The sequence below is a fragment of the Serratia sp. CY71090 genome, from assembly GCF_052166845.1.
Taxonomy (GTDB): domain Bacteria; phylum Pseudomonadota; class Gammaproteobacteria; order Enterobacterales; family Enterobacteriaceae; genus Serratia; species Serratia nematodiphila.
This window is the reverse complement of record NZ_JBJNOA010000001.1, coordinates 111,619-570,800: the sequence shown is the minus strand read 5'-3', so window position 1 is coordinate 570,800 and position 459,182 is coordinate 111,619. Positions and strand designations below refer to the sequence as shown.

Below are 459,182 nucleotides of genomic sequence, written 5' to 3'. Positions count from 1 at the left end.
TTTGGCCGCAGAATCTTAAGCCGGCCTCGCGTAGTCTGTCTTCAGGCGTTTCCCCCCCAGAGAAGCGCTCGCAAATGAAGAAGTAACAAGGAACTTTTGCCCGCAGACTTGCGGGCTTTTTTTGCGCGCTGCCAAATTGCAGGCATAAAAAAACCCGCCGCAGCGGGTTTTTTTTCAATCAGCGCCAGGCGCCAATTAGATAGCGGTAACGTTAGCCGCAGATGGACCTTTCGCACCATTCTCGATAGAGAACTGTACGTTCTGGCCTTCAGCCAGGGTCTTGAAGCCTTGATCCTGGATAGCAGAGAAGTGTACGAATACGTCTTTGCTGCCGTCTGCTGGGGTGATGAAACCAAAACCTTTAGCTTCGTTGAACCACTTCACTTGACCTTTGATCATGTTAGACATGTCTAATTTCCTTCAATAATAAATGTAAGCCGCCATGGGCGAGGTAGCCGGTCATCAGTTACTTATGGAGGCACTGGAAAGGAAATTCGTCAGAGAAGGGCTATCCGGGATAACGCTTTAAATTTGAACTACTTTACTCAAAATGTCGTGCATAAATAGGTCTGTACCACAGGCCGACATCATTAACTCATGAGCGAGCGGCAATAGCAACCTTTTTCGCCGCGATGGGACGCTAATCTCGGCTAAACGCACAGGATTTGACCCTGTCTGCCGATAGTGCCGCCGCCTGGCTCGCCCGTAACGCCCAAGGCAAATGATAGTAATTCTCGTTCTGCTGTTTTATAGTTGCCTGACGAAATCATTCAGGGAGATTCACCATGCCGAGATGGCTTACATTACCGGCTGTCAGTGCCGCCGCCCTGCTGGCCTTTGCCGCTTACAGCGCTCCGCAGAGTGCACTGGAGCTCAATTATCAAGCCCCCGACCCCAGCATGGTTCCCGCGCCCAAGCCGCCTGCCCCCTCAGGGCCGGCACCCAAAACGGGAAAACCGCCGATTGCCTGGACAGAGGCGAGAGATAAAAGCGGTTTTCGCGTCGATATTGAGTGCGATCATCCTGGCTGCAGCAAACCGCGCGCCAAACCTTATCCCGCGTATGAAGGCCCGGTGAAGAAAACCGATCGCCGCCGCCAGTCTGATCCCTATTCCACCAATAAGGATCCCGATTACAACATTCAGTTGGGGTATGAGTGGTAGTGGCGCTTTCGGAGTAATACCTATATCAGCCTCCTTTGCCGCTGCATAGAATATGCCTCAGTTCACCACTCCTCCTGGTGTTGAACACAACAAGCTGTGTTGCAAATCTTTATGCGCCTCCCTATAGGCGCTTTTTTTTTGCCTATCCCTCAAAGCGTCTTCCGATTACAGATTGCTCTCATTGCCCCACAAAGTGATGAATGTCACAAATACGCCTCCTTGCCATTCTTATTCGGAGGTAACGTTCATGGCCACAGGATCCCTTGCCCTCCTGGCCGTCTTGGCCGGCATTACGGGCTTCGCCCTCTACAAGCATTTAAAATCTCAGAAAAAAAGCACACTCGTCCGCCCGCACGATCGGTAACCGACAGCGCGCTTTCACCGCGAAGGCCCGGCACATCGCGCGCCGCGCCTTCGCGGGCTGTCATGCTTTCATCACAAAATTGTCACATTATGGCCATATGATGATTCGCGTTTATCCGCTCTGGCTTAACACCAAGGATTTCGCCCATGACCATAATTAAAGCTGCAAACCATCAGGAAGCAGAAAAACTCATCCGCGCCGGCACCGCCAAGAAAATCGAACTGGCTTACGATATCGGCAGCGACGACTTCTTCCAGCTTGCCAGCCTGTGGTGCGATAAAGGCGCCAAAATCTCCAAAGGAAAAGAACACTTCATCGTCTCGTTAAAAGGGTTCCGCATCCCGCCTAACGATTAATGCCCTGCCGCCCATCGCGGCGGCTTCGCCTCTTCCTCGCAAAACCGCTCTATTCAACCACGCGCGCCTCATTCGATTTCGCTAAGCTAACAGCAGACTTTATTGCGGACATTTCGCCTGATAACCACGTCCGCCACGATGAGGAGAGTAACCATGTCAACAAATGCAGCGCTGCCCGGCACGATGAAAGCGATTGAAATCAGCCAACCGGGCGCTCCCGACGTTCTGGTCGTTACCGAACGCCCGGTGCCCGCTCCGCAAGCGGGCGAACTGCTGGTGAAAATCGCCGCCGCCGGCGTTAACCGCCCCGACGTACTGCAGCGCCAGGGGAACTATGCGCCACCGCCCGGCGCCTCGGATATCCCCGGCCTGGAAATTGCCGGCGAAGTGGTGGCCATCGGTGAAGGCGTGACCCACTTCGCGCTCGGCGATCGGGTTTGCGCCCTTATCGCCGGTGGTGGCTATGCGGAATACTGCACCGTGCATGAAAGCAATGCGTTGCCGGTGCCGGCGGGGCTGAGCCTGACCGAGGCCGCCGCGCTGCCGGAAACCTTCTTTACCGTCTGGGTCAACGTGTTCCAGCGCGGTCATCTCAAAGCCGGCGAAACCGTGTTGATCCATGGCGGCACCTCCGGTATCGGCACGGTCGCCACCATGCTGGCGAAGGCCTTCTGCGCCCAGGTGATCACCACCGTCGGCTCCGAAGAGAAACGTCAGGCCAGCCTGGCGCTGGGCGCCGACGTGGCGATTAATTACCGCAGCGAAGACTTTGTCGCACGCACCAAAGACGCCACCAACGGTAAAGGCGCCGACGTCATCGTCGACCTGATCGCCGGCGATTATGTCGCCAAAAACTATCAGGCCGCAGCGATGGAAGGCCGCATCGTACAAATCGGCACGCAAAACGGCGTGGTGAAAGAGCTCAATCTGATGCCGCTGCTGTTGAAACGCCTGACCCATACCGGGTCGACGCTACGCTCGCGCAGCGTGGCGGACAAAGCGCAGATTGCCGCCGATCTGCGCGAAAAGGTTTGGCCGCTGCTGGAGCGCGGCGTGCTGAAACCGCAAATTTTTAAAACCTTCCCGCTTGAGCAAGCCGCCGCCGCGCATACGCTGATGGAGTCCAGCGAGCACATCGGCAAGATCATGCTGACGTTCTGAGCCCATTCCCCGCGGCCGGTGCTGCGGGGAAACCAATGCCACGTTCAGGGAATGATGCCGCGGCGGCGGAACTCATCGAACAGTGAGAAAAACATGGCTTCGGTTTCGACAAACTGGTGGAAACCGAAGCGCCGCGCCTTGCTGCCATCCGCGAACATGTCATAGTCCCAGGAAAAGACGAAATCGGCGAAACGCCAGCCGGCCACCGCGCGATAGTCCGGTTCGGCCAATTGGTGCCGCTGCGCCAGCTCCCGCCACAGCGACGCTTTGTCCGTCATCATGATCTCCAGCGACATCGGCAGCGGCGGCGCGCATTCCAGCCCAAAGTAAGCGGCGATTTTCGGCCACATCTCGCTCCAGCGAAACAGATCGCCGTTGTTGATATTAAACGCCTGATTGGCCGCCACAGGTTCGGTCGCCGCCCACAGCGTGGCGCGCGCCAACAGCCCGGCGTCGGTCATTTCCAGCAGGCTGTGGTAAGCGCCCGGTTTACCCGGGAAGCGCAACGGCAGCCCGAGCGCTTTGCTGATCGACGCGTAAACCGCGATGCTTAACGCCAGATTCATCGGGTTGCCGAGGGAGAAGCCCCCCACCACGCTTGGACGGATGGCGCTCCAACGCCAGCGTTTGCCGACCTGCCGCTGCGCCAGATACTGCTGCTGCGCCACGTTAAACTCCGGCGGCATATGCCCGGCATCGCTTTCGCGCGCCGGCGTTTTAAACGGCCCCAAATGCGCGCCATACACCTTATAACCCTGCATCAAACTGATGTGCTCCAACGCCGGCGCGATCGGCTCCAGCCCTTCGACAACGTGTTGCAACATCTGCAGGTTCGGCGCCACCAGCCCCGCCCAGTCCGGCGCATCCTGATAGGCGGCATAGAAAACGTGGCTAATCGCGCTCAGCGGCCGCAGCGCGTCGCGCGTCGCCGCCGCATCCAGCAGATCAACCTGAAGGTGGCGCACCCCCGGCGCCGATTGCCCCCCCCGGCGCGAGACGCCCACCACTTGCCAGCCCTGGCCGGTCAGCTCCTCAATCAATCGGCGCCCAATCACGCCATTGGCGCCGATCACCAATGCCTGTCGCTTTGTATTCATCTTGCCACTCCTCAGGTTGTCGATACCCTGAGTGTCATTGATTAGCAATACTTGCGGTAGAAGAGTGTTTACACTAACACTTATAAGAAAAATCTAGAGGCAAGATCGACATGGATAAGCTGAACGCAATAAAAACCTTTATGCGGGTGGCGGAGCTGGGCAGCCTGTCGGCCGCCGCTCGCGATCTGCGTTTGACGCAGCCGGCGGTCAGTCAGCAAATCGCCGGCCTGGAGCAGCAACTCAGGGCACAACTGCTGTTTCGCAGCACCCGGGCGGTCACCCTGACCGATGCCGGCAGCAGTTATTATCAGCGCCTCAAACCGATTCTGGCGGCGGTCGACGAAGCGGAAGAATCGCTGCACGGCCAGCACCACCAGTTACAGGGCAATCTGCGCATTCATGCCCCGACCGGGTTCGGGCAGTTGCACGTCACGCCGCTGGCCATCGCTTTCCAGCAACGTCATCCGAACCTCGCCATCGAGCTGCTGCTGGACGATCGTCGCGCCGACGTGATCGGCGAAGGCATCGACGTGGCACTGCGTTTCGGTGAACTGCATGCGCCCGGCATGGTGGCTAAACGTTTGGGCGAGCTGCAACGCCTGCTGGTGGCGTCACCGGCCTACCTGGCCAAGTATGGCGCTCCACGTTCGCCGGCGGAGCTGGCTAAACATGCGCACATTCGTTACAGCGGTTTGAACGACGGCGATACGCTCACTCTGTTCGGGCCGCACGGCCCCGAGATGGTTGCAGTGCGGCCCACGTTCCGCGCCAACAATACGCTATCGCTGCTGGCCGCCATTGAGGCTGGAGCCGGTATCGGCGGCGCCCAACGGCCGTTAATCGCCGAGCAGCTGGCGACGGGGGCACTGGTGCCCGTTTTGCCGGAATACCGCTACCCGCCCATGGCGCTGCACGCGGTCTACCCCGCTTTACGTTTTATTCCGGAGAAAGTGCGCGCCTGGGTGGCGCATCTGCAGCAGGCGTTGACGGCGATCGAGGGAATTAACGGAGTGAATGCTCCCGGCCAGACGCCGGGAGCCTAATCATTATTTGAACAGTTTACCGACCATATCGCCCAGCTCGTTGCTGTCTTGCTGAACTTCACCGTTTGGTGAGGCGGCATCCGCGACCGTTGGCAAGAACTGTGCAATGGTGCTGGACGCCTGTGCAGGATCGATGCCCAGCTTTTCAGCCAGTTGGTTGATGGCGTCGCTACCCAACGCCTGCTGCACATGGTCGCCGGTAATCGGCTGATTTTCGCCATTGCCGAGCCAGGAACCGACGATATCGCCGAACTGCCCCTGACGGAACTTGTCCAAAATGGCCTGCAGGCCGCCTTGTTGCTCGACCCACTGCATAATGGCGATGTAGTCGATACCTTTACCACCGTTGGCGCCGCCGCCCAGAATGTTACCCAATACGCTATCGAACAGACCCATGATATTCCCCTTTCAGCGGGTACGGCCCGCGCCGCACCGCCGGATTGATTTCACGAAAAAGGGCCGCCGCGGCGACCCTGTTGAGCAACGGCTGCTTAGCCTTTGATCTTCCTGTAGACAAAAAGCACCACCAGGGCACCGATGACCGCCACCACAAAGCTGCCCAGGTTAAAACCGTCAACGCGGCCCATACCGAAGAAGGTGCTGATATAGCCGCCGACGACGGCGCCCACGATCCCCAATATAACGGTCACAATAAAGCCGCCGCCGTCTTTGCCCGGCATAATCCACTTGGCCAGGATACCGGCGATTAAACCAAAAATGATCCAGGAAATGATGCCCATCTTTACTCTCCCTATTACCTTTTGCCTAACAGAAATCCTATTACCAGGCCCACGACGGCGCCGGCGCCTATCCCCACCCAAGGGTTATCCTTGAGGCAGGCACATGATTGCTCGAGCGCTGCTTTTACACCGCTGCTCACTTCGCAGGCGGTGGTTTTCACGTAGTCGCTTGGTTGCTCAACACCGTTTAGATCGTCATTTTCATATGACATGTCAAATCCTTACAGACCAACCCTCTGAGAATTTCGTCACATGTTTCGCGCCAGGCGCCATCCGCTCCGCGATCTTGCTCTGGGCAATCTGCCCGCTGCCGCTCAATGCGGAGGCTTCCGGCGGCAAACGCACAACTTCACACTATGACTATAGTAAAAAATCAGCGGTTTACCTATTTCCGTCCGTCTGAATTTCACCATACAAAAAACGATCTGATTTCATCCCGCTGTCATCTTGCAAGGCTAAACTTTAAACATATCCTCCGGGAGGAAACGCCGATGTTCAATGCACCTTTTGTCCTGATCCTCGCGCTACTGTACGCACTGGCCGCCGCTTGGGACGGTTCCGTAGCGTTACTGTTTCATTAAGGTTACATAGCCGTTGTCACTTTTGCGATGCGCTTAATTGTGTCTTTATTTTTCAATTTCGCCAGCCGATTGAAATAGCGGAAAATATCCCCTCCTCCCTCGGTAAAAATCCTATTTCGCTTCGTTTTTCGCCTGCGTTTAAATAAAGTGTAAAAAAAAGCATTAATGGAAAATCCTGTTTAGCACAAAATATTCTATCATCTTCCTCATGACAATTTGGGTTAAGGTCCCATTGGCAAAGAAAAGGAATAACAGGAAAAATGCTTTCTAACCAACGCTTTGAGCGCGAATTCTTGCGCCCTCGTTATTGGTTGTTGTGGATAGGACTGGGAATACTCTATCTCTTGGTATTACTGCCCTACCCGCTCATTTATCGGCTCGGACACGGCCTTGGCAGAATAGCCATGCGCCTAATGAAACGCCGGGTAAAAATAGCGCGCCGCAATTTAGAACTCTGCTTCCCCGCAATGCCCACCGCCGAGCGCGAGGCGCTGATCGTCAAAAATTTTGAGTCCGTCGGCATGGGCCTGTTCGAAGTCGGCATGGCCTGGTTCTGGCCCGACTGGCGCATCGCCCGCTGGTTCAAGGTGAGCGGCATGGAAAACATGCGGCTGGCGCGTCAGGACGGCAAAGGCGTTCTGCTGATCGGTCTGCATTTCCTGACGCTGGAACTGGGCGCGCGCATTTTCGGCATGCAAAACCCCGGCATCGGTGTGCATCGCCCGCACAACAACAAGCTGATGGAATGGGTACAGACCCGCGGCCGGCTGCGCTCGAATAAATTCATGATCGATCGTAAAGATATCAAAGGTATGATCCGCAACCTGAAACAGGGCGAAATCCTGTGGTACGCGCCGGATCACGATTATGGGCCGCAAAGTAGCGTATTCACACCGTTCTTCGCCGTGGAAAATGCCGCCACGACCACCGGCACCTTTATTCTGGCGCGCATGGGGCGGCCGTCGATCGTGCCTTTCGTGCCGCGCCGCCTGCCAAATGCTCAGGGCTATGAGCTGATCGTGCAGCCGCCGTTGACGGACTTCCCGCTGGATGATGAAACGCGCGCGGCGGCCAAGATGAACCGCGTGGTGGAAGAACAAGTGCTGCTGGCCCCCGACCAATACATGTGGCTGCACCGCCGCTTTAAAACCCGCCCACCCGGCGAACCGTCGCTGTATTGACCCCTTCGCGCCTTTGCCCGTCACACCGCCGGCGAAGGCGCGCTCACCTCGCACAAGCATTCTGCGCCAGGGGAACTACACTAGTAAGTCACCGACGGCAATTATTGCCGCCAGCAATCATTTCGTCCGCCCGAGAGCCGGTCGTTGCCTGTCGGGCCATAATCGAGGTCAATGTCATGCTGGTACAACCCTATCTGTTTTTCAGCGGTAACTGTGAGCAAGCGATTAACTTCTACGTACAGCAGTTGAATGCCAAAGTTGAAATGGTCATGCGCTTTAAAGACATGCCCGAAGAAGCCCGGCAAGGCGGACCGCAGGACGTCAATCCGGAAGCGATCATGCATGCGCGCCTGCTGATCGGCGACGGCGTGCTGATGGCCTCCGACGGCTGTCCGCAAGATGACAGCGGCGGTGCTTCTCACAAAGGTTTCTCGCTGTCGCTGAACCCCAGCGATGCGGAACAAGGACGCAAACTGTTCGACAATCTGGCGCAGGGCGGCCAGGTGACGATGCCTTACCAAGCCACCTTCTGGGCCAAAGGTTTTGGCATGCTGACCGACAAATTCGGCGTCAACTGGATGATCAACGTCGAATAACCCCGCATGGCGCCGCTAGCCATAGCGGTGCCAGTCATACGCCGCCTTGGCGAACAGCACGAACAGCAGCGCCAACAGCGCCAATCCCAACCGCCAATAGGGCGATCGGCGGCGGCGCCAGGCGAAGTACATCATCACCGCCAGCGTTCCCAGCGTAAGGGGGTAATACACCGCCAGCGTCAGTAAAGCGATAATGATGTAATCAGACATGGCTCTTTCACTCCGAGGTGTTCACACCGCCGCTGATGCGGGCAGCGATCGACCTTTCGCCTTATCGCCTCGTTAAAGGCTAGAGGTCTGACGCATTTATGCATAAAATATAAGATTGCTCTTAACTCAAACTGAATAGTAATCAAACAACAAGGGTGACATGACTCAGCAGCAACCCATACAGGATGCCGTGCCGGCGCGCAGCGTTAAAAGCTCCCCATTATTATTTCAGGCCGGCGTGTTTGTCATCATCGTTGCCGCCACGCTGATCCTCTTTAACAGCTGGCAAATCTGGAACGCACACCAGCGCGATCTGCGCAGCGCCGAGCATGAATCCGCCAACCTCGCCCGCTCGCTGGCGCAGCATGCCGACGATACTTTCATGCAGGTGGACGGCAATCTGCTCGATCTGACCGAACGTCTCCAGAACGACGGACTGGGGCCATCGCAATTGACCCGGCTGCAGCGGGTGATGCAAACGCAGGTCGGCAACCTGCCGCAGCTGCATGGGCTGTTTCTCTACGATGCGCGCGGCCGCTGGCTGGCGACCTCCTCGGGCAAGTTCATCAAGAACGCCAACAACGCCGATCGCGAGTACTTCATATACCATCAAAACCGCGACGACGGCGGCCTGTACATCGGCAAGGTGATCCGCAGCCGCACCACCGGCGATCTGATCATTCCCGTTTCGCGGCGTTTCAACAACCCGGACGGCAGCTTTGGCGGCGTGGTGCTGGCGACGCTGTACATCGATTATTTCCGCCAGTTTTACGATAGCTTCGCCCTCAACACCGACGCCTCACTGAATCTGCTGCTGGCGGACGGCACCATCCTTTACCGCCGCCCTTACTCGGCGGCGTCGATCGGTAAAAACATCGCCAAGGGTGTGCTGTTCAGCGAAATTTTGCCGCATTCGGAATTCGGTAACGCCACCATCACCTCGCTGTACGACAAAGTAGAGCGCATCTACGGCTATTCGCGGGTCAACCGCTTTCCGCTGGTGATCGCCGCCGGGCTGTCGAAACGCGACGCGTTGGCGGACTGGCGCACCGACGCCGGCCTGTTCGCCGTCGGCGGCCTCTCGCTGCTGATGATCCTGTTGGCAATGGGCATGGTGCTGCTGCGGCAAATCAAGCACAGCATGCAAACCGAAGCCGAGCTGATGCGCACCCGCGATCAGCTGACCAGCATCAACCAGATGCTCGAAGAGCTGGCGCTGCTGGACGGCCTGACCGGGCTGGCCAACCGCCGCCAGTTTGATATCGCGCTGAAGAACGAGCTGGCAAGGGCTTCGCGCAACTACCGCAGCGTGGCGCTGCTGATGCTGGATATCGACTATTTCAAACAGTACAACGACAGCTATGGCCACGTCGCCGGTGACCAATGCCTGCAGCAGATTGGCCAAACGCTCAAAGGGTTGGCGTGCCGCAGCAACGACGTTCTGGCGCGTTACGGCGGCGAAGAGATGGGGATTATCCTGCCGGATACCGACGTCCAGGGCGCACTGATTTTCGCCGAACGCGTCATCAACGCGGTGCGCGATCTGAAAATTCCGCATCAGGGTAATCCGCACGGCATCGTCACCATCAGCATCGGTATCTGCGCCAAAGTGCCACATATGTATAACGATACGCCGATCAGCTTTATCAATGAGGCGGACAGTGCGTTGTATCAGGCCAAGAAAAAAGGCAAAAACTGCATTTACGGCGCTTAATCATTAATCGGGCCACCAAATTTTGGCGGCCCGATTTATTACCAACCAAAATGAAATAATTCCTCTCCGCAACATTATTTTCCCGGGTTACCCTGCGCTCTGAATAAAATAACGCCAATAATAAGCGTAATATTTATTTCCATTAAAATTCAACAAGATAAAAAATCGCCATTCCGCAGACAATTCGTGCCATTTTTGATTATTCGTGCCTACGCGCAGCCCCGTTTAGCCCTCGTTTACTTTTCATTGGTATTGCCGGTGATATCCTTATCAGGACTATTCTCTATATCAGGAAGCCATCGCACGCTTCGGCGCACTGCGCCCTGCTGATACATCCATAATAGAACCCACAAATTTCACGTTGCAATTGAGCGGCCTGCTGACGCCGCTCCAGCCAGCCACTGCGCAAGCCAGTGCAGCCAATCACGCGGCAACCTGAAAGACGGGAATAAAGCGATATAGATTTGCGAGGAGATCTCATGCCTACTGGCGATATTATGCGTGAACAGGCCGTCCTGACGCTGCCGTTACGACAATGGGCGGCAGCGGAAGCATCCAGCGCGGTCAGCGAACTGGAACAGGGCAAGGTACTGTTTCTGCCCGAACTGGCCTTCACCCTGTCTGAACAGGAAATGCCGCTGCTGGATCCAACGCTGGTCGATCCGAAGCGCAAAAACATCAGCTATCAACCGCTGTCCGGCAAACTGAGCGGCGTCGCCGTCGCGGAACGCCGTCAACAGGTTCAGCAACTGCTGGAGCGCTATTATCAATCTTGCCGCCAGCTGATCGCCGGGCTGCTGCCCGAGTATCAGGAGGCGCTGCACCACCCGACCGGCAGCCTGCGTTTGCACCCGGTTTCCGCCTGGCGGGCGACCAGTTCCTGGCGCAAAGACGACAGCCGCCTGCACGTTGACGCTTTCCCGTCGCGCCCGAACTACGGCGAACGCATTCTGCGCATTTTCACCAACATCAACCCGCACGGCGAGCATCGCCAATGGCGCGTCGGCGAGCCGTTCCCTGAGCTGGCGGCACGCTTTATGCCGCGCCTCGCACGCTACTCCGCCCTCAGCAGTTGGCTGCAGCATCAGGTGCGCATCACCAAGACCCGCCGCAGCCATTATGACCACCTGATGCTGCAGTTGCATGACGCCATGAAGGCCGACGGCGATTATCAGCAACGGGGTCCGCAGCTGGCGCTGGAATTCCCACCGGGCAGCAGCTGGATTTGCTTCTCGGATCAAACGCCGCACGCCGCAATGGGCGGCCAGTTTATGCTGGAACAGACCTTCCTGTTGCCGGTGAACAAGATGCAGGATCCGCAGCGTTCGCCGCTGAAAGTGCTGGAACAGCTGCGCGGGCAGCCGCTGATCTGAATGGCTCGCCGCCGCCGGGATGCCGGCGGCGGCGAAACGCGCATTATGCCTCGAAGTCCCCTTGCTGGCGCGCCACCAGCGTCAGAATGCTGTACAGCGCCACCGGTTGCTGTTCCTGATTCAACACCTGAACATCCCACACCACCACGCCGTGCGGCCGATCTTCGGCGGTTTTTTGCGGCTTGCGGATTTTCTTTTTGCAAGTCAGCCGCACCTGAATGGTGTCGCCGATCTTCACTGGTTCGATAAAGCGCAGATTCTCCATGCCATAGTTGGCGATCACCGGCCCGACGGCGGCGTCGACAAACAGCCCGGCCGCAGCGGACACCACAAAGTAACCGTGCGCCACCCGCTCGCCGAACAGCGAATCGGCAGCGCCGATCTTGTCCATGTGCGCGTAAAAGTGGTCGCCGCTCAGGCAGGCGAAGTTGACGATATCCGCTTCAGTCACGGTACGGCGCGCGGTCAACAGGCTGTCGCCCAGCTGCAGCTGCTCGAAATATTTCCGGAACGGGTGCACCGGATGTTCGGCGACCGGTGCGCCGCGCACCCATTCGCTGCCGATGGCCGCCAGCATCGCCGGGCTGCCCTGGATCGCCGTGCGCTGCATATAGTGCTTCACCGCGCGCAGTCCACCCAGCTCTTCACCGCCGCCGGCGCGCCCCGGGCCGCCGTGCACCAGCATCGGCAGCGGCGAACCGTGGCCGGTGGATTCCGCCGCCGCCTGTTCATCCAAAATCAACATGCGGCCATGGGCGCACGCCGCCGCGCGAATGAAGCGCTTGGCCAATACCGGATCGGCGGTCACCAGCGATCCCGCCAGGCTGCCCTGCCCCAGCAACGCCAACGCGATCGCCTGCTCGGTATCCGCATACGGCATCAGCGTCGCCACCGGGCCGAAGGCCTCAGTGCCGTGCACCGCCTGATGGGTGAACGGATCGGCGCAATACAGCAGGGTCGGCGGATAAAACGCCCCGCCGCGCGCGCTGTCGCCCATCACTTCCAGCTTATCCAACGACGCGCCGCACAGCGGTTCGCAGCCGTTGCGCAGCAGGAACTCCACCTTGCTTTGCACATCATCACGCTGCTCGTGGCTGACCAGCGCCCCCATGCGCACCTGCTCCAACTGCGGGTCGCCCACCGTCACCCCCGCCAGACGCTGCAACAAGGCCTGACGCACCGCCGCCACCTGCGCCGCCGGCACGATGATGCGGCGGATCGCGGTGCACTTCTGCCCCGCCTTGGCGGTCATTTCACGGCACACTTCTTTGATAAACAGCGCAAATTCCGGCATCTCCGGCGTCACGTCTTCCGCCAGCACGCAGCAGTTGAGCGAATCCGCCTCCATGGTGAACGCGATCGATTTTTCCAACAGGCGCGGATGCGCCCGCAGCCGCTGCCCGGTCTGCGCCGAACCGGTGAACGTTACCGCATCCTGATAATCCAGGTGCGCAAACATGTCGCCGACGCCGCCGCATACCAACTGCAGCGCGCCTTCCGGCACCAGCCCGCTGTCGACGATCAGCCTGACCATCGCCTGCGTCAGCTGCGCGGTGGCGGTGGCCGGTTTGATGATGGCCGGCATGCCCGCCAGCCAGGTCGGCGCCAGTTTTTCCAGCATGCCCCAGCAAGGGAAGTTGAAGGCGTTGATATGCAGCGCCACGCCGGGGCGCGAGGTCAATACGTGGCGGGCGGCGAACTGCGCCTGCTTCGACAGCGGGATCAGCTCATCTTCCGGCCACAGCGTATCGTCCGGCAGATCGCGGCCGGCCATGCCGGCATAGGCGAACAGCGTGGCGATGCCGCCTTCGATATCGACCCAGCCGTCGCTGCGCGTCGCCCCGGTTTGATAGGAAATCTGATACAGCGCCTCTTTATGCGCCAGCAGGTGTTTCGCCACCGCTTTCAGCATCTGGGCGCGCTGCTGGAACGTCATGTGCGCCAGCGCCGGGCCGCCGTGGCTGCGGGCATAGCTCAAGCTGGCCGCTAACGGCAGGCCGTCGGAGCAAACCTGGTACAGCGCTTCGCCGGTTACGGCGTGACGGATCTCGCGCGCCTCTCCCTGCCCGTACACCCAGGCGCCAGAAAGATAACTGTGTAACTGCTGCATGTGCCCTCCTGAATTCATAAATTTTCACCATACAGCTTAATTACGTATCACATAAATGCCAGTCAACGCCAAACTCAATTTTAACAAAAAGAGAACAAGAAGCGCTTTCAAGCCGTTCCCTCTGGCATTAATACGGAGTCACCGCTTAAATTTATCAATTAAAATCATAAAATTAACAAAAACACTTGTGAGTGCGCTCGCAAAACCACATAAATCTCGTTTGATCTTTTTGTTATCAGTTTGTAGCCTTATGGTTGGTTAAAGTGATTCACATTTTTATATTTAATGTGAAAAATACGAATCACCAAGAGGCAAGCATGACAACTGACGCACAGTATCAGCAGCATTTCGACGACAAGATCGCGGCGGATATCGCCATTGAGGCTAAAGACTGGATGCCGGACGCCTATCGTCAGAACCTGATTCGGCAGATCGGCCAACACGCCCACTCGGAAGTCATCGGCATGCTGCCGGAAGCCAACTGGCTGACGCGTGCCCCCACGCTGCGCCGCAAGGCGGTGCTGCTGGCCAAAGTGCAGGATGAGGCCGGCCACGGTCTGTACCTCTACAGCGCCGCCGAGACCCTCGGCTGTTCGCGCCAGGACATCTACCAAAAGATGCTCGACGGCAAGATGAAATACTCCTCTATCTTCAATTACCCCACGCTCAACTGGGCGGATATCGGCGTGATCGGCTGGCTGGTCGACGGCGCCGCCATCGTCAACCAGGTGGCGCTGTGCCGCGCGTCCTACGGCCCCTATGCGCGGGCGATGGTGAAGATCTGCAAAGAGGAGAGCTTCCACCAGCGCCAGGGCTACGAGGCGGTAATGGCGATGGCCAACGGCAGCGACACGCAGCGCGCCATGCTGCAGGACGCCATCGATCGCTTCTGGTGGCCGGTGCTGATGATGTTCGGCCCGAGCGACGCCGACTCCCCCCACAGCGCCCAGAGCATGGCGTGGAAAATCAAACGCCACAGCAACGATGAGCTGCGGCAGAAGTTCGTCGACAACACCGTACCGCAGCTGGAAGCGCTGGGCATGACGGCACCGGATCCGGATCTGCACTGGGATGCCGCTGCCGGCCACTATCGCTTCGGCGAGATCGACTGGAGCGAGCTGCATGAGGTGATCAAAGGGCGTGGCCAATGCAACCACGAACGCCTGCAGGCCAAACGCCGCGCCTGGGAAGACGGCGCCTGGGTGCGTGACGGCGCCATGGCCCACGCCGCGAAAAACGCCGCTTCCGCCGCATAGCCAACATAAGGAACCGAGATCATGAGCCACGTTGAATGGCCGCTGTATGAAGTGTTTATCCGCAGCAAACAAGGGCTGGCGCATCGCCACGTTGGCAGCCTGCACGCCGCCGACGACCAAATGGCGCTGGAAAACGCCCGCGACGCCTACACGCGCCGTAATGAAGGCTGCTCGATTTGGGTGGTGCAATCCCGCCATCTGATCGCCTCGCAGCCGGAAGATCGCGGCGCGTTCTTCGATCCGTCCGAAGACAAGATCTACCGTCATCCGACGTTTTACACCATTCCCGACGGCATCAAGAACATGTAGAGGCGACCATGACGGTTAACGATCCGCGCATCAGCTATTTGCTTCGCCAGGGCGACACGCCTCTGATCCTCGCCCAGCGCCTGTGCGCCTGGTGCGGCCACGCGCCCGAGCTGGAGATCGATCTGGCGTTGGCCAACATCGGGCTCGATCTGCTCGGCCAGGCGCGCAACTTCCTGGGCTACGCCGCCGAACTGGCCGGGCCGCCCTGCAGCGAAGACAGCCTGGCCTTCGGCCGCGACGAACGCCAGTTTCATAACCTGCTGCTGGCGGAGCAGCCGAACGGCGGTTTCAACGACACGTTGGTGCGCCAGTTCCTGCTCGACGTCTACCACGTGCAGTTGCACCTGGCGTTGAGCCGCAGCGGCGATGCGCAGATCGCCGCCATCGCTGCCAAGTCGTTGAAGGAGGCCGATTACCACCTGCGCTTCAGCCGCGGCTGGATGATCCGCCTCGGCGACGGCAACGACATCAGCCATCGCAAGATCCAACAGTCGCTGGATAACCTGTGGCGCTTCACCGCCGAGCTGTTCCACGCCGACGCGCTGGAGCTTGAGCTGGCGGAACAGGGCATTGCCGTCGATCCGCGCGAGCTGCAGGCTCCCTGGCAAGCGCAGGTGGAAGAGACGCTGCGCCAGGCGACATTGACGCTGCCTGCCGAGCAGGCGTTCCGTCACGGCGGCAAACAAGGCCGACACAGTGAACACCTCGGCCCGCTGCTGGCGGAGATGCAGTTCCTGCAACGCGCCTATCCAAACGGCCAATGGTAGGAGGCCGCGATGAACGTCACTCGTTTGCAACCCGTTGAAATCCCGCAGATTTGGCACTGTCTGCAACAGATCAGCGATCCCGAGCTGCCGGTGCTGTCGATCACCGATTTGGGCATGGTGCGCGACGTGGCGCGCGACGGCAACGGCTGGCGCGTGACCTTCACCCCCACCTACTCCGGCTGCCCGGCCACCGAATTTCTGCTCAACGCCATCAAGCAGCGGCTGACGGCCGCCGGCTTCAGCCCGGTGCAGGTGGACATTCGCCTCAGCCCGGCCTGGACCACCGACTGGATGAACGCCGACGCCCGCGAACGGCTGCGGCAATACGGCGTAGCGCCGCCGCAGGGCCACACCTGCGATCGGCCGCATGCCCACGGCCCGGTAGCCTGCCCGCGCTGCGGCAGCACGCACAGCGAGAAGATCAGCGAGTTCGGCTCCACCGCCTGTAAAGCGCTGTACCGCTGCTGCGACTGCCGGGAACCGTTCGATTATTTCAAATGCATATAGGAGCGCTGACACCATGACGGTCTTTCATCGCCTGAACGTCGCCGCCATCGAGCGCGAAACGCCGGACGCCGTAGCCATCACCCTGCGGGTGCCCGAAGAGCTGCAAAACCAATACCGCTACACCCCCGGCCAGCATCTGACGCTCAAGGCGCTAGTCAACGGCGAAGAGCTGCGGCGTTGCTATTCCATCTGCAGTTCGCCGCAGGAAGGCCTGCTGCAGATCGGCGTAAAAGCGATTGATCAGGGCCGTTTCTCCGGCTTCGTCAACCGCATGCTGAAAGTCGGCGATGCGCTGGAAGTGATGGTGCCGCAGGGGCGCTTCGGCTATCAGCCGCAGGCGGAGCGCCGCGGCAACTATCTGGCGATCGCCGCCGGTTCCGGCATCACGCCGATGCTGTCGATCATCAAGGCGACGCTGCAGCTTGAGCCGGGCAGCAGCTTCACCCTGATCTACGGCAACCGCAACAGCCGTTCAATGATGTTCAAAGAGGCGCTGTCGGATCTGAAAAACCGCTATCCGCAGCGTTTTCAGCCGCTGTACCTGTTCAGCCAGGAGAGTCTCGACAGCCCGCTGCTCAGCGGCCGCATCGACCGCGAACGCCTGGCGGCGATCGGCGGCGCGCTGCTGGATTTCCGCGACTATGACCACGCCTTCATCTGCGGGCCGGAATCGATGATGGACGACGCGCAGACCGTGCTGGAACAGGCCGGCGTACCGGCCAATCACATCCACAGCGAACGTTTCAACACCAGCGGCCTGGTCGCCCGCCCGCGCCACAGCGGCGATCGCAATGCCACCCGGGTGGCGATCCTGCTCGACGGCCGCCGGTTGGATATCGAGGTCGGCGAACAGGACGACAGCATTCTCGATGCCGCGCTGCGCCAGGGCGCCGATCTGCCCTACGCCTGCAAAGGCGGCGTGTGCGCCACCTGCAAATGCCGTCTCAAGGCCGGCCAGGTGGAGATGGGCGTCAACTACAGCCTGGAGCCGGATCAGCTGGCGGCGGGCTACGTATTGAGCTGCCAGTCGTGGCCGAAAGGCGACGGCGTGGTGTTGGACTTCGACGTCTAGGAGCCGCGATGGATACCCCGTTTATTTTGCATCAGCAGCAACACCGCGTGGTCACGCTGACGCTGCATCGCCCGGAGGCGCGTAACGCCCTGAGCACGCCGTGCCTGGAACAGCTGGTTGCCCGGCTGGAGCAGGCCGACGCCGACAGCGGCGTGGGCGCCGTGGTGATCGCCGGCGCGGCGCGCTTCTTCGCCGCCGGCGCCGATCTGCGCGAACTGCAACAACAGGATCTGCCGGCCGCGCTGGCGGATCGCCGTCCACAGCTGTGGCAGCGTCTGGCGCACTTCAGCAAGCCGCTGCTGGCGGCGGTGAACGGTTATGCCCTGGGCGCCGGCTGCGAGCTGGCGCTGGCTTGCGACATCGTCATCGGCGGTGAAAGCGCCCGCTTCGGCCTGCCGGAGATCACCCTTGGTCTGATGCCGGGCGCCGGAGGCACTCAACGCCTGATCCGCTGCGTCGGCAAATCGCGCGCCAGCCAGATGGTGCTGACCGGCGAAGCCATCGACGCCCGCATCGCGCTGCAGGCCGGCCTTATCAGCGAAGTGTGTGTCGATGCCCTGACGCTGGAACGCACGCAGCAGATTGCCGATCGCATCAGCCGTCAGGCGCCGCTGGCGCTGCGCGCCGCCAAACAGGCGCTGAAACAGGCCGAGGAAATCGGCCTTAGCCAGGGGCTGGCGATGGAGCGTCAGCAGTTCGTCACCCTGGCCGCCACCGACGATCGCCGCGAAGGCATCGCCGCCTTTTTCGAAAAACGTACGCCAAACTATCAGGGGCGCTGATTTATGGATAACGCATTGATTCTCAGCCATCTCGACGCCGGCGTGTTGACGCTGACCCTCAACCGGCCGGATCGGCTCAACAGCTTTAACGACGAGATGCATCGCCAGCTGGGCGAAGCGCTGACGCAGGCCGAGCGCGACGACAGCGTGCGCTGCCTGCTGATCGCCGGCGCCGGGCGCGGTTTCTGCGCCGGGCAGGATCTCAACGATCGCAACGTCAGCGCCGATCAACAGGCGCCGGATCTCGGCCTGTCGGTCGAACGTTTCTACAACCCCCTGATCCGCCGCCTGACCGCCCTGCCGAAACCGGTGGTATGCGCGGTCAACGGCGTGGCGGCCGGCGCCGGCGCCGCTTTGGCTCTGGCGTGCGATATCGTCATCGCCGCCGACAACGCCAGCTTTATTCAGTCGTTCTGCCGTTTGGGGCTAGTCCCTGATTCCGGCGGCAGCTGGTTCCTGCCGCGGCTGGCCGGCCACGCCCGCGCCATGGGCATGGCCTTGCTGGGTGACAAAATCAGCGCCCAGCAGGCGCTGGAGTGGGGCATGATCTGGCAGGTGGTATCGGCGGAGGAGTTGGCCGACCGCACGCAAACGCTGGCGCGCCATCTGGCCACCCAGCCGACTTACGGTCTGGGTCTTATCAAGAAAGCCATCTACAGCTCGGCCACCAACAGCCTCGATCAGCAGCTCGATCTGGAGCGCGATCTGCAGCGATTGGGCGGCCGCAGCGACGACTACCGCGAAGGCGTCAGCGCGTTCTTTGCCAAACGCACGCCAAACTTCAGCGGGAAATAGCCATGAACGCGCCCCTTCTTAACGGCCAGGTGGCGGTGATCGGCGCCGGCACCATGGGCATCGGCATCGCCCAGGTGGCCGCCGCCGCCGGCCACCCGGTACGGCTGTTCGACATCGCGCCCGCTGCTGCCCAGCGCGCGATAGACGAACTCGCTCGCCGCCTGCGGCAGCGGGTCGACGGCGGCAAGGCCGACGCCAACGCCACCGAGGCGCTGCTGGCGCGCCTCGAACGCGCCGACTCGCTCGAGCAACTGGCCGACTGCACGCTGGTGATTGAAGCGGTGGCGGAAAATCTGGCGATTAAGCAGAGCCTGTTCCGCGATCTGGAAGCGGTCTGCTCGCCCACGGCGCTGTTCGCCAGCAATACCTCCTCGCTGTCGATCACCGCCATCGCCGGCGCCTTGCAACACCCGCAGCGCATGGCCGGGCTGCACTTCTTCAACCCGGCGCCGCTGATGAAGCTGGTGGAGATCGTCAGCGGTCTGGAGACCGGGGCCGAGACCCTCGCGGCGCTGCAGGCCCTGGCGCAGCGCTGGGGTAAGCAAAGCGTCGTGTGCCGTTCAACGCCGGGATTCATCGTCAACCGCGTGGCGCGGCCGTTCTACGCCGAAACCCTGCGCGCGCTGGAGGAACGGGTGGCCGACGCCGCCACCCTGGACGCGGTATTGCGCGACGCCGGCGGCTTCGCCATGGGCCCGCTGCAGTTGACCGATCTGATCGGCCAGGACGTCAATTACGCCGTGACCGACTCGGTGTATCAGGCCTTCTACCAGGATCCGCGCTTCACCCCCTCTCTGGTGCAGCAGGAGTTGGTGGCCGCCGGACATCTCGGCCGCAAATCCGGCCGCGGCTTCTACCGCTACGACGCGCAACGCCCCGCCGCAGAGATGATCGCCTTTGCGCCGCCGGCGCAGGCCGCGCCGCCGCAATGCGTCACGCTGCACGGCGACTGGTCTTCGCTGGCCGATTTAGCGGAACTGTTGATCGAAAATGCGGGGGCGATCAAACAACCTGGCCAGACCAGCCCGTACCTCACGATCGACGACGTTACACTGATGTTAACCAATGGTAAAACCGCCGGCCAACTGGCCGACGAACGTGGAACGCCTGTGGTGCTGTTCGATCTCTGTGCCGACTATGCGCATGCCTCCGCCATCGCCATCAGCTGCGCGGCGCAAAACGGCGCGCAACACAATGCCAACGCGATTCGCCTGCTGCAGTCCCTCGGCAAGCAGGTCATTCAACTGCCGGATTATCCCGGCCTGCTGACGATGCGCACCCTGGCCATGCTGGCCAACGAAGCGCTCGACGTGGTGAACAAAGGCGTCGCCGGCGCCGAAGATACCGATCTGGCGATGCTGCGCGGCGTCAACTATCCGCGCGGCCCGCTGGCCTGGGGCGCCGCACTCGGCTGGCGTCACATTCTGACGACGCTGGAAAACCTGCAACGCTATTACGGCGAAGCGCGCTATCGCCCGATGCCGCTGCTGCGCCGCTACGCTTCCCCCGCCTCTTTCCCAGGAGCCGAACGATGAACGCCAATACGCCGCGCGCGCTGGCTCAGCGCTGCGCCGAACAGATGTTCCAGCAAGATACCTGCGCTCAGGCGATGGGGATGCACATCGACGCCGTCGACGCCGGGTACGCGCAGGTCAGCATGACCGTCGGCCCGCAGATGCTCAACGGCCACCAAACCTGCCACGGCGGCCAACTGTTCAGCCTGGCGGACACCGCCTTCGCCTACGCCTGCAACAGCCAGGGGTTGGCGGCGGTGGCCTCCGGCTGCAGCATCGACTTCGTCCGCCCGGCGCTGGCCGGCGATCGCCTCACCGCCAGCGCGCAGATGCGCCATCAGGGCAAAGCCACCGGGCTGTATGACGTCGAAATCGTCAATCAACAGGGCAAAACCGTCGCCTGGTTTCGCGGCCGCGCGCACCGCCTTGGCCACAGCATTTTAGGAGATCAGGCATGAATCAGGCATTTATCTGCGACGGCGTGCGCACCCCGATCGGCCGCTACGGCGGCGCGCTGGCGCAGATGCGCGCTGACGACCTCGCCGCCCTGCCGCTGCGCGTGCTGCTGGAGCGCCATCCGCAGGTGGATTGGGCACAGCTGGACGACGTGATCCTCGGCTGCGCCAACCAGGCAGGGGAAGACAACCGCAATCTGGCGCGCATGGCGCTGCTGCTGGCCGGATTGCCGGTCGGCGTTTCCGGCACCACGGTGAACCGCCTGTGCGGTTCGGGCCTGGATGCGTTGGCGATGGCGGCGCGCAGCATCAAAGCCGGCGACGCCGGGCTGCTGCTGGCCGGCGGCGCGGAGTCGATGACCCGCGCGCCGCTGGTGATGGGCAAGGCCGACAGCGCCTTCAGCCGCCAGGCGCAGCTGTACGACACCACCCTCGGCTGGCGCTTCGTCAACCCGCGCATGCAGGCCGAGTTCGGCACCGATTCGATGCCGGAGACCGCCGAAAACGTCGCGGCGCAGTTCAATATCAGCCGCGCCGATCAGGACGCCTTTGCGCTGCGCAGCCAGCAGCGCGCCGCCCGGGCGCAGGCGCTGGGCCACCTGGCGCAGGAGATAGCCCCGGTCAGCCTCACCGGTAAAAAAGGCGCGGTCGCCCTGTTCAGCCAGGATGAACACCCGCGCGCCGACACCACCTTCGAGCAGCTGCAGGCGCTGAAAACCCCGTTCCGTCAGCCCGGCAGCGTCACCGCCGGCAACGCCTCGGGCCTGAACGACGGCGCGGCGGCGCTGATCGTCGCCTCCGAAGCGATGGCGGTGCGCCAGGGGCTGACGCCGCGCGCGCGCATCGTTGCCACCGCCACCTGCGGCGTGGAGCCGCGGCTGATGGGCATCGGCCCGCTGCCGGCCACCCGCAAGGTGCTGGAGATCGCCGGGCTGAGCCTGGCGCAGATGGACGTCATCGAACTGAACGAAGCGTTCGCCGCCCAGGCGTTGGCGGTGATGCGCCAGCTTGGCCTGCCGGACGATGCCCCGCAGGTTAACCCCAACGGCGGCGCGATCGCTCTGGGGCACCCACTGGGCATGAGCGGCGCGCGCCTGGCGCTGGCCGCCCTGTTTGAACTGGAACGGCGAGCCGGCCGCTACGCGCTTTGCACCATGTGCATCGGCGTGGGCCAAGGCATCGCCATGATCATTGAGCGTGTCTGACCCCTGAGGCTAACCATGACAATAAATCCACAGCCCCTCGAAACGATCGAATTCGCCTCGCGTGATGAGATTGAAGCGTTGCAGTTGGCGCGTTTGAAGTGGACGCTGCACCACGCCTACGACAATGTGCCGATGTACAAGCGCAAGTTCGATCAGGCGGGCGTACACCCCGACGATCTTAAGCAGCTGAGCGATCTGGCGCGCTTCCCCTACACCACCAAGCAGGATCTGCGCGACAACTACCCGTTCGACACCTTCGCGGTGCCAATGGAGCAGGTGGTGCGCATCCACGCCTCCTCGGGCACCACCGGCCGCCCGACGGTGGTCGGTTACACCCAGCGCGACATCGATAACTGGGCCGATATCGTCGCCCGCTGCCTGCGCGCCGGCGGCGCCACCGCCAAAGACAAGGTGCACGTCGCCTACGGCTACGGCCTGTTCACCGGCGGCCTGGGGGCGCACTACGGCGCGGAACGGCTCGGCGCCACGGTGATCCCGATGTCCGGCGGGCAGACGGAACGCCAGGCGCAGCTGATCCTCGACTTCAAACCCGACATCATCATGGTGACGCCGTCCTATTGCCTGACGCTGATCGACGAACTGGAGCGCAAGATGGGCGGCGACGCGCGCGGCTGCTCGCTGCGGCTCGGCGTGTTCGGCGCCGAACCCTGGACCGAAGCCCTGCGCCACGAAATCGAATCCCGCATGGGCATCAAGGCGCTGGATATTTATGGCCTGTCGGAAGTGATGGGGCCGGGCGTGGCGATGGAGTGTCTGGAAAGCGGCGGCGGCCCCACCATCTGGGAAGACCACTTCCTGCCGGAGATCATCTGCCCGGAGACCGGCGTCGCCCTGCCGGACGGCGAGCACGGCGAACTGGTGTTTACCACCCTGACCAAAGAGGCGCTGCCGGTGATCCGCTACCGCACTCGCGATCTCACCCGGCTGCTGCCGGGGGACGCGCGCCAGATGCGCCGCATGGGCAAGATCACCGGCCGCTCCGACGACATGCTGATCATCCGCGGCGTCAACGTCTTCCCGTCGCAGGTGGAAGAGCAGATCATGCAGTTCGAGCAGCTGTCGCCGCACTATCAGCTGCAGGTCAGCCGCAGCGGGCATCTGGACACGCTGGCGGTGCGCGTCGAGCTGAAAGAATCGGCGCTCAGCCTCAGCCACCAGCAGCGTTGCGACATCTGCCACCAGCTGCGCCACCACATCAAATCGATCGTGGGCGTCAGCACCGACGTCAGCATCGCCAACTGCGGCGATATCCCGCGCTCGGAAGGCAAGGCGCAGCGCGTGGTCGATCTGCGGCCGCGCTGAGGCGCACGGCGTCACGGATGACGCCGCCTCAAATTAGGCGTAATGTTATGGCTCATCGAAGGCTAACCCATGGAAAAATATGGAACATAAACTGGATGAGTTCATTCGCCACGCCGTCGACGCGCAGCCGATCAGCGGCACCTCGCTGATCATTTCGCTGTACGGCGACGCGCTCAGCCACCGCGGCGGCGAAGTGTGGCTCGGCAGCCTGAGCGCGCTGCTGGAGGCCTTCGGCTTCGGCGATCGCTTCGTGCGCACCTCGGTGTTCCGCCTGCAAAAAGAAGGTTGGCTGGCGGTGGAGAAAATCGGCCGCCGCAGCTTCTACCGCGTGACCGAGCAGGGAATGCGCCAGTTCCGCCACGCCGAATCGAAGATCTATCTGCGCGAGCAGCCCGCCTGGGACGGCAAGTGGGAGCTGCTGCTGCTGGAATGCGCCGAAAAAAACGCGCGTGCGCGGCTGAAAAAAGAGCTGGGCTGGCTCGGGTTCGGGCAGATCGCCAACAATCTGATGGCCGCCCCCACCCATGCGCAGACCGACGTGACGGCGCTGCTCGGCGAACTGAACGCCAGCGAACAGGTGATCTACTTTCGCGCCGATTACCCCTACAACCGCTCCGAGCAAACCCTGCAGAAACTGGTGGCCGACTGCTGGTCGCTCAGCGACGTGGCGGCCGGCTATCACGAGTTTATCGTCTCCTTCCGGCCACTGATGACGCTGCTGCGCGAAGTCGACCCGGCGGCGCTGACGCCGCTGCGCTGTTTCCAGATTAAGCTATTATTGATTCACTTCTTCCGTCGCGTGGTGTTGAAAGATCCGCTGCTGCCGGATGCGCTGCTGCCCGCGCAGTGGGAGGGCCAAATCGCCCGCAACCTGTGCATCAATCTCTACCAGCAGGTCGATCGCGCCGCGACGGACTACGTCAGCGCGCTGGCGGAGACCACCATCGGCGCCCTGCCCGCGCCGGCCGCCGGTTACTATCGGCGCTTCGGCGGCCTGCCGCGCGACCCTACATATTAAGGAACTCACGCTATGCCTGTGTATCAGATTGACGGCCTGACGCCGGTCGTTGACCCCAGCAGTTACGTGCACCCGACGGCGGTGCTGATCGGTGACGTGATCGTCGGCAAACACGTGTATATCGGCCCGAACGCCAGCCTGCGCGGCGATTTTGGCCGCCTGGTGATTTGCGACGGAGCCAACATTCAGGACAACTGCGTGATGCACGGCTTCCCGCAGCAGGACACGGTGGTGGAAGAAGACGGCCATATCGGCCACGGCGCCATCCTGCACGGCTGCCGCATTCGCCGCAACGCGATGGTGGGCATGAACGCGGTGGTGATGGACGGCGCGGAGATCGGCGAGAACACCATCGTCGGCGCGATGGCGTTCGTCAAAGCCGCGGCGGTGATCGAAGCCAACAAGCTGGTGGTGGGCAGCCCGGCGCGCGTGCTGCGCGATCTGACCGAACAGGAGCTGGCCTGGAAGATTGCCGGCACCCGCGAGTATCAGGATCTGGTGCAGCGCTGCAAATCCTCGCTGCACGAAGTGGCGCCGCTGACCGAAATCGAACCGGGCCGCCAACGCCTGAGCTTCGGCGATCACCTGATCCCGAAAAGCCAGCTTTAATCCCCAGGGCTGAGGCGCGCCTCAGCCCCTCCCCGCATTACTCCACTTCCGGCGCCTTGAGCGGCGACGGCGCAGCCGCGCGGCGGCTCTGGAAGTGATAAGCCACCACCAGCAGCAGGGTGAACGGAATACCGAACCACAACGTCATGCGGAAGAATTCGGTAAACGCGGTCGAGATCATCAGCGCCGTCATCAGCCCGGCGCCCAGCAAGGTGGTATAGGGGAACCCCCACATGCGGAACTTCAGGTGAGTCTGCCGATGCCGGCGGCGGAAAAACAGGTGGGTGACAAAAATCATCAGCCAGGTAAAGCAGGCGCCATACACCGAAATAGACATCATGGCGGCAAACGACGTTTCCGGCGCCACCAAGCTCAGCACGATAGACACCACGATGCCGATGCACGACATCGCCAGCGCATTGACCGGAATGCCGCGCCGGCTGACGCGCCCCAACGCCGCCGGCGCCTGCCCGGCGCGCGACAGCGAGAACATCATGCGGGTGGTGATGTACAGCTGGCTGTTCATCGCCGACAGCGCCGCCACCAGCACGATAAAGTTGAAGATGCCGGCGGCGGCGGGCAGATGGATCACGTTCATCGCCATCAGGAACGGGCTTTCGCCGGTGCCGGACTGGCGCCAGGGCACGATGGCCAGCATCAGGGCGATCGACAGCATGTAGAAGATGAACAGCCGCACGATGGTGCCCTTGAACGCCGCCTTCACCGCAATCACCGGATTTTTCGCCTCGCCGGCGGCCACCGCGATCATCTCAATGCTCAGGTAGCTGAAGATGGACACGATCACCGCAAACCACATGCCCTTGACGCCAAACGGCATAAAGCCGCCGGCGGTCAGGTTGCGCAGGCCATAGGCCGGGTTGCCCGAGAACGCCAGAATGCCGATGCCGATCAGAATAAACGCCACGATCGCCGTCACTTTGACGGTGGACAGCGCGTATTCCACCTGGCCGAACGACTTCACGCCGATCACGTTAACGACGATCACCGCCGCCGAGAACAGCAGCACCCACGGCCAGGTCGGCGTCGCCGGGAACCAGAACTGCATGTACATGCCGATGGCGGTGACTTCGGTGCCCACCGCCAGCACCACGCAAGACCAGTAAGAATAACGCACCAGAAAACCGAACAGCGGGCCGAGATAGAATTCGGCGTAGTCGCCGAACGAGCCGGGCGTCGGGTGTTCGGAGGTCATTTCCGCCAGGCTGCCCATCAGCAGCAGCGCAATGACGCCGCCGATCAGGTAGCTCAGCAATACCGACGGCCCCGCCATCTGAATGGCGTAGGCGCTGCCGAGAAACAGCCCGGTGCCGATGGCGCCGCCGATCGCCAGCATCGACATCTGCCCGGCGGTAAGATGCTTGTTCAACCCGCCCTGGCGGCGGGCGATATGCTCAAAATCATTCATCTGTGGCATGGCTGGGTTCCCGAGCGGAGTTAGGCGGTGCGAGTGACGTCGAGGATCGCGGCGGTCACATAGTCGATGTTGCCGGGGTTAAGCCCCGGCAGACACATGCGGCCGGGCGAGACCAGATAGATGGCGTAGCGCTGCCGCAGGGTCTGCAACTGCGCTTCGTTCAGGCCGGTATAGCTGAACATGCCGCGCTGCTCGCGAATGCGCCGGTGGTCCAGCGAAGAGCCGCCCTGCGCCAGCCCGGCGGCCAGCTGTTCACGCATTTGCTTGATGCGCGAGCGCATTTCCGCCAGCTCATTGCGCCAAAGCCGGCCGAGTTCGGCGTCGCCGAGCAGGGTTTCCACGATCTGGCTGCCGTGCGTCGGCGGGCAGGAGTAGCTGCGGCGGATCAGCGTTTTTAACGCCCCTTTGACGTTGGCGGCATTTTCCGCATCGGCGCAGCGCACCGACAGCGCGCCCAGACGCTGGCCGTACAGCGCGACGTTTTTGGAAAACGAGTTGCAGACCAAAAACGGCAGATCGGTTTTCAGCGCTTCGCGCAATGCAAAGCAGTCCTCCTCCAGCCCATCGCCGAAGCCCTGATAGGCGATGTCGAACAGCGGCAGCAGGTTACGCCGCTGCAGCACGGCGAGCGTGGCGCGCCACTGCTCCGCCGTCAGATCGGTGCCGGTCGGGTTATGGCAGCAAGGATGCAGCAGGACTACGCTGCCGGGCGACAGGCTGTCCAACGCGTCGAGCATGGCGGCGAAACGCAGGCCGCCCGCCGATTCATCAAAGTAGGGATAGGTATTCACCCGCAGCCCGGCGCCTTCGAAAATCGCCCAGTGATTGGCCCAGGTGGGATCGGACACCCAAATTTCACCGCGCGCCAGAAAGTGGCGCAAAAAATCCGCCGCCAGCTTCAACGCGCCGGAGCCGCCGACGGTCTGCACCGTGGCGATCTCGGCCGCCTGTTGTTCACCGAACAGCAGCGTCTGCACCTGGCGAGCGAACTGCGGCGAACCTTCGATCGGCGGATAACCGTGCGGGCGACGCAGCGCCAGCAACCGCTGCTCGGCGGCCTCAACCGCCTGCATCAGCGGAATATTCCCCTGCCGATCGTAATAGAGCCCAATGCCTAAATTCACTTTGTTCGGATTGGGATCCTGCAAATAGGCTTCCATCAGCGACATAATAGGATCGGCGGCGGAAGGTGCAATCTGTTTAAACATGACGCATCCTTAACTCGTTATTGAATTAATATGAAGACTGACTTAAGAAGAAATTAAATCAGGCGATGGCGCTGACGGTAATTTCTATTTTCATTCCCGGCACCACCAAATTTTCGACAATGACCGTGGAGCGATTGGGATAAGGATAATTAAAGTATTTCCGGTAAATATCATCGAGTAATTTAACGTCGTTGACGTCGGTGAGATACACGATCACCTGCATCACCTTATCGCTGTGGCTGCCCGCCGCTTCCAGCGTCTGCGCCAGATTATCGAAGGTCAGCGTAATCTGTCGCTCCGGCGCGCCGGTGTCGATGCTGCCGTCCGCCCGCACCGGGCCGTGAGCGGTAAACAGCATGCCGCCGCCCCGGGTGGCCCAGGAAAAAGGCTGGCCGATCTCCGGCAGCCCGGTCTCTACGATCTCGCGCATGTCAGTGGTTCCCGTGGTGGTTAAGTTGGTGAAGCAGCGCGCCGTCGGCGGCGAACAACGCATCCAGAATGGTAAAATGATTGGCGCCGGGCACCGCGACCAGATCGGCCGGCAGCCCGCGTTGGCGCAGCGCCGCATGATAGTGTTGCGACTGACCTCTCAGTTCCGGCAGCTCCAATGCGCCGTAATACAGCGTAAGCGGTTTGCCGCGCGTCGGCAGGCGGCGCGCCGGGCTAAGCGTTTCAATTTGCCGCGCGCTCAGCTGCAGCGCCCGATTGACATAGCTTTGTTGCAACGGCGCCAGCTCGAACAGGCCGCTGATGGGAAAGACGGCATCCACCAACGCATGCTGCTGCCAGAGCGCCGCCAGATGCCCGCCGGCGGAATGGCCGCACAGATAAACCGGATGGGCGTAGTGCGGCGGCAGGCGGCGCTGAATGGCATCCAGCGCCATCCCGATCTGTCGGCATATTTCGTCGAGATCCACCGCGGGCGCCAGCGCATATTCCACCAGCACCACGTCAAAACCCAACGCCAACGGCCCGGCGGCGATAAAGGCGAAATCCGCCTTATCGCAGAATTGCCAATAGCCGCCGTGAATAAAAATTAACGTCCCCTGATGCTGCTTGGCAGAATAGAGCCAATCCAATGTTTCTCGTTCGCCGTTGCCATAAGCAATATTATTTTCATGGCGCGTCTGTTTATAAACAGACGCGCTGCGAGTTTGAAATGAAGTCAAAATAGCCGCTTCATTATCCACCGTGGCGCCGTTATCATAACTCCCCGCAAGTGGTTTCATATATTAAACTTCGTTTATCATTTAAAATGTAAATTAACTATTAGCACCGGCAAAATTATTGTCAAGACGGGCGCATCAGCAATGCGCGCCCGGTAAAATAAAACCTGATGAATAATGAAAAAGTTTAACCCATGAAACTTTTTGCGCTTATTTCCCCCGCCCGTCCGGCTGAATTTGCGGCAAGGCGCTGAGCCGTTCAAATGCATAATCCCAAAAGGCGCGCACCTTCAGCGGCATGTGCTGCGCCTGCTGCGCCACCAGCTGTACCGGCATCGGCAACGGCTCATGATCCGTCAACAGCCGCACCAGCGTACCGGCGGCCAAATCGTCCGCCACCTGATACGAGAGCAACCGGGCGACGCCCTTGCCGGCGCGCACCGCCAGCAGTTGCGCTTCCACGTCATTGAGCAACAGTCGGGGAGCCAATCGCACCCGTTCCCCGTTTTCCTGCGGGCCGAAGCGCCATTCGCGCAGCGACGGCCGCTGGGTGCCGACGATGGTGGCATGCTCCGCCAGCTGCGCCGGCGATCGCGGTTCACCGCAGCGCGCCAGGTAATCCGGGCTGGCGACCGTCACCCGGCTGACCTGTCCCAGCCGCCGCGCCACGCGGGAAGAGTCCTGCAGATGACCGATGCGCACCGCGATATCCAACCCTTCGTCAATCAGATCGAGATTGCGATCGTTCAACACCATTTCGATCTGCATCTGCGGGTAGTCATCGAGAAACGCCATCACCACCGGCGCCACGTAGCGGCGGCCGAACTGCACCGGCGAAGTAACGCGCAGCAAGCCGCTCAGCTGCGCTTCGGCGGTATCCTGCACCACCGCCTGATAATCCTGCAGCAGCTGTTGCGCGCGCTCCAACAGCCGCGCGCCCGCTTCGGTGGGTGCCAGCCGCCGGGTGGTGCGCTCCACCAGCCGGGTGCCGAAACGCTGTTCCAGTGCGGCGATCGCCCGGGTGATCGCCGGCGCCGAACGCCGCAGTTTGCGCCCGGCCGCCGCCAGGCTGCCCTGCTGCACCACCGCCACGAAGATGGCCAACTCGTCTAACCGATCCATAGACTCTTCCGATAAGTGAAATTATCAATTTCCACATTGCCGGATTCCGCTCATTCACCGCAAGAGTATGCTGAAAAAAAAGCACTGAGGAGAAACGCCATGTCCACCATCACACTCTACGGCACCCCGCTTTCCGGCCACGTTCACCGCGTAGCGTTGTTGCTGCGCATGCTGGCGCTGCCCTATGCATGGGTCGAAGCCTCGGCGGAGGTGCGGCAGAGCGCAGCCTTTCGCCGGCTCAACCCGTTAGGCCAGATCCCGGTCTTGCAGGATGGCGATCTGACGCTGGCCGACAGCAACGCCATTCTGGTCTATCTGGTGAAACGCTATGCGCCGGACAGCCACTGGCTGCCGGAACAGCCGGCCGCGGCGGCGCGGGTGCAGGCCTGGCTTTCCAAAGCCGCCGGTGAAGTTCGCTACGGCCCGGCCTCTTGCCGATTGATCGCCCAGTTCGCGGTGCCGGAGGACTATCAGGCGGCGCGGGCGGTCAGCGATCGTTTCCTGCCGCAGATGGAACAGCATCTGAGCGAGCGGGACTACCTGGCCAGCGAACACCCGACCATCGCCGATCTGGCCTGCCACAGCTACGTGGCGGTCGCGGCCGAAGGCGGCATTTCGCTGGCGCCTTACCCTGCGATACGTCGCTGGGCGGCGCGCATCGCTGCACTGCCCGGCTTCTTTGCCATGCCGGCCCTGCCGGAACCGGCGGGGAACTGACGCCATGATCCCGCAACTGTTCCATCCCGATGAGCTGCGCGCGCAGACGCTGGCCGGGTTTGGCGGCGTAGGCGGTGGCATCTACCCTGCGATGCCGGATCAGCACCGCGCGTTTTTCGCCGCGCTGCCCTACCTGTTCGTCGCCACGCTGGATGAACAAGGCTGGCCGATCGCCACCCTGTTCACCGGCCCGCCCGGATTTTTACGCACGCCGGACGACACGCACCTGCGTATCAGCGCGCCGCGTCGCAGCGACGATCCCGCCCAGGCGCTGTTGCTGCCCGGCAAACCGGTCGGCGCGCTCGGGCTGGATTTCAGCAACCGGCGGCGCAACCGCGCCAACGGCACCGTCGGCCGCACCGACAAAAACCGGGTGGAGATCGTCGTTCAGCAAAGCTTCGGTAACTGCCCGCAGTATATTCAGCGCCGTGAACTCTACCCGGTGGACAGCCGGCCACAGCCGGTTGAGCATTTAGCCTCGCTCGATGCGGCGGCGCAGGCGCTGATCCGCACCGCGGATACCAGCTTCGTTGCCAGCTGCGCGCACCTGGCACTGGCGCAGGGCGGCGTCGATATTTCCCATCGCGGCGGCCGCCCCGGCTTTATCCACCTGGAAGGTGACACGCTGTGGATGCCGGACTTTCGCGGTAACCGCTATATGAACACGCTGGGCAATCTGCTGGCCGAACCGCGGGCGGCGCTGCTGTTCATCGATTTTGAACGCGGTGACGTGCTGCATCTGCAAGGGGAAACGCAGATCCTCTGGCAAGCGCAGGGGCATCCCGGCGTTGAAGGCGCAGAACGCTATTGGCGGTTTGACGTTCGCCGCGCCTGGCGTTTTACGGCGGCGTTGCCGTGGCGGGGGCGTAATCTGGAGTATTCGCCGGCGACGCTGGCGACCGGGGTGTGGCAGCGCTGAAATGAAAAGCCCCGCTGCAGCGGGGCTGGTTCGGAAATTACAGGCTGTGTTCGGCCGCCGATGCGGCCTGATAAAGCTGACGAAAATAATTCAACCGCGCAAAGAACAGGCGGCTTTGCTGCTCCGACATATTGCCGGCCACCTGCCCGGCGTCAATCTGCCGCCCTTGCCATTCCATCAGAGCGATGCTCGACGCCAAAAAATCCATTTCGCTGCCGTAGGCCGCGAGATGTCTGTCCACTGATTTCATCATTCGCACACTCCTTTTAATTACATCGAAAAGGGTCATATGCCTGCTCTTTCAGTATCGGCCCGGTGAAGGATATTTTTTGTACAGAAGGTGCGCATAAAGAAAACCACCATCTTGTTGCCGCGTGGGCAAACGGCGGCGGCAAAATTTGCTAGGGTAAAGGGTAGCCGTATGGGATAGACCACTCTGTTGAACTCAGCAAAGGAAGAGACTCATGAGCACCAGTATCTGCGCTACCCTCAAGGATCCTACGCTGTTCCGCGAGGCCAACTACATCGACGGGCAATGGTTGCCGGCCCAGGAAGGCCGTTCGATCGCCATTCATAATCCCGCCAACGGCGAACGGATCGGCCACGTACCGGCCTTCGGCGCCGAAGAAACCGCACGCGCCATCGCCGCCGCCAAAAAAGCGCTGCCCGCCTGGCGCGCGTTGACCGCCAAAGAGCGCGCCGGCAAGCTGCGCCGGCTGTTTGAATTGATGATGGAAAATCAGGAAGATCTGGCGCGCATCATGACGGCGGAACAGGGCAAACCGCTGGCCGAAAGCCGCGGTGAAATCGCCTATGCCGCCTCCTTTATCGAATGGTTCGCCGAGGAAGGCAAACGGGTGTATGGCGACACCATTCCACAGCCCCAGGCCGGTCGCCGAATCATCGTGCAAAAAGAGCCGATCGGCGTGTTCGCCGCCATCACCCCGTGGAACTTCCCGGCGGCGATGATCACCCGCAAAGCCGGCCCCGGCTGGGCCGCAGGCTGCACCGGGGTGATCCGCCCCGCCAGCCAGACCCCGTTCTCGGCGCTGGCGATCGCCGTGCTGGCGGAGCGCGCCGGGCTGCCCGCCGGGGTATGCAACGTGATAACAGGCCCCAGCAAAGGCATCGGCGGCGAACTCACCGCCAACCCGGACGTGCGCAAACTCTCCTTCACCGGCAGCACCGAAGTCGGTGCGCAGCTGCTGGCCCAGTGTGCGCCCACCATCAAGAAAACCAGCATGGAGCTGGGCGGCAACGCGCCGTTTATCGTGTTTGACGACGCCGATCTGGACGCCGCCGTGGCCGGCGCTGTCGCCTCGAAATACCGCAACGCCGGCCAGACCTGCGTCTGCACCAACCGTTTTCTGGTGCAGGACGGCGTATACGATGCTTTCGCCGCCAAACTGAAAGCCGCCGTCGCCAAGCTGAAAGTCGGCAACGGCCTGGATGACGGCGTCACCATCGGCCCGTTGATTAACCCGGACGCGGTGGAGAAAGTGCGCGAGCATATCGCCGACGCCGTCGAGCACGGCGCCTCGGTGCTGCTGGGCGGCAAGCCTGACGCGCTGGGCGGCAATTTCTTCACCCCGACTATCCTGACCGATGTGCCGCGCACGGCGAAAATCTTCCGCGAGGAGACGTTCGGCCCGGTGGCGCCCCTGATCCGCTTCAGCCAGGAGGCCGACGCCGTCGAACTGGCCAACGACACGCCGTTCGGCCTGGCCGCTTACTTCTACAGCCGCGACATCGGCCGAGTGATGCGCGTGGCCGAAGCGCTGGAGTACGGCATTGTCGGCATCAACGAAGGGTTGATTTCCACCGAGGTGGCGCCGTTCGGCGGCATGAAACACTCCGGTTTGGGCCGCGAAGGATCAAAATACGGCATCGAGGACTATCTCGAAATCAAATACCTGTGCCTTGGCGGCGTGGATGCCTGATGCGGTCGCTATCCATATCGGCTGCCGCTGACGCGCGCAGAGGAAAGCGACCGCGTTAGTCCTCGCCTTCCTCGGCCCCTTCCTGGCTTGCCGGCTCCGCCTGCCTGTACGGAGCCGGTGAGCCAATCAGGCGTCCTGATTGAGTACGTTGCCGATAGCCTCCTCACACTGCAAGATATTATGGTGGTGACAAGCCAGCGGGATGACCCGCAGCCGCTCACAAACCACGCCCAGCCCGTTATCTTCCAGCGCCAGCAGCGGCGCCGTTATCGCCTCCGGCAACTGCGGGTTACCCTCCGTCGCCTTAAACAGCGTCACTTTCGTGGTCTGCAATCGGCGGCTCAGTCTTCCCTCTGACAGCCGCCGCTCCGCCTGCCCGGCGGCCATGGCGCGTGTCGCCGCCTCCCCCTCGATGCCCAGCGCTGGCAACAGTTGCTCCAGCGGCAGCTCCGCCGTGGTCTGCCGATAGAAACTGTCCAGCAGATACAGCTGCACGTTACGGCAGCCGCGCGCCTCCAGGCGAGCGGCGATCTCCAGCGCGATGATGCCCCCCAGCGACCAACCGAGAATGCGCACCGGCCCGGCACCTTGCAGCAGGCCGGCGGCAATCATGTCGTTCAGATACCGTTCGGCCAGCTCGCCGAGCGAGTCGATGGTCGGTTGATGGTAAAGATTGTGGTTATCTACGCCATAGCAATTGAGTCTCCCCTGCAACGGCTGAGCGAAAGCATGAAACGCCTCCGCGCCCACCAGCGCCGGGTGAATCATCCACACCGCGGGCACGCCGTCTGTCCGGCGGTTAAGCGGCATCACCAAACGGCGCTCGCTTGCGGCCAGCAGATTTTTCAGGGTGCGGCTTTGCAACAGCTGCACCACCGGCACCGGCGCGGCCATCAGCGCCCCCATGCCAACGCACAGGGAGATCGCCTTGATCGAGGTGCCGCCCAGCAGGAAGAAATCGTCCGTCATGCCGACCTGCTCGCACTGCAGCGCCTCCTGCCACAATGCGCACAACTGCTGCTCCAGCGCATTCGCGGGAGCGACATAGGCCTGCGGCTCATTCGCCGTCGGCGCCGGCAACGCCTTGCGATCCAGCTTGCCGCTGGAGTTGTACGGCAACGCTTCCAGCCGCACCAACGCCGCAGGCAGCATGTATAGCGGCAATTGCCCGCTCATAAAGGCCAGCAGCGCCGGCTCCTCCAGCGGCGCCTCACTGACGTAATACAGCGCCAGACGCTGCCGATGCGCCTCTGACAGCACCACGGCGCAGCAGGATTTGATCGCGCCGAACGCCAGCGCACATTGCTCGACCTCCCCCAGCTCGACGCGGTAGCCATTGATTTTCACCTGAAAATCCATACGGCCGAGGAACTCCAGATTGCCGTCCGGCAAATAGCGCCCGGCATCGCCGGTGCGATAAAGCCGCTCCCCCAATTCCGGATGGTAGATGAATTTTTCCTCGGTCAGCGATGGATTGCGGTAATAGCCGCGCGCCACGCCGGCCCCACCGATGTACTGCTCCCCCGGTAAGCAGGGCGGCAACACGCGCAGATGGCGATCCAGCACATAGAAACGCTGATGGGCCATCGCCCGGCCATAAGGCACGCTGGGCGCCAGGATCGGCGTTTGCGGAATATCATACAAAATCGACCAAATGGAGCTTTCGGTCGCGCCCCCGGCGCTGACTACCCGGCACCCTGGCCGCCATTGGCGAATGCGCGCCGGCAGTGAACGCGAGATCACCTCGCCCACCAGCACCACGTTGCGCAAATGCGGCCACTGCGCCTGCGACGCGGCGGACTCCAGCTGCTCCACCAGCAGCGTCATCACCGAAGGCGCGGAATTCCAGAAGGTCACCCCCTGAGTCATCAACAACCGATGCCAGGCCTCCGGCTGATAGCGTTCGGTTTCGGTCGGCATCACGATGGCGCCACCCACCGACAGCAGGCCGAAAATATCGAACACCGAAATGTCGAAGCTCAGCGCGCTGAGCGCCAACCCGCGATCGTCCGCGCCGAGTTCCAGCTGGTGCAAGGTATCGATGATGCTGTTCACCGCGCCGCGATGTTCTATCGCCACCCCTTTCGGCGTGCCGGTAGAACCGGAGGTGAAGATCACATAGGCCAGCGCGGAAGGCGCCGGCAAGACCGGCTCACCCGGCGCCGCCGGCGGTAACGCGTTGACCGCACCTTGCGGATCGATGGTCAATAGTCTGGCGTTACCGTGGGCCGCCCACGCCCGGCTGCTGAGGATAATCCGGGTCTGCGACTGCGCGACGATATCCAGGCGGCGGCGCTCCGGCCAGGCGCCGTCCAGCGGCAAATAGGCCTTGCCGGCCATCAGGATCGCCAGCACCGCAATGATTTGCGCCCGCCCTTTGTCCACCATCACCGCGATGGTGTCGGCGCGCATATCCGCATGCTCGCGCAGCTGCAACGACAGCGCCAACGCACGCCGATACAGCTCACCATAGTTCAGCTCACCCCATTCATCGACGATCGCCACCCGCTGCGGATCGCGCTCGGCCTGACGGATAAAATCATGATGGATGGCGCGTTCGAAATCGTAGGCCGGCGGACAGGATTGACGGAAAGCGCGCTGCCGCGCCGTTTCACTCGCCGATACCAGCGCCAACTGACTGACTCGCTGCTCCCCGTGATTGACGATCTGCGTGAGGATCGTCAGATAATACTCACCCAACAGCGCCAGCGTGGCCGGTGCAAACAGGGCGGTGGCATAGTTGAAGATCGCCCTGCCGCCTTGCGGCGCCAACTGTATGCTCAGCGTCAAATCGAATTTGGCCGCCTGATAGTGTGTCAACAGATCCTGCGGCGCCAGCCAGGCCGGCGCTTCACCCGCCTCTTCCAGCGCGAACAGCGTCTGAAACAGCGGATGGCGCGACAGATCGCGCGGCACCTGCAGCAGCTCAATCAACTGATCCAACGGTAAATTCTGATGCCGCTGCGCCTGCAGCACGCCGTCAAAGACCCGATGCACATAATCGTTCAGCGACGCCGCATCGTCTATTTGCGAGCGCAACGGCAGCGTATTGACGAAGAATCCGATCGCCGAGCGGGTCTCCGCCACCGGCCGGTTAGCGACCGGCGTGCCGACCAGAATGTCTTGCTGGCCGCTGAAGTAACCGAGCAGCAGATTAAAGGCCGCGAGATACAGCGCAAACGGCGTGACGCCTTGCCGCCGGGCGAACTGCGTCGCCTGCATCGTCAGGGCCTCCGGCAGCGCGATGACGTGATTGGCGCCGCGATGATCGAAGCGCGCCGGCCGCATGAAATCGAGCGGCATCTCCAGCGCCTGCCACCCATCCAGCGCTTGTCGCCAATACGCCTTCGCCTCATCCGCCAGCGCGGAGTCCAGCCAGCGCCGCTGCCAGACGGCATAGTCGCCATATTGCAACGGCAACGCCGCCAGCTCAGCCTCCCGCCCTTGCCGCTGCGCCTGATACAGCGCATCCAACTCCTGCAGCAGCACCGGCTGCGACCAGCCGTCAAACGCCAGGTGGTGCACCAGGATCAGGCTGTAAGTCACCCGCCCGCCATCAGGCTGCGCCACCTGGTAAACGCTCGCCCTGATCGGCAACTCCCTCTCCAGGGCAAACGGCCGATCGATATCCTGCCGCAGTCTGTCCGGCCAGCGCGCCGCCTCCAGCGCCACGCGCTCCAGCGAAAGCGTTTGTTCACAGGCTCGGGCAACGGCGAGTTGGGACGGCTGCTGGGCAATCAGGCTGTGTAACACCTGATGCCGGGCGACGACCGCCTGCAGACTGCGCTCGTAAGCCGTCAGACAGACCTCCTCGCCGAGACGGAACAGCATCGGCACATGATAAAGATTGCCGCCGCCGTTCAGGTTCTCGATAAACCACAGCTGCAGCTGCGAAGCGGAGAGCGGATACTCGCGCCGCCGCAGCGGCGGGATCGACATCGGCGCTGCGCCCTGCCCCTGCCGCAGCAACGCACGGCACAATGAACGGATCGTCGGGAACCGGCCCAGCTCGCTCAACGTCACCTCGCTCCCCAACCGCTGACCGATCTGGTAACAGGCCTGGATCGCCAGAAGGGAATTGCCGCCCAGCGAGAAGAAATTGTCCTCCACGCCGATATCCTGCCGCTGCAACAGATCGCGCCACACCGCCAGGCAAGCGTTCTCCCGCTCGTTCTGCGCCGCGACGAACTCGCGCGCCGTCCTTTTCGGCGGCGGCAACGCCTGTCGGGCTATCTTGCCGTTTTCGGTCAGCGGCAGCTGTGCCAGCTGCATCAGCGCCTGCGGCACCATGTAAGGAGGCAGTTGGCTGCTCAAATGCTGCGCCAAATCCTGCGGGGCGATCGCCTCATCGGCAACGAAGTAAGCGGCCAGACAGGGCTGAGGGTCGGTGACGAGCACGCAACAACAGGCGGTCACCCCCGGATAGGCAAGCGCGGCATGCTCTATTTCACCAAGCTCGATGCGGTAGCCGTTCAGCTTGACCTGCTGATCGAGACGCCCCAGAAACTCCACATTGCCGTCCTCGAGCCACCGACCCGCGTCGCCGGTGCGATACACCCGCTCCTGCAGCTCCTCATGCCAGAAGAAACTCTCGGCGGTGCGTTGCGGATCGCCGTAATACCCGCGCGCCAACCCTTCACCGGCCAGATAGATCTCCCCGCGCACGCCCGGCGCCGCGGGCCGTCGTCCGGCATCCAGAATGTAGCAACGCTGGTGCGGCAACGGTTTACCGTAAGGGATGCTGACCGAGCGAATTTTCTCGCCTCGCGGCACCTCATACAGCATGGTGAAGATCGCCGCCTCCGTAGCGCCGCCGGCGCTGCAGAAGCGGACGTGCGGCGCCCAGGCCTGGCAGCGTTCCGGCAGCGAGGTGGCGATCCAGTCGCCCCCCACCATCACCGCCCGCAGCGCCGGCGCAGGCCCAGCCGCCAGCCCCGCACCGTTTACATAGTCCAGCAACAGCTCCATCAGGGCCGGTGCGCTCAACCATTGCGTCACTCGATGTGTCATCATCAGCTGATACCAGGCTTGCGGATTGACCCGATCTCGCTCGGCCGGCATCACAACCGCGCCGCCCGCACTCAACGGGCTGAAAATATCGAAGATCGCCAGATCAAAGCTCAACGCGCTGAGCGCCAGGCTGCGATCCCGCTCGTTGAACCCGAAATACCGCCGAACGCCTTCCAGCATGTTCACCGCGCTGCGATGTTCGATCGCCACGCCCTTGGGCGTGCCGGTTGAGCCCGAAGTGAAAATGATATAGGCCAGACTGTCAGGACCGGCCTCCACCGCCGGCAGACGCCTCTCCGGCAGCGGCAACTGCGCCGCCAGCCCGCCGGCATTCAGTTCGACCAGGTTGATCTCGTCGCAGGCCCAGGGCGCATCGCTGAGCAACGTATTGATGCCGGCCTGCGCCATCACCTTCAGCCGCCGCTGCGGCGGCCATGTCGCCTCCATCGGCAAAAACGCCTTGCCGCACATCAGCGCCGCCAACAGGGCGATCGGTTGCCGGCGCCCCTTGTCGGCGACAACGGCGATGGCGTCGCCGGTCATCTTGCCCTGCACACGCAGTTGAGTGGCCAGCGTTAACGCCGCCTCATGCAGTTCGCCGTACGTCATTTCCCCCTGCGCGTCGATCACCGCGACGGCCTGCGGATTGCGCAGCGCATGCCGCACGAAGTCCTGTTGCAGGCAGCGTTCAAACGCATAGCTAAAGGCCGGCGCCGCAGGCAGCGCCGGGCTCTGCGGCTGCAGACGTATATTTTCCAGCGGCCAGTCATTGTGGCGCGCCATCTGTTGCAATAGGGCGAGATAGTAGCCGGCCAGCCGATCCATCGACGCTTTGCTGAACAGCGCCGACGCGAAGTTGAAGCGCGCGCGCATCTGCTCCCCCTGCAGCGTCAGCGTGAGCGTCAGATCGAACTTGGCGGTGCGCTCATCAGCGCTCAAATCGACCACCGACAGCCAGTCCGGACGCGCCGGTGCGCCGCTCTCGCCCTCCAGCGCGAACATGACCTGGAACAGCGGATGCCGCGAAAAGTCGCGCGGCAGCGCCAGAGCGTCCACCAGCGCCTCCAGCGACAGCGTCTGGTGCTGCTGCGCCCGCAGCGTCGTGGCTGCAACCTCTCGCACAAATTCGGCGACGCCCTGACGCGGGTCGATCTGCCGGCGTAAAGGCAGCGTATTGACAAAGAATCCGATCAGATCCTCCAGCTCAGGGCGATTACGGTTCGCCAGCGGCGTGCCCACCATAACATCGTTCTGACCGCTGTAGCGGGACAGCAGCAGCATGAACCCCGCCAGCATCACGGCATGCAGCGTCACGCCCTCTCGGCGCGCCAACGCCTCCAGCGCCTTCACCAGCGCCGCCGGCAGCGGCACTTCGCTGTTGTCACCGCGTACGTCGAAGACCGCCGGCCGCAAAAAATCCACCGGCAGCGAGAGCGGCTGCCAGCCCGCCAACTCTCGCCGCCAAAAGGCCAATTCATCGGCCCGGCGCTGCGCATTTTCCGGCGCTTGTTGCCAGCAGGCATAGTCGAGGTATTGCAGCTCGGGCTCCGGCGGCGCAGGCGGCGCGCCCCGATAGCGCGCGTCCAGTTCCTGCAGCAACACCTCAAGCGACCAGCCGTCAAAGACGATGTGATGGAACACCAACAGGCAAACGGCCGTTTCCCCGCCCGCCGCATCGCGGTAACGATAGCGCGTGGCGCGCAGCGGCAGCTCGCGCGTCAAATCCATCGGCCGGCTGCAGGCCTGCGCCAGCGCCATGTCAAACTCAGCGCCGCTCACCGTCAGCAAAGGCACCGGCAGCACGGCGTCGCTAACCCACTGGCTGGCTTCGCCCCGCTCATTCTGGCGAATCAGGCTACGCAGGATCTGGTGGCGTTCGACGATCGCCTGCAGACAGTCCGCAAACCGTTGGTCATCGATGTCCGGCGCCAACCGCAGCAGCACCGGCGACAGATAGTGCGTGGCGCCCGCCGACAGTTGCTGAACAAACCACAATCGCGACTGCTGAAGCGACAGCGGCCCCTCCCGCAGCCCGCCGGCGAGGATGGGCGGCTCATCCGACGGCGCCTGCCGTTGAGCGGCGATATGCTCGCTCAGCGCGGCCACCGTCGGATGCTGATTCAACGTCAGCACCGAGATCTTCGCCCCCGGCAGTTTATTCACTTCGTGACACAGCCTGATGGCCATAATGGAGTTGCCGCCGAGGCGGAAGAAGTTGTCGTCCATGCCGACATGGCCGCCCAGCAGCCGATTGAACAATGCAGAAAGCTGAGTCTCCAGCGGCGTGCCCGGTTGGCGAAACGCCGTTTGCCGCTCGACCGGCAGCGGTTCCGGCAATGCCCGGTAATCGACCTTGCGGCTCACCGTCAGCGGCAGCGCCGACAGCGCCGACAGCGCCGACGGCAACATATAATGCGGCAGCTGCGCCGCCAGACGTTGCAAGATGTCGCCGGCCTGCGGCGTCGCGCCGGGCTTCGGCACATACCAAGCCGCCAGTTGGTCCGTCGTGCCGGGGCGCAGGGTCACCACCGCCTCGGCCACCTCGGGCAGCGCGCGCAGCTGCATTTCGATCTCGCCCAACTCGATGCGATAGCCGTTGATCTTGATCTGTTGGTCGTGTCGTCCGAGATAGTCCAGGCTGCCGTCGGCCAAGCGCCGCACCCGATCGCCGGTGCGATACAGGCGCCGGTAAGGCTCACGCAGTTCAAAAGGATTGGCGACGAATGCGGCTTCCGTCAGCGCCGGCAGGTTCAGGTATCCGCGCGCCAGGCCGACGCCGGCCAGACACAGCTCGCCCTCCGCCCCCAGCGGCAGCAGATTGTCATGCTCGTCAACCACATAGCAACGCATATTGGCGATGGCGTGGCCGATATTGCGCGCGCCGTTGCGGCGATAAATATTCAGACTGACGCTGACCGAAGCCTCGGTCGGGCCGTACAGATTGGCAACCTGCATGCCGCAGGCCAGGTAATGGTCGAGCGCCTCCTGCGCAGTCGCCTCGCCGCCGGTCGCGAGATAGCGCACCGAAGCCGGCAGGTCAGGCAAGGTGCCAAGCAGCGCCGGCGGCAGGAAACAGGCTTCGATGCCCCAGGCCGCCATTTGGCCGCACAACAGTGCCGGATCGCGCCGCGGAGCCTCGCCCGCGATGAACAGCCGGTGGCCGTTGTTCAGGGCTATGAACACTTCAAACACGTGCGCATCAAAGGCCAGCGACGCGAACTGCAGGCAGTTGAGCGCGCCCGATTCATTGCGCAGCAAACGCTGCGTATGGCCCCGCACCATGTTGGCCGCGCCCCGGTGTTCACACAGCGTGCCTTTCGGCCGCCCGCTGGTGCCGGAGGTGTAAATCACGTAGGCCAATTGCCGGGCTTCGACATTCGGCAGGCTCGCGGCATCCGCATCAACAAGCGATTCATCCGCCGCCAGGCAAACGCCGTCCGGCGCCAGTCGCTGCGCCGCCTCTTGCAATACGCTTTCCGTCAGGACGATGGGGCTGTTCACCTCTTGCAGAATATATTCCAGGCGCTGCGCCGGCGCCGCGGGATCCAGCGGCACATAGGCGCCGCCCGCCTTCATGATGGCCAGCATCGCCACCACCGCTTCCGCGCTGCGCTGCAGATACAGCGGGATCAGCGTCTCTGGCGGCATGGCGGCGCCGCGCAACCGGCGATATTCTTCCCGCAGCCGTAACGCCAGGCGATCGCTGCGCTGCGCTAGTTGGCGGTAACTCAGCGAACCGTTGGCATCGGTTACGGCGATGCGTTCCGGATGACGGCGCGCCTGGCGGGCCACGCCGTCGAGCAGTGTCGCCCCTGGGTCGGCCGTGTCCGGCTCGCTCTCCCAGGCGTCGCGGCAGCGTAAAACCTGCTGCGCCGTGAGTTGCGGCCACGCGGCTATCGGTGCGTCCGGTTCGGTTAGCGCACGCTGCAATAGCCCGAGATACTGCTCCGCCATCTCCGCCATTTGCGTGGCGTCGAACAGATCGGGCCGATAACGCAGGCGAAACTCAAAGGCCTGCTCGGTCGGCTGATACTCCAGCAGCAGTTCCGAACCGGCCAGATCGACGTTGTAACGGTGATTGACGCCGATGCGGCAACCGTCAAGCGCCAGCGGCGCATCTTTCAGGTAAGCCTGGGTGAAATTGACATTCAGCTCGCGCACCGGGCTGAGGTTCAGCATGTCATAAACCGGCAATTGGCTGTGCCGCAGCTTGCCCGTCGCCTTGAGCGCTTTGCTGTAGGCCAGCGTCGTGCGGTACAACTGGTTGAACGTGGCTTCCGGGGCGAGCGTTAAGGGAAACACTGCGGTGTTGACCTGGGCGCCGAAGAACAGCGGCTCGCCGCCGTCCGGCGCGACGGGATAACCGATATGCACCGTGTCCTGCGCGGATTGCCGGGCGATCAGCAACGCCCACAGCGTTTTGAATATCAGGAATGGGTTGGCATACCTGACGCCGGACTTCAGCGCCTGCCACTCGGCGAACGGCAACGTAAAGCGCACTTCGCCGGCGCCGGGTGCTTCGGGGACTTCGCCGGGGAGATAAGGCAACGCTACCCGCGGGGCGCATTCGGCCAACCGGTCGCCCCAGAATGACGCGGAAGCGAAGTCCTGCTTCAACGCCGCGATATCCGCCTCATAGCGCCGGTACAATCGACAAATGTCCGTTTCATCCGCCTGCGGCGGCGCCACGGCCGCCCCGCGATTGTAATAGGCGGAAACGGCGTTGTAGAACTCCTGGCCGGACAGGCCGTCGATCAGGATGTGATGAACGACAATGATCAAATTATAGCGCTGCGGCGCCAGCTCAATCAGGTAGAAGCGGCACAGCGGCCCCTCCCGGAGATCGAACGGCGTATTGATTAATTTGCCGACATCGCAATCGGCATCAAGCGTTTCCAACGCAATTTTCTTCTCCGTCTTTACCCAGCGTAATTGCGGTGAGCTGTCGTCGAGGACATGGTGAAACAGAATATAGTCCCGGCACACCCCGTCGACCGCCGCGCGCAGTCGATCGACGTCCAGCGCCCCCTCAATGGTCTGATCCAGCACCAGGTTGTACTCGCAGGAGCGTGGATTGAGGACGTATTCATTCCAAAACGTGTGGGTATAGGGTGAAGCGATGATCGCGCCCATGAATCAATTCCCTTTTAATATATTCCAACAATATATGAATAGATATTTATGCATGACATAAATACCGTGACGGTTATGCGACTGAGCTGTTAGGTGAAAACTTAAAAAACGTTAGAGCGAATATTATTTTATTTTTGTAAAAAATAAAGACACAAAAAAACAAATAAAATAAATCCAATAAAAACAATACAATAAAAAACAACTTATCATTTCAAAATGATTATTTATTTTTCATTCATAAATAAAATAACTATTGTAAACAAATTAAAAACAAAGATAGGAATATATCTAACATAAATAGATTTAATTTAAAGGCATCGCAGGAAAAACGATAAAAAAGAGAATCTTCTTAAATGAAAACACGCATCTTTCAGTTGCGCTATTCCAAAGCGTAGGGTGTCGGAATATCCTATACTCGTTGCAGGATGCAGTTTTCCTCCCATTGAATGCCAGTACAGGGAGTCACAAATGGCTATTTTCGCCCACTTACGGGCAATTTTTTCAGCATTATTGGCAGAATTATCTGATGAATAAAAAACGTCCCGTCTTGACCCCGGCAACCCTGTTATTGCTGCAGCCGGTCTGCATCGGTTCGGCCCTGGCGGCGGATCAGAAAGACAGCGATACGCTGGTGGTAATGGCGCAACCCATCGGATTGACCGAACTGGGATCGCCGGTGTCCGTCAGCGTGATCGACGGGCAAGGCCTGCGCAACGCCGCCCCGCAGATTAACCTGTCGGAAAACCTCGGCAGCGTGCCGGGCCTGCAGCTTCAAAACCGGCAAAACTATGCGCAGGATCTGCAGCTGTCGATACGCGGGTTCGGCAGCCGCTCGATGTTCGGCGTGCGCGGGGTGCGCATGTACGTCGACGGCATTCCCGCCACCATGCCCGACGGCCAGGGGCAAACCTCCAATATCGACATCAATTCCGTCGAACGCATCGAGGTGCTGCGCGGCCCCTATTCCGCTCTATATGGCAACGCCTCGGGCGGGGTAATCAACGTTGACACCCAGACCGGCACCCAGCCGCCGACGCTGGAGGCCGGCGGCTATTTCGGCAGCGACAACACCTGGCGCTACGGGGTGAAAGCGACCGGCGCCACCGGCGACGGCACCCAGGCCGGCGACGTCAACTATGCTATATCGGGAACCCGCTTCACTACTCAGGGCTATCGCGATCACAGCGCCGCGCGCAAAAACCTCGGCAACGGCAAGCTCGGCGTGCGGCTGGACGACGTCAGTACCCTGACGCTGATGTTCAACAGCGTCTCGATTGACGCCGGCGATCCGGGCGGCCTGACCGAAGCGGAATGGAAGGAAAACCCGCGCCAGGCGCCGCGCGCGGATCAATACAACACCCGCAAGTCGCTCGATCAGACCCAGGCCGGCCTGCGCTATCAGCGCCAGATGAGCGAGCGCGACGAACTGACGCTGACCGCCTACCACGGCGAGCGCCACACCACGCAGTACCAATCCATTCCACGCGGGCCGCAGCTCAACCCTACCCACGCCGGCGGGGTGATCGTGCTGGAAAGAAAATATCAGGGCATTGACACTCGCTGGAAGCATGAGGATACTCTCGCCTCGTTACCGGTAACACTGATCGGTGGTCTGGATTATGAAACCATGACCGAACGCCGGCAGGGGTTTGAAAACTTTATTCTGCGAGACGGCACAGTGGACTACGGCGAGAAAGGCGACCAGCGGCGCAACGAGAAAAACCGCATCTGGAACCTGGATCCTTACCTGCAAACCTCCTGGCAACTGACGCCGCACTGGACGCTGGACGCCGGCCTGCGCTACAGCACGGTCAGCTTCGACTCGACCGACTACTACATCACGCCGCGCAACGGCGACGACAGCGGCAGCAAACGCTACCACCAGTGGCTGCCGATGGGTTCGCTCAACTATAAAATCAATCCGGCGTGGAACGTTTATCTCTCCGCCGGCCGCGGCTTTGAAACCCCGACCATCAACGAACTCTCCTACCGCCCCGACGGCCAGGCCGGCCTGAACATCGGCCTGCAGCCGTCCACCAGCGACACCGTCGAACTGGGCAGCAAACTGCGCCTCGGCAACGGCCTGGTGAGCGCCGCCCTGTTCCAGACCGATACCGACAACGAGCTGGTGGTGGCGGAAAGCAGCGGTGGGCGCACCAGCTACGCCAACGCCGGCAAAACCCGGCGGCGCGGCCTGGAGCTGGCGCTGGATCAGGAGTTTGCGCTGGACTGGCGTCTGCATATGGCCTGGACGCTGCTGGACGCCACCTACCGCAGCGATATGTGCGGCAAAGCCGTTTGTACCCCCGCCGGCAATCGCCTGCCGGGCATCGCCCGCAACATGGGCTACGCCTCGCTGGCCTATGCCCCGCCGGAAGGCTGGCACGCCGGCGCGGAGCTGCGCTACATGAGCGACATTCAGGCCAATGACGCCAACAGCGCGCAGGCCCCCGCTTACACCGTGGCCGGCGTAAACGCCGGTTATCGCTTTACCTGGAACCGCTGGGCGCTGGACGTGTTCAGCCGGGTGGACAATGTTTTCGATCGCCGATACGTCGGTTCGGTGATCGTCAACGAAGGCAACGGCCGCTACTTCGAGCCGGCGCCGGGGCGCAACTGGGGTGGCGGCGCCACCTTGTCTTATCGCTTTGAATAAGGCAAAGCACCTTAAGGTTAAAAAACGGGATGGGTTTTACGTCACCCTAGCGGCTTCTCGCTGAAATAATAGGGAGAAACCGCGTGTTTTTTCCGATTTGGCTTAATCTCTAAATCGGGGACTTTCATTTTTGGTAAGGGTATTGCTATGCAAAATAAAGCGTCACTATCGCCGCTTATCGTCATAACGGCGCTGTTTGCCGCGCTGAGCGGGCTTTATCTGCTCGGCGGCGGCATCTGGCTGGCCAAGTTGGGCGGTTCGCTGTATTACATCATCGCCGGGCTGGTGCTGCTGGCGACCTCCTGGCTGCTGTTCCGCCGCCGCGCCACCGCGCTGCTGCTGTACGCGGTATTCCTGCTGGGCACCACCATTTGGGCCCTGTGGGAAGTGGGCCCGGACTTCTGGGCGCTGACGCCGCGCCTGGACGTCACCTTCTTCTTCGGCCTGTGGCTGGTGCTGCCGTTTATCTACCGCAAGCTGGTGGCCAACGGCAAATTCGCCTACGGCGCGCTGAGCGCGGCGCTGGCGATCACCGTCATCGCGTTGGCCTATGCCGTGTTCAACGATCCGCAAGAGATCAACGGCACGCTCGACGCCGCGCAGGTACAGCCGAAAGACGCCACCGGCGCCGACTGGCCGGCCTATGGCCGCACCCAGGAAGGCACCCGTTACTCGCCGCTGAGCCAGATCAACGACAAAAACGTTGGCCAGCTGCAAGAAGCCTGGCGTTTCCAGACCGGCGATCTGAAGACCGCCAACGATCCGGGTGAGATCACCAACGAAGTCACGCCGATCAAAATCCGCGATACCCTTTACATGTGTACGCCGCACCAGAAGCTGTTTGCGCTGGATGCCGCCACCGGTAAAGAAAAATGGAAGTTTGATCCGCAGCTGAAATACAACCCAACCTTCCAGCACATCACCTGTCGCGGCGTGTCTTATCACGAAACCGCCGCAGCCGCAGGCGCCGCCGGCGACGCCGCTCCGGCGATGTGCGCACGCCGCATCATTCTGCCGGTCAACGACGGCCGCCTGTTTGCGCTGGACGCCGAAACCGGCAAACCCTGCCCGGACTTCGCCAACAACGGTGAGCTGAACCTGCAGAGCAACATGCCGTATGCGACGCCGGGCCACTACGAGCCGACCTCACCGCCGGTGATCACCGATAAAGTGATCGTCGTCGCCGGCGCCGTGACCGACAACTACTCCAACCGTGAGCCTTCCGGCGTGATCCGCGGCTTCGATGTCAACAGCGGCAAGCTGCTGTGGGCCTTCGATCCGGGCGCGAAAGATCCGAACGCCATCCCGGCGGACGAGCACCACTTCGTGCCGAACTCGCCGAACTCCTGGGCGCCTGCCGCCTATGACGCCAAGCTGGATATCGTCTATCTGCCGATGGGCGTCGCCACGCCGGACATCTGGGGCGGCAACCGCACCCCGGAAATGGAGCGCTACGCCAGCGGCCTGCTGGCGCTGAACGCCTCCACCGGTAAACTGGCCTGGTTCTATCAGACGGTCCACCACGACCTGTGGGATATGGACGTGCCGGCGCAGCCAACCCTGGCGGACATTACCGATAAGAGCGGTAAAAAAGTGCCGGTCATCTACGTGCCGACCAAAACCGGCAACATCTTCGTGCTGAACCGCACCAACGGCGAACTGGTGGTGCCGGCGCCGGAGAAACCGGTACCGCAGGGCCCGGCCAAAGGCGATCGCCTGTCGCCGACCCAGCCGTTCTCCGAGTTGACCTTCCGTCCTGAGAAGAAACTGACCGGCGCCGACATGTGGGGCGCGACCATCTATGATCAGCTGGTCTGCCGCGTGATGTTCCACAGCCTGCGTTATGAAGGCACCTTCACCCCGCCTTCCGAGCAGGGCACGCTGGTGTTCCCGGGTAACCTGGGCATGTTCGAATGGGGCGGCCTGGCCGTCGATACCGATCGCGAAATCGCCATCGCCAACCCGATCGCGCTGCCGTTCGTCTCCAAACTGATCCCGCGCGGCCCGGGCAACCCGATTGAGCCGCCGGAAGGCGACAAAGGCGGCAGCGGCACCGAATCCGGCGTACAGCCGCAGTATGGCGTGCCGTTCGGCGTCACCCTGAACCCGTTCCTGTCGCCGTTCGGCCTGCCGTGCAAACAGCCGGCCTGGGGTTACATTTCCGCCGTGGATCTGAAAACCAACGACATCGTGTGGAAAAAACGCATCGGCACCGTGCGCGACAGCTCACCGCTGCCGCTGCCGTTCAAAATGGGCATGCCGATGCTGGGCGGCCCGGTGACCACCGCCGGTAACGTGTTCTTCATCGGCGCCACCGCTGACAACTACCTGCGCGCCTTCAGCGTGACCAACGGTGAAAAACTGTGGGAAGCGCGCTTGCCGGCCGGCGGCCAGGCGACGCCGATGACCTATGAGGTCAACGGCAAGCAGTACGTGCTGATCTACGCCGGCGGCCACGGTTCCTTCGGCACCAAGCTGGGCGACTACGTGGTCGCTTACGCTCTGCCCGATCAGAAGTAACCACCGCCGTTAGTACCCCGCAAAGCACGCCGCAAGGCGTGCTTTTTCTTTTCCCGCCCCGCCGGCTGTCCCCTCGCAATACCCTTAATTTTTTCACTCGCATTATTGATAATAGTTATCATTCGCAATATTATACCTCTGCGGCCCCGGCAGCGGCTGCGATCCTCTCCAGCTTAATGGGCAATACAACGATCGGCCGCCTTCGGGCGGCCCTATTCGGAGGCGCATGGTCGACCATACTCGGAAGCATCGAAAGAAGATCCTGCAAGCGGCGGTGAAGACGCGGCGTGCCGGTCTGCCGTTCACGGCGGACTCCCCAGCCACCCCGCCCTTTATTGGTTTGCCGCATCAGCCGAAGGCGGTGCTGGTGCATCTGGTCGGCCATGATGGCGCACAGGAGGAACATGAATGAATCTGCAGCCCTTTACCGCCATGTTGATGTTCGCCTATGTGCTGCTGATGGTGCCGCTGCTCTACGTCATCGACAGCCGCCTGAGCGCCAGCAAGCTGGTGCGCAAAGCCACGCAAAACCTCATCATCATCGCGTTGACGCTGCTGTTCTTCAGCGCGATGACGCTTTTATACTGAGGCCATCTCGCCGGTGCCCCGCGGCCGGCGTTACCCGGCCTCCCGGCGTTTGGCTCGCGGATATTTCCACAGCCAGCGCCCGCTGACCATGCGCCAGTAGAACAAGGCGCCGCGCACCGCCCAATCGAGGAACATCCCCAACCAGACACCCACCACGCCCATGCCCAGTTCGATACCCAGCGCGTAGCCCGCCACCACGCGGCAGCCCCACATGCCAAGCATCGTCACCCACATGGCGAAGCGGGCGTCGCGCGCGCCTTTCAGTCCGGCGGGCAACACCCAGGAAGCGGCCCAGATCGGCATAAAGGCGGCGTTGAGCCAAATCAGGGTTTTCACCACCGTTTTCACGTCATCCTGCGAGGTATAAAACGCAGCGAACACCCCGGCCAACGGCGCCGTGCCCCAGGCGATAGCGGTCAGCCCAAGGGTCGACAGCCAGAAAATATGGCGCAGCTGCCGTTCCGCCTGACCGATCTCGCCTTTGCCGAGCCGCCGGCCAACGATGATGGTCGAAGCCGAGCCCAGCGCGTTGCCCGGCAAATTGATCAACGAAGCGATGGAGAAGGCGATGAAGTTACCGGCGATCACGTTGGTGCCCATGCCGGCGACGAACATCTGCGTCAACAGTTTGCCGCCGTTAAACAGCACCGACTCGACGCTGGCGGGAATGCCGATCCCCAGCACTTCCCACAGGATGCTCATCTTCAGCAGCGTGAAATAGCTTTTCAGCGTGATGTGCAGCGCCGGATTAAAACCGATCGCCAGCACATAGAGGATGGCGATGGCGCCGATATAGCGGGAAATCGTCAGCCCCAGCCCGGCGCCGACGAAGCCCAGCCCGTGCCAGCCCAGCATGCCGTAAATCAGGATGCTGCTGATGATGATATTGAGGATATTCATGCCGCCATTGATAAGCAGCGGGATCTTGGTGTTGCCTGCGCCGCGCAGGGCGCCGCTGCCGATCAGCGCAATCGCCGCCGCCGGGTAGCTCCACACCGTGGTTTGCAGGTAAGAGAGCGCCAGCGCTTTCACTTCCGGCGAGGCCGCGCCGGCGATCACATCAATGATCGGTTCGCCCGCCAGGTGAATGCCCGCCGCCAACAGCAGCGCCACGCCGGTCATCAGCACCAGCGACTGACGCGCGGCCGCCCGCGCCCGCCGGCGATCGCGTTTGCCGAGGCTGAAGGCCACCACCACGGTGGTGCCGAGATCCACCGCGGCGAAAAAGGCGATGATCACCATGTTGAAGCTGTCCGCTAGCCCCACCCCGGCCATCGCCTCTTTGCCGAGCCAACTCACCAGAAAGGTGCTCAGCACCCCCATCAACAGAACGCAGGCGTTCTCCAGAAAAATCGGCACCGCCAGCGGCGTGATTTCGCGCCAGAACAGCACGCGGTAGCTTTTCCGTTTGGCGTACCAGGGCGTATTTTCCACGCGCTGACGCAGTGCGGCATACAGGTTCAAGGTGGGCTCGATGGATAAAAGTGAAACATCATTTCAAATGATGAGCGATAAATCGTTATCCTGCAAAGAATTTTTGGGCGCCCGTGGCGAGCGCCCGACAGGCACACCGTAGCGCTACTCCATGTAGTCTTCCTGATCGGCCTGCGCCGCCGCGATAAAGCGCGCGGTGCTGCGGCTGAGCGTGGCGCATTTGTCCGTCAGCAGTTGACTATCCTGTTGCAGAGTCAGGTAACGCGCCTGGGTGAGCGCCGGCAACTGCCGATACCCTGCCGCCTGCATGTCCCAGCCGCGGTGCTGCGCCGCGCGCATTGCGGTGCGCTGCAGCTTCACGTCGTCCGGTATCTCGCTGCGCCCGCAGTCCACGCGCAGGAAATGCCCGCCGGCCAACATCAAAGCGATGTGATCCAATTGCGCCTGCAGCGGCGGCGCCGGTTGATGCGCCGTCTGCTGACAACCCGCAAGCAGCAACAACGCCGCTACGCCGCAAAGAGACGCGCGAAACAGAGTAGACATGGACGCTCCCGGAAACCTGTGGGTGATGCAATGATCTTAGGTGAGCGGATGCCGGGCGGCAAGGCGGGCAGCACGCTTAGCGCCGGCCGCTGCTGACCTTGGTGGCGCGGGCGGGGTTGCCGGCGACGAATTCCAGCGTGGGGGAATAGTAAAACGGCAACCAGGCGTTATAGCCGCTCTCCCACTCCCATTTGACCGGGCAAGGCCACAGCATGTCTTCATGCAGGATGTAATAGATCCACCGCCCGGGCGGGCGGCGCGGTTTGCGCGTTTTCATAGCGGGTTCGACGGCCTGATGGAATGCGATAGGGTCAACTGCTGCATTTTACCGCGATTTGGGTCGCGGGGACAGCCTGCGTTGCCGGCTTCGCCTCCGGCGCCGGCAAGCGCCCTTTATTCACCGCCGCCTGCCGGCGCGCCGCTCCCGGCCCCCAGCACCACCACCCTGTCGGCCGAGTCGATGGTCGACTTTCTGTGGGCGACGATCACGCGCGTAATATTCAGCGAAGATATCGCCCGGTTGATCGCCGACTCATTCTCAACGTCCAGATGGCTGGTCGCTTCATCCATAAACAGCACGCTCGGGCGGCGATAGAGGGCGCGCGCGATAAACAAACGTTGCTTTTGCCCGCCGGAGATGCCGTTGCCCAACTCGCCGATCAGGGTTTCGTAGCCCATCGGCATCTGCATGATTTCATCGTGGATATTGCTGTGTATCGCGCAGGCCATGATCAGCTCTTTATTGGCATTGACCTCAAACCCGCTGATGTTTTCCGCAATGGACCCGGAGAACAGCCGGTCGTCCTGCAGCACGCAGGCGATCGCGTTACGGTAGTTATTCACCCCGACTTTATGGATATCCATCGCGTCGGCCAAAACCTGGCCGGAAGTGGGGCTGAGCAAACCGCACATCACCTTCAGCAAGGTGGTCTTGCCCGCGCCGGAGGCGCCCACGACGGCCACGCTTTCGCCGGCCGCAATGCGCATGTTCAGGTCTTTGAAGATCGGCCGCGACAGCGCGTCATATTGATACGTAAGATTTTTTACCTCAATGGCAATCCCCGTGCCCGAGGGGAAAACCTGTCGCGGCGCGGACTCCGTCTCCGCATCGGTAAAGACGATGTCGGATATCCTCTCATTGTGCAGCGACAGCATGCGCAAGCCGATCGCCAGATCGATCAGGCTCGAGGCCCGCTGAGAGAATTGGCCGCGATAGGCATTGAACGCCATGAACATGCCGAGCGTCATGGAATTGTCGATGACCATCATGGCGCCAAGCCACAGGATCGCCACCTGATCGAGCGTCGTGATAAAGGTATTGATCCCGCCGAACATCATATTGAATCGGGTGATTTTGATATTGGTATTGGCGGCGTCGACGTTCAGATTGAGCCAATAGCTGGAGCGCGTTTCCTTGATGCCCAGCGCCTTGACGGTCGAGATGCCGTACAGCGTCTCCATGAAATGCGAGTTGGCCTTGGCCGCCTTGACGATCTGCTCCTCCGAGAATTGACGGTAGGTTCTGTAAGTCATCATCCTGATGAGGATGTAGATCAGAGTGAAGCCCGCCACGACCCAGACCAGCCAGCCGCCGTAGACCATCATCATCGCGAACAGCCCGACCGTCATGATGCCGTCGATGATCCCGCTGACGATATTATTGGTAAAGGTGGTTCTGATCGCATCCAGCGAGGAAAAGCGCGATTGAATGTCCCCCAGGTGCCGTTTTTCGAAAAAATCCAGCGGCAGCTTCATCAGGTGTTCAAACAGCGTCGTCTTCCACTGAATATCGGTCAGCGTCCCGAGCACGATGGAGATCCAGGCCCTGGCGATGCTGACCACCGCGCGGAACAAGGTGAAGAAGATCAGCCCCAAACAGATGACCGTCAGCAGGCTGTAGTCATGCGCCTGAATGACATGGTCGGTCACCAGTTGGGTTCCCACCGGCAGCAGCAGGTTGACCGACTCGATGACTATCGATAACGCAAAGATCTTGAGCAGCGTCCCCGGCAGGCCCTCGATGTTTTTCATCAAATCCAGCAGGCGCAAACGGGTCTTGAGGGTCTCTTTTTGAAAGGCCCTGTCGGGCCACAGCTCCAACGCGATGCCGGTAAAATGATTCGACATCTCCTGCAGCCCGATCACTCGGCGCCCGAAGGCCGGATCGTGAATGACAAAACCGGCGCGCTGCACCTTAACCAACACCACGAAGTGATTCATATTCCAGTGCAGTATGCAGGGCGTTTTCAGCTGATTGATTTCGTCGATGTCCAGGGACAAGGCGCGCGTCTTCAGCTGGATTTGCGACGCGATTTGAGAGATCGTCCCCAGGGTCGCGCCCTGGGTGGAAATGCCGAATCGCTGCCGCAGGCTCAGCATGTCCACATTAAACCCGTAATAGGAGGCGATCATGGCGAGGCACGCCAGGCCGCATTCCGATGACTCCGACTGCAAGATGCTCGGCACCCGCTTGCGCAGTGAGAAGGTTAACTTCTCGTTGATCCGTTCAAAGAGATTATTGTCCTTCATCGACTCGCCCCACGACGCTGTTTTTTATGTCATACAAAGGCGCGATCGCCCACTGATAAAGCGGTTTCTTATCCAGGAAGACGATGACCCTGGCCTGCAGCCCGCTGCTGATTTCGAGATATTTGCCTTTATCGCTGAATTGCGTGTCGCTGATGGACGCCAGCACTTTGTAGTAGGCGTTCCTTTCCCTTTTATTTCCGCTGCTGTATTCCGACATTTCCTGCGGGGAGGCGGGGACCGACGAGATGGATTCTATTTTTCCCGGAAACTGACCGAATTTATCCGACGGGAAGGCTTCATAGCGAATGTTGATGCCATCGCCGATTTTCACGTAGGGCAAACTGTTATTCGGCAGCCATAAAACCAGATAATATTTGATGTTATCAATCGGTTTGATTTGCGCCAGACTGCTGCCGCTCTCGACCACCTGCCCGGCGGTCACGCTCAACGACTCGATTTTCCCCTTGAGCGGCGCTTTGATAATGACCTGGCCGCCGGCATTGGACTCCGCCAGCTGGCGTTGTAAATCACTGCGTTGCGATTCGCTTTGCGATATCTGATTGTCGTAATCGGCGGCGCGAATCAGCAAATCGCTGCGCAACTGCGACAGCTGAATATTTTGCTGGATCTTTTGGCTGTAGAGCGCCTGATACGAGCTTTGCTGTTGTTGAAAGAGCGAACGCTGATAATTTAACTGATCTTTGGTGATCAGGCCTTTCGTCAAATAGTGCTCGTAATTTTTCAGGCTATCCCGCATTTTATCCATCCCCTCTTTGGCGCTGAGGTTCAGTTTCTCGGTTTCTTTATAGGCGTTTTCATAGCTATTGATCTGTTTGCGCAAATTATCCAGCATGGCGGTTTTATTTTTATTCAGCTTGCTGATTATCGAATCCAGATTGCTAATCTGTTTGCTTATTTCGCTGGCCGCGATATGGCTGACATTGCCGGACGTGGTGCTTCTCGAGACATCAATCACATACAGCGGCTCGTCCTTTTCCACGACGTCACCGGCTTTATGAAATGCCTGGCTCACGTAGCCGTATTGGGAGGAAAACACATTAGTGGAATGCGGGATGCTGATCACCTCGCCTTCAACATCGACCCGGCGCGTGTACTCGCAAAAATAGAGTGCGCCCGCCAGGATCAGAATAAAAGTGAAACAGGTGGCGGCAATCACATGGCTCGACGCGCCGGAAATTAACAGCGCCCTGCCGGTCCATCTTTGACGTTGATAATTGACCGCCTCCTGGCGGAAAATATTCCTGCTCTTATTATCACTCATAGGAAGAACCTGCGCTTGCCTGACCGGGAGACAGCCGCAGCGAGAACGCTGCGGCTTTGGACCGCGTATGGATTTAGCTGATGGTGCCGTTAATCAGCCCATCGAGGCCTTTTTTGGAGTATTCCAGCGTGGTGTCCCAGCCAATAACGGCTGCGGCCACGCCGCTGGCTACGCCGCCCAGGATGCCGCCGGCGACCATGCCGACGCCCTGGCCAATCGAACCGACGCCCAGCAGGCCGCCGCCGTCGCCGCCGTGCTTACCGCCGATGACGGCGCCCGCCATGCTGCCCACGGAGGCGCCCAGAGCGATGGATGAAACGGCTTCCGCGGCATTGGAAACGGCGCTGCCAATCAGCCCCGACAGTCCATTGCTCATATCCCAGGAATAAGCGCCTGACACTTCGTTCATTTCGATAACTGACAGTTCTTTCATTGGTTAATCTCCATATTTAAACGGACAAACACGGCCATACATGCGTGTTGTCATTGCATTGGCATCGGCCTGCAGCGCCTGATGCCACCAATAATGTCGCGCGAACAGACGACATTATATTTTTAATGGGGTCTCTTTAATTCTGCGTAATGGTGAATGTCATCACCGCGTCAGCCTGTCCGGGGCTAATGGCTCCCGTTTGCTTATAGCGCGCCATCAAGGGGATCCTGATCTCTTTTTCAGCCGCGGTGTGGTAATTGATCGGTCTGGAAAACGTTAATGGATTACGGTTCTCATCCAACACTTCCACGGCGACGCCCTTCGCCGCATCAGCGCCGTCGGCGATATCAATCATTCCCACGCCTGGCGAATTTCCGGCCGCCTCGAACGTGACCTGAACCGGAATATTGTCCTCCTGACATTGCAGAACCACGGAAAAATTGCGTTCGGAAGACGCCGCCGTGCTGCCGACGCCATTAAACTCGCTGCGTTTAGGGCTGCCCAGATTCACCGTTTGATTTTTATAGTTCAAATCAACCAGGCAACTTTTCTGAATGACCTTCATGCCGGAAATACTGAGATCCAAAATTGAGGTCGAATCCAGATAATATCTGGCGATAATTTTCCCGCCCATATCGCCGCCGGTTTTGATCGGGCCGGTTTTAATAAACGTCAGCCGAACATCGTTTCGATTGATCCACGGCGTCAGCAAGTTGGGCGAAATCGCCGTGTTGACGGGCACGTTCTTATTGCTCTGCCATAAGTCTGAAATCGTCACCCCCACACCCTCGATGCCCGTTTCAAATACGCCGGGCAGCGCGCTCGGCGTCAGTGGCGACATGGAGCGATAGGCGACCGAGCCGGAACAAAGAAAAGAAAACGTCGTGCCGTTCATGCTGTTCTCGGTTCGAACAGCCAGCTGCTCGCCGACTTCGATGCGCGGATCCACGGCCAGCGTCAGCAACCCCATGCGGGCGGTTTTCGCGTTGGTGGTACAGGTGCCGGCATAAACCGCCGTCGTGAGCGTCGCCAGCCACACCAGGGCGCCGTAACCGAATATCCTGAGAAAAACGTTCATTTTCACTCTCACTTAAAAGTCATGATGGAGATAGAGCGAGATCTATTGGCAAACGCCATTTAGGGTTTGGAGACCCGCTGACGGCGGCTCCGCCGGCAACTGATAACGGATGCGGCATTGGTTCTCGCCATTCCTGCCCCACTGCGCGATGAGCAGGCCCTTTTCCGCCATGCCGCTCAGATAGACCACGCCGTCGCCGCCGACCAGAAACGGCTGAGTCGCCCCCTCGGCAAGACGCAGGCTGGCGCCCAGCGGCAGAGGAGCCCCCTGCGAGTCCGTCACCTTCATCAAAATCCGTCTGCCGACGTTGGCTTTGAAATTCGCCCGGCTCACCGCGCCGCGAGTCGGCGTGACCGACTGGTTCGTCAACTCGAGATCGACATCATCCGGCAAGCTGTCGACATCGAGGCGAATCGAATTGTTGCGATAAGGCGTGGCGTAAGGAACGATCGCGTAGCCGCGCCAGTCGGTTTTCACCCCGACCTGATTGCCGACCGCCACATCGCTCGCGCCGGCCGCCTGTACCAGGGCGACGGTTTCGCCGAACGGTTGACCGAAGGTCACGCCGTCTTCATGGGCGATCACCCCGCCCTTCACCCCGTAGTTGACGCGCTGTTGACTGCGATCGTAGGCGTAGCCCGCCGTGAGTTCGCCGTACGTCGCGCGCCAGTCGGCGTTGGCGTTGCCGCTGTTGCCCTGGCCCTGGCTGCCATACCCTTCCTGTACGCTCCAACTGAGGTTGCCGCCGGCCAGCGCCGTGCCGTTGAGGCCCGCCGTATGGCTGGTATTGCCTTTTTTGCTGGTGTTGAGGTTGTAGGTGGCGTAGGTGTTGCTCAGCCATTTCTCTAATGGCACGCTGATGTTGAAAGCGAAGATCTGATCGCGATCGTAAATGCGCCCGCGGTTCGAATCACCGTAAATAGCCTGTGAATTCCGGCTGTAGCTGTAGTTAAAACCGTAGCTGATGCCATTCCAGCTATTGTTGTAACCCGCGCTCAGCGACTGCATATTGCGCTCGGAGCCCCAATAGTCTTCGGAGACCGCGCTGAGTGAAAGCGACCCCGCCCCTTCCCATAAATTCTGGTTCAGCGTGATTTCGCCGCGATTTTTGCGGCGGTCTATCGGGGCGTAACGGTTGCCGCTGCGATAGGTGTCCAGCACTTCCTGCAGCCCATAGTAGCCGCTGGTCGAATAGCGGTAGCCGGCGATGGCGAAGTTCGTCCCCGTCTCGACGATATTTTTGCTGTAGCGCACGCGCCATGACTGACCATCGCTTTTCGGTTGATGCTCCTGCTTTGCCCACGCCTGGGTGACGTCGGCCGACAGGGCACCGAACTCGCCCAGGTTCTTGCCCAGGCCCAACGCCAGCGATTGATACGGCCCGGCGAATTGGCCGCCGCCATACAGGGTGAAACCGGCGGGCAAGCCATAAATCAGGCTGGCCTGCGAGAAGATCTTTTTATCCACGCTGTGATCGTAAGTGCGGTATTGCCCCGAGGTCAGCGCATATTTCAGCCGCCCTTCGCGTTGCAGCACCGGCAGGCTGGCGAAGGGAACGGTCAGGTGCTGTTCGCTGCCGTCCGCCTCCTTGATAGTCACCTCCAAATCGCCGCTGCCGCCGGTCGGGTACATGTCCGAAATTTCAAACGCGCCCGGCGCAACGTAACTCTGGTAGATGACATAGCCGTTTTGGCGAATGACCACTTGCGCATTGCTGCGCGCGATGCCGCGCACCACCGGCGCATAACCACGCAGGCTTTCCGGCAACATGTCGTCATCGGAAGCCAGCTGCGCGCCGCGAAACGACACGCTGTCAAACACATCGGACGGGCTGCTGCTTTCGCCGAGCGTCAGCAAGCTTTTCAGGCGGATGATATTGCGCTGGGCGTAGGTATAGACGGAGTCCCAACGATCCTCCGACGCTCGCCCGCCGCCGGCGCTGTTGTAGCTCCAGGTGGTGTAGTTCCGCACTCGCCAGGCGCCCAGGTTGAAGCCCGGCCGCAGGTTGAGGTAATAACTGCTTGCGCTCTGGGTGAATCGATCGCGCCCCTTGCTGTTGCTGCCGGTGAAGCCGTAGTTCAGCAGCATCGCCGGCAGGCCTTCATCCCATTGTTCCGGCGGAACGTATCCGCGCACCTTATTTTCCAACGCCGCCTGGGGGATACTCAGCATCAGGCGTTGGCGGTTAAATTGAAATTGCGCCGAGGCCTGTGGGATCGCGGCCAAATTCGCGCAGCGATCGGCGCCGGCCAAACCGGGAAACAGCTCAACTTTCACCCCAAGCCGTTTCAGATCTTCCCGCGTCAGACAAGGCTGCAGATCGGCCTTCTCGTCGCTGCCGGCTCGCAGAGCGAACGACACCTCGCGCGTTTCCAGCAGCATGTCGTTCACCCAAATATCGACCCGATACGTGCCGGGAACCTGCTGGCCATTTTCAAAAATCGACAGATCGACGTGCTGCTGGCCTGAGCGCCCGGTTTCCAGCAACGCCGGATTAAAATAATCACGAGAGAAGGCGGGATTAGCCATATTGCCGCATACCGCCGTTGTTACCGTGAATAAGGCTATGCGTTTCAGCCAAGCATCCCGCTTCGCTAATATACGCTTTTGAGTTATCATTCATTAGCTCCATTATTGAAATGTTTTATCCCTTTTTCTGCCTTCCCTTACAGATTAAATACCTGACTGATGTTCTTTACCTGTGCCGCCATAATCATTAATTAATTTCCAGCTTACCGACGTTGCGCCCGCCACGGGCAATGCAAACATTTCGCTGCTCATCGGCGCGATATACGCCACCTCTTTCATTTCCCGCCCCCCGATACGGACATAATGGAAGTTCATATAATAAGGCGTTGGGTTGGTGAGTTTTAATTCTGAACCGACACGCTGCCATTTCAGCTGCTGCGTCACCTCTTCGGGTACCTGGCGGAGCAGCGGCGCCGGCCGATAAATCAATTTAATGCGGGTCTTGACCGCTATTTGCAGCGTATTCGATTTACCCGCCTGGGTTGTTGAAGGAATGGATTTAATATTCATCCAATACAAGCTTTCTTTATCTTTCGGTAAGTCATCGCCCACTTTCACGATGCGCAGCATATTTTCCTGGTTGCCGTCCAGCCGAAATAAAGGCGGCGTAACGATAAACGCGATTTTATCCACCCCGCTTTGTTGATTCTCCAGCCAGGACTGAATCAAATACGGTTCTTTATCCGGATTCTCCACGCTGATTGACGCTTCTTTTTTTTCGCCGTTGAATATCACCCGCGTCCCGCCAATCACCACGCCGGCGTGAACCGTAGACGCAAACAATAAAATAATGAAAGCCGCTAAGGCGCCGTAGCGATTAAAACGCATAATATTATCTCCGAGGCAATACAGCCCGCTGTGAACCAGCGGGCAAGAAAATATTATCAGTTATAATTCAGCGTAAAGGTGGCGACGCTATTGGCTTTACCGGCGGTCACATCTGCCTGCGTGGAAATATAGCGGGCGGTAAAATCGAGGTTATTTTTCACGCCGCTGCCGGAAGCCAACGGATAAGCCGTCGACGCCGTGTAAAGCGGCAGAACACTGTTAGAAATATCAGACAGTTGGATACCGACGCCGGTAGCGACATCCGTTTCCTGAGTCAGCTGTAATACGTTGCTGTCGCCGTTATCGGCCGCGCCGTCAAACTTAACGGTGGCGCTTTTTACCGTATCCGGACAATCGGTGACTTCCAGCGTGAATTTTGTCGCGCTGGACGTTGATCCCTTGCCACCCGCAAATGCCGTTCGGGCCACATCACCCAAAACAACATTTAATGGATTACTCAAGTCATTCGTGACCTTGCACGCAGCATCGACAATATTCCCGGTAAAATTAACCTGACCATCTGCTGCCAGAGCAGGTAAAGCGCTTGAACACGCTGCCGCGACAAATGCCAACATAATCACTTTTTTTTCCATCATGGGTACTTCTCCTTTTGATTAGACAGACTTCAAAATATCCCCGCCACGGAGAACCCGGACAGGGAGAATAGGAGCCCCGCTCCTTTCACAGTTAATTATGCTTAGCTTTCCCCCTTTAGCAATACATAAAATCAATGTAAAGATGAGAAAAGATAATTACCCCAAATAGAATTAGCATCATTCTTAATTTTATTTTGAAAAAACCGCCAAATCGGCGTTTCTTGATTCATTCATCTGGCCGCAAGGGAAGTTATTATCGCGCTATTCGAAGGCGCTTTCGCCAGATCCTCCTCATTTTCCCCTCAGCCGGAAAATCGGGCGACATCGCCGTAAAATGAAAACCTGGCGAAAAAAAATCGACTGAAATAAATGACATTTATATTACGAAAGACATCACGACGCGGCGGCAGCGAGAGGGGCGGCAGAATAGCAAAAGCATGGCGATAACGGTTTATCAAACAGGAGGGAGAATAAGGCGTTCGCCGTTCGTGAAACCGGCGCGGTCATGTGACAACGAGAAAATGGCGTTACGCAGAAATATTCTGTCTGGCGCCGTTCACTATTTCGAAAATAAGGCGGCAATGCGCTCTGTCGCGCAGAATAACGCATTGCCGCCTTATTGTTTTTCGGCGCCGCTAATTAATCGTCATGGCGATAATCTTCACCCAACCCTCTGCCGGGTAGGGTTTCACACGCCAGGCCATCGCCCGCGGGAACGGCGGACGGATAGTTATCGTCCGGCGTGATAAAGACCGGCGTGGTCGCGATAAACCCATCGTTGAACACCGCCTCGATAAAGGTGGCCTCCCAGCCTTGCGCCGGGGCGGCCAGACGAAACTCGCCGCGATCGGCCTCCGCTGCGGCCAACGGCTCCGGGGTGAAGCGTACGCCGCACGAATAACGAAAATCTCGGGCCGTGCGGTTGTGCGCGCTCCAGCGCCGCACGGTGGCCGGCGGTTCGGAAAAACGCAGCGTGCGCACCGCAGCATCCGCGGCGCTGCCTTGCACCTCGATCGTCGGCAACGCGATATCGCGCTGGCGGCGCTTGATCATCGCCAATATGGCGCGTTCGGCGGCCGGCCGACTTGCCGCACGATCCCCGTCGGCAATCGCGCGCAGCGAAGCCTCTCCCGCTGAGGCGCTGAAATAGAATCGCGTGCTGTCCGGCGGATAACGTTCGTCGCCGCTGGCGATGATGACATATTTCGGTACCGCTGGCCGCGCTCCCGCCGTCGGCGGCGGATAAGCGGTGGGATCCGCTATTTGCATCAGTTTATCGAACGCCGGCGTCTCTATGCGCCGATCGATGCCGAGTTGGTAATAAGGATGAAACGCCAACGGCCAACGGCCGCCATACGTACGATAGATATGCTTCAAGACCTGCCGCGCCGCGACCCCATCCGGGAACATGGCGACGACGGCATCGATGCGCTCATCCGACAATGACGCCAGCCACGCCGCGGTTGCGCCGCTCGCCGCGCCCGCCACGATGAATTTATCTATCCCCCACCGGCTCAATTCGCGCTGCGCCAGCGTCATGGTTTGCGACAAGGCCGCCGTCATGGGGATCGCCAGCGGCATCATCAAGTATTCATCCGCATCGTCCAGGAACAATCGCCAGCCTCGGGCCTGGCTATCCTCCCCCGCACGACGCCGCCCCTCATTTTGATATTCCAGGTACGGATAAGGCAGCCGGTTGACGACAATCACGACGGTGTGACTTTCCGCCGCCAAGGCCGCCGGCATGGCGACGGAAAACGCCGCAGTTTGCTTGCCTGGCCCGCTCGCCCCTGCGGCGGCGCAAGCGCAGTCATCGCTCATCAGCACCAACGCTTTACGGGCAAGCGCCCCGTTGGGGATATAAATATCCACATCGTGCCACCATTGCGTCGGCCGGATGGCGTCTTGCGGCGACCAGGATTGCGACATCAACCGATAATGACGTATCGACACGTCATGGCCGTTATCCACGCCCTTTAACGAATATGACAGAGGCAATATCGCCAACTGATTGTTATAACAAGGAATAACGGTGTGCAAGGCGGAATGTTCGTCCGCAAAGCAGCGATCTTCCTCTGCCGCCATGGCCTGCCGGCCGCCGATTAAGGCCAGGCAAATCAGCGCGATGTATCCGATGCGTTTTAGCATTTTTTCCTCCCCCCTTTGTCCGTGGCAAATCCCTTTTACGCCGCCTGGCGGCAGGAAACCTTCCGCGCGCCTAGAGCACCTGATGAAAGCGTATCGGATAGCCAAAGCTGTCCTTTTCGAACGCCACGTCCCTGTCGTTCTCGCCCAGCAATAGGCTGTAAACGCCGTTTTCCTCATAACGGCTCATGGCGATATACAGCACGACCTCCCGATGGTCAGCGATCGTAAACTGTTTGCGCCTGGCGTTGATTTCCAACGTAAACGCCACCACAGGATTGTTGTTCAGAAATACCGAGGTCTGCTGCATGGAGACGATCCTGCCCTGCGCTTTCTCGGTCACCTGAAAGGGCGTGGCGTCATTGGGGACGCGTATATCCACCTTCTTTTGGATATAGATAAAGTTAAACACCGCCAACGCCACCGCCACGAACAGGTTGATGGCCATGATCAAGATGATTTTATTCGCCATGAACTCTCCCTTTGCCGTTCTTCCGGCTCCCGACATGTGCGAGGTAAAAGTGCCCTTGCGGGCACTTTTCATTAAGGGCCGGGCTTATGACGATTTACGGCCAAACAGCTGCGAGAAGGCGCTAATACCGGCATCGATGACGGCGCCAATGCCCTCACCGAGTTTGGCGCCGGCGCCCGCCGCATCCGCGTGGATCCCGAATAGACCGGTACCGGCATCTACGATGGCGCCAATGCCATTGCCCAGGATTTTGCCGGCATCGGAAGCGATGCCTGCGCCGGAAACCGCCATGACTTCTGCTTCAGTCAGTTCTTTCATACTGTCTCCTTTGTATTTATCGACATGTTTAGTAATGAAAAAATGAAACTCTCACTGTTTGTTCACCTCCTTGTTATCTGCCCACGAAAGACCCTGTTGCCAATGCGTTCACCCGCGCGGCGGTGACAATGTCAGAACAGGCCGAACTCACGGCAGAGATAATCGGCAACGCCATTGCGGCTGTTGGGCAACGCAATCGGGTTAAACGGCAGCGCGCGCTTCAATTCGCCCATCGCATTGCCCATCACCACCCCCGTTCCGGCCCAGCGCAGCATGTCCAAATCGTTCATCGCATCGCCGAAAGAGAGGCAATCGCGCATCGCTATCTGTTTGGCGCTCAGATAGTCGGCCACGCTTCTGGCCTTGGAAATATGCTTATCCATGATGTCTATCGTTTCCGCAGAGGACTTACAGATGGACAGCGTTTTTCCGAAAGCCTGACTGACCTCGTCGTAAAATCGCTCGATCAGCGCCGCTTCACCCTGCAGCAGCACTTTCAGGATCGGTTGCCGTTTCATCGCCTCCGGCTCGACATAGCGGCAAGCGACGCCCGAGGTTTTGATATAGTCGGCAAAATGCGGATTCTCTTCGGCCATCATCCATCCTTCCTGGGTGAACAACGTCACGTGGAGCGGACAGGCGAAGAGGTAATCCATCAACATCATTTGGCTGTCGCGAGGCAGGAAATAGCTTTTATCCGCCACCGGCCGCCCCTCGATATTGACCATCGCGCCATTGCAGGAGACGATCGCCGGCGAGAACCCCAAGCCATCCACAATCCCGCGCGCATCCGCATCGCAACGGCCTGTCGCGATGACGATTTCCAGCCCGCGGGCATGCAGGATATTGAGCGTTTCCACCGTCAGATCAGACAGATTCCCGGCAGGATCCAGCAAGGTTCCGTCAAGATCGCTCACGATCGCCCGGTATTTTATTTTGCCGTCGATAGCAAGCCACATATCACGCCTCCTCCGCCTGGATAATCCCGTCTTCGGCGCGGATTTCGCTGTCGGGCGGAAGGTGGGCGATCGCGAGCGCAATGGCCTGAAAACGGCGCCCTACCGCAACGATGGTCTCCTGAGCTATCTCGTGAGAATCATAAAACAGTGAAATGGCGAGCCGTTCCGCTTCGGGGAACAAACACAGCACCGTCTGGTGGTTGCTGCCGCTGACGATATCCGTCACCTGGAACGTAAACGGCAAGCGCGGATCCTTCTGCGGTTGCGGCATGTTTTCAAACACAAACAGGCTGCCGAACGGCGAAGTGGGCACCCATTGTTCGTCGTAGCGGTTCAGTTCGGAAAAGGCGTACTTCTGCCTCAGCGTCTGGGAAGCCGCGATATCGGCCAGCAACGCATAAATGGGCCGGCGGCGAATCGCCTGCAGGCGCAGCACCGGGCTGGCGACACACAGGCCAAACAGCGTCTGCACCTGCTCAATGTCCGCCGGGCGCTCGCTCATGGTCGTGCCGATCGCGATATCGTCACAGGCCAGCGCTTCGGCCAGCGCCAGCATCCAGGCCAGCTGCGTCAGTTGATTGACCGTGATCCCCTGGCGCCGGCAAAACGCGGTGAGGCTTGCCACCTGTTCCGCGCTGAATTCCGCGCCATATTGCCGCATGCGTCGCCCCTGCGGCGCGGCATCCGGCGCAGCGCTCAACGGCAAACGTTGGTTGACCGGCGCCCCGCGCAAATAGTTCGCCCAGAATGCCTGCGCCTCGGGATCGTCGCCGTGCGCGCGCACATAAGCGGCGAAAGGCTCAAATCGGTTAATTTCCAGCGCCGGCGCGCCCCCTTCCAGCAAGGTGAGGTAGTCGTTGAACCAGTGTTCGAACAGAACGCCGAGGGACCAACCGTCGAACAAGATATGGTTAAAGGTCTGCACCAGATAGTGCTCATCGGCGTTCAACTTGATCAGGCGCCAGCGGATCAACGGCGGCGCATCCAGCTCAAACGAGGTTTCTCGTTCCCGGGCCAACAGCGCTTCCATCCTTTCTTCCAGCAAGGACGGCGGCGCATCGGTCCAATCCTCGATCGCGATCGGCGCCTGCAGAGTCTCGCAGATGAAGACGTTTGGCCGCCCACGGCGGGTTTGATCGCCGAACCCGGCGCGCAGCATTTCAAATCGCTGCAGCGCCAGCGACCAGGCCTGGTTCAACACCTCCGGCTGCAGCGGGCCGGCCACCTCATAAACGGCCTGATCGATCTGATACTCGCGGTTAAGCCGGTTGAAATACATCAATTCCCGCTGCGTGACCGTAGCCTCGAAAACGGCGGCGATGCGATGACGTTGCTGCCAGCGGTCCAACTCGGCGAGGCTGACGTTGGCATGGGGGAAGTCCCCCGGGCTGGCGAGGCGAACGCCCTGGCTCGCCTCGTGGCAACAGTGTGCGACCAGCGCCGACAGGCTCTCCCGATAGTGCGAACCGATCCGGGCCAGCGTCGCCTGCGGCAATAAGCCCGACATCACGATGCTCAGTCGGTCGCCGTGCACGTAGAGCACCAGATCCAGCACATTGTCGCTCGCCGGCAGCGCGCCGTTTTCCAGATCCGCCGTTTGGTCGATCAAGGCCCACAAGGCGTCGTCAGTCTGTTCGTTAAAGACCCCGAGATAGTTGAATGAAATGGCCGGCAAGCGGTGGCGCCGCAGGCAGGCTATCGCTTCGTCGTCCGACGCTGAACCGTATTTCAGCGCCGAATAGCCGATGCCGTGATCCGGCATCTTTCTTAATGCGTCCTTGATGGCGCGCAGCGTGTGTTTTGGGCTCTGATGGGCGGTGATGCGCAAAGGCAGTAAGGCGGTGAACCAGCCGACGGTGTCGTCGAGCTGGATCTTATCGTCATTGATATCGCGGCCATGGTGTTCGAGCGTCAGGTAACTGTCCGCACGGCCATGCCAGGCCTGCAGCACCGGCGCCAGCGCCGCCAGCAACACATCGCGGATCGAGGTGCGGTAGGCCTGATGACAGCTGTCCATCAACAGCGTCGTCAACGCCGCGTCGCACTCGAAGCGGCAAAACGCCGGACTCTGCGCCCCCTCGCTGAGCGTGGCGTAATCGGGTTGCCCGGCGATCATCGCCAACCAGTAAGCGCATTGGTCATGCCGGCTCGCCGCGTAGTGCCTTAACGTCTCGCCCCACTGCCGGTAGCTGGTGCCTTTCGCCGACAGCGATTCCCCCTGATGCAACCGTCGCATGTCTCTGACGATGATGCGCCAGGACACCACGTCGATGATCAGATGATGGAATGCGCAGAACATCAGCGCGTAACCGGGCGCGCTGCTGTCGAAAATGTAGACGAAGCGGCACAGCGGCCCTTCTACCGGATCAAACCCCGATTGCCATTGATGCAGAAGTTCGGCGCGGCTTTGGCGACAAAGCGCCAGGTCATAGTATCCCCATGAAGGGCCGCCGTCGGCCACCGACAGATAGCGCTGCGCGACCAGCGCGCCGGCGTCGTCGGCGCTAAACCGCGCGCGCAGCATGTCATGGCGCGACGCCAGCCCGTTCACCAGATCGGCCACGCGCTCGGCGGACATCGGCGGCACCCGCACCAAAAAAGTCTGGTTGAAGAAGGCGCGATGTTGCGGCGGCTGCTCGTTGTACCAGCGCTGAATCGGCAGCAATTCGAATTCGCCCTGCAGCTCGCCCTGTTCATTGAGCGGCGCAATCGCCTCCCGTTGCTGCAAAATGCGCTTGGCCAGCGCCCGCGCATTCCGGGTTTCGAACACCGCACGCGAGTTGCTGTGATAGCCCGACTTGCTCAATTCGCTGGTGAACACGATGCTTTGGATCGAATCGCCGCCCAGACGAAAGAAGTCGTCATCCACCCCTACCCGTTCAACGCCGAGGATCTCCGCCCACAGGGCGCAAATCAACGCCTCCAGCGCGTTCTGCGGCGCGGCATATCGCTCGCTTTGCGCGAATTGCGGCGCGGGCAGCGCCGTGCGATCCAGCTTGCCGTTCACCGTCAGCGGTATCTCGTCGAGCGCGACATAGCTGGACGGCACCATGTAATCCGGCAGGATCCGCTCCAGCCGGGCGCGCAAATCGGCAGGATCCAGCGGCTCGCCCCGCGCCATCAGCACATAAGCGGCAAGGCGCTTGCTATCGCGATGGACGACATCCACCACGACGCATTTCTCGACGCCCTCCAGCGCATTGATCGTATTCTCTATTTCGCTGAGTTCAATTCTGAAACCGCGGATTTTTACCTGGCAATCGTTTCTGCCGAGATACTCCAGGTTGCCGTCGCGCAACTCTCGCACCCGATCGCCGCTTTTATACAAGCGTCGCCCGTTCAGCGTAATGAAACGCTCTTGCGTCTGCTGCGGCTGGTTGAGATAGCCGCGCGCCAGCGCGTCTCCGCCGATATACAGCTCGCCGGCCAGCCCTGGCGGCAACGGCTGCAGCCAGCGATCCAGCACATGAAGTTCGCGCCCCGGTATGGCTCGCCCAATCGGGATGCTGCTGCGGGTTTCGTCCGCCGCGATGGCGTACATCGTGGTGAACGTGGTGCATTCCGTCGGGCCATAGCCATTGATGACCTGCTGCGGGCGGTTGGCTTGCCGCACCAGGCGCTGCATCAGCGTGGCGGTCAGCGCCTCCCCGCCCACCAGCAGACAGCGCAGCCCGGCGAACAGGTCGGGGTGACTGAGGTAAAGATGATCGAACAGGCTGCGCGTCGCCCACAGAATCGATACCTGCTGCCGACGCAGCAAGGCTTCCAGCTGCGGCACATCGCCGGCGATATCCTCCGTGTCGCGCACGACGACCAATTTGGCGCCGTTGAGCAATGCGCCCCACACCTCGAACGTCGCCGCATCGAACGCCGGGCTCGAGAGGAAGAGCAACGCGTCATCGGGCGTGACAGCGATGCCGGACGCGGTCGCCAACCCGCACATCGCGTGTTGCTCGAGCATCACGCCTTTCGGGATCCCCGTCGATCCCGAGGTATAGATCACCGCGCCGAGCCGGTCGGCGCCGGTGACGGCCGGCAGATTCTGCCGCTCGTGCGGCAGGCGGTTCAGATCGCCCAGCGCGAGGACGGACACGGCGTGCGGCATCATCGCCGCCAGCGCCTCGGCGGCCGACTGCAGGCTTTCCCCGGCGATGAGCACCGGCGCGCGCGTTTCTTCGAGAATATGCCGAATGCGCGCCTGAGGATAATTGCAGGAGAGCGGCACATAGGCCGCACCGGTTTTCAGCACCGCCAGCAGCGCCACCACCATTTCCAGGCTTTTCTCGCTGTACAGCGCAATCAGCGTATCCGCCTGGGGGGCGCCCCCGGTCAGCGCTTGGTAGCGGAGCGCAATTTCGCGCGCCAGGCTATTCGCCATGCCGTTCAGCTCACGGTAGCTGACATGCAGCCCCTCAAACTCCAGCGCAATCTTATCCGGATAACGCAGCGCGATCGCCTCAAACCGGGCGCTGAGGGTTTCTCTCGGCAACGCGGGGGCCGCGTCGTCATCTGGCGGCATGTCGGCGGCGGGATAAAAGGCGAGGTGGCGTAAAGGCGCGTCAGGCGCGCGCATCGCCGCTTGCATCAAGCGCATGAAATGTTCCGCGCAGCCGCGCATATCTTCTTCGTCAAACATGTCCTGACGAAAACGCAGCCGGAACTGCAAGGCATCGCTGTCGGCCCGATCTTCATATTCCAGGGAAAGCGACGCGCTGGCCATATCGTGGTTGGCTTCAAACAGCGGCGAAGTGGCGCAATCGGCCAGCGCCAAGGCCGCATCGCGCAGGTTGGTCTGGGCAAAGGAAATCGGCATCGCGCGGATCCCCAGCGCCTGCACCACCTGTTGCGTGGGCAGTTGGTTAAACCGTTGGCGCGAGTGCGGCGCCGCGGCGGTAATAAACGCCAGCGCGCGTTGATAAACGGCGGCGAAGCCTTCGCCATCACGCAGCGAGAGGGGCATCACGCTGGTGTTTACATGCCCGCCAAGCGCAAATCTTTGCCCCTTTTTTATCGACACCGGATAGCTGATATAGACCGTTTCCTGATTGCCGCTGCGCGCCATCAAGATGCCCCACAGCACCAGCAACGCCAGAAAGTCATTCATTCGCCGTATTCCCGCGCCCTGCTTCAGCGCTTTCCATTGCGCTTTGGGCACCTGGAAACGCAGCTCGGCCGCCTCATCGTTTCGCACGGCGCCGCTTTTCTCAAAGGGCACGTCTATCGCGCCCAAATTTGCCGCTTCGGCCCGCCAGTGCGCCAGCGCTCCGTCGGCGGCCAGTTGTTCAACCTCGCGCTGCAGCTGCCGGTTGATGGCGGCAATCTCGGCCGCCTCGAGGCGTGTCGACAGCCGCTGTTGACCATAGTAATGGCTCACCAATGAGAAAAACTCGTCGGAAGACGCGCCGTCGATCACCAGATGATGGCCCACCAGCGCCAGGGTATAGCGCCCCGCCCCCTCGGCGAAAAGCGCCCAACGATAAAGCGGCCCGCGGTAAATGTCGAAGGGCTGGCGAATCACTTGGGTCAGCAGCGTGCGGTCCGTGTAATGCTGCAAAGGATGGATTGCGTCATTGCGACGCCAATACAGCTCGCCATTCTGTTCATGAATATGGCTGTTCAGCAGGACATGATCTTGCACCAGCGCATTCAGCGCAGCTTGTAATCTGATGGGATCCAGCGCGCCCTCAATACGCTGCAGCACCAATACGTTGTAATTACAGCCCTCTGGATGGCGGTCATATTCATCGATAAAAACTTTTGAATAGGGTGATACAGGAATCTCTTCCATGACAAACACTCCATTTAGAATACACGTGCCCTGCTTAACGGCGATCCATGCGGCATACCCAAACCTCTTTCGGCATCAGCTCGCTTATCTTTTCTGAGTAATAACCGATCAGCATGTTGATGCGTTTTTCTGCAATGACCTCCGCCGCCTGAGCGCAAATCGACTTGTAAAAACCAGTAGGGATCATCACTTTGCAACGGCTATGCAGGTGCCGACAAACGCCGATGGCCCAGGAAAAACACTCCCTGGAAGGATTGGAAATATCCAAAAGTTCGGCACACTCACTGGAACAGCCAATCACAGCGTAGAGATTGCCTTTATTGATATAATGAATTTTATGATACAGAGGATGTTTTTCAATATATTCAAATGCGCGATGATCTTTTTCTCGCCCCAGATTATTGATAAAACTGGCCTGCCGCGCTTGGCCGCCCTCGGTAAAACGAAAGGCCATAAACTTATCAGGCTTTAAGGTTAATTCGACGAAGGGATAGATTTGCGTATTGGTGGTTAAATACTTTCTGAAAATCTTTTCATAAACCCTGATCTTCCTGTCATCGGAAAAGCAGATATCCGCCGCCACATCCGAACGCTTAGCCTGCAGGAAAAAGTCTTTCAAGACGGTGGAAGATTTGACCTGACGGTGGATCCCAAGATCGCCAAGCATATTGACATTAAAAGACAATTTGTTGATTTTAAAAGGATAAAAACTGGATACAAACATCCCGAGATAACGTTCTTGATCCTTGTAAAATATGCCCGTTTTTTCCATCGGCGCCCCACAATGCGGATCGAGCAAATGCTTCCAGTGCAGGAAACGCTCCCCGCCCAAATCTCTGCCATAAAGCTCCTGCAATAATTTGAAATGATTATGAGAAACCGCTTCCCTCACAAAGACAGCCATGTTTTATCTCCCTATAAAACCGATTCCATGCTAGGCGGAAATCAATAAAAGATGACCGCACAGCGCCGTTGACAATACGGCGCCGGACCGTTCGCTTCCTTTCCCTGATTAACAAGAGTCGCTGTGCATTTTTAGCCAGCGCAAAAATTCAATATTATTATCGATGTTCAGTTTTCTCATGGCCGAACGTTTATGAATACTCACCGTTTTCGGGCTGATGCCGAGCAACATCGCCGTTTGGTTTTGTGAATAACCCAAATGGATCAAACGGCACACTTTCCCCTCGCTAAAGGTCAGCTGGGTACGACAACGCGGGCAATAGCTTGAAACCAAACTATTTTTCTTGCGATAGCAGAACATGACCTTGTCCACGATCGCCGCCACACTGTCTTTGCGCGTAATACTTCCGGCCTCCAAATTGCAATGAATTTTAGGGAATGTCTTTTTATGCTCCAATATTGAAAAATAGAGCGGAATAGAAGAAAAGTTGCCCTGCAAAAGCTGGGTATGGCAAAAATTTATGGACACCCGCTTGTCCGGCGCCCTGAATATGATGTTGGCACGTTCTTCTCCCGTGATCTTGGCCTTAATGCCATTCGTGAGAAAACCTTCTTGCAAGGCAAGACTCAACCCCAGCTTGAAGAATTGATTTTTATCCACAATAGCGATATTGACGCGCTCCATTAACAAACCTCCCTTTTGACTACGCTTGCTCACTCTCCTTACTGCAATATCATTGCTGTGATTATTTTTTGTTTTAACGTGCTTTTTAATAAAAAAGCGTTCTAGGCGAAGCAAAAAAGACCATGCCTCGCAAAAGTGCATTTTATATAGGGTTATATAAATCATCTGCCCTGGAGAGCATACAAAAGCAAGACGCGGTAAGCTGCCGCGCTTCGCAAGGGAAATTGTTATCGTAAGATATATTTATAAGGCATCATTGCCATCAGCATCACGGTGCTAAGATTTTTCTCTGATACGTTAATTTTACTCCAAGAGCGCAATATATCCAGATAAATATCGAAAAAACACATAATATAGAACATAACATTGCGCGACATTGATTGTTAAGAGAATCCGTTTATGCATTAGGAATTTACTTATGATAAAGGCAGGATAATGCTTTTTTCGCACGAGGCGGTGGGGTCATCGCAGACCCTATTAAACAGAGTATAACCATATTCATTTTATTGTAAAAAAATTGCATAAAAAAAAGCTACACTTTATGGCAGTAAGTGATTCCCGCCCTTTCATGTAGACGGCAACAAAAAAGAAGAAGGCGAACCCATCGGCCGCCCGCGCAAGAAATGCCTGGTAGGAGTAACGATTTTTCAGGAGTGATGCGCAGCGCAGAAAGATAACGCGGCATCGTTGACGAGCGGGATGAATTATATTTTTTTGATCCTCATCAGCTTTTTGGCCTCCAGACAGGAAACCAATCCGAGGTGATCTTTTTTTAGCTGCTTGTCGCTCCCAAGAGGAAGAATGACTTTGAACGTTTGCAACTTACCGTGATTATTATAGATATCAAAGACTATCACCGGCGGGCCATACCCCAGGATCATGCAGTCTAAAAACCGCAGAACGGCGCACCCCAAGCGGCTCCTGGCCTCCCGGATAATTTTATCCGCAAGCTCATCATACCGGAAAGGTCTTTCCGGCGTCGTCAATACCTTCATAAGGTCTCCCTTCTGGTATATATCATTCCGATTTAAAATAATAACCTCATAAAACCGCCGCCGTTCAAGACGAGTGAGATATAACAATCCAGGCTTCGGCAATATATAATCTAACGATGCAAAATCAATCTAACAAAAAACACAATAGTATAAAAAAACAGCGCGAGTTTTATTGAAAAAATGACCTGATTTGCAATAATGAAATGGCCTGAAGTAAAGGGCTAACTGAAAAAGGAGTTTCAATCATGAAAGAACTATCCGCAGTAGAAATTGAACAAGTTAACGGTGCTGGTTTTTTTGGTGACGTAGGCACACTGATTGGCAGTGCGGTAGGTACAGGTATTGATACCATTTCCGCGATTGCCGGTGTTAACCCGGATGCCAAAACCGTTGTCGGCACCATCGGTAAAGGTATTGGTCTGGCCGTCGATGCGCTGATTTCCAGCGGATTGCAGATCATCTCTAAACTGTAATAACAATTCATAATCATCCCTTCCTATTTTTTTAATTCGTTTCATTTTAAGCACCTTCGCGGGTGCTTTTTTTACATCAAAGAATCAAAGAATATAAAAGGTCAGAAAAACCATTATCCAAAAAAACAAGCTGGGTATCACTATGATGAAAAAACCCATGCGTTTATTGGCGTTTTTAAGCATCCAGTCATAGATCATCGCACCACTCCTTGTGAATACCGGGAGGCATTTCCACCTCCCGGTATTTTATCCATCGAGTTGTTGATTACAGTTTCGGCACTTTGGAAAAGAAGTCCGCCATTTCGTGCGGGAACCCTTTCGCAATCGCCGGACGAAGATCGTCCATGGAAACATTAAAATCTTTCGGCTGCTCGCTCGTTTGCATTTTCTGGTGTGCGTTCACATTTGATTGCAGACCATTAAAAATGCCCTTCATATTGCCGAACATATCATCGCAAGATTTTGTCACGTTACTCATGACCGACTTGGCCGCATCCGGCCCCGACATTTGAATATTGCTGACGCCTTGCATAAACGGTTGACTCAGCGACGATTGGGAGTTGGTGCCCAAATTGCCGCCGGCCTTCATGGTTTCTAAAATTTTGGCTGGATCTAACATGTTTATCACCTCTTTACGGTTGTGTTTACATCGCTTTCGGGCACGAGAATCCTCGCAACGCCCGTGACCAAAGTGGGAAATCTTTCATCGTCGAGCGCAATTCCAGTTTGAGCACGCCCACCACCGACGACATCGACATCGTCAGCTCTCGCCTGTCGCTGGCGAGCGGCACGGGATTGCTGGCGTCGAACATCCGGAACAAGGCCCAGGGTCCGTCAAAACTGGCGACCTGGATCTGGCCGGTGCCGGTGCGGAAGGTCAGTCGAACATAGCTGCCGCCTTTCGGGCCCGGCCAATCGATACGGGTAGGCTGGCTGAAACCATGGCTGTAGTTAATCACCTGCCCGTCGATATCCAGGGTCGCTTCCGTAATGGTCGGCGTCAGGGACAACGGCCTGATGAACATGGAGAAGGACAGCTTGTCGCCGGCAGTGAAGAAGGTATCGCGGATCAGCCGGGCATTTTCAAACGCGCCCAGCGTGCTGGCATTGACGATCCCCTCTGAACCCGGTTTGGCATTCCATTTCTGCGCGTTGACGTCCACATAAGGGGCCAGGTTCTCATCGAAGAACTGCTGCATCGCGCCGCTTTGGCCAAACATGCGCGAGAAGTCCTCAATGCCGACCTCCGCTCTGGCGTTGCGCGAGAACGGATAACGCCCGCTGATGCTGCTCTTGCACAAGCCGGAGGCCAGCGACGAAGCGCCTTTGCTCAGGTTCTTCTGGCTTTGCTGAATCGTCTGGCTGTCCCCGACCTGCAACAGATCCATCATCACGCTGCGCACCGGTTCCGGCTGGCGCGCCGCATCCAGCTGCAGGCGCTTCAGCGTGCCTCCGGCGGGCACCACCTGGCCGCCGCGCAGCGAGGTGGACAAGGTGGTCAACTGGCTGTACAGCGCTTCGAAACTGCGGCTCAGCGGATCGTTGCTGGCGTTGGTGGTCTGCAACAGCTGATAGCCCAGACGGCGCAGCAGCTCGAAGCGATCTTCCACCGCGCGCTCCGGCGTGAGACGAAAACGCGCGCGCTCGCCGGAAATCTCGCCCAGGATGTCGCGCCGCTGCTGCTCGATGCGGTTGCGCTGGCGGTCGAACCAGCTTGCCGCATCGCCCTGGTTGGTGCCGGTCATGCTGGTTTCGCGCGCGGCGAAGCGCACCAGATTGGCCAGCGGGGAAGAAGGGTCGGACAGTTGACGCGCCAGGATCGCCGCATCCTCAAGCCCGTTGACCGGCCGGGCGCGTACATCGCGCATGAACGCATCCCATTTGTCGGCATACTCGATGAGATAAAGCTTCCTCGCCTCGTCGGCCAGCTTCTGCGCCGAGGCCAGCGAGTTCACCGCGTTTTTCCCTTCCCCACTGTCGCGCAGCACCCAGGACTCTTCTTCGATCATGTCCTTGGCGGCGTCATCGAGCTGCGCCAGGAAAACGTCGCGATAGCTGGCGCGGGTATAGAACCCCGGCACGGCGGTATCGGTGACCGTCGCCTGGCTCTTGCGGCGCAGCATCAAGGAGACGTTCGGTCCGGCGGCGTCGGCCAACGAAATATCGTTGATCGCCGCCGGCAGCGGTTTCTCTTCGATGCGGCGCACCACTCGCACCTGCATCGGAATGTTCATCGCTTTCACCCGCGCCAGGCGCAGCAGATCGCCGTTCATCTTCATGACCGGCGCGTCCGGCAAAGAGAACATCTCCCGCAGATGGTAAGCGAAGATGCCTTTGTTCATGTCGGTGTAACCCTGCGGCATAAAGGTTTCCCAGCGCGCCATGAACCAGTCGACCAAGGCTTCGGCGGAGCGATGCGAAGGTTCGCCCATCATCAGGTACACTTTCAAAGTGCCGTAGACGTCCTTGTTGGACGCCGAGACGTCATTCTTGAGTTCGTCCGCGATATAGTTTTCCACCGCCGGCCAGAAGATCTGCAGCAAATGGCGTTGGTAGGTTTTTTGCGCCGCGCTGTTGATCAGCTTGTGCTCGAAATAGGGATTCGGCACCGGCGACACTTCGCCGCCCAATTGCGCGTTCATGTAGCCCAGCTGCTCATAGGCGGAAATGACATCGTCGCTGACGCGGTTAGTCACCGGTATTTCGCGCACGATGCGCTTCGTTTCGTCAAAGCGCGCCGCAATGTAAGAGATGTAATCGCTCTCCCACAGGTAACGCATCGCCAGCAGGTTAAACGAGACCGCCAACAGAATGAGCACCAGCACATAGCGGCCCAGAGAGCTCATGCGGCTGCCGAGCGGCCTGGCGTGCGAAGACTGCTGCATCACCCCGCGTTCTTGCCGGGCGTAATCCAGCTCCGGGTGATAAATGCGCCCGGTCGGGCGAGCTTCATAGATATCCGCCGCTTCCGCGTTGTAGATCGCCCCCTGCGGCGGCAAGGCGATGGTGCTGCCCAGCCACACCTGCTGCAGATGGCAGGCGTAGCCCACCGGCGTTTGCGGGAAGATCTGCTCTAACAGGGAATACAGCGGGTTGCCCAGCGACCCCAGCGACTCGGTGAAGAACAGCAGCTGCTGGCGGTTTTGGCCGTCCGGCGCATCGTGCAACAGTTCGAGCACGTGATGGCTGACGCGCGCCACCATCTCCCGGTAGAGGGTTTCATACTGCTCGAAGGGGGTTTCTCCCTGTTCGGCGCGGTTCAGGCTGAACCCCATGCCTTTTTGCAACAGATCGTCGCCCAGCATCGACAGGAAGGTCTCGCCGCCGACCAGTTGATCGAGGTGGCTGATGGTAAGATAGACCGGCAGCTCGCTGCGGAACCACGAGGCCATCTCCAGCAGGCGCACGCGCAGCGCGTCGGCGACCGACTTTCTCTCCGTCAGCGAGGCGTGCAGCAACCAACGCGCATCCAGACACAGCATGATGCCGTCGATGCCCGGATGGCGGCGATGGCGGCGGATCAGTTTGAACAGGGTGTCACGCGCCCTGGCGCCCTCTTCCCCCAGGCCGTTCAACTGCAGCCATTCGCCGGAGGTGTCGACATACACCGAATTCTCCGCCAGCCACCAGTTGCAATCCTGGGTCGGCCCGACGTCCACCGTCTGCTGCAGGCCATAGTGCTCGGCCAGCAAGAAGCGTTCGCCGCTTTCGCCGATCAGCGAGGTTTTGCCGCTGCCCGGCGGCCCGATGACCAGAAACCACGGTTTTTCGCTGACGTAACGGCGCGTCAGGCGGTATTTGAAGCGCTGCCAGGGGGTGCGCTGCTTCGCCGTGCCGACGTACTGCAAGGTGCGCAAGGCGTCGTAAAAGCGCGAGGTCACGCGATCTCGCTGGGCGGTCTTGCGTTTGGCCGGGGCCGGCGCTCGCGCGTGGCGGAACACCCAGGATAAGAACGTCGCCACGAACGGCCACAGCGCCCAGCACAGGATCAGCGCGATGATGATGCCCCTGACCCAGACCGACAGCAGCGGCCGATAGGTGCCGATGGCGATCAACGGCCCAATCCACCACACCACCGCACACAGCAGCAAGGCAATCACCAATATGAATGATCTACGTATCATATAATTTCCTTATTATCTCTACGCCGGCGGATGTCTTAGTTATCCTCGGGGACCTCGGCGGCTACCCCTGCCTGATTTAACGTTGCAGACGGTGAAGCCATCTCCCTCTCGCCGATTTTCCAAAGGATGTCCACCCGGCGGTTGCGGCGGCGCCCTTCTTCCGTCGCGTTGTCGTCCAGCGGCTCCTGATCGCCCTTGCCGACCGATGTCACGGTGCGGTTGTATTTACTGTTGGCCAAGGATTCGCGCAGCTTGTCGGCCACCGTCTGCGCGCGGGCCTCGGACAGTTTCAGGTTGGAGTTGTTGGAGGTGTTGCGATACGGTTTGTTGTCGGTATGCCCGATGACCTCCAGATCGCCCGGCCACGGCGCCAGCGCTTCCCCCAAACGCTCGATGTTGCGTTTCTTTTTAAACTCTTCCGACAGCTTCGACTGCCCGGTGGCGAACGCGCCGTCAGAGGTGAAGATCAACAGCCAGCCGCGCGGATCGGCGCGCACCTCCAGCCACCCTTCGCTGAGGATTTGCGGCAGCGGCTGCGGCAGCGTCTCCATGATGTTGATTTTGCGCGGCTGCGGCGGCGTCCAGGCCAAAATGGCGTTGCGCAGCGCGCGGGACTGATCGTGCAGATACCAGGCGGCCGAGGCATACGCCAGCAGCGCGATGGCCAGGCCGTAGCACAGCAGCTTCAGCGGCGTGATGCGGGTCGCCTTGCGTACCACTTTGCTCGGCTCGGCATCGGCCAGCGTCTGCGTCGGGTTCTGGCTGTACAGATAGCCGTCAAGACGGTTGCGCACGTCGGCCAACAGCACCGCGCCGCGTTCCATTACGTGATATTGCCCTTCGAAGCCCAGCGACAGGATCAGATCGTAAAACGCCAGGATCGCCTTGTTGCGCGGCGAGGCGGCCAGATAGGCCTGCAGGTGCTCGAAGCACTTTTCCCCGCCCCAGGCGTCGCGATAAAACTCCACCAGCAGGCTGAGATTCAGTTCGCCGGATTCGAGCGTGCTCATGCAACACTCATCCACGTAGGAGCACAGCAGATAGGCCAGCTTGTCCACATCGCTCGGCGCGATGTGATCCGCCAGCAGCGTCTGCTGGAATTGTTGGATCTCGCGCACGATCTGCGCGCGCACCGCGCCCGGATTCAGCTGTTTCTGATCGCGCACCCGCTCCACCTGCAGCAGAACCGGGATGGCGGCGGCGATCAGCGGGTTGTCCCAATGGCCCATCATCACGCCGGGCTTGCTCAGCGCGGCGCGGCCGAACAGCCCGCTCGAGGTCGGCGCGGCCTCGGCCGGGCGCTCGCCCGGCGCGGGCTCGCTGCTTTCCGGCGCAACGCTTTCAGCCTCATAAGGCTTGGGTTCGGGGGGCGTCGCCACCCCGGCGCTTCCCGGCCGCAGCTTGGCGGCCAGCGCCCGCGCGCCGAAGGACAGCGCGGCGATCTCCGCCGTCGTTTTGCCCACCGAGCCGGACGCGGGAAGGCGCGGCGTCGCGTTGTTGCGCGTTACCGCCATCGCCTCGCGTATTTTTCTCTCAAATTCGTTCATCCCACCCTCCCTTGCCTTAATCCCCAGACGTCAAAACGCAGGTCGGGGAAATCACCCACAATGCTGAGCGCCATCGCCGAGCCGGCCATCATTTCCTTATAAATCGGGTCGGCATGATCAACCTCGAAATAGATGCTGTTCGGGTAATACGGTATGTGCCGTGGCGGCGAAGCCATCGGGAGCAAGCGAGCGCCCGGTAATTGCAGATCGATCAGCTGAATGATTTTCTCGACCGGCCCCAGTTTGACCTGTGCGGGGAAATACGAGCGCAGATGCTCGATGGACAAACCGCAGCTGACGGCGAACACCAGTTTTTCCAGGCGCAGCTGCGAATCGTTCGGGCACAGATAAATGCTGTCGCCGCGATCGACAAACGGCAACGCCACCGCCGGCGCTTCGATCACCAGCGACAGCGCGCGGCGAATCGAGGCGAACAGCTGGAAGTAGCAGTTGTGCGGTTCATCGTGCAGATACACCAGATCGGCCCGATCCCAGAGGCGTTCGCCGCCGGGAATGATGCTGAGCCGCCCCAGCAGGCTCAGCAACGTGTCGAACAGGGTTTCAGGATGCACCTGCGGGCTGGCCAGCAGTTGGCTGATGCGCAAATTGAACTCGCTCAAGGTTTGCAGCAACAGCAACTCCAGCAGCTCGGAAAGCCCGCCGATCGTCATATGCACGTCCGGGCGGAAAACCGACTCCAGACGCTGGCTGATCAGCCCAAGCAATTCGGTGGTGAAAGCAGGCAGCCAGCCGATGGCGCGGAAATCCAGCATCGGCGGCAAGGCGCGCTCATCCAGCAGCACCCGACGATCGCTGGTGATCTCCCGCACGAAACCGACCGGCAGCACGCTTTCCGCGCTGCTGACCGCGTCCTCCAGGCTTAGCCGCGTCACCAGGCTGCCCAGTTGCATCGTGCACACGCGCGGCGTTCCCTCCAGGCTGACGCCGTGGTTGCGATCCGGCACCTCGGCGTCCATGGTGCGAAAACGGCTGCTTTTTCGCGCATCCTGGATAAGATCGATCTGGGCATTGCCGGCGATGTCCATCAGCACGGACAGGCACACCACTTTCCCCTGGCAGCCTTCTCCCAGCACCAGCGGCGGCGGCAGCGGAATATCCTCAGGCATGCTGAACGCCGTGCCGTCGGGGAAAACGCCCTTGGCTTTCTTCAGCGCAAACTTGCCCTGTTCCAATAGCCCGTTGTCGATCTCCAGCGTCAGGAACCCCCAGGTGAAGGTTTCGACGCTGCGCAAGCGCGCTTCAATCAAGTGCTCGAAAAAACGTTCCTGCTGCTGGAAATGCTGCGGTTCCATCAACATGCCTTCTACCCAGGCGACGCGTTGTTTAGGTAACATGTCATTCATCCATTTTGTCGTTAGTCACTATGCTGAGTGACGTCATCCCCACCATCACCTTCATTTGCGAATCAGCCTGCGCAGGGGACTTTTGCTCGGCGAGCGGCAACACGCCGCTGATTTGCTGAAACTCCGCCCCGACGACGACCCATCGCTCTTGCCCCGCCGGCACCTCGAAGCGATATCGCAACGTCTCCCTCGGTTGCAAAATGCTCTGGTGCCGGCTCAGCGCCCCTTCCGACGGCGCCGTCTCGCGGCAAGGAGCGCCGTCGCCAATCCCCTCGGGCATCCACCCCGAGCGATTGGTTTCTATCACGCACACCTTGACCGGCTGCGCCTCCCCGGCGGCATTGGGGTTTACGTTGTCGTTGGCGGTCACCTCGACGTCGATAAACCGCAACCGGCGCCCCGCATCCACAGCCTCATCGTGAGAAAACCAGCTGCATCCGCCGAGCATCCCCACCGCCAACAGTCCCCCTGTCGCCATCCCCCGGAGCGTTTTCACCATGCTGAACTCCTATGCATTAACGAAACATTTGGTCTGGCTCGGCGCGACCTGAGTGGCGACCATGTTGTTATTGTTCGTCGTGCTGGAATCGCCTAGCCGCGTGACCGGCATGCCGCCGGTGAAATACTTGCCCGACCCCTGCACCGGCTGCATCTGGGCCGAATGCGTCCCGGAGGCGGCGCCGATCACCCCGCCCGAATCGACGGTGGCCGCGCGAATACTGCCGAGATTCTGTTCATTGCCTCCGCATAGGAAATAGTTAGGCACGTTCGGTATGCCGGTGCTGTTGGGCGCGGTGTTCGGGCCCGGCGCCGGTATCATCGGGTCACAGCCGGCAAAGCTGATCCCGGCCATGTTGTTATTGGCTGCAGTCATGGTGGTTTACCCCATATGTATCTGGCCGCCATCGATCTTCAGCACCGCCGAAGACTTCAGGGAACCAATTTCACTGGTGATGACGAGGGATTGCCGCGCATCCTGAATGATGTGCTTCGCCAGCACCTCGTCGGTTTCCTCCACCCGCCGGCTCGCGTGCTTGCTGCGCACAAACAGGCGTTGAGAGATTTGGTGCAGCGTTTCGGCGACCCAACGGCTGCTGCGCGTCAGCAGCGTGAAGTGCGGGCTGCGCAGCGTCAGCCGCTTGCCGCCCTGCAGCTCGATCTCCGGCGCCACGATGCGCAAGTTGGCGCAGCGGCTGTCCAGCGTCATGACGGCGTTCGCCTGTTGCCGCGACAGGATCTCGGTGATGACCAACTTGTCGCCGTCGGCGATGACGCAAACGCGATCGCCCGCCAGCGGCTGAACCAGGCAACTGGTGGCGACCGCCAGACAATGGGCGCGCATGCCGTCGACATACAGACCGCCGTTGGCGTCGGCCGCCAGCGTCACCACCTTGCGCCCCCCTTGTTCGGCAAGCGGAGCGCTGCGCACCAACTGCAAAGGCGTCACCCTGGCGTTGGCATAGACCTTCTGATGCTCTCTTCTGGACTTATACATATCTGCTTACTCCTGTTGGCCGTTGATACGACGGTTGCCGCGGCCCCGGTTGTTGATGCGCATACCAGGCGTCGATCGCACTCAAGAACGGATCGGCGGTAAGCGGCACATTTTCGGCGCGATGACGCTGCGCGCCATGCAGGCGAGCACTCTGTTGCTGAGCGGCGGTCAGCGGCTGTTCGATCAGGTTCGCTTCCCGAAGTTCGGCCTGCTCAAGATTGGCTAACGCCAGATCGCACGCCCTGAATTCCGCTTGCGGCAAGATGGCGCGCCCCCAGTTGGCGCCGCCCATCGCGCATTCGCTGAACCGGGCCTTCTGCCCCTGCGCCAGGGTCAGCGTCGCGCGTTCGAAATCGCAGCGCAGCGCCTGCGCTTCGGCGAAGATCGCCGAGGTCAGATCGCTGTCGGCGAACGAACACCCCTCCAGCTCGCTGCGGTGAAAACTGGCGCCCTGCAGCTGTAGCTGCGCCAAAGTGCAGCCCGACAGGCGACAGGTGAACCAGATGCGCGCCTGCCCCGCGATCGTCTGCCAGCTGCACGTCTCCAGCCGGCAGCTCCCCATGATGTGGCGCTCGAGGGTCGACGCCTGCCACAGGCACTGCGTAAGTTGGCAGGCGTACCAGTTGGCGTCCTGTATCACGTCCTGATGAAACATCAGGTTGGTCAGGGTGCTGGACTGCACCGCCAGATGCCCCAGGTTGCTGCGTTCAATTTCCGCGCCGTTGACCTCGCACCGGATCAAACCGCAGTCATCCAGCAGACAATCGCCGACGTAACACCCCTGCAGCGCGGTGTCGTTGCACGCCAAATTGCACAGCAGCCCCTGTTGCAGCGTCAGGTTGTCAAACCGGCATTCGTTGAACGACAGGCTCATCAGGCTGCCGCCGACCACGTTGACCTGCTGCAGGGTGCAGCCCTCAAAGCGCACCGCCCGCAAATCACAACCTTCAAACGTGACGCGTTCGAAATGACAGTCGATGAAAAAGCAGTCGCTCAGCGTCAACCCTTTCAGCTCGCGATCGTGAAACCGGCGTTTCTTGAAGATCCGCGGCATGGGCGGCGTCTGCGCCACCGCCTGGGCGACCTCCAGTTCGATCGCCTCTCGGTCAGGCAGCGCCTGTTGAATCACGCGGCTTTCAGTTTTCATGCGCATAGTCCCCATGAATGATTCTGCGCGGCACCCAACACGCGCGCTCCAGCAGACAACCGCTGAACCGCGTGCCGGCGTCCTGCCAGGTCATCGCCAGATGCGCCGCCGCCAGATTGCACTGGTCAAATGCCGCATCGCGCAGATCGGCGTTATAAAACAGGCCTTGCTGAGCGCTGCTGTTTTGCCAACGTGAGTGCGTCAACAGGCTGTCTTTAAACCGCACGCCGGCCAGATCGCAGCCGGCGATCGCGCAGGCCGTCAGATCGGCCTCGTCAAAGTTGCATTCAGTGAAAACGCTGTACTGCAGTTGGCACCTATCCATACGCGCCGCTTTCAATCCCACTTTGGTGAAACAGCTATCGCTGAACACGGCGTGGGAAAAGTTCGCCTGCATGCCCGCCGTCAGGCTCTCGACGCGGCAGCGTTCGAAGCGTACGCCGCGCCAGTTGCCGCCAAGGAACGAGTTTTTGGTGAGCGTCATCTCCAGCGCAACCGCCTCTTCGGCGAGGCAGCGGTTAAACACGCACGCGTCCAGCTCACCTTGCAGAAACTGCGCGCGGATCAGCGTCGCGCCATTAAACATGCCGTTGCCGATCGCCGCGTGTTCAAAGCGGCTCGCGGTGAAATCGCCCCGCTCGAAAACGCAGTTATTCAGCTTCACGTGGTCGGCGCGCAGGCCTTGCCCCTGAGGCTCCGCCAGCGTCACCCGTTCGAAGACCGCCTCTTGCCACACGCTTTCCGCCAGCAACGGCTTTTGCAGCGTGCACGAGATCATGCGGATCTGGCGCAGCGCCGCCTGCGTCAGGTTGACCGCATCAAAAACGCAGTTTTCGAAGGTGCAGTTCTCAAAAGAAGCCTGCGAGAAATCGCAGCGCTCAAAGCGGCACTGCAGAAAATGCCTGCTCGACAGCGCCTCGCAGCGCAATCCGCTGAAGGTCTTCCCTTCCACGGTCGCGCTCTCGGGGAAAAACGCGTCATTGCCGTCTTCGGCGGGAAGATCCGGCAAATCGGGCAACGTCACGGAAGCGGGCTCCGCCGCCGTTTGTTGCTGGTGCAAGGCGATCGCCTCGCGGATGCGTCGATAGAACACGGCGGAATCGCCCAGAGAGGTGGGCGACGGATCGTAACGCAAGTCGCTGGGGTGATCCGACACCGCCTGGATGACGTTCAACCCCATCTCCGCCGGCATCAGATCCGGATCGAACAGAAACTCAAAGGGCGAGGCGTCATCGTCGCTGCGCTTGCGGAATACCTGTTGGAAATAGTCGAACGAGCGCGGCGCATCGCAGCGATCCAACGCCAGCATGACGGACTCGATGGACTCGTCCAGCAGATGCGTCAACGGCGCATTGCCGGTGAAGATAAGCAAAGCGATGTCGCTATCGGGCAGGAACCACAGCGTTTTGCGCTGCAGCTCGATTTCCTCGAGGCTGTCGCTATCGTGACGGCGGATGAACGCCCGTCCGCGCACCGCCGGCAGCTCGCCGCGAATCGCCTCGCTTTGCGCGCCGACGCCCTGCAGCTCGAAGGGCACCCGATCCGGCCACGCCGCTTCCGGCAACCACTGCGCCGGCGGCGCCATCTGGAAATAACGCCGATCGATATTGGCCGGCAGCCCGGGGAATGCCGTCTCGAGATAGGCTTTGCCGGCGATCTGGCCCGCCACCTTATCGATGTGCGCCTTGCGCAGCGCAAACTCGTGCGGCACCGGCGCCGGCGCCGCCAGCGGAGAGCGCTCCTGCGCGGTCCCCTCGGCGGACAGCGTCATCAGCAGCGGCCGCAGCCCGTCATTGCAGCCGCGGCCAAACGGGTTCTCCTTGTTGTCTTTACCGCCCCAGGCGGAGGTGTGATCCAGCGGCACGCTGAGGAAGGGTTCCACCTCCATCGCGCCGCGCCGTCCCTCGCCCTCGACCCGCCAACGGCGCTTCAGCCCGCCGATGTCGGCGCTGACATTCAGCGTTTTCACCGGCTGACCGATGCCGGCATGGCCGGCGATCAGGTATTCGGCGAACGGCTTCGGCTCGGCAACATCCAATATCGGCAGGCTGAGCGGCACGCGCTTCCACGCCTCCCAGATTTCGGCTTCGTTCACGAAGTGTTCAGGCCGGGACAGGTAGCACCCGGCCACGACGCTGATGCCGAGCCGGCTGTCTGTCCCGATCTGGTAACTTCCTTTAATCGCCACCAATTGCTGTGGCCGTATGATTCTCATTGCCGCGCCTCGTTAGTTTTTGCTTTGCATCCCGACTTTTTTCAAATCGACGCCGGTCTCGGACAGTGACGCGCCGGTATAGCTGATCGACACCCCTGTCGTGCTGGTGCTGCTGCCGGTATTGCTGACGCTGCTGCCGGTGTTGCTGACGCTGCTGCCGGTGCTGCTGACGCTGCTGCCGGTGGTGCCGACACTGCTGCCGGTGGTGCTGACACTGCTGCCGGTGGTGCTGATGCTGCAGCCGGTGGTGCTGGTCGACGATCCGGTGGTGCTGATGCTGCAGCCGGTGGTGCTGGTCGACGATCCGGTGGTGCTGACGCTGACGCCGGTAAAGCTGGTGCTGCTGCCGGTCTGGCTGGTGCTGACCGTGGTGTAGCTGTTGCTTTCGCCGGTCATGCTGTTGCTGATGCTGGTGAAGGAGTTGCTTTCGCCGGTCATCGAGTTCGACACGCCGGTGCAGCTGGTGCTCTGCCCGGTAAACGACGTGCTCAGCCCGGTGAACGAGGTGCTCACGCCGGTAAATGACGTGCTTACGCCGGTGAACGAGGTGCTGACGCCGGTAAATGACGTGCTCACGCCGGTGGCGGTGAGGCTGACGCCGGTCATCGACGCGCTGACGCCTTTAATCGAGGCGTCAAACCCGGTAATGCTGAAGACGTAATCCTTGTAAGAGACGTGGTTGGTGAACCAGTCCGTAAAGGTGCGGCGGATGATGTCGAACTTGTCCATTCCCACCTCGGTGGCCTGGTTGCGCTCCACCGTGGTTTGCAGATCGCGTTCGGCATGCAGCATGACGCGTTCGTTGTTGCGGTTGTCATCGAAGGTCAACTGGCTGGCATGCTGCGGCTTGCCGAAGCGCAGCGAACGCGACACCATGCCCGAGTAGTTGATGTATTCAGGCAACTGATAAGGCGGCGGGTTGTCGCCGTTATACACAATCCCGGTCACCATCGGACGATCGAGATCGCCGTCGACATAGGTCACCAGCACTTCCTGACCGACGCGCGGCATGGCGATCACGCCCCAGCCTTTCCCCGCCCAGGCCTGCACCACGCGGATCCAGCAAGAGCTGTCTTCCTCGGTGGTTTTGTAGCGATCCCAGTGGAAATGTACGCGGATGCGCGCAAATTTGTCGGTATGCACTTCGGAGTTGGGCGCGCCGACCACGGTGGCGCTCTGGATGCCCGGCATCTGCGGTTTTGGCGTTTCGCGCAGCGGGCGGAACGGCACGTCGTCGTTCAACGCATTGAAACGGCAGGTGACGTTGCGGCCGTCGCTGCTGCTGTCCGGGCCGTCTTGCACGAACACATAGTCGCAGCGAGTCAGCTTGAAACGGCGGTTGCGGTTGGCGTCCGGGTGCAAAATCAAGGAGAAATCCTTGCCGGCCATCAGCCCGACGGCGTTGCTCTCGCCAAACAGCAGATGGCCGTCGCTTTGCATTTCTTCAAGGCGCAGCCGCGCCAGGTTTTCACCGCGTTCGGTATCCACATAACCCGCCGCGTAGTCGTACCACTCCAACGGGGTGTTCTGCAGGCCGAGGCGGCTCTCTTCCACCTTGGTTTGCAGGTTCTTGCGCGGGTTCTGGAAGTCGAAGTCGCGCAGCACGATTTCATTCGGGCGCACTTTGCGGGAGCGCTGGATGCGCTGGATCCCTTCGCGGATGGCGCGGTTTTCTTCGCTGTCCGGCATGAACGGCAACACGGCGTAACCAAAATCCAGATCGTCGAAATTCTGCCGGTCGGTGATCACCAGCGTGTGTTTATCCTCGGCGTGATCGAAGTAATACCAGATGCCTTCGTCTTCCAGCAGGCGGCTGATAAACGCGAAATCCGTTTCGGAAAACTGCACGCAATATTCACGCGTCGGATAAGTGCCTTGAATATCCAGACGGTAGTCGGCAAAACCGTAGCGCGAGAAGATTTGCTCGATGATGTCGAGCACGTTCAAATCCTGGAAAATGCGGCTGTTGCGGTTCTGCATCAAAAACCACAGCCAGGTGCTCAGCTCCAGCTTATAAACGAACTTATCCTGATGCTGCCCCGAATCGGAGGCGCCGATCACGTAAGCGTAAAACGGCCGCGCGCCGAAATCCGGCCTTTCTATTTGAATGCTGATCCCTTGACCCAGCAGAGATTCATAATCAACGTCCGCCTGTTCACATTCGAATTCGAGCGTATATTGCGAGTTGCTCGACAACCCTTCTTTGGTGGTGAAGCTGAGTGGAAACGCATTTAATTCGGCTAACACCGGGTTATCAATTTCGATTAAAGGCATAACAACCTCTCTGATCCGATATCGAACCCCGCCCCGCGTTTACGGGCCGGCGGCAAATTAAAAATCAGTCGAAATAAACACTTAAACTATCGTTCTCGACCATGAGTTGGATATTCTGCAGTTCCTGTCCCGTCCGTTTGCGCTGCAGCACTTCATTGCTGATGGGCGGCAAAATCGCCTGCTGCAGCAGCGACTCGACCGCTCTGCCGCGCGAAGGATGGGCGCTGATGCGTTTGGCTATCCAGCCTGGAATGTCGCCTTCCAGCACCAGCGACACGCCCACTTCTTTGTGCAAACGCTGTTGTAAACGCGAAATCTGTTTGGTGGCGATATGGGTTATCGCTTCGGTAGAAAGCGGCACGTAGGGAATGACGTTCATGCGCGCCAACAGCGCCGCCGGGAAGAAGCGCGCCAGCACGTCGTGCAGCATCGGCCGCAGCGCTTCGGTTTTCAGATCCGGCGTTTCCGCCAGCGTGGCTTCTATTTCGCCGGCGCCGATATTGCTCGTCATTAAAATGAAACACTGGCGGAAGCTGATCATGCGGCCCTCACCGTCTTCCATCACGCCCTTGTCGAAGACTTGATAAAACGCCTCGTGGATATCGGGATGCGCCTTGTCGAATTCGTCGAGCAAGACGATGGAATAAGGTTTGCGGCGCACCGCCTCCGTCAACTTGCCGCCCTTGCCGTAGCCGACATAGCCCGGCGGCGCCCCTTTCAGGGTGGAAACGGTATGCGATTCCTGAAACTCGCTCATATTGAAGACGATCAGATTATGCGCGCCGCCGTACATCGCCTCCGCCAGCGCAAACGCGGTCTCCGTTTTGCCGACGCCGCTCGGGCCGGACAGCATGAAAACGCCCAATGGCCGATCGTGCGCCTGAATGCCGGCGCGGGAGATGCGCACCGCCTGCGCGATTTCATCGATCGCCGTCTGCTGGCCGAATATCTGGCGGCTCAGCAGTTGATTGAGATTGAGCGCATTGTCCAGATCGCTTTGCAGCATGCGGCCGGTGGGGATGCCGGTCCAATCCGACAACACCTCCGCCACGACGCGGTCATCCACCCACGGATACACCAACGGCAGGCCGCCGTCTTGCAAGGCTCCCAGCTCGGAGGCCAACTGCGGCAAGCGCTCCGGCGACTGCCGCTCCGCGTCGAGCAAGGTGGTGACCGCCTGTTGCTCCTGCGCCTGCCGCTGACGCAGCGCAGCCAGTTCGCCTTCCATGTCGCTGAGGGTCTGCTGCAATTCAGTGATGCGGCTGAGCGCCAGATCGTCGAATTTGCTCTCCTCCTGCAGGCCGTTCATTTCGGTGCGCTTCACCGCCAACCCGGCCTCGAGCGACTCGATTTTTTCAGGCAGCGCATGCTGGCTCAGCGCCACCCGCGCGCAGGCGGTGTCCAGCAAGCTGATGGCTTTGTCCGGCAGTTGCCGCGACGGCAGATGGCGCAGCGACAAATGCACCGCGGCCTGCAGCGCCGACTCGCGGATCTTGACGCTGTGGTGCTGCGCAAAATGCGGGGCGATGGCGCGCATCATGTTCACCGCATTCTCTTCGTCGGGTTCAGAAACCAACACGTACTGGAAACGGCGCGTCAGCGCGGCGTCCGGCTCGATGAACTGTTTGTATTCCGACCAGGTCGTCGCCGCCACCATGCGCAGCGCCCCCCTGGCCAACATCGGTTTCAACAGGTTGACGGCGTCGCCGGTGCCGGCCTGCCCGCCGGCGCCCACCAGCGTATGCGCCTCGTCGCAAAACAGGATCACCGGCACCGCCGAATGCGCGATGGCGTCGATCAGCGCTTTCAGGCGCGATTCGAATTCGCCCCTCATGCTCGCCCCGGCCTGCATGCGCCCCAGATCCAAAGACAGCAGCCGGGCGCCCTGCAGCAGCGGCGGCACCTGCCCCTGGGCTATCTTGCAGGCCAGCGCTTCCGCCACCGCCGTTTTGCCGACCCCGGCTTCGCCCACCAAAATCGGGTTGTTCTGCCGGCGACGCAGCAAGATGTCGATCACCTGGCGCAGCTCCGCTTCGCGGCCAATCACCGGGTCGATTTCACCGTCGCGCGCCTGGCGGGTCAGATCGGCGCACCATTTATCGAGAATATCGACCGTCTCGGACGCCTCCGGCGCATCGCCGTAGGCGCTGTAGACCTCTTCTTCCTCTTCCTCATGCTCGACGGACTCCGCCAGAATCGCCGGATAATCGTCGAACAGCTGCGGGATCGGCAGTTTTTTGAACTCGTCGCTCAGCCGGTACAGGCTGCGCTGCAACGTGGGATCCTGCAGAATGCCGACCAGGATATGAATGGTGCGCACCCCGCCGGACGGCGTTTCGGCGAGCTGGCTCATCAGCAGCCCTCTTTCCACCACCGTTTCCAGTTGCGTCGACAGATCCACCACCGCATTCGTGCGGTTCGGCAAGGTATGCAGAATGCGATCCAACGCATCGCTGATGCGCTGACTGTTGATGGCGTAGTGCGCCAGGATCAGCGGCAGGTCGCCGCGCTCCTTGTCCACCAGGACTTTCAGCCAGTGTTCCAGCTCCACGTATTCGTGCCTGAAGGTTCGGCACAGCTTGGTCGCTTCGACGAATGACTGATAAGCAAAGTGGCCCAATCGCGAAAAAAGACGTTCTCGTTGATACACCTTAAATTTCCTTATATTAAGTTGTTGATTGATAAACCAGCTGCCTAAACGTCCCTGTCTTAGGTTTCAGCCAGCTGTCTTTACTCAGCGACTTGCCGCCCAGCTGCGCCGCCATGCCCGGCTCCGTGGCGATCAGCAGGCTGACGTCCAGCATCAGCTGATGGCTCGTGAAGTCATGACAGATGCTCACCAGCGCCTGCAGCCGCCGGCTGCCGCGCTGATACTGCTGATACTGCGGGGCCCCCAGCGGGCCGATCTGAATATGCGCGCCGTACTGGGCATCGAAAAAGCGGCTGCCGATGCGCGTGCTGCCCAACTTGCCCAACTTTTGGCTGCCGCTTTGCTTGCCGTCGTCGATCCACTTGGCGTAGCGCGGCGTAATCGTGATGGGAACGGCGAAGTAGGCCGCCAACATCTTGTTGAGCTGCCGCAGCGAGCGGCGGCCGGGCAGATAAGTGCCGGGATACGCCTCGCGCAGGCGCTGGACATGCGGGTTCACCATCAGCGCCGTATCGACGCCCACCGTCTGGCGCAAATGGCGCAAGAACGGGTTTTTGTCATCGTCATGCTCATGGCCGATCATCGCCTTCAGCTGCGCCCAGGCCCGGTAGTGCAATACGGCGAAGCGCTGGCTGACGATGCCGACGAACTGCTGGAACGCCTGGTTGCGTCTGGCGATGACTTCGGTGCGCGCGTGCTCGGTCACATGGATCGGCAGCGGGCCGTAGGGGGCGAACATGCCGAAATGCCGCGCCTGAATCAGCACTTGCTTAGGGCGCTGCATGATAGAGGCGATTTCACGCGAAGCGAACGCCATATCCGCCGGCTGGGTAATGCAGAGCCTTTCGCGGCTGCGATCGTTGGAGACGCCGAGCCGCGGCGCATCCGGCTGCGCGCGTTCGATACGCCGCAGCAGCTCGAAAAAATCCTGTCGATTGGACAGCCCGCGGATTTCGGCCTGGCCCGCGCTTTCGCTTTGCGCCCCCGGCGTCGGCGCCTGTTCCAACGAGAGCGCCGTTTCACGCATCAACGACATATCAGCCATAGTAGAGCGCCCCCCAGTCGGCGTGGGTTTCCCCATCCAGCAACAGCTTCATGCTTAACGTTTGGTTCAGGTCGCCGTATTGGCTCAACGCGTGGTGCAATATTTTGCCGAACAGATAGGCGCCGTGGTCGGCATGATGGTTGGCGCTTAAGTTGACGGCAATCTCGGCCCCGCGGATCCAGGCCAGCGGCCCCGGCCCCTGATTGCGCTCGAAGTGGTGCTCCACCCAGGCGTTTTTGATGCTGGCGATGCGCTTGCGCTGGCTGGAGTCATCCTGATGGCAGAACAACGACAGCCAGTCGCGCAACAGCGCCGAACAATCCTGAACGTCGGGGCGCGCATGGCGCAGAGGATTGGAGGCCAGCATCTGAATCGCCTGCCACGCCTGGCTGATGTTCGGCACCGCGACCGGGTTGCTCGGGTAGCGGACGATCTCCACCTGGTGGATCGGCATCGCCGTTTCCAGCTGGAAATGCGGCTGCTGAAGGTGCGCCGGCACCAGATGCCGTTCGCAGACCAGCGCCTCGACGCTGAGCGACGTGATGTCGTCGATGTCGATGCCGCTTTTGCCCGGCGAGATGGCGATGAAGGTATCTTCGTTGGGCAGGTGCGGATTGTTGTACTTGGAGGGCGACGGCTCCCGGCGACGGTGCAGCGTATAACCGGCCGGCTCCCGCTCGCAGTCGTACTGCACGTCGGCCTGCAGCGAAGAGAAAATCACCGGGTTGCCGTCGGGCAGCATGCCTTTCACCTGTTTTACGCTGTGTATCTCATACAGCGAGGTGTTCAAACGATCGACCACCAGCTGGTGCTCCGTGCGCTCATCCGTCAGCAGCACCGGCGAGCAATGGCGGCGATACAGGTTGATGACCGGGGTCGCGAAAAGATGAAAATCCCTGGCGTTGACGCGACCGATCAGAGTGAGTGGGCGTTGCTCCAGCGCGAACAAGATCTCGAACTCGTGAACGCGTTCACATTGACGCAGAAAATCCTGCACGCCATGCAACTCCAGGCTGAAGAAGCGGCTTGGCGCGGCGAAGTATTCGCGCATCAGCCGGTTGCCGGGCAATTCCCCCACCACGGTGGGCAACAAGGCTTCTTCATCGCTGACGCCGCCCAGGTGCAAGCTGTCCGGCGGCAGGACTTTGACGATTGGCCGGTCGTCGCTTTTCGCCCATAGCACGATGCGCAAGGTGCGATTAAGCAACGCGGCCAGCAGTTGATTGGCCCGCACCGTATCTTCCGCCAGCGTCAGGTGCAGCGGCTCGAGATCCAGCTCCGAGACGGGAAGCACGCCGTGCGTCGTCAGGCATATCCTGACGTAGGCCGAGCAATCCTGCATGTGTCTGGCGGCGCCGTCAGGCAAATGGTGCGGCGGCAAAATCTCGCATTCCGCCAGTGAAATCTCAACCGGCTGCACTTTAATATGCCGCGCCGTGGTGAACGTGGCGGGTTTGTTGTTCAGCGAGATATCGTTGAGGGTCATGCGGCTCCCGCGCGGCAGGTCAACCTGGCTGTGCCACTGGGGAAAAGAGAGATCGGGCTTAATCGCGACGGTGGCGATCGCGGGAACCGGCGTATACCACAGCGGCGCCAGGCGTGAGAGCATTTGCAGGGCAAATTCCGGCTGCTCATTGTTCAGCTTTTCCTGGATGCGGGTGCAAAGGAACGCGGAGCCCTCCAACAGACGCTCAACGAAAGGATCCAGCACGCCGTCGATATGCATGCCTAAATGCTGGGCGACCTGGGGATGAGAAGAGGCGAACTGACGACCGGCCTCGCGAAAATAACGCAGCTCATCATTATATAATTGGAGAAAGCGCTCACTGAACATAGTCACCCCTATTAATCAAATACGTGTACGGCGCCACAGGAATAATCAAGAGCGATGCGCAAATTAACCAGCATTTCGTCACCCGGTAATGAGCAGGTGCCATAAATATCGAATAAAATCGCCAGCACATACGATTGGCGTTCATTCACTACAGGCACCACACGAATCGTTTTCGGATCCAGACGCGGCTCAAATGAAGTAATGATTCTTTGTATATGTCTCGCCAGCGTTAACGGATCGGTATTAATCGGTATGCGTTGGCTCAGCGACGGCAGGCCATAATTCAATACCGAGCTTTCGCTGTGCGCATAATCATGAAGTTTCAAATCAGCGCTGCGCGATGCGTCATTCAGTAAAAATTCGATATCACGCACCAAAACACGCCGCCAATTATCGGCGCTGGCGCTTTGATGTCTCACGCTGAGCTTATCGAATAGCATGGGCAATGACGCTTTCATTTAACACCTCGCGATAAGGCTTATGTCTGCCCGCAATCGCTGCGGGCAGACAGCCTGCAATTAGTGTTGTGACATCAATGATCAGATACGGGCATTAAGCTTGAGGTCATACCCCGTCTTAATGACCGCACCCATGGAGCCATCATTGTTTTGCTCTTTGTACTCAACTTCGATACGTGCGAAATTCAGCTTGATAACGTCGGTTGGCAGCACGGTATCGATTTCAGTACCGATGGTGGAATTCAGCGGCATATTACCCACGGTCTTGAATGAGGAAACCAGGCAGTTGCTGAAGGTCACGGCAATGAAGTCTTGCTGACCCTGGCCTGATTTACGGCAAACAAGTTTTGCCTGAGGAATATGCTCGCCGGTGGCGCACATCAGGAACAGTTTCGGCGAAGCCTTATTGCTCACCATGCGAAACTCAAAGTCTTTCATCTCGACTTTGCCTGAACCACCGCCGCTTCCGAACCCCCAACGGCCGGCGTTTTCTTCCGCCCATTGCCAGGCTTGCAGCTGAATCCAGCCAGGGTAGGTTTGGTCGGGTGATTCACCATCAACACCCTCAATTTTCAAAAAATAGTCTACTAAAGCTTTCGTGCTCATTTTTTGTCTCCTTGACTGATAGGTCTACTTCGTTAATTGAAAAGTCTATTCAGATAAGTCGTTATATTGCCTACGCGATCATTGAAATAGCGACAATGAGAACCCATTAGCCATTAATAAATAGCAATAGCGTAAAAAACAGCGCCACTAAATTTCAATGAAACATCAATTCCCACCAACGCCATTTAATAATTAACGTCGGCAATATCCAAACCAATGACCAGCCGTAACTTATCTGCTCCCATCTTTTTTGGCTGACGGAAGTTTTGATACAAGTCGCAAGGACACGGTCATGCCTTCCAACTGGTAATGCGGGCGCAAATAGAAATGCGCGCGGTAATAACCCGGATCATCTTCCACATCCTCAACGCGCACCTCGGCGGCGGCTAATGGACGACGCGCCTTGGTCGCCTCGGTCGATACGGAAGGATCGCCATCGACGTAGTTCATCAGCCAGTCATTCAGCCACAGCTGCATATCGTCCCTGGACCGGAAAGAACCGATTTTGTCGCGCACGATGCATTTCAAATAGTGCGCGAATCGGCACGTGGCGAAAATATAAGGCAAGCGCGAAGACAGCTTGGCGTTGGCCGTCGCGTCGGGATCCTCGTATTTCGCCGGCGCGTGCATGGTGCAAGAACCGATAAAAGCGGCGAAATCGGAATGCTTGCGATAGACCAGGGGCAAGAACCCGGCGTCGGAAAGCTCTTGCTCGCGCCGATCGGAAATGGCCACTTCCGTCGGGCACGTCAGTTCATATCCGCCCTCATCGGAAGGAAACGCGTAGGCGGGCAGTTCTTCCACCGAGCCGCCGGATTCGATGCCGCGAATCTTCGAACACCAGCCGTACTCATGGAACGCGCGGTTGATGTTGACGCCCATCGCATACGCCGAGTTGGCCCAGGAAAAATCATCATCCACATCCGGCCTGACGGACTCCTCGAAAGCGAACTCTTCGATCGGGTTGGTTTTCGCCCCGTAAGGCAAACGCGACAGGAAACGCGGCATCGTCAACACCAGGTAACGCGAGTCGTTGCTTTCGCGCAGGCGGCGCCAGGACGCATATTCCGGCGTGGTGAAAATCTTGCCGATATCCCGCGGGTTGCCCAGTTCGTTCCACTTGCTCATCTGCAGCAGCGACGGCGACGCGGCGGAAATGAACGGACAGTGCGACGCCGCGGAAATTTTCGCCAACTCGGTCAGCAGCGTGACGCTCATCGGGCTGTGATCGAATTCAAAATCGCCGATGATGCAACCGAACGGCTCGCCGCCGAACTGACCATATTCCTGTTCGTAAATCTGTTTGAACACCGGGCTTTGATCCCAGGCGGAGCCCCGATAGCGGCGCAAATTGCGCGTCAGCTCATCCTGGCTGATGTTCAACACCCGGATCTTGAGCGTTTCGCTGACGTTGGTGTTATCGACCAGATAACTCAGACCTTGCCAGGCGGACTCCAGCTTCTGGAACTCCTTGTGGTGCAAGATATTGTTCATCTGTTGCGAAAGCTGTTCGTCGATCTGGGCAATCAACGATTCAATGGTCAATACGACATCCTGGCTGACCTTGACCTTGCCTTTGTTGGCATATTCGGACAGCGTGCCGATAGCCCGACGAACCGCTTCCGAAGCCTCGTTCGTTCTGGGCCGGAATGAACGCTTGAGCAAACCGTCAAGCTCATTTTCCGTGTCCTGCGTTTCAACTTCAGCGACTGCCGTAGCCTGCTGCTTAGCCGAATAGCGTCGTTGCCTCGCTCTCATTCCTCATCTCCTTTATTGCCGGGATCCTGCACATCCTGTTCCGCATCCGCGACCGTTTTACGCGCATCCGTCACTAAACGATGCAGAAAATCGGGTTTCTCCAGCAGATTCTTCACCACCTCTTCCGCGCTGGATTTACCATCCATATAGGTGATCAGCTCCGTGAGATGCTCCCGGGCTTCAAGCAGGCGTTGCATCTGCGGAACCCGTTTGGCGATGGCGCCAGGCGTGAAGTCATCCATCGATTCAAACTCCAATTCCACGTCCAGCAACGCATCGTCTTCGCTCAGGGTGTTCTCTACGTAAAATTGCAGACGAGGCTTGATGGCGCGCATGCGATCGTTGAAGTTGTCCTGATCGAAGGTCAGGAATTTCCGCTCTTCGATCGGCAGCAAAGGCTTTTTCCGATGCCCAGAGAGATCGGACATGACCCCCGTAACAAAGGGCAACTCCACTTTCTTTTGTGAACCGTAAAGCTCTACGTCATATTCAATTTGCACGCGCGGCGCGTTATTTTTACCGATAAATTTCTGAGAGCTTGAGTCCTTAGCCATTGGAAAACTCCTTTGTGATAAAAATTACTTCCCGGACAATTGATTTAACGAGGCCAGAGATTCCGGCAAAAGCTCCTCAACAATCGTCGCGAAGTCCATACCGATCATTTTTTGTGAACGTCGAATAAGAATGGGGGCCGGATGGCTGGGCTCATAGTTTTGGAAATAGTCCAAAACCTGATCCAACAGCAAGATGACATCCTGCCGGGAACGGATATATTTGCCGGGCATGGCGACAGGCGCGTCAGCATCCGGCGAGTCAATCTCCGCGTCATCCCGTTCAGCCGGCAATTCCTGCTGTTCCAGTGAAGCCAGCTGGCGGCTGAACTGTTTCAAATAGTCGCGCACCTGCCGACAGTCCAAACGATAATCTTCAGCCTGCAGATTGGCGTAATTCTCGACGCGCTCCAGCGCATCGATTTCCAGCGCCAATTGCTCTTTCAGCGAAGGCAGATTTCTGCCGGCAAAATAACTGTCGGCTTGCCCCAGCACCTTTACCACCTCCGAAAAATGCAGGCTTTTGCCTTCCTGCTCGTCAAGCCGCATATTCAGCAGCTCGTCGGTGGTTAACGGCGTGTCGGGAAAAATCTTGCTGTTCTTGATTTCGTGCAGACAGGACGATGTGGCGAGCCACCCTAATGCGGCCGCATGAAAGCTGTCCGATGAGGATTCCATGTCCGCCTGAGGGAAAATGGTGGCGCCCTCCTCGGCATATTTGGCGTCAATATCCTTAATGCCCTGGTAGAAGGCCGAAAAACCGTCGATATGAAGATTGGCGCGCATAAACCACAGCACGACATGTAAATCGAAGCACTGTTCCAGCAACGCGGCAGACTGCTCGCGAATGGCGTGCCAATTGATATCACGCGCATTGTCTACGGCATTAAGCGGATCGGTTTGGCTGTCATATTCCGAAAGCGTGAATTCAATTTCACTGTATCGTGGATCAAATTCGACGCCATTCACTTCCGTTGAGATGACTTCATTCATGGCCTGATATCCTTTTCAATCAGCACTAGAAACATAAAGCCTAATAAAGCGGGCTTTTACGTTCGCCAGTCTTTCCCAGAGTCCTTTTAGCGTAAGTTAGTCGTCACCAAGCTCGCAAATTGTTTAGATGTATTAATATTAACAACAATAATAGATTGAACCTATCAATAGAATCACAGTGATCGGTTTAAACTATTTTACATTTACATATTTATTTTTTTCTTTCAAAATCAATAAATTGCAACCGATAATTATGCAAGCTAAGAATAGGAAAAAAATCAAAAACTGCCCTAAAAACAACGTTTCATCCTTGGTAGGATAATTCCAGTAATACCACTGGATACAAATAATTTAATTAGCAAATGATAACCACAGTAAATAGTGAAATTTTTTCATAAAACCATGACAGCCAGTCGTTTCTTGCAAGCGGGTAGCACGCAATGATCAATAGAAAACGATGGCAGTGTGACTTTCATTTCCAGCACTCAGTACTTACACATGCGAAACCTGGTGTGAAAATAAACAATTTGGCGAGAGTTTTGATTATTAATTTTAAAGCTAAAGCACAGATTAACATTCCGCCGTGGTGCACCGAATACCTATTGGTACACAAACAGCCTGGTGGATAAAGCATCATTCTTTTATAGTTAACTCAGGGTAATGATCAGAATCATTTAAGATTCAATTCCCCTTTGTGTGTGTTCTCATACGGCTTACCGCGGCAAAAGCATCACTGCGGTAAAGAGTCTCGCAGACTAAAGTGGCATTAGAGATATCATTTACTATAACGGCAAAATAACCACGTAAGCGCTGCAACGACAGGAACCGTGTTAAGACCAGCGATCTGTTCCATATACAAGAAATGTTTCCCTAACTGATAAGACCACTAATTTGATACTAGCAAAGGCAAACCCAATATCAAGAAAAAATATTATTTTTTTAATAAAAAAATAACAAATCAATATACATAAAACAAACAATTCAATAACTTAAAACAGCGCTGAATCGATTACTTTTACGCCAGGAAAAATAGTTCATGGGAATTTACACCCCCCTCATAACCCCCTCAGTCAATCTCCCTCATTCTCTTCGGCATTGAATTGTCATCAAAAAATAAGAAAATCTATAAAAATAAAACCCGCCACTGGCCGTACGCCCCACAGGATCAACTTTCGCAAGGCAAAATAAGCAAGATAATTCCCAATAAAAAGGCCGAAAAAAAGCGTTAATGATTTAGCGGTTCAAAATAAAAATAAAGGTAACTCTATTGGGTTATTAAAGCGAAAACGCGCACCTTTTCATTGCTGCAAAAAAACCTTATGAATCTTTACGTTGCCTGTCCTTTGACAATCCTTGATGAAAACGCAAATCGGGTAGCCAGCACATACAGAAAAGAGATGGGCTACGCGGCGGACCACCTCTGCCGATGACTTTTCTCATCCCCCGTTTCGGCCCGTGCGCACAGGTCATTCCACCTAAAAATCAGGCCGCACCGCCGGCCTCGCCCGGCGATTTAACGCCAAGCCCGCCGTTTTCCTGATCCAGAACAGCTTTCGCATTCATCCGACTGATATATTGATTGAAAATCATTCCTATTCAGGAGAAAAAGCCATGGTTAAGTCACTCAATGCGGCATTCACTCGCTTTTTTGACCACCCGGACGCCGGCAAATTGGCGCTCAGGCTAACCTTCGGCGGGCTGATGCTGTTTCACGGCGTGGCGAAGATTCAGCACGGCGTCGGCTGGATCGCCGGGGCGTTGCAGGAACAGGGGCTACCCGCCTTCATCGCCTACGGCGTGTATGTGGGGGAGATCCTGGCGCCGATACTGATCATTTTGGGGCTGTTCACCCGCCCCGCCGCGCTGGTTTACGCCTTTACGCTGGTGGTGGCGTTTTTGATGGTGGGCACCGGCAAGGTCTTCACCGTCACCGACGTCGGCGCCTGGGGCATTGAAAACGAGCTGGTGTTCTTTATGGGCGGACTCGCCATCCTGCTGCTGGGCAGCGGCAAATACGCGATCGCGCGGAATGAAGCCTATCGGTAAGCGGTAGCATTAATAAGGAGGTTCTTGGTTTGAACCTCCTTTTTGCTCGCTTAAGGTTGGGTGAGCAGCGTGTTCGCCATGAAAGACAATAAGGCGGTCGATTCGGGGAAGGCCGCGCGATTCTCGGTGACCGCGCGATCAAACCGCCAGTTCATGATGTAAACCACGGGCGCAGTCGGATATTGATTAATGAAATCCCAATACAGTTGAATTTGCGCATGCAGTTGCTGGTCGTTCATTCCTAACGATGCCGTAGAAGGCGGTACCAACACCCACTTTTGTCCGGCTGCGCTTATCGGCGCCAGGCGATTGTAGGTACTCCACATATCCGCCACCGACCAATTGTAGTTATCCACCCCAACCCAATCTGGCGTGCTTTTTACATTGCTCGGACACGCGGTCGCGGGCGCGCCCTGCTGCATTTCACGGATCAATTCGGCGTTATTGGCATGCCGGTAGGACAAAATGGTGTAAATGGGGATCGCGATCCCATACTGCTGCATAGCCTGACGCAGGGTGCAAACATAGCTGGAATATTGGTAAGCGTCATATTTTCCTGCCGTCTGTAATGCCGGAACATCGAACGGCTCATCGATAAAATAAATGGCGCCGGGCTTATATTTGGTTTCGGCGATCTTCTTCACCACCGTCCAGATCGCATTCCAGGAACCTGCGGCCTGACAACTGCTGTTCGAGTCCGCGCCGGAGCAGATATCGATAAACGGCGATCCCGAGAGCGCCCCCGAGCCGGCCTGTATGTTCACGGCGCATGTTCCCTCGGCGCAAACGGGCAGATTGAGGCTTTCCAGGGTGTGCACCACGTTCAGATTGGTCATACTGAAACCGGTGCCGGTAATCGCCTTAAGCGCCTCTGTGGCGCTGAAAGACGGCGTGGCGGTTTCATAAAAGTCCAGCCAGTCATAGCCGTAATACTTGATATTGGCGTTGGGGCCGGCCGCCAGCGCATGGGCACCGAACAGGCACCCGCACAGCAACGCAAAACGTTTCAACATGCTCTTCTCCTTCAAATCTTCATCGTTGTAAGCCAACGGTGGACAGCAAACGGCGCCATCAACCGGAGACGCTATCGTGACACCCGCCATCGACGACGGCCCGCCGTTTGCGTTGTGCTGCAGCCGATCGAACGATGAGGAGAGTTTGAGAAGAAGTCGCGCCTATTTTCTTATCGAGCGACGAGGAAATGTGGGTAGAAAAAGAGGAAGCCACCGCGGGGTCAGACTGTCCCCCACCGGAAATCAGGTTTAAACCAGCATAATGAATAGCCAGTCATCGGCCATTAACGATCGGCCAGCCGGTAAACCGGAACCTTGCGCGTCGTGCCGGTCAGGGTGTCGAAGATCTCCGTTTCCGCCGTCACGATCGTCATGCCGGTTTTTCTTAGCCTGCGCACTTCTGCGGCGATGCGCTGTATGCCGAACCAGAACAGTCCGTCCAGCGCCGTGATGCGCAGCCCCTGCTCCAGCGCCAGCTTAAGCCGCTCACGCGGCGCCTTGAGCGCTTTGGCGATTTCCCGGTAAGGCAGCGCGCCCACGCCCGACGCCGAAGTTCGGTGAATGCGGGTCGACAGGCCATATTGGAAGGCCTCGGGCACGTCGCTTAAATCGCTTTTCAGGCTGTAAACGCAGCCAAAGCGCTTGCCGTTGAACACCACATTTTTTTGACTGATCGACAGCTCATCGCGCAGGCCGGCAATCAGCTGCGGCGCCCGCACCAGCAATAAGCGAAACGGCAATTCGAAACTGGTCACATAGTCCACGTTGAGCAGCGCAATGCGCAGACGCTGTTCCGCCCCGGCCTGCGTCTGGCGACACTCGTTCAACACCTCGCTCCACTGGCGCGCGAGCCGCGGGGCTTCATCCAGCGGCGCGAAGTGGTATTTCTCGATGTGGTAGTCGATCCTTTCATTCATGTCCGTTGACCCCTGCCTCAGTCATCATGCCCTCAGCAAATTACCTTACCCGCGGGCAACAGTACAACACCGCGATGAGGTCACTCGGGAAATACGGCGCTGGCTTTCGCCGGAACGGACTACGCGGGCTCGATGAACTGCATCATGCGTTGCAGTGCGTCATCCAGGGCACTGAGCCCGGCATCATCCAGACAGGCCATCAGCTGTGCGTCATAATCCGCCACCCATTGCCTCGCCTGGTCAAAAATGGGACGAGACGCCGGCATGACGCGCAGATATACCGCGCGCTTATCTTCCGGATCGGGGAAGCGCGCGACCCATCCCCGATTAACCAGTTGGGTGATCGTGCGGCCTAGCGCGGTGCGATCGGTCTGCGAATGCGCTATCACCTCGCTCATGGCCACGTCGCCCGGAAAACTGTAGAGAATGCGCAACGCGCGCCACTCATGGAGGCTGAGTCCTTGCAAAGCGAGTAACGCAGACAGCCGTTTTTCGCGGTGACGCACCACCTCCGTCATCCTGTAAAGCGCACCATTGGGCAATCCCATTCCCCGTCTGCCGCTCTGCGCGCCTTTTTTTTCAGAATCCATACTGTTTCCAATTAGCCTCGACTTTTGCCCTGACCTGTTCCGGATAAGAGTGCCTGAAAGAGGCGGTACCCGCACGTGTTACGCCGCTGAACTGCTCGGGGAACAGGCAGTTGATGATGGCTTTGCCGCCGCTACCGCGCGCCTTGTCTTCTTCCGTCAGGTACGGCACCATCGGGAACTCGCGTACGTCCGGGAAGATAAAATGATCGCGCGCCGGATGTGAGCGCGTGGCCAACGCCCAAACCACCTGATCGATATCGACAATATCAATGTCATTGCCGACCAGTATCAGTTTGGGGATCAGGTAGCCCGCATGCGAACCGAAGACCACTTCCGCCACCTTGCCGGCAAAATCCGCCGCGGTGGCATTCATTCCGGCCAGTTTTTCGATATCGACGGAGACCACCGCCCAACAGGTCGCCGCCTCATAGGAACACCAGACAAAGTCAACGGGCAAGGCCGCGCTCTGCAGGGTTTCCAGCAGCTGAGCTGATATCATGGTGCCCCAGATCGTATGATTTTCTTCCGGCGGCGTGCCGGCGGCGCAAATCGGCAAAATGGGGTCATCGCGAAACGTCACCGCACGCACATGAAACACCGGCTGTTCATGGCCTTGCTGGTGTTGATAGCCGTGATACTCCCCCATCGGCCCCTCCAGCGCCCTCTCCGTCAGGCTGATTTCACCTTCCAGCACAATTTCCGCATTGGCCGGCACCCAGAGATCGTTGGTTTCCGCTTGGGTGAGCGTGACGCTTTTACCGAGCAGCGCGCCGACATAGTCAGGCTCACTGACGCCGGCCGGCAACGGCATCCCCGCGACCGCCACCGCGGCAGGCGGCGCCCCGAGCACCATCGCCCACGGCGTAGGTTTCCCTTCTCGGCGCCACATTTCACGGATCATGCCGATGTGTTGGGTGGGTATCGCCGGGCCGGTGAGACGATTGCGATCGAGCATCATGAGCCTGCCGACTCCCCAGCTATGCCACTTTCCGTCCGGGGATTGCACGACATGGAACCCGTAGGTGCCGAAATAGCGCCCGCCATCCCGTTCATGCAACAGCGGTACCGGGAAGCGTTCCAGATCAACCTCGTCGCCACGCCAAATATTCTCTTTCACCGGGCCGGTCGAACAATAATCCGGCGCAAACGGCTCCGCCTTCACCGCCCGGCGAATCGCCGCCACGATATCCCGCGGAGCGCTCTCCGGCGGCAGCCCAAAATGGAGGGCGAGGCGAGAATAGGCATGTTCCGCAGAAGCGAGCATGCCGGCCGGTGCGCCGAGGATGCGGGCCCCCGGCATCGCGCCCGCCACATGATGAAATAGCGGAGCCGAAAGCCGTTGCTCATAGACCCGGCGGCAGACAGCCGCTATCTCCAGGTCGGCGGAAACTTCCTGATGCACGTCGACCAAATCGTTTCGGCGACGCAATTCCTCAATGAAGTGACGAAAATCCAGTGCGCAATCGAGCAAACTCATGGCAAGTCCTCCAGTCTCCAGGCGGTCAGCCCCTTCTTTAGCCCTCGTTTCGGGCAGGAGACTGATCATTTATGTGCATGTGCACACATATTAGTGCGCAAAAAATCGCGTGTAAATACACTCTATCCTGGAGGCGTTGGGCATGTTGTCAGTCTGGCAAACTTTTCAAGGGATAGCGGACTCAGGCCGTGCACGCCCCTGCCGGCAGGCATTATCGCCGTGACGGTTTCACACGTTCAGCGTGATTGGCATGCATAGCACTGGGCTTGCCGCAAGCGCCGCACCGGGTTCAAGCGCAACGTGGCTCACAAAATGAAGAACATAATCGCAAAATGCTATTCGTTGATATTGCACGAGTTATAATGCGGGAAAGGATCTCGGCCAACGCAAACCGGTTTCATATCCAACGGTTTACAAGCATTAGCGAAAGAAAAGGATTTTGATTCAATGGGGGAATAACGCGGGGTAAAGTGGCGGAGAGAGGGGGATTTGAACCCCCGGTAGAGTTGCCCCTACTCCAGTTTTCGAGACTGGTCCGTTCAGCCGCTCCGGCATCTCTCCTGACAACGCTTGCTATCATGCCCGCTTTTGCGGCATTTTTACAGCATTAGCATACCGCTGAACGTTCAAGTGATGAGTTTACGAGCAACCTGATGATTAAATGGCCGTGGAAAGCGACTCAACCCTCTCAATCCCAGGCAGACATCGAGGCCCAGTGGCAGGACGCGCTGGCGATCCCGCTGCTCTCGCCGCTGAATGAGCAGGAGCGGCAGCGGCTGGTGGCCGTCGCCGGGCAAATATTGCAGCAAAAGCGCATCGTGCCGCTGCAGGGGCTGCAGCTCACCTCGCAAATGCAGGCGCGCATCGCCCTGCTGTTCGCCTTGCCGGTGCTGGAGCTGGGCGCGGAATGCCTCGACGGCTTCAACGAAATTCTGCTCTACCCCACCCCGTTCGTGGTGGAAGACGAATGGCAGGACGAGATCGGTCTGGTGCACTCGGGGCCGGTGGTGCAGTCGGGCCAAAGCTGGGAACAGGGGCCGATCGTGCTCAACTGGCAAGACGTGCAGGACTCTTTCGACCTCTCCGGTTTCAATCTGGTGATCCACGAAGCGGTGCACAAACTGGATATGCGCAACGGCGGCGTCGCCACCGGCGTGCCGCCGATCCCGCTGCGCGAGGTGGCCGCCTGGGAACATGATCTGCACGCCGCGATGGAAAGCCTGCAAGACGAGATCGACATGGTCGGCGAAGAGGCCGCCAGCATGGATGCCTACGCCGCCACCGATGCGGCCGAGTGCTTCGCCGTGCTGTCGGAGTATTTCTTCAGCGCTCCCGAACTGCTGGCCGAACGCTTCCCGGCGCTCTATCAGCACTTTTGCCGCTTCTACCGCCAGGATCCGCTGGCGCGCCTGCTGCGAGACCAGGCGGAAAACGACGCGCAATGGGCGGATTGACGGGCGTATTGCTCAGATACCGAGCAGTCGCACCGCCTGGGGCAATTTAGCGTTGACACACCCGGAGCCGCTGGATATGATGCGCCCCGTTCACACGATTCCTCTGTAGTTCAGTCGGTAGAACGGCGGACTGTTAATCCGTATGTCACTGGTTCGAGTCCAGTCAGAGGAGCCATATTTAGAGAAGCCCGCTTAAGGAAACTTAAGCGGGCTTTTTGCTGTTGGGCGTTTACAGCCCGCGTTGTTCCATCAGCAGCGCCAGATCGACCAAGCGGTTGGAGAAGCCCCACTCGTTGTCATACCAGGCGAGCACTTTCACCAGGTTGCCGCCGATCACCAGCGTGGACAGGCCGTCGATGATCGACGAACGCGCATCGCCCCGATAGTCGCTCGACACCAGCGGTTCATCGCTGTACCCCAGGATCCCTTTCAGCGGGCCGGACGCCGCCGCCGCGCGGAAAGCGGCGTTGATCTCCTCCACCGTCGCCGGGCGTTTCAGCGTCACCGTCAGATCGACGATGGAAACCACCGGCACCGGCACCCGCAGCGAATAACCGGTCAGGCGGCCGTCCAGTTCGGGGATCACCTTGCCGAGCGCCTTGGCCGCGCCGCTGGAATAAGGCACGATCGATTCCGCCGCCGCCCGCGCGCCGCGCAGATCTTTTTCCGGCTGATCGTGCAGCGCCTGGCTGTTGGTATAGGCATGCGTGGTATTCATCAAGCCGTATTCGATGCCGAACGCCTGATGCAATACCTGCGCGGCGGGCGCCAGCCCGTTGGTGGTGCAGCTGCCGTTGCTGACCACCTTATGCAGCGCCGGATCGTAGAGGTGATCGTTAACCCCCATCACCAGCGTGATGTCGTCATTCTTGGCCGGCGCCGAGATAATCACCCGTTTGGCGCCGCCGTGCGTGATGTGCACTTCCGCCTTGGCTTTATCGGTAAAGAAGCCCGTCGCTTCGATCACCACGTCCACGCCCACGCTGCTCCAGGGGATTTCGGCGGGATCGCGCTGCGAAAACACCTGAATCGGCCGGCCGTCCAGCAGCAGCTGGTTGTCGCCGGCTTCCACCCTGGCCGCCAGCGTGCCGGAAAGCGTGTCATATTTCAGCAGGTGCGCCAGCGTCTTGCTGTCGGTCAGATCGTTGATCGCCACCACTTCAAAATCGCTGCGCCCCAGCGCCGCGCGCAGCACGTTGCGCCCGATCCTGCCGAAGCCGTTAATGCCTACTCTCACCATGATGCACTCCTCATTTGTGGACTTTGCCTAAAATCTAGCGCCGACCAGAAGCGGCGTAAATGACGTTTACCAATCAATTTACGCCAAATTGCGCGCATGAAAGCGTTCGCGGTATTCGCTCGGGGTCAGCTGCAGTTTGCGCTCAAACACCCGCCGCAGGTTAAGGCCGTTGCCGAAGCCGGTGGCCAGGGCAATCTGCTCGATACCTTCCGCGCTCTGTTCGAGGCGCTGCCTGGCGGTATGCAACCGCCCCTCTTCAACGAATTTGGCGGGAGAAATGCCCGTCTCGCGGGTGAACACCCGGGTAAAGTTGCGCGGGCTCATCGCCACGCGCTCGGCCAACCGATCGACGCTGAGATCGTCAGCGAGGTTTTCCAGGATCCAGGATTGCAGGTCACGGATCGGCCCCGGCGATTTGGCCTGGTTGAGCGGGTAGCGGCTGAACTGCGCTTGCCCGCCGGGGCGACGCAGAAACATCACCAGATCCTGCGCCACTTCGCGCGCCTGCACGAAGCCGTAGTCGTCCTCCACCAGCGCCAGCGTCAGATCGAAGCCGGAGCTGACGCCGGCGGAGGTCCAGATCGGCCCGTCCTGCACGTAGATTGGGCCGTTTTCGACCTGCACCCGCGGGAAGCGCGCCTGCAGCGTTTCCGCCAGCCGCCAGTGGGTGGTCGCCCGCCGCCCGTCCAGCAACCCGGCTTCGGCCAGCAGCAGTGCGCCACCGCAGACCGAGGCGATACGGCGCGCCTGCGGCGCCGCGCGGCGCAGCCAATCGGCGACCAGGGCCCCCTCTTCTTCGGTCGCCCCCTTGCCGGCGACGATCACGGTATCGCGCGGCAGGGCCGGATCGAGATCCGCCAGGCGATGATCGGCCAACAGGCTCAGCCCGGACAGGCCGTGCACCACCCGGTGAGATTGCGTGGTGGCGACCGCGATCTGATACAGCGGCGTCTCGGCAGGGCTCAGGCGATTGGCCTGCATCAGGATATCGGCGATGCCCGCCGCTTCGAACAGCATGCCCCCTTCAGGGACGATAATCAGGAATGAGTGCATGGCAATAATATAAATAACAATCAAAACAGGCCAGGCAACCACTGTATAAGAAAAGCCCCGTCGGTTCACCCGGCGGGTAAAAAAAAGCCCGCCGATAATCACCGACGGGCCAGGAAGGAACGGCCATCAAGTCTGCGGCAGGTTCACCCCGCCGGCGCGCGCCAATTGCGCCAGCAGCGCCGTTTGAAACGCCTCATCGTGCACCGCCGCGTGAGGTTCAAACCGCTGCTGGTGGTGCCAATAGCCGCCGGAAATCAGTGCCTGCGGCTCATCGCTGCTCACCAGCCACGCCTGCGTCACGTGTCCCAGCGCCAGATCGTCGGGCGCATCCGCGCCGCCCATTTTGGTTGGCACCCAGCCGGGATCGACCGCGCTGCTGATGACGCCGGGCCACAGGCGCGCCACGGCGGCGGCCAGCGCGGTGACGAACAGCTTGCTGTCCGAATAGGAGCCGGCTGCGCCGCCAAGCCAGTCCACGCCGTTCAGTTCCGCTACGCCGTCAAAGTGCATGCTGCTGCTCAGGTAGACGATGCGATCGGGGCGTTCGATCAGGGCCGTCAGCAGATAGGGCGCCATCACGTTCACCGGCATCACCTGCGGCCCGGTGAACATGCCGGCGTTGTGGATCACCGCATTCGGGCGGCCAAGACGATTCACCTGCTCGGCGACCTGCCGGATCTGCTGCACCTCGGACAGATCGCCAATCACCGCCTGCGCGCCTTGATCCAGCAGATCGCGCACCGCCTCCAGACGGCCGGGGGCTCGCGCATGCAGGATCACCTGATGCCCTTCCTCCAACAGCGTTTGCGCGGCGGCGCGGCCCAGCCCGTCGACCGAACCGGTAATGAAAATACGTGACATGCCACTCCTCCGTTTAGCGCCAGCCGAGCGCCGGCGCGACATGGGTTAAAATCGATTCGATAACGTGGGCGTTATAGTCCACGCCCAGCTGGTTAGGCACGGTCAGCAGCAGCGTATCCGCTTCAGCGATGGCCTCGTCCTGCGCCAGCTGCTCGATCAGCGCGTCCGGCTCGGCGGCATAGCTGCGGCCGAAGATCGCCCGGGTTTGCGCATCGATATACCCCAGTTGATCGCCTTCCTTACCGCTGCCGCCGAAGTAGTTGCGATCCCGCTGATCCACCAGCGCAAAGATGCTGCGGCTCACGGAAACCCGCGGCTCGCGCGCATGGCCGGCCTCTTGCCAGGCGGCGCGATAGGCGCGGATCTGCTTGGCCTGCTGGATATGGAAGGGTTCGCCGGTCTCGTCATTCTTGAGCGTCGAGCTTTGCAGGTTCATGCCCAGCTTCGCCGCCCAGACGGCGGTGGCGTTCGAACCGGCGCCCCACCAGATGCGATCACGCAGCCCGGCGGAAAACGGCTCCGGCCGCAGCAGCCCGGGCGGATTGGGGAACATCGGCTGCGGATTGGGTTCGGCGAACCCTTCGCCGCGCAGCGCTTCCAGGAACACTTCGGTATGGCGGCGGGCCATGTCCGCGTCGGTTTCGCCCTCGGCCGGGGCGTAACCGAAATAGCGCCAGCCGTCGATCACCTGCTCCGGCGAGCCGCGGCTGATGCCGAGCTGCAGCCGCCCGCCGGCGATCAGATCCGCCGCGCCGGCGTCCTCCACCATGTACAGCGGGTTTTCATAACGCATGTCGATCACGCCGGTGCCGATCTCGATACGTTGGGTTTTGGCGCCGATGGCGGCCAGCAGCGGGAACGGCGATCCCAGCTGACGCGCGAAGTGGTGCACGCGAAAATAGGCGCCGTCCGCCCCCAGATCTTCGGCGGCAACCGCCAGATCGATGGACTGCAGCAGCGCATCCGCTGCGGAACGGGTGCCGGACTGGGCGGAAGGCGTCCAGTGGCCAAACGAGAGAAAACCAATCTTTTTCATCGGGCATCGTCCTCAAAGGCAAAATCATCGGCCTACAGTGACAAAAACCGCGCGCCTTGCGCCAGCAAAATCGCCCCCGATCGCACTAAACGAACCGATTGCCGCCGCGCCGCCCGGCGATTGTAATCAAAAAACAAATGTCGTATAACAAGCAGCTCCGAGGGGTGTCCTGTTACGGGCTGAGATGGTGCAAGCCGAACCCTTTGAACCTGATCTGGGTCATGCCAGCGAAGGGACGGTTAGGCAACAACGCGATCACCCGTTGCCTGTTCATACCTCAGCGTGCCCGGATCTCCACTGACTCAAGGAGGTCCCATGTCCATCACCACCCTGTTCGAAAGCGGTCTTTACGGCCGGTTGCGCCACCATGCCGGCAGCCACTGGCAGAACTACGTCGATCACCCGTTTCTGCAGCAGCTGGCCGCCGGCACCTTGCCTGAACGCGCTTTTCGCCGTTACCTGACCCAGGACTATCTGTTCCTGCTGCACTTCGCCCGCGCCTACGCGCTGCTGGTCAGCAAGCTGCGCACCCTGCCGGAGATGCGCGCCGCCACCGCCTCGCTCAACGGCATCGTCACCGAGCTGCCGCTGCACGTGGCCTACTGTGCCGAATGGGGGTTGAGCGAAGCGCAGATCGCCGCCCAGCCGGAAGCGGCGGAGACCATGAACTACACCCGCTACGTGCTGGATATCGGCCATGCCGGCGACGCCCTCGATCTGTTGGCCGGTCTGCTGCCCTGCGTGGCCGGCTATGCCGAAATCGGCCTGCGGCTGCTGCACGATCCCGCCACCCAGATGGAGGGCAATCCTTACGCCTCCTGGATCCGCAACTACGGCGACGAGGGCTATCTGGCCGGCGTACGCGCCGCCATCGAGCTGCTGGAAACCGTTGGTCAGCAGCGCGGCGCACAGGATCGCTTCACCGAGCTGGCGCAGATTTTCACCACCGCCACCCAGCTGGAGTCGGCATTTTGGCAGATGGGGCTGAACGCCTCATGACCTCCCCGCTTCTCCCGCCCGGTATCCAGGTGCGGGATCTCAGCCTGCGTTTCGGTCAGCATATCGTCTTCGACCGGCTGAGCTTCGACATCGCCGGCGGCAGCTTCGTCGCCCTGCTCGGCGCCAGCGGCGCCGGCAAAACCAGCCTGCTGAAGATCATCGCCGGCCTGGCGCAGGCCAGCTCTGGTTCGGTGACCGGCAGCGACGGCCTGCCGATCGCCGGGCGCATCGCCTACATGGGGCAAAAAGATCTGCTTTACCCGTGGCTGACCATCGAAGAGAACGTCGCCCTCGGTTCGCGACTGCGCGGCGAAACGCCGGACCGGGCGTGGGCGGCGCACCTGCTGGAGCGCGTGGGCCTGGCCGCGCATGGCCGCAGCCTGCCCGCCTCGCTGTCCGGCGGCATGCGCCAGCGCGCCGCCATCGCCCGCACGCTCTACGAACGCCAGCCGATCGTGCTGATGGACGAACCCTTTTCCGCGCTGGACGCCATTACCCGCGCCGAGATCCAGAGCCTGGCCGCCGAGCTGCTGGCGCAAAATACCGTGCTGTTGATCACCCACGATCCGATGGAAGCCTGCCGCCTGAGCCACCGGCTGCTGGTGCTGTCGCCCTGGCCGCTGGGCCTCGACGATACTCACCGCATCAGCGGGCTACCGCCGCGCGCGCCGGATGACGCCGACCTGCTGAAAAGCCAGGCCGAGCTGCTGCAGCAGCTGGTGAGGGCCGCGCAATGAATAGTGCCCAAGAGCGTGGACTCACCCGCCTGCGGCGCGGGCTGACGGTATTCGTCGGCCTGCTGCTGCTGTGGTGGCTGGCGGCGCAAAGCGGCATCCCGGCCTTTCTGCTGCCCACGCCGGGCGCAGTGGCGCAGGCGCTGTGGGACGGGCGCGGCTATCTCGCCTGGCACACGCTGGTCACCGCTTCGGAAATCGTCAGCGGGCTGGTTCTGGGCGTGTTGCTCGGCACGGCGCTGGCGCTGTGCATGATTTTCTCGCCGCGCCTGCAGCGCTGGCTGATGCCGCTGGTGCTCACCAGCCAGGCGATACCGGTGTTCGCCCTGGCCCCGCTGCTGGTGCTGTGGTTCGGCTTCGGCATGAGCGCCAAGGTGGCGATGGCGGTGCTGGTGATCTTCTTCCCGGTGGTGTCGGCCTTTTTCGACGGGCTGCGCCGGGTCAACAACGACTATCTCGATCTGGCGCGCACGATGCGCGCTTCGCGCTGGGCGCAGCTGCGGCACGTGCGGCTGATGGCGGCGCTGCCGGCCTTCGGCTCCGGCCTGCGCATGGCCGCCGCCGTCGCGCCGATCGGCGCCATCATCGGCGAATGGGTCGGCTCGGCCGAAGGGCTGGGCTATGTGATGCTGAACGCCAATGCGCGCATGCAGACCGACGTCTGCTTCGCCGCACTGTTTATTTTGGTGCTGATGACCGTGCTGCTGTGGGCCGCGGTGGATGCGCTGCTGCGGCGCCTGATCGCCTGGGCGCCGGAAAACGACTGATGATTGCAACCATAACCAGGGATAAAGGAACGACCATGATCAAACAAACCGTCTGCGGGCTGCTGCTCGGCGCCGCCATCACCGGCCAGGCCGGCGCGGCCGACAAGCTGACGCTGGTGCTCGACTGGTACATCAACCCGGATCACGCGCCGATTATGGTGGCCGAGCAGATCGGCGCCTTCAAGGCCGCAGGGCTGGACGTCAAGATCGTGCCGCCGTCCGATCCGGCGCTGCCGCCGCGGCTGGTGGCCGCCAAACAGGCCGACCTCGCCATCACCTATCAGCCGCAGCTGCACTTCTTCGCCGATCAGGGCCTGCCGCTGATGCGCGTCGGCACGCTGATCAACACGCCGCTGAATACGGTGATCGCGCTGGATAAAAACATCACCTCGCCGGCGGATCTCAAGGGCAAAACGGTGGGTTACTCGGTCAGCGGCATCGAACAGGCGACGCTGGCCACCATGGTCGAACACGAGCACCTCAAGCCGCAGGGCATCAAGCTTATCAACGTCAACTTCCAGCTGACCAGCGCCCTGCTGGCGGGCCAGGTCGATGCGGTGATCGGCGGCTACCGCAACATCGAAGCGCTGGAGCTCAAGCTGCAGGGTAAAGAACCGGTGGTGTTCAACGTCGAAGACTACGGCGTGCCGGCCTACGACGAGCTGATCATCGTCGCCAACCGCAATGCGGTGAACGAGCCGAAAATCCGCAGGTTCCTCGCCGCGCTGAAGCAAGGCAGCGACTACCTGCACGCGCACCCGCAGGACACCTGGTTGGCGTTCGCCAAGGCGCACCCGGAGCTGAATACCGAGCTGAACAAACAGGCGTGGCAAGCCAGCCTGCCGCTGTTCGCGCGCGATCCGGCCAAGCTGGATCGGGCCCGCTATGAGGCTTACGAGCAATTCCTGTTCGACAACAAGTTGATCAAGAAAATCACCCCGGTAGACCAGTACGCGGTGGAGCTGAACTGATCACGCCGAGGCGGCCGGCGGTGCCACCGTCACCTCGCCCTGGCCGCTGCGCTGCAGGGCCGCCTTCACCAGCCCATTGGCCTTGCAGCGTTCGATAAACGCGTTCACGTAGGCGGCGCCCTGCGTGTTTTGCCGCGGCACCGCCATCGCCTGGCGGATGGCGGTAAAATGTCCGTCCAGCACTCGGTAGCCGGGACGGGCGGCCGCGGCGGCCAACAGCGGTTGACGCACGCCGGCCGCCGCCTCCAGCCCCCGTTCGAAAAACAGCGCGATCGCCTCGGCGGAGGTTGCCGCCCGCACTAATTGCGCCTGCTGCAGAGTGCGCGATAAAAACAGATCGTACGCCGCCCCCTGCCCGACCGCGATGCGCACCTCCGGCCGGTCGAGCTGCGCCACCTCAGAGTAAGGCGCGTCGTTCGCCACCAGGTAAGTCCCCTCGATGATCACGTAGGGTTCGCTGAAGGCGATCTGCGCCGCGCGCACCGGCTCGATGGCCATAAACGCCAGGTTCCAGGCGCCGCTGTCCAGATCGGCGAACACCTTGCCGGCCGCGTCATAGGTCACCAGCTCCAGCGCCACGCCCAGTTCGCGAGCCAGCGCGGCGGCCAGCTCCACCGAAGCGCCTTGCGGTTTGCCATCAGCCCCGGCCTGCGCCAGCACCGGATTGCCGTAGTTGATCGCCGCGCGCAACACGCCTTGCGGGGCCAGATCGTCGAGTACCGCTGCGGGGATTGTCTGCATACTTCCTCCTGAATGGCTGATGGGCGCACCGTCGCGGCGCTCATTAAGCGTAGAGCGAAACCTCCGACCAGCAAGCTTTCGCCGCCGCGGCCGCCGTCGGTGTGATTAACGTCACACTATTGTCATAAAAATGTACAATAGCCGCCGCTCGTCGGCCGTAGCGGGAGATCGCGCGTTGTTCCGCCGCCGGCAATAGGCTATACCCTTCACTTTTCGCGCCGCGGCACGCTCGGCGGCGCAAACCAGGGCAGCAACGGTTTTATTTCAATCAGACAAGGTTTGGCGGATGGTTTTAGCAGTCGTTTCGTTTGTTCTCTTTTTGGCGTCGATTTTGATTTATCGCACCCGGGCCGCCGCCAACCGCTGGTGGTTCGCCATTCTGCTGACGCTGCTCGGCAGCTATCTGGTGCTGAACGTCATCCTGATCGCCAGCAACTACTTCACCGGCGACGGCATCACCGATGCGGTGATCTACACCGTCACCAGCAGCCTCAAAGGCGCGGGCATCAGCAAATACGTGCTGCCGTTCATCGGCCTGCTGGCGGCGTTGGGGCTTATCTTCGCGGTGCTGGCCCGCAGCCTGCTGCGCCGCAAGGCCAAAGGCAGCAGCGTGGCCTACAGCATCGTCGCCGTACTGCTGGCGCTGTTTTCTGTCGGCACCACCCCGGCGTTTCAGGACATCTCGCTGCTGGTCAAGAGCCAGATCGTCGGCGATACCGCCGATTTCACCACCTACTACAAGGCGCCGAAAAAGACCGTGCAGGGCAAGCGGCCGAACCTGGTGTACATCTATGCCGAGAGCCTGGAGCGCACCTACTTCGATACCGAGCTGTTTCCCGGCCTGGCCGACGAGCTGAACGCCCTGCGCACGGACAGCATCGATTTCAGCAATACCCAGCAATTGCCGGGCACCGGCTACACCATCGCCGGCATGGTCGCCTCGCAGTGCGGCATTCCGCTGTTCGCGCCCTTCGACGGCAACGCCTCCAGCGCGGTCTCCACCTTCTACCCGGAGAACGTCTGCCTGGGCGACGTGCTGAAGGCCGCCGGCTACAGCAACTATTTCTATCAGGGCGCCGAGCTGGCGTTCGCCGGTAAAGACACCTTCCTGAAATCCCACGGCTTCGACCACGTTTACGGCTTCAAAGAGCTGCGCGATCAGGTCGCCGATCCGAGCTACAAAAACGACTGGGGCTGGTACGACGACAGCGTGCTGGACGTGGTGTACGGCAAGTTCGTCGAGCTGTCCAAACAGCGCCAACCGTTCTCGCTGTTCACCCTGACCGTCGATACCCATCACCCGGACGGCTTTATCTCCGCCGGCTGCAGCAAGAAAAGCTACGCCTGGCAGAACAAGGAAAACCGCTCGCTGAGCGCGGTAGCCTGCAGCCAGCAACACATCGCCGCGCTGATCGACAAGATCAAACGCTCGCCCTATTTCAGCAATACCGTGATCGTGGTGTCCTCCGATCATCTGGCGATGAACAACACCGCCTACGATATCCTGACCAAACAGAAGCGCCGCAACCTGTTCTTCATCATCGACGGCACCCGGCCGCTGGCGGAACAGCGCAACGAGAAACGCAGCACGCTGGACAACGGCGCCACGGTGCTGGACGTGATGGGCGGCGACAACTACATCGGCCTTGGCCGCAGCAGCCTGTCGGCGCCGTCGCTGTCTACGGTGTTCCTGAATATCGAAGAGAAGATCAACGGCTGGAAACCGGCGGTGATCAATCAGTGGGGCCTGCCGAACCGCATCAGCGACTACAGCGTGGATACGCGCCAACGCAGCTTCAGCTTCTCCGGCGTCACCTACAAGGTGCCGTTCATCCTGCGGGTGGGCGATAACCGCATCGAACCGATGTTCAACGTCTACCTCTCCACCCCGCTGCGCAAGCAGCTGGCCGGGCTGGGGGCGGGGGAGAAATTCGTCTGGGTCGATAAATGCTACGAGATCGGCCGGGTCTGGGCGCCGCAGCTGGCGCTGAGCACCGACATCTGCGTGGCCTCGGGCACCCTGGCCTCGCCGCCGCAGATCGCGCAGGCCAGCGGCGAACGCTTCAACGGCAAGGTGAACTTCACCGGCCCGGCGGCGGACAGCGTCGCCGATTATCAAAACGCCGTCGCCCGCCTGCAGGTGGACGACGCGGCGGTGAAATACCGGGCGGACGCCATCGAGTTCATGCTGCCCGGCATGCCGGAACAGGTGAAAGCCATCACCGGCGTCTCCGCCGTCGAGGAATGGGGCCGCTGGTCCGACGCCAATCTGGCGCCGGCGGTCGACATCGATTACGTCGATCCGCTGCCGAAGCGCTTCGATCTGGTGCTGCGCGCCCGCGCCTACGGCAACAACGTCGGCGAACCGATTTCGGTGCGCGTCGGCGACGAAGAGCGCTTCGTGTCGCTCGGTGAACAGGACAGCACCGTCACCCTGCGCTTCGACAACCCGCGCGGCGCGCAGAAGATCAGCATTACTCCGCCGGCGCCGACCGAGCCCAAAGAGAGCGCCAGCGGCGGCTTCACGCCGAAGAAGCTGGGCATCGGCCTGGTGTCGCTGAAGGTCGAAGCGGCCGCTCCCGCCTCCTGATCCCCCCGCCTTCACGGGCGCGGTAATTTCTTTGCCGCGCCCGTCATTTCGACCAAGCTTTTACGCCCTTCTTCGGCTAACCTGTGACGGTAAAACGCCGCAACCCCGCCACAGAGCCGGGACATCCAAGGAGAAAGTATGAGCTATGCCCCACCTCGCAGCGGCCTCAGCGCCGATCAGGCACTCGATCAACTGGAAGCCCTGTATGACGCCGCGGTAGACGCGCTGCGGCAGGCGGTCAGTGACTTTATCAGCCACGGCACGCTGCCGGATGCGCAAGCGCGCGCCGCCGGGTTGTTCGTGTATCCCGAACTGCGCGTCAGCTGGGACGGGCAGCAATCCGGCCCGAGCAAAACCCGCGCCTTCGGCCGCTTTACCCATCCCGGCAGCTACAGCACCACCGTGACCCGGCCGCAGCTGTTCCGCCACTATCTGGCCGAACAGCTGGCGATGCTGGAACACGATTACGCCGCCCATATCGAAGTGGCGCCGTCGCAACAGGAAATCCCGTTCCCTTATGTCATCGACGGTTCCAGCCTGGCGCTCGATCGCTCAATGAGCGCCGGCATCGCGCAGCATTTCCCCACCACCGAGCTGGCGCAGATCGGTGACGAGACCGCCGACGGCCTGTACCACGCCACCGACAACCATTTCCCGCTGTCGCATTTCGATGCGCTGCGCGCGGATTTCTCGCTGGCGCGTCTGCGGCACTACACCGGCACGCCGGTGGAACATTTTCAACCGTTTGTGCTGTTCACCAACTACACCCGCTATGTGGACGAGTTCGTGCGCTGGGCCTGCGCCCAGATCGCCGATCCGGCCAGCCCGTACATCGCGCTCTCCAGCGCCGGCGGCACCTACATCACGCCGGAAACCAGCGCCCCGGAGCAGGCGGTGTCCGATCTGGCGTGGAAAAACCACCAGATGCCGGCCTATCACCTGATCTCGCGCACCGGCCAGGGCATCACGCTGATCAACATCGGCGTCGGCCCGTCCAACGCCAAAACCATCTGCGATCACCTGGCGGTGCTGCGCCCGAGCGCCTGGCTGATGATCGGCCACTGCGGCGGCCTGCGCGAAAGCCAGAAGATCGGCGATTACGTGCTGGCCCACGCCTATCTGCGCGACGATCACGTGCTGGATGCGGTGCTGCCGCCGGATATCCCGATCCCGAGCATCGCCGAGGTGCAGCGCGCCCTGTATGACGCCACCAAGATGGTTAGCGGCATGCCCGGTGAAGAGGTCAAACAGCGTTTGCGCACCGGCACCGTCGTCACCACCGACGATCGCAACTGGGAGCTGCGCTACTCCGCTTCGGCGCGCCGCTTCAACCTCAGCCGCGCGGTGGCGGTCGACATGGAGAGCGCCACCATCGCCGCTCAGGGTTATCGCTTCCGGGTGCCGTACGGCACGCTGCTGTGCGTCTCCGACAAACCGCTGCACGGCGAGATCAAACTGCCGGGCCAGGCCAACCGCTTCTACGAAGGGGCGATCTCCGAGCACCTGCAGATCGGCATCTGCGCCATCGATTTGTTGCGCGCCGAGGGCGATCGCCTGCACTCGCGCAAGCTGCGCACCTTCAACGAACCGCCGTTCCGCTAACGGTGCCAGGCCCGCTGCGGCGGGCCGTTTTTTCCTCAACGCACCAGCGCCAGCGCGCGCTTCTCCTGGCTGCGGCCGCCGGCGATCGACAGCAACAGGTCTTTCACCAGCAGCGCCGGGGCGGACAGCCCCTGTTGGCTGGACATGCACAGTGACAGCGGCACCGACATCGTCGGCGCATTGATGCGCGCCATCCAGGCCTTGGCCGGGCCGATCATCGCGCGCGCCACCGATTCCGGCAGCACGGTCGCCCCCAACCCGCTGGCGATCGCGGCGCTCAGCGCGCCCGAGGATTCGATCTCCCCCACCACGTTGGCAGCCAGCTTGCGCAGCGCCATCGCCTCCTCCAGCTGGTTGCGCACCGCATCGCCCTCGCGCGGCAGGAACAGGTTCAGCCGCGCCACGTCCAGCAGCTCGACGCTGTTGCCGGGATGCGGCACCGCGCGCGTCGCCACCAGATAAAGATCTTCCCGCATCAATGCGATGGCGTGCAGACCGGCGGGCATTTTGGCGCCGTAGACCATCGCCATGTCCAGCGTCTGGTTAGCCACCTGCCCGGCCAACGCCGCGCCGCCGTTTTCATGCAGGCTGAGCAGGATGCCCGGCTGCTGATCGCGCAGGGTCTGCAACAGCGGCAGCGCCAACTGCGCCGCAGTGCTGCCCGACGCCAGCCCGAGAGACACCTGGCCGCTCATCGCCTGCCCGGCGCTGTTGACCGCGCTCTGCGCCTGTTCGCACTGGCGCAGAATGGTCTGCGCGTGGGCATACAGAATGTTGCCGGCCTCGGTCGGCTGCACCCCGCGCTTGGTGCGGATCAGCAGTTGCTGCTTCAGTTCCCCTTCCAGCGTCGCCAACTGCTGGCTGAGCGCCGGTTGGGCGATGTGCAACACCTCCGCCGCCTGGGTCAGGCTGCCGATATCGACGATTTTCACGAAGTACTTCAGACGTCTGAAATTCATAGTGCCTCCAGCGAGCCGCTAAATTGAGAATGCCGAAATCCGGTCATGCAATCACAGCAAGATCCAGGCCAGAGTCGGTAAACGGCCGTGGAAGCGGGGTACAAGGCGGTAAATGGCCGTTCGCCGGGCGGCGCGCGCCACCGCGCAGGGCAACCGTTGCACCATCGGCAGGCAACGGCGCCGATCAACGGGCAATTCGGCGACGCTGCGCGCGGGATAAGCGACAAAAGCGAGAAAAAGCAGCAGGTTGGGCAATCTTGCAGCAAACGAACGCATCGGGCGTTTTCACGCTTTACAAGCCGCAACCGCCCCGCTATTATTCGCCCCGTTCCAACGATTCCTCTGTAGTTCAGTCGGTAGAACGGCGGACTGTTAATCCGTATGTCACTGGTTCGAGTCCAGTCAGAGGAGCCAAATTTAGAGAAGCCCGCTCAGGGAAACCCGAGCGGGTTTTTTGCCTTTCAGCCGCCGTCAAAAGCTGCGTTTCGCCACCAGATAGGCGCCCGCCACCAGCAATAAGGCGCCGACCAGCGCCGGCAGATTCTCACGCAGCGCCGCCGGACCGGCGCGATAGGCATCGGCCAACAGCCCCATGCACAGCTGGCTGGCGACCAGGATCGAGATGGTGGCCGCCGCCCCCAGCTTCTGGTAACCCAAAATGCCGGCGAACACGAACAGCGATCCCAACAGCCCCGGCAACAGCATCCACCACCTGGCGGCGCCGGTCACTTCCGCCACCGCGCCGAGACCGTTTTTGGCCAGCAGCAACCCCACCAGCAACAACAAACCGACGCTGGAGTTGATCACCAGCGTAATGAGGATGGTCGAAACGCTTTCGGTAATGCGCACCATCAGCAGATTCTGCACCACCAACCCCATTCCCGCCGCGATCAGCAGTAACAGCATATTCATCGCCCTGTCTCCCGGGATCAGCGCGCGGGCGGCGTCGCCCGCTCGTCGAGCCTCAGCTGCAGGAACGTCAGATCCAGCCATTGGCCGAATTTGGCGCCCACTTGTTCCATGCGCCCCACGTCGCGAAACCCCAGCGCCAGATGCAGCTTAATCGAGGCCTGATTGCCGGATTCGATGCCGGCCACCATCACGTGCTTGCCGATTTCCCGCGCCCGTGCGATCAGCGCCAGCAGCAACGTCTTGCCAATCCCTGCGCCGCGATGCGCCTGATGGACATACACCGAGTGTTCTACGGTATGGCGATAGCCGTCCCAGGCGCGCCAGTCGCCGAACGACGCGTAGCCGATCGCCTCGTCCGCGCCGTTCACCGCCACCAGCACCGGGTAGCCCGCCGCCTGCCGTTCGCCGATCCACGCCGCGCGGTTGGCCGCATCCACGGTTTGTTCATTCCAGATGGCGGTGCTGTTCAACACCGCGTCGTTATAGATAGCGGCAATCGCCGCGCTATCGTTGAGCGTCGCATTTCGTATAATCATGGTTTACCCCGGCCAATTGTCCACTATAATACTACGATATGAATATTAAATTAGACAATCTAAATCAGCTGATCGGCGCGCGCATTCGCATTGAACGCGAGGCGCGCCACTGGTCGCTGTCCGATTTGGCCGAACGGGCGGGCGTATCGCGGGCGATGGTGCATAAGATCGAACGCGGCGAGAGCAGCCCGACGGCGATGCTGTTGGGCAGACTGGCGGGGGCGTTCGGCCTCAGCATGTCCAAGCTGATCGCCCGCGCGGAAACGCAGGAAGGCCGGCTGCTGCGCCGGGAAGATCAACCGGTGTGGGTCGATCCCGAGAGCGGCTACGTGCGGCGCCACGTGTCGCCGCGCACCGATCTGCCGCTCGATCTGGTGCGCATCGAACTGCCGGCCGGCGCGGCGATCCCGATGCCGGCTTCGGTGTATGCCTTCAAGCGTCAGCTGATCTGGGTTTTATCCGGCGAGCTGGTCTTTCTTGAGGGCGACGCGCGCCATGAAATGGCCGAAGGAGACTGCCTGGAGCTCGGCCCACCGGCGGACTGCCGCTTTGAAAACCAAAGCGATGAGGCATGCGTGTATATGGTGGCGGTGCTGAGCGCCGCCTGACGGCTCACCGGCGCTACCCCGGCGTCGGCTGGTTATAGCCGGCGTGGAAAAACTTCTCCGCCAACCGGCTGTCGCCGCCGGAGAAGAACTCGCTCATCGGCTCGCGGCCGAGGCCATAGGCGCGGCTGAGTTGCCCGGCCTCGAACGCCGCCCGGTTCTCGTCGCCGCAGCGCTGCGCCAAATGGTGCGCATAACCGAGCACGAAACCGCGCTTGTAGTCGGAGCAAAAGCGCGACAGCTCCGCCTCCGGCTTCAGGTTCTCCACCTTTAACCCCGCCAACAACCCTTTGCCAAAATGATCTCCCACGGGTTCCTCCTCACCGCACAATCGCTATATAACAAAACATACAGCGAATGAACGAACGAGAACATACTCCCTAAGTTTTACTCGCCGCATAAAAAAGGCCCGCGAAGCGGGCCTCAGACTGTTGACAAAGAGGGAAAAAGCGTGGTTTTCCCCCTTTGTGGTGATCAGTCGAAAATCAATAAATTGATTTTCCTTGTTTTTTTATTCTGTGCTATCTGCCAAACCAGCAAAGGTATGAGGTTTGTCATCAATCTCAGGCCCGCGAAGCGGGCCTGCGAGAAAGCGGGCAATCACAGCGTGAAATTCAGCCCTTCGCTGACGGTCTTGCCGAGCGGCAGACGGCCCGACGGCGCTTCTTTCTCCTGCAGGAAATCCGGCAGGCGGGCTTTGTCGCCCGGCTTGCCGATCGCCACCATGGCGTGCACCGCATAGTCGTCCGGCAGTTGCAACGCCGCTTTGATCTTATCGTGGTGAATGCCGCTCATGCAGTGGGTCAGCCAGCCTTTCAGGTGCGCCTGATGCGCCAGGTTGGCCCAGGCCGCGCCGGTGTCGAATGCGTGGGTCGGGTTGTCCACCAGCCGCTCGCCATTCAGGCTGGTGGTTTTGGAGACGATCACCACCAGCGCCGAGGCGTGTTGCGCCCAGCCGCGGTTGAAGTCGATCAGGAACTCCAGGTAGTTCTCCCAGCTGTCGGAGCCGTGCTTGCTGTAGGCAAAGCGCCACGGCTGAATGTTGTAGGCCGAAGGCGACCAGCGCGCCGCTTCAAAGAAGCTCAGCAGCGTTTGATCGTCGATGGCGTCGTTGGTCATCGCGCGCGGCGACCAGCGCTCGATAAATTGCGCGTCAATCGGGTAATCGGAGATTCTTGGCTGGCTCATGATAGGTTCTCGCAGTGAAGTAAAAACAAAAGTTCGCTGATATTCCCACAGCTTAAGACGGTAAAACTTTTATTTCGTGCCATTGTCCTGCGGCAATTCCTGCCGCAGCCAGGCCAGAAACGCCCTGACCGGCGGATGCCGCTCGCGCCCCGGCGCGCACAGCACGCTGTATGCGGCGCCCGGTACGCGCACCTCCGGCCGGTACGCCACCAGCAGACCGTTGTCCACCATCTCGGACACCATCACCGAGCTGGCGAGCACCCATCCCTGCCCGGCCACCGCCGCCTGCAGGGCGTAATGTTCCTCGTGATAGCTGCGCATCGCCGCATGGCGCTGCCACCAGTCCACGTCGGCGGCCCGGCACCAGTCATGCCAGCCGCTGTCGTACAGCGCCGAATCCCCCCACTTGACGGTGATCAGCACCGGGTTTTCCGGCGGAGCGGCGGCCAGCCCCGGCGCGGCGTAGACGCCAAAGCTTTCCTCCAGCCGCGCCGCCTGATGCAGCGCGGGATAGTGCGCGCGGCTGTAGCGCACCGCCACATCCACGCTGGCGTCCTGCTGCAGGTCGATCACCTCGGCGCAGGCCTCCAGGCGCACCAGATAGTGCGGATGCGCCTGGTAAAAACGCCCCAGGCGCGGCACCAGCCACAGCGCCGCGAACGAGTGCGTCACCGAGACGCACAGCGATCCGGCACTGGGCTGCGGCCGCAGGCCCTCAAGCGTGGCGGCGACGTCCAGCAGCGCGCCGTGCACGCCGGCAAACAGCGTTTCGCCCTTCGCCGTCAGCCGCACGCCGCGCGGCACCCGCTCGAAAAGCGCAAAACCCAGCTGCTGTTCCAGCGCCTTGATCTGGTGCGAAATCGCCGTCGGCGTCACCGCCAGCTCGGCCGCCGCCAGCTTGAAGCTGCGCAGGCGAGCGGCGGATTCAAAGGTGCGTAACGCGTTGACGGGCAGCGTAGCGAACATGGCGAAGCCTCTTGAGATGAGTTGAGCTCATCCTGGCAGAAAAACCGTCATTTGTCGCTGCAGACGTTCGCTTCTAGATTAAGGCTGAGTTCACTTCACACCAAGGAGCATGACATGAATACAGCTCATCAATCCAAGCGCCTGGTGGTGCTGGTCGGCAGCCCGCGCCGCGACGGCAACAGCGCCACGCTGGCGCAGGCGATCATGGCGGGCGCCGCCGAAGCCGGCACGTCCGCCAGCCTGCATTTTCTCGACGATTACCTGAGCGGTTTCCTGAGCGATGAACGCCATACGCCGCCGCCGGCCGATCGCTACGCCGAGCTGTTCCTGGAGCACTTCCTGCCGGCCGACGGTGCGGTATTTTGCACGCCGATTTACTGGTACGGCATGTCGGCGCAAACCAAGGCCTTTTTCGATCGCTCGTTCAGTTTCTATTCCAACACCTACCTTCAGGCGGAACAGGTGCACCAACGCATGAGCGGCAAACGCATCGGGTTGGCGGTGGCGTCGGAAGAAACTTATCCCGGCGCGGCGCTGGGCATCGTGCATCAGATCCAGGAGTTCAGCCGCTACACCCATTCCGCCTTCGTCGGGCTGGTGCACGGCGCCGGCAACCAGCGCGGCGAGATCGCCCGCGATCCGCGCAACCCGCTGCGGGCCGCCCGCGAGTTGGGGCGCGAGTTCTTCACCCGCCCCTACTCGGATTATCAGATGGACAGCCCGCGCAGCACGCAGGTTTGGACGGAATAGCCACGGCCTCAACCGCCACTGCCGATTTGCCAGATAAAGGTCGGCGTATGGCGGTTAATTTCCCAGTCACCGATATTGCGCGCCTTGTAGATCACCGGATTATGTGAAGAGAGCGTGCGCGCATTGCGCCAGTGGCGATCCAACGCCTTGCCGGTACGGGTATCTGAAGCGCCGAGCGCATTGAACAATTCACCGGCGGCGCGCTGCACCCACTCCCCGGCGATGACCTGCGCTCTGGCCGCGTCCAGCTCCGCCGTCACGTTAAGCGCCTGCAGCAGCGCTTCATCGCCGGATCGATGCGCCTCATAAGCCTGCTGCAGCGAGGAAGTCGCTTTTAGCACCGTCGCCTCGACCGCATAGGCCCAGGCGCTGATTTGCCCCACCACCTGCTGGATCTGCACGTCGTCCTTCACCCAACCGGCGTTGCCGTGGCTATAGATCCTTTTACGTTGCCTCACGCCCTCGCCGACGTCTCGCAGCACCGCGCGGCCGATCCCCGCCAGCGTCGCCAGCAACACATGCTGATAGAACGCAGTTTGGTAGCGGAAGCGCTCGGCAAAGTCATAGACGTGCGCCTGCTCGACCTGCGCATCAATAAAACGCGTGGTGCCGCTGCCGGTAGTGCGCTGGCCAAATCCGTCCCAGTCGTCGTCGCGCTCTACGCCCGGCTGGGCGACGTTAACCAAAGCGATCACCGGGCCGCCGCTGTCGCTGCGCTCGGCATACACGTCGATCCAATCGGCAAACAGACTGCCGGTGCTGTAAAATTTCTCGCCGTTGAGCGACCAGCCGTCGGCCTGCGGCGTTACCCGGGTATTGACCTGCCCCAGCTTCACGCCGCCGATCTCGGTCCAACCGCTGCCAACCAGCTCGCCGTCGAGAAAGCGTTCGAACCAGCGATTGCGCTCCGGGCCGTCCGGCGCGTTCAGCCGATCTTCCACGAAGGCGAAATGCGCCCGCAGCGCCTGCGGCAGGTTAGAGTCCGCCTCCGCCAGTTCGGCCAGCAGTTCGAACAGCTGCGGCAACGAAGCGCCGTCGCCGCCCTTTTCACGCGGGATGCGCACCCTGCCGAACCCCGCCTCTTTCAGCCAACGGATCGGTTCATGCGGCAGCGTGCGCGACAGCTCGCGCTCCACCGCCCCGGCGGCGATTTCGGCGAAGATCGGCCGAAAACGCGCGGCCAGCTGTGCGTAGTCTGCTCCGGTGGATAACAGGTGTTGCGTCATGTCAGTGTCCTCTTGTGGTTAAGCGCGATCGGCCAGATCGTCGATATCGCGCGCCGTCGGTTCAAAGCGAATGAGCAGCAGGAAGACGATGGGGATCGCCGCCGCCAGTGAAACAATCCAAAACATGTCGGTGCCGAAGCGCGCCTGCAAAATCGGCAGAATAAACAGCGCCAGCGCGCTGCCGATACCGGACAGCGAACGGCCGAAACCGACGCCGGTGGCGCGGATCGCCGTCGGGTAAGAGAGCGCCGGGTAAATCATCATCTGCGCGCCGGGGCCGAAGCCTTCGGCGAACAGCCATAGGCCCAACATCAGGATCGCCAGCCCAACGCCGAACGCCGCCTGCGGATGTCCGATCAACGCCAGGGCAATCAGCGCGATAAACTGCAGCGCGAATCCGGCGATCGCCACGTGGCGCGACGGATACTTCCATGCCAGACGCATGCCGAGCAGGCCACCGGTAAAAGCGAACAGCACGTTCAGCCCGAGCGAAGCGGAGATAGTTTCAAACACCCCGGCGCCGAGAAACTGCGCCAGAATCGACGGCAGAAAGAAGGCGATGGCGGTGTATTCAAAGGAAATGCAAACGTTCATCACGCTGGCGACCAGAGTGCGCTCGCGGTACGGCTTGCGGAACAGCACGCGGAAGCTGACCTTCGGCGGCGCCGCCGGTTGGGCGGCGTCAGGTTCCGCCTCATGGGCGGCAATGCCGTATGACTCGCGCAGGATGCGCGCCGCCTCTTTCAAATCGCCCTGGTTAGCGGCCCACAGCGGCGACTCGTTCATAAACTTGCTGCGCACCATGATGATCAGCAGCGCCGGCACCGCGCCGAAAATCAACGAGGCGCGCCACAGCCAGTTCGCATGTTCGGCCGGCAACAGAAAATAGAGCGCAAAGATGATCAGAAAACACATCGACGAAGCGGCGTACCACATCGGGCACCAGGCCGCCAGGCGCGACGCCTTGTTGGCCTTGCCGGAGAATTTGGAGAATTCGGCCAGATAGGCCATCGCCACCGGCAAATCGATGCCGACGCCGATACCCATCAAAAAGCGCGCGCCGATCAGCACCCAGACGTTGGGCGCCAGCCCGGCGGCGATGGCGGAAACCACAAAAAACAGCATATCGGCCATAAACACCTGATAGCGGCCGTACTTGTCGGTCAACCAGCCGCCGACCAGGTTGCCGAGAATGGTCCCGACCATGATCGAAGAAGTTACCACCCCGGTCAGCAGCGGGCTGAGGCTGAATTCACGCACCACGTCATCGATGCCGTAAGACAGCGTGGTCAGATCATAGGCATCGAGAAAAACACCGCCCAGCGCCAACAGCACGATCATGCGCGCATGGGTATTTTTCTCGCTGCGTTGGTTAATCAAACACGCCACATCGCTGGCGGAGCCGATGGGCGCAGATAACGGCGGCGCGGTATCGATATTTAAGGTACTCATAGCTTCCTCGTTGTAATTGGCAGGTGACACCTCGTTTATAGGGTGAAAAAATTACGCCGACAAACAACAAATTATTCTATAAATATCATTAATATCAATAAATTAAACTCAGTTACAGCGTAACAGAAGCGCCGGATTAACACGCGTTAATCCGGCCTTTATCACGGCCATTTCGGGCGGGGATTATTCTGCCGAGACCGGCACCAGCACGCCTTTCACCAGCGGGTCGTCGGTGTTTTTCAGCCACGCCTGCAACCTGGGATCGGCAAACGCCCGCTGCAGCTTGCGAATATTTTCGTCCTGCAGATAGGGCGTGCCAATCACCAGCTGCGAAGCGAAGGTCTTCGGCGCCGGTGGGAACAAGATGCCCTTCTCACGCGGCACCTTGCCGGCGTCGAACTGCGACACATAGCCAATGGCCGCATCTACCGAATTCAGCGCGCGCGGCATGGTCAGCAAATCCAGCTCCTTGAAGTTAAAATGGCGTTTGTTCTCGCGAATGTCTTTCAGCCTGGCGGTACGCGCCTCGATCGCCGGATCCAGCCCGATCAGTCCAATGCGCTGCAGCAGCCACAACGCCTGCCCCTGATTGGCGCCGTCGTTGGGCACCACGATCTCCGCGCCGTCCGGCAACTCGGCGATCGACGTATAGCGGTCGGAATAGATGCCGAACGCCCACTGAAACACCGGCAGCGTCGGGGTCAGCTTAAAACCGTTGGCCTCCACCACCTGCTTTAGCCACCACTGGTGCTGGTAGATCGTGGCGGCGTACTGCCCCTGCGCCACCGCACGATCGGCCTGCACCGGGTCCTGCAGGCCAACCGCCTCCAGCCTGAGGCCGTAATCCGGCGCGATATGCTCGCCGACGTACTCGATCACCCGCTGCTCTCCGGCCATCGCCGGCTCAAAGTGCACTTTCAGCGTGCTGCCGAACTGCACCGTCTGCTGCTGGCGGGCGCTGAAGTGCCAAACCGCGGCGGCGATAATCGCCACCGCCGCGATACCCACCGGCCACGGCCAGCGTTTCTTCTTCACTATCTCAAAATCGTGATTAGGCATGATTAAAGGGTTTCCTGATGATGACGCAACGCGGCGACCAGGCGGTCACCAATAAACTGAATCAGTTGGATCGTGGCGATCAGCACCACAATGGTGGCGATCATGATGTGATTGTCGAAACGCTGGTAGCCGTACACCACCGCCAGATAGCCGATGCCGCCCGCGCCAATGGTGCCGGCGATGGCCGAATACTCGATCATCGAGATGACGTTCAGCGTGATGGCGGCGACAATCGCCGGCAGCGCCTCGCTGAGCTGCGCGCGGGTGACTATCTGCCAGATCGAACCGCCGGACACCAGCCCCACCGCCGTCACCTCCGGCGGCAGTTCGCGCAGCGCGTTCTCCACCAGCCGGCCGAAGAATGGAATGCCGGCGACGATCATCGGGATCACCGCCGCCGGAATGCCGATGGTGGTGCCGGTCAACCAGAAGGTGAACGGAATAATCGCCGCCATCAGCACCAGAAACGGCAGCGAACGGCCCATGTTCACCAACCAGCTCAGCGCGCGATTCAGCGCCGGGCGCGGAAACAAGCCGCGCGATGAGGTGTTGAACAACACCACGCCGACGGCGCCGCCAATCGCCACCACAAACAGCATCACGATGCCGACCATCAGCCAGGTTTCGCCGTAGGCCGGCAGCATCAACCGATGGATCTCGCGCCAGGGCGTGTCCTGGCTCATCACGCTGTCTGACAGATTTTTCATACCGCCTCCTTCAACGCCGCCGGCTGTTCCAGCACCTCGGCGAGAATGCCCAACCGCCGCAGCTCGTCCTGCAGTTCAGCCACCGAACGCGAACCGCCGCCAAAACGCACCGCAATCTCCAACCGCCCGGCCAGGCTGCCGCCCACCACTTCAACGTGGCCGCCCAACAGATCGATCTGCAGGTCGAGTTGGCGGCTGATGCGGCTGATCCAGTCGGTGGCCGCCGGCTGACGGGCGCAGTAGGTTACCTGCAGCCGCAACGCGGCGTCGGACGCCAGCGTCTTCAGCGGGAACAGCCGGCGGCCCAGCGAGGAATCGGGCGCTGCCAACAGTTCGCGCACCGGCCCTTGCTGCACAATCACGCCGTCGCGGATCTCGGCCACCGCGTCGGCGGCGTCGCGCACCGCATCCATCTCGTGGGTGATCAGGATGATCGACAGGCCATACCGATCGCGCAGCTGTTTAAGCAGGCTGAGAATGGCCCCGGTGGCATCCGGATCCAGCCCGGAGGTGGCCTCATCCGCCAGCAGCACCGACGGATTCAGCGCCAGCGCGCGGGCGATGCCTACCCTTTGGCGCTGGCCGCCGGACAGCTGCGCCGGGTAAAACGCCGCCTTGTCCGCCAGCCCCACCGCCGCCAGCAGGCTCTTTACCCGCTTGTCGATATCGCGCGGCACCACGCCCAGATAGGTCAACGGCAGCGCCACATTCTGCCAGGCGGTTTTGCGCTGCAGCAGCGCGGAAGACTGGAACACCGTGCCTATCGCCCGCCGCTCCCTGCGCAGCGCCTCGCCCGCAAGCCGCGACAAGTCCTGGCCGTTCACCCGGATACTGCCGCTGCTCGGCCGCTCCAGCAGACTGATGCATTTCGCCAGCGTCGATTTGCCCGCCCCGCTGGGGCCGACTACGGCGGTAATCGATCCGGCCGGCACCCGCAGCGAAACGCCCTTCAGCACCTCAATCCGGCGCCCGTCCGGCGCGCGGTAAGCCTTGTGCAACTCCTCAATCTCTATCATCGCATCCTCACTTGACGCTCAGTGCATCGGCCAAGGACGCGCCGGCCGGCCAGCGGTAGCCCACCGCCGGGTGCGGCTCCGCCAGGCGCGGCCCCTGATTGAACAATTTTTCTCGCAGAGTGCCCGCCGTGTAGTCGCGCTTGTACGCTCCGCGTTTTTGCAGCTCGGGGATCAGCAGTTCCACCACGTCGGTGAAGGTTTCATGGGTAACGGCGTAGGCCAGATTGAAACCGTCAACATCCGTTTCCTCCACCCACGCCTGCAGCTCGTCGGCCACGGTTTGCGGGCCGCCCACCAACAGCGGGCCGAAACCGCCGATGCCGACCCATTCGGCGATGCCCTGTACTGTCCATTCACGGCTGGGATCGGCGCTGGAGAAAGTTTCCACCGCCGACTGAATGGCATTTGTGTGCAGATGCTTCAGCACCTGATCCGGCTGATACTGGCCGAAATCGATGCCGGTCCAGCCGGACACCAGCGCCAGCGCGCCTTCGTAGCTGGTATAGGATTTGTATTCCCGCCATTTTTCCTGCGCCTGTCGGTCCGTTTCACCGACGATCACCGTCTGCAGGTTGAAGATCAGGATGCTGCGCGGATCGCGCCCGGCCTCGGCGGCGCGGCGGCGGATATCGGCTACGGTTTTTTTCAGCAATGTTTTCGAAGGAGAAGCGACAAACACGCATTCGGCGTGTTCCGCAGCAAACTGCTTGCCGCGGCTGGAAGCGCCGGCCTGATACAGCACCGGCGTGCGCTGCGGCGAAGGCTCGCTCAGATGAATGCCCGGCACCTGGAAGAACTCGCCCTTGTGGTTGATCGGATGAATTTTCGCCGGATCGCTGAAGATGCGCCGCTGACGATCGCGCAAAATCGCGCCGTCTTCCCAACTGCCCTCCAGCAGCTTGTAAACCACCTGCAGGTATTCATCGGCGTAGTCGTAGCGCGCATCGTGATCGGTCTGCGCCCGGTGGCCAATATTGCGCGCGCCGCTCTCCAGGTAAGAGGTGACGATATTCCAACCGATGCGCCCCTTGGTCAGGTGATCAAGCGTCGACAATCTGCGGGCGAAAGGATAAGGGTGCTCGAATGACAGCGAGGCGGTCAGCCCGAAGCCGAGATGTTCGGTAACCAGCGCCATCGGCGTCACCAGCGCCAGCGGATCGTTAACCGGCACCTGCGTCGCCTGGCGGATCGCCGCGTCGCCGCTGCCGTTAAGCACGTCGTAAATCCCCAGCACGTCGGCGATAAACAATCCATCGAACTTGCCGCGTTCCAGCAGGCGCGCCAGATCGGTCCAATATTCGAGATCCTTATACTGCCAGGAACGGTCGCGCGGGTGCGCCCACAGCCCCGGCGACTGATGGCCGACGCAGTTCATATCAAAAGCGTTAAGACGAATTTCACGTTGCGATGACATAGCGAGCTCCACAATTATCTGCCGGCCACGGGCGGAGCCGGGCCGGATGGGGGGTCTTAGGGTGTTAAAAACGGGAATGGACGATCAGTTTGCAGCCGGACATCGCGCCAGCAGGTATTGCGCGACGCTTTGGGCGTGTTCCGCCACCTGCGGCAGCCCCATCAGTTCGCCGAAGCGCCCGCGCGCCGCCGGGCCGGCCACCAGCAGGCGCGGGTTGGCAAGGCCGTCGCCGCCGATCGCCTGGCTGTCGGCATTGACCCACAGCCCCAATCCCAGCGGATCGGCGCGCAGCGCCCCCTGCTCCGCCAGCGAACTGAGCAACGGGCTGGCGGCGATCAGGCCGGCATGAGCCGGCCCCGTAGCGATCAGCAACCGCTGCGCCTGCAGCGCCCGCTCTGCGCCCTGGCGCGGCAGAATCGTCAAGCGCACGCCCTGCGGCGCGGGTTCCGCCCGCCGCAGACGAGCGGCCAATACCTGCAGCGTGCCCGCTGCCTGTTGCTCCGTCAGCAGCGTGCTCACCTGCGGCGCAAGGCGATAGCGGTGCACGTCCCAATAGGCGCGCAGATGCCGCAGAAAGCGCTGCTGTTCGGTCGGCGTCAACGCTTGCCACAGGCGCTGGCCCTGGGCGCGCACCGCGTCCAACACCGCCTGCCACGGCACCCGTTGCCGAGCGGCGCGCGCCACCTCAAGGCGCACCTGCCGCACCCCGTCACGCAGTCCGGATGGCGGGGTAAACGACCACGTCGGGTACTCCCCTTCGGCATTGGCACGCGGCAGCAAGCCGTGACGAGAGAACGCGGTAATCGGCCCGCGATGCCCGCGGCGGTGCAACGCCGCCACCGCATCGGCCATCGTCAGCCCGCTGCCGACGATCGCCAACGATTCATCGGGTTCAATCTCATCCAGCGCCCCCTCCGCCCAGGGATTGGCGATCAAACGCGCGTCGCGCGCCAGTTCCGGGGCGATCTGCCGCGGCAGCGCGGGCGGCGGATGGCTGGTCGCCAACACCACATAGTCGCCCCACAGCCGTTCGCCGCCGGCGGTGATGACGGACGCGCCCTGCGCCTGCGGCTGCAGGTGCTGCGCCCGATCGCGTAGGTGCCGCAAGCGGGCCTGGCCCGACTGCGCCGCCTGATGAAAACGTTCCTCGACGTAGCGGCCGAAGGCGCCGCGCTGCGGATAGGCTTTACCGTCGCGCCACAACGCCTGCGGATCGGCCGCCAGCCCGCCGCTCTCGCGGAACCAGCGGTCAAAATCCCCCGCCGGTTCATCCGCCAGCTGCATCCTATCGGCCGGGACGTTGATGCGGTGAGTCGGCTCGGTGGTCGAATACGCCACGCCATAGCCCGGCGCGGCGCGCGGTTCGATCACCGTGACATCCACCGCTCCGCGCGCCAGCTGGATCGCCAGCGCCGCGCCGGTGAAACCGCCGCCGATAACGATAATATGGGCACGCTTCGCCATCAGCCCTCCCGCTGCGCCGGGCCGGGACGACGATCGCCGCCGATGGTTTCGCCAAACGGGCCGGTATTGATCGTGCGAGCCGTCTGATGAGTCGACTGCGCCAGCGGCAGCAGCGGCATCACCAGCTCGGCGAAGCGGTGAGCCTCTTCCAGATGCGGATAGCCGGAAAGGATGAAGTTGTCGATGCCCAGCGCCTGATACTCGCGTATGCGCGCCGCCACCTGCTGCGGATTGCCCACCAATGCGGTGCCGGCGCCGCCGCGCACCAGGCCGACGCCGGCCCACAGGTTGGGGCCGATGCGCAGACTCTCGCGCGAGCCGCCGTGCAGTTCGCTCATGCGGCGCTGGCCGGTAGAGTCCATGCGCGCAAAGATCTGCTGCGCCGCCGCGATGGTGTCGTCATCCAGATGCGCGATCAGTCGCTCGGCCGCCGCCCAGGCTTCGTCTTCAGTTTCGCGCACAATAACGTGCAGGCGAATGCCATAGCTGAGTTTACGCCCCTGCCGCTCGGCGCGCTGGCGCACCGCCGCCAGCTTTTCCGCCACCTGAGCCAGCGGCTCGCCCCAGGTCAGGTAGGTGTCGATCTGCCCGGCGGCGATGTCGATCGCTTCCGACGATGAGCCGCCGAAATAGAGCGGCGGGCCGTTTTCCTGCACCGGCGGGAACAGCAATTCGGCGCCTTCGACGCGAATATGCTTACCGCTGAAATCCACCTTCTCCCCTTGCAACAGCCGTTGATACACCGTGAGAAATTCCTGTGTCACCTCATAGCGTTCGGCATGGCTGAGGAAGATGCCATCCCCTTTGTTTTCCACCGGATCGCCGCCGGTCACCACGTTGATCAGCAGGCGCCCGTCCGACAGCCGATCCAGCGTCGCCGCCATGCGCGCCGCCAGGCTCGGCGGCTGCAGGCCGGGGCGCACCGCCACCAGATAGCGCAACCGGCGGGTGATCGGCGCCAACGCCGCCGCCACCAGCCAGGAATCCTCGCAGCTTTTACCGGTTGGGATCAGCACGCCGTAATAGCCGAGGTTGTCGGCGGCCAGCGCCACCTGCTGCAAATAAGGCAGGTCCACCGGGCGCCCGCCCTGCGCCGTGCCCAGATAGCGACCGTCGCCGTGGGTCGGCAGAAACCAGAAAACGTTGATGCGATCTTTCACTGACTCAGTCATTTATGCCTTTCCTATATAACTATTTTCATTATTTATCGATAGAAAAACTTTGCTTGGTTATAAAAAGAAAAGCAGGATGCGTGCCACATTGCAGATTTAAAAAAACCAATGCATATCAATATATTGATGAGATATCGACGTCAAAACGCTGCTGCATTGGCAGCAGGCGGCGGCGGAAAGCTGTTGCCAATGCAGCACCGTGCGCCTTTTATCCTCTCGCGGCGGCTCATTGGCTGGGATAAGATTTTTTTCCCCATCGTCGTCAGACAGGAGACGCCCATGTACGATCCCCAACCGTTCGCCGCCGACAAACCGGTGCTGATCGATCCGGCGTCGCTCGCTCTGCAAAGCGTGCTCGATCGGCTGGCTCCCACCGACGCCACCGTGCTGATCGTCGGTGAAACCGGCACCGGCAAAGAAGTGGTGGCGCGCTATCTGCACCACCACAGCGCGCGCCGCCATCAACCTTTCCTGGCGGTCAACTGCGGCGCGCTGACGGAAAGCCTGGCGGAAGCCGAACTGTTCGGCCATGAGAAAGGCGCCTTCACCGGCGCCGTCGGCACTCATCAGGGCTGGTTCGAAGCGGCGGAAGGCGGCACCCTGCTGCTGGACGAGATCGGTGAGCTGAACCTGTCGCTGCAGGTCAAGCTGCTGCGCGTGCTGCAGGAGCGGGAGATCACCCGCGTCGGCTCGCGCAAACCGCTGAAGATCGATGTGCGGGTCATCGCCGCCACCCACGTCGATCTGGCTGGCGCGATTCGCCAACGGCGGTTCCGTGAAGATCTCTATTACCGCCTGAACGTGGCGGCGGTGACTTTACCGCCCTTGCGCCAGCGGCCGGACGATATTCCGGTGCTGGCCAGACATTTTCTTGCGCTGTATGCCCGCCGTCTGGAACGGCCACTGCCGCGGTTGACGGCGGAAGCGCAGCAGACGCTGCTGGACTACCCTTGGCCCGGCAACGTGCGCGAGCTGGAGAACACGCTGCATAATGCGGTCTTGCTGAGCCAGGAGGGGGCGATCGCCCCGCAGCAACTGCAGCTCACCCATCGCCTGACGGATAACGACGGCGGCGGCGATGACGCCATCGATCGCTTTGTGCAGCAGCAGTTGCAAGGCGACAGCGCGCAGCTTTACCAACGGGTGCTGGATGCGCTGGTGCGCAACGCCTTCGAACGCAGCGGCGGCAACCAGCTGCAAGCGGCGTCGTTGCTCGGCGTCAGCCGCAATACCCTGCGCACCCATTTGGCGCATCTTGGTTTGATCAAACCGCGCCGTCGCAGCGCCGGCGCACCCGCACATTCGCCGGCCATCGCCGCAGCGCCGCTGCCCGAACGCGAACTGCGCATCGGCTATCAAAAGTTCGGCAACCTCGGGGTGCTCAAGGCGCGGCAAAGCCTGGAACAGCTCTTCGCCACACAGCGCATCAGCGTGCTGTGGAGCGAGTTTCCCGCCGGGCCGCAGCTGCTGCACGCGCTCGACGGCGATGAGATAGACTTCGGCACCACCGGCGAAGTGCCGCCGATCTTCGCCCAGGCACAGGGCAATGCGCTGGTGTACGTCGGTTTTGAGCCGCCGGCGCCGCAGAGCGTGGCGATGGTGGTGCCGCAAGACAGCCCGATACACAGCGCCGCCGATCTGCGCGGCAAACGCATCGCGCTCAACAAAGGCTCCAACGTGCACTATTTATTGCTGCAGATGCTGGACGAACAGGGATTGACGTTGAACGATGTGCGTATCGTCTACGCGCCGCCGAAGTATCCGCTGTCGGCGACCGACCTGCAGGCGGTGGACGCCTGGATGATGTGGGATCCGCTGCTCAGCGACGCGCAGCGCAGCGGGGAACTGCGCGTGATCGCCGACGGCACCCAGCGAGTGCTCAATCAGCAATTCTATCTGGCGCGCCGCGACTTCGCCGAGCGCTCGGGCGATCTGTTGCAGCCGCTGATGCAAGCATTGCAGCACACCGGCCGCTACATTGCCGCGCAGCCGAGAGAAGCCGCTCGTCACCTTTCCGACGAACTGGGGCTGGCGAGCGCCTCGCTGGAACTCGCGCTGTCGCGCCGCAGCCACGAGATCCGCGCCATGGATTTGCAGGTGATCCGCCAGCAGCAAAGCATCGCCGACCGCTTCTACGCCCTCGGGCTGCTGCCCAGAGCGATCGCCGTGCGCGAGGCGGTCTGGCCGCTGGGATCTTAGCCTGGCTTCGGGGGCGCAGTATCGGCCGCCCTTTCTCCTCTCGCACAAACTCATTCCGCCGTCAGAGCCGGGCGGTAATGCCAATGCCGCAAAGACATTTTTAGGTAAAATATACCGCCGATGTCAGTGCTAGGATTAATTCGCTATCATTTTATGTGCACTTTCAATTAACGTTACCCTGTTATTTTCGCATTCGCCGGTCGTCCGACCGGCTTTTTTATTTCCTTTCCTCGCCTGCCAAAAATATCTCTTTTTGGTAAAAAAAAGCGCAGCAGGCGGGGTTAAATAGCAACCGCATAGCCTTATTTACCGTGTAGAGGTCGTGCATCTCAGAGAGATTTCGATGTTTCATTGGCCGGCGTTAATCGCCGGCTTTTTTTATCTTCATTTCATGATGCCTGCACGTCACGGCCCCCAGTCTTATTGTAAAAGAGGATGTGCGTATGCTGGGCCAATTGCTCCGTGAAATAACACTTTTCGGTAAAGAAAAAAACCAAACACGCGCTATTATTTAATTGTAGTATTGTCATACCTATTGAATACCCCATGCTTACCGACCCTCGCGGTCGGTTTTTTTTCTTCCTCGCCAACCGTTCCGTTGACGGAAACAGGCTTATGGGGGGGTGACGGGAGGGCGCCATCAAAATATCGATGGCATAACCAAAGCTTTCCGTTGTGATCAGGCAACCTTCTGCCGCGCGCGATAAACAAAGCTCATTTTATCGGGATGAAATACCACATGCTGACGTTTTCCTTTTCACCTGGGCAGTGATCGTGAATTTTAAAGATTACGCTTTGCGTGATGAAGATATCCTGGGAAGCCAACACCCCCTCATAGAGCGATAGGATGAACTCGTTTTCGCTCATCTTTTTTTCATTGCGTCTGATCGCAATGTACTTTGCCGATGCGTTGTACAGGCTACAGGTTATTGGATTCTTTACGTTTACCTTCATCTGCCCCCGGCTGATTACCGGTGAAAGCAGTTGCACGATCCTTTTTTTCTCGTAATACTCATGCAAATTCAAGTACACGATGCTGCTGGGGAAAGGCTCTTTATCGAAGCCAATAATCGGTTGATAATTGAGAAAAGGCCAATCGCGCAGAGTTCTGAATGTTCTCGGCGGGCAACCGAATTGATTTGAAAACGCACGGCTAAATGATTGCTGAGAACTAAATCCGGAAAGCAACGCGATTTCATAGATCTTCAGATCGGTACATTTCAGCAATAACGTCGCGCGGCTTAGTCTGCGCTTTCTGATATAAGTGCCTATCTTCATCCCTTCATACAAATAGAACATCCGCTGTAAATGCCCGATGGAATACCCTGACTTAATGGATAGCGCCCTTATTGATACATGGCTTTGTGTATCAATGGCTTTTTCAATGATAGCGATTATCTCATCTAAAATATTGCGTCTGAACTTGTTAGAACAATCCATAGTAAAGCCTGTCATCTTGCTATTTTTATTATTGAATGCATCTCTCTTCTTGCGGAACCAAAAGCTGTCCGACTTGCTTTCTTTCGAAGAATGGCATTCCCATATCCGTTCAAATATATCCACGCATCACATTGCAAAAAAAATCATTTCCAGGGCGAAAGATGCCGATTCACCTCTCGCACAAGATGAGATTCACAAAGAAGTCGTGTGGAAAAACGCTGATAAACCACGGACGCCAAGACAGAACAACGCTCAGCGTTTATTCTGCCTCAAAAAGCGCGGGCCACAGCCAGAAGATAAATAGCAAACGCTATTTATCGTGAAAATAAAGCATACATACGCTTCTCTGAATATCATTACCCTTGACGCCCCCCTGGATTAACCATCATTTAATTACGCAATGCCTTGCCTGCCTATTTTCCGCTTAACCACCCACTCTTAAACATAGAATAGTTAATTATTCCGATTCGAAAAGATGTTACTGTCAATAAATTGACAGCCATATAGAGTTTTTATCTATCAATGAGCAAAAATCGTTCTCCCTTCACCTTGGAACCCCAATAAAAATCAATAAAAATCAATAAATTAACAAAATCAAAAATGCCCCCCCTTCACGTTCGACTTCTTGCCATACGCGGCTATTTGGTAAATGACACTTTTAAGTACATTTTTTTTAATTTACCGCGTTAATATTGCAAGCGTTCTATACTCAGGATATTGCCTAAAAGAACGGATAAATTGGGGGCTTATCGCTGAATACCGATAACGCGTTATTTTACCCAACGCAACCATTAGGCAGTTAACTAAAAGGGAGCTCCTGCATGTTTATAACCAAAGTCATTGAGGAGCTGCTCGCCTGGGTGGAAGAAAGTGGGTTCAATGAGAAGCTCACCGTTGAGATGCTGTCAGAAAAAAGCGGATATTCACGCGGGCATATCCAAAAAGCGTTTAAAGATGAAACAGGGATGACTTTCGGAAGCTATGTGAGGGGCAGAAAACTCATTCGCGCCGCATTTATGTTGAAAGCGACGAACCTCTCTATTTCCGATATCGTTAAAACGCTAAATTTTCAGTCATATCAATCATTTGAGCGAGCTTTCCGCAAGCAATTCAGAACCTCGCCGATGCAGTATCGCAAAAGTAAATCGTGGGACGTGTCCTCCGCCATCCCATTGCTGTTTCTCGACGGCATTCCCGAGCATCGCTATGTGCACCTGCCAAAGTTTTTCGACGATTCAGGGGATGGCGTTGATGCAGAAATATATCACTTCCATCCTGCGGTTTCCGCGCTGCGATTGGCGGCAATTGATAACATGAAAAAAACGGATAGCGGCGTGATTAACTTTTTCAATTTTGGCGCGAGCATCAAGAAAGAGAATTACGTCAGCATCTATTTGAAGACCCTCTATATTTCAGAAGAAGACTGTCTTGGCAGCGTGCTTGCCTCCCTGGCCGACGCCCAGGGAAAAAAAGACATGCAACTTTTTGCAGAGTTCAGTTTTGACGGCGCAAGCGATGAGGCGCAAAAATTCACGCAAAGTATCTACACCAAATCATTCCCGATAAATAAAGTTGGCATGATCGATCGCTTTCTCATTGAAATCATCACCCCCAAAGGCGGCGATAGAATAGAGATGAAGACCTATATCCCCATTGTCTTCCCTATCAAGCACAGAGAGAAAGAGGTAGCGCCTGGGCCAGAGCGCTAACCTTGTCACTATCGGCGTTGCTATTTATTAAAAAGGGTAATTATTTATATTTATCAATAAAGAGTGATGATGAATTTAGGCTCAAAACCACTCATTATCCACTCGCCGCAAAGCACCAACTTTAAGACTTATCTAATTGGAAAACGCGTCAATACCTCCCTAAAGATCGCGCCAAGATGAGATTTTCTCGCCCCCACAAGGAATAACCGCTTATCCGTTAAACGTTGACTTCGATATGACTTACGTACCAAAACATTAAATATCAATGTGTTACCCACATTTGCTTTTTGTGCGACTGATTGGGCAACTTGTTGTTTTTATTACATTTTCATTAAATACCCTGCCTGAGCGCAACCGGCATTTTTCGCTTTATCCCGCCCGCACGCTTGTAGACATCCCCAGGTAGTGACGATATTTTATTTCCACGAGACTTATTTTTACGGGTGCTATCAATATGCCTTAAACAAGAATAAAGCGCGTCAGGAAAATAGAATTATGAGTATCCAAGCATGGTCTAAAAACCTAAAAAAACACTATCCTAATGTTAATGTTGAAAAAGTCACCGTCGGCGAACGCGGGAAAGGTTATATTGTCTATGTCGATGGGGAAAGAATGGCATTGAATCATTTTTTTCGCCGCTTCTATCGACACCGGCTTGATAAAGAATGACGTTTCACCCTGAACTCAACGCAGGGTAAACCTCTACGCAACCTCGTGATTAAAAGCAGTTCCGCATTCATCATCACTCTAAATAATTAGTCCAGAGAGGCTCTTTCATTCAATGCGCTTATCACTGCTATAAAATATCGGATTGCACAGCGCACCCACAACCGTATCTCTGCGAGACGGTTACAACCCGGTATTAAATAAAAATGTTGATGGTTATTTTTATCGCGCGCGTTCTGTCATCGCCCAATAAAAAACCCTTATCTTGGTCTGGCGACGGATCCAAGCCGCAATGGCCACTGTTGAAATGGATATCAAAACGACAACTCAATGCCCCTAAAGCGTTAAAGAATAAAAAGTCTCAAGGCGGGAAATGCCTTGCCTTTCGCGCCTGCATTTTCACGCGTTGGCAGCGATGGGATGGTGATCCAATGTGGATTTAAAAGTCAAAGGAAAACATATGATTAGAACATCGTTTGGTAAGAGAGCCGCAATAATCACGTTCTTTTGCTTGCTGGTTTTTTCTGGCGTCGCGTTAACCGTGGGGGGAATTTGGCTGATCGCCCTCGGCGGATCGTTCTACTATGCTATTACCGGGATAGGCTACATCGCCGCCGCAGTGCTGGTCCTCAAGCGCAGCAAATCGGCTTGTTACTTAACCGGCCTGCTGTTTTTGATGACGTTGTTGTGGGCGCTTTGGGAATCGGGGCTTAACTACTGGGCATTGTTCCCTCGCCTGCTGGTGCCCGCCGGCCTCTCTATTATCGCCGCGTTTTTACTTCCCTCATACCTGCACGGCGCCAAGAGTCAAAAGCAGGCTTACATCGCCGGTTCGGCATTATCCGTGGCCTTTGTCGCTTTCTTTATCGGCGCCTTCTTTCCCCATGGCGAAATTACCCCTGCTGGCGACGTGACGTTTATCGAGAGCAAAAGCGACAATGCGCCTGCCGATTGGAGCGCCTATGGCCGCACGACGGAAGGAACGCGCTACGCGCCGTTCAATCAGGTGAACCGTTCAACCGTCAAAGACCTGAAACTCGCCTGGGTTTATCGCACCGGCGATTTCCGGCCGGGCGTGGACCAAAACACCCCGCTCGCGATTGATGATGTGGTGTATAGCTGTACGCCCAACGGTCTTATCACCGCTATCGATGCCGATACGGGTAAAGCGCGCTGGAAATTTGACTCGCATTCCACCTCCCCCGTTTGGCAACGCTGCCGCGGGCTTGGCTACTACAAAAATGAAGATATTGCGCCAGGCGCGCTGTGCGAGAAAACGATCGTTCACACCACGATCGATGCCCGCCTCATTGCGCTGGATGCCAAAACGGGCCAGAAATGCCCCGCCTTCGGTCAAAACGGTGAGGTGAATCTCGGCCAGCATATGGGGGAAGTCAAACCGGGTTATTACTTCCAAACCTCGGCGCCGACCATCGCCAGAGGGAAGATTATCGTCGGCGGCTGGGTTATCGATAACGTAATGAAAGGCGAGCCCTCCGGCGTCATCAGGGCGTTCGACGCCAAAACCGGCGAGTTGGACTGGGCGTGGGACTTAGGCAACCCGGGCATCACCAAGGCTCCGCCTGCCGGAAGCACCTATACGCGCGGCACGCCGAATATGTGGACCACCGCCGCCTATGACGACAAATTAGGCTTGTTGTATGCGCCGCTTGGCAATGCAACGCCCGACTATTACGGCATGAATCGCCCGGAAAATTCGGATGCGTACAACTCTGCCCTGGTCGCCATTGATATTGAAACAGGCCGTGAGCGCTGGAAATTCCAAACCACGCATCACGACATTTGGGATTATGACCTCGCATCCCAACCCGCGCTGGTGGACGGTTTTGATGAGCAACATCGCCCGGTGCCCGCCCTTTTGCTCGGCACCAAACGCGGGCAGATTTTCTACCTGAACCGGGAGACCGGCAAACCGCTGGCGCAGGTTGAAGAGAAAGCCGTGCCGACCCAAGGCGCCGCAGAGGAAGAGCGCCTCTCGCCAACCCAGCCGTTCTCCGTCGGCATGCCGACCATTGGCGCCGAACGCCTGACCGAAGAAAAAATGTGGGGCACCACCCTGTTTGACCAGATGGCCTGCCGCATCCTGTTCAAACAGATGAATTACCAGGGCGACATGACCCCGATCGGCACCCGCCCAACGCTCGAGCAGCCCGGCAATTTAGGCGGACTCAACTGGGGGAGCATGTCGATTGATCCTGTGAACCATCTGGCTTACATGAACGATGTGCGCATCCCGAATGTGTTTTGGTTAGTGGCGCGCGACAACTATGAACGCGTCGCGAAACAGTACCCGCAAAAAGTGATCGATGGCCATGGGCCTTCTCCCATGATCGGCACGCCATACGGCATGATCACGTTGATGTGGATGTCGCCGCTCGAAGTGCCTTGCAACCAACCCCCTTACGGCACGATCACCGCCGTCGATTACAAAAACAAAAAGATTGCCTGGCAGATACCGGCCGGCACCGCCGAAAAAATGGGGCCACTGGGCATCAGATCGCATCTGCCGATGCCGGTTGGCATGCCCACCTACGCGGGCACCATGACGACCGCCGGCGGCCTGGTCTTCTTCGCCGGCTTCCAGGACTATTATCTGCGCGCCTATAACAGCAGCACCGGCAAAGAAGTCTGGAAATATGCGCTGCCGGTCGGCGCGAGCGCGACGCCGATGAGCTACGTTTCGCCTAAAACCGGCAAGCAATACATCGTTATTGTGGTCGGCGGCGCCGCGCATTCGTCAGAAACCGGCGATTACGTGATGGCGTTTGCGCTGCCTTAACCCTTTGCCCCGTTTGTCTGCGCCATCCCACAGGCAAGCGGGGCGAAGACCGGCCTTGCTCAACTGCGCTTTCTTTATCGACAGCGGCCGCCATGGCCGCTGCTTAGCCTTGGCCGACGAGCCCGCCTGAGGGGCGGCATGCAGAAAAACCGTTTGATAACGGCGAGAAAAATTAAATCCACAAAAGGTTCACGATGGAAACATTCTTCACCATATTGATCTTATTGCTCACCGTCTCGTTGTCCGGCGTCGTGACGCGCATCTTGCCCTTCCAAATCCCGCTTCCGCTGATGCAAATCATCGTTGGCGCCGTCTTGGCCTGGCCGCAGTTTGGGTTGCATATCGACTTCAATCCCGAGCTTTTCTTGATGCTGTTTATTCCCCCGCTGCTGTTCGCCGACGGTTGGAAAACGCCGGCGCAAGAGTTCATCCATTACGGCAGAGAAATCCTTTGTCTGGCCTTGGTGCTGGTGATCATCACGGTCGTCGGGGTGGGTTATCTGATTCACTTCCTGCTCCCGTCAATCCCCCTCGCCGCCGCGTTTGCCCTGGCCGCCGTTCTGTCGCCAACGGACGCCGTGGCGCTGTCCGGCATTGTCGGTAAAGGACGCATGCCCAAACCCGTGATGAGCGTGATCGAAGGGGAGGCGCTGATGAACGACGCCTCCGGATTGGTTTCCCTCAACTTCTCCATCGCTGTCGCGCTCGGCGCGATGGCGTTTACCCTGGAGAGCGCCTTTCTGACTTTTCTGCAGGTATCGATTGGCGGGGTGCTGTGCGGCATCATTATTGTCTTTCTCTATAATCAAATGGTTAAGTTCATCCATAAATGGATGTATAACGATTCCGCCACCCAGATTATTTTCTCGCTGTTACTGCCCTTTTCCTGCTATCTGATTGCGGAAAGAATCGGCGTATCCGGCATCCTGGCCGCCGTCAGCGCCGGCATGATGATTGGCCAATCCAAAGTGAATCGCAGCATGCCGCTGGTGCGTTTACGCACCAATAATATTTGGGAAATGCTCGAGTTCGTGTTTAACGGCATGGTGTTTATTCTGCTTGGGCTGCAGCTGCCAGGCATCTTGAACTTCACCGTGGCGCAAACCGGTATCGATCATTCCATCAGCCTGGAGACGCTGCTGGCTTACGTGGTGATCATCTATTTTAGTTTGATCGCCGTGCGTTTGATTTGGCTGTGGCTGATGAAGGTCGGCAGCGCGACCCTGATGCGCAAAGATCCGCTGTTATTTTCGAAATTCAGCACGCGCGATCTGTTCGTCGCCGCCTTTGCCGGGGTGCGAGGGGCGGTGACCCTGGCGGGCGTGCTGTCAATTCCGCTGTTTTTATTGGATGGCTCGCCATTCCCGGGGCGGTATCAGCTGGTGTTTATCGCCTCGGGGGTCATCTTGCTGTCGATCGTCGTCGGCATCGTCACGCTGCCCTTCCTGTTGCGCGGCAATTTGCCGCCGGAAGAAGATCAGGAAGAGGCTTTCTCCGTTTCAGAAGCCTTGGCGAGCGCGGCGACCAAAGCCGTTAACGAAACCAAGGAAAAGCTGCTCGTCGCCCCGCCGGACGACGCCACGCCGGAGCTGATTGAAGAAACGACGCGGCGGATGCTGGACGTGCTGCAACGTAAAATTCTGACCAAAGAAGACGTTAAGAATATCGTGGCGCTGAAGCGGCTGGAAAAGCAGTTGTACTTAGCCTCGTTGCACGCGGAAAGAGAAGAGCTGTACCGGCTGCGCCGCATGAAGAAAATCAGCCATGAGAAACAGAGAAAGCTGCTGCATCGCATTGATATCACTGAGGTGCTGATCGCTGAAGACAGCGTTTAAACGAGGAGATGAAGGCGGTTCGCCCCCCGCCTTCGGCGCGCGGTTGCCGGCCCAAAGCCGCAATCGCGCACCGCAACCGAACGGGAGCTCACGCCACGCCCGCCGTTCGGCTATCTGTGGTACCACGCCTTGAAATACTTCAAAAAGCTGTAGGACACCGCGTAAACGCCGGTCACGGCCCCGACCCGGCCCGCTTTCCAGGCGCGCTGAAAATTTAAGTATTTAGAATATTGGCTGCCCTGTCATGCCCTGGATGATGGCATCTGACTATTTCATCAATTTCAATGAAATCAAAGAGAAAACTGAATTCGACTCGGGCGTTCACCGCACCGGCTCACGCGCTGGCGGGCGCCGAGCGCGAGAGCGGCGCTTGGCGGCGCCTTGGTTTTGTTATAACGTATCAAAAAACAAGTAAAGGGAAGACGACGATGAAAATCCAGCTGTCGCTGTTGTTTCTCAGCCTGCTGGCCGGCAAGGCCGCAGCGTTTCAGTCGAAAGTGCCCGAACCGCGCCCGGAGCAGGCGCGGGTGGCGGAACAAAACATCGAACATCTGTTTTACGGCTTTCACGCCATGGACGCCCAGCCGGTGAGCATCGGCAGCTGCGCGGCGGTGCCGGTAGCGGGATGCCAATGCGCATTCTGCACCCAGCTGCGGCAGGCCGGGCGCTGAGCCGCCCCCTTATTCAACCCAGCTCATATTGCACGTTCAATTGCCCTTTCTTCATCTTTAGGCCGGTAATCGCGATCGCGCCCACCTCGCCAAGCGCGGCGACATGGGTGCCGCCACAGCCGTAGGCGGGCAACTCGCCGAAGCCGACCTGGCGCAGGCCGTCCACCGCCTGCTGGCGGCGCGGCAGATCGGCGGCGATCAAACGCATCAGCTCCGCCTGCAAAAAGTCCACTTCTATCGTCTGCGCATCCGATCCCGGCGCGAAAGTGATGCGCCCTTCCCCCGGCCAATGATGCGCCTTGACCGGCCGCCAGCCCCGGGTTTCGCCCAACCAGCCGATCAGATGCCCAGCGGAGTGCCAGCGGGCGTGCAGCCGACGCTGCGCTTCATCGATTTGCATCGTAACCGGCCCGTTCGGCAGCGGCGCGGCGGTAAAGTGCACCACGGTATCCCCCTGCTGCTGCACCCGCAGCACGGTAACGCCGCCTAACGACCCCACATCGGAAGGCTGGCCGCCGCCCTGCGGGTGGAACAGCGTGGCGTCCAGTTCCACGGCGTAAGCGCCCGCCTCGGCCGGCGCACAGCTCAACACCCGCGCCTGGCCCTGTAAATCGTCGCTGTAGTAATAACGTCGCTCGGTCATCATTTTTTCTCCTCGGTTCGGAGAGCCATTATATTCATGCCATAATCGGAGGATAATCCGCCGCCATCACAATGGACTTTTGCGTCATGAGCACAAATCTTTCTTACGCGCTGTTGGCCGAAATGGCCGTTTTCGTTCAGGTGGTAGAGAGCGGCAGCTTTTCCGCCGCCGCCCGCAAGCTGGGCGCTTCGCCTTCCGCCGTCAGCCGCAGCGTGGCGAAGCTCGAACAGGCGCTGACGCTGCAGCTGCTGCACCGCACCACCCGCAAACTGCGGCTGAGCGAAAGCGGCGAAGAGGTGTTTGCGCACTGCCGCACCCTGCTGGCGGCGGCCGACGCGGTGATGGCGATCGGCGGGCGCGGCGCCGCGGAGCCAGAAGGACTGGTCAGCGTCAGCGTACCCAAAGCGGTGGGCCGCTTCGTGCTGCATCCGCACATGCCGGAGTTCCTGCGCCGCTACCCGAAGGTGGACGTGCGGCTGCGGCTGGAAGATCGCTACATGGATTTGATAGACGATCGGGTCGATCTGGCGCTGCGCATTACCGATCGCCCGTCGCCCGGGTTGATCGGCCGCCAGTTGATGAGAATAGACCATCTGCTGTGCGCCACGCCGCACTACCTGGCGCAGCACGGCGCGCCGCAGCACCCGCACGATCTGGCGGCGCACAGCTGCATCTATCTGGGGGAAACGCCGAGCGACGCGCAATGGAAATTCCGCCGCAGCGGCAAAACGATGACGGTCAACGTGCGCGGCCGCTACGCCGCCAACCACACCGGCGTGCGGCTGGACGCGGTGAAACGGCATATCGGCATCGGCAGCCTGCCGTACTTTACCGCCCGCCAGGCGCTCGACGACGGCGAGATCGTGCAGGTGTTGCCGGAATGGGATTTCCTCAGCAGCTATCACGGCGGCCTGTGGTTGCTCTACGCGCCCAACCAGTATCTGCCGCCCAAACTGCGGGTGTTTATCGACTATCTCGTCGCCTGCCTGGCGCAGGAGCCGCAGTTAAAGCGCCTTGCGTAGCGTGATGTTGATGCGGTGCGGCCCCACCAGCGAGTGGTAGCCTTCCTTGACCGGCAGGATGCCGTGAAAACAGAGCCGAGATGGGCCGCCCCACACCACCACATCGCCGTGCGCCAGCGGGATGCGCCGCGCCCGGTCGCTGCGTTGCAGGCCACCGAACTGAAACACCGCCGGCAGCCCGAGCGACACCGAGACGATCGGCGCGCCGAAGTCGTGTTCGTCTTTATCCTGATGCAGCGACAGCTTGCTGCCCGGATCGTAACGGTTCATCAGGCAGGAATCCGGCACGAAGGAGCCGAAGCCCGCCTGCTGCGCAGCTTCGTCCGCCAGCGCCATCAGGATCGGCGGAATGGCCGGCCAGCGTTTGCCGCTGCGCGCGTCGCGTTCCGAATAGCGGTAGCCCCGGCTGTCGCTGGTCCAGCCGTTGCCGCACCAGCTCATCGCCACCGACATCACGTGCCCGCCGGGGGTGGTCAAATGCCGCCACGGCACCTGGGCCACCACGCCCTGCACCGCCGCCAGCAGTGCCGGCCCGTGATCGCGCACGAAGCCGTGCATCACCACCGCGCCGGGGGCGATCTCTTCGCGCCACGGCGGCGGCAGCGCGTCTTCAAAAAGATCGATTGTCATCGCCAAAACCTGTATGAATACACAGTATCCATTGTAACCCGCCGCCGCCGATTGTCCAGCGCCCGGCGGCGCCATTGTTGTTGGCGGCAAATTTCTCTACAGTAGCCGCCATAAAATCAATCACTCACCAGGAATGCGTGTGATTAAGGGCATCACTCTTTCAGTCGTCGCCTCCATCTTGTTCGGCGCGATGTATTACTTCACCTCTACCCTCACCCCGCTGAACGGCGAGCAGGTCTACGGCTGGCGCACGCTGCTGACGCTGCCGTTCCTGACGCTGTTCATGGCGCTGTCCGGCGATTGGCGCAAGGTGGGCGACACGCTGGCCTGGATCGGCCAACGGCCGCCGCGTCTGCTGGGCCTGCTGCTCACCTCGGCGCTGCTGGGGGTGCAGCTGTGGTTGTTCCTGTGGGCGCCGCTGCACGGCAAGGCGCTCGACGTATCGCTCGGTTATTTTCTGCTGCCGCTGACCATGGTGCTGGTGGGCCGTTTGATTTACCGCGATCGGCTGTCGCTGCTGCAAAAACTGGCGGTGGCATGCGCCATGGTGGGGGTGGGTAATGAGCTGTATCAGGCGGGTGGCGTGTCGTGGCCGACGCTGGTGGTGGCGCTGGGTTATCCGCTCTACTTTATTTTGCGGCGGCGTTTCGGCACCGACAATCTCGGCGGGCTGTGGTGCGAGCTGGCGTTGATGCTGCCGGCTGCGGCCTGGTTCGCCTTCGGCGACGGTGGCGCCGCGGCGCTGCAGATCAATACCGAGCTGTATTGGCGCATTCCGCTGCTCGGCGTCATCAGCGCCGTGGCATTGGTGTGCTATATCCTCGCCAGCCGCCTGCTGCCGTTCAGCCTGTTCGGCCTGCTGAGCTATGTGGAACCGGTGCTGCTGGTGATCGTCGCGCTGCTGCTCGGCGAGAGCATCAGCCAAAGCGAATGGCCAACCTATCTGGCGATCTGGCTGGCGGTGCTGCTGCTGGCGGCGGAAGGCGCGCAGCACCTGCTGCGCCGCCAGCGGGTCTGACTCAGGCGGCCAGCGTGGCGCCGCCGTCGATCACGATATCCTGCATGGTGATGTGGCTGGCCAAGTCGGAGGCCAGGAACAACACCGCGTTGGCGATCTCGTCCGGGCGGGCGATTTTACCCAGCGGGATCCCCAGTTTGAACAGCTCGGGGAAGCCGGCGATGGTGCGCTGCTGTGCATCGTCGGTCTGCCACATGCCGCGCTGCATCGGCGTGTCGGTCGAGCCCGGCGACACCAGATTGCAGCGCACGCCGAACGGCGCCATCTCCAGCCCCACGCAGTGGTTCAGGCTGGTCAGCGCCGCCTTGGAGGCGCAGTAGGCCGCCATCTGCGCGCGCGGCACGTGCGCGGCGTTGGAGCCGATGCTGACGATCGCCCCGCTGCGCTGCGCCTTGAAGTGCGGCAGCACGGCGCGGAACAGGTAAAACGCCCCCGAGGCGTTGACGTTGATGCACTGGTGCCAGTCATCCACGCTCAGATCTTCAGTATTGCCCATGCGCAGAATGCCGGCGGCATTGACCAACACGTCCAGTCGCGGGTTTTCCGCCAGCTGTTGGCGGCACACCGCCTCCACCTGCTCCGGCCGGCTGATGTCCAGCGTCACGCAAGGGTAAGGCAGATCCGGGTTGGCGAACTCGCGGTCAAACCCCACCACCTCGGCGCCCTGCGTCAAAAAATGCCGGGCGATCTGCTCGCCGATGCCGCGCGCCGCGCCGGTCACCCACACGCGTTTGCCGGTGAAATCCATCTGAATGCTCATGCGCGCACCGCCATCCGGGCGCACAGCCGGGTCATGTTGTTGTTCATCGTTGTCTCCTGCGAAAAGCATGTGATGCGGCGCGCTGCGCCGCACAGTGGCCCTACAGCGCGCCGCTGTTCAGGCCGAAAGCGTTGAGCATGGTGCCCAGTTTGGCGGCGGTTTCCATCCACTCGGACTGCGGCGTCGAGGCGGCGACGATGCCCGCGCCGGCGAACAGACGCACCCGGTTGCCGCGCAGCAGGCCGCTGCGGATGACGATCGCCCACTCGCCGTCGCCGTTGGCGTCGCACCAGCCGACGATGCCGCTGAACAGGCCGCGATCGTGCGGTTCCAGATCGGCGATCAATTGGCGGGCGCTCTCGGTCGGGAAGCCGCACAGCGCCGGCGTCGGATGCAGCAGGCAGGCCAGTTGCATCACGTTGAGCGCGGGGTTCAGCAACTCGCCGCGAATGCGGGTGGACAGGTGCCACATGGTGCCGGTGCTGAGCAGCGACGGGCCGCTCGGTACGCTCAGGCTGGCGCACAGCGGCGCCAGGCGCCGACGAATGTCGTCGATCACCAGTTTGTGTTCGTATTTGTCTTTGGTCGAGCGCATCAGGCGCTCGCTGCCGAGGCGATCCTGCCGCGCATCGTCCTGACGGCGCGCCGACCCCGCCAGCGGATTGGTGTGGATTTCGCCGCCCTGCTTGCGGATCAGCAGCTCCGGGCTGGCGCCGAGCAGCACGCCGCCATCGGCCAGCGGCAGGGAGAAGTGGTATCCGGTCGGGTTCTGCACCATCAGGTTATTGAGGATTTGGTGACCCGCCACCGGCTGCTCCAGCTCGATGTCGAGGATGCGCGACAGCACCGCCTTGTCCAGCTTGCCTTGTTTGAAGCGGCTGACCGCTTCCGCCACCGCGTGCTTGAAGCGCGGCTCGTCCGGAATGCTGGTGCAGGCGGCCAGGCGATGCGGCTGTTGCAGCATCGGGCGCGCGGCGCGGGTAAAGCTGTCGTTGGCGACAAACTGGCAGTTTTCAGGCACGTACAGGCTGGAAGGCCGGCGCGTATCGAACGGAATGGCGCCCACCACCACCGGTACCGCCTGGCCGGCGGCTTTGGCGCGCGCCAACGTCTGGCGGATATGCTGCGCCAGCGCGCTGTCTTCCTGCTCGCCGCCGAACGCCGGCGTCTCAATGCGCTCGAACACGCCGCTGGCGGAGAGGGAACGGAATTCGGACCGGTACAAAAAGGTCGATTGTTCGGCGTACGCAAACCCGGGGAAGGTTTGGTTTTCTGTCGTCAGTGTCGCCACAAGACCACTCCTTTGTTGCGCTTCACCAATGATAATGTTTATGCGAATAGTTATCATTAGCTGTAAAGGGATGGTAAATTACACCGGTTCCCCACCGTGGGTCAATCTCCGATGAATGAATCTTTCCGCCCGCTGAGTCAAATTCGCGTTACGGCACGAAAAGAAATAACACATTGTTATTATTGAATTTTAGCAAAAAATAAAGGTCGTGACGTCGTCACCTTCACGCCAAAAATGCCCGCTGAACCGGCGCCCGGCGGGGCAATGCGGCGTCAATGTCTTAAGCAGCTCTAATACGAACGTCTGCCGCTGCACATCCACGGCCGTCATGCGCGCATCAAGAAAATCGAAGTAACAACGCACCTGCGGATACAGCGCCTTAAACAGGCTCTCTTTGGCGGAAAACGTCAGCGTCAGCAGCGCGTTGAACGGCAGCGTTTCGCCCAGCAACGCCTCGCGCTCCGCCGGTGAAACGATCGCGCTCCACAGCTCCTCCGCCCGCTCGTCAGACAGCAGCGTCTCCACATCCAGCCCAACGCCGCCCAGCCCGCTCTCGCGATGCACGGCGCACAGCGCGGTATGCGAATTATGGCTCAGCGCCCCGGCGATGCCCGGCGGCCACTGCGGCGCGCGATCTTCGCCGCGCGCCAGGGTGAAGTCGGCGAAACCGAGTGGCGCCAACAGCTGGCGCGCCAGAACACGCCCGGCCAGATACTCCGCACGGCGTTTCGGCACCGCGCGCGCCAGATGGTCCGGCAGCGCAAAGCCCGCCTCAGAAAAACTGTCGTCGCGGTAATCCGCCAGCGCAAACTGGCAGCGCGCCACCTGGCCCGGATAGCCGTCCGGCGTGAAAAATTCGATATTGCGGATAAAAGTGGGCAACGGCGGTATCCATGATAAGCAGGCAGGCTGATGATGTTAGCCCCCGAAACCGCCTGCAACAATGACCCTGGGCAAAATAAATGGCGTTAAGGCCGGCACGGCGGCGCGTTAGCCGGGATGGGAAGAGGCCTCTCCCCCGCATTCGGGAGAGAGGCTGGGCATTACAGGATGCCCTTCATGGTCTTCTCGAAATCGCTCCAGGCGCAGAAACCGTCCTTGTCGATCGGGCAGCCTTTCAGCGCCAGCGTTACCCGCTGCGGCGGGGTTTGCAGCGTCAGCGGCGTCGCCTTGCGCAACTGTTCGGTGGACTGATAGACGTACTCGATCTTCAGCAATACACGGTCGTTCTGCGCGTCGCGCCAGCGTTGGAACACCAGCTTGCCGCCGATCGGCGTTTTCTCGTACTGCTGCGGCAGCTGATACGGCTGGAACTGCATGGCCGACAGCAGCGAAGCGATATTGGAGTCGTGGCCGACCAGCACCGTCAGCTTCGGCGCGTCCGGTTTGCGCTCGCCGAGCAGCGCGTTGTTGATGTAGGTCAGCAGCGGCCTGGCGACGTTTTGCGCCACCACCGGCGAGGTGAACAGCGAATCCTGATAGCCATCTTTCAGCTGCGCCAGCTGTTTCCACTGATGCGGGGTAGCGATTTTGCCCCAGGCCACCTCTTTCATCGGGAAACCTTCGTAGTACTGCAGCATAAAGGCGTCCACCAGCGAGTTGCCCACCCGCAGCGGGCCGGAGACGCCCGGTTCTTTGCCCGGCACCGCGCTCATCACGCTGGCTTCTTTGGTCAGGTCGCAGTGTTTGTCGGTCTTGCAGGCGGCGGAATCCTTGTAATCGATGATCTTCGCCAGCTGTTGATACGAGGCGTCCAGCTTCAGCGATCCCAGCGCGGCGTTCATCGCCGCCAGCGCCTGCTGGTTGAAGGCTTCGCCGGTGTCGGTGATGATCGGGTTGAAAGTCGGATCCATCTCGCCCATCTTGTCCTGATGGTGCACGCTGACGTCGCAGCCCGGGAACGCGCCGTTGCTGAAGAACTGTGCGGTGGCCACCGTGCGCTGCAGGCTGTTGGCGTAGACGTACACGCTGCCGGCGGTCGGGCAGCCCTCTTGCGGCAACAGGCCGGTCTGCTTCAGCCAGGCGTTGAAATAGTGCCCCATGTACACTTCCAGCACCCCGCCCTTGGTGGTCAGCTGGCCGCCCGGCGTTTCCCAGGCCGGCCAGGCCTTCGGCGTGGACTGCGCCAGCACGCTGCCGTTGTTGGCCAGCGGCGCGCGCAGGTTATGGCGGCTCATCACCAGCACCTGTTCCAGTTGATAACCGCCGGCGTCCGCCAGCGCGTTCCCGGTGAATAACAAGGGCAGGCACAGCAATAACGTTTTTTTTCTCATCCGCAGAGGCTCCCGGAAAATGATTATTTTTAAGGTGTTAGCGTTTGCCTGCGTATGATGGCGGGGTTAGTGTGACAAGTGTGTGACAGGGTTCACGGGAAAAGATCGTACCAGCGGCCGCCGGGCGGCGGCCGCTGTGCGTCAACTCAGTACCACAGGCTCATGATCGGCCAGCCGATCAGCAGCAGCGCGGCGATGTACACCACGCCGAGAATGCCGCCCAGGCGCCAGTAGTCTTTCGATTTCACGTAGCCGCAGCCGTAGATGATCACCCCCGGCCCGGTGGCGTACGGCGTCAGCACGCCCATGATGCCGATCGACAGCACCAGCAGCATCGACAGCTGCTCCATCGGCACGCCCGGCAACCCTTTGCCGACCGCCAGGATCACCGGCAGCATGGTGGCGGTGTGCGCCGACAGGCTGGCGAACAGGTAGTGGGCGAAGTAGAACACCAGCACCAGCGCCACCACCGTCATGTTCGGCGAGAAGCCGTCCAGGTGGGTGCTCATGGTCTGGGCGAACCAGTCGATAAAGCCGGAGCGCGTCAGGCCGTTGGCCATCACCACCAGCGTCGCCAGGTTAACCAGCGTATTCCAGGCGCTGGAATATTTGGTGATCTCTTTCCACGACACCACGTGCAGCGCCAGCATCAGCGACACCGCCAACAGGCACACCGCGGTGGCGTCCAGCACCTTGCCGCCGAACACCCACAGGCACAGGCTGAGCAGCACCAGGCCGATCAGGGTGTACTCCTTGCGAGTCAGCTTGCCCATTTCCCCCAGCGCGGTATTCGCCCAGGCGGCCACTTCGCTGCTGTGGGTCACGCCCGGCTTGTACAGATAGTAGGAGATCAGCGGCGCGATGATCAGCAGCAGCAGGCCGACCGGCAGGAACGCCAGGAACCACTGCATCCAGCTGATGTGCACCCCGGCTATCTTGCCGACGAACTCGATGCCCAGCACGTTCGGCGCGGCGCCGGTGACGAACATCGAGGAGCTGATGCTGGTGCCGACCACCATCATCCACATCAGGTAACCGCCGATGCGGCGCGAAGAGGGATCGTTAGGGAAGGAATCGAACAGCGGCGGCAGGTTTTTCACCACCGGGAACACCGTGCCGCCGGTGCGCGCGGTGTTGGACGGCGTGAACGGCGCCAGCAGGATATCGATGATCACCACCGCATAGCCCAGCGTCAGCGTACGCTTGCCCATGAATTTCACCAGGAACAGCGCGATGCGCCGCCCCAGCCCGGTGGCCTCGTAGCCCAGCGCAAAAATAAAGGCGCCGAACACCAGCCAGACGGTGGTGCTGGAGAAGCCCGCCAGCCCCCATTTCAGCGCCTCTTTACCGGCCTTGAAACCCGGCTCCGCCAGTTCCTGCGCACCGAACAGCACCCAGTTGGCGCTGAGCACGCTGACAGTCACCGCGATAAAGCTGATGGCGGTGGCCGGGATCGGCTCCAGAATCATGCCGACGATCATCGCCACGAAGATGGCGAAGTAGTGCCACGCCTGCGGCGGCATGCCGTCGGGCACCGGTATCAATAACAGGATCGCGAGCACCGCCAGCGGCGCTATCGCTTTCCAGATCTTTTCCTGGGTTTGGGACATAGGGACTCTCCTGAAGGCTTGGTTATTATTCTTGGGCACCCAGCTGCGCCAGCAGCCAGGTCACTATCAACAGGTCGGCGCTGCCGCCGGGGCTGAGGTTGCGGGCAATGCAATCGGCATCGAAGCGCCGCAGGCGCGCCAGGCCCGCCTCCCCGGCCGAACCGCCCTGCGCCAGCAGCAACGCCGCCCGGCGCCGCAGCCAGCGCAGGGCGTGCATGCCGCCGCGCGAGGCGACGTTGGTGTCATCGTTGTGGGCCATCAGCCACAGCAGGCTGTCCAGCAGCGCCCGCTGTTCGTCGCCGCCGGCGGCCAGCCGTTGCCGATACAGCGGCAGCGCGCCGTCCAGCACCAGCCGAAAACCGGCCTCCGCCTCGCCGCGCGCGCCGCTGAGGCCGTAGGCAGCGAACAGCCGCTGGCCGGCGGTCTGCCCGGCGTTGTTGCGCCGCAGCTCGCGGTCCACCAATCCTCGGCACATCGCCGCCGTTTCGGCGCACAGCGCCGCTGCGCCGATGGCGCGCCCCTGCTGCTGCAGGCGGCCGAAGGCGGCGCACAACAACCCGAGCGAGAACACGCTGCCCTTGTGGGTGTTAATGCCGCCGGTGGCGCGAAACATCTGGTTTTCGCAGGCCAGGCCCAGCGGCCGCAGCCGCGCCAGCTGCTGTTCTGCCGGCAGAGCCGCGTCTTCGCGCCCGCGCTGGATAAAGCGCGGCAGCCACACGCCGATGGCGCGGGCGCTGCGGTAGAAATGCCCGAGATCCATGTCGCGGTGGGCGCCGGTGTTATGACGATCGACCAGCCCCGGTTTGGGCGTGAGGTTGACCTCCACCAGCAGCGCGCGAAAGGCGGCGCGGGCGAAGTCGCAGGCCGGTTCGGCACGGCGGGCGGGCAGGTTAATCGGCAGAGATCGCATCGTTGAACATCCTTTCCATTTCATGCAGCAGCTGCTCGCTGCTGTGCCGCCGCTGGCGGGCGCAGATCTTGGCCGGTTGGCCACACAGCAGGCAGCGCCGTTCCGGCAGGCCGATATCGCGGCGCGACAAAATGCGCCCCTGCGTATCCAGCACGTCGATATCCCACAGCCGGCCGATCGGGCGGCTCACCTCCAGCTGCATGGCGCAGTCCTTCACCCGCTGGGCATCGGCGCGCAGCGCAACAAAACCTTCGCAGCCGGTGGAGAGCGCCAGTGCTTCGGCCTGCGGGCTGGGCCAGCCCTGCTCGGCGCACAGCCGCAGCAGCGCCGCCCACCCGAGGTTGAAGATGCCGCGCGTCAGCGCGCTGTCCTTCACCGGGCCGGGGACGACCAGCGTCAGCACCAGCAGCGTGCACTGGTGCTGCGCCAGCCACGCCTGCTGGCGCGCCTGACGGCATTCGCGGCTGGTGAGCAGCTCCGGCAGGCTGGCCGCGCGTTCGGCGGCCAGTTGAGGATCGACGGCGGCCATCGCTTACTCCGCCACCTGATGCACCACGTCGATCACCGAACCGTCGCGGTAGCGCACCACCGCCACCACCTTGTCGGTAAAGGCGATCGGCTGCGGTTCGCCGGTCAGCTGCAGCGCGCGGGCGCGCAGCCAGTCGATGCTCACCACCTCGAGCCCGGCCTCCCGCAGGCGCTGCGCCAGCTCCGGCCGCGCCGGGTTGACGGCGATGCCGTGGTCGGTCACCAGAATGTCGATGCTGGAGCCCGGCGTGACGCAGGTGGTCACCTGCTCCACCAGCGTCGGGATGCGCCCGCGCACCAGCGGCGCGACGATGATCGCCAGCCGCGCGGCGGCGGCGGTGTCGCAGTGGCCGCCGGATGCGCCGCGCAGCACGCCGTCGGAGCCGGTCAGCACGTTAACGTTGAAGCCGGTGTCGATTTCCAGCGCGCTCAGCACCACCACGTCGAGCCGATCGACCGACGCGCCCTTGGAGCTGAAGTTGGCGTACTGGTTGGCGCTGATTTCGATATGGCGCGGGTTGCGCGCCAGCGAGGTCGCCGCCGCCCGATCGAAGCTCTGCACGTCCAGCAGCTTGCCGATCAGCCCTTTCTCGTGCAGATCCACCATGGTCGAGGTGATGCCGCCGAGGGCGAACGCGGCGCGAATGCCGCGGGCGCGCATCTTGTCCTCCAGGAACCGGGTCACCGCCAGCGAGGCGCCGCCGGTGCCGGTTTGCAGCGAGAAGCCTTCGGTGAAGTAGCCGGAACCGGCGATCACCTCGGCGGCGCGGCGGGCGATCAGCAGCTCGCGCGGGTTCGAGGTCATGCGCGTGGCGTCGGCGCCGATCTTGTCGGCGTCGCCCACCCGCTCCAGCTGCACGATCAGATCCACCCGATCCTGCGCCAGGCTGGCGGGATGATGCGGATACGGCACCAGCTGCTCGGTCAGCAACACCACGGTGCCCGCCGCCTCGGCGTCCACCCGCGCATAGCCGAGCGAGCCGCAGCAGGCTTCACCGCTGTAGCCGTTGGCGTTGCCGAACTCATCGCAGGCCGGCACGCCGAGGAAGGCCACGTCTATCTTCAGCTCGCCGGATTCGATCAGGTTGACCCGGCCGCCGTGCGAGTGAATTTGCACCGGCTCCGCCAGCAGGCCGCGCGAAACGGCGTCCGCCAGCGGGCCGCGCAGCCCGGAGGTGTAAATGCGGCTCACCACGCCGTGGCGGATATGCTCAACCAGCGGCGCATGGCAGTCGGTCAGCGAGCTGGAGGCCAGCGTCAGGTTGCGGAACCCCATCGCCGCCAGCGTCTCCATCACCTGATTGAGCGTCAAATCACCACCGCGAAACGCATGGTGGAAGGAAATGGTCATGCCGTCCTGCAGCCCGCTGCGGCGCACCGCTTCCTGCAAGGAGTCACACAGTTTGAGATCGCGCGGTTTGCGCGCCTGCAGGTTGGCTTTGGACACGTCCTGATAGCCCGGCAGATCCGCCGGGTTGGCGAAGGTCATCAATCGTTGTTGGCGGTTCATCATGCTTCCTCCCCGTGCTGCGCCGGTTCTTCCCGTAAGCCGGACAGCGCGGCGCGCGCCAGCACCAGCCGGGCGCGTTCAATCACCGGGCTGTCGACCATTTTTCCGTTCAGCGACACCACGCCGCGCCCCTCCCGCTCCGCCGCTTCGGCGGCGTCCACCACCCGCTGCGCGTGCGCCACCTCTTTGGCGGTCGGCGCGTACAGGTTGTGCAGCAGCTCAATTTGGCGCGGGTTGATCAGCGATTTTCCGTCGAAGCCGAGCTGTTTGATCAGCGCCGCCTCCTGCAGGAAACCGGCCTCGTTGTTGGCGTCGGAGTAAACGGTGTCGAACGCCTGAATGCCGGCGGCGCGCGCCGCCTGCAGCAGCGAGCAGCGGGCGAACAGCAGCTCGATGCCTTCCGGCGAGCGTTCGGTGCGCAGGTTGCGTACATAGTCTTCCGCCCCCAGCGCGATGCCGATAAGACGCGGCGAAGCGTGCGCGATCGCCACCGCGTTGGTGATGCCCTGCGCCGATTCGATCGCCGCCAGCAGCCCGGTGCTGCCGACCGGCCGGCCGCAGGCCGCTTCGATGGCGGCAATCTCGCGCTCCATGTCGATAACGTCCTGCGCGCTGTCGGTCTTCGGCAGGCGCACGATGTCCGCGCCGCCGCGCACCACCGCCTGCAAATCCGCCAGGCCGTAGGCGGAGTCGAGCGCATTGACGCGCACGATGGTTTCCACCTCCTGGTACAGCGGGTGCTGCAGCGCGTGGTACACCAGCCGGCGCGCCGCGTCTTTTTCACGCAGGATCACCGAGTCTTCAAGATCGAACATCAGCGCATCGGCCTGATAGATAAAGGCGTTGCTGACCATCGCCGCGTTGGCGCCGGGGACGAACAACATGCTGCGGCGCAGCCGGGTTTTATTCAGCGTTTTCATCTTTCGCCTCCCACGGCAGTTGGCCACCCTCGCAGGCGCGCATCAGCGCGGTTTCCAGCCGAGCGCGCAGCACGCAGTCCAGCGCCCCTTTGTCGTCGACGATCACCTGCACCGGTTCCACCTCATAACGCTGCAGCACCTCCAGCAGGGTGCGGCGGATCGCCGCGCCGAACTGTTTTTCCACGCTGCTGGCGATCAGCAGATCGTGCTGTGGCCCTTCGGCGGGCGCGATGCGCACCATGACATCGCTGGATTCCAGCGTGCCGGCCATTGCTTCTCGGATAATTTTCATCATTCACCTGATTGTGCGGACTCAAAAGGATGCGGGGCCGCCTTGGCCCGGCGCTGCGTTTGCAGATCCTGCAGGTAGTACAGGGTGTCCGGCGGCACCAGCGGCGCGGCGGCGTGGAAGTCTCCCGCCGCCAGCAGCTTGCGCACCCAGGAGGCGGAGATCGCCGTGCCCTGATATTGCAAACGCTCGATTTCCACCAGCGCGATCGGCGGGCTGGGCAGCGCCGGCGTTTCCAGCCAGTAGCGCATGTCGCGGTTGTATTTCGCGGTCACCGCGCAGAACGGCTCGTTGCCGACGAAGCGGTGCGTAATGCCCAGCGCGGGCGCCAGATACTGGCGGAAGATCTTCAGATCGATTTCGGTGTAACAGTCGTCGGCCACGCCCTGGTCCTTGATGAAGTAACAGGGGAAGGTGGCGCGCGAGATCACGTACTGCGAGCCTTCGTGTACCGTGAGGTTGGGGATATCGGCGGTGCCGGCCAGCACCAGCCGGCGCCGGTCTTCATAGCTGAAGCGCGAGGTGTTTTCCTTCACCAGAAACAGGTGCAGCCAGTCGCAGCGTTTGGCCGCCTGCCGCACCAGATATTGGTGCCCGCGAGTGAAGGGGTTGGCGTTCATCACGATGCTGCCGATGGTCTCGCCAGGCCGGCGCTGGCTCGCCAGCTGGGCGGCGTAGCGCTTCAGGCGGCACGGGCTGTTTTCCATCAGCACCACGATGCCCGGCACGGTGGCGATCGGGTAGAAACCGCACTGGCGGAACAGCGGCTCGTTCTGCACCTTGGTGTAGATAAACAGCTGGGTGTGATGGCGCTCATAGGCCAGGTTCACCAGCTCGGTCGCCAGCGCCAGCGCCAACCCTTCGCCGCGCATCAGCGGGCTGATGGCGACGCATTTGATAATATTGTCGGCGATGCCGCCGCAGGCGACCAATTTGTCGTGCTGGGTAACGGTAATAAATATTTCAACCGTGGTGTCGATATTCAGATCGTTACTGCGCAAGAAGGCGCTTATTTCTGAAATCGCTTTATGATCCGATCGCTTTACCCGATTAAATACGGCATCGCCTAACATAACACGCTCTCTGGGTTAACTGGCAAACAACAAATGAAATACAAAAAGGCATTTTAATTAACATCAGAAATGGCAATTAAAACCTTAAAAACCATGAAGATAAAATCACCTTCTCGTTCAATAAACCCATGGTAAGCAGAAAAAAAACGCCGATTATTGACCTATTTCACAAACCGATCCCGGTTAATAAGTTATTTAATGTTCTTTATTTACTTAATTAATCTTATGGTGTTTATTATTGAGATAATCTTTATTTGGCGCCGCAATTCACTTACATTCACTTAGCATTTTTATTGCAATTACGGGTCGCACTATGGAATGGCTGAACATCCTGATCGTTGAAGACGAAACGCCACTGGCGGAGATGCACGCGGAGTTTATCCGCCAGAACGGCGGCTGCCGCCAGATTTGGCTGGCCGGCACGCTGGCGCAGGCGCGCGCCATGACCGAACGCTTCAAGCCGGACCTGATCCTGCTGGACAACTTTCTGCCCGACGGCCAGGGCATCACCCTGCTGCGCGAACTGACGCTGAGCGGCTATCGCGGCGGCATCGTGTTCATCACCGCCGCCAGCGACATGGCCACCGTGGCCGAGGCGTTGCGCTACGGCGTGTTCGACTACCTGATCAAACCGCTGGCCTATGACCGGCTGAGCCAGACATTGCAGCGCTTCAGCCAGCGCCGCGAAGCGCTGAAAGACAAAGCGCGCCTCAACCAGCGCCGCATTGACGAGATGTTCAACACCTACGCCCGCGGCGAACAGCAGGCGGCGCTGCCCGCCGGCATCGACGAACTGACGCTCGGCAAGGTCCGCGCGCTGTTCGCCGAGCCCGCCGCGCGCCACACCGCTGAAAGCGTTGCGCAAAAAATGGGGCTCAGCCGCACCACCGCGCGCCGTTATCTGGAGTTTTGCACCGCCGCACAGCAGCTGCGCGCCGAGATCATTTACGGCAAGGTGGGCCGCCCACAGCGGATCTACCGCGCTGGCGAGCCGCATTAGCGGTTATTTGATCGCCCTTGCAAGGTTGCGTGTAACCGCTTTACTTTTTATGCGCCGGTCAGCATCTTGGTGAGCATCACCTAGCCGACTGGACGATCGCCGATGCCCGCTGAACCCCTAGCTTCCCTGTCCGAGATCCTCGCCCGCCGTGACTGGCAAAACCCGGCCTGCACCCACTACCGCCGGCTGGACGCCCACCCGCCATTCGCCAGCTGGCACACGGTGGAAGACGCGCGCGACGATGCCCCCAGCGCCAGCCGCCGGTCGTTGAACGGCGAGTGGCGTTTCAGCTACTTCCCGCGCCCAGAGGCGGCGCCGGAAGGCTGGCTGCAGCAAGATCTGCCGGACGCCGCCCCGCTGGCGGTGCCGGGCAACTGGCAGCTCGCCGGCTACGACGCGCCGATTTACACCAACGTGCGCTACCCGTTCCCGGTCGATCCGCCGCGCGTGCCGGAAGACAATCCGACCGGATGCTATTCGCGCACCTTCAACGTCGATCCGGCCTGGCTGGCCGCCGGCCAGACGCGCGTCATCTTCGATGGCGTCAACTCGGCGTTCTATTTATGGTGCAACGGCCACTGGGTCGGCTATTCGCAGGACAGCCGCCTGCCGGCGGAGTTCGATCTCGGCCCGTGGCTGCGGCCGGGGGAAAATCGGCTGGCGGTGATGGTGCTGCGCTGGTGCGACGGCAGCTATCTGGAAGATCAGGACATGTGGCGCATGAGCGGCATCTTTCGCGACGTCAGCCTGCTGCACAAACCCGCCACGCACCTGAGCGATGTGCGCATCACTACGCCGCTGCATGACGGCTTTACCCGCGGCGAACTGGTGGTGACGGCGCGCGCCAGCCGGCCCGGCCCGCTGCTGGTGCAGGTTCAGCTGTGGCGCGACGGCGCGCGGGTGGCCGAGCGCACCCAGCCCCTCGGCAGCGAGATCGTGGACGAGCGCGGCGCCTATGACGATCGCGTCACGCTGCGCCTGCCGGTGGAACGCCCGGCGCTGTGGAGCGCCGAAACGCCCGCGCTGTATCGCGCCACCGTCGCCCTGCTCTCGCCCACAGGAGAAATTATCGAGGTGGAAGCCTATGACGTCGGCTTCCGCCAGGTGGAAATCAGCGGCGGGCTGTTGAAGCTCAACGGGCAGCCGCTGCTGATCCGCGGCGTTAACCGCCACGAGCATCACCCGCGCCACGGCCAGGTGATGGACGAGGCGACGATGCGCCACGACATCCTGCTGATGAAACAGCACAACTTCAACGCGGTGCGCTGCTCGCACTATCCCAACCACCCGCTGTGGTACCGGCTGTGCGATCGCTACGGGCTGTACGTGGTGGACGAAGCCAATATCGAGACCCACGGCATGCAGCCGATGAACCGCCTGGCTGACGATCCGCTGTGGCTGCCGGCGATGAGCGAGCGCGTCACCCGCATGGTGCAACGCGATCGCAACCACCCTTGCATCATCATCTGGTCGCTGGGCAACGAGTCCGGCCACGGCGTGAACCACGACGCGCTGTACCGCTGGGTGAAAAGCCAGGATCCGACCCGCCCGGTGCAATATGAAGGCGGCGGCGCCGACACTGCCGCCACCGACATCGTCTGCCCGATGTATGCGCGAGTGGATCAGGATCAGCCGTTCCCGGCGGTGCCCAAATGGGCGATCGGCAAGTGGATCGGCCTGCCGGAGGAGCAGCGCCCGCTGATCCTGTGCGAATACGCCCACGCGATGGGCAACAGTTTCGGCGGTTTCGAGCGCTACTGGCGCGCGTTCCACGCACATCCGCGCCTGCAGGGCGGCTTTGTCTGGGACTGGGTCGATCAGGCGCTGATCAAGCGCGACGAGCGCGGCGAAGAGTTCTGGGCCTACGGCGGCGACTTCGGCGACACCCCCAACGATCGCCAGTTCTGCCTGAACGGACTGGTGTTCGCGGATCGCACCCCGCACCCGGCGCTGTTCGAAGCGCAGCGGGCGCAGCAACTGTTCCGCTTCGCCTTCGACGCCGCCTCGCTGACGCTGACCGTCACCAGCGATTACCTGTTCCGCCACACCGACAACGAACAGCTCAACTGGCGGCTGGAGCTGGACGGCGTGGAGCGCGCCAGCGGCAGCTTCGATCTGGCGCTGCCGCCGCAGGGCAGCGCTAGCTTCACCCTGCTCGACCGGCTGCCGATGCTGCATCAGCCCGGCGAGCTGTGGCTGAACGTGGAGGTGGTACAACCGCAGGCCACCGACTGGTCTGAAGCGCACCACCGCTGCGCCTGGGATCAGTGGCGGGTGCCGCGCGCGCTGCATCCCGCGCCGCCGCCGGCGCAGGGCGTGCCGCCCACGCTGATTGAAGACGATCAGGGGCTGACCCTCACCCACGGCGACCAGCGCTGGCGCTTCGAGCGCAGCAGCGGCCACCTGACGCAGTGGTGGCAGAATGAGCAGCCGCAGCTGCTGACGCCGCTGCGCGACGGCTTTGCGCGCGCGCCGATCGATAACGACATCGGCGTCAGCGAGGCGGACCATATCGATCCCAACGCCTGGGTCGAACGCTGGAAGCTGGCGGGCCTGTACCGGCTGGAGGAGCACTGCGTGCGGCTGCAGGCGGATGCGCTGCAAAACGGCGTGCGGGTGGTGAGCGAACACCAGTTCGGCGTGGACGGGCAGATTTTGCTGATTAGCCGCAAGCAGTGGCTGTTCGACGCGCTGGGCGCGGTGAGCGTGAACGTGGAGGTCGAGGTGGCCGACGCCCTGCCGCCGCCGGCGCGCATCGGCCTGAACTGCCAACTGGCGACGGTGCAGCCGCAGGCGGAATGGCTGGGTCTGGGCCCGCACGAGAACTACCCGGATCGCCGCCTGGCCGCGCAGCACGGGCGCTGGCGCCTGCCGCTGGCGGATCTGCACACGCCGTATATTTTCCCCGGCGAGAACGGCCTGCGCTGCGACACCCGCAGCCTGCGCTACGGCGGCTGGCGCATCGACGGCCGCTTCCACTTCTCGCTCAGCCGCTACGGCCTGCAACAGCTGATGGCCTGCAGCCACCAGCATCTGCTGCAGCCGGAAGCAGGCACCTGGCTGCACCTGGACGGCTTCCACATGGGGGTGGGCGGCGACGACTCCTGGAGCCCGAGCGTGCACCGGGATTACCTGCTCACCGCCGGCGTTTACCGCTATCAACTGCGCCTGCAACGGGCGCCCGAGGGCTAAATCTGCCAAAAAACTCAACGGGTTGCGCATTCTGTAAGCAAACAGTCACAGAATGTGTAATCCGCCTTTGACATGCCTGCAGCGCCTCGCTATTATTCGCCCCGTTCACACGATTCCTCTGTAGTTCAGTCGGTAGAACGGCGGACTGTTAATCCGTATGTCACTGGTTCGAGTCCAGTCAGAGGAGCCATATTTAGAGAAGCCCGCTTAAGGAAACTTAAGCGGGCTTTTTGCTGTTGGGGTTAGCCATGGGCGGTTATGAGCAAATGTCCGAGGTCACCACCAAAGACAACTTTTTCAACATCAAGAACGCCAACCGCGACGTACTGTTGAGTGCGCACCGCATACCTCCACAGATAATGGGGATTATCCCGAACAACACCTACGGCTTCGAGGATGTGAAAAAGGACGCTCAGGTGTTTGTACGCAACGATTTAACGTCGCTGGTGGAGCGTATATATGAAAGAGGCGAACAACTGGATCGAAGAAGAGGTGATTAGATTCGCGTCGTATGAGTTGCCAACCGAATAAGCAAAAACCGCCAGTGATTGGCGGCCTCTGACTTTATGAGTATTTATTTTTTATATGTGATGCTACATGTTCTATTTCTGGATAAACACCACTTGATGAAATCCCCAAAGACTCCAGCTCAGCTATAATGCTCTCTTTACTCTCTGACTTTATTATTAACTTACCTTCAGGGTGGTTATATAAGTACGCAGGAGGAATTATTGGCGGCATTTTTTTCTCGCGGTCCATTCCAAAAAGCAGAAAAGCCCCATCCTGACGGATAATCCTTGGGTTGTCCATCTCTGGTTTAACACAAACGACCTTTTGAAAATCGTAAAAATAGACACTCTCTATATAGCAACCGTCCCTTTTTGCTGCATCCATAATCCTCCTCTTATTGATACTAATATCTTGGATGACCCTCAAGTCCTCTCTATTTTTGGGTCTTGACTTATCATCCAAACTAAACAAGTAATCTTGTTTACTCAGATTAGACAACAAAGACACTTCAGAATCATCATAATATTTAATTTCCGACTCATTTATATTAAAAACTATGACCTCCCCATCTTGTTTCTTTTCTGCCTCGCCAACACAAGCGAAGTACAATGCCATTAGAGCATTGGTTGTTATATCTAACAATCGAGTAGGTAATGCGTAGTGTTGCATCTTTACAAGATTTTGAAATGTTGTACTATTACCTCTAAACTCAACAGGACACCTAAGCATTATCTCCCTAAATAGTTTATGCTCATGGTTAATCCATCCTTTCCCTTTTCTATATATCCCCGGAACTAATTCATATCGATAATCAGAATGCCCTCTAAAATAGTATGCGCATCCTTTTTCTCTTTTAATTGAAAATACTTTTGTAACAAACTCGACTACACTACCTATCCTACTATCTTCTTCACTGGAAGAATTCCAGTTATCAAATTTTATTTTACTTATTTTTTTAATAGCGTACTCAAGTCGTTCAAACCCTCCCCTTAGCTCATCCATATTTTCATATGGAGCACTGTTGATGCGAACTCCGTTCTTAGTAATAACACTTATATAAGGCTTTCTAAAAACATCAAACTCAATTCTCCTACCATATTTGCCATCAGACAAAGCAGAAATAAGTTCTTCCGCACATAAGTTCGCATCTTTTTTATTAGTATAGTGTTCACTAGTATAAAGAACCTCACCATTCCTTGCCTTTACATTGTAATTATAAAGACCATCTTTTGATCTTTTAAATTCTAAATTCAGGGGGGAAACCATTCTTTTCACCTTTAAAAAAGCCAGCTAAAGCCGGCTTACAAATATCAGGAATGTTTTTCAATAACTAAATCAACACCCTCATTCAGCAGCTCATTAATAGACTGCCCGGTCGCCTGTGCGGCAAGGGCTAGCGCCTGATGGCGTTCCGGCGACAAACGGGTGGTTACTTTGCCGCTATACGACTTGTAAGGCTCGATGCCGTCTTTTTGGCACTCATCCAGAAAGACCGCGAGTGAGAGCGCGCCTTCTTTCTTCAGCTCGTCCACGCTGTAGGCGTAGAAGTCGGCGCCACCGTTCAGCCCGACAAACTCACCCCGGAACATTTCAATTTCAGGGTCGAAGTTGATGACGGCCGTATGGCCGCCAATTTTCAGTGTGTTGTTCATCATGGTTTTATTCCTAAACTATCCAACCAGATCCGAATGGAGTTAACCGCCCCCTTGTCAGTGGTAGGTCTGGGGTGTGGCCGATGAAAGACTCTTTTTTCACCTTTCAACAACACCGCGATCCTAGAACCTTCCCTTTCATGAATCTCCGCCCCTAATGCGGTAAAAAGGGCCTCAATATCAGACCACTTTATAGAACCGTTGACAGGCCGGGCAAACACATCTGACAGCGTTTTTTGGTGTCGTTTGTTCATGGGGTTTATAGTATCACTTCATGACACCACTGCAAGATTATTATAGTGTCATTTTTTGATGTCACTATTGGGCAATGTTAGCACCTGAGAGCGCCACTATGGTGTTACGACCCCAAGCAAATACTGCAACAGGTCGCCGTGACAAAGCGTAGGTGAGCATTTTGAATGCACTTTTAGCTATCTGCTCTAGCGAGCTATAACATCTGCTCCTGGCACAAGGCCGACCGCCAGAGTCCCCGCTCCAGCCATTTTCCACCCCGCTCAACGCCCGAGCAATCAGCTCCAGAGCGAAACAGCCCCCCTGCGTTGCCGTCGGTGTGAATCCACAAAGCGGTAACCACAATAACCGCCATAACGCCAATGTTCGCCCCCCCACCAGCGAAACCCACTCTTTTATCTAAGAAGATTCCTAACCCAGCTGACGGATATCCCTTCCTGACGCCAATACGCGGGTTAACCCGCCGTTTTACAGCAATAATCCTGTAAAAACAATCGATAAGCGAATTGTTCGCGCTCGGCAAGTTGCGTCTATCCTTTCGCTATGGGTGCCTGCCGCCCATCGTTCGCTGCAGCTCGCGGCATGCGCGTTTCTGGCTGTTCGGGTTTCGGTTTATTCCATCGCGCGCTTCCATTCACCATGTTGAATTTCAAAGCAATCTCTCAGCAACAAGGAGTGTTTATATGGCTTACGTCATTACCGACCGAGAAAAACTGCAAGCGATTTGGGAGGCCGCCAAAGCCGGCGACTGGCCGGCCGTGTATGCCGCATCCGTCGATGCGCTCACCGATCCCAACCATGCCAACCAACCCATTGATGGCGTGGATATCGCGGTCTATACCTGGATCAAAGGCGCCTATGGCGTGAACTCGAATCAGGGGGCGTTTGCCCATTACATTCGCGACCAAACCAAGTTGCAGTATGAGCTGCGCACCGGGCACGTGCCCGATGACTGGGAGGCGCGCATTCAGAATGCCTCCGACAACATCGCCAAAAACTTCGCCAAAACGCTGTTTGGCGTCGATCTGAGCAGCGATCCCAATGCGCCGCTGCCGGATGCCCCGCCCACCAGCGCCAAAGTGCCGGATATTCACGAGGTTGGCCTGATCGACGCCGGTGCGGCGGCGTCCGAAGTGTTCACCGACGCCTCCTCGACCGGCGCCCCCAACTATTCTCCCTGGGCCGGCACCACGCTGTTCTCCTATTTAGGCGACACCTCGTTCTTTACCGAATGGGTGGCGACCAACGACACCTCGGCCTTTAAGGTGGAAGGCGGGACTTACGATCTGATTGCCGCGGCGCAGGTCTCCATGCAGATGAAAAACCTCAGTTACGTGGTTGAAACGCTGCTGGCGGGCGAAGTGCCCACCTATTTGACCACCCTCGGCATTGGCCACGAGACCATCCGCCTGGCCGCCGAGGCGGCGCGTGATTTCTACACTGAGTCCTACGGCAGCAGCGTGACCGGCGGCGGCAGCATTATCCCCGGCAAGCTGGATATCGGCTCGGCGATTTTCAACGACATTGCCGACGTGCTGTCCACGCCGAATCTGTACCGCGTCGGTACGCTGCATGATGATGATTTCACGCTGGCGTTCGGCAATATCGCCGTTAACACCGGCAGCGGCGACGACACCATCAGCGTACCGCGCGGCTGGCAAAACAACGCCGGCAACTACGGCTGGACGGTGATCGACGGCGGCGGCGGCCACGATACGGTCGATTATTCCAGCCTGTCGCACGGGGTAAACCTGAAGTTTGACGCCCAGGGCAGCTACGGCGGACGCGGGGTAATCGAGAAAAACGGCATCGGGCTGTATGGCTTTAAGGACGGGCTGTACAACATCGAAGCGGTGAAACTGACCGACTTTAAGGACAACGTCACCTTTAACGATCGGGTGCTGACGCCGGCCAACGGTCTGGAGGTCAACCTGGGCAAAGGCTCCAGCGAGATTCGCTTCGAGCATGGTTATACCACTGCGCCGGGTGGGAGTGCGCCGCAGGATTATCTCGGCGTAAACCTGAGCATGCTGTCCAACGATGTGCCCTTCCCCAACAGCCTGCTGAACATTCCCGTGAAGCAGACCCACAATATCTACATCGACGACAGCTTCGAGCTGGGCTTTTTACAGGCCTCCTCCCTGTCTATCGATAACCACCTGCTGGCCTTCGGCGCCGAAGGATCAAACAGCAGCTTCTCACTGAATTACAACGCGCAAACCCATACGCAGGATCTGTCGATATTCATGCAGGGCGAAAGCGCGCTCAATCAGCACGTCGTCAATATCTACAATTGGGATCAAGGATACTTTGGCATCAATCTGGAGCAACCGGCCATTCAGCTTGTCGGTTTGCAAACCATTGCCCCGCAAGAGCTGGCGGCCGCCTAAGCGAAGCCCGCCGGGTTTACCGGCGGGCTGTTTACCTGCGGCGCGGCGGCTCACTCCCTGTCACGCTCCGCAATCCGCGCCATCAACGCCCCCAGCAAGGCCAGATCGACCAGCAGCGCCAGCGCGAAACAGGCTCCCTTTATCCCCGGCGCCGCATAGGTTTGCACCAGCGAAACGGCAACCACTACGGCCACGAGAGTCACCACCGTCGTCAGCCTGCACGCCACGACGAAGGCCCCTTTCTCCCCCCCTGCCGTGCGGTAGGCGACGCCCTGCCCCAGACCGCCGAGGGCGAGGCCCGGCAGCAGGGCCGGCCAGCCGTGGCCGCCGAACAGCATCAGCAGCATCAATAGCCATCCCGCCGCCGCCAGTAAAAAGCCGTGGCGGAGAATAGCCAGCGCAGGCCGGTTCCGCAGCGTCCGCCAGCGGGCCAGCGTGGCGCCGCCGAGAAACGCCAGCGCCAATGCCGTCAGCAGCATCAGGGCCGCGCCGATGCCCAGCAGATTTTCGGTCTTCAGCAGCAAGGCGCCCGCCGCGACCGGCACGCTGAGCGCCAGGGCGCTCGCCGCCGTTCCCGTGTGTTCCATGGCGCCCAGGGCGCCGTTGTTGATATAGAGGCTCATCGTTCACTCCGACATGATGGAAATGATGAAATAAATTCATTTCCCTGTTCACATGTCAGTAGCCTATCTCTTGTATAATCGGTCAGACAAACTCATAGTTTTCAGCCTTGGATGAGAATAATTCAGTCATGAGAAAAACCCGTTTGCCGCCGCTGGGCGCGCTGCGCGCTTTCCACGCCGTGGCCGTCTGCCGCAGCTTCAAACTGGCCGCCGAGGAGCTGGGCGTCAGCGCAACGGCGATCAGCCATCAGATCAAACTGCTGGAGTCGGTGCTGGCATGCCGGGTGTGCGAGCGCAGCGCGCAGGGCGTCAGCCTGACCGAGACTGGCGAGATCCTGTATGCCGGCACCCAGCGCGCCTTCGCCGCGCTGGAGCAGTCCGTCGCCCAAATCACCCGCGCCCGGCAGCCGCCGGCGCTGACCGTCACCACCACCTCCAACTTTCTCACCCACTGGCTGGTGCCGCGCCTGGCGGATTTCAAGGCGGAGTTTCCCGCCATCGATCTGCGCCTGCACACCAGCGTCGAGCGGGTAGATCTCAGCCAGCGCACCGTGGACGTCGCCATCCGCTACCGCGAAACGCCGGAAAGCGATCTGCACTGCACCCTGCTGCATGAGGATCGCTTTATCGTGGTGGCCAGCCCGGCGCTGGCGCTGGAGTGCATCGAAGATTTGCAGCGGGTGACGCTGTTTCACGTGGAGCATCGGCAGGTGCCCGCCGACTCGCCGACCTGGGAGAACTGGCGGCGGCGCTACGGGCCGGAAGGATTGAACGTGGAAGCCGGGCTGACCTTCAGTGACGAAACCCATGCGCTGCAGGCGGCGGTGGCGGGCCAGGGGGTGGTGATCGCCAGCCGGCTGCTGGCGCGCGATTTGTTGCAGCGCGGCGTGCTGGCCGCGCCGTTCGAGATGGCGTTGCCCGGCGCCAACTACTATCTGATGACCACCGAGGAGACCGCGCAGCGCCCCGATATCATGGCGCTGCGCGCGTGGCTGCTGCGGCAAATGGCGGCGGGCTAACGGCTCTCGGGGGCGATTTCTCCCAGGCGGATCGCCACGCTGATCGCCTGCGCGGTGGTGGCGGCGCCGAGACGTTGGCGAATGCGCCGCAGGTGGTTTTCCACCGTGCGTTCAGACAGGCCGAGCATCGCGGCGATATCCGCCTGCCGCCGGCCAATGGCGGTCCAGCTCAGCACCTCGCGCTCGCGCGCCGACAGCCGGCCCTCCCCCTCACCGGCAGCAGGTTCGAACAGCCTCCGCACCGCCAGAAAAGCCGCCGCGCCCACCAGCGACAGCGCCAGCCGCACCGGCGGCGAGGCGTCGATGCGCTCGCCCCCCAGGCTGACCGCCCCCTCCAACCCGGCGGGGCCGAATACCGGGATCTGCACGCCGTGCAGACCGGCGCCGCGCGGCGTGCGCACAATCCGGTAGCGCTCGCCCTGCTGCGCCCGGGTTTTGGTCCAGAAGAACGGTTCGGCGGCCCGCAGCATGTGCCGGGTCACCGGGCAGTGCCGCACGTAGGTCAACGCATCGACCGCCTCCCCCTCACCGAACCAGTCGCCCTCGACCCAGTAGATATGCTCGATCCCCGCCTCCGCCACCGCGGAGGCGGAAAACAGCACAAAGCGGTTGAAACCGAACGGCGCGGCGAAGGCGCGAACCCGCCCCTGAATGGCGGACAAGGTGCGCACGTGGTCCATCGCCAACGCCGTCTGGAAAGCGCGCTGCGCGATCTCGTCGCTCATCGCGCGGCGACGTCGGCCAGCAGCGTTTCTGCCGCCAGTTTGCCGAGGTTGTTGGAAGCCAGCGGGCTGTCGCCGGTCAGCAGGCGCCGATCTTTATGCACCTTGCCGGTGATGTCGGCGTTGACGATCTTAACGCCCAACTCACGCAGGCGTTCGCCCACCAGCCAGGGCATCGGGCCGGGGATATAGCCGATATCGATGTTGGCGCCGGTATCAAGCGAGTCCGGGAACACGCACATCTCATAGCCGCGATAGAGGAAATCGTCTTTGCTCTCGCCGATGCCCGCCGCCAGCAAACCGGCCGGCCCGTGGCACAGCGAGATCACGTAGCGATCGTGGTCATGCGCCCAGTGCAGCGTCTTTTTCACCTCTTCACTGAACGGGATATCGTTGAGCACGCCGTGGCCGCCGGGAATGAAAACGCCGAGGTAGTTGCCGCCATCCAGATCCTTCACCACTTCCGCCAGCTTTTTCGGCTGCTTGAGTTGGCTGCGGTACTTCTCATAGGTGGCCTTGACCGCTTCATCTTCATGCGGGAACGCCCACATCTCCAGCTTCACCGGATCGCCGGACGGCGTGGCGACGTCGATCTCGAAACCGGCCAGATCCAGGTGATACATCGGCAGCAGCATCTCGACCGGGTGATTGCCGGTGGAGAAGAACTTGCCGTTTTGCATCAGCAGGTAGCGCTCCTGCGAGGCGATCATCAGCACCTTCCACTTGCCGCCGCGATAGGCGTTCGGGTAGCTGGCGCCCGTGAAGTCGGTTTTGGACGAGGTGTATTGGCTGAGGGAGTAAGGGGATGGGAAAAACGCGTTGTCTTCCGCCACATCCGGGGTGGGATTACGATCGTTGGACACTGAATCAGTCATGATTATCTCCATATTCACCGTTGCATTGCCCATTCAGCTTAAATAACCGCCGGCAGGGCCGCAATGAGGGATATCCCTCAATCACCCTCGCGCTGGCGGCGCTCAAGCGGGGTACCATAGCCAATAAAAAGCCCCGCCCGGAGAAGGACGAGGCTCGCTCGCGCCGATCGAGACGGTGTGAGAGGATCATGAGGGCAGAGTGATGACAGGGTGCCGAATGCGCCTGCTCATGGCGCGACAGATGCCTTAACGTCGCGCTTGCGCGTTCTGCCAAATCGTTTCCAGCCCGGCGCGATACGTCGTGACGGCGAAATCGGGAAAACGCTGTTTGAACTTGGTCGAGTCGAACAGGTTATCGTGCTCGTAGCGCGGCAGCAGCTCGCGCATCTCTCGCGCCCCGGACGAAAACAGCCCTGCGGCGATCAACGCCCATTTGCCGATAACGGAATATGAAATGTCCTTCCCAAACACCTCGCAAGCCAAGGCGGCGAACTGCGCATAGGTGAGCCGCTCGTCGCAGCACGGGAGATGCCACGTCTGGCCGAACGCGTCGGGCGTATTGCCGAGCCGAGCTAACCCGCGGCTGGCGTCGGGCGTCCAGATCAGCGTGCGCAGCCTGTCATCGCGAACCGGCACGCGCGGTTTTTCCCCCGCTTTCAGCCTGTCGACGATCAGCGCATTGGTGAAGCTCTGCGTTTTCCCCGGCCCATAAAACTCGGGCGCACGGCCGATCAGCACGGGGATCTGCCCCCGCTTCATCTCGTCGAGCACCCTCTCGGTCATCAGAGCGCGCACCCGTCCCTTGCGCCCCCGAGGCGCGAACGGCGTCGATTCCGTCTGCGGCTCGCCGTTCTGCGGATACATATAGGTATTGTCGAAATAGACAAAGGGCACGCCCGCGGTACGGCTGGCGTCCAGCGCATTCTGCAGCATGGTCGGAAATTGCCGCTCCCACAGCGCCGAATCCGGCGGCAGGCCGGCGGCGAAATACACCACCTCACTGCCCTTCACCGCCGTCAGGGTCTGCTGTGCATCGAGCAGATCGGCCGCAACCAGCGTATCGCTGTCGTTGACCTTCCTCGGGTTGCGGCTGACCAATCTTAAATCATCGGTGTACGCGCGCTTCAGTTCACGCGCCAGCTCTTGGGCGATCTGGCCACTGGCGCCCAGGATCGTTTGCATTGGCGTTCCTCATCGCAATGAAAAAAGCCCCGCCCACTCAGGGCGGAGCAAAGTGCTTGTTCGCGTTTAACTGTTCACGAACGCCAGCAGATCGGCGTTGACCTGATCGGCGTGGGTAGTCGGGATGCCGTGCGGCGCGCCCTTGTAGGTATGCAGCGTGCCGTTTTGCACCAGCTTGGCCGACAGCACGCCGGAATCCTGATAAGGCACCACCTGATCGTCGTCGCCGTGGATCACCAGCACCGGAATGGCGATCTTCTTGAGATCTTCGGTGAAATCGGTCTGCGAGAAGGCGACGATGCCGTCATAGTGCGCCTTGGCGCCGCCCATCATGCCCTGGCGCCACCAGTTCCAGATAATGGCCTCCGACGGTTTGGCGCCCGGACGGTTATAGCCGTAGAACGGGCCGGCGGGCACGTCGTAATAGAATTGCGCCCGGTTGGCGGCCAACTGCGCCTGGAAATCATCGAATACCGATTTTGGGGTGCCCTGCGGATTACTGTCCGTTTTCACCATCAGCGGCGGCACCGCGCTGATCAACACCGCTTTGGACACCTTGTCCTCGCCGTGGCGCACGATATAGCGCACTACCTCGCCGCCGCCCGTCGAGTGGCCCACGTGCATCGCGCCCTGTACGCCGAGGTGTTTCACCACCGCGGCGACGTCATCGGCGTAGTGGTCCATGTCGTGCCCTTCCCACACCTGGCTGGAGCGGCCGTGGCCGCGGCGATCGTGCGCAACCACGCGGAACCCTTGGTTCACGAAGAACAGCATCTGGGCATCCCAGTCATCGCTGGACAGCGGCCAGCCGTGGTGGAAATAGATAACCTTGCCGTTTTTAGGGCCCCAATCCTTGTAGAAAATCTCGACGCCATCGCTGGTCGTTACATAACCCATGTCGTTTCTCCCATTTACACTATGGTTAAAAAAGAAGGTTTATACTGCGCGCGGCGCCGGGATCTCTGGCTCCCTCATCCCGGCTGGCCGACGATCTTGCGTTGATCGTTTAACGAGTATAGGTTTAAAGCTCACTTTAAGGTCAAACCCAATTCGGCAAACCGCATTCCCGCTTTCGATCGGCATCAGGAGTATTCAAGTGCAAGGAGATGACACCGCCACGACGATGGAGCAACGGCTTGCCGCCCAGCGCCACGCCTTCCTGCGCGACGGCGCGCCGACGATGGATCAGCGCAAGGCCGCCCTGCGCCGCTTGCGGAGCGCCATTCTGGCCCAGCGCGGCGCGCTGGCGGCGGCCGTCAGCGCGGACTTCGGCCACCGCTCGCCTTACGAGACCGACATTCTGGAGATTCTGGTCACCGTGCAGGCGATCGATTACCTGCTGCGCAACCTGAAACGCTTCATGAAGCCGGAGCGCCGCCACGTCGCCCTGCCGTACCAGGCTGCGCGCGCCTATGTGCAATATCAGCCCAAGGGCGTGATCGGCGTCATGACGCCGTGGAACTACCCTTTATCGTTGACCTTCATCCCGCTGGCCACCGCCCTGGCCGCCGGCAACCGCGTGATGCTGAAACCTTCGGAGCTCACGCCGCATACCAGCCAGCTCATCGAGACGATGCTGGCGGCGCAGTTTCCCGCCGACGAGATCGCCGTGGTGACCGGCGGGCCGGAGATCGGGGCCAGATTCAGCGAGCTGGCGTTCGACCATCTGGTGTTCACCGGCAGTACGGCGATCGGCCGTCAGGTCATGCAGGCGGCCGCTAAAAATCTGGTGCCGCTGACGCTCGAGTTGGGCGGCAAGAGCCCTGTGGTCATGGCGCCCGGCGCGCTCACCGCCAAAGACGTCAACAGCCTGGCGTTCGGCAAGCTGTCGAACGCGGGCCAAACCTGCATCGCGCCCGATTACCTGCTGATCCATCAGAACGATGTGGAGAACTTCATTGCGCTCTACGACGCGGCGGTCAAAGCGTTTTACCCCACAGGGCCGACGGGCAGCGACTACGGCGCCATCATCAGCGACAGGCACTATCAGCGTTTGCAAGACCTGCTGGCCGATGCCCAGGCGCGGGGCGCGCAAATCATTCCGGTCGGCCATCGCCCGGACTCGGCGTCTGAACGGCCGAAAACCCTGGCCCCCACGCTGATCGTCGGCGCCCCCGACGACAGCCGGATCATGCAAGAAGAGATCTTCGGGCCGCTGCTGCCGGTGCGCACCTACGTCGCCTTTGATGAAACGATCGACGTTATCAACGCCGGGCCGCGCCCGCTGGCGCTGTATTACTTTGGCCCGGCAGGCGCGCAGCAGGATCGGCTGCTGACGCACACCACCTCAGGCAACGTCAGCGTCAACGCCACCCTGCTGCACTTCGCCCAGGACGATCTGCCGTTCGGCGGCATCGGCCCCAGCGGCATGGGGGCCTGTCACGGCATCGAAGGATTTCGGGCGCTGAGCCACGCCAAGGGCGTTTTCATCCAGAGCCGCTGGCACTTTACCGGCCTGCTGCGCGCGCCGTTCGGCAAACTGGCGGACGCGGTGCTCACGTTCATGTTGCGGCGCCGATAAAGCGGTGTGCTGACAATCAATAGCACAGTCATGAATCGCCGCAAGCTATCACAATATTCACTCATTCCTATTTTATCTCTCCGCCGCCGCTGACTAAGCTTAGCCATGAGTCACCCTTTGTCCGTTGGCGACGGGAGTGACGTAAATCGATTGAGTTCAGTTATTTAGCGCAACACCCGACGCAAGCCTTACCCGCATGCCTTGTTAACCGCTCCACGCCCGGCGGCTGGAGCATCTTTACGGAAGCAGAGAGCGCATTATGACAACTGAAAGCAAATGCCCGTTTTCGGGCGGCAAGCAGCCCGCACCGCAGAACGGCCCCACCAATCAGGATTGGTGGCCTAATCAGCTCAGCCTGAAACCGCTGCATCAGCACTCCCCCCTGTCCGATCCGATGGATAAAGACTTCAACTACGCCGATGCCTTCAACAGCCTCGATCTGGCCGCGGTCAAACAGGATCTGCACGCCCTGATGACCGACTCGCAGGAATGGTGGCCAGCGGACTTCGGCCACTACGGCGGCCTGTTCATCCGCATGGCCTGGCACAGCGCCGGCACCTACCGCATCGGCGACGGCCGCGGCGGCGCGGGCGAAGGCCAACAGCGCTTCGCCCCGCTCAACAGCTGGCCGGACAACGTCAGTCTCGACAAGGCGCGCCGCCTGCTGTGGCCAATCAAGCAGAAATACGGCCGCAACCTCTCCTGGGCCGATCTGATTATCCTGACCGGCAACGTGGCGCTGGAATCGATGGGCTTCAAAACCTTCGGCTACGCCGGCGGCCGCGCCGACACCTGGGAGCCGGACGACGTCTACTGGGGGTCTGAGAAGATCTGGCTGGAACTGAGCGGCGGGCCGAACAGTCGCTACTCGGGCGACCGCGATCTGGAAAACCCGCTGGCGGCGGTGCAGATGGGCCTGATCTACGTCAACCCGGAAGGCCCGGACGGCAACCCTGATCCGGTGGCCGCCGCGCGCGACATCCGTGAAACCTTCGCCCGCATGGCGATGAACGACGAAGAAACCGTGGCGCTGATCGCCGGCGGCCACACCTTCGGCAAGACCCACGGCGCCGGCCCGGCGTCTCACGTCGGCGCCGATCCGGAAGCGGCCGGGCTGGAAGCGCAGGGCCTCGGCTGGCACAGCACCTTCGGCACCGGCGTCGGCAAAGACGCCATCACCAGCGGCCTGGAAGTGACCTGGACCACCACCCCGACCCAGTGGAACCACGACTTCTTCCGCCACCTGTTCGAATACGAATGGGAGCTGAGCCAAAGCCCGGCCGGCGCGCACCAGTGGGTGGCGAAAGACATCGGCGAAACCATTCCCGACGCCTTCGATCCCAACAAGAAGCGCCGCCCGACCATGCTGACCACCGACCTGTCGCTGCGCTTCGATCCGGCCTACGAGAAGATTTCGCGCCGCTTCTATGAGCACCCGGAAGAGCTGGCCGACGCCTTCGCCCGCGCCTGGTTCAAGCTGACCCACCGCGACATGGGGCCGCGCGCGCGCTACCTCGGCCCGGAAGTGCCGCAGGAAGAGCTGATTTGGCAGGATCCGATCCCGGCGGTCGATCATCCGCTGATCGACGAGCAGGACATCGCCGCGCTGAAAAGCAAGGTGCTGGCCTCCGGCCTGCCGGTGTCCGCGCTGGTCTCCACCGCCTGGGCTTCCGCATCGAGCTTCCGCGGTTCCGATAAACGCGGCGGCGCCAACGGCGCGCGCATTCGCCTGGCGCCGCAGAAGGACTGGGCGGTCAACCAGCCTGCGCAGCTCGCCGCGACGCTGGCCACGCTGGAAGGCATCCAGCGCGCCTTCAACGATGCGCAAACCGGTGGCAAGCGCGTCTCGCTGGCGGATCTTATCGTGCTGGCCGGCGCGGCGGGCGTGGAACAGGCGGCGAAGAACGCCGGCTTGCCCCTGACGGTGCCGTTCGCCTCAGGCCGCATGGATGCCTCGCAGGAACAGACCGACGTGGACTCCTTCGAGGCGATGGAGCCGCTCGCCGACGGTTTCCGCAACTTCCTGAAGGGCAAATACCGCGTGCCGGCCGAAACGCTGCTGGTCGACAAGGCTCAGCTGTTGACCCTGACCGCGCCGGAAATGACGGTGCTGGTCGGCGGGCTGCGGGTGCTCGGCGCCAACGTCGGCGGCACGCAGCACGGCGTGTTCACCCATCGCCCGCAGGCGCTGACCAACGACTTCTTCGTCAACCTGCTCGACATGGGCACCACCTGGCACCCGGTGGGTGAGGATGGCCTGTTCGAAGGCCGCGATCGCCGCAGCGGCGCGGTCAAATGGACCGGTACCCGCGTCGATCTGGTGTTCGGTTCGCACGCGCAGCTGCGCGCGCTGGCCGAAGTCTACGGCAGCGCCGACGGGCAAGAGAAGTTCGCCTATGACTTCGTCGCCGCCTGGAACAAAGTGATGAACCTCGATCGCTTCGATCTGGCGTAAACTCCCCGCAACGGTCTGCTTCGGCAGGCCGTTTTTCCTCCCGAGATCCACACCGCCGCCCCTCAACGCCGGCCACGGCGTGCGCCGTTATACTTTATTTCCCCGCTTATTCGTATTTACTCAACAAGTCATATAAAAATTTGATGGGCGGCAATTCTTTTAATGCTGTATTTATATTGAGAGGGCAATGAAGAACGTAAATTCAGCGCGCTAATACGATATATCCCAGCAAGGAGAACACCGTTATGGATTATCCTCAATTCACTTCAACACGCGACGAGGCGGGCCGCATTATCAGCGCCGTCCCTTAGCGATAGCGGGCCTGCTGGCCCGGTGCCTCACCGTTTACGCCAATAAGAATAAATGTTCTGCACCTGCGCCATATTCGCCGGGGCGTCAGAACTTCGCCCCTATTTAGCGTTTCATCACGCGCGTTGCGTTTTTAGCTTTTATTTTTCAGCCGACGGGAAAGCTCATAGGAAATTACGCTGCACTCAGGAAAATAACCGCTACCTGGAGGTCATCATGCAACACATTATCGGTATTTCTTCTCGTCGGCTGAGGATATCGGCCCTTGCGCTGCTGCTCCCTGCCGTATCATGGGCGGCCGATACGGCATCTCTCGCCGTGGGGCCGCAATATGACACCACCCATGTCTACGTCGAACGCGGCAAGATGGATGCCTTTGTCGACAGCATCCTGAAAACCTTCGGCGGCACCCGCACTGAACGCGTGCTGGTCAACGTCACGCCGACGTCGAGCGAAACCTATTCCCAGCTGATACTGACGCCGGCCGGCAGCTTCTCGGTGTTCGATTTCAAAACGCCGATCCCGTACCCGTTCGGCGTCGAACGCAACGGTTTTCTGGTCAGGGATATGGACGCCGCTATCCGGCAGGCCAGGGCCGCCGGCGCCGATGTGCTGGTCGCCCCCTTCGACGATCCGATTGGGCGCGACGCGGTGATCCAATGGCCCGGCGGCGTCAACATGCAGCTTTATTGGCACACCAAGGCGCCCAACTACAAGCCGCTGCTGAGCGTGCCGGAAAACCGCCTGTATCTCTCCGCTTACCGCGTCGATGACTTCCTGAAAAGCTATCAGACGTTCTCGCACGGCAAAGTCGTGCGCGACGAGCAGGTCAGCGATGCGGCGATCGGCCGCAACGATAACGGCAAGATCCGCCAGATCGAACTGGACTCGCGTTTTGGCAAAACGCGCATTTTCGTCACTGATGGGCATCTGCCTTATCCGTTCGGCCATGAGCGCACCGGCTATGGCGTCGAGGATCTGCAGGCCACGCTGGCCAAAGCGACGGCCAGCGGCGCGCAGGTGCTGTGGCGTTCGACGGCGGCGGAACGCCGCGCCTCGGCGCTGGTGCGTTTCCCCGGCGGCTACATCGCCGAAATTCACCAGACGGCCAAATAAACCCAAGGCGCGCTGCGGCGCGCTTTTTTCTTCGGATATTCATGATGAAACGCACGTTACCCGCACTGTTGCTGTTCTCCACGCTTCCCGCTCTGGCGGCGGAGCCCGCCGCTTCCCCCTGGAAAAACATCCCGTTGGGCGATGCGGCCACCTTATCTTTCGACGGTTCACTGCGCGAGCGCTATGAATGGACGGATCAACGGGATCTGAGCGGCGGACGCGACGACACTTTCATGCAGCGCTTGCTGGTTGGCGCGCGCCTCGACTACGGCGACTATTTCGGCGCCTATGTGCAAGTGGGATCGTCGCTGGCCACGCCGCGCGATCGCGGGCGCAAGCCGACCGACGAAGATCATGCCTACCTCGGGCAGGGCTATGTAGATATGAAACTGCCCACTGCCTACGGCCTCGGCACCCTGCGGGTCGGCCGCCAGGAGATTGCGCTGGGCTCGCTGCACCTGCTGGGCACCCGCGACGGCCCCAACGTGCGCCGTTCCTTCGATGCTATCCGCGCCAGCTGGGTCAAGGATAAAAACCGCCTCGACGCCTTTATCGGCCATCCCGTCACCCTTAAAACCGGCAGTTTCGACGACGATACCGACAACAGCCAAAAGGTGTGGGGACTGTACGGCACCACGCCGCTGACGCCGCTGGCGTCCTCGCTCGATCTCTACACCTTTGGCTTTGAGGATAACGACGCCCACTACGCGCAGCTTAGCGGGCAAGAGCGGCGCTATACCGTCGGCGCACGCATCTTCGGCGCAGCGCGGGGGTTCGACTGGGATAATGAAGCTGCCTGGCAGTTCGGCAGCGCAGAACAGCGCGATATCCGCGCCTGGTCGGCGTCGGCGCACGCCGGCTATACGGTGAGCGACTGGCGCTGGCGGCCGCGCTTCGGCGGCAAGATTGGCATCGCCAGCGGCGACAAAAACGGTCACGATGGGCAGCTCAACACCTTCAACGCCATGTACCCCAAGCTGCCCTACCTGACCGAAAACGGGCTGGTGGCGCCGGCTAACCTGATCGCCATCCATCCTTCGGTCACCATTACGCCGTGGCAAACCCTGGCCATCGACTTCAGCTGGGACGCCTTATGGCGGCAACGCCGCGAGGACGCCTTCTATCTCGGGCCAATGCGCCCGGTGAAAGGCAGCGAACAGGGATCGCGCTTTATCGGCAACCAGTACCAGGTCGAAACCACCTGGACGCCGAGAAGCGATCTCCAGTTCAAGGTGGCCTACGTCTACTTCGACGTCGGCCACAGCCTGCAGCACCATGCCGGGCTGAAAGATATGAACTTCGTGCTGGCGCAGGGCACCTACAGTTTTTAAGCATCAGGCAAGTTAATCGGTGTACGCGGGCGCCCTCAATAATCCCGTATCCGATTAATGACGACAGCCGGCGTGCGGCCGCCTCTATGCGTTACGGCAATGGCGGCTACTCACCGCATTTCACAGATAAAAAGCTGGAAAAACAGAAAGATAAATCAGCAACGCCAATGCCGCGCGCCGATTACAGAGAAATATTAAATAAAGATTTAATTCCAACGAGTTATTTAAACAAGTCTTTTACTCATATCTTATGTAAAAGATTCATATAAGAATAACTCATTAATAAAATAATTGTGTTTATACTGCTTTAACTCAATCGCAGTGCACAATTAATTCCTCACCGTGATTAATGATAAGGATATATTCCGCTTGAACGCAATATTCAAGCCAGACCAAGGAGGCAAGCCAATGATATCACATTAATTACCCCTGATTTTCAAACCTGTGTACGAGCATATAGAGCGTTAGGTGCAATATTGTCAACGTCCAAAGGAGTTTGATATGTCATTAGCTACCGATAAGATTTCCGATTATTTAACCCGTTATGAAAGAGGCGATCACGCGGAGAGCAGTAAACCGTCATATACCACGCAAGAGGTTTCAGATCTGCTGCTGAGGAGCCATTATTCCGCCAATGGCAAAGGCGTGACCGACCATGCGGCTACCTTGACCTACTCTTTCCCCGTCTATACCGGCAGCGACAAGACGGGCGCCGCACAGCTTACCGCCGCTCAGCAAACCCAAACCAAGCTTTCATTGCAATCCTGGTCGGATGTGGCCAACATCACGTTCACCGAGGTTAAAGGCAACGACGCGAAAAATGCAGATATAAAGTTTGGTTTTTATAAGGCGGCCAGCGGGGGCAATTACACCTCGTATGAAAGTACGCAGAGCAATCTCAAAAGCACCATTTGGATCAGCGGTAATAACGGCTACGACGCCTCCAATCCGCAAACCAATAACTACGCCAGGGATACGCTTACCCATGAAATAGGGCATGCGTTGGGGCTTTCTCATCCCGGCAATTATGATGCGTCAAATGCCACCTACCCCACCTACGCCAACTCGGCGAAGTATTATGAAGACGACCATCAATATTCTTTGATGAGCTATTTTAACGAACAATACACCAGCGCTGACTATAAAGGCGTTTGGCCATCAGGACCGCAGCTGGATGATATTACCGCCATACAGAAGCTTTACGGCGCGAATACCACCACGCGCACCGGCGATACCACCTATGGTTTCAACTCGAATACGGACAGAGACTTTCTGAGCGTTAAAGCGTCCACGGACAAAATCGTGGCGGCTATCTGGGATGCCGGCGGCAATGACACGCTGGATTTTTCAGGCTACAGCCAGGATCAGCGCATCAACATTAACGAAGGCGCATTCTCTGATGTAGGCGGCTTGAAGGCGAATATCGCCATCGCCTACGGCGCGCAGATTGAAAATATCATCGGCGGCAGCGGCGCCGACATTCTTGTGGGCAACGCGCTGAACAATACGCTAAAAGGCGGTGCAGGCAACGACATCATTTACGGTGCCGGCGGCGCCGATCAGCTCTGGGGCGATGCAGGCGCGGACACCTTCGTCTTCCGCGAAACCGGCGACAGCCAAGCCGCCGCGCCGGATTGGATCCGCGATTTCCAGACGGCGGTGGATAAAATCGACCTGTCGTGGCTCAACCAGACGGCTAAGGCCGAGGGGGGCGAGTTGCACTTCGTGGATAGTTTAAGCGGCTCGTTGTATGAAGCGGCGCTGAATTATGACGCGCAGCAGAATCTCACCGATCTGGCCATCAATCTCTCCGGCAATCAATCACCTGATTTCCTGGTTAAAATCGTTGGGCATATCGACGCTTCCGCCGATATTCTCGTCTAGCCAAGAAACCAACAGTCCGGCGCGAACGCCGGACTGTTCATCTCTTATCAGGCCTCACCCCGGCGTCTTTTTACATTGCCACAGCAATAAATCGCGCAGACGAGGTCACACCGCTGCCAGCTCCGCCGCCAGGGTGGCGACCAGCTGCGCCGCCGGCATCGGCCGCGCCAGACCGACACCCTGCCCGGCCCACAGCGACATAAACTCCCCGCGCCCGGCCCTGGCCGCCGCCTGGCGGATATCGCCGGTGAGCGCGTTCTGCACCGGATAAGGCAGGATCTGCGCCTCTTCCGCGCGCATCTGCCGCATGAAATCATTAACGATGCCGCGCGCCGGGCGGCCGCTGAAGGCGCGCGTCAGGCGCGTGCTGTCATCGCCGGCGTTGCTCAGCGCCGCCCGCCAGGCTTCGGCGATGCCCGACTCAGGGCTGCACAGAAACGCGGTGCCGAGCTGCGCCGCCTGCGCGCCCAGCAATTGCGCCGCCGCGATGCCGCGCCCGTTCATGATGCCGCCTGCAGCGATCACCGGGATTTTCACCGCCGCCACCACCTGCGGCAGCAGGGCCATCAGCCCGACGCAGGATTGTTCGATATCGCCGAGGAAGGTCGGGCGGTGGCCGCCCGCCTCCGAGCCCGAGACGCAAACGAAGTCGGCGCCCGCCTCTTCCCAGGCGCGGGCTTCCGCCACCGTGGTGGCGGTGCCGATCACCCGTGAACCGGCCTTCTTGAACTGCGTGACCGTGGCGCGCGGCAGCACACCGAAGGTGAAGCTGACCACCGGCGGCGCAGCCTCCAGCAAGGCTGCGATCTGGTCGCGGTTGTTTTCGGCGAATTGAGTGGGGATCGGCGGCTCGCTCAGCCCCAGCGCTTCGCGGAACGGCCGCAGCAGGTGCTGGGCGCGCTTCAGTTCGGCGAGATCCGGGTGCTGCTCATTGAGCAGAAACAGGTTGATGTTGAACGGCGCGGCGGTCTGCGCGCGGATCTGCTGCACACGTTCGAGGATCACCGCCGGTGAAAACAGCGCCGCCGCGCACGATCCCAGCGCCCCGGCGTTGCTCACCGCCACCGCCAACGCCGGCGGCGACGCGCCGTTCATCGGCCCCTGAACGATCGGATAGCGCAGCCCAAGCTCGCGGGCAAAAGCAGAAGGTGCCGTCATCAATGTGTCTCCCTGTACTGACTACATTCGTCTTACGGCGGCCGCGCCGCCGAACCGACCAAAAGCATAGCACCTTCTCACCGCCTGGCCGTGCAGTTAATGCTTCACCTGCCGCCTGTCCAACGACAGGAAGTGATGCACCACCGGTTTCTCCGGGCCAATATGGAAGCGCAGCGCCTCCTGCTGCAGATCGGCGTCGGCGTGCGACACCCGCTGGTGCTGCCGCAGATGCTCCGCCCAGGACTCCACCAGGAACCACTCCATGATGCATTCCGGATCGCCGGTATGCTCGGTGATACCCCAGGCGTAAGCGCCATCGCGGCGGCGCGCCCGCTCCAGCATCAGCAGCGTGCGCAAGAACTGCGGCCGATCCTGTTCGCGGATGCGGTACTCCACCTGAATCATGACCGGGCCGCGATCGTTTTCGACCGGCGTGTTGACCAACGGTTCCGGCCAATGGTTCGACGGCTGCAGATCGGCCTCACCGGTCGGCAGACGCAGGCGGTGGAACAGCAGCCCCGCCGCCAACAGGCCGACGCCGCCGACCAGCAGCGTGGCTGCCACGCCCAGCTCCTGCGCCACCAGCCCCCACAGCAGGCTGCCCGCCGCCATCGCGCCGTTGAACACCATCAGGTAGATGGCCAGGCCGCGGCCGCGCACCCAGTTGGGCAGCACGCCCTGCGCCGCACCGTTGAGCGTGGTCAACGCGATAATCCAGCCTGCGCCCAGCACCAACAGCAGCACCACCGCCAGCCACTGCGGCGGCGCCAGCGACAGGGCCGCCATCACCGCCGCCGTCAACACCGCCGCCAGCAACACCAGCCCGTCGGCATTCAGCCGCTGACGCAGGCGCGGCAGCACAATAGCCCCGAGGATCGCCCCGGCGCCCACCGCCCCCAGCAAAACGCCGTAAAAGCCGGCGCTGCCGCCCAGCATGCGGCGCGCCACCAGCGGCAACAGCGCCCAGACCGAGCTGGAGAAGGCGAAAAATACCGCCGCCCGCAGCAGCACCACGTGCAGCTCGCGGCTGGAGCGGGCATAGCGCAGGCCGGCGCGGAAGGCGCCGAAAAAGTGCTCCGACAGGCCGCTGTCTTCGGCCTTCGGCCGCTTCCACCACAGCAACGCCGCAATCACCAGCACATAGCTCATCACGTCCGCGCCGTAGGCCGCGCCGGCACCGAAGCTGGCCAGCAGCAGCCCCCCGGCCGCCGGGCCGATGGAGCGAGCGATGTTGATGCCCAGCGAGTTCAGCGCCACGGCGTTTTTCAGCTCGGCGCGCGGCACCAGCTCCGGCACGATCGCCTGCCAGGTCGGCCCCATCAACGCCGCGCCGATGCCGCCGACGAACGTCAGCGCCAGCAAATATTCCACCGTCAGCGAACCGGTCTGCGACAGCACCAGCAGGCTGCCGCTCACGCAGGCCAGCAGAATTTGCACGAAGATCAGAAAGCGCCGCCGATCGAGAATGTCCGACAGCACCCCGGCCGGGATCGCCAGCAGGAACACCGGCAGCGTGGCGGCGGTTTGCATCAGCGCCACTGCCGAAGGGTTGCTCGACAGGTCAGTGATCAGCCACGAGCTGGCGACGTCGCGCATAAAGCTGCCGACGTTGCCGAGCACCGTGGCACCCCACAGCACCGCAAATAATGGGATTTTCAGCGGCGCGAAGCCGCCCGCCGCCGCCTTGTTTTCCGTCTGCTCAGCCATCTGTTCGCTCCTTCAAATCGTTAAATGCCACCAGCAACAGCGCGCCGGCCAGCCCAAGGTGTTCAAAAAATCCGTTCATCATCTGGCCGCGCTCCGCCCCGTCGAACTGCCAGAACGGATTGGCCATCAGCGTCGCCATCAGGGTAAAACCGGCCAGCGCCAACGCGCCGAGCCAGCGATAAAAGCCGCTCAGGATCAGCGCCGACGCCGCCAGTTCGAGCAGCGTCACCAGCACGGCGAACAGCGCCGCCGGCTGCAGGCCGAAGTGGCTCATCTCGGCGACCGCGCCTTCGACGTTCAGCGCTTTGACCAACCCGCCCTGAATATAGGCGGCGCAAATGGCGAGCAGCAGCAGCCAGCGCACCACAGGCGCATGCAGCCGCTGTGCGCAGCGGGCGGCGATAGCAGTCAGGTTCATCGCGCCCCCTTAAAACGGCGAATTTTGGATGAAGGCCAGCAGATCGGCGTTGAAGCGATCGGGATCGATCTGCGCCAAACCGTGCGAACCGCCGGCGTAAACATTCAGCTCCGCCTGTTGCATAAGCTTAGCGGCTTTCAGCGCCGAGGCGCCGATCGGCACGATCTGATCGGCGTCGCCGTGCACCAGCAGCGTCGGCTTGTCGATCGCCAGCAGGTCGGCGGTGTAATCCACTTCGGAGAACGCGCGCACACACTCGTACTGCCCTTTCACGCCGCCCTGCATGCCCATCAGCCAGAAGTGGTCGATCAGCCCCGCATTGCTCTCCACCTCGTCGCAGTGGAGGCCATAGAACGGCACCGCCAAATCTTTGAAGAACTGCGAGCGGTTGCCCGCCACGCCGCTGCGAATGCCGTCGAAGGCCGCCATCGGCGTACCCTCAGGGTTGACCGGCGTTTGCAGCATCAGCGGCGGTACGGCGCCGACCAGCACCACCTTCGCCACCCGATCGCTGCCGTGACGGCCGATGTAGCGCGCCACTTCGCCGCCGCCGGTGGAATGGCCGACCAGGATCAGATTGCGCAGATCCAGCGTTTCGATCAGCAGGGCCAGATCGTCAGCGTATTGGTTGATGTCGTTGCCGTGCCAGGTTTGCTCCGAACGGCCGTGGCCGCGGCGATCGTGGGCGATCACGCGGAATCCGCTCTGGCCGAAAAACAGCATCTGGTTGTCCCAGGCGTCGGCGGACAGCGGCCAACCGTGGGAGAACAGGATCGGCTGGCCGCGGCCCCAATCCTTATAGAAAATGCGTGCGCCATCGGGCGCGGTAAGGGTGCTCATGACGTGTTCCCCGCTCGGTATCGAATTGGATTTTGTACGGGTTAACAGTACGGCAGGCGTAAAGGCAGTGATAACGGAATAATTTTCGCATGATCGCGAGTTTTTTTGCTGAAGAAGCCGGCGTCGCCGCCGGCGCAAAACGTCAGATGTTTTCCAGATCGATACCGCGCGTTTTTGGGCCGAACAGCCCGATCACCAGCATCACGATCAGCATGCTGGCGACGATAAACGCGATCACCCCCAGCGAACCGCCGTACTGCAAGATAATGCCGATGATGATACTGCTGAACACCGTCGACAGCCGGCTGAAGGAGTAGCAGAAACCGACGGCGCGGGCGCGGATATGGGTCGGGAAGATCTCGGACTGGTAAGAGTGGTAGCTGTAGGTCAGCCAGGCGTTGGACCAGGTGATGAAGAAACCGCACAGGATCAGCCACAGCGGGTTGTTCTGCAGTGCGAACAGCGAGCCGAAGATCACCGTCACCAGGCAGGACAACACGATCTGCCACTTGTTCTCCATCTTGTCGGCGTAGAAGCTGCACAGTAGCGAGCCCAGCGGGTAGGCCAGCGTGATAAAGAAAGCGTACAGCAGGCTGTGGGTGACCGAAGCGCCCTTGCCCGACAGCAGCGCCGGCAGCCAGTTGCCGAAGCCGAAGAAGCCGATGGCCTGAAAGAAATTCATCACTACCAGCATCAGCGTGCGATCGCGATATTGCGGCGCCCAGATGTCGCGAAAGCGGCCGCGCAGCGGCGCTCCCTCGGCATCGTCCACCGGGCGCGACGGGAAGTCCGCGGCCGCCACGCCGCAGCGCCGCTCCATGTCCCGCATCACCTGCCGGGCCTGCGCATAGCGCCGCTGTTGCACCAGCCAACGCGGCGACTCCGGCAGCCCCTTGCGCACCAGCCAGATCACCAGCGAAGCCAGCGCGCCGGCAATCACCACATAGCGCCAGCCGCTCAGCCCCCAAATCGTCTGCGGCACCAGCCACCAGGACATCAGCGCCACCGCCGGCACCGACAGAAACTGCACGAAGAACGCGAAGGCGAAAGCCCGGGTGCGCAAGTGCGCGGGCACCCACTCCGTCATGTAGGTATCGATGGTCACCAACTCGATGCCGAGCCCGACGCCCACCAGAAAACGCAGAAAGATCACCCATTCCGCCTGCTGTTGAAACGCCAACAGCAGCGAGAAGGCGCCATACCAGATCAGGGCGAACATAAAGGTGGCGCGCCGGCCGAAGCGATCGGCGTACGGGCTCAGCAGGCTGGCGCCGACGAACAGACCGAGAAAGGTGGCGGAGGCAAAGGCCGCCTGATCCGACACGCCGAAAACGCCCTGCGCGCCGGTGTGGAAAATGCCGTCGGCGATAAGGCCAGTGCTGATATAGCCGGTCTGGAACAGATCGTAGAGTTCGAAAAAGCCGCCCAGCGACAGCAGAATGATAAAGCGCCACAGGCCGGCCGACGCGGGCAAGGCGTCGATTCTGGCCGCCAAATCCCGCGCATGGATCGGCGACGCCGCTACAGATTCACTCACCATTAACCTCGCATTAACATTTTTGATGACTTTCTATGCTAGCGAAGCGGCGTCGGAGTTAAATTTTTAATTAGCAGACTATGAAAAAAAGTTAAGCATAAAACGCTGCAGCAGCCTGTTTTATAGCAGGAAAATGTAGCGCGGGATGCCGCAGCGGCATCCCGAATCGGCAGGTTAACGGCTGTGGTGCTGCTGCAGCCGTTCGCTGCGGTAGACGCTCAACAGGCACCAGCCGAGGGCGATCAGCGCCAGCGGCGCGGCGACGAAGCCGATATTGCCCATGCCCAGATGCAGGCTCACCTGGTTGCCCAGCAGCGCGCCGCTGCCGATGCCGAAGTTGTACAGGCCGGAGAAAATCGCCATCGCCACGTCGGTAGCGTCCGGCGCCAGGCTCAGCACTTTGGCCTGCATCGACAGGCCGATCGCCATGATCGCCATCCCCCAGAAGATGCACAGCACCGTCAGGTGGCTTTCACTGCCGGCCGCCGGCAACAGCAGCAGCAGGCTCAAGGCCAGCAGCGTGATGGCGCCGATGAAGAAGCCGGAAGGAAACCGCTCGCTGTAGCGGCTGAACAGCAGGCTGCCGACGATGCCGGCGGCGCCGAACAGCAGCAGCATCAGCGTGGTGAAGTTCTCCGACAGCCCGGCCACGGTCTGGATAAACGGCTCAATGTAGCTGTAGGCGGTGAAGTGCGCCGTCACCACAATGATGGTCAGCATGTAAAGCGCCACCAGCGCCGGGCGCTTGAACAGCAGCGGCACGCTGGCCAGCGAACCGGAATGCTCGCTTTTCAGCACCGGCAGCAGGCGCCACAGCAGCACCAGCGCCAGGGTGGCGCACACCGCGATGCCGATAAAGGTCATGCGCCAGCCGAGCAGCTGCCCGACCACCCGCCCGAGCGGCAGCCCGAGCACCATCGCCAGCGCGGTGCCGCCCGCCAGCAGGCTCAGCGCCTGGGCTTTCTTGCCCGGCGGCGCCACGCGGATCGCCAGCGAGGCGGTGATAGACCAGAACACCGAGTGCGCCAGCGCCACGCCGGCGCGCGAAATGACCAGCGTGGTGAAGTTCCAGGCCACGGCGGTCAGCACGTGGCTGGCGATAAACAGCATGAACACGCCGATCAGCAACTTGCGGCGCTCAATCTTGCTGGTCAGCAGCATGCACGCCAACGAGGCGGCGGCGACGATCCAGGCGTAAATGGTAATGATCAAGCCGACCTGTTCGGTTTGCATCGAGAAGCTGGCGGCGATATCACTCAGCAGACCGACCGGAATAAACTCGGTGGTGTTGAAGATAAAGGCCGAGACGGCAAGGATAACCACGCGCAACCAGGCGGTTGAGCGCGAAACGGGAGCGTGTTCCATGGTAAACAAAATCCGGACAGGTGCGGCAAGTTGCGATATTTTAACCAACCGGCCCGATAAATGCGATATGCGTCACACTTTAATTGTGTGGTTTTTTTCACCGCCCATCGACACGCTCACCGACGCACGGTTGCCAAAATGCTGTGCTAATCTATTGAAGCGTACCAATTTTTCCTGCCGTTCTTCCCAGGCCGTCCACGCGCCGCGCCGAAGAAGCGCGCAGTGTCCCTTTGGCGTTTCCTGAGGCGAGGTCATTATGATGTCCGCGATTTATGATTGGTCCGTGCTCGCATTGCGCAATGTTTACGATCGCCGCATTCAGGGCCAACCGGTGCTCGACAGCGCCGCGCTGTTCCCCGACGCCGAACGTTTCACCGCCCAATGGCGGCAGATCCGCGAAGAGGCGCTGACCGTCGCCCACGATCTGCACAATATTCCCCGTTTTCACGAGATCATGAGCCAGCAGGCGTCGATCTCCGCCAATGACGCGCGCGACTGGCGCATGTTCATCATGAAGGCCTATGGCCAGCCCATCCCCCACAACCTGGCGCGCTGCCCGACGCTGGCGGCGCTGATCGCTTCGTCGCCTGACGTGCTGTCCGCCTCGCTCTCCTTCCTGGCGCCCGGCAAACAGGTGCCGCCCCATCGCGGGCCGTTTCGCGGCATTCTGCGCGGCTATCTGGTGCTGGACATGCCCAAACGCGCCGACGGCGCGCCGGCGGCGGTGCTGAAAGTGGACGGCCGCGAATACCGGCTGCACGAGGGGGAGTTCATGCTGTGGGACGATACCTTCGAGCACGAGGTATGGAACGACAGCCCGCAGGTGCGCACCGTGCTGCTGCTGGACATCCGCCGCCGCGACATGCCCGCCGGGCTGCGACTGCTCTCCGGCGCCATCATCGCGCTGGTGCGGCTGAACGTGCGCTGGATGCAGCGCCAGTTCTGACTGCGGCGCTCAGGCGATTAACCGCCCTGAGAAGCCAGCCACTGCTCGGCGGTGGTGGTGGCTATGCCCTGGCGCGCATTGAAGGTTTTCGCCTTATCCCAGGCCACGCCGTCGGGCCGGGCGAAAGCCAGCCGGTATTTGGCGCCGACGTCACGCGGATGGTTCCGCACATCTTCCCGCAGCCGCTCTTTGTCCAACAGGATCCTGTTGACCTCCACGCCCCAGTGCGCCTGCATAAGTTCGGCAAGCTCGCGGTAGGTCAGCGTGTCGCCGGCGATATAAACCGCCTGGTTGCGAAACGCGGGCCGATGGAAAAAAATCGCGGCCGTCAGCCGGCCAATGTCCTCAGGGGTGGTCAGCGTCACCGCGTAGCGCCAGTCGCCCAGCGCGCGCACCGTTTTGCTTGCCGCATCCACCACGCCAAAGGCGGGGTCAAACAGGTAGCTGGTAAAAATGCCCGTGGAAACAATCACCCACTCCGTCGCCTTCTGCGCACGCAGCAGGTGGCGCACCTCAAGCTGTTCATCCCACACCTGTTGCCCGCTGCCTTTACCCACGACATCGTAGTCCACGCCGAACTGCCACGGGAAATAGCGCGCCACGCCCGCCTGCAAGACGGCCTGGGTGATCTTTATCTGCGTGCCCGCCCCGCCGACAAAGCCGCTGCAGTTGATCACCGCGTCGAAGGAACGGAATAGCGCGCTCAGCGCCTCCACGCCGTTTTGCTGCAGATCGCCTTCCACCACGGCGATGCCGAGCCGCGCCAGCGCATCCCGCCGCGCCCGGAGCGGGCCGCTGACGGCGCGTGCAGCCTCCGGCCGGAGCAGCACGCTGATTTTTAAAGATGGAGATAACCGAGCCTGCCGGCTCATCGCTCGCAGTACCGGCAACCCCAGTTCACCGGCGCCGAGTATGAGCACGGTATTGATAGATGGATTTGTGGATTTCATGCTTGCCTCCTGTCTTGACACTGCGTCATCCTGACAGCTGACAAAAACGGGTTCAATTAGGTACACGCGTGATACCGGAGAGGAATATGACGAGCGATCGCGCAGCGCTACTGCAATTTTCGCAGGCGTTCTGTGAAGAACTGAGCAACGACGATGAAGGGTTGAAGCGTGAGATCCTCGCGCATGCGGGCAACCGTTGGTCGCTGGGGATATTGCATATCCTGGGCACTCACGGGCCGCTGCGCCACGGCGAGATAAGCCGCCAACTGGCGGGCGTGACGCAGAGAATGCTGACGCGGACGCTGCGCCATCTCGAGCGGGACGGGCTGATATCGCGCTGCGATTATCAGGAGAAACTGCCCCGCGTGGTTTACACCATCACCGACGCGGGGGAAGAGATGCTGCTCAACATGCTGCCGCTCTGGTCGTGGATTATCGCCTCCGCCGACGCCTTCAGAGCGGCCCGTTCGCACTACGATGGCCAAGAGCGCAACGCCGCTGAAAAATGAACGCGGGCATCCCTGCCCGTGGGGCGGCGCTCAGCCGCCGCCCAGATAGGCCTTTCTCACCTCCGGATCGTTCAACAGCTCCTGGCCGCTGCCGGTGAGGCGGATCTGGCCATTGACCATCACATAGCCGCGATCGGACAGTTTCAGCGCGTGGTTGGCGTTCTGCTCCACCAGAAACAGCGTCATGCCGCTGCGGGTCAGCTCGCGCAGCACGCCGAAGATCTGCCGCACCACGATCGGCGCCAGCCCCAGGCTCGGCTCGTCCAACAGCAACAGCTTCGGCCGGCTCATCAGCGCGCGGGCGATCGCCAGCATCTGCTGCTCGCCGCCGGACATGGTCATCGCCCGCTGGTTGCGCCGCTCCTTGAGGCGCGGAAACAGCTCGAACATGCGCGGCAAATCCTCCTCCAGGTAGCGATTGCCGACGGTGATGGTGCCCATCAGCAGGTTCTCCTCCACGCTCATGTCCGGAAAGATGCGCCGCCCCTCCGGCGCCTGCGCGATGCCGCTGCTGGCAACAAAGTGCGTGGAGCGACGGCTGATGTCCTCGCCGCCAAACAGGATCTGCCCGCCGGCGATGCGCGGCTGGCCGAAGATCGACATCAACAGCGTGGACTTGCCCGCGCCGTTGGCGCCGATCAGCGCCACCGTCTCCCCGGCGTTCACCTGCAGCGACACCTGGCGCAGCGCCTGGATCGGCCCGTAAAACACATCCACTTCGCGAAATTCCAACATCGCTTCGCTCATCCCGCCAGCTCCTCTTCATCCGCGCCCAGGTAGGCGGCGATCACCGCCTCGTTGTGCTGGATCTCCTGCGGCGTGCCGCGGGCGATCACATCGCCGTGATCGAGCACGATCACCCGATCGGAGATCTCCATTACCATGCCCATGTCATGCTCGATCAACAGCACCGTGATGCCGTGATGCTGCCGCAGGAAGCGAATGATGCGGCTCAGCGTGGCCGTCTCCACCGGGTTCAGCCCGGCGGCCGGCTCATCGAGGCAGATCATCTCCGGCGCGGTGCACATGGCGCGCGCGATCTCCAGCCGCCGCTGCTGGCCGTAAGACATCTCCCCCGCCAGCCGGTTGGCGCAGCTCACCAGATCCACCACCTCCAGCCAGTAGAAGGCGTGATCGAGCGCGGCGCTCTCCGCCCGGCGGTAGCCCGGCGTATTCAGCACCCCGGCGATCAGGTTGCGGTTGCTCTGCATGTGCTGCGCCACCAGCAGGTTCTCCACCACCGACATTTCGCGGAACAGACGGATATTTTGGAAGGTGCGCGCCAGCCCGGCGCGGTTCACCAGGTGGGTGCCGCCGAACATCTTGTAATAGAGGCGCGAACCGAGCCGCTTTGGGCGTATCCAGTCGCCGGCGCGGAACTTCTGCCCCAGCACCTGGATCACGTCGGTCGGCCGCTTGTGGGTATTGAGCAGGATCGCGCCGCCGCTGGCGCGGTAAAAGCCGGTCAGGCAGTTGAATACCGTGGTCTTGCCGGCGCCGTTGGGGCCAATCAGCGCGGTGATGGAGCCGCGTTCCACCTCCAGATTGACGTCGTTCAGCGCTTTGATGCCGCCAAAGTGCATCATCAGGTGTTCCACCCGCAAAATGGCGTCGCTCATGGCGCCACCCCCTTGCGTTCGGCGAAGCTGGATCGGCTGATGCGCACCAGCCCGCGCGGCCGCCAGATCATCATCGCCACCATCAGCACGCCGAACAGCAGCACCCGGTATTCGGCGAAGCTGCGCAGCAGCTCCGGCGCCACCGTCAGCACGAAGGCCGCCAGCACCACGCCGAGGGTGGAGCCCATGCCGCCCAGCACCACGATCGCCAGGATCAGCGCCGACTCGAAGAAGGTGAACGAAGTCGGGTTGACGAAGCCCTGGTAGGTGGCGAAGAACACCCCCGCCAGCCCGGCGGTGGAAGCGCCGAGCATAAACGCCGACAGCTTCACCAACACGTGATTCAGCCCCAGAGAACGGCAGGCGATCTCATCCTCGCGCAGCGCCTCCCAGGCGCGGCCGATCGGCATGCGCGTCAGCCGGTGCTTGATATACAGCACCAGCAGCACCACCAAAAACAGCACCGCGTAGATGAAAATGAACTTGAGATTCGGGTTGTAATCGATGCCGAAAAACTCGTGGATCGGCACCCCGCCGTCTTTGGCGCGCCGGCCGAACTCCAGGCCGAACACCGTCGGCGCCGGCACCGAGACGCCGTTCGGTCCGCCGGTGAGCGACATCCAGTTGTTCAGCACCAGCCGAATGATCTCGCCGAAACCCAGCGTAACGATCGCCAGGTAGTCGCCGTGCATGCGCAGCACCGGAAAACCCAGCAGTGCGCCGGCCAGCGCCGCCATCAGCGCCCCCAGCGGCAGCATCGCCCAAAACCCCAGCCCGAGATATTGGTAGCCCAGCGCCAGCCCGTAGGCGCCAATGGCGTAAAACGCCACGTACCCCAGATCGAGCAGCCCCGCCAGCCCGACCACAATGTTCAGCCCCAAGCCGAGCAGCACGTAGATCAGGCCGAGGATCGCCACCGTCAGCAGGTATTTGGTGGCGACAAACGGGAACAGCAGCGCGATCGCCGCCATCAGCGGCAGGATCCAGCGCAGGTTGGATTTATAGCCCAGCGGCCGCACGTAAACGCCGTCGTTGCCGCCGTCGAAGCGCGCCAACACCCTGCGCCCCGGCGCGGTTTGCAGGAACAGGCTCAGCAGCAGCCGCCCGGCCATCACCGCGGCGATGATCCATACCAGCCGATGCGGCTCGAAGTTGAAGCTGTAGCCGTTCAGCACGATGCCGACGATCGGCCCGAACACGATCAGGGCGATCAGCCCGGCCAAAACGGCGTCCAGCAGGCTGCGTTTGACGTCCAGCCCGCCGTTGATTACGAATTGCGACATGGCGTTCTCCTTAAACCTTGGCGACCAGCGGCCGGCCGAGCAGGCCCTGCGGGCGGAAGATCAGGATCGCCACCAGCAACCCGAAGGAGAACACGTCCTTGTAATCCGAATTCACCATGCCGGCGAACTGCGCCTCCGCCACGCCGAGCAGCAGCCCGCCCAGCATCGCGCCCGGCAGCGAGCCGATGCCGCCCAACACCGCGGCGGTGAAGGCCTTGATGCCGATGATAAAGCCGACGTAAAAATCGAAGGTGCCGTAGTTCATGGTGATCAGCACCCCGGCCAACCCGGCCATGGCGGCGCCGATCACGAACACCAGCGAGATCACCCGATCGGTATTGATGCCGAGAATCGAAGCCATTTTGCGATCCTGCTGGGTGGCGCGGCAGATGCGCCCCAGCCGGGTGCGCTGAATGATGTAGGTGAGGATCGCCATACCGAGCAGCGACGCCACCAGAATGAACACTTTGGTGTAGGTGATCTGCACCACGCCGCCGTCGAACTCCAGGCGGAACACGCCGCTCAGCAGCGTCGGGATGCCCTGCTGGCGCGGCCCCTGGCTTATCTGCGCGTAGTTTTGCAGGATTAACGACATGCCGATGGCGGAGATCAGCGGCGCCAGACGGGTGGAGTTGCGCAGCGGCTTGTAGGCGATGCGCTCGATTACCCAGCCGTACACCCCGGTGATGACGATGGTGAACACCAGCGTGCCGAGGATCAGCAGCGGAAACGAGTGCAGCCCGAAGAACGACAGCAGCGCCAAACCGATGGCGCACAGGTAGGCGGAGATCATATATACCTCGCCGTGGGCGAAGTTAATCATGCCGATGATGCCGTAAACCATGGTGTAGCCGATGGCGATCAGGCCATACACCGCGCCGAGGGTCAGGCCGTTGATCAGCTGTTGCAGAAAGAATACATCCATAATGAGCAGTCTCGCCTGGTAAGGCCGCCAACGCAGTCCGACGCGGCCAAAGGTCATCGCGGAACGGGCGCGCCAGGGCGGCGGCCCGTCGGTCATAGGGTCATAACTTCACGGTTCGGCCGTTTACAGCTGGTGATATTTGCCCTTGTCATCCCATTGATAGACCACGTAGTCCGAGACCTTCAGATCGCCCTTCTGATCCCAGGCTTTCTTGCCCATCACGGTGTCCACGTCGTGTGACTTCAGCCATTCGGCGGCCTTGGCGCTGTCTTTGCCGCCGGTGGCGTTGAAGGCGGCGGCGATCGCCTGGATCGAGGCGTAGGAATAGAGGGTGTAGCCTTCCGGCTCAAAGCCACTGGCGCGGAACTTGGCGATCACCGCCTTGCCCTCCGGGATCAGGCGCGGATCGTTGCCGAAGGTCATCAGCACGCCGTTGGTGTACTGCGGCCCGCCGGCGGCGGTCACCAGCTCTTCGGTCACCACGCAGTCGCCGGAGAAGAACTTGGCGGTCACGCCCTGTTCGCGCATCTGGCGCACCAGCGGCCCGGCTTCCGGATGGCAGCCGCCGAAGTAGACTACGTCAGGCTTGACCGAGGCGATCTTGGTCACCAGCGCGTTGAAGTCTTTCTCACCGCGCGACAGCCCCTCATACAGCACTTCCTTGACCCCGCGCTTGTTCATCGCCGCCTTCGCTGCGTCCGCCAGCCCCTGGCCATAGGTGTCTTTATCGTGGATCACCGCGATGCGCTTGGCCTTCAGCGTATCCAACATGTAGTTGGTGGCGATCACGCCCTGCTGATCGTCGCGCCCGCACATGCGGAACATGCTCTTCATGCCGCGCTCGGTGATCTGCGGATTGGTGGAGCCGGGGGTAATGGCGATGATGCCGGCCTCGTCATACACCTCGGAAGCGGGCATGGTGGATGAGGAACAGAAGTGGCCGACCACCGCCGACACCTTGTCCTGATCCACCAGCCGGTTGGCGACCGCGACCGCCTGCTTCGGTTCGCAGGCGTCATCCCCCTGCACCAGTTTGATTTTTTCCCCTTTGATCCCGCCGGCGGCGTTGATGTCCGCCGCCGCCTGCGAAGCCCCGCGCCAATACTGATCGCCATAGGTGGCGTTCGGCCCGGAGAACGGCCCGGCGACGCCGATGACGATATCGGCCTGCGCGGAAAAAGCCGTACCTAAACAACCGATGAGCAAAGCAGCGAGCGGACTTTTTATCAATTTCGATGACATTGTTATCTTCCTCAGCACTGTTGTAGCGAAACGCCCTGGGGCGCGGATCAGTCACTTTATGTGTAGACGGGGAAAATAATTTTCTTGAGAGCGCAGTCGCATTCCCCAAAAATGGGTAAGCAAAAATCCAGCCATTGTGACGACGAATACATATTGTTTGCTTATTCATCCTACATATCAGTTGCAGCGCGGCGTGTAGCGGGGATAACCGAGAGTATGGGCAGTGCGGCTAGCATGAGAGGGAGAACGGCCCTGCACCATCGCCGTGCAAAGGCTTGTGCAATCGTTGTGGGCCGCAAAATCACCGCACAGCGATGGAAAATGCCGAAAAACAGCGCAAGGTGTTCATTCCCTCAGCAAACGCGCTTTTTTTGCAGTTTAGCGCTTTGACAAACCCCGGGCGCCCCGCTATTATTCGCCCCGTTCCAACGATTCCTCTGTAGTTCAGTCGGTAGAACGGCGGACTGTTAATCCGTATGTCACTGGTTCGAGTCCAGTCAGAGGAGCCATATTTAGAAAAGCCCGCTTAAGGCAACTTAAGCGGGCTTTTTGCTTTAACGCTAAACGCGTCGACAGGCAGCGTTACTCTTTGGCTATCGGCGCGGCATTCTCATCAATTTTTACCTTACCCTGAATATCAGCAATCTTCTTCTCCAGATCCGCCACCTGCGCTTTGCTGTGCAGCAAGGTATAGGTCAGATCAAACTGCGCACTGGCGCCAGGCTGCAACTGCTTGACGCGTTTTTGTTCGCGCTCGACGGTAACCGGGTAGGCATAGCTGGTGCCCGGCTCAATCCCCGTCACATACCCTTGTTTTAACGTATCGGTATTCTTCCACAGCGTCAGGACGGGCAACTGGCGGGTATCGAACTGAATCGCCACCCCTTTGTCGCCCGCGTTATTGACCAGCGCCGCCAGTGTCTGATGATTCGGATCCGATAATGGCTTAATGTTAAAGACCATTTCATCGAACCCTTTGGTTGGGCCGGCATAGGTTCCCCAGGTCTTCAGCCCGGCTTTGGCATAGTCGTTAAACGGGCTGATGCTGGCCATCGGCGCCAGGAAACGGGCGCCATTTTCCAGAATCGGCGCGCCGAAATTGCTGTGATAAATAATCTGGTAGTCATGGGGATAATCTGCCCGGTTGGTTAACACATCATGCAGGCTGAAACTGTTGCTGCCGGGCACATAGCGCAATTCGGTGAGGGTTTGCAGATCGGCTTTTTTGAATGTGCTCTCTTTGATCAGGCCGCGAATACGAATTTCATACGGCGCCGTATCCGCTACCTCAACCTCAACCCGCGAGGCCGGCGTATTGCCCGCTTTGCCGTGCAACGTGTAAATTTGCCCTCCTTCGGTCACCGGATGACCGGTCCACTCATAGCCACAACGCACCATCATCTCATTGAAACCTTCCAGCCAGCCGAGCCCATTGCGGCTTTCCAGATTGATAAAAGCGGGGTTGACCACCTCTTTGACCGGTGAATCCCATCCCATTTTCGCGCCAAAGCCTTCTGCCCGCAGGAGGTTCATGCCGCGGGAGGGACTCAGCGTGATGGTCAGGCCATCCTGGCTGCGGATAATCAGGACTTTGCTGCCTTCTTGCTTGCCGCCGTGCAGCACTTTCTGCTCGATGCTGAACGTTTTATCCTTCACCTTCAGCGCCTCGCTCGAAATCTTCCAGTTTCCTTTCTCCACGCCATCTTCAGCGCTGGTCAGCACCCAACTCTGCGCCGCCGCCTGCCCTGAAATCAGGGCGGAAAACACCGCCATAACCCATGTCTTTTTCATTTCCCTTCCCCTTTAGCTGAATCGATTTTTTTCTAAACAAGGAAAATCTACTGTTAAGCAGGTTAAAGAAATGTGATGAGCTTCACCGGGTGAGTATTTGAAGTAATAGCGCGATAAAAATACGAATTTCATCGCAGTTCTAATGAAAGATATTGAGTTTTTGCACATGAAACGAGCTATTCATCAACATAATTTGTATCGTTTCAGCTAAGGAGCAAGGAGACAGTTACGGGAAAGCAAGACATCGCGAAGGTAGCTTGGGGGGCTTGTTTAACGCTATCCAGCCCAAACGAAAGCGCTCACACAGCCAGCCTGTCTTGAGCCTCTTTGCTTTCACGGCCGCCTGCTCGTGTCAAAGGAGCCCTGGTGCACAAAGCCCGCTCAGGAAGACCTGAGCGGGTTTTGTGCTTTTCTGCCGTTAGCGCTTACAGCACAAATTCGTAGTGCGAACCGTCCGGCAGTTCGACATCCAGGCGCAGTTTGCCGCCCGCCGCCTCAACATAGCGTTTGAGCGAGGAAAGTTTCAGATCGCGGCCCGGTTTTTCCATCACGGCGACGGTCGGCTGCCTGATCCCCAGCGCCTGCGCCATTTCAACCTGCGTTTTCTGTACTTTTTCACGCAGCTCGGCAAGGTGAATGTTCAGCATGATGTCCGTCGCGATTGCCTGCGCTTCGGCCACGACCTCGGGCTTTTCCTCCGCAATAAGCTGTTCCAGCGTTCTGCCCATCGCGTCACTCCTTCTCGTTTAATGTGTTCAGCCAATTCGTGAATTCCCGATCGGCAATCTGCAGCATTCGATCGTAAAAACGTTTTTCATCGCCCGCTTTATTGCCCGCGCAAAGCACCATGCCGACGCGGTACGGATCGAAGGCGAAGAATGCCCGCAACGGTTCGCCACGGCTCTGAATACGCAGCTCTTTCATGTTGCTGTAACGCGAGCCTTTAACCGTATCGGCGTAGAGCCTGGGCAAGCCGGGCCCTTTTTCCCGCAGGACCATCAATGCAGCAAGCACGCAGGCCCGGTCGGCATCGCTGAGTGATCTGAACCAATGATCAAATGCATCCGTTGTTTTAATTTCCCACACGGGACCTCCCTAAAATATAGATCAGTAACTATATAGATGTAAAGCTATAGCAGAGAGGCGCTGGGATAGCATGCAAAGGCATGCGTTGTTACTGCAAGGCTGAACGTACATCCACGCATTTTGCAAACGCAGTGCGCGGCATTCACCTTTTTACGAGCGGTATCGAATAATCGTTCAGAGGCACGGGCGCTTCCCCGCGCCCCTTTATGAACCCTGTCACAAAAAGCGCATAACGTTTTCGGCGTTCTGCGCAGCGGGCGGTGAGCGGCAAACTTGTTAACGCCACGTTACATCGGGTTAGGCAACATTGTTAACGCCGATTGATGCGCCAAACGCATCGCGCCATGCGTTTATTGCGCTTATTTACTTTATTTTCCTGAGCGAGTCTTCAGCAACAGGCGCGGCGTCAGGCGCCAATAACAAACTGGAGATAACGATGCATTCCTCTACCTCACCCATGACCACCCGGGCCAGATCCGGCGCGATACTGCGCGTCACCTCCGGCAACTTTTTAGAGCAGTTCGATTTTTTCCTGTTCGGCTTTTACGCTACCTACATCGCACACACCTTTTTCCCGGCCAGCAGCGAGTTCGCCTCGCTGATGATGACCTTCGCGGTATTCGGCGCAGGTTTTCTGATGCGCCCGATCGGCGCCATCGTGCTGGGCGCTTACATCGATAAAGTCGGCCGCCGCAAAGGGCTGATCGTCACCCTGTCGATCATGGCCGCGGGCACCTTCCTGATCGTATTGATCCCCTCTTACCAGAGCATCGGGCTTTGGGCGCCGCTGCTGGTGCTGTGCGGGCGTCTGTTGCAAGGCTTCTCGGCGGGCGCGGAGCTGGGCGGCGTGTCCGTCTATCTGGCCGAAATCGCCACGCCGGGCCGTAAAGGCTTCTACACCAGCTGGCAGTCCGGCAGCCAGCAGGTGGCTATCATGGTAGCGGCGGCCATGGGCTTCGCGCTCAATGCGGCGCTGGAAGAAAGCGCCATTCGCGAATGGGGTTGGCGCATTCCTTTCCTGTTCGGCTGCCTGATCGTTCCCTTCATCTTCTTCCTGCGCCGCAAGCTGGAAGAGACGCAGGAATTTACCGCTCGCCGTCACCACCTGGCGATGCGCGACGTGTTTAAAACCCTGCTGAAAAACTGGCCGGTGGTGATCGCCGGCATGCTGATGGTCGCCATGACCACCACCGCGTTTTACCTGATCACCGTCTATGCGCCAACCTTCGGCAAAAAGGTGCTGCTGCTCAGCGCTTCCGACAGCTTGCTGGTCACCCTGCTGGTGGCGATCTCTAACTTCATCTGGCTGCCCATCGGCGGCGCGCTGTCGGACCGTTTCGGCCGCAAACCGGTGCTGGTCACCATGACGTTGCTGACGTTGGCCACCGCCTACCCGGCGCTGAGCCTGCTCGCCGCCGCCCCCAGCTTCGGCATGATGCTGGCCGTGCTGCTGTGGCTGTCCTTCATTTACGGCCTCTACAACGGCGCCATGATCCCGGCGTTGACGGAGATCATGCCAACGGAAGTGCGGGTGGCCGGGTTCTCGCTGGCCTACAGCCTGGCGACGGCGGTGTTCGGCGGCTTTACGCCGGTGGTCTCCACCGCGTTGATCGAATACACCGGCGACAAGGCTTCACCGGGCTACTGGATGAGCTTCGCCGCGTTGTGCGCCCTGCTGGCGACGCTGTATATGTATCGCCGCATCGCCATGCCGCTGCAAACCGCGCGCTAAGCCGCCATCTCAAAAGGAATGATGCCATGCAAAAACTCACTCGTTCGATCCTCGCCGCGCTGGTGTGCGCCTCCTGCAGTACGGCGGCGCTGGCCAAAGACGTGACCGTCATGATTTCCGGCGGCTTCAAAGCCGCGCTGGAGAAGCTGGCTCCGGAATATGAAGCTCAAAGTGGCGACAAAATCATTCTGGTGTCCGGCCCCTCGATGGGCAAAACGCCGCAGGCGATCCCCGCGCGGCTGGCGCGCGGAGAGCAAGCCGATGTGCTGATCATGGTGGGCGACGCGCTCACCCAACTGGAAAAAGAGCGCTGGACCCAGCCGGGTTCGCGCGTGGAGCTGGCCGATTCGCCGATCGGCATGGTGGTGAAACAGGGCGCGCCCAAGCCGGTGATAAAAACGGATGCCGAGCTGCGCAATGTCTTGCTGCAGGCTGACTCTTTCGCCTATTCAGACAGCGCCAGCGGCCGCTATGTCAGCGGCCAACTGTTCAAAAAACTGGGCATCGAGGAACAGGTGAAAGGGAAAGCGCATAAGGTTGAGCGCATTCCGGTGGCCTCTGAAGTGGCGCAGGGGAAATACGCGCTGGGCTTCCAGCAGGTGAGCGAATTGCTGCCCGTGGCGGGCGTCACCTTTATCGGCGAGTTGCCGGAAAACGTGCAGTACATCACCCGCTTCGCCGGCGCGGTGACCGCCAATGCCGAGCACCGCCGCGAAGGCAAAGCGTTGCTGGACTTCCTCGCCTCCTCTCAGGCACAGCCGACCATTCGCGCGACCGGCATGCGAACCGTGCCGGCGCAGCAGCCGGTCAGGCAGAGTGATACTGTTCAGTAATCAGCTTTTCCAGCTCGGCGGCGACGAAAGACTGCATGCGGCCGCGGCGCCGGATCAAACCGACGGTGCGTTTCACCACCGGATCAACCAGCGATACCGACGTCAACACCGAATGTTCTGAAGTGGGCATCGACATGGCGGGCACGGCGGCAATGCCGATGCCCGCCTCAACCATGCCCAGCATGGTCGTCACATGGCGAGTTTCACACACGCTGGGGCGTTCCGGCACGAGGTGTTCCAGGCGCTGATCGAGCAGATTGCGATTGCCGGAGGTTTTATCCAGCGAGACGTAATCCTGCTGATAGAACTCTTGCCAGGTGAGGCTCTTTTTAGCGGCGAGCGGATGGTCGCGCCGGCAGGCGGCCACGTAGACGTCTCCCACCAACGGCACAAATTCAAGATTAGGCTGCAGCCGCCCGGCGAAGCAGATGCCGAAATCGGCCTGGCCGCCGGTGACCGCCTCGATGACATTACCTGCGCTGCCGTCGATCAGCTTGACGCGCACGCGCGGATAGCGCAGCCGGAAACGGCGTATCACGTCGGGCATGAAATAGTAGGCCGCCGAGGGCACCGTGGCGACGGTAACCAGCCCCACCCGCTCCTGGCTGACCTTATCGATATCGGCCATCACCGCTTCGACGTTCATCAGCAGCTGTTCCGAACGTTCGGCAAAAGCCTGCCCGTACAGCGTCAAGGTCACGCGCCGGGTGGTGCGATCGAACAGCTTGATGCCCAGCGCGTTTTCCAGCTTCTCAATCCTGCGGCTCAATGCCGACTGGGACAGGCAGATGGACTCTGCGGCCAGCCGAAAATTGCCATACTCCACCAGCGCGCGAAACGCATAGAGATCGTTGAGATCAAAATTCACGGGCATAACGGCCAACTCTCCTTGCTTAAATGGCAGAAGACGCAAAACAGCGATGATAACCGCTTATATCGCCACGTTCACCGACTGGGTGGTTGAACCACCCAAGCCCCTATCGCCCCAGCAGCACCATTCCCCAAATAATGATAGTCATCACCACGGCTACCAGTTGCGCTGCGCCGCCCAAATCTTTGGCGCGTTTGGATAACGGATGTAATTCCAGCGAAATGCGATCGACTACGGTTTCAATCGCCGTATTAAGCAGCTCAACCACCAATAGCAGAAAACTGCAGGTGATTAATAACAGCCTTTCTATATTTGTAATATCCAAACCAAATGTAACAACCAGTAAAATAGCGTTAATAACCAATAATTGGCGGAACGCATCTTCGGTAAGCACAGCATCAATAAACCCGGCCCAGGAATTCCTAATGCTGTAGGTTAATCGGCTTATTCCTTTTTTCTTTTCCACAGGCATACAATCAGCTCTCGTCAAAACTGCGACAGTCACTCGCAAATAAATCACGCAGCGTGAATTTATCTCAAGTTTATTAATTAAAAACCTTAACCGTTCTCTTTCAGAAAACGATGCATTCACTCACTCGCCGTCACCCTGCTCCTGAAACGGCACCGCCCGAAAATGCCCTGGCGCGGTTATTATTCTGGGAGCGTAAAAAGGGGACGCGATATCAGCCGCTTAAAGCGTTTTCTCGTACAAGCGGTAACGCTTGTACGGTACCGCGCCGATGCGTTCTAAAATCGTCCGCATGCCGGTATTGGTTTCCAGGATCCACGACATTTCCAGCGCGTCGATATTGCGCTTCGCGAAAGGCTCGCGCAGCGCCTCAATCAGCAGCAGCGCAATAATGGGCCCGATGCGGCTGAATTGATATTCCTGGCGTACGCCCATCAACGGCACGCGCGCGGTGCGCACGCCGCTGACTTTCAGGCGCCACAATAGCTTCGCCCAGCCGAACGGCAATAAACGCCCCTGCAGATCGGCAATCGCTTCGTTAATGTTCGGCAGACCGACGATAAAGGCGCAGGGGGCGCCATCCACCTCGGCGATATGGATCATATCGTCGGGCACCAGGAACTTCAGCTGATCCCCCATGGTGGCGAACTCGTGCTCGGTGAACGGGACAAACCCCCAGTTATGTTGCCACCCGGAGTTGAACACCTCGCGCAGCACCTGCATCTCCTCGCGAAAGCGCTTGCGATTGAGACGGCGGACGGTCACCTTTTTACGCACCTGTTCCATCATCCGGGTTAACGACGGCGAAAAATGCAGGTCGGTTCTTTTCATCCAATAGGCAAGCAAATCAATCCCTTCGCTGTAGCCCTGCTGCGCTATCTGGGCCGCGTAGTAAGGTTTCGCGTGCGTCATCAGGGCGGAAGGCGGGGTATCGAACCCTTCGACCAACAGGCCGCTTTCCTGATTGATATTGAGGCTGAATGGCCCGGTGATTTTACGCGCGCCTTTCGACCTCAGCCACTCCTCCGCTACCGTGAATAAGGTGCTGAACACGGCGGGATCGTCAACGGCGTCAATCATGCCGAAGTGGCCGGTATCCTCACCATGCAGCTCCCGGTGCAAAGAATCGATTTGCGCAGTGATGCGCCCAACCACTTTGCCCTGTTTTTTGGCCACCCATGCCTGCCATTCAATATGGTCGGTCCCGGGATTCTTCTTTGACAGGTGCTCTTCGCGCTCTACATGCAGCGGCTCAATCCAGTTCGGATCATCGCGAAACAGTTGCGAGGGGAAAGCAATAAATTCTTTAAGTTCGCGTTTATCCAGAACTTTCTCAATACGGATCATAAATAGCCTTACGTTTTAATAAAATAATTAAATAAGCACGCGACAACGCCTTTAGCATTTTTTATGCTGTTGCCTTTTATTGAATTGTGTATTGCCTCCGGCTCAATGATAAGAAAAACCGAATATTCCCCCCCCGGCGAATCAGCAACGTGTTGCCTGACATTCACCCTGCGATGTCCATAATTGATAAAAAAAGGAAACAGAAAGCGGCGCAGCCAGGCTACGCTAATAGTGCTCTTTTATTATTTCGTGCTGTTATGGTAAAAGAAACTCGCCGCTTTTAGTGTACCGACTTTAATCAGGAGGTGTGCCGCCATTTTTACCACTTAATGCTATTTTTAAGATTAGCCTTAAATGAATCGTTCACTTTTGAATTTCTTGCGGCATACTGTTTATGAAGTGTTTAAGTTCCAAGATAGCCATGCATGAGGTCATAACCTATGAGCCGACAGTTATTTCCTGCCCGACAGATGCAGACTAAAGAACGGCGAAGCCCGGATATTACAATAGTCTCTCATATCTCGCCAGGGTGCCGCTCAAGGCTGATGACTCGGGCTACTTACGTTCTGCCCGGTTAATAACCGGCATGCCGCTCGAGCACGGCAATATACGCTGTTCGCGGAATGAAGATGGTTGAATAACAAACTTATTCAAAACCTATTCATAGTAAAACATCAATTACCTCGCCAAGAGTGATTTCTCTCTTTTGGTGATTTTTAATCTATGGCTAAGTTTGTCTATGTCTGAAACAAGTTCCGTTCATTCTCTTCCCATGCGCTATGCGGACTTCCCCACGTTAGTAGACGCGTTGGATTACGCGGCGCTCGGTAATACGGGAATGAATTTTTACGACCGTCGCAATCAACTCGTGACCGTTCTCGACTATCGCACGTTGCAGCAGAAAGCGATCTCGGGCGCGCGGCGTTTATTGTCCCTGAAGCTCAAGAAAGGCGATCGCGTGGCGCTTATCGCCGAAACCAGCCCGGGCTTCGTCGAAGCCTTTTTCGCTTGCCAATATGCCGGCCTGGTGGCGGTGCCGTTGGCGATCCCGATGGGCGTTGGCCAGCGCGACTCCTACACCGCCAAACTGAAAGGGCTGATCGCCAGCTGCAACCCCGCGGCGATCATCAGCAGCGAAGAGTGGACACCGCTCATCGCGTCGGCCACGGAAAACACGTCGGCGATGCACATCCTCAGCGACGCGGACTTTAACGCCTTGCCAGAGCCGGAGATCGCGTTGCCGGCGCCTTCGCCCGACGATATCGCCTATCTCCAATACACCTCGGGCAGCACCCGCTTCCCGCGCGGCGTGATCATCACCCAGCGGGCGGCGATGGCGAACCTGAACGCGATCAGTCGCGACGGGATCAAGCTGCGCGCGGGCGACCGCTGCGTGTCGTGGCTGCCCTTCTATCACGATATGGGCCTGGTCGGTTTCCTGCTGACGCCGGTGGCGACCCAGCTGTCCGTCGACTACCTGCGCACGCAAGATTTCGCCATGCGCCCGATGCAGTGGCTGAAACTGATCGCCAAGAACCGCGGCACGGTGTCCGTCGCCCCGCCGTTCGGCTACGATCTGTGTCTGCGCCGCAGCAACGCCAAAGAGCTGGCCGATCTGGATCTTTCCAGCTGGCGGGTCGCCGGCGTGGGCGCCGAGCCGATCCCGGCCGAGCTGCTCAGCCAGTTTGGCGAACACTTCAGCAGCATCAACTTCGACAGCAAAGCCTTCATGCCGTGCTACGGCCTGGCCGAGAACACCCTGGCGGTGAGTTTTTCCGACCCTTGCTCCGGCCCGCAAACCAACGAGGTCGACCGCGATATTTTGGAATACGAGGGTAAAGCGGTCGCGCCGGGCAAGAAGACCCGCGCCGTCTCGACCTTCGTCAACTGCGGCCGTGCGCTGCCCGGCCATCGCATCGAGATCCGCAGCGAAACCGGGCAACCGCTGCCGGAACGTCAGGTCGGCCATATCACGATTTCCGGCCCCAGCCTGATGAACGGCTATTTCTGCGACGATGAGTCCCAGCAGCAGATCCAGGTGACCGGCTGGATGGACACCGGCGATCTCGGCTATCTGCTGGACGGCTATCTGTACGTCACCGGCCGCAAGAAGGATTTGATCATCATTCGCGGCCGCAATATCTGGCCGCAGGATATTGAGTACGTCGCGGAATCCGAACCGGAAATCCGTTCCGGCGATGCGATTGCCTTCGTGACCGAAGAACACGACGAAGCGGCCAGGATCATTTTGCAGATCCAGTGTCGAGTCAGTTCGGAAGAACGCCGTGAACAAATCGTGCATTCGCTGAGCGCGCGCATTCAAAGCGAGTTCGGCATCGCGGTGGACATCGAGCTGCTGCCGCCGCACAGCATTCCCCGCACGTCGTCGGGCAAACCCGCGCGCGCGGAGGCCAAGAAACGCTGGCTGAGCGCTTCGCTCTACCCGCAAATGCCGCAGCTGGCCGGTTTCGCGCAATGAGCGGCACCGTGGCAGTGACGGGCGCGACCGGCTTTATCGGCCGGCATATCGTCCAGGAACTGCTGGCGCAAGGGTTTAGCGTGCGCGCCCTGACGCGGCAAGCCGGAAAAGCCGCCGCAGACAACCTGCAGTGGATCCCCGGCGCGCTGGAAGATCGGCCCTCGCTCACCGAACTGGTGCGCGGCGCGGAGTGCGTCGTGCATTGTGCGGGCCAGGTGCGCGGGCATGCGGAAGCGGTGTTCACCCGCTGCAACGTCACCGGCAGCCTGAATTTGATGCAGGCGGCCAAACAGAACGGCCGCTGCAATCGCTTCTTGTTCATGTCGTCGCTGGCGGCCCGCCATCCGGCGCTGTCCTGGTACGCCCATTCAAAACAGGCCGCCGAGCAGCAACTCATCGCCGCCACGGGCGATATCGCGCTGGGGATTTTCCGCCCGACGGCGGTTTACGGACCCGGCGATAAAGAGCTGAAACCGCTGTTCAACGGCCTGCTGCGCGGCGTGCTGCCCCGGTTGGGCGCGCCTGACGCCAGGCTCTCTTTTCTGCACGTGAGCGATTTGGCAAAGGCGGTCAGCCAATGGGTGCAAACCGAACCCGCGCAGCCGAATATTTACGAACTGTGCGACGGCGTGGCCGAAGGCTATAACTGGCTGCGCCTGCGAGACATCGGCGCCGCCGTGCGTCACGGGCCGGTGCGTCTGGTGGGCATTCCGCTGCCGCTGCTGAAAGCCCTGGCGGATATCAGCGTGGTGTGGAACCGCCTGGTAAAACAAGAACCGATGCTGACGCGCAGCAAAATACGCGAATTAACGCATCGCGACTGGTCCGCCAGTAATCAGGCGCTGTCTCAACAGATTAATTGGTTTCCACAGGTGAGTTTGGAACGCGCGCTGCGTGAAGGGCTGTTTTAATTATTCCAAGTAGAGGTGTGTCAACGTTCTTATGCTAAATCGCGATGCTGTAATGGATTATATCCTGACGTGTTTGCAAGGTATCGTCGAAGGCGGAGTGGAAATAAAACCTGATAGCGATCTCGTCAATGATCTTGGCCTGGAATCCATCAGAGTCTTGGATCTGCTTATGATGCTGGAAGATGAATTAGATATCTCCATTCCTATCAATATATTGCTTGATGTCAGAACGCCTGAGCAACTGCTTGACGCGCTGCGCCCTTATCTGGAGAAAAACCATGGGACTGTATGATAAGTTTGCGCGGCTCGCCAATGACCGTGAACAATTTCAAACGTCCGGTCTGAATCCGTTCGGCACCTGTATCGACGAAGTGTATTCCGCCACCCAGGGGCGCATCGGCGATCAAAAGATTGTCCTCGCCGGCACCAATAATTACCTTGGCCTGACGTTCGATGCGCAGGCGATCGCCGCAGGCCAGGCGGCTCTGGCCGCACTCGGCACCGGCACCACCGGCTCGCGCATGGCGAACGGCAGTTACGGATCGCACCTGACGCTGGAACGGGAGCTGGCGGAATTCTTCGATCGCCCGAGCGCCATCGTGTTCTCCACCGGCTATACCGCCAACCTGGGCGTCATCAGCACGCTGGCGGGACCGGGTGCCGTGGTGCTGATCGACGCGGACAGCCACGCGAGCATTTACGACGCCTGCGCCCTCGGCGGCGCGGAAATTATTCGCTTCCGCCACAATGACGCCGCCGATCTGGAGCGCCGCATGGTGCGCCTGGGCGAACGCGCCCGCGAGGCGATCATTATCGTGGAAGGCATCTACAGCATGCTGGGCGACGTCGCCCCGCTGGTGGAAATCGTCGACATCAAGCGGCGATTGGGCGGGTATCTGCTGGTCGACGAAGCGCACTCCTTCGGCGTAATGGGCGAGCACGGCCGCGGCCTGGCCGAAGCGCTGGGCGTCGAGCAAGACGTGGATATCATCCTGGGCACCTTCAGCAAAAGCCTGGCTTCGATCGGCGGCTTCGCCGTCGGCGGCAAGGGGATGGACGTGCTGCGCTACAGCAGCCGGCCGTATATCTTTACCGCTTCGCCGTCGCCGTCCAGCATCGCTTCGGTGCGCACGGCGCTGCAAAAAATCGCCCGCCATCCCGAGCTGCGGGAAAAACTGTGGAGCAATGCGCACCGCCTGTACCACGGCCTCGCCGAGCTGGGCTATACCCTGGGGCCGCGCATCAGCCCGGTGGTGCCGGTCATGATCGGTTCAAAGGAAGAAGGGTTGCGTTTCTGGCGCGAGCTGATCGCCCACGGCGTCTATGTGAACCTGGTGCTGCCACCGGCCGCGCCGGCGGGCGTGACCCTGCTGCGTTGCAGCGTCAATGCCGCGCACAGCGATGAAGAAATCGACACCATCGTACGCGCCTTTGCGGCGCTGAAAAAATAAAGCCTTTCCTTCTCGGCCGCGGCGGCGGTGCCGAAAATGGCCACGCCGCCCTGCCGAACCGATGCGCACCTCAGTGCGCAGCCGTTGATACCCCATCAGCCGAATAGCGATACCCCTGCGCCGCCATAAATTCCGCGATGGCTTTTTCCGCCGCCGAAAGCACCTCCTCGATCGGCCGATCGGCATCGAGATCCACGATGTCGGCGCCTTCGAACGTCAATAGCGGCGTGACGGCGATCTTCTTCTCCAGCGCCGCTTTGCGGTGATCGGGTTTGCGCGCGCAGGCCACGTCCAGACTGACATTCAGCTTGAGCACCAGATCCGGTTTTTGCCCCGCCATCCATTGAAACGCCGCCCGTTCACGCGCCGCCAGCCAACGGACGAAACGGCTGCCTTCAACGTCGACGGGAAAAACCGTGCCGTCGTAAGCGCCAGGGATCTGCGCCTGCGGAAAACGGTCGGTCAACACGATGAACCCTTGCCGGCGATACGCCAGCATGCGGCGAAAACGCAGCAGCCGCCGCCCCACGAAAGCGATGATCACCGCCGACGGCAACAGGCCGATGCGGGATTTTTTCGTTTTGACTTTTTTGGTATTGCTCTCGATAGCCTTGCCCACCGAGCGCCCGAGCAGCGGCAATTTCGCCGCCGCGCGCCCGACGTTGCCCGCCTGCTTGCCCAGATGCACCTGCACCGCCGGGCCATAATGTTTCACATACTCGATCAGATGTTCACAAACGGTGGACTTACCCGATCCGTCGCTGCCGATAACCGCAATCAGCGGCGGAAATTTTGCACTCATAATAAGACTCTCTTTCAATACACCAGAAACGGCGTGCCATATTTGAAGCGAACGATCGCTTATCATTGCCGCGGTGGCTGCGTGAAAAAAATTTGCCATACGCAGCGCCAAAAAAGCACAAAAGATTAAGCGAAAATTGAAAACCTCTGCTCTTTTTTCGCCATGAGCCATGCCGAGAATTAACATAAAAAGCGAAACCGGCCCACGCACGAACAATTAGCACAAAATAACAAGAACAAACGCCATGAATATCAATTCAAATAACGAAAAAGAATACCGATCTCATTATTTTATCGCAGCAAAGCACAATAAATATCTTGAACCCAAGGCGTATTGGAATACAATAGTTTTTTTCGCATTGGATCAATTATTGTGAGTCAGCAGATAAGACCTTCATCTGATCGCTCGCCCGTGCGCGTAATAGCGATAACCGGCTGTGATGGCTCGGGAAAATCCACGTTAGCCGCCAGCCTGGTCAACGCTTTATCGGCACAAGAACCTGCCGAACTGCTGTATCTCGGCCAGTCTTCCGGGCGCATCGGCGAATGGATCAGTTCGCTGCCGATTATTGGCGCGCCCTTCGGGCGTTATTTGCTGAAGAAATCGGAACGCGTGCATGAGCGCCCTTCCACACCGCCGGATAATGCCACGGCGCTGGTGATATTTTTACTCTCCTATTGGCGCGTTTATAAATTCCGTCGCATGCTGAAGAAAAGCCGCAGCGGCGCATTACTGATCACCGATCGTTATCCGCAAGCCGAAGTGGCGGGGTTTCGTTTCGATGGCCCGCAGCTGGCGAAAACCGCCGGCGGCAATCGCTGGATCCGCTGGCTGAGAAAGCGCGAACAAAACCTGTACCAATGGATGGCGTCTTATCAGCCCTTATTATTAATTCGGCTGGATATTGACGAACAAACGGCCTATTCACGCAAACCCGATCACTCGCTGGCGGCGTTGCGTGAAAAGATCGCCGTCATCCCGCACCTGACGTTTAACGGCGCTAACATATTGGATTTAGACGGCCGCGAGCCGGCCGACCGTATTTTCGACGCATCGCTGCGCGCCGTTAAAATATCGCTGAGGGCCGCCAATGCCTAGCCGACAAATAACCTTTCCGTACCGAAACAGATGAAAAAAAATAAACTCACCGCCACACAGGATACCTCTCCCACCTGCATCACCGGGCTGATTGCCGTGGTGGGCAGCGACGGCACGGGCAAGTCCACGCTGACCGCCGACCTGGTGAAAAACCTGCAGCAACATCGCCCCACGGAGCGGCGCTATTTGGGGCTGATCTCCGGCGAAGACGGCGACAAAATCAAGCGTTTGCCGTTCATCGGCGTGTGGCTGGAACGGCGCCTGGCGGCCAAATCCGACAAAACCCAACGCATGAGCAACAGGCCGCCGGCGCTGTGGGCGGCGCTGATCATGTACGGCTTTTCGCTGTGGCGCGCATCCAACCTGCGCAAGGTGCGGCGGCTGGCGCAGAGCGGTGTTCTGGTGATCAGCGATCGCTACCCGCAGGCGGAAATCTCAGGTTTTTACTACGATGGGCCCGGCATCGGCGTGGAACGCGCAAAAGGGTGGCTATTAAGCCGCCTGGCGGCGCGCGAACGCCGTTTATATCAACGCATGGCCGTCTATCGGCCGGAGCTGATCATTCGCCTTGATATCGACGTCGATACGGCCTTTTCCCGCAAGCCCGATCACAGTTACGAAGAGCTGAAAGACAAGATCGCCGCCATGGTGCGCCTGCAATACAACGGCTCGCGCATCATCGAGCTGGACGCCAGAGCCCCTTACGACGAGGTGCTGAGCAATGCGCTCAATGCCATTTCCGCCGTGGTGAACCCCGCGAAGCGCCCGCAGAGCGATCTCGGGCAACCCGGCGAGAACGCCGGCGAAGAAACTCAGGTTTATTAACCGAATACAGGGCAAACGCATGACTGCGGAACACAAAATGCAGCAAAACAACGATAACGGCTGGTTTGGGCTATGAAACGGTGGTTTTCCGACGGCGCGTTTCGTTCCATTTTACGTAATGCCGCCTACCTGGGCTCCGGCAGCGTCGCCAGCGCGCTGCTCGGCCTGCTGGCGCTCTCCTGCGCCGGTAAAGGCATGTCGCCTGAAATGTTCGGCGTGCTGGTGGTGATTCAGGCCTATACCAAAGCGGTCAGCGATTTCATCAAATTCCAGACCTGGCAGTTTGTGGTGCAATTCGGCACTCCGGCGCTGGAGCATCAAAATACCGGGCGCTTCCGCGACGTCGTCGCCTTCTCCTTCGGCCTGGATATCGCCAGCGGCGTCATCGCCGTGCTGGGCGGCATGATCATGCTGCCGTTCTTGTCTCACGCTCTGGGGCTGGACAGCGAAAGCTTCTGGCTCGCCATGCTGTACTGCACCCTGATCCCATCGATGACCTCGTCCACGCCGACCGGCGTGCTGCGCGCCTTCAACCGCTTCGATTTAATCGCCATCCAGCAGGCGATCAAACCGTTCCTGCAGGCGGTGGGCAGCGTCATCTCCTATTATTTCGATCTGGGATTCCCCGGCTTTATCGTCACCTGGTACGCCTCTAACCTGATCGGCGGCACGCTGTTTTGGTGGTTCACCGCGCGCGAGCTGCGCCGCCGCGATATCCATGGCGCGCTGAGGCCGCGCCTGTTCAACGTCGCGCGCCGCATCGAGGGCGCCTGGAACTTCGTCTGGACCACCAACATCGCCCATACCATCTGGGCCGCACGCAACTCCTGCACCACCGTGCTGGTGGGCGTGGTGCTCGGCCCGGCCGCCGCCGGGCTGTTCAAGATCGCCATGACCTTCTTCGATGCGACGGGCACCCCGGCCAAGCTGCTGGAGAAAAGCTTCTATCCCGAGATCATGCGCCTGGATCCGCGCACCAAGACCCCGTGGCTGCTCGGCCTGCGCTCTTCGCTGCTGGCCGGCGGCATCGGCCTGGCCGTTGCGGTGTTGATGTTGCTGGTGGGCAAGCCGCTTATTTCCGCGGTATTCGGGCAGCAATACCTGGAAGCCTATGACCTGATTCAAATCATGCTGGGCGCGATCATCGTCTCCATGATGGGCTTCCCACAGGAATCCTTACTGTTTATGGCGGGCAAACAGCGCGCCTTCCTGATCGCGCAGGCGACGGCCTCGGCGGCCTACATTGCGCTGCTGGTGTCGATGGCGTATGCCTTCGGCGTACAGGGCGCCGCCTTCGCTTATTTACTTGGGCAATGTTTAGACGTTCTGTTATCCCTGATACCGACGATCGGCGCCTACCGCAATCGCTTTATGTTGGGGCTGAATGTGCCCAAAGAGAGTAATCAATGACCGCTAGCAATAATTGGAAAAAGTTCTCAGCCGAAACCACCCAGGCGCTGTTTGTCGCGGTGGAAGAGGACGACCTGGTTGAGGCGAATATCAGCCTGCCGCAGCAGATTGATCTGGAATGCTCCCCCGAGAGCATTCGGGACAACTACGCGCTGTGCCTGCAGTTTTGGGAAGACGGCTTTTCCCGCCGCGAGCTGCTGCAATTGGTGAACGGTTTCCTGCAAGACCCGCAGTTGGCGGCGGCTACCCGCATGCGCTACAAATATATCCGCGCCCGCTATAAGCACCTGCGCTTCGCCCAGCAGCTGTACGGCGCCCCGCACCGCGCCAACCGCCTGTTCCACACCACCACCGTGGTGCTCGGCCATTTTCAGGACGCGTTTCGCAACGGCAACCAGAAGAACCTGACGCTGTACGGCAACCTGCTGCGGCTGCTGCTCAGCAAGCCGGTGTGGTCTTACGTGCGCTATGCGCTGCGCCACACACGGCTGGAAAGCGCACAGGGCTTTATCACCTACCGCCAGGAGCAAATGCGCCAGCTGCAAACGCTGATCGCCGGCCCGGCGCTGACCGGGCATCAGTTCCATGACGTGCGCAAAATCGTCAGCCGCCAGGTCTCGTTCTACGACACGCTGAGATCGATCGATCCCGACAACCGCGAGGCCCGGCAGATCTCGCGCTTCCTGGCGGCGATTAACGGCCTGATGGGCGACCGGCATGACGTGATGGTGGCGGACAAGTTGGCCGGCGGCGATATCTATGATCGGCCGGCGATCCTGGATATCGACATCCGCCAGCGCCTGGAGCTGCTGCTGGCGCGTTTTCCGCTGTCGTTTTCCCAGCCGGCCATCGCGGCGGGCAGATAAGCGGGTTGCACGGAGCCATGATGACGTTACGTCGCTTGCTGACCCTTGCGCTGCTGCTGTCGCCGCTGACGGCATCTGCGCATAACTTCGTGCATGGCCAGCCGGTGGCGCCGATCGCCATCGCCGATCGCGGCGAGCTGCTGCTGCGCAACGGCGATTTCAGCTACCGGCCGTGGAACAGCGCAAAACTGGCGGGCAAGGTGCGGGTGATCCAGTACATCGCCGGGCGCACCTCCGCCAAAAAGAAGAACTCGCTGCTGATCAACGCCGTTAAGGACGCGAACCTGCCGGGCGATCGCTTCCAGCCGACCACCATCGTCAACACCGACGACGCGATACCGGGCTCCGGCTTCTTCGTGCGCGGCAAGATCGAGAAAAACAAGCGGCATTACCCCTGGGCGCAATTCATCGTCGATAGCGACGGGCTGGGGCGCATGGCCTGGCGGCTGCCGGAGGAGAGCTCCACCATCGTAGTGCTGGACAAGGCCGGGCGCGTGCAGTGGGCGAAGGACGGCGCACTCACCCCGCAGGAAGTTGACCAGGTGATCGCCCTGCTGCGCGCGCTGATCGCGCAGGAGACGCCATGAAGCGCACGCCGCCGGGAACCGATAACGCATGTCTTTGATTGAACGCTATATCACGGTTGAGATCCGCCGCCTGGTGATGATGATCGCCGGGTTTCTGATCTTCATGTTCGCCAGCTACTCCGCTCAGCGCTACCTGACCGACGCCGCCAACGGCACGCTGGCGCTGCGGGTGGTGGCCGACGTGGTTTTCTATAAATCGCTGATCGCGCTGGAGATGATATTGCCCGTCGCGCTGTATGTCTCGGTGGCGGTCGCGCTGAGCCAGATGTACAGCGATGCGGAGATCACCGCCATGCTGGCCGCCGGCGCCAGCCCGCTGCGGCTGTACAAGGCGGTGCTGATACTCGCCGTGCCGCTGGCGATAGCGGTCACGCTGCTGTCGCTGTATGGCAGGCCCTGGGCGTACGCCAATATTTATCAGCTGCAGCAACAGTCGCAATCGGTGCTGGACGTGAGCCACCTGCAGGCCGACAAATTCAACGTCAGCGGCAACGGCCGCATGATCCTCGCCAGTCACGTCGACAAAACGGCCAACCACCTGACGGACGCCCTGATTTATGTGCGCGGCGGCCATCACACCAGCCTGTACCGCGCGCAGTCGGTGGAGGTGCTCGACGCCTCCCCCGCCAGCCCCGCCGTGCGGCTGAAAACCGGCACCGCCTATGTGCTGGATCGTGAGGGCGCCGACGACAACGGGCAGAACTACGACAACTTCGACATCGCGCTCAAACCGTTCGTGCCCAGCGCCGAGAGCCGGCACAAGTCGGCCTCGCCGGCGGAACTGGCGCGCTCCGCCGATCCGGGCGACGCCGCCGAACTGCAATGGCGCGAGAGCCGCGGGCTGACCACCGTGCTGATGGTGCTGCTGGCGATCCCCTTTAGCCGCATCAAGCCGCGGCAGGGGCGCTACGCCGCGCTGCTGCCCCTCACGGTTCTGTTTACCGTGATTTTCTATGGCGGCAACATTTGCCGCACGCTGGTGGCCAACGGCTCTCTGCCAACGATCCCCGGCGTTTGGCTGGTGCCGATAGCGATGGCTGTCGGTATCGCCCTGCTGCTGGCGCGCGACCTATCCCTGCTGCGGAAACCCTCCCGATGACCCTTTTTAGCCGCTATCTGATCCGCAACGTGTTCATCGGCTTCGCCGCCGCGGCCGGGCTGCTCATCCCGCTGTTCACCACCTTTACGCTGATCAACGAGCTGGAGGACGTGACCCCGGGCGGCTACCGCTGGCAGCAGGCGCTGCTGGTGACCGTGATGACCCTGCCGCGCAGCCTGGTCGATCTGGGGCCGTTTATCGCGCTGCTCGGCGGCATCGTCGGGCTGGGGCAGCTCTCCAAAAGCCTGGAGCTGACGGCGATCCGTTCCGCCGGGATGTCGATATTCCGCATCGCGCTGGTGATGCTCGCCGCCGGGCTGCTGATGAACCTCTCGCTCGGCGCCCTCGATGAATGGGCCGCCTCGCCGCTGCAGCAACGCGCGCTGCAAATGAAGAATAACGCCCTGGCGCAGTCGAATAATAACGACGTTACCGTTAACCCGCTGTGGGCGCGGCGCGGCAACGAGTTTGTAACAGTGAAGACCGTCGATGAGAACGACCAGCCCCACGGCATTGAGATCTTCCGTTATCAAGCCAACCGCGCGCTGGAGTCTTACATTTACGCCGACAGCGCCAGCACCGCCGCTGACGGCAGCTGGCTGCTGCACAACGTGATGCAGAAAAGCTGGCAAGGCAGAAAGGAGACGATTGCACGACAAGACAGCCTGCTCTGGCGCTCACTGTTCGCCGTGCCGAGCCTGAAAGAGCTGACCCTGCCGGCGGGCAGTTTCTCGCTCCAACAGCTGGATCGCTATATCGATTACCTGCAAGGCTCGGGGCAACCCAGCACCGAATACCGCCTGGCGCTGTGGAAAAAACTCGGCCAACCCCTGCTGGTGCTGGCGATGATTTTGCTGGCCATCCCGTTTACCTTCACCGCCCCGCGCGCCCCCGGCATGGGCAGCCGGCTAGCGCTTGGCGTCATCATCGGGCTGCTGACCTACATCGCTTACCAGATCGTTCTCAACCTGGGGTTGCTGTTCGCCCTCAACGCGCCCTTCACCGCCCTCGCCCCGCCGCTTTTGCTCCTGGCGTTGGCGCTGGCGCTGGTTTATCGGTTTGACCGGCGGGGTTAAGCATTTTCTGAGGTTGATAAGGGATAAGAAGAGAATCGCAATTTCCATTCCAGAGAAAACATCACGCACTCACCTGCTCGCGATTTTTAAGGATGTTAGTTAATGGCAAAGATAGCTGTTTGTATACTGACTTTTAACTCCTCTCGTTTATTACACGAGGTGCTTTCTCCACTCATGGGCATTGCGGATGAGTGGATTGTGGTGGACTCCGGCAGTACGGATAAAACGCTGTCTATTTGCCAAAGCTTTGGAATCAGCCCTATTTATCATCGTTTCGAGACTCACGGACGGCAAATGAACTTTGCGATTTCTCAAGCTCATCATGACTGGGTGTTGTGCCTGGACAGCGACGAAATCCTTGATGCCGAAACCATAGCGTCCATTTTAAAATTCAAAGCGCAGGAAAACCCACCACCACAGCAAGCCTTTAGAATCAAAAGGAATTGGTTTGTTCTCGGACAGCCAGTCAGAACGATTTATCCCATCTCCTCACCGGACTACCCCGTTCGGCTGTTCAATAGAACGCAGGTCAGGTTCAATGATGCTCCGGTAGATGATGCCGCTGAAGGCTATATTCACACGTCGGTCATTCCCGGCAATGTTAAGCACGATACCTTTTACTCTCTCCATGAAATATTCAACAAGCTCAATAGCTATACGACAAGGGTAGTAAAATACAGAAACATTAGGCCCTCGTTATTTCGTGGCGTCGTTAGCGCGATCGGCGCATTTTTCAAATGGTACGTACTGAGCGGCGCATGGAAGGAAGGCAAAGTCGGCGCCGTCACTGGCTTTTATGCCGTGGCCTACAGTTTCCTGAAGTATTTTAAATCCTGGTATGGCAAAGATTGATAATGTTAAGGACAGAAACAGGGGCACATCCCCGCCGCTACTGATCCTGGCGTTGGTTTATCGATTTATGCGGCGGAGTTAACACCCTACAGCAGCCTTTAGAAAACAAGAACTTTCCAGTTAATAGTTGGCCGGCTTTACAAATTGGCCTGAGCCGTTATCATCCTTTATTTGGTGTCCTATGCGCCGTTAGCTATCGCTGGCTGCCGTTCGATAACATGCCCCTCAGGGGGCCATCGAGTGCAAGGAGTGCGAGCGCCCGCCTGAACAGGCCAAGACGCAGCAAGCAAAGGAAGAGACACACTATGTTTTCCAGTTTGAAACTGCTGTATATCGCCGATGATATTATTTCACCTGATGATTGAAGATCAGAAAGACGAGGATGTCGCCACTATCAGGGGGAGAATATGAGCAAATTGATAATGGCAATAGCGCTACTGTTTACTGTCCTCATGGTGCAAGGATGCAACAAAAGCATGGAATATGAGCCACAGGATTTTTTTGAAGGCCGGCAGCTGGAAGTCGCACAGCTGATTTATGATGGCGATGAAGTGAAACTGAAAGAGAAACTTCCCTCTGTCAGCAAGGAAGAACTGAATCGACCGGTTAAGGCAGACATGACCCTGCTGTTTTGGTCGGTGCTAAACTCAATCTATGATAAAAACACGCCAGAAAGGCTGAAAATAATAACCGACTTGGTAAAAACTGGCGCAGACCCGCTGCAACCCAGACCAGAAGGAGGTAGCAGCCCAGCGGAATTCGTCATGAAAGCCGACAAGGGGATTTGGGTCAAAGCCATGCTCGACGGCGGTTTACCGCCAAACGCAAAAGATAAGGTATTCAATGAGCCCATTGTATTCCAGACAATCAAAGCCAAGAACACGGAAACGTTAAAGGTGATGCTGGATTATGGCGCGGATATAAATATCAGAGACTCCTTACAACAAACCTTATTAATGGATGCTTTTTTTAGCTCAGCCTTTGAGCACATGACCCTACTGCTCAATAGGGGTGCGAATCCTAACCCGGTAAATATAAACAATCTTTCGCTGTTAACAGCAGTAAATCGGCAAATAAAAGACAGCCAAGATGGCTCAGAATACAATGAACAGTGTAAGAAAATACTCGAGCTCATGCTTTTAAAAGGAGCAAAGGAAACGCAGTAATTTCACCAACTCGGATCTGACAGCTGCCGGTTATTTATATAGGGCTGTCAGATTGCATCTGGTTTCCGATACACACGCTATAGACCACGCAATAAAACTGATTGAAGAGACGAGGATGTCACCATTCTCAGGGGGAGAGTATGAGCAAATTGATAATGGCAATAGCGCTACTGTTTACTGTCCTCATGGTGCAAGGATGCAACAAAAGCATGGAATATGAGCCACAGGATTTTTTTGAAGGCCGGCAGCTGGACATCGCACAGCTGATTTATGATGGCGATGAAGTGAAACTGAAAGAGAAACTTCCCTCTATAAGCAAGGAAGAACTGAATCGACCGGTGAAAGCAGACATGACCCTGCTGTTTTGGTCGGTGCTAAACGCAATCTACGATAAAAATACGCCGGAAAGGCTGAAAATAATAACCGACCTGGTTAAAGCTGGCGCAGACCCGTTGCAGCCCAGACCGGAAGGGGGAAGCAGCCCGGCGGAATTTGTCATGAAAGCCGACAAGGGAATTTGGATCAAGGCCATGCTCGACGGAGGTTTACCGCCAAACGCAAAAGATAAGGTATTCAATCAACCCATTATATTCGAAGCTTTAGAAGCGAAAAACCCTGAAACGTTAAAGGTGATGCTGGATTATGGTGCGGATATAAATACAATGGATTCATTGGGGAATACCATATTAATAAGCTCTCTGGATTCTCGTTCGTTTGATCATACTATACTTCTGTTGGAGAGAGGTGCAGATAATAAAATCAAGGGTAAGTTTGGTTGGACTATGGGCAATCAGCTCCAACGCTTTATAGATAGAGGGGTAGGCGATGCCGAGGATAAGGAGAAAATTAACAAGATAAAAGAGTTACTAATTAAAAACGGTGGAGACTGGCCTCCTCTACCTGTAAAGAATTGAGACTCCCTTAAGGTCAGCATCGAAGGCATGTAATATGCCGCTCAGGGGCGAAATGGCAACAGCCCCTGCTCGCTCTGTCGATAGTTGCCGGGGTTAACGCAATTCCTTCGCTATCGCGCTAAACATCAGCGAGGCTTCGAGCGGTTGGGCACTGAAAGAAGGTTCCGCCTGCGGCCAGGTGGACCACTGGACGATCACCAGATTCTCCGCCTGATTGACCATAATCATCTGGCCGAAGATCCCCAGCGCCCACAGGGAATGCTTGAGGGACGCCTGCGGAGCGGGTTCTACGTTAGTCGCATTCATTAGCACTTCGTTGTTCCACCACTGGTAGCCGTAAATGCCGTTGGGATGCGCCGCCGATACCGAGCCCGCCGCCCGCGTCCAGTTGGACGACTGGGCTACCCAATCTTCCGGCAAGATCTGTTTGCCGTTCGGCAACGTTCCGTTATGCAGAATGAACTCACCGAAGCGCCCCCAGTCTTCCAGCGTGGCGTTAAAGCCGTGCGCGCCCACGTCGTGCTGGCCTTTGGCATAAGCATGCCACACGCCGTCGCTCGCCATGCCGTACGGCTGCCAGATGCTTTGCTGCAGATAGGCCGCCAGCGGCATGCCGGTGGCGCGCTCCAGCACATCGCCCAGCAGCCACGCGCCGCCGGAGGAGTAAGACCAGTTCAGCCCGGCCGGGTGCGCGCGCTGCAGGCCGGCCACCAGCTTGCGCACGCAGGCATAGGTGCCGGGTTTGGCTTCACACTCTGTCAGCTGCGCGAAGTCCGATTTCGGGTTGGTGTAATCCTCATTCCACGCAACGCCGGAGGTATGAGTGATCAGCTGCCTGAGGGTCACGCTGTCCCACGCGGTGCCTTTCAGATCGGGTTCGTATTGCGTGATGAGATCGTCGAGCGAGCGGATCTTGCCCTGTTTAATCGCCACGCCCACCAGCGTGGCGACCACGGATTTGCCCACCGAGCGCGACGTCCACAGCGTGGCGTCGGTATTACCCTGCCCCAGATATTTCCAGGCGATTTTGCCGTCTTTCAATACCAGCATGCCGCTGACGTTCTGGCGCTGAAGATAATCCCGCAGGCTGTAGGTTTTGCCATTCACCTGATAGCTGGCATTCGTTAGCTGTTTAGCGGCAGCCACCAGCGGTGTGGCACTGCCGTGATGAAACACATCCCCGGCATAGTTGCGGTAGTCATTACGAAAACCGATCACCCGATCGCTCTGGCTCCAGGTGAGCATCTTGTGCGTGTCCGGCAGTTGCGCATCGAAAGGCGCAGGACAGACGCTGAGTTCGGTGCCCGCACAGGCGGCCAGCGCGGCGGGCGCCAACAGGCCGCTGCAGAGACTGATGACAACGCCCGCCAACAGGCTGCGGTTAAACACTTTGCTTTTCATATTTTTTCTCGCTTGGTTCAGGAAGGCGTTCAGCTTAAAAAAACGCGGCCTATAATAAAAAACGCCTGATGGGGGAAAATCCCCCGCAAAATCGACGGGAGAGCCGCGTGCCAAGCCTGATTTATTCTTTTGCCCAACTGGAAGCCTTCACCGCCGTGGCCGAGCACGGCAGCCTGGCGAAAGCCGCGCTCAAGCTGGGCAAAGACCGCACGACGCTGCGCGATTTGATTGATTTTCTCGAGGATGGCTTGAGCTATGCGCTGTTCCTGCGCGAGGGGCGCAGCCTGCACCTGACGCCGGAAGGCGAACAGCTGCAGCGCCAGGCACACCTGCTGATGCGCCAGGTGAAAGCCTTTGAGGCATTTGCCAAAGACGTGCCGAAGAGCGCGGCGCAGGAAATCTCGCTGGTCTACGATCCCTTTACCCCCCGCGCGCTGCTGCAGGCGCTGATAGCCGCCATGGCCCAGCGCAACACGCGCCTGAGCCTGATTAACGCCTCGCGCGACGAGGCGGAAAGCCTGCTGGCAAACGGCCAGGCCGATCTGGGCATCTGCCAGGCGCGCCACCGCAGCGTGGGCGACGCCATGGAGTGGCGCGCCTTAGGGGCGATAGAGATGGATTTCTACGCCGCTAAAACGCTTTTCCCCGGCGCGGAGCAGCCGCTTTCGCTGCTGGAGCTCTCGCTCACGCCGCAGGTGATCATGCATCCGGACTCTGACGAACCGGTGGCGCGCCGCCTGCAAATTTCTGGGCATACCATTTTCACCAACGAGCTGGAAATGCTGCGCGCCCTGCTTGAACAAGGCTGCGGCTGGGGATTCCTGCCAACACATATGCATGCCGAACAGTGGAAAAACGTCAACACGCTGCGTACAGAAGTGGGCAGCCAGGGGATCAGCCAAACCATGGTGACTATCTGGAAGCCGGGCAACGACCGACGGGCGCTGATTGATGAGACGTTGACGCTGCTGCCGGAGTTGTGGCGCGGGGTTGGGGGTGAAAAGTCGCGGCTAGATTAGCGGTGTTGTTACCGGAAGACGGTCGTAGAACTCATCGTCCGCGTTGCTTTTTCGATCGTTCTTAAGCGGGGACGGCGATTTCCCCTGATAAGCCCCTCACCACCATCGCTCCAGCGCTGCTGGCGCTGGTTTAGTGCTTTGATCGGCGGTATTGGAGGGGCAGCTTTGGGCGAAGAGCGAAAGTTCGCTTTAAAGGTAAACTAATCTGCCCTCTTTAAGATTACTGAAAAGAGTCGTCCACTTTACTGGGTAACCAACAATTTCTCCTTCAAGTTATTCTAATGGTATCTTCACATATAAGACTCAAACGGAGCGGCGCAATGGCTGATCAAGATAAAAGTAAGATTCCAGATTGGAAAGCTCTCGAGCAACTTGTTGCCATGATACAAAGGCAACTATCTCCTGGTGCTGTAGTGCAACACAATGTGATGCTTGATGGTGTCCAGAGCGAAACCAAAAGACAGGTGGATGTTCTGGTGGAGCAGTCCATTGGTCAGTACAAGATGCGTATTGTTATTGATTGTAAGGACTATGCTAATCCGGTAGATGTCAAAGGTGTTGAAGAATTTCACGGATTAGTACAAGACGTATGCGCGCATCAAGGGGCTTTAGTCTGCCCTGCTGGTTTTACCAAAGCAGCGTTACGGCGTGCGCAGAAATTACAGATTGCGCTTTACCGCCCAGTTTCTACAGGCGACCATAAATGGCGGGCAAAGGTGGCAGCCCCTGTATTATGTGATTTCAGAAATGGCTTCATGAGTTTTGGAATTAGATGTTCCGCCCCTAAACCCCTGCTAATTCCAAATGAGTTTTACAATTTGCCTGTCTACAGCGCGGAAAACAAGCTATTAGGTACTTCGTTAGAAATTGCACAGACTCGGTGGAATAATGGTTCCTTACCGAGTGAACCTGGGGAGCATGGGGAGTTGCTGATATTTGAGGAAGCTAAAACTCAAATTGATAATGGATACGGTGACAAGGTGGAGGTTACTTTAACTCTACGACTTTTTGTTAAACAACATCTTTATCTCGGTCATTTATCCATCGAAGATATCAACGGCTTACAGGATGAACACACCGGGCTCATTGTTACTAATGCCTTCACCTTAGGTGGACTTAACCCGGATGAGGTTGAACGAGACTGGCAACGTGTTGAAGATATCAGCGCAATTGAATTTGAACCTTTACTGAAAGTGGTTGGCTATTACTGCTATGGGATTGGCTCCTGATTAGTTTCGGGTTTAATACTTTTAACATGGGAACTACTAAATGCAGAGTGAAATAATCACACAGAAAAATGGAAAAGGTATCTTCGATCGCAAGGCTTGGTTAGCCGAATCTAAAAAACTGTATTTATCAGCAAAGATTTTGAGAGCCGAAGGCGATAAAAATAAAAATCCGCTTCATGAAAATAATAAAAACCCTGTTATTTATGAATATATTGATATCACGTCTGCAACTGATAAAACCAGCAGACTTATGTTGGGTTATGCATTCGAAATGTTATTAAAATCTGCTGTCCTGTTAATGAATCTTGGTGCTCAGAAAGACACTATAGACCTTAAATTTCGCGATTATGGACATAAGCTTGATAAAATGGCTATCGATTTGGAGCTGTCATTAGCCCCTGACGAGCTGAAGCTATTAAAAATTGCGTCGCAGGATATAGTGCTGCAGGCACGATACCCGATTGGCAAAGTTGATGATGATAAGTATATAGGTGAGTTAAACAAAAGAAATATTGACCTAGCAAACAAGAAAATCTTTGGGGATATGATTATCCTGTATGATAAAATAAAAAATGTAGTTGCTAAGTTTGATAATGATGTTACAAACTGTGCGGAGTTCAACGTGCTTAGAGGGAACGATTTTGTTCTCTTTATGCGAAATGGTGGTGGACTCTCATCAAGAGCAATAGTGACCTTTGCGGCCCATTTCCCAAATAGCAAAAAAAGCAAGTCATATTTAAAAGAGGTTATTGAGAAGCATGCCGGCAAGATTGCTTTGTTATATACATATCGCTGGGCTTCATTTTCTTTCTTCGAAGACACGGGTAAAAAGCTTATCCCGCTTGCGGAATAATACTAATCAACCATCTTAACGTTCGGAAATAGCGACTTTGTCCCATTAACCATCCTCAATTCCCAAGCGTTGTCAAAGGGCGCTAACAAAGGCATTAAATAAAATGAATGCAGATCGTGCCTAACGACTGAGTTTCGTTATTTTTCCTCCCCCATCCAGCCACCCCCAACTCCCCCCTAGCACCGCCCCCGCCCTTTCCCTACAATAAGGGATCTGTTGAGGCATAACGCAAGGAAAGACGGTGTCGAAAGCCAATCCCAATGCCACTATCGTGGATATCGCCCGCCGCGCCAGGGTGACCAATATCACCGTTTCCCGCGCCTTCAATAAGCCCGAGCTGGTCAAGCCGGAAACACGCGAGCGCATTCACGCCATCGCCAAAGAGCTGAACTATGTGCCCAACGCCTTCGCGCAGGGGCTGAAAAGCAGCAGCAGCCAGATTATCGGCATCGTCACCAGCAGCATGTACAACCCGTTCTATTCCGGCCTGATCAAGACCGTGTCGCGCATTGCGCGCCAGCAGGGCTACCAGATCATGCTGTTCGACACCGACGGCAGCGAAGAGGCGGAAATGCGCGCCATTCAGGCGCTGTTCGGCTACAAGGCGCGCGGCATCCTGCTATCGGCGGTGCGTGACGACAAGCGCTACCGCCCCGCCTATCTCGAGCTGGCCGAGGTGTACGGCGTGCCGCTGATCCTGATCGACCGCGATCTCTACGATCAGCAGCTGAGCGGCGTGTTCCTCGATAACCGCGAGATCGGCGTGCTGGCCGGGCGTTATCTGGCGGAGCAGCCGGAGCAGAAGCTTTTGATTATCGGCGGCCCGGCGGATTCGGAAATTACGCTAACGCGCACCGCCGGCATCGTCGCGGCCTTGCAGGGCAGCGGGCGTGAGATTCATATCATCAACGGCGACTACGATTTCACCTCGCAAGAGAGCGAGGTGCGCGCCTATCTGGCGCAGCCGGAGAACCGCCCGGATTACATCATCGGCCTGAACGGCATCATCACGCTGGGCGCCATCGCCATCTGCCACGAGATGGGGCTCTATCAGCAGGTGAAGTTCTTCTCGATAGACGAGCCGCCGCGCGCCGGCGCTTACGGCCTGCACATTCCGGGGGTGTATCACGATACGCAGAAACTGGGGGAGATCGCCGCGGAGCTGCTGTTCAGCGCCATTAACAGCCCGCGCGGCGAGTTGCCGGTGCGCAGAGAGTTCTTCACCGGCTCGCTGTTGAATCGCTGACGGGCGCTATTGCCCGTAGTAGGCGTGTTTGCCGTGCTTGCGCAGGAAATGTTTGTCCAATAGCTCCGGCTGCATCGGGGCGATGGCCGGCGCCAGCTGGCGCGTCGCCATCGCCATGATCGCCACCTCTTCCAGCACCACCGCGTTGTGCACCGCATCCGCCGCGTCCTTGCCCCAGGCAAACGGGCCGTGGGAGTAAACCAGCACTCCCGGCACCTGCTGCGGATCACGCCCCGCCTGATTGAAGGTCTCGATGATCACCTTGCCGGTCTCCCCCTCGTAATCCCCGGCGATCTCCGCCTCGCTCATCGGCCGGGTGCAGGGAATGTCGCCGTAAAAGTAGTCGGCGTGGGTGGTGCCCAGCGCCGGGATCGGCTGCCCGGCCTGCGCCCAGATGGTGGCGTTGCGGCTGTGGGTGTGCACCACGCCGCCGATATCGGCGAAGGCGCGGTACAGCGCCAGGTGGGTGGCGGTGTCGGATGAGGGTTTGCGATGCCCTTCACGCACCTTGCCCTCCAGATCCACCACCACCAAATCCTCCAGCGTCATCACCTCGTAGGCGATGCCCGAAGGCTTGATCACCACCAGCCCGCTCTGGCGGTCGATCGCCGAGACGTTGCCCCAGGTAAAGGTCACCAGCCCGTATGCCGGCAGGCTGAGGTTGGCGGCCAGCACCTGCCGCTTGAGTTCGTTCAGCATGCGATGCCTCCATCATTCATTTGTTGTTCGAGCCAGGCCTTGGCCTGGGCGATGCGTTGCTTATCCTGCCCGTCTTCGCGCGCCCACATCTCCAGCAGGTAGGGGCCGCGATAGCCGAGCGCGTTGAGCACGGAAAAGGCGTGGGCGAAATCCACGCAGCCCTCGCCGAACGGCACGTCGCGGAACTGCCCGGCGCTGCCCGGCCCCACCGCCACGGTGTCTTTGAGGTGTATGGCGGTGATGCTGCCGATGCCCAGCGCCAGCTCGGCGGCGACGTCGTTGCCCCAGGCGCTGAGGTTGCCGAGATCGGGATACACCGTGAACCACGGGCTGTTGACGTGGCGGGCGATGTCGCGCCATTTGCTGATGCTGTTGATGAACGGCGTGTCCATCACCTCCACCGACAGCATCACCTGCGCCCTGGCAGCCTGCGCCGCCGCCCACTGCATGCCCTCGATAAAGCGCTCGCGGCTGTGGCGATCGGCCGGTTCGTAATAGACGTCGTAACCCGCCAGCTGGATGTTGCGGATGCCGAGATCCGTCGCCAGTTCCAGCGCCTTGCTCATCAGCACCCGCGCCCGTTCGCGGGTGGCAGCCTCGGCGCTGCCGAACGGATCGCGCCGGTGCGCCGACAGGCACAGGCTCGGCACCGTCACCCCGCTGTCGAGCCGCGCCTGGATAAACGCCAGCCGCTGGCGGCGATCCCAGTCCAGCCGCTGCTGGCGCGCCGGCTGTTCGTCTATCGACATCTCCACAAATTCAAAGCCCAGCTCGGCGGCGGTGGCCAGCCGCTGCGGCCAGCTCAGTTCGGCGGGCAGCGCCTTTTCATACAGCCCCAGACAGGCGGCGTTAGTCGTTTGCATCAGTCACCTCACTCAAAGCCTGAGCCACCGCCAGATAGCGCGCCTGCTGGGCGCGCAGGCGCCGATGAGCGGCGGTCGCGGGATAATAACAGCGCAGTTTGGGCGGCGCAGCGGCGATCGCCTCGGCGAACCCGGCGTACTCCCCGGCGCCGACGGCGGCGCACAGGGCGGCGGCGCGGCAGCCTCCTTGGCGCGTTTCCACCACCTCAAGCGGCAGGTTGCCGGCGTCGGCGTACATCTGCATCCAGACCTCGGACTGCGTCGGCCCGCCGGTCATGCGCACCCGCTCGATGCGCGGGTTCAGCTGCACCATGCGCTCCTGATGGATCAGGTGCGAGAACACGATGCCCTGGTAGATCGCCTGCACCACGTCCGCCATCTCGTGGTGGGCGCTCAGACCGATCAGGCCGCCCGGCGTGTTGCCGCCGAGGTTGGAGCCGTACAGATACGGCAGGAACAGCAGCCCGCTGGGCTGCTCGCGGCGCTCGGCCACCCAGGCGTTGAACTGGGCGTAGCGCTGCCGGTCGCCGGCGCAGAACTGGCGCAGGAACCAGGCCAGGTTGCCGGCCGAGGTCGGGCTGCCTTCGTGCACGAAATAGCGGCCGTCGATGCAGTAGCGCCCCCAGGCGTAGGGGTAATCGGCGGGAATGATGCGCTCGGTCACGCAGGTGGCGATCGACCAGGTGCCCGCCACCGCGCTGAGCGTGCGATCGTCGGCCACGCCGGAGCTGAGCGCCGCGCCCACCACGTCGAACAGGCCGCCGTACACCGCAGTTCCTACCCGTAGACCACATTGCGCCGCCGCCGCGGCCGTCACCCGCCCGGCCAGCTGCGCCGAGCCGATCACCGGCGCGGTCTTCTCCTGCGCCTCTTCGATGCCGAAGGCCGCCATCAGCGCCGGATCGTAAGCGCCGCTGCGCTGGTTAAACAGGTTGCTGCCGGAGATGTTGGTCACTTCGGCCGCCGCCTCGCCGGTGAGGCGAAAGCGCAGGTAGTCGTGCGCCATCAGGATGCGATCGACGGCGGCGTATTGCGCCGGTTGCCGCTGCTTCAGCCAGCGCAGCAGCAGCGCCGGGTGGCTGGGCCACAGCGGCTGCAGGCTGCGCGGGTAGCTCTGCGCGTCCACGCCGGCGCGGCGCAGCTCAGCCGCCGTGGCCGCCGCGCGGTTGTCCGAGGAGAGGATGCCGTTACCGACCGGCTTGCCGTGGCGATCGATGGCGTACAGCCCTTTGCCGTGCGCCGAGAAACTGACGCCGCGCACCTGCCCGACCGACAGCCCCGCAGCGTGCAGCGTCTGGCGGATTGCCGCGCAGACGTCATCCCACAGCGCATCCATATTGCGTTCGCTAAAGCCCGGCTGGGCGGCGATCGCCGCGCCGTCGCGCTCGGCGATCGCCAGCTCTTCGCCGCTTGCCCGGTACAGCCCGACCTTGATCACCGTGCCGCCGACGTCTATGCCAAGAAAGACTGACATCGCGCCTCCTATTTGCGCCGCACGGAGCTGAGGTAGATGGCGGCCAGGATGATGCCGCCCTTCACCACGTTCTGGATATACGGCGACACGTTCATCAGGTTGAGGCCGTTGTTGAGCACCCCGAGCATCATCGCCCCCACCAGCGTGCCGACGATGGCGCCGCGCCCGCCGGAGATCGCCGCCCCGCCCAGCACTACGGCGGCGATGGCGTCCAGCTCGAAGCCTTCGCCGGCGTTGGGCTGCCCGCTCATCAGGCGCGAGGTCAGCACCAGCCCGGCCAGCGCGGCGGTCAGGCCGCTGATCACGTACACCAGCATCTTGTAGCGCGGCACGCGGATGCCGCTCAGGCGCGCCGCCTCTTCATTGCCGCCCATCGCGTAGACGTAGCGGCCGAACGGCAGCTGGTTGAGCATCAGCCAGGCCAGCACATACACGCCGAGCATGATCAGGATCGGCACCTGGATGCCCAGCACCGTGCCGCGGCCGAAGAAGGAGAAGACGTCGGGCAGGCCGGAGATCGGGTAGCCGCCGGTATAAAGCAGCGCCAGGCCGCGGGCGATGCCCATCGAGGCCAGAGTGACGATGATCGGCGGCATGCGCAGGTAGGCGATGCAGGCGCCGTTGGCCAGGCCGAACAGCGCGCCGAGCGCCAACGCCGCTACCATCGCCAGTGGAATGGGCACCGCCGCCAGCATCAGCCCGGCGGCGACCGAGCCGGCCAGCGCCATCACCGGCCCCACCGAGAGATCGATGCCGCCGGTCAGGATGGCGCAGGTCATGCCCACCGCGATGATGGCGTTGATCGACACCTGGCGCGCTACGTTGGTCAGGTTGTTGACGCTGAGGAAGCTGTCGTTCAGCAGACTCATCAGCACGAACAGGACAGCGAAGCCGATAAACGGCAGGACCGCCGGGTGATGCAGCAGTTTTTCCCAGCGCTTGCCGAGGCTGAGGCCGGCGGCGCGGCGCGCCACGGCGGGTTGTTCAATTCCGATCATAAGGCACTCCCGGTCGCGTGAAGCATGATGTGGTTGGATTCGATGTCGTCGCCGGTCAGCTCGGCGACGATATGGCCGCCGCGAAACACCAGCACGCGGTCGCACACGCCGATGATCTCCGGCAGTTCGGAGGAAATCATGATGATGGAGATGCCCTGCTGGGTCAGTTGCTGCATCAGCTGGTAGATCTCGGCCTTGGCGCCCACGTCGATGCCGCGCGTCGGCTCGTCGAAGATCAGGATGTTGCAGTCGTTGTTAAGCCAGCGGGCGATCACCACTTTCTGCTGGTTGCCGCCGCTCAGGGTGCTGACGGCGGTCTCGGCGTCCGGGGTTTTCACCCCCACGGCGCGGATCAGCCGCTGCACCACGTCGCGATCCTTGCGGGCGCTGACGAAGATCTTGCCGCGCCGGTGGTGCCGGTTGAGGGTGATGTTCTGCGCCACCGAGAACGGCAGCACCAGGCCCTCGGTTTTGCGGCTCTCCGGCAGCAGGCCGATGCCCTGCGCCAGCGCCTGCGCCGGGGAGCGCAGCGCCGCCGGTTGGCCGCCGAGGCTGACGCGTTTGCGGTGGCAGCGGCTGGCGCCGATCAGCGCCGAGACGGTCTCGGTGCGCCCGGAGCCCACCAGCCCGGCGAAGCCGAGGATCTCACCCTTGTGCAGGTGGAAGCGGTCGGTCGCGCCGTGCTTCTCGCGCTGGATCTCCGCCTCCAGCAGCACCGTCGCGGTATCGACCGGATGCTGTTTCACCGGGAAGGCGTTCTCGATTTTGCGCCCGACCATCAGCCGCACCAGCTCTTCCACGTTGGTGTCACTGGTGGCCAGCGTTTCGATGTAGGCGCCGTCGCGCAGCACGGTGATGCGATCGCAGATGGTGAAGATCTCGTCCAAATGGTGCGAGATAAACACCATGCCAACGCCCAGCAGCCGCAGATCGTTCATCACGCTGAACAGGTGTTCGGCCTCGCCCGGCGTCAGCGTGGCGGTCGGTTCGTCCAGCACCAGCACCCGCGCCTCCAGCGACAGCGCCTTGGCGATCTCCACAAACTGCTGCTGCGCCACGCTCAGCTGCTCCACCGGGCAATCGAGATCGATAGCCACCGTCAGCCGCTTGAAAATGGCCTCGGCCTTGCGCCGCATCGCCCGCCGATCCAGCAGGCCCCAGCGGTTCCTGATCTCCCGGTTGAGGAAGATGTTGTCGATGGCGCTCATGTAGGGAATCAACGAGAATTCCTGAAAAATAATGCCGACCCCAGCCTCGATCGCCTGGCGATAGTTGTTAAAGCGGCGCAGCTCGCCGTCGATAAAAATGTCGCCCTCGTCCGGCTGATGGATGCCGCACATGATTTTCACCAGCGTCGATTTGCCGGCGCCGTTTTCGCCCAGCAGGGCGTGCACCTCGCCCCGTTGAATGGCCAGATCGATGCCGTCCAGCGCCTTCACGCCGGGAAAGCTCTTTTTTATTCGCTTCAGTTCCAGTAAAGGTGTCACCGCATTGCCCTCCGCGCCGAACGCCCCGCCGCAGCGGGGCGAACCTGCCGCTGTTACCAGCTAAAGCCGGCCGCATTGCTGCGGTCGATCAGCTTCACTTTGACCGGCACGGTTTTCGGCACCGTGGCGCCCCAGTAGCGGGCCAGCGCAATGCCGAGCGCGATGCGCAGCTGGTCACGCGGGAACTGCGCCGAGGTGGCGATGAACGGCGAATTCGGCTTGAGGATCTCTTTGATGGCTTCCGGCTGGCCGTCGACGCTCACCAGCTTGACCTTGGCGCCGTTGCTTTCGATCGCCGCCAGGGCGCCGAGCGCGCCGACGTCGTTGACGCTGAAGATGCCCGCCAGATCCGGCGCCGACTGCAGCATGTTTTCGGTGACGGTCAGCGCGGTGTCGCGCTCCTGCTTGCCGTTTTGTTTGGTGACGATCTTGATGTCGGGGTATTTCTTCATCGCCGCTTCAAAGCCGCGCACGCGCTCCAGGATCGGCACCACCGGGATGCCGTCGAGGATCGCCACCTTGCCTTTGCCACCCAACGCTTTCGCCAGGTATTCGCCCGCCTGGAAGCCGGCGTCGTAGTTTTCCGAGCCGACGAACGAGTCCAGCGGCCCTTCGGCCTGCGCGTCGATCGCCACCACCACCGCGCCGGCCTTATGGGCGGAGATCACCGCCGACTGCACCCCCACCGAATCGGTTGGGTTGATCAGCAGGATATCCACCTTCTTCTGCAGCATGTCCTCCACGTCGCCGATCTGCTTGGCGACGTCATGGCGCGCATCGGCCACGTACACCTTGGCGCCGATATCCGCCGCCGCCTGATCCAGCGCCTGCTTCATGGTGACGAAGTAGTCGTTGTTCATTTCCTGGAACGACATACCGATAGTGATTTGCTTGGCCAGCGCCCCATGGCTGGCCGCCAACATTCCACCGGCGACGATAAAAGGCAGGGTCTTTTTGAATAATGAAAACATAGCCAATTCTCCTGTAGGGAAGCTTCTTGTTGTGGTTATCAGAGCAACAGCATGTCTTTACGTTTGGCCGACCGGCCGGCCCCCTCCATTGCGGAGCGGGCCGGCGATCGTGACTGCAACAGCGGTACAGCGGGAGGGTCAGGGAACCAGGATCACCTTGATGGAGTCGGTCGAGTCCGCCAGGGCGAAGGCTTCGTCCCAGTCGTTCAATGAATAGCTGTGGGTCACCACGCCGCTTGAGGTCACCAGCCCGCGCTCGAACAGATCGATGGCGATCTCATAGCTGTAGGGCGCCAGGTGCGCGCCGCGAATGTCCAGTTCCTTGCGATCGCCGATGATCGACCAGTCGACGGTGGTTTCCTTGCCGAACACGCTGAACTCCACGAAGCGGCCCAGCTTGCGGATCATCTGCAGCCCCTGAGTGACGCCGATCGGCGCGCCGGTGGCCTCGATATAGACGTCGCAGCCGTAGCCGCCGGTCAGCGATTTGACGATCTGGTCGGCGTCTTCCTTCAGCGGGTTGATCACCACGTCGGCGCCAAATTCCTTCGCCAGCGCCAGCCGCTCGTCGATGGCGTCGATCACGATCAGTTTCTTCGGCGTTTTCAGCCGCGCCACCTGCACCATGCACAGCCCGAGCGGCCCGGCGCCGGCCAGCACCACCACGTCGTCCAGCTGAATGTCGCCGCGCGCCACGGTGTGAATGGCGCAGGCCATCGGCTCGATCAATACCGCGTCTTCATGGCTCAGGCTTTCCGGGATCTTGTGCACGATGGCGTTCTCGGAAAAGCGCATGTATTCCGCCATGCCGCCCTCCGCCACGTCTTTCTGGAAGCCGTAAATGTTATGCGTCTCACACATCCAGTAACTGCCGGATTTGCAGTAACGGCACTCCCAGCACGGCACGATCTGCTCGGCGATCACCCGCTCACCGATCCGGTATTTGCCTTCCGCGCCCTCGCCCAGCGCGGCGATGCGGCCGTAGAACTCGTGCCCCGGCACCACCGGCGGTTTGACCCACGGGGTCTCCCCCCAAAACATCTGCGCGCCGTTCTTGCACTTGCAGTCGCCGGCGCAGATGCCGCAGCCTTCCACCTTGATCACCAGCTCGCGCGCCTTCGGCAGCGGCGTGGGCACCTGTTCGAAACGGTAGTCCTGCGGGCCGTGGCAAACGACCGCGCGCATTTTTTCCGGCAACTGGCTCATCTATCCCTCCAATATTCTCGTTAAACGCTTGAAAATTATAAATGTTGACGTTGTCATTTTTATCAAACAAAAAACAAACTGAGTTATAAAATTATAAATTTCAACAAATTAACCATTACATATCCCGATAACTAGAAATGACAACGTGAACATAGAGCGAAATATAACCAAAGCTGCAAAAATAATTATTTGAGCAAAATCACAGTTCGTTAACATTGCGGCTAAAAATGCTACAAATGCGGATCGCGATCCCATTTACGGGATCGGCGATCCGGGCAGCTCCGCTAAATCAGCAGGCGCACGCGATCGTAGATCTGGCGATCTTCCGGCCGCGACGATCGCGCCTGCTGGCGCAGGGTGCGCACCAGCGTGTCGATAAACGCATGGGCGGCGGCGCTCAGAATGCTGTTGCGCCGGGTGACGATATTCAACTGCGCCGGTTGGCAGCTCTCGCGCAGCGCCAGCGGCTGCAGGCGAGAGGCGAATTGCGGCAGCGCGGCGATCGGCCGCGGGCACCAGGTGCACATCTCGGCGGATTCCACCAGCGCCTGCAGCATGCCGAACGAATGCGCCTGGATAATGCGCTGGCGCGGCAGGCGCACGCCGTGGCGGTGGAACACCTCGTCGAGCAGCGCATCGAAACTTTCCTGGGTATAGCTCATCACCCAATCCTGCTCCAGCAGCTGATGCAGCGAGGTGCTGTGCGCCAGCGGGTGGCCGCGCCGCACCATGTACGCCGTTTCATACTCCAGCAGCGGCTCGCAGTGGAACTCCTGCGGCGCCGACGACGCCGGCAGCGGCGTGATGGCGAAATCCATCGTGCCCTCGCGCAGCTGCGACTGGGCGTTGGCCATCAGGCTTTCCGACAGTTCCAGCCGCACCGCCGGCACTTTGCCGCGAAACGCCATCACCGCCGGCGGCAGCACCGTCAGCATCAGCCAGGGGGTAATCGCCGCCTTGACCAGATCCGCCGCACTCCCGCGCAGCGCCGCCATTTCGCCCTGCGCCTGCTCCAACTGGTTCAGCACCAGCCGGGCGTGCGCCAGCAGGGTTTTGCCGTAGGGGGTAAAACCCAGCCCGGTCGGCGTGCGGATCAGCAGCGGCAGCGCCTGTTCTTGCTCCAGTTCGCGCAGTGCGCGGGTCACCGCCGCCTGCGACAGCCCCAGATGCCGCGCCGCCGCGCGAATGCTGCCGCTGTCGGCGCTGGCCACCAGCGCCTGCAGTTGGTGCAGTTTCATGTCCACCTCCTGACAATCATAGGTTGTCAGCATAACCGAACGGCGGCTACCCGGCAAAAACGGAGTTTGCTAGTCTCGATGCCTGTCCCTCTGCCCCGTTCCGTGCCCGTTGGCCGGAATCATTTTGCCGGAGACCGTGATGAACCCTTCACTGGTACTGCCTGAGATCGCCGCCGTTCATGATGAGATGGTCGCGCTTCGCCGCCACATTCACGCCCACCCGGAGCTGGGCTTCCAGGAGTTTGCGACGTCGGATCTGGTGGCGCAGCGGCTGGAGGAATGGGGTTACCGCGTCACGCGCGGCGTAGGACAAACCGGCGTTGTCGCCACACTGCAGCGCGGGCCGGGAAAATCGCTCGGCATCCGCGCCGACATGGACGCCCTGCCGATTGCCGAAACCACCGAACTGCCTTACGCCAGCACCCATTCCGGGGTGATGCATGCCTGCGGCCACGACGGGCACACCGCCATGCTGCTGGCGGCGGCGCGCTATCTGGCGCGGCAGCCGAACTTTTGCGGCACGCTGTACCTGATCTTTCAGCCGGCGGAAGAAGGCGGCGGCGGCGCCAGAGTGATGATTGAAGACGGCCTGTTTGAGCGCTTCCCCTGCGACGCGGTGTTCGCCATGCACAACGTGCCCGGCTTACCCACCGGCCACCTGGGCTTCGCCTGCGGCCCCTTCATGTGCTCGGCCGATACGGTGCACATCACCCTGCACGGCCACGGCGGCCACGGCGCGGTGCCGCAGAGCACCGTCGATCCGGTGGTGGCCTGCGCAGCCATCGTTATGAGCCTGCAAACCATCGTGGCGCGCAATATCGATCCGCAGGAAACGGCGATCGTCACCGTGGGGGCGATGCAGGCCGGCCAGGCCGCCAACGTGATCCCGGCGACCGCCACCCTGACGCTCAGCGTGCGCGCGCTGACGGCGGCGGTGCGCGCGCGGCTGGAACAGCGCATCACCGAACTGGTCACGGCGCAGGCCGCCAGCTTCGGCGCCCGCGCGGAGATCGACTATCAGCACGGCTACCCGGTGCTGGTGAACCATCCGGCAGAAACCGAACTGGCGCGCGCGGTAGCGCTGGAATGGGCCGGAGAGAGCCGAGTGATCCCCACGCTGCGGCCGTTCACCGCCAGCGAAGATTTCGCCTTTATGCTGGAGAAGTGCCCGGGCAGCTACATCTCGATCGGCAACGGCCCCGCCACGCCGGGCAATTCCCTGCACAACCCCGGTTATGACTTCAACGACGACAGTCTGTCGTTGGGCGCCACTTACTGGGTCAAATTGGTCGAGCGCTTTTTGGCTCGCCCCGCGGTTTAATCGCCAACACAGAGGAAATGACATGAAAATCATCAAAGGGCTGTTGTTGTTGCTGCCGCTGGCCGCGAGTTTTCCCGCGCTGAGCGGTGAATTCAGCGGCAAAGTGATCAAGCTGGGCATCGATCCCACCTTTCCGCCGCTGGAGTATAAAAATCCGCAGGGCAAGCTGACCGGCTTCGGCGTCGATATCGCCCAGGCGCTGTGTGACCAGATACAGGCCAAATGCGTGTGGGTGGAAAGCAGCTGGGACGGCATGATCCCCGGCCTGCAGGCGAAGAAGTTCGACGCCATCGCCTCGTCGATGACCATTACGCCGCAGCGCCGGCAGCAGATCGCTTTCTCCAGCAAAGTCTCCAACGCCCCGGCGCGGCTGGTGGCGCATAAAGGCAGCAATCTGCAGCCTACCGCCGCCTCGCTGAAAGGCAAATCGGTCGGCGTGCAGCAAGGTTCCAGCCAGGAGGCCTACGCCAACGCGCTGTGGCGGCCGGCCGGCGTCAACGTGGTGGCTTACCAAAGCCAGCAGGAGGTGAACGAAGATCTGGCCAACGGCCGCCTGGATGCGTCGCTGCTGGCCAGCGTCAGCGCCAGCGAATTCTTCAAAACGCCCGGCGGCAAAGATTTCGCCTTTATCGGCGCCGAATTGAGCGACAGCAAGTACTTCGGCATCGGCGACGGCATCGGGGTGCGCAAAGAGGATACCGCGCTGCTTAACGCCTTCAACGCCGCGCTGCAGGCGATCCGCGCCAACGGCACTTACAAGAAAATCAACGACAAGTATTTCGACTTCGACATGTACGGCGCGGAGCAGTAACACGCGTTCCCCGACGGTTACCTGCAGATCCTGCAGGATGGGGAGGCGCCTTCGGCCGCCGGGGAACGCCCCAACGGAAACGGCAGTGTCGGCAAGAACGGAAAATCAGGCGGGATAAGGATGCGGGCCAGGCAGGACGCCCGGCCCGCTAAAGCGGGTTACTTCACTTCGCCCATCGCTTTCAGCTTTTTGGACAGCTCGCGGCGTTCTTTGGACAGATCGGCATTTTTGATGATGTAGTCATCAACGCGATCTTCGTAGTCGCTGCGCATATTGGCGATGATGCCCTGAATGTCTTCAATGCTCATGCCGGGCTTGATGTACTCACTCAGGTTGTCGAGCAGCAGCACGCGCTTCTGGTTATCACGAATTTTCTTTTCGTTGTCGACGATCTCGCGTTGCAGTTTGTTTTTGCGGCGGAACATACGCACAAACTCCAGCACGTCCTGGAAACTCGGCTTATTTGCATTATCCATCTTTATACCCTTGCTTTAGTAATACACAGATTCATTTGCTTACGGCCACATGGCACCAAGATACAGGTTTGTGGCGGTCCGGCACAACAGTGATTGGCTTATCTTACCCACTTTGCACCGGCGGCCAAAACCCAAAGCGCCACCTTCATGATCTGACCCCTTATCCACGCCCGGCGGCGGTGCAGACCTGGAGCAAATCCCCCAGCTCTTCCAGCTGTTGCGCCAGCTCCATGCTGAGCCAGACATAGCCGTAAATCGGCGCTTCGCCGTGCTGGCCAAGACTGACCTCCTGCATCAGCGTTTTCAGCTCGCCGGCGATCTCCGCCAACTGCCCCGCCGCCGCCTGCCGCTGCGCCTGCGGTCCTTCGCGCATCAGCACCGCCAACGACTCCAGCGAGCTCAGCGTCAGCAGCTGGGTGCTGCGCAGCGTGCGGGCGTTCAGCATGATGAAGTGCGTTTCACGCGAGGCCCAGTAGGCGTCGGCCATCAGCTCCAGCGTGCACACCAGATTGCGGCTGAGGGTTTGCACCGCCTCGAACACCGCTTTGGGGATGCGGGTTTCCTTGCTGGCGGGCACGATCAGGCTGCGCAGCTTCACCACCTGATTCAACAGATCCTTGAGCTGCGGCTCCAGCCGCGGCCGCTCAATGACGTTCGGCGAAAAATACGCGCCGTAGATACGGGCGGCGGTTTGCAGACAGTCCGCCATTTGCATGCGCCACAGAATATAGGCGCGCTGCGGGTAGATGCTGGTGAACAGCAGCGCCAGCAGCGAGCCGAAGATCACGTCGCCGCTGCGCCACAGCGCGGTGTGCATGTCACCGGCGCCCGCGCCGCACACCACCGCCAGCGTGATCCCCACCAGCAGCGCCATATACGGCCGTTTGCCGAGCGTCAGGTAACCGCAGACGAACATCACCACGCCGCACCATGCCAGCATCAGCGGCAGCGAATAGAGTTCCAGATACAGGGCGATCAGGCCGGAAGCCGCGCCGAACACCGTGCCGGCAATGCGTTGCAGCGCCCGCTGCAGCACGTTGCCCCAAAACGAGATCGGCCCCATCACCACCACCAGGGTGATCAGCGGCCAGGTGCCTTCAGGCACCGCCAGCAGGCGGATCAGCAGAAAAGTCAGGATAAACGCCAGCCCGATGCGCACGCCGTGGACGACGCGATAATGGCGATAGGTCAGCAGTTCAAGTGAAGAGATTTTTCGATCGAGGCGCACAGTGCCTCCGATAAACACCAGCCAGGCCGCTATTTTAGCGGAGGAAGCCCGGCGAGGAAAAGGCGAATGAGGCGTTCCCCATTCACCTTCAGGCTCAGGCGGCGTATTTGTCGACCAGCGCGCGCAGAACGGCGGCGGTTTCAACATCCATCACGCCGTCATACTTCTGCGGACGGAAGTGCAGCTGGAATGCGCGCACCAGCTGGCGGTAGCCTTCTGCGGTGTTCGCCGCCGAGGTGTCGTAGCCGTATTGGGCGAACAGTTTCAGCAGCTCAGCCTGCGCCGGCAGGCCCTGGCTGCAGTATTCCTGCTGGCGCTGCTGCTTGGTCGCTTCGTCATACCAGGCGCCGACGCCGGCCTGATACAGCTGCTGCCACGGGAACTGCGGGCCCGGATCGCTCTTGCGGCCCGGCGCGATGTCGGAGTGCGCCACCACGTTCACCGGCGAGATGTCCGGATAGCGCTGCAGGATGTTCTGCGCCAGCTGGGTGACCGCCTCGATCTGCTGCGGATTGAACGGCGGGAAGGTGATGTTTCCACCGTCGCCGCTCGCCAGGTTGACGATCTCGATGCCGATCGAGGTGTCGTTGATATTGCTGCGGGTGCCCCACTGGCTGGTGCCGGCATGCCAGGCGCGCTCGTTCTCGTCCACCAGGTTGAAAATGCGCACGCCGCTGAAGCCGGCGGCCTGGTAGGTGGCATCGGTCGGATCCGGCACCAGATAGTGCGCGCTGACCGATTTTCCGGTCAACGACGTCACCGAGTCGGCGAAGTTTTGCGCCGTGTAGTGCAGCACCAGAAAACGCACGCGGTGGCCGAAGCTGGCGACCGATCGGTAGCTATTGTAATCAATCTTGTACATCGTAAAGTCCCTCTCTCGTTTGATTTCACTGAGCGGCCTCTCATCATGACAGGCCGCTCCGCACAGGTGAACCCTTGGCTCACCCTTTTTGTTTTAGCTAATTGCTAAATAATGCGCAAGCATTTTTTAGCAAAACCGTTATTTACCTTTTTGCTAAAGAGTGCGATCATTGCACGATGGAAACTAAAGAAATCAGGCGCAACAATCTGCGCGAATTGATGGCCCGCTACGCCCGACAAGGTGTCAACCAGAATGAGTTCGCCACGCTGGTTGAGTCTTCCGCGCCGACGCTGAGCCAAATCATCGGGGAGAAATCCTCCCGCAATCTTGGCGACAATCTGGCCAGGCGGATCGAGGCCAGGCTGAATTTGCCCAAGGGCTGGTTCGACGTGTTTCATGAAAAGCAGCTGGTGCGCCCGTTTGACAACGTGGCGGCGGAGTCGGACTTCCAGCCCGCCCGTTTGAAACCGGTGGTATGGGAAGATACCGAACAAGACAAGGAAGAGTTTGTGGAGATCCCGCTGCTGGATATCGATTTTTCCGCCGGCGACGGTTGCTACGAAATCGTCGATCGCGAGGAGTTTTCGCTGATCTTCCGCCGTTACTATCTGCACAAGATGGGGGTGGCGGTCAACGCCGCGCGCATTATCCGCATCTCCGGCTCCAGCATGGAACCGCGTCTGCAGGACGGCGACGTGGTCGGCATCAACACCGACGACACGCGCATCCGCGAGGGCAAGACCTACGCCATCCGCCACGGCAATTTGCTGCGGGTGAAGGTGCTGATCGAACAGCCGGACGGCGGCGTCGTCATCCGCTCCCTCAACCGGGAAGAGTACCAGGACGAGCATCTCAGCTATCAGCAGCGCAAGGAGCAACTGGTGGTGCTCGGCCGCGTCTTCTGGTCGTCTTCGTCCTGGTAACGGACGATAACCTCGGGCGCCCGTTGCGCCCGGCGGTTATTTGAAGTCCACCACCATCTGCTGCTGGATAGACAGCCCGCGCGTCGACTGCACGCAGCCGGCGATGTAGTCGGTGAAACGCGGCGGTTTCGGCATGCCCAGCTTGAGGATCTTCTCGTTGCTGAAACGCACGTTGAGCATGGCGAACGATCCGTACAGGCGCATCGCCTTCAGCATCAGCCGCTCGTTGCACGGGCCGAAAATGTCTTTCAGCTGGCGGCGCATTTTCACCAGCGCGTCATAGGTCACCTGCGCATACTCATCGCCCACCGGCGCTTTTTCCAGAGCCGCCGCCATGGCATTGTCAATTTCGGCAAAGCTGACGCTGCTCTCCTCACCGGCAGAGATGTGATAAACGTCGTTCTCCAGCGTTTCGCTGTTCATCAGCATCACCAGCGCATCCGCGCAATAGTCCGCCGGGATCACGTCGATATTGTCCTGCAGCGAGCACATGAACTTGCGCAGCATCAGCGCCATGCCAAACACCCAGAAAATGCTGCTGGAAGGCTGGCAGCCCAGGCGGGTGTGCCCCACCACGATCGACGGACGAGCGATGGTCAACGGCATTTGCGGGCAGCGCTGGCGCATCAGCTGTTCGATGGTGGATTTGGAACGGGTATATTCCACCAGGTGTTCGGCGTCTTCCTCAAACTCGCCGCTCTCCGCCACCAGCGAACCCGGCTCCGGCGAACAGGACATGGCGGTGCCGACGTGCAGGAAACGTTTTAATCCCGGCACCTGCGCCATTCTTTCGGCAAAGGCCAGAGTGCCTTCTACGTTTACCTTCCAAATGAGCGGGTTATTACCAAATGAAGCAACGGCCGCGCAGTTAATAACGTGCGTAACATTGTTAATACGAGCGTCAGTTAAAAAGCCGGCCGGCTCGGAAAGGTCGCCCAATAATATATTTTCAATCGTAATTTTAGACAGCAGGTTCGCATCGATATTAAACTTTTCCATATTCTCGCGAATACGGGCCAGCCCTTGCTGCGCATCGTCTGCACGCACCAGTAAAAGATAATTAACAGACTGATTTTCAATCAATAATTTTTCGAGAACCGCACCACCAAGAAAGCCGGTAGCGCCGGTCAACAGTAGCGTTTTCATCATTGTCACCCACATTGGCATTGAATGTGGTTGATTGTATCCGCGGATATTTAAACAAATATTAAATAGAATTACGGCGCCCTTAAACACTTTTCTTAATATTATCTTAAGGAATCTTTTGAAACATCCATCATGGGTTTAGTAACAAAAGAACCGCGTAGATTCTATGATTAATCTCCGCCGTTTAAATACTATTGATGTAGTGCCTGATTTAATTTAACGGTCAATGTTATTTCTCTTCTCGTCCGTGGAGGACTTATGACCTATAACCAAAAAATCTGGTTGGGGGTTTTGCTGCTGTGCACCCTGTTTTGGGGGGCAGTGATAAGCGGCGCCTGTTCGCTGTATAATCGGACAGATCGCCTCAATGCGCACCAGGCGCAGAGCGAGTTCGCCGCCCGCCACAGTCTGCCCCACTGCCCGCAGCAAAGCGTTCAGGCCTCCGCCGCCCCCCGGAATGGGTAGGGACAAGACCGGCTAACGATCCTATTATACCCTAAGATTAACAGGGAGATAACGATGGCTCGAAAGCTGGATAGCTTACCGCAGGCGCAACGCGAGAAAATAGAAACCGATTTGCTGGCCATCAGCGTGATCTACAACGAGCGCTACGGCATCGCCTCGACCCAGACGGAAACGGAACAACAGATCCCCGACCACCTGCTCCCCTACTTTCATCAGCGGTTGGATTACTATCGCCGTGCGTAATTGCGCGCATTTCGCTAACCGCCGCTTGGCATCGCTCCCCACGCCGTTACAATAGGGGCATATTGTATCCGCCACTGAAGAGACGCGATTTTGAGCAGCAAGGCAACGGCCACATTTTATATTCACGATTACGAGACCTTCGGCAAGAGCCCGTCGCTGGACCGCCCGGCGCAGTTCGCCGGCGTGCGCACCGATATGGATTTCAACATTATCGAAGAGCCGCTGGTCATCTACTGCGCCCCGGCCGACGACTACTTGCCGGAACCGGAGGCGGTGATGATCACCGGCATCACGCCGCAGGTGGCGCGCGCCAAAGGCGTTAATGAAGCCGAGTTCACCCGCCAAATCCATCAGGCCTTCAGCGTGGCCGGCACCTGCATTCTCGGTTACAACAACATCCGCTTCGATGACGAAGTGAGCCGCAATATCTTCTATCGCAACTTCTACGATCCCTACGCCTACAGCTGGCAAAACGGCAACTCGCGTTGGGATCTGCTGGATGTGATGCGCGCCTGCTACGCCCTGCGCCCGGACGGCATCGTCTGGCCGGAAAACGAAGACGGTTTCCCCAGCTTCCGCCTCGAACACCTCACGCGCGCCAACGGCGTCGAACACACGCAGGCTCACGATGCGATGTCGGACGTTTACGCCACTATCGCCATGGCCAAGCTGGTCAAGCAGGCGCAGCCGCGGCTGTTCGATTTCCTGCTGCAGCACCGCAACAAGCACAAGCTGAACGCCCTAATCGACGTCGCCGACATGACGCCGCTGGTGCACGTCTCCGGCATGTTCGGCGCGGCGCGCGGCAACACCAGTTGGGTGTCGCCGTTGGCCTGGCACCCGGACAACAAGAACGCGGTGATCATGTGCGATCTGGCCGGCGACATGACGCCGCTGCTGACGCTGAGCGCTGAGCAGCTGCGTGAAAGGCTGTACACCCGCCGCGACGATCTGGCGCCGGATCAGGCGCCGGTGCCGATCAAGCTGGTGCACATCAACAAATGCCCGGTGCTGGCGCCGGCCAAAACCCTGCTGCCGGAGAACGCCGAGCGGCTGGGCATCGATCGTCAGGCGTGCCTGCAAAATCTGCAGCTGCTGAAACAGCACCCGGAAGTGCGCGAGAAAGTGGTGGCGCTGTTCGCCGAAGCCGAGCCGTTCAAAGGTTCCGAGGACGTCGACGCCCGCTTGTACGACGGTTTCTTCAGCGACGCCGACAAGGCGGCGATGAGGATTATCCAGCAGACCAAGCCGCAGAACCTGCCGGCGCTGGATCTGGCCTTCAGCGACGGCCGCATGAAAGAGCTGCTGTTCCGCTTCCGCGCGCGCAACTATCCGAATACGCTGGACGACGCCGAGCAGCGCCGCTGGCTGCAACACCGCCAGGAAACGTTGAGCGCGGAGCGCGTGCAGAGTTACCTGCTGCAGCTCGAATCGCTGTATAACCTGCACGAAGGCGACAAAGAGAAAACCGCCCTGCTGAAAGCGCTGTTCGATTACGGCAAAGAGTTGGTGGGATAAAACCCGCAGCAAGCAGAAAAGGAAAAGGCCGCGAAAGCGGCCTTTTTTGTGGCTGAGGAGACGGCTCGCGCTTAGGCGGCGTCTTCGCTCGCTTGCGGCACCGGCAGACGGAAGCTGCGGGTGACGAAGGCCAGGTAGATCAGACCGATGGCTGCCCAAACCAGGCCCAGCGTCATCGAGCTGGCTTCCAGGTTGATCCACAGCGCGCCGACGGTCAGTGCGCCCATCACCGGCAGGATCAGGTAGTTGAACGTGTCCTTCACGGTGCGGTTCATCTTGTCGCGAATATAGAACTGCGAGATCACCGACAGGTTGACGAAGGTGAAGGCCACCAGCGCACCGAAGTTGATCAGCGCGGTCGCGGTCACCAGGTCAAACGACACCGCGGACAGCGCGATGGCGCCAACCAGCAGCACGTTCAGCGCCGGGGTACGCCACTTCGGATGCACATAGCCGAAGAAGCGAGTCGGGAACACGCCGTCGCGGCCCATCACGTACATCAGACGCGAAACGCCCGCGTGCGCCGCCATGCCTGACGCCAATACCGTCACGCAGGAGAACACCAGGATCACCGACTGGAAGAACTTGCCCGCCACGTACAGCATGATTTCAGGCTGCGACGCGTCAGGATCCTTGAAGCGCGAGATGTCCGGGAAGTACAGCTGCACGAAGTAAGACACCACGATAAAGATGATGCCGCCGATCAGCGCCGTCAGGAAGATGGCTTTCGGGATCACTTTCTCTGCGTCTTTGGTTTCTTCGGACAGCGAGCTGATGCCGTCGAAGCCCAGGAACGAGAAGCACAGGATGGTCGCGCCGGTAATCATCGGCACCACGTGAGCGTTATCAGACCAGAACGGGCGGCTGCTGACCAGCGTACCGGCGCCTTCGCCGTGGTAAACGCCGTTGATCACCAGCCCCAGGAACACGATCATGATCGCCACCTGCACCACCACGATGATGGAGTTCAGGTTGGCCACCAGCTTGATGCCGCGCAGGTTGAAAATCGTCATCAACCCGACCAGCACCGCCACGAAGATCCAGGACGGGACGCCCGGGAAGATCGCTTCCAGGTAAATCTTGGCCAGCAAAATGTTGATCATCGGCATGAACAGGTAGTCCAGCAGCGATGACCAGCCCACCATAAAGCCGACGTGCGGGCTGATGGCTTTCTGGGCGTAAGTGTAGGCGGAACCGGCGGAAGGGAACTTCTTCACCAGCTTGCCGTAGCTCAGGGCGGTAAACAGGATCGCCAGCAGAGCGAAGGCGTACGCGGTCGCGACGTGACCATCGGTCAGGCCGGATACGATGCCGAAGGTATCGAAGATGGTCATTGGCTGCAGATAAGCCAGACCCATCATCACTACCGGAACTAATGTCAGGGTTTTACGCAGCTGAGTGCGCTGAGCCGGAGCGGCGTTAAGGGTGTTATCGGACATTGTTCAGCCCCCCCTTACCTTGAGCCTTGCGGATGGCGGACACGCCAAGACTTAAGGTTGCGGGGAAACTTCGCAACGAGCGACTTAATTCTAAAAGAAGGGGATTGTAAGCTGGATAACGGGTCGAGGTAACCTCGGCTGCTCCATAGTCGCTGCGGCCACAGCGGAAACCGGCGGGCACCGGCGCTAAAGTGAAAAATTGCCCCATCTTTCTAATCCTCATGAGTCACGACCATAAAGTTTTGTTTGATCGTGCACGAAACTATTTATCTATCCGGATCGGTGTCCGGCCTCGCTTGGTGTATGAAACGCTACGTTGGTAAAACTTAATGCAAAAAAAATAACCGACGCTTTCAAAACGTCGGCTATCTGCATTTGAGATATTTTGCACCAGAATGCCTCCGGATGACAAGATCCGGAAGCCCTCAAATACAAATTCTTTTTGTCGATCGAACGGAAAACCAGCCCGGCAGGCGAATTAATCCGCTACCAGCAGGCCGGTCGCCCGCACATACTTCTTACTTTATACGCCCATTCAGGCATTTTTCAACATCCAGTCGATCTCGGTTTCCGTCACCCGCCGTTCAAACTGCAGCAATTCGTCCGTCTTGCAGGCATGATAAACCTGGGTGAAACGCTCGCCCAGATAGTGGGTCAACGCATGCTGATGTTCAAACTCGTACAGCGCATCGCTCTGGCGGATCGGCAGCGGCAGCCCCTCCTGCTCCAGCCCGTTGCCGGTCACAGGCTCAGGCAACGGCAGCGCGTTGTCCAGCCCGTACAACATGCCGGCCAGGATCGCCGCCATCACCAGATAGGGGTTGGCGTCGGCGCCGGCCACGCGGTACTCCACCCGATGATTCTCCGGTTCGCCGCAGGGAATGCGCAGCGCCACGGTGCGATTGTTGTGGCCCCAGGCGGCCTGGATCGGCACATACATCCCCGGCTGGAAACGCCGATAGGCATTGACGTTCGGCGCCAGCAGCGCCATCGATGCCGGCATCAGGGTGATCATCCCGGCCAGCGCCTGTTTCAGCAACGGTGAATCCTCACCTTCGCCGTCGGCGAACAGGTTGTTGCCCGCCCCGTCCTGCATGCTGACATGCACGTGCATGCCGCTGCCGGCGTAATCCTCATAGGGTTTGGCCATAAAGGTGGCGTGCATACCGTGGTTCTCGGCCACCAGCCGCACCAGCCGCTTGAGCGCCAGCGCGTGGTCGCAGGCCAGCAAGATGTCGTCGGAATGGCGCAAGTTGACCTCGAACTGCCCCGGCGACGCCTCCGCCACCGCGCCGTCCGCCGGCAGCCCCTGCAGCTTCGCCAACGCGTCGATATCGTTCAGCACCTCGGCGAAATGGTTCAGGTTATCGACGGAGTACACCTGGCTTTGGGTGTTGCGCTCCTGAGTGCCGGGCGCACACGGCGGCTGCAAATCGCCTTCTGCGTCGCGCTGCCTGTCGATGAGATAAAACTCCAGCTCTACCGCTGCCACCGGGAACAAGCCGCGCTGTCGCAGCGCCTGCCACACGCGGTTCAGCACATTACGGGGTTCAACGTCAAAGGGAGTGCCATCTTCATCCAGCATGGTCAGCAACACCTGGCCAATATGCTCCGGATCGGCGGCCGACGGCGTCAGCGAGCCGGGCACCGGCAGGCAAATGCGATCCGGCTCGCCGAGCTCCTGCCCAAGACCGGTCTCCTCCACCACGTTGCCGAGGATGTCCATGGCGAACACCGACGCGGGGAAGTAGCTGCCTTTTTCCAGTTTTTTCAACCCTGAGACGGGTATGCGTTTGCCGCGGAAGGAACCATTGAGATCGGTGAGAAGGATATCGACATACTGCGTGGCGGGATGGCGTTCCAAATAATGAGCAACCTCATTTTGGAACGCGCTACTTCGCCTCTCTTCATGATGCTGTGCAAAATGTTCAACTGCTGCGCTATTGGTTTGCATACGTCACCCGCCATTATGCTCTTAAGGCGCGTTAGCGCCCGTCCGCCGTTCGATTCAACACATGATTGGATTTCTCGCCAGGTCGCGCCGCTGCCGGGCGCTCAAAATAACATCCACAATATGAAACATAGTATTAACAGAATGGGTTTGCAAATGTTACAATCCTGTTTGATTATTCACCACCAGCTGCTAAATTGATAAAATATTGACCGAAAAGGCCTTGCTGCCATTTTTACGTCAACTATTTCGTCCAACGCACCGAGAGTGAACATGGGCAATATATTTTCCAAACCTGCCCTAACTATCGATATCATGCAGCATCGTTATCGCCCAGACAGGCGCCCGATAACGATATTCATGTCTGCCTGTCGCCCCTACCAGAAGGAAGTACCGCTATGAGCGAAGCCAGCTTGGCACCGGGCAAACGCCTGTCACAGATCCGTCAGCAATTGGGTTTGTCGCAGCGCCGGGTCGCCGAACTGTCCGGGTTAACCCACAGTGCGATCAGCACCATCGAACAGGACAAGGTCAGCCCGGCCATCAGCACGCTGCAAAAGCTGCTGAAGGTGTATGGCCTGTCGCTGTCTGAATTCTTTGCCGAACCGGAGGCCGTCGACGAACCGCGCGTGGTGATCGACGCCGAGGATCTGATTGAGATCGGCAGCCAGGGGGTGTCGATGAAGCTGGTGCACAACGGCAGCCCGACGCGCAACCTGGCGATGATGCTGGAAACCTACCAGCCCGGCACCACCACCGGCGAAAAGATCAAGCATCAGGGCGAAGAGATCGGCACCCTGCTGGAGGGCGAGATCGTGCTGACCATCAATGGCCAGAGCTATTGCCTGACCGCCGGTCAGAGTTACGCCATCAACACCGGCATTCCGCACAGCTTCAGCAATACGTCGGCTCGCGTTTGCCGTATCGTCAGCGCACACACCCCTACCACCTTCTGACCGCTTCTCGCACCGGCGCAGCCTGACGCGGGTTGCGCCCCTGCCCACCCACGCTTTTTTCATCGCCGTTATGCCATTTTGTGGGTTGCCAACGGCGCAATCTGTGTTACAACAGAGCAAAGCAGCCATCTAAACATCTAAACGGCCTTACTACCCTATGTCAACCGCAACGCCTTCACGCCTCGAGATGCGCAATATCTCGATCGCCTTCGCCGGCTTCAACGCGCTGCAGGACGTGGACTTCACGCTGCAGGGCGGCTCAATCCATGCGCTGGTCGGCGCCAACGGCGCGGGCAAGTCGACGCTGATGGCGATCCTCTCCGGCGCCCACGATCATTATCGCGGCGAGATCCTGATCGACGGCCAGCCGGTGGCGATCCACTCCCCGCTGCAGGCGCGCCGCCATGGCATTCACGTGGTGCAGCAAGAGGTCGACGTCGCGCTGATCCCCACGCTGTCGGTAGCGGAAAACATCATGCTGGACTGGCTGAACGAGCCGGGCCACTGGCTAAACTGGGCGGAGCTGCACCGCCGCGCCGCGCAGCTGCTGCAGCAATGGGCACTGCCGCTCAACCCACGCAGACGCCTGGCGGACTGCACGCTGGCGGAAAAACAGCAGGTGCTGCTGGCGCGCGCGCTGTCGCACCGCTGCCGTTTTCTGGTGCTTGACGAGCCGACCGCGCCGCTCGATCGCGCCGAGAGCGAGCGCCTGTTTAAAGTGGTGCGCCGCCTGCAATCCGAAGGCATCGGCATCGTGTTTATTTCCCACCGCATCCACGAACTGAGCGACATTTGCGATCGGCTAACGGTGCTGCGCGACGGCCGGCGCGTCAGTGAAGACGCCATGCGCGGGCTGAGCGGCGAACAGATCGTCGAGAAGATGCTCGGCCATCGGCTGGACGACATTTTCCCGCCGCCGCGCCCGCCACACCCTGAGCGAACGCTGCTGCAGGTGCAGGGCTTGCACGATCGCCATAAGCTGCGCGACGTTTCGCTGCGGCTGCATGAGGGCGAGATCCTCGGCATCGCCGGGCTGGCCGGGGCGGGCAAAACCGAACTGTGCAAGGCATTGTTCGGCGCCAGCGCCGTGCAGCTCAAGCGCGGCGAACTGCGCGGGCAGCCCTGGGTGCCACGCGCGCCGCACCTGTCGGTCGAACAAGGATTGGCGCTGGTGCCGGAAGAACGCCGCAAAGAAGGTATTTTCATCGACGAGGCGATCCCGATGAACCTGAGCGTCAGCGCTGACGACAGCTTCTCGCGCTGGAGCCTGTTCAGCCGGCGGCAAGAGCTGCGCTGGGCGCGCGAGATCATGCAGCGTCTGAATATTCGCGCCTCCGGCCCGCAACAGCGGCTGGCGCGCCTGTCAGGCGGCAATCAACAAAAAGTGGCGATCGGCAAATGGCTGCGTGGCGACGCCGAGGTGCTGATCTTCGATGAGCCGACCAAGGGCGTGGACATCAAGGCCAAACAGGAGCTGTTCAGCCTGATCGACGGCCTGGCCCGCGCCGGCAAAGGCGTGATTTACGCCTCCGGCGAGTTCGCCGAGCTGATTGGCCTGTGCGATCGCATCTGCGTGCTGTGGGACGGCCGCATCGTGGCGGAATTGAACGCCGCCGACATCGACGAAGAAACCTTATTGCTCTATTCCACCGGAGGAACCCCTGCGTGAGTAAAGAATTTGCCTTGCGGCCTGCGCTGCCCTGGCGCCAACAGCTGTTTGATTTCCTCTACAAATGGGGCATGCTGCTGACCGTGGCGGCGCTGATCGCCCTGTTTGGCCTGGCGTCGGACAACTTTCTCGAGGCCAACAACATCATCAATATCCTGCGTTCGATCGCCATCGTGACGGTGATCGCCATCGGCGTCTCCATCTCGCTGTCGGTCGGCGGTTTCGATCTGTCGGTCGGTTCGACCGCCTCGTTGGCCAACGCGCTGGTGATTTCGCTGTTCGTCTGGCACGGGTTCGGCACCACCGGCGCCATCGTAGTGACGCTGTTGCTGTGCACGCTGGTCGGCCTGTTCAACGCCCTGCTGATCGTGGTGTTCAGAATTCCCGATATGCTGGCGACACTGGCCAGCCTGTTCGTGATCCAGGGCGTGGCGATGACTTACAGCTACGGCGGCTCCATCACCCAAAACATGGTGCTGCCGAACGGCGACATGGCGGAAGGCCCGATCCCGGAAGTGTTTGCCGCTCTCGGTCAGGTGCCGGTGATCGTGCTGATCATGCTGGCGGTCACCGTGGCGGTGCAGCTGTTCCTGTCGTTGACCAAGCACGGCCGCCGCATGTACGCCATCGGCGGCAACCCCGAGGCTGCGCGTCTGTCGGGCATCCGCACCGTACGTTACAGGGTTGCCGCTTACGTCATTTCCTCTTGGCTGGCGGCGCTTGGCGGCATCTTGCTGGCGTCACGTATTGGCTCTTCGCAGGTCAATGCCGGCGGCGGCTATCTGATGGACGCGGTGGCGGCGGCCTATATCGGCTTCTCGCTGGCCGGCGCCGGCAAACCCAATGCGCTCGGCACCCTGATCGGCGCGGTGATCCTCGGCGTGCTGCAAAACGGCCTGGTGATGCTCTCGGTGCCCTACTACGCCATGGACATTATCAAAGGCCTGGTGTTGGCGCTGGCGCTGGCCATCACCTATATCCAGAAACGCTGATCCTCTCCGGCGCACGTCTGCTGCGCCGCTTTTCCCTTTAATTCATCCGGTTACTCTTTCCCGCCAGAATAACAAGCATACAAATGATATGAATTATCATTAGCGTTTACATTCAGTAAAAAATCCTTACAATGGCCTCACGCAACGCTGACGAAGCGACGGATTTCTCAGCGAACGATGAATTATTTCATTAGAAATTCAATTGGTTAATTACTTTCACTTCAATCCAGGAAAGGTTTACCTCATGGAAACGCCACGTTACAGCAAGCTCGCCGCTCTGGTGATCGCCTCACTCAGCGCCACCGCCGCACTGGCCGCGCCGCAGGACGACACCCAAGACACCATGGTCGTCACCGCCTCCGGCTTCCAGCAAAAAATTCAGGACTCCGCCGCCTCCATCTCGGTGATCCCGCGCCAGCAGATCGAAGATAAGGCCTATCGCGACGTGACCGACGCGCTGAAAGACGTGCCGGGCGTAGTGGTCACCGGCGGCGCCAGCAGCAGCGACATCAGCATTCGCGGCATGTCTTCCAAGTACACGCTGATCCTGGTGGACGGCAAGCGCGTCGACACCCGCGGCACCCGGCCGAACAGCGATAACGCCGGCATCGAACAAGGCTGGCTGCCGCCGCTGGAAGCCATTGAGCGCATCGAAGTGGTGCGCGGGCCGATGTCTTCGCTGTACGGTTCCGACGCCATGGGCGGCGTGATCAACGTCATCACCCGCAAAACCTCGCGCACCGAGTGGAAAGGCTCGCTGCACGGCGACGCCACCCTTCAGGAAAACCGCGATTCCGGCGATCTGTTCCAGACCAACGCCTACGCCTCCGGCCCGCTGGTTGAAGGCCTGCTCGGCCTGCGGGTCAACGGCCTGCTGTCGCGCCGCGCCGAAGATAAAATCACCAACGGTTACAACGAGCAGCGCATGCGCAGCGGCACCGCGGTGTTCACCCTGACCCCGGACGAGAAAAACGAATTCGACTTCGAAATCGGTCGTTCGCTGCAGGATCGCAACAGCACGCCGGGTAAATCGGTGGTAGCGGAACGCTGCAGCAAAGGCAAATGCACGCCGACATCGCGCAGCGAAAGCCTGTATACGCGCACCAACTACGCGCTGACCCACAACGGCTATTACGACTTCGGCAACTCCACCAGCTACGTTCAGCGGGAAGAGACCAACAACCCGGGCCGCAAAATGAAGATGTACAACACCATCTTCAACACCCAGAACCAGTTCGAGCTGGGTTCACACATGCTGAACCTCGGCGGTCAGTATCGCTATGAAAAACTGAGCGACAGCGGCAACCAGCTTGAATCGGCGCAAGGTCTCAGCAAGCTGACGCGCTGGAGCTGGGCGCTGTTCGCCGAAGATGAGTGGGCATTGACCAACGACTTCAGTCTGACGACCGGCATCCGCATGGATCAGGACGAAAACTTCGGCAGCCACTGGACGCCGCGCATGTACGGGGTCTGGCACCTGACCGAACAGTGGACGCTGAAAGGCGGCGTCTCCGCCGGCTACAAATCGCCGGACCTGCGCCAATCCTCCGCCAACTGGGGCCAGGTCACCGGCGGCGGCGTGCGTAAAGGCATCATCGTCGGCAACCCGGATCTGCAGCCGGAGAAGAGCCTGAGCGAAGAGATCGGCCTGATGTGGGATAGCCTGAAAGGCGTCAACGCCGGGGTCACCGTCTTCAACACCGACTTCAAGAACAAGATCACCGAAGTGCGCCGCTGCGAAGACACGCCGGACTGTAAGATCGGCAATGACGTCTACGACTTTATCAGCGATCGCGTCAACGTCGACAAAGCCAATATGCGCGGCGTAGAAGCCACCTTCGGCTGGCAGATTAACAAAGACTGGAAGTGGAACACCAACTACACCTACACCTCTTCCGAGCAGAAGAGCGGCGAGTTCCAGGGCAAGGCGCTGAACCAGATGCCGAAGCACATGGTTAACACCGTGCTGGATTGGCGCGCCACGCAGGACCTCAGCCTGTGGTCGCGCGTTAATTTCCGCAGCAAAACGTCTGAGTATCTGAGCCGTACCTCGATGGCCAAGAGCACGCCGTCCTACACCTTCGTCGATGCGGGCCTGAGCTACCAGGCGGCGAAAAACCTGCAGCTGACCGGCGGGGTCTACAACATCCTCGACAAGACCGTGGATTACGATCACTATAACACCACGCTGGACGGCCGCCGTTACACCGTCGGCATGACCTACAACTTCTGATGCCCCTGGGCGCGCGCCGCGCGCCCTTTTCATTCCATCACCGTGAGGAAGCTCCATGAAATTACGCCGCTCCCCCCTGATGATCGCCCTGCTGGCCGCGATGGCGCTGGCGGGTTGCCACAGCAAAACCGATACGCAGGTAGCCGCTACCCCGGCTACCGTCAACGTCCAGCACCTGAACGGCAGCACCGAGGTGAAGAAGCACCCGCAGCGCATCGTGGTGCTGGATTACGCCTCGCTGGAAACGCTGCAGCTGCTGGGCGTCGAACCGCTGGCGCTGCCCGGCAACCGCAAGAACTTGCCGGATAGCCTGAAGCGCTATCAGGATGACAAATACCTCAATGCCGGCACCCTGTTCCAACCGGATATGGCCGTGCTGCGCGCCGCCAAACCGGATCTTATCCTGATCGCCGGCCGGGCGTCCAAAGCCTATGACGAGCTGAACACGCTGGCGCCGACGTTGAACATGTCCGTCGATCAGCAGGATCAGTTGGGCAGCCTGAAACAGCGCACGCTGCAGCTGGGCGAGCTGTTCGATAAGCAGCAACAGGCGCAGGCGGCGATCGACAAGCTGGATGCGCAGATCGCGGCGGTCAAACCGCAGGCCGCCCAGGCCGGACGCGGGCTGGTGGTGCTGTTTTCCGGCGGCAAGATCAGCGCTTACGCCCCCAAGAGCCGTTTCAGCTTCGTCTATGACGCCCTCGGATTCGCGTCCGCACTGCAGTCCGATGAAAAAGACGTGCGCGGCAACAAGCTGACGCCTGAGCAGGTGGCCAAACTGAATCCGGACTGGCTGTTCGTCATCGACAGAGACGCCGCGACCGGACGGCCGAACGCGGTGGCGCCGCAGAAGATCCTCACCGGCACCGCGCTGAAGAAAACCACGGCGGTGAAGAAAGGCCAGGTAGTTTACCTGCCGGCGGCCGAGGTCTATCTGTCCGGCGGCATCGTCACCGCCCAGCACGTCGTCGAACGCGTGAGCGAGGCGCTAACCCACGCTGCGCGATAAAAAAAGCCCGGCGATGCCGGGCTTTTTCCTGGATTAAATCGTCGGCTGGTTTACCAGGCCGTCTATCAGCACCTGCGGCGTGCCCTGCGAACAACGCTCGATGCGCCCGCGCACGCCGTAGACCCGCGCCAGGCTCTGCGGCGTTATCACCTGATCCGGCGCGCCGTCGGCGATCAGATCGCCATCCTGCAGCATCAGCACGTGGTCGCCGTGACGCAGCGCGATGTTGATGTCATGCACCACCACCACCGTCACGATATTGCGCTTGCGGGTTTCGCGACGCACCAAATCCATCACGTGGAACTGATAGTTAAGATCGAGCGCGCTCAGCGGCTCATCCAGCAGCAGCAGCGACGGCTGACGGATCAGCGACTGCGCCAACCCCACCAACTGTTTCTGGCCGCCGGACAGCTGATCGAGATAACTCAGCGCCAGGTGGGCGATGCCCAGCTGTTCCAGCAAAGCCATGACTTCCGCTTCGCTGCCGGCGTTGCTGCGGCCGCCCGAGGCGCGCTGCGCCACGATGATCGACTCCAGCACGTGCAGATGCACCCCGGCGGGCAGCGACTGCGGCAGGTACACCACTTTCTCCGCGCGACGGGCGAACGGCATCTGCATCAGATCGCCGTCGTCCAGCCACAGCTTGCCCTGCGCCGGGTTCAGCCCGGCCAGCGAGCGCAGCAGCGTCGATTTGCCGCTGCCGTTCGGCCCCAGCAACACGGTGATTTGCCCGCGCGGCAGCATCGGCACCGAGAGATTGTCGATCACCTGGCGTTTCGGGTAACCCGCCGAGAAGTTTTCTATCCGTAACCCCTGGCTCATACGTTCCCCCGGTGGCGCAGAATAATGCTCAGGAAGAACGGCACCCCGACCAGCGAGGTGACGATGCCCACCGGAATGATCACGCCGGGCACCAGATTTTTCGACGCCACCGAGGCCATCGACAGCACCAGCGCGCCAATCAGCGCGCTGGCCGGCAGGTAGAAACGGTGATCTTCGCCGAAGATCATGCGGGCGATGTGCGGCGCCACCAGGCCGATAAAGCCGATCGGCCCGACGAAAGCCACCGCCAGCGCCGAGAGCATGCTGATGCGCAGCAGCGTGGTCAGCCGCAGACGACGCACGTCGATGCCAAAGCTCACCGCCCGGTCTTCACCCAGACGCAGCGCGGTCAGTTTCCACGAGCTCATCATCGACAGCGGCAGCAGCACGGCGAACACGGCGAACAGAATGCCCAGCTTGTCCCACGAGGCGCGCGCCAGGCTGCCCATGGTCCAGAACACCAGCCCCTGCAGCGTATCCTCGCTGGCGATGAATTGCATCATCGAGACCAGCGCGTTGAAGGTAAACACCAGCGCGATGCCGAACAGCACTACGCCGGAGGTGGCGACCCGCGTCCAGCGCGTGATGCCGTCGAGCATCAGCGCGGCGAACAGCGCGAAGATAAAGGCGTTGGCGGAGATGAACCACTGATCGGGGATCCCCGGAATGCCGATGCCGAGCACGATCGCCAGCGCGGCGCCAAAGGCCGCGGCGGAAGACACGCCGAGAGTAAAGGGACTGGCCAGCGGGTTATTCAGGATGGTCTGCATTTCCGCCCCGGCCAGGCCGAGCGCAAAGCCCACCACCACCGCCATCAGCGCATAGGGCAAGCGGATGTCCCAGACGATCACCCGCGTGCCGGCATCGGCCGCGGCGGGATCAAGCAGCGTTTGCCACAAAGACGACAGCGACAGGCCGGATGGCCCCATGGTGAAATCCAGCAGCAGCGAGCCCAGGATCGCCAGTGCCAACACGCCCATCATCAACAGGCGATGGCGAAGAATATGCTGATAACGCCCCATCACGCCGGCGTTGGGTTGCCCCTTGGCGTCAGTCATGGGATCGGTGGATACGCTCATTCGTTAAGATACCTGTTACAACCATCATGACAGCGGCGCGAAGGCGTCCGCCGTAAACCGGAAAGCGCGCGGCGACAGCCTGCGCGCAGCCGCCCACAATAAAGCAAACGATAATACTTATCAATCATATCAATGGGTGAAAACAGCGTTGTCGAAATGTAATAATTTGTTTTTTATCGCCATTTTTCAAACCACCACGCTTTCCCCCGCCAACGGCCAGTAGGTTAATTATTCTGAAAATTATTCCTGATCCGACCAGACTCTGACAAATAGCGGCAAAACCACATAGAATCCAAAACCACAGCACCGCGCGTGCAAAAAACTTTCAGGCCGCCGCAAGAGCGGCCTTATTGACGAGGCTGTAATGAGAAGTCCATCTCCGGCGGTAACGCCCAAACGCCCGGCGCTGCTGAACTGGCTGTTGCACAGCCCGCTGCACGCCGATGACGAACCGTTTCAACGCCAGCTGCGTCTCACGCTGACGCCCTCTCCTCTCACCCCCTGGCTGAATGCCGTGGGGCCGGCCGCGCTGTTGGTGGGGTACGCCTGGCTGAACCAACCGCTGGTCGGTATCGGCCTGTTGCTGCTGTTGCTGCTGTTGACCGCCGGGCGCGCCAGGTTGGCGCAAAGGCGCCAACCCGCCTGGCCGAACGCCATGCTGGTGACGGTGTTGTTGTGGGCGCTGCTGGTTGGCGCCAGTGCCGCACTGGCGATGCTGTCGGGCCGCTTCGTGCTTATCCTGTTCGCCGGCCTGACCATCACCGCCCTGGCCTGCTGGTTGATGCAGCGCCATGCCGCCGCGCCGCGCTTCGCGCTGCTTGAGGTGATCGCGCTGACGCTGCCCTACCTGCTGGCGGCGCCGCTGTCGCGCGTGCAAAATCTGTTTGTCATGGCGGATCTCGCGCCGCTGTGGCTGGTGCTGGCCCATGGCATGATCGCGCGCTACCACCGCCAGTTGGTGCAGCACGTCACGCTGGCCTGGGAGAAGCAGCAGGCATCGCACCGCGATCGCCTGACCGGCTTTCTCAACCGCGCAGGCGGCGAGGTGGTGATGCGCAGCATCTGCCGCCCCGCAACGGCGCAGCCGATCTCCCACCTGTTCATTCTTGAGTTTGGTCCGCTAGCTGCTCTCTACCAAAGCCACGGCGTCCAGATCGGCGACGACGTGCTGCGCACCGTCGGCGAGCGCCTCAAGACGCTGATCCGCCCGAGCGACTACGTCTGCCGCTATACCGGCGGCCTGTTTCTGATTCTGGTGCACGATCTGCCCTACGGCGCGGAAAGCGAGTTTCTGGCGCGCATTGTGCCGCCGCTGGAGGCGCCCTACGATTTTGGCGCGTTCGGCGAGGTGAACATGCGGCTTAACGCCGGCATTTTGGCGCTGACGCAGCATTACGCGACGGTAGAGAGTTTGATGAGCTCGGCGCAGCAGGCGCTGGCGGAAGCCAAAGGCGGGAAAAAGTAAAAACAAAACGCGGCGGGAGCCCCCGCCGCGCGTCACTCACCGAAGATTACTTCACGTCCATCTTCGGGAATTCCATTTCGCTGTACTTCACGACACGGGTGCCTTGCGACAGCTTGTAACCAAACCAAATCAGCAGGAACAGCGGAATGCCGATGTAGGTCGCGGTCACGCCGTACCAGTCAATCTTGTCTTGCAGGAAGGCCTGGTAATTCTGCCCCAGAGTAATGATCAGACACAGCACGAAGGCGAAGATCGGCCCCAGCGGGAAGAAACCGGAACGGTACGGCAAGTCGTTGAGATCGCGCCCCTGCAGCATGTAACCGCGACGGAAACGGTAGTGGCTGATGGCGATGCCCAACCAGGCGATGAAGCCGGTCATGCCCGAGGTATTCAGCAGCCACAGGTAAACCGACTGGTTGCCGAACATCGAGGTCAGGAAGCACAGCCCGGCCACCACGCAGGTCGCGTACAGCGCGTTGCGCGGCACGCCGCCTTTCGACAGCTTGGCGAAGATGCGCGGCGCTTTGCCTTCCGATGCCAGGGTGTACAACATGCGGGTCGATGCGTACATGCCCGAGTTACCGGCGGACAACACCGCCGTCAGGATCACCGCGTTCATCACCGCCGCCGCCGACAGCAGGCCGGCATGCTGGAACACCAGGGTGAACGGGCTGACGCTGATGTCTTTCACGTCATTGCGCAGCAGGCTCGGATCGGTATACGGAATGATCAGGCTGATGATCAGGATGGCGAAGATATAGAACAGCAGGATACGCCAGAACACCTGACGCACCGCGCGCGGAATATTTTTACCCGGGTTTTCCGATTCGCCGGCCGCGATGCCGATAAGTTCAGTGCCCTGGAACGAGAAGCCGACGATCATGGCCACGCCGATCATCGCCGAGAAGCCGCCGGCGAACGGCGCATCTCCAATGGTCCAGTTCTGCCAGCCGGCATGCTCGCCGCCTTTCAGAATGCCGACAATCATCAGCACGCCGACGGCGATGAAAATAATCACGGTGCTGACCTTGATCAGCGCGAACCAGTATTCCGCCTCGCCGAACCCTTTCACCGAAATGTAGTTCAGCAGGAACATCAGGCCGAGGAACAGCGCGCTCCAGATCCAGCCGGGCGTGTCCGGGAACCAGTAGCTCATCACCAATTGCGAAGCCACCAGGTCAACGGCGATGGTCACCGCCCAGTTGTACCAGTAGTTCCAGCCCAGTGCGAAGCCGAAGCCTTCTTCCACGTATTTGGCGCCGTAGGTGGAGAATGAACCGGAGACCGGCATAAAGGCCGCCAGTTCGCCCAGACTGGTCATCAGGAAGTACACCATCAAACCGATCAGAGCGTAAGACAGCAGCGCCCCGCCGGGGCCTGCCTGAGAAACCGTGGCGCCCGAGGCGACGAACAGGCCGGTGCCGATGGAGCCGCCGATGGCGATCATGGTCAAATGCCGGGCTTTCAGCTCGCGGCGCAATCCGGGAGCTTGCTGCCCCGATGTTTTTATATCCTGCTGAGCCATTCGTTCCCTATCTATCTGCTCTTCGAAAAATGAGGGCGGATTGTAACAAATACCCGCCGGTGAACTAGCAACATTGCACCGATATAAGATAGCTTCATAATTCAGAGGCAATTATTAGCCGCGCCCCTTATGGCCTTACTTACTCTCATTAATGTGAGCGCGCGCAGGTTTTTATGCTTTCTTTGGCCTGCGCGGCGATAGAAGACGTGACGCGCTGTCGATTACAGCACGCAATAGCTGAGAAAACGCTGCAACGCATTGGAAATGTGCTTTTGCCGATGGCGGATCAGGTACAGCGTGCGCCGCAGCGGCGGCAGCGGCACCGGCAGTTCCACCAGCGCGCCGCTGGCCAGCTGCTCCGCCACCACCCGCCGGGACAGGCAACTGATGCCGATACCGTGCCGCACCGCATGCTTGATCGCCTCCGAGTTGCCGAGCTCCATCACCAGCTGAAAGTGCGGCAGGTGCGCCAACAGCAGATGATCCAGCACCTCGCGAGTGCCCGAACCGCGCTCACGCAGGATCCAAGGCGCATTCGCCAGCGCCTCCAGCGTCGGCGGTTGACGGGTCAGCGGGTTATCCGGCGCAGCGAACACCACCAGCTCGTCCTCCAGCCACGGCTGCGTCACCAGCTCCGGCATATGACAAGGCCCTTCGATCAGCCCCAGATCGACGCGAAAATCCGCCACCGCCACGATCACATCCTGGCTGTTGCCGACGTTCAGCTCCAGCGGCGTGGCCGGAAAGTCCCGGCGGTAACGGGCGATCATCTCCGGCAGCATATAGTTGCCGATGGTGCTGCTGGCGGCGATGCGCAGCGCCCCGCCATCATGGCGAAACAGCTGCTCGATCTCCCCCGCCTGCTCCAGCAGCGCCAGCGCCTTGGGGTACAGCAAGCGGCCGTGTTCGTTGATCACCAGCCGTTTGCCGACGCGATCGAACAGCTGCACGCCCAACTGCCCCTCCAGATCCGCCAGCGCCGCGCTGACCGCCGACTGCGACAGCGCCAGCACCACCGAGGCCTGAGTGGTCGAACCGCTTTTCAGCACTTCGGTGAAAACTTCCAGTTGACGCAACGTGATATGCATAGCCGTCCCGGTATTGAAAGAAGGTTCTGCCAGAGAACCCCAACATGGTGATGTGGGCAGCCCGGCCAGGCTACCCTGTTTGCGGCCAGATCGGCGCGCTATTTGCCCAAGGCGACCAGCTGCGCCGCCGCGGCCAGCACCGGCTCTTGCGGCGTGCCGGCTTCGTCCCGCAGTATCAATTGCAGCATCGCCACGAGATGCTCGCGGTCGATCGTCTTGTTTTCTTCAATCAACCGCCGCACCGCGCGGCCCACTTCCTGATCTACCTGCTCTCTGCGTTGATCGTCGGTATCCATCGCCTGCTCCTGTTAGTTGGAAAGTTGACGGCGGCTCGCCGCTCCTCCACACCCTAGCCGCAATGCGGCGTTATGCCAATGCCTGATCCCATACCACTTATTCAGATAGGTTATAAATATATAATCAATTTCTCTTTTATTCAGCCCAAACGTACTCTTAGCAGCAAGAAACAGACTGAAGGACTGACTTTTATGGCGACTGATACCACTCACACCTATCCCGAGCGACGCTTTCCGCTGTTTGGCCTGCCGCGGCTGGTGCCGGGGCTGGCGCTGACCGGCGCGCTCACCGCGCTGGCCGTCTGGGCCGGCGATATTCCCTGGGTGGCGGAGCTGGGGCTGGGGGCACTGACGCTGGCGATCCTGCTCGGTATTCTGGTGGGCAACACGCTGTACCCCCGCTGGCAAACCGTTTGTCACAGCGGCGTACAGCTGGCCAAACAGCGTCTGCTGCGTCTGGGCATTATCCTTTACGGCTTCCGGCTGACCTTTCAGCAGATCGCCGACGTCGGCGCCAGCGGCATCATCATCGACGCGCTGACCCTGATCACCACCTTCCTGCTGGCCTGCTGGCTCGGCAAGAAAGTGTTCGGCATCGACAGCCAAACCGCGATACTGATCGGCGCCGGCAGCAGCATTTGCGGCGCGGCGGCAGTGATGGCCACCGAGCCGGTGCTGAAGGCCGACTCCAGCAAAGTGGCGGTAGCGGTCTCGACCGTGGTGGTGTTCGGCACTCTGGCGATCTTCGCCTACCCGTGGCTGTATCAGTTGAATGAACACTTCCAGTGGCTGCCGTTCAGCCAGGAAACCTTCGGCATCTACGCCGGCTCCACCATTCACGAAGTGGCTCAGGTGGTCGCCGCCGGGCACGCCATCGGGCCGGACGCCGAAAACGCGGCGGTGATCGCCAAGATGATCCGCGTGATGATGCTGGCGCCGTTCCTGCTGCTGCTGTCGGGCTACATCAGCCGCGGCAGCGCAGGCAAGGCGGAAAAATCCGCCATCACCATTCCGTGGTTCGCCGTGCTGTTTATCGCCGTCGCCGGGCTGAACTCCTTCAACCTGCTGCCGGCCACGCTGGTGCGCCATCTGATCACCGCCGACACCTGGATGCTGGCAATGGCGATGGCGGCGCTGGGGTTGACCACCCACATCAGCGCCGTGCGCCAGGCCGGGATGAAACCGATTCTGCTGGCCACGCTGCTGTTCCTCTGGCTGCTGGTTGGCGGCGGCGCGATAAACCAACTGGTGCAACACCTGCTGTAATCGCCTTCGGCGGGCCGCCGCTTTTCACCATTCAATCCGCCCGCCATCAATGCCATAATGTCACCGATAACACAGGAGAATGAAGATGAAGTTTGTCGGTGCACATGTCAGCGCGTCAGGCGGCGTGGATCAAGCGGTTATCCGCGCGCACGAATTGGAGGCGACCGCGTTCGCCCTGTTCACCAAAAATCAGCGTCAATGGAAGGCCGCGCCGCTGGCCGCCGACGTGATCGATAAGTTCAAGAGCGCCTGCGCCCAGTACGGTTACGGGCCGGGGCAGATCCTGCCGCACGACAGCTACCTGATCAACCTGGGGCACCCGGTGGCCGAGGCGTTGGAAAAATCGCGCGAGGCGTTTATCGACGAGCTGCAGCGCTGCGAGCAGCTGGGGCTGACGCTGCTGAACTTCCACCCCGGCAGCCACCTGCTGCAAATCGATGAAGACAAGTGCCTGGCGCGCATCGCCGAATCGATCAATATCGCGCTGGACAAAACCGCCGGCGTGACGGCCGTAATCGAAAACACCGCCGGCCAGGGCAGCAACCTGGGCTTCAAATTCGAACACCTGGCGGCGATCATCGACGGCGTGGAAGACAAAAGCCGCGTCGGCGTCTGCATCGACACCTGCCACGCTTTCGCCGCCGGTTACGATCTGCGTACCGAAGAGACCTGCGAACACACCTTCAAACAGCTCGGTGACATCGTCGGTTTCAACTACCTGCGCGGCATGCACCTGAACGACGCCAAGAGCGAGTTCAACAGCCGCGTCGACCGCCACCACAGCCTGGGGGAAGGCAACATCGGCAAAACGGTGTTCAGCTACATCATGCGCGATCCGCGTTTCGACAATATCCCGCTGATTCTGGAAACGGTAAACCCGGATATCTGGGCCGAAGAGATCGCCTGGCTGAAGGCGCAGCAGTAACGCGGCGCCCAAACGAAAAAACCGGAGCCTGGGCTCCGGTTTTTTATGGCTGGCTCGCCGTTACGCCACGCTGGCCGCCGGTACTTCAGCACGTTTCAGCAGGGCGTACGCCACCCCGGCCAACAGCGTGCCGGCGGCGATCGCCACCAGATACAGCAGCACCGGCGAAATCGCGCCCGGGATCAGCAGCACGAACAGCCCGCCGTGCGGCGCCATCAGCTTGGCGCCGAACGCCATCGATAGTGCGCCGGTCAGCGCCCCGCCGGCGATGCAGCACGGCAGCACGCGCATAGGGTCACGGGCGGCGAACGGAATCGCCCCTTCGGTGATGAAGCACAGCCCCAGCACCAACGCCGCCTTGCCGCCTTCCTGTTCGGATTTCGGGAACTTGCGGCGCGCCAGCAGCGTCGCCAGACCCATCGCCAGCGGCGGCACCATACCGGCGGCCATGATGGCTGCCATCGGCGCATACACCGAGGAGCTGAGCAGCGCCACGCCGAAGGCGTAGGCCGCTTTGTTCACCGGCCCCCCCATGTCGGTGCACATCATGCCACCGAGGATCGCCCCCAGCAGTACGGCGTTGGCGGTGCCCAGCGATTGCAGCCAATGGGTCAGGCCTTCCATGATTTTCGCTACCGGCGTGCCGACCACGTAAATCATGATGAGACCGGTGATCAGGCTGGCCACCAGCGGAATGATCAAGATGGGCTTCAGCGCTTCCATACTCTGCGGCAGATGCAGTTTGCTGCTGATCGCCTTGGCGACGTAACCCGCCAGGAAACCGGCGATGATGCCGCCGAGGAACCCGGCGCCGGTGCTCACCGCCAGCATGCCGCCGATCAGGCCCGGCGTCAGGCCCGGACGATCCGCGATGGAAAAGGCGATGAAACCGGCCAATACCGGCACCATCAGCGCGAAGGCGGAGCCGCCGCCGATCTGCATCAGCGCCGCCGCCAGGGTGCCTTTGACTTCAAACGCCTTGATGCCGAACACGAACGACAGCGCGATGCACAACCCGCCCGCCACCACCATCGGCAGCATGTAGGACACGCCGGTCAGCAGGTGACGATACGGGCCGTTGCCCTCTTTCTTTTTCGCCGCCGGCGCCGCGTTGCCGCGCTGCTGCGGCTGGAACACTTCCGCCTCGGCCTGCGCCTTGTCCAGTTCCTGGGCGGTTTTCTTCAGCGCCAGGCCCGTCGAGGTGCGGTACATCGGTTTGCCGGCAAACTTGTCCAGATCCACTTCGATGTCCGCCGCGACGATCACCAGATCCGCCGCCGCCACTTCTTCCGGGGTGATGGCGTTGCCGGCGCCTACGGAACCGCGCGTTTCCACCTTCACCCACCAGCCGCGCTTCTTCGCTTCGCTTTCAATGGCTTCGGCCGCCATAAAGGTGTGCGCCACGCCGGTCGGGCAAGCGGTGATCGCCACGATGCGTTTTTGCCCACCGGCTTTCACCGCAGCCGCCGCCTGCGGCGCCTGATAGGTTTCAGCTTCGGCCTGGGCGCGCGCCAGAAACGCGTCCGGTTCACGCACCGCCTGTTCTACCTCGCCCACATACACCAATTTGCCGTTCAGCCCGGCGTCAGCAGGGGCAGCCTGCCCCGCCACCGCCACCAGTTCGGCGTCCTGCAGCGACTCGACCAGCGTCAGGCCGGCTTTGGCCGCGGCGGCCTCCAGCATGCGTTTCGCCAGGTGGCCACGGGCCTGCCCCAGCGAACTGTCTACCATCAGCAGCGTTTTCATTCTGCCTCCTGCTATTGATTGAAAGGTTTCAGATCGACGCGCGCCATCATCGCGGCCAACTGGGGACGATCGGTCACGCCGACGTTGCTCTGGCTGACCGCCAGCGCCGCTACCGCCGTGGCCAGACGCAGAGTGTGCTCGCTGGATTCGCGCATCAGCAGGCCATAAATCAGGCCGCCGACCATCGAATCGCCGGCGCCCACGGTGCTGACCACCTCACAGGACGGCGGTTTGGCGATCCAGGCGCCGGACGCGTTAACCCACAGCGCGCCTTCCGCACCGAGGGAGATCACCACGTGGGCGATGCCCTGCTCGCGCAGCGCATGCGCGGCCTCAACCACGTCCGCCAGCGCCGGCAGCGGGCGGCCGGCCCAGATTTCCAGCTCGCGGCGGTTCGGTTTGACCAACCACGGCGAGGCCTTCAGCCCGGCGACCAGCGCTTCGCGGCTGCTGTCGAAAATGATGCACGGGCACTTGGCGCGCAGCTGGGTCATCCAGTCGGTAAATGCGTCAGGATCGACGCCGGCCGGCAGGCTGCCGCTCACCGCCACCATGTCAAACTGGCCTAGCCAGCTCAGCGAGTCGCTGACGAAGCGATCCCAGTCCTGCGGCGTCACTTCGAAGCCGGAGAAGTTGAAATCGGTCACTTCGCCGTCTTTTTCCGTCAGCTTGACGTTGATGCGGGTGCGGCCCGGCACCACCTGAAAGCGGTTGGCGATCCCCAGATCGCTGAACAGCAACTGGAAACCGTCCTGATTGTCTTTGCCCAGGAAGCCGCCGACGGTGACGTCGATGCCCAAATCCTTCAACACCTTGGCGACGTTGATGCCCTTACCGGCGGCGTGCAGGCCGGCGGTTTTTACCCGATTGACTTCCCCGCGTTCAATCTGCGGGCAGAAACCCACCAGATCGTACGCCGGGTTCAGGGTGATCGTTGCTACTCTTCTGCTCATGCTGCGCCCTCGCCCAGTCCTTCATTAATCGCTTCGCCGATCGCCTTCAGCGCGGCTTCAGCATCTTCTCCATTGGCGGTAAAGCGCAGGTGATGCCCTTTCTTCACGCCCAGCGCCACCACCTTCATCAGGCTGCGCCCGTTGGCCGGCTTGCCGCTGCCGTCCAGGTTGGTGACGGTGATGTCACTGTTGAAATTTTTGATCACGTTGACCAACGCCGTGCCCGGCCGCGCGTGCAGACCGTGCTCGTTGCGGATCACGAACTCGGCGCTCAGCACGCTGCTCTCCTCAGCCACTTCGCTGGTCAGCAGCGCCAGCACGCCGGCGGCATCCGCCTTCAGCAACCGTTCAGCTTTATTGGCCAGCAGCAGATCGCTGAGGTAGTTGAGCACCGCCAGCGGCTGCGCGTCGGCGACCGACACCGTCAGCAGCAGCGCCACCGGCTCGCCGTCTTCCGCGAAAGCCTGCGCCGGGCGGCTGACGGTGGCCGCGCTGGCCAGGTTGCCTTCGACGCTGTCGCTCAGCCAGATGCCCTGCCCCAGGTTCAGCGGCTTGCGGGTGATGACATCACTGACGAACTGCGCGTTAACCGCGCCGGCCTTTTGCAGCCGGCCGGCGTTCAGCGCCTGCAGCGTCATCAGGCTGTCGGCGGCGACGTCGAGCGCAATCAGCGAAACGTCGAACTGGAATTCGGCGCTCTGTTGTTCGCCCATCAGCAGGCTGCGCAGTTCCTCCGCAGAGGTGGTTTGCGCCAGCCGCTCCGCCACGCTGTCATCGCTCAGCACGTGGGTGAGCTGGCGCAGCAGCGCCAAATGCTCGTCGGAGCGGGCGGCGATGCCGATCGCCACATAGGCGGTCTGGCCTTCGCCCCACGCAATGCCCTGCGGGAACTGGAACACCTGCACGCCGGTTTTCAACACCAGATCGCGGGTATCGGTGGTGCCGTGCGGAATGGCGATGCCGTTACCCAGATAGGTGGACGTCTGCAGTTCGCGCTGCAGCATGCCGTCCACGTAACCGGCGCTGACGCAGCCGGCTTCGGTCAGGGCGGCGGCCACCAGGCGGATGGCCTCTTGCTTACCGTCGGCAACGGCGCCCAGATGAATGTCTTGCGGTGACAACTGGAACATGATTCTCCTCTCCTGCTGAATTGAATCGTTTCAGCTTCATTGAGAAAAAGGAGCGTTATCCGTTCGCTACAAGCGGCCGGACAACGCTGAAACGTTTCAAGGAGTGTGTGAGCAGCGCAAGGCGAAAGCAAGCTTTCCCCCTTTCGCCATTGCAGATTTTTGAGCTTACGCACACTTTTGCCGGCGTATTGGCCAGCGCCGGGGCAAAATGACATACTGTGCTGAAACCTTGCTGACGGAGAAAAGCATGAACGTAGTGACGGGCGTCGGGGTGATCATCGTCAACCCTCAAGGCGAGATTTTGTTGGGCAAACGCTGCGGTTCCCACGCGCCCTTTTGGTCGATCCCCGGCGGGCATCTGGATGCCGGTGAAACCTTCGAGCAGTGCGCCCAGCGCGAAATCGCCGAAGAGACCGGGTTGCTCATCGACCCGCCGCGCTTCGTTGGCGTCAGCAACAATCTGCAAACCTGGCGCGCCGAAGGCAAACACACGGTGTCAATCTGCCTGCAGGTGGATCACCCCGGCGGCGACGCCGAGCTGAGAGAGCCCGAGAAATGCGCCGAGTGGCGCTGGTGCGCGCCTGAAGCCCTGCCGGAACCCCATTTCGAAGCCAGCCGCACCGCCATCCGCCTGTGGCTGAGCGGCCTGGCCTACCTGCCAGCGGTCTGATCCAATGCGAGCGTGTGCTGCGCTCGCTTCCCCTGCCGCAGTGCCCTATCGTTATATAAATTAGAATATAACGCTATTTTTTGCGATATACGCCATTTTTTTGACTACGGATAACCCTATGGGGTTAACCCTCTTCTATCATTACCCCTGCAATCGACGTGGCATTCTGACCTCCGGTCGGCGGCCTTTTGGCAAGATTTTATTTTAAATTCATAATTATAAGCGGGTTTACCATGAGCATAAAACTGACTGGCTTTGAAAAAAAGCGTCGGTGGGGATGGCTATGGCTTTTGCTGCTGGGGATTATCCTCGGCGCAGCGCTGTTGGCCGGGACCGCCACCGTCTTCCATAAAACCAGCGATACCGCCTTCTGCGTTTCCTGCCACACCATGCAACAGCCGCTGGCCGAATATCAGGGCAGCGTCCACTTCCAGAACACCAAGGGCATCCGCGCCGAGTGCGCCGACTGCCACGTGCCGCACCAGCCGATCGACTACCTGTGGACCAAGATCCGCGCGGTGAAAGACATTTACGGCGAAATGGTCGGCACCATCGATACGCCGGAGAAATACGAAGCGCACAAGCTGGCGATGGCGCAGTCAGTCTGGAAGACGCTGAAAGAGAACGACTCGGCCACCTGCCGCTCCTGCCACAGCTACGACGCCATGGACATCACCGCCCAGCGCCCTGAGGCGCGCCTGCAGCACCCGGTGGCGATCAAACAGGGCGAAACCTGCATCGATTGCCACAAGGGCGTGGCGCATATCCTGCCGGACATGAGCGGCGAAACCCAGGCCGGCGCCGCCGAGCTGGCGAAGGCCGCGGCGTTGACCGCACCGGACGCCACCACCCTCTACACCATCGCCACCGAGCCGTTCTTCCTCGGCGCCAACGACAGCCATAACGCCGGCAACCTGATGCCGTCCACCGAAGTGCAGGTGATCAAGCAGGATGGCGACAAGGTGCTGGCCACCGTCAGTGGCTGGCAGCAGGACGGGGTCAGCGAAGTGTTCTACGCCGCGCAGGGCAAACGCATCCTCAGCGTGCTGCTGGGTGAGGAAGCACGCCAACAGCTGAAGACCGCCGCCACCCAGACCGATGCGGAAACCGGCCTGGTCTGGCATCAGGTTTCTCTGCAGGTGTGGCTGCCGCGCAAGCAGTTGATTGACGATCAGCAAAAAATCTGGCGCTACGCCGCGGACATGATGTCGGCCAACTGTACCGGCTGCCACGGGCTGACCGCGCTCGATCGCTTCAACGCCAACCAATGGATCGGCGTCATCAAAGGCATGGCGCCACGCACCTCGCTGACGCAGGAACAGCTGCGCGTGCTGACGCAATACGTACAAAAACACGCCAGCGACATGCCACCTGCCGCACCGGCCAAGCTTTAAGGGAGAAGCGCAATGAGCAACCAACAACCGTTAACCATGAGCCGTCGCCGCTTCCTGACCGGCGCCGCCGCGCTGGCCGCCGCCCCGCTGCTGGCGGGCTTATGGCCCAAAGCGGCGCTGGCGCAGGCCATCAGCGAAGCGCTGCCGCAGTTCATCGTCTTGCGTCAGGCGCAGAAAGGCATTCTGACCGGCGCCCACTGGGGCGCGTTTGAGGCCATCGTGCAGGACGGCAAGATGGTCGGCGTACAGCCGGTGCAGGACGATCCGTATCCCAATGAGCTGATCACCATGGCGCCTTATCAGGTGCACGCCGAGAACCGCATCAAATATCCGATGGTGCGCAAAAGCTGGCTGGAAGGCGGCCCCGGCAGCCGCACCGAACTGCGCGGCCGCGACGAGTGGGTGCGCGTCAGCTGGGACAAAGCGACCGAGCTGGTGTGCAATGAGATCGTTCGCCTGCAGAAAGATCACGGGCCGCAGTCGATCTACGCCGGTTCCTATGGCTGGAAAAGCGTCGGTATGCTGCACAACAGCCGCACGCTGCTGCAGCGTCTGATGAACCTGACCGGCGGCTTCCTCGGCTACGCCGGCGACTACTCCACCGGCGCAGCGCAGGTGATCATGTCGCACGTGGTCGGCTCGATGGAGGTCTACGAACAGCAGACCGCCTGGCCGAACGTGATCGAGAACAGCGAGCTGGTGATCCTGTGGGGCTGTAACCCGATGGTCACGCTGAAAAACAGCTGGAACGTGCCGGATCACGTCGGCCAGACCGGCTTCGAGGCGCTGAAGAAGAAAGGCACCCGGGTGATCAGCATCGATCCGGTGCACAGCGACAGCGCCAAGTTCGTCAATGCGCAGTGGATCGCCCCGCGCCCTTATACCGACGGCGCCATGCTGATCGGCATCGCCCACACGTTGCTGACCGAGAAGCTGCATAACCCGGACTTCCTGAAAACCTACACCGTCGGCTTCGACAAGTTCCAGGCCTACCTGCTGGGCGAGAGTGACGGCGTGGCGAAAACCGCCGAATGGGCGGCCGACATCAGCGGCGTCGATGCCGACACGCTGCGCGGTCTGGCGCGTGAGATGGCGAAGCATCGCACCATGATCATGGGCGGCTGGGGCATTCAGCGCCAGCACCACGGCGAGCAGCAGCACTGGCTGCTGGTGACGGTGGCGGCGATGCTCGGCCAGATCGGCCTGCCGGGCGGCGGCTTCGGCTTCAGCTATCACTATTCCTCCGGCGGCAGCCCGACCGCCAAGGGCGGCATCATCGCCGGCATCTCCGCCGGCAACGCACCGAAGAACTCCCCGGCGCCGATCCCGGTGGCGCGCATCGCCGAATGCCTGAGCAACCCGGGCAAAACCATCGACTTCAACGGCGCCAAGGTCACTTACCCCGAGGTGAAAATGGTGTATGTGGCGGGCGGCAACACCTTCCACCAGCATCAGGACACCAATAACCTGGTCAAAGCCTGGCAGCGGCCGGACACCATCGTGGTCAACGAGCCTTACTGGACCGCCACCGCCAAGCATGCCGATATCGTGCTGCCGGCTACCACCAGCTACGAGCGCAACGATCTGGAAATGGGCGGCGACTATTCGCAGCTCTACGTGTTCCCGATGCATCAATGCGTGCCGCCGCAGCACGAGTCGCGCAGCGACTTCGACATCTTCTCGGCGATGGCGGCCAGGCTGGGCGTGCAGGAAGCCTTCACCGAGGGCAAGGATGAAACCCAGTGGCTGAAAGGCATGTACGACGACATGAAAAATCAGGCGCGCGCCGCGCGGGTGGCGCTGCCGCCGTTCGACATGTTCTGGCAATCCAACAACTACGTGCGCTTCCCGGTGCCGGAGGCCAATAAGCAGTGGGTGCGCTTCGCCGACTATCGCGACAACCCGCTGCTGAACCCGCTGGGCACGCCGTCGGGCAAGATCGAGATCTACTCCGACGCCATCGCCAAAATGCATTACGAGGATTGCCCCGGCATTCCGACCTGGATGCCGCCGCACGAGTGGTATCGCGGGCCGGAAGCGGCCAAGTATCCGCTGTCGCTCAATACCGCGCACCCGACCAACCGGCTGCACTCCCAGCTCGATAACACGCCGCTGCGCGAGAAATACGCGGTAGCGGATCGTGAAGCGATCCTGATCCACCCGCAGGACGCGCAGCCGCGCGGCATCAGCGGCGGCGATCTGGTGCGGGCGTTTAACGATCGCGGTCAGATCCTGGTGGGCGCGGTGGTCAGCGAAGACGTGCGGCCCGGCGTGGTGCGCATCAGCGAAGGCGCCTGGTTCGATCCGGCCGATCCGGCGCAGCCCGGCTCGCTGTGCAAGAACGGCAACGTCAACTGCCTGACCTTCGACATCGGCTCTTCCAGCCTGGCGCAGGGCAACTGCGGGCAGATGGCGCAGCTGCAGATCGAGAAGTATCAGGGGCCGGTATTGAAAAATACCGCGCACGCGGTGCCGCAAGGCGCCTGATCCCGCGCTAAACAGAGGGCGCAACGCGTAATGCCGGTCAGTTAAGCCTGACCGGCATTTTTTTATCCAGTCTCAGTACGCGCCGTGCAAAAGGAATAGCCTTAAATATCCGGTATTTCTCTGCGACCGCCATGAACGGCACCTGGAGAGACAGCCACTACGCCGTTCCCCCACACCGTTCGGGTCGGCTGCGATGGCGGCAGGCGCGACGCAGTGTCTGTGGCGGTTGAGGGCAGATTAGGGCGCGGTGTCCGCTTCCAGTCTGGCGAGGTAGATCAGCGCCTGATCGCGGTGATCGTGGCACATGTCGCGGCTCGGCTGCAGGCTGCCGCACACCTTCGGCCGCAGCGGCGAATGAAACAGGCCGCAGCGCAGCCGTTCATCCAGATGAATGCAGCGGGTATTGGCGGGCTTGCCGTTCGGCATGCCGGGGATCGGGCTGGATATTGACGGCGCGATACAGCAGGCGCCGCAGTCGCTGCGACAGTCCATCAGCGCTACTCCTGGTGGGCTGGGGGGAAAGAAGCGCGACAATAGCAGCCGCACGCGGCCACCGCCAGCAGAATCCCTGCGTCCTCGCGATCTTTACACTCATCGCTCTGCGCCGGCCGGCTGCACCCGATGGCGAATAAACGCCCAGCAAACCTTGATTTAAAGAAAAAAACGCGTGAAACGTGCAATTCCTTCGCTTTACATGCGCCATGCGCCCATGTACCATTGAGCTAGTACAAAAGAACCTCTTCCCTCAGGAGCACGCATGTCTACGGACACCATCCAGAAGCTGGCCCGCCCTTCCGTCCTCGGCGGCGCGATGATCATTGCCGGAACCGCCGTTGGCGCCGGCATGTTTTCCATTCCGATCGTCACTTCCGGTGTCTGGTTCAGCGGCTCCGTCGCGCTGCTGGTGTATACCTGGGCCTGTATGCTGCTGTCCGGCCTGATGATCCTCGAAGCCACGCTGCACTACCCGAGCGGCGCCAGCTTCAACACCATGGTCAAGGATCTGCTGGGCAAAGGCTGGAACGCCGTGAACGGCCTGTCGGTGGCGTTCGTGCTGTACATCCTGACCTACGCCTATATCTCCGCCGGCGGCTCGATCATCGCGCACACGCTGGAGGGCATCGTCGGCGTCGGCCAGACTACCGCCGGCCTGGTGTTCGCGCTGGTGGTGGCGTTTATCGTCTGGCTCTCCACCCGCGCGGTCGATCGCCTGAGCACCATTCTGATCGGCGGCATGGTGATCACCTTCGTGATGTCGGTGGGCGACATGTTCACCCACGTGCAGCCCGCGGTGCTGTTCAACACCGGCGATGATCGGGCCAGCTATCTGCCTTACGCCCTGGCGGCGCTGCCTTACCTGCTGACTTCGTTCGGCTACCACGGCAACATTCCCGGGCTGGTGAAGTACTACCACAAGGACAGTGGCTCCGTGGTGCGCAGCCTGGTGTACGGCACCCTGCTGGCACTGGCGATCTACATCCTGTGGCAGTATGTGATTCAGGGCAATATCGCGCGCGACGCCTTCAAGCAGGTGATCGCCGAGGGCGGCAATATCGGCAGCCTGCTCAAGCAAATGGGCAACGTCTCCAGCAGCCAGACCGTCAGCCAACTGCTGAACGCCTTCTCCTATATGGCGCTGGCCAGCTCGTTCCTCGGCGTGTCGCTGGGCCTGTTCGATTATCTGGCGGACTTCTGCAAGTTCAAGGACGACGCCGTCGGGCGCAGCAAAACCGCGCTGGTGACCTTCGTGCCGCCGACCCTGGCCGCGCTGCTGTTCCCGAACGGTTTCCTGTACGCCATCGGCTTCGCCGGGCTGGCGGCCACCGTCTGGGCGGTGATCGTGCCGGCGCTGATGGCGCGCGCCAGCCGCCGCCGTTATCCGCAGGCCGGTTACCGTGCACCGGGCGGCAACGGCGTGATCCTGTTCGTTATCCTGTTCGGGTTGATCAACGCCGCCGCACATATTCTGTCGCTGTTCGGCCTGCTGCCGGTCTTCCGGTAATCCTCGAAGGGAGAGCGCCTGCTCTCCCTTTCCTGCACTGTTTTTACGCCGGGCTATTGCCTGAAATCGGCGGCGCGAGTACCTTGTCGCAACTTCTCTAATACTCTTCATTGCGGATGAATTGAAATGGCAAGAGCTAACGAAATTAAGCGCGGCATGGCGATCAGCTACAACGGCAAGCTGCTGCTGGTAAAAGATATCGACGTGCAGAGCCCGAGCGCCCGCGGCGCCAGCACCCTGTACAAAATGCGCTTCTCCGACGTGCGCACCGGCCTGAAAGTGGAAGAACGCTTCAAGGGCGACGATATCCTGGACACCATTTCCCTGTCGCGCCGCAAGGTGAACTTCTCCTATATCGACGGCGAAGAATACGTGTTCATGGATGACGAAGACTACACCCCGTACATTTTCAAGAAAGACCAGATCGAAGACGAGCTGCTGTTCATTCCGGAAGGCGGCCTGCCGGGTATGCAGGTGCTGACGCTGGATGGCCAGGTGCTGGCGCTGGAACTGCCGCAGACCGTGGATATGGAAATCGTCGAGACCGCGCCGGGCATCAAAGGCGCTTCCGCCAGCGCCCGCAACAAACCGGCCACCATGGCGACCGGCCTGGTGATCCACGTGCCGGAATACCTCAGCGCCGGCGACAAAATTCGCATTCATATCGCCGAACGCCGCTACATGAGCCGCGCCGACTAGTCGCGCCTACGGGGCCGATACTCGGCCCCGTTTCATTTTCCGCTACGGCAACTCCGGGAAAAAACGCCGCTTGAGCGCCAGCTCGACGCCGCGCAGCTCCGCCAGCCCTTTCAACCGCCCGATGGCCGAATAGCCCGGATTGGTTTTCTTTTTCAAATCGTCCAGCATCTGATGCCCATGATCGGGGCGCATCGGGATCGGCCGCCGATCGCCCGCCCGCTGCCGACGCAGCTCTTCGGTCAGGATCGCTTCGATCACCGCCACCATGTCCACATCGCCCTGCAGATGCGCCCCCTCGTGGAAGCTTTTCGGGTTTTCCTCGCGGCAGGTGGCGCGCAGGTGGGTAAAGTGAATGCGATCGCCGAAGGTTTCAATCATCCGCACCAGATCGTTGTCGGCGCGCACGCCGTAGGAACCGGTGCACATGGTGAAGCCGTTATGAATGCTGTCGACGGTCTGCTTCAGCCACTGCATGTCTTCGATCGTGGAGACGATGCGCGGCAGGCCGAGGATCGGCCGCGGCGGATCGTCGGGGTGCACCGCCAGCCGGATGCCGGCCTCTTCCGCCACCGGCACGATGGCGCGCAGAAAGACCGCCATGTTTTCGCGCAGCCGCGCCTTGTCGATGCCGTCGTATTCCGCCAGGCGGCGGCGGAACTGCTCCAACGTATAGCCTTCTTCCGCACCCGGCAGCCCGGCGATGATGTTGCCGGTCAGCGTGGCTTTCTCCTCCTCGCTCATGGCGGCGAAATAGGCCGCCGCCTGACTGCGCTCTTGCGCCGTATAGTCCGCCTCGGCGCCGGCGCGCTGCAGGATATGCAGCTCGAACGCGGCGAAGGCTACCTGATCGAAACGCAGCGCTTTGGAACCGTCCGGCAGCGGATAGGCCAGATCGGTGCGCGTCCAGTCGAGGATCGGCATGAAGTTGTAGCAAACGGTGTCGATGCCGCAGGCCGCCAGATTGCGCAGTGACTGCTGGTAATTGGCGATGTACCGCCGCCAGTCGCCGCTGTGGGTTTTGATCTCCTCATGTACCGGCACGCTCTCCACCACCGACCACACCAGCCCCTTTTCCGCCAGCAGCGCCTGCCGCGCGCGGATCTCGTCGATCGGCCAGACTTCGCCGTTCGCAATATGGTGCAGCGCCGTGACCACCCCGGTTGCCCCGGCCTGACGCACGTCATCCAAAGAGACCGGATCGTTCGGGCCATACCAACGCCATGTTTGTTCCATGTTGTGTCCTTATGCCTGTCTCGCATCGCGATGTTGTTATACCAGTTTAATTTAGATGTCAGCTAGCTTTAACTTACTCTTTCGCCGCGCGCTGTCAAAATTGAACCGTTCATTGGTTGATCCGCTTCACGATTCTGGCTTATTTTGGCCTGACCAATTCCCTTAACCTGCCGACAACTTTAGACTGGTGGCAGTTTTTTATCGCCGGCGCCCCGCTGTCCATGCGTCGGCAAACTGGTCTGCTAACTTGACGCAAGTGGCCCGCCAGCTATCTATTCGCTTTGGAGATGAGATGAATACGATCGCCAACACCCCGCTGCCGGGCGCCGTCCGGCAACCGAATTATGATCGCCGGGCCCTGCGCAGCCGTATCGTGCACCTGGGTTTCGGCGCGTTCCACCGCGCGCATCAGGCGCTGCTGACCGATCGGGTGCTGAACGCCCACGGCGGCGACTGGGGCATTTGCGAGATCAGTCTTTCCGGCGGCGTGCCGCTGTTTGAGGCGCTGCGGCAACAGGATCATCTGTACAGCGTGCTGGAGAAAGGCGCGGACGGCCATCAGGCCATCGTGATCGGCGCGGTGCATGAGAGCCTGCACCGCAAACTGGAGGGCATCGCCGCGGTGCTGGAGAAGCTGGCCGAACCGCAGGTGGCGATCGTCTCGATGACCATCACCGAAAAAGGCTACTGCATCGAGCCCGGCAGCGGACGGCTGGACAGACAGCATTCGGGGATCGTCGCCGATCTGGCGTGGCCGCATCAGCCGCAGACCGCGCCCGGCATTTTGGTGGAAGCGCTGCGGCTGCGGCGCGAACGCGGCCTGTCCGCCTTCTCCCTGCTTTCCTGCGACAATATTCCGGAGAACGGCCACGTGTTGCGCCGGGCGGTGCTCGATCTGGCGCAGGCGCGGGATCCGTCGCTCGCCGACTGGATCGCCACCGCCGCCACCTTCCCCTGCACCATGGTGGATCGCATCGTGCCGGCCGCCACGCCGGCCACGCTGGATGAGATCGCCGCCGCGCTGGGCGGCGTGCGCGACGAATGCGCCATCGCCTGCGAGCCCTTCATTCAATGGGTGGTGGAAGACAACTTCACCGCCGGACGCCCGGCGTGGGAGTTGGCCGGCGCCCAGTTGGTCAGCGATGTGCTGCCGTTTGAACACATGAAGCTGCGCATGCTGAACGGCAGCCACTCGTTCCTGGCTTACTTAGGCTACCTGGGCGGCTACCGCTATATCAACGAGTGCATGGCGGACGAGCACTACCGCCGCGCCGCCCTGCGGTTGATGCTGGACGAACAGGCGCCAACGCTGAGCGTCACCGGCATCAGCCTGCCCGATTATGCCGCACAGCTTATCGCGCGCTTCAGCAATCCGGCGCTGCAACACCTCACCTGGCAGATCGCCATGGACGGCACGCAGAAGCTGCCGCAGCGGCTGCTGGATGCCGTGCGCTGGCATCTGCGGCACGGCGGCGACTATAGCGGGCTGGCGCTGGGCGTGGCGGGCTGGATGCGTTACGTCGGCGGCGTCGATGACGCCGGTGAGCCGATCGACATTCGCGATCCGCTGGCAGACGTGCTGCAGCAGACGATCGCCGCCACAACGGACGATCGACGGCGCGTAGCGGCGCTATTGGCGTTGAAATCGGTATTCGGCGAAACGCTGGCGGCGCATGCGGCGTTTAGCGAAACGGTGACGCAAGCCTATTTATCGCTGCGCGATCGCGGCGCGCGTGAAACGGTGAAGGAATGGGTGATGCGGTGAGGAGCCTGCAGGGCCGAGAATAACCATGCCGGCGTAACGTTACGCCGGCATGGCGGAACGACTTAACGATAAACGACCGTCATAACAGCGAGTTTCTTCTGTTGGTCTACCCACTTCATTTCGGTTGTGCCTAGATTTAGCGGAAGTTCTTTGCGTGTAGTATCAAAACCTGACAACGCTTGCTGGGCCTGATAACGCTGGCCGTTGCGGTAACATTGCGTATTCGCCTTAGAATCTGCAATATTGACCGTGCAAGGACTTTCAACGATAGAACCGACGAAGCGAATTACCCCGCCGGCCACTCCTGCCTGACTCACTGCCGTCCATGAAAACAACATTCCTACGATCAAAAATAACCGAAAGGTATTCATGGCAACCTCATTTTTAGTTAAGCCAATTTAACCATAGAGGATCTTGTTAGGAATAATCGCAAGGAAAGGGACGAGATTTGATCGTTAATCTCGTCATTAACAATGTAAAAACAAGCTACTAACAAAAGTTAACCGCATCTAATACAGGGTTTTATCTAAGAATTTTCTTGTTACAAACGGTAGATTTTGTCGGTTGAAAAGCGCATGGTGACGTGCAAAATTTGCGAGATAGAGCACAAATTAAATCGCGGCCGTTTCACCGACACGGCTGCGTAACTCATTTATTAAGCAGGTTAATTTTTGCGCCAGGAATTATTAATGACTAAAACCAATTTGATTACCGGTTTCCTCGGCAGCGGCAAAACCACCACTATCCGCCATTTGCTGGCTCATAAGCCCGAACATGAACGCTGGGCGGTATTGGTCAATGAATTCGGCGAGATCGGCATCGACGGCGCGCTGCTGGCGGACAGCGGCGCGGTGCTCAAAGAGATCCCCGGTGGCTGCATGTGCTGCGTCAACGGCCTGCCGATGCAGGTGGGCTTGAATATGCTGTTGCAGCAGGCCAAACCGGATCGGCTGCTGATCGAGCCGACCGGGCTCGGGCATCCGAAACAAATCCTGTCGCTGCTGACCCAGGAGAGCTATGCCGGCTGGATCGATCTGCAGGCCACCCTGTGCCTGCTGGATGCCCGCCAGCTCAGCCAGCCCCGCTACCGCGACAACGAAAACTTCCGCGATCAGCTGGCCGCGGCCGACATTATTTTGGCCAGCAAAAGCGATACCTACCGGCCGCAAGACTGGCTGGCGCTGGAGGCCTGGAAGGCGCAAGACCCGCTGCAGCGGCCCTGCTACGCCATCGCGCAAGGCGAAGCGGATGTCGCGCTGTTGTCACTTCCGCGCACGAATCGTACAGAATTGCCGGACGCGCAGCATCATCATGGTCAGGCGAAAAAGCAGGGGCTGGCGGCGCTGCGGCTGCCAGAGCACGCCCGCTGGCGGCGAGCGTTGAATGAAGGGCAAGGCTTCACCAGCTGCGGCTGGATTTTTGACGGCGATACCCGGTTCGACACCGTCGGCTTCATGGAATGGGTGCGACTCGCGCCGGTCGAACGCGCCAAAGGCGTGGTACGCATCCCCGAAGGCACATTGCTGATCAATCGTCAGGGGCAGGATCTCAACATCGAAACCCGCCCGGTCGCGCCGCTCGACAGCCGAATTGAGCTTATCCACAGCGAAAATGTCGATTGGAATGCCCTGCAATCCGCCTTGTTTAAGATTCGTTTAAGTTAAACCCCGTACCGTTGCCCCCCGGATGCCGCAGGGCTGCCGGGTTTTATTTCGTTTTCATTTTTCCAACAGGTTATGTCATGACACGCCGCAATTTACCCCTCATTCTCTTCTTCAACTTACTGGGCGTTGCGCTGTTTCTGTCCTGGTTCCTGCCGGCCAATCACGGCGGCTGGTTTACCCTGGATTCGGCGATTTTCTTCTTCTTTAACCGCCATCTGGCCACCGACCCGGCGTTTTTACACCTGGTCGCCATCACCAACAACCGCGCGTTCGATGTGATTTCGCTGCTCGCCATGGGGCTGCTGTATCTGTACTTTTATCTGAAGCAGGACGCCGCAGGCCGCCGCCGTCTGGTGATCACCGGCGTGGTGATGCTGCTGACCGCCGTGGTGCTGAACCAGCTTGGCCACCTGCTGCCGGTGAAACATCCAAGCCCCACCCTGACCTTTGACAATATCCATCGCGTCAGCGAGCTGACCGGCATCCCCACCAAGGACGCTTCCAGCGACAGCTTCCCCGGCGACCACGGCATGATGCTGATTATTTTTTCCTGCTTTATGCTGCGCTATTTCGGCCGCGGCGCCTTCGCCGTCGCCCTGCTGATTACGGTGGTCTTCTCATTGCCGCGCGTGATGATTGGCGCCCACTGGTTTACCGATATCGCCGTCGGCTCATTGTCCGTGGTGCTGGTTGGCGCCAGCTGGGTGCTGATGACGCCTTGCAGCGACTGGATCGTCGATCGGTTGAATCGCCTGTTGCCCGGTAAGCACCGCCCCGGCCAACCATAATTTGTGTCTATGACTCATGCCGGGAGGCTTACGCCTCCCGCCCTCTTCCCCTCGCCGCGCGCAAAAATTTCCCCACCGTTCGTTAACGCTTTTGCAACCTGATTTCACGCCAGATTCATACATCGGACAATTGGCGTTTTTTATATGAAGATTTACATTATGTTACATCACAAATTCATATAAAAAAGACGGGAAAAAGGCTCGCAATCCCCTATTGGTTCCGGTAATCTCAGATGCGTTTGTGCCTGGTTTAAGTCGAATCAGTATGAAATCCGATAAAAATGTGCGTTCTCGCACGTTTTCAACGGTAACTGGTTGTCGATGCAACAGGTGCGGACTAGGCTCGTTTCGTTTGGCATTTTTCAGGTAGCGACTTTCGTCGTTAAGGACTTCAAGGGAAAACAACAACAATGGTCAAATCTCAACCGTTTCTGAGATATTTTTTGCGGGTAGTCCCTGCAATTGCCGCTGCGGTTATGCTGTCAGCGTGCAGCTCGACTCACACTTCGAACTTGAATAACGCACAAACTGAGATGCGTGCAGTTAATGACAAAGACGGTCTTTTACTGCAAGCCTCTCAGGATGAATTCGAAGCGATGGTCCGCAACGTTGACGTCAAGTCAAAGATTATGGATCAGTATGCGGATTGGAAAGGCGTTCGCTACCGCTTAGGCGGTGACACCAAGCGCGGCATTGATTGCTCGGCGTTTGTACAGCGCACCTTCCGCGAACAGTTCGGCATGGATTTACCGCGTTCGACCTATGAACAGGAAGATCTCGGCAAGAAAATTCAGCGCACCAAGCTGCGCGCCGGCGATTTGGTGCTGTTCCGCGCCGGTTCTACCGGGCGCCATGTCGGCATCTATTTAGGCAACGATCAGTTCGTTCACGCCTCCACCAGCAGTGGAGTCATGATTTCCAAGCTGACCGATAACTATTGGAATAAACGTTATCGAGAAGCGCGCCGGGTGCTGACCAACGGTTAACGGCGCAACGCCCTGAAGATCCTGAATACCAAACGAGCGATAAGCGCCGCCCACGGGCGGCGTTTTTTTTGGTTGTCGAACAGGTATCATCAAAATTGATCCCTGCCTTATCGTCACCTTTCCCTGCTTAACGCCGCCGCACGCCATTATTTTGATAAACTGTTGGCAGGAAATCGCCCCGTCGAGGAAAAACTCGCCTATTATCGTCAGATGACGGCAACGGCGCCCCGGCGTTATTTAAAACGTTTCCGCTGATATTATGCGCATGATATTTCTGTCGGCGACGCCACATATTTAAATGGCGCCGCCGGTTGGTACGGGATAAAAGGCAAAAATGAAAAAAAAACCGTTGGCACAATCCATTAACTGGCTGCACGACACGCCTGACGCCCGGTTGCAGAGGACTCGGTTATGGGCTTGAAAAGAGCTTTCGCCCGCAGCGTGTCTCACCGACAACGCAGCCTGGCTAAAAGCGGTGTCGCCGCCCTGGTATTTTTTACGCTATTCACCGCGGTCACGCTTTCTTTGATCAACCACCAGCGCACGCAATATCAACATAAGGTCGAAGCGCGCACGCAAAAGTTCACGCTGGGTTATATCTCGCATCTGACGGCGGTGATGCGGCAAATGATGCCGCTGCTGGACAAGCCTTGCCTCTCCAGCCAGTCGGATATTACCTACCAGGCGGCCTTTACCAGCGGCGTGCGCACCTTCCTGTTGGTGAAGGACGGCTACGCCTATTGCTCCTCCGCCACGGGCGACATGATGTTGCCGATGAAAAATATCTACCAGGATATCGACTGGGATCTGCCTCTGGATCTCAAGCTGCAGCAGGGGACGCCGATGGTGCCAAATAAACCGGCGGTTGCGGTTTGGCTGCGACATCCCGGCGAAAAGGCCACCGGCATCCTCGCTACGCTGGACATCGATCTGATGCCCTACCTGCTGTTCACCTCGCACGACGAACAGGCGCCGGGCATCGCCATCGTGATGGGCAACCGCGCGTTGACCACTTTCAGCCCGAACCTGATGCCGGTCAATCAGCTACCGAAGGGCAAGGCGGATACCCTGACGCTGCCCAATCTGCCGCTGACCATCCTGTTCTACAACGAGAAACTGACCCCCAACGACATTCGCCTGACGCTGCTGGGCAGCCTGGTGCTGTCATTGATGACCGGCGTACTCTGCTACTACATGCTGCTGCTGCGGCAAAGCCCGGAACGCGCGCTGCTGCGCGGCATCAAGCGCAACGAGTTCTTTATCGAATACCAGCCGGTGTTCCATACCGACAGCAACAGCATCGGCGGGCTGGAAGCGCTGATCCGCTGGCAGCATCCGATCGAGGGCCGCATCCCGCCCGATGTCTTTATCCCCTACGCCGAAAGCAACGGGCTGATCGTGCCGCTTACCCGCCACCTGTTCAGGCTGATCGCCGAAGATGCGCCACAGCTCGCCAAAGCGCTGCCACGGGGAGGTAAAGTCGGCCTCAACATTTCCCCCGCCCACCTTAGCGCACCGTCGTTTCACCAGGACGTGTATGAATTGTTGACGCAGCTGCCGGGCGATTACTTTACGCTGGTGTTTGAAATCACCGAACGCGGCATGGTGGAAGAAGAGAGCGCGCTGGCGGAGTTTGACTGGCTGCACAAACAGGGCATCGAGATCGCGGTGGACGATTTCGGCACCGGGCACAGCGCGCTTATTTATCTTGAGCGCTTCACCATGGATTATCTGAAGATTGACCGTGGTTTCGTCAACACCATCGGCCAGGACACGGTCACCGCGCCGGTGCTGGATGCGGTGATCTCGTTGGCGAAAAAGCTGAAAATGCTGACGGTGGCCGAAGGCGTGGAAACCGCCGAGCAGATGCAGTTTCTGCAAGAACACGGCGTCAACTTCATGCAGGGGTACTACTTCAGCAAGCCGCTGAGCATCGATGATTTCGTCGCTTACTGCAATGCTCATCAGGTCTTTGATTATCAGGAAAAAAATAGTTAACCTTTAAGCATCTTTACCCTGCTCCCGCCCGAAGAATGTTATGCTGGGCGCAGGTTGTACTTTATTCCACAGCAGGAGCTTACCGTCTGATGTCCGTGCGCATTTTCGCTGCTCTGGTGCTCTCGGCACTGAGCTTCGGTCTGCGGGCCGAAGCCCTCAACGAAAGCTACGCTTTCGCCCTTCTCGGTGAACCGAAATACGCCACCGACTTCAGCCATTTCGACTACGTCAACCCAGCGGCGCCCAAGGGAGGTGACGTGCGACTGGCGGCCATCGGCACCTACGACAACTTCAACCGCTTCGCTACCCGCGGCGTACCCGGCGAGCGCACGATGGAGCTGTACGATACGCTGTTCACCAACTCCGACGACGAACCCGGCAGCTATTACCCGTTGATTGCCGAATCGGCCCGTTTCCCGGCCGACATGCGCTGGATGGAATTGGATATCAACGCCCGCGCCCGCTTCCAGGACGGCAGCCCGATCACCGCCGCCGACGTGGCCTTTACCTTCAATAAATTCATGACCGAAGGCGTGCCGCAGTTTCGCTCCTATTACAAAGGCGTCACGGTCAAGGCCATTTCCCGGCTGACGGTGCGCATCGAGCTGCCTAAGGCGAACCGTGAGCAAATCCTCAGCCTGCTCAGCCTGCGCGTATTGCCGGAAAGCTTCTGGAAAAACCATAAGCTCAACGAACCGCTCAGCACCCCGCCGCTCGCCAGCGGCCCGTATAAAATCGGCGATTACCGCCTCGGCCAGTACATCACCTATCAGCGGGTGCGCGACTACTGGGCCGCCAATCTGCCGGTGAACCGCGGCCGCTACAACTTCGACAGCATTCGCTACGATTATTATCTGGACGACAAAGTATCGTTGGAAGCCTTCAAGGCCGGCGCCTACGATTTCCGCATCGAGCCGTCGCCCAAAAGCTGGGCCACCCAATATCAGGGCGGCAACTTCGCGCGCAACTACATCATCAAGCAGGACGAGACCAACCAGGCGGCGCAGAATACCCGCTGGCTGGCGTTCAATCTGCAAAAACCGCTGTTCGCCGATCGTCGGGTACGGGAAGCGATCGGCCTGGCTTTCGATTTTAACTGGATGAACAAGGCGCTGTATTACAACGCCTATCAGCGCGCCGACAGCTATTTCCAAAACACCGCCTACGCAGCCCGCGGCTACCCGGACGCCGCTGAACTGGCCTTGCTGGCACCGCTCAAGGGCCAGATACCGCCGGAGGTATTTACCAGTATCTACCAACCGCCCTCCTCCGACGGTAGCGGCAACGATCGACAAAACCTGCTGAAGGCGACCCAACTGCTGAAAGAAGCCGGTTGGGTGGTCAAAAATCAAAAGCTGGTCAACGCCAAAACCGGCCAGCCGTTCACCTTTGAACTGATGCTGCTGAGCGGCAGCAACTTCCAGTACGTGCTGCCGTTCCGCCACAACCTGCAGCGGTTGGGCATCGAGATGCAAATCCGCGAGATTGACGCCTCGCAGTACACCCGCCGCATGCGCGAGCGCGATTTCGACATGATGTCGACGGTGTATATGGCGATGCCGTTCCCCAGCGCCGATCTGCAAATTCTGTGGGATTCGCAGTACATCGATTCCAGCTATAACACCCCCGGCGTCAAAGATCCGGCGGTCGACAGCCTGGTCAGGCAAATCGCCGCCCATCAGGGCGACGAAAACGCCCTGTTGCCGCTCGGCCGCGCGCTGGACCGGGTGCTGACCTGGAACAACTACATGCTGCCGATGTGGTACTCCAACCACGACCGCTACGCCTATTGGGACAAGTTCTCCACGCCGTCGATCCGCCCGGCCTATGCGATCGGCTTCGACAACTGGTGGTACGACGTCAACAAGGCGGCGCGCTTACCGGCTCAGCGGCAATAAGGAGTCGGAATGGCGGCCTATCTGATACGCAGACTGTTATTGGTGATCCCCACGCTGTGGGCGATCATCACCATCAACTTTTTTATCGTGCAAATCGCCCCCGGCGGTCCGGTCGATCAGGCCATCGCCGCCATTGAGCTGGGGCACGGCAGCGGGTTTGGCAGCGGCGGTGTCGGCGAAGGCCTGGGCCACGCCCGGACGGGCATCGCGGCTGGCGACGGCCAATATCGCGGTTCGCGCGGCCTGGATCCGGAGGTGATCGCCGAGATCACTAAGCGTTACGGCTTCGACAAACCGCTGCACGAGCGCTACTTCACCATGCTGTGGAATTATATGCGCTTCGACTTCGGCGACAGCCTGTTTCGCGGCGCTTCGGTGATGCAGCTGATCGGCCAGAGCCTGCCGGTCTCCATCACGCTGGGCCTTTGGAGCACGCTGATCATCTATCTGGTGTCGATCCCGCTCGGCATCCGCAAGGCCGTCCACAATGGCAGCGTGTTCGATACCTGGAGCAGCACGCTGATCATTATCGGCTACGCCATTCCGGCTTTTCTGTTCGCCATTCTGATGATCGTGCTGTTCGCCGGCGGCAGCTATCTCGACTGGTTCCCGCTGCGCGGCCTGGTATCGAGCAACTTCGACACCCTCTCCTGGCCGGCGAAGATCGCCGACTACCTGTGGCACATCACGCTGCCGGTGCTGGCGACGGTGATCGGCGGTTTCGCCACCCTGACCATGCTGACCAAGAACTCATTCCTCGACGAGATCCGCAAACAGTACGTCACCACCGCCCGCGCCAAAGGCCTGGACGAGAAAAAGATCCTGTACCGCCACGTGTTCCGCAACGCCATGCTGCTGGTGATCGCCGGTTTTCCGGCCACCTTTATCAGCATGTTTTTCACCGGCTCACTGCTGATTGAGGTGATGTTCTCGCTCAACGGCCTGGGGCTGCTGGGTTACGACGCCACGCTGCAGCGCGACTACCCGGTGATGTTCGGCACGTTGTATATCTTCACCCTGATCGGCCTGCTGTTGAATATCCTCAGCGATATCACCTACACCCTGGTCGATCCGCGCATTGACTTCGAGGCCCGCCAATGAGCCGCCTTAGCCCGATCAACCAGGCGCGCTGGGCGCGTTTTCGCCGCAACCGCCGCGGCTACTGGTCGCTGTGGATCTTTTTGGTGCTGTTCACCCTGAGCCTGGCCGCCGATCTGATCGCCAACGACAAACCGCTGTTGGTGCGTTATGAAGGCCGGTTGTACCTGCCGTTTATGATTAGCTACAGCGAAACCGCCTTCGGCGGCGAACTGAATACCGAAGCCGACTATCAGGATCCGTTCGTGCAGCGGCAGATCGAACGGCACGGCTGGGCGGTCTGGGCACCGATCCGCTTCAGTTACGACACCATCAACTTCGCCACGGAGGTGCCCTTCCCTTCGCCGCCTTCGCGGCACAACCTGCTGGGCACCGACAGCAACGGCGGCGACGTGCTGGCTCGGGTGCTGTACGGTTTTCGCATTTCGATGTTGTTCGGTCTGGCGCTGACGCTGTTTTCCAGCCTGATCGGCGTGTGCGTCGGCGCGACGCAGGGGTATTACGGCGGGCGTTTCGATCTGTGGGGACAGCGCTTTATCGAAGTGTGGTCGGGCATGCCGACGCTGTTTCTGATCATTCTGCTGTCGAGCATCGTCCAGCCCAATTTCTGGTGGCTGCTCGGCATCACCATCCTGTTCGGCTGGATGAGCCTGGTGGGCGTGGTGCGCGCCGAATTCCTGCGCACCCGCAATTTTGACTATATCCGCGCCGCGCGCGCCATGGGCGTGCCGGATCGGGTAATCATGTCCCGCCATATGCTGCCCAACGCCATGGTGGCGACGCTGACCTTCCTGCCGTTTATCCTCTGCGGCTCGATCACCACCCTGACGTCGCTCGATTTCCTCGGTTTCGGTCTGCCGATAGGCTCGCCGTCGCTCGGTGAATTGCTGCTGCAAGGCAAAAACAATCTGCAGGCGCCGTGGCTCGGCATCACCGCCTTCCTGGTATTGGCAGTGCTGCTGTCGTTATTAATCTTTATCGGCGAAGCGGTGCGCGACGCCTTTGACCCCAGCAAGGCGCATTGATATGGCCACTCCTTTGCTCGCTATTCAGGATCTCAGCATCGCCTTCCGTCAGGGCGACACCGTCACGCCGGTGGTCAACGAACTCTCGCTACAAATAGCGCCGGCGGAAACGCTGGCGCTGGTAGGGGAATCCGGCTCCGGCAAAAGCGTCACCGCCCTGTCGATACTGCGTCTGCTGCCCGCGCCGCCGGTGGTTTACCCTGCCGGCGATATTCTGTTCAACGGCGAGTCGTTGCTGCATGCGCCGGAGACTGACCTGCGCAAGGTGCGCGGCAATCAGATCGCGATGATCTTTCAGGAACCGATGGTGTCGCTTAACCCACTGCACACCATCGAGAAACAGCTGGCGGAAGTGCTGATGCTGCACCGCGGCCTGCGGCGCGAAGCCGCGCGCGCAGAGATCGTCGAATGCCTGGAGCGCGTCGGCATCCGTCAGGCCAAAAACCGGCTGCAGGACTATCCGCACCAGTTGTCCGGCGGCGAACGCCAGCGGGTAATGATCGCCATGGCGGTGTTGACCCGCCCGAAACTGCTGATCGCCGACGAACCCACCACCGCGCTCGACGTGACTATCCAGGCGCAGATCCTGACGCTGCTGCAAGAATTGAAGCAGGAGATGGGCATGGGGTTGCTGTTCATCACCCATAATCTGAATATCGTGCGCCGCCTGGCAGACAACGTGGCGGTAATGCGCCAGGGGCGCTGCGTAGAGCAAAACGGCCGCGCGCAGCTGTTCAGCCGGCCGCAGCATCCCTACACACAGCAGCTGCTGGCCGCCGAAGACGTCGGTGAGCCGCTGCCGTTGCCCACCGCGCGCCCCGGCGACGAGCGGCCGCTGCTCAAGGTGGAAGATCTGCAGGTGCGCTTCCCCATCCGGCGCGGCCTGCTGCGCCGCACGGTGGATTATCACTATGCGCTGAAATCGTTGAGTTTCGAGCTGCGCGCCGGGGAAAGCGTGGGGCTGGTGGGAGAATCCGGCTCGGGTAAAAGCACCACCGGGCTTGCGTTATTGCGTCTGCTGGCCTCGCAGGGCGCCATCTGGTTCGACGGCGAACCGCTGCACCCGCTCACGATGAAGCAGATGCTGCCCTACCGCAGCCGAATGCAAATCGTCTTCCAGGATCCCTATTCCGCCCTGAATCCGCGCCTGAACGTGCAGCAGATCATCGCCGAGGGGCTGGAAGTGCACCAGCGGCTTAGCGCCGAGCAGCGGGAACAACGCGTGATCGAGGTGTTGCGGGAAGTCGGCCTGGATCCGCAGCTTCGCCACCGCTATCCCACCGAGTTTTCCGGCGGCCAGCGCCAGCGCATCGCCATCGCGCGCGCGCTGATCCTGCAACCGCAGCTGCTGATCCTCGACGAGCCGACCTCTTCACTGGATAAATCGGTGCAGGCGCAGATCCTGACGCTGCTGAAATCGCTGCAGCAACGCCACCGGTTGGCTTATCTGTTCATCAGCCATGACCTGCAGGTGGTGCGTTCGCTATGTCACCAGGTCATCGTACTGCGACAGGGGGAAGTGGTTGAACAGGGAGACTGCCGGGCGATTTTCGCGGCGCCCGCAGCCGACTATACCCGTCAACTGCTGCAGTTGGCGGATTAGCGGCGAATTCAGAAGGGGTATTGCGCGCTGAGCGGTTCGGCGATCGCGGCACCAACGTTTTTCAGGCGGCACATGGTGGCGCTCTCGTCGCTGCGCTGCACGAACAGGCAAGGTTCCCCTTCCCACTCGACGATCGCACAGTCGACCTGAATCTCCTGCAGCGACAGATTGAGCTGTTGCATTACCTGCCAGGCCTCGGCCCCTTCATGGCTGAGCAGCTTCAGCCCAATCAGGTTGTTATCTTCGTCTATTCCGTTAAACGGAATCGGTTCGACCTTCACGCCGGTGAAACCGGATAGCCAACGATAACTTTGCGGCAAGCGATGCACTACCGAAAGTTGGATACTCTCCACATGAAATCCCTAGTTTGAAAAGGTGAAACACTTTTACCTGACAGGGTTACTAAGTTATAGCCGTTGACTCCCGACTCTGCCGCGCACAAATGTTATTTAAATGTAAATTTTGCCGCAAGCCATTAACCTGACCCCGTGCTTGCCGATGCCGTGCCACTTTTTGGCGCGCCGTGCGGTGTTATTTCACGGCATTTTGCGACTCAGCTCGCATTTTTGCGTTATATGTAACCCTTTCCCGCAGCGATCTCAACTCTTTTTTCTTGCAATGCGACTACTTTTTCGTCGCCATATTTTTACAATGAAGAAACATCTCACCCGTCACGTTAGCGCTGCCACCGCTGCTAATACCTTGATTTACATCAATCCTAATACAAATCCCCCGCGCGGCTCAGCCGACAGCGCGCCGCGCCTCCCGGGGAATATTGGGCGGCACGGCGGCGGAATTTTTTAACAAAAAGCACACAGGTGAGAAAGCGGCCAATTGATTAGCTTGCGTATATTTAGCAACAAATTTTTCATTGCCGGTTGCACCCTGAAATGGCAGGGCGCAACCCCGTGACGATGCGGAGCGACACGCCCCGAATCGGGAGAACGTCAGGCTGCGCGATCGCGCGGCCGGCTGGCGTAAACATAGAACAGCACCGCCACGATGCTGCACAGCGCCATCGAGGTGACCATTGGCCAAGCGCTTTTGCCCGGCGCCATCGACAGCACCGCCCCCACCAGCGCACCGATGCTGAAGCGCAACGTGCCGGCCAGGGAAGAAGCGGTGCCCGCCATATGCGGAAAATCATCCAGGATCACCGCCATGGCGTTGGAGGAGATCATCGCGATGCACCCCAGATAGACCGCAACGCCGATCACCAGCGCCCAGAAGCCCAGGCCCACGGTGCTCACCGCCATTAGCCACAGCCCCATCGCCAGCTGTACCAGCAGCCCCAGCTTGAACATCTTGACCGCGCCGAAGCGCCGCACGTTGCGGCTGTTGATCAGCGTCGTCAGGAACAGGAAGACGATGTTCAGCGCAAAATAGTAACCGAAATGCTGCGGCGAAACGTGGTTCAGTTCGATGTAGACGAACGGCCCGGCGCTGAGGAACGAGAACATGCCCGCAAACGAGAAGGCGCTGGCCAACATGTAACTCAGCACCCGCTTATGGCGGAACAGCGAACCGAAGTTGCCCAGCGTGGTGCGCAGGTGGAACCGCTGGCGCCGCTCTTTCGGCAGCGTCTCCTTGATGAACAAGGCTACCAGCAGCGAACCGATCAGCGCCGCAGCGCCCATGGTCCAGAAGATGGCGTGCCAGCTGAACCACAGCAGCAGCGCACCGCCGATCATCGGCGCCAGCAGCGGCGCAATGGTCATCACCAGAATGACGAACGACATCATGCGCGAGAACTCATCCTTGGTGAACATATCGCGCATCAGGGCGTTGATCACCACGCTGGCGGCGGCCGCCCCCAAACCGTGCAGGAAACGCAGCCCAATCAGTTGATCGATCGACTGCGCCATGGCACAGGCGCAGCCGGCGATGGCGAAGATCAGCGTTCCCCACAGGATCACCGGTTTGCGGCCGATGCTGTCCGACATCGGCCCATAGAACAGCTGCCCGAAGGCAAAGCCGAGCATATAGGCGCTGAGCGTCATCTGCACGCTGCCGGACTCGACGCCAAACTGGGCAGCGATCACCGGCATACTGGGCAGGTACATGTCGATGGCCAACGGCATCAACATGGACAACAGGCCCAGAATGAAAATCAAACCGAGATGAGAGGTTCGGTTCTGTTGCACGTTCCACGACTCCTTAAGCGGCCGCAATCAATGATCGGTTATCAGTCCTGCAGGTGCGGCGCGCCCACGCTGGCGATCTCTTCTTCTGTCAATGGGCGGTATTCGCCCGGCGCCAGATCGTCATCCAGCACGATGGCGCCGATGCGCTCACGGTGCAACGCGATCACCCGGTTGCCGACGGCGGCGAACATCCGCTTCACCTGGTGATAGCGCCCTTCGCTGATGGTCAAGCGCACCACGTGCTCGTCGACCTGCTCCAGCGTCGCCGGCCGCGTCAGATCTTTCTCGTTGTGCAGTTGCACCCCTTCAGCGAAACGCTGCGCGGTGTCTTCCGCCAACGGGTGCTCCAACGTGACCAAATAGGTTTTCTCGCAGTGGTGGCGCGGCGACGTGACACGGTGCGACCATTGACCGTCGTCGGTCATCAGCACCAGCCCTGTGGTGTCGATATCCAACCGCCCGGCGGCGTGCAGCTTGTACGCGACCGGCTCATCGAGGAAATACAGCACCGTCGGATGATCGGGATCGTCGGTAGAGCAGACGTAGCCCTGCGGTTTGTTGAGCATGAAATAGCGCGGGCCGTTCTGCTGCTGCAGCGGATTGCCGTCGAACGCCACTTCTTGCTCCGGGGTCAGTTTGACAGCCCCGCTCTTCACTACCTCACCGTCCACGGTGACGCGTTTAGCCCGAAGTTCGCGCACGACCAGCGCACGGCTGATGCCTAACTGCTGAGATAAAAACTTGTCCAATCGCATGGGATCTGCTTTGCCTGTCGTTGTTATGATCGCATTGATCGTATTGCCAAAATATGACGCCCGCCGTTGCACCGGGTGCAAATAGCAGGTTCAGGGGGGGAATCGCGTGGGGGAACAGCGATTGCTGTCACACAAGTATAGCGACACAACGCGTTGCCCGACAGAGGTAATTTTCACGCTTCTCGCACCGCGCGCGCGCAGAAGGCATAATAGTAGAAATTTTTCGGCCGCCCGGGGCGTAAAATGTCGCTGTTTCTGTGGGAACGGGGGCGACAAGACCTGTACCCGGCGGCCCATTCCACTCTACGGCGTTCATTTTATGGCCTTTACCCTACGCCCCTACCAACTGGAAGCGGTCGAAGCCACCATCAACCATTTCCGGCGGCGTCCCGAACCGGCGCTGATCGTGCTGCCGACCGGCGCCGGCAAAAGCCTGGTGATCGCCGAACTGGCGAAGCGCGCCCGTGGGCGGGTGCTGGTGTTGGCACACGTCAAGGAACTGGTGGCGCAAAACCACGCCAAATACTGCGCCTACGGCCTGGAGGCGGACATCTTCGCCGCCGGTCTGCAACAAAAAGAGAGCGCCGGCAAAGTGGTGTTCGGCAGCGTGCAGTCGGTGGCGCGCAACCTGCCGCTGTTCGACGGCGCCTTTTCGCTGCTGATCGTCGATGAATGCCACCGCATCAGTGACGACGACGACAGCCAGTACCAACAAATCATCCAGCACTTGCAGAAAACCAACCCGCAGCTGCGGCTGCTGGGGTTGACCGCCACGCCCTATCGTCTGGGCAAGGGCTGGATTTACCAGTATCACTACCACGGTTTTACCCGCGGCGACGGCGCCAGCCTGTTTCGCGACTGCATCTATGAGCTGCCGCTGCGCTATATGATTAAGAACGGCTTCCTGGTGCCGCCTGAGCGGCTGGACATGCCGATTGTGCAGTACGATTTCAGCCGGCTGGAGGCCAGAAGCAACGGCCTGTTCAGCGAAGCGGATCTGAACCGCGAGCTGAAGCGGCAAAACCGCGTCACGCCGCACATTATCAGCCAGATTGTGGAGTACGCCGACGATCGCAAAGGGGTGATGATCTTCGCCGCCACCGTCGAGCACGCCCGCGAGATCCACGGCCTGCTGCCGAACGGCGAGGCCGCGCTGGTCAGCGCAGAAACACCGCCCGCCGAGCGCGATGCGCTGATCGAGGCGTTCAAACAACAGCAGTTGCGCTATCTGGTCAACGTAGCGGTATTGACCACCGGTTTCGACGCGCCGCACGTCGATCTGATCGCGATCCTGCGCCCGACCGAGTCCGTCAGCCTGTATCAGCAGATCGTCGGCCGCGGGCTGCGGCTGGCGCCCGGCAAGGAGGATTGTCTGATCCTCGACTATGCCGGCAACCCGCACGATCTGTTCACGCCGGAGGTCGGCGTCAGCAAGCCGCACGGCGACAGCCAGCCGGTGCAGGTGTTCTGCCCGGCCTGCGGCTTCGCCAATCTGTTCTGGGGCAAGTGCACCGAGAACGGCGATATCATCGAGCACTACGGCCGCCGCTGTCAGGGCTGGCTGGAAGACGACGACGGCCACCGCGAACAGTGCGATTACCGCTTCCGGTTCAAGAGCTGCCCGCACTGCGGCGCGGAGAACGACATCGCCGCACGCCGCTGCCATCAGTGTCAGGAGGTGCTGGTCGATCCCGATGACATGCTGAAGGCGGCGCTGAAGCTGAAAGACGCGCTGGTGCTGCGCTGCGGCGGCATGGAACTGCAGAGCGGCCGCGATGACAAGGGCGAATGGCTGAAGGCCACCTATTACGACGAGGACGGCACCAGCACCAGCGAGCGCTTCCGCCTGCAGACGCCGGCGCAGCGCAAAGCCTTCGAGATGCTGTTCCTGCGCCCGCACCAGCGCGCGCCGGGCGTGCCGTTCGCCTGGCACACCGCCGCCGACGTGCTGGCGCAACAACAGGCGCTGCGCCATCCGGATTTCGTGGTGGCGCGCAAACGCGGCCAGTTTTGGCAGGTGCGCGAGAAAGTGTTCGATTATCAAGGCCGTTTCCGCCGCGCCAATCAATTGACCTGAGCGAACGGTCCCCAATCTGGACAGGTTTTCGTTGCCCTGCAGGCGGCTTTCCGTTAAAATGCCGCGCGCTTTACCTGGGCCTGCCCAGCGTTAAAGCGGATTCCCGAACTTGCTACTTGGGTCGCCTGTAGCAGGGTAAATTTTCTTTTAAGAGAAAAAACAATGTTCACTATCAATGCAGAAGTACGTAAAGACCAGGGTAAAGGTGCGAGCCGCCGCCTGCGTGCAGCAAACAAATTCCCAGCTATCGTTTACGGTGGCAAAGAAGCTGCAGTTTCCATCGAATTGGACCATGATTCTGTTAAGAACATGGAAGCTAAACCAGAATTCTACAGCGAAGCAGTAACTCTGGTTATCGACGGTAAAGAAACCAAAGTTAAGGTTCAGGCTGTACAGCGTCACCCGTTCAAGCCAAAACTGGCTCACATCGACTTCGTTCGCGTTTAATCGCTACGTTTTCGAACCTTTCGGGACGCCGAAATAAAGAACGCCGCAATTGCGGCGTTTTTTATTGTCTGCGATCCGGCGCGCTTACTTGCCGCTGCCGGTCCGGCGCTGCAGCTGATCGCGCAGGTTCGGCGGCGTGCCTCTGATGGTCAGCGTGTCGGTGGCCGCATCCCAGAAAATGCGCTCGCCCAACAGCATGGCGTCGAAATTCAGGCTGATACCGCCGCCGCTGCCGGCAAATTTGGTCAGCTGGCGCAGCGTGCCGCGATCCGCCGGGAAGCTTTCCTCCAACTCATACCCTTGCTCGCTGGAGAACTGCATGAAGTCTTTCTCGCCGACCGGCGACAGCTCCTGCGACAGGGCCTGCAGTTCAATCTCTTCGCCCGCCTGCAGCTGTTCGTTGCAGTAGCTGTACACCTGTTGGCGCACCGACTGGCGCTCGTTCTTGTCCAACTGCGCATCGGCGCAGTAGTCGTCCACCGCCTGCAGCAGCCCGCGGTTTTGCGCCTTGGTGTCCAACCCTTCGGACGCCGCCAGGAAATCCATGAAGAAATCGGCGACCTTGCGGCCTACGCGCCCGCGCAGGAAGGTCAGATAGCGGGTCGATTCCGGGTTGGTTTCCCATTCGGTCAGATCGATGCGCGCGACGATATCGGCGTTGTTGATGTCCAGATAGTGCGTGGTGTTGATATCCAGCTCTTCGTTGACGCGCATGCTGTTACGGCTGTTCAGCACCGCGATCAGCAAGTACTCCACCGCCAGATAACGGTATTGGCCGAACAGCACCACGCCGCCTTCGGCAAACGGATACTTTGCCAGTTCGTCGCGCAGGCGGCCGGTCGCCGCGCGGCTGAAGGCCAGAAAGTCCTTATCGTCCCTGCGGCAAGTGCGCAGCGCTTCCGCCAGTTCGCTGCCTTCGTTGAACAGGCCCAAGGCCTTGCTCTTGGCGCTGTAGACGCGATGCAGTTCCGTCATCATTTCTTCCACCGCCGCGTTGGTGGGAAGCAAGGTATCGCGCAACACCACGTCCAGCGTTTGCTCGTCGCGTTTCACCAATTGGTGCAGAGCGATCTGGTCGATATCCAGACTCATGATAAATCCTCCTGTTCTTTAGGCGCGTATTCAAACACTGAAGACCCCGCCCTGCAATACTAAAAAGCGGCGGCAAACCGGAAAGGCACAGCGGGGCCCCGCCCCGGCGCGGGCGAACAATTTCCCGAATGACAGGAAGTGATAAAAGAGCGGAAAATCACTGCCCTATACGGTAAGATAGGGCACTTTGCAGATTACTAAGCGCAATTTTATGCCACAATCATCCCGTTACAGTGACGAACACGTTGAACAACTGCTCTCAGAGCTGGTCAATGTTCTGGAAAAACACCATACCCCCACCGATCTTTCCCTGATGGTGCTGGGCAACATGGTCACTAATTTGATCAACACCAGCGTTGCCCCCGCGCAGCGGAAAACCCTGGCGAGATCGTTCGCGGAAGCCTTGCAGGCTTCTGTCCGTGAAGATAAAGCACATTAATATTGACTTATGGTGACAAACCGTCAGCGTTATCGTGAAAAAGTCTCCCAGATGATCAGCTGGGGGCACTGGTTCGCCTTATTCAATATCCTGCTCGCCCTTGGGCTGGGCAGCCGCTACCTGTTTGTCACCGACTGGCCCGCATCCCTGCTGGGCCGGGTCTATGCCTTTGTCAGCCTGCTGGGGCATTTCAGCTTTATCGTGTTCGCCGGCTATTTGCTGGTGATCTTCCCGCTCACCTTCGTGGTGATGTCGCAGCGGCTGCTGCGATTTATTTCCGCCGCGTTGGCCACCATCGGGCTCACGCTGTTGCTGGTCGACAGCGAAGTGTTCTCCCATTTCCACCTGCACCTCAATCCGGTGGTGTGGGATCTGGTGGTCAACCCGGATCAAAGCGAACTGTCGCGTGACTGGCAGCTGATGTTTATCTGCGTGCCGGTGATCTTCCTGGTGGAGATGCTGTTCGGCACCTGGAGCTGGCAGAAGCTGCGCAGCCTGAACCGCCGCCGCTTCGGCAAGCCGCTGGCGGCGCTGTTTATCAGCGCCTTTTTCGCGTCGCACCTGATTTATATCTGGGCCGACGCCAACTTCTATCGCCCGATCACCATGCAGCGGGCCAACCTGCCGCTCTCGTACCCAATGACCGCGCGCAAGTTCCTCGAGAAACACGGCCTGCTCGACCAGCAAGAGTATGAGCGCCGTCTGGTGCAACAGGGCAACCCGGAAGCGGTATCGGTGGAGTATCCGCTCAGCGATCTCAGCTACGGCGATAAAGGCAGCGGCTATAACCTGCTGATGATCGTAGTGGACGGCATTCGCGCCAAAGACGTGGCGCAGGACATGCCAACCCTGACCCGCTTCGCCCAGGAAAACGTGCGTTTCAGCGATCACTACAGTTCGGGCAACCATGCCGATACCGGGCTGTTCGGCCTGTTCTACGGCATTTCCCCGACCTATCTGGACAGCGTGCTCGCTGGCCGCAAGCCGTCGGCACTGATCAATGCGCTCGGCGATCGGGGCTACCAGCTGGGGCTGTTCTCCTCCGATGGCTTCAATGCCAGCCTGTATCGCCAGGCCCTGTTGACCGACTTCTCGCTGCCGACGCCGGCGCCGCAAAGCGACGCCCAAACCACCCAGCAATGGCAACGTTGGTTGGCAGACCAGGGTAGCAAAGAGCCGTGGTTCTCCTATATCAACTTCAGCGGCGCCGAGCCGACCGAAGGCGACAAAAAACCGGTTCCGGCCGACTTTATTCGGCGCTACCGCACCGGCGCGCAAGATGTGGATGCTCAGATAGCCCGGGTGCTGGACACGCTGAAACAGCGCGGCCTGCTGGATAAAACCGTGGTGGTGATCACCGCCGAGCACGGCGTCGAGTTCAACGACAGCGGCAAAGGCCAATGGGGTGCCGGCACCGCCTTCAACCAGGCGCAACTGCAGGTGCCGTTGGTGATCCACTGGCCGGGCACCCCGGCGCAGACCATCAGCAAGCTGACCGGCCATAACGACGTCATGCGCACCTTGATGCAACGCCTGCTGCACGTGCAAACCGCGCCGAAAGACTATTCGCAAGGCGAGGATCTGTTCACCGCCCAGCGCCGCAACAACTGGATCGCCACCGGCGATGGCAACCAGCTGGTGATCACCACGCCGACACAAACGCTGATGCTGGACAACAATGGCAACTATCGCGTCTACGATCAGAACGGCGAAGAGATAAAGGACGAGAAACCGCAGCTTGCTCTGCTGTTGCAGGTGTTGACCGATGTAAAACGCTTTATCGCCAACTAACTGCTTAAAACTAAAGCAATCAAGTGGCGAGGCGCTTGCATTAACATCGGGAATCGGTAGTATGATTTTTCATAGCGTCGGCATGTAGCGCAGCCTGGTAGCGCACCGTCATGGGGTGTCGGGGGTCGGAGGTTCGAATCCTCTCATGCCGACCAAATTCAAGAAAACCTGCTGTTACAGCAGGTTTTTTTTCGTCTGCACGTCGGGAGGATGAGAATCTCCGCAGGAGGTTTGAGCCGAACGAAGTGAGACCACGTTGCTTTAGCAACGGCCCGCAGGGCAAGCATCGAAGATGCGCATAATCCTCTCATGCCGACCAAATTTAAGAAAACCTGCTGTTACAGCAGGTTTTTTTTCGTCTGCCGTTTACGCGGAAAGTTTAACGATCGCCGCCGGAATACCCTGACGCACCGCCGCACCGGTCACCCAATCCAGCCAGGTGTTCGGCACTTCGCGCGTCGGATCGGCAAAGCCCAAATCGTTGAGATTGATGCCGGCGGCGATGCGCTCATCCATCGCCAGCGGTTCGCCGTCCAGGTAGTGCTGGCTGGCTCCCATCTCCCGGTGGCCGTAGCCGTGTTCCACCGCGATCACGCCGGGCATCACCCCCGCCAGCAAACTGATCTGCGCCTCGCGGCTGCCGCCCGGCGTGCTGATGCGCACCCAATCACCGTGTTGAATGCCGAAACGCGCTCCGTCCGCCGGGTTCAAGGCCACCAGGTTCACCGGCTTCACGTCGTGCAGGCGCCGGATCACCGCGGTGGAGCTGCTCATCACATTAGATTTGAAGGACATCAGGCGCAGCGGCCACTGCCGTTCTGGGTAGAGCGCTTCCACCGCGCGGCCGTCCGACAAACGCGCCGGGTAGCAGGTGGGGCAGCCGCTGAAACGCTCGCCGGTGATCGCATGCCGGTGCTTCGCCACTTCCGCATTCCAGATCTGCAGCGGTTTCTCCCAGCGGTTGCCCACGCTGCCGTCGCGGCGGCCGCTGTCGTGATCGGCGAAGCGGCCGCCGCGGCTGTAGATAAACGCCACGCGGTCGATCTCATCGGCGCGCAGCGTCTGCGCCAGTTGCGGCAGCAAGCGATCGACACCGCTCAGCGCCAGTTCGTCCGCCCTCGCGGCCGGCACCGGCGCCTTGCCGGAAAACGCCACGTTGGCGGCGGCGCGCAGATAATAATCCTCGGCACGGTTGAGCGGCAGCAGCCCGCCCTGGCCGTCGCCGATAGCGCGATCGCCGAACCCCGGCAATGCCAGGCGTTTGGCGATGGCAATGCAAAACGCCTCCATGGAAATCGGCTGCCCTTGTGCCGTTTGCGCAGTCGCCGGCGTCACTATCGGCCAGCGCGCGGTGGTGGTCTTACTGGCGACGCCTCCCCAGGGGGCGCTGAATCCCCAACTCTCAAAATTATGGGTGTCCGGGACGATATAGTCGGCCAGCGCCGTCGTTTCGTTGATAAACGCATCGATAGCGATAAACAGCGGCAAACGCGCCGGATCTTTCAGCCGCTCCTCCGCCACGCCGCGCAACCCGGCGATACCGTACAAGGGGTTGGTCATGTTCGAGATCCAGGCTTTCAGCCCATACGGGTAACCTGCCAGCGCCGAGGTCAGCAGCTCGGTCAACTGCCCGGCGACGAACGGATACCAGGGCGCTTTGGCCGGCCAGGGCGAAATGCCCGCCGCCACTTTTTCGCGGTATTCGTCGGAGGTTTCATAGGCGGCCTTGCTGCGCGCGATATTCAGCCCTTTCGGTTTTACCAGGCCAGGAAACTCGACCAGGTTATAGCGCGGCCCCTCGGCGAAGCCGTTGAATTTACCGCCGCCGACGAACACGCCCCCCGCCAGGCTCAGGTTGCCGATCAGCACGTTAAGCATCATCACCGCCCAGGTATTGTAAAACCCGTTCGCCGCCATCATCCCGCCATGGGCGATCACTGCCGCCTTGCGCCCGTGGGCGGTAAAGGCCTCGGCCAATGCCGCGATGCGTGCCACCGGCACGCCGCATTGCCGGCTGTACGCCTCCGGCGACAGCTTGTCGGCGGCCTCTTTCAAACACTGGAGGCCGCTTTTCACCTCCACCTGCGCGCCATCGTGCAGCGTCACCGTACGGGTTACCCACAGCTCGGCGCTGTCGCACGTCTCGGCCGCCACCAGCTCACCCGCGCCGTTGACCACCAGCGGCGACGCCGACCCGGCGCCGTTCAGATCGGCCTGCGTCAGATGCTGCCCCGCCCGCGGATGCTCGCTCTCGGCGATCACCAGATGCGTGGCGTTGGTCCAGCTCTTCTCGCCGGCGCGTTGCATGGCGGCCTCCGACGGGATGGCGAGATAATCGGCCTGATAACGCCGGTGGTCGAGGATCCAACGGATCATCGCCATCGCCAGCGCCGAGTCGGTACCCGGCAATATCGGGATCCAATGGCCATGATCGTCCGCCAACGTGGTGGTCAGCGGCAGCGCCGGCGCCACTACCGCATAACGGAATTCGCTGCGCAATCTGGCGCTGGCCAATTGCCGGGCCTGGCGCTTGAACGGGTTGCCGGACTGCGCCGGTGAGGTCCCCATAAACAGCGCGAATTCGACCTGTTCCCAGTCCGGTTTCACGTGCGGGTTCTTGTCCAGATCGTTCATCAACGCGCCGGAACCGGCACGGTAGGCCAGCCCGCAGTAAGCGCCGTGCGCGCCGAAGTTTTTGCTGCCGAAACTGTTCTGGGCGAAGCGCCGCAGGAAGCTATCGCGCCCGTCGTCACCGGCATTGGTCACCAATAGCTGGTTGGCTTTTGGCCCCAGCCCCGGCCGTCGGGCATCGATCGGCGTCTCCAGATCGCGGATCGCCCGCAGGCCGTCCACATGCCCCTCGCCGAACAGATTGCCGCCCTCCACCACTTCGGCGATCAACTGCTCAAAGCTGATGCGCTGCCACTTGCCCTCGCCGCGTTTGCCGACGCGCTTCATCGGCTCCAGGACGCGCAGCGGGCTGTAAAGCCCCTCCAGCAACGTGGCGCCGCGCGCGCAGGCGGTGGAACGGGCGTCGAGGCCGCTTTCGCCGCCCAACTGCGCCAACGCGTCCTGCAGCGGCAACGCAGAGTCGACGTGCCGTTCCTGAGACAACGGATGATAAGGGTTGCCGGCAATGCGCAATACCCGGTCGGTCTGCCTGTCCACCCGTACCCGCACGCCGCATTGCGTCCAGCAGCCGAAACATTGGGTCATCGAGATGGCCTGTTGCGGATTGCCTTGCCATTCCGGCATTGCCCGCCCTTCTGGCGGCAGGGAGTTGCCGTTGATGCGATCCAGAGTCACCCGCCCTGAGGTACCGTGAATCAAGCCGTCGATCGCCCGTTTGGCGACTTCGCGATAGCTCAGGCCGAAAGCGGACAATCCGCCGAAGGCCAGGCCCACTTTCAACCACTGACGCCGGGTGAGTTTAGCCATGTTGTTTTCTCCGCAGTAAAAACGCCTGTGCTTCACGCACCATGATCATTAACGCCAGCCACAAGCCGAAGGTGCCGACGATCGCCAGCAAACCGTCAGTGCCGAGCGGCAGGCTATAAGAGGAGTTAGACGCGCTGTATTTCGGGATGGTTTGTACTTCGATCAACAGCGTCCAGCGCATCAGCCAGCTCAGCCCTAGTGCGCCGGCCACCAGCAGCGGCGCACCACCGCGCGGCAAGCGCCGATAGCCGGCCCAGGCGGCGCACGCCAGCGTCAGCCCCCATAGCGCAATCCATCCCGCGGCATACCGGCGCGCCATCGCCTGCGTCTGCAACCAGTGGCGTACCGCCGCGCCGGATAACGTATCGCCGCATACCCACAGCAGGATCGCCCCGCCGAGCAGCAGTAACGTCAGCAGCATCCCGCGCGCCAGCGGCGCCTGCAGACCGGGCCGTTCGCGCATCGCCAGCAGCAGCAAAGCCAAGAGCGCCTGCAGCGCGCTGAGGAACATCACGATCGGAAACCCGTAGCTGAACCAAATTGGGCGGGCGCGCACGATGGAAACCTCTCGCCCGGTGTACAACAGCAGGCCGATAGCCACCAGCGCGCAGGCGGGCGCTATCCCACGCAACAGCGCAACCGGTCTGCCCGTCAGCCGCGTAAATTCAATCGCGATAAACCACAGGCCGATCAGCAGGGTAAACAGCGGCAAGAACAGCGCGCCCCACGGCATCCACGACCAGGGCGTCGGGTAGGCGTAGAAATGCCAGAAACGGGCGGTTTGATGCAGGTCGGCGGTCAACGCCAGCGGCGCGGTAATGGCGCACGTCAGCCCGATAAACAGCGCCATGCGCTCCAGATGCGCGGCGTTATCTCCACCGCGCCAGCGCCACACGCAGGCCAGCAGCGCGGCGCAGGCGGCGATGCCGATAAAGAAGAAATATTGTACGGCCCACGGCAGCCAGCTCACCGCCTGCGGCTGGCTCAGCACTTCTGCGATCATCAGTTGGCGGCTCATCGTCTTTCTCCCCATAAGGCGACCTGCGCCCGCCCCGGCAGCGGCGTGACGAAGGCATCATCCAGCCCCAGATAGAACACGTGGGGCGCGGTTTGGTTCTCCGGCTTGAGGACTTTTATCTCGGCCTCGTGGCGCCGCAGCAGCTTGCTCAACATGCTGTGCGGATCGCGCATATCGCCGATGATCCGCGCCCCTCCCACGCACGACTCCACGCATGCCGGCAACAATCCCGCCTCCAGCCGGTGCACGCAAAAGGTGCATTTGTCCGCCGTTTGGGTGGTGTGATTGATAAAACGGGCATCGTACGGACAGGCCTGTACGCAATAGGCGCAACCCACGCAGCGTTTGTTGTCGACCACCACGATCCCGTCCTCGCGCTGGAAGGTGGCCTGTACCGGACATACCGGCACGCAGGGCGGGTTGTCGCAGTGATTGCACAGCCTGGGCAACAGCACGTTGGTCGCAGCGGCTTCGCCTTCGAGGCTGACCTGATACTGGTTTACCGTGGTGCGAAACTCCCCGTGCGGCGTCTGGTTTTCAATGGCGCAGCTCACGGTACAAGCCTGGCACCCTACGCAGCGCCGCAGGTCGATCAGCATCGCGTAACGGCGGCTCGCATCCCCCTCGCGCCGCGTCGGTGCTAACGTCAGCCCGGCCTCCGCCACGGAGATCAGCGAAGCCCCCGCCGTCAACACGCCCAGCCGCTGTAAAAACTGCCGTTTACCGAAATCCATGCGCCTCTCCCACGTCCTGGGCATCACCCCGATCACGCTATTGATGCCCGTTAGATGAATAAACAATGTCGATGATTTACAGTGTAAAAATGACATTGGGCTCAGCTCTATTGTGGTTAACCACATACCGGACCTAACGTTGATCTAAAACAAGTGACGGCAGGCAGATTACCCATCAGGAGGGGCCGTGAGGGTCGTGTTATTACTGCTGCTCAGTCTCGGCTGGGGGATGGCGGCACAGGCGGGCGAGTGGTCGGTCGGCGTGCTGGCGATGCGCGGCGATGCGGCGACCGCGCGTGACTGGCAGCCGCTGAACGACAGGCTCAACGGCAGCGTCGGCGGTGAGCGCTTCCGCCTGCAGCCGCTCGATCTGGCGCAGATGCGCGAAGCGGTCAATCGGGGCAGCGTGCAGTTCGTGGTCACTAATCCGGCGCAGTTCGTGCAGTTGAACAGCCACTATCATCTGCGCTGGCTGGCGTCGTTGCGCGCCGCCAACGGCGATCGGGCAACGGGCAACATCATCGGCAGCGTGATTTTGGTGCGGCGCGACAGCGGCATAACGACGCCGCAGGCGCTGATGGGCAAAACGGTGGGCGCCATCGATCCGCAGGCCTTCGGCGGCTATCTGACCGGCTATAAGGCGCTCAGCGATGCCGGTATGCGGCCCGAGCGCGATTTTCACCTGCGCTTTACCGGTTTCCCTGCCGACGCCCTGCTCTATCTGTTGCGCGAGCGCGCCATTCAGGCCGCTATCGTTCCCGTCTGTCTGCTGGAGAAAATGGGTCAGGAAGGCTTGATCAACCCGGCGGATTTTCGCCCGCTGTTGCAACGGCCCACATCGGTTCCCTGCGTCACCAGCACGCCGCTTTATCCCAACTGGTCGTTCGCCGCCCTGCCCGGTCTGGATAACTCACTGGTGGATGCGGTGGCAAGAGCCTTGCTGACCGCACCGCCGCAGTCTCCCTTTCAGTGGGGCGCACCGGCCTCGACCAGCACGGTGGAAGCGCTGCTGCGCGCCGTCAATCAGCACCCGGAACAGCGGCGCCTGTGGCTGGATATCAAGAGCTGGCTGATCCAGCATCAGACGGCCGTCAGCCTGTCGCTGGCGGTGCTGGCGCTGTTGATCGTCAACCATATCTGGATCGCGCTGCTGGTGCGCCGGCGTGGGCGACAGCTGCTCCATGCCGGAGAACAACTGCGCCGTCAGGAGCAGGCGCTGGAGAACGCCAGGCAGTTGAACGTGCTGGGAGAGATGGCCTCCGGCTTTGCGCATGAGCTCAACCAGCCGCTGGCAGCCATTCGCCACTATGCGCAAGGGTGCCTGATCCAACTGCGCAAAACGGACGCCGGGCACCCGCTGCTGACGCCGCTGGAAAATATTGATCGGCAGGCGCAGCGCGGCGGCGAGACGATTCATAACCTGCGCCAGTGGGTGCAGCCCCCCACCGAGACGGTAGACAAGGCGAGCTGGCGCCCCATCGCGGTGAACGAAACCGCCGAGCGGGTGTGGGCACTGCTGCGCCTGACGCAGCGCTACCCCGACCTGAAACTGTTCAACAACGTGGCGCCTTCGCTGAGGCTAACCCTGCCGCCGGCGCTGCTGGAACAGCTGCTGGCGAACCTGCTGCTGAATGCGGCGCAGGCCGGCGCCAACGCCGTCTGGCTTTCCGCCGACGAGCACGAACGGGCGCTCGATGTACATTTGCAGGACAACGCGGGCGGGATGAGCGCGGCCGGGCTGGAGCAGGCTTTCCGCCCCTTCAACACCACCAAGGCCGGCGGCATGGGGCTGGGGTTGGCCATTTGCCGCCGCCTGGCCCGCTATGGCGGCGGCGAGATCCAACTGGCTAACGGCCCCGCCCCCGACAGCCGCAATGGGCTATGCGTCACCCTGCATTTCATATTTAACGATGAGGAAAACCATGTCGCTAATTCATCTGGTGGATGATGACGTCGCCGTTACCGACGCCTGCCGTTTTTTGCTGACCAGCCTCGGCCACGACGTGCAATGCTGGAATGACAGCACCGACTTTTTGGCGCAGGCCGATCTGTTTCAGACCGGGATCGTCTTGCTGGACATGCGGATGCCGAAACTCGATGGGCACCAGGCCTACGCTGAGCTGCGCCGCCTCGGCAGCACGCTGGCGGTGGTGTTCCTGTCCGGCCATGGCGACGTGCCGATGGCGGTGGAGCAGATGAAGTACGGCGCGGTGGACTTCCTGCAAAAACCGATCGCCGCTGAACCGCTGATCGCCGCCCTCGAACGGGCGCGGCAGGTCTCGGCCAAAGCCTGGCGACGCCATGAAACTTGCGGCCGCTACCGCACGCTCACGCCGAAAGAACGCGACATCGCGCAGCTGGTGGTGCGAGGAATGATGAACAGGGAAATGGCGGAGCGGTTGAATATCGCCCTGCGCACCGTAGAGGTTCACCGGGCGAAAGTGATGGAGAAAATGCAAGCCGCCAGCCTGGCGGAATTAGTGATTCAGTTGCAGGGGTTACCGCACGCCGCGCACGAATGAACGCATCATGCAAAATTCCGCGCCCCCTCTTGCCAACCGGCCTTCCTCAGGCCAGAATACTGTACATTAAATCAGTATTTACAGGTGAGTCATGTTTGTAGAATTGGTGTACGACAAACGCAACGTCGCTGGGCTGCCCAACGCCGCCGAGATTATTCGCAACGAGCTGGAAAAACGCGTGCATGCGCTGTTCCCGGAAGCTGACGTGCGCGTGAAACCGATGCAGGCCAACGGCCTGAACTCCGACGCCAGCAAAAGCGATCGTGAGAAGCTGAACCGAATGTTGGAAGAGATGTTCGAAGAAGCGGATCAGTGGCTGGTCACTGATATTTGACGAGCAGTAACCCCCAGCGGGAACCTTGCCAGGCGGAACGGGTCGCGTGTTTGCCCGAGCCTCTCGGTGATAATGCCGGCGCCGATGCATTAGACGGCCAATAACCTACTGCACCGGCATTTTACCTGGCATCCACTTTATTTATGAAACCGCGTTGGTTTCCGATGACGTGTCATCGTTTGATACCAGCGCCTCCGGCGGCAGCACTTCCACCCTTTCGCGCGCCGGCATGGCGAGGCGCAGATCGATCCAGCGCCCTTCAGGGATATCCATCGCTTCGCCGGCCACGACCGTTGCGGTATCGATGTCAAAACGGCGTTTGCTGATTTTCACCGTGATGCCACCGTCGCTATCGGTAGCGGTTTCCACAAAGCACAGGCGGTTACCATTGACATCCTGCGGCACCTCAATGGTCCAGCCCTCCTTTGCCAACCCCAGTGAGCCATTCAACTGATAAACGCCGACGGAGATTCGCTCTGCGCTCACCCCGTCCGCCTCACCATTAACCGCCGCGCAACCGGCCAGCGCAAAGCCGCCTTCCAGATAGTCAGCCTGCATATGCTCAGGCGCAGCGGACAATCTGGCGATCGGCGAGGCTTTCTTGATAAAACCGTTGCCGTCAACCGTGGTGTTGGCTTCCGACCACATCCAAACCCAGGGGGTAAACGCGGTGCCATTCCAGCTGCGCACGGCAATTTTCCCCGTTTGCGCAGCACTCACGCCATAGCCGTAACAGGTTTGCACCGTTCGATAGCTGTCGTCGGTTCCCGCTTGCGTCACTGCCCATGAGCGCGTATCGAGGAAATAAGTCCCGGTATCTTTGAATGGATTACCGATCGGATCGGTAGCCGCATACCCCCGGCGGCTTTGCATTTGCGCATTGAAGTTTCCTTTGGAAGCTGCTGACACGCCTTTTGTTAATCCCCAATATTTCAAGTCTGAAATGTCGGCCACCCCTGGGAGATCTGTCGTGCTGAATAATCGAGACCAAGAAATGGTTGAAGCGGCTGCGGGGGTTGAACTACCGACCCAAGCTTTCCGTTCAACCGATGTTGCAAAATACGCACTCGACGGCCCACCATCAACGGGTAAAACCAATACGCCGCCAGTTGCCCCGCCAGGCCTGTTGGCGGTCGCGATGGTATAGCGACGAATACTTGACTGATTATTCGAAGAAAAAATATCAGCTGTATGAACAGGACCAGAAGCAAAACCAGCGGCGGTAACGACTTTGCTATTTTCGGCTGCATTCTGCTCACTGACTTTTGCCGCCGCTGCTGATGCTGCTGATTTGTCGGCAGACAAAGCCGCCTCGGCACGCAAGCGATCGACGGTTTGCACAATCTCCGGCGTGATATCGCTTTCCCCTGGCCGGCCTAGGAAATCATTGAGCGTGCCAGGCAAGGAATCGTTATAAACTTCGATAGCCCCCACTCGCTCCGGCTGCGCACCATACACAGAGATAATGACCTCGTAAGCGCCCGCCTCCACGGGTAGGGAATATTTACCGCTATCATCCGTCACTGATTGTGATTTAGCCAAGCTCAATACCGTTGACGAGGTCCTGACTGCGCGCAGGGTAATGGTTACGCCGGAACGAGGATCGCCGTAAGGGCCTTTTAATACGCCGCTGATTAATGTCATTGCACTTTCTCCATGAGTTCTTTGATTAATTCATCCTGGCGATCGATTCTATCCAGAGCCTGATTCAATGCGGCCAGGGCCACATATCCCAGCGTTGAATAATCGACGGATTTTACCCGAGTAACAGTTTCGCCGTTTTGCAATTCTAAAGAACCACCTTCAGCAACAACCTGGGGAAGTTTCTTTTCAATTTCTTGTGCGATACCACCGATAAATGGCTTGCCATCACGCTTGCCGGTGTAGAGTTTTAAACCGCGAATGAGTGTTATAGGGTCTTCAATTTCTTTTACTTCCGTTTTAATTCTAAGGTCTGAGCCGGTCACCCAATTTCCGGTTAAATTATTAAAGTCTCCATTATTCTGTAGACGCACCTCATGCCAGACATTGGCGTAATCCTTAAATGAAATCGCACCATAATCAGTTACGCCAATTTCGCGACGACAAAACATTTGCATGGCAGTGACAACGCCACCTGCTGTTGTCATGACCGATAGTAATGTCGGGCCATCTACAGTTCCGGTAGATCTGGTAAACGTCTTTTCAGCACGAACATTAGACGACCCCGTATCACCAGAGTTTAAATGAATGCCATTTCGCCCCATCATGGTATCATCAAATGTCGTTGACTTACGGAAACGTGAATATCCCCCCACGTCAAGGTTTGCCGTTTGCCCTGTCACCAAAGAACCCTGTAAAGACAGTGAACCTTTAATTTCCTGGGCAGCGCTAATCGTCTTGTCTAACTTATTATTGAGTGAAGCTGTAATATTATTCCAAGCCGGACCGCCATAGGTGCTGCCATCCGGCAACTTAACGGTAATATTTCCGGTATTGCTGAAGACCTGCTGCCAGTTCTCTTTATCGAGGTTCAGCCCACGCAGGGCTTTGGCCGTCTCGGCAACCAACTGGGCGGTGATGGCGTTCATCGCGTCGCGCGGAACGGCATACCATGCTGCGCCCGCCTGCGTTGGGCCATCATAGGCTTTAATCAGCGTGGCCTGTGTGGCGTTGTCAACGGCTTTCACCGGCAGCGTATAGGTGACGCCGCCGACCACGCTCACGATGAAATCACCGGATTTTAATTCGGTATTAAAGGCCGTTCCGGTACCTTTTACTATTATGGAATTACTCGTTAGGGTGAGAGTGCCTACTGGCATAAGTATCCTCCTAAATTAGCCTGATAAAAACCTCGTTACGGAGGTGATGATTACTCCAGCGCAAAGGCCGTATATTGTGGCGTGGCAAAGATATTCACAATAAAAGTCGTTGAGTGCGATTGTCCTTGGTCAAGCTCTCCTGAGGCAAGCTGCCAAAAGGCAGTCGAAGACTTCCCAATTAATGCATCGACATAAACGATGGATACCGAAGGTTGTCCGCTACCTGAACTGGAACTAACGGGAACCTCTGGCATATAGCCTCCACCGGTTGCATTTTGCCTAACCCCGCCATAACCGTGAGGATAGCCGCGTCCGCTTCTTCTAATTTGAATCTGTCCAAAAACACGAACGGGAATAACATTATTACCGCCAAAACGTAATAACCGACTCGCATTAGTATGATAACCCGTCCAGCTTAACATCGAGCCATCCATGATCGCGCCCTCGATATTCGCAGCGGAAAGTTTCCCCTCAATGGAACAGTTTTCAAGAATTCGACAATTGCCAATCACACCATTTTTAAACTCACCGGTGTCGGCATATATTGCTCCACGGGCGCTAATGTTATTGAATTGTGCCCCACCGTCTTTATTTATCGCCCAGCCACGCTGCCCACTTACCCAATTAGAAGACTGGATATGCTGTGCGATCTTTGCGCTATCGATAGTGCCATTGCGAATAAACGCGTCGCTAATAAACACCTGTCCATCCACCACGGCAAACGGCGAATACTGATTGCTGTTGTTGCCGCTCATCAGCACGAACTGGTTGGCGTTAAAGCCGACGCGGGTGGTGACCGGCCTGCCGTTTTCCGCCAATACCGCGATCGACATGCCGGCGTTGTAGAAGGTGCCGTTCACCCGCACGCCCGCTTTCAGCGTATGGATGGCCGTGGCGCCGTCGGCGTCTACCGTCGCCGTCAGTTTGTCTTCCAGCACCGCCGCCACGTCGTCAATCTGCGCCTGCACCTGGGTTTTCATCTCGGCCAGCCCGCGATCGACCTCCGAGATGGTGGTTTTCACCACCATGATATCGGCGCGCACCGTGCCGTACTGCGCCCACTGGTGATCCACCGTCGCCTTGTTGGCCAGCGCATTCTGCAAGATGGCGTCGATGTTGGTGTCGATATCGCCCACCAGCCGCTCGCCGTCTTTCGCGGTCAGAAGATCGTCGCCGATGTTCTCGAGATAGTCGCCGGCGTCCGCGTTCGCCTGCCCGGCGCTCCAGCCTGTCCAGTCGCCCTGATTGCCCGTGCGGTCTTGCAGGCGCGCGCGGAACCAGAAGCCCTGTCCCGCCTTCAACCCGGTCATGGCGTGGGTGTGCAGCGGATACGGGATATCGGCCAGCAGCATCGCATTATTCCCGGCGGCGTTGTCTGCATACTGAATTTCGGTCTTGAGCGTATCTTCAGCGCCGATGGGGAACGCCCAGTCGAGCTGGATGCCCCACAGCAAAGGCGATGCTTTGAAGTCGACCGGCATCGGCGGCTTGCCCTCTTTGCCCTTGAGGTAGGTTTCCATCGAGGTCGCCCAGACAGACGACACATTGCTGGCGTTGATGGCCCGCACCCGCACCCGATAACGGCCGGCGTAAATCCCCGGCACTTCAAAGCCGAGCGCCGAGGTGCGCGGCACCGACACCCAGTTGCCGTTATCTTTGCGCCATTCCGCCTCATAGGCGATGGCATTTTCAACCGCGCCCCAGGCGGCGCGCAGGGTGGTAATGGCGATACCCTGGCTCACCGAGGAGTAGCTGTCGATGGTGATGTTTTTCGGCGGCGCCTGCACGCCGGGCGGAATGATGGAGATCGGACGATCGTCGATACGCGCGCCGGTATCGATGCGGGCGTACTTGTTCGGATCGTGTTCCGCGGCGTTGACGGTATAGGTGTTATCGCCGTTGTCGGCGATGCCCACCACGCGGTAAAGCTGCACCGCCAGATCGTCCGCATCGATGGACCATGCCGCTTCCGGCGCCGGCGTCTCGCTGTAGGCGGTGGTGACGGTCACTACGCGATCATTCACCGCCTGCACGGTGCGCGCCTGCGCTTTACCTGAAGGCAGGTTAACGATCAGGCGATCTCCGGCTTTGGCGCCCGGCGTCCTGTCCAGCGTCAGTTTACGTCCGTCCACGCCGCTGAGGCGCCCGCCAATCACTCGTCCGGCCAGCATCTGGTCCGCCACGCCGACGATATGCCCCGGCATGGGGATCATGCCGTCCAGCCCCACGGAGAAGCTGACCGTACGATCCTTGCTGTTGGTCAACAGCGCCCAGCGGCCGCGGCGGTTCGCTTCGCTCGGCGTGGTGCAGCCGATGGCCGTCAGCTCGGTCTGGTTCACGTCGTAGCGGCGTACCAGATCGCTGTCGAATACCGCCTCTATCGCATCGGCGTAATGGTTGCCCGGATCGGACCAGCTGACCATCGCGGTGCTGTAACGGGTGCGTTCGCTGGCGGACGAGTAGGTAAACTTGCCGTCGATCACGTTGGCGCGGGTGTAGGTGAAGTCCATATCGCGCGGCATGTCCGCCAGGGCGACCATTTGGTTTTGCCCCCAATAGGTCATGCCGCGGAAGATGCCGGCCAAATCGCTCAGTACCGTCCAGGCCTCTTCCCGTGACTGCAGATAAACGTTGCAGGTGAAGCGCGGCTCCATGCCCTCGCCGCCGCGCCCGTCCGACACCGGCTGATCGCAATACTGCGCGATGCGGTACAGTTCGGACTCGGAGACCTGGGAGGCGTCGATGCGATCGCCCAGGCCAAAGCGCTCGGCCAAAATAATGTCGTAAAACACCCACGCCGGGTTATCGCTGTAGGCCCACTGAAAGCCGCCGCTCCAGATGCCGGTATAGCTGCGCGTTTGCGGATCGTAATTGTCCGGCACGCGGATCAGGCGGCCGCGCGGTTTGCAGCTGATCTTCGGGATGTTGGGGAACTGCTTTGAATCAAACTCAACGTAAAGCAGCGCAGTGTTCGGATAGCGCAGCTTGGCGTCGATGATTTCGGTCAGCGCCTCGATGTTCATCCGGTCGGCGATCCGGGCGCTGTTGGCGTTAGGCGTCAACCGGCGTACGCGCAGCTGCCATCCCGTGGTGGCCTTCGGCAAATTGATGCGGTGCGAACGTTCATACAGCGAGGTGGTTTTATCGTCGATCGCCGCCGTTAACACCTCCTGGTAGCTGCCGCCGTCGGTCGCCACATCGATGGCGTACTCGATGCGATAGCCGTTGACGTCGCCGTTGTCCGCCTGCTTTTGCAGCATGGGCCACCCCAGACGCAGTCGAACGGCGGAAAGCTGCAGGTTAGAGACGGAGCGCACCCACGGCGCGCCGCTTTTCAGTTCACTGCCAACCGAGATCTCATTCTCAACGGCGGGAATACCCTGGATATATTCCTGCGCCTGCGAGCCAGGGCGGAATTCCCAGCGGAAACCGGGAAAGTTTTCCGTTCCGTCGCTGCTCAGCACCGGCGTACCGTCAACAAAAATGTTTGTGCCATCCAGCCCGCCGGCAAACTCCCCTTCGCCTAATGCGAACAGCATCTTCGCTCTGGCGATCGACTGAATGCTGTCCGGCGATTCTACCGGCGTGTGGCCGCCACCGCCGCCGCCTTTACGCCCACGGATCATGTTCTGTGCCATATTTCGCCCATAAAAAAAGCCGCTATTGCGGCTGTCTGTTCAAACGGATGATGGTTATTGCTGGTCTTCGGTATAAATACCTGCGGAGATAATCGCCCCGCCAATTTCACGCGTGCCGTACAGCACACCGACGGGGTTGCCCTGCGCCGTGGTGTTGACCGGCCCGCCAAAGGCATAGCTCGGTTTATTCTCCGGGCCTTGCCGCATGCGCAACCCGCCCATTTGCGGGGAGAGCATTTGGACAACGCCGCCGAGGGCAAGGGAAGCGCCAGCAACACCAATACCTTGTGCAACGGCTGTCGACATACCTAAAAGGGCAGGATTCCAAATGGACAAAGCCACTAATGCAGCCCCAAGAATTGTTTGAAACAGTCCAGCTCGCTTGCTCCCAATTACGACGGGAACAAGGTGAATATCTTCCGACCCTTTGGTGAGCTCTAGCTCATCCTGCCGGACATTGCGTTTACCAACGAAAATAGAAAATGTCAGGCCGCGTTTGTGCGCCTCCAGCATGTAGCGCTCGAAGCCGGGTAACAAGTTCTTCATTGCATCAATGGCTTTGGTAACAGTCATGGCCCGGTATTTAAACTCCCGGCCAAACAACTGAATCATCGGACCATGAAACCTGACAGTTCTTAGAGGAATATCGATAAAAGACATAATGCCACCATAAAAAAAAACCTGCCGAAGCAGGTCATTTACATTGCGTGATAGCCTGCTCATAGAAATCTATTTCTTTACTTCTATATAAGCGATAACTGCTACCTTCATTATTACTGACAACATCAAGGATGAATACGGGACCACGCCAGGGATCGTTAAACTGTAGCGAATGTCCATCCGGTAATGGTTGAGTGATCATCGGTTGCAAATATGAATGCTTATTCCACTCAGCGATCACACAATAGACGAACGCCTGTTCCGATTTTTTCGAGTTCCCCGAAGCAATGGGAGTACTATCTTTCAAACTGCTTACAGTATTACACCCAGAAATAAACAGAGCCATAATTAATAAAATCTTCTTCATTACCTTTTCCTTAAGCTGAAAAGTGGAATGATAGCATCACATCAGGGCTTTGTGGCGCAACACCTTTACCGTTCGCTCTTTCCAATACCCACCGTAAGGCACCCGCTGGCTGAGCATGCCGTACATATGGTGCAGCAACAGGCCATCTGCCAGCAGAATGCCGGCGTGGTTGGCCACCGGCGCCGAAACCTGCATGACCGCCATGTCGCCTGAGCGTGGCGGGCCATCGAACTCGCGAAAGCCGCACGCATGCCAGTTATCCAGATAGCGGTTTTCACCCTGCTCCCACCACGGGTAATCAACGCGGTAATCGTGCAGCGTTATGCCGTGCTCCTGGCGGAAATAGCTCATGACCAGCCCCCAACAGTCGGTATGCCCCAGCACGAACTGGCGGCCCACCAGCGGCAGTTCGCCGCGCGGCAAAATGGTGCGCAAATCCCCCTCCGGCCAGCTGGCGATCGCCCAGGGCAACCCCATCGCGTCGCACTGCGCCTTGTCCAGCTCACTCGGCTGCGTTGTGGCGTCCGGGTGGCTGTGCACAATGAGGGTGATGGTGCCCCATTCGGCGGCGGCCACGTAATCTTCCGGCGCCAGATGAAACTGCTCGGTGGGGTTGTCTGCCAGGTTTCGGCACGGAAAATAGCGCTCCACGCGGGATTTTTGCGCCACCACGCCGCAGCATTCGCGCGGGTACTCAGCCCTGGCGTGCGCCATAATGGCCGTCGCGGTTTTTTCTTTCATGCTCGCCCCCTACTGCCGGATCAACGCCGCGCCGGGGAAGCCGCCGAACGGCAGCGGCTCGTGCTCGCCAAAGCGTTTTTGGCAGTCGCTCAACAGCCCGCCGCAGCGATCCTGGCTCGGATCCTCCACCGGGTTGCCTTTGTCGTCAAAGTAACGGCTACCGGCGTAATCGCAGCCGTTACCGGTGCGATAGCCGCCGCGCGAGCACCAGGTGCACAGGCTGTGGATTTGCCGAGTCGGGATGCGCAACCCCCGCAGGTCCGCCGGGCTGGAGAGTTCGAACTCCACCGCCTCATCGCTTTCCGTCGCCTTGCGATCGATGTAGAACACCTGCAGCTTTTCCTGCAGCGGATCGGCCGAAGAGTTCCCTTGCGGGAAATTGCGGGCGTCAAGGTAGTGCACCAGCGTGTCGTGGATCCGCACCTTGGCCTGCGCCATGTCCTCAAACTGCAGGCAGAGCGCGCTGATCAGGCCGTTGATATTGGCGACCGACAGCTTGGGCGCGTTGCCCTGGCTGTCGGCGGAGATCTCCAATCCTTCTATGCTAAACGGCCATGGGCCGTACTCCTGCCCCTGCCACCAGATCGATTTCGCCGGCAGTTTGCTTTCATCACCGCCGGCGGCGGCCAGCTCTTGCGGCGTAAAAGGCAGAGTATCGCAATGAAAGCGCAGAATATCGGCGCCAAACCGGGTGCCGTCTACCTCAATCAGGCGGATGCGGTTGCCCGGTTCCAGCTTTTGCAAATCTGAATTCAGCATCATCTCCCCCGGTTAAACGTGAAAAGCCTCGGTAAACGTGGCCGTCAGTGAATAGTTGTCCCCGCCCATCGCGACCGGTTTATAACCCTCGCAGCGGTAAAGGCCGGGAACCTGCGTCGGTGGCGTCCATTGGAAGGACTTCACCCCATGATGATTTTCCAGAAAGACGATAATCGGCGTGATGTAGTCATACTTGCCGACAAAGGTCAGATCCCAGGAGCGCACGATCGGGTTAATGCCGTCGCCGGAGACCTGCGCATAGCCGTCGCCGAACTGCGCCTTTCTGACGCGAAAGCGCATATCGCCGGCGGCATTGACGCGCGCCGGAAATTCAAATGTCTGAATGCCCATTACATCCCCTTGATTGCTTTCCAAATCGGCTGGCCCGGCATCAAGTTACGGTTGATTACCTTTTGGCTTTCCTGCGCGGCGATATTGCCCATCCGTTTACCGAACTCGCCCCATCCCGGATCGGCCTGCGAACTGACGTTGCCGCTGTTCTCTATGGTGATGTAGACATTCGGCGCCGCCGCAGACTGCTGGCCGCCGCCGATCGCCCGCACGCCGAGCGAACCGTCCGCGCCGCGTTTGAGCGGCATAATGGCCTCCGGCCCGGCTTCGCCCATCAAGCCGGCGCCTCTGGCGAACGCGAACAACGTGGGATTGCTGACGATCTGGCCGCTGAATGCGCTCAGCGAGGGCGAGGCGTACACGCCGCCTTTGGCGTTGGGGACATAGCCTTGCCAACCGGTCGGCATGCCCATCGCGCCTGAACCGGCCGCGCCCGCGCCGGCGCTTGCAGCCCCGCCCAGCAAGCCGCTGCCGATATTCATAAAGGTGGAAAGAATGGTTCTGGTCAACAGCGCCTGCATCGCCAGATCGATCAGTTGCTGAATGATGGACTGCGTCATGGAGGTCAACAGGCCGAGCATGCTTTGCTTAAAGTTTTGCGTCCCGGTCAGCAGATCGAACATCATGCCGGAGGTCCGTTCCCGCGTCATGTCCACCAGCCCCAGCGCCATCTTGTGCACGCGGCTCTGCCCGCCGAACAGACTCAGCGCCTGCTGATACTGAGCGTCCGACGATTCCTGCGTCGCCGCCTGCATCAGCTGTTCATAGCGCTGTTTATCCAGAATGCCTTGCTGGTAGTAGGCCTGGTATTGCGCCTGCTGCTGCACCAGTTGATTGTTAAGGCGAACGGCAGGATCCACATCACCGGCAATGTTCATGCCCGGCGCGGCGAGCGCATCGGTTTCAGCCTTCAACCGCTGGCGCGTCGTTTCTTGCTGCTGCATCCGGCTGGCGGTCTGGTACTCGCGTTCGGTCAACAGCCGCCCGTCATACAACGCCTTCAGCGCCTTGCCGATCTCTTGCTCTTTGCGCACCGCCGCCTGCCCTGGCGCGTATTGTTCAGCGAGCTGTTGCCGCTGCCGCTGATACTTCTCGGCGTTCAGCGCCATCGCACGCTGCACATCGGCCTGCCCGGCACCGGCCGCCTTGGCTGTTGACGCCAGCTTGGCCTGCGCGCTTTGTTCATCCTGGGTGATTTTTTCGAGGCTGCTCAGATGCGCCTGCTCGATTTCCTGACGCAGCTGTTGGTACTGATCAAGAGCCTGCTGTCGCTCACGTCCAAGATTATCTGTATTTACAATATCCAATGTATAAGCAGGGGGCGGAGAGGGCATCAACTGCGCCTGCGCAGTTGCAGTAGCGGGCAAAATATTACCTGCTGGCTGATTAAATTGACGAGCTGCCCCTGTCAAAACAAGAAGGTTAGCTTGGTCAATATTTTGCATACTAGTGCGAGTATTTTGAATCCCGATGTCTATTGACTCGAGAGCCGCTTCTGCACGCACCCGCGTAGCTTGCAGTTGCTTTTCAACACCAAATATGTCACCCAGCCGACCTGGGTTACTCTGTATTCGTTCTATTCGCTTGTTTGCATAATCCAACAAGTTCTGCTGCTTATCTCGCTCACTAAGCTGTTCCTCGAGCTGCTCACTGAGATCTAATTTTCTCAGGGCAAGTTGCTTACTAGACAGTTTGATAAGCTCTGACGTAGTTAGAATCGCAGCATCTTTCAGACTCACCGCAGCCTCTTTGGCTTGCATTGTTTGCTCATAAAAGTATGCCATCCCCAATCCCGCCTGGATGGCGACACCGATCGGGCCACCAAGCATCCCCAGCGCGACGCGAGAGGCAGAACCGACGCCCGATGTCGCCTGAGCCGCCCCACGCGCCGCCGCAGCCTGATCGCGCCAGGCCGCCGCGCTGTCATTCAGGCCGCCGGCCAGTTTCAGCATCTCCTCCGCCCGGCTGCCGCCTTCGCCGGAAGCGCTGCTCGCCTGGCGGGCCGCGTCGTCCAACTGTTTCATCTGCGCCGTCGCGGCGACGGTGATGGACGCAAGTTCGGTGAGCGCCTGCCCATACTGGCGCGAGGTGGCGGCGAGGCCCTGCAGCGACAGTTCAACGCCGGCCAGCCCAGCCAGTTTCCCCGCCAGGCCGCCAAGCGTGCCGCCGATGCGTTGATACGACTCGTCGGTCTTCTTCGCATCCTGCTGAGCCTGGCGGTTAAATTTGGCGGATTGTTCCCCGGCGGTGCGGTAAGCCGCCGTCAGTTTGTTTTTAAAGTTGGTGTCATTCAGTTGCAACCCGACGACCAACTGTGCGGTATCAGCCATTTCCCAGCACTCGCATAACGTCAGCACACTGCATATCAATACTGCTTTGCGCGGGCTGACCGGATTGATGAACGGGGGCACTCTCCGCCGCATCGGCCGTCATGCCTTGCAGTTTGAAGTATGCCCGCCAGTGATTCAGGATGTGCGCCGGCAGCGCGGCTATCTTGCGAGGATCCGACTCACCCCAGCGATCGGCCAGTTGGAACACCAACATCAGCCAGGGCGAGTCAGTCAGTTTTTTTCCGCTTCCTCCAGGCTACCGACTGCATGGCGCTTGACGGCACCGATGGCTTCGACCAGCGTTGGGTTGTCGTGCGCCGCCAGCAGATCGTCTACGCTCGGCAAGGCGCCGGCCGGGATACGTTTGCCGTCCGGCGTCATCAGGCATGACAGCAGCAGCTGCACGTTGAGCTGAGCGGCTTTGCTCATGTCACCGCTGTCGATGGCGGCCTTCATGCCGTCTTCGTTTTCCTGCAGCTCCGCCGCTTTCAGGCGGCGAATAAAGGCTTTGGCGCCAAAAATCTGCGTTTCAATCACGTGATCGTCGGATTTCAGCAGCGCCGCTTTCAGCGCTTTCAGATCGTATTTCTCACTCATCGGTTTTTCCTTGTTCAATTCAGTTTACTCTGCGCATCAGCGGGTTGCCGCAGACCGCATGGCCCGCGGCGGAAGCGATCGCGCCGAGCGCCCTCAGACGTTAACCCAGCGCGATCGTCGGCTCGTCACACCTTCGGGGTGACCGAGCCCCAGGTGTTGCTGTTTTGCTTGCCCTGGACGGTAATCTGAATGACTTCGCTCGCCGGGGCGGTGATCTCATTCATTTTCCAGCCGGACAGCGACAGGATGGAGGTGGAGGTGCGGCCGTTCGGCAGCTCGACGTAGAACTGCACCGTTTCGCGCTTGTCCGCCGCATTCAGCAGCGCCGCGAAATCGGCGTTGGACGGATCGTCGATGAAACCGATGGACTTCTCCGCGCCTTCCGGCAGGTCGGAAATAAACTGCTTGGCGGTATCCAGCAGCGTGGTGCAATCGACAAAACCGCCGGTTTGCCCCATTTCACCCACCGCTTTACAGTTGGTCAGCGCCTTCATGGCCGTCGGTGCAGCCCCGACGGTGCCCCATTTGACGATAGTGCCGGCAGGCAGCATGGCGTATTCTGGCGAGGTTTTATCAGCCATAGTTTTTCTCTCTCTTTTTTGATGAAGGATGGTAGCGGTCGCTACCGGTTTTCGATGCCATAGCGGACGTGAGCCGCCAGGATGCGTAACACTTGGTGCTTATGGTGATCCAGCGCAGGGCGAATAAACGGGGCGGCGGCTTGCGTTGCCGTGCCGTACTCCTGCGCCAGGGCTCTGTGGTAATGCTGTTTACTGGGGCCGACACGCAACGTCACCGCGTTCCATCCGGTAACAGCCGGACGTATCGCGATGCCGGCGCTCAGCGATGGCTCGCTGTTTGACGCCCCCCGCTCGGCACACTGCTGCATCGTGCTGAGCAGCGGCGCCAGCGCGGCGTGGCCTGCCTCCGGCAGAATGTGACTGGCGACCTCGCGCCGAATCGCTTCCAAGCGGCGAGCCAATTCCGCCATGCCGGAAACGTTTATGGCGATCACGCCGCCACCTCGGAATGGGTAATGAGGTAATCGCGCGCCATCCGATACTGAACGCGGTTATCCGCCAAGGGCGTGGCGATCTGCAAAAGGGTGCTGCGCGTAACCGCCTGTACCGGCCATTGGCCGATATGACCATGTCGAACCCCTTCCCAGGCGTTCAAAACCGCCTTATCCAGAGCGATCAGCCGGGAGTAATCGTCGATCACATACAGCACGATCTGAAAACGGCTCTGCACCAGCGAACTGTCAACCAGACCGGTGTTCACTTTCAGATCGCTGATCTTCTGATAGGTCACACCTTCTTGCTGCGGATCCGGCAAGATCAGCGGATGAACCGCCAGATGGGTTAGCGCGGCCAGCGAGCGTTGGATTTCATCTTCAATCATTTGGGCAAGGTCTCCGTCGTTTTGAGGGGGAATCGTTTTACAGACGCATTCAGGCATCAGGAAAGGAACAGCGCGCGTTCCGCCGCACGCCGGGCAACCAGCCCATCGAGCCGCACACCGCCCGCATTCACCCATCGGCCGAACTGGTCGGCCGCCCCCTGCCGATCGCCGGCATTCAGCCGGCGCAGCAGCGTCGATTTCTCCAGCGCACGCAAGCCCAGGTTATAGGCGAAGCTCACCAGCGCATCGAACTGCCCCTGCGTGATCGTCACCGCCACCAGCCGTTCGACGCCCTGTTCGAATTGGGCGACACCGCACACCAGCAAACGCTCGGCCGTTGCGGCATCGATCGCCATGCCGGCCCCCACTTTTCGTCCCGCTACCGGTTGAGTCCACCCATAGCCGATGGTCCAAACGCCGACCGAGTCCTGATAAGCCTGCAACCGCAGGCCTTCGAAACGCTTAATCAGCGCCATGCCATCGTCACTTATCTTCATTGATTTCCTCCTGACGCTTTATTGAGAAATCGGCGTTCCAATGCCTTGATCAGCGATGCTCCCGACCACCCCGCCATGCCGCATACGCCGCCCATCACCTCCGAAGGCCAGTCGTAATGCAGCGCAATCATCACCATGGTCAAGCCAGCGAAAATAGAGACGAACAGCTGCAAAAACAGCGTCCTCCAGCTAAAAGTTTCGCCGTTCAAAACCTTGAAGGAATAGCTGGCGATCGCCCCCAGCAGCGTCATGCCGAAAGCAAGCAGCATTGAAAGGATGTTTGGTTCATTTTTCCAAGGCATAATCATCACCCTCCCCTTACCGGGGCATAGCCCGATCGTCGGGAGTCATGGAAAAGAGCGGCTAAATGCGGCGCCCCTCTTCGTCATTCCTGTTCCATTTAAAAAGCGGCCATTTACGCTATCGAAAATGGCTTATCCATTCTGTTCAACCTGAGCAGATAAATAAGAATTGCGCCGCTTTATAAAGGAGAAGGATTAGCCTCCCGTCGTGGTCATTCAACGACAGTCATTATTCAGTGAGTGATTAACCGTTTTGACAAGGAGGCTAAAAATGAAAAAACCCGCCTGAGCGAGATTTAGTTATTGTGCGGCGGCGCCGGCAACGACTCAGTTTTATCAGATTACGCGTTTATTTGCGTACGCGTGAGTCTTTTATTATAAAAAAACAAAACCCCGCCGGAGCGAGGTTTAGTTATCGTGCGGCGGCGCCGGCAACGACTCAGTTTTATCAGATTACGCGTTTATTTGCGTACGCGTGAGTCTTTTATTATAAAAAAACAAAACCCCGCCGGAGCGAGGTTTTGTTATCGCGCGGCGGCGCCGGCAACGACTCAGTTTTATCAGATTACGCGTTTATTTGCGTACGCGTGAGTCTTTTATTATAAAAAAACAGAACCCCGCCGGAGCGAGGTTTAGTTATCGTGCGGCGGCGCCGGCAACGACTCAGTTTTATCAGATTACGCGCTTATTTGCGTACGCGTGAGTCTTTTTTTAAATTATTGCAACGCGCATACGCTATTGTTATTCCTGATGTCACAGTGAAACGAGAAATAAACCCTCATCAACTTCAACGACAGCAGTTTCAGCGATCCATACTCAACTTTATATCCAACATCGCCAGGCATCCCCCGATGAATCCCTCCGCCGTTTGCATCTCTTTGCGTATCGTACCGTCTGAACATTTCCTTTTCAGGGCGATCTTACGCAGAGATATGCCATAAACATGGTGGGCAATGATGAGATCGAACTCTTCGGGTTTGTATTTCTTCAATCTGCCCACGCAACCGTCGATCACCAGGCCATCATCATCGCAGCAGGAACGTTCACCTTTCGATTTATAGGACAACAGCCCTCTGAACCCGGCAGCAATGGGGGAATAATCGATGCCGCTGTTATCCCTGGCCCATACGCCCCACCGCTCCAACACTTCATTCATATCTCTCATGCTTCCACCTCCTTTGGGCGTTTGCCACATCGCCAGGGCTCCATGTCGTTGACCGACGTCGGTCGAGCCGCTCTTCTGCTCGGCGTGCGCCAACACGCAACAACCGCTCCGCCCGGCGTGCTCGCCGAGGGTATTACATCAAATACTGTATAAATAACCAGTGCCAAGTATACCCAGAGGTATCTTTTTTTCAATAGCGAAAATCCATTTACCTACAGGTAAATTTAGGTACGATGACCCCATGAAAAACGAGCAAAAAATGCACCTCCAGGAGATGCGGCGAGAGCGCCTGATCATCCTGATCGATAACCTCGGCGTCGGGGGACAAAAGCGCCTTGCGGAGGCGCTCGGTATTGCCGCGGACTATGTCTCTCGCCTGCTCTACCCGCCGGGCAAGAAAGGCAAAAAGGGCATCAGTGGCGATATGGCGCGAAGGATTGAACAGTACTTCGCCGTGCAAATCGGCTGGCTGGATGGCCTGGAGCAAATCGGGCTACGCCCCGTCAGGCAGAAGACAGCACAGACCTTGGGTAAAACGCTTCCGCTGCTGGCATGGACATTGCCGTTATCTCATGAACAGCTTCGCAAAGGAACGACCGTCCACTACCCGGCAATGGTGCAATGCAGCGCTCAGGCCTACTGGTTGCCGGTGCGGGATGACACGATGAACGGCTCTGCCGGCGCCAATTACCCAAAGGGCGCCTTGATACTTGTCGAACCCGTTACTGCCGGCATAACCGAGCTTATGTCCGGCGATAAGGTGATAGCGAAACGCTGTGACAGCGCGGAACTCATCTTTAGAAGGTATGTCGAGGAAGCCGGGCATCGATGGCTTAAGGGAAGCATGCCGGGTTGCCCGGCGCAGAATGCCGATGAGTACGCGATTATCGGGGTGGTGCTTGGCGCCTGGCTGCCCTAGCCCATGAGTGCCGCGTTGAGAACCGCATAAAGCAAAAAACCGCCAACCTTGCGGCTGGCGGTTTTTTGGCACTCATGGTGCCGGCTACCGGAATCGAACTGGTGACCTACTGATTACAAGTCAGTTGCTCTACCTACTGAGCTAAGCCGGCTGAATTTGGCGGAAGGACAGAGATTCGAACTCTGGGAGCTGTTACACTCGACGGTTTTCAAGACCGTTGCCTTAAACCACTCGGCCATCCTTCCAATGGGCGCTGATATTAGCGATACCGTTATGAAATGTCTATCATTTTGATGCAAAAAAATGGCATGGGCGGTGCAGTTGCCTAAACTTCAGGCCTTAAACGCTTAAAAAATGAAAAGCCCCGCAAAAGCGAGGCTTTTATGTTCGGCTGAAACGCGATTACTTCGGCTGCGAATCGTAGTCGGAACAGGTTTGATAGCCCTTGTTCATGACATGGCCCGTGTCGTTGTAGCTGACAAAGTACGTTTGCACCTTGCCATCGCGCGGCGCGACCGCATAGGTATCGCAAGTGCCTTGCGCATGAATCAGCGTGGCAGACGTCGACGGCGGACCGGCAATCGCCCGCACCTGCTGCTTGGTCATCCCTACTTTGACATCGCTGACCACCGGCTCATTGACATAACTGGTTGCACGGTCATAGGCGGTGCAGCCGGCAAGAATGGAAAATACCGCTGCAGTACCGACGGCCAAAACCAACTTCTTCGTCATAGCTTGTCCTCTTGGAGTACGTTTGTTGTCCCCTAAGTCTAGAAGTGGAAAGGCTTTTCTACAAATTCCCGTTTGTCGATCGGTGCGGTTTACGCTCGTCGATCAGCGTTTGACGTTTTCCTGTCGTTTCAGCTGCTCTTCAAACCCCTGCTGTGACTCCTGCACGTAACGCTGCAGCCCTGCGGGATCGATAAATGCCTGCGTATCGCCGGCCTGCAAACGCCGCCATTTGTCGGCCAAAGCGAAACGCGTCCCTTTATTGGCGATAAATATATCCGCCTGCACCCGCGCCAAACGGGCGAAACTGCCGCGAATGTCCTCAATCAGCTGCGGATAGTTTTTGTTGCCGATCAGGTAGTAACCCGGTGTAGCCAGGCTGTCAGCATAGATAAAGCGATACGGCTTGCCGTTATGCCGTAGCGTGGTCAACCACGACGTCGCGCCCGGCAGATGCCCCGGCGTCATCATCGCGGTCAGCGTCAGGCCGCCAAGGGTGATGCTGTCGCCATCGGCAACCACAATATCCGTTTGCACGGCCGGGAAAGTGAGCGTATCCCCCAACGCGAAATCCTGCCGTCCACCTAACGCCAACTGCCGCGCATTGGCCGCGCTGGCCACCAGCCTCGCGCCGCTCCAGCGTTTCAGCTGCGCAATGCCGCCGGCCTGATCGAGCCTTGCATGGCTGTTCAGGATATATTTCAGATCCTTAATGCTAAACCCCAGCCGTTCGATATTCGCTTTGATGCCCGGTGCACTGCTCTCCAACCCCGCATCGATCAAAATCAATCCCTGCGGCGTGCTCAACAATACCGACGACAGGTTGCTCGTGCCGACGTAATACACCTGCTCAAAGATCTGGAACGGCGCTATCGGCTGCGCCCACTCTTCAAACAGCGAGTATGGCGGAGCGCTAGACAACGGCTGCGCCGGGTCTAACTTCGCCTGCGTGGAGAAGCTCAAGGAAAAGGCCATCGCCATCAGATAATGCATGCTTTTTTTCATTTTTCTCTTCTGTCTGTGTCAACCGGGCAGGAGTATACTCGGCCTGACATTGAACAGTATTCAATTAAAAAAAGGACAATTGATGAATATTCTACAAATGGACATGAATCTGCTGAAAGTGCTGTATCTGCTGATGGTAACGGGTTCCAGCCGTAAAACCGCCGAGCGGCTGGGCATCAGCACCTCCGCCGTCAGTCATGCGCTGGCTCGCCTGCGGGAAGTGTTGGATGACCCGCTGTTTCGCCGAGAAGGACATCGCCAGGTTCCCACCCTGTTTGCACTGTCGTTGAAAGACAAGTTGGCGCCGCTGTTCTCCTCGCTGGACAGTGAAATGTTCGGCCAACAACCGCAGGCGCCGCGTCGCTTCACGCTGGTGGCGCCCCCCGCTCTGCACCCTATTCTGTTGCCTTTGCTGGCGGAAAAGGGCGCCGCTTGCCATGCCGATATTCACTGCCAAAACTTTGAACGACGCGCCTGGCGCGAAGAGCTGCTTGAGGGGAGCGTCGATCTGGTGCTGGCGGTGGGCGATCATCAACAACGCACCAGCGCACTGCATTATGAAGCGCTTGGGCGCACTCGCCTGATTGCGCTGTATGGCCCGCCGCTATACCCAGTCCTGCAAGATAAACGCGCGCTGGCCTTCAGCGAACTGGCGGATTACGCGCATTATTATTGCCATCCGTGGCCACAAACGGAAAACGAGCTGGATCGGCAGCTTGAGCGCCAGGGGTTGCACCGCCGCATTGCCCTGAACTGCGCCGACTACGCACAACTTCCACCGGTGCTGCGCCGCGCGCCGTTGCTGGCGGTAGTGCCTCAACCATGGTTTACCGCCCAGCCCGACAAGCACGGGTTAAGCGCGCTGCCGATTAGCGATAACCTGGCTATCGGTCACCTTTTTTCTCAATACCGAAAAGGCGAGCCGGAGTGGCGAAAGCGGCTGATTTCCGCCATCCACGCCGAGCTGCGACACTACTACCGCTAAGTAGGATCAGAAACCGAAATCGCTCAGCGCCGGGACATCGTCCGGGCGCCGACCGAGCGGCCAATGAAAACGCCGATCCTGTTCGCGAATCGGCATGTCGTTGATGCAGGCATGGCGGTTAATCATCAACCCTTCCTGATTGAACTCCCAGTTTTCATTGCCGAAGCTGCGATACCAGTTGCCGGAATCGTCGCGCCACTCATAGGCGAAACGCACCGCGATGCGCGCGCCGTCAAACGCCCACAGTTCCTTAATCAGCCGATACTCCAGCTCTTTCGCCCACTTGCGTTGCAAAAATGCGACCACCGCCGCGCGGCCATCGACAAACTCTGCGCGATTACGCCAATGGGTATCGAGAGAATAGACCTGCGACACCCGCTCAGGATCGCGGCTGTTCCAGGCATCCTCCGCCAACCGCACTTTTTCGCTGGCCGATTCACGGGTGAAAGGCGGCAATGGGGGTTTAATGCTCATGATCATCTCCTGCGTAATAATGTAGACAACTCTGTCTACATTATTACGCTAGCGCATGTAGACAGAGTTGTCTACAATCACTCGAAAATAGCCTGGGAGAAAATGATGACCGCCGATCGCAATACCTTACCCGCCCGCCAGCGCATCCTGTTGACGGCTCACGATCTGTTTTATCAGGAAGGGATCCGCGCCACCGGCATCGATCGCATCATCAAAGAATCAGGTGTCACTAAAGTGACGTTTTACCGCCACTTTCCCAGCAAGAACGATTTGATTACGGCGTTTTTAGCCTATCGCCACCAGCAGTGGCTCACCTGGTTCAGCACAGCGCTGGATCGCCATGTGGCACAAACCGGCGGGTTGCTGCCGGCGCTGGCGCCCTGCCTGGCGGAATGGTTCGACGATCCGCGCTTTCGCGGCTGCGCGTTTATCAATACGGCGGTGGAAATCGCCGATCTGCTGCCGGAAAGCCTGCAAATCGCCGGCTGGCATAAACGGCAAATGGCGGATGAACTGGCGCGTCACCTGCCCGCCGGCCCACAGCGGGAACAGCGGGCGGCAATGCTGGCGATGCTGATCGACGGCGCCATCGTCAGAGTGCAGATAGAGCGGCAACCGCAGGCCGCGCTGCAGGTGCTGAATGCCGCATTGAACATGTTGGCGCAAGGCGGGTTCGATCAGTAATTGGCCCAAATGCCCGGCGTCACCAGTTCCAACAGATGGGCGTCGGGATCGCGAAAATAAATGCTCTCCCCGCCGTGTTCCCAGCGCATCCGCCCCTCAATCTCCACGCCGTTGGCCACCAGATGCCGTTCCCAGTGCGGCAACTGCTCTTTCGCCACCGCCAGCCCGATATGCGCCGGCCCCACGCCATCGTGCGCAGGAATAAACCCGGTCGGGTAGTGCGCCCCACGCAGCGAATCACCTTCGATAAACAACAACAGTACGCTTCGATCGCCGACGTTGTAGGCGCGAAACCGTTCGTTGGCGGCCATCGTCGGCAGCTTCAGCATCTCCCGGTAAAACGCGTCCGCGCGTTCAATATCGCTGACGTACAGCACCGTTTCTATCACCCTGTCGATTTTGAGTTCCATAATAGCCTCCGCTCTGTTTTCCGTTCTGACAGCGTAGGTCGAACGGAGGCGAGCCAAAGCGCTTCCCGAGCCGACAACGGATCAATCCGTGCTTTATAGGCAAAAAAAAACGCGGCCCGAAGGCCGCGCTGTGTCATTCACACGCTGGTGCTTAGAACTGGTAAACCAGGCCCACGGCAACCACGTTGTCGGTGTTGATGCCGGCAGCGTCGGTGAAATCGTTGTTGTCCACCAGGTTGATTTTGTAATCAACATAGGTAGACATGTTTTTGTTGAAGAAGTAGGTCGCACCCAGGTCGACGAATTTGACCAGGTCTTGATCGCCGTAGTCCTTGCCGTTGCCGGCGCGGCCCAGGTCTTTACCTTTGGTCTGGTTATAGCCCACGAACGGACGCAGACCGAAGTCGAACTGGTAGTGCGCATAGGCTTCGAAGCTCTGCGCCTTGTTGGCGTAGCCGTAAACGCTGCTGTCGGAGCTGCCGAAACGCGCCGCGTTGTAGGACTGGGTGAACATCACCGCCAGATAGACATCGTTGGCGTCATATTTCAGACCGCCGGAGTAACCTTCCGCCTTGTCGCCGCGGCCCATGATGTTCTGGTGACCGTTACCGCCGTTCTGCTCGCTGGTGCGGCGAGAGTTAAAGAAGGCGCCCGCGGCGCTGATGCCGTAGCCCATGTCATAGCTCATGGACATGCCGTAGCCTTCGCCGTTTTGACCCAGAACGTCACGACCGTTGTTGGTCTCTTCGCCGTTGCCGTTTTTACCTTGGTACTGCAGGGCGAAGTTCAGGCCGTCAACCAGACCGAAGAAGTCGTTGTTACGGTAGGTCGCCAGGCCGCTGGAACGCTGGAACATGAACTGGTCGGCGCCGTAGGTCATACCGTCGAACTCGGGCTGCAAGTCGGTATACGCCGCGACGTCGTACAGCACGCCGGTGTTACGGCCGTAGTCGAAGGAGCCGTAGTCGCCGAATTTCAGACCGGCGAAGCCGTAACGGGTGAAGTTCTTGTTGTCCTGGCTTTCAGCGTGGTTCAGGTTCGCCTGATACTCCCACTGGCCGTAACCGGTCAGCTGATCGCTGATTTGCGTTTCGCCGCGCAGGCCAAAACGCATATAAGACTGATCGCCGTCCACGCCGTTGTTGCTGGAGAAATAGTGAAGCCCGTTTACTTTACCGTACAAATCCAGTTTATTACCGTCTTTGTTGTAGATTTCCGCCGCGCCTGCTGTGCCTGCAACCAGCAGTGCGGGTACCATCAGAGAGAGTACTCGAAGTTTCATCGTTATTATCCTCGTTAATTATGTCGAGCTACGGCCACTGCCCTTTTCGAGCATTATTAGCACGACTGTGCATTACCATTCTGGTAACAAGGGTTATATTAATCCAGAAAGAAAATGATACCAAGTATCCGATAGTGTTTCATTGTAATTAATAAAGGTTTCAAAATGTAAATACGCGCGAACTTTCACAAAACATTACAGACAAACAAAATAAAGCACTTAAAGATAAAAAATAGACTAATTGATAAAAAATCATGTAGTTATACATATCTTTAAGAAAAAAAAGCCAACCATACAATTGAGCGAGACAATAAGCACATTGTGCCAAAACGCGAACCACGCGCAGCCGCTATAATCACCTCGCTATCATCATTATTTTCATTATTACCTTCATTATCCGAAGATAATTTCTGCATTCCTTTAACCGGCTTCTGGCCGGTTTTTTATTTTCCTCCCTACTCTCCTCACAATTTTAGCCCGTACAAATAGCACGCAAATAAATAACCTAATGATATAGTTTCATTAATTTACTTTCGCACTAATTGCTAATCTTTTTCCTTATTTTAGTCTACAAATTGAACTTGCTTTTCATTTCGTGCTTTATCTCATCGATTATTTCCCGCCGCAGGCAAAATTAGCCGCAGAGATTCAGTTCTGGTAATCTGAAAAAAGCGCACCTTCAGCGAGTAAAATTCATGATGTCCTTTCAACCCGACGTGCTGTGGCGGCGGCTGCAAAGTTCCCCCTTCCGCGCTCGCTTCCGTTTAAATGCCAAGGACCAGACTTATCTCGAGGGTAAGGGATTGCCGCTGATCCTCAGCCATGCCCGCGATTTTATCGACCGCCGCCTGGCCGCCGCCCACCCTAAAAACGACGGCAAGCAAACCCCGATGCGTGGCCACCCGGTGTTCGTCGCCCAGCACGCCACTGCCACCTGCTGCCGCGGCTGTCTGGAAAAGTGGCACGGCATACCGCAGGGCGTCGCGCTGGACGAACAGCAAAAGGACTATATTGTCCAGGCTATCGCGCTGTGGCTGGTGCGCAGAGGCGGTGCCAGAGATGTGTCAGGCACGAATATTTTCGACCCTGATCGCGGATTGTGATAAAAACTGTCAGTAACTTTCACCATTCTTTTGACCCAAGATCCTGACGCTTACATGACAGCCACCTTGTGCAATGAACAGCAAACGCCCGGCGTTCCTCAACAGATCGCCACCCGTCTGGCCTTTTTCGTCGCCGGTCTCGGCATGGCCGCCTGGGCGCCGCTGGTCCCCTTCGCCAAAGCGCGCATCGGTATCGATGACGGCTCGCTCGGCCTGTTGCTGCTCTGTATCGGCGCCGGCTCCATGTTGGCGATGCCGCTGACCGGTTTCCTGACCGGCAAACTGGGTTGCCGTGCGGTGATCCTGATGGCCGGGCTCGGGTTGTGCATCGATCTGCCGCTGTTGGCGCTGATGGACTCCCTCGGCGGCATGGCCGCGGCGCTGCTGCTGTTCGGCGCGGCGATCGGCATGATCGACGTAGCGATGAACGTGCAGGCGGTGATCGTCGAACGCGCCAGCGGCAAGGCGATGATGTCCGGTTTTCACGGTTTCTTCAGCATCGGCGGCATTGCCGGCGCCGGCGGCGTCAGCGCGCTGCTGTGGCTGGGGCTGACGCCGCTGCAATCCACCCTGCTCACCGTGCTGGCGGTGATCGCGCTGCTGACGCTGGCCAGCCGCCATCTGCTGCGTGAGAGCGGCGCCGATGACGGCGGGCCGATGTTCGTCTTGCCGCGCGGCTGGGTGATGTTCATCGGCATTCTGTGCTTTATCATGTTTCTGGCGGAAGGATCGATGCTCGACTGGAGCGCGCTGTTTCTCACCACATTGCGCGGCGTCGAACACAGCCAGGCCGGTCTGGGCTATGCGCTGTTTTCCATCACCATGACGCTTGGCCGGCTCAATGGCGATCGGGTGGTGAACTCACTGGGCCGCTACCGGGTGCTGCTGCTGGGCAGCCTGTGTGCCGCTCTCGGCCTGAGCCTGGCCATCGCCTTCAATCACGCTACCGTTTCGCTGGTCGGTTTCATGCTGGTCGGCCTGGGCGCCTCGAACGTCGTGCCGATCCTGTTCAGCGCCGCAGGCAACCAGCGCGACATGCCGGCCAACTTGGCGATCGCCTCCGTCACCACCGTCGGCTATGCCGGTATTCTGGCCGGCCCGGCGCTGATCGGCTTCATCGCTCAGTTTTCCAGCCTGACGGTGGCCTTCGCTTGCGTAGCCGCTCTGCTGTTGGCGGTGGCCGCCAGCGCCAGGGCCGTCACTCGCTGATTCAGGAATGCGCAGCCACTATGCAAAATAAACAATTGACCATAAGCTCCAGCAACATTACCCGCTGCTTCCTGCTGTTTATCGTGCTGCTGACGATCGGCATCGGCCTGTATGGCTACAACTACACCAACGCCTGGCTGGCAGAAAAGAAGTACACGCTGAACAGCATCGCCGGTTCGCTGCAAAAGCGTATCGATGCCTACCGCTATATGACCTATCAGGTCTATGACAAATTCGGCAATGCGCCGGCGCAGAATGTCGATCCCGGTTTGCAGGAAACCCGCCTGCGGCCCGATGTCTATTATGTCGAGAAACCGCACAAGAAAACCGACGCGGTGATCTTCGGCAGCCATGACGAAAACACGCTGGCGATGATCGCCAACATCTCGGACTACCTGGACACCCGCTGGGGCGCCAAGACCGAGAACTACGCCATGTATTACCTCAATGGTCAGGACAATAGCCTCAGCCTGATCACCACCCAGCCGCTCAAAGAGCTGGCTTCGCGCTTTCGGGAAAGCTACCTGACCACCTCGGCGGACGAACGCCGCGCCGAGATGCTGCAACAAGCCAATATGCTCGACGAACGCGAGAGCTTTTCCGACCTGCGCAAGCAGCGCTTCCAGAACGCCTATTCGTTCTCGATTCGCACCACTTTCAATCAGCCGGGGCATCTGGCGACGGTGATCGCCTTCGATTTGCCAATCAACGACATCATTCCGGCCAATCTGGCCCGCGCCAATTTCCTGCTGCTGCCGGACGATGTCGATCTCGACGATAGCGCCATCCCGGCGGAAACCGTCCTCGGTACCCATGCGACGATGAGTGGCGGCTGGGTGGAGTTCAGCGCCGCTCTGCCCAATGCGCCGCTGAAGGTGGTGTATCGCGTTTCGGCCATCAATCTGGCCATTGATCTGCTGCGCAACAACATTTGGCTGATCGCAGTCAACCTGCTGCTGCTGGCGCTGTCGATGCTGAGCATCTACTTTATCCGCCGCCAGTACATTCGCCCGAGCGAAAACATGGCGGTAGAGCTGGAGGCCGAGCGCGCGCTGAATCAGGAGATCGTCTCCAGCCTGCCCTCCGGCCTGCTGGTCTACAGCTTCGCCAACAATACGGTGATCGCCAGCAACAAAATCGCCGAGCATCTGCTGCCGCACCTCAGCCTGCAAAAGATCGCCCATATGGCCGAACAGCATCACGGGGTGATCCAGGCGACGGTCAACAACGAGGTGTATGAAATCCGCATTTTCCGCAGCCAGCTGTCGCCGGACACCTACCTGTTCCTGATGCACGATCAGGATAAAGAGGTGATGGTGAATAAGCGGCTGCAGCAGGCGCGGCGCGAATACGACAAGAACGTGCAGGCGCGCAAACTGATGTTGCACAACCTGGGCATCGAACTGAATCAGCCGGTGCGCCAGATGCACGATCTGGTCGACAGCCTGCGCAACCAGCCGGATGAGGAACAACAGCAGGCTCTGCTGGGCCAACTGACGGCGGCGTCGTCGTCGGTGCTGGGATTGATCGATAACATCACTCTGCTGACGCGGCTGGAAACCCAGGACTGGCAACCCACGCGCGAGCCGTTCAACCCGGCGGCGATGATCGACGAGTTGCTGCTGGAAGCCCTGCCCGCCCTCAATCAAAAGGGGCTGGCGCTGTTCAAGCATTTCCAGCTGGACGTCGAGCAGAACTATATCGGCGATGCCAACGCGCTGCGCAAGGTGATCTCGCTGCTGGTGCATTACGCCATTATCACCACCGCCTGCGGCAAGGTTTCTCTGGTTATCGACCATGAGCCCGAGCACCCTGACCGCCTGATTTTCCAAATCAACGACACCGGCTCCGGCATCTCCAACGAAGAGATCAGCAACCTTAACTATCCGTTCCTCAGCCAGACGCTGGTGGATCGCTTCAACCACGGTTCCGGCCTCACTTTCTTCCTGTGCAATCAGCTGTGCAAAAAGCTTAACGGCCAGTTGGACATTCGCAGCAAGGTGGATATCGGCACTCGCTACACCATTCGCGTCGCCATGGAGATGGAGAAAAAAGAGCCGCAGGAGCAGGAAAAGCTGCTCGACGGCGTCACCGCCTTGCTGGACGTCACGTCGGATGAAGTGCGCGGCATCGTGACCCGTCTGCTGCAGGCCTACGGCGCCGACTGCCTCGTCGCCGAAGATCGCGCGGTCAACCGCGATTATGACGTGCTGCTGACCGATAACCCGCAGCGCGCCGATGATTACACCCTGTTGCTGGCGACCGATGAGCCGGGCTGGCAAGCGCTGGATAAACGCTACATTCGGGTGAACTATAATCTGAACGGCGCATTAATCGACGCCGTGCTGATGCTGATCGAACAGCAAATGGCCGCGCTGGAACAGGAAGAAAGCCCGCTTTCATTGAGATCAGAAGATATCCAACTCTATGAAAAACAATTGAAATCAAGTGATTACTATGGGCTGTTTGTCGATACAGTACCCGACGATGTCAAAAAACTGTATACTGAGGCGGGCAGCAGTGATTTCAATGCGCTGTCACAAACCGCACACCGCCTGAAAGGCGTGTTTGCCATGTTAAATCTGCTTCCCGGCAAGCAGCTGTGCGAATCGTTAGAACAGCGCATCGCAGAAGGTGATGCGCCCGAGATCGAGAATAACATCAGTCAGATTGATTTTTTCGTCAGCAGACTGCTGAAGCAAGGTAGCCAACAACATGAATAACCTGAACGTAATTATTGCTGATGACCATCCTATCGTACTGTTTGGCATCCGGAAGTCACTTGAGCAAATTGAATGGGTGAATGTCGTTGGGGAGTTCGAAGACTCAACCGCACTGATCAACAATCTGTCCAAGCTGGACGCTAACGTGCTGATCACCGATCTGTCGATGCCGGGTGACAAATATGGCGACGGCATCACGCTGATTAAATACATCAAGCGCCACTATCCGCAGTTGTCGATCATCGTGCTGACCATGAACAACAACCCGGCGATCCTGAGCGCGGTATTGGATCTGGATATCGAAGGCATCGTGCTGAAACAAGGCGCGCCGACCGATCTGCCGAAGGCGCTGGCCGCCCTGCAAAAAGGCAAGAAGTTCACGCCGGAAAGCGTCTCCAAACTGCTGGAGAAGATCAGCGCCAGCGGCTATGGCGACAAACGCCTGTCGCCGAAAGAGAGCGAAGTGCTGCGTCTGTTCGCTGAAGGTTTCCTGGTGACCGAAATCGCCAAGAAACTCAACCGCAGCATCAAAACCATCAGCAGCCAGAAGAAATCGGCGATGATGAAGCTGGGCGTCGAGAACGACATTGCCCTGCTCAACTACCTCTCGTCCGTCAGCATGACGCCGTTGGACAAAGACTAAAGCCCGCCTCACGGCAGGTTAACGCCAAACAGGCACGGCATCCGCCGTGCCTGTTTGCTTTTCAGGCCTCGCTGCGGTTGTAGCGTACCTGCTGGCTGTAATAAGCCAATGTCTGCTCCAGCGTCTCCAGCGTAACCGGTTTCGACAGGCAATTATCCATGCCCGCCTCGAGGCAGCGCTGTTTCTCTTCCGCCAACGCGTTCGCCGTCACGCCGATCACCGGCGCGCTGAACTGCATCTGCCGCAGCGCCTGCGTCAGGCGATAGCCGTCCATGTTCGGCATATTGACGTCAGTCAGCACAATATCGACATGGTGCTGTTTCAGCACGCCGAGCGCGTCGACACCGTCGTTGGCGGTCACCACCTGATACCCCAGCGACCCCAGCTGATCGGAAAGCAGGCGACGGTTGATCGGATGATCGTCAACCACCAGCAGATAAATATCGCCGTTGTCCGCCGCACTGGCCTTGGCGGGCACCGGCAGCTGCACCAGCGCCTCTGCCGCGCCGTGGCCGACGCCGAACAATCGGTTGATTAAGGTCAGCGTTTCACGCGGCGTAGAGGTGCTGTGCATCCAATAGCCCGGCCGGGTTTCCTGCGATGGACCGATATGTTCGGTGGAGAATTGGATCTGAGCCAGCAGCGGCGTGTTCAGCATCAGCGGGTAATCGCTGAGCATCACCTCGCCGGCGGCGGTATCCTGCCCGTCATAGCGCTGGATATCGGCGCCGTAGCCGCCCAGAATCGCCATCAGGTAACTTTCCAGGCGCTGATTGCGGATATCCAGCCACAGCCGCCGGCCCTGCCAGGTATCGCTGGCCTGCGGGATCGGGAACTGGGCGTTAAACAATGGAATGCGAATGCTGAACAAGCTGCCCAGCCCCGGCTCGGACTCGACGGAGACGTCGCCGTCCATCAGGTTGACCAACTTCTCGCAGATCGCCAGCCCCAAACCGGTTCCCTGGAAGTGGCGCTGCACGCCGGTCCCCACCTGGAAGAACGGATCGAACAGGCGCGAGATTTCCTTCTCCGGGATGCCGACGCCGGTATCGCGCACGCTGAACTCCAGGTAACTGCCGCGGGTGCAGACCTGCAGCACGATACAGCCGGTATCGGTGAACTTGATGGCGTTGTTCACCAGGTTGGAGAGCACCTGCTGCAGCCGAACCGGATCGCCGAAAATGCGCTCCGGCACGTTCTGTTCGATAAAGCAGTACAGCCCCAGACGTTTCTTCACCACCAGCGGCAAATAGTTGCCGGCGATATGGGTGATCACCTCCAGGCAGGAGAACTCGCGCGGTTCGATCTTCAGCTGCTCGGACTCGATTTTGGAGAAATCGAGAATATCGCTGATGATTTTCAGCAGCAGGCCGGAAGAGTTATTCATCGCGTTGACCAGCCGATCGACCCCTTGCGGCAGCGCCTTGGTCTGCAGCAAATCGAGGTTGCCGATAATGCCGTACAGCGGCGTGCGCAACTCATGGCTGACGGTGGCCAGGAACATCGATTTGGACTGGCTGGCCTGCTCCGCCGCCGCCGCCATCTCCTGCAGCGACTCTTCCATCTTCACGCGCGCGCTGACGTCCACCAGTACGCAGATCGCCACCTCTTCGTTACGGTAGCGCGAGTGGACAAAGCTGATCTGCAGGTTGTTATTGTTGCTGGTCATCACATCGACGAAATTCGCCTGCTGTTCGCAAATGATGCGCGTAATGCGATCGCGATCTTCGTGGGTCAACAGGTTGATGTAGTTATGCGCCAGTTCGTTACTCAGGATATTGGTGCCGTCGCTGATACGCAGGATGCAGATGCCCACCGGCGCCGAGGCGACAATCTTGCGGTTGAACTGCTCGTGTTCTTCCAGACGGAAGGCGTTCTCCTCCGCCGGCAAGAACATCTTGCGCTCAAACAGCCAGGCCAGCGTGAACAGCACGATAGCCGATAACAGGTTCAGCAACAGCGCGTTGAGGATCAGCATCTTGAAGCGTTCCACCACGCTCTTCACCGGCAGCGCATAAACGATGCTCAATGACGAAGGCGGCAACGCTTTCTTCAGGATCAGGTCGCGGTAATTGTCGACATAGCCGAAGTAGGCATGATCTGCGGGATAGTGGTTAAGTGAGGCGGCATAGCGATCGCCGTCCGCCAGGCGCAGCACCGGCTCGTTATTCTCATCCAGCAGCGTGACGCCGATCGGCAGGCTGCCGGCGGTAACGAAATCTTCCAGCCGGACGGTTTGCTCGATGCCCAGCAGCGCCTCCAGCTTATTACCGATATAGAGAGGCGTCAGCACATACAGATAACCGATGTCGGGCCGCTGCGCGCTGGGGCTGATCCAATACAGGTTGTTGTCTTTGTCCTGATTCTTGGCGTTGCGGTATTTCAGAATGCGCTCATGCAGCGACTTCAGCACGTTTTCCCGATTGGCGCTCGCGTTGCCGCCGCCGAACTCCGCCATACACAGGCTGTCGCCGCCGATGAAGAACACCCGGTTAAGATCGTAGGCCGCCACGAAGTTCTCTTTCCAATACTGGATCAGGCCGCTCAGCGAATCGAGCGAACTGCGGTAGGTGGTGCTCAGCGCGCAGTTGGACTCCGGGTACAGCGGAAAGAATTGCGGCGGGCTGCCTTTGCCGGGAAACACGCCGCTGAACATGTCCAGACTGCTGACCGAACCGTTGAGGCGATTCTCCGCCATATACTTGATGTCGCGGATGATGTCGGCGGAATGGCGGATGTAGCCCTGCGCCTGATCGAAGCTGAGGTTGTACTCCTGGCGGATGTCCGATTCTTTCTGATGCAGGATATTCAGAATATAAAAGGTGGTGAGCAGCGCCCCCAACGACCACAGCAAAATCGCCAGCACCCGGAACAAATAGCGGGATATTTTCAGCGTAGTTCGAAAAGAGGCTAAGTATTTCAATCGGATACCATACGAAAGTCAGTGACGGCGCGCGTTGTCGCCGGCGCGGCGGCCGGCGGCTCGGTGCGCCAATTAAACCATATAACTGAAAAAGGGCCTAGCATCGCTGCCAGGCCCTTTTGTCTCAGTGCATTACGGTGTCGGCATGCCGACGCCCTCACCTTGCTTAAACGTTGTCGTCGTCCATCGGCTCAGCCGCGTCGTCGCCATCGTCCAGCGGCGTGCTGTCTTCTTCCACCGCTTCCGCGCCCGGTTCCAGGCTGTCCAGCTCTTCGTCTTCCACCGGTTCGGCCACGCGCTGCAGACCGACGACGTTTTCGTCTTCCGCCGTGCGGATCAGCGTCACGCCCTGGGTGTTACGACCGACCACGCTGACTTCCGAAACGCGGGTACGCACCAGCGTGCCGGCATCGGTGATCATCATGATCTGATCGCTGGTTTCCACCTGCACCGCGCCGACCACCTGGCCGTTACGCTCGCTCACCTTGATGGAGATAACCCCCTGGGTGGCGCGTGACTTGGTCGGATACTCGGTCACCGCGGTGCGTTTACCGAAGCCGTTTTGCGTCACGGTCAGGATGTCGCCCTCGCCGCGCGGCACGATCAGTGAGATCACGCTGTCGCCTTCGCCGAGGTTGATGCCGCGCACGCCGGTCGCGGTACGGCCCATCGAACGCACCTGCGTTTCCGGGAAGCGCACGACTTTACCGTTGGCGGAGAACAGCATCACTTCGTTGCTGCCGTCGGTCAGATCGACGCCGATCAGCTCGTCGCCCTCGTTGAGGTTGACGGCGATGATGCCGGCGCTGCGTGGGCGGCTGAACTCGGTCAGCGCAGTTTTCTTCACGGTACCGCTGGCGGTGGCCATGAACACGTGGCGCCCTTCTTCATACTCGCGCACCGGCAGAATGGCGGTGATACGCTCGTCGGCTTCCAGCGGCAGCAGGTTGACGATCGGGCGACCGCGCGCGCCGCGGCTGGCTTCAGGCAGTTGGTACACCTTCATCCAGTACAGGCGGCCACGGCTGGAGAAGCACAGGATCGTATCATGGGTGTTGGCCACCAGCAGGCGATCGATAAAGTCTTCTTCTTTAATACGTGCGGCGGACTTGCCTTTGCCGCCGCGGCGCTGCGCTTCATAGTCGGACAGCGGCTGATACTTCACGTAGCCCTGGTGAGACAGGGTCACCACCACGTCTTCCTGGTTGATCAGGTCTTCGATGTTGATGTCGGAAGTATTGGCGGTGATCTCGGTGCGGCGGCCGTCGTTGTACAGCTCTTTGACCGCCACCAGCTCTTCGCGGATCACTTCCATCAGGCGCTCTGGGCTTTCCAGAATAAAGATCAGCTCGGCGATAAAGTTGAGCAGCTCTTTATATTCGTCCAGCAGCTTTTCGTGCTCCAGGCCGGTCAGTTTCTGCAGGCGCAGATCCAGAATCGCCTGAGCCTGCTGCTCGGTCAGGTAGTATTTGCCGTCGCGGATGCCGAACTCCGGCTCCAGCCACTCAGGGCGAGCGGCGTCGTCACCGGCGCGTTCCAGCATGGCGCTGACGTTGCCCAGATCCCACGGCTGCGCCACCAGCGCGACTTTCGCTTCCGCCGGCGTCGGCGCACGGCGAATCAGCTCGATGATTGGATCGATGTTAGCCAACGCGATAGCCAGCGCTTCCAGGATATGGGCGCGGTCACGGGCCTTGCGCAGTTCGAAGATGGTGCGGCGGGTGACCACTTCGCGGCGGTGGCGCACGAAGGCTTCGAGGATATCTTTCAGGTTCAGCAGCTTAGGCTGCCCCTGATGCAGCGCGACCATGTTGATGCCGAAGGTGACCTGCAGCTGCGTCAGCGCATACAGGTTGTTCAGCACCACTTCGCCGACCGCGTCGCGTTTGACTTCGATCACGATGCGCATGCCGTCTTTATCGGACTCGTCACGCAGCGCGCTGATGCCTTCTACGCGTTTTTCTTTCACCAGCTCGGCGATCTTCTCGATCAGACGCGCCTTGTTCACCTGATACGGGATTTCGTGAACGATGATGGTTTCGCGCCCGGTCTTGGCGTCGGCTTCCACTTCCGCGCGCGCGCGCAGGTAGACTTTGCCGCGCCCGGTGCGGTAGGCCTCTTCAATGCCGCGGCGGCCGTTGATGATCGCCGCCGTCGGGAAGTCCGGCCCCGGGATGTGTTCCATCAGCCCTTCGATGCTGATGTTTTCATCGTCGATATAGGCCAGGCAGCCGTTGACGACTTCCGCCAGGTTGTGCGGCGGAATATTGGTGGCCATGCCCACGGCGATGCCCGACGAGCCGTTGACCAGCAGGTTCGGGATCTTGGTCGGCATGACGGCCGGGATCTGCTCGGTGCCATCATAGTTAGGCACGAAGTCGACGGTTTCTTTTTCCAGATCCGCCAACAGTTCGTGAGCAATCTTGGACATGCGCACTTCGGTATAACGCATCGCCGCCGCGGAGTCGCCGTCGACGGAACCGAAGTTACCCTGGCCGTCCACCAGCATGTAGCGCAGTGAAAACGGCTGAGCCATACGCACGATAGTGTCGTAAACCGCGCTGTCACCGTGCGGGTGATATTTACCGATCACGTCCCCGACGACACGGGCCGATTTCTTGTATGGTTTATTCCAGTCGTTACCCAATACGCTCATCGCGTACAGAACGCGGCGGTGAACCGGCTTCAGTCCATCACGAACATCTGGCAGCGCACGTCCGACAATAACGGACATCGCATAGTCCAGATACGAGTTTTTCAACTCGTCTTCGATGTTTACCGGTGTGATTTCTCTGGCAAGGTCGCTCATGGAGCTGCTATCCCTCTACTAATGATTCATCTGCCCGCTGCCATAGTGGCAAAGGTGTAAAACTATATCACAAAGCACGCTTTACGGGAAAATAACCGCCGCTGTTTCACGGAAATTGTGCAGATAAGTGCGCTAAAAACGCATCGGCACAGACGATGCCGCGCCGGAACATGTATAATCCGCGCAACGAGAACAAGGAGCCAGACAAGCCCATGAACGCAGAATCATCCAGCCGAGTGCAAAACGTTGACCACCAGGAAATCGCCAAGTTCGAGGCCGTCGCCTCCCGCTGGTGGGATCTGGAAGGCGAGTTCAAACCGCTGCACCGCATCAACCCGCTGCGCCTGAACTACATCATGCAGCGCGCCGGCGGCATTTTTGACAAGCAGGTGCTCGACGTGGGCTGCGGCGGCGGCATTCTGGCGGAGAGCATGGCGCGCGAAGGCGCCAAGGTAACCGGGCTGGACATGGGCGCGGAGCCGCTGCAGGTCGCCCGGCTGCACGCGCTGGAAAGCGGCATGGACGTCACCTATGTGCAGGAGACGGTGGAAAGCCACGCTCAGGCCAACCCGCAGCGCTACGACGTGGTCACCTGCATGGAGATGCTGGAGCACGTGCCCGATCCGGCCTCGGTGGTGCGCGCCTGCGCCCAACTGGTGAAACCGGGCGGCCACGTGTTCTTCTCCACCATCAACCGCAACACCAAAGCCTGGCTGATGGCGGTGATCGGCGCGGAGTACGTGCTGAAGATGGTGCCGCAGGGCACCCACGATCATAAGAAGTTCATTCGCCCTTCCGAATTGATCGGCTGGGTCGACGGCACGCCGCTGCGCGAAAAGCACATGATCGGCCTGCATTACAACCCGATCACCGATCATTTCAAGCTTGGGCGCAACGTTGACGTGAACTACATGGTGCACACCCAGCACGAAGGCTGAGCGCTGTAAACCGCGCCGGCCCTGCGTTATCGGAGTTCGGCGCCAACGCGCTGTTAGGAAAAATACCTAATTTCCGCGACTTCGATCAAAATCGTGGTTGTAGACAGTTTTTTAGAATATTAAATCAGATCAATATGCCGTTTTTTTCTAACGTTTAATAAAGCGCCAAACGATCGGTTTTTTCAGTTTTTAAGGAAAATCTGATCTCGCTTATTGACAAGCTTGTCGCGCCAGTCACGGCGCGCACTGCGAACGGCAAGTTACATTTCACCCCCAAGTTATCCACAAATTAGGCCGGTTTTGTTCACTTGCAAACGCCGTTTTTTCTCACTATCTTGTTACCTCACCGACATACAACCCCTATATATAGTGTTTACATACTGAGCAGAGCGACTACACTTCTGCTTAGGGGCACCATACGGACAGGTAAAACACCACATGAACCAAAGTCTGCTTGTAACTAAACGCGATGGCCGTAAAGAGCGCATCAACCTCGACAAAATCCACCGGGTCATCGATTGGGCCGCAGAAGGATTGCACAACGTCTCGGTTTCTCAAGTAGAGTTGCGTTCCCACATTCAGTTTTATGACGGCATCAAAACCGCCGACATTCACGAAACCATCATCAAAGCCGCTGCCGATCTGATCTCCCGCGATGCGCCGGACTATCAGTACCTGGCCGCTCGCCTGGCGATCTTCCACCTGCGCAAAAAGGCTTACGGCCAGTTCGAGCCGCCGAAGCTGCACGCTCACGTGACGCGCATGGTCGAGATGGGCAAATACGATAAACATCTGCTGGAAGACTACAGCGCTGAAGAGTTCGAGCAGATGGACTCCTTTATCGATCACTGGCGCGACATGAACTTCTCTTATGCCGCCGTCAAGCAGCTGGAAGGCAAGTATCTGGTGCAGAACCGCGTCAGCGGCGAGATCTACGAAAGCGCCCAGTTCCTGTACATGCTGGTGTCCGCTTGCCTGTTCTCCAACTACCCGCGTGAAACTCGTCTGGACTACGTCAAACGTTTCTACGACGCGATTTCCACCTTCAAGATTTCGCTGCCAACGCCGATCATGTCCGGCGTGCGCACCCCAACCCGCCAGTTCAGCTCCTGCGTGCTGATCGAGTGCGGCGACAGCCTGGACTCCATCAACGCCACCTCCAGCGCCATTGTGAAATACGTTTCGCAACGCGCCGGTATCGGCATCAACGCCGGCCGCATCCGCGCGCTGGGCAGCCCGATCCGTGGCGGGGAAGCTTTCCATACCGGCTGCATTCCGTTCTACAAACACTTCCAGACCGCCGTCAAATCCTGCTCGCAGGGCGGCGTGCGCGGTGGCGCGGCAACGCTGTTCTACCCGATGTGGCACCTGGAAGTGGAAAGCCTGCTGGTGCTGAAAAACAACCGTGGCGTTGAAGGCAACCGCGTGCGTCACATGGACTACGGCGTGCAGCTGAACCGCCTGATGTACCAGCGTCTGATCAAGGGCGAAGACATCACCCTGTTCAGCCCGTCCGACGTGCCGGGGCTGTATGACGCATTCTTCGCCGATCAGGACGAATTCGAGCGTCTGTACACCCAGTACGAAAAAGACGACAGCATTCGCCAGAAGCGCGTGAAAGCGGTTGAGCTGTTCTCGCTGATGATGCAAGAGCGCGCCTCTACCGGCCGCATCTACATTCAGAACGTCGACCACTGCAACACCCACAGCCCGTTCGATCCGCAGATCGCGCCAGTGCGTCAGTCCAACCTGTGCCTGGAAATCGCCCTGCCGACCAAGCCGCTGGAAGACGTCAACGACGAGAACGGCGAAATTGCGCTGTGCACCCTGTCCGCCTTCAACCTGGGCGCGATCGACAGCCTGGACGATCTGGAAGAGCTGGCGACCCTGGCGGTGCGTTCACTCGACGCCCTGCTGGATTATCAGGATTATCCGATCAAGGCCGCGCACCGTGGCGCGATGGGGCGTCGCACCCTGGGCATTGGCGTGATCAACTTCGCCTATTACCTGGCGAAGAACGGCGTGCGCTACTCCGATGGCAGCGCCAACAACCTGACCCACAAAACGTTCGAAGCCATTCAGTACTACCTGCTGAAAGCCTCCAACCGCCTGGCTCAGGAACAAGGCGCTTGCCCGTGGTTCAAAGAAACCACCTATTCGCAGGGTATCCTGCCGATCGACACCTACAAGAAAGACCTGGATGCGATCTGCAACGAACCGCTGCACTACGACTGGGAAACCCTGCGTAAAGAGATCCAGGAAACCGGTCTGCGCAACTCGACGCTGTCCGCCCTGATGCCGTCGGAAACCTCTTCGCAGATTTCCAACGCCACCAACGGCATCGAGCCGCCGCGCGGCCACATCAGCATCAAGGCGTCGAAAGACGGCATCCTGCGCCAGGTAGTGCCGGAGTATGAGCGTCTGAAAGACAACTACGAGCTGCTGTGGGAAATGCCGAGCAACGACGGCTATCTGCAGCTGGTGGGGCTGATGCAGAAATTCATCGACCAGTCGATTTCGGCCAACACCAACTACGATCCGACCCGCTTCCCGGGCGGCAAGGTGCCGATGAAGCAGCTGTTGAAAGACCTGCTCACCACCTACAAGTTCGGCGTGAAAACGCTGTACTACCAAAACACCCGCGACGGCGCGGAAGACGCCCAGGAAGATTTGCAGCCTGCCAAGGCCGGCGATGACGACTGCGAAAGCGGCGCCTGCAAGATCTAAAGTTTGACCTAGCGGGCCGGAATTTTCCGGCCCCTTCATTTAGCCACGTTACGATGGATTCAGGCTTATGGCTTACACCACTTTTTCTCAGACCAAAAACGACCAGCTGCAAGAGCCGATGTTCTTCGGCCAATCGGTAAACGTTGCGCGTTTCGACCAGCAAAAGCATGAAATCTTCGAAAAACTGATCGAAAAACAGCTCTCCTTCTTCTGGCGCCCGGAAGAGGTTGACGTCTCTCGCGATCGCATCGATTATCAGGCGCTGCCGGAGCACGAGAAGCACATCTTCATCAGCAACCTGAAGTATCAAACCCTGCTGGACTCCATTCAGGGCCGCAGCCCGAACGTCGCCCTGCTGCCGCTGATCTCGATCCCTGAACTGGAAACCTGGGTGGAAACCTGGTCGTTCTCCGAGACCATCCACTCGCGTTCCTACACCCACATCATCCGCAACATCGTCAACGATCCGGCGCTGGTGTTCGACGACATCGTCACCAACGAAGAGATCAAGAAGCGCGCGAAAGACATTTCCGGCTACTACGACGATCTGATCGAGATGACCAGCTACTATCACCTGCTGGGTGAAGGCACCCACCAGGTGAACGGTAAAACCGTCACCGTCAATCTGCGTGCGCTGAAGAAGCAGCTGTACCTGTGCCTGATGAGCGTGAACGCGCTGGAAGCGATCCGCTTCTACGTCAGCTTTGCCTGCTCCTTCGCGTTCGCCGAGCGCGAATTGATGGAAGGCAACGCCAAGATCATCAAGCTGATCGCCCGCGACGAAGCGCTGCACCTGACCGGCACCCAGCACATGCTGAACCTGATGCGTTCCGGTGCGGACGATCCTGAAATGGCGGAGATCGCCGAGGAGTGCCAGCAAGAGTGCTACGATCTGTTCGTGCTGGCCGCTCAGCAGGAGAAAGAGTGGGCGGAATACCTGTTCCGCGACGGCTCGATGATTGGCCTGAACAAAGACATCCTGTGCCAGTATGTGGAATACATCACCAATATCCGCATGCAGGCGGTCGGCCTCGGTCTGCCGTTCGAAACCCGCTCCAACCCGATCCCGTGGATCAACGCCTGGTTGGTGTCCGACAACGTGCAGGTAGCGCCGCAGGAAGTGGAAGTGAGCTCCTACCTGGTTGGCCAGATCGACTCGGAGATCAACGCCGACGACCTGAGCGACTTCGAACTGTAAGCGATGGCGACGCCAACCGTGACGCTGCGCGCCGCCGGCACGCAGCTCTCTTGCCCCAACAGTGAAAACTGCCTGCTCGACGTGCTGGAACTGCACGACGTGCAGGTGGAGTACCAATGCCGCTCCGGCTATTGCGGCGCCTGCCGCCTGAAGCTGGTGAAAGGTGAAGTGGCCTACCGCCAACAGCCGCTGGCGTTTATCAACGCCGGCGAGATCCTGCCCTGCTGCTGCATGCCGCTGACAGATATCGAGCTGGAAATTTAACGTCGGGTGCCGGAAACCGCGCCTGGAGACCAGAAGGCGGGGTTGCCCCCGCCCTAGTATTACCGCTTCACCTCACACGCCAACCTGATCAGGATAGTGATATTTTCCTGGTAGATTTTCAGCTCGCACAGCGAGTCTCTTATCATCCAGATAAATAACAAAACCGTAATATATACAACGGTTAGCGAGTGAAACACATGCCTTAAGCGCATGCTTGCCTCCTTGCTGTGAAGGGGCTACCATAACGGTGTCTAGGCGTTAGGGCAGCCCCATTCTGATTGAGAGTCAGTCTGGGGCTTTCATCTATCCGCCTTGTCACACAATGCCCAAGACGAACAGTCTCAAGCACCCGTCAAGAGAGTAACAGCATTCCCTCACCGCGAATATCCCCTATAAGATTATGATTAATCAGGGATATATAACTATCCTCAAAGTATTTCGCTTAGCGCCCCTTTCCCGCCGATGTGGAAAAATAACGCGCCGGGGAATCGCCGAAGGCTTTACGAAACATGGCGATAAAATTGCTCGGCGAGGCATACCCCAGCGCTTCCGCGATCTGCAGCACCGTTTCACCTTCAGCCAGCTTCGCCAATGCATATGACAACCGGGCCTGCTGACGCCACTGGGCAAAACTCAACCCCGTCTCGCCGATCATCAGCCGCCGCAGGGTACGCGGCGACATCGCCCCCCATTCAGCCCACGCCTCCAGTGAACGTTCGCTCCCCGGTTGCGCCAGCAAGGCCTGCAGAACGCCGGCCAGGCGCGGATGGGACGACATCGGCAAATACAGCGGCTCCGTCGGCGCCTGACGTATCTCATCCCGCATCACCTGCGCCATACGATCCTGCTCCAGGGTAAGCGCGCAGCGTTTATCCCAACCTTCCGCACGCTGAGCCAGCGCCTGCAGCACGGCGCTGATGCCGATAACGCAAGGTGTATTCGACAGATCGTGGCAGGCCTCCGGCGCCAGCAGCAAACTCCAGCCGCTCAGCGCGCCGCAGACCTGTACCCGGTGCTCCGTCGCCGGCGGGATCCAACCCGCCCGCTGAGGCGGCAGCACCCAATCGCCCTGCGCCGTGCGTACATGCAGCAAGCCGCTTTCGACGCACAGCAACTGCCCGCGCACATGCTGATGCCAGTCGTATTCTCGCGTGCCCAACCGATACTCCCGGCCTGCCGCGTCGCGGCCGCCAAGCGCGATAAGCCAGGGGCCCGCGGACCATTCGCTGCAGTCAGCGTCGAGGGCATGAAGGTTTGCATCCATATTGGCCACTAATCACTATTTTTAGTCCAGATACCGTTATACCAACTTTTTCCTGCGCCGACATAATGAAATGCTTCCGGCCGCTACCGTCTGTGGCCACTGTTTCACGAGGGAATATGATGACAACACTCAGCATTGGCATTATCGGCGCAGGGCCCGGCGGCCTGTGTCTGGCTCAGGGACTGCGCCGCTTCGGCATCCACGCCACGGTATTTGAACGCGACGCCACGCCGCAGGCGCGCGATCAGGGCTACCGGCTGCGCATCGATCCGTCGGGCCAGCAGGCGCTGGCCGCCTGCCTGCCGCCGGCACACTACCGGTTGCTCTGTGCCGGCAGCGCGCAAAACAGCGGCGAGAGCAATCTATGGGATCCGCAGCTTGCCCCGCTCACCGGCCGACGCCCCGAGCACTGGTTGCCCTCCAGCCAGCGACAAACGCAAGAACCGAGCGGCGATCTCGGCATTCATCGCCAAACGCTGCGCGAGATCCTGCTTGCCGGCCTGCAAGACCAGGTGCGCTTCGGCCATACCTTGCGTGAATTTGCACAAACGCCGCAGGGCGTGGAACTGCAGTTCGCCAACGGCGAACAAGTGCGGGTCGATGTGCTGATCGCCGCCGACGGCGTCAACTCGCTGGTACGGCGGCGCTGCCTGCCTGAGGCAGGGCCCGAAGACAGTGGTGCGGTCACCCTCTATGGCAAAACGCCGCTCGATGCGGCGACCGGGGCCCAATTGGCCCCCGAGCTGCTGAACGGCGTATCGGTGATCTTCGCCGACGGCGTGTCGCTGGTGCTTGAACCGATGCGCTTTCAGGCCCCCATGGCGCAGTTGGCGGCCGACTACGCGCCCGATTGCCGCCTCTCACCGGTCGACGACTATCTCTATTGGGCCTGCATCGGATCGGCTGGGCGTCTCGGCGGGCCGGTGCGAACTGAGGGAACCGCTGCGCTGCAGGCGCGCGTACGGCATATCTCGCAGGGATGGGCGCCCGCCTTGCAAACGGCGTTAGCACTGGCGGATCCCCTGTCGCTCAGCGTGCGGACGGTGCAGGTTACGGCGGCGATGCCAGAATGGCACAGCGAACGCATCGCCTTTCTCGGCGACGCCGTGCACGCCATGAGCCCGGCGGGTGGGCTCGGCGCCAACACCGCGCTGGTAGACGCCGCCAGCCTGGCGGCGCATCTGGCGCACTCAGACAGCGCCGCGCAGGCGCTCAGGAACTACGGTAGAGAGCTGCAAACGCGAGGCGCCGCGGCAATACGTCTTTCACGCCTGGCGTCCGAACGGCTGATGCAGCGCGATGAAGCCGACAAGACGGGAGACTCAGCAACGCCAATACCCGTCACTCGATAATTTCCGCCACCTCCAGCCAGGCGTTTTTACCGCACGCCTGGCCCCCATTCAGCCAGCGGCGCAGCATATCCAACGCCAGCATCGCCACCGACTCCTGACGCAGCCGCAGGCCGTGGCGCGACGCGCGATAACGCACGGTCTGGCCAATGCCGCCGCGCGGGGTGTGCAGCGCAATGCTCACCTGCTCATCGCGCATGGCGCTGACCGCCAACGCCAACGGCGCGCCGGTCAATTCCGCCAGCGAGCGGGCGCGCGCCAGCGTCGTTTCCAGCGTTTCGATGCAGTGCGCCGGCAGCAGCTCGCCACCCGCCAGCGGCGCCCCTTCGCTCTGCAGCTGCAGATTGATCAAACCGCCGCTGAACTGCTCGCTCAACGCCAGCTTCAGCCCTTGCTGATTCAGGCGCTGCGTCAGCGTCGCCGGCAACCCGTCGGTGCCTTCAAAGATGCAGTTGTCCCCCGCCACTTCGCGCACGCGTCGCCAGGCCAGCTCCATTTCCGCACGCCGGCTTTCCGGCCCGGTCAGCTTCAGTTCGATGATCGGGCTGGAGGAACGGTAACCCAACACCACATCCGGCGGCAGCGGCATGCCGTCCAGCTCGGCGGCCAGATCGCTCTCGGAGGTGCCGAAGGTGGTCAGGCGCAAGCACAGCGGCGGCGCCGGCAAGGTGAAGCGCTGGCGCAGACGCGGTACGATCTGCTGTTCAACCATCACTTTGAATTCCGACGGCACGCCGGGGGTGAAGAACATCAGGCATTGGTTCAGCTGCAGCGCGAACCCGCAGGCGGTGCCTACCGGGTTATCCAGCATTTCCGCGTTGGCCGGGATCTGCGCCTGCTTGCGGTTGGAAGGGGCCATCGGCCGCCCGCGCTCGGCGAAATAGGCTTCCATGCGCGCCAACCAGTCAGCCCGTTCGACCAGCTCTACGCCGCTGGCTTTCGCGGCGGCCAGCGCGCTGAGATCGTCGCTGGTCGGCCCCAGGCCGCCGTTGACGATCAACACATCGGCGATGTGGCTGCGTTCCTGCAGGATCTCGATCAACGCAGAGAGGCTGTCCCCGACCGTTTCACGCCCGCTCATCGGCACGCCCTGCTGGAACAGGTAGTCCGCCAGCCAGGCGGCGTTGGTATCAATAATTTGCCCGTGCAGCACCTCATCGCCGGTGCTGAGCATCTCCACCCTTAACATTGATCTCTCCCACATTTTTTGGTCATTCCACTATAGAAGTCCGTAAATAACTTTTCACTAGCCGCCTGCGGATAATTTCAGCCATGGGTTCGTTTCTCATGCGCCATGCAGCCCGCCGCAATGTAAACATTACTGTACATCATGCGTAACGTCGGTTTGACACAAATTAGGGCTTCCACTATCCTGCCATCCTCATAAATCGTTACCTATAATTTTCAAAATCTTTCGGCTGGTAGAGAAAAAACGTGAAGAATCGCACTCTTGGCAGTGTTTTTATCGTGGCGGGCACCACCATTGGCGCCGGGATGCTGGCGATGCCGCTGGCGGCGGCCGGCGTCGGCTTCGGCGTCACGCTGGCCTTACTGGTCGGGCTGTGGCTGTTGATGTGTTACACCGCGCTGCTGCTGGTAGAGGTTTACCAGCATGAACAGGCGGATACCGGTCTGGGTACCCTCGCCAAACGTTATCTCGGCGGCGGCGGCCAGTGGCTGACCAGCTTCAGCATGATGTTTCTGATGTACGCCCTCACCGCCGCCTACATCAGCGGCGCCGGCGAATTGCTCGCCACCAGCATCAGCCAATGGACGTCACAGGACTTCCCGGTGTCGCTCGGCGTCCTGCTGTTCACCCTGGTGGCCGGCGGCGTGGTGTGCATCGGCACCCACTCGGTCGACTTGTTCAACCGCATCCTGTTCAGCGCGAAAGTGGTGTTTCTGGTGGTGATGCTCGGCCTAATGTTGCCGAATATCCACCAAACCAACCTGATGACGTTGCCGCTGGAGCAAGGCCTGGCGCTGTCGGCCATTCCGGTGATCTTCACCTCCTTCGGCTTCCACGGCAGCGTGCCGAGCATCGTCAACTACATGGGCGGCAACATTCGCAAACTGCGCTGGGTGTTTATCATCGGCAGCGCCATCCCGCTGATGGCCTATATCTTCTGGCAGCTGGCGACGCTGGGCAGCATCAGCTCCGACACCTTCGTCGGCATTCTGGCGCAGCAGGCCGGGCTGAATGGCCTGTTGCAGGCGGTGCGCGACGCGGTGGCTTCGCCGCACGTTGAACTGGCGGTGCACCTGTTCGCCGATCTGGCGCTGGCGACCTCGTTCCTCGGCGTGGCGCTTGGGCTGTTCGATTTCCTGGCCGACCTGTTCAAGCGGCAAGATAACGTGCGTGGCCGCCTGCAAACCGGCGCCATCACCTTCCTGCCGCCGCTGGCCTTCGCGCTGTTCTATCCGCGCGGTTTTGTACTGGCGCTGGGTTTCGCCGCCATCGCCCTGTCGGTGCTGGCGCTGCTGCTGCCTTCGCTGCTGGTGTGGAAAACCCGCCAAAAACACCAGGCGCAGTATCGCGTCTGGGGCGGCACCCCAGCGCTGGCGCTGGTGTTTGTCTGCGGGGTAACGGTGATCGCCATCCAACTGGGCATCGCCAGCGGCATGCTGCCGGCGGTCGGGTAAGCGACGAAAGACAAGAAATGATAAAGAAAAAGGGGCCGCAATGGCCCCTTTTTGCTGAGCGTCAGAAGCTCAGACCGACACCGACATAAGGGCCATCGGCCAGGGTGTTGTCGCGACGCCCGTCTTTGCCTTCCATCTGCATGTAACGGTAGCCCACGTCTACGCTCAGCGGACGGAACTTCCAGCGCAGGCCGCCGCTGGCTTCGTTATAGGCCTTCACGCCGCTGGTGAAAGACTCAGGGGCAAAGTAACCTTCGCCGTGCAGGCTGAAGTAACGGTTAATCTCCCACTCCAGGCCGCCGCCCAGCGCCACCGCCCCGCCGCTCTTCCCGTCTTTCGGGCTGAGGTACAGCGCTTTGGCGCCCACGGTCGCCGTCAACGGCCCCAGCGGCACGCCGAAGTTCAACCCCACGCTGCCGACGTTGCCGTCATGGTCGCTGCGCGCCCAGTTGCCGGTCAGGCCCAGACCTGAAGAGCCGGTGCTCATGCCAACGCCCAGGTTGGTGTAGTGCTGCCCGGCTTCGCCCGACACGCTGATGGCGTTCGCCGCGCCGGTCACCAACAGCAATCCTGCCGCGCACGCGACCCAAGTCTTTTTCATCATCTTTCCCTCTGGTTTGTCATCCGTACCGAATGATCGAATCAACGCATAATAATAACGTCACGAGTCTATACCAAAGCTCAATGCGTATTTAAGGGATAAAAACGAAAAAATTCTTCAATAATCAAATAAATGTAAATATTTGCAAACAACAATCTATATTCGTCAAGGCGATGCCAACGATAACCGAGACCTATTTGCCGTCGCTCGGCAATAGGGCTACAACTAGTAGTGGCTTTGACCGAGGTCAGGGGAAGAAGCCCCGCCAAAGGACTATGCTGATGAACGCTTAAACCGCCCGAGTCTTTACTTAAATGCACTACGATAAGGAGCAAGTGATGAGCAAGAAAGGACTGACCACCGCAGCCGGCGCCCCGGTTGTCGATAACAATAACGTGATCACCGCAGGCAAACGCGGCCCGATGCTGTTGCAGGACGTGTGGTTCCTGGAAAAACTGGCCCACTTCGACCGTGAAGTCATCCCCGAGCGCCGCATGCATGCCAAGGGATCCGGCGCCTACGGCACCTTTACCGTCACCCACGACATCACCCGCTACACGCGCGCCAAGATCTTCTCCGAAATCGGTAAGCAGACCGACATGTTTATCCGCTTCTCCACCGTCGCCGGTGAACGCGGCGCCGCCGACGCCGAACGCGACATTCGCGGCTTCGCCATGAAGTTCTATACCGAAGAAGGCAACTGGGATTTGGTGGGTAACGATACGCCGGTGTTCTATCTGCGCGATCCGCTGAAATTCCCCGATCTCAACCACGTGGTGAAACGCGATCCGCATACCAACCTGCGCAACCCGGTCTACAAGTGGGACTTCTTCTCCCACCTGCCGGAATCACTGCACCAGCTGACCATCGACTTCAGCGATCGCGGTATTCCGAAGTCCTACCGCCACATGCACGGCTTCGGCAGCCACACCTTCAGCTTTATCAATGCCGCCAACGAGCGCTTCTGGGTGAAATTCCACTTCCGCTGCGAACAAGGCATTGAAAACCTGATGGATGAAGAAGCGGAAGCGATCATCGCCAAGGATCGCGAAAGCTCACAGCGCGATCTGTTCGAGGCGATCAAACGCGGCGACTTCCCGCGCTGGAAGCTGCAAATTCAGATCATGCCGGAACACGAGGCCTCGCAGACGCCCTATAACCCATTTGATCTGACCAAGGTGTGGCCGCACGGCGACTACCCGCTGATCGACGTCGGTTATTTCGAGCTGAACCGCAATCCCGACAACTACTTCTCCGAGGTCGAGCAGGTGGCGATGAACCCCGCCAACGTGGTGCCGGGCATCAGTTTCTCGCCGGATAAAATGCTGCAGGGCCGTCTATTCTCCTATGGCGATGCGCACCGCTACCGTCTGGGCGTCAACCACCACCAGATCCCGGTGAACGGCGCCAAGTGCCCGTTCCACAACTACCATCGCGACGGCGCGATGCGCGTGGACGGCAACAGCGGCAATGGCGCCACCTACGAACCAAACAGCTTCGGCCTGTTCCAGGAGCAGCCGGACTTCAGCGAACCACCGCTGAGCATTGAGGGCGCGGCCGACCACTGGAACCATCGTGAAGACGACGATTACTACAGCCAGCCGCGCGCGCTGTTCAACCTGCTGAGCGCCGAAGAGCACCAGCGCATGTTCACCCGCATCGCCGGCGAACTGTCGCAGGTGCCGGAACAGATCCAGCGCCGTCAGGTCGAGCTGTTCACCAAGGTGCACCCGGACTACGGCGCCGGCGTCGCCAAGGCGTTGGGGCTGAAATAACCTTCTGCAGCCATCCACTCAGCCGCCCTTTCGGGCGGCTTTTTTATGCCTGGGAGAGACGCTGCGCCACCCACTGCTGCAACTGGCGGCGAGAAATCTTGATGCCGCCGTTTTTCAGTTCCTCGGGCAACGGGAGCAACGCCACCGGGCGTTGGAAATTGGCCAGCTGGTTCTGCGACCAGGCGAGCAGCGCCCCCAACGACAGCGCCGGATCGCCGTCGATCACCGCCACCGGCCGCTGGCCGAACTCAGCGTCCGCCATCGGCACCACAAACGCCTGCGTGATCTGCGGGTGCGCCGCCAGCACGCGTTCGATATCCTCGGGCTGCACCCCTTCGCCGCCGCTGAAAAACAGGTTGTCCAGCCGGCCGAGAATGCGCAGTTCCCCCTCCTCCATCACGCCGCGATCGCGGGTCGCGAACCAGCCCTGCTCATCGGCCAACGGCTGCAGATGCCCATGACGCCAGTAGCCGAGCGCCAGGCTGTCGGCGCGGATCCAGACCTCTTCGTCGACCAGTTTTACTTCGCGGCCGCCGAGCGGCAGGCCGACGCCCGGCCGCGCATCGGCGCGCTTGGCGCACACCGTGGAGGCCAGTTCGGTCAGCCCGTAGCCGCACCAGCAGCGGATCCCCGCCGCCTCCGCCCGTTCGGTCAGCTCCACCGGGATCATCGCGCCGCCGAGCAGCACCGCTTTCAACGTCATGCCCGTCAGCGGTTGCGCCAACAGCCGCCAGAGCTGCGTCGGCACCAGCGAGGCGTGCGTGCAGCCAGCCAATGCCTCGGCCAGCGGGTGCATCTCGCGCACCGCCAGCCGCGCACCCGCCGCCAGCCAGCGCCAGACGATGCCCTGACCGGAGACGTGAAACAGCGGCAGTGACAGCAGCCAGCAATCCTCGCGCTGAAAATCCATCAGCTGCAACACCCCGTCGGCGCTGGCCAGATGGTTGGCGTAGCTGTGCGCCGCCGCTTTCGGCATGCCGCTGGAACCGGAAGTCAACGTCAGCGTCGCCAGACGCTGCGCATCCCACGTCGGCAGGTCTGGCCAACGCGGCTCGGTCGAGGGCGGCGTCAATCGAATCACCTCTTCCGGCAGCGCCGGCAACGAGTCCGGGCCGAAGACAAAGGTCATATCCAATTCCGGCAACAGCTGCGCCAGCAGCGGCGTCGGCAAGGCGGGATTGAGCGGCAACAGGCGCGCGCCACATTGCAGCAGCGCCAGATAGGCCAGCAGCAGCGGATAGCTGTTTTTACCGCACAGCGCCACGCCGCAGCCCGGTTCAACGCCCTGATGCTGGAAATCCGCCGCCAGCTCATCCACCTGGCTTTGCAACGCCAGCCAGCTCAGCGGCCGTTCGCCGAGCAACAGCGCCGTCGCCTGCGGCTGAAGGCGCGCCCAGTGCCGCCACGGCCAATCGCTTAACCGCGCCATAGACACTCCAGCGCCGAAACATCCAGCAGCGGCAACGCGCTGCCCGGCCACGGGCGCAGCACCTGCGCCTTCATCAACCCCAGCGTGTCCAGCCCCGGCACGGTGTCCGGCGTCAGCCAATGGGCGATGCGCGCCAGCTGGGTCAACCCCAGGCTGGATTCGAGGCTGGAACTGATCACCGCCGTCAGCCCCTCCGCGTGCGCCTGCGCCACCAGCGCCTGACAGCGCGCCAGGCTGCCGACCAGCGTCGGCTTGATCACGATGGCCGCCACACCCGGCTCGGCCTGCACCACAAAGTCCACCTCCCGCACGCTCTCATCCCAGGCGATGGCGATACCGGTCGCCCGGGCGAAGTCGCGCGATTCATCACGGGTCTTGCAGGGCTCCTCCAAAAAGGCGATGCGATCGCGCCACGCCGGGTTGACGTATTTAGCGAAGCCGTCGGCCTTGGCACGGCTCCAACTGCGGTTGGCGTCCAGCCGCAGCCGCAGATCCGGCAGCGCCTCCAGCAGCACGTTGACGATCATGCCGTCGCGCACCGCCTCATACAGCCCTACTTTCACCTTGGCGACTTTCTCGCCCGGCAAAGCGCTCAATGTCTCGAACAGCTCGTCCGGATCGCCGGTACACAGCGGCGCCTTGCGGAAATCCGCCTGCGTCGGCAAGCGCTGCTCCAGCTCGGCCTGCGCACAGCTGAGCCCAAAGGCCACCGAGGGCAGCGCGCTGTGCTCCGGTTCGTTGTCCGCCAGCCACGCCTGCAGCCAGTCCAATGCGGCCCGTTCGGCCTGCGCCGGCGTTTCCCGGCTGAACTCCGGCAGCGGCGCGATCTCGCCCCACCCCTCACGCTCGCCCTGACGCAGCTGCACCACCCATCCGTCACGCGTTTTCAACCGCTGATTGCGCAGCACCACGCCCGCCTCCATCGGCAGGCTGTAACGGTATAGCGCCGCGCTGCGGTTTGCCCCGCTCATTACGGGTTACGCTTGAATTTGCTGAAGTCCGGCTGGCGCTTCTCGTTGAAGGCGTTGCGCCCTTCCTGCCCTTCGTCGGTCATGTAGAACAACATGGTGGCGTTGCCCGCCAGCTCCTGCAAACCGGCCTGGCCGTCGCAGTCGGCATTCAGCGCCGCCTTCAGGCAGCGCAGCGCCATCGGGCTGTTCTGCAGCATTTCGCGGCACCAGCGCACCGTCTCTTTTTCCAGATCGGCCAGCGGCACCACCGTATTGACCAGCCCCATGTCCAGCGCGGCGGCGGCGTCGTACTGGCGGCACAGGAACCAGATTTCGCGCGCCTTCTTCTGGCCGACGATGCGCGCCATGTAAGACGCCCCCCAGCCGCCGTCGAACGAGCCCACTTTCGGGCCGGTCTGGCCGAAGATGGCGTTATCCGCCGCGATGGTCAGATCGCACATCATGTGCAACACGTGGCCGCCGCCGATCGAATAGCCGGCCACCATCGCCACCACCGGTTTCGGGCAGGTGCGGATCTGGCGCTGGAAGTCCAGCACGTTGAGGTGGTGTACGCCGCTGTCGTCGCGATAGCCGCCGTAGTCGCCGCGCACTTTCTGATCGCCGCCGGAGCAGAAGGCCTTATCGCCGGCGCCGGTCAGAATAATGACGCCGATGCCGTCGTCGTAACGGGCGTTGGCCAGCGCGTCGAGCATCTCTTTGACCGTTTGCGGGCGAAACGCATTGCGCACCTGCGGCCGGTTGATGGTGATTTTGGCGATGCCGTCGGCGGACTTGTGATACAGAATGTCTTCGAAATCGCCGGTGCAATCCTGCCAGGCGATGGCGGCATACAGCTGTTCTTCATTCGGATAAAGCATGTTCGGTTCCTTTAACCAGGGTTAACGAGAAAGGTCTGCAGCTCGGCGACGAAATCCTGCGGATTGGCCAGATGCGCGTTGTGGCCGGCCTGCGGCACGATGCGCAACGGCAACCCGGCGTCGCGCGCCAGCCGTTGAAATTTGGGATCGTTCTCACCGCACAGCACCCGCAGCGGCACGGTCAGTTGGCGCAGCTGCGGTGCCAGATAGGGCTGCCGCCCGAGCGACGTGGCTTCGAGCATGTCGGCGATCGCCGGGCCGCTGTTGACCGAGCGCGCGGCGATCAGCGCCTGGCGGTGCACGTGGCTGAGCTCTTTGAACACCGGTTGCTGATACCAGTCCGCCAGGACTTCGGCAATCGGCTCACTGCGAAAACGCGCCGCCCATCGCGCATCCTGCTCGCAACGATCGCGGCGCTGTTGTTCGTCCTCAAGCCCCGGGTTGCCGCCCTCGACCAGCACGCCTTGCAGACCGTCGTGGCGTCCGTGGCAAGCGTGATACATGGCGATGCGCCCGCCGAGCGAGTAGCCCACCAGCCAATAACGCTCGATATTGCGCAGTTGCAGGGTCGCGGCGATTTGCGCGCTGATGTCGTCGAAGCCGCGGCAGCTCACCGCCACGGAATCGCCGTGGCCGGGCAGATCGATGGCCAACGACGGCCATTCCGGGCAGCGCGCGGCGATCACCCGCCATTCATTGTTGTTGCCGAGCAGGCCATGCAACCATATCAGCCAGGGGCGGCCCGCTTCGCCCTGTTGCAAAATTCGCGTCGCCAGCATCATTGCACCGCCATCTGTTGCACCAGGTATTGCAGGCTTTCGGCCCCTGCGCTCGGCGGCACCTGCAACTCTATCAACGTGACGCCGCCGCGCCGCCAGCCTTGCTCAACCGCCTGTTGCAGCTGGCGCCAGTTTTCCGGCCGCGCATAGTCAAGCTGGAACATCGCCGCCGCGTGGCTGAACTCAACGTTCTGCGGCATGCAGTAAAAGCGCTGACGCTCCTCTTCCGGCGTCGGCAGCAGTGAGAAAATTTGGCCGCCGTTGTTATTGACGACGATCAGCACCGTCGGCGCCGAACAGTGGCGCAGCAGCGCCAGCGCATTGAGGTCATACAGGGCGGAAAGGTCGCCCACCACCGCCAACGTCGGCCGGGCGGTGGCGCGCTGTACGCCGGCGGCGGTGGAAATCAGACCGTCGATGCCGCTGGCGCCGCGGTTGCTGAATACCGGGTAAGCGGCAGGCAGCATCGTTAACGCGTCGATCAGTCGCACCACCAGGCTGTTGCCGAGAAACAGCTGGCCGTTCTCCGGCAGCAGTTCCGGCAGGCGGTGCGCCAGCTGCGCTTCGCCAAAGTTATCGTGCAGATGCGTGGACGCCGCCGTCAGCGCTTTATCCGCCAGCGCCGCCAGCCCGGCGGCCCACGGCGCGCGCGGTTGCGCGGGATGCTGCGCCAACCACTGCGCCACGCCGGCGCGCAGGCGCCGCCCCCGGTGTTGGGCCGGATCGAGCCGCCCCGGCAGCTCGTCGATAATCCAATATTCTTCCGGCTGACACTGCGCCTGCCATTGCAGCAGGCGTTTGCCGGTCAGGCTGCCGCCGAACTGCACCACCAGCTGCGCATCTTGCAGTACGCGCTGCGCCTGCGGATGCGCGAGCCACAAATCGGCGCAGGGCAGCGGTTGCCCGGTCTGCGACAGCACATCGCCGATCAGCGGCCAGCCCAGCGTTTCGGCCCAGTCGGCCACCTGCGCGCCCTCTTCCGCGCTCATGCGCCCGGCCAGCACCACGCCGCGCTTTTGCCGCCAGGAGAACCAGTCCGGCTGCGGCGACGGCGCCGCACGCGTCTCGCTTTCCTGCAGCCACGGACGATCGCTCTGCCACCAGTCGCCCAGCGCGGCGGACCAATCGGCATAGTGACGCTCATCGCCGCCGTACAGCGGTTCGGCGAACGGGCAGTTGATATGCAAAGCGCCATGCTGCAGGCGCGCCATCGCGCTGTCGACGCTGGAGGCCAGCCACGCGGCCGGAATATCCGGCGTCGGACGCGGCAGATCGATCGCCAACGTCGGGTGGCTGCTGTAGAGACCGTTTTGACGGATCGCCTGATTGGCGCCGCAGTCGATCAGTTCCGGCGGCCGATCGGCGGTGAGAAACACCAGCCGTTCACCGGTCAGGCCGGCTTCGATCAACGCGGGATAAAGGTTCGCCGCCGCGGTGCCGGACGTAACGATCACCGCCACCGGCTCACGCGCCGCCTTCGCCAGCCCGAGCGCCAAATGGCCGAGCCCGCGCTCATCAAAATGGGTATGGCAGATAAACGATCGGTTGGCCGCGGCGGCCAGCGTCAGCGGCGTGGAGCGCGATCCCGGAGCGATACAAACATGCCGCACCCCATGGCGGGCCAGCGCCTCGAGCAGCACAGCCGCCCACCGGCGATTAAAAACACTTGTCGACATAGTTCGCTCACAAGTCAGTTAGCAGAGATCGTCCCCGGCGCAGCCGACGGACGCCGCGCCTGTAGTTACGTTCTGTATTATATGAGGTGTTATTTTCACGGCTTTTGCGCCAGCGCAAGAACGCCGTATATCCCTGGGTGTTTACACCAGATAATTGTTTGATTTAGAACAAAAAACAAACAATTAAAACACAAACACTTTACACTTGCGGCGACGCCGGCTCAATCCGTCCATACAAAAACAAGGGAGATAAAGGCGCTCCAACGGCGGCCAGCGGGAAGTATAGGCGGGATAAGGGAAAGCGATCGGGGAAACGGCGGGATGAACGACACAGTCTGCAGAAAAGCACGAGGCGGCCTGCGCCGCCCCGATGACATGATTTATTTGCGGGCCAGCAGCAGCCCCAGCACCAGCCCGACGGTGGCACCGATGCCTACGCTGTGCCAGGGTTTATCCCGCACGTAGTCGTCGGTGCGGTGCACCGCTTCTTTGGCGCGCGCATAGTAGGATTCGCCGGTGTTCGCCCAGCGCGCCTTGACCTCACTCAGCGCCTGCTCGGCGTGCGACTTGATGTCAATGTAGGCCTGATCCGCGCGATCGCCGGTGTATTGCAACACTTCTTCCAGCGTCTCGGTCAGCATTCTCAGATCGTCATCCAGCGTAGTTTGCTCAGCATCCGAATGTCTTGCCATAGTGAGGTCTCCGTGGTTGAAAAATTAAGCGTTCCTACACTATAGACAAGGATCGTCGCCTGCGGCCATCGGACTTTTACCCTAAAACACCAATTGCACCTTGGCGGCCTGGCGCTTGTCGCCGGCAAACTCCAGCGCCTGCGCCAGTTGGTCCCCGGCGAATTCCGCCGACAACAGCGGCAACGGATCGACCACATCGCCGGCCAGCCAGGCCACCGCCAGCGCAAATTCCGCCACGAAGCGAAACGATCCGAGCAGGTTCAACTCTTTGGCGATCAACAACATCAGCGGGAAATCAGGGAAGCTGCCGCCCATGCCTACCTGCACCACGGTGCCTTTGGCGCGGGTGATCTCCAGACAGCGCTGCAGCGACAGCGGATGTCCCGCCACTTCGAAGGCGACATCGAAATAGCCCTTGTCCTGCTGATAGTCGCTAAAATCGTCGTCCGCGGCATGCAGGCACCGATTGGCCCCCATTTGGCTGGCGATCGCCAGGCAGCGCGGACTGAGATCGGCGCAGACAATCTCGGCGGCGCCCAGCGCTTTCAGCGCCGCCACCAGCAGACAGCCGATCGGGCCGACGCCGGACACGAAGATCTTTTTCCCCGCCACATCGCCGGGCTGCTTCGCCGCGTGGACAGCCACCGCCAGCGGTTCGGCGAACACCATCACCCTGTCGTCGCGATCGGCGGCGTAAGGAATGCACTGCGCGCTATCCACCACTTTGTATTGGGTAAAAGCGCCGTCGACGTGCGGAAAATACATCGCGCTGCCGAAAAAGCGCATCTCGACGCATTGATTGCTTTGCTGCTCCAGACAGTATTTGCACTGCCCGCAGGGTTTGCTGGGATTGAGCGCCACCTTCTGCCCGGCCGGCAACTGCGGCGAATCGCTGGCGACCACCTCACCGATCACCTCATGGCCCAGCACCATCGGCTGACGCACCTGAAAATTGCCGACCTTGCCTTCCTGGAAGTAATGCAGATCCGAGCCGCAGATGCCGCCGCGGCTGATTTTCACCAGCGTTCCCTGCCCTCGATAATCCACTTCTTGCGCGATCACCGCCACGTCTCGCTTGCCGTTGACCACACAGGACTGAGTTTGAATTTTCATCGCAAGACTCCACGGAAAAAGATTACACCGCCGCCGACATGCCGCCATCGACAAACAGCAGTTGCCCGTTGACGAAGGCGGAGGCGTCGGCGGCCAGGAACACCGCCGCGCCGATCAGCTCCTGCGGATCGCCCCAGCGCGCGGCGGGCGTGCGTTGGGTCAGCCAGGCGGTGAAGGCCGGATCGTCGGCCAGCGCCTGCGTCATCTCGGTTTTGAAGTAGCCGGGGGCAATGCCGTTGACCTGAATGTTGTAGCGCGCCAGCTCCACGCACATGCCGCGCGTGAGCATTTTCACCGCCCCTTTGGACGCCGCATAAGGGGTGATGGTGTCGCGGCCCAGCTCACTTTGCATCGAGCCGATGTTGACTATCTTGCCGCGCCGGCGCGGCACCATGTAACGCGCCACGGTCTGCGACACGATGAAGACCGCCTTCTGGTTGACGGCAATGATGTCGTCCCAGTCTTGCTCCGGAAACTCGGTGAACGGGTGGCGGCGCTGGATGCCGGCGTTGTTGATCAAAACGTCTATCGCGCCGATGTCCGCTTCAATACGGTCGATGGCGGCATGCACCGCCTGGGAATCGGTGACATCGAACGCCGCCGCCTCGGCGCGCAGCCCCTCTTCGCGCAAACGTTCGGCGGCGTGCCGGGCATGTTCTTCGGTGGTGGCGTTGACCAGAATATGCGCGCCTTGCTGCGCCAGGCCGCGTGCCAGCAGAAAACCGATGCCGCGCGAGGCGCCGGTGATCAAGACGGTCTTGTTATCCAGTGAAAACAGATTGTTCATAGTGATTCCCGGCCATCAGGCCTCCAATCGGACAGGCTTCTATCTCAGCCGATTGTTACCGGTAAAAACGTGATGGAAATCACTGAAAATCATGTTACGAAACCCTGTTACCCTTAACGTGATCTCACGCAGGCAGCCAGCGGGTAAAACTTATCTATACGATTGAAAAACGGCTATTTTCAATAGAAGTACATTCATTGTTATCGCCAAATCGATGGGTTAACATGCCGCTATCCCCCTTGCCGCGCCGCCCGTGAAGGCCACCGAATGAAACACCTCCGCGTTACGCGACAGGACATCGCACAATGGGCCGGCGTAACCCAAACGCCGGGTAACCAAACGCTGGTGGTGAACTGCCGTCTCTCACTCGGCGGCACCGTTTGAGCCGGCATTCGGGCCAATCGGCGGCGTAGCGCGGGCTTTTTCGCTGCGAGCCGCCCACCACAGACCGCTGTTTTTCATCGCATAGCCGAATAGCAGGCCCACCAGCAGGGAAAGCGTCACCAGCGGCCAATCGCCACCGCCGGCGAAGGTCGCACAGGCGCCGATAAAGGTGCCGGGCACGAACCCCAGCCACTGCTGTTTGGCCTGAATGCACATCAGGAACGCCACGACGCCGGTCAGCAGATACCCCAGCAGATTCCACTGCGGCGCCAGTTCGCTGCCGTGGATGATCGCCATTGCCCAGAAGACGCCGCTGCAGCAGGTCAACGCGCCGATCAACAGCCCTTTCAGCCCGCCCTGCGGGCAGGCGAAATACGCCGTGCAGCCGAGAAAACCGGCCCAACCGATCAGCCCCAGGCTGACGGCAACCCAGCCCCAAACGCCGGAGAGGATCCCGGTAGTAACGGCAATGGCGAAAAGAACGTTCATAAAGTGACCCGCGGCAAAAATAAAGCGCGCAGTTTACCCGAAGCAAGTGATTTTTTCGTGACTAAAATCACGAAAAAAATGCAAATAAGGAAATGTAAATATCAAAAAAGCAATGTGTATCACAAAAAAAAGCCAGCGTGACGAGCACGCTGGAATAACACAACACCAGGGAAATCACGATCTCAAATGAAATGCCTACATGCGACGCCTGTCGCCCCCCTCCCGAACGCCGGTTTCAGCGTGGGAAGCCCGCACGCGTTACCATGACGCTCAACATCAAACAAATCACGGCGCTGCTCAGGAATAACAAGTGGGTCGCCAAATGCAAATCGGCGTGGTCGATCACAACGCCCAACAGGATCGGCACCCAGTTAGCGATATATGCGATCACGTAGAACAGGGAGATCAAACGCGCATGGCTGGCTTTCGGTGAAATCAGATTCACCAGCGTGGCGCTGCCGACGAAGATCGCGCCATAGGCGTAACCGGCGATCACCATGCCTGCGGCGGCCAGCGCCAGCGAATGGATCTGAATCGCCACGGCGAACACCCCGACCGACAAAGCCTGAGCCAGGCAGCCGAACATCAACGAATGGCGGGCGTTGATGCGACGACTCAAAATCTGGCTGATGCCGGCAATCACCAGATAGACGGCGACCACATAGCCAAAGACGCCACGGCTCTGCATATCCAACAGTTTTTCGGCGACGCTCGGCCCTATCGCCAGAATGCTGGCGGCAACCGCCCAACAAATGAACAACGCCCCGGCGCACAGGAAGAATTTACCGCCGGTCGCGCGCAGGCCATCCGCCAGAGAGCTTTTCGCCACCGGCGCGTTATCCGCCGCTGCGCTATCGGCCTGCGCCGCCACCGTCTCTCGCGGCCAGCGCAGCATCACGCCCAGTGCGGCGACGGCGGCAATGGCCATGATGATGATGAACGGCAATGACGTGGTATGAAAACCGGTTTGCAGTGCGACGCCGCTAAAGATCGGGCCCAGGGCCAATCCGGTGGTAAAGGACAGCGTCGCGATCAACGCCGCATTTTTTCCGCCGTCCTGCGGCCCGAAACGCACCAACGCGATATTCGCCGCACCGGTCAGGGCGCCGGTGCCGACGCCGGCCAGCAGCCGTGCCATAAACATCATGAAGAACGACGACGCCACCGAAAACAGCAGCGCGCCAAGCAACACCACCAACAGCGCCGGCACGATCATGCTGCGCAGGTCTTTTACTTTCCCCGCCATATTGCCTACGCCGAACAGCGAAATCAGCACGCCCGCGGCATAAGCGCCGTAAATGATCGTCAGGCTGACCGAGCTCAACGCCAGCTCATGTTGATAAAGCGGATAAAGCGGCGTCGGCGCGCTGCTGTTCAACAGCGCTGACATCAATGCCAACGCCAGAAACAGCAAGATAGCGAAATGCGATGTACCCGCCTTCGCTTTAGCCGTTTCTTCAACGGCGATACTTTCTGACATGTTCAACTCCCGAATCGATCAGGCATTCGCCCTAAATAAATGCGTCTTCCCGCATGCCACGCGGCTTCAGGAAGCGCGCTTATCATAGCGTTGGGCTATCACGCCCAAAATAGCCAAGAATGCATCATCGTGATTCATTAATGCAGCATCGCAGCGTCAGGCATGCATTTCTGCAGCATGCGACGCCGCCAAGCGATGGCGCAGCCGCCCAATGCCACGCCATACACTGCATGGTTGGCCAGGCTGGCGATCAGCAAAGCCGGATTTTTGCCGGCCATTCCCCAAAACCCCAACCCCACCGAGGGATAAATGAAGCACAGCGAAATCAGCGAACAGGCCAGGCCATACGTCAGCGCCCCGACGAACAGGCCGCCCCCCGACTTAACGCGCGGGCAGATCAGGCAATAGAACGGGATCGCCAGGCTAATGCCGGCAAAATAGTGCGCGCCGTAGCCCATCATCAGAGCCTCTGGCACATCGGGAATGTCGCCAGGCCGCAAAAACCAAAATTGCCCCTGCAGCCATTGATTCATCAGTTTGCCGATGAAGGCCAGGTTGAGCTTGCCGATGAGACCGACGCTGGAGGCGACACTGTTCACCCCATCCATCGTCAGCGTCGCCACTATGCCAAACAAGACCGCCATCGCCATGACGCCAACCGGACGCATGTTCATTGTTTCGTTCCTTATCACGTTATGCCACCGCCGCCTGCTCGGACTTGGCCGAAGCACGCTTGCGCACCGCCAACGCGCCGGACAACACGATCAGCGCCATACCGGCGGTGGCGATATAAGACAGCTGCTCGCCAAATATCAGATAGCCAAGCAGCGTAGAGAAAATAATGGTGCTGTAAGAGAGAATGCTGACAATCACCGCATTGCCGCCCCCGTAGGCGCGAGTCATGGCGATCTGCCCCAGACTGCCGAAGACGCCAATGGCGCAGACGCACAGCAGCATTGCGCCGTCCAGCAAGGAAAAGCCCAGCAACGCAGTCATCAGGCCGCCAACCAGCGTTCCCACCAGCGAGAAATAGAACACCACGCGCAGTTCCGGCTCACCGCGCCGCACCAGCTTGCCGACGTTAAAGTAAGCCAGCGCGGTCAACAAACCGGCCGCCAGCCCGACCAGCGTGGCAACGTACTCCCCGTTGGGGGCGTCGGGGCGCAGCAAGACCAAAATGCCGGTAAAGCCCAACAGCACGGAAAACAACAGCCGACCGGTCAGCTGCCCTCGGGTCGTGATGAACGCGATCGCCGACTGAAAGAGGGGGTTGGTATAACCCAACGTGGTGGCGGTGGCGATCGGCAGATGTATCAGCGAATAAAAACCGCAGTACATCGCCGCATTGCCTATCGCCGCCCGCTTCATATGCAATCCGAGATGACGGGTGCGAAAACCGAGGCGCTGGATCTTGATCAGCGCCGCGACGATCAGCACATTGATGAGAGAACGATAAAAAATGATGTCGAAAAATCCGACCGTCGTCGACGCCAACTTGATGCAAGCACCCATCAGCGCAAAGAATCCGCTGGCGACGACCATCCACAAAGCTACCATGATCTTCTCTTATTAACGGCCTTTGGTCAGGGCCGTATCAACACTACCCGGCGGCTTTCACCGTCAACGGTTTATCGTCCGCGCAAGCGAAGAACACCAGCATTTCGGCGCCTTGCTCGCCGGAAACGCCCTGATGCACGATATCCACGGTATCGGTAAACGAATCCCCCTGCCGGAACGTGCGGCGTTCACCGGTTTTCCTGACGGTGAGCGAAACGCTGCCGCCGCTCATGTACACTGCGCTGATGCAAGGATGCGTATGCCAGGCCAGTACCTTGTTCGGCTCTACCGTCACCTTCAGCATGGTGATCTGCGGCGCGCCGGCGGGATACTGACGATATGCCGAGCCCTCCCATGCGCTGTCGGTCTTGAGCAACGTCGTTTTGACGATGCCTTCGCCATGCCCCTCGGCAGCCTGAACCGACCCCTGAAATACTGCCAACAATGCCAAAATGCCCCACTTAACCATCTTATCGCTCCCTGACTGCCGCGAGTAAAAATGCCAGGCGCCGCGCGCGGTGAACCTGGCGAGTTGAAAAAACAGCGTTGTGCTACAGTCCTTTGATGCGCTGCTCGTATTCTGCGATGCTCTCGGCGTAGTAGCGGTTAGGCGCTGCAAAGTTGCCCACCATCACTTCGATGAGGTACGGCCCCGGATGTTTCGCTGCGGCGCCGAGGGCCTCGTCCAGATCCTCCAGCGTCTCCGCCTTCGCGGAGGCGACCCCCAGACTGTTGGCAAACGCTTTCCAGTCATGGTTGGGCAAGGCGGTATAGTCGGCGGAAATGCCGCGATTTTGCAGCGTGTCGATGTGCATGGCGCCGTGCGCGCTGTTGTTCATCACCACGAACACCACCTTCACGCCATAACGCGCGGCGGTCTGAATTTCGATGCCGTGCATCAGCATGCAACCGTCGCCGGTCACCACGAGGCAATCCCGCTGCGGTGCCGCCAGCTTGATGCCGATGCCCGCGCAAATGGCCCACCCCATCGGCGCCAGGGCGCTGGAGGTGTGATAATCCCCCCGCCCGGCCGCCAGCCAGTGATGCGCCATGAAAATGCGGTGTGCGCCCGAATCGACCACGACGTTGGTATCCGGATTCATGCGGCTGCGAATGTGTTTAATCGCATCGCCGGGATACAGCCGGCTTTCGCCCTGGGCGATGCGCGCCTGCAACGTCGGCTGTGGCTGTTCCAGCGGCAGTGCGCGAACCCCTTCCAACCAGGCGTCACGCAGGTGAGCCGCGTCGCCAAGCCGCGCGTCCTCATCGCCAACCGCGGCCAACAAACAGTGCAACGTACCGCTCAGGCTGGAAAATATCTGCAGATCCGGCTGGTAATGCGAGCTCACTTTGTCGAAGTCTTCGTCGATCGCCACCAGCGTTTTATTGCCGTGCAGTCTCGGGTTCCAGTTCAGACTGTCGCGCTGGCTGAGATCGCAGCCCAGCACCAGCAGCACGTCGACGCCTTCACCGTTGAGGGTTTCTACCGCGCGGGCATGCCCGGCAAAACCGTAGACCCCTAATGCCAGGGCATGCCCTTCGGGAAACGCGCCCTTGCCGGACAACGTCGTGGCGACAGGCAAGCGGTATTTTTCCGCTACCCGCAACAACAGCGCGGCATCCTGCGGATTGTTCATCCGGTTGCCCACCAGGCAGGCGACGTTGAGACCGCGCAGCAGATAATCATGCAGCAGCTGTTCCACCGCTTGCACATCCACGGCCGCTTCACGGTGCTGCGGCACTCGCTCAGGCTGGTCGCGACGATCGCCGAACGCGGTTTTCTTCTGCATGTCGACCGGCACGCTCAGATAGGCGCGCCCTTTCCGCTGTGGGTTCAGGCTGGAGAGGCTGCGGCGCAGCTCATGCTGCAAGGTCAGGTTGTTTTTCGTTTCTATCGCGGCGCAAAGCAACGGTTTGACGATGGTCAGCTCATCGATGCCGCTGTTGCTGCCATCCTGAAAAGCGCCCTGCGCCTCATGATAGGTGGCGATGCTGCCGGCCAGGTACAGCACGGGGATCTTATCGGCTTGCGCGGCGGCCATCGCCGGCAGGAAATTCATGGTGCCGGGGCCTGAAATGCCCAAACAGACACCAAACTTTCGGCTGGCGCGGGCATAGCCATCGGCCATAAATCCGCATGCGGTTTCATGGGCACCGACGATGCCGACAATCTCGGAACGGTCAATAGAAGTGATTAACGGATAAACCAGTTTGCCAGGGACCAAAAAGATATGTTGAATGCCGCGCGCTGCAAGGCCTTGAATAATGACATCGGCGTTGTTGCGTTCCATCTTCTCGGCGCCTGGCGCTACGGTAACTCTGACTCCGTCCTCCGTCGCCAACGCAACGGGGGGGCACAGCATCTCTGCGTGAGACTCCATTTTTTTATATCCAGTCATATCATCGTGAGCTAACTTGATTCAGAGTCGATCCCACTTGGCGGTCGCCCAGAAATAACGGGAACCGGCTCTTATTCGTATTGCTTATGCATTAGGGTGGCCTTGGTGTAAAATGTGCGTCGGGTCGCAGCATAAGCGCCGATAAGAATAAGCATTACCAGACAAAAATAAAGGTGCAAAACCGCTTCACGGTGATGCATTTATACATATCCTGAAACATTATAAATAATGATGATACGAAGCATTTTTTTCGGTCTCCACACCAGAATAAACACCGCATCACACCGCTTCCTTCCCCCTCCCGCCAGTCTGTACAGAGGAGGTGCGCAATGAACTGGGACGACGCCCGATTTTTTCTCGCCGTTGCGCGCTGCGGCACGCTACGCAAAGCCGCCAGCCAGCTGAATGTCGATCAGGCGACCGTCGGCCGACGGCTCTCCGCTTTCGAAGATGCGCTCGGCTCCAAGCTGTTTATCCGCACGCCGAAATCCTTCGCCCTCAGCCCGCTGGGGGAGGAAATGCTGGCGGACGTGATGAAGATGGAAAATGCGGTGCAGGCGATCAACCGTAAAGCCGCCAGCGGTGACGAAAGCCTGTGCGGCAACGTGCGCATCGCCACCACCGATACCCTGGCCGAAGCCTTCGTGATGCCTGCGCTGCAAGATCTGCGGGAACGCTATCCGGCCATCACCGTCACGCTGCTGACGGCGGTCAACATCGCCGATATTTCTTACCACGGCGCAGATCTGGCGATCCGCGGCGCCCGTCCCGATGACGATGAGCTGATCATCAAACGGTTAGCCACCATCGAAATGGGCCTGTATGCCACTCAGCACTACTTGGCGCGGCGCGGCATGCCGGTCAAGGGCGAGCAGTTGCGCGGCCACGATCTGCTGATGTTCCCGCGCGAGCTGGTGCCGCGCCACTGGAACAATTTCTGCGGCGAGGCCCTGCACGAGCCCAACGTCGTGCTGCAATGCAATTCGCAGCTGCTGCTGCGTTCCGCCACCCGCAGCGGGCTGGGCATCGGCCTGCTCTCCGCTTTTTTGGCGGACAAAGACCCGGAACTGGTGCGTCTGTTCCCGGAGAACAAAGACTGGGTGGATATCTGGCTGGTGCTGCATCCCGATTTGCAACGCGCCGCCCGCGTGCGCGCGGTAGTGCAGGCGCTGGAAACGTCGTTTAGCGCCCATTACGGCTGAGTGCCGTTTCGCCCATAAAAAAAGGCCGCCGAAGCGACCTTTTTACTGTCTGAAGCGTTATCAGAACGTCGGCTGCGCCATCTGCACCAGCGAAATCAGCGGCTGCGGATAAACCCCCAACAGCAGCACCAGCGCGGCGGAGATCAGCACCACGACGCCACCGGCGGTCAACGCCCAGTTGTTCGGGGTGTCGCGCTGCAGCGATTCCGGCGCGCTGAGGAACAGGCTGACGGTCACACGCAGGTAGTAGTACAGACCGATGGCGCTGCCTACCACGACTGCGCCGGTCAGCCACCACAGGTGTGCGCTGACGCCCATCGCGATCACGAAGAACTTACCGATAAAGCCCAGCGTCATCGGAATACCGGCCAGCGACAGCATCATCACCGTCATCACCGCGGACAAGATTGGCTTGTGCCAGAACAGGCCACGGTAAGAGAACAGCGAATCCGCATCCGGGCCGCGGTACGGGCTGGACATCAGGCTGACCACGCCGAAGGCGCCCAGGCTGCTGAACAGGTAACCGGCCAGATAAACGCCGGCGGTTTCCAGCGACAGCTGATGGGTTTGCACCGCAATCAGCGCCACCAGCAGGTAGCCCAGGTGAGCGATCGACGAGTAGCCCAGCAGACGCTTGATGTTGGTCTGGCTGATGGCCATCAGGTTACCGAACAAGATGGAGCAGAACGCGATGATCGACAACACCATGCGCAGCGCTTCGTTGTCGGCGGCCGGGGCATACAGGAACAGACGCATCACGACCGCGAAGATCGCGATCTTGCTGGCGGTCGCCAGGAAGGTCGAGACCGGCGCAGGCGCGCCCTGATACACGTCCGGCGTCCACAGTTGGAACGGCACCAGCGACAGCTTGAAGCCCAGACCGACGATCATCATGCCCATGCCGGCCAGGATCAGCGGCTGGTGCATCATGTTTTCCTGCAGGCTCTTGCCGAGGCCAGCCAGCGACAGATCGCCGGACTCGGCATACAGCAGCGCCATGCCGAACAGCAGGAACGACGACGCGGCGGCGGACAGCAGCATGTACTTGATGGCGGCTTCCAGCGGGCGCTTCTGGCGGTAGGCGTAGCCCACCAGGCCGAACAGCGGCAGCGAGATCAGCTCGATACCGATGAACAGCGAAGCCAGATGGTTAGCGCTCGCCAGCAGGATGCCGCCCAGGGCGGCGATCAGCACCAGCAGGTAGAACTCTTCGCGGTTATCCGGATAGCCGACCAGCCACGGATAGGCGAAGGTGCAGGTCGCCAGACTCGCCAGCAGCACCAGCCCGGTGTAGAACATCGAGTAGCCGTCAACCCGCAGCAGCGGGGTGACGTCCATTGGGCCTGCCTGGCCGACAAAGTACAGCGAAAGCAGCGCCAGGTTGAGACCGATCACGGTCAGGGTGGCGTTGATAAAGTGGTCGCGTCGCCACGCAATGCCTAGCATCACAACCACCACCGTCAATCCGACGATCAACAGCGGCAGCAGTGCGATCAGTTGTTGAGGAGTTATTGTCATGGCGAATTACGGCCTTGTTGTTGAAATTGCTGAAACTGACGAACCAAACCAGTGTTGCACGTTGCTCATCGCCGCGTTGGAAGTATCCAGAATCGGCTGCGGGTAAACCCCCAGCAGAACCAGCAACACCACCAGCAGCAGAATGATGAACAGTTCGCGCGCGGTCATGCCCTGCAGCGGCTGGTCTGACTTAGGCGCACCGTAGTAAGCGCGCTGCATCATGATCAGCGAGTAAACCGAAGCGAACACCAGACCGAAGGTGGAGATCACGGTGATCACCGGCACCACCTGGTAGCTGCCGAACAGAATCATGAATTCGCCGACGAAGTTACCGGTACCCGGCATCCCCAGCGTAGCCACGGCGAAGAACAGCGACAGCGCAGGGATGAACTTGATACGCCCCCACAGGCCGCCCATCTGACGCATGTCGCGGGTGTGCAGACGTTCATACAGCTGGCCGCAGATGATAAACATACCGGCGGCGGACAGACCATGCGCGATCATCTGGATCACGGCGCCTTGGTAAGCCAGCTGGCTGCCGGTGTAGATGGCGATCAGCACGAAGCCCATGTGCGAGACCGAGGTGTAAGCGATAAGACGCTTGATGTCGGTCTGCGCGAACGCCATCCAGGCGCCGTAGAAGATACCGACCACGCCCAGCCACATGGCTATTGGGGCGAACTCGTGTGAAGCCTCAGGGAACAGCGGCAGGCTGAAACGCAGCAGGCCGTAGGCCGCGGTTTTCAGCAAGATGCCCGCCAGGTCGACGGAACCTGCTGTCGGCGCCTGGCTGTGCGCGTCCGGCAACCAGCCGTGCAGCGGCACCACCGGCATTTTCACCGCGAAGGCGATGAAGAAGCCCAGCATCAGCAGATATTGCACGTTGTGGGACATCGGCGTTTGCAGCAGGTCTTCGTAATCGAAGGTCCACACGCCGGTGGCGTTGTAGTGCACGAACACCAGGCCCAGGATCGCAATCAGCATCACCAGACCGCTGGCCTGGGTGTAGATGAAGAACTTGGTCGCCGCGGTGATGCGGGTTTTACCGTCCGATGCCTTGTGGCCCCACAGCGCGATCAGGAAGTACATCGGCACCAACATCATTTCCCAGAAGAAGAAGAACAGGAACATGTCGATGGCGAGGAACACGCCGATAACGCCGCCCAGGATCCACAGCAGGTTGAGGTGGAAGAAGCCCTGATACTTCTGGATTTCACGCCAGGAACAGAGGATCGCCAGCACGCCCAGCAGACCGGTCAACACCACCATCAGCAGCGACAGACCGTCCAGCGCCAGGTGGATGGAGATGCCAAAGCGCGGGATCCACGGCAGCAGGAATTCGCTCTGCCACTGCGGAATGCCTTTCGGCGTGGTCAATGTATAGCCGCCCTGCATCCACAGCTGCAGAGAGAGCGCCAACGTCAGCCCCATTGCGATCAGCGCTATCCAGCGCGGCACCTTAGTACCGAAGCGCTCAAGCTGCCAGCACAGCAGACCGCCGATAAAGGGGATAAGAATTAGCCAAGGTAATAGCATGGCGTTTTGTGTCCCTTATACGAATAATTTCAAACTTTGTACGTAGCGCCTGCCCGGCGCTACGCCCGAAAAATGCGTCTGTTTAAATTATTCAATTAAACCAGAATCAACAGAGCCAATACGACCACTGCACCCACACCCATAGACGCTATATACCAACGCACCTGGCCGTTCTCGCTCACCGTCAGACCGCGGTTCCCCCAGCGGGAGAAGACGGCCGGCAGGTTCATCAGCGAGTTCAGCGGATCGCGTTGCAGCAGCTTCGCAATGCCCAGATACGGCTTGACGAATACTTTGTCATACAGCCAGTCGAAGCCCCAGGCATGGAACCACCAGGTCGAGAAGAAACGCCCCGGCGCGCTGTTGGCGATGCTGTTGACCAGGCTGCGTTTGCCCAGCCACAGCGCGGCCGCCAGCAGAATGCCGACGATAGCCACCACGCCGGAGGTAATTTCCAGCGTCAGTACGCTGCCGTGCGCCAGTTCGGTCGTCTCCGGCAGCACGCCCTGCAACGGCGGCACGATCATCGCGCCGACGAAGGTGGACAGCACCAGCAGAACCAGCAGCGGCAGGTGGTGAGTGATGCCTTTACCGGCATGCGCTTTGATTTTCTCTTCGCCATGGAACACGATGAAAATCATACGGAAGGTGTACAGCGAGGTCATGAACGCACCGACCAGGCCGGCAACCATCAGGTTGATGTGGCCGTTGGCCATCGCGCCCGCCAGGATCTCGTCCTTACTGAAGAAGCCGGCCGTGACCAGCGGCAACGCAGACAGCGCCGCGCCGCCCACCAGGAAGCAGACGTACACCAGCGGGATGCTCTTGCGCAGGCCGCCCATCTTGAAGATGTTTTGCTCGTGGTGGCAGGCCAGGATCACCGAACCGGACGACAGGAACAGCAGCGCCTTGAAGAACGCGTGAGTCATCAGGTGGAAGATCGCCGCGTCCCATGCCTGCACGCCCAGCGCCAGGAACATGTAACCGATCTGGCTCATGGTAGAGTAAGCGAGCACGCGCTTGATGTCGGTCTGCACCAGCGCGGCGAAGCCGGCCAGCAGCAGAGTGACCGCACCGACGATGCCCACCAGATGCAGCACTTCCGGCGCCATCAGGAACAGGCCGTGCGTGCGGGCGATCAGGTAGACGCCTGCGGTCACCATGGTCGCCGCGTGGATCAGTGCGGAAACCGGGGTTGGGCCCGCCATCGCGTCCGCCAACCAGGTTTGCAACGGCAGCTGCGCCGATTTACCGACCGCGCCGCCCAGCAGCATCAGCGTCGCCCAGGTGATGGCCGTATCGCCCACCGCCAGTTTCTGCGGCGCCAGGATCATCAGCTCGCGGATGTTCAGCGTGCCCAGCTCGTTGTAGAGGATGAACAGCGCGAACGCCAGGAACACGTCGCCCACGCGGGTGACGATAAAGGCTTTCATCGCCGCCGCGCCGTTGGCCGGATCTTTGTAGTAGAAGCCGATCAACAGGTAGCTGCACAGGCCCACGCCTTCCCAACCCAGATACATCAGCAGCAGGTTGTCCGCCAGCACCAAGACCACCATGCTGGCGATAAACAGGTTGGTGTAGGCGAAGAAGCGCGAATAGCCCTCTTCACCGCGCATGTACCAGGAAGCGAACATGTGGATGAAGAAGCCGACGCCGGTGACCACCGACAGCATGGTCAGCGACAGGCCGTCCAGCACCAGTGTCACGCCGATATTGAAGTTGCCGACGGCCATCCAGGTCCACAGGCTTTGCTCGAACAGCTGCACGCCGGCGGCTTTCTGGGCGAAGAAATCCATCGCCACATACACCGTGACCAGCGCAGCCAGGCCGATAGAGCCCACGCCGACGGTGGCCGCCGTGTTCTCAGACCAGCGACCGCGGGAAAATGCCAACAGCAGGAACCCGATCAGCGGTAGCAGAATTGTTAAATATAATAGGTTCATCCGCGCATCTCACTGACAGTATCAATATTCAGGGTATGACGACGACGGTAGAGCTGCAGCAGCAGCGCCAGGCCGATACTGGCCTCGGCTGCCGCCAGGCTGATCGCCAGGATGTACATCACCTGCCCGTCCGCCTGGCCCCAGTAGCTTCCCGCCACGATAAACGCCAACGCCGCAGCGTTGATCATCACTTCCAGGCTGATCAGCATAAACAGCAGGTTGCGGCGCACCAGCAGCCCGGTCAACCCGAGCACAAACAGGATAGCCGCCAGGATCAGGCCGTGTTGAAGAGGGATCATGCTTGCTCCTCCGATTTTCTTCTCGCCATTTCGCCACCCACCGGCGCGTTGCTCAGCACCTCGCCAGGCTTGTGCTCGCGGCCGATATGGAAGGCGACAACCAGACCCGCCAACAGCAGCATTGAAGCCAGCTCAACCGCCAATACGTAAGGCCCGAACAGGCTGATGCCCACCGCCTTCGCGTCAACCATCTCACCGCTGATGCCCTGATCGGATACGCTGCGGATCGCAACGATCAATACCACCAGCAGCGCCAGTGACAGCAGGCCAGGCCCGATCCACACCGTCGGCTTCATCCAGTCGCGCTCTTGCTGCTGCACGTTGCCGAGGTTCAGCATCATCACCACGAACACGAACAGCACCATGATGGCGCCCGCATAAACGATGATTTCCAATGCGGCGGCAAAGTAGGCGCCGAGAGAGAAGAAGACTGCCGAGATCGCCAATAACGAGACGATCAGATACAGCAGCGCATGCACAGGGTTGGTATGGGTGATCACGCGAATCGTCGCGGCCACCGCAATCAAACCTGCCAGATAAAATGCAATTTCCATGCTTGCTGGCTCCTTAGGGCAACAGACCTTTGACGTCGATCGGTTTGGCTTCGTTTTCGGCTTCGCCTTTGGCTTTGCCGTCAATCGCCATACCGGCCATCCGGTAGAAGTTATATTCCGGATATTTACCCGGCCCCGAGATCAACAGATCTTCTTTTTCGTACACCAGATCCTGACGCTTGTACTCGCCCAGTTCGAAATCCGGCGTCAGCTGGATAGCGGTAGTCGGGCAAGCCTCTTCGCACAGGCCGCAGAAGATGCAGCGCGAGAAGTTGATGCGGAAGAACTCCGGATACCAACGGCCGTCTTTCTGTTCTGCCTTTTGCAGCGAGATACAGCCGACCGGGCAGGCAACCGCACACAGGTTACAGGCGACGCAGCGCTCTTCGCCGTCCGGATCGCGCGTCAGCACGATGCGGCCGCGGTAGCGTGGCGGCAGGTACACCGGTTCTTCCGGATACATCTGGGTTTCGCGCTTGGCGAAGGCATGCATGCCAATCATCCAAATGCTGCGCATCTGGGTGCCGAAACCAACCACTAACTCTTTCAATGTCATGGTTTATTCACCCCTTATTGAGCGTTGTACAAAATGACCGCGGCGGTTGCCAGCAGGTTCAGCAGCGTCAGCGGCAGGCACACTTTCCAGCCGAAGGACATCACCTGGTCATAACGCGGACGCGGCAGCGCGGCGCGGATCAGGATGAACATCATCATGAAGAAGGCCGTTTTCAACGCGAACCAGATGAATGGCGGCAGGAACGGACCCTGCCAGCCGCCGAAGAACAACGTCACAATCAGGGCGGACACGGTGACGATACCAATGTATTCCCCCACGAAGAACAGACCGAACTTCATGCCGGAATATTCGATGTGGTAACCGTCGGCCAGTTCCTGCTCTGCTTCCGGCTGGTCAAACGGGTGACGGTGACACACCGCCACACCGGCGATCGCGAAGGTCACGAAGCCGAAGAACTGCGGAATGACGTTCCAGACGTGCGCCTGAGATTCAACGATGGCCTGCATGTTGAACGAATCCGCCTGCATCACCACGCCCATCAGCGACAGGCCGATGAACACTTCGTAGCTCAGGGTTTGCGCGGAGGCGCGCATCGCGCCCAACAGCGAGTATTTGTTGTTGCTCGACCAGCCGGCGAACAGCACGGCGTACACCGCCAGGCCGGCCATCATCAGGAAGAACAGAATACCGATGTTGAGATCGGACACCGCCCAGGTCGGGCTGACCGGCACGATGGCAAATGCCAGCAACAGGGAAGTAAAGGCGATCATCGGCGCCAGGGTGAAGATCACCCGGTCGGAGAATCTCGGCACCCAGTCTTCCTTGAAGAACATTTTGATCATGTCGGCGACCAGCTGCAGCGAGCCGCCCCAGCCTACGCGGTTCGGTCCGTAGCGGTTCTGGAACAGGCCGAGCAGGCGGCGTTCGCCGAAGCTCATGAATGCCCCGCACGCCACGACCACCAACAGGATCACGACCGCTTTAAGAATGGCGATCAAGATGTCGATCACCTCAGGGGTAAACCAGCTCATCGTGCCGCCTCCCGCAGATTGTCTACCTTAGCACCCACCAAGATCGGCGGGATCCCTGGCAAGCCGAGCGGCAAACCAACCTGGCCCTGGGTCAGGGTTTCACTCAGACGCACCGGCAGACGCAGAGTCTGGCCCGCGCAGCTGAACTCCACCAGGCTGCCCGCATTAACGCCAAGCGTCGCCGCATCGGCCGGGTTGACCATCACGTAGGCTTCCGGCATACGCTGCTGGATCACGTGAGAGCGCTGCGACATTTCATCGCTGCCGAACAGGTGGTAGTAAGGCGCGACACGCCAGCCGTCGTTCGGATTGAACGCGGCAGGCACGCGGTCGAAGTAACCGAGGCTGCCCTCCCCCGCTTCGATCAGTCGCACGCCCGGATCGCCGTGGCGCAGTTTGCCGCCCACTTCGGCCTGGAACTTGTTCCATGCCTGCGGTGAGTTCCAGCCTGGCGCCCAGGCGAACGGGATCTGCTGACGATCGGCCAGCGGGCTGTTGTTCCCTTCCATCGAGAAGGCGAACATGGTGTCTTTATCCTGCGGCTGACGCGGCTCGTGCACGCTGATGTTGGCGCGCATGGCGGTACGGCCGCTGGAACGGTGCGGCGAACGCGCCAGCTTCTGACCGCGAATGCGGAACGTCGCGTCCGGCGCGGCATCGACGATGCCCTGCAGCTGCGGCAACGCGGCGACGCAAGCGGCGATCACGTCATCGAGCTGGGTCCAGTCCACGTGGCGGCTGGTGTAGGTGGAGTGCAGCGAGTGCATCCAGCGCCAGCTTTCCAGCATCACGGTGAACTGATTCTTCTTGGCGTCGTCGTAGTAAGCCGGATCGTATACCTGGAAGAAGCGCTGCGCGCGGCCTTCCTGGTTGATCAGCGTACCGTCGCTCTCGGCGAAGCTGGCCGAGGAGAGGATCAGATTGGCTTTGTCCATGATCGCGGTGCGCTGGTGGTCGGCGACGATCAGGTTATTGACCTTGGCCAACGCCGCGTCCACCTGCGCCGCCGGCGCATGGCGATAGAGATCGTTTTCCATCACGATGGCGGTGTCGGCTGCGCCGCTCGCCAGCTGTTCCAGCGCCTGATCGAGCGAACCGCCGCCGATCATCGCCAGGCCCATGCTGTTGGCTGCGCCCGCCACGAAGGTGATGCCGACGTCGGAACCGCGGCCCTTCAACGCTTTGGCGATGTTGGCCGCCGCTTCGATGATGGCTTCGCTGCCGGCGTTGCTGCCGGTCACGATCAGCGGTTTGCGTGCGCCGGTCAGCGCCTGCACGATGATGTCGACTTTCTTGTTCAGGCCTTCAGCCAGATCGTTCACCGCCGGCGCTGCGCTATCCAGCGCGTGAGCGATGGCGAAGCCGAAGCGCGCCTGCTCGTCTACCGGCGCGCGGTAGTTCCAGGCGGCGATGTCATCCAGACGAGTGTTGTCGACGTTGGTGGTGAACAACGGATACTTGGCGTGTTGGCCGATATTCTGCACCGCCGCGATCTGCCAGTCGGCCACGCGTTGCGCCGCCGCCATCGCGCGGGCTTTGCCCTTGACGGCCTGACGTACGGACAGCGCGATGCGCGCGCCGGTTTGCGTCAGGTCTTCGCCCAGCACCAGCACCGCGTCGTAATCTTCGATCTCACGCAGCGCCGGCGTATGGACGCCGCCGTTTTTCAGCACGTTCAGCATCAGCGACAGGCGTGATTGCTCCGCCTGAGCGATACCGGTGTAGTAGTTCTCGGCGCCGACCAGCTCGCGCAGTGCGAAGTTGCTTTCCAGGCTGGCGCGCGGGGAGCCGATGCCGATGGTTTTCTTCGCCTGACGCAGGATGTCCGCCGCGCCCTGCATCGCCTGCTCGGCGTTCAGGGTGATCCAGTCGTCGCCGCGCAGCTGCTGCGGTTGACGCGGACGATCTTTCTGGTTGACGTAGCCGTAACCGAAACGGCCGCGGTCGCACAGGAAGTAGTGGTTCACGCTGCCGTTGTAACGGTTTTCGATACGGCGCAGCTCACCATAGCGCTCGCCCGGGCTGGTGTTACAGCCGATGCTGCACTGCTGGCAAATGCTCGGCGCGAACTGCATGTCCCATTTACGGTTGTAACGCTCGGAGTGCGTTTTGTCGGTGAAAACGCCGGTCGGGCACACTTCCACCAGGTTGCCGGAGAACTCGCTTTCCAGCGTGCCGCTTTCCGGGCGACCGAAGTAGACGTTGTCGTGTGCGCCGTACACGCCGAAGTCGGTGCCGTCCGCATAGTCTTTGTAGTAACGCACGCAGCGATAGCAGGCGATGCAGCGGTTCATCTCGTGCGAGATAAACGGCCCCAGTTCCTGATTGTTGTGGGTGCGCTTGGTGAAGCGGTAGCGACGGAAGCTGTGGCCGGTCATTACCGTCATATCCTGCAGGTGACAGTTACCGCCTTCCTCACACACCGGGCAATCGTGCGGGTGGTTGGTCATCAACCACTCAACCACGCTTTCACGGAACTGCTTCGCTTCGCCGTCATCGATAGAGATAAAGGTGCCATCGGATGCCGGGGTCATACAGGACATCACCAAACGGCCGCGCGTATCTTCCGCGTTTTGGTATTGCTTTACCGCACATTGGCGGCAAGCGCCGACGCTTCCCAGCGCCGGATGCCAGCAAAAGTAAGGAATATCAAGGCCGAGGGAGAGACAAGCCTGCAGCAGGTTGTCCGCCCCGTCTACCTCATACTCTTTGCCGTCTACATGAATCGTAGCCATAGTCAGCATGCTTCCAAGTGGCCTGCCTTGCGGCAGGCGTTAATCAAAAATTCTGGCCGTGTTCGGGCGAATTCGGCTTACCAGCGCTGCTTCAGCAGATTGTTCGGCTGAATGCCGCCAATCGCATGGGCGTTGCCGAAGTGCTGCACGGCGATACCCGCCTCGAACTCTTCACGGAAATATTTAATCGCGCTTTGCAGTGGCTCTACGGCACCTGGCGCGTGGGCGCAGAAGGTTTTGCCCGGGCCGAGGGAACGGCACAGCTGTTCGAGGGTTTCAATATCCCCCGGCTGCCCTTCGCCGTTTTCCAACGCACGCAGGATCTTCACGCTCCACGGCAGGCCGTCGCGGCATGGCGTACACCAGCCGCAGGACTCACGGGCGAAGAACTCTTCCAGGTTGCGCACCAGCGGCACCATGCCGATTTCGTGGTCTACCGCCATCGCCAGCGCGGTGCCGAGACGGCTGCCGGCTTTACCGATCGCGCCGTATTCCATCGGCAGGTCGAGGTGATCGGCGGTCAGGAAGTCGGTGCCCGCGCCGCCCGGCTGCCAGGCTTTGAAGCGCAGACCGTCGCGCATGCCGCCGGCGTAGTCTTCCAGGATTTCACGCGCGGTGGTGCCGAACGGCAGCTCCCAGACGCCCGGATTTTTCACCCGGCCGGAGAAGCCCATCAGCTTGGTGCCTTTGTCTTCACTGCTGGAGATGCCGGTGTACCACTCCACGCCGTTCGCCAGAATGGCCGGCACGTTGCACAACGTTTCGACGTTGTTGACGCAGGTCGGCTTGCCCCACACGCCGGCGCTGGCCGGGAATGGCGGCTTGGAGCGCGGGTTGGCGCGGCGGCCTTCCAGCGAGTTGATCAGCGCGGTTTCTTCGCCGCAGATGTAACGGCCGGCGCCGGTGTGCACGATCAGCTCGAAATCAAACCCGGTGCCGAGAATGTTCTTGCCCAGATAGCCGGCTTCGGTGGCTTCCGCGATGGCGCGACGCAGATGGGCCGCCGCTTCGATGTACTCACCGCGCAGGAAGATGTAGCCACGGTAGGCTTTCAGCGCGAACGCGGAGATCAGCATGCCTTCCACCAACAGGTGCGGCAGCTGTTCCATCAGCAGGCGGTCTTTATAGGTGCCCGGTTCCATCTCATCGGCGTTACACAGCAGGTAACGGATGTTCATGGATTCGTCCTTCGGCATCAGGCTCCACTTCAAACCGGTGGAGAAGCCCGCGCCGCCGCGGCCCTTCAGCCCGGAATCTTTCACCAGGCTGACGATCTCGTCGGGCGCCAGGCCCTTCAGGGCCTTTTCCGCACCGGCATAGCCGTTTTTGCTGCGGTATTCGTCCAGCCACAGCGGCTGCTTGTCATCGCGCAGACGCCAGGTCAGCGGATGCGTTTCGGGAGTGCGTACAATGTGCTTGGTCATTGATACTGCTCCAGTAGCGTCTCGATATCTTCAGGCTTCAGCTGACTGTGAGTGTCCTCATCAATCATCATGGTCGGCCCTTTATCGCAGTTGCCCAGACAGCAGGTCGGCAACAGCGTGAAGCGGCCATCAAAGGTGGTTTGACCCGGCTTGATGTTCAGCTTCTTCTCGATAGCGGCCTGAATGCCCTGGTAACCGGTGATGTGACAAACAACGCTGTCACAATAACGGATCACGTGACGTCCTACTGGCTGACGGAAAATCTGGCTGTAGAACGTGGCCACGCCTTCTACGTCGCTGGCGGGGATGCCCAGCACTTCCGCGATGGCGTAAATCGCACCGTCCGGAACCCAACCGCGCTGCTTCTGCACAATTTTCAGTGCTTCGATGGAAGCGGCGCGCGGATCCTCGTAATGGTGCTTTTCGTGCTCGATCGCATCACGTTCTTCCGCGCTCAGTACAAATGCATCAACGCCGCTCTGAGGAGCGGCTGCGTTGATGGGCTCGAGCGCATCATTGACTGCGTGATTGTCTTTTTGATCATGCATAGTTAGCGGTCCACATCTGACATTACAAAATCGATACTACCCAGATAGACGATCAGGTCGGAAACCAGGCTGCCACGGATGACCGATGGGATCTGCTGCAGGTGCGCAAAGCTCGGCGTACGTACCCGGGTGCGATAGCTCATGGTGCTGCCGTCGCTGGTCAGGTAGTAGCTGTTGATCCCTTTGGTGGCTTCAATCATCTGGAATGATTCGTTGGCTGGCATCACCGGGCCCCAGGAAACCTGCAGGAAGTGGGTGATCAGCGTTTCAATGTGCTGCAGCGTGCGCTCTTTCGGCGGCGGCGTGGTCAGCGGGTGATCGGCCTTGAACGGGCCTTCCGGCATGTTGTTCAGGCACTGTTCGAGGATGCGCAGGCTCTGGCGCAGCTCTTCCACCTTCAGCATCACGCGGGTGTAGCAGTCGCTGGTGCCGTCGCCGACCGGCACTTCGAAGTCGAAGTTCTCGTAGCCGGAATACGGACGCCATTTACGCACGTCGAACTCAACGCCGGTCGCGCGCAGGCCGGCGCCGGTCACGCCCCACTCCAGCGCTTCTTTGGCGTTGTAAGACGCGACGCCGATGGAGCGGCCTTTCAGGATACTGTTCTTCAGCGCCGCTTTCACGTAGGAGTCCAGACGTTTCGGCATCCAGTCGAGGAATTCACGCAGCAGGCGATCCCAGCCGCGCGGCAGATCGTGCGCGACGCCGCCGATGCGGAACCAGGCCGGGTGCATACGGAAACCGGTGATCGCTTCCACCAGATCGTAGATCTTCTGACGGTCGGTAAAGGCGAAGAACACCGGAGTCATCGCGCCGACGTCCTGAATGAAGGTGGAGATGTACAGCAGGTGGCTGTTGATGCGGAACAGTTCGGACAGCATCACGCGGATGGTGTCGACGCGCTCAGGCACCTTGATGCCGGCCAGTTTCTCGACCGCCAGCACGTAAGGCATTTCGTTCACGCAGCCGCCGAGGTACTCGATGCGGTCGGTGTACGGAATGTAGCTGTGCCAGGATTGACGCTCGCCCATCTTCTCGGCGCCGCGGTGGTGATAGCCGATATCCGGCACGCAGTCGACGATCTCTTCGCCGTCCAGCTGCAGAATGATGCGGAACGCACCGTGCGCGGACGGGTGGTTCGGGCCGAGGTTGAGGAACATGAAGTCTTCGTTCTCGGTGCCGCGCTTCATGCCCCAGTCTTCCGGCTTGAAGGTCAGCGCTTCCATCTCCAGATCTTCTTTCTGCTTGGTCAGCACGAAAGGATCGAATTCGGTGGCGCGCGCCGGGTAGTCCTTACGCAGCGGGTGCCCTTCCCAGGTCTGCGGCATCATGATGCGCGACAGGTGCGGGTGGCCGTCGAAGGTGATGCCGAACATTTCCCAGGTTTCGCGCTCGTACCAGTTGGCGTTCGGGAACACCTTGGTCGCCGTCGGCACGTGCAGGTCTTTTTCAGACAGCGCCACCTTCAGCATGATGTCGCGGTTGCGCTCGATGGAGATCAGATGGTAGAAAACGGAGAAATCCGCAGCGGGCAGGCCGTCGCGGTGGGTGCGAAGACGTTCGTCCACGCCATGCAGATCGAACAGCATGACATACGGCTTCGGCTGTTTTCTCAGGAACGTCATTACTTCCAGTAACTGGTCAGGTTTAACCCATACCACGGGCATGCCGGTGCGGGTGGCCTGAACAGTAAAGGCTTCCGGCCCAAAACGGTTGCGCAGTTCGCCGATCACCGGGTCGTCAAGGTGATCTCGGGTCTGCCAGGCAGGCAAGGCGTCGTGCGTCGTCAAATCTGTCATAATTTTTTTTCACCACACTAAAGGGTTATTCGCCGCAAGTTTCACTTTTCGCTGTGTTAACCAATAGCGCACTAAGATGGACGTTAAATGAACGTCTTAAATCTCGTCAGGCGTCCGGAGGTTGGTCACCGCGATGCGCTCGCCGTGTTTACGCTCTCTTTCAGACTGCATATTGGCGCGGTAAACGCCCTGATCGCCGACAACCCACGACAGCGGGCGACGTTCTTTGCCGATGGATTCCTGCAACAGCATCAGCGCTTGCATGTAGGCTTCCGGACGCGGTGGGCAGCCGGGAATGTACACGTCGACCGGCAGGAACTTGTCCACGCCCTGCACCACGGAATAGATGTCGTACATGCCGCCGGAGTTGGCGCAGGCACCCATCGAAATCACCCACTTCGGTTCCAGCATCTGCTCGTAGAGGCGTTGGATGACCGGGGCCATCTTGGTGAAGCAGGTGCCGGCCACCACCATCAGGTCAGCCTGACGCGGGGAGGCGCGCAACACTTCCGCACCGAAACGCGCCACGTCGTGAACGGCGGTAAACGACGTCACCATCTCCACGTAACAGCACGAAAGGCCGAAGTTATACGGCCAAATAGAGTTTTTACGCCCCCAGTTCACCATGTCATGCAGCGCATGTTCGAGTTTACCCATGTAAACCGTGCGGTGGACCTGTTGTTCCAGGGGATCGGCGACGATCTCCTGTTTTTGCAGGGGATAACGGTCGTTCTCACCGTTCGGGTCTATGCGGGTGAGCGTATAGTCCATCTTAATGCCTCGCTGTTACTGCGGATGACTGTTGGTGTTAGTGATCGTGCTCGGTTTGCTGCGGCGTTGGGAACGCGCCGGAGTCCAATCCAACGCGCCGATGCGCACCAGATAAACCAGACCGGCCAATAGCACCAAAATGAAAATGGCGGCTTCGATAAAGCCCACCCAGCCGCTCTCGCGAATCGAGACCGACCAGGCATACAGGTATAAGGCTTCAACGTCGAAAATAACGAAGAACATGGCCACCAGGTAGAACTTGGCGGACAAGCGCATGCGCGCCGTGCCGACCGAGTCGATGCCTGATTCAAACGGGGTGTGTTTGGCGCGCGCCCGGGCTCTCCCGCCCAAGAAGAACGCACCCAGCAGCATTAAGCCGCAAAGCCCGATAGCCACGACGAGAAATACGGCGAGCGCCCAGTGATGAGCGATAACTTCAGTGGTTGTTGACATACTCTATGCTTACTCATCAAAAGTGGCGTCGATCGCACTGCTCTTGTCACCGGCAGTTAGTGCGCCACATCGATTTAAGGGAAGGATAAATAACCACACAAACAAACTGCTTTTACAGCGAGTTAGGCAGCGTTTTTCTGTGGGCTTTTTACTCCTTTCTATAACCTTTTGTCAACTTTGACAAAAGTATCTACACACTAGTTTACATACGTATCATTTGATTAACATTTGATGCGCCAGGGACAGGCTAAATCGTGTCAGTTAATTTTTGTGTAGAAACAGATAGATATAAACCAACATGCACATTTCAGTTTTACTATACCATTGTCTCAGGAATTCCCTGTTCTTCCACTCACTACCTAGGGGTATTTTTTTGATCCAGGACACGTTTTCAGCATAAATCCTCAAAAAAAGTGTGGCCCTTTAACAATTTTCCTCAAATTAAGCCGCAAAAACGGCCGCCATAAGCTAACAAAATAACCCTGCTATTACCATGCCTTTAACTCATTCAATCTTATTGTTCAAAAAATAAACCCAGCATCTTAAACCCGGTCAAATTCTCTTTTCAGCAACGCTTAAAAGTTAATAAAACAGGAAACTCATAACAAAATCACACTTAAACCTCTATAACAGTAGAAATCATTAAAAAACGGCCAAAAAAAACCTCCGCCGAAGCAGAGGTTTTTCATCAGATATCACGCCGCGGCGTTATTCTTCTTCGTCCACCAGGCTGGCATCATCCTGATCGCCCTGGAGACCGGCTTCCGCGCCGTTGAAGCCATAGCCGTCATTGCCGCCCTGCATCGCGCTGAAGATGGCCATTGCCAGTTCGTTGCTGCACTGCGCGTTTTTGCACAGCGCATACTGGGTATCCGGCAGCGGCGGCAAACCTTCCACCGCGCCCAGCACCCGCAGATCGGGGCTCATCATCTCGATCGGCCGCGCGGTCACGCCCAGGCCGGCCTTACAGGCCGCCCGCACCGCAGACAGCGTGGAGGCGACGTAGGCGATACGCCACGGGATACCGGCTTCGTCCAACTGTTTGATCGCCAGCGCGCGGAACGGGCTTGGTTCATCCATCACCACCAGCGGGATAGGTTCGCCGGCCTGATAGTGGTAATCGGCAGCGCAGTACCACAGCGTCGGCGACGTGCGCAGCACGATGTGCGGGTGCCCGGCCGGATCGGCCGTGGTCACCGCCAGATCGATCTCACCCTCTTCCAGCAGATCGACCATCGTCGTGCTGCGCTTTACGCGCACGTCAATGGCCAGCTTCGGATAGATGGCGGTCACACGGTTCAACAGGAAAGGCAGAATGGTATCGGCGGTGTCGTCGGAAGCGCCGATGGTCAGAACACCTTTAATATTGTTGTACATCAGCGAGGTACAGGCTTCGTCGTTAAAGCGCAGGATCTTCCTGGCATAACCGAGAAGCTGAATACCATGCTCAGTCAGGAGTTTGTTGCGCCCATGGCGGGCAAACAGTTCTTTGCCGACCAGTTGCTCTAATCGCTGCATTTGTTGGCTGACGGCTGATTGCGTACGGCAAACGGCAACAGCCGCCGCCGCGAAGGTATTCAAATCAGCAACCGCAACAAAGGTTCTTAGCAGATCGAGGTCGAGATTAAGTATCGGACGATTTGCAGTTGTCATAGTGTATTCTTCACTTTTTTAAATTCTAATTTACGAACTACTACCCTGGTGTGTTTCTCAGACGCCGTTGAAAAGGACGGAGCCTGTTATGACAGTACCCCACTCATAAGTGGAGGGCAAAAAAATTACTTATGATTCGTTACCTCTATCGCCTTTTAAAATGCGATCTATCGATGGTGCTTATAGAACGCGGGAGACTGAATACCGGTGGAAAGGGAAAACCCCCACCGAACCTGAGATTTTACTCATTGATACCGCCTAATTTCCACTCCATTCGTGCTACTGAGAATCCTTATCAACCGGCGTTCAGACTGCATTACAGAGTAAGAAAAATAAATAATTAACGGCACCAACTTCGTGTTATCACTCAATGAATTTAATAAATTCAATCAGTAAGATTTTTACTTTAAATAATAATCCTATAACCACATAAACAATGCTTAAGCTGAAATATAAAGTAAAGCTAATGTAAATATGCCATTTTCTTAGTGTGGTGCGCTAACCGGCAACCCGCTATCAGACAACTCCGGTATTATCGTTCCTTTACAGTTTATTGAAGCCCATTCTCACTTTCGGCTTATCATTTCACTGCTACCGGCCGCGATCGCCGGCACGTCTCGTTTATCGACACGCAATTTCACAGAACAAAACCCTAGTAAAATTATAGTTCATGAAATTATGAACCACAAAATAACTTTACCTTTGCTTATCATAACTAAAATCCCCCGTTACGACATGCATTTGCACCAAAGGCGTGCAAAACCCTTCAAAAGCAACTACGCCAGGAGTACATTGGGCGGGTTGCGGCGTCCCACGGTAGGAGCGCCCCTATCCCAGCAAAAGGCTCAACTTTTTATGTCCCCCATTGAGAAATCCAGCAAACTGGACAACGTCTGCTATGACATTCGCGGCCCGGTGCTTAAAGAAGCTAAACGTCTTGAAGAAGAAGGCAACAAAGTCCTGAAACTGAACATCGGCAACCCTGCCCCGTTCGGCTTCGACGCCCCGGACGAAATCCTGGTCGACGTGATCCGCAATCTGCCCACGGCGCAAGGTTACTCCGACTCCAAGGGCCTCTTCTCGGCGCGTAAAGCGATCATGCAGCACTATCAGGCGCGCAACATGCGTGACGTGACCGTTGAGGATATCTACATTGGCAACGGCGTCTCCGAGCTGATCGTTCAATCCATGCAGGCGCTGCTCAACAGCGGCGACGAAATGCTGGTGCCGGCGCCGGACTATCCGCTGTGGACCGCCGCGGTCTCGCTGTCCGGCGGCAAGGCCGTACATTACCTGTGCGATGAGCAGGCCGGCTGGTTCCCGGATCTGGACGACATCATCAGCAAGATCACCCCGCGCACCCGCGGCATCGTGATCATCAACCCGAACAACCCGACCGGCGCGGTGTACAGCAAAGCGCTGCTGGAGCAGATCGTCGAGATCGCCCGCCAACACAACCTGATCATCTTCGCCGACGAAATCTACGACAAGATCCTGTATGACGAAGCGGAGCATCATTCGATCGCTGCGCTGGCGCCGGATCTGTTGACCGTGACCTTCAACGGCCTGTCGAAAACCTACCGCGTGGCGGGCTTCCGTCAAGGCTGGATGGTGCTGAACGGGCCGAAGAAGCACGCCAAAGGCTATATCGAAGGGCTGGAGATGCTGGCTTCGATGCGCCTGTGCGCCAACGTGCCGATGCAGCACGCCATTCAGACCGCGCTGGGCGGTTATCAAAGTATCAGCGAATTCATTCAGCCCGGCGGCCGTCTGTACGAACAGCGCAACCGCACCTGGGAACTGCTCAACGACATTCCGGGCGTCTCATGCGTGAAGCCGCAGGGCGCGCTGTATATGTTCCCGCGCATCGATGCCAAACGCTTCAATATCCATGACGACCAGAAACTGGTGCTGGATCTGCTGCTGCAGGAAAAAGTGCTGCTGGTGCAGGGGACCGCATTCAACTGGCCCTACCCGGATCACGTGCGTATCGTCACCCTGCCGCGCGTAGACGAGCTGGAAATGGCGGTCGGCAAGCTGGGCCGTTTCCTTGAAGGCTACCATCAGTAATCGCCTGGGGCGCAGCGCCTTGCTGCGCCCTTCTCTCATTGCCCGGTTGCAAAATTCGCCGTCACTGCTTCACAATGGGGCCCTCACTTGCCGTTAAAGAGAGCACCATGAGCCAGAGCCATTTCTTCGCCCATCTGTCCCGCCTGAAACTGATCAACCGCTGGCCACTGATGCGCAACGTGCGTACCGAGAACGTCTCCGAACACAGTCTGCAGGTGGCCTTTGTCGCCCACGCGTTGGCGGTGATCAAGAACCGCAAATTCAACGGCAATCTCAACGCCGACCGCGTTGCCCTGCTGGCGATGTACCACGACGCCAGCGAAGTGATCACCGGCGACATGCCGACGCCGATCAAGTACTACAATCCGCAGATCGCCCATGAGTACAAGAAGATCGAAAAGATCGCCCAGCAAAAGCTGCTGGACATGATCCCCGCGGAACTGCGCAACGATTTCCGCACCATTCTCGATGAGCACTACTACAGCGAAGATGAAAAACAGGTGGTAAAGCAGGCGGACGCATTGTGCGCCTACCTGAAATGCCTGGAAGAACTCTCTGCCGGCAACAACGAATTCACCCTGGCCAAGGCGCGGCTGGATAAAACCCTGGAGCAGCGCCGCAGCCCGGAAATGGACTACTTCATGGAGGTATTCATTCCCAGTTTCAGCCTGTCATTGGACGAAATCAGCCTCGACAACTCGCTGTAACCCCGCCGGCGCAGCCTCGCTGCGCCGTTAAAAACCGTAGAGCCACGGCACCACAATCACGCTGACCGCCATCACCAACAGGGTGAACGGCACGCCGAGCCGCACGAAATCGCCGAACTTGTAATTGCCCGGCCCCAGCACCAGCGTATTGACCGGTGAAGAGACCGGCGTCATAAAGGCGGCGGACGCGGCGACGGCGATAATCATCGCGAACGGGTATGGCGATACCCCCATTTCGCGCGCGGCGGCAATGGCGATCGGCGCCATCAGCACCGCCGTCGCGGTGTTGGAAATAAACAGGCCGATGGTGGCGCACAAGACGAACAGGCACAGCAGCATCACGCGCGGCCCCGCGCCGCCGGCGACGTCCATCAGCCCGCTGACGATCAGATCGACCCCGCCGGTCTTTTGCAGCGCCTGCGCGAACGGCATCATGCCGACGATCAAAATAATGCTCGGCCAATGGATTGATTTATAGGCGCTCTCCATATCAATACAGCGGAACTTGCCCATCAGCAAACAGGCGATCAGCGCCGCGATTGGGTTGGGGATTTCGTCGGTCAGCATCATCGCCACCATCAGCGCCAGACAAAACAGCGCGTGCGGCGCCTGCGTGATGGCCGGTGCCACTTCGTCCACCTCGGCCGGCAGATTGAGCACGATAAAGTCGTGGGTTTTGGCCTGCAGCTGACGAATCGCCTTCCAGTCGCCGATCACCAGCAAGATGTCGCCCAGTTCCAGCGGCTCGTCCACCAACTTGCCGCCCAGCGTCTCGCCGTGGCGGCGGATGCCCACCACGTTCAGATCGTAGCGGCTGCGGAACGCCGCTTCGCGCAGGCTTTTGCCCAGCAGCGCCGAGTCCGGGATCAGCGAGACCTCCGCCATGCCGACGTTGCGCGATTGTTCCGAGAAGTAATCACCGCGCAGCACCATCGGCTCCAGCCGCTGTTCGCCGCAGAATTCACGCAGATCGACCTGGCTGTCCGACATGTCGATCAAGAGGACGTCGCCCTCGCGCAGCTCGGTGCTGCCGGAGGCGCTGACCATCACCCGCCGGAAGCGTTTCCAGCGCTCGATGCCCACCACGTTGGCGCCATAGCGCGCGCGCAGGTGCAGCTCGTCCAGCGAACGCCCGATCAGCGGCGAAGCGCTGCGGACAGCCAACCGCCGCGCACGGCCGGTCAGCTTGTAATCGCGGATCAGGTCACGGAAGGAGCGGCGCTGCCAGTCGTCGCCGGCTTTGCCCGTGTCACTGCTGCCCAGCCAACGGCGGGCGATCAGCATGTAGCCGACGCCCAGCGCCAGCACCGCCAGGCCGATGGGCGTCACGCTGAAGAAACCGAAACCATGGATGCCTTCGCGCACCAGTTCGCTGTTGACCACCATGTTGGGCGGCGTGGCCACCAGCGTCATCATGCCGCTGATAAGCCCGGCGAAACTGAGCGGCATCATCAGCCGCCCCGGCGCGATCTTCATTCTCGCCGTCACGCTGAGCACCACCGGGATAAAGATCGCCACCACGCCGGTCGAGCTCATAAATGCCCCCAGCCCGGCGACCGTCACCATCAGCAGCATCAACATTTTGGTTTCGCTGCTGCCGGCGACTTTGACCAGCCAGTCGCCCACCTGATAAGCCACGCCAGTGCGCACCAGCCCTTCGCCGATCACGAACAGCGCGGCGATCAAAATCACGTTGGGATCGCTGAAACCGACCGTCGCCTCCTGCAGGCTGAGCGTGCCGCTCAGCACGAAAGCGATGATCACCAACAGCGCCACCACGTCCATACGCAGCTTGTTGGTGGTAAACAGCACGATGGCAATCAGCAGTAAACTCAGCACCCACAGTAATTCGCTGTTCAAAACGGCCTCATCCGGCAAATGTCCAAGGGCCTAAAAAATAGCATAAAAAAACCCCGCCGAGGCGGGGTCTAATCAATTAGGGTGAAGATAATGCCACTCAGGCCAGCCGGCGAACGATCGCGCCCTGCGCCGTTTTATCGACGGCGATCTGCGCCAGCGAATCCAGCCGCAGGTCGACCTGCTCCAGCTTCGGCGCATCGGCCGGGGCGTTGACCGCAATCACCTGGCAACCCGCCGCCAGGCCGGAGAGAATGCCGGCCGGTGCGTCTTCGACCACCACGCACTCGTGCGGCGCCAGCCCCAGGCGCTCGGCGCCCAGCAGATAGGCGTCGGGCTGCGGCTTGCCATGTTTAACCTGCTCAGCGGTGATGAACACCGCCGGCTGCGGCAAACCGCCGGCCTGGCGGCGAGCGCCGGCCACCGGCACCGAACCGGAGGTGACGATCGCCCAAGGGATGCCGAGCGCGTTCAGGCGCTCCAGCAACGCAATCGCGCCAGGCAGCGCGCGAACGCCGTCGGTATCCTGCGCTTCCACCTGCTCCAGCAATTGGAATTCACGCTGAATTTCCGCTTCGCTTTCACCCGGCATAAAGTGGCGCAGAGAAGTAATGGCCTGTTTACCGTGAATGAAGTCCAGCACCGCTTGCGGGTCGACGCCGCGGCGCTCGGCCCAGTGCGTCCAGGCGCGCTCTACCGCCGGCAGCGAATCCACCAGGGTGCCATCAAGATCGAACAGAAAACCCTTACACTCCACAGAAAACCTCTTCTTAATCAAGCATTGATGATTTGCGCTATCTCAACGGCGCTCAAGTGATACTGGCGCGGGCAGGCCTGCCAAATCGCCAGCATACGCTGATATTTTTCCCACATTTTGGTCTGGGCGTTAAAACCGTGGCTGCCAGAATCAAAGTGAGTATAGCGCCCCTCGGTGCTGACCAGGAAACGCACGTAACTCAGGTAGCGCGCCTCGGTCGCGGCATCGAAACCGAGAAACGCCAGGCGGCGCTCGTCCAGATCCTGCTTCTCTTTCAGGTTGCCCCAGGAAACCTGCAGCGCATGATGCATCTCCATCACGTTGATGATGGTGCGGCACACCTCTTCGCTCAGTTCGCCGAAGTCGCGATCCAGCTCGCGCATTTGCAAACCGAAGCCGCGTTCGACGATGGTTTGCAACCGGCGATAACGATCGCCGTTGTCCGGATCGAGCAGGGTCATCATCTTGTACTGATTCGACAGGATCAGCCGCTGGGCGTTGGTCATTTCCATCAGGATTTCCTCATTTCTGTGTGATGGCGGGAGCATCGCACAGCGCAAGAACGCAGGAAATCACAACTCGACCGTTCTTTGATTTAAACCGGGGTTATTGGCGCTTAGACGAAAAAGGCCGCACAGCGCGGCCTTTTTTCATTTACAGATCGTCAAGGAAGGTTTTGTCCAGCTGCTTGAAGGCGCGCTTGAGCAAATCAGCCAACGTCTGATAGGTCGGCGTGCCTTCGAGCGGCGCCACCGCCTGTCCGGCTTCCGTCAGCTTGTTACGCACCTCATGGAACCATTGCAACAGCGTCGGCGGCAGCGGCGTGACCGAACGGCGCCCCAGCCACCACAAGCCCTGCATCGGCAGGCTGCAAGCGAACAGCGCGGTGGCGATCGCCGGGCCGAGCTGGCCGCCGAGCGCGATCTGCCAGGTCAGCGTGAAAATCGCCAACGGCGGCATGAAACGAATAGCGAAACGGGTGGCACGCGCAACGCGGTTCTCCGGAAAGACCGGTGCCAGACGTTTGTCTGACGGCCAGGTTTTCATATAATGCTGCCCGCGCTGGAAGACCTGAAACCAGCTTACGGAACCGGACGGTTTGCTCGTCATTGCGTACCTCAACGTCACGTAAAGAAACTAAAAGCGTGCTGCCAGAGACCATACTAAAAAATTTGAAGCTTTAAATTTATTTTGTGTTTGCACCGGGCTATCGGTATCCTAAGCCGGCCTTGTGGCCGGTAGAAGATGACGTAAATTTTGTCAACTTTTAGCCCTATAAAAATCAAGATTATTTAAACCGCAGAGAAATCATCGGTTTTTCCATCATCCTGTGATTTGTGCACTTCACATGATGTTAATCATAAATGTCATCGGCACTATGCGCTACGCTTGTTGTCTGATTGACGATTAATTCACCACGTGTGTTCGATTTTCTTTTAACAACACGACTATTTAAGTAGGTACTTCCATGTCGAGTAAGCTAGTACTGGTTCTTAACTGCGGCAGTTCTTCTCTGAAATTCGCCATCATCGATGCCGTTAACGGCGACGAATTCCTCTCCGGTTTGGCCGAGTGTTTCCACCTGCCTGAAGCTCGCATCAAGTGGAAAATGGACGGCGCCAAACACGAAGCTGCCCTGGGGGCCGGCGCTGCACACAGCGAAGCGCTGAACTTCATTGTTAATACTATTCTGGCACAAAAACCAGAGCTTTCCGCGCAGCTGACCGCCATCGGCCACCGCATCGTGCACGGCGGCGAGAAGTTCACCGCCTCCGCCGTGATCAACGACGAAGTTCTGCAGGGTATCAAAGATTCCGTGCCGTTTGCACCACTGCACAACCCAGCTCACCTGATCGGCATCGCGGAAGCGCTGAAATCCTTCCCTCACCTGGCTGACAAGAACGTTGCCGTGTTCGACACCGCGTTCCACCAGACCATGCCGGAAGAATCTTACCTGTACGCCCTGCCGTACAGCCTGTATCGCGACCACGGCGTTCGCCGCTACGGCGCACACGGCACCAGCCACTTCTACGTGACTCAGGAAGCCGCGAAGATGCTGAACAAGCCGGTGGAAGAAGTGAACGTGATCACTTGCCACCTGGGCAACGGCGGTTCCGTCACCGCAGTGCGCAACGGCCAGTGCGTTGACACCTCCATGGGTCTGACCCCGCTGGAAGGCCTGGTAATGGGCACCCGCAGCGGTGACATCGATCCGGCTATCATCTTCCACCTGCACGATTCTCTGGGCATGAGCGTTGATCAGATCAACAAGATGCTGACCAAAGAATCCGGCCTGCTGGGCCTGACCGAAGTCACCAGCGACTGCCGTTACGTTGAAGACAACTACGACAGCAAAGCCGACGCCAAACGCGCCATGGACGTGTTCTGCCACCGTCTGGCCAAATACGTCGGCGCCTACAGCGCGCTGATGGAAGGCCGTCTGGACGCGGTGATCTTCACCGGCGGCATCGGCGAGAACGCCGGCATGGTGCGTGAGCTGACCCTGAACAAACTGGGCCTGCTGGGCTTCGAAATCGATCACGATCGCAACATGGCCGCTCGCTTCGGCAAATCCGGCGCCATCACCAAAGACGGCAGCCGCCTGGCGCTGGTGATCCCGACCAACGAAGAGTTGGTCATCGCGCAGGACGCATCCCGCCTGACCGCGTAATGCTCTCAAAACACCGTCAGCCCAGGCTGACGGTGTTGTTTTAGCCTCATGTTAATCGTGAAGAGGACTATTCAGTGTCACGTACTATTATGTTGATCCCCACCGGCACCAGCGTCGGCCTGACCAGCGTCAGCCTGGGTGTCATCCGCTCCATGGAGCAAAAAGGCGTTCGTCTGAGCGTGTTCAAACCTATCGCTCAACCGCGCACCGGCGACAACGCACTCGACCAGACCACCACTATCATCCGCAGCAACTCCACCATCCCGGCGGCCGAACCGCTGCGCATGGATTACGTTGAGGGCCTGCTGAGCTCCAACCAGCAAGACGTGCTGATGGAAGAGATCGTGGCGCGCTACCACGAGAACACCAAAGACGCGGAAGTGGTGCTGATCGAAGGCCTGGTGCCGACCCGCAAGCATCAGTTCGCCAACGCGCTGAACTACGAGATCGCCAAAACCCTGAACGCCGAGATCGTCTTCGTGCTGGCGCTGGGCAACGACTCCCCGGCGCAGCTGAAAGAGCGCATCGAACTGGCGCGTACCAGCTTCGGCGGCAGCAAGAACAAAAACATCACCGGCGTGATCATCAACAAGCTGAACGCACCGGTCGACGATCAGGGCCGCACCCGTCCTGACCTGTCCGAAATCTTCGACGACTCCACCAAGGCCAGCATCGCCCATGTCGATCCTGCGCAGCTGTTCGCCAACAGCCCGCTGCCGGTTCTGGGCTGCGTGCCGTGGAGCTTCGATCTGATCGCCACCCGCGCCATCGACATGGCTCGCCACCTGAAGGCCCACGTGGTCAACGAAGGCGACATCATGACCCGCCGCGTGAAGTCCGTGACCTTCTGTGCGCGCAGCATTCCGCACATGCTGGAACACTTCCGCCCGGGCTCCCTGCTGGTGACCTCCGCAGACCGCCCTGACGTGCTGGTCTCCGCCTGCCTGGCGGCGATGAACGGCGTGGAAATCGGCGCCATCCTGCTGACCGGCGGCTACGCCATCGACGAGCCGATCAAGAAGCTGTGCGAACGCGCCTTCCAGACCGGCCTGCCGGTGTTCATGGTCGACACCAACACCTGGCAGACCTCGCTGAGCCTGCAGAGCTTCAACCTCGAAGTGCCGGCGGACGACCACCAGCGCATCGAGAAAGTGCAGAACTACGTGGCCAGCCACATCAGCACCGAGTGGATCGATTCGCTGACCGCCACCTCCGAGCGTTCACGCCGCCTGTCTCCACCGGCGTTCCGTTACGAGCTGACCGAGCTGGCGCGTAAAGCCGGCAAGCGCATCGTGCTGCCGGAAGGCGACGAACCGCGCACCGTGAAAGCGGCGGCCATCTGTGCCGAACGCGGCATCGCGGAATGCGTGCTGCTCGGCGACCCGGACGAGATCCAGCGCGTCGCGGCGGCGCAAGGCGTTGAGCTGGGCAAAGGCATCGAAATCGTCGATCCGGTCGCCGTGCGTGAAAACTACGTGCCGCGTCTGGTTGAGCTGCGCAAGAGCAAGGGCATGACCGAAGTGGTCGCGCGCGAGCAGCTGGAAGACAACGTGGTGCTCGGCACCCTGATGCTGGAACAAGGCGAAGTCGACGGTCTGGTCTCCGGCGCGGTTCACACCACCGCCAACACCATCCGTCCGCCGTTGCAGCTGATCAAAACCGCGCCGGGCAGCTCGCTGGTGTCCTCCGTGTTCTTCATGCTGCTGCCTGACCAGGTACTGGTCTACGGCGACTGCGCGATCAACCCGGATCCGACCGCCGAGCAGCTGTCTGAAATCGCCATCCAGTCTGCGGATTCCGCCGCCGCCTTCGGCATCGAGCCGCGCGTGGCGATGATCTCCTACTCCACCGGCAACTCCGGTGCGGGCAGCGACGTCGAGAAAGTGCGCGAAGCGACCCGTCTGGCGCAGGAAAAACGCCCGGACCTGATCATCGACGGCCCGCTGCAGTACGACGCCGCCATCATGGCCGACGTTGCCAAGTCCAAGGCGCCGAACTCACCGGTGGCCGGCCAGGCGACCGTGTTCATCTTCCCGGATCTGAACACCGGCAACACCACCTACAAAGCGGTACAGCGTTCCGCTGACCTGGTCTCCATCGGGCCGATGCTGCAAGGCATGCGCAAGCCGGTGAACGACCTGTCGCGCGGCGCACTGGTTGACGATATCGTCTACACCGTTGCGCTGACGGCGATCCAGTCTTCCCAGGCTGACGCTGCCGCCGCCAAGGCCTGATATTCTTCAGGTTGAGCGATAAAAAAGCGCCGGTCACTGACCGGCGCTTTTCTTTTGCGTTCCCTAACGCGCCAGCAGCTGCCCGGCGGCCTCCAGAATATGTTCGGCGGTCAGACCATACTCCTGCTGTAAAAACGCCTGGGTGCCCACCTGGCCGTAACGCTCCTTCACCCCCACGCGCCGCATCGGCGTCGGGCACTCCTCCGCCAACACCTCCGCCACCGCCGATCCCAGCCCGTTATGAATGCTGTGGTTTTCACAGGTGACGATGCGTCCGGTCTTGGCCGCGTAGGTTTTGATCAGTTCACGGTCGATAGGCTTGAGGGTGAACATATCGATCACCGCCGCGCTGACACCCTGCCGCGCCAGCATCTCCGCCGCCTTCAGCGCCTCCGCCACCATGATGCCGTTGGCGATCAGCGTGATATCGTCACCGTCGCGCAGCAGGTTGCCCTTGCCGATGGTAAAGCGCGAGCCTTCCTGGTAGATGCGCGTCGCCTGCTTGCGGATGGTGCGCACCCAGTAGAAGCCGCGCAGATCCATCAGCTGGCGCAGAACGTCGGCGAACATGGTGGCGTCGGTCACCTCCAGCACCACCGAATGCGCCAGCCCGCGCACGATGCCCATGTCTTCGAACGACATGTGGGTGCCGCCGTTGTGGCAGGCGCTCACCCCCGCGTCGGAGGCGATCACTTTGACGTTGTTGCGCTGGTAATCCAGCGACATGAACAGCTGATCGAAACAGCGGCGGCTGGCGAAGGCGGTGAAAGTGTGCACGAACGGCACCCGGCCGGTGAGCGACAGCCCGGCGGCGACGCCGATCACGTTGGCCTCCATGATGCCGCAGTTGATCACGTGCTGCGGATGATCCTGGTGCACGCCGTCCATCGCCATCGAGCTCATCAAATCCGCCTCCAGCGCGATGATCGGCGCGCCCGCCTCAATCTGCCGCCGCACCGCGCCGGCGTAGACTTTGCGCATTTCGACGGTGTCGTTTTCCAACTGCGTCACTACGTTAAACATGGGCGGCCTCCAGTTCGGCGATGGCTTTTTCGATCTCCAACTGCACGTCCGGCGTCAGGCGCAGGTGGTGTGAGTTCGACAGGTTTTCCAGATAGGTCACGCCCTGTCCCTTGATGCTGTCGAGCACGATCGCCAGCGGCCGCTGTTCACCGCCGCGCGCCGGCGCTACCGCCGCCAGCAGCGCCGCGATGTCGTCGCCCTTGACAGTCTGCACCTCAAAGCCGAAGGCGCGGAACTTGGCGGCCAGATCGAACGGTTGGATCACCTCGTCCAGCGCGCCGTCCAGCTGTTGCTTGTTGTAATCGATGAACAGCGTCAGGTTGTTCAGGTTGTGGTGGGCGATAAACTGGAACGCCTCCCAGCACTGTCCTTCATTCAGCTCCCCGTCGCCGAGAATGCTGAACACCCGATTGCGCCGCCCCGCCAGCCGATGGGATAACGCCATGCCGGCGGCGATCGACACGCCCTGCCCCAGTGAGCCGGTGGTGGCGTCCACGCCGCGCGTGCGCAGCCGGTCCGGGTGGCTCGGCAGACGCGTGCCGTTCTGGTTGAGGGTCTTCAGTTCCGCCAGCGGGAAGTAGCCCTTGATCGCCAGCGTGCTGTACAGCGCCGGGCCGGCGTGCCCTTTCGACAGCACAAAGTCATCGCGCTCCGGCCAGTCCGGATCCGCCGGATCGATGCGCATCACGCCGCCGTACAGCACCGCCAGCGTCTCCACCACCGACATGCAGCCGCCATAGTGGCCGAAGCCCAGCCCGGTCAGCGCTTTCAGCGTTTCCAGGCGGATCGCGCGCGCCAGGGCACGCAGCTCTTCAATTTCCGTTTCGCTCGTTGTGTCGTTCATCAGTCTGCCCTCATTATTTCTCGACGCGGTCAGCGGCCGGCGCGCCTTTGCGTTTTCCCAGGAAGTTATGCGCCACCAGCAGCGCGAACACGGCGACGATCGCCAACATGATCATCTCCTTCGACATAAAGCGCGCCATATTGCCCAGCAGGATGCCGATCGCGCCGAAGTCGGCGTCGGAGAAGGTGGTGTTGGCAAAACCCAGCGCCCCCAACACCGGCAGCAGCAGCACCGGCAGGAAGGTGATCAGCAGCCCGTTGGCAAAGGCGCCCAGCATCGCGCCGCGCCGCCCGCCGGTCGCGTTGCCGAACACCCCGGCGGTAGCGCCGGTGAAGAAATGCGGCACCACGCCGGGCAGGATCAGCACCATCTTCAGTTGCCCCAGCAGGAACAGCCCGGCCAACCCGCCAAGGAAGCTGAACAGGAAGCCGATCAGCACCGCGTTGGGGGCATAGGGATAAACCACCGGACAATCCAACGCCGGCCGCGCGTTAGGCACCAGTTTTTCCGAGAAGCCGGTGAACGCCGGCACGATCTCCGCCAGAATCAAGCGCACGCCCTGCAGAATGATGAACACCCCGGCGGCGAAGGTGATGGCCTGGATAATCGAATACACCAGGTAGTTCTGGCCGCCGCTGAGCTCGCTTTCCACATAGGCCCGCCCGGCGCAGATCGCCAGGATCAGGTAGATGACGATCATGGTCATCGAGATCGAAATGGAACTGTCGCGCAGGAAGCTGAGGTTTTTCGGCAGGTTCATCTCCTCGGTTGAGCGCGAATTTTTGCCCACCTTCGAGCCGATCCAGCCGGACAACACATAGCCCAGGGTGCCGAAGTGGCCGAAAGCGATATCGTCGTTGCCGGTGATGCGGCGCATATAGCGCTGGGCAATCGCCGGGAAGAACGCCATCACCAGCCCCAGGGTCAACGCGCCGGTAAACACCAACTGCACGCCCTCGAAGCCTGCCACCGTCAGGATGATGCCGATCATGCAGGCCATGTAGAAGGTGTGGTGGCCGGTGAGGAAGATGTATTTCAGCCGGGTGAAGCGCGCCACCACGATGTTCGCCACCATGCCAAACGCCATGATCAAGGCGGTGGAAGCGCCGTATTTCTCCAGCGCGATAGAGACGATCGCTTCGTTGTTCGGAATGATGCCCTGAATATTAAACGCGTGTTCGAACATGCCGCCCAACGGATTGAGCGACCCGACCAATACCGTGGCGCCGCCGCCCAAAACGATAAAGCCGAGAATGGTTTTTACCGTGCCTTTCACCACGTCGGAAAAGGATTTCTTTTGCGCCAGCAAACCGATCAGCGCAATAAGCCCGACCAGCACCGAAGGCACCTTTAATATATCCACCACAAACTTGAGCGTTTCCTGGATAAACATATCCACCTCGCCAATCGTTTTATTCAGAGGATTGAGTGGGCTTCGAAGTAAGCGCGCAGCTTGGCTTCCAGCTCATTGATGTCGATGATGTTGCTGATCACCACCAGCTGCTCGGCCGGCACGCTGGCGCTGTCGGCAATGTCTTTCGCCATCACGAACACGTCGGCCGCGCCGGGAGTGGCGGACGACAGATCGGAGTGTTCAACCTCGGCCTCCACCCCCATCTTTTTCAGCACCTTTTTAATGTTCATTTCCACCATAAAGCTGCTGCCGAGACCTGAACCGCAAATCGCCATGATTTTCATGATATCCACCTGTTGAATTTAGCGTGTAGGGTAGCGCCGCCGGTCATATTCCCGGCGTTGTTAGCATTAATAATGTTCCTGGTGATTAAACGTTAATAGCGGGCGATAATATCCTCGATTTGCCGTTTATCTTTGGCGTGAAATAACGCCTCCATGGCCTGGTTATCGGAAAATAATTCCGCCAGTTGCGAAATCAATTCGATGTGGCTGTTGCCGTCGGGTGCGGAAAGCATCACCACCACCTGAACCGGATCGTTATCCGCGGAATGAAAGTTCACCCCCTGATGGATCTTCAACAGCGATAACCCCAGCGCGTTGGCGCCCTGCTCCGGTCGGGCGTGTGGCATGGCGATGCCCGGCGCCAGGACGAAGTAAGGGCCGAGCTTCTCCTGCTGATGAAAGATGGCCGTCAGGTAATTCGGCGTAATCACACCGTCTTGCAGCAGCGGCTGCGCGCTCAGCGCTACCGCCTGGCGCCAGTCCTCCACCCGTTCGCACAGCTGTATATGATCGGCGGTCAGCCACTCTTTCAGCACGTTATCCTCCCGAGAGTCGATGATTGCGGCTGGTGATTAATTCACCGGCGACGGTAAAACTTTAATCAACCCCTCCCGGGCACACAGTGATGGATATCACAAAGATAGCGCTACCAAAGCGCTATCATGCAGATCTGTGATAGCGCTATCAAAACGCCGTGCCGCGGTATGACGTTAACCACAATTTTTTCTCGCTCTTTCGGCTAACGGGGTAGAATGTGCCGCATACGGGGATCGTCGAAGCCGCGCCGTCGGCTTCCCACCCTCACCATTTTTATGCGCCGCGCGCGCATTTCAGTCGGGATTTGGCATGTCGATCGGTAAAAAACGACGCAGCACGGGCAGGGTGACGTTGGCTGATGTAGCGCAGCTGGCGGGCGTCGGCACCATGACGGTGTCGCGCGCGCTGCGCACGCCGGAGCAGGTTTCAGACAAACTGCGCGAGAAGATTGAAGCCGCGGTGAGCGAGTTGGGGTATCTGCCCAACCTGGCCGCCAGTTCGCTGGCGTCGGCCTCCTCTTACACCATCGCCATGGTGGTGCCCAGCCTGTCCGAATCCGGCTGCGCCGAGATGTTCGCCGGCCTGCAGAAAGTGCTGCAGCCCGCCGGCTATCACATCATGCTGGCGGAATCGCAGCACCACCTGGAACGCGAGGAGAAACTGCTGGAGACGCTGCTCTCTTACAACCTGGCGGCGGCGGTGCTGCTCAGCGTCGAGCATTCGCAAAATGCCCGCAACGCGTTGATCGCCGCCAACATTCCGGTAGTGGAGATCGGCGCCGTGCGTGCCGATCCGATCGACATGAGCATCGGCATCGATTACGTGGCGGCCATGTATCAGCTGACGCAAACGGTGATCGCCAGCGGCTATCAGAACATCGGGCTGCTGTGCGCCAATCAGGAACAGTGGATTTTCCAGCAGCACCTGCAGGGCTGGCACAAGGCGCTGCTGCGCAACCATATGTCGCCGCATCGGGTGATCAACGCCGCGCAGCCCGCCAGCTTCAGCACTGGCGCGCAGCAGCTGCCGGAATTCTTGCTGGCCTGGCCGGAGCTGGACGCGCTGGTGTGCGCCTCGGACGAACTGGCCGGCGGCGCGCTGTATGAATGCCAGCGGCGGCGCATCAAGGTGCCGGACAATCTGGCGGTGGTGGGATTCGGCAACAGCGAGTTCAGCCGGGTGTGCCAGCCGCCGCTGACCACCATGACCATTCCGCATCGCGACATCGGCATTCAGGCCGGCCAGGCGCTGCTGGCGCGGCTGAACGAGCAACCCTGGCAGCCGGCAGGTTCCCTGCCCGCCACGCTGTGCCGCCGCGACAGCTGCTGAATCCGCGCCATAAAAAAAGCCGGTCGATGACCGGCTTTCTCACGCGTTGGCGTCTCAGTGGTTGTCGAGCGGCTTACCGTAATCCTGCTCGTTGTTGCGCGTCAGCCACAGCGACAGCGCCTTCAGCGAATCCGGGGTAAATTCGTCGCAGCGCGCGGTGATCTCTTCCGGCGTCAGCCAGCACACTTCAGCCACTTCTTCTTCCTGCAGCGCGAACGGGCCGTGCGACACACAGCTAAACAGCGCGCCCCACACCCGGCACTGCTCTTCTTCGAAGTAGAACAGACCGTGTTCGGCGAAAGGCACGCCGGCGATGCCCAGCTCCTCTTCCGCCTCGCGGCGCGCCGAATCCAGCACGTTTTCACCGCTTTGCACTACGCCACCCGCCGTCGCATCCAACCAGCCCGGGTAGAAGTCCTTGATCTCGGTGCGACGCTGCACCAGAATTTTTCCCATCCCATCATGCACCACAATATAGGTAGCACGATGACGCAGCCGCTCCGCCCGCATCTGTTGACGACTGGATTGCGCAATCACCTCGTTTTGCTCGTCGACGATATCAACCCATTCGGTATCTGCAGCCTGACCCTGTTCCGCCATCCTCTAAAACCTTCTATTTTGGCGCGATGCATCCCGCGCGCTGGTTAATCAATGAGTGTTTTTCAAAGATTTTTATTGTGTGTGTATAAATTAGTGCGTTTAGCGTGTTAACGCCACCTCCGCGACGACCTTGCCGTCGTCGAGCGTCAGCACGCGCAAAGTGCCCCGATCCAACATGCCGTAGCTGGCCGGAAAGCCCCCTTTCGGGATGCTGACCGAGCCCGGATTGAAGCAATAGATCTCACCCTGCCGCTCCGCCTGCGGCAGATGCGTATGGCCGTAGGCCAGGACGTCACCGCGGGATAACGGCGGCAGTGCCGAGGGATGATAAAGGTGACCGTGGGTCAAAAACAATCGTCTTTTTTGCAGTAAAACCTGCTGCCAGGGCGCCTCGATGGGAAACGTCAGCAGCATCTGATCGACCTCGCTGTCGCAATTGCCGCGAACGGCGATGATCTTGTCGCTATAGCGATTCAATCGTTCGGCAACCTGAGCGGGCTGATACCCGGCCGGCAGCGCGTTGCGCGGGCCGTGATTCAGCAAATCGCCCAGAAGAATCAGCCAGTCAGCTCCCTGTTGTGCGAACAATTCCAGCACGCGTTCGGTAGCCGGCAGCGATCCGTGGATATCCGAGGCGAACATCAGCTTCATAACCTTGTCCTATAGAGGGAAATAAGCGCCATTTTACCGCGCCGGCGCCGTGCGGCAAACCGCCGCCCGCTCCGGTGGAGAATTGTGATCCAACTGCGCAGATAGCATCGGACGAATCCCACATAGCCTGCTATCCTTAGCTGCTATTGTTGGATCTCTGATATACCTTTGTGCGCGGCGAAGACCGCAGCAACGTGTAATGAATTACAGATCACCTTACCGCAGGAGGCAACATGATTGACCTGTATTACGCGCCTACTCCCAATGGTCACAAGATCACCTTGTTTCTGGAAGAGGTCGGCTTGCCCTACCGTATCCATCGCGTAAACATCAGCGCCGGCGAGCAGTTCAAACCGGACTTTCTGAGCATTTCTCCCAACAACAAAATCCCGGCGATTGTCGATCAGCAACCGGTGGACGGCGGCGCGCCAATCAGCCTGTTCGAGTCCGGGGAAATCCTGCTGTATCTGGCGGAGAAGACCGGCAAGCTGCTGAGCAAGGGCCTGCGCGAACGCGCCGCCACCCTGCAGTGGCTGTTCTGGCAGGTGGCCGGGTTCGGGCCGATGCTCGGGCAGAATCACCACTTTAACCACTACGCGCCGCAGCCGGTGCCTTACGCCATCGAGCGTTACCATCTGGAAACCAAACGGCTGTACGGCGTGCTGGACGCTGAACTGCAAAAACACCCGTACCTGGGCGGCGATAACTACAGCATCGCCGATATCGCCACCTACCCGTGGGTGGTGTCGCATCCGCGCCAGCGCATCGATCTGGCAGATTACCCGGCGGTGCGCAACTGGTTCGAGCGCATCAGCAACCGCCCGGCGACCGAGCGCGCCTACAAACTGGCCGAACAAGCCTAATCGCCTCCTCCGACTCCCCGTCGGCCGGGGAGTCACATCGTCCTCACGTTATCATTTCCTTACTTTCCGTGTATTCTGAACGCTAATAATCAGACCTATGGAGAATCTCTGATGTCTTTCAGTCAACCCGACGCCGTTATTCGCATTAAAAATCTGCGGCTGCGCACGTTCATCGGTATCAAGGAAGAGGAAATCAACAACCGGCAGGACGTTCTGATCAACGTGGTGATCCACTACCCGGCGGACAAGGCGCGCAACAGCGAAGACATCGCCGACGCGCTCAACTACCGCACCATCACCAAAGCGATCATCCGCCATGTGGAAGATAACCGTTTCGCGTTGCTGGAAAAATTAACGCAGGATGTGCTCGACATCGTAAAAGAACACGCCTGGGTAACCTATGCTGAAGTGGAGATAGATAAACTTCTGGCTCTGCGCTACGCCGATTCGGTCTCCATGACCATGAGCTACCGCCGGGGCTAACTCAGGGAGGTAGACCATGCGGATCCTGATCACCGGCGCAACGGGATTGATAGGCAGCAGCCTGACGGCAAGACTGCTGGCGCTTTCTCACCACATTACGGTACTGACCCGCGACGAGCGGCGCGCCCGAGCCAGGCTCGGCGATCGGCCGAGCTATTGGCAAACGCTGGACGACCGGCAGTCGCTGGATGACTTCGACGCGGTGATCAACCTGGCCGGCGAACCTATCGCCGACAAGCGCTGGAGCGCGCAGCAGAAAGAGCGCCTGTGCCGCAGCCGCTGGGATCTGACCGAACGCCTGGCGCAGCTGATCAAGGCCGGCAGCACGCCGCCCGGCGTGCTGATTTCCGGTTCCGCCGTCGGCTACTACGGCGATCAGGGGCAGGCGGTGGTCACCGAAGAGGAGCCGCCGCACGACGAATTCACCCACCAGCTGTGCCAGCGCTGGGAAACGCTGGCGCTGCAAGCGCAGAGCGACGCCACCCGCGTCTGCCTGCTGCGCACCGGCGTGGTGCTGGCGCCACAGGGCGGCGCGCTGGCCAAAATGCTGCCGCCGTTCCGCTTCGGGCTCGGCGGCCCGATCGGCGACGGCCGCCAATACCTGCCGTGGATCCACCTCGAAGACATGGTCAACGGCATTATTTATCTGCTGGATCACGCCACCCTGAGCGGCCCGTTCAACATGGTCGCTCCCTACCCGGTGCACAACGAGCAATTCGCCGCCCAATTGGCCAACGTGCTCGATCGCCCGGCGTTTCTGCGGGTGCCGGCGTTCGTCATGCGTTTGTTGATGGGGGAAGCGGCGGTGCTGGTGCTCGGCGGCCAGCGGGCGGTGCCGAAACGGCTGGAAGAAGCCGGCTTCCACTTCCGCTATCTGGAGTTGGAACAGGCGTTGGATGACGTTGTCAATCAGCGGGCCGAAGCCCGCTGATCTGAGGTTACTTCAACGCGCCGGACAGGAACTGCTGCAGGCGCGGGCTTTTGGGGTTGCCGAACAGCTCGGCCGGCGGCCCCTGTTCTTCAATCAACCCTTTGTGCAGGAAGATCACGTGGTTGGAAACGTGGCGCGCAAACTCCATTTCGTGCGTCACCACCACCATGGTCTTCCCCTCCTCCGCCAGCTTCTGCATGATGCGCAGCACCTCGCCCACCAGTTCGGGATCCAGCGCCGACGTCGGTTCGTCAAACAGCAGCACCTCCGGCTCCATCGCCAATGCGCGGGCGATAGAGACGCGCTGCTGCTGGCCGCCCGACAGGTGCACCGGGTATTTGCCGCGCGCCCGCTCGTCGATGCCCACTTTGTCCAGGTAGCGCACCGCGCGCTCGTGCGCGTCGGCCTTGCTCAGCCCCAGCACCTGCACCGGCGCTTCCATCACGTTCTCCAGCACCGTCATGTGGCTCCACAGGTTAAAGTGCTGGAATACCATGGTCAGGCGGGTGCGCAACAGCTGCAGCTGCTTCTTGTCGAATACCTTCAGCTGGCCGTCCTTGTCGCGCACCATGCGAATATCTTCGTTGTTCAGACTGATCGAACCTTCGCTCGGCTTCTCAAGGAAGTTGATGCAGCGCAGAAAGGTGCTTTTGCCGGAGCCGGAGGAGCCGATGATGCTGATCACATCCCCGGCGTTGGCCGCCAGCGAGACGCCCTTCAGCACTTCGTGGTCGCCATAGCGTTTGTGCAGTTCCGTGACGGCTAATTTATTCTCAGACATGGTTTTCTTCCCGTCATTTATCAGTGACTAACGTGTGCCATCCAGCGTTTCTCAGCTTTGCGGAACAGGCTGATTAACACGTAGGAGATGATCAGATACAGCACCGCCGCGATGCCGAAGGCGTAGAACGGCTGATAGGTCGCGGCGTTGATGTCGCGCGCGATCTTCAGCAGGTCCGGCACGGTGGCGGTAAACGCCAGCGCGGTGGAATGCAGCATCAGGATCACCTCGTTGCTGTAAGCCGGCAGCGCGGTGCGCAGCGCCGAAGGCAAAATAATGCAGCGATACATCTTGAAGCGCGAGAAACCGTAGGCGTTGGCGGCCTCGATTTCACCGTGCGGCACCGAGCGGATCGCCCCGGCGAAGATCTCGGTGGTATAAGCGCAGGTGTTGAGCGTCAGCGCCAGGATGGTGCAGTTGAGCCCGCTGCGGAAAAACGCATTGAGAAACTCGCTGCCGCGCACGATCTCAAGGCTGTACATGCCGGAGTAGAACACCAGCAGCTGCACGTACAGCGGCGTACCGCGAAACACATAGGTGTAGAGCCACACCGGGAAACGCACCCAGCGAAGGGAAGACACGCGCGCCACCGCCATCGGGATCGCCAGCAGCCCGCCCATCACCACTGAAGCGATCAGCAGCCACAGCGTGATCGCCACGCCGGTAAAGCGGTAGCCGTCGCTCCACAGCAGCGACTGCCAGTACTGTTGCAGGATCTCAATCATAGCTCGGCCCTCTTGACGCCCAGTGAGTAACGCCGTTCAAGCCACAGCAGCACGCCGTTGGAAACGGTAGTGAAAACCAGGTACACCACGCCGGCCACGATGGCGAAGAAGAACGGCTGATAGGTGCCTTTCCCCGCCAACTGCGTGGCTTTCACCACGTCGTTCAGGCCAAGGATCGACACCAGCGCCGTCGCCTTCAGGATCACCTGCCAGTTGTTGCCGATGCCCGGCAGGGCGAAACGCATCATCGCCGGGAACAGAATGCGCCGGAAGATCTGCGCGCCGCTGAAGCCATAGGCCGTCGCCGCTTCGATCTGCCCTTTCGGCACCGCCAGATAAGCGCCGCGGAAGGTCTCGGTAAAATAAGCGCCGTAGATAAAGCCGAGGGTAATGATGCCGGCGCCGAGCGGATCGATATCGATCTGCGCGAAGCCCAACAGCGTAGTGATATTGTTCAGCGCGATTTGCAGACCGTAAAAGATCAGCAGCATCAGCACCAGATCGGGCACGCCGCGGATCAGCGTGGTATAGGCGCCGAACAGGCCGGAGATAAAGGGGTTATGAGACAGTTTGCCACCGGCGCCGATCAGGCCGATCACCACCGCCAGCAGCACGGAACTGAGGGCCAGCTCCAGCGTCACCAGAGCCCCCTCGAAAATCAGTTGGGAATAGCCTTGCAGCATCTACTTCACCCTGTGGTCTAGGATCCGAACCATCGGGGCCGGCACGCCGGCCCCGCAGTCACAGCATGGAACGGTAAGCGGATTACCCGCCGTAGACGTCAAAGTCGAAGTACTTTTTCGCGTATTTGTCGTAGGTGCCGTCTTTGCGCATCTCGGCGAAGGCTTTGTCCAGCGCCGCTTTCAGCTCGGTATCGGTCTTGCGCAGCCCCATGCCGGTGCCGACGCCGAAGAACTTGTCATCCTTCACCGATTCGCCGGCGAACGCATAGTCTTTGCCCGGCGGCTGTTTCAGGAAGCCGTCGCTGCCCGCCACTTCATCCTGGAAGGCGGCGTCGATACGCCCGGAAGCCAAATCGGCGTAAACCAGATCCTGGTTCTGGTAAGGCACGACGGTGATGCCCTTCGGCTGCCACATGGCGTTGGCGTAGGCTTCCTGGGTCGTGCCCTGCAACACGCCCACGCTCTTGCCTTTCAGGGCGTCCACGGTAGGCAGCAGCTTGGATCCTTTCGGCGCGATCAGACGCGCGTTGGCGGCATACAGCTTGTCGGTAAAGGCGATTTCCTGCTGGCGTTTTTCGGTGATGGACAGCGAAGAGATGATGGCGTCGATTTTCTTCGCCTTGAGGGATGGGATCAGCGCGTCGAAGTCGCTCTCCACGAAGGTGCATTGGGTATTGATGCGTTTGCACAGCTCTTTGGCCAAATCGATGTCAAAGCCAACCAATTCGCCTTTGGCGTTTTTGGATTCAAACGGTGCGTAAGTCGGATCGGTGCCAATCTTCAGCGTGGAAGGAATGGCGGCAAAGGCGCTGCTGGCGGCGCTCAAAGCCAGAACTAACGGCAAAATCAAAACCCGCTTTTTCATAAATTACCCTCAAATTGATTTTTTTGATGCCACTACGGGCATTACTTTTCCCCACCAAATCAATTTGCAGTAATCGTGCCACATTAGGTGCTACGGGCGGAGGGAACGGCTCCGGCCTTCACAATACTGTTTCCTGGGACGATAACCGCAAAATTAAATCGGCCGCTCGGGGCCGCGCCACTGGCAGCCGCGATAAGGCGGCGCCATGAAACAGTGAACGTGATGAAGTGGGATCATTATGGTGCATGCGCCGCCCTAATTCAGTGCGGTGTTGCACAAATGTACCAATTTGGGGATGAAAATGTTAATCAGCGCCCTGCCAGCGGGTGAACAGATCGGCCGGCAGTTCGATATCAAACTGATCGATCACCCGATTGACGGTCTGATCGATGATGTCTTCCACGCTTTTCGGCTGGTGGTAAAACGCCGGCACCGGCGGCATGATCACCGCGCCCATCTCCGCTGCCTGCGTCATCAGCCGCAGGTGCCCAAGGTGCAGCGGCGTTTCCCGCACGCACAGCACCAAACGGCGGCGCTCTTTGAGCACCACGTCGGCGGCGCGGGTCAGCAGCCCGTCGCTGTAGCTGTTGACGATGCCGGACAGGGTTTTGATCGAGCATGGCAGGATCGCCATACCCAGGGTTTTGAAAGAGCCGGAGGAGATGGCGGCGGCGATATCGCGCGCATCGTGCACCACGTCGGCCAGAGCCTGCACTTCACGCAGGCTGTACGGCGTTTCCAGCGCCAGCGTCTGCCGTGCAGCGTTGCTCATCACCAGATGGGTTTCCACCTCTGCGACGTCGCGCAAAACCTGTAACAGGCGCACGCCGTAGATCGCGCCGCTGGCGCCGGAAATGCCGATGATGAGTCGTTTCATGGAAAATGGCCTCTGCCGTAAAAAGTAAGATCAGGCAGACTTTGCCGCAATGGCGAGGGATAAGCAAGTTCACAGGAGCAAGGCGCACCGCCACAGACGCGGCGATGCCCCCCGAGTAATCAACGCGGCCGGTTAGCCTTCGTTGTGCAGTTCCAGATTTTCCGCTTCGGTTTGCCCTCGCAGCGCCTTGGCGTCGTCGCTGCGCAGCGACTCCAGGTATTCCAGATAGCTTTGATCGACGTCTTTGGTCACGTAGATGCCGTTGAACACCGAGCATTCGAACTGGGTGATGTCCGGGTTCTCTTCGCGCACCGCTTCAATCAGATCGTCCAGGTCCTGGAAGATCAGCCCGTCGGCGCCGATGATCTGGCGGATTTCATCCACTTCACGCCCGTGGGCGATCAGTTCGTTGGCGCTCGGCATGTCGATGCCGTAGACGTTAGGGAAACGCACTTCCGGCGCGGCGGAAGCCAGATAGACGCGCTTGGCGCCCGCTTCGCGCGCCATTTCGACGATCTGCTCCGAAGTGGTGCCGCGCACGATGGAGTCATCCACCAGCAGCACGTTCTTGTCGCGGAATTCGGCGCGGTTGGCGTTCAGCTTGCGGCGCACCGACTGACGACGCGCCTGCTGGCCCGGCATGATAAAGGTGCGGCCGACGTAGCGGTTCTTCACAAAGCCCTGGCGGTAGGGCTTCTCGAGAATACGCGCGATCTCCAGCGCGATGTCGCAGGAGGTTTCCGGGATCGGGATCACCACGTCGATGTCCAGATCTTCCCATTCGCGGGCAATCTTCTCACCCAGCTTCTGGCCCATGCGCACGCGGGCGCTGTAGACCGAGATCTTGTCCATAAAGGAGTCCGGGCGCGCGAAATAGACGTATTCAAACAGGCACGGGTTGGTTTTCGGGTTCTCTGCGCACTGGCGGGTGAACAGCTGGCCCTTGGTGGTGATGTACACCGCTTCGCCCGGCGCCACATCGCGCAGGAACTCAAAGCCCAGGGTATCCAGCGCCACGCTCTCGGAAGCCACCATGTACTCGCTGCGGCCATCCTCCAGCGTGCGCTTGCCGATCACCAGCGGGCGAATGCCGTTCGGATCGCGGAACGCCAGCAGGCCATGGCCGATGATCATCGCCACGCAGGCGTAAGCGCCGCGCAGTTGCTGATGCATGGCGGCGACCGCGGTAAAGATGTTGTCGGCCTCCAGCGGGTAGTGCGGGAAGCGATCCAGCTCGCTGGCCAGCACGTTCAGCAGGATTTCCGAGTCGGAGGTGGTGTTGACATGGCGGCGGCCGCTTTCGAACAGCTTTTGGCGCAGCTCATGGGCGTTGGTCAGGTTGCCGTTGTGGGCCAGCGTAATGCCGAACGGCGAGTTGACGTAGAAAGGCTGGGCCTCAGAGGCGCTCGAGCTGCCGGCCGTCGGGTAACGCACATGGCCAATGCCCATGTTGCCCTGCAAGCGTTGCATATGGCGCGCCTCAAACACATCTTTCACCAGGCCGTTGGCTTTACGCAAACGGAACCCGTTGTGGGCGTCAATGGTGACGATGCCTGCGGCATCCTGGCCACGGTGCTGAAGCACCGTCAGCGCATCATAAATCGACTGGTTTACCGGCATGAAACCGGCGATACCGACAATACCGCACATGTTGTCTTTTCCTCATCAGCGCTACCGCCCCGGCAATTGGGTCGGCAAGAAACTCGACGTGCTCTGCAGGTAGTCAAAGAACCACCTGATGACGTAACTGAACTGGGGAATGAGCTGCGACTGTTTCCAGTCGGCACTCTGTGAAAAGCCGGTAAAGGTATCCAGGAAGAACAGGATCGCTGCGACGATCAATACTCCGCGCAGCGCGCCGAAGCAGATGCCCAACACCCGGTCGGTGCCCGACAACCCGGTTTTCTCTACCAGTGAGCTAATCACATAGTTAACAATAGCCCCTACGATCAAGGTCGCGATGAACAAAATCGCGATCGCGATGCCGTTTCGCACCAGTTCATCTTCAAAACGAGTGAAATAGACCGCAAGGTAAGAGTAGAAATGGCTGGCAACAAAAAACGCACATCCCCATGTCACAAGTGACAATGCTTCGCGAACAAACCCTCGGATCAGGCTCACCAGAGCCGAAAATCCAATCACCGCTATAATGACGTAATCAATCCAGACCATGAACTATTCCAATGATGAATCGCCCCTGCATCCAATTCGCGGCGAATTCTAACAGAAAAAGAAAACGTTTGCGTAGGGGATTTCCTACCACGTTACAAATAAAAAGCGGCGATCAAAAAATTCCCAATCGCCGCGCCTACATAGGTGATTTCGCCTGTAAAAGGCGCGGTTTTTCTCGCTTTCTCTCCACCACTCCTTAATTCAGGGGCGCATCGTGCTGCGCCCCTGCGGGGTTTAACGGCCGTACGGCTTCACCTGCCCGCTCAGCCCGCTGATCGAGTTCAGCGACGGCAGCGCCGCCTGCAGCTTCTGCTTGGAGGCATCCGGGCCGACGTAGATACGGGTGATCTGCCCCTGCACCGGCGTTGACGGCACGGTAAAGGCGCGATAGCCCGAGAGGCGCAGCGAGGCGACAATCTCGTTCGCCTTGGCGGCATTTTTCAACGCCCCGAGCTGCACGACGTAGGCTTGCCCGGCCGGCGCTTTTTCTTCCGCCGGTTTCGGCTGCGGCGTAGGTTCAGGTTTCGGCGTCGGCTCCGGCTTCGGTACCGGCTTCACTTCCACCGGTTTCGGTTGCGGCGCCGGTTTCGGTTTCACTTCCACCGGTTTGGTTTCTACCGGTTTCGGCTTGGGCTGCGGCACCGGCTGAGGACGCGTTTCGACCGGCGGCGGCGCCACCTGCGCCGGCTGCTGAGCACCTTGCCGCACCGCCTGTTGCGCCGCCGCTTCATTGGCCGCCTGCTGTTCGACCAGCGCGCCCGCCCCTTCCGGCGGCTGCGCCGGCAACGGTTGCGTCACCGGTGGCAGCACGTCGTTCTCTTCGACGTCGCCCGCCTTCGGCACCAACGGAATGGCCGCGAATTCATCCTCGTAATGCTTCTTTTTACCGTCCAGCAACCCTGGCAGGATGATCACCCCCAGCGCCACCAGAATCACGGTTCCGACCAGTCGGTTCTGAAATTTACTCGCCACTCACACTCCCCGCATCTCGTCTGACGCCGCCATCACCTGCGCCACGGTGTGGAACGATCCACAGACGATCACAATATCCTGTTTATCAGCATCCTGCATAGCCTGCCGCCAGGCAGTTTCGACATCATTAAAGCGTCGCGGTTCCGCAAGATGTTGCGCCAGCTGTTCGACGCTGGCGCCGCGCGGCCCGTCGAGCGGCGCGCAGTACCATTCATCCACCTGCTCGCTGAGGCAGGCCAGCGTGCCGGCGATATCCTTGTCCGACAGCATGCCCACCACCGCGCGCACCTTGCCGCCGTTGCGCGGCAGTTTGGCCAGACGCCCGGCCAGATAGCCGGCGGCGTGCGGATTGTGCGCCACATCGAGGATCAGCGTCGGCTCACGCCGCACGATCTGGAAGCGCCCCGGCAGCGTCGCCTGCTGCAGCCCGGTGAAAATCGCGCGTTCGTCGATTTCCAGTGGAGAACAGTTGAGCGCCGCCAGCGCGGTAGCGGCGTTGGCCAGCGGTACGTTCGGCGTCGGCAGATCGGTCAGCAGCGTGTCGCCGCCCTGCCACTGCCAGCGATCGCCCTGCTCGCTGAAGCGCCAGGCTTCGCCGCGGCGAGACAGCGGCGCGCCCAGCGTTTCGGCAACCTGACGAATGCTGTCCGGCATGTCGGGTTCACCGACCACCGCCGGTTTGCCGCTGCGGAAAATGCCGGCCTTTTCACGGCCGATGCTTTCGCGATCGTTGCCCAGCCAGTCGGTGTGATCGAGCGCGATGCTGGTGATCACCGCCACGCTCGGATCGACGATGTTGGTGGCATCGAGACGCCCGCCCAGGCCCACTTCCAGGATCACCACGTCGAGCCGCGCCTGTTTGAACAGCTGCAGCGCCGACAGGGTGCCGAATTCGAAATAGGTCAGCGACGTTTCGCCGCGGCCGGCTTCAATGGCGGCGAACGAGCGGCTGTGCTCCGCTTCGCTCAGCTCTTCCCCCTGAATGCGCACGCGTTCGGTATAGCGCACCAGATGCGGCGAACTGTAGACGCCGACGCGCAGGCCGGCGGCCAGCAGAATCGCTTCAAGGGTGCGACAGGTGGTGCCTTTGCCGTTGGTGCCGGCAACGGTGAACACCGTGGGTGCGGGGGTCAGTAAATCCAGATGCGCCGCGACGCGCTGTACGCGCTCGAGGCCGAGTTCGATCGCCTGGCTGTGCAGACGTTCCAGATAATAAAGCCACGAGCTCAATGGCGACGTGGCTTGGGGAATTTGGTGGTTTTGCATGAGTCCCATCACTGAACTTGGGTTCATTAATCCATCAGGGCACCACCCTCACCGCGGTAAAGGCGATGCGCTTCGTGACTGCCGCCAGCCTGCCAACCGCAGCGGATAGGCTACGGCCGGCGGAGAGCGGGCATCAGCCGTCACTTAGCCACAAAGTGGCGGCTGAACCCGGGCGGGATCTGTCTTTGCCTCAGGCGTCGGCCTGCTGCTCCGGCTCAATGACCGGCGCGGCCTCATCGAAATGCGGCTGCGGCTGGTTGGTCAGCTTGGACAGAATGCTCGCCAACGTTTGGCGCATTTCCGGACGGCGAACGATCATGTCTATCGCGCCTTTTTCGATCAGGAACTCGCTGCGCTGGAAGCCTGGTGGCAGTTTCTCGCGCACGGTTTGCTCGATAACGCGCGGGCCGGCAAAACCGATCAGCGCTTTCGGCTCGGCGATGTTGATGTCGCCCAGCATCGCCAGGCTGGCGGAGACACCGCCCATGGTCGGGTCGGTCAGCACGGAGATATACGGCAAGCCGCGCTCCTGCATTTTGGCCAACGCCGCGCTGGTTTTCGCCATCTGCATCAGCGACATCAGCGCTTCCTGCATACGCGCGCCGCCGCTGGCGGAGAAGCACACCAGCGGACAGTTGTCCTCCAGCGCCTGCTCAACCGCACGCACGAAACGCGCGCCGACCACGGAAGACATCGAGCCGCCGATGAAGGCGAATTCGAAGGACGCGGCGACGATCGGCATACCGTACAGCGTGCCCTTCATCACCACCAGCGCGTCTTTCTCGCCGGTCGCTTTCTGTGCGGCGACCAGACGATCTTTATAGCGCTTGGAATCCTTGAATTTCAGAACGTCCTTCGGCTCCAGATCGCTGCCCAGCTCCACTTCGCTGCCTTCATCCAGCAGGGTATGCAGACGCGCGCGCGCGCCCATACGCATGTGATGGTCGCACTTCGGGCACACTTCCAGATTCCGCTCCAGCTCGGCGCGGTAGAGAACCTGGCCGCAGCTGTCGCATTTAGTCCAGACCCCTTCAGGAATGCTCGCCTTACGGGTTTGTGTGATATTGCTCTTGTTAAGAATTCGTTCAATCCAGCTCATCGATGACCTTTCTGTTTGAACCTGGCACACGCCAGTCCGCTGTTCATGCTTTAACAATCCCCCCGAAAACACCCCAATGAAAAAATGCCCGTTCGCGGCGCGGCAAGCGCGGCGACTGAGGCATCGGCTTCAGGGTTGTTCGCAGGAACAGACCATAATGTCGCTCATTAAACCATATCGGCCCGACGCTGTGGACAAAAAACTGGTCGAACCGACAGGTTAAGCGATGTTTTTACTGTTTTTGCTGGCGGGCGGCCGCGCGCTTGTGGCGCCAAATTTCAATCACGCCCGGCAGAATCGAAACGATGATGATCCCGACGATCAACAGTTTCAGGTTCTCCTGCACCACCGGCAGATCGCCGAACAGGTAGCCAGCATAAGTGAAGAGCAGCACCCAAACCAGTGCGCCAATCACGTTGTAGGCGGCGAAGTGGCGATAGGACATATGCCCCATGCCGGCGACGAACGGCGCAAAAGTACGCACGATCGGCACGAATCGCGCCAGAATAATCGTTTTCCCGCCGTGCTTCTCATAAAACTGATGCGTTTTATCCAGGTAGCTGCGGCGGAAGATTTTCGAATTCGGGTTGCTGAACAGCTTCTCGCCGAACAACCGCCCGATAGTGTAGTTCACCGCATCGCCGATGATCGCCGCCACGGCCATCAACGCCACCATGGTGTGCACGTTCAGATCGTTGGTCGGCAACGCCGCCAGCGCGCCGGCGACGAACAGCAAAGAATCCCCCGGCAGGAACGGCGTCACCACCAGACCGGTTTCACAAAACAGGATCAGGAACAGAATAGCGTAGACCCACATGCCGTATTGTGCGACCAGTTCGGCCAAGTGCACATCAATATGCAGAATGAAATCAATAATAAACTTGATGATGTCCATAAATTCTCTCATTGATGCCGGGCGTTTCAATCACCCGGCAGAAGCACAAGGGAGCGACGCTTTCAGGCGTGCCGGCGTTTAATCGTCGGGCAAAAACAGCGGCCCCATCGGCGGCCGCGGCAGACCAAAGTGGTCAGGGTAATCCACGGCAACCAGATACAGCCCCTCGGCTCGCGCCGTCGCCGCCGCCAGATTGCGATCCTTCAGCGCCAGCAACTCGGCCATCCAGTTCTCACCCTGATTGCCACAGCCGATCTCCATCAGGCTGCCGACGATGTTGCGAACCATATGATGCACAAAGGCATTCGCCTTGATATCTACCACAATATATTCGCCGTAGCGCGTAACCTTAACGTGTTTTACGCAGCGCCACGGGGTGCGCGACTGGCATTGCACCGCGCGGAACGACGTGAAATCGTTCTCGCCCAGCAGCGCCTGCGCCGCCCGATGCATGCGATCGGCGTCCAGCGGGTGATAAAAATGCGTTACCCCCTGCTGCAGCACCGCCGGCCGGTAGCGATGGTTGAAAATGATATAGCGGTAGCGGCGCGCGGTGGCGCTGAAACGCGCGTGAAAATCGTCGGCGACGGGGCTCACCCAACGCACCGCGATATCCGGCGGCAAATGGGTATTCACCCCCATCGTCCAGGCGGCGTCCTTGCGGCGCGCAGTGGTTTCGAAATGCACCACCTGCCCGGTGGCGTGCACCCCGGCGTCGGTACGCCCGGCGCACAGCACGGTAATCGGCGCATCCGCCACCTTGCTCAACGCCTGCTCCAGGCGTTCCTGCACGCTGGCCACTTCTTGCTGCCGCTGCCAGCCGTAGTACCGGCTGCCGTCATATTCGATGCCCAGCGCTACCTTCAGCGTCGGCTGAGCGGGCGAGACCACCTCAGACATCAGTACATCTGCTCCTGCACCAGACGCTCGGCGGTTTCGATAGCCATCAACGCGCCGCCGAAGCGCACATTGTCCGCCACCGTCCAGAACTGCAGCAGCTCGGGGATGCCGTAATCGTTACGCAGGCAACCGATGCTGAGCGCATCGCTGCCGGAAGCGTCGGTGACCTGGGTCGGGTAATCGTCCTCTTCGCTCAGCTGAATGTCTTCGACCTCTTCGAGCTCGCTGCGCGCCTCTTCGGCGGACAGCGGGCGCAGCGCTTCCAGGTGCACCACCTGCGCGTGGCCATAAAACACCGGCGACTGAACGCAGCTCACCGAAATCGGCAGCCCTTCATCCTGCAGCACCTTGCGCACCTGATCGACGATCAGGCGCTCTTCGCGCACGCTGCCCTGCTCGTCGGCGACAAGCGGCAGCAGGTTGAACGCCAGCTGTTTACCGAAGACGCCTTCCTCGGCCGGAATGCCGTTCAGCAGGCGCGCGCTCTGGCCGGCCAGGTCGTCCACCGCCACCTTGCCGCGCGACGATACCGACATCAGCGTGGTGACGTGCAGACGCGACAGCCCCGCCTGTTCGGTCAGCGGTTTGATCGCCGTCAGCAGTTGGCTGACCATGCTGTCGGCCACCGCCACGATATTGCGGTTACGGTAATCCGCCAGCACCTGCGGGTTCACGCCCGGCACCACCAGCGGCACATCCGGCTCCATGGCGAACAGGCCGCTGGTGTCGATCACCAGGCAGCCCATGTTGCCGGCTTCTTCGGCATAGCGCGCGGAAGCGTCGCTGCCGGCGACGAAGAAGGCCAGCTGCGCCTGCGACCAGTCGAACTCTTCGGCGTTTTGCACCAGAAGAGACTTGCCGTTGAAGCGCACATTGGCGCCCGCGCTGCGTTCGCTTGCCAGAGGATAGAGCTCACCCACCGGGAACTGGCGTTCCTGCAACAATTCCAGCAACGCTTCACCTACCGCGCCAGTGGCGCCGAGCAGCGCGATATTCCAGCCGTCAGACATCGGGTTTTCTCCAGAGTATTTCATTCATAAAAGCACACGGGCAGTGCAATCACCGCCCGATAATCTTTACCGCTCACTGTAGCGGCGTTGGCTTAAGACAACCTTACGCCCTACGCCACGCTGAAGCCCAGCTTGCCGAGCAGCTCGGCGCTGGCGCTGTCATCGCATTGCACGGCCAGCGAAGACCACTCGCGGCGCTCCTGGTAGTGCTTGCGCAGGCGATCGAATTCGCCCGGTTGCCCGGCGACTTTGCGCAATGGCGCATCATCGCGGCGCACATCATACACCAAGTGCACCAATCGTTTTAACCGCGCTTCATCCAGCGGCCCGTTGAGGCGGATCTGGCTGAACTCCGGCACCGGCAGCAGCGAGGCCAGCGCCACCTGCTGCGGCTGCCCCAGATGGCGGCTGAACGCTTCGAACACCTGGGTGGTGCCGCGCGCCTTGCCTTCCAGCGTATACCCGGCGATGTGCGCGGTGCCGATATCCACCCGCGCCAGCAGCGGCAAGGCGAGATCCGGCTCCGGTTCCCACACGTCCAGCACCGTGCTCAGCTTTTTGCCCTTTTCCAGCGCCTGCAGCAGCGCGGCGTTATCCACCACCGGCCCGCGGCAGGCGTTGATCAGAATGCGGTTGTCCGGCAGCGCCGCCAACAGATCCGCATCCGCCAGATGCAGCGAATGGTAAGGGCCGGATTTATTCAGCGGCGTATGGAAGGTCAGCACATCGGCCTCGGCCACCAGCTTCTCCAACGGCCAGAACTCCCCGGCGTCGCCGCGATCGGCGCGCGGCGGATCGCACAGCAGCGTGCGCACGCCCAACGCTTTGAGGCGCGCGTCCAGGCGGGAACCGACGTTGCCCACGCCGACGATGCCGACGGTTTTATCCCGCAGGTGGAAGCCGTCGCGTTCGGCCAGCAGCATCAAGGCGGAGAACACATACTCGACCACCGCGATGGCGTTGCAGCCCGGCGCAGCGGAAAACCCAATGCCCTGCCGTTGCAGCCAGGCGTCATCGACGTGATCGGTGCCGGCGGTGGCGGTGCCGACAAAGCCAATGCGGCTGCCGGCCAACAGGGCTTCATTGACCTTGGTGACCGAACGCACCATCAGCGCATCGGCATCCGCCAGCGCCTCAAGCGGGATCGGGCGCCCCGGCACCGCCTGCACGTTGCCCAGGCGGCTGAACAGCTCGGCCGCGTACGGCATATTTTCATCAACCAGAATTTTCACTGCGTTCTCCGACGGTTTACGGCTATTGGTCTGCGAAATAGTGTGCCACTGAATCAGGCACGGCGAAAGCGCTCAGGGGTGGTGCCGGCGATCTGCTGGAACATGACGATAAAGGCCGACGCGGAGCTGTAGCCGACGTCCAACGCCACGTCCTGCACGGTTTTGCCCTGCTCGAGCAACGACACGGCATGCAGAAAACGCAGGCGCTGGCGCCACTCGCTGAACGACATGCCCAGATCCTGCTGGCAGCGGCGCGACAGCGTGCGCTCGGTGGTGTAGACCCGCGCCGCCCACGTCGCCAGCGAGGTGTTGTCCGCCGGGCAATGCTCCAGCGCTTCCAGCACCGGCGCCAAAAATTTGTCGTCCGACGAAGGCAGATAGGTTTGTTGACGCGGCGACAGGCGCAGCTGGTCGATCAGCACCTGACAGAGGCGCAGATCCTCCTCCGTCTGTGGAATGTACTGCTTGCGCGCATAAAAATCCTCGGCGATGGCACGGAAGATGGGCGTTACGCTCACCAGACAGGGGTCGGCCGGCATGCCGGCGCACAGCGCCGGCGTGATGTCCACCATGCGGCACTGCGCCAGTCGCTGGTTGTAGCAGGAGTGTTCGATGCCCGCCGGCGCCCACAACACGAACTCCGGCGGCGCCAGAAAGCGCTGCCCGCCGATGCGCAACACCATCACCCCGGCTTTGACCCACATCAACTGGCCCCAGGTGTGGCTGTGCGGCTGGAATTCGGTGCGCGCGTTGAACTCTTCACAGCGGAACTGCACCGGGTTGGGCGCCGGGATCAGCGACTCAGGGAAATGGCGGATTTCTGGCATGGTTTCGTCCCGTGATTTGTCTTGTTTACGCCGATTTTTGTCTGGATATCGCTATATATGATAAACCGGACACGCGTAGACTAGCCAGCATGTTGGACGTTATTGAGAATAATTATCATGAATATGCTCTTCCCACTGTTGGCCGTGCTGATATGGTCGATTAACGCCGTCGTCAGCAAACTCTCCGCCACCGCCATCGATCCGGCGGCCATTTCACTTTACCGCTGGCTGCTGGCGCTGATCGCCCTGACGCCGTTCGTGCTGCCGGGCGTGCTGCGCAATTGGGCGCAGGTGCGCGCCAACTGGTGGAAACTGATGATCCTCGGCTTGCTGGGCATGGTGCTGTATCAAAGCCTGGCCTATTACGCGGCGCACAGCGTCAGCGCGCTGTTTATGGGCATCATCGTGTCGCTGATCCCACTGCTGACCATCCTGATCAGCATCGTCCTGCTGCGCATTGCGCCGACCATCGGCGTGCTGCTCGGCAGTATTCTCTCCTTCGGCGGTTTGATCTGGCTGGTCAGCGGCGGCCAGCCCGGCGTGCTGCTGCAGCACGGTATCGGCAAGGGGGAATTGATGATGCTGCTCGCCACCGCCTCTTACGCGCTGTATGGCGTGTTGACCAAACGCTGGGCCATCGCGCTGCCGAACTGGCAATCGCTGTACGTGCAGATCCTGTTCGGCGTGCTGCTGCTGCTGCCTAATTTCCTGATGGCGCAGGATGTCGGCTTGAACGGTCATAACCTGCCGCTGGTGCTGTTCGCCGGCATTCCGGCTTCGATCATCGCCCCGTTCCTGTGGATCCAGGGCGTGATGCGCCTGGGCGCCAATACCGCCTCGATCTTCATGAACCTGGCACCGGTGTTTACCGCCGCTATCGCCGTGCTGTTCCTGCATGAGCAGTTGCACGGTTATCACCTGATCGGCGGCGGCATTACCCTGCTGGGCGTTATCCTGTCGCAGCGGCTGCGCACGCCGCTGACGCGTAAAGCCAAAGCCCCGGCGGCCGACGTCGAGTCCTGCAAAGAACAGGCTTAAGGCAACAGCCTGAAACGCACCCGCACCAACAGGCCGCCCAGCGCGGCGGAGCTCAACAGCTCCGGGCGGGTGCCGTGATAGGCGGTGATATCCTTCACCAGCGCCAGCCCCAGGCCGGCGCCCGGTTGATCGCCCACGTTGTCCAGCCGGTGAAACGGCTGCAGCGCCAGCGCCTTGTCCTGCAAGGCGATGCCGGGGCCGCTGTCTTCAATCTCCAGCACGCCTTCCCCCGTCGCCTTCTCCTGCGTGAGGCGAGCGGTGACCACGCCCTGACGCGGTGTGTATTTCAACGCGTTGTCCAACAGGTTGGCGCACAGCTCGGCCAACAGCAGCGGTTCCCCCGCCACCTGACACGCCGCTTCACCTTCGAAGCCGAGATCGATCTGTTTGCTGCGCGCCTGCGGCAAGCGGGAAAAACAGGCGTCGCGCAGCACCTGCGCCAGGTTGACCGGCTGCAGCTTGCGCTCGGCCTGGTGCTCGCTGGCCTTCAGGCGTGAGAGATACAGCAGGCGGTCGGTCAGTGCCACGGTATTGTCCAGCGTCGCGCTCATCGCCTGCAGGCTTTCGCGCCACTGCTGCGGCCGATCGCTGGCCAGCGCCACCCCGACCTGAGTCTTCAACACCGCCAGCGGCGTGCGCAGCTGGTGGGAAGCGTCGGCGCTGAAACGTTCCTGACGCGCCACCATCAGCCGCAGCCGTTCGATATAGCGATTGAACGCCACCAGCAGCGGCTGCATCTCCGACCACGGCAATACCCGCGGCAAGGGCGTCAGCTCGCCCGGATCGCGCCGCAGCATGATGCCGGAGAGTTTACGCATCGGCTTCAACACCCGCTTGAGCAGCGCGAACGCCAGGATCAGGGTCAACACCACCACCGTGCCCTGGCTCAGCAGCGCCGCGATCATCATCTGCCGCGCCAGGTAACGGCGCGACTCCAGGGTTTCCGCCACCAAAATGGTCGCCATGCCGCTCACCCCCGACTCGTTGACCGGCTGAAACAGCGCCGCCACGCGGATCGGCCGGCCGAGGTATTCCGCATCGTAAAAATGCACCAGCGCCGGGTAGAGCGTGGAGCGCGGGATATGGGGCGGCAGCGACGGCAAATCGTCATAGCCCGAGATGCTTTTTCCCTGCGGCGAAATCACCTCGTAATACAGCTGATCGTTCATGTTGCGCTCGAAGCTGTCGAGCACCACATAGGGCACATCGACCGCCAGCTTGCCTTCGCGCACCACCAGTCGCTCCGCCACGGTGCGCGCCGACGCCAGCAGCGTGCGATCGTAAGCCAGAGTGGCGGCGCTCATGGCGCTGAAATAGTGGGTGTAGATGGAGATACCGCCCAACGCCAGCAGCGGCAGGCCAAAAAACAGCAGCAGTTGATAGAACAGCGAACGCGGGGCGTTAAACCACCGCATTGCAGAGCTCCAGGCTGTAGCCCAGACCGCGCAGCGTGACGATCGCCACGTCGCTGCCCTGCAGCTTTTTCCGCAGGCGGTGTACGTAAAGCTCGATGCTCTCCGGATTGGCCTCTTCCGACAGCGTAAACACCTGCTCGAACAGCTGTTGTTTGGCCACCGGGCGGCCGCGCCGATGCATCAGCGCGGTCAACACCGCCAGTTCGCGCGGCGTCAGCGCCAGCGGCTTGCTCTCCAGCAGAAAATAGCCTTCGTCATGGTAGGTCAACGCGCCATACTGCAACGCCGGCTGCGGGGCACCGACGCTGCGGCGCAGCAGCGCCCGAATACGCGCCTCCAGCTCGTCCAATTCGAACGGCTTGGTGAGGTAATCGTCCGCCCCCAGATTCAGGCCCCTTACCCGATCGGCCACGTCGGTGCGCGCCGTCAGCAACAGCACCGGCAGATCCTGCCCGCGCTTGCGCAGGCGCGCCAGCAAATCCAGGCCGTTCAAACGCGGCAACGCCACATCCAGCACCGCCAGCGCATAGCGTTCATTAAGCAACAGGTGGTCGGCGGCCACGCCGTCCGGGGCGACGTCGACGGCAAACCCGGCGCCGGTCAGCGCCTTTTGCAACCAGTGAGACAGCTCGGGGTGATCTTCAACCAATAACAGTCGCATGTTCCCATTCCATTGATTTACCTGAACAACCTGGCGCCGACACGGCGTCCGTTAACAGGCTGATAACAAAGGATGGCATGGAAAATAAGGGGATAAAAGAGCGCCGCGCCGCCAGTTTTGGGAGCTGGCACACAATTATGCGTATGGAGCGCGATCGCAGGGCGGCGTCAGATCAGCGCAATGGGGCTATCGGCAACGGCAATGTCCAGCACCGGGCGCAGCTTGTCGGCGGTAAACGGCGAAGAAACCAGCACGGAGCGGTTGTTGGCGGCAAACACCAGATCGATGCCGGTCACGCAGGCGGTCATCTGACAGGCATACTTCTCGCCGTCGGCGTTGACGAAATGCAGCTCAAACACGCCAACCTCGGCGCGCAGGCGCTTCAAACGACACTGCCCGCTTGCTCCCGCCATCTCGGCGTAGACCTCAGGCAACCGTTTAATTGCGCATACTTTGGCGCTGTCCCTGCCACCAAACAATTTCCCTAACGAAAACATATTACTGCGTCTCTATTCATTTCACTGATCATGATTTTATCGCAAAAGCAGAGCGGCAAACCTGATATTACGCAGGATTTTGGCCGGTTTAGCGCCCTGTTCTTGCCCTCGTTTCTATGGTAGCGCACCCGCCATTCGCTGGCGACAAGAGACCCTAATCACAGACTGGAAACTTTTCCGGCCACTGAAAGGTAAATGAAAGGTTGTTGTTTTAACAATCCTGCAACCGCACCCGGCGGGATTTCACAACCAGAACAATACCGAGGGCAAGTCACAATGAAAAAAATAATGACCCGAACCTTTACCGCCGCCGCCCTGTTGCTGGCGGCCTCTCAGTCCTTTGCCGCAGAGGCGCCCAAACGCACCGAATGCATTGCGCCGGCCAAACCCGGCGGCGGCTTCGATCTGACCTGCAAACTGATTCAGGTGTCGCTGCAGGATACCAAGGCCATCGATAAACCGATGCGCGTCACCTATATGCCCGGCGGCGTCGGCGCGGTGGCCTACAACGCCATCGTCGCACAGCGCCCGGCGGAGTTCGGCACCGTGGTGGCCTTCTCCGGCGGCTCGCTGCTCAATCTGGCCCAGGGCAAGTTCGGCCGCTACAACGTGGACGACGTGAGATGGCTGGCGGCGGTCGGCACCGACTACGGCATGATCGCAGTGCGCGCCGACTCGCCTTACAAAACCCTGAAAGACCTGATGGACGCTTTCCAAAAAGATCCCAACAGCGTGGTGTTCGGCGCCGGCGCCTCCATCGGCAGCCAGGACTGGATGAAAACCGCGCTGCTGGCGCGTGAAGTCGGCGTGGATCCGCGCAAGATGCGCTACGTGGCGTTCGAAGGCGGCGGCGAGCCGGTCACCGCGCTGCTGGGCAACCATATTCAGGCGGTTTCCGGTGACCTGAGCGAGATGGTGCCTTACCTGCAGGGCGACAAGATCCGCGTGCTGGCGGTGTATGCCGAGCAACGTCTGCCGGGCCAGCTGGCCGACATTCCGACCGCCAAAGAGCAGGGATACAGCCTGGTGTGGCCGATCATTCGCGGCTTCTACGTCGGGCCGAAAGTCAGCGATGAAGAGTATCAGTGGTGGATCGACACCTTCCAGAAAATGATGGCGACCGAGGAATTCAAGCAGCAGCGCGATCTGCGCGGCCTGTTCGAATTCAACCTGACCGGCAAAGAGCTGGACGCCTACGTGAAGAATCAGGTTGCCCAATACCGTGAGCAGGCGAAAGTGTTCGGCCTGGCCAAATAACCGCAGGGGATAACCATGAGCGATCGTATTTTTGCCGGCTTTTGGCTGCTGCTGTGTATCGGCGGGCTGTTCATCGGCTGGGGCATCCAGAGCGAATACAGCTATGAACCGCTGGGGCCGCGCCCGTTCCCGCTGGCGATCCTCAGCCTGATGGCGCTGTGCGCGGCCCTGCTGTTGCTGCGCCGCCCGCAGGCGGTGGAGTGGCCGCACAGCAAGGTGCTGCAGCGGCTGCTGGTGCTGGTGATCACCCTGGTGCTGTATGCCTGGGGCTTTGAATGGCTCGGCTTCCCGCTGGCGACCGCGCTGCTGACGTTCAGCATCGGCCTGTTGTTTCAGGCCAGCCTGCCGGCGGCGGCCATCTCCGGCGTCATCATGGGCGCAGCGTTGTACTACGCCTTTGACCAACTTCTCGATGTCACACTGCCGCTCGGCGCCTGGCTGAGCTAACGGGAGCGATGATGGATACCTGGATGTATTTGACCCAAGGGTTTGAAGTGGCGCTGGTGCCGCAGAACCTGATTATCGCCCTGATCGGCTGCTTCGTCGGCACCATCGTCGGCCTGTTGCCGGGGCTGGGGCCGATCAACGGCGTGGCGATCCTGCTGCCGCTGGCGTTCGCCCTCAAACTGCCGGCCGAATCGGCGCTGATCCTGCTGGCGACGGTGTATATCGGCTGCGAATACGGCGGGCGCATCTCGTCGATTCTGCTCAACGTGCCGGGCGACGCGGCGGCGATCATGACCGCGCTGGACGGCTACCCGATGGCGCAGCAGGGGCGCGCCGGCGTGGCGCTGTCCATCTCGGCGGTCAGCTCGTTCGTCGGCTCGATGATCGCCATCGGCGGCATCATTCTGTTCGCGCCGCTGCTGGCCCGCTGGTCGCTGGCCTTTGGCCCGGCGGAGTATTTCGCCCTGATGGTGTTCGCCATCGCCTGCCTCGGCAGCATGATGAGCCAGAACCCGCTGAAATCGCTGCTGGCGGCGCTGATCGGCCTGGGGCTGGCGACAGTGGGCGTCGACGCCAACACCGGCGTTTACCGCTTTACCTTCGACAGCGTGCACCTCTCCGACGGCGTGCAGTTTATCGTGGTGGTGATCGGCCTGTTCTCGGTCAGCGAAATCCTGTTGATGCTGGAAAGCACCAGCGCCGGGCAAAAGCTGGTGCGTAAAACCGGCCGGTTGCTGTTCAACCGCAAAGAGGCGGCGCAGTGCGCGGGTCCGACCCTGCGTTCGTCGGTGATCGGTTTCTTCGTCGGCATTCTGCCGGGCGCCGGCGCCACTATCGCCAGCGCGCTGACCTACATGACCGAGAAGAAAATCAGCGGCAACAGCGATACCTTCGGCAAGGGCGATATCCGCGGCGTAGCAGCGCCGGAAGCGGCCAACAACGCCTCGGCCTGCGGTTCGTTCATTCCGATGCTGACGCTGGGGGTGCCGGGTTCCGGCACCACGGCGGTGATGATGGGCGCGCTGACGCTGTACAACATCACCCCCGGCCCGGCGATGTTCACCGAACAGCCGGATATCGTCTGGGGGCTGATCGCCGCGCTGCTGATCGCCAACGTCATTTTGTTGATCATGAACCTGCCGCTGGTCGGTCTGTTCACCCGCATGCTGACCATCCCGCTGTGGTTCCTGGTGCCGGCGATCGCCGCGGTTTCGGCGGTGGGGGTTTATGCGGTGCACAGCACCACCTTCGACCTGCTGTTGATGGTCGGGTTGGGCGTGTTCGGCTACATTCTGCGGAAAATGCATTTCCCGATGTCGCCGCTGATTCTGGGCTTTGTGCTGGGTGAGATGCTGGAACAAAACCTGCGCCGCGCGCTGTCGATCAGCAACGGCGAGTTCGGCATTCTGTGGAGCAGCAGCATCGCGCAAACGCTGCTGGTGCTGGCGGTGGCCGTGCTGGCGCTGCCGCCGCTGCTGCGCCTGATGCGCAAACGCCGCCAACCGGCGACCGAGGCCAAGGCCGAGTAACGCGAAACGGGCGGGGATCCCCCGCCCGTTATGTTTAACGGCCTAAGGCCGCCATTCTTCTTTCCAACGCCCCGATATCGTTATCGGCAAGCAACGGCTGGATCGCCGCAAACTCCGCCTCGGACAAGTCATAGAGGCGCAAGGCAAGCAACCGTGCGATGACTTCCGGCGCGAACCGCCAACGGATAAACCTCGCCGGGTTACCGCCGACGATGGCATAAGGCGCAACATCGCCGGCCACCACGCTGCCGGCGGCGACGATCGCCCCCTCGCCTATCGAGATCCCCGGCATCAGCATCGCCCGCATGCCGATCCAGCAGCCGTCACCCAGCCGGGTATCGCCTTTGGGACGGTATGCCTGCTTGATGGTTGCCATAAACGGGTATAGGCTCAGCCAGTCGATGCGATGGGTGTGATTACCGCCCATCAGGATCACCGCTTCGGCCGCGATGCACACATAATCGCCGATCAGCAGGCGATCTATTTCGCCCAGCGGCTGCCATTGGCGGCTGACCGCGTCGCCGTGCAGATAGCGCACCACCGAGCGTTCGAAGCCGCTATCCCAGCAGTCGCTGTAGTAGCTGTGGGTGCCTTTGACAATGATATTCGGGTTGGTCACCGTCTGATGCAACAGTTCGGTTTGGGACCAGTGTTTTTCGGACATGGCGTATTCTCTTGTTACCGGAATAAAAGCCACGGAACGGAATGTCTGTGGCCGTGTTGTCGTTCACTCAACACGGCCATTCAAGCGATAAGCGCTCGTTTCAATCTCGGGTTATTCATCATTAGTGCCTCCCTTGCGAGGCACAAGGGTAACCGATCACGCCTCGGCGGTCTTGCTTTTCAACAGCAGCACCCCGCCCATCACCAATGCGCTGCCCAGCAGCTGCAGCTGATTCATGCTTTCCCCCAGCAGGAAATAGGCGATCACCGCGGTGAACACCAGTTCCAGCGACAGGATCAGGTTGGCCACCGCCAGCGGCAGCGTTTTCAGGCTGATGTTATACAACCCGAAGCCCAACAGCGTCGGCCCGGCGGCCAATGCCAGCAGCAACAACCAGCCGCTCCACTGGATGCCTTGCGCGCCGTGCGACAGGAACCACAAATCGCCGGCCATGCCGTGGAACGCCGCCAACGGGAACGCCGTCAGCGCCGCATTGAACGCTAGCTGATACAACGCCGAAAAACCGAACACGTACAGAATGGTGTTCCACACCGGATAGCCGCGTTCGCTGGCCACCCGCCCGCCGAGGGTATACAGGGTATAGCCGATGCCCGACAGCATCCCTACCAGCAGCCCCAGCAAATCGAAGTGGCTGTTCCCCATGCTGTCGCCGTTGCTGACCAGGAAGCAACCGCCCAGGCTGATGGCGATCACCAGCAGTTGGCGCAGCGTCAGACGCTCGCTGTACATCACCCAGCCGAGGAACACGGTAAAGCCCACCGAACAGTAGGTCAGTATGGTCGCCACCGACGCGCCGTTCAGCGCTACCGACAGCGTCCACAGGCTGTTGAACAGCGCCAGCAGCAGCCCGTAAAGCGCGTAGAACACCACCTGCTCACGACGCAGACGCGCCCACTGCGGTTTCACCAGCAACAGCAGCGGCAACAGCACCAGCGCCACCAGCGCCGCGCGCCAGAACGCCAGCACGAAGGTCGGCAGGTGATAGTACTCGGTCAGCGCGCGGATGATGATGGCGGTAAAGGCCAGCAGCATGGCGCTGATAATGGCGATGACGTAACCCTGGCTGCTGCCCTGCAAGAGGCGCGCACCGGGCAACGCCGGCCGGGCGGAAACGCCTGACGGTAATGACATGAGATCCTCGGGAAAATGGCGACATAAATGCTCAGGCGCACAGTGTAACGCGGCCATTTATTCCCACTATAGCCACTTTTCGGCGTTGTCATGCAGGCCACTTTTCTGCGCTTGAAGCCCTGCTGACATGGGGTATAGTAAAAAACCATCTCCCTAACCGGGCCAATTTCGCATGCACATCCCATTAGATCGCGAACAGGACGTTCCGCTGTATTTGCAGATCGAAGAAGCGCTGCGGCGCGCCATCCTCACCGGCGTGTTCGTGGATGGCGACAAGCTGCCCTCGACACGCACGCTGGCTGCCGAATTGGCGGTCAGCCGTTTGACGGTGGATAACGCCTATGCCGAACTGGCGGCCAAGGGCTTTTTGCACCAGCGGCGCGGCAGCGGCGCCTATGTCGCGCACCCGCAGGCGCAAACGCGCCCGGCCCGGCCGACCAGCAACGCCCCTTTCCCGCTGGAGAGCTTCACCACCCTCACCTCGCGGCTGGACGGCTATGCCGACGCCCCGCTGCCGGAGGGGCTGATCAACTTCGCCGCCGGCGTCGGCAGCCCCAAGATATTTCCGCTGGAGGCGTTTCGCAAAGTGCTGCTGTCGGTGCTCAGCCGCCACGCGGAAGAAGCCTTCAGTTACGGCGAATACTGCGGCTACTACCCGCTGCGCGATACGCTGAGCCGCATTCTCAGCGCCCAGGGCATCCCCACGCAGGCCGAACAGGTGCTGATCACCAACGGTTCGCAGCATGCCATCAGTCTGGTGGTGCAAAGCCTGCTGGCGCCGGGTGATACGGTGATCGTCGAAGAGCCGACCTACGCCGAAGCGCTGGGCCTGCTGCGCCAGCACCGCATCAATATCGTCTCCGTGCCCGGCGATCGCCACGGCATGCTGGTCGATCGACTGCCCGAGCTGCTGGAACGCCACCGCCCTAAACTGATCTACACCATCCCCAACTTCCACAACCCGACCGGCCGCTGCCTGAGCGAGGCCCGCCGGCGGCGCCTGCTGGCGATCGCCCAACAGGCCGGCGTGGTGATCCTGGAGGACGACTTCGTCGGCGATCTGCGTTATCAGGGCAAACAGCTGCCGTCGCTGCGCGCGCTGGCGCAGCCGGGCGCGGTGATCTACGTCAGCACCTTCTCCAAAATGCTGCTGCCCAGCATGCGCATCGGCTATCTGGTGGCGGACAGCGAACACTATCAACGTTTCGCCAGGCGCAAGCACGTCGACAGCTTCACCAGTTCCAGCCTGATCCAGCGGGCGCTGGACGCGTTCGTCACCGTCGGCCGTTACGACAAGCAGCTGCGGCGCGCCGGGCGCGTCTACCGCCTGCATCTGGAAGTCATGATCGACGCGTTGCAACATCGGCTGCCGCCGGGGTGCCGTTTCGAAACGCCGCAAGGCGGCTTGTTTATCTGGCTGACGCTGCCGGAGGCGGTGACCACCGCCGAGCTGATGCCGGTGGCCTGGCGACACGGGGTGACCTTCGCGCGCGGCGAATGCTTCTATGCGCAGGAACAGCTGGGCGCACACGGCCTGCGGCTGAATTTTGCCGCCAACTCGCCGCCGCAGATTGAAGAAGGTATCGCCCGGCTGTGCCGGGCGATTGAGGAGGTAATAACGGAGAAAAACGCCGGTTAGACGGCGGCCCACCACAGCCGCAGCTTCATCCCCCAGTAGCTGGTCCAGCCGGTGGTGCTTTGCACCACCTTGCCCTGCGAGATCACCACGAAGGTCGGCGTGACGCCAATCCGCCACTGCGCCGACAGCGCGCCGGCCGGATCGTTGACCACCGGCAGCGCCAGCCGTTTGCGCGCCAGCCACTGCTTCACCTGGGCATCATCGCCCGAGCGCAGCGCGACGGTCAGCACGTTGCCGCCCGCCGCCTGCAAGCGGGCGACGTCCGGCGTGGTGAAACGGCAAACGCCGCACCAGCTGGCCCAAAAGTAAACCAGCAGCGGCCGCTCATGGCTGAGCTGCGCCAACGACACGCGCTCGCCGTCCAGCGAGGTCAGCGTCTGGGCATCGAAGGCCGGCGGCGCCTGCGGCGCGTTCAGCCAATCCATCACCGTGACCACCGCCAATGCGATCAGCGCCAGCAGCAACAACTCGCGCCCCCAGCGCTTGAGCTTAGCCATTGTTAGCCTTCGCCAGCTGCTGTTTCACCATCGCTTCCAGCTCTTCATACGACACCGCCCCCGGCAGCATTCGATCGCCGATCAGCGTCGCCGGCGTCCCTTGTACGCCCAGTTGCTCCGCCAACGCCATATTGGTGCGCAGCGTAGTCATGCTCTGTTCGCTCGGCGCCACCGCCTTGACGCCGGTTTTCTCCTGCGCGGCGGCGATGCTGGCCTTGTCGTGGAAGCCCTTTTTCGCCATCAGCCGCTGGTGCAGGGCCCAGAATTGATCCGGGTGCTGTTGCCAGGTGGTGAGCGCCACGCGCGCCGAACTGACCGAGCTTTCTCCCTTGAACGGCAGCAGCTTCACCACCAGCGCCACGTCCGGGTATTGCTTGACGATCTTCTCCAGCATCGGGTCAAAACGCTTGCAGTACGGGCAGTTATAGTCGGTAAAGGTCACCAGCGTCAGTTTGGCGTTGGCGGCGCCCAGGCGCGGGCTGGCCGGATCCTGGTACAGCGTTTTGGCGTTCTGCTTGATAGCCTGGCTGATTTGCTCGCCGGCGGTTTGCTGCTGCCAGGCGTCCACCGCCTGCGCCAGAATGTCCGGGTTGGACACCAGCGTTTCGCGGATCATCTCTTTGATGCGCGCCTCTTGCGCCGGGGTGAAAGGCTCGGCGGCCCACGCTGGGGCGGCGATGATCATCAGTAAAATCAGTAGTTTTTTCATTGTTCGGTTCCTTTGGCATGGGAAAGCGTTTGCAGCACGGCGTCACGGGTCAACAGCGGGGATAACACCTCGCCGTCCGGGCTGCCGGGGCCATAGACTTGGTTGAAAGGCACGGCGACGCTGCCGCGCTTTTGCAGGAAGGCGCCGATGTCGGCCGATGGACGGCTCCAGTCGCCGCGCAGCGCGACCACATCGTCGGCGCTCAGCGCGCGCTGTACGTCATCACGCAGCAACACATTGAATTTGTTGGCTTTACAGGTCACGCACCAGTCGGCTGTCACGTCGACGAACACCCGCTTATGCTGCGCCAGCGCCTCGGCGATCGCTTGCTCGCTCAGCGGTTGCCACTGCACCCGATCTTGCAACGGTTGGCGCCACAGGCCGGCGGTCAGCGATCCGGCCAGCAGAACCACGCCCGCCAGCACCACAGTGCCTGCCGCCAGCTTGGCCGCCAAGCGTGCCCCTTGTTGGCGCCACACCGCCAGCAGCAACGCCAACAGCGCCAACGCCCCCAGCCACAGCGTGGCCTGCACGCCGATATGGTTGCTCAGCAGGCTCAGCAGCCACAGCGACGACGCCAGCATCAGCAGCCCCATCGCCAGCTTGACGGTATTCATCCAGCGGCCGGGGCGCGGTAATCGCAGCGCCAGCGACGGCCAGGCGGCGATCAGCAGCCACGGCAGGCTCATGCCGATGCCAAGCGCGATGAACATGCCCCACAGCACCGGCAGCGACGCCGCCAGCGCGAAGGCCACCGCCGTGCCGAGAAACGGCGCCGAGCACGGCGTCGCCAGCAGCGTGGCGAACGCGCCCTGCCAGAAATGGCCGCTCAGACCGCGCCCGTTATGGGTCGCCAGCGAGGTATTCAGATCGGACGAGAGACGTAAATGGAACAGGCCGAACAGGTTGGCGCTGAACAGCAGCGTCACCAGCACCATAAAGCCGATGAACCACGGGTTCTGGAACTGAATGCCCCAGCCGAGCGCGTGGTTGCCGAGCCGCAGCAGCGTCATCAGCAGGGCCAGCGCCATAAACGAGGCGACGATGCCCAGCGACGACGCCAGGAACTGCAGACGCACGCTGCGCCGATCGCGCCGCTCCACCTGCAGGATGGAGCCGAGCTTGATGCCCAGCACCGGCAGCACGCACGGCATCAGGTTGAGGATCACCCCACCCGCCAGCGCCATCAATACCGCCTGCCACAACGGGAACGCCGCACCGGCGGGCGCGGCCAACGCATCGCCAATCGGCAGCGTAATCTGCTGCGCCATGCCGCCGTCGTCGATCACCAGCGTCAGCGTTTTACCGCGCAGATCCGGCGCCGCATCGCCCCAGCCATCGCTGACCGGGACTCGCGCCAACAGCTGATCGCCGTCGGTTTCAACCTGCGGCTTGCCGAGATCGGCATCCGCCAGCGTATCGAAGAACAGCGCAGGCTGTTGCCAGCCGGCGGCGCGTTCGGCGGAAATCTGCAGCTCGCCGCTGCGATACCCGGCCTTGACGCTTTCCGCCAACCCGGCGGCGATCGGCACCTGCCCCATCGCCTGCGCGAAATCGTGATTAAACTGCGGCTCGTTCGGCGCCGTCAGATCCAGACTGAACGGGTAGTCGGTCAGAATGCAAACGTTGCTGCAGGTAGACAGCGTCAGCGTACCCGCCAGCGGGCCGGATACCTGACCTGACATCACGATCGGCAACGTGACCCGATCGTGATAGCCCTGGGTGGAAATGCCGGCCACCTCGAAACGCTGCGGCGTCGGCCAGTGCCAGGTCGCCGGCGGTGGGTTGCCTTGCCAGACGATAGCCGGCGCGATGCCGCCTTCGCCCGGAGAGCGCCAGTAGGTTTTCCAGCCTTTTTGCAGCTCGACCGACAGCAGCAGGCGGGTCTCCCCCGGCTGTGACGTGTCGGCGCGCAGCCGCACCTTGGCATGATCGTTGGCCGGATTTTGCAGCCAGCCGCTGTCCGCCGCCTGCAAGGCAGGCAGCCACAGCATAAACAGGCAAGCGCAGGCCAGCCTGATGATTTTCAACATGTTAATTCTCCATAAATGATTAATTCACCACGAAAAACGGGCGATTAATTCATTCACGGAAGACGCATAATCGAAGGTGCACCCTGAGGGTGGGCGGAGAAATGGCGCGAGGAGGAGGAATGCGCAGACGCGCGGCAATGGTCGGCGCCAACAGCGCCAGCAGCAGACCCAGCCCGAACAGCATGGCTTCGAACATCACCGGCGGCGCGGCCAGCAATGACTTGGCGCTCAGCTCACAGGGCGTCGGCTGCGCTTCGGCGGCTTCATCGCCGGATTGAACGGCGGTGGCGGCCGGGATCCCCAGCGTTTGCTGCAGCGCATGCAGGCCCGCCATGCGCTGGGTCATGCACGTCAGCACCACCAGGCAAGCCAGGCATAAAAACCATTTTGCAATCCGCTGCCGTTTAACCATGCCATCCTCATATTCAGATCTGGGGTTATCTTAGCGGCGCGGGCGCGATTAGCAACGTTTTGTCGGTAAAGAAATGTCTGAGCGGCGGTATTGATGGCGGCGATTTACAGGTATCATAATGGGTAAGCCTGCGCTTTTCGCCGGGTACGATGACGATTCTCTCCTCCAGGCATTCTGCGGGGATACACAGCGAAGGACTGGTGATATGCAACCTTTGAGTGGGCCGGGCACCCCAATCGCCGGCGAACGCCCCCCCTCCCCGGGCAAAACGGCGGCCACTGACGATCAACCCCTCTCTCCGGCGCAGCGCACGACGCTGGAAAAACTGATCGTGAAAATCATGACGCTCAGCCCGGTCAAATCGGCGGAGATCTGGGCGTCTCTGCGTCACGATCTCGGCGCCGACAAAGGCGGCGAACTGCTGGCGCGCCATTTTCAACCGGCGGAACAGCTGCTGCAAACGCGCCTGACGCAGGCGCAACAAAACCATGCCGGGCGCCAACTGCTGCAACAGCTGGCCGAATTGCTGCCGCAGGGCAATAACCGCCAGGCGGTCAGCGACTTTATTCGCCAGCAGTTTGGCCATACGGTGTTGAGCCAACTAAGCCCACCGCAATTGCAACAGGTACTTAATCTGTTGCAGACCGGCGGCCTGACCATTCCCCAGCCGCAGCAAACCGCCACCAGCGATCGCCCGCTGCTGCCCGCAGAGCATCAAAGCCTGCAGCAGCAGATCACCAAACTCAGCGCCGCCACCGGCGAAGCGCCGGCTAAAATCTGGCAAACGCTGTTCGATCTGGCGGGCGTGAAAACCAACGATCCGCTGCCGGCGCGCCACTTCCAGCTGCTGAACCAGTTTTTACAGGTGAAGGTGGCGCTCAGCCCGCAGAACGCGCCGACGCTGAACAACCTGCTGGCGGCGCTCAAGCAGCCGGCGGACGAGCGAGAACTGCAGCAGATGAACGACTATTGCCAGGCGCGCTTCAACTGCGGCGCCAATGCGCCGCTGACGCATCCGCAAATGAGCGACGCCATTCATCAGCTGTTTGCCCGCCGTCTGGATAAAGCCGGCCAGGCGCAGCCGATCGCCAGCCACCCTGTCGAACCGCAGCCGCTGCTCAACCCGCTGATCGCCGCCTTGCCTCTGCCGCTGCAAAAAGCACTGAGCAAGCCGGCCGTGGCGCTGATCCTGCTGCTGTTGGCGTTGGCGGCCGTGCTGGCGCTGGTGTTTTAACGCCTCAGGCGCAGCCGCAGTCCTCAGCAGCCGCCCGATCGCGCAACGATCCCGGCTGTTCTCCGATGGCCAATGGATGGCCATCGCGCAGCCAGAAGTCCAGCCCGCCGATCAGCTCCTTCACCCTGAATCCCAGTTTCGCCAGCTTGTAAGCGCCTTTGGTGGATCCGTTGCAGCCAATGCCGTCGCAGTAGGTCACATACACTTTCCGGCGATCCAGCTGCGCCGTGCCGGCTTCATCCATCAGGCGATGCGGCAAACTGAGCGCACCGGGGATATGCCCGGCGGCGTACAGCGCCTCCGCGCGGGTGTCGATCACCACCATCCCGTCCACGCCATTGCGCAGATCTTCCGCCACATCCCAGGCATCCGCATAGCGGCTCAGTTTAGCCGCCAGATAGGCCAGGCTTTCTTCCGGCGCCGCCGGCGGAAAAACCAGCACCAATGATTCTTTCGACATATCACTTACTCCCGTGCATCAAGACAGATGACAATAGTGCCCCATTTTGGTCTTATGATTGATACCCATTATCCACAGATGATAAGACCCATTATGCGGCACACGCTGATCACGCTGTTTCAGCAATCGCCCCAGGCCGTCGGCACGCTGCGCGAACGTCTTTGTGCGGCATTGCGGCAGGCCATCCACCACGGCGCATTGAACATTGGGCAACGCCTGCCCTCCAGCCGAGTGCTGGCTGGGGATCTGAACCTCTCAAGGGTGACCGTCGAAGCAGCGTACGGCCAGTTGGAGGCGGAGGGGTATTTGCAGCGCCGCGTCGGCCAGGGCACATTTGTGGCTATCCACATCGCCAAATCGCCGCCGCCGCCGCCCCGCACCGCCATGCCGCGCCTTTCGCAACGCGGCCAACAGATCGTGCAAACCGGCGGCTGCCGCGATCCGCAGCAGCCACAGGCGTTTGCCGCCGGCTCGCCGGATCTGCGCGCGTTTCCGCTAGCCTTGTGGAAGCAACTGACCGCACAGCGCCTGCGGCTACAGGGAGAAAGCCTGCTGCGCTACGGCGACCCGCAGGGCTATTTGCCGCTGCGTGAAGCGATTGCTGCCCACGTCAACCAAACGCGCGGCGTAATCTGCGATGCAAACCAGGTTATCGTGCTGACCAGTTCACAGCAGGCGCTGCAGCTGATCGCCACGTTGCTGCTGGACAGCGGCGACAGCGTCTGGATGGAAGAACCGGGTTACGCCGGGGCGAGAAACGCCTTTATCAGCGCCGGCGCAGCCCTGACGCCGGTGGCGGTAGACGGCGACGGCCTGCGCGCTGAGCCCTCCTTGCCCGATCCGCGTTTGATTTATCTGACGCCCTCGCACCAATACCCGACCGGCGCAGCGCTCAGCCTGGCGCGCCGCTTGGCACTGCTGACGCTGGCGGAAAAGCAGCAGGCCTGGATCATTGAGGACGATTACGACAGCGAGTTTCATTACGACGGCCTGCCGATACCGGCGATGCAGGGTCTGGATCGCCGTGGCCGGGTGCTGTACCTCGGCACCTTCTCCAAATCGCTGTTCCCTTCGCTGCGGTTGGCGTACCTGATCGTACCGCCCACGCTGGTTGAAGCGTTCGTCACCGCACGCACGGTGTATGACGGCCACAGCGCGCAGCTGATGCAGGCGGTCACCGCCGAATTCATCCACCAGGGGCACTTCGCCGCGCATATCCGCTACATGCGCCAACTCTACCATAGCCGGCGCGATGTGTTGCTGGCGGCAGTACGCGAAAAACTCGACCACTTCGCCACCCCCGCTCCCGCCACCGGCGGCCTGCAGCTCAGCGTCTGGCTGCCGCCCGGCCAGGAGGCGGCCCTCAGCCGGCAGGCGCGGCGGCTCGGCATCCTTACGCCCGGGTTAACAGCGCAATACCAAACGGTTCAGGCGCAGCGCGACGGGTGGCTGCTGGGCTTTTCGGCCCTGACGCCGGGCGAGATCCGGAGCGCCGTCGAGCGGCTGGCGCGGATCACCGTGGCTTAGCCTGGCTCCAATGGGACGCCGATCGGCTTATTGTTCGGTCAGGCGCATCTCCGCCACCAGCGGCAGGTGGTCGCTCACCGCCGGCCAGTGAATGCCATTCCAATCGCCGCTGGCGTTTGGCACCGTCAGGCTGTCCAGATGCCAACGCTGCGCATTGCCGCTAAAGATGTAATCCACCTTGATTTCGGCGTTTTCAGCCGGCCAGCTGCGGCCGTCCTGCCCGTTAGGCATGATGTCGTTCCAATAGCGGCTCAGCTCCAGCCAGGTGACGCTGCCCGGCACATCGTTCATGTCGCCGAACAGCAGCTTGATGCCGCGCACTTCGATAGTGCGATCGTTCAGCTCCCGCACCTGATCCAGGCGCATCGTCGGATCTTCCTTGGTATCGAGGTGGGTGTTGAACAGGGTGATCGGCGTCGGGAACTCCGGCACATCGACCTTGGCGCTGAAGGCGATGCGCTGTTCGCGCTGGCCGGACGGCAGCGAATAGATCACGGCATCGTGCAGCGGATACTTCGAGAGAAACGCCAGGCCGTATTCGCCGCCGTCGAAATCGATCGCCCGGCCGAACACCGCCTGCATGCCGGTCAGTTTCGCCAGTTCCGCCGCCTGATCGACCCGCCCGCTGCGGGCGGTGAGTTTATCCACCTCCTGCAGCGCCACCACGTCGACATTCATCGCGCGAATCGCCTTGGCGATGGCGGTCATGTCGCTGACCTTGCCGGCGGCGATATTGAAGCTGGCGACGCGGATCTTCGGCGCCTGCTCCAGTTCGTAGGTTTTGTTCTTCAGGCCGCCCAACGCGCTGGCCACTTCGCGGCTGTTGGCGTTGCTGTTGGCGTGCCCGGTATCGGCAGACGACCAGGCGCTGTGAGAGATGCCCAGGGACAGTAAGGTGATAAGCAGAGCGTGACCGGTGTGCATGAATTCTCCTTGAGGGACAGATAAGTGTTATGTAGGCGCTTCCTGGCCCACAGCTAACACCGATTTTGCCGCAGAAACCTGCGACTATTTCCTAGTTGCACCGCTATTTTTCGTTTCTGCGCGATGCTTCGCATTCTGGCGGTTTACGCATTGCACCGTTGGACAAACGGCTGATTTCGTTTTAAAACCGGTAGATTGCCAACCGCGAGGAGTTCCGATGACCAGCCCGATTGCCGAACAGCTTACCGAACGTTTCTTCCGCTATCTGGCGGTGACCAGCCAGAGCAACGCCGCCGCCACCACCCTGCCCAGCACGCCGGGGCAGCATGAGATGGCGCAACTGTTGGCCGACGAGCTGCGCCGGCTCGGCCTGGCCGACGTGCAGATCGACGAGCACGCCACCGTTACCGCCCGCAAGCCCGGCACCCAACCCGGCGCGCCGCGCATCGGCTTCATCACGCATATCGACACCGTGGACGTCGGCCTGTCGCCCGAGATTCGCCCGCAGCGCCTGCGCTTCACCGGCGAAGATTTATGCCTGAACGCCGAGCAAGGCATCTGGCTGCGTACCGCCGAGCATCCGGAGATCCTGCCCTACCGAAACGAAGAGATCCTGTTCAGCGACGGCACCAGCGTGCTGGGCGCCGACAATAAGGCGGCGGTCACCGTGGTGATGACGCTGCTGGCCAACCTGACCGCGGCCGATCGCCACGGCGATATCGTGGTGGCGTTCGTGCCGGACGAAGAGATCGGCCTGCGCGGCGCCAAAGCGCTGGATCTGCAGCGTTTCCCCGTCGATTTCGCCTACACCATCGACTGCTGCGAACTGGGTGAAGTGGTGTACGAGAATTTCAACGCGGCGGCGGCGGAGATCCGCATCGAGGGGGTGACCGCCCACCCGATGTCGGCGAAAAACGTGTTAATCAACCCGATACGCATCGCCAACGACATCATCAACCGATTCGACGTGCAGGATACCCCAGAGCACACCGAGGGGCGCGAGGGCTATTTCTGGTTCACCGATCTGGCCGCCAACGCCAATCAGGCGACGCTGAAGGTGTCGATTCGCGACTTCGATCGCGCGGCGTTCGAGGCGCGCAAGGCCCGCCTTGAGGAGACGGTGCGCCAGGTGGCGGCCAACTATCCGCGCGCCAACGTCAGCTGCAGCGTCAGCGACATCTACAGCAACATCAGCAACGCCATCGGCGAGGACCGGCGCGCTATCGATCTGATCTTCGGCGCCCTCGCCGCCCACGGCATCCCGCCGAAGGTGATCCCGATGCGCGGCGGCACCGACGGTGCGGCGCTTTCCAGCCGCGGCATCCTGACGCCCAATTACTTCACCGGCGCGCATAACTTCCACTCGCGCTTCGAGTTTTTACCCGTCAGCGCCTTCGTGAAATCCTATCAGGTGACCCGCAGCATTTGCCTGCTGGCCGCGCGGCAAAGCGGCCAACCGGCTTAGCTCATCACCCAGCCGAGCAACGCGGCCCATGCCAACAGCGGCAGCGAATAATAGTGGAAGCGCAACCAGATCTTGCGCTCCCCCGCCATGCGCAACGCAATCAGGTTGGCGAGCGATCCGATCGCCAACCCAAAGCCGCCGGCGTTGACCGCATAGGCCAGCTGAGCGCTGGAAGGCACATAGTTGAGCAACAGTATGGTGGCCGGCACGTTGCTGACGATCTGCGACAGCCCGACGCCCAACGCATACACGCTCCCCTCGCTCAGCCCGGCGATGGCGGCGAACGCCGGCTGAAGCGGCGGCAAACGGGTAAACAGGCCGACATCGATGAACATGGCGGCGAACACGAAAATCAGGCTCCAGTCGATCTGCAACAGCACTCGGCGCGCCAGCAGCAAGAAACCGGCGAACACCGCCAGCAGCCCATACAACGGCAGATCGAAATCGAGACACAGCAGGAAAACCGCATACAGCCCTACACAGCTCAGCAACAGCGGCCGCTGGTAGGGATAGCCCTCGGTATTCGGCGTTTTCACGATGTCGCGCGCCGGGAAGCTGAACCAGGTCAGCGCCAGCAGGCTCAACATCATTGCGGCGCCAAACGGCGCCATCTGGCCGATGAAACCGAGGAAAGAGAGGCCGGAGCGGCTCCACAGCAGGATATTTTGCGGGTTGCCGATCGGCGTCAGCAGCGAACCGGCGTTCACCGCCAGCGCCTGGAAGATGATCAGGCGGCCAACCGGCAGCGCCGACAGCTTTTTCAGCGTGATGGTGAGCGGTATGACGATAAACAGCGCTACGTCGTTAGTCAGAAATGACGACAACAGCGCGGCGGAGAACACCAGGAACAGCGCCAGCCGCCGTTCGCTGTGCAAGCGGTTGATAATCTTGCGGCCGACAAAATCGAAGTAGCCGCTGACCTCCACCCCTTTGGTCAGCAGCATCAGCCCCAACAGGGTGATGAGGGTACGGCCGTCGATAAAACCACCCAACGCTGCCAGCGGCTGCGGATGAAAGGCGAACATCGCCACGCCGGCCAGCAGCAATGCATGCAAGAAACGGTCTTTGGCAAAGGGATGGATGAGCCGGGAAATGGCGGTTGAACTCATAGCGGCAGTGTGAACCTCACCGAAAAGAATGGGCAGACGTTAGCTCAGACGCGGCTTCAGCGCCAGCAAAATGCTATTTTACCTTTATCCGCTTTTCATTTGCCGCACTTTACTTTATTTGTAGCGGCTTTCACGGTTTCAAAGGACATGTTATGGCTTCCCTGTTCGCCAAAGGAGCGCTGTTGAGCGCCTTATGCGCCCTGCTCGCCGCCTGCGACGACGCCTCCTCCTCCCGCCCGCAAATCGATATTGACGGCAAAACCATGGGCACTTTCTACAGCGTAAAAGTCAGCGGTGACGTCGCGATCGGCAAACAAGAATTGCAGCGGCAGATCGACACGGTGCTCGAACGGGCCAACGACGACATCTCGACCTACCGCGCCAATTCGGTGCTGTCGAGGTTTAACCGCAATGTCAGCCTCGAACCGCAGTCTATCCCGCGCGGCATGGCGGACATCGTGTTGATGGCTCAACGCATCGGCCGCGATACCGGCGGCGCCATGGACATCACCGTCGGCCCCTTGGTGAACCTGTGGGGGTTCGGTCCCGACAAACATCCGGTCAAGGTGCCGGAACAGGCGCAGATCGACGCGACAAAGCAGCGCACCGGCCTGCAACACCTGAAGCTGATCAGCGACAACCGCGGGGAGTGGCTGCAAAAAGATCTGCCGGGCATGTATGTCGATCTCTCGACGCTGGGCGAAGGCTATGGCGCCGATGAGCTGGTGCGCCTGATGAACCGTCACGGCATTACCAACTACCTGGTATCGGTCGGTGGTGCGGTCTCTTCACGTGGCGTCAACGGCCAGGGCAAGCCCTGGCGGGTGGCGATCCAAAAGCCGACCGACCGTGAAAATGCGGTACAGGCGCTGGTGGATCTTCACGGTTACGGCATCAGCACCGCCGGCAGCTATCGCAACTACTTTGAACAAAACGGCCAGCGCTACTCCCATGTCATCGATCCGACCACCGGCAGGCCGATCAACCACCGGCTGGTTTCCGCCACGGTGATCGCCCCGACCGCGCTCGAGGCCGACGGCTGGGATACCGGTTTGATGGTGCTGGGCCCGGAGAAAGCGTTGCAGCTCGCGGAAGAGAAAGGGCTGGCGGTCTACCTGATCAGTAAAACCGACGACGGCTTCAGCGCCGTGATGACGCCGCAGTTCAAAGCGTTTTTGGTGCAGTGAGATAAAAAAAGCCCGGCACGCAATGGCCGGGCTTGGTCCTGTTCCGCGCCGATCACTTGGTCAGCGCGATGATGCCAAGGGTCAGACCGGCAACCGCCGCCGCGCCGCCGGCGATCGCGCCCGCGGTTTCCCAGTTATCCTGAGTGGTACCCTTCATGCAGGTGTTGGTGTGCACCAGACGCCCCTGGTCATCATAGACCGGCACGCAGGGAGAATCGGTGGCGCATCCGGCCAACACGGCCGACAGTAACCCAACCGCAATTAACTTTTTCATACTTCTTGCCTCAATGTTCGATCACTTTAGAAAGCTACGCCGAGCGATAATCACGCTACCTGGCTATTGTATGCCCAACGCGTGTAATGGCGAGGTAATGATGTGTCAGGGGATGTGATTTGGGAAAACTCCGAGCGCCCGGCCAGTGGGCTTCGGGCAGTAAAAAGCCCGCGAAAACGCGGGCTTGTTAGCGGAATGACGCGCCGGCGGAATTATTTCGCCAGTTTGCGCATCACCAGCGTGGCGTTGGTGCCGCCGAAGCCGAAGCTGTTGGACATCACGGTGGTCAGCTCGCGCTGGGTCGGCTGAGTCACGATGTTCATGCCGACCGCCTGTTCATCCAGGGTTTCGATGTTGATGCTCGGCGCGATAAAGCCGTGCTCCAGCATCAGCAGGCTGTAGATCGCTTCCTGCACGCCCGCGGCGCCCAGCGAGTGACCGGTCATCGCCTTGGTGGAGGAGATGGCCGGGGTATTTTCGCCGAACACTTCGCGAATGGCGCCCAGCTCTTTCACGTCGCCCACCGGTGTGGAGGTGCCGTGCACGTTGATGTAGTCGATCGGCGCGTCCAGATCCTGCATCGCCATCTTCATGCAGCGCACTGCGCCTTCGCCCGAAGGTGCAACCATGTCGGCGCCGTCAGACGTTGCGCCGTAGCCGACGATTTCTGCGTAGATATGTGCGCCGCGCGCCAGCGCGTGCTCCAGTTCTTCAACCACCACCATGCCGCCGCCGCCGGCGATGACGAAACCGTCACGATCGGCGTCGTAGGTGCGGGAGGCTTTTTCCGGCGTGTCGTTGTACTTGGTGGACAGCGCGCCCATCGCATCGAACTCGCAGGCCATTTCCCAGCACAGCTCTTCGCCGCCGCCGGCGAACACGATGTCCTGTTTGCCCAGCTGGATTTGCTCAACCGCGTTGCCGATGCAGTGCGCGGAGGTCGCGCAAGCGGAGCTGATGGAGTAGTTCACGCCGTGGATTTTGAATGGCGTCGCCAGGCAGGCGGAAACGCCAGAAGCCATGGCTTTGGTGACCACATACGGGCCAACCGCTTTCAAGCCGCGCGGGCTGCGCATCGCATCGGCGCCGAACACCTGGAAGCGCGGAGAACCGCCGCCGGAACCGGCGATCAGGCCCACGCGTGGGTTGTTTTGATACTCTTCTTCCTTCAAACCGGAAGAAGCGATCGCTTCTTGCATCGCCAGGAAGGCATAAATGGAAGCATCGCTCATGAAACGCACCGCCTTGCGGTCGATCAGGCCGGTAGTGTCGAGCTTAACTTGCCCCCATACGTGACTACGCATGCCGGAATCTTTCAGCTCCTGGGAGAAAGTGATCCCAGAACGTCCTTCCTGCAGGCTTGCCAGGACCTCCTGCTGGTTATTACCAATGCTGGAGACAACTCCCAGGCCAGTAATCACTGCACGTTTCATTCAATACCTCTTCCACTATTTACCTACGGGATTTTGCATCGCACTTTAGCGTACAGATGTAAGCCGAACAAGTCCGATCAGCGTTTTTCAGCTTTATTGTCGTCCAGTTTGCGCCGGGGCGCCAGCGCCGTTAGAATTCGCGGCATCCCTTGAATTTCGAGCCATTGACCGTGAACCACGCCCCCATCCAAACCGCAACGCTAACCTGGAACGAACAGGGTACACCTGTTTCGAAACAGTTTGATGACGTCTATTTTTCCAATCAGGATGGGCTGGAAGAAACCCGCTACGTCTTCCTGCATGGCAATCGGCTGCCGCAGCGTTTCGCCGCCCACCCGCGCTCGCTGTTTGTCGTGGCGGAAACCGGGTTCGGCACCGGGCTCAATTTCCTCACGCTGTGGCAGGCCTTCGCCGGCTTCCGCCAGGCCGGGCCGGACGCGACGCTGCAGCGCCTGCACTTTATCAGCTTCGAAAAATTTCCCCTGCAGCAGGCTGACCTGGCGGCGGCGCATGCGCGCTGGCCGGAGCTGGCGCCTTACGCCGACGAACTGCGCGCCCAGTGGCCGCTGCCGTTGCCGGGGTGCCATCGCCTGCTGTTGGCCGAAGGCCGCATTACGCTCGATCTGTGGTTCGGCGACGTCAACGATCTGCTGCCGCAGTTTGACGCCAGCATGAATAACCAGGTGGATGCCTGGTTCCTCGACGGTTTCGCGCCGGCAAAAAATCCCGACATGTGGACCGATCAACTGTTCGCCGCCATGGCGCGTTTCGCCCGGCCGGGAGGCAGCTTCGCCACCTTTACCGCCGCCGGCTTCGTGCGCCGCGGCTTGCAACAGGCCGGTTTTCAGGTCAACCGCTGCAAAGGCTTCGGCCAAAAGCGTGAGATGCTCGCCGGCGAGCTCCCGGCCGATACGCAGCCCGCCGCACATCCGGCGCCCTGGTATCGACGCCCGGCGGCGGACAACACCGCCGACATCGCCCTGATCGGCGGCGGTGTCGCCAGCGCGCTCACCGCGCTGGCCTTGCTGCGCCGCGGCGCCACCGTCACGCTGTACTGCGCCGATGAGCAGGCGGCCGAGGGCGCATCCGGCAACCGCCAGGGCGCGATTTATCCTTTGCTGAACGGCAGCGGCGACGCGCTGGAGAGCTTTTTCAGCGCCGCGTTTCCCTTCGCCCGCCGCCAGTACGATGCCCTGTTGCAACAAGGTGTCGCCTTTGATCACCAGTGGTGCGGCGTCAGCCAGTTGTCCTATGACGAAAAGAGCGGCGCCAAGATCGCCAATATGCTGAAAACCGACTGGCCGCAGGCCTTGGCGATGGCGGCCGACCGCGAGACGCTCAGCGAACGGTGCGGTGTTGATACCGGCTTTGGCGGCATCACCTACCCGCTAGGCGGCTGGCTCTGCCCGGCCGAGCTGACGCGCGGCGCTATCGCGCTGGCGCAGCGTCAGGGCTTGGTCTGCCACTACCGGCACGATGCACAGAGGCTGACGCAGGAAGAAAACGGCTGGCGCATCGATTTCGCCAACGGCGACAGCCGACGCCATGCGACAGTGATCCTGGCCAACGGCCATCGGTTGGCCGAACTGGCGCCGACGGAAGCCCTGCCGCTGTATTCGGTACGCGGGCAGGTGTCGCATATTCCGACCTCGCCGGCCCTCGGTCAATTGAAACAGGTATTGTGTTACGACGGCTACCTGACGCCGGTTAATGCCAACAACGGCCAGCACTGCATCGGCGCCAGCTATCAGCGCGGCGACACCGCCACCGACTACCGCGAGCAGGAACAGCAAGAGAACCGCGAGCGTCTGCTGCGCTGTCTGCCGGAGCAGACCTGGCCGCAGCAGGTGGACGTCAGCGCTCATCAGGCGCGCTGCGGCGTGCGCAGCGCCACCCGCGATCATCTGCCGATGGTCGGCGCGCTGCCGGACTATCAGGCCACGCTGGCGCAGTATCAGGATTTGCAGCGCCAGAACCAGCACGGCGAAACCGTCGCCGATGCGCCGGTCTATCCCGGCCTGTTCGCTATCGGTGGGTTGGGATCGCGCGGGCTGAGCTCGGCGCCCCTGGCGGCGGAAATTTTGGCGGCGCAGCTGTTCGGCGAGCCGTTGCCGGGCGATGCGCGCCTGCTGGCGGCGTTGAATCCGAATCGGATGTGGGTGCGGAAATTGCTGAAAGGACGTGCGGTTTAATCAACCTTGAGGGGCGCGGCGACGCGCCCCGGCATGACGATCAGGCGGCAGGGGTTGCAGCCTGATAGAGGTTTTCCCACATGCCGCGCACCAGGATCTGATCCGGCGGCGAGAGTTCCCCAGCGGCGATCGCTTTGTGCAGGCTCTCCTCCACCCGCGCTTTCAGCGCTGCGGCGGTGTGTTCGCCCTGCTCTTCCGCCTCGGCCACCGCCAGCGTCAGATGACCGCGCAGGTAGCCACCGGCAAACAGTTCATCATCGCTGGCGTGCTCTACCATGTCATCAATCAGCGCCAAAATGCGCGCTTCAAATTCTGCGATCATCAAATTTCCTCATTAAATAACGGGCTGTGGCGTCAGTTGAGATCTTCCGGATACGGAAAGTGCTCGGCCGCCAACGGTGGCGTATTGTAGAACGATTGCAACGCCTGAATAAAGCGCGCAGGCCTTGTGGGTATTCCCTGCTCCAGCAGCGCCAATACCCGGGCGCGCACCTTGCGTTGGAACACGATGCGATCCGGCTCGCAGTCGCCGTTCAGGTTGTCGCAGCTGACGTTGAACGGGAAACCGGCCGCCACGCAGAACATCCATTCCAGCGCCTGCGGTTTTATCTCCACGGCTTCGAATTCGCTCTGGGTCTGCGCGTCCCGTCCATCCGGGCAATACCAATAGCCGAAGTCCACCAATTGACGGCGCGCTTCACCGGCGATGCACCAGTGCGAGATTTCGTGCAGGCCGCTGGCGTAGAAGCCGTGGGCAAACACGATACGGTGATACGGCAGTTCATCGTCGGCCGGCAGGTAGATCGGTTCGTCATCGCCCTTCACCAGGCGGGTGTTGTAGTCATCGCTGAAGCAGCGATTGAAGATCTCGATCAACTGCTCATAGTGATGGCGGGTCTGCGTGTCTGACATAAAAAAACTCTATAACCACAAAAATAAAGAGGCCATTATACCCGATAACCGGCGGGGGGATACGGGCGCATAAACGGCGCCCATTTTCATCGTCAACCGTGCGCGAAGGCCGTCAACCACTGCTGAATCTCTGCGCCGTGATTGTCGTAAAGCAGCTTGAGACTCATCACCAGCGAGACGATCACGATCATCGGCCGAATCAATTTCTGGCCGCGGGTCAGCACCATGTGCGCGCCCAGACGCGCCCCCAGCACCTGCCCCAGCAGCATCACCAGACCAATGCTCCACACCACCTTGCCGCCGATGATGAACAGCGCCAACCCGCCGACGTTGGAGGTAAAGTTCAGCACTTTGGCGTGCGCCGTGGACTTGGCGAGGTTGAAACCGCACAGCGTCACGTAGGCCAGCGCGTAGAATGAGCCGGCGCCGGGGCCGAAGAAACCGTCGTAAAACCCGACACAACCGCCGGCCACCAGCCCGAACGGCAAGGCGCCGAGGCGGCGTTGACGATCTTCCTCACCCAGGCGCGGCATCAGCAGGAAGTAGAGACCGATGCCGATCACCAGCAGCGGCAGCATCTGCCGCAGCAAATCGGCGCGCATATGCTGCACCAGAATAGCGCCGGCGATCGAGCCGATCAGCGTCAGAAAAATCGTCAGCTTCTGGTCGTTGAGATTCACCGCTCGCCGACGAATGAAGTACAGACTGGCGGAGAAGGAGCCGCCGACCGACTGCAACTTATTGGTCGCCAGCGCCTGCGCCGGAGGAACCCCCACCGCCAGCAGGGCCGGCACCGTCAGCAACCCGCCGCCGCCGGCAATGGAGTCGATAAACCCCGCCAGCAGCGCTACCGCAAACAACACCCCGAGCATCTCGGGGCCAATGACGAACCAGTCCATGTGTTATTCCGCTGAGAAATGGTGATCCAGCAATGCCTGACAGGTCGGCGGTAACGGCGGCGGCACGGGTTTGCCCGGCTTCGCGTTCGGCTGATGCGGTACGAACCAGCTCGCCAGTTCGGCGCCGCAGCCGTCGCCCGGCGGCGGCGTATCCTGCTCCTGGCACTCCAGGCTGCCGGCCGGACAACGCAGACGCACGTGCATGTGCGCACGGTGACCGAACCACGGCCGCACCTTGTGCAACCAGGCCCGATCGGCGCCGGCATCCAGGCACAGGCGCTGCTTGATCGCCGGATTGACGAAGATGCGCGTCACCTCCGCATCCTGTGCCGCCAGCTTAATCAGCGACTCAATTTGCGGTTGCCATTGGCGCGCCACCACCTGCTTGCCGTCGCCCGACACCAGGTCGATCGGCTGCGGCTTCAGCAATTGCTGCGCGCTCCAGCGTTGGCGCGGCAACTGCAGCCAGATGTCGACATCGAGCCCCGACTGGTGGCTGGCGTGGCCGCTGCTGAAGCGCCCGCCGGCCGGCATCGCCATGTCGCCGATCAGCACCGTGCCCAGCGCTTTCTGATTCGCCTGGCTGCTGAGACGCTGAATGAACGCCAGCAGATCCGGGTGGCCAAAATAGCGGCGCTGGTCGGTACGCATCACCTGGTAGTTCGGTGAGTTCAGCGGCAGCGGCTGCGCGCCGATGACGCAACCGTTGGCGAAACCGCCCACCGCCTGCGGCGCGCCGGCCACCGGATGGTCGATTTTCTGCCACGGCGTCAGCGCCATGGCGGAAGCGGAGGCCGTCAGGGCCAGCAGGCCCAACATCCAGTTTTTCATGGCGATTACCAGCGCGGCACGTCGGAAACCACATCACCGTTTTGCGCACGCTGGCGCAGCAGGTGATCCATCAACACGATCGCCATCATCGCTTCGGCGATCGGCACGGCGCGGATGCCCACGCACGGATCGTGGCGACCGCGGGTCACCATTTCCACCGCTTCGCCCTGGCGATTGATGGTGCGCCCCGGCACCATGATGCTGGAGGTCGGTTTCAGCGCCAGATGCGCGATCACCGGTTGGCCGCTGCTGATGCCGCCGAGAATGCCGCCGGCATGGTTGCTCTGGAAGCCTTCCGGGGTGATTTCATCGCGGTTTTCGCTGCCGCGTTTGGTCACCACGGCGAACCCGTCGCCGATCTCCACGCCTTTCACCGCGTTGATGCTCATCAGCGCGTGCGCCAGATCGGCGTCGAGGCGGTCAAACACCGGCTCACCCAGGCCAACCGGCACGTTTTCAGCGATCACGCTGACCTTGGCGCCGATGGAGTCACCCTCTTTTTTCAGCGCGCGCATCAGTTCGTCCAGCGCTTCCAGCTTGTCCGGATCCGGGCAGAAGAACGGGTTCTGTTCGACCTGATCCCAATCTTTCAGCTCGCAGGTCACGTCGCCGATCTGCGCCAGATAGCCGCGCACCTGCACGCCGAACTTCTGCTGCAGGTATTTCTTGGCGATAGCGCCCGCCGCGACGCGCATGGCGGTTTCACGCGCCGAAGAGCGGCCGCCGCCGCGATAGTCGCGCAGACCGTATTTCTGTTCGTAGGTGTAGTCGGCATGCCCTGGACGGAACACGTCTTTGATGGCGCTGTAGTCTTGCGAGCGCTGATCGGTGTTTTCAATGATCAGACCGATGCTGGTGCCGGTGGTCACGCCTTCGAATACGCCGGAGAGAATGCGCACCTGATCCGGTTCACGGCGCTGGGTGGTGTAACGCGAGGTGCCCGGACGACGACGGTCCAGATCGTGTTGCAAATCGGCTTCGGTGAGCGGGATGCCGGGCGGCACGCCGTCGACGATACAACCCAGCGCCACCCCGTGAGATTCACCGAAGGTGGTGACGCGGAAAATCTGCCCAATACTGTTTCCTGCCATCACGGCTCCTTACCGTTAGTCTTTTATCGTTATGCGGCCCGCCATGCGGGCCTTGGAAATGCGGCTTAGCTGCGATAGAGGCTGAAGTGTTCCTTGCAATCCACCAGCTGCTGCTTGGTCAGCATGAACACGCCGTCGCCGCCGTTTTCGAATTCCAGCCAGGTGAACGGGATGTCCGGATATTGTTCCATCAGATGTACCATGCTGTTGCCCACTTCACAAATCAGCACGCCGTCGTCGGTCAGGTAGTCCGGCGCGCACGCCAGGATGCGGCGCACCAGCTTCAGGCCATCGCTGCCCGCCGCCAGGCCCAGTTCCGGCTCGAAGCGGAACTCCTGCGGCAGATCCGACATGTCTTCCGCATCGACGTACGGCGGGTTGGTAACGATCAGATCGTACTGGATCGCGGGAACGTCGCGGAACAGATCGGAACGGATCGGGATCACCTGATGTTCGACGCCGTGCGCCTGAATATTGCGCTCGGTTACCGCCAGCACTTCGCTGGAGATGTCCACCGCGTCCACTTCCGCTTCCGGGAAAGCGTAGCCGCAGGCGATGGCGATGCAGCCGCTGCCGGTGCACATGTCGAGGATATGGCGCGGCGGGTGCGGGATCAGCGCGCTGAAACGATCGTTGATCAGCTCGCCGATCGGTGAACGCGGCACCAGCACGCGCTCGTCGACGTAAAATTCCATGCCGCAGAACCAGGCCTTGTTGGTCAGATAGGCGACCGGGATGCGTTCGTTGACGCGGCGGATCACGCGCTCAACGATGCGATGGCGCTCGCTGGAAGTCAGACGGGCGGTGTGCATGTCCTCCGGAATGTCCAACGGCAGGAACAGGCTTGGCAGCACCAATTGCACCGCTTCGTCCCACGGATTATCGGTTCCGTGACCATAATAGATATTGGCGGCGTTGAAGCGGCTTACCGTCCAGCGCAGCATATCTTGAATGGTGTGCAGTTCGTTCACTGCTTCGTCGACGAAAATTTTGTCCAATTTGCCCTCCGGCAGGCGCTGTGTTTCATGATTTAGCCGCATAGTTTGCCATGAAGCCCGCGACAAATCACGCTTGCCCCTCGCGCTTTTCACTCTGGCCCGAGTTTTGCGTCGACAGCGCTCATTCACAAGGTAAACTAGCGAAATAAACGATTTCCGGTGAATGAAGCATGAAGAACAAGCCCCCTCTGAGCAAAGACGAACAACAGCTCTTCAGAGAGTCGGTGGCGGGCGCGAAAAAGCTGCGCCAGGACACCATCGTCCACCGCCCGCCGAAGCCCAAGGTCAAACAGATTGCGCCGCAGAGGCTGCTGCAGGAGCAGGTCGATGCCAGCTATTATTTTTCAGATGAATACCAGCCGCAGCTGGAAGAGGAAGGCCCGACGCGCTACGTGCGCCCCGGCAGCAGCCCGTATGAGCTGAAGAAGCTGCGGCGCGGCGATTACTCGCCGGAGCTGTTTCTTGATTTGCACGGCCTGACCCAGCTGCAGGCCAAGCAGGAGCTGGGGGCGCTGATCGCCGCCTGCAAACGCGAGCACGTGCACTGCGCCTGCGTGATGCATGGGCACGGCAAACACATCCTCAAACAGCAAACGCCGCTGTGGCTGGCGCAGCACCCCGACGTGCTGGCGTTCCACCAGGCGCCGAAGGAATGGGGTGGCAACGCCGCCATCCTGCTGTTGGTGGAGCTGGCCGAGTAGCCCCCACAGAAACGACTCAGGGCGATGTCAGACATCGCCCTGAGTTTATTCCGCACCGCATCCGCGGTTCACACTTTGGCCATCACCTGCGATGGGCTGACCTGCCATTCAAACTTGCCGTAGCTGCCGTCCGCCGGCAGATCGACGTTGGCAATCGCCGAGGTCGCGAACATCGGCGGGCACTCGCCCGGGCACAGTTCGGCCACCAGATACCCCACCAGCGGCAGGTGCGACACGATCAGCACCGAGCTCACCCCTTGCATCGCCAGCGCCTGCAGATAGCTGCCGACCTGTTCGGCGTTGCCGCCCGGCGTCAGCTCGGGCAACACTTCTTCGCCCTCCGGCAGCGTCAAGGCTTCACGCACCGTCGCCAGCGTCTGTTCGGCCCGCAGATAGGGGCTGACCAGCACGCGTTCAATATCCACAGACTTGGTGTTCAACCAGGCCGCCATCTGACGGGACTCGTCGCGGCCGCACAGGGTAAGGGGCCTTACCGCATCGCTGGCTGCCTCGAGCGCCGCCTCTCCGTGACGCATAATCAAAACTTGCATATTGCACCGCTGTTGTTGACAAAGTAACGCTATACAGAAACGCCGTGCGTGCTGTACCGCCGAGTTTTCCAACCCAAAGCCAAAGCTTTAAAACGATAACGCGCCGTCTCTTTATGGCGGCCGGGCATTTTGCCTGAAAGTTTGCCTAAAGAAAACGCTGTTTTTTACAGCAACCCTCCCCGGGCAAACCTCGATTGCTCACAGAACAATCAATTCAACGGGTTAAATTTTAACCTTGCCGCCATGAAATTTATTGATGGCGGTCAAGCTAACTTACCGCTGCCTCAGCCTCGCTGTACAGCCTCACCGGCTGACGCTGTTGCAAGGAGTGATGGCGATCACAACGCGGCCCTGTTGCAACTATAGTGCAAATCGGGCCGCCCTGCGTTCAGCTCCCCAGCGGGTAAAAGCGCTCGCCCTGCTGCGCCATGCGCTGCAAGCGCTCGCACGGCGCGAAGTGCTCGCCGTGCTGCTGGCGCAGGTAGTCCAGCGTCTTCACCACTTTCTCGGCGCCGAGCTCGTCCATATAGCGGAACGGGCCGCCGAGGAACGGCGGGAAACCGATGCCGAACACCGCACCGATATCGCCGTCGCGCGCGCTGCGGATCACGCCTTCATCCAGGCAGCGAGCCGCTTCGTTCAGCATCATCATCACGCAGCGCTGGGCGACGGTCGCCGGCAGCATGTGCGCCTTCGGCGTGACGCCGAGCAACGTATACAATGAGGTATCCGCACGTTTACGCCGCTGCCGCTGCTGCCCTTCGCTCGGGTAGAGATAGAAGCCGCGGCCGTTCTTGCGCCCTTTACGCCCGTCCTTCAGCACCGCATCGAACGCGGCCGGCGCGGCGAAACGCGGCCCCAGCGCCTCGACCAGCACCGGAATGATTTTGGTGCCGACGTCGATGCCCACTTCATCCAGCAGGGTAATCGGGCCGACCGGGAAACCGAAGTCCACCAGCGCCTTGTCCAGCGACTCAATCGGCTCGCCTTCCAGCAGACAGCGCGCCGCTTCGTTGATGTACGGCGCCAGGATGCGGTTGACATAAAAACCGGCGCTGTCGCCCACCACGATGGCGGTCTTGCCCTGCTTGTGCGCCAGCGCCACGGTGGTGGCGATGGTCTCTTCGCTGGTGCCGGCGTGCGGGATCACTTCCACCAGCGGCATTTTATCCACCGGGCTGAAGTAGTGCAGGCCAATCACCTGCTGCGGCCGCTGGGCCTTTTCAGCGATGTGGCCGATAGGCAGCGAAGAGGTGTTGGAGGCGAACACGGTATGCGGCGCGCAGTTCGCTTCGACCTCGGCCACCATCTGCTGTTTCAGCGCCAGATCCTCAAACACCGCCTCGACCACGATATCCACCTGCTCAAAGCCGGTGTAATCGGTAGAGCCGGAGATCAGCATCATCTGCTTTTGCCGCTCCGCCGGGCGCATGCGCTTGCTGCGCACCCGCTTGCCGAGCACGTCCCAGCTGTATTTCAGCGCGTGATTGATGCCGGTTTCATTGATGTCTTTGATGCGCACCGGCAAACCGCCGCGCGTGGCGGTGACACAGGCGATGCCGCCGCCCATCAGGCCGCCGCCGAGAATGCCGACGCGATGCAGGGCATGCGGCTGAGCATTGCCGCCCCGCTCTTTTTTCAGCGCGGTGGAGGCGAAGAACAAGCTGCGCAACGCCGCCGACTGCGGCGTCATCGCCAGCTCGCCAAAGGCGCGCGCTTCGGCCTCATAGCCGCTGGCGCTGCCGTGATCCAGCCCGGTGCGCACCACCTGAATAATGCGCTCCGCCGCCGGGTAGTTGCCGTGGGTTTTCGCCAACGTTTTCTTGCGCACGATGCTGAACAGCAGATTTCTGCCCAGCGGGCCATTGAGCAGGCGATCCTGCCACGGCAGCTCGCGCTGATGTTTCCAGCCCTGTTTCACCCGCTCGATGGCGGTCTGCAACAGGATCGATTGCGGCACGGCGTCGTCCACCAGCCCCATGCGCAGCGCCTGGCGGGCGCGAATGTGCTTGCCGGTCAGGATCATGTCCAGCGCCTTGGCGGCGCCTATCAGGCGCGGCAGGCGCTGAGTGCCGCCAGAGCCCGGCAGCAGGCCCAGCTGCACTTCCGGCAGACCGAGCGCGGTTTTGTCATCCAGCGAACAGACGCGGCCGTGGCAGGCCAGCGCCAATTCCAGCCCGCCGCCCAGGCAGGCGCCGTGGATGGCCGCTACCACCGGCACCGGGAAAGCGGCGATCTGCGCCAGCGTGCTCTGCCCTTTCTTGGCCAGCGTTTCCGCCTCTTTGGCGCTGGTGCAGGCGGCGATCATGGTGATGTCGGCGCCGGCGATAAACGAGTCCGGCTTGCCGGAAACGATCACCAGCCCTTCCAGTGCAGTGTGCTGCTGCGCCCGGATCAGCACGTCGTTCACCTGTTCGACGAACTCGGCCTTGAGCGTATTGACCTTGTCGCCCGGCACGTCGATGGTGATCACCCCGATGTTGTCGGGGCGGATCGTCAGGTGAAAGGCCGACGGTTTGGCGCGCTGTTCATGCAATGCGTTTTCGAAACTCATTATTCCACCTCCACGATCATCGCGGCCCCTAACCCGCCGGCGGCGCACGCGGTGGTCAGGCCCAGCCCGCCGCCGCGGCGTTTCAGCTCACGCAGCGTCTGGGTGATCATGCGCGCGCCGGTGGCGGCGAACGGGTGGCCATAGGCGATGGAACCGCCCAGGACGTTGAATTTGTCCATGTCCACCTCGCCGATCGCCTGGCTGCGGCCAAGCTTCTCGCGGGCGAACGCTTCGCTGGCGAACATCTTCAGGTTAGCCAGCGTTTGCGCGGCGAAAGCTTCATGCATATCGATGAGCGTCAGATCGGCCAGACCGATGCCGGCGCGATCCAGCGCCAGCGGCGTGGCGTAGGAAGGCCCCAGCAGCATGTCTTCCCACACGTCGATGGCGGCGAAAGCGAAACTGCGCAGATAGCCGAGCGGCTGCAGGCCCAGCTCTTTGGCGCGCGATTCGCTCATCATCAGTACCGCCGCCGCGCCGTCGGTCAACGGCGTGCTGTTGGCCGCGGTGACGCTGCCATGCTTGCGATCGAACGCCGGTTTCAGCTTGGCGTAGGACGCCAGGCTGGAGTCTTTACGGATGTTGTTGTCTTCGGAAAGCTGCGCGCGGTATGGCGGCACGTAGGCGGTCATCACCTCATCGCGCAGCCACCCCTCCCGCCAGGCCTTGGCCGCCAGCTCGTGAGAACGGTGCGCCAGCGCATCTTGCGCTTCACGGGTGATGCCGTGGCTTTTCGCCATCTGTTCGGCGGTATCGCCCATGCGCAGGCCGGTGGAATACTCCGCCACCGCCGGCGGCACCGGCATCAGATCGCGGAATTTCAGCCGGCTGAACAATTTGAGGCGCTGCGACAGCGTGCGCGCCTTGTTGACGTCCACCAACGTGCGCGCCAGCGCCTTGCTGACGCCGATCGGCAAGACGGAAGAAGAGTCCGCCCCGCCGGCGATGCCGACGCTGATGCTGCCGGCCATGATGCTCTCCGCCACGTTGGCGATCGCCTGGAAGCTGGTGGCGCAGGCGCGCGACACGCTGTAGGCGTCGGTATGGACGCTCATGCCGGTGCCCAGCACGATTTCACGCGCGATGTTCGGCGCCTCGGGCATTTGCACCACCTGGCCGAACACCAGCTGCTCGATAAGCTGCGGATCGATACCGCTGCGCGCCAACAGCTCGCTCACCGCCGTTTTCCCTAAATCCACCGCCGGAATGCCGTGATAGGCGGTCGCCTGTTTGGCAAAGGGGGTACGCAGTCCATTCACAATCGCAATGCGGTCACCATGACGGGTCACCAACGGCAGTGCCTTACTCATAAATGCTCCTGAAGAAAATAACGTCAGCGCAATGGGCAGAAAGAGGTCTGACCTGATGAGGTCATTGTTAACCAAACGGTTACATTTGGCAAACCGGTAGAGATCAAAACTGCGAGCAGGCGCACTTTCTATCGGGAGGGGTACGGGAAAGGAAATCCCCGGCGCATAACAGGCGGCGCCGGGGGTAAAGCCGGGATTAACGCAGGCCGAGCTGGAAGATCAGAGTTTCCGCCTGGCAGGCGAAGGTGAAATCGGCCTCCAATTGCACGCCGCCGTCAACCGGTTTAATGCTACTGCTGATGTCACAAGGGTCGGATTCGACCGCGCGCGCCTTTTCGCTCAGGGCCGCCAACATCGCCTCCGCATCGTGTTGATTACTGAACACCTGGCTGTAGGATGCGGTGCAATCGGTGTTATCCATCACGGTGCCGACATCCACGCAGCAACACGCGGCGGTTTCCTGGGCGCTGCATTTATTAATTGCATCTGACATGATTGGTTCTCCTCAAGGGCCTCGGTTATCAGCCCAAATTGCCGTTTCACTCACCGGCACAAAGCCACAAAATTCTGCAGATATTTTACGCTTCCGCGCCGGCAATCACTAGCACTTACTTTTACTGGGTGTTTTAAGTGATGGAAATCACAAATAAAAATGAGCGACTGCTAAGGAATGGTAAGAATTTTGTTATTTACCGCTGGCTTTTTGTTAAGCAGATCTCTTTTTTGATATCAGGTTGGAAATATTTCAAAAACAAACTTGCAACATTTTCACAGGTCAGACCTATACTTCAGCCACTGGTCTGATTTGTCTGAACGATAACGGACCCTACAATCCCGCGCTCCTTGTTACTTCGTGTAACAATAGTTTAAATAATAAACACATAATGAGGTTTTGGTCATGAGCCAGAAAAACCTATTGACTAAATCAGCTCTCGCAGCTGCAGTGGCAATTATTTCTTCAAACGTGTCTGCCGCAGGATTCCAGCTGAATGAGTTCTCATCAGCTGGTTTAGGACGTTCGTATTCTGGCGAAGGCGCCATGGCGGATACGGCGGCCTCCGCAAGCCGCAACCCGGCGTTGCTGATGATGTATACCCGCCCGGAACTCTCTTTCGGCGCAGTCTTCATCGATCCGGACGTCGATATCAGTGGCCAATCCCCTTCCGGCGCCAGTCTGGATGCGAAAAACATCGCGCCGACCGCCTGGGTGCCGAACCTGCATTATGTTCACCCGATTAACGATCAATTCGCCGTAGGCGGCTCGGTCACCAGCAACTTCGGTTTGGCGACCGAATACAACGACGGTTACGCGGCGGGTTCCATGGGCGGCAAAACCGACCTGGAAACCTTGAACCTTAACCTGAGCGGCGCTTATCGCCTGAACAAGAACTTCAGTTTCGGTCTGGGCTTTGACGCCGTTTATGCCAAGGCCAAACTCGAGCGCTATGCCGGCGATCTGCCAAAACTGATCGCCGGATCGGGCCAGTTACCGCCACAGTTGGCCGGCCCGGTTTCGCAGATCCCGGCAGATACCCAGATTTCGCACCTGAAAGGCGACGAATGGGGCTTCGGCTGGAACGCCGGTATTCTGTACGAAGTGGATGAAAACAACCGTTACGGCTTCACCTATCGCTCAGAAGTGAAAATCGACTTTGACGGCGATTACAAAAGCAGCCTGCCTTCAGCCTTCAACCCGTTGCTGGCCTCTAAAGGTCTGCCGTGGGGCACCAACGGCACCACCATTCCGGGTTCTCTGAGCCTGCACCTGCCGGAAATGTGGGAACTGTCCGGCTACAACAAAGTGGCGCCGCAGTGGGCTATCCACTACAGCCTGGCCTACACCAGCTGGAGCCAGTTCCAGGAGCTGAAAGCCACCGGCAACAACGGCCAGACGCTGTTCCAGAAGCATGAAGGCTTCAAAGACGCTTACCGCATCGCGCTGGGCACCACCTACTTCTACGACGATAACTGGACCTTCCGTACCGGTATCGCCTTCGATGACAGCCCGGTGCCTGCCCAAAACCGTTCGATCTCCATTCCGGATCAGGACCGTTTCTGGCTGAGTGCCGGTACCACCTATGCGTTCAACAAAGACGCCTCGGTTGACGTCGGCGTGTCCTACATGCACGGCCAGAAAGTCACCATCAATGAAGGTCCTTACACCTTCACCTCCGAAGGCAAGGCCTGGCTGTACGGCGCCAACTTCAACTACCGCTTCTAATCTCGCCTGAGATGGATGCCAAAGCGCCCCGCGGGGCGCTTTTTCTTTGCCTGCCGCTCGCCGCGGGCGTAAAAAAACCCGCCAGACGGCGGGTTTTCATGGGCATAAGGCCGGTGGTTACTGCGAGTCGATCTCGTCCAGATCGCCCTGAATCGCCTTGGCGTTCGGGTTCTCTTCCGGCTTGAGCGAACCGCCGTTGGCGATGAAGTCGTGGCGCTGGAAGTAAGCTTCGCGCACCATGACATAAGGATCGGAGGAGTTGCGCAGCAGGCCGTCGGAATCCAGCAGTTGAGCGCGGGTTTCGATACCCTCGACCACCCATTTGCCCGCCGACATCCAGAAGGTCAGGTAACTCAGCATCGGATACAGCGTATCCGCAAAATCGCCGCCTTCGTCACGCAGCGTGAAGCTGCCGTAGCCCGGCAACATCACGTACGGGCCGTAACCCACATCGTAATGGCCCAGCGTGCTGCCGAAGCGGTTCGGTTCTTCGCGCGCCAGTTTCGGGTTGGCCATGCCGGCCACGTCGATCAGGCCGCCCATCCCGAGCAGGGTGTTCAGGAAGAAACGGTTGAAGTGGATCATCCCGCGGTAGGGATCGCCCTTGAGGAAGGCGTTGACCATGCTGGCCGGCTCTTCCAGGTTGGAGGTGAAGTTGCTGATGCCGTTACGCGCCGGCATCGGCACGTAGTCGCGCCAGGCCACCGCGACCGGACGCAGGATATAAGGATCCAGGACGTTGTAGTTGAAGTCGAACATCGTCCGGTTAAATCCTTCCAGCGGATCGGAACGCCCTTGCGGATCGTTGTCTGGCGCGCTGGCACAGCCCACCAGTAATACCGTTGCGAATGCCACCCCAGTCAGGCGAAAGTTCATATTTTTCTCCATAAAAACACGTTCGGTCTTATTTTTCAGGGACCTGCTTGTTTATCTGAACGCTAACCTGCTCTTTACCGCTGAATGTCTGCAGCGAGCTTTCGCCGAACCAGTCCCCCGGCTGCGGCGTGGCCAATCCGTCCTGTGAGAGGCGCACACGCACCTGCACCTGATGCTGCGCCGAGAGCAGACGCTCGGGCATCATGGCGTTGCTGTCATCCAGTGAGAAAGACAGCGGAAAACGGCTCAGCGGCAATTGTTTTACCGCGACCGGCACCGGGCTGACGCCGTCGGTGACCGAAATGACCAGCGTCCCCTGCGGCGGCATGGCTTTCGCCGCCTGCGGTGACAGCGCAACGGTCACATTCAGTTTAACATTTTCTCCGCCTGCCTGGGCTTTTGCTTGTGCAATACTGCGCTTTATCACTTCCGCGCGCGGATCGTTGGCCGGCAGCAGCTGCAGCATCACCTGCCAGGCGCCGATCGCCTGCTTGAAATCGCCCTGTTCGAAGGCATTGAACGCCAGCAGGCTCAGCACCCGCGGATCGCTGTGGTTTTCCGCGATCATGCGCCGCAACAGCTGCGCCGCCTGCTTGTTATCCTCCGGATCGTTGGAGCGCGTCAAGACCTCGGCATAGCCGAGCCGCACTTCCAGACTATTCGGATCCAATTGATAAGCATGAGCAAACGCCTGCGTAGCGGTGGTGGCATTATTCAGCGCCATGCCGACGCGCCCCAGCATCATCCAGTCATTGATGTTGCGATCGTCCTGTTGCAGCGCGGTGCGCAGCCCCAGCCCGAGGCGAGCAATCTCTTCCATGCTCAGCGGTTTGGCGCGCTCATTGGCAACGCGCTCGCGCAATTCCGGCATTTGCGCCTGCACCAGACGCCAGTCCAGCACCTGCGCCAGCCCGCCGGTTTTCAGATAAAAGCCAACGGTCACCGCCAGCAGTAACAGCACGCCCGGCACCAGCGCCCAGCGGTTGATCGGCTTCGCCTGCGCCATCTGCTCGGCCGGGATGTCGTTCAACAGGTTCTGTTGCAGCTCTTTGACCAGTTCCGGGCGCTCGGCTACCACGCCCTGCTGCTCATCCTGCTCCAACTCGCTGAGGCGATCCTGATAAAACGCCTTGTTCAGCGCATCGCGCGTGGCAGCGCTCTGCTTGCCGCGGCGCATCGCCGGCACCACCAGCAACGCGGCAGCGCCGGCCAGCAACACGCAAATAATCAGCCAAAAAGCCATTAGGGTTTCTTCCTGTCAGTCTCTTGCAACAGCGCCGCCAGGCGCTGCCGTTCCCGTTCGGAGAATGCATCGTCCACCGCCGTGTCGGGCTTGCGACGGGTGCGCAGGATCACCACTGCCCCGCCGATCAATACGAACAGCAGCGGGCCGATCCACAAGATCAGCGTCGCCGGCGTTACCGGCGGCTCGTAGGTGACGAAGTTGCCATAACGCGCCACCATGTAATCGATGATCTGCTGCTTGCTTTGCCCTTGCATCATCAGCTCGTACACCTTGGTGCGCATGTCGGCGGCGATAATGGCGTTGGAATCGGCAATGCTGTTGTTTTGGCATTTCGGGCAGCGCAGCTGTTCGGTCAACTCGCGATACTGCTGCTCCTGCTCGACGGAGTTGAAGCGATAGGTATCGATCGCCGCTGCGGCGCTCCAGCTCAGCAGCGCGGCGCACAGCAGAACAATCAGCCTCATGCCTCACCCCCGTACTTTTTATACAGCGGCAGCACTTCCTGCTGCCAGACGCGCTCATTCATGTCGCCGGCGTGGCGATAGCGAATAATCCCCTGGCCGTCGATAAGGAAGGTCTCAGGCGCGCCGTACACCCCGAGATCCAACCCCAGCATGCCGTCGCCGTCGTACAGACTGAGGGCGTAGGGATTGCCGAGAGAGTTGAGCCAGGTCACCGCCTTGGCGCGATCGTCTTTATAGTTCAGGCCGACCACCCGCACGCCGCGCGCCGCCAGCGTATTGAGATACTGGTGTTCCGCGCGGCAGGTCGGGCACCAGGTGGCCCAGACGTTGAGCAAGATCGGCTTGCCGTCGCGCAGCACCGCCTGATCGTAGGTTTTGCCAGGCTGATCCAGTGATTCCAGCCTGAAGGTCGGCACCGGCTTACCGATCAGCGCCGACTCCAGCATGGTCGGATCTTCGCCGCCCGCGTTGCGCGTCAGCTGCACCATCAGGGCCGCCACCAGCAGCAGGAAGAGCACCAACGGGATAAACAGCAGCTTACGCTTCATGATTGCGCCTCCAGTTTGCCTTCACGCTTGAGCTTTTTGCTCATGCGATAACGCGGGTCGAGAATGCACAGCAGGCCGCCGATCGCCATAAAGACACCGCCGAACCAGATCCAGCGCACGAAGGGTTTGTAATACAGGCGCACCGCCCAGGAACCGTCTTCCAGCTCCTCGCCCAGCGCCGCGTACAGATCGCGGCTGAACCCGCCGTCGATCGCCGCCTCGGTCATCATGCTGCGCGCCACGCTGTAGTAGCGTTTCTCCGCATGCAGCGTCGCCTCCGGCTTGCCGTTGCGCGTGACGTCGATGATGCCGACGCCGCCGCTGTAGTTCGGGCCGCGAATGTCGTGCACGTCGCGGAACACGAAGTGATAATTGTGGATGTCCACGCTGTCGCCGGCCTTCATCCGCACGTCGCGCTCCACGCTGTAGTTCTGGCTGAAGGCAATGCCGATCACCGTCACCGCCACGCCGAGGTGGCCGAGCACCATGCCCCAATGGCTGCGAGACAGCTGCCGCAGACCGCGCCAGAAACCGTGGCGGTGGGTGGCGCGCTCATGCAGCTCCATCAGCGTCAGGATGATCACCCACAGCGCCATGATCAGGCCCACCACCGTCATGCCGGCGATGCTGTCCTGCAGCAGCCACGGCAGCAGAATCGACAGCACCAGCGTCACCAGCAGCGCCACGCCGAGGCGGCGCCACAGCTTGCCCGGCTCATCGCGGCGCCAGCGCACCAGCGGCCCGATGCCCAACAGCAGCGCCAGCGGCGCCATCAGCCAGGTGAACATGGTGTTGAAGAACGGCTCGCCGATCGAAATGCTGCCCAGCCCCAACTGTTTGTGCACCAGCGGCAGCAGCGTGCCCAACAGCACCACCAGCATGGCGGCGATCAGCAACACGTTGTTGCCCAGCAGGAAGGTCTCGCGCGAGAAGGTCTCGTGCTGCACTCGGCTGCGCACCTGGCCGCCCTTGACCGCGTACAGCAGCAGCGAGCCGCCGATCACGATCACCAGATAGGCGAGAATAAACATGCCGCGCGCCGGATCGGAGGCGAAGGAGTGCACCGAGACCAGCACGCCGGAGCGCACCAGGAAGGTGCCCAGCAGGCACAGCGAGAAGGCGGTGATCGCCAGCAACACCGTCCAGGCTTTGAACGTGCCGCGTTTCTCGGTCACCGCCAGCGAATGCATCAGCGCGGTGCCGGC

General features: G+C 60.2%; 406 protein-coding genes, 8 tRNA genes, 1 other RNA gene, 2 pseudogenes and 1 riboswitch (1 of these 418 running past the window's edge). Of the genes and pseudogenes, 155 read left to right on the top strand and 262 right to left on the bottom strand.

Annotation, left to right across the window (positions count from 1 at the left end; translation table 11 throughout):
* Positions 1-195: 195 nt before the first annotated feature.
* The gene (gene cspE, locus ACJ8OK_RS02645; RefSeq protein ID WP_004935122.1) at positions 196-408 is read right to left on the bottom strand and encodes a transcription antiterminator/RNA stability regulator CspE; all 213 of its coding nucleotides are present in this window, start codon (positions 406-408) and stop codon (positions 196-198) included.
* 377 nt (positions 409-785) lie between these two features.
* Here cspE and ACJ8OK_RS02640 point away from each other — a divergent pair, with 377 nt between their 5' ends.
* From ACJ8OK_RS02640 to ACJ8OK_RS02630, 3 genes are all read left to right on the top strand, one after another.
* A complete protein-coding gene (locus ACJ8OK_RS02640; RefSeq protein ID WP_049188334.1) occupies positions 786-1,163 on the top strand; it encodes a hypothetical protein in 378 nt (125 codons plus the stop codon).
* A gap of 510 nt (positions 1,164-1,673) precedes the next feature.
* On the top strand, positions 1,674-1,883 hold the full coding sequence (locus tag ACJ8OK_RS02635) for a hypothetical protein (protein ID WP_004935132.1): 210 nt from the start codon (positions 1,674-1,676) through the stop codon (positions 1,881-1,883).
* A gap of 153 nt (positions 1,884-2,036) precedes the next feature.
* Positions 2,037-3,044 (top strand): NAD(P)H-quinone oxidoreductase, encoded by a 1,008-nt coding sequence (locus tag ACJ8OK_RS02630; protein ID WP_044030943.1) that lies wholly within the window; start codon positions 2,037-2,039, stop codon positions 3,042-3,044.
* Between the two features lie 44 nt (positions 3,045-3,088).
* Here ACJ8OK_RS02630 and ACJ8OK_RS02625 read toward each other — a convergent pair whose 3' ends face one another.
* The gene (locus ACJ8OK_RS02625) at positions 3,089-4,141 is read right to left on the bottom strand and encodes an SDR family oxidoreductase (protein WP_082996655.1); all 1,053 of its coding nucleotides are present in this window, start codon (positions 4,139-4,141) and stop codon (positions 3,089-3,091) included.
* A gap of 110 nt (positions 4,142-4,251) precedes the next feature.
* Here ACJ8OK_RS02625 and ACJ8OK_RS02620 point away from each other — a divergent pair, with 110 nt between their 5' ends.
* Positions 4,252-5,184, top strand: a complete 933-nt coding sequence (locus tag ACJ8OK_RS02620; RefSeq protein ID WP_213929066.1) for a LysR family transcriptional regulator — start codon at positions 4,252-4,254, stop codon at positions 5,182-5,184.
* A 3-nt stretch (positions 5,185-5,187) separates the two neighbouring features.
* Here ACJ8OK_RS02620 and ACJ8OK_RS02615 read toward each other — a convergent pair whose 3' ends face one another.
* The 3 genes from ACJ8OK_RS02615 to ACJ8OK_RS02605 all read right to left on the bottom strand — a co-directional run bounded on the left by ACJ8OK_RS02615 (position 5,188) and on the right by ACJ8OK_RS02605 (position 6,136).
* The gene (locus tag ACJ8OK_RS02615; RefSeq protein ID WP_004935144.1) at positions 5,188-5,580 is read right to left on the bottom strand and encodes a YidB family protein; all 393 of its coding nucleotides are present in this window, start codon (positions 5,578-5,580) and stop codon (positions 5,188-5,190) included.
* A gap of 95 nt (positions 5,581-5,675) precedes the next feature.
* Positions 5,676-5,924 carry a GlsB/YeaQ/YmgE family stress response membrane protein gene (locus tag ACJ8OK_RS02610; protein ID WP_004935146.1) on the bottom strand — a complete coding sequence of 83 codons (249 nt, stop codon included), beginning with the start codon at positions 5,922-5,924 and terminating at the stop codon, positions 5,676-5,678.
* A 14-nt stretch (positions 5,925-5,938) separates the two neighbouring features.
* The gene (locus tag ACJ8OK_RS02605) at positions 5,939-6,136 is read right to left on the bottom strand and encodes a glycine zipper domain-containing protein (RefSeq protein ID WP_250602456.1); all 198 of its coding nucleotides are present in this window, start codon (positions 6,134-6,136) and stop codon (positions 5,939-5,941) included.
* A 629-nt stretch (positions 6,137-6,765) separates the two neighbouring features.
* Here ACJ8OK_RS02605 and ACJ8OK_RS02600 point away from each other — a divergent pair.
* Both ACJ8OK_RS02600 and yjdN read left to right on the top strand, forming a co-directional pair.
* Complete coding sequence (locus tag ACJ8OK_RS02600) at positions 6,766-7,686, top strand: Kdo(2)-lipid IV(A) acyltransferase (RefSeq protein WP_060559848.1); 921 nt, start codon at positions 6,766-6,768, stop codon at positions 7,684-7,686.
* A gap of 176 nt (positions 7,687-7,862) precedes the next feature.
* Positions 7,863-8,282 (top strand): VOC family metalloprotein YjdN, encoded by a 420-nt coding sequence (yjdN, locus tag ACJ8OK_RS02595; RefSeq protein WP_004935154.1) that lies wholly within the window; start codon positions 7,863-7,865, stop codon positions 8,280-8,282.
* A gap of 15 nt (positions 8,283-8,297) precedes the next feature.
* Here yjdN and ACJ8OK_RS02590 read toward each other — a convergent pair whose 3' ends face one another.
* Positions 8,298-8,492, bottom strand: a complete 195-nt coding sequence (locus ACJ8OK_RS02590; protein WP_004935157.1) for a hypothetical protein — start codon at positions 8,490-8,492, stop codon at positions 8,298-8,300.
* 160 nt (positions 8,493-8,652) lie between these two features.
* On the opposite strand from ACJ8OK_RS02590, the gene ACJ8OK_RS02585 reads away from it, so the two are divergent.
* Together ACJ8OK_RS02585 and ACJ8OK_RS02580 are read left to right on the top strand one after the other, a co-directional pair.
* Positions 8,653-10,206, top strand: coding sequence for a sensor domain-containing diguanylate cyclase (locus tag ACJ8OK_RS02585; protein ID WP_015378345.1), 1,554 nt, complete (start codon positions 8,653-8,655; stop codon positions 10,204-10,206).
* Positions 10,207-10,685: 479 nt separating this feature from the next.
* A complete protein-coding gene (locus ACJ8OK_RS02580) occupies positions 10,686-11,579 on the top strand; it encodes a Kdo hydroxylase family protein (protein WP_048324083.1) in 894 nt (297 codons plus the stop codon).
* 43 nt (positions 11,580-11,622) lie between these two features.
* Here the strand turns inward: ACJ8OK_RS02580 and paaZ are convergent, their stop codons facing one another.
* Positions 11,623-13,689, bottom strand: a complete 2,067-nt coding sequence (gene paaZ, locus ACJ8OK_RS02575; RefSeq protein ID WP_082996653.1) for a phenylacetic acid degradation bifunctional protein PaaZ — start codon at positions 13,687-13,689, stop codon at positions 11,623-11,625.
* A 317-nt stretch (positions 13,690-14,006) separates the two neighbouring features.
* Here paaZ and paaA point away from each other — a divergent pair, with 317 nt between their 5' ends.
* The 13 genes from paaA to paaY all read left to right on the top strand — a co-directional run bounded on the left by paaA (position 14,007) and on the right by paaY (position 25,301).
* On the top strand, positions 14,007-14,945 hold the full coding sequence (paaA, locus tag ACJ8OK_RS02570; protein WP_015378348.1) for a 1,2-phenylacetyl-CoA epoxidase subunit PaaA: 939 nt from the start codon (positions 14,007-14,009) through the stop codon (positions 14,943-14,945).
* A gap of 21 nt (positions 14,946-14,966) precedes the next feature.
* The gene (paaB, locus tag ACJ8OK_RS02565) at positions 14,967-15,254 is read left to right on the top strand and encodes a 1,2-phenylacetyl-CoA epoxidase subunit PaaB (protein ID WP_004935173.1); all 288 of its coding nucleotides are present in this window, start codon (positions 14,967-14,969) and stop codon (positions 15,252-15,254) included.
* Between the two features lie 8 nt (positions 15,255-15,262).
* The gene (paaC, locus tag ACJ8OK_RS02560; protein WP_171454297.1) at positions 15,263-16,021 is read left to right on the top strand and encodes a 1,2-phenylacetyl-CoA epoxidase subunit PaaC; all 759 of its coding nucleotides are present in this window, start codon (positions 15,263-15,265) and stop codon (positions 16,019-16,021) included.
* 9 nt (positions 16,022-16,030) lie between these two features.
* Complete coding sequence (gene paaD, locus ACJ8OK_RS02555) at positions 16,031-16,528, top strand: 1,2-phenylacetyl-CoA epoxidase subunit PaaD (RefSeq protein WP_442530373.1); 498 nt, start codon at positions 16,031-16,033, stop codon at positions 16,526-16,528.
* A 13-nt stretch (positions 16,529-16,541) separates the two neighbouring features.
* A complete protein-coding gene (paaE, locus tag ACJ8OK_RS02550) occupies positions 16,542-17,600 on the top strand; it encodes a 1,2-phenylacetyl-CoA epoxidase subunit PaaE (protein ID WP_015378351.1) in 1,059 nt (352 codons plus the stop codon).
* An 8-nt stretch (positions 17,601-17,608) separates the two neighbouring features.
* Positions 17,609-18,382, top strand: coding sequence for a 2,3-dehydroadipyl-CoA hydratase PaaF (gene paaF / locus ACJ8OK_RS02545; RefSeq protein WP_048324093.1), 774 nt, complete (start codon positions 17,609-17,611; stop codon positions 18,380-18,382).
* 3 nt (positions 18,383-18,385) lie between these two features.
* Positions 18,386-19,177 (top strand): 2-(1,2-epoxy-1,2-dihydrophenyl)acetyl-CoA isomerase PaaG, encoded by a 792-nt coding sequence (gene paaG, locus ACJ8OK_RS02540; RefSeq protein ID WP_048324096.1) that lies wholly within the window; start codon positions 18,386-18,388, stop codon positions 19,175-19,177.
* Positions 19,178-19,179: 2 nt separating this feature from the next.
* Entirely contained in the window at positions 19,180-20,712 is a 1,533-nt protein-coding gene (locus ACJ8OK_RS02535; protein ID WP_049277521.1) for a 3-hydroxyacyl-CoA dehydrogenase, read from the top strand.
* The gene (gene paaI / locus ACJ8OK_RS02530) at positions 20,709-21,149 is read left to right on the top strand and encodes a hydroxyphenylacetyl-CoA thioesterase PaaI (RefSeq protein ID WP_015378355.1); all 441 of its coding nucleotides are present in this window, start codon (positions 20,709-20,711) and stop codon (positions 21,147-21,149) included. Before ACJ8OK_RS02535 ends, paaI begins: the two co-directional genes overlap by 4 nt.
* The gene (gene pcaF / locus ACJ8OK_RS02525; RefSeq protein WP_082996650.1) at positions 21,146-22,351 is read left to right on the top strand and encodes a 3-oxoadipyl-CoA thiolase; all 1,206 of its coding nucleotides are present in this window, start codon (positions 21,146-21,148) and stop codon (positions 22,349-22,351) included. Before paaI ends, pcaF begins: the two co-directional genes overlap by 4 nt.
* Positions 22,352-22,366: 15 nt before the next feature.
* Positions 22,367-23,674: a phenylacetate--CoA ligase PaaK gene (gene paaK / locus ACJ8OK_RS02520; protein WP_004935199.1), complete on the top strand. Its 1,308-nt coding sequence runs from the start codon at positions 22,367-22,369 to the stop codon at positions 23,672-23,674.
* A 79-nt stretch (positions 23,675-23,753) separates the two neighbouring features.
* A complete protein-coding gene (gene paaX / locus ACJ8OK_RS02515; protein WP_033632684.1) occupies positions 23,754-24,692 on the top strand; it encodes a phenylacetic acid degradation operon negative regulatory protein PaaX in 939 nt (312 codons plus the stop codon).
* A gap of 12 nt (positions 24,693-24,704) precedes the next feature.
* Positions 24,705-25,301, top strand: coding sequence for a phenylacetic acid degradation protein PaaY (gene paaY, locus ACJ8OK_RS02510; RefSeq protein ID WP_021505794.1), 597 nt, complete (start codon positions 24,705-24,707; stop codon positions 25,299-25,301).
* 37 nt (positions 25,302-25,338) lie between these two features.
* On the opposite strand, the gene ACJ8OK_RS02505 is transcribed toward paaY, so the two are convergent.
* The 5 genes from ACJ8OK_RS02505 to ACJ8OK_RS02485 form a co-directional block, all read right to left on the bottom strand.
* Entirely contained in the window at positions 25,339-26,736 is a 1,398-nt protein-coding gene (locus ACJ8OK_RS02505; RefSeq protein WP_021505795.1) for an amino acid permease, read from the bottom strand.
* A gap of 20 nt (positions 26,737-26,756) precedes the next feature.
* Positions 26,757-27,944: an amino acid aminotransferase gene (locus ACJ8OK_RS02500; protein WP_085336722.1), complete on the bottom strand. Its 1,188-nt coding sequence runs from the start codon at positions 27,942-27,944 to the stop codon at positions 26,757-26,759.
* Positions 27,945-28,002: 58 nt separating this feature from the next.
* Entirely contained in the window at positions 28,003-28,374 is a 372-nt protein-coding gene (locus ACJ8OK_RS02495) for a RidA family protein (protein ID WP_442530372.1), read from the bottom strand.
* A gap of 1 nt (position 28,375) precedes the next feature.
* Positions 28,376-29,173, bottom strand: coding sequence for an alpha/beta hydrolase (locus tag ACJ8OK_RS02490; RefSeq protein ID WP_048324116.1), 798 nt, complete (start codon positions 29,171-29,173; stop codon positions 28,376-28,378).
* A 147-nt stretch (positions 29,174-29,320) separates the two neighbouring features.
* Positions 29,321-30,232: a LysR family transcriptional regulator gene (locus ACJ8OK_RS02485; protein ID WP_033632680.1), complete on the bottom strand. Its 912-nt coding sequence runs from the start codon at positions 30,230-30,232 to the stop codon at positions 29,321-29,323.
* Between the two features lie 99 nt (positions 30,233-30,331).
* Here ACJ8OK_RS02485 and ACJ8OK_RS02480 point away from each other — a divergent pair, with 99 nt between their 5' ends.
* Together ACJ8OK_RS02480 and ACJ8OK_RS02475 are read left to right on the top strand one after the other, a co-directional pair.
* Positions 30,332-30,949 (top strand): glutathione S-transferase family protein, encoded by a 618-nt coding sequence (locus ACJ8OK_RS02480; protein ID WP_048324118.1) that lies wholly within the window; start codon positions 30,332-30,334, stop codon positions 30,947-30,949.
* Between the two features lie 4 nt (positions 30,950-30,953).
* A complete protein-coding gene (locus ACJ8OK_RS02475) occupies positions 30,954-31,868 on the top strand; it encodes a pyridoxamine 5'-phosphate oxidase family protein (RefSeq protein WP_033632678.1) in 915 nt (304 codons plus the stop codon).
* A gap of 37 nt (positions 31,869-31,905) precedes the next feature.
* Here the strand turns inward: ACJ8OK_RS02475 and ACJ8OK_RS02470 are convergent, their stop codons facing one another.
* Positions 31,906-32,121, bottom strand: a complete 216-nt coding sequence (locus ACJ8OK_RS02470) for a glycogen synthase (protein ID WP_004935234.1) — start codon at positions 32,119-32,121, stop codon at positions 31,906-31,908.
* A gap of 211 nt (positions 32,122-32,332) precedes the next feature.
* Here ACJ8OK_RS02470 and gabD point away from each other — a divergent pair, with 211 nt between their 5' ends.
* On the top strand, positions 32,333-33,808 hold the full coding sequence (gene gabD, locus ACJ8OK_RS02465; protein WP_015378365.1) for an NADP-dependent succinate-semialdehyde dehydrogenase: 1,476 nt from the start codon (positions 32,333-32,335) through the stop codon (positions 33,806-33,808).
* Between the two features lie 126 nt (positions 33,809-33,934).
* On the opposite strand, the gene ACJ8OK_RS02460 is transcribed toward gabD, so the two are convergent.
* Complete coding sequence (locus ACJ8OK_RS02460; RefSeq protein ID WP_442530371.1) at positions 33,935-43,951, bottom strand: amino acid adenylation domain-containing protein; 10,017 nt, start codon at positions 43,949-43,951, stop codon at positions 33,935-33,937.
* A gap of 526 nt (positions 43,952-44,477) precedes the next feature.
* On the opposite strand from ACJ8OK_RS02460, the gene pqqU reads away from it, so the two are divergent.
* The 4 genes from pqqU to ACJ8OK_RS02440 all read left to right on the top strand — a co-directional run bounded on the left by pqqU (position 44,478) and on the right by ACJ8OK_RS02440 (position 49,715).
* Positions 44,478-46,607, top strand: coding sequence for a TonB-dependent receptor PqqU (gene pqqU / locus ACJ8OK_RS02455; RefSeq protein WP_060559859.1), 2,130 nt, complete (start codon positions 44,478-44,480; stop codon positions 46,605-46,607).
* A gap of 147 nt (positions 46,608-46,754) precedes the next feature.
* Entirely contained in the window at positions 46,755-49,127 is a 2,373-nt protein-coding gene (locus ACJ8OK_RS02450) for a glucose/quinate/shikimate family membrane-bound PQQ-dependent dehydrogenase (protein WP_048324134.1), read from the top strand.
* A 226-nt stretch (positions 49,128-49,353) separates the two neighbouring features.
* On the top strand, positions 49,354-49,539 hold the full coding sequence (locus ACJ8OK_RS02445; RefSeq protein ID WP_071796820.1) for a hypothetical protein: 186 nt from the start codon (positions 49,354-49,356) through the stop codon (positions 49,537-49,539).
* On the top strand, positions 49,536-49,715 hold the full coding sequence (locus tag ACJ8OK_RS02440) for a hypothetical protein (protein ID WP_015378373.1): 180 nt from the start codon (positions 49,536-49,538) through the stop codon (positions 49,713-49,715). The genes ACJ8OK_RS02445 and ACJ8OK_RS02440 overlap by 4 nt, the downstream gene beginning before the upstream one ends.
* Positions 49,716-49,745: 30 nt before the next feature.
* On the opposite strand, the gene ACJ8OK_RS02435 is transcribed toward ACJ8OK_RS02440, so the two are convergent.
* From ACJ8OK_RS02435 to ACJ8OK_RS02350, 18 genes are all read right to left on the bottom strand, one after another.
* A complete protein-coding gene (locus ACJ8OK_RS02435) occupies positions 49,746-51,179 on the bottom strand; it encodes an EmmdR/YeeO family multidrug/toxin efflux MATE transporter (protein WP_442530370.1) in 1,434 nt (477 codons plus the stop codon).
* Between the two features lie 114 nt (positions 51,180-51,293).
* On the bottom strand, positions 51,294-51,692 hold the full coding sequence (gene gspS, locus ACJ8OK_RS02430; RefSeq protein ID WP_442530369.1) for a type II secretion system pilot lipoprotein GspS: 399 nt from the start codon (positions 51,690-51,692) through the stop codon (positions 51,294-51,296).
* Positions 51,693-51,768: 76 nt separating this feature from the next.
* On the bottom strand, positions 51,769-51,969 hold the full coding sequence (locus ACJ8OK_RS02425; RefSeq protein ID WP_015378375.1) for a hypothetical protein: 201 nt from the start codon (positions 51,967-51,969) through the stop codon (positions 51,769-51,771).
* Positions 51,970-52,085: 116 nt separating this feature from the next.
* Positions 52,086-54,221 (bottom strand): peptidase domain-containing ABC transporter, encoded by a 2,136-nt coding sequence (locus ACJ8OK_RS02420; protein WP_021505808.1) that lies wholly within the window; start codon positions 54,219-54,221, stop codon positions 52,086-52,088.
* Positions 54,208-55,503: an HlyD family secretion protein gene (locus ACJ8OK_RS02415; RefSeq protein ID WP_004935276.1), complete on the bottom strand. Its 1,296-nt coding sequence runs from the start codon at positions 55,501-55,503 to the stop codon at positions 54,208-54,210. Before ACJ8OK_RS02415 ends, ACJ8OK_RS02420 begins: the two co-directional genes overlap by 14 nt.
* Before the next feature lie 73 nt (positions 55,504-55,576).
* Positions 55,577-55,936: a hypothetical protein gene (locus tag ACJ8OK_RS02410; RefSeq protein WP_004935280.1), complete on the bottom strand. Its 360-nt coding sequence runs from the start codon at positions 55,934-55,936 to the stop codon at positions 55,577-55,579.
* 136 nt (positions 55,937-56,072) lie between these two features.
* Positions 56,073-57,014, bottom strand: coding sequence for a fimbrial protein (locus ACJ8OK_RS02405; protein ID WP_004935283.1), 942 nt, complete (start codon positions 57,012-57,014; stop codon positions 56,073-56,075).
* Positions 57,015-57,056: 42 nt separating this feature from the next.
* Complete coding sequence (locus ACJ8OK_RS02400; protein ID WP_033632667.1) at positions 57,057-59,633, bottom strand: fimbria/pilus outer membrane usher protein; 2,577 nt, start codon at positions 59,631-59,633, stop codon at positions 57,057-57,059.
* A 54-nt stretch (positions 59,634-59,687) separates the two neighbouring features.
* The gene (locus ACJ8OK_RS02395) at positions 59,688-60,371 is read right to left on the bottom strand and encodes a fimbrial biogenesis chaperone (RefSeq protein ID WP_033632666.1); all 684 of its coding nucleotides are present in this window, start codon (positions 60,369-60,371) and stop codon (positions 59,688-59,690) included.
* Positions 60,372-60,427: 56 nt separating this feature from the next.
* Entirely contained in the window at positions 60,428-60,967 is a 540-nt protein-coding gene (locus ACJ8OK_RS02390) for a fimbrial protein (RefSeq protein WP_004935293.1), read from the bottom strand.
* A gap of 639 nt (positions 60,968-61,606) precedes the next feature.
* Positions 61,607-63,115 (bottom strand): PhoPQ-activated protein PqaA family protein, encoded by a 1,509-nt coding sequence (locus tag ACJ8OK_RS02385; RefSeq protein WP_033632665.1) that lies wholly within the window; start codon positions 63,113-63,115, stop codon positions 61,607-61,609.
* Between the two features lie 70 nt (positions 63,116-63,185).
* A complete protein-coding gene (locus tag ACJ8OK_RS02380) occupies positions 63,186-63,584 on the bottom strand; it encodes a hypothetical protein (protein WP_442530368.1) in 399 nt (132 codons plus the stop codon).
* 84 nt (positions 63,585-63,668) lie between these two features.
* Positions 63,669-63,902 carry a hypothetical protein gene (locus ACJ8OK_RS02375; protein WP_004935304.1) on the bottom strand — a complete coding sequence of 78 codons (234 nt, stop codon included), beginning with the start codon at positions 63,900-63,902 and terminating at the stop codon, positions 63,669-63,671.
* A gap of 131 nt (positions 63,903-64,033) precedes the next feature.
* Positions 64,034-64,861 carry a Cof-type HAD-IIB family hydrolase gene (locus tag ACJ8OK_RS02370; protein ID WP_004935307.1) on the bottom strand — a complete coding sequence of 276 codons (828 nt, stop codon included), beginning with the start codon at positions 64,859-64,861 and terminating at the stop codon, positions 64,034-64,036.
* Between the two features lies 1 nt (position 64,862).
* The gene (locus tag ACJ8OK_RS02365; RefSeq protein ID WP_442530367.1) at positions 64,863-70,649 is read right to left on the bottom strand and encodes an amino acid adenylation domain-containing protein; all 5,787 of its coding nucleotides are present in this window, start codon (positions 70,647-70,649) and stop codon (positions 64,863-64,865) included.
* A 34-nt stretch (positions 70,650-70,683) separates the two neighbouring features.
* The gene (locus ACJ8OK_RS02360; protein WP_033632663.1) at positions 70,684-71,553 is read right to left on the bottom strand and encodes a hypothetical protein; all 870 of its coding nucleotides are present in this window, start codon (positions 71,551-71,553) and stop codon (positions 70,684-70,686) included.
* Positions 71,554-71,661: 108 nt separating this feature from the next.
* Positions 71,662-72,237 (bottom strand): helix-turn-helix transcriptional regulator, encoded by a 576-nt coding sequence (locus tag ACJ8OK_RS02355; RefSeq protein WP_004935315.1) that lies wholly within the window; start codon positions 72,235-72,237, stop codon positions 71,662-71,664.
* A gap of 704 nt (positions 72,238-72,941) precedes the next feature.
* The gene (locus ACJ8OK_RS02350; RefSeq protein WP_004935318.1) at positions 72,942-73,232 is read right to left on the bottom strand and encodes a hypothetical protein; all 291 of its coding nucleotides are present in this window, start codon (positions 73,230-73,232) and stop codon (positions 72,942-72,944) included.
* A 245-nt stretch (positions 73,233-73,477) separates the two neighbouring features.
* Between ACJ8OK_RS02350 and ACJ8OK_RS02345 the strand changes: the two genes are divergently transcribed.
* Complete coding sequence (locus tag ACJ8OK_RS02345; protein WP_004935320.1) at positions 73,478-73,705, top strand: hypothetical protein; 228 nt, start codon at positions 73,478-73,480, stop codon at positions 73,703-73,705.
* A 265-nt stretch (positions 73,706-73,970) separates the two neighbouring features.
* Here the strand turns inward: ACJ8OK_RS02345 and ACJ8OK_RS02340 are convergent, their stop codons facing one another.
* The 18 genes from ACJ8OK_RS02340 to ACJ8OK_RS02255 all read right to left on the bottom strand — a co-directional run bounded on the left by ACJ8OK_RS02340 (position 73,971) and on the right by ACJ8OK_RS02255 (position 97,766).
* Entirely contained in the window at positions 73,971-74,324 is a 354-nt protein-coding gene (locus ACJ8OK_RS02340; protein ID WP_033632662.1) for a DUF6277 family protein, read from the bottom strand.
* 25 nt (positions 74,325-74,349) lie between these two features.
* A complete protein-coding gene (gene tssM, locus ACJ8OK_RS02335) occupies positions 74,350-77,829 on the bottom strand; it encodes a type VI secretion system membrane subunit TssM (RefSeq protein WP_004935326.1) in 3,480 nt (1,159 codons plus the stop codon).
* 35 nt (positions 77,830-77,864) lie between these two features.
* Positions 77,865-79,376, bottom strand: a complete 1,512-nt coding sequence (gene icmH, locus ACJ8OK_RS02330) for a type IVB secretion system protein IcmH/DotU (RefSeq protein ID WP_021505815.1) — start codon at positions 79,374-79,376, stop codon at positions 77,865-77,867.
* Positions 79,373-80,731 carry a type VI secretion system baseplate subunit TssK gene (tssK, locus tag ACJ8OK_RS02325; protein ID WP_033632660.1) on the bottom strand — a complete coding sequence of 453 codons (1,359 nt, stop codon included), beginning with the start codon at positions 80,729-80,731 and terminating at the stop codon, positions 79,373-79,375. The genes icmH and tssK overlap by 4 nt, the downstream gene beginning before the upstream one ends.
* 1 nt (position 80,732) lies before the next feature.
* Positions 80,733-81,239 carry a type VI secretion lipoprotein TssJ gene (locus tag ACJ8OK_RS02320; protein ID WP_033632659.1) on the bottom strand — a complete coding sequence of 169 codons (507 nt, stop codon included), beginning with the start codon at positions 81,237-81,239 and terminating at the stop codon, positions 80,733-80,735.
* Between the two features lie 9 nt (positions 81,240-81,248).
* Entirely contained in the window at positions 81,249-81,614 is a 366-nt protein-coding gene (locus tag ACJ8OK_RS02315; protein ID WP_033632658.1) for a PAAR-like domain-containing protein, read from the bottom strand.
* A gap of 6 nt (positions 81,615-81,620) precedes the next feature.
* Positions 81,621-82,235 (bottom strand): DUF3540 domain-containing protein, encoded by a 615-nt coding sequence (locus ACJ8OK_RS02310; RefSeq protein ID WP_033632657.1) that lies wholly within the window; start codon positions 82,233-82,235, stop codon positions 81,621-81,623.
* Positions 82,228-83,382: a pentapeptide repeat-containing protein gene (locus ACJ8OK_RS02305; RefSeq protein WP_442530366.1), complete on the bottom strand. Its 1,155-nt coding sequence runs from the start codon at positions 83,380-83,382 to the stop codon at positions 82,228-82,230. The genes ACJ8OK_RS02310 and ACJ8OK_RS02305 overlap by 8 nt, the downstream gene beginning before the upstream one ends.
* Entirely contained in the window at positions 83,372-85,597 is a 2,226-nt protein-coding gene (locus ACJ8OK_RS02300; protein WP_060559864.1) for a DUF2169 family type VI secretion system accessory protein, read from the bottom strand. Before ACJ8OK_RS02300 ends, ACJ8OK_RS02305 begins: the two co-directional genes overlap by 11 nt.
* Positions 85,598-85,609: 12 nt before the next feature.
* On the bottom strand, positions 85,610-87,871 hold the full coding sequence (gene vgrG, locus ACJ8OK_RS02295; protein WP_004935351.1) for a type VI secretion system tip protein VgrG: 2,262 nt from the start codon (positions 87,869-87,871) through the stop codon (positions 85,610-85,612).
* A gap of 64 nt (positions 87,872-87,935) precedes the next feature.
* A complete protein-coding gene (tssH, locus tag ACJ8OK_RS02290) occupies positions 87,936-90,521 on the bottom strand; it encodes a type VI secretion system ATPase TssH (RefSeq protein WP_033632654.1) in 2,586 nt (861 codons plus the stop codon).
* Positions 90,522-90,537: 16 nt separating this feature from the next.
* Positions 90,538-91,566, bottom strand: a complete 1,029-nt coding sequence (gene tssG, locus ACJ8OK_RS02285) for a type VI secretion system baseplate subunit TssG (protein ID WP_442530365.1) — start codon at positions 91,564-91,566, stop codon at positions 90,538-90,540.
* Positions 91,559-93,400, bottom strand: coding sequence for a type VI secretion system baseplate subunit TssF (tssF, locus tag ACJ8OK_RS02280; protein WP_033632652.1), 1,842 nt, complete (start codon positions 93,398-93,400; stop codon positions 91,559-91,561). Before tssF ends, tssG begins: the two co-directional genes overlap by 8 nt.
* Before the next feature lie 11 nt (positions 93,401-93,411).
* Positions 93,412-93,858 carry a type VI secretion system baseplate subunit TssE gene (locus ACJ8OK_RS02275; protein ID WP_015378391.1) on the bottom strand — a complete coding sequence of 149 codons (447 nt, stop codon included), beginning with the start codon at positions 93,856-93,858 and terminating at the stop codon, positions 93,412-93,414.
* Between the two features lie 81 nt (positions 93,859-93,939).
* Positions 93,940-94,464 carry an Hcp family type VI secretion system effector gene (locus ACJ8OK_RS02270; RefSeq protein WP_004935369.1) on the bottom strand — a complete coding sequence of 175 codons (525 nt, stop codon included), beginning with the start codon at positions 94,462-94,464 and terminating at the stop codon, positions 93,940-93,942.
* 231 nt (positions 94,465-94,695) lie between these two features.
* Complete coding sequence (gene tssC / locus ACJ8OK_RS02265; RefSeq protein WP_004935371.1) at positions 94,696-96,222, bottom strand: type VI secretion system contractile sheath large subunit; 1,527 nt, start codon at positions 96,220-96,222, stop codon at positions 94,696-94,698.
* A complete protein-coding gene (gene tssB / locus ACJ8OK_RS02260; RefSeq protein WP_004935376.1) occupies positions 96,219-96,776 on the bottom strand; it encodes a type VI secretion system contractile sheath small subunit in 558 nt (185 codons plus the stop codon). The genes tssC and tssB overlap by 4 nt, the downstream gene beginning before the upstream one ends.
* A 24-nt stretch (positions 96,777-96,800) precedes the next feature.
* Positions 96,801-97,766: an ImpA family type VI secretion system protein gene (locus tag ACJ8OK_RS02255; protein ID WP_442530364.1), complete on the bottom strand. Its 966-nt coding sequence runs from the start codon at positions 97,764-97,766 to the stop codon at positions 96,801-96,803.
* 1,611 nt (positions 97,767-99,377) lie between these two features.
* Between ACJ8OK_RS02255 and ACJ8OK_RS02250 the strand changes: the two genes are divergently transcribed.
* A complete protein-coding gene (locus ACJ8OK_RS02250) occupies positions 99,378-99,812 on the top strand; it encodes a DoxX family protein (protein WP_015378393.1) in 435 nt (144 codons plus the stop codon).
* 50 nt (positions 99,813-99,862) lie between these two features.
* On the opposite strand, the gene ACJ8OK_RS02245 is transcribed toward ACJ8OK_RS02250, so the two are convergent.
* The 5 genes from ACJ8OK_RS02245 to ACJ8OK_RS02225 form a co-directional block, all read right to left on the bottom strand.
* Positions 99,863-100,825: a hypothetical protein gene (locus ACJ8OK_RS02245; protein ID WP_033632651.1), complete on the bottom strand. Its 963-nt coding sequence runs from the start codon at positions 100,823-100,825 to the stop codon at positions 99,863-99,865.
* A gap of 284 nt (positions 100,826-101,109) precedes the next feature.
* Positions 101,110-101,742: a helix-turn-helix domain-containing protein gene (locus tag ACJ8OK_RS02240; protein WP_442530363.1), complete on the bottom strand. Its 633-nt coding sequence runs from the start codon at positions 101,740-101,742 to the stop codon at positions 101,110-101,112.
* A gap of 119 nt (positions 101,743-101,861) precedes the next feature.
* Positions 101,862-102,332, bottom strand: a complete 471-nt coding sequence (locus ACJ8OK_RS02235) for a MarR family winged helix-turn-helix transcriptional regulator (protein WP_033632649.1) — start codon at positions 102,330-102,332, stop codon at positions 101,862-101,864.
* A complete protein-coding gene (locus ACJ8OK_RS02230) occupies positions 102,322-103,809 on the bottom strand; it encodes a UbiD family decarboxylase (RefSeq protein WP_315902164.1) in 1,488 nt (495 codons plus the stop codon). Before ACJ8OK_RS02230 ends, ACJ8OK_RS02235 begins: the two co-directional genes overlap by 11 nt.
* Positions 103,810-104,280: 471 nt before the next feature.
* Positions 104,281-104,370, bottom strand: a tRNA-Ser gene (locus ACJ8OK_RS02225).
* A 92-nt stretch (positions 104,371-104,462) separates the two neighbouring features.
* On the opposite strand from ACJ8OK_RS02225, the gene mtfA reads away from it, so the two are divergent.
* Together mtfA and ACJ8OK_RS02215 are read left to right on the top strand one after the other, a co-directional pair.
* On the top strand, positions 104,463-105,263 hold the full coding sequence (gene mtfA, locus ACJ8OK_RS02220; protein WP_004935401.1) for a DgsA anti-repressor MtfA: 801 nt from the start codon (positions 104,463-104,465) through the stop codon (positions 105,261-105,263).
* Between the two features lie 99 nt (positions 105,264-105,362).
* A tRNA-Asn gene (locus tag ACJ8OK_RS02215) sits at positions 105,363-105,438 on the top strand.
* A gap of 54 nt (positions 105,439-105,492) precedes the next feature.
* On the opposite strand, the gene gap is transcribed toward ACJ8OK_RS02215, so the two are convergent.
* From gap to ACJ8OK_RS02195, 4 genes are all read right to left on the bottom strand, one after another.
* A complete protein-coding gene (gap, locus tag ACJ8OK_RS02210; protein ID WP_033632647.1) occupies positions 105,493-106,503 on the bottom strand; it encodes a type I glyceraldehyde-3-phosphate dehydrogenase in 1,011 nt (336 codons plus the stop codon).
* Positions 106,504-106,581: 78 nt separating this feature from the next.
* A complete protein-coding gene (locus ACJ8OK_RS02205) occupies positions 106,582-107,556 on the bottom strand; it encodes a GlxA family transcriptional regulator (protein WP_235363667.1) in 975 nt (324 codons plus the stop codon).
* Positions 107,557-107,682: 126 nt separating this feature from the next.
* Positions 107,683-108,417, bottom strand: a complete 735-nt coding sequence (locus ACJ8OK_RS02200) for an SDR family NAD(P)-dependent oxidoreductase (protein WP_099982555.1) — start codon at positions 108,415-108,417, stop codon at positions 107,683-107,685.
* A 13-nt stretch (positions 108,418-108,430) separates the two neighbouring features.
* The gene (locus ACJ8OK_RS02195) at positions 108,431-109,453 is read right to left on the bottom strand and encodes an LLM class flavin-dependent oxidoreductase (RefSeq protein WP_015378399.1); all 1,023 of its coding nucleotides are present in this window, start codon (positions 109,451-109,453) and stop codon (positions 108,431-108,433) included.
* Between the two features lie 150 nt (positions 109,454-109,603).
* Positions 109,604-109,706, top strand: a riboswitch (TPP riboswitch).
* Between the two features lie 62 nt (positions 109,707-109,768).
* On the opposite strand from ACJ8OK_RS02195, the gene ACJ8OK_RS02190 reads away from it, so the two are divergent.
* From ACJ8OK_RS02190 to ACJ8OK_RS02175, 4 genes are read left to right on the top strand one after another with little or no spacing between them, the layout of a single operon-like run.
* Positions 109,769-110,452, top strand: a complete 684-nt coding sequence (locus ACJ8OK_RS02190) for a TenA family protein (RefSeq protein ID WP_442530362.1) — start codon at positions 109,769-109,771, stop codon at positions 110,450-110,452.
* Positions 110,449-111,189 (top strand): ABC transporter ATP-binding protein, encoded by a 741-nt coding sequence (locus ACJ8OK_RS02185; protein ID WP_033632644.1) that lies wholly within the window; start codon positions 110,449-110,451, stop codon positions 111,187-111,189. The genes ACJ8OK_RS02190 and ACJ8OK_RS02185 overlap by 4 nt, the downstream gene beginning before the upstream one ends.
* Positions 111,186-111,953, top strand: coding sequence for an ABC transporter permease (locus tag ACJ8OK_RS02180; protein WP_442530361.1), 768 nt, complete (start codon positions 111,186-111,188; stop codon positions 111,951-111,953). Before ACJ8OK_RS02185 ends, ACJ8OK_RS02180 begins: the two co-directional genes overlap by 4 nt.
* A gap of 35 nt (positions 111,954-111,988) precedes the next feature.
* Positions 111,989-112,924, top strand: coding sequence for an ABC transporter substrate-binding protein (locus ACJ8OK_RS02175; RefSeq protein ID WP_306403614.1), 936 nt, complete (start codon positions 111,989-111,991; stop codon positions 112,922-112,924).
* Here ACJ8OK_RS02175 and ACJ8OK_RS02170 read toward each other — a convergent pair whose 3' ends face one another.
* Positions 112,925-113,665, bottom strand: coding sequence for a transporter substrate-binding domain-containing protein (locus ACJ8OK_RS02170; protein ID WP_085336738.1), 741 nt, complete (start codon positions 113,663-113,665; stop codon positions 112,925-112,927).
* A 286-nt stretch (positions 113,666-113,951) separates the two neighbouring features.
* Between ACJ8OK_RS02170 and opgB the strand changes: the two genes are divergently transcribed.
* On the top strand, positions 113,952-116,255 hold the full coding sequence (opgB, locus tag ACJ8OK_RS02165) for a phosphatidylglycerol--membrane-oligosaccharide glycerophosphotransferase (protein ID WP_060559868.1): 2,304 nt from the start codon (positions 113,952-113,954) through the stop codon (positions 116,253-116,255).
* 138 nt (positions 116,256-116,393) lie between these two features.
* A complete protein-coding gene (locus ACJ8OK_RS02160; RefSeq protein ID WP_015378406.1) occupies positions 116,394-117,857 on the top strand; it encodes an AMP nucleosidase in 1,464 nt (487 codons plus the stop codon).
* Positions 117,858-117,892: 35 nt separating this feature from the next.
* On the opposite strand, the gene nac is transcribed toward ACJ8OK_RS02160, so the two are convergent.
* Together nac and ACJ8OK_RS02150 are read right to left on the bottom strand one after the other, a co-directional pair.
* A complete protein-coding gene (gene nac / locus ACJ8OK_RS02155; protein ID WP_015378407.1) occupies positions 117,893-118,816 on the bottom strand; it encodes a nitrogen assimilation transcriptional regulator NAC in 924 nt (307 codons plus the stop codon).
* Positions 118,817-118,867: 51 nt separating this feature from the next.
* Positions 118,868-119,092 carry a hypothetical protein gene (locus tag ACJ8OK_RS02150; protein ID WP_126186879.1) on the bottom strand — a complete coding sequence of 75 codons (225 nt, stop codon included), beginning with the start codon at positions 119,090-119,092 and terminating at the stop codon, positions 118,868-118,870.
* A gap of 62 nt (positions 119,093-119,154) precedes the next feature.
* Here ACJ8OK_RS02150 and ACJ8OK_RS02145 point away from each other — a divergent pair.
* Positions 119,155-119,230: transfer RNA gene (locus ACJ8OK_RS02145), tRNA-Asn, on the top strand.
* 57 nt (positions 119,231-119,287) lie between these two features.
* Here ACJ8OK_RS02145 and ACJ8OK_RS02140 read toward each other — a convergent pair.
* Both ACJ8OK_RS02140 and ACJ8OK_RS02135 read right to left on the bottom strand, forming a co-directional pair.
* On the bottom strand, positions 119,288-119,728 hold the full coding sequence (locus ACJ8OK_RS02140; RefSeq protein WP_015378408.1) for a DMT family transporter: 441 nt from the start codon (positions 119,726-119,728) through the stop codon (positions 119,288-119,290).
* A 17-nt stretch (positions 119,729-119,745) separates the two neighbouring features.
* On the bottom strand, positions 119,746-120,264 hold the full coding sequence (locus tag ACJ8OK_RS02135) for a GNAT family N-acetyltransferase (protein ID WP_060559869.1): 519 nt from the start codon (positions 120,262-120,264) through the stop codon (positions 119,746-119,748).
* Between the two features lie 38 nt (positions 120,265-120,302).
* On the opposite strand from ACJ8OK_RS02135, the gene ACJ8OK_RS02130 reads away from it, so the two are divergent.
* Complete coding sequence (locus tag ACJ8OK_RS02130) at positions 120,303-120,872, top strand: helix-turn-helix domain-containing protein (RefSeq protein WP_015378410.1); 570 nt, start codon at positions 120,303-120,305, stop codon at positions 120,870-120,872.
* Between the two features lie 13 nt (positions 120,873-120,885).
* On the opposite strand, the gene ACJ8OK_RS02125 is transcribed toward ACJ8OK_RS02130, so the two are convergent.
* The 3 genes from ACJ8OK_RS02125 to ACJ8OK_RS02115 form a co-directional block, all read right to left on the bottom strand.
* Complete coding sequence (locus ACJ8OK_RS02125) at positions 120,886-121,179, bottom strand: DUF2623 family protein (protein WP_015378411.1); 294 nt, start codon at positions 121,177-121,179, stop codon at positions 120,886-120,888.
* Positions 121,180-121,469: 290 nt separating this feature from the next.
* Entirely contained in the window at positions 121,470-122,057 is a 588-nt protein-coding gene (locus ACJ8OK_RS02120) for a nitroreductase family protein (protein ID WP_015378412.1), read from the bottom strand.
* 69 nt (positions 122,058-122,126) lie between these two features.
* Complete coding sequence (locus tag ACJ8OK_RS02115; protein WP_060559870.1) at positions 122,127-123,023, bottom strand: LysR substrate-binding domain-containing protein; 897 nt, start codon at positions 123,021-123,023, stop codon at positions 122,127-122,129.
* A 114-nt stretch (positions 123,024-123,137) separates the two neighbouring features.
* Here ACJ8OK_RS02115 and ACJ8OK_RS02110 point away from each other — a divergent pair, with 114 nt between their 5' ends.
* Positions 123,138-123,773, top strand: coding sequence for a flavodoxin family protein (locus ACJ8OK_RS02110; RefSeq protein ID WP_060559871.1), 636 nt, complete (start codon positions 123,138-123,140; stop codon positions 123,771-123,773).
* A gap of 8 nt (positions 123,774-123,781) precedes the next feature.
* On the opposite strand, the gene ACJ8OK_RS02105 is transcribed toward ACJ8OK_RS02110, so the two are convergent.
* The 8 genes from ACJ8OK_RS02105 to ssuD form a co-directional block, all read right to left on the bottom strand.
* A complete protein-coding gene (locus tag ACJ8OK_RS02105; protein ID WP_033632635.1) occupies positions 123,782-124,999 on the bottom strand; it encodes an acyl-CoA dehydrogenase family protein in 1,218 nt (405 codons plus the stop codon).
* A gap of 18 nt (positions 125,000-125,017) precedes the next feature.
* Positions 125,018-126,451, bottom strand: coding sequence for an MFS transporter (locus ACJ8OK_RS02100; RefSeq protein WP_442530360.1), 1,434 nt, complete (start codon positions 126,449-126,451; stop codon positions 125,018-125,020).
* A 183-nt stretch (positions 126,452-126,634) separates the two neighbouring features.
* Positions 126,635-127,510, bottom strand: coding sequence for a MetQ/NlpA family ABC transporter substrate-binding protein (locus ACJ8OK_RS02095; protein WP_015378417.1), 876 nt, complete (start codon positions 127,508-127,510; stop codon positions 126,635-126,637).
* A gap of 2 nt (positions 127,511-127,512) precedes the next feature.
* Complete coding sequence (locus ACJ8OK_RS02090; RefSeq protein ID WP_004940850.1) at positions 127,513-128,217, bottom strand: methionine ABC transporter permease; 705 nt, start codon at positions 128,215-128,217, stop codon at positions 127,513-127,515.
* The gene (locus ACJ8OK_RS02085) at positions 128,214-129,233 is read right to left on the bottom strand and encodes a methionine ABC transporter ATP-binding protein (protein ID WP_021505840.1); all 1,020 of its coding nucleotides are present in this window, start codon (positions 129,231-129,233) and stop codon (positions 128,214-128,216) included. The genes ACJ8OK_RS02090 and ACJ8OK_RS02085 overlap by 4 nt, the downstream gene beginning before the upstream one ends.
* A gap of 7 nt (positions 129,234-129,240) precedes the next feature.
* Entirely contained in the window at positions 129,241-130,647 is a 1,407-nt protein-coding gene (locus ACJ8OK_RS02080; protein ID WP_004940847.1) for an LLM class flavin-dependent oxidoreductase, read from the bottom strand.
* Between the two features lie 84 nt (positions 130,648-130,731).
* Entirely contained in the window at positions 130,732-132,111 is a 1,380-nt protein-coding gene (locus tag ACJ8OK_RS02075; RefSeq protein ID WP_442530359.1) for an FAD/NAD(P)-binding protein, read from the bottom strand.
* On the bottom strand, positions 132,111-133,283 hold the full coding sequence (gene ssuD, locus ACJ8OK_RS02070; protein WP_033632632.1) for an FMNH2-dependent alkanesulfonate monooxygenase: 1,173 nt from the start codon (positions 133,281-133,283) through the stop codon (positions 132,111-132,113). Before ssuD ends, ACJ8OK_RS02075 begins: the two co-directional genes overlap by 1 nt.
* Before the next feature lie 279 nt (positions 133,284-133,562).
* Here ssuD and ACJ8OK_RS02065 point away from each other — a divergent pair, with 279 nt between their 5' ends.
* Positions 133,563-135,482, top strand: coding sequence for a sigma-54-dependent Fis family transcriptional regulator (locus ACJ8OK_RS02065; protein ID WP_060559873.1), 1,920 nt, complete (start codon positions 133,563-133,565; stop codon positions 135,480-135,482).
* Positions 135,483-136,196: 714 nt separating this feature from the next.
* On the opposite strand, the gene ACJ8OK_RS02060 is transcribed toward ACJ8OK_RS02065, so the two are convergent.
* Positions 136,197-137,045, bottom strand: coding sequence for a helix-turn-helix domain-containing protein (locus tag ACJ8OK_RS02060; protein ID WP_228392528.1), 849 nt, complete (start codon positions 137,043-137,045; stop codon positions 136,197-136,199).
* 698 nt (positions 137,046-137,743) lie between these two features.
* Between ACJ8OK_RS02060 and ACJ8OK_RS02055 the strand changes: the two genes are divergently transcribed.
* The 4 genes from ACJ8OK_RS02055 to ACJ8OK_RS02040 all read left to right on the top strand — a co-directional run bounded on the left by ACJ8OK_RS02055 (position 137,744) and on the right by ACJ8OK_RS02040 (position 143,932).
* Positions 137,744-138,631, top strand: a complete 888-nt coding sequence (locus ACJ8OK_RS02055) for a helix-turn-helix domain-containing protein (protein WP_033632630.1) — start codon at positions 137,744-137,746, stop codon at positions 138,629-138,631.
* A gap of 495 nt (positions 138,632-139,126) precedes the next feature.
* A complete protein-coding gene (locus ACJ8OK_RS02050; protein ID WP_153303162.1) occupies positions 139,127-139,300 on the top strand; it encodes a hypothetical protein in 174 nt (57 codons plus the stop codon).
* A 457-nt stretch (positions 139,301-139,757) separates the two neighbouring features.
* Positions 139,758-142,097 (top strand): membrane-bound PQQ-dependent dehydrogenase, glucose/quinate/shikimate family, encoded by a 2,340-nt coding sequence (locus ACJ8OK_RS02045; RefSeq protein ID WP_085336747.1) that lies wholly within the window; start codon positions 139,758-139,760, stop codon positions 142,095-142,097.
* A 194-nt stretch (positions 142,098-142,291) separates the two neighbouring features.
* Complete coding sequence (locus tag ACJ8OK_RS02040; protein WP_016927100.1) at positions 142,292-143,932, top strand: Na+/H+ antiporter; 1,641 nt, start codon at positions 142,292-142,294, stop codon at positions 143,930-143,932.
* A gap of 110 nt (positions 143,933-144,042) precedes the next feature.
* Here the strand turns inward: ACJ8OK_RS02040 and ACJ8OK_RS02035 are convergent.
* A pseudogene (locus tag ACJ8OK_RS02035) lies at positions 144,043-144,144 on the bottom strand (glycosyltransferase family 2 protein); the annotation flags it as partial.
* A gap of 216 nt (positions 144,145-144,360) precedes the next feature.
* Here ACJ8OK_RS02035 and ACJ8OK_RS02030 point away from each other — a divergent pair.
* Entirely contained in the window at positions 144,361-144,603 is a 243-nt protein-coding gene (locus ACJ8OK_RS02030) for a hypothetical protein (protein WP_085336749.1), read from the top strand.
* 13 nt (positions 144,604-144,616) lie between these two features.
* On the opposite strand, the gene ACJ8OK_RS02025 is transcribed toward ACJ8OK_RS02030, so the two are convergent.
* Positions 144,617-145,246 (bottom strand): serine-tRNA(Ala) deacylase AlaX, encoded by a 630-nt coding sequence (locus ACJ8OK_RS02025; protein ID WP_033633626.1) that lies wholly within the window; start codon positions 145,244-145,246, stop codon positions 144,617-144,619.
* An 86-nt stretch (positions 145,247-145,332) separates the two neighbouring features.
* On the opposite strand from ACJ8OK_RS02025, the gene ACJ8OK_RS02020 reads away from it, so the two are divergent.
* The gene (locus ACJ8OK_RS02020) at positions 145,333-146,268 is read left to right on the top strand and encodes a LysR family transcriptional regulator (protein ID WP_135638340.1); all 936 of its coding nucleotides are present in this window, start codon (positions 145,333-145,335) and stop codon (positions 146,266-146,268) included.
* Here ACJ8OK_RS02020 and alkB read toward each other — a convergent pair.
* Positions 146,251-146,898: a DNA oxidative demethylase AlkB gene (gene alkB, locus ACJ8OK_RS02015; RefSeq protein WP_082996620.1), complete on the bottom strand. Its 648-nt coding sequence runs from the start codon at positions 146,896-146,898 to the stop codon at positions 146,251-146,253. The genes ACJ8OK_RS02020 and alkB overlap by 18 nt on opposite strands.
* A gap of 139 nt (positions 146,899-147,037) precedes the next feature.
* Between alkB and rarD the strand changes: the two genes are divergently transcribed.
* Positions 147,038-147,916, top strand: coding sequence for an EamA family transporter RarD (gene rarD, locus ACJ8OK_RS02010; RefSeq protein ID WP_049242401.1), 879 nt, complete (start codon positions 147,038-147,040; stop codon positions 147,914-147,916).
* A gap of 1 nt (position 147,917) precedes the next feature.
* On the opposite strand, the gene dhbA is transcribed toward rarD, so the two are convergent.
* The 11 genes from dhbA to citC all read right to left on the bottom strand — a co-directional run bounded on the left by dhbA (position 147,918) and on the right by citC (position 159,080).
* Positions 147,918-148,676: a 2,3-dihydro-2,3-dihydroxybenzoate dehydrogenase gene (gene dhbA / locus ACJ8OK_RS02005; protein WP_031300685.1), complete on the bottom strand. Its 759-nt coding sequence runs from the start codon at positions 148,674-148,676 to the stop codon at positions 147,918-147,920.
* 100 nt (positions 148,677-148,776) lie between these two features.
* The gene (locus ACJ8OK_RS02000; RefSeq protein WP_082996619.1) at positions 148,777-149,967 is read right to left on the bottom strand and encodes an isochorismate synthase; all 1,191 of its coding nucleotides are present in this window, start codon (positions 149,965-149,967) and stop codon (positions 148,777-148,779) included.
* Between the two features lie 189 nt (positions 149,968-150,156).
* Complete coding sequence (locus tag ACJ8OK_RS01995) at positions 150,157-150,849, bottom strand: 4'-phosphopantetheinyl transferase family protein (protein ID WP_082996618.1); 693 nt, start codon at positions 150,847-150,849, stop codon at positions 150,157-150,159.
* A gap of 161 nt (positions 150,850-151,010) precedes the next feature.
* The gene (gene agp / locus ACJ8OK_RS01990; protein WP_082996617.1) at positions 151,011-152,240 is read right to left on the bottom strand and encodes a bifunctional glucose-1-phosphatase/inositol phosphatase; all 1,230 of its coding nucleotides are present in this window, start codon (positions 152,238-152,240) and stop codon (positions 151,011-151,013) included.
* A 146-nt stretch (positions 152,241-152,386) separates the two neighbouring features.
* Positions 152,387-153,850 (bottom strand): anion permease, encoded by a 1,464-nt coding sequence (locus ACJ8OK_RS01985; RefSeq protein WP_016927089.1) that lies wholly within the window; start codon positions 153,848-153,850, stop codon positions 152,387-152,389.
* A 25-nt stretch (positions 153,851-153,875) separates the two neighbouring features.
* On the bottom strand, positions 153,876-154,760 hold the full coding sequence (gene citG, locus ACJ8OK_RS01980) for a triphosphoribosyl-dephospho-CoA synthase CitG (protein ID WP_033632624.1): 885 nt from the start codon (positions 154,758-154,760) through the stop codon (positions 153,876-153,878).
* A complete protein-coding gene (gene citX, locus ACJ8OK_RS01975) occupies positions 154,741-155,289 on the bottom strand; it encodes a citrate lyase holo-[acyl-carrier protein] synthase (RefSeq protein WP_442530358.1) in 549 nt (182 codons plus the stop codon). Before citX ends, citG begins: the two co-directional genes overlap by 20 nt.
* Before the next feature lie 3 nt (positions 155,290-155,292).
* Entirely contained in the window at positions 155,293-156,798 is a 1,506-nt protein-coding gene (gene citF / locus ACJ8OK_RS01970) for a citrate lyase subunit alpha (RefSeq protein WP_004940815.1), read from the bottom strand.
* Positions 156,798-157,718 (bottom strand): citrate (pro-3S)-lyase subunit beta, encoded by a 921-nt coding sequence (citE, locus tag ACJ8OK_RS01965; protein ID WP_033632623.1) that lies wholly within the window; start codon positions 157,716-157,718, stop codon positions 156,798-156,800. The genes citF and citE overlap by 1 nt, the downstream gene beginning before the upstream one ends.
* The gene (citD, locus tag ACJ8OK_RS01960; RefSeq protein WP_004940811.1) at positions 157,702-158,010 is read right to left on the bottom strand and encodes a citrate lyase acyl carrier protein; all 309 of its coding nucleotides are present in this window, start codon (positions 158,008-158,010) and stop codon (positions 157,702-157,704) included. The genes citE and citD overlap by 17 nt, the downstream gene beginning before the upstream one ends.
* Positions 158,010-159,080 carry a [citrate (pro-3S)-lyase] ligase gene (gene citC, locus ACJ8OK_RS01955; RefSeq protein WP_028127715.1) on the bottom strand — a complete coding sequence of 357 codons (1,071 nt, stop codon included), beginning with the start codon at positions 159,078-159,080 and terminating at the stop codon, positions 158,010-158,012. Before citC ends, citD begins: the two co-directional genes overlap by 1 nt.
* Positions 159,081-159,393: 313 nt before the next feature.
* On the opposite strand from citC, the gene dpiA reads away from it, so the two are divergent.
* The 4 genes and pseudogenes from dpiA to ACJ8OK_RS01935 all read left to right on the top strand — a co-directional run.
* A complete protein-coding gene (gene dpiA / locus ACJ8OK_RS01950; RefSeq protein ID WP_021505854.1) occupies positions 159,394-160,080 on the top strand; it encodes a two-component response regulator DpiA in 687 nt (228 codons plus the stop codon).
* Between the two features lie 102 nt (positions 160,081-160,182).
* A complete protein-coding gene (locus ACJ8OK_RS01945) occupies positions 160,183-163,272 on the top strand; it encodes a beta-galactosidase (RefSeq protein WP_442530357.1) in 3,090 nt (1,029 codons plus the stop codon).
* 114 nt (positions 163,273-163,386) lie between these two features.
* Positions 163,387-163,462 (top strand) — tRNA-Asn (locus tag ACJ8OK_RS01940).
* 76 nt (positions 163,463-163,538) lie between these two features.
* Positions 163,539-163,803: pseudogene (locus tag ACJ8OK_RS01935) on the top strand (phage portal protein); the annotation flags it as partial.
* 33 nt (positions 163,804-163,836) lie between these two features.
* On the opposite strand, the gene ACJ8OK_RS01930 reads toward ACJ8OK_RS01935, so the two are convergent.
* Genes ACJ8OK_RS01930 through ACJ8OK_RS01920 form a run of 3 tightly spaced genes read right to left on the bottom strand, consistent with a single transcriptional unit; the run spans position 163,837 to position 165,688 of the window.
* Complete coding sequence (locus tag ACJ8OK_RS01930; protein WP_079007630.1) at positions 163,837-165,048, bottom strand: FRG domain-containing protein; 1,212 nt, start codon at positions 165,046-165,048, stop codon at positions 163,837-163,839.
* 44 nt (positions 165,049-165,092) lie between these two features.
* Complete coding sequence (locus tag ACJ8OK_RS01925) at positions 165,093-165,437, bottom strand: type II toxin-antitoxin system HicB family antitoxin (RefSeq protein WP_021505859.1); 345 nt, start codon at positions 165,435-165,437, stop codon at positions 165,093-165,095.
* The gene (locus ACJ8OK_RS01920; protein ID WP_071605322.1) at positions 165,434-165,688 is read right to left on the bottom strand and encodes a type II toxin-antitoxin system HicA family toxin; all 255 of its coding nucleotides are present in this window, start codon (positions 165,686-165,688) and stop codon (positions 165,434-165,436) included. Before ACJ8OK_RS01920 ends, ACJ8OK_RS01925 begins: the two co-directional genes overlap by 4 nt.
* A 681-nt stretch (positions 165,689-166,369) precedes the next feature.
* On the opposite strand from ACJ8OK_RS01920, the gene ACJ8OK_RS01915 reads away from it, so the two are divergent.
* Positions 166,370-168,076: a hypothetical protein gene (locus ACJ8OK_RS01915; protein ID WP_033632620.1), complete on the top strand. Its 1,707-nt coding sequence runs from the start codon at positions 166,370-166,372 to the stop codon at positions 168,074-168,076.
* 50 nt (positions 168,077-168,126) lie between these two features.
* Here the strand turns inward: ACJ8OK_RS01915 and ACJ8OK_RS01910 are convergent, their stop codons facing one another.
* The gene (locus tag ACJ8OK_RS01910) at positions 168,127-168,699 is read right to left on the bottom strand and encodes a hypothetical protein (protein WP_235363217.1); all 573 of its coding nucleotides are present in this window, start codon (positions 168,697-168,699) and stop codon (positions 168,127-168,129) included.
* Between the two features lie 128 nt (positions 168,700-168,827).
* On the opposite strand from ACJ8OK_RS01910, the gene ACJ8OK_RS01905 reads away from it, so the two are divergent.
* Positions 168,828-169,718 carry a LysR substrate-binding domain-containing protein gene (locus ACJ8OK_RS01905; protein ID WP_082996611.1) on the top strand — a complete coding sequence of 297 codons (891 nt, stop codon included), beginning with the start codon at positions 168,828-168,830 and terminating at the stop codon, positions 169,716-169,718.
* Here ACJ8OK_RS01905 and ACJ8OK_RS01900 read toward each other — a convergent pair.
* From ACJ8OK_RS01900 to ACJ8OK_RS01885, 4 genes are all read right to left on the bottom strand, one after another.
* Positions 169,715-170,443, bottom strand: coding sequence for a PA1136 family autoinducer-binding transcriptional regulator (locus ACJ8OK_RS01900; RefSeq protein WP_311266008.1), 729 nt, complete (start codon positions 170,441-170,443; stop codon positions 169,715-169,717). The two genes, ACJ8OK_RS01905 and ACJ8OK_RS01900, sit on opposite strands and share 4 nt — an antisense overlap.
* Entirely contained in the window at positions 170,440-171,315 is an 876-nt protein-coding gene (gene hchA / locus ACJ8OK_RS01895; protein WP_060559881.1) for a glyoxalase III HchA, read from the bottom strand. Before hchA ends, ACJ8OK_RS01900 begins: the two co-directional genes overlap by 4 nt.
* 246 nt (positions 171,316-171,561) lie before the next feature.
* Positions 171,562-172,497 (bottom strand): NAD-dependent epimerase/dehydratase family protein, encoded by a 936-nt coding sequence (locus ACJ8OK_RS01890; protein WP_442530356.1) that lies wholly within the window; start codon positions 172,495-172,497, stop codon positions 171,562-171,564.
* Positions 172,498-172,563: 66 nt separating this feature from the next.
* Entirely contained in the window at positions 172,564-173,394 is an 831-nt protein-coding gene (locus ACJ8OK_RS01885; protein ID WP_338909772.1) for an alpha/beta fold hydrolase, read from the bottom strand.
* A 199-nt stretch (positions 173,395-173,593) separates the two neighbouring features.
* Between ACJ8OK_RS01885 and ACJ8OK_RS01880 the strand changes: the two genes are divergently transcribed.
* The 5 genes from ACJ8OK_RS01880 (at position 173,594) to ACJ8OK_RS01860 (ending at position 182,113) form a co-directional block, all read left to right on the top strand.
* Complete coding sequence (locus ACJ8OK_RS01880; protein WP_260952629.1) at positions 173,594-175,018, top strand: coniferyl aldehyde dehydrogenase; 1,425 nt, start codon at positions 173,594-173,596, stop codon at positions 175,016-175,018.
* A gap of 259 nt (positions 175,019-175,277) precedes the next feature.
* On the top strand, positions 175,278-177,473 hold the full coding sequence (katG, locus tag ACJ8OK_RS01875; RefSeq protein WP_442530355.1) for a catalase/peroxidase HPI: 2,196 nt from the start codon (positions 175,278-175,280) through the stop codon (positions 177,471-177,473).
* A gap of 525 nt (positions 177,474-177,998) precedes the next feature.
* On the top strand, positions 177,999-178,898 hold the full coding sequence (locus ACJ8OK_RS01870) for a VOC family protein (RefSeq protein ID WP_250133149.1): 900 nt from the start codon (positions 177,999-178,001) through the stop codon (positions 178,896-178,898).
* Positions 178,899-178,942: 44 nt separating this feature from the next.
* Entirely contained in the window at positions 178,943-180,229 is a 1,287-nt protein-coding gene (locus ACJ8OK_RS01865; RefSeq protein WP_317528527.1) for an alginate export family protein, read from the top strand.
* A gap of 501 nt (positions 180,230-180,730) precedes the next feature.
* Complete coding sequence (locus ACJ8OK_RS01860; protein WP_442530354.1) at positions 180,731-182,113, top strand: serralysin family metalloprotease; 1,383 nt, start codon at positions 180,731-180,733, stop codon at positions 182,111-182,113.
* A gap of 105 nt (positions 182,114-182,218) precedes the next feature.
* Here ACJ8OK_RS01860 and ACJ8OK_RS01855 read toward each other — a convergent pair whose 3' ends face one another.
* From ACJ8OK_RS01855 to ACJ8OK_RS01830, 6 genes are all read right to left on the bottom strand, one after another.
* Positions 182,219-183,271, bottom strand: a complete 1,053-nt coding sequence (locus ACJ8OK_RS01855; protein ID WP_033632609.1) for an NAD(P)H-dependent flavin oxidoreductase — start codon at positions 183,269-183,271, stop codon at positions 182,219-182,221.
* 96 nt (positions 183,272-183,367) lie between these two features.
* Entirely contained in the window at positions 183,368-184,978 is a 1,611-nt protein-coding gene (locus ACJ8OK_RS01850; protein WP_154871071.1) for an MFS transporter, read from the bottom strand.
* Positions 184,971-185,396: a DoxX family protein gene (locus ACJ8OK_RS01845; protein WP_004928622.1), complete on the bottom strand. Its 426-nt coding sequence runs from the start codon at positions 185,394-185,396 to the stop codon at positions 184,971-184,973. The genes ACJ8OK_RS01850 and ACJ8OK_RS01845 overlap by 8 nt, the downstream gene beginning before the upstream one ends.
* A gap of 9 nt (positions 185,397-185,405) precedes the next feature.
* The gene (locus ACJ8OK_RS01840; protein WP_033632606.1) at positions 185,406-186,236 is read right to left on the bottom strand and encodes an alpha/beta fold hydrolase; all 831 of its coding nucleotides are present in this window, start codon (positions 186,234-186,236) and stop codon (positions 185,406-185,408) included.
* Between the two features lie 142 nt (positions 186,237-186,378).
* Positions 186,379-187,776 carry an MFS transporter gene (locus ACJ8OK_RS01835; protein WP_442530353.1) on the bottom strand — a complete coding sequence of 466 codons (1,398 nt, stop codon included), beginning with the start codon at positions 187,774-187,776 and terminating at the stop codon, positions 186,379-186,381.
* Positions 187,777-187,947: 171 nt separating this feature from the next.
* Positions 187,948-189,138 carry a sugar transporter gene (locus ACJ8OK_RS01830; protein ID WP_033632605.1) on the bottom strand — a complete coding sequence of 397 codons (1,191 nt, stop codon included), beginning with the start codon at positions 189,136-189,138 and terminating at the stop codon, positions 187,948-187,950.
* Between the two features lie 259 nt (positions 189,139-189,397).
* Here ACJ8OK_RS01830 and ACJ8OK_RS01825 point away from each other — a divergent pair, with 259 nt between their 5' ends.
* Positions 189,398-190,084 (top strand): aspartyl/asparaginyl beta-hydroxylase domain-containing protein, encoded by a 687-nt coding sequence (locus ACJ8OK_RS01825; protein WP_033645507.1) that lies wholly within the window; start codon positions 189,398-189,400, stop codon positions 190,082-190,084.
* Positions 190,085-190,101: 17 nt separating this feature from the next.
* Here the strand turns inward: ACJ8OK_RS01825 and ACJ8OK_RS01820 are convergent, their stop codons facing one another.
* Positions 190,102-191,034, bottom strand: coding sequence for an aromatic alcohol reductase (locus ACJ8OK_RS01820; RefSeq protein WP_033632604.1), 933 nt, complete (start codon positions 191,032-191,034; stop codon positions 190,102-190,104).
* Between the two features lie 86 nt (positions 191,035-191,120).
* Here ACJ8OK_RS01820 and ACJ8OK_RS01815 point away from each other — a divergent pair, with 86 nt between their 5' ends.
* Entirely contained in the window at positions 191,121-191,543 is a 423-nt protein-coding gene (locus ACJ8OK_RS01815) for a winged helix-turn-helix transcriptional regulator (RefSeq protein ID WP_442530352.1), read from the top strand.
* 30 nt (positions 191,544-191,573) lie between these two features.
* Here the strand turns inward: ACJ8OK_RS01815 and ACJ8OK_RS01810 are convergent, their stop codons facing one another.
* The 5 genes from ACJ8OK_RS01810 to ACJ8OK_RS01790 form a co-directional block, all read right to left on the bottom strand.
* Complete coding sequence (locus ACJ8OK_RS01810; protein ID WP_004928599.1) at positions 191,574-192,290, bottom strand: ABC transporter ATP-binding protein; 717 nt, start codon at positions 192,288-192,290, stop codon at positions 191,574-191,576.
* A complete protein-coding gene (locus ACJ8OK_RS01805) occupies positions 192,287-193,162 on the bottom strand; it encodes an ABC transporter ATP-binding protein (RefSeq protein ID WP_004928596.1) in 876 nt (291 codons plus the stop codon). The genes ACJ8OK_RS01810 and ACJ8OK_RS01805 overlap by 4 nt, the downstream gene beginning before the upstream one ends.
* Positions 193,159-194,445, bottom strand: coding sequence for a high-affinity branched-chain amino acid ABC transporter permease LivM (gene livM, locus ACJ8OK_RS01800; RefSeq protein WP_048324301.1), 1,287 nt, complete (start codon positions 194,443-194,445; stop codon positions 193,159-193,161). Before livM ends, ACJ8OK_RS01805 begins: the two co-directional genes overlap by 4 nt.
* Positions 194,446-194,455: 10 nt before the next feature.
* Positions 194,456-195,370, bottom strand: coding sequence for an ABC transporter permease subunit (locus tag ACJ8OK_RS01795; protein ID WP_048324303.1), 915 nt, complete (start codon positions 195,368-195,370; stop codon positions 194,456-194,458).
* 123 nt (positions 195,371-195,493) lie between these two features.
* Positions 195,494-196,612 carry a branched-chain amino acid ABC transporter substrate-binding protein gene (locus ACJ8OK_RS01790; RefSeq protein ID WP_033632602.1) on the bottom strand — a complete coding sequence of 373 codons (1,119 nt, stop codon included), beginning with the start codon at positions 196,610-196,612 and terminating at the stop codon, positions 195,494-195,496.
* Between the two features lie 433 nt (positions 196,613-197,045).
* Here ACJ8OK_RS01790 and ACJ8OK_RS01785 point away from each other — a divergent pair.
* A tRNA-Asn gene (locus ACJ8OK_RS01785) sits at positions 197,046-197,121 on the top strand.
* A 73-nt stretch (positions 197,122-197,194) separates the two neighbouring features.
* Here the strand turns inward: ACJ8OK_RS01785 and ACJ8OK_RS01780 are convergent.
* From ACJ8OK_RS01780 to ACJ8OK_RS01770, 3 genes are all read right to left on the bottom strand, one after another.
* Positions 197,195-198,403 (bottom strand): aldose 1-epimerase family protein, encoded by a 1,209-nt coding sequence (locus tag ACJ8OK_RS01780; protein WP_235363297.1) that lies wholly within the window; start codon positions 198,401-198,403, stop codon positions 197,195-197,197.
* Positions 198,404-198,828: 425 nt separating this feature from the next.
* A complete protein-coding gene (locus tag ACJ8OK_RS01775; protein WP_442530351.1) occupies positions 198,829-199,131 on the bottom strand; it encodes a transcriptional regulator in 303 nt (100 codons plus the stop codon).
* A 4-nt stretch (positions 199,132-199,135) separates the two neighbouring features.
* Positions 199,136-199,489, bottom strand: coding sequence for a type II toxin-antitoxin system RelE/ParE family toxin (locus ACJ8OK_RS01770; RefSeq protein ID WP_235363298.1), 354 nt, complete (start codon positions 199,487-199,489; stop codon positions 199,136-199,138).
* A 436-nt stretch (positions 199,490-199,925) separates the two neighbouring features.
* On the opposite strand from ACJ8OK_RS01770, the gene ACJ8OK_RS01765 reads away from it, so the two are divergent.
* Positions 199,926-201,221 carry an MFS transporter gene (locus tag ACJ8OK_RS01765; RefSeq protein ID WP_442530350.1) on the top strand — a complete coding sequence of 432 codons (1,296 nt, stop codon included), beginning with the start codon at positions 199,926-199,928 and terminating at the stop codon, positions 201,219-201,221.
* 26 nt (positions 201,222-201,247) lie between these two features.
* A complete protein-coding gene (locus tag ACJ8OK_RS01760; RefSeq protein WP_374930162.1) occupies positions 201,248-202,054 on the top strand; it encodes a substrate-binding domain-containing protein in 807 nt (268 codons plus the stop codon).
* Here the strand turns inward: ACJ8OK_RS01760 and ACJ8OK_RS01755 are convergent.
* From ACJ8OK_RS01755 to ACJ8OK_RS01745, 3 genes are all read right to left on the bottom strand, one after another.
* Entirely contained in the window at positions 202,029-202,928 is a 900-nt protein-coding gene (locus tag ACJ8OK_RS01755; protein WP_049278342.1) for a LysR family transcriptional regulator, read from the bottom strand. The two genes, ACJ8OK_RS01760 and ACJ8OK_RS01755, sit on opposite strands and share 26 nt — an antisense overlap.
* A 103-nt stretch (positions 202,929-203,031) precedes the next feature.
* Positions 203,032-203,517, bottom strand: coding sequence for a diacylglycerol kinase (locus tag ACJ8OK_RS01750; protein WP_228392530.1), 486 nt, complete (start codon positions 203,515-203,517; stop codon positions 203,032-203,034).
* 99 nt (positions 203,518-203,616) lie between these two features.
* Positions 203,617-204,741 (bottom strand): hypothetical protein, encoded by a 1,125-nt coding sequence (locus ACJ8OK_RS01745; protein ID WP_015378481.1) that lies wholly within the window; start codon positions 204,739-204,741, stop codon positions 203,617-203,619.
* A 739-nt stretch (positions 204,742-205,480) separates the two neighbouring features.
* On the opposite strand from ACJ8OK_RS01745, the gene ACJ8OK_RS01740 reads away from it, so the two are divergent.
* From ACJ8OK_RS01740 to spt, 4 genes are read left to right on the top strand one after another with little or no spacing between them, the layout of a single operon-like run.
* Positions 205,481-207,220 carry a fatty acyl-AMP ligase gene (locus tag ACJ8OK_RS01740; protein ID WP_072062322.1) on the top strand — a complete coding sequence of 580 codons (1,740 nt, stop codon included), beginning with the start codon at positions 205,481-205,483 and terminating at the stop codon, positions 207,218-207,220.
* Complete coding sequence (locus ACJ8OK_RS01735) at positions 207,217-208,131, top strand: NAD-dependent epimerase/dehydratase family protein (protein ID WP_033632595.1); 915 nt, start codon at positions 207,217-207,219, stop codon at positions 208,129-208,131. Before ACJ8OK_RS01740 ends, ACJ8OK_RS01735 begins: the two co-directional genes overlap by 4 nt.
* 31 nt (positions 208,132-208,162) lie before the next feature.
* On the top strand, positions 208,163-208,423 hold the full coding sequence (locus ACJ8OK_RS01730; protein ID WP_015378483.1) for an acyl carrier protein: 261 nt from the start codon (positions 208,163-208,165) through the stop codon (positions 208,421-208,423).
* The gene (gene spt / locus ACJ8OK_RS01725) at positions 208,410-209,582 is read left to right on the top strand and encodes a serine palmitoyltransferase (RefSeq protein ID WP_004935542.1); all 1,173 of its coding nucleotides are present in this window, start codon (positions 208,410-208,412) and stop codon (positions 209,580-209,582) included. The genes ACJ8OK_RS01730 and spt overlap by 14 nt, the downstream gene beginning before the upstream one ends.
* Before the next feature lie 70 nt (positions 209,583-209,652).
* Here the strand turns inward: spt and ACJ8OK_RS01720 are convergent, their stop codons facing one another.
* On the bottom strand, positions 209,653-210,384 hold the full coding sequence (locus tag ACJ8OK_RS01720; protein ID WP_015378484.1) for an ATP-binding protein: 732 nt from the start codon (positions 210,382-210,384) through the stop codon (positions 209,653-209,655).
* 372 nt (positions 210,385-210,756) lie between these two features.
* Between ACJ8OK_RS01720 and ACJ8OK_RS01715 the strand changes: the two genes are divergently transcribed.
* The 10 genes from ACJ8OK_RS01715 to ACJ8OK_RS01670 all read left to right on the top strand — a co-directional run bounded on the left by ACJ8OK_RS01715 (position 210,757) and on the right by ACJ8OK_RS01670 (position 220,277).
* Complete coding sequence (locus tag ACJ8OK_RS01715; protein ID WP_033632594.1) at positions 210,757-211,482, top strand: lipoprotein; 726 nt, start codon at positions 210,757-210,759, stop codon at positions 211,480-211,482.
* A gap of 30 nt (positions 211,483-211,512) precedes the next feature.
* Positions 211,513-212,307, top strand: a complete 795-nt coding sequence (locus ACJ8OK_RS01710) for a hypothetical protein (protein WP_033632593.1) — start codon at positions 211,513-211,515, stop codon at positions 212,305-212,307.
* Positions 212,308-212,379: 72 nt separating this feature from the next.
* Entirely contained in the window at positions 212,380-213,717 is a 1,338-nt protein-coding gene (locus ACJ8OK_RS01705; protein ID WP_004935553.1) for a lipopolysaccharide biosynthesis protein, read from the top strand.
* A complete protein-coding gene (locus ACJ8OK_RS01700; protein WP_016927024.1) occupies positions 213,714-214,583 on the top strand; it encodes a hypothetical protein in 870 nt (289 codons plus the stop codon). Before ACJ8OK_RS01705 ends, ACJ8OK_RS01700 begins: the two co-directional genes overlap by 4 nt.
* A gap of 20 nt (positions 214,584-214,603) precedes the next feature.
* Entirely contained in the window at positions 214,604-215,170 is a 567-nt protein-coding gene (locus ACJ8OK_RS01695; RefSeq protein WP_085336774.1) for a YtfJ family protein, read from the top strand.
* A 28-nt stretch (positions 215,171-215,198) separates the two neighbouring features.
* Positions 215,199-216,269 (top strand): LPS export ABC transporter permease LptF, encoded by a 1,071-nt coding sequence (gene lptF, locus ACJ8OK_RS01690; protein ID WP_033632591.1) that lies wholly within the window; start codon positions 215,199-215,201, stop codon positions 216,267-216,269.
* The gene (gene lptG, locus ACJ8OK_RS01685; RefSeq protein ID WP_004935566.1) at positions 216,266-217,345 is read left to right on the top strand and encodes an LPS export ABC transporter permease LptG; all 1,080 of its coding nucleotides are present in this window, start codon (positions 216,266-216,268) and stop codon (positions 217,343-217,345) included. Before lptF ends, lptG begins: the two co-directional genes overlap by 4 nt.
* Positions 217,346-217,447: 102 nt before the next feature.
* On the top strand, positions 217,448-218,197 hold the full coding sequence (locus tag ACJ8OK_RS01680) for a glycosyltransferase family 2 protein (protein WP_033632589.1): 750 nt from the start codon (positions 217,448-217,450) through the stop codon (positions 218,195-218,197).
* Positions 218,198-218,604: 407 nt separating this feature from the next.
* Positions 218,605-219,363, top strand: coding sequence for an ankyrin repeat domain-containing protein (locus ACJ8OK_RS01675; RefSeq protein ID WP_060559896.1), 759 nt, complete (start codon positions 218,605-218,607; stop codon positions 219,361-219,363).
* A gap of 140 nt (positions 219,364-219,503) precedes the next feature.
* Positions 219,504-220,277: an ankyrin repeat domain-containing protein gene (locus tag ACJ8OK_RS01670; RefSeq protein ID WP_197796059.1), complete on the top strand. Its 774-nt coding sequence runs from the start codon at positions 219,504-219,506 to the stop codon at positions 220,275-220,277.
* Positions 220,278-220,370: 93 nt separating this feature from the next.
* On the opposite strand, the gene ACJ8OK_RS01665 is transcribed toward ACJ8OK_RS01670, so the two are convergent.
* Positions 220,371-221,678, bottom strand: coding sequence for a serine hydrolase domain-containing protein (locus ACJ8OK_RS01665; RefSeq protein ID WP_442530349.1), 1,308 nt, complete (start codon positions 221,676-221,678; stop codon positions 220,371-220,373).
* A gap of 107 nt (positions 221,679-221,785) precedes the next feature.
* Between ACJ8OK_RS01665 and ACJ8OK_RS01660 the strand changes: the two genes are divergently transcribed.
* The 4 genes from ACJ8OK_RS01660 to ACJ8OK_RS01645 all read left to right on the top strand — a co-directional run bounded on the left by ACJ8OK_RS01660 (position 221,786) and on the right by ACJ8OK_RS01645 (position 226,025).
* Complete coding sequence (locus ACJ8OK_RS01660) at positions 221,786-222,697, top strand: LysR family transcriptional regulator (protein ID WP_033632586.1); 912 nt, start codon at positions 221,786-221,788, stop codon at positions 222,695-222,697.
* Positions 222,698-223,017: 320 nt separating this feature from the next.
* Complete coding sequence (locus ACJ8OK_RS01655; protein WP_050501241.1) at positions 223,018-223,926, top strand: restriction endonuclease; 909 nt, start codon at positions 223,018-223,020, stop codon at positions 223,924-223,926.
* A 40-nt stretch (positions 223,927-223,966) separates the two neighbouring features.
* Positions 223,967-224,779: a hypothetical protein gene (locus ACJ8OK_RS01650; RefSeq protein WP_033632585.1), complete on the top strand. Its 813-nt coding sequence runs from the start codon at positions 223,967-223,969 to the stop codon at positions 224,777-224,779.
* Positions 224,780-225,020: 241 nt separating this feature from the next.
* A complete protein-coding gene (locus ACJ8OK_RS01645; protein WP_004935582.1) occupies positions 225,021-226,025 on the top strand; it encodes a LacI family DNA-binding transcriptional regulator in 1,005 nt (334 codons plus the stop codon).
* 6 nt (positions 226,026-226,031) lie between these two features.
* On the opposite strand, the gene araD is transcribed toward ACJ8OK_RS01645, so the two are convergent.
* From araD to ACJ8OK_RS01605, 8 genes are all read right to left on the bottom strand, one after another.
* Positions 226,032-226,724: an L-ribulose-5-phosphate 4-epimerase gene (araD, locus tag ACJ8OK_RS01640; RefSeq protein WP_250133213.1), complete on the bottom strand. Its 693-nt coding sequence runs from the start codon at positions 226,722-226,724 to the stop codon at positions 226,032-226,034.
* Complete coding sequence (locus ACJ8OK_RS01635; protein WP_033632582.1) at positions 226,718-227,587, bottom strand: L-ribulose-5-phosphate 3-epimerase; 870 nt, start codon at positions 227,585-227,587, stop codon at positions 226,718-226,720. Before ACJ8OK_RS01635 ends, araD begins: the two co-directional genes overlap by 7 nt.
* Positions 227,574-229,061, bottom strand: a complete 1,488-nt coding sequence (locus tag ACJ8OK_RS01630) for an FGGY-family carbohydrate kinase (protein ID WP_033632581.1) — start codon at positions 229,059-229,061, stop codon at positions 227,574-227,576. The genes ACJ8OK_RS01635 and ACJ8OK_RS01630 overlap by 14 nt, the downstream gene beginning before the upstream one ends.
* 8 nt (positions 229,062-229,069) lie before the next feature.
* A complete protein-coding gene (locus ACJ8OK_RS01625) occupies positions 229,070-230,059 on the bottom strand; it encodes an ABC transporter permease (RefSeq protein ID WP_033632580.1) in 990 nt (329 codons plus the stop codon).
* The gene (locus tag ACJ8OK_RS01620; protein WP_048324344.1) at positions 230,056-231,546 is read right to left on the bottom strand and encodes a sugar ABC transporter ATP-binding protein; all 1,491 of its coding nucleotides are present in this window, start codon (positions 231,544-231,546) and stop codon (positions 230,056-230,058) included. Before ACJ8OK_RS01620 ends, ACJ8OK_RS01625 begins: the two co-directional genes overlap by 4 nt.
* 53 nt (positions 231,547-231,599) lie before the next feature.
* Positions 231,600-232,517 (bottom strand): ABC transporter substrate-binding protein, encoded by a 918-nt coding sequence (locus ACJ8OK_RS01615; RefSeq protein WP_015378502.1) that lies wholly within the window; start codon positions 232,515-232,517, stop codon positions 231,600-231,602.
* Between the two features lie 138 nt (positions 232,518-232,655).
* Positions 232,656-233,723, bottom strand: coding sequence for a zinc-binding dehydrogenase (locus ACJ8OK_RS01610; protein WP_033632578.1), 1,068 nt, complete (start codon positions 233,721-233,723; stop codon positions 232,656-232,658).
* 284 nt (positions 233,724-234,007) lie between these two features.
* The gene (locus ACJ8OK_RS01605) at positions 234,008-234,961 is read right to left on the bottom strand and encodes a LysR family transcriptional regulator (protein ID WP_442530348.1); all 954 of its coding nucleotides are present in this window, start codon (positions 234,959-234,961) and stop codon (positions 234,008-234,010) included.
* 139 nt (positions 234,962-235,100) lie between these two features.
* Here ACJ8OK_RS01605 and ACJ8OK_RS01600 point away from each other — a divergent pair, with 139 nt between their 5' ends.
* Complete coding sequence (locus ACJ8OK_RS01600) at positions 235,101-236,282, top strand: M20 aminoacylase family protein (RefSeq protein WP_442530347.1); 1,182 nt, start codon at positions 235,101-235,103, stop codon at positions 236,280-236,282.
* Positions 236,283-236,304: 22 nt separating this feature from the next.
* Positions 236,305-237,093, top strand: coding sequence for an ABC transporter substrate-binding protein (locus ACJ8OK_RS01595; RefSeq protein WP_213929307.1), 789 nt, complete (start codon positions 236,305-236,307; stop codon positions 237,091-237,093).
* A 158-nt stretch (positions 237,094-237,251) separates the two neighbouring features.
* Here ACJ8OK_RS01595 and tmaR read toward each other — a convergent pair whose 3' ends face one another.
* The 3 genes from tmaR to ACJ8OK_RS01580 all read right to left on the bottom strand — a co-directional run bounded on the left by tmaR (position 237,252) and on the right by ACJ8OK_RS01580 (position 239,659).
* Positions 237,252-237,569 carry a PTS system regulator TmaR gene (tmaR, locus tag ACJ8OK_RS01590; RefSeq protein ID WP_004935612.1) on the bottom strand — a complete coding sequence of 106 codons (318 nt, stop codon included), beginning with the start codon at positions 237,567-237,569 and terminating at the stop codon, positions 237,252-237,254.
* 160 nt (positions 237,570-237,729) lie between these two features.
* On the bottom strand, positions 237,730-238,797 hold the full coding sequence (locus ACJ8OK_RS01585) for an FUSC family protein (protein WP_442530346.1): 1,068 nt from the start codon (positions 238,795-238,797) through the stop codon (positions 237,730-237,732).
* A 94-nt stretch (positions 238,798-238,891) separates the two neighbouring features.
* Positions 238,892-239,659, bottom strand: a complete 768-nt coding sequence (locus ACJ8OK_RS01580; RefSeq protein ID WP_021505907.1) for an N-acetylmuramoyl-L-alanine amidase — start codon at positions 239,657-239,659, stop codon at positions 238,892-238,894.
* Between the two features lie 176 nt (positions 239,660-239,835).
* Here ACJ8OK_RS01580 and ACJ8OK_RS01575 point away from each other — a divergent pair, with 176 nt between their 5' ends.
* On the top strand, positions 239,836-240,582 hold the full coding sequence (locus ACJ8OK_RS01575) for a S24 family peptidase (protein ID WP_004935623.1): 747 nt from the start codon (positions 239,836-239,838) through the stop codon (positions 240,580-240,582).
* A 36-nt stretch (positions 240,583-240,618) separates the two neighbouring features.
* Here ACJ8OK_RS01575 and ACJ8OK_RS01570 read toward each other — a convergent pair whose 3' ends face one another.
* Entirely contained in the window at positions 240,619-241,728 is a 1,110-nt protein-coding gene (locus ACJ8OK_RS01570; protein WP_374930577.1) for an SDR family oxidoreductase, read from the bottom strand.
* Between the two features lie 258 nt (positions 241,729-241,986).
* Between ACJ8OK_RS01570 and ACJ8OK_RS01565 the strand changes: the two genes are divergently transcribed.
* The 3 genes from ACJ8OK_RS01565 to sbcB all read left to right on the top strand — a co-directional run bounded on the left by ACJ8OK_RS01565 (position 241,987) and on the right by sbcB (position 243,954).
* The gene (locus ACJ8OK_RS01565; protein WP_049278604.1) at positions 241,987-242,193 is read left to right on the top strand and encodes a hypothetical protein; all 207 of its coding nucleotides are present in this window, start codon (positions 241,987-241,989) and stop codon (positions 242,191-242,193) included.
* A 54-nt stretch (positions 242,194-242,247) separates the two neighbouring features.
* A complete protein-coding gene (locus ACJ8OK_RS01560; RefSeq protein WP_004935635.1) occupies positions 242,248-242,436 on the top strand; it encodes a DNA polymerase III subunit theta in 189 nt (62 codons plus the stop codon).
* 90 nt (positions 242,437-242,526) lie between these two features.
* Entirely contained in the window at positions 242,527-243,954 is a 1,428-nt protein-coding gene (gene sbcB, locus ACJ8OK_RS01555) for an exodeoxyribonuclease I (protein WP_049278605.1), read from the top strand.
* A gap of 71 nt (positions 243,955-244,025) precedes the next feature.
* Here sbcB and ACJ8OK_RS01550 read toward each other — a convergent pair whose 3' ends face one another.
* Both ACJ8OK_RS01550 and ACJ8OK_RS01545 read right to left on the bottom strand, forming a co-directional pair.
* Complete coding sequence (locus ACJ8OK_RS01550) at positions 244,026-245,393, bottom strand: APC family permease (protein ID WP_004935642.1); 1,368 nt, start codon at positions 245,391-245,393, stop codon at positions 244,026-244,028.
* 535 nt (positions 245,394-245,928) lie between these two features.
* On the bottom strand, positions 245,929-247,347 hold the full coding sequence (locus ACJ8OK_RS01545; RefSeq protein WP_031300715.1) for a glutamine synthetase family protein: 1,419 nt from the start codon (positions 247,345-247,347) through the stop codon (positions 245,929-245,931).
* Positions 247,348-247,742: 395 nt separating this feature from the next.
* Here ACJ8OK_RS01545 and puuR point away from each other — a divergent pair, with 395 nt between their 5' ends.
* From puuR to ACJ8OK_RS01520, 5 genes are all read left to right on the top strand, one after another.
* Complete coding sequence (gene puuR / locus ACJ8OK_RS01540) at positions 247,743-248,300, top strand: HTH-type transcriptional regulator PuuR (protein ID WP_048324360.1); 558 nt, start codon at positions 247,743-247,745, stop codon at positions 248,298-248,300.
* Between the two features lie 157 nt (positions 248,301-248,457).
* Positions 248,458-249,969 (top strand): sugar ABC transporter ATP-binding protein, encoded by a 1,512-nt coding sequence (locus tag ACJ8OK_RS01535; protein ID WP_442530345.1) that lies wholly within the window; start codon positions 248,458-248,460, stop codon positions 249,967-249,969.
* Positions 249,966-250,961 carry an ABC transporter permease gene (locus ACJ8OK_RS01530; protein WP_213929311.1) on the top strand — a complete coding sequence of 332 codons (996 nt, stop codon included), beginning with the start codon at positions 249,966-249,968 and terminating at the stop codon, positions 250,959-250,961. Before ACJ8OK_RS01535 ends, ACJ8OK_RS01530 begins: the two co-directional genes overlap by 4 nt.
* A gap of 244 nt (positions 250,962-251,205) precedes the next feature.
* On the top strand, positions 251,206-253,194 hold the full coding sequence (locus tag ACJ8OK_RS01525) for a ligand-gated channel protein (protein ID WP_261441036.1): 1,989 nt from the start codon (positions 251,206-251,208) through the stop codon (positions 253,192-253,194).
* Positions 253,195-253,249: 55 nt separating this feature from the next.
* The gene (locus ACJ8OK_RS01520; RefSeq protein WP_261441037.1) at positions 253,250-254,203 is read left to right on the top strand and encodes a siderophore ABC transporter substrate-binding protein; all 954 of its coding nucleotides are present in this window, start codon (positions 253,250-253,252) and stop codon (positions 254,201-254,203) included.
* A 33-nt stretch (positions 254,204-254,236) separates the two neighbouring features.
* Here the strand turns inward: ACJ8OK_RS01520 and ACJ8OK_RS01515 are convergent, their stop codons facing one another.
* Together ACJ8OK_RS01515 and ACJ8OK_RS01510 are read right to left on the bottom strand one after the other, a co-directional pair.
* Entirely contained in the window at positions 254,237-255,025 is a 789-nt protein-coding gene (locus tag ACJ8OK_RS01515) for an ABC transporter ATP-binding protein (protein ID WP_004935663.1), read from the bottom strand.
* On the bottom strand, positions 255,022-256,104 hold the full coding sequence (locus ACJ8OK_RS01510; protein ID WP_048324372.1) for a FecCD family ABC transporter permease: 1,083 nt from the start codon (positions 256,102-256,104) through the stop codon (positions 255,022-255,024). Before ACJ8OK_RS01510 ends, ACJ8OK_RS01515 begins: the two co-directional genes overlap by 4 nt.
* A gap of 364 nt (positions 256,105-256,468) precedes the next feature.
* Between ACJ8OK_RS01510 and ACJ8OK_RS01505 the strand changes: the two genes are divergently transcribed.
* Positions 256,469-257,569, top strand: a complete 1,101-nt coding sequence (locus tag ACJ8OK_RS01505) for a GGDEF domain-containing protein (RefSeq protein WP_033632570.1) — start codon at positions 256,469-256,471, stop codon at positions 257,567-257,569.
* Between the two features lie 46 nt (positions 257,570-257,615).
* On the opposite strand, the gene ACJ8OK_RS01500 is transcribed toward ACJ8OK_RS01505, so the two are convergent.
* The 3 genes from ACJ8OK_RS01500 to ACJ8OK_RS01490 all read right to left on the bottom strand — a co-directional run bounded on the left by ACJ8OK_RS01500 (position 257,616) and on the right by ACJ8OK_RS01490 (position 260,478).
* A complete protein-coding gene (locus tag ACJ8OK_RS01500) occupies positions 257,616-259,094 on the bottom strand; it encodes an amino acid permease (RefSeq protein ID WP_033632569.1) in 1,479 nt (492 codons plus the stop codon).
* Between the two features lie 221 nt (positions 259,095-259,315).
* A complete protein-coding gene (gene yieE, locus ACJ8OK_RS01495) occupies positions 259,316-260,182 on the bottom strand; it encodes a DNA-binding transcriptional regulator YeiE (RefSeq protein ID WP_015378518.1) in 867 nt (288 codons plus the stop codon).
* Positions 260,183-260,280: 98 nt separating this feature from the next.
* Entirely contained in the window at positions 260,281-260,478 is a 198-nt protein-coding gene (locus tag ACJ8OK_RS01490) for a hypothetical protein (protein WP_103085500.1), read from the bottom strand.
* Positions 260,479-260,670: 192 nt separating this feature from the next.
* On the opposite strand from ACJ8OK_RS01490, the gene ACJ8OK_RS01485 reads away from it, so the two are divergent.
* Positions 260,671-261,744, top strand: a complete 1,074-nt coding sequence (locus ACJ8OK_RS01485; protein WP_442530344.1) for a YeiH family putative sulfate export transporter — start codon at positions 260,671-260,673, stop codon at positions 261,742-261,744.
* Between the two features lie 85 nt (positions 261,745-261,829).
* Entirely contained in the window at positions 261,830-262,669 is an 840-nt protein-coding gene (gene nfo, locus ACJ8OK_RS01480; RefSeq protein ID WP_004935697.1) for a deoxyribonuclease IV, read from the top strand.
* Positions 262,670-262,729: 60 nt separating this feature from the next.
* Here the strand turns inward: nfo and fruA are convergent, their stop codons facing one another.
* From fruA to fruB, 3 genes are read right to left on the bottom strand one after another with little or no spacing between them, the layout of a single operon-like run.
* Positions 262,730-264,415 carry a PTS fructose transporter subunit IIBC gene (fruA, locus tag ACJ8OK_RS01475; RefSeq protein ID WP_049278958.1) on the bottom strand — a complete coding sequence of 562 codons (1,686 nt, stop codon included), beginning with the start codon at positions 264,413-264,415 and terminating at the stop codon, positions 262,730-262,732.
* 11 nt (positions 264,416-264,426) lie between these two features.
* Positions 264,427-265,368: a 1-phosphofructokinase gene (fruK, locus tag ACJ8OK_RS01470; RefSeq protein WP_004935702.1), complete on the bottom strand. Its 942-nt coding sequence runs from the start codon at positions 265,366-265,368 to the stop codon at positions 264,427-264,429.
* The gene (fruB, locus tag ACJ8OK_RS01465; RefSeq protein WP_033632564.1) at positions 265,365-266,498 is read right to left on the bottom strand and encodes a fused PTS fructose transporter subunit IIA/HPr protein; all 1,134 of its coding nucleotides are present in this window, start codon (positions 266,496-266,498) and stop codon (positions 265,365-265,367) included. The genes fruK and fruB overlap by 4 nt, the downstream gene beginning before the upstream one ends.
* Before the next feature lie 247 nt (positions 266,499-266,745).
* Here fruB and ACJ8OK_RS01460 point away from each other — a divergent pair, with 247 nt between their 5' ends.
* The 3 genes from ACJ8OK_RS01460 (at position 266,746) to torA (ending at position 271,049) form a co-directional block, all read left to right on the top strand.
* Positions 266,746-267,168: a nucleotide triphosphate diphosphatase NUDT15 gene (locus ACJ8OK_RS01460; RefSeq protein ID WP_033632563.1), complete on the top strand. Its 423-nt coding sequence runs from the start codon at positions 266,746-266,748 to the stop codon at positions 267,166-267,168.
* A gap of 233 nt (positions 267,169-267,401) precedes the next feature.
* Positions 267,402-268,562, top strand: a complete 1,161-nt coding sequence (locus ACJ8OK_RS01455; protein ID WP_442530343.1) for a NapC/NirT family cytochrome c — start codon at positions 267,402-267,404, stop codon at positions 268,560-268,562.
* A 12-nt stretch (positions 268,563-268,574) separates the two neighbouring features.
* Complete coding sequence (torA, locus tag ACJ8OK_RS01450) at positions 268,575-271,049, top strand: trimethylamine-N-oxide reductase TorA (RefSeq protein ID WP_049278957.1); 2,475 nt, start codon at positions 268,575-268,577, stop codon at positions 271,047-271,049.
* Positions 271,050-271,286: 237 nt separating this feature from the next.
* Here torA and ACJ8OK_RS01445 read toward each other — a convergent pair whose 3' ends face one another.
* On the bottom strand, positions 271,287-271,541 hold the full coding sequence (locus ACJ8OK_RS01445; RefSeq protein ID WP_015378527.1) for a YkgJ family cysteine cluster protein: 255 nt from the start codon (positions 271,539-271,541) through the stop codon (positions 271,287-271,289).
* A 265-nt stretch (positions 271,542-271,806) separates the two neighbouring features.
* On the opposite strand from ACJ8OK_RS01445, the gene mtr reads away from it, so the two are divergent.
* Complete coding sequence (gene mtr, locus ACJ8OK_RS01440; protein ID WP_004935722.1) at positions 271,807-273,051, top strand: tryptophan permease; 1,245 nt, start codon at positions 271,807-271,809, stop codon at positions 273,049-273,051.
* Positions 273,052-273,177: 126 nt separating this feature from the next.
* A complete protein-coding gene (gene yeiP, locus ACJ8OK_RS01435) occupies positions 273,178-273,750 on the top strand; it encodes an elongation factor P-like protein YeiP (protein WP_004935725.1) in 573 nt (190 codons plus the stop codon).
* 42 nt (positions 273,751-273,792) lie between these two features.
* On the opposite strand, the gene uxuA is transcribed toward yeiP, so the two are convergent.
* Positions 273,793-274,983, bottom strand: coding sequence for a mannonate dehydratase (uxuA, locus tag ACJ8OK_RS01430; RefSeq protein WP_033632560.1), 1,191 nt, complete (start codon positions 274,981-274,983; stop codon positions 273,793-273,795).
* A 292-nt stretch (positions 274,984-275,275) separates the two neighbouring features.
* Here uxuA and ACJ8OK_RS01425 point away from each other — a divergent pair, with 292 nt between their 5' ends.
* Positions 275,276-276,748, top strand: a complete 1,473-nt coding sequence (locus ACJ8OK_RS01425) for a mannitol dehydrogenase family protein (RefSeq protein ID WP_274850442.1) — start codon at positions 275,276-275,278, stop codon at positions 276,746-276,748.
* A 62-nt stretch (positions 276,749-276,810) separates the two neighbouring features.
* On the opposite strand, the gene ACJ8OK_RS01420 is transcribed toward ACJ8OK_RS01425, so the two are convergent.
* A complete protein-coding gene (locus ACJ8OK_RS01420) occupies positions 276,811-277,119 on the bottom strand; it encodes a type 1 fimbrial protein (RefSeq protein WP_033632558.1) in 309 nt (102 codons plus the stop codon).
* Between the two features lie 318 nt (positions 277,120-277,437).
* Here ACJ8OK_RS01420 and ACJ8OK_RS01415 point away from each other — a divergent pair, with 318 nt between their 5' ends.
* From ACJ8OK_RS01415 to yejF, 8 genes are all read left to right on the top strand, one after another.
* Positions 277,438-278,412 carry a CobW family GTP-binding protein gene (locus ACJ8OK_RS01415; RefSeq protein ID WP_260952547.1) on the top strand — a complete coding sequence of 325 codons (975 nt, stop codon included), beginning with the start codon at positions 277,438-277,440 and terminating at the stop codon, positions 278,410-278,412.
* Between the two features lie 77 nt (positions 278,413-278,489).
* Positions 278,490-279,200 carry a phosphatase PAP2 family protein gene (locus tag ACJ8OK_RS01410; protein WP_033632556.1) on the top strand — a complete coding sequence of 237 codons (711 nt, stop codon included), beginning with the start codon at positions 278,490-278,492 and terminating at the stop codon, positions 279,198-279,200.
* Between the two features lie 410 nt (positions 279,201-279,610).
* Entirely contained in the window at positions 279,611-280,186 is a 576-nt protein-coding gene (gene mepS / locus ACJ8OK_RS01405) for a bifunctional murein DD-endopeptidase/murein LD-carboxypeptidase (RefSeq protein ID WP_025303553.1), read from the top strand.
* Positions 280,187-280,597: 411 nt separating this feature from the next.
* Positions 280,598-282,184 (top strand): cyclic di-GMP phosphodiesterase, encoded by a 1,587-nt coding sequence (locus ACJ8OK_RS01400; protein WP_033632555.1) that lies wholly within the window; start codon positions 280,598-280,600, stop codon positions 282,182-282,184.
* Positions 282,185-282,273: 89 nt separating this feature from the next.
* Complete coding sequence (locus ACJ8OK_RS01395; RefSeq protein ID WP_033632554.1) at positions 282,274-284,082, top strand: extracellular solute-binding protein; 1,809 nt, start codon at positions 282,274-282,276, stop codon at positions 284,080-284,082.
* 9 nt (positions 284,083-284,091) lie between these two features.
* Entirely contained in the window at positions 284,092-285,183 is a 1,092-nt protein-coding gene (locus ACJ8OK_RS01390; RefSeq protein ID WP_442530342.1) for a microcin C ABC transporter permease YejB, read from the top strand.
* Complete coding sequence (locus tag ACJ8OK_RS01385) at positions 285,180-286,205, top strand: ABC transporter permease (RefSeq protein WP_015378535.1); 1,026 nt, start codon at positions 285,180-285,182, stop codon at positions 286,203-286,205. Before ACJ8OK_RS01390 ends, ACJ8OK_RS01385 begins: the two co-directional genes overlap by 4 nt.
* A 1-nt stretch (position 286,206) precedes the next feature.
* Positions 286,207-287,808 carry a microcin C ABC transporter ATP-binding protein YejF gene (gene yejF, locus ACJ8OK_RS01380; protein ID WP_060559957.1) on the top strand — a complete coding sequence of 534 codons (1,602 nt, stop codon included), beginning with the start codon at positions 286,207-286,209 and terminating at the stop codon, positions 287,806-287,808.
* A gap of 8 nt (positions 287,809-287,816) precedes the next feature.
* Here the strand turns inward: yejF and ACJ8OK_RS01375 are convergent, their stop codons facing one another.
* The 3 genes from ACJ8OK_RS01375 to rsuA form a co-directional block, all read right to left on the bottom strand.
* Complete coding sequence (locus ACJ8OK_RS01375) at positions 287,817-288,161, bottom strand: YejG family protein (RefSeq protein ID WP_004935763.1); 345 nt, start codon at positions 288,159-288,161, stop codon at positions 287,817-287,819.
* A gap of 594 nt (positions 288,162-288,755) precedes the next feature.
* On the bottom strand, positions 288,756-289,952 hold the full coding sequence (locus tag ACJ8OK_RS01370; protein ID WP_442530341.1) for a Bcr/CflA family multidrug efflux MFS transporter: 1,197 nt from the start codon (positions 289,950-289,952) through the stop codon (positions 288,756-288,758).
* Between the two features lie 41 nt (positions 289,953-289,993).
* Entirely contained in the window at positions 289,994-290,707 is a 714-nt protein-coding gene (rsuA, locus tag ACJ8OK_RS01365; RefSeq protein ID WP_442530340.1) for a 16S rRNA pseudouridine(516) synthase RsuA, read from the bottom strand.
* 319 nt (positions 290,708-291,026) lie between these two features.
* Here rsuA and ACJ8OK_RS01360 point away from each other — a divergent pair, with 319 nt between their 5' ends.
* Together ACJ8OK_RS01360 and rplY are read left to right on the top strand one after the other, a co-directional pair.
* A complete protein-coding gene (locus tag ACJ8OK_RS01360) occupies positions 291,027-292,784 on the top strand; it encodes a DEAD/DEAH box helicase (RefSeq protein ID WP_004935773.1) in 1,758 nt (585 codons plus the stop codon).
* Between the two features lie 162 nt (positions 292,785-292,946).
* Positions 292,947-293,231: a 50S ribosomal protein L25 gene (gene rplY, locus ACJ8OK_RS01355; RefSeq protein ID WP_004935776.1), complete on the top strand. Its 285-nt coding sequence runs from the start codon at positions 292,947-292,949 to the stop codon at positions 293,229-293,231.
* A gap of 84 nt (positions 293,232-293,315) precedes the next feature.
* Here rplY and yejK read toward each other — a convergent pair whose 3' ends face one another.
* Positions 293,316-294,323 (bottom strand): nucleoid-associated protein YejK, encoded by a 1,008-nt coding sequence (gene yejK / locus ACJ8OK_RS01350; RefSeq protein ID WP_166445269.1) that lies wholly within the window; start codon positions 294,321-294,323, stop codon positions 293,316-293,318.
* A gap of 211 nt (positions 294,324-294,534) precedes the next feature.
* On the opposite strand from yejK, the gene ACJ8OK_RS01345 reads away from it, so the two are divergent.
* The 4 genes from ACJ8OK_RS01345 to ACJ8OK_RS01330 all read left to right on the top strand — a co-directional run bounded on the left by ACJ8OK_RS01345 (position 294,535) and on the right by ACJ8OK_RS01330 (position 296,872).
* On the top strand, positions 294,535-294,762 hold the full coding sequence (locus ACJ8OK_RS01345; RefSeq protein WP_004935782.1) for a YejL family protein: 228 nt from the start codon (positions 294,535-294,537) through the stop codon (positions 294,760-294,762).
* Positions 294,763-294,771: 9 nt separating this feature from the next.
* Positions 294,772-296,553 carry an LPS biosynthesis-modulating metalloenzyme YejM gene (gene yejM, locus ACJ8OK_RS01340; RefSeq protein ID WP_048324436.1) on the top strand — a complete coding sequence of 594 codons (1,782 nt, stop codon included), beginning with the start codon at positions 294,772-294,774 and terminating at the stop codon, positions 296,551-296,553.
* Between the two features lie 78 nt (positions 296,554-296,631).
* Positions 296,632-296,708: transfer RNA gene (locus ACJ8OK_RS01335), tRNA-Pro, on the top strand.
* A 35-nt stretch (positions 296,709-296,743) separates the two neighbouring features.
* Positions 296,744-296,872, top strand: a non-coding RNA gene (locus ACJ8OK_RS01330) — RtT sRNA.
* A 47-nt stretch (positions 296,873-296,919) separates the two neighbouring features.
* Here ACJ8OK_RS01330 and ttrA read toward each other — a convergent pair.
* From ttrA to ttrB, 3 genes are read right to left on the bottom strand one after another with little or no spacing between them, the layout of a single operon-like run.
* Complete coding sequence (gene ttrA / locus ACJ8OK_RS01325; protein ID WP_442530339.1) at positions 296,920-299,991, bottom strand: tetrathionate reductase subunit TtrA; 3,072 nt, start codon at positions 299,989-299,991, stop codon at positions 296,920-296,922.
* Positions 299,984-301,009 (bottom strand): tetrathionate reductase subunit TtrC, encoded by a 1,026-nt coding sequence (ttrC, locus tag ACJ8OK_RS01320; RefSeq protein WP_033632547.1) that lies wholly within the window; start codon positions 301,007-301,009, stop codon positions 299,984-299,986. The genes ttrA and ttrC overlap by 8 nt, the downstream gene beginning before the upstream one ends.
* Positions 301,006-301,743, bottom strand: a complete 738-nt coding sequence (gene ttrB / locus ACJ8OK_RS01315) for a tetrathionate reductase subunit TtrB (protein ID WP_033632546.1) — start codon at positions 301,741-301,743, stop codon at positions 301,006-301,008. The genes ttrC and ttrB overlap by 4 nt, the downstream gene beginning before the upstream one ends.
* A 229-nt stretch (positions 301,744-301,972) precedes the next feature.
* Between ttrB and ttrS the strand changes: the two genes are divergently transcribed.
* From ttrS to ACJ8OK_RS01300, 3 genes are all read left to right on the top strand, one after another.
* On the top strand, positions 301,973-303,691 hold the full coding sequence (gene ttrS / locus ACJ8OK_RS01310) for a tetrathionate respiration histidine kinase TtrS (protein WP_442530439.1): 1,719 nt from the start codon (positions 301,973-301,975) through the stop codon (positions 303,689-303,691).
* Complete coding sequence (ttrR, locus tag ACJ8OK_RS01305) at positions 303,666-304,265, top strand: tetrathionate respiration response regulator TtrR (protein WP_033632544.1); 600 nt, start codon at positions 303,666-303,668, stop codon at positions 304,263-304,265. The genes ttrS and ttrR overlap by 26 nt, the downstream gene beginning before the upstream one ends.
* A gap of 91 nt (positions 304,266-304,356) precedes the next feature.
* A complete protein-coding gene (locus ACJ8OK_RS01300) occupies positions 304,357-304,599 on the top strand; it encodes a DinI family protein (RefSeq protein WP_004935803.1) in 243 nt (80 codons plus the stop codon).
* 141 nt (positions 304,600-304,740) lie between these two features.
* On the opposite strand, the gene ACJ8OK_RS01295 is transcribed toward ACJ8OK_RS01300, so the two are convergent.
* The 16 genes from ACJ8OK_RS01295 to ACJ8OK_RS01220 form a co-directional block, all read right to left on the bottom strand.
* Positions 304,741-306,243: a phage tail fiber protein gene (locus ACJ8OK_RS01295; protein WP_072010098.1), complete on the bottom strand. Its 1,503-nt coding sequence runs from the start codon at positions 306,241-306,243 to the stop codon at positions 304,741-304,743.
* Positions 306,240-307,400 (bottom strand): tail fiber domain-containing protein, encoded by a 1,161-nt coding sequence (locus ACJ8OK_RS01290; protein ID WP_442530338.1) that lies wholly within the window; start codon positions 307,398-307,400, stop codon positions 306,240-306,242. Before ACJ8OK_RS01290 ends, ACJ8OK_RS01295 begins: the two co-directional genes overlap by 4 nt.
* Positions 307,401-307,450: 50 nt before the next feature.
* A complete protein-coding gene (gene gpJ / locus ACJ8OK_RS01285; protein ID WP_135638391.1) occupies positions 307,451-311,038 on the bottom strand; it encodes a TipJ family phage tail tip protein in 3,588 nt (1,195 codons plus the stop codon).
* Positions 311,039-311,092: 54 nt separating this feature from the next.
* Positions 311,093-311,611 carry a tail assembly protein gene (locus ACJ8OK_RS01280; RefSeq protein ID WP_369795935.1) on the bottom strand — a complete coding sequence of 173 codons (519 nt, stop codon included), beginning with the start codon at positions 311,609-311,611 and terminating at the stop codon, positions 311,093-311,095.
* A 121-nt stretch (positions 311,612-311,732) separates the two neighbouring features.
* Entirely contained in the window at positions 311,733-312,065 is a 333-nt protein-coding gene (locus tag ACJ8OK_RS01275) for a hypothetical protein (RefSeq protein WP_033632540.1), read from the bottom strand.
* A gap of 36 nt (positions 312,066-312,101) precedes the next feature.
* The gene (locus ACJ8OK_RS01270) at positions 312,102-312,806 is read right to left on the bottom strand and encodes a C40 family peptidase (protein ID WP_135638393.1); all 705 of its coding nucleotides are present in this window, start codon (positions 312,804-312,806) and stop codon (positions 312,102-312,104) included.
* 9 nt (positions 312,807-312,815) lie between these two features.
* Complete coding sequence (locus ACJ8OK_RS01265; RefSeq protein WP_166445277.1) at positions 312,816-313,568, bottom strand: phage minor tail protein L; 753 nt, start codon at positions 313,566-313,568, stop codon at positions 312,816-312,818.
* A 9-nt stretch (positions 313,569-313,577) separates the two neighbouring features.
* Positions 313,578-313,916, bottom strand: coding sequence for a phage tail protein (locus ACJ8OK_RS01260; RefSeq protein WP_004935824.1), 339 nt, complete (start codon positions 313,914-313,916; stop codon positions 313,578-313,580).
* Positions 313,916-316,327: a phage tail tape measure protein gene (locus ACJ8OK_RS01255; protein ID WP_442530337.1), complete on the bottom strand. Its 2,412-nt coding sequence runs from the start codon at positions 316,325-316,327 to the stop codon at positions 313,916-313,918. The genes ACJ8OK_RS01260 and ACJ8OK_RS01255 overlap by 1 nt, the downstream gene beginning before the upstream one ends.
* A 150-nt stretch (positions 316,328-316,477) precedes the next feature.
* Positions 316,478-316,843: a hypothetical protein gene (locus ACJ8OK_RS01250; protein ID WP_004935834.1), complete on the bottom strand. Its 366-nt coding sequence runs from the start codon at positions 316,841-316,843 to the stop codon at positions 316,478-316,480.
* A gap of 125 nt (positions 316,844-316,968) precedes the next feature.
* A complete protein-coding gene (locus ACJ8OK_RS01245) occupies positions 316,969-317,424 on the bottom strand; it encodes a major tail shaft subunit (protein WP_016926946.1) in 456 nt (151 codons plus the stop codon).
* A gap of 41 nt (positions 317,425-317,465) precedes the next feature.
* Positions 317,466-317,858 carry an HK97-gp10 family putative phage morphogenesis protein gene (locus ACJ8OK_RS01240; protein ID WP_033632534.1) on the bottom strand — a complete coding sequence of 131 codons (393 nt, stop codon included), beginning with the start codon at positions 317,856-317,858 and terminating at the stop codon, positions 317,466-317,468.
* Positions 317,855-318,244 carry a hypothetical protein gene (locus tag ACJ8OK_RS01235; RefSeq protein WP_213929326.1) on the bottom strand — a complete coding sequence of 130 codons (390 nt, stop codon included), beginning with the start codon at positions 318,242-318,244 and terminating at the stop codon, positions 317,855-317,857. The genes ACJ8OK_RS01240 and ACJ8OK_RS01235 overlap by 4 nt, the downstream gene beginning before the upstream one ends.
* A gap of 56 nt (positions 318,245-318,300) precedes the next feature.
* Positions 318,301-318,741: a lysozyme gene (locus ACJ8OK_RS01230; protein ID WP_004935847.1), complete on the bottom strand. Its 441-nt coding sequence runs from the start codon at positions 318,739-318,741 to the stop codon at positions 318,301-318,303.
* On the bottom strand, positions 318,738-319,049 hold the full coding sequence (locus tag ACJ8OK_RS01225; protein ID WP_028127738.1) for a phage holin family protein: 312 nt from the start codon (positions 319,047-319,049) through the stop codon (positions 318,738-318,740). Before ACJ8OK_RS01225 ends, ACJ8OK_RS01230 begins: the two co-directional genes overlap by 4 nt.
* Positions 319,050-319,845: 796 nt before the next feature.
* Positions 319,846-320,208, bottom strand: coding sequence for an antiterminator Q family protein (locus ACJ8OK_RS01220; RefSeq protein ID WP_033632532.1), 363 nt, complete (start codon positions 320,206-320,208; stop codon positions 319,846-319,848).
* Positions 320,209-320,449: 241 nt separating this feature from the next.
* Between ACJ8OK_RS01220 and ACJ8OK_RS01215 the strand changes: the two genes are divergently transcribed.
* Positions 320,450-321,127, top strand: a complete 678-nt coding sequence (locus ACJ8OK_RS01215; RefSeq protein ID WP_033632531.1) for a LexA family protein — start codon at positions 320,450-320,452, stop codon at positions 321,125-321,127.
* Between the two features lie 75 nt (positions 321,128-321,202).
* On the opposite strand, the gene ACJ8OK_RS01210 is transcribed toward ACJ8OK_RS01215, so the two are convergent.
* The 4 genes from ACJ8OK_RS01210 to blaSPR all read right to left on the bottom strand — a co-directional run bounded on the left by ACJ8OK_RS01210 (position 321,203) and on the right by blaSPR (position 322,861).
* A tRNA-Thr gene (locus tag ACJ8OK_RS01210) sits at positions 321,203-321,278 on the bottom strand.
* A 6-nt stretch (positions 321,279-321,284) separates the two neighbouring features.
* A tRNA-Ser gene (locus tag ACJ8OK_RS01205) sits at positions 321,285-321,372 on the bottom strand.
* Between the two features lie 157 nt (positions 321,373-321,529).
* Positions 321,530-321,859, bottom strand: a complete 330-nt coding sequence (osmE, locus tag ACJ8OK_RS01200; protein WP_004935874.1) for an osmotically-inducible lipoprotein OsmE — start codon at positions 321,857-321,859, stop codon at positions 321,530-321,532.
* A gap of 102 nt (positions 321,860-321,961) precedes the next feature.
* Positions 321,962-322,861, bottom strand: coding sequence for an SPR family subclass B3 metallo-beta-lactamase (gene blaSPR, locus ACJ8OK_RS01195; protein ID WP_033632530.1), 900 nt, complete (start codon positions 322,859-322,861; stop codon positions 321,962-321,964).
* 82 nt (positions 322,862-322,943) lie between these two features.
* On the opposite strand from blaSPR, the gene ACJ8OK_RS01190 reads away from it, so the two are divergent.
* On the top strand, positions 322,944-323,846 hold the full coding sequence (locus tag ACJ8OK_RS01190; protein ID WP_015378549.1) for a LysR family transcriptional regulator: 903 nt from the start codon (positions 322,944-322,946) through the stop codon (positions 323,844-323,846).
* Positions 323,847-323,852: 6 nt separating this feature from the next.
* Here the strand turns inward: ACJ8OK_RS01190 and ACJ8OK_RS01185 are convergent, their stop codons facing one another.
* A complete protein-coding gene (locus ACJ8OK_RS01185; protein WP_033633619.1) occupies positions 323,853-324,320 on the bottom strand; it encodes a nuclear transport factor 2 family protein in 468 nt (155 codons plus the stop codon).
* 105 nt (positions 324,321-324,425) lie between these two features.
* On the opposite strand from ACJ8OK_RS01185, the gene ACJ8OK_RS01180 reads away from it, so the two are divergent.
* Positions 324,426-325,004 carry a TetR/AcrR family transcriptional regulator gene (locus tag ACJ8OK_RS01180; RefSeq protein WP_033632529.1) on the top strand — a complete coding sequence of 193 codons (579 nt, stop codon included), beginning with the start codon at positions 324,426-324,428 and terminating at the stop codon, positions 325,002-325,004.
* Here ACJ8OK_RS01180 and ACJ8OK_RS01175 read toward each other — a convergent pair.
* Positions 324,998-325,414 (bottom strand): VOC family protein, encoded by a 417-nt coding sequence (locus ACJ8OK_RS01175; protein ID WP_033632528.1) that lies wholly within the window; start codon positions 325,412-325,414, stop codon positions 324,998-325,000. The two genes, ACJ8OK_RS01180 and ACJ8OK_RS01175, sit on opposite strands and share 7 nt — an antisense overlap.
* A 151-nt stretch (positions 325,415-325,565) precedes the next feature.
* Complete coding sequence (gene ompC, locus ACJ8OK_RS01170; protein ID WP_031300730.1) at positions 325,566-326,696, bottom strand: porin OmpC; 1,131 nt, start codon at positions 326,694-326,696, stop codon at positions 325,566-325,568.
* 695 nt (positions 326,697-327,391) lie between these two features.
* On the opposite strand from ompC, the gene ACJ8OK_RS01165 reads away from it, so the two are divergent.
* Genes ACJ8OK_RS01165 through rcsB form a run of 4 tightly spaced genes read left to right on the top strand, consistent with a single transcriptional unit; the run spans position 327,392 to position 332,374 of the window.
* Positions 327,392-327,799 carry a DUF4186 domain-containing protein gene (locus ACJ8OK_RS01165; protein ID WP_072010097.1) on the top strand — a complete coding sequence of 136 codons (408 nt, stop codon included), beginning with the start codon at positions 327,392-327,394 and terminating at the stop codon, positions 327,797-327,799.
* Positions 327,800-327,853: 54 nt separating this feature from the next.
* Positions 327,854-329,008 carry an MFS transporter gene (locus ACJ8OK_RS01160; RefSeq protein ID WP_031300733.1) on the top strand — a complete coding sequence of 385 codons (1,155 nt, stop codon included), beginning with the start codon at positions 327,854-327,856 and terminating at the stop codon, positions 329,006-329,008.
* Between the two features lie 20 nt (positions 329,009-329,028).
* Positions 329,029-331,731, top strand: a complete 2,703-nt coding sequence (gene rcsD, locus ACJ8OK_RS01155; protein WP_442530336.1) for a phosphotransferase RcsD — start codon at positions 329,029-329,031, stop codon at positions 331,729-331,731.
* Positions 331,724-332,374, top strand: coding sequence for a response regulator transcription factor RcsB (rcsB, locus tag ACJ8OK_RS01150; protein WP_004935900.1), 651 nt, complete (start codon positions 331,724-331,726; stop codon positions 332,372-332,374). Before rcsD ends, rcsB begins: the two co-directional genes overlap by 8 nt.
* Positions 332,375-332,435: 61 nt before the next feature.
* On the opposite strand, the gene rcsC is transcribed toward rcsB, so the two are convergent.
* Positions 332,436-335,297 (bottom strand): two-component system sensor histidine kinase RcsC, encoded by a 2,862-nt coding sequence (rcsC, locus tag ACJ8OK_RS01145; RefSeq protein WP_033632526.1) that lies wholly within the window; start codon positions 335,295-335,297, stop codon positions 332,436-332,438.
* 166 nt (positions 335,298-335,463) lie between these two features.
* The gene (gene gyrA, locus ACJ8OK_RS01140) at positions 335,464-338,106 is read right to left on the bottom strand and encodes a DNA topoisomerase (ATP-hydrolyzing) subunit A (RefSeq protein WP_015378557.1); all 2,643 of its coding nucleotides are present in this window, start codon (positions 338,104-338,106) and stop codon (positions 335,464-335,466) included.
* Positions 338,107-338,318: 212 nt separating this feature from the next.
* Here gyrA and ubiG point away from each other — a divergent pair, with 212 nt between their 5' ends.
* The 4 genes from ubiG to yfaE all read left to right on the top strand — a co-directional run bounded on the left by ubiG (position 338,319) and on the right by yfaE (position 343,233).
* Entirely contained in the window at positions 338,319-339,044 is a 726-nt protein-coding gene (gene ubiG / locus ACJ8OK_RS01135; RefSeq protein ID WP_004935909.1) for a bifunctional 2-polyprenyl-6-hydroxyphenol methylase/3-demethylubiquinol 3-O-methyltransferase UbiG, read from the top strand.
* A gap of 438 nt (positions 339,045-339,482) precedes the next feature.
* Positions 339,483-341,771 (top strand): class 1a ribonucleoside-diphosphate reductase subunit alpha, encoded by a 2,289-nt coding sequence (gene nrdA, locus ACJ8OK_RS01130; RefSeq protein ID WP_004935912.1) that lies wholly within the window; start codon positions 339,483-339,485, stop codon positions 341,769-341,771.
* Positions 341,772-341,838: 67 nt separating this feature from the next.
* Positions 341,839-342,969: a class Ia ribonucleoside-diphosphate reductase subunit beta gene (gene nrdB, locus ACJ8OK_RS01125; RefSeq protein ID WP_004935915.1), complete on the top strand. Its 1,131-nt coding sequence runs from the start codon at positions 341,839-341,841 to the stop codon at positions 342,967-342,969.
* Positions 342,970-342,972: 3 nt separating this feature from the next.
* Positions 342,973-343,233: a class I ribonucleotide reductase maintenance protein YfaE gene (gene yfaE / locus ACJ8OK_RS01120; RefSeq protein ID WP_019453695.1), complete on the top strand. Its 261-nt coding sequence runs from the start codon at positions 342,973-342,975 to the stop codon at positions 343,231-343,233.
* A 59-nt stretch (positions 343,234-343,292) separates the two neighbouring features.
* Here the strand turns inward: yfaE and ACJ8OK_RS01115 are convergent, their stop codons facing one another.
* Positions 343,293-343,445, bottom strand: coding sequence for a Hok/Gef family protein (locus ACJ8OK_RS01115; protein ID WP_060559967.1), 153 nt, complete (start codon positions 343,443-343,445; stop codon positions 343,293-343,295).
* Positions 343,446-343,675: 230 nt separating this feature from the next.
* Positions 343,676-344,392 carry an AraC family transcriptional regulator gene (locus ACJ8OK_RS01110; protein ID WP_228392533.1) on the bottom strand — a complete coding sequence of 239 codons (717 nt, stop codon included), beginning with the start codon at positions 344,390-344,392 and terminating at the stop codon, positions 343,676-343,678.
* 221 nt (positions 344,393-344,613) lie between these two features.
* Between ACJ8OK_RS01110 and ACJ8OK_RS01105 the strand changes: the two genes are divergently transcribed.
* A complete protein-coding gene (locus tag ACJ8OK_RS01105; RefSeq protein ID WP_228392534.1) occupies positions 344,614-345,849 on the top strand; it encodes an FAD-dependent oxidoreductase in 1,236 nt (411 codons plus the stop codon).
* On the opposite strand, the gene ACJ8OK_RS01100 is transcribed toward ACJ8OK_RS01105, so the two are convergent.
* Positions 345,839-347,035 (bottom strand): nicotinamide mononucleotide deamidase-related protein YfaY, encoded by a 1,197-nt coding sequence (locus ACJ8OK_RS01100; RefSeq protein WP_260952500.1) that lies wholly within the window; start codon positions 347,033-347,035, stop codon positions 345,839-345,841. The two genes, ACJ8OK_RS01105 and ACJ8OK_RS01100, sit on opposite strands and share 11 nt — an antisense overlap.
* Positions 347,036-347,280: 245 nt before the next feature.
* Here ACJ8OK_RS01100 and tyrP point away from each other — a divergent pair, with 245 nt between their 5' ends.
* The gene (gene tyrP, locus ACJ8OK_RS01095; protein ID WP_015378562.1) at positions 347,281-348,489 is read left to right on the top strand and encodes a tyrosine transporter TyrP; all 1,209 of its coding nucleotides are present in this window, start codon (positions 347,281-347,283) and stop codon (positions 348,487-348,489) included.
* Between the two features lie 61 nt (positions 348,490-348,550).
* Here tyrP and ACJ8OK_RS01090 read toward each other — a convergent pair whose 3' ends face one another.
* The gene (locus tag ACJ8OK_RS01090; protein WP_004935943.1) at positions 348,551-349,090 is read right to left on the bottom strand and encodes a YfaZ family outer membrane protein; all 540 of its coding nucleotides are present in this window, start codon (positions 349,088-349,090) and stop codon (positions 348,551-348,553) included.
* 338 nt (positions 349,091-349,428) lie between these two features.
* Here ACJ8OK_RS01090 and katA point away from each other — a divergent pair, with 338 nt between their 5' ends.
* Positions 349,429-350,865 (top strand): catalase KatA, encoded by a 1,437-nt coding sequence (katA, locus tag ACJ8OK_RS01085; protein ID WP_015378563.1) that lies wholly within the window; start codon positions 349,429-349,431, stop codon positions 350,863-350,865.
* 43 nt (positions 350,866-350,908) lie between these two features.
* On the opposite strand, the gene menE is transcribed toward katA, so the two are convergent.
* The 14 genes from menE to ACJ8OK_RS01015 all read right to left on the bottom strand — a co-directional run bounded on the left by menE (position 350,909) and on the right by ACJ8OK_RS01015 (position 365,460).
* Complete coding sequence (gene menE / locus ACJ8OK_RS01080; RefSeq protein WP_060559971.1) at positions 350,909-352,294, bottom strand: o-succinylbenzoate--CoA ligase; 1,386 nt, start codon at positions 352,292-352,294, stop codon at positions 350,909-350,911.
* A complete protein-coding gene (menC, locus tag ACJ8OK_RS01075) occupies positions 352,282-353,265 on the bottom strand; it encodes an o-succinylbenzoate synthase (RefSeq protein WP_033632519.1) in 984 nt (327 codons plus the stop codon). Before menC ends, menE begins: the two co-directional genes overlap by 13 nt.
* Positions 353,265-354,122, bottom strand: a complete 858-nt coding sequence (menB, locus tag ACJ8OK_RS01070) for a 1,4-dihydroxy-2-naphthoyl-CoA synthase (protein WP_015378566.1) — start codon at positions 354,120-354,122, stop codon at positions 353,265-353,267. Before menB ends, menC begins: the two co-directional genes overlap by 1 nt.
* A gap of 11 nt (positions 354,123-354,133) precedes the next feature.
* Positions 354,134-354,904 carry a 2-succinyl-6-hydroxy-2,4-cyclohexadiene-1-carboxylate synthase gene (menH, locus tag ACJ8OK_RS01065; protein WP_033632518.1) on the bottom strand — a complete coding sequence of 257 codons (771 nt, stop codon included), beginning with the start codon at positions 354,902-354,904 and terminating at the stop codon, positions 354,134-354,136.
* On the bottom strand, positions 354,901-356,577 hold the full coding sequence (gene menD / locus ACJ8OK_RS01060; RefSeq protein ID WP_442530335.1) for a 2-succinyl-5-enolpyruvyl-6-hydroxy-3-cyclohexene-1-carboxylic-acid synthase: 1,677 nt from the start codon (positions 356,575-356,577) through the stop codon (positions 354,901-354,903). Before menD ends, menH begins: the two co-directional genes overlap by 4 nt.
* 380 nt (positions 356,578-356,957) lie before the next feature.
* The gene (gene elaB / locus ACJ8OK_RS01055; RefSeq protein ID WP_004935964.1) at positions 356,958-357,269 is read right to left on the bottom strand and encodes a stress response protein ElaB; all 312 of its coding nucleotides are present in this window, start codon (positions 357,267-357,269) and stop codon (positions 356,958-356,960) included.
* 81 nt (positions 357,270-357,350) lie between these two features.
* Positions 357,351-358,382 (bottom strand): L-idonate 5-dehydrogenase, encoded by a 1,032-nt coding sequence (idnD, locus tag ACJ8OK_RS01050; RefSeq protein ID WP_033632516.1) that lies wholly within the window; start codon positions 358,380-358,382, stop codon positions 357,351-357,353.
* Between the two features lie 22 nt (positions 358,383-358,404).
* A complete protein-coding gene (gene idnO, locus ACJ8OK_RS01045) occupies positions 358,405-359,169 on the bottom strand; it encodes a gluconate 5-dehydrogenase (RefSeq protein WP_033632515.1) in 765 nt (254 codons plus the stop codon).
* Positions 359,170-359,532: 363 nt separating this feature from the next.
* Positions 359,533-360,042: a DUF1097 domain-containing protein gene (locus ACJ8OK_RS01040; protein WP_004935976.1), complete on the bottom strand. Its 510-nt coding sequence runs from the start codon at positions 360,040-360,042 to the stop codon at positions 359,533-359,535.
* 235 nt (positions 360,043-360,277) lie between these two features.
* On the bottom strand, positions 360,278-361,522 hold the full coding sequence (locus tag ACJ8OK_RS01035) for an MFS transporter (protein WP_033632513.1): 1,245 nt from the start codon (positions 361,520-361,522) through the stop codon (positions 360,278-360,280).
* A gap of 137 nt (positions 361,523-361,659) precedes the next feature.
* On the bottom strand, positions 361,660-362,196 hold the full coding sequence (locus tag ACJ8OK_RS01030) for a DUF2938 family protein (protein WP_033632512.1): 537 nt from the start codon (positions 362,194-362,196) through the stop codon (positions 361,660-361,662).
* 19 nt (positions 362,197-362,215) lie between these two features.
* Positions 362,216-363,079 (bottom strand): DMT family transporter, encoded by an 864-nt coding sequence (locus ACJ8OK_RS01025; protein WP_033632511.1) that lies wholly within the window; start codon positions 363,077-363,079, stop codon positions 362,216-362,218.
* A gap of 43 nt (positions 363,080-363,122) precedes the next feature.
* On the bottom strand, positions 363,123-363,548 hold the full coding sequence (locus ACJ8OK_RS01020) for a cupin domain-containing protein (protein ID WP_033632510.1): 426 nt from the start codon (positions 363,546-363,548) through the stop codon (positions 363,123-363,125).
* An 82-nt stretch (positions 363,549-363,630) separates the two neighbouring features.
* Positions 363,631-365,460, bottom strand: a complete 1,830-nt coding sequence (locus ACJ8OK_RS01015) for a thiamine pyrophosphate-binding protein (protein ID WP_033632509.1) — start codon at positions 365,458-365,460, stop codon at positions 363,631-363,633.
* Between the two features lie 347 nt (positions 365,461-365,807).
* On the opposite strand from ACJ8OK_RS01015, the gene ACJ8OK_RS01010 reads away from it, so the two are divergent.
* Positions 365,808-366,680 carry a LysR family transcriptional regulator gene (locus tag ACJ8OK_RS01010; RefSeq protein WP_033632508.1) on the top strand — a complete coding sequence of 291 codons (873 nt, stop codon included), beginning with the start codon at positions 365,808-365,810 and terminating at the stop codon, positions 366,678-366,680.
* Positions 366,681-366,740: 60 nt separating this feature from the next.
* Here the strand turns inward: ACJ8OK_RS01010 and nuoN are convergent, their stop codons facing one another.
* From nuoN to lrhA, 14 genes are all read right to left on the bottom strand, one after another.
* Positions 366,741-368,198, bottom strand: a complete 1,458-nt coding sequence (gene nuoN / locus ACJ8OK_RS01005) for an NADH-quinone oxidoreductase subunit NuoN (RefSeq protein WP_004936000.1) — start codon at positions 368,196-368,198, stop codon at positions 366,741-366,743.
* Between the two features lie 6 nt (positions 368,199-368,204).
* Entirely contained in the window at positions 368,205-369,734 is a 1,530-nt protein-coding gene (gene nuoM / locus ACJ8OK_RS01000; RefSeq protein WP_004936002.1) for an NADH-quinone oxidoreductase subunit M, read from the bottom strand.
* A 95-nt stretch (positions 369,735-369,829) separates the two neighbouring features.
* Positions 369,830-371,677 carry an NADH-quinone oxidoreductase subunit L gene (gene nuoL, locus ACJ8OK_RS00995; RefSeq protein WP_015378577.1) on the bottom strand — a complete coding sequence of 616 codons (1,848 nt, stop codon included), beginning with the start codon at positions 371,675-371,677 and terminating at the stop codon, positions 369,830-369,832.
* Positions 371,674-371,976, bottom strand: a complete 303-nt coding sequence (gene nuoK, locus ACJ8OK_RS00990; RefSeq protein WP_004936014.1) for an NADH-quinone oxidoreductase subunit NuoK — start codon at positions 371,974-371,976, stop codon at positions 371,674-371,676. Before nuoK ends, nuoL begins: the two co-directional genes overlap by 4 nt.
* On the bottom strand, positions 371,973-372,530 hold the full coding sequence (nuoJ, locus tag ACJ8OK_RS00985) for an NADH-quinone oxidoreductase subunit J (protein ID WP_004936018.1): 558 nt from the start codon (positions 372,528-372,530) through the stop codon (positions 371,973-371,975). The genes nuoK and nuoJ overlap by 4 nt, the downstream gene beginning before the upstream one ends.
* A 13-nt stretch (positions 372,531-372,543) precedes the next feature.
* Positions 372,544-373,086: an NADH-quinone oxidoreductase subunit NuoI gene (gene nuoI, locus ACJ8OK_RS00980; protein ID WP_004936019.1), complete on the bottom strand. Its 543-nt coding sequence runs from the start codon at positions 373,084-373,086 to the stop codon at positions 372,544-372,546.
* A gap of 14 nt (positions 373,087-373,100) precedes the next feature.
* On the bottom strand, positions 373,101-374,078 hold the full coding sequence (gene nuoH, locus ACJ8OK_RS00975) for an NADH-quinone oxidoreductase subunit NuoH (protein ID WP_004936022.1): 978 nt from the start codon (positions 374,076-374,078) through the stop codon (positions 373,101-373,103).
* The gene (gene nuoG, locus ACJ8OK_RS00970) at positions 374,075-376,813 is read right to left on the bottom strand and encodes an NADH-quinone oxidoreductase subunit NuoG (RefSeq protein ID WP_081877849.1); all 2,739 of its coding nucleotides are present in this window, start codon (positions 376,811-376,813) and stop codon (positions 374,075-374,077) included. Before nuoG ends, nuoH begins: the two co-directional genes overlap by 4 nt.
* A 77-nt stretch (positions 376,814-376,890) precedes the next feature.
* Positions 376,891-378,237 (bottom strand): NADH-quinone oxidoreductase subunit NuoF, encoded by a 1,347-nt coding sequence (gene nuoF, locus ACJ8OK_RS00965; RefSeq protein WP_261441053.1) that lies wholly within the window; start codon positions 378,235-378,237, stop codon positions 376,891-376,893.
* Positions 378,234-378,785, bottom strand: coding sequence for an NADH-quinone oxidoreductase subunit NuoE (gene nuoE, locus ACJ8OK_RS00960; protein ID WP_004936034.1), 552 nt, complete (start codon positions 378,783-378,785; stop codon positions 378,234-378,236). The genes nuoF and nuoE overlap by 4 nt, the downstream gene beginning before the upstream one ends.
* Positions 378,786-378,787: 2 nt before the next feature.
* The gene (gene nuoC, locus ACJ8OK_RS00955) at positions 378,788-380,584 is read right to left on the bottom strand and encodes an NADH-quinone oxidoreductase subunit C/D (protein ID WP_004936036.1); all 1,797 of its coding nucleotides are present in this window, start codon (positions 380,582-380,584) and stop codon (positions 378,788-378,790) included.
* Between the two features lie 96 nt (positions 380,585-380,680).
* On the bottom strand, positions 380,681-381,355 hold the full coding sequence (locus tag ACJ8OK_RS00950) for a NuoB/complex I 20 kDa subunit family protein (RefSeq protein WP_004936039.1): 675 nt from the start codon (positions 381,353-381,355) through the stop codon (positions 380,681-380,683).
* A 15-nt stretch (positions 381,356-381,370) separates the two neighbouring features.
* Entirely contained in the window at positions 381,371-381,808 is a 438-nt protein-coding gene (gene nuoA / locus ACJ8OK_RS00945; RefSeq protein WP_004936040.1) for an NADH-quinone oxidoreductase subunit NuoA, read from the bottom strand.
* 708 nt (positions 381,809-382,516) lie between these two features.
* Positions 382,517-383,461 carry a transcriptional regulator LrhA gene (gene lrhA, locus ACJ8OK_RS00940; RefSeq protein ID WP_004936045.1) on the bottom strand — a complete coding sequence of 315 codons (945 nt, stop codon included), beginning with the start codon at positions 383,459-383,461 and terminating at the stop codon, positions 382,517-382,519.
* An 855-nt stretch (positions 383,462-384,316) separates the two neighbouring features.
* Here lrhA and ACJ8OK_RS00935 point away from each other — a divergent pair.
* Positions 384,317-385,531 carry a pyridoxal phosphate-dependent aminotransferase gene (locus tag ACJ8OK_RS00935; protein WP_004936047.1) on the top strand — a complete coding sequence of 405 codons (1,215 nt, stop codon included), beginning with the start codon at positions 384,317-384,319 and terminating at the stop codon, positions 385,529-385,531.
* Positions 385,532-385,638: 107 nt separating this feature from the next.
* Positions 385,639-386,238, top strand: coding sequence for a 5'-deoxynucleotidase (yfbR, locus tag ACJ8OK_RS00930; protein ID WP_442530334.1), 600 nt, complete (start codon positions 385,639-385,641; stop codon positions 386,236-386,238).
* Positions 386,239-386,265: 27 nt separating this feature from the next.
* On the opposite strand, the gene ACJ8OK_RS00925 is transcribed toward yfbR, so the two are convergent.
* The 4 genes from ACJ8OK_RS00925 to yfbV all read right to left on the bottom strand — a co-directional run bounded on the left by ACJ8OK_RS00925 (position 386,266) and on the right by yfbV (position 389,962).
* Complete coding sequence (locus tag ACJ8OK_RS00925; protein ID WP_071591449.1) at positions 386,266-388,116, bottom strand: SLC13 family permease; 1,851 nt, start codon at positions 388,114-388,116, stop codon at positions 386,266-386,268.
* A 79-nt stretch (positions 388,117-388,195) separates the two neighbouring features.
* Positions 388,196-388,852 carry a sugar phosphatase gene (locus ACJ8OK_RS00920; RefSeq protein WP_004936056.1) on the bottom strand — a complete coding sequence of 219 codons (657 nt, stop codon included), beginning with the start codon at positions 388,850-388,852 and terminating at the stop codon, positions 388,196-388,198.
* A 17-nt stretch (positions 388,853-388,869) separates the two neighbouring features.
* Positions 388,870-389,364 carry a YfbU family protein gene (locus ACJ8OK_RS00915; RefSeq protein WP_004936059.1) on the bottom strand — a complete coding sequence of 165 codons (495 nt, stop codon included), beginning with the start codon at positions 389,362-389,364 and terminating at the stop codon, positions 388,870-388,872.
* A gap of 142 nt (positions 389,365-389,506) precedes the next feature.
* Entirely contained in the window at positions 389,507-389,962 is a 456-nt protein-coding gene (gene yfbV / locus ACJ8OK_RS00910) for a terminus macrodomain insulation protein YfbV (RefSeq protein ID WP_004936061.1), read from the bottom strand.
* Between the two features lie 358 nt (positions 389,963-390,320).
* Between yfbV and ackA the strand changes: the two genes are divergently transcribed.
* Complete coding sequence (gene ackA / locus ACJ8OK_RS00905; RefSeq protein WP_004936063.1) at positions 390,321-391,523, top strand: acetate kinase; 1,203 nt, start codon at positions 390,321-390,323, stop codon at positions 391,521-391,523.
* Positions 391,524-391,597: 74 nt separating this feature from the next.
* Positions 391,598-393,757 (top strand): phosphate acetyltransferase, encoded by a 2,160-nt coding sequence (gene pta / locus ACJ8OK_RS00900; RefSeq protein WP_442530333.1) that lies wholly within the window; start codon positions 391,598-391,600, stop codon positions 393,755-393,757.
* Between the two features lie 63 nt (positions 393,758-393,820).
* Here the strand turns inward: pta and ACJ8OK_RS00895 are convergent, their stop codons facing one another.
* From ACJ8OK_RS00895 to ACJ8OK_RS00875, 5 genes are all read right to left on the bottom strand, one after another.
* Positions 393,821-394,780: a transketolase family protein gene (locus tag ACJ8OK_RS00895; protein WP_033632504.1), complete on the bottom strand. Its 960-nt coding sequence runs from the start codon at positions 394,778-394,780 to the stop codon at positions 393,821-393,823.
* On the bottom strand, positions 394,773-395,624 hold the full coding sequence (locus tag ACJ8OK_RS00890; RefSeq protein ID WP_004936071.1) for a transketolase: 852 nt from the start codon (positions 395,622-395,624) through the stop codon (positions 394,773-394,775). Before ACJ8OK_RS00890 ends, ACJ8OK_RS00895 begins: the two co-directional genes overlap by 8 nt.
* A 13-nt stretch (positions 395,625-395,637) precedes the next feature.
* Positions 395,638-397,017 (bottom strand): PTS ascorbate transporter subunit IIC, encoded by a 1,380-nt coding sequence (locus ACJ8OK_RS00885; protein WP_004936074.1) that lies wholly within the window; start codon positions 397,015-397,017, stop codon positions 395,638-395,640.
* Between the two features lie 23 nt (positions 397,018-397,040).
* The gene (locus ACJ8OK_RS00880) at positions 397,041-397,322 is read right to left on the bottom strand and encodes a PTS sugar transporter subunit IIB (RefSeq protein ID WP_015378585.1); all 282 of its coding nucleotides are present in this window, start codon (positions 397,320-397,322) and stop codon (positions 397,041-397,043) included.
* A gap of 92 nt (positions 397,323-397,414) precedes the next feature.
* Entirely contained in the window at positions 397,415-397,858 is a 444-nt protein-coding gene (locus ACJ8OK_RS00875) for a PTS sugar transporter subunit IIA (RefSeq protein WP_060559976.1), read from the bottom strand.
* A 310-nt stretch (positions 397,859-398,168) separates the two neighbouring features.
* On the opposite strand from ACJ8OK_RS00875, the gene ACJ8OK_RS00870 reads away from it, so the two are divergent.
* A complete protein-coding gene (locus ACJ8OK_RS00870) occupies positions 398,169-399,188 on the top strand; it encodes a LacI family DNA-binding transcriptional regulator (protein ID WP_004936083.1) in 1,020 nt (339 codons plus the stop codon).
* A gap of 54 nt (positions 399,189-399,242) precedes the next feature.
* Here ACJ8OK_RS00870 and yfcD read toward each other — a convergent pair whose 3' ends face one another.
* Positions 399,243-399,788: an NUDIX hydrolase YfcD gene (yfcD, locus tag ACJ8OK_RS00865; RefSeq protein ID WP_004936086.1), complete on the bottom strand. Its 546-nt coding sequence runs from the start codon at positions 399,786-399,788 to the stop codon at positions 399,243-399,245.
* Between the two features lie 99 nt (positions 399,789-399,887).
* Positions 399,888-400,439: a phosphodiesterase gene (gene yfcE / locus ACJ8OK_RS00860; RefSeq protein WP_060559977.1), complete on the bottom strand. Its 552-nt coding sequence runs from the start codon at positions 400,437-400,439 to the stop codon at positions 399,888-399,890.
* 233 nt (positions 400,440-400,672) lie between these two features.
* Here yfcE and yfcG point away from each other — a divergent pair, with 233 nt between their 5' ends.
* From yfcG to ACJ8OK_RS00845, 3 genes are all read left to right on the top strand, one after another.
* Positions 400,673-401,302 (top strand): GSH-dependent disulfide bond oxidoreductase, encoded by a 630-nt coding sequence (gene yfcG, locus ACJ8OK_RS00855; RefSeq protein WP_004936091.1) that lies wholly within the window; start codon positions 400,673-400,675, stop codon positions 401,300-401,302.
* A gap of 111 nt (positions 401,303-401,413) precedes the next feature.
* A complete protein-coding gene (folX, locus tag ACJ8OK_RS00850) occupies positions 401,414-401,785 on the top strand; it encodes a dihydroneopterin triphosphate 2'-epimerase (protein WP_004936094.1) in 372 nt (123 codons plus the stop codon).
* A gap of 16 nt (positions 401,786-401,801) precedes the next feature.
* Positions 401,802-402,716: a TIGR01777 family oxidoreductase gene (locus ACJ8OK_RS00845; protein WP_060559978.1), complete on the top strand. Its 915-nt coding sequence runs from the start codon at positions 401,802-401,804 to the stop codon at positions 402,714-402,716.
* Positions 402,717-402,723: 7 nt separating this feature from the next.
* On the opposite strand, the gene hisP is transcribed toward ACJ8OK_RS00845, so the two are convergent.
* From hisP to ACJ8OK_RS00770, 15 genes are all read right to left on the bottom strand, one after another.
* Entirely contained in the window at positions 402,724-403,497 is a 774-nt protein-coding gene (gene hisP / locus ACJ8OK_RS00840) for a histidine ABC transporter ATP-binding protein HisP (protein ID WP_004936098.1), read from the bottom strand.
* A gap of 20 nt (positions 403,498-403,517) precedes the next feature.
* A complete protein-coding gene (locus ACJ8OK_RS00835; protein WP_004936100.1) occupies positions 403,518-404,222 on the bottom strand; it encodes an ABC transporter permease in 705 nt (234 codons plus the stop codon).
* A complete protein-coding gene (locus ACJ8OK_RS00830; RefSeq protein ID WP_015378590.1) occupies positions 404,219-404,905 on the bottom strand; it encodes a histidine ABC transporter permease HisQ in 687 nt (228 codons plus the stop codon). The genes ACJ8OK_RS00835 and ACJ8OK_RS00830 overlap by 4 nt, the downstream gene beginning before the upstream one ends.
* Positions 404,906-404,987: 82 nt before the next feature.
* A complete protein-coding gene (gene hisJ / locus ACJ8OK_RS00825; protein WP_004936109.1) occupies positions 404,988-405,770 on the bottom strand; it encodes a histidine ABC transporter substrate-binding protein HisJ in 783 nt (260 codons plus the stop codon).
* Positions 405,771-406,074: 304 nt separating this feature from the next.
* Positions 406,075-406,647, bottom strand: a complete 573-nt coding sequence (locus ACJ8OK_RS00820; protein ID WP_004936112.1) for a UbiX family flavin prenyltransferase — start codon at positions 406,645-406,647, stop codon at positions 406,075-406,077.
* A gap of 132 nt (positions 406,648-406,779) precedes the next feature.
* A complete protein-coding gene (purF, locus tag ACJ8OK_RS00815; protein ID WP_004936117.1) occupies positions 406,780-408,297 on the bottom strand; it encodes an amidophosphoribosyltransferase in 1,518 nt (505 codons plus the stop codon).
* Between the two features lie 21 nt (positions 408,298-408,318).
* Positions 408,319-408,819 carry a colicin V production protein gene (gene cvpA / locus ACJ8OK_RS00810; RefSeq protein ID WP_004936119.1) on the bottom strand — a complete coding sequence of 167 codons (501 nt, stop codon included), beginning with the start codon at positions 408,817-408,819 and terminating at the stop codon, positions 408,319-408,321.
* 234 nt (positions 408,820-409,053) lie between these two features.
* Positions 409,054-409,791, bottom strand: a complete 738-nt coding sequence (gene dedD / locus ACJ8OK_RS00805; protein WP_015378591.1) for a cell division protein DedD — start codon at positions 409,789-409,791, stop codon at positions 409,054-409,056.
* Positions 409,792-411,057, bottom strand: a complete 1,266-nt coding sequence (gene folC / locus ACJ8OK_RS00800) for a bifunctional tetrahydrofolate synthase/dihydrofolate synthase (protein WP_015378592.1) — start codon at positions 411,055-411,057, stop codon at positions 409,792-409,794.
* A gap of 190 nt (positions 411,058-411,247) precedes the next feature.
* Positions 411,248-412,156 (bottom strand): acetyl-CoA carboxylase, carboxyltransferase subunit beta, encoded by a 909-nt coding sequence (gene accD, locus ACJ8OK_RS00795; protein ID WP_004936126.1) that lies wholly within the window; start codon positions 412,154-412,156, stop codon positions 411,248-411,250.
* Between the two features lie 232 nt (positions 412,157-412,388).
* Positions 412,389-413,051, bottom strand: a complete 663-nt coding sequence (locus ACJ8OK_RS00790; RefSeq protein ID WP_004936130.1) for a DedA family protein — start codon at positions 413,049-413,051, stop codon at positions 412,389-412,391.
* A 78-nt stretch (positions 413,052-413,129) separates the two neighbouring features.
* A complete protein-coding gene (gene truA / locus ACJ8OK_RS00785; protein ID WP_004936132.1) occupies positions 413,130-413,951 on the bottom strand; it encodes a tRNA pseudouridine(38-40) synthase TruA in 822 nt (273 codons plus the stop codon).
* Entirely contained in the window at positions 413,951-414,961 is a 1,011-nt protein-coding gene (locus ACJ8OK_RS00780) for an aspartate-semialdehyde dehydrogenase (protein ID WP_004936134.1), read from the bottom strand. The genes truA and ACJ8OK_RS00780 overlap by 1 nt, the downstream gene beginning before the upstream one ends.
* Before the next feature lie 110 nt (positions 414,962-415,071).
* Positions 415,072-416,193 carry a 4-phosphoerythronate dehydrogenase PdxB gene (gene pdxB / locus ACJ8OK_RS00775; protein WP_442530332.1) on the bottom strand — a complete coding sequence of 374 codons (1,122 nt, stop codon included), beginning with the start codon at positions 416,191-416,193 and terminating at the stop codon, positions 415,072-415,074.
* Positions 416,194-416,246: 53 nt separating this feature from the next.
* Positions 416,247-417,020, bottom strand: coding sequence for an AraC family transcriptional regulator (locus ACJ8OK_RS00770; RefSeq protein ID WP_033632493.1), 774 nt, complete (start codon positions 417,018-417,020; stop codon positions 416,247-416,249).
* A gap of 117 nt (positions 417,021-417,137) precedes the next feature.
* Between ACJ8OK_RS00770 and ACJ8OK_RS00765 the strand changes: the two genes are divergently transcribed.
* Positions 417,138-418,058, top strand: a complete 921-nt coding sequence (locus ACJ8OK_RS00765; RefSeq protein ID WP_261441056.1) for a DMT family transporter — start codon at positions 417,138-417,140, stop codon at positions 418,056-418,058.
* Here ACJ8OK_RS00765 and ACJ8OK_RS00760 read toward each other — a convergent pair.
* The 3 genes from ACJ8OK_RS00760 to ACJ8OK_RS00750 all read right to left on the bottom strand — a co-directional run bounded on the left by ACJ8OK_RS00760 (position 418,055) and on the right by ACJ8OK_RS00750 (position 420,547).
* Entirely contained in the window at positions 418,055-419,473 is a 1,419-nt protein-coding gene (locus tag ACJ8OK_RS00760; RefSeq protein ID WP_004936144.1) for a sensor histidine kinase, read from the bottom strand. The genes ACJ8OK_RS00765 and ACJ8OK_RS00760 overlap by 4 nt on opposite strands.
* Complete coding sequence (gene tctD, locus ACJ8OK_RS00755) at positions 419,460-420,134, bottom strand: transcriptional regulator TctD (protein ID WP_060559983.1); 675 nt, start codon at positions 420,132-420,134, stop codon at positions 419,460-419,462. Before tctD ends, ACJ8OK_RS00760 begins: the two co-directional genes overlap by 14 nt.
* Positions 420,135-420,301: 167 nt before the next feature.
* A complete protein-coding gene (locus ACJ8OK_RS00750) occupies positions 420,302-420,547 on the bottom strand; it encodes a hypothetical protein (protein ID WP_228392535.1) in 246 nt (81 codons plus the stop codon).
* 360 nt (positions 420,548-420,907) lie between these two features.
* Between ACJ8OK_RS00750 and ACJ8OK_RS00745 the strand changes: the two genes are divergently transcribed.
* The 3 genes from ACJ8OK_RS00745 to ACJ8OK_RS00735 are packed head-to-tail and all read left to right on the top strand — an operon-like array spanning position 420,908 to position 423,864.
* Positions 420,908-421,888: a Bug family tripartite tricarboxylate transporter substrate binding protein gene (locus tag ACJ8OK_RS00745; protein WP_082996553.1), complete on the top strand. Its 981-nt coding sequence runs from the start codon at positions 420,908-420,910 to the stop codon at positions 421,886-421,888.
* Positions 421,889-421,903: 15 nt separating this feature from the next.
* Positions 421,904-422,335, top strand: coding sequence for a tripartite tricarboxylate transporter TctB family protein (locus ACJ8OK_RS00740; protein ID WP_048324522.1), 432 nt, complete (start codon positions 421,904-421,906; stop codon positions 422,333-422,335).
* A gap of 11 nt (positions 422,336-422,346) precedes the next feature.
* On the top strand, positions 422,347-423,864 hold the full coding sequence (locus tag ACJ8OK_RS00735) for a tripartite tricarboxylate transporter permease (protein WP_082996552.1): 1,518 nt from the start codon (positions 422,347-422,349) through the stop codon (positions 423,862-423,864).
* Between the two features lie 34 nt (positions 423,865-423,898).
* Here the strand turns inward: ACJ8OK_RS00735 and ACJ8OK_RS00730 are convergent, their stop codons facing one another.
* Together ACJ8OK_RS00730 and ACJ8OK_RS00725 are read right to left on the bottom strand one after the other, a co-directional pair.
* Positions 423,899-424,528, bottom strand: a complete 630-nt coding sequence (locus ACJ8OK_RS00730; protein ID WP_082996551.1) for a CatB-related O-acetyltransferase — start codon at positions 424,526-424,528, stop codon at positions 423,899-423,901.
* 156 nt (positions 424,529-424,684) lie between these two features.
* Positions 424,685-425,680, bottom strand: coding sequence for a DMT family transporter (locus tag ACJ8OK_RS00725; RefSeq protein WP_166445285.1), 996 nt, complete (start codon positions 425,678-425,680; stop codon positions 424,685-424,687).
* A gap of 172 nt (positions 425,681-425,852) precedes the next feature.
* On the opposite strand from ACJ8OK_RS00725, the gene pdxR (ACJ8OK_RS00720) reads away from it, so the two are divergent.
* The gene (gene pdxR / locus ACJ8OK_RS00720) at positions 425,853-427,319 is read left to right on the top strand and encodes a MocR-like pyridoxine biosynthesis transcription factor PdxR (RefSeq protein WP_338911448.1); all 1,467 of its coding nucleotides are present in this window, start codon (positions 425,853-425,855) and stop codon (positions 427,317-427,319) included.
* Here the strand turns inward: pdxR (ACJ8OK_RS00720) and ACJ8OK_RS00715 are convergent.
* Genes ACJ8OK_RS00715 through ACJ8OK_RS00700 form a run of 4 tightly spaced genes read right to left on the bottom strand, consistent with a single transcriptional unit; the run spans position 427,316 to position 430,970 of the window.
* Positions 427,316-427,816, bottom strand: coding sequence for a protein disulfide oxidoreductase (locus ACJ8OK_RS00715; RefSeq protein WP_015378604.1), 501 nt, complete (start codon positions 427,814-427,816; stop codon positions 427,316-427,318). The two genes, pdxR (ACJ8OK_RS00720) and ACJ8OK_RS00715, sit on opposite strands and share 4 nt — an antisense overlap.
* Positions 427,809-428,525 (bottom strand): DsbA family protein, encoded by a 717-nt coding sequence (locus tag ACJ8OK_RS00710; protein WP_338911445.1) that lies wholly within the window; start codon positions 428,523-428,525, stop codon positions 427,809-427,811. Before ACJ8OK_RS00710 ends, ACJ8OK_RS00715 begins: the two co-directional genes overlap by 8 nt.
* On the bottom strand, positions 428,522-430,558 hold the full coding sequence (locus ACJ8OK_RS00705) for a protein-disulfide reductase DsbD family protein (protein ID WP_442530331.1): 2,037 nt from the start codon (positions 430,556-430,558) through the stop codon (positions 428,522-428,524). Before ACJ8OK_RS00705 ends, ACJ8OK_RS00710 begins: the two co-directional genes overlap by 4 nt.
* A gap of 49 nt (positions 430,559-430,607) precedes the next feature.
* Complete coding sequence (locus ACJ8OK_RS00700; RefSeq protein WP_048324536.1) at positions 430,608-430,970, bottom strand: hypothetical protein; 363 nt, start codon at positions 430,968-430,970, stop codon at positions 430,608-430,610.
* Between the two features lie 205 nt (positions 430,971-431,175).
* Between ACJ8OK_RS00700 and flk the strand changes: the two genes are divergently transcribed.
* Positions 431,176-432,204, top strand: coding sequence for a flagella biosynthesis regulator Flk (flk, locus tag ACJ8OK_RS00695; RefSeq protein WP_033632484.1), 1,029 nt, complete (start codon positions 431,176-431,178; stop codon positions 432,202-432,204).
* Between the two features lie 4 nt (positions 432,205-432,208).
* Here flk and ACJ8OK_RS00690 read toward each other — a convergent pair whose 3' ends face one another.
* Complete coding sequence (locus tag ACJ8OK_RS00690; protein WP_033632483.1) at positions 432,209-432,664, bottom strand: rhodanese-like domain-containing protein; 456 nt, start codon at positions 432,662-432,664, stop codon at positions 432,209-432,211.
* A gap of 93 nt (positions 432,665-432,757) precedes the next feature.
* Here ACJ8OK_RS00690 and pdxR (ACJ8OK_RS00685) point away from each other — a divergent pair, with 93 nt between their 5' ends.
* Positions 432,758-434,191, top strand: a complete 1,434-nt coding sequence (gene pdxR / locus ACJ8OK_RS00685) for a MocR-like pyridoxine biosynthesis transcription factor PdxR (RefSeq protein ID WP_213929336.1) — start codon at positions 432,758-432,760, stop codon at positions 434,189-434,191.
* Positions 434,192-434,218: 27 nt separating this feature from the next.
* On the opposite strand, the gene ACJ8OK_RS00680 is transcribed toward pdxR (ACJ8OK_RS00685), so the two are convergent.
* A complete protein-coding gene (locus tag ACJ8OK_RS00680) occupies positions 434,219-435,115 on the bottom strand; it encodes an endonuclease/exonuclease/phosphatase family protein (protein ID WP_060559991.1) in 897 nt (298 codons plus the stop codon).
* Positions 435,116-435,332: 217 nt separating this feature from the next.
* Between ACJ8OK_RS00680 and pepT the strand changes: the two genes are divergently transcribed.
* Complete coding sequence (gene pepT, locus ACJ8OK_RS00675) at positions 435,333-436,580, top strand: peptidase T (protein WP_060559992.1); 1,248 nt, start codon at positions 435,333-435,335, stop codon at positions 436,578-436,580.
* Here the strand turns inward: pepT and ACJ8OK_RS00670 are convergent.
* On the bottom strand, positions 436,577-437,689 hold the full coding sequence (locus ACJ8OK_RS00670) for an SLC13 family permease (protein WP_060559993.1): 1,113 nt from the start codon (positions 437,687-437,689) through the stop codon (positions 436,577-436,579). The genes pepT and ACJ8OK_RS00670 overlap by 4 nt on opposite strands.
* A gap of 152 nt (positions 437,690-437,841) precedes the next feature.
* Here ACJ8OK_RS00670 and apbE point away from each other — a divergent pair, with 152 nt between their 5' ends.
* Positions 437,842-438,876 (top strand): FAD:protein FMN transferase ApbE, encoded by a 1,035-nt coding sequence (gene apbE / locus ACJ8OK_RS00665; protein WP_135638417.1) that lies wholly within the window; start codon positions 437,842-437,844, stop codon positions 438,874-438,876.
* Between the two features lie 52 nt (positions 438,877-438,928).
* On the opposite strand, the gene ACJ8OK_RS00660 is transcribed toward apbE, so the two are convergent.
* Positions 438,929-439,150 carry a hypothetical protein gene (locus ACJ8OK_RS00660; protein ID WP_004936201.1) on the bottom strand — a complete coding sequence of 74 codons (222 nt, stop codon included), beginning with the start codon at positions 439,148-439,150 and terminating at the stop codon, positions 438,929-438,931.
* A gap of 212 nt (positions 439,151-439,362) precedes the next feature.
* On the bottom strand, positions 439,363-440,583 hold the full coding sequence (gene fabB / locus ACJ8OK_RS00655) for a beta-ketoacyl-ACP synthase I (protein ID WP_261441063.1): 1,221 nt from the start codon (positions 440,581-440,583) through the stop codon (positions 439,363-439,365).
* 170 nt (positions 440,584-440,753) lie between these two features.
* On the opposite strand from fabB, the gene mnmC reads away from it, so the two are divergent.
* Positions 440,754-442,775, top strand: a complete 2,022-nt coding sequence (gene mnmC / locus ACJ8OK_RS00650) for a bifunctional tRNA (5-methylaminomethyl-2-thiouridine)(34)-methyltransferase MnmD/FAD-dependent 5-carboxymethylaminomethyl-2-thiouridine(34) oxidoreductase MnmC (RefSeq protein WP_442530330.1) — start codon at positions 440,754-440,756, stop codon at positions 442,773-442,775.
* A 40-nt stretch (positions 442,776-442,815) separates the two neighbouring features.
* On the opposite strand, the gene ACJ8OK_RS00645 is transcribed toward mnmC, so the two are convergent.
* From ACJ8OK_RS00645 to prmB, 6 genes are all read right to left on the bottom strand, one after another.
* On the bottom strand, positions 442,816-443,097 hold the full coding sequence (locus tag ACJ8OK_RS00645; protein ID WP_004936209.1) for a YfcL family protein: 282 nt from the start codon (positions 443,095-443,097) through the stop codon (positions 442,816-442,818).
* A gap of 32 nt (positions 443,098-443,129) precedes the next feature.
* Positions 443,130-443,687, bottom strand: a complete 558-nt coding sequence (locus ACJ8OK_RS00640; protein ID WP_082996543.1) for an elongation factor P hydroxylase — start codon at positions 443,685-443,687, stop codon at positions 443,130-443,132.
* A gap of 92 nt (positions 443,688-443,779) precedes the next feature.
* The gene (locus ACJ8OK_RS00635; RefSeq protein WP_261441065.1) at positions 443,780-444,586 is read right to left on the bottom strand and encodes a sulfite exporter TauE/SafE family protein; all 807 of its coding nucleotides are present in this window, start codon (positions 444,584-444,586) and stop codon (positions 443,780-443,782) included.
* A gap of 3 nt (positions 444,587-444,589) precedes the next feature.
* The gene (gene mepA, locus ACJ8OK_RS00630; RefSeq protein WP_033639752.1) at positions 444,590-445,417 is read right to left on the bottom strand and encodes a penicillin-insensitive murein endopeptidase; all 828 of its coding nucleotides are present in this window, start codon (positions 445,415-445,417) and stop codon (positions 444,590-444,592) included.
* Positions 445,418-445,422: 5 nt separating this feature from the next.
* Positions 445,423-446,508 (bottom strand): chorismate synthase, encoded by a 1,086-nt coding sequence (gene aroC, locus ACJ8OK_RS00625; protein WP_004936219.1) that lies wholly within the window; start codon positions 446,506-446,508, stop codon positions 445,423-445,425.
* A gap of 65 nt (positions 446,509-446,573) precedes the next feature.
* The gene (gene prmB, locus ACJ8OK_RS00620) at positions 446,574-447,506 is read right to left on the bottom strand and encodes a 50S ribosomal protein L3 N(5)-glutamine methyltransferase (protein ID WP_028127753.1); all 933 of its coding nucleotides are present in this window, start codon (positions 447,504-447,506) and stop codon (positions 446,574-446,576) included.
* A 170-nt stretch (positions 447,507-447,676) separates the two neighbouring features.
* Between prmB and smrB the strand changes: the two genes are divergently transcribed.
* Entirely contained in the window at positions 447,677-448,207 is a 531-nt protein-coding gene (smrB, locus tag ACJ8OK_RS00615) for an endonuclease SmrB (protein ID WP_004936226.1), read from the top strand.
* Positions 448,208-448,275: 68 nt separating this feature from the next.
* Here smrB and sixA read toward each other — a convergent pair whose 3' ends face one another.
* From sixA to ACJ8OK_RS00595, 4 genes are all read right to left on the bottom strand, one after another.
* Positions 448,276-448,758 (bottom strand): phosphohistidine phosphatase SixA, encoded by a 483-nt coding sequence (sixA, locus tag ACJ8OK_RS00610; protein ID WP_004936230.1) that lies wholly within the window; start codon positions 448,756-448,758, stop codon positions 448,276-448,278.
* A 388-nt stretch (positions 448,759-449,146) separates the two neighbouring features.
* A complete protein-coding gene (gene fadJ / locus ACJ8OK_RS00605) occupies positions 449,147-451,312 on the bottom strand; it encodes a fatty acid oxidation complex subunit alpha FadJ (RefSeq protein WP_442530329.1) in 2,166 nt (721 codons plus the stop codon).
* Positions 451,312-452,622: an acetyl-CoA C-acyltransferase FadI gene (gene fadI / locus ACJ8OK_RS00600; RefSeq protein WP_004936237.1), complete on the bottom strand. Its 1,311-nt coding sequence runs from the start codon at positions 452,620-452,622 to the stop codon at positions 451,312-451,314. Before fadI ends, fadJ begins: the two co-directional genes overlap by 1 nt.
* 196 nt (positions 452,623-452,818) lie before the next feature.
* The gene (locus tag ACJ8OK_RS00595; protein WP_004936240.1) at positions 452,819-453,115 is read right to left on the bottom strand and encodes a YfcZ/YiiS family protein; all 297 of its coding nucleotides are present in this window, start codon (positions 453,113-453,115) and stop codon (positions 452,819-452,821) included.
* Positions 453,116-453,520: 405 nt separating this feature from the next.
* Here ACJ8OK_RS00595 and fadL point away from each other — a divergent pair, with 405 nt between their 5' ends.
* Positions 453,521-454,843: a long-chain fatty acid transporter FadL gene (gene fadL, locus ACJ8OK_RS00590; RefSeq protein WP_033632473.1), complete on the top strand. Its 1,323-nt coding sequence runs from the start codon at positions 453,521-453,523 to the stop codon at positions 454,841-454,843.
* A 117-nt stretch (positions 454,844-454,960) separates the two neighbouring features.
* On the opposite strand, the gene mlaA is transcribed toward fadL, so the two are convergent.
* The 5 genes in view from mlaA to ACJ8OK_RS00565 are tightly spaced (at most 28 nt apart) and all read right to left on the bottom strand, a layout consistent with a single transcriptional unit that may run on beyond the window.
* Positions 454,961-455,719: a phospholipid-binding lipoprotein MlaA gene (mlaA, locus tag ACJ8OK_RS00585; protein WP_044030769.1), complete on the bottom strand. Its 759-nt coding sequence runs from the start codon at positions 455,717-455,719 to the stop codon at positions 454,961-454,963.
* A 28-nt stretch (positions 455,720-455,747) separates the two neighbouring features.
* Positions 455,748-456,962 (bottom strand): c-type cytochrome biogenesis protein CcmI, encoded by a 1,215-nt coding sequence (gene ccmI / locus ACJ8OK_RS00580; RefSeq protein ID WP_060559996.1) that lies wholly within the window; start codon positions 456,960-456,962, stop codon positions 455,748-455,750.
* On the bottom strand, positions 456,962-457,429 hold the full coding sequence (locus tag ACJ8OK_RS00575) for a cytochrome c-type biogenesis protein (protein WP_060559997.1): 468 nt from the start codon (positions 457,427-457,429) through the stop codon (positions 456,962-456,964). The genes ccmI and ACJ8OK_RS00575 overlap by 1 nt, the downstream gene beginning before the upstream one ends.
* On the bottom strand, positions 457,426-457,977 hold the full coding sequence (locus ACJ8OK_RS00570; RefSeq protein ID WP_015378623.1) for a DsbE family thiol:disulfide interchange protein: 552 nt from the start codon (positions 457,975-457,977) through the stop codon (positions 457,426-457,428). Before ACJ8OK_RS00570 ends, ACJ8OK_RS00575 begins: the two co-directional genes overlap by 4 nt.
* Positions 457,974-459,182, bottom strand: partial view of a heme lyase CcmF/NrfE family subunit gene (locus ACJ8OK_RS00565; RefSeq protein WP_033632468.1) — the 3' portion only. The gene runs 762 nt beyond the window's last position; the window shows 1,209 of its 1,971 coding nt (coding positions 763-1,971); its start codon lies beyond the right edge, outside the window; the stop codon is at positions 457,974-457,976. The genes ACJ8OK_RS00570 and ACJ8OK_RS00565 overlap by 4 nt, the downstream gene beginning before the upstream one ends.

Excerpts from the sequence above, each read along its gene's own strand:
- cspE (WP_004935122.1), bottom strand. The coding sequence starts at position 408 with ATGTCTAACATGATCAAAGGTCAAGTGAAGTGGTTCAACGAAGCTAAA.
- ACJ8OK_RS02640 (WP_049188334.1), top strand. The coding sequence starts at position 786 with ATGCCGAGATGGCTTACATTACCGGCTGTCAGTGCCGCCGCCCTGCTG.
- ACJ8OK_RS02635 (WP_004935132.1), top strand. The coding sequence starts at position 1,674 with ATGACCATAATTAAAGCTGCAAACCATCAGGAAGCAGAAAAACTCATC.
- ACJ8OK_RS02630 (WP_044030943.1), top strand. The coding sequence starts at position 2,037 with ATGTCAACAAATGCAGCGCTGCCCGGCACGATGAAAGCGATTGAAATC.
- ACJ8OK_RS02625 (WP_082996655.1), bottom strand. The coding sequence starts at position 4,141 with ATGAATACAAAGCGACAGGCATTGGTGATCGGCGCCAATGGCGTGATT.
- ACJ8OK_RS02620 (WP_213929066.1), top strand. The coding sequence starts at position 4,252 with ATGGATAAGCTGAACGCAATAAAAACCTTTATGCGGGTGGCGGAGCTG.
- ACJ8OK_RS02615 (WP_004935144.1), bottom strand. The coding sequence starts at position 5,580 with ATGGGTCTGTTCGATAGCGTATTGGGTAACATTCTGGGCGGCGGCGCC.
- ACJ8OK_RS02610 (WP_004935146.1), bottom strand. The coding sequence starts at position 5,924 with ATGGGCATCATTTCCTGGATCATTTTTGGTTTAATCGCCGGTATCCTG.
- ACJ8OK_RS02605 (WP_250602456.1), bottom strand. The coding sequence starts at position 6,136 with ATGTCATATGAAAATGACGATCTAAACGGTGTTGAGCAACCAAGCGAC.
- ACJ8OK_RS02600 (WP_060559848.1), top strand. The coding sequence starts at position 6,766 with ATGCTTTCTAACCAACGCTTTGAGCGCGAATTCTTGCGCCCTCGTTAT.
- yjdN (WP_004935154.1), top strand. The coding sequence starts at position 7,863 with ATGCTGGTACAACCCTATCTGTTTTTCAGCGGTAACTGTGAGCAAGCG.
- ACJ8OK_RS02590 (WP_004935157.1), bottom strand. The coding sequence starts at position 8,492 with ATGTCTGATTACATCATTATCGCTTTACTGACGCTGGCGGTGTATTAC.
- ACJ8OK_RS02585 (WP_015378345.1), top strand. The coding sequence starts at position 8,653 with ATGACTCAGCAGCAACCCATACAGGATGCCGTGCCGGCGCGCAGCGTT.
- ACJ8OK_RS02580 (WP_048324083.1), top strand. The coding sequence starts at position 10,686 with ATGCCTACTGGCGATATTATGCGTGAACAGGCCGTCCTGACGCTGCCG.
- paaZ (WP_082996653.1), bottom strand. The coding sequence starts at position 13,689 with ATGCAGCAGTTACACAGTTATCTTTCTGGCGCCTGGGTGTACGGGCAG.
- paaA (WP_015378348.1), top strand. The coding sequence starts at position 14,007 with ATGACAACTGACGCACAGTATCAGCAGCATTTCGACGACAAGATCGCG.
- paaB (WP_004935173.1), top strand. The coding sequence starts at position 14,967 with ATGAGCCACGTTGAATGGCCGCTGTATGAAGTGTTTATCCGCAGCAAA.
- paaC (WP_171454297.1), top strand. The coding sequence starts at position 15,263 with ATGACGGTTAACGATCCGCGCATCAGCTATTTGCTTCGCCAGGGCGAC.
- paaD (WP_442530373.1), top strand. The coding sequence starts at position 16,031 with ATGAACGTCACTCGTTTGCAACCCGTTGAAATCCCGCAGATTTGGCAC.
- paaE (WP_015378351.1), top strand. The coding sequence starts at position 16,542 with ATGACGGTCTTTCATCGCCTGAACGTCGCCGCCATCGAGCGCGAAACG.
- paaF (WP_048324093.1), top strand. The coding sequence starts at position 17,609 with ATGGATACCCCGTTTATTTTGCATCAGCAGCAACACCGCGTGGTCACG.
- paaG (WP_048324096.1), top strand. The coding sequence starts at position 18,386 with ATGGATAACGCATTGATTCTCAGCCATCTCGACGCCGGCGTGTTGACG.
- ACJ8OK_RS02535 (WP_049277521.1), top strand. The coding sequence starts at position 19,180 with ATGAACGCGCCCCTTCTTAACGGCCAGGTGGCGGTGATCGGCGCCGGC.
- paaI (WP_015378355.1), top strand. The coding sequence starts at position 20,709 with ATGAACGCCAATACGCCGCGCGCGCTGGCTCAGCGCTGCGCCGAACAG.
- pcaF (WP_082996650.1), top strand. The coding sequence starts at position 21,146 with ATGAATCAGGCATTTATCTGCGACGGCGTGCGCACCCCGATCGGCCGC.
- paaK (WP_004935199.1), top strand. The coding sequence starts at position 22,367 with ATGACAATAAATCCACAGCCCCTCGAAACGATCGAATTCGCCTCGCGT.
- paaX (WP_033632684.1), top strand. The coding sequence starts at position 23,754 with ATGGAACATAAACTGGATGAGTTCATTCGCCACGCCGTCGACGCGCAG.
- paaY (WP_021505794.1), top strand. The coding sequence starts at position 24,705 with ATGCCTGTGTATCAGATTGACGGCCTGACGCCGGTCGTTGACCCCAGC.
- ACJ8OK_RS02505 (WP_021505795.1), bottom strand. The coding sequence starts at position 26,736 with ATGCCACAGATGAATGATTTTGAGCATATCGCCCGCCGCCAGGGCGGG.
- ACJ8OK_RS02500 (WP_085336722.1), bottom strand. The coding sequence starts at position 27,944 with ATGTTTAAACAGATTGCACCTTCCGCCGCCGATCCTATTATGTCGCTG.
- ACJ8OK_RS02495 (WP_442530372.1), bottom strand. The coding sequence starts at position 28,374 with ATGCGCGAGATCGTAGAGACCGGGCTGCCGGAGATCGGCCAGCCTTTT.
- ACJ8OK_RS02490 (WP_048324116.1), bottom strand. The coding sequence starts at position 29,173 with ATGAAACCACTTGCGGGGAGTTATGATAACGGCGCCACGGTGGATAAT.
- ACJ8OK_RS02485 (WP_033632680.1), bottom strand. The coding sequence starts at position 30,232 with ATGGATCGGTTAGACGAGTTGGCCATCTTCGTGGCGGTGGTGCAGCAG.
- ACJ8OK_RS02480 (WP_048324118.1), top strand. The coding sequence starts at position 30,332 with ATGTCCACCATCACACTCTACGGCACCCCGCTTTCCGGCCACGTTCAC.
- ACJ8OK_RS02475 (WP_033632678.1), top strand. The coding sequence starts at position 30,954 with ATGATCCCGCAACTGTTCCATCCCGATGAGCTGCGCGCGCAGACGCTG.
- ACJ8OK_RS02470 (WP_004935234.1), bottom strand. The coding sequence starts at position 32,121 with ATGATGAAATCAGTGGACAGACATCTCGCGGCCTACGGCAGCGAAATG.
- gabD (WP_015378365.1), top strand. The coding sequence starts at position 32,333 with ATGAGCACCAGTATCTGCGCTACCCTCAAGGATCCTACGCTGTTCCGC.
- ACJ8OK_RS02460 (WP_442530371.1), bottom strand. The coding sequence starts at position 43,951 with ATGGGCGCGATCATCGCTTCACCCTATACCCACACGTTTTGGAATGAA.
- pqqU (WP_060559859.1), top strand. The coding sequence starts at position 44,478 with ATGAATAAAAAACGTCCCGTCTTGACCCCGGCAACCCTGTTATTGCTG.
- ACJ8OK_RS02450 (WP_048324134.1), top strand. The coding sequence starts at position 46,755 with ATGCAAAATAAAGCGTCACTATCGCCGCTTATCGTCATAACGGCGCTG.
- ACJ8OK_RS02445 (WP_071796820.1), top strand. The coding sequence starts at position 49,354 with ATGGTCGACCATACTCGGAAGCATCGAAAGAAGATCCTGCAAGCGGCG.
- ACJ8OK_RS02440 (WP_015378373.1), top strand. The coding sequence starts at position 49,536 with ATGAATCTGCAGCCCTTTACCGCCATGTTGATGTTCGCCTATGTGCTG.
- gspS (WP_442530369.1), bottom strand. The coding sequence starts at position 51,692 with ATGTCTACTCTGTTTCGCGCGTCTCTTTGCGGCGTAGCGGCGTTGTTG.
- ACJ8OK_RS02425 (WP_015378375.1), bottom strand. The coding sequence starts at position 51,969 with ATGAAAACGCGCAAACCGCGCCGCCCGCCCGGGCGGTGGATCTATTAC.
- ACJ8OK_RS02420 (WP_021505808.1), bottom strand. The coding sequence starts at position 54,221 with ATGAAGGACAATAATCTCTTTGAACGGATCAACGAGAAGTTAACCTTC.
- ACJ8OK_RS02415 (WP_004935276.1), bottom strand. The coding sequence starts at position 55,503 with ATGAGTGATAATAAGAGCAGGAATATTTTCCGCCAGGAGGCGGTCAAT.
- ACJ8OK_RS02410 (WP_004935280.1), bottom strand. The coding sequence starts at position 55,936 with ATGAAAGAACTGTCAGTTATCGAAATGAACGAAGTGTCAGGCGCTTAT.
- ACJ8OK_RS02405 (WP_004935283.1), bottom strand. The coding sequence starts at position 57,014 with ATGAACGTTTTTCTCAGGATATTCGGTTACGGCGCCCTGGTGTGGCTG.
- ACJ8OK_RS02400 (WP_033632667.1), bottom strand. The coding sequence starts at position 59,633 with ATGATAACTCAAAAGCGTATATTAGCGAAGCGGGATGCTTGGCTGAAA.
- ACJ8OK_RS02395 (WP_033632666.1), bottom strand. The coding sequence starts at position 60,371 with ATGCGTTTTAATCGCTACGGCGCCTTAGCGGCTTTCATTATTTTATTG.
- ACJ8OK_RS02390 (WP_004935293.1), bottom strand. The coding sequence starts at position 60,967 with ATGATGGAAAAAAAAGTGATTATGTTGGCATTTGTCGCGGCAGCGTGT.
- ACJ8OK_RS02385 (WP_033632665.1), bottom strand. The coding sequence starts at position 63,115 with ATGCTAAAACGCATCGGATACATCGCGCTGATTTGCCTGGCCTTAATC.
- ACJ8OK_RS02380 (WP_442530368.1), bottom strand. The coding sequence starts at position 63,584 with ATGGCGAATAAAATCATCTTGATCATGGCCATCAACCTGTTCGTGGCG.
- ACJ8OK_RS02375 (WP_004935304.1), bottom strand. The coding sequence starts at position 63,902 with ATGAAAGAACTGACTGAAGCAGAAGTCATGGCGGTTTCCGGCGCAGGC.
- ACJ8OK_RS02370 (WP_004935307.1), bottom strand. The coding sequence starts at position 64,861 with ATGTGGCTTGCTATCGACGGCAAAATAAAATACCGGGCGATCGTGAGC.
- ACJ8OK_RS02365 (WP_442530367.1), bottom strand. The coding sequence starts at position 70,649 with ATGGAAGAGATTCCTGTATCACCCTATTCAAAAGTTTTTATCGATGAA.
- ACJ8OK_RS02360 (WP_033632663.1), bottom strand. The coding sequence starts at position 71,553 with ATGGCTGTCTTTGTGAGGGAAGCGGTTTCTCATAATCATTTCAAATTA.
- ACJ8OK_RS02355 (WP_004935315.1), bottom strand. The coding sequence starts at position 72,237 with ATGGAGCGCGTCAATATCGCTATTGTGGATAAAAATCAATTCTTCAAG.
- ACJ8OK_RS02350 (WP_004935318.1), bottom strand. The coding sequence starts at position 73,232 with ATGAAGGTATTGACGACGCCGGAAAGACCTTTCCGGTATGATGAGCTT.
- ACJ8OK_RS02345 (WP_004935320.1), top strand. The coding sequence starts at position 73,478 with ATGAAAGAACTATCCGCAGTAGAAATTGAACAAGTTAACGGTGCTGGT.
- ACJ8OK_RS02340 (WP_033632662.1), bottom strand. The coding sequence starts at position 74,324 with ATGTTAGATCCAGCCAAAATTTTAGAAACCATGAAGGCCGGCGGCAAT.
- tssM (WP_004935326.1), bottom strand. The coding sequence starts at position 77,829 with ATGATACGTAGATCATTCATATTGGTGATTGCCTTGCTGCTGTGTGCG.
- icmH (WP_021505815.1), bottom strand. The coding sequence starts at position 79,376 with ATGAACGAATTTGAGAGAAAAATACGCGAGGCGATGGCGGTAACGCGC.
- tssK (WP_033632660.1), bottom strand. The coding sequence starts at position 80,731 with ATGTTACCTAAACAACGCGTCGCCTGGGTAGAAGGCATGTTGATGGAA.
- ACJ8OK_RS02320 (WP_033632659.1), bottom strand. The coding sequence starts at position 81,239 with ATGGTGAAAACGCTCCGGGGGATGGCGACAGGGGGACTGTTGGCGGTG.
- ACJ8OK_RS02315 (WP_033632658.1), bottom strand. The coding sequence starts at position 81,614 with ATGACTGCAGCCAATAACAACATGGCCGGGATCAGCTTTGCCGGCTGT.
- ACJ8OK_RS02310 (WP_033632657.1), bottom strand. The coding sequence starts at position 82,235 with ATGTATAAGTCCAGAAGAGAGCATCAGAAGGTCTATGCCAACGCCAGG.
- ACJ8OK_RS02305 (WP_442530366.1), bottom strand. The coding sequence starts at position 83,382 with ATGAAAACTGAAAGCCGCGTGATTCAACAGGCGCTGCCTGACCGAGAG.
- ACJ8OK_RS02300 (WP_060559864.1), bottom strand. The coding sequence starts at position 85,597 with ATGAGAATCATACGGCCACAGCAATTGGTGGCGATTAAAGGAAGTTAC.
- vgrG (WP_004935351.1), bottom strand. The coding sequence starts at position 87,871 with ATGCCTTTAATCGAAATTGATAACCCGGTGTTAGCCGAATTAAATGCG.
- tssG (WP_442530365.1), bottom strand. The coding sequence starts at position 91,566 with ATGGCTGATATGTCGTTGATGCGTGAAACGGCGCTCTCGTTGGAACAG.
- tssF (WP_033632652.1), bottom strand. The coding sequence starts at position 93,400 with ATGTTCAGTGAGCGCTTTCTCCAATTATATAATGATGAGCTGCGTTAT.
- ACJ8OK_RS02275 (WP_015378391.1), bottom strand. The coding sequence starts at position 93,858 with ATGAAAGCGTCATTGCCCATGCTATTCGATAAGCTCAGCGTGAGACAT.
- ACJ8OK_RS02270 (WP_004935369.1), bottom strand. The coding sequence starts at position 94,464 with ATGAGCACGAAAGCTTTAGTAGACTATTTTTTGAAAATTGAGGGTGTT.
- tssC (WP_004935371.1), bottom strand. The coding sequence starts at position 96,222 with ATGAGAGCGAGGCAACGACGCTATTCGGCTAAGCAGCAGGCTACGGCA.
- tssB (WP_004935376.1), bottom strand. The coding sequence starts at position 96,776 with ATGGCTAAGGACTCAAGCTCTCAGAAATTTATCGGTAAAAATAACGCG.
- ACJ8OK_RS02255 (WP_442530364.1), bottom strand. The coding sequence starts at position 97,766 with ATGAATGAAGTCATCTCAACGGAAGTGAATGGCGTCGAATTTGATCCA.
- ACJ8OK_RS02250 (WP_015378393.1), top strand. The coding sequence starts at position 99,378 with ATGGTTAAGTCACTCAATGCGGCATTCACTCGCTTTTTTGACCACCCG.
- ACJ8OK_RS02245 (WP_033632651.1), bottom strand. The coding sequence starts at position 100,825 with ATGTTGAAACGTTTTGCGTTGCTGTGCGGGTGCCTGTTCGGTGCCCAT.
- ACJ8OK_RS02240 (WP_442530363.1), bottom strand. The coding sequence starts at position 101,742 with ATGAATGAAAGGATCGACTACCACATCGAGAAATACCACTTCGCGCCG.
- ACJ8OK_RS02235 (WP_033632649.1), bottom strand. The coding sequence starts at position 102,332 with ATGGATTCTGAAAAAAAAGGCGCGCAGAGCGGCAGACGGGGAATGGGA.
- ACJ8OK_RS02230 (WP_315902164.1), bottom strand. The coding sequence starts at position 103,809 with ATGAGTTTGCTCGATTGCGCACTGGATTTTCGTCACTTCATTGAGGAA.
- mtfA (WP_004935401.1), top strand. The coding sequence starts at position 104,463 with ATGATTAAATGGCCGTGGAAAGCGACTCAACCCTCTCAATCCCAGGCA.
- gap (WP_033632647.1), bottom strand. The coding sequence starts at position 106,503 with ATGGTGAGAGTAGGCATTAACGGCTTCGGCAGGATCGGGCGCAACGTG.
- ACJ8OK_RS02205 (WP_235363667.1), bottom strand. The coding sequence starts at position 107,556 with ATGCACTCATTCCTGATTATCGTCCCTGAAGGGGGCATGCTGTTCGAA.
- ACJ8OK_RS02200 (WP_099982555.1), bottom strand. The coding sequence starts at position 108,417 with ATGTCACGTATTTTCATTACCGGTTCGGTCGACGGGCTGGGCCGCGCC.
- ACJ8OK_RS02195 (WP_015378399.1), bottom strand. The coding sequence starts at position 109,453 with ATGAAAAAGATTGGTTTTCTCTCGTTTGGCCACTGGACGCCTTCCGCC.
- ACJ8OK_RS02190 (WP_442530362.1), top strand. The coding sequence starts at position 109,769 with ATGTCCATCACCACCCTGTTCGAAAGCGGTCTTTACGGCCGGTTGCGC.
- ACJ8OK_RS02185 (WP_033632644.1), top strand. The coding sequence starts at position 110,449 with ATGACCTCCCCGCTTCTCCCGCCCGGTATCCAGGTGCGGGATCTCAGC.
- ACJ8OK_RS02180 (WP_442530361.1), top strand. The coding sequence starts at position 111,186 with ATGAATAGTGCCCAAGAGCGTGGACTCACCCGCCTGCGGCGCGGGCTG.
- ACJ8OK_RS02175 (WP_306403614.1), top strand. The coding sequence starts at position 111,989 with ATGATCAAACAAACCGTCTGCGGGCTGCTGCTCGGCGCCGCCATCACC.
- ACJ8OK_RS02170 (WP_085336738.1), bottom strand. The coding sequence starts at position 113,665 with ATGCAGACAATCCCCGCAGCGGTACTCGACGATCTGGCCCCGCAAGGC.
- opgB (WP_060559868.1), top strand. The coding sequence starts at position 113,952 with ATGGTTTTAGCAGTCGTTTCGTTTGTTCTCTTTTTGGCGTCGATTTTG.
- ACJ8OK_RS02160 (WP_015378406.1), top strand. The coding sequence starts at position 116,394 with ATGAGCTATGCCCCACCTCGCAGCGGCCTCAGCGCCGATCAGGCACTC.
- nac (WP_015378407.1), bottom strand. The coding sequence starts at position 118,816 with ATGAATTTCAGACGTCTGAAGTACTTCGTGAAAATCGTCGATATCGGC.
- ACJ8OK_RS02150 (WP_126186879.1), bottom strand. The coding sequence starts at position 119,092 with ATGCGTTCGTTTGCTGCAAGATTGCCCAACCTGCTGCTTTTTCTCGCT.
- ACJ8OK_RS02140 (WP_015378408.1), bottom strand. The coding sequence starts at position 119,728 with ATGAATATGCTGTTACTGCTGATCGCGGCGGGAATGGGGTTGGTGGTG.
- ACJ8OK_RS02135 (WP_060559869.1), bottom strand. The coding sequence starts at position 120,264 with ATGATTATACGAAATGCGACGCTCAACGATAGCGCGGCGATTGCCGCT.
- ACJ8OK_RS02130 (WP_015378410.1), top strand. The coding sequence starts at position 120,303 with ATGAATATTAAATTAGACAATCTAAATCAGCTGATCGGCGCGCGCATT.
- ACJ8OK_RS02120 (WP_015378412.1), bottom strand. The coding sequence starts at position 122,057 with ATGAGCCAGCCAAGAATCTCCGATTACCCGATTGACGCGCAATTTATC.
- ACJ8OK_RS02115 (WP_060559870.1), bottom strand. The coding sequence starts at position 123,023 with ATGTTCGCTACGCTGCCCGTCAACGCGTTACGCACCTTTGAATCCGCC.
- ACJ8OK_RS02110 (WP_060559871.1), top strand. The coding sequence starts at position 123,138 with ATGAATACAGCTCATCAATCCAAGCGCCTGGTGGTGCTGGTCGGCAGC.
- ACJ8OK_RS02105 (WP_033632635.1), bottom strand. The coding sequence starts at position 124,999 with ATGACGCAACACCTGTTATCCACCGGAGCAGACTACGCACAGCTGGCC.
- ACJ8OK_RS02100 (WP_442530360.1), bottom strand. The coding sequence starts at position 126,451 with ATGAGTACCTTAAATATCGATACCGCGCCGCCGTTATCTGCGCCCATC.
- ACJ8OK_RS02095 (WP_015378417.1), bottom strand. The coding sequence starts at position 127,510 with ATGCCTAATCACGATTTTGAGATAGTGAAGAAGAAACGCTGGCCGTGG.
- ACJ8OK_RS02090 (WP_004940850.1), bottom strand. The coding sequence starts at position 128,217 with ATGAAAAATCTGTCAGACAGCGTGATGAGCCAGGACACGCCCTGGCGC.
- ACJ8OK_RS02085 (WP_021505840.1), bottom strand. The coding sequence starts at position 129,233 with ATGATAGAGATTGAGGAGTTGCACAAGGCTTACCGCGCGCCGGACGGG.
- ACJ8OK_RS02080 (WP_004940847.1), bottom strand. The coding sequence starts at position 130,647 with ATGTCATCGCAACGTGAAATTCGTCTTAACGCTTTTGATATGAACTGC.
- ACJ8OK_RS02075 (WP_442530359.1), bottom strand. The coding sequence starts at position 132,111 with ATGGCGAAGCGTGCCCATATTATCGTTATCGGCGGCGGTTTCACCGGC.
- ssuD (WP_033632632.1), bottom strand. The coding sequence starts at position 133,283 with ATGACTGAGTCAGTGAAAGATCGCATCAACGTTTTCTGGTTTCTGCCG.
- ACJ8OK_RS02065 (WP_060559873.1), top strand. The coding sequence starts at position 133,563 with ATGTACGATCCCCAACCGTTCGCCGCCGACAAACCGGTGCTGATCGAT.
- ACJ8OK_RS02055 (WP_033632630.1), top strand. The coding sequence starts at position 137,744 with ATGTTTATAACCAAAGTCATTGAGGAGCTGCTCGCCTGGGTGGAAGAA.
- ACJ8OK_RS02050 (WP_153303162.1), top strand. The coding sequence starts at position 139,127 with ATGAGTATCCAAGCATGGTCTAAAAACCTAAAAAAACACTATCCTAAT.
- ACJ8OK_RS02045 (WP_085336747.1), top strand. The coding sequence starts at position 139,758 with ATGATTAGAACATCGTTTGGTAAGAGAGCCGCAATAATCACGTTCTTT.
- ACJ8OK_RS02040 (WP_016927100.1), top strand. The coding sequence starts at position 142,292 with ATGGAAACATTCTTCACCATATTGATCTTATTGCTCACCGTCTCGTTG.
- ACJ8OK_RS02030 (WP_085336749.1), top strand. The coding sequence starts at position 144,361 with ATGAAAATCCAGCTGTCGCTGTTGTTTCTCAGCCTGCTGGCCGGCAAG.
- ACJ8OK_RS02025 (WP_033633626.1), bottom strand. The coding sequence starts at position 145,246 with ATGACCGAGCGACGTTATTACTACAGCGACGATTTACAGGGCCAGGCG.
- ACJ8OK_RS02020 (WP_135638340.1), top strand. The coding sequence starts at position 145,333 with ATGAGCACAAATCTTTCTTACGCGCTGTTGGCCGAAATGGCCGTTTTC.
- alkB (WP_082996620.1), bottom strand. The coding sequence starts at position 146,898 with ATGACAATCGATCTTTTTGAAGACGCGCTGCCGCCGCCGTGGCGCGAA.
- dhbA (WP_031300685.1), bottom strand. The coding sequence starts at position 148,676 with ATGAGCATTCAGATGGATTTCACCGGCAAACGCGTGTGGGTGACCGGC.
- agp (WP_082996617.1), bottom strand. The coding sequence starts at position 152,240 with ATGAGAAAAAAAACGTTATTGCTGTGCCTGCCCTTGTTATTCACCGGG.
- ACJ8OK_RS01985 (WP_016927089.1), bottom strand. The coding sequence starts at position 153,850 with ATGTCCCAAACCCAGGAAAAGATCTGGAAAGCGATAGCGCCGCTGGCG.
- citG (WP_033632624.1), bottom strand. The coding sequence starts at position 154,760 with ATGCGATCTCTGCCGATTAACCTGCCCGCCCGCCGTGCCGAACCGGCC.
- citX (WP_442530358.1), bottom strand. The coding sequence starts at position 155,289 with ATGGCCGCCGTCGATCCTCAACTGGCCGCCGAACGCGCGGCCAGCCTG.
- citF (WP_004940815.1), bottom strand. The coding sequence starts at position 156,798 with ATGAACCGCCAACAACGATTGATGACCTTCGCCAACCCGGCGGATCTG.
- citE (WP_033632623.1), bottom strand. The coding sequence starts at position 157,718 with ATGAAAACGCTGAATAAAACCCGGCTGCGCCGCAGCATGTTGTTCGTC.
- citD (WP_004940811.1), bottom strand. The coding sequence starts at position 158,010 with ATGAAAATTATCCGAGAAGCAATGGCCGGCACGCTGGAATCCAGCGAT.
- citC (WP_028127715.1), bottom strand. The coding sequence starts at position 159,080 with ATGTTAGGCGATGCCGTATTTAATCGGGTAAAGCGATCGGATCATAAA.
- dpiA (WP_021505854.1), top strand. The coding sequence starts at position 159,394 with ATGGAATGGCTGAACATCCTGATCGTTGAAGACGAAACGCCACTGGCG.
- ACJ8OK_RS01945 (WP_442530357.1), top strand. The coding sequence starts at position 160,183 with ATGCCCGCTGAACCCCTAGCTTCCCTGTCCGAGATCCTCGCCCGCCGT.
- ACJ8OK_RS01930 (WP_079007630.1), bottom strand. The coding sequence starts at position 165,048 with ATGGTTTCCCCCCTGAATTTAGAATTTAAAAGATCAAAAGATGGTCTT.
- ACJ8OK_RS01925 (WP_021505859.1), bottom strand. The coding sequence starts at position 165,437 with ATGATGAACAACACACTGAAAATTGGCGGCCATACGGCCGTCATCAAC.
- ACJ8OK_RS01920 (WP_071605322.1), bottom strand. The coding sequence starts at position 165,688 with ATGAACAAACGACACCAAAAAACGCTGTCAGATGTGTTTGCCCGGCCT.
- ACJ8OK_RS01915 (WP_033632620.1), top strand. The coding sequence starts at position 166,370 with ATGGCTTACGTCATTACCGACCGAGAAAAACTGCAAGCGATTTGGGAG.
- ACJ8OK_RS01910 (WP_235363217.1), bottom strand. The coding sequence starts at position 168,699 with ATGAGCCTCTATATCAACAACGGCGCCCTGGGCGCCATGGAACACACG.
- ACJ8OK_RS01905 (WP_082996611.1), top strand. The coding sequence starts at position 168,828 with ATGAGAAAAACCCGTTTGCCGCCGCTGGGCGCGCTGCGCGCTTTCCAC.
- ACJ8OK_RS01900 (WP_311266008.1), bottom strand. The coding sequence starts at position 170,443 with ATGAGCGACGAGATCGCGCAGCGCGCTTTCCAGACGGCGTTGGCGATG.
- hchA (WP_060559881.1), bottom strand. The coding sequence starts at position 171,315 with ATGACTGATTCAGTGTCCAACGATCGTAATCCCACCCCGGATGTGGCG.
- ACJ8OK_RS01890 (WP_442530356.1), bottom strand. The coding sequence starts at position 172,497 with ATGCAAACGATCCTGGGCGCCAGTGGCCAGATCGCCCAAGAGCTGGCG.
- ACJ8OK_RS01885 (WP_338909772.1), bottom strand. The coding sequence starts at position 173,394 with ATGGGTTATGTAACGACCAGCGATGGCGTCGAGATTTTCTACAAGGAT.
- katG (WP_442530355.1), top strand. The coding sequence starts at position 175,278 with ATGACAACTGAAAGCAAATGCCCGTTTTCGGGCGGCAAGCAGCCCGCA.
- ACJ8OK_RS01870 (WP_250133149.1), top strand. The coding sequence starts at position 177,999 with ATGCAACACATTATCGGTATTTCTTCTCGTCGGCTGAGGATATCGGCC.
- ACJ8OK_RS01865 (WP_317528527.1), top strand. The coding sequence starts at position 178,943 with ATGAAACGCACGTTACCCGCACTGTTGCTGTTCTCCACGCTTCCCGCT.
- ACJ8OK_RS01860 (WP_442530354.1), top strand. The coding sequence starts at position 180,731 with ATGTCATTAGCTACCGATAAGATTTCCGATTATTTAACCCGTTATGAA.
- ACJ8OK_RS01855 (WP_033632609.1), bottom strand. The coding sequence starts at position 183,271 with ATGACGGCACCTTCTGCTTTTGCCCGCGAGCTTGGGCTGCGCTATCCG.
- ACJ8OK_RS01850 (WP_154871071.1), bottom strand. The coding sequence starts at position 184,978 with ATGGCTGAGCAGACGGAAAACAAGGCGGCGGCGGGCGGCTTCGCGCCG.
- ACJ8OK_RS01845 (WP_004928622.1), bottom strand. The coding sequence starts at position 185,396 with ATGAACCTGACTGCTATCGCCGCCCGCTGCGCACAGCGGCTGCATGCG.
- ACJ8OK_RS01840 (WP_033632606.1), bottom strand. The coding sequence starts at position 186,236 with ATGAGCACCCTTACCGCGCCCGATGGCGCACGCATTTTCTATAAGGAT.
- ACJ8OK_RS01835 (WP_442530353.1), bottom strand. The coding sequence starts at position 187,776 with ATGGTGAGTGAATCTGTAGCGGCGTCGCCGATCCATGCGCGGGATTTG.
- ACJ8OK_RS01830 (WP_033632605.1), bottom strand. The coding sequence starts at position 189,138 with ATGGAACACGCTCCCGTTTCGCGCTCAACCGCCTGGTTGCGCGTGGTT.
- ACJ8OK_RS01825 (WP_033645507.1), top strand. The coding sequence starts at position 189,398 with ATGTCCGCGATTTATGATTGGTCCGTGCTCGCATTGCGCAATGTTTAC.
- ACJ8OK_RS01820 (WP_033632604.1), bottom strand. The coding sequence starts at position 191,034 with ATGAAATCCACAAATCCATCTATCAATACCGTGCTCATACTCGGCGCC.
- ACJ8OK_RS01815 (WP_442530352.1), top strand. The coding sequence starts at position 191,121 with ATGACGAGCGATCGCGCAGCGCTACTGCAATTTTCGCAGGCGTTCTGT.
- ACJ8OK_RS01810 (WP_004928599.1), bottom strand. The coding sequence starts at position 192,290 with ATGAGCGAAGCGATGTTGGAATTTCGCGAAGTGGATGTGTTTTACGGG.
- ACJ8OK_RS01805 (WP_004928596.1), bottom strand. The coding sequence starts at position 193,162 with ATGAGCGACGCCATTTTGCGGGTGGAACACCTGATGATGCACTTTGGC.
- livM (WP_048324301.1), bottom strand. The coding sequence starts at position 194,445 with ATGTCGCAATTCGTAATCAACGGCGGGCTGGACGTCAAACGCAGCCTG.
- ACJ8OK_RS01795 (WP_048324303.1), bottom strand. The coding sequence starts at position 195,370 with ATGGATGTATTCTTTCTGCAACAGCTGATCAACGGCCTGACCCTCGGC.
- ACJ8OK_RS01790 (WP_033632602.1), bottom strand. The coding sequence starts at position 196,612 with ATGTCATCGAAATTGATAAAAAGTCCGCTCGCTGCTTTGCTCATCGGT.
- ACJ8OK_RS01780 (WP_235363297.1), bottom strand. The coding sequence starts at position 198,403 with ATGAAAAAGACATGGGTTATGGCGGTGTTTTCCGCCCTGATTTCAGGG.
- ACJ8OK_RS01775 (WP_442530351.1), bottom strand. The coding sequence starts at position 199,131 with ATGGGCAGAACGCTGGAACAGCTTATTGCGGAGGAAAAGCCCGAGGTC.
- ACJ8OK_RS01765 (WP_442530350.1), top strand. The coding sequence starts at position 199,926 with ATGCATTCCTCTACCTCACCCATGACCACCCGGGCCAGATCCGGCGCG.
- ACJ8OK_RS01760 (WP_374930162.1), top strand. The coding sequence starts at position 201,248 with ATGCAAAAACTCACTCGTTCGATCCTCGCCGCGCTGGTGTGCGCCTCC.
- ACJ8OK_RS01755 (WP_049278342.1), bottom strand. The coding sequence starts at position 202,928 with ATGCCCGTGAATTTTGATCTCAACGATCTCTATGCGTTTCGCGCGCTG.
- ACJ8OK_RS01745 (WP_015378481.1), bottom strand. The coding sequence starts at position 204,741 with ATGATCCGTATTGAGAAAGTTCTGGATAAACGCGAACTTAAAGAATTT.
- ACJ8OK_RS01740 (WP_072062322.1), top strand. The coding sequence starts at position 205,481 with ATGTCTGAAACAAGTTCCGTTCATTCTCTTCCCATGCGCTATGCGGAC.
- ACJ8OK_RS01735 (WP_033632595.1), top strand. The coding sequence starts at position 207,217 with ATGAGCGGCACCGTGGCAGTGACGGGCGCGACCGGCTTTATCGGCCGG.
- ACJ8OK_RS01730 (WP_015378483.1), top strand. The coding sequence starts at position 208,163 with ATGCTAAATCGCGATGCTGTAATGGATTATATCCTGACGTGTTTGCAA.
- spt (WP_004935542.1), top strand. The coding sequence starts at position 208,410 with ATGGGACTGTATGATAAGTTTGCGCGGCTCGCCAATGACCGTGAACAA.
- ACJ8OK_RS01720 (WP_015378484.1), bottom strand. The coding sequence starts at position 210,384 with ATGAGTGCAAAATTTCCGCCGCTGATTGCGGTTATCGGCAGCGACGGA.
- ACJ8OK_RS01710 (WP_033632593.1), top strand. The coding sequence starts at position 211,513 with ATGAAAAAAAATAAACTCACCGCCACACAGGATACCTCTCCCACCTGC.
- ACJ8OK_RS01705 (WP_004935553.1), top strand. The coding sequence starts at position 212,380 with ATGAAACGGTGGTTTTCCGACGGCGCGTTTCGTTCCATTTTACGTAAT.
- ACJ8OK_RS01700 (WP_016927024.1), top strand. The coding sequence starts at position 213,714 with ATGACCGCTAGCAATAATTGGAAAAAGTTCTCAGCCGAAACCACCCAG.
- ACJ8OK_RS01695 (WP_085336774.1), top strand. The coding sequence starts at position 214,604 with ATGACGTTACGTCGCTTGCTGACCCTTGCGCTGCTGCTGTCGCCGCTG.
- lptF (WP_033632591.1), top strand. The coding sequence starts at position 215,199 with ATGTCTTTGATTGAACGCTATATCACGGTTGAGATCCGCCGCCTGGTG.
- lptG (WP_004935566.1), top strand. The coding sequence starts at position 216,266 with ATGACCCTTTTTAGCCGCTATCTGATCCGCAACGTGTTCATCGGCTTC.
- ACJ8OK_RS01680 (WP_033632589.1), top strand. The coding sequence starts at position 217,448 with ATGGCAAAGATAGCTGTTTGTATACTGACTTTTAACTCCTCTCGTTTA.
- ACJ8OK_RS01675 (WP_060559896.1), top strand. The coding sequence starts at position 218,605 with ATGAGCAAATTGATAATGGCAATAGCGCTACTGTTTACTGTCCTCATG.
- ACJ8OK_RS01670 (WP_197796059.1), top strand. The coding sequence starts at position 219,504 with ATGAGCAAATTGATAATGGCAATAGCGCTACTGTTTACTGTCCTCATG.
- ACJ8OK_RS01665 (WP_442530349.1), bottom strand. The coding sequence starts at position 221,678 with ATGAAAAGCAAAGTGTTTAACCGCAGCCTGTTGGCGGGCGTTGTCATC.
- ACJ8OK_RS01655 (WP_050501241.1), top strand. The coding sequence starts at position 223,018 with ATGGCTGATCAAGATAAAAGTAAGATTCCAGATTGGAAAGCTCTCGAG.
- ACJ8OK_RS01650 (WP_033632585.1), top strand. The coding sequence starts at position 223,967 with ATGCAGAGTGAAATAATCACACAGAAAAATGGAAAAGGTATCTTCGAT.
- araD (WP_250133213.1), bottom strand. The coding sequence starts at position 226,724 with ATGCTGAACGAACTCAAGCGGCAGGTGCTGGCCGCCAACCTCAGCCTG.
- ACJ8OK_RS01635 (WP_033632582.1), bottom strand. The coding sequence starts at position 227,587 with ATGCAAACGACTAACGCCGCCTGTCTGGGGCTGTATGAAAAGGCGCTG.
- ACJ8OK_RS01630 (WP_033632581.1), bottom strand. The coding sequence starts at position 229,061 with ATGTCAGTCTTTCTTGGCATAGACGTCGGCGGCACGGTGATCAAGGTC.
- ACJ8OK_RS01625 (WP_033632580.1), bottom strand. The coding sequence starts at position 230,059 with ATGATCGGAATTGAACAACCCGCCGTGGCGCGCCGCGCCGCCGGCCTC.
- ACJ8OK_RS01615 (WP_015378502.1), bottom strand. The coding sequence starts at position 232,517 with ATGTTTTCATTATTCAAAAAGACCCTGCCTTTTATCGTCGCCGGTGGA.
- ACJ8OK_RS01610 (WP_033632578.1), bottom strand. The coding sequence starts at position 233,723 with ATGAGCCAGTTGCCGGAAAAAATGCGCGCGGTCGTTTGCCACGGCCCG.
- ACJ8OK_RS01605 (WP_442530348.1), bottom strand. The coding sequence starts at position 234,961 with ATGAAACTGCACCAACTGCAGGCGCTGGTGGCCAGCGCCGACAGCGGC.
- ACJ8OK_RS01600 (WP_442530347.1), top strand. The coding sequence starts at position 235,101 with ATGAACCCTTCACTGGTACTGCCTGAGATCGCCGCCGTTCATGATGAG.
- ACJ8OK_RS01595 (WP_213929307.1), top strand. The coding sequence starts at position 236,305 with ATGAAAATCATCAAAGGGCTGTTGTTGTTGCTGCCGCTGGCCGCGAGT.
- tmaR (WP_004935612.1), bottom strand. The coding sequence starts at position 237,569 with ATGGATAATGCAAATAAGCCGAGTTTCCAGGACGTGCTGGAGTTTGTG.
- ACJ8OK_RS01580 (WP_021505907.1), bottom strand. The coding sequence starts at position 239,659 with ATGTACAAGATTGATTACAATAGCTACCGATCGGTCGCCAGCTTCGGC.
- ACJ8OK_RS01575 (WP_004935623.1), top strand. The coding sequence starts at position 239,836 with ATGGAAACTAAAGAAATCAGGCGCAACAATCTGCGCGAATTGATGGCC.
- ACJ8OK_RS01570 (WP_374930577.1), bottom strand. The coding sequence starts at position 241,728 with ATGAAAACGCTACTGTTGACCGGCGCTACCGGCTTTCTTGGTGGTGCG.
- ACJ8OK_RS01565 (WP_049278604.1), top strand. The coding sequence starts at position 241,987 with ATGACCTATAACCAAAAAATCTGGTTGGGGGTTTTGCTGCTGTGCACC.
- ACJ8OK_RS01560 (WP_004935635.1), top strand. The coding sequence starts at position 242,248 with ATGGCTCGAAAGCTGGATAGCTTACCGCAGGCGCAACGCGAGAAAATA.
- ACJ8OK_RS01550 (WP_004935642.1), bottom strand. The coding sequence starts at position 245,393 with ATGTCCGATAACACCCTTAACGCCGCTCCGGCTCAGCGCACTCAGCTG.
- ACJ8OK_RS01545 (WP_031300715.1), bottom strand. The coding sequence starts at position 247,347 with ATGCAAACCAATAGCGCAGCAGTTGAACATTTTGCACAGCATCATGAA.
- puuR (WP_048324360.1), top strand. The coding sequence starts at position 247,743 with ATGAGCGAAGCCAGCTTGGCACCGGGCAAACGCCTGTCACAGATCCGT.
- ACJ8OK_RS01535 (WP_442530345.1), top strand. The coding sequence starts at position 248,458 with ATGTCAACCGCAACGCCTTCACGCCTCGAGATGCGCAATATCTCGATC.
- ACJ8OK_RS01525 (WP_261441036.1), top strand. The coding sequence starts at position 251,206 with ATGGAAACGCCACGTTACAGCAAGCTCGCCGCTCTGGTGATCGCCTCA.
- ACJ8OK_RS01520 (WP_261441037.1), top strand. The coding sequence starts at position 253,250 with ATGAAATTACGCCGCTCCCCCCTGATGATCGCCCTGCTGGCCGCGATG.
- ACJ8OK_RS01515 (WP_004935663.1), bottom strand. The coding sequence starts at position 255,025 with ATGAGCCAGGGGTTACGGATAGAAAACTTCTCGGCGGGTTACCCGAAA.
- ACJ8OK_RS01510 (WP_048324372.1), bottom strand. The coding sequence starts at position 256,104 with ATGAGCGTATCCACCGATCCCATGACTGACGCCAAGGGGCAACCCAAC.
- ACJ8OK_RS01505 (WP_033632570.1), top strand. The coding sequence starts at position 256,469 with ATGAGAAGTCCATCTCCGGCGGTAACGCCCAAACGCCCGGCGCTGCTG.
- ACJ8OK_RS01500 (WP_033632569.1), bottom strand. The coding sequence starts at position 259,094 with ATGGCTCAGCAGGATATAAAAACATCGGGGCAGCAAGCTCCCGGATTG.
- yieE (WP_015378518.1), bottom strand. The coding sequence starts at position 260,182 with ATGCATATCACGTTGCGTCAACTGGAAGTTTTCACCGAAGTGCTGAAA.
- ACJ8OK_RS01490 (WP_103085500.1), bottom strand. The coding sequence starts at position 260,478 with ATGGATACCGACGATCAACGCAGAGAGCAGGTAGATCAGGAAGTGGGC.
- ACJ8OK_RS01485 (WP_442530344.1), top strand. The coding sequence starts at position 260,671 with ATGGCGACTGATACCACTCACACCTATCCCGAGCGACGCTTTCCGCTG.
- nfo (WP_004935697.1), top strand. The coding sequence starts at position 261,830 with ATGAAGTTTGTCGGTGCACATGTCAGCGCGTCAGGCGGCGTGGATCAA.
- fruA (WP_049278958.1), bottom strand. The coding sequence starts at position 264,415 with ATGAAAACGCTGCTGATGGTAGACAGTTCGCTGGGGCAGGCCCGTGGC.
- fruK (WP_004935702.1), bottom strand. The coding sequence starts at position 265,368 with ATGAGCAGAAGAGTAGCAACGATCACCCTGAACCCGGCGTACGATCTG.
- fruB (WP_033632564.1), bottom strand. The coding sequence starts at position 266,498 with ATGTTCCAGTTGTCACCGCAAGACATTCATCTGGGCGCCGTTGCCGAC.
- ACJ8OK_RS01460 (WP_033632563.1), top strand. The coding sequence starts at position 266,746 with ATGAACGTAGTGACGGGCGTCGGGGTGATCATCGTCAACCCTCAAGGC.
- ACJ8OK_RS01455 (WP_442530343.1), top strand. The coding sequence starts at position 267,402 with ATGAGCATAAAACTGACTGGCTTTGAAAAAAAGCGTCGGTGGGGATGG.
- torA (WP_049278957.1), top strand. The coding sequence starts at position 268,575 with ATGAGCAACCAACAACCGTTAACCATGAGCCGTCGCCGCTTCCTGACC.
- ACJ8OK_RS01445 (WP_015378527.1), bottom strand. The coding sequence starts at position 271,541 with ATGGACTGTCGCAGCGACTGCGGCGCCTGCTGTATCGCGCCGTCAATA.
- mtr (WP_004935722.1), top strand. The coding sequence starts at position 271,807 with ATGTCTACGGACACCATCCAGAAGCTGGCCCGCCCTTCCGTCCTCGGC.
- yeiP (WP_004935725.1), top strand. The coding sequence starts at position 273,178 with ATGGCAAGAGCTAACGAAATTAAGCGCGGCATGGCGATCAGCTACAAC.
- uxuA (WP_033632560.1), bottom strand. The coding sequence starts at position 274,983 with ATGGAACAAACATGGCGTTGGTATGGCCCGAACGATCCGGTCTCTTTG.
- ACJ8OK_RS01425 (WP_274850442.1), top strand. The coding sequence starts at position 275,276 with ATGAATACGATCGCCAACACCCCGCTGCCGGGCGCCGTCCGGCAACCG.
- ACJ8OK_RS01420 (WP_033632558.1), bottom strand. The coding sequence starts at position 277,119 with ATGAATACCTTTCGGTTATTTTTGATCGTAGGAATGTTGTTTTCATGG.
- ACJ8OK_RS01415 (WP_260952547.1), top strand. The coding sequence starts at position 277,438 with ATGACTAAAACCAATTTGATTACCGGTTTCCTCGGCAGCGGCAAAACC.
- ACJ8OK_RS01410 (WP_033632556.1), top strand. The coding sequence starts at position 278,490 with ATGACACGCCGCAATTTACCCCTCATTCTCTTCTTCAACTTACTGGGC.
- mepS (WP_025303553.1), top strand. The coding sequence starts at position 279,611 with ATGGTCAAATCTCAACCGTTTCTGAGATATTTTTTGCGGGTAGTCCCT.
- ACJ8OK_RS01400 (WP_033632555.1), top strand. The coding sequence starts at position 280,598 with ATGGGCTTGAAAAGAGCTTTCGCCCGCAGCGTGTCTCACCGACAACGC.
- ACJ8OK_RS01395 (WP_033632554.1), top strand. The coding sequence starts at position 282,274 with ATGTCCGTGCGCATTTTCGCTGCTCTGGTGCTCTCGGCACTGAGCTTC.
- ACJ8OK_RS01390 (WP_442530342.1), top strand. The coding sequence starts at position 284,092 with ATGGCGGCCTATCTGATACGCAGACTGTTATTGGTGATCCCCACGCTG.
- ACJ8OK_RS01385 (WP_015378535.1), top strand. The coding sequence starts at position 285,180 with ATGAGCCGCCTTAGCCCGATCAACCAGGCGCGCTGGGCGCGTTTTCGC.
- yejF (WP_060559957.1), top strand. The coding sequence starts at position 286,207 with ATGGCCACTCCTTTGCTCGCTATTCAGGATCTCAGCATCGCCTTCCGT.
- rsuA (WP_442530340.1), bottom strand. The coding sequence starts at position 290,707 with ATGCGATTGGACAAGTTTTTATCTCAGCAGTTAGGCATCAGCCGTGCG.
- ACJ8OK_RS01360 (WP_004935773.1), top strand. The coding sequence starts at position 291,027 with ATGGCCTTTACCCTACGCCCCTACCAACTGGAAGCGGTCGAAGCCACC.
- rplY (WP_004935776.1), top strand. The coding sequence starts at position 292,947 with ATGTTCACTATCAATGCAGAAGTACGTAAAGACCAGGGTAAAGGTGCG.
- yejK (WP_166445269.1), bottom strand. The coding sequence starts at position 294,323 with ATGAGTCTGGATATCGACCAGATCGCTCTGCACCAATTGGTGAAACGC.
- ACJ8OK_RS01345 (WP_004935782.1), top strand. The coding sequence starts at position 294,535 with ATGCCACAATCATCCCGTTACAGTGACGAACACGTTGAACAACTGCTC.
- yejM (WP_048324436.1), top strand. The coding sequence starts at position 294,772 with ATGGTGACAAACCGTCAGCGTTATCGTGAAAAAGTCTCCCAGATGATC.
- ttrA (WP_442530339.1), bottom strand. The coding sequence starts at position 299,991 with ATGGCTAAACTCACCCGGCGTCAGTGGTTGAAAGTGGGCCTGGCCTTC.
- ttrC (WP_033632547.1), bottom strand. The coding sequence starts at position 301,009 with ATGAGCCGCCAACTGATGATCGCAGAAGTGCTGAGCCAGCCGCAGGCG.
- ttrB (WP_033632546.1), bottom strand. The coding sequence starts at position 301,743 with ATGGATTTCGGTAAACGGCAGTTTTTACAGCGGCTGGGCGTGTTGACG.
- ttrS (WP_442530439.1), top strand. The coding sequence starts at position 301,973 with ATGGCGGCACAGGCGGGCGAGTGGTCGGTCGGCGTGCTGGCGATGCGC.
- ttrR (WP_033632544.1), top strand. The coding sequence starts at position 303,666 with ATGTCGCTAATTCATCTGGTGGATGATGACGTCGCCGTTACCGACGCC.
- ACJ8OK_RS01300 (WP_004935803.1), top strand. The coding sequence starts at position 304,357 with ATGTTTGTAGAATTGGTGTACGACAAACGCAACGTCGCTGGGCTGCCC.
- ACJ8OK_RS01295 (WP_072010098.1), bottom strand. The coding sequence starts at position 306,243 with ATGACATTAATCAGCGGCGTATTAAAAGGCCCTTACGGCGATCCTCGT.
- ACJ8OK_RS01290 (WP_442530338.1), bottom strand. The coding sequence starts at position 307,400 with ATGCCAGTAGGCACTCTCACCCTAACGAGTAATTCCATAATAGTAAAA.
- gpJ (WP_135638391.1), bottom strand. The coding sequence starts at position 311,038 with ATGGCACAGAACATGATCCGTGGGCGTAAAGGCGGCGGCGGTGGCGGC.
- ACJ8OK_RS01280 (WP_369795935.1), bottom strand. The coding sequence starts at position 311,611 with ATGACTGTTACCAAAGCCATTGATGCAATGAAGAACTTGTTACCCGGC.
- ACJ8OK_RS01275 (WP_033632540.1), bottom strand. The coding sequence starts at position 312,065 with ATGAAGAAGATTTTATTAATTATGGCTCTGTTTATTTCTGGGTGTAAT.
- ACJ8OK_RS01270 (WP_135638393.1), bottom strand. The coding sequence starts at position 312,806 with ATGAAAGAAAAAACCGCGACGGCCATTATGGCGCACGCCAGGGCTGAG.
- ACJ8OK_RS01265 (WP_166445277.1), bottom strand. The coding sequence starts at position 313,568 with ATGATGCTGAATTCAGATTTGCAAAAGCTGGAACCGGGCAACCGCATC.
- ACJ8OK_RS01260 (WP_004935824.1), bottom strand. The coding sequence starts at position 313,916 with ATGGGCATTCAGACATTTGAATTTCCGGCGCGCGTCAATGCCGCCGGC.
- ACJ8OK_RS01250 (WP_004935834.1), bottom strand. The coding sequence starts at position 316,843 with ATGAGTGAGAAATACGATCTGAAAGCGCTGAAAGCGGCGCTGCTGAAA.
- ACJ8OK_RS01245 (WP_016926946.1), bottom strand. The coding sequence starts at position 317,424 with ATGGCTGATAAAACCTCGCCAGAATACGCCATGCTGCCTGCCGGCACT.
- ACJ8OK_RS01235 (WP_213929326.1), bottom strand. The coding sequence starts at position 318,244 with ATGATTGAAGATGAAATCCAACGCTCGCTGGCCGCGCTAACCCATCTG.
- ACJ8OK_RS01230 (WP_004935847.1), bottom strand. The coding sequence starts at position 318,741 with ATGAAGATAAGTGACGATGGCATGGCGCTGATTAAGCGTTTCGAAGGC.
- ACJ8OK_RS01225 (WP_028127738.1), bottom strand. The coding sequence starts at position 319,049 with ATGATTATGCCTTGGAAAAATGAACCAAACATCCTTTCAATGCTGCTT.
- ACJ8OK_RS01220 (WP_033632532.1), bottom strand. The coding sequence starts at position 320,208 with ATGAGAGATATGAATGAAGTGTTGGAGCGGTGGGGCGTATGGGCCAGG.
- ACJ8OK_RS01215 (WP_033632531.1), top strand. The coding sequence starts at position 320,450 with ATGAAAAACGAGCAAAAAATGCACCTCCAGGAGATGCGGCGAGAGCGC.
- osmE (WP_004935874.1), bottom strand. The coding sequence starts at position 321,859 with ATGACGAAGAAGTTGGTTTTGGCCGTCGGTACTGCAGCGGTATTTTCC.
- blaSPR (WP_033632530.1), bottom strand. The coding sequence starts at position 322,861 with ATGAAAAAAAGCATGCATTATCTGATGGCGATGGCCTTTTCCTTGAGC.
- ACJ8OK_RS01190 (WP_015378549.1), top strand. The coding sequence starts at position 322,944 with ATGAATATTCTACAAATGGACATGAATCTGCTGAAAGTGCTGTATCTG.
- ACJ8OK_RS01185 (WP_033633619.1), bottom strand. The coding sequence starts at position 324,320 with ATGAGCATTAAACCCCCATTGCCGCCTTTCACCCGTGAATCGGCCAGC.
- ACJ8OK_RS01180 (WP_033632529.1), top strand. The coding sequence starts at position 324,426 with ATGACCGCCGATCGCAATACCTTACCCGCCCGCCAGCGCATCCTGTTG.
- ACJ8OK_RS01175 (WP_033632528.1), bottom strand. The coding sequence starts at position 325,414 with ATGGAACTCAAAATCGACAGGGTGATAGAAACGGTGCTGTACGTCAGC.
- ompC (WP_031300730.1), bottom strand. The coding sequence starts at position 326,696 with ATGAAACTTCGAGTACTCTCTCTGATGGTACCCGCACTGCTGGTTGCA.
- ACJ8OK_RS01165 (WP_072010097.1), top strand. The coding sequence starts at position 327,392 with ATGATGTCCTTTCAACCCGACGTGCTGTGGCGGCGGCTGCAAAGTTCC.
- ACJ8OK_RS01160 (WP_031300733.1), top strand. The coding sequence starts at position 327,854 with ATGACAGCCACCTTGTGCAATGAACAGCAAACGCCCGGCGTTCCTCAA.
- rcsD (WP_442530336.1), top strand. The coding sequence starts at position 329,029 with ATGCAAAATAAACAATTGACCATAAGCTCCAGCAACATTACCCGCTGC.
- rcsB (WP_004935900.1), top strand. The coding sequence starts at position 331,724 with ATGAATAACCTGAACGTAATTATTGCTGATGACCATCCTATCGTACTG.
- gyrA (WP_015378557.1), bottom strand. The coding sequence starts at position 338,106 with ATGAGCGACCTTGCCAGAGAAATCACACCGGTAAACATCGAAGACGAG.
- ubiG (WP_004935909.1), top strand. The coding sequence starts at position 338,319 with ATGAACGCAGAATCATCCAGCCGAGTGCAAAACGTTGACCACCAGGAA.
- nrdA (WP_004935912.1), top strand. The coding sequence starts at position 339,483 with ATGAACCAAAGTCTGCTTGTAACTAAACGCGATGGCCGTAAAGAGCGC.
- nrdB (WP_004935915.1), top strand. The coding sequence starts at position 341,839 with ATGGCTTACACCACTTTTTCTCAGACCAAAAACGACCAGCTGCAAGAG.
- yfaE (WP_019453695.1), top strand. The coding sequence starts at position 342,973 with ATGGCGACGCCAACCGTGACGCTGCGCGCCGCCGGCACGCAGCTCTCT.
- ACJ8OK_RS01115 (WP_060559967.1), bottom strand. The coding sequence starts at position 343,445 with ATGCGCTTAAGGCATGTGTTTCACTCGCTAACCGTTGTATATATTACG.
- ACJ8OK_RS01105 (WP_228392534.1), top strand. The coding sequence starts at position 344,614 with ATGATGACAACACTCAGCATTGGCATTATCGGCGCAGGGCCCGGCGGC.
- ACJ8OK_RS01100 (WP_260952500.1), bottom strand. The coding sequence starts at position 347,035 with ATGTTAAGGGTGGAGATGCTCAGCACCGGCGATGAGGTGCTGCACGGG.
- ACJ8OK_RS01090 (WP_004935943.1), bottom strand. The coding sequence starts at position 349,090 with ATGAAAAAGACTTGGGTCGCGTGCGCGGCAGGATTGCTGTTGGTGACC.
- katA (WP_015378563.1), top strand. The coding sequence starts at position 349,429 with ATGAGCAAGAAAGGACTGACCACCGCAGCCGGCGCCCCGGTTGTCGAT.
- menE (WP_060559971.1), bottom strand. The coding sequence starts at position 352,294 with ATGGCGCGGTTAAGCGATTGGCCGTGGCGGCACTGGGCGCGCCTTCAG.
- menC (WP_033632519.1), bottom strand. The coding sequence starts at position 353,265 with ATGAGCGGGGCAAACCGCAGCGCGGCGCTATACCGTTACAGCCTGCCG.
- menB (WP_015378566.1), bottom strand. The coding sequence starts at position 354,122 with ATGCTTTATCCGAATGAAGAACAGCTGTATGCCGCCATCGCCTGGCAG.
- menH (WP_033632518.1), bottom strand. The coding sequence starts at position 354,904 with ATGATGCTGGCGACGCGAATTTTGCAACAGGGCGAAGCGGGCCGCCCC.
- menD (WP_442530335.1), bottom strand. The coding sequence starts at position 356,577 with ATGTCGACAAGTGTTTTTAATCGCCGGTGGGCGGCTGTGCTGCTCGAG.
- elaB (WP_004935964.1), bottom strand. The coding sequence starts at position 357,269 with ATGGCAAGACATTCGGATGCTGAGCAAACTACGCTGGATGACGATCTG.
- idnD (WP_033632516.1), bottom strand. The coding sequence starts at position 358,382 with ATGAAAATTCAAACTCAGTCCTGTGTGGTCAACGGCAAGCGAGACGTG.
- idnO (WP_033632515.1), bottom strand. The coding sequence starts at position 359,169 with ATGAACAATCTGTTTTCACTGGATAACAAGACCGTCTTGATCACCGGC.
- ACJ8OK_RS01040 (WP_004935976.1), bottom strand. The coding sequence starts at position 360,042 with ATGAACGTTCTTTTCGCCATTGCCGTTACTACCGGGATCCTCTCCGGC.
- ACJ8OK_RS01035 (WP_033632513.1), bottom strand. The coding sequence starts at position 361,522 with ATGTCAGAAAGTATCGCCGTTGAAGAAACGGCTAAAGCGAAGGCGGGT.
- ACJ8OK_RS01030 (WP_033632512.1), bottom strand. The coding sequence starts at position 362,196 with ATGAACATGCGTCCGGTTGGCGTCATGGCGATGGCGGTCTTGTTTGGC.
- ACJ8OK_RS01025 (WP_033632511.1), bottom strand. The coding sequence starts at position 363,079 with ATGGTAGCTTTGTGGATGGTCGTCGCCAGCGGATTCTTTGCGCTGATG.
- ACJ8OK_RS01020 (WP_033632510.1), bottom strand. The coding sequence starts at position 363,548 with ATGGTTAAGTGGGGCATTTTGGCATTGTTGGCAGTATTTCAGGGGTCG.
- ACJ8OK_RS01015 (WP_033632509.1), bottom strand. The coding sequence starts at position 365,460 with ATGGAGTCTCACGCAGAGATGCTGTGCCCCCCCGTTGCGTTGGCGACG.
- ACJ8OK_RS01010 (WP_033632508.1), top strand. The coding sequence starts at position 365,808 with ATGAACTGGGACGACGCCCGATTTTTTCTCGCCGTTGCGCGCTGCGGC.
- nuoN (WP_004936000.1), bottom strand. The coding sequence starts at position 368,198 with ATGACAATAACTCCTCAACAACTGATCGCACTGCTGCCGCTGTTGATC.
- nuoM (WP_004936002.1), bottom strand. The coding sequence starts at position 369,734 with ATGCTATTACCTTGGCTAATTCTTATCCCCTTTATCGGCGGTCTGCTG.
- nuoL (WP_015378577.1), bottom strand. The coding sequence starts at position 371,677 with ATGAACCTATTATATTTAACAATTCTGCTACCGCTGATCGGGTTCCTG.
- nuoK (WP_004936014.1), bottom strand. The coding sequence starts at position 371,976 with ATGATCCCTCTTCAACACGGCCTGATCCTGGCGGCTATCCTGTTTGTG.
- nuoJ (WP_004936018.1), bottom strand. The coding sequence starts at position 372,530 with ATGGAAATTGCATTTTATCTGGCAGGTTTGATTGCGGTGGCCGCGACG.
- nuoI (WP_004936019.1), bottom strand. The coding sequence starts at position 373,086 with ATGACATTGAAAGAGTTAGTGGTTGGTTTCGGCACCCAGATGCGCAGC.
- nuoH (WP_004936022.1), bottom strand. The coding sequence starts at position 374,078 with ATGAGCTGGTTTACCCCTGAGGTGATCGACATCTTGATCGCCATTCTT.
- nuoG (WP_081877849.1), bottom strand. The coding sequence starts at position 376,813 with ATGGCTACGATTCATGTAGACGGCAAAGAGTATGAGGTAGACGGGGCG.
- nuoF (WP_261441053.1), bottom strand. The coding sequence starts at position 378,237 with ATGACCAAGCACATTGTACGCACTCCCGAAACGCATCCGCTGACCTGG.
- nuoE (WP_004936034.1), bottom strand. The coding sequence starts at position 378,785 with ATGCATGATCAAAAAGACAATCACGCAGTCAATGATGCGCTCGAGCCC.
- nuoC (WP_004936036.1), bottom strand. The coding sequence starts at position 380,584 with ATGACAGATTTGACGACGCACGACGCCTTGCCTGCCTGGCAGACCCGA.
- ACJ8OK_RS00950 (WP_004936039.1), bottom strand. The coding sequence starts at position 381,355 with ATGGACTATACGCTCACCCGCATAGACCCGAACGGTGAGAACGACCGT.
- nuoA (WP_004936040.1), bottom strand. The coding sequence starts at position 381,808 with ATGTCAACAACCACTGAAGTTATCGCTCATCACTGGGCGCTCGCCGTA.
- lrhA (WP_004936045.1), bottom strand. The coding sequence starts at position 383,461 with ATGACAACTGCAAATCGTCCGATACTTAATCTCGACCTCGATCTGCTA.
- ACJ8OK_RS00935 (WP_004936047.1), top strand. The coding sequence starts at position 384,317 with ATGTCCCCCATTGAGAAATCCAGCAAACTGGACAACGTCTGCTATGAC.
- yfbR (WP_442530334.1), top strand. The coding sequence starts at position 385,639 with ATGAGCCAGAGCCATTTCTTCGCCCATCTGTCCCGCCTGAAACTGATC.
- ACJ8OK_RS00915 (WP_004936059.1), bottom strand. The coding sequence starts at position 389,364 with ATGGAAATGACCAACGCCCAGCGGCTGATCCTGTCGAATCAGTACAAG.
- yfbV (WP_004936061.1), bottom strand. The coding sequence starts at position 389,962 with ATGACGAGCAAACCGTCCGGTTCCGTAAGCTGGTTTCAGGTCTTCCAG.
- ackA (WP_004936063.1), top strand. The coding sequence starts at position 390,321 with ATGTCGAGTAAGCTAGTACTGGTTCTTAACTGCGGCAGTTCTTCTCTG.
- ACJ8OK_RS00895 (WP_033632504.1), bottom strand. The coding sequence starts at position 394,780 with ATGTTTAACGTAGTGACGCAGTTGGAAAACGACACCGTCGAAATGCGC.
- ACJ8OK_RS00890 (WP_004936071.1), bottom strand. The coding sequence starts at position 395,624 with ATGAACGACACAACGAGCGAAACGGAAATTGAAGAGCTGCGTGCCCTG.
- ACJ8OK_RS00885 (WP_004936074.1), bottom strand. The coding sequence starts at position 397,017 with ATGTTTATCCAGGAAACGCTCAAGTTTGTGGTGGATATATTAAAGGTG.
- ACJ8OK_RS00880 (WP_015378585.1), bottom strand. The coding sequence starts at position 397,322 with ATGAAAATCATGGCGATTTGCGGTTCAGGTCTCGGCAGCAGCTTTATG.
- ACJ8OK_RS00870 (WP_004936083.1), top strand. The coding sequence starts at position 398,169 with ATGTCGATCGGTAAAAAACGACGCAGCACGGGCAGGGTGACGTTGGCT.
- yfcD (WP_004936086.1), bottom strand. The coding sequence starts at position 399,788 with ATGGCGGAACAGGGTCAGGCTGCAGATACCGAATGGGTTGATATCGTC.
- yfcE (WP_060559977.1), bottom strand. The coding sequence starts at position 400,439 with ATGAAGCTGATGTTCGCCTCGGATATCCACGGATCGCTGCCGGCTACC.
- yfcG (WP_004936091.1), top strand. The coding sequence starts at position 400,673 with ATGATTGACCTGTATTACGCGCCTACTCCCAATGGTCACAAGATCACC.
- folX (WP_004936094.1), top strand. The coding sequence starts at position 401,414 with ATGTCTTTCAGTCAACCCGACGCCGTTATTCGCATTAAAAATCTGCGG.
- ACJ8OK_RS00845 (WP_060559978.1), top strand. The coding sequence starts at position 401,802 with ATGCGGATCCTGATCACCGGCGCAACGGGATTGATAGGCAGCAGCCTG.
- hisP (WP_004936098.1), bottom strand. The coding sequence starts at position 403,497 with ATGTCTGAGAATAAATTAGCCGTCACGGAACTGCACAAACGCTATGGC.
- ACJ8OK_RS00835 (WP_004936100.1), bottom strand. The coding sequence starts at position 404,222 with ATGATTGAGATCCTGCAACAGTACTGGCAGTCGCTGCTGTGGAGCGAC.
- ACJ8OK_RS00830 (WP_015378590.1), bottom strand. The coding sequence starts at position 404,905 with ATGCTGCAAGGCTATTCCCAACTGATTTTCGAGGGGGCTCTGGTGACG.
- hisJ (WP_004936109.1), bottom strand. The coding sequence starts at position 405,770 with ATGAAAAAGCGGGTTTTGATTTTGCCGTTAGTTCTGGCTTTGAGCGCC.
- ACJ8OK_RS00820 (WP_004936112.1), bottom strand. The coding sequence starts at position 406,647 with ATGAAACGACTCATCATCGGCATTTCCGGCGCCAGCGGCGCGATCTAC.
- purF (WP_004936117.1), bottom strand. The coding sequence starts at position 408,297 with ATGTGCGGTATTGTCGGTATCGCCGGTTTCATGCCGGTAAACCAGTCG.
- cvpA (WP_004936119.1), bottom strand. The coding sequence starts at position 408,819 with ATGGTCTGGATTGATTACGTCATTATAGCGGTGATTGGATTTTCGGCT.
- folC (WP_015378592.1), bottom strand. The coding sequence starts at position 411,057 with ATGCAAAACCACCAAATTCCCCAAGCCACGTCGCCATTGAGCTCGTGG.
- accD (WP_004936126.1), bottom strand. The coding sequence starts at position 412,156 with ATGAGCTGGATTGAACGAATTCTTAACAAGAGCAATATCACACAAACC.
- ACJ8OK_RS00790 (WP_004936130.1), bottom strand. The coding sequence starts at position 413,051 with ATGGACATCATCAAGTTTATTATTGATTTCATTCTGCATATTGATGTG.
- truA (WP_004936132.1), bottom strand. The coding sequence starts at position 413,951 with ATGTCTGAGGTGGTCTCGCCCGCTCAGCCGACGCTGAAGGTAGCGCTG.
- ACJ8OK_RS00780 (WP_004936134.1), bottom strand. The coding sequence starts at position 414,961 with ATGTCTGACGGCTGGAATATCGCGCTGCTCGGCGCCACTGGCGCGGTA.
- ACJ8OK_RS00770 (WP_033632493.1), bottom strand. The coding sequence starts at position 417,020 with ATGCCAGAAATCCGCCATTTCCCTGAGTCGCTGATCCCGGCGCCCAAC.
- ACJ8OK_RS00765 (WP_261441056.1), top strand. The coding sequence starts at position 417,138 with ATGAATATGCTCTTCCCACTGTTGGCCGTGCTGATATGGTCGATTAAC.
- ACJ8OK_RS00760 (WP_004936144.1), bottom strand. The coding sequence starts at position 419,473 with ATGCGGTGGTTTAACGCCCCGCGTTCGCTGTTCTATCAACTGCTGCTG.
- tctD (WP_060559983.1), bottom strand. The coding sequence starts at position 420,134 with ATGCGACTGTTATTGGTTGAAGATCACCCCGAGCTGTCTCACTGGTTG.
- ACJ8OK_RS00750 (WP_228392535.1), bottom strand. The coding sequence starts at position 420,547 with ATGGCGGGAGCAAGCGGGCAGTGTCGTTTGAAGCGCCTGCGCGCCGAG.
- ACJ8OK_RS00745 (WP_082996553.1), top strand. The coding sequence starts at position 420,908 with ATGAAAAAAATAATGACCCGAACCTTTACCGCCGCCGCCCTGTTGCTG.
- ACJ8OK_RS00740 (WP_048324522.1), top strand. The coding sequence starts at position 421,904 with ATGAGCGATCGTATTTTTGCCGGCTTTTGGCTGCTGCTGTGTATCGGC.
- ACJ8OK_RS00735 (WP_082996552.1), top strand. The coding sequence starts at position 422,347 with ATGGATACCTGGATGTATTTGACCCAAGGGTTTGAAGTGGCGCTGGTG.
- ACJ8OK_RS00730 (WP_082996551.1), bottom strand. The coding sequence starts at position 424,528 with ATGTCCGAAAAACACTGGTCCCAAACCGAACTGTTGCATCAGACGGTG.
- ACJ8OK_RS00725 (WP_166445285.1), bottom strand. The coding sequence starts at position 425,680 with ATGTCATTACCGTCAGGCGTTTCCGCCCGGCCGGCGTTGCCCGGTGCG.
- pdxR (WP_338911448.1), top strand. The coding sequence starts at position 425,853 with ATGCACATCCCATTAGATCGCGAACAGGACGTTCCGCTGTATTTGCAG.
- ACJ8OK_RS00715 (WP_015378604.1), bottom strand. The coding sequence starts at position 427,816 with ATGGCTAAGCTCAAGCGCTGGGGGCGCGAGTTGTTGCTGCTGGCGCTG.
- ACJ8OK_RS00710 (WP_338911445.1), bottom strand. The coding sequence starts at position 428,525 with ATGAAAAAACTACTGATTTTACTGATGATCATCGCCGCCCCAGCGTGG.
- ACJ8OK_RS00705 (WP_442530331.1), bottom strand. The coding sequence starts at position 430,558 with ATGTTGAAAATCATCAGGCTGGCCTGCGCTTGCCTGTTTATGCTGTGG.
- ACJ8OK_RS00700 (WP_048324536.1), bottom strand. The coding sequence starts at position 430,970 with ATGGTTAAACGGCAGCGGATTGCAAAATGGTTTTTATGCCTGGCTTGC.
- flk (WP_033632484.1), top strand. The coding sequence starts at position 431,176 with ATGCAACCTTTGAGTGGGCCGGGCACCCCAATCGCCGGCGAACGCCCC.
- ACJ8OK_RS00690 (WP_033632483.1), bottom strand. The coding sequence starts at position 432,664 with ATGTCGAAAGAATCATTGGTGCTGGTTTTTCCGCCGGCGGCGCCGGAA.
- pdxR (WP_213929336.1), top strand. The coding sequence starts at position 432,758 with ATGCGGCACACGCTGATCACGCTGTTTCAGCAATCGCCCCAGGCCGTC.
- ACJ8OK_RS00680 (WP_060559991.1), bottom strand. The coding sequence starts at position 435,115 with ATGCACACCGGTCACGCTCTGCTTATCACCTTACTGTCCCTGGGCATC.
- pepT (WP_060559992.1), top strand. The coding sequence starts at position 435,333 with ATGACCAGCCCGATTGCCGAACAGCTTACCGAACGTTTCTTCCGCTAT.
- ACJ8OK_RS00670 (WP_060559993.1), bottom strand. The coding sequence starts at position 437,689 with ATGAGTTCAACCGCCATTTCCCGGCTCATCCATCCCTTTGCCAAAGAC.
- apbE (WP_135638417.1), top strand. The coding sequence starts at position 437,842 with ATGGCTTCCCTGTTCGCCAAAGGAGCGCTGTTGAGCGCCTTATGCGCC.
- ACJ8OK_RS00660 (WP_004936201.1), bottom strand. The coding sequence starts at position 439,150 with ATGAAAAAGTTAATTGCGGTTGGGTTACTGTCGGCCGTGTTGGCCGGA.
- fabB (WP_261441063.1), bottom strand. The coding sequence starts at position 440,583 with ATGAAACGTGCAGTGATTACTGGCCTGGGAGTTGTCTCCAGCATTGGT.
- ACJ8OK_RS00645 (WP_004936209.1), bottom strand. The coding sequence starts at position 443,097 with ATGATCGCAGAATTTGAAGCGCGCATTTTGGCGCTGATTGATGACATG.
- ACJ8OK_RS00640 (WP_082996543.1), bottom strand. The coding sequence starts at position 443,687 with ATGTCAGACACGCAGACCCGCCATCACTATGAGCAGTTGATCGAGATC.
- ACJ8OK_RS00635 (WP_261441065.1), bottom strand. The coding sequence starts at position 444,586 with ATGGACTGGTTCGTCATTGGCCCCGAGATGCTCGGGGTGTTGTTTGCG.
- mepA (WP_033639752.1), bottom strand. The coding sequence starts at position 445,417 with ATGAAAAACTGGATGTTGGGCCTGCTGGCCCTGACGGCCTCCGCTTCC.
- aroC (WP_004936219.1), bottom strand. The coding sequence starts at position 446,508 with ATGGCAGGAAACAGTATTGGGCAGATTTTCCGCGTCACCACCTTCGGT.
- smrB (WP_004936226.1), top strand. The coding sequence starts at position 447,677 with ATGAAGAACAAGCCCCCTCTGAGCAAAGACGAACAACAGCTCTTCAGA.
- sixA (WP_004936230.1), bottom strand. The coding sequence starts at position 448,758 with ATGCAAGTTTTGATTATGCGTCACGGAGAGGCGGCGCTCGAGGCAGCC.
- fadJ (WP_442530329.1), bottom strand. The coding sequence starts at position 451,312 with ATGAGTTTCGAAAACGCATTGCATGAACAGCGCGCCAAACCGTCGGCC.
- fadI (WP_004936237.1), bottom strand. The coding sequence starts at position 452,622 with ATGAGTAAGGCACTGCCGTTGGTGACCCGTCATGGTGACCGCATTGCG.
- ACJ8OK_RS00595 (WP_004936240.1), bottom strand. The coding sequence starts at position 453,115 with ATGTCAGATGCAATTAATAAATGCAGCGCCCAGGAAACCGCCGCGTGT.
- fadL (WP_033632473.1), top strand. The coding sequence starts at position 453,521 with ATGAGCCAGAAAAACCTATTGACTAAATCAGCTCTCGCAGCTGCAGTG.
- mlaA (WP_044030769.1), bottom strand. The coding sequence starts at position 455,719 with ATGAACTTTCGCCTGACTGGGGTGGCATTCGCAACGGTATTACTGGTG.
- ccmI (WP_060559996.1), bottom strand. The coding sequence starts at position 456,962 with ATGGCTTTTTGGCTGATTATTTGCGTGTTGCTGGCCGGCGCTGCCGCG.
- ACJ8OK_RS00575 (WP_060559997.1), bottom strand. The coding sequence starts at position 457,429 with ATGAGGCTGATTGTTCTGCTGTGCGCCGCGCTGCTGAGCTGGAGCGCC.
- ACJ8OK_RS00570 (WP_015378623.1), bottom strand. The coding sequence starts at position 457,977 with ATGAAGCGTAAGCTGCTGTTTATCCCGTTGGTGCTCTTCCTGCTGCTG.